Source organism: Microbacterium algeriense, from assembly GCF_008868005.1.
Lineage (GTDB): Bacteria > Actinomycetota > Actinomycetes > Actinomycetales > Microbacteriaceae > Microbacterium > Microbacterium algeriense.
Map to the genome: position 1 here is coordinate 956,524 of NZ_WAAO01000002.1, position 326,557 is coordinate 1,283,080.

The following is a 326,557-nucleotide window of genomic DNA, read 5'->3' on the forward strand; positions in this document are numbered from 1 at the left end:
TCGAGGTTCACGATCCCGAGCGGCTCGTAGATCGACGGGCAGACGAAGGTCGTGGCGGCGGTGAGGATCGCCGACAGCTCCTCCCGCGGCAGCATCCGCTCGATCCAGATCACGCCGTCCCGGGTCTCCTGCAACCCGCGCACGCCCTCCTGGACCTCGGCCATGATCTCCGGCGTGTCGGGAGCCCCGGCGCAGAGCACGAGCTGCACCTCCGGGGGCAGCAGCCGAGCCGCCCGCACGAGGTACGGCAGTCCCTTCTGCCGGGTGATGCGCCCGACGAAGACGACGGACGGACGGCTCGGGTCGAGACCGATCGACCGCAGGAACGCCTCGTCCTCCACCGGATGCCACCTCTCCACGTCGATGCCGTTGTGGATCACGCGCACCTTGGCCGGGTCGACCTGGGGGTAGCTGCGGAGGATGTCGGCGCGCATTCCGGCGCTGACCGCGATCACCGCCGCCGCGTTCTCGTAGGCGAGACGCTCGATGCCGCTGGAGATCGCGTAACCGCCGCCGAGCTGTTCCGCCTTCCAGGGGCGCAGCGGCTCCAGGCTGTGCGCGGTGAGCACGTGCGGGATGCCGTGCAGCTGTGCGGCGAGGTGTCCGGCGAAGTTCGCGTACCACGTGTGCGAGTGCACCACGTCGGCGTCTGCGATGGCCGACACGATCTCGAGATCCGTCCCCAGCGTCTGCAGCGCGGCGTTCGCGCCGGCGAGCTCGAGGGGAGTCCGGTAGGCGAAGGTGTCATGCTCGTCCCGCGGATCGCCGAACGCGCGGACGCGCACCTCGATGTCCTGCCTGAGGGCTGCGACGAGCTCGGCCACGTGCACGCCGGCACCGCCGTACACCGCGGGCGGATACTCCTTGGTGATCATCTCAACTCGCATGTCTGAACGCTAGTACAGCGACGAGGAAGCCATCTATGGTTGACCCATGTCCGCTCCAAAGAAGGTCTTCGGGATCATCCTCGCCGGCGGCGAGGGCAAGCGCCTCATGCCCCTCACCGCGGATCGCGCGAAACCCGCCGTGCCCTTCGGCGGGCAGTACCGCCTGATCGATTTCGCGATCTCGAACCTCATCAACTCCGGTCTGCGTCAGATCGTCGTGCTGACGCAGTACAAGTCGCACAGTCTCGACCGACACATCTCGCAGACCTGGCGGATGTCGGCCCTGCTCGACTCGTATGTCGCGTCGGTGCCCGCACAGCAGCGCCTCGGCAAGCGGTGGTTCTCCGGATCGGCCGACGCCATTCTGCAGAGCATGAACCTGATCAACGACGAGAAGCCCGACATCGTCGTGGTGATCGGCGCCGACCACGTGTACCGCATGGACTTCCGGCAGATGCTCGAAGCGCACATCGCCTCGGGCGCCAAAGCGACCGTTGCCGGCATCCGTCAGCCGATCGCGCTGGCCTCGCAGTTCGGCGTGATCGATGCCGACGCGGAGTCCGGCCGGATCAAGCAGTTCCTCGAGAAGCCGACGGATGCCACGGGTCTGGACGACTCGCCGCACGAGGTGCTCGCCTCGATGGGCAACTACATCTTCGACGCCGACGCGCTGATCGCCGCGGTCGAAGCCGACGGCGAATCCCCCGTGTCCGGTCACGACATGGGCGGCGACATCGTCCCCTACTTCGTCGAGCGCGGCGAGGCCGGCTACTACGACATGAAGCAGAACGAGGTGCCGGGCTCCTCGCCGCGCGACCGCTCGTACTGGCGCGACGTGGGGACGATCGATTCCTTCTTCGATGCGCACCGCGACCTGATCTCGACGCTGCCGATCTTCAACCTCTACAACATGGAATGGCCGATCCACTCGCAGGCGGTCAACTCCCCGCCCGCGAAGTTCGTCCGCGACTCGGTGGGCCGCATCGGCAACGCGATCGACTCGATCGTCTCCCTCGGGTCGGTGCTCTCCGGCACGCATCTCGAGAGGAGCGTCGTGGGGCCCTGGACTCTCGCGGGCGGCGGATCCACCATCACGGACTCTGTCGTCTTCGATCACGTGCAGGTCGGACAGGGGGCCCGCGTGCACAGGGCGATCCTGGACAAGAACGTCGTGCTGGCGGACGGTGCGACGGTCGGCGTCGACCGCGAGCGGGACCTGTCCCGCGGATTCACCGTGACGGAGTCGGGGATCACCGTCGTCGGCAAGGGCGTCTTCATCGAACGCTGAGCAGCGGCGCGACGGCCGCCGCGGGATCGCTAGGCTCGACGGGTGACCGCTGCGCGCTTCCTCGTCGTCCTCGATGCCGATTCCACCCTCATCCGGAACGAGGTGATCGAGCTGCTCGCCGATGAGGCCGGACGACGCGACGAGGTCCAGGCGGCGACGGAAGCGGCCATGCGCGGCGAGGTCGATTTCGCGGCGAGCCTGCGCTCCCGCGTGGCGGCGCTGGAAGGCGTCCCCGTCTCGGCGTTCGAGCGGGTCCGCGGTCGCATCGAGCCGACGCCGGGAGTGCGTGAGCTCACGACGGCCGTGCACGAGCGGGGCGGTGTGGTGGGCGTGGTGTCGGGCGGCTTCCACGAGATCCTCGACGACATCGCGCCCCGACTCGGGGTGGATCGCTGGCGGGCCAATCGCCTCGAACTCGCGGACGGCGCCTTGTCCGGGCGCGTCGACGGCGAGATCGTGGACGGCGCTGCGAAGGCATCCTCGCTGCAGGAATGGGCATCCGAGCTCGGCGTGCCCGCTCGCGCGACGATCGCGATCGGCGACGGCGCCAACGACCTGCCCATGATGGCCGTGGCCGGACTGGGCCTCGCCTTCAACGCGAAGCCCGCCGTCCGTGAGGCCGCGAGCCTCGTGATCGGCCCGCAGGATCTGGCCGCGGTCATCCCGCTGCTCCCCTAGCCCGTCGCAGATCCGCACCCCATCGCACCCCGAGCCCCCGATCCCTGCGACCCCGTGCGGAAACCACGACCCCGTGCGGAACTGCGACCCCGCTGCAGAACTGCGACCCCGCGCGGAAGCTGCGACCGCATACGGAACCAGCAACTCCGCCGGCACGGCGCAGATTCTCGGCCCCGTCGCAGCAATTCACCCGAAGCCGTGCGACGCCGGGCGGAAACTGCGACGCCGGGCGGAAACTGCGACGCCGGGCGGAAACTGCGACGCCGGGCGGAAACTGCGACGCCGCGCGGGGGCGGGGTGCGGATGTCGGGGGTGGGCGCTAGCGTCTGCGCATGGACATCATCCTCATCCCCGGACTCTGGCTCGATGCCTCCAGCTGGGAAGACGTGACGCCGGCCCTCGAGCGGGCTGGCCATCGGACGCACCCGTTGTCCCTCCCTGGACTGGGTGAACCGGCCTCTGCCTCGGCGGGCATCGGTATCGCGGACTGGATCGCGGCTGCCGTCGCCGCTGTCGACGCCGCCCCGGGCGAGGTGGTCGTCGTCGGGCACAGCGGCGGAGGCAACGTCGCATGGGGCGTGGCGGACGCTCGTCCGGATCGGGTGCGGCGGGTCGTCTTCGTTGACGCCGTGCCTCCGCCCGCCGGGACGGGGATCAGCGAGTTCACGGTCGTGGACGGCGTCGTACCGTTCCCCGGCTGGGACTTCTTCCCCGAGGAGGACGTGCACGATCTCGATGAGCCCACCCGCGCCCGCACGGCACCTCTCACACGGAGCGTCCCGGCCCGCGTGCCGACCGATGGCATCACGCTGGAGAACCCGGACCGATACCACGTGCCGGTGACGCTGCTGATGGGCGGACTCGATCAGCCGACCTTCGAGGGCATGATCGAGCAGTGGGGGCCCTACGCCGAGGAGTACCGGGCCATCCAGGACGCCGAAGTCATCCGGATCGGCTCCGGACACTGGCCGCAGTTCTCCGTGCCGGAGCGTCTCAGCGAGCTCCTCGTCGCCGCCGTGGATCGCTGAGGTCGGGCTTCGAGGTCAGTGACCCATCCCGAGACCGCCGTCGACCGGGATGACGGCGCCGGAGATGTAGCCCGCGTCGTCGCCGGCCAGCCAGGTCACCACGCCCGCGACCTCGTCCGGGGTGGCGAACCGACCGGCAGGGATGTTGGCCTTGTACTGCTTCTGGGTCTCCTCGGGGAGTTCCGCGGTCATATCGGTCTCGATGAATCCGGGGGCGACGACGTTCGCGGTGATGCCGCGGCCTCCGAGTTCGCGGGTGAGCGACCGGGCGAACCCGACGAGCGCGCTCTTGGACGCGGAGTAGTTGACCTGCCCTGCCGAGCCGTAGAGACCGACGACGCTCGAGATCAGGATGACGCGGCCGAAGCGCGCACGGAGCATGCCCTTCGATGCCCGCTTGACGACGCGGAAAGTGCCACCGAGGTTGGTCGCGACCACGCTGTCGAAGTCGTCCTCGCTCATGCGCAGGAGCAGCGTGTCCTTGGTGATGCCGGCGTTCGCGACGACGATCTCGACGGGACCGAGTTGCTGCTCGACCTCGGTGAATGCCGCGTCGAGTGCCGCGGCATCCGTCACATCCGCACGCACGGTGAGCGTTCCCTCGGGTCCCTCACCGCTGCGGGCGGTCACGGCGACGCGATAGCCCTCCGTGACGAAGCGCTCGGCGATCGCACGACCGATTCCCCGATTGCCACCGGTGACGAGGACGACGCGCTGAGCACTCATGGGGGAACTCCTGATCTGTACCGAGGATCCGGGATCCCGGACCGTCAACGATCCTACCGACCGCGCCCGTTCCGACCGCGTCGGTGTTTGACACGCGACCACGGTCCTGGAACCCTGATCGTGACGAAAGGGTTCCTCGTGAGCGATGACCGCATCCCCTCCCCCGGTGGCGAGCCGCCGTTCACCCCGCCCCCGCCGCCCGCGCCGACCGGTTCAGCCCCTACGCCGCCTCTCCCGGCTTCCGCGGTCCCGCCTCCCGTGCCTCCCCAGCCCTCGCAGACGCAGCAGTACCCGGGCGCAGCGCCGAGCTATGCGCCGCCGGTGCAGCCGCCGTATGGGGTCGCACCCGCACCCCGGGCGCCGCAGGGGTATGCGCCGCCGCCTGCCCAGCCGACCTACGGCACGGCGCCGGGGCAGCCCGGTTACGCCCCCTACGCCCAGCCGTATCCGATCGCCGCTCCGCGCCCCACCAGCCCCCTCGCGATCACCTCTCTCGTGTGCGGCCTCGCCGGGGTGGTCCTGTTCTGGGCGATCATCCCCGTCCTGGCCTCGATCGCAGCGGTCATCACCGGGCACATGGCGCTCGGGCAGACCAAGCGCAATCCGGCTCTCGGCGGGCGCGGCATGGCGATCGCCGGCCTCATCCTCGGTTACATCGTCCTCGGGATCGCCGCGTTCACTCTGATCAGCACGATCATCAGCTTCCTGTTCGTCGGAGCGTTCAGCATGCCCTTCCTGTTCACGAGCTGAGCGTCCGCACGACGGCACGCCGCAGCAGCCGCATCGGCGTAGGCTGGAAGCATCGTGAAGAACGCGCGCGAAGTCCCCGCTGTCACCTCTCTCCCGCAGTCGCCGCGGGACGAGAGCGACCACCGCGTGCGCCGCTACGCGCTGACGATGTCGATCCGCATCGTCTGCTTCGGGCTGATGGTTCTCGTGCAGCCCTACGGCTGGTACACCTGGGTCTTCGGCATCTCGGCCGCAGTGCTCCCGTACATCGCCGTGGTCTTCGCCAACGCCGGAAGCGACAGCACCGAGACGGCTGCGGAGTCACCGCGGCGCGAGCTGGACGCACCGGCACCCGCGCCCCTCGATGGGCCGACCGCTCCCCCGCAGGTGATCACGATCCACGAAGGCCACAGAGACCGATGACAGATCTCGTCTGCTCGCGCGCCGGCTGCCGGAGCGCGGCCACCAAGCACGTCGTGTGGCGGAACCCGCGCATCCATGCCGCCGACCGGGAGAAGGTCTGGCTCGCCTGCGACGAGCACGTCGGATTCCTGCGCGACTATCTCGCCGCCCGTGACTTTCCCGTCTCGGTCCGCGACGGGGTGCCGGCATGAGTGCGCGCTTCATCCGATGGACGGTGTACGTCCTCATCGCGATCGGCTTCGCCGTCGCCTGCGTCTTCCTGTCGAACTGGCAGTTCGAACGCAATGAGTCCCGCGCCGCGCAGATCGAGCTCGTCGAGCAGAACTACGACGCCGACCCCGCTCCCCTCGCGGACTTCATCGGCGCCGACGGCGAGCTCGACCCCGCGGACGAATGGCATCCGGTCCTTCTGCGCGGCGAGTATCAGGCCGATGAGCAGGTGCTGGTGCGCAACCGCCCGCACGGGGGCACGAGCGCATTCGAGGTGCTGGTTCCCTTCCGCGACGTCGACGGACGTGTGTTCATCGTGGACCGCGGATGGGTGCCCCCGGGCGACGGCGATTCCCCGGATGCCGTCCCGGCGCCGCCGTCTGGCGAGGTCGAGGTGATCGTGCGGCTTCGCCCGGGCGAGCAGCTGCCTGCGTCCGGCCGTGGCGCCCCCGAGGGGCAGGTCCCCACGATCCACCTGCCGTCCATCGCCGAGCGTGTCGACGGTGACGTCATCACCGGAGCGTACGGGCGGATGGTCAGCGAGGATCCGGCCGGCGCCAGCGCACTGGGCGGGTTCGATTCTCCGACGGACGACCCCGGCCCGCACCTGTCCTATGCGATCCAGTGGATCCTGTTCGCCCTGATGGGCTTCATCTTCATCGGATACATCATCCGCACGGAGATCGTGAAGCACCGGGAAGAGGTCGAGGGCGTTCCCGCCCCGGTCGCGAAGCGGCCCCGCAGGGACCACGATGCGAGCGTCGAGGACGAACTGCTCGACGCCCGCTGAGGATTGCGGGCTCAGGCGGAGCCCTGCCGACGGCGACGGATGAGGACACCCGCGGCCCCGACGGCCAGAAGCGCGGCCCCGAGCAGCAGAGTCCCCCAGGGGTCTCCTCCCGTGCTCGGGAGGCTTCCCGATGCCTCTCCCGACGGAGAGGGCGATGGTGTCGGAGGCACGGGAGGCGTCGGCGGCGCTGCGGCCCAGACCGCATACAGGACGACGTCGGCGGTCAAGGTCGAGAGGGAGAGACGGTCGAAGGCGGCGTCTGCGGTCTCGGCGTCCGGGCTGGTCGCCCAGCCGAGGAAGGTGGTGCCGGGACCGCTGAGTCCCAGATCGGACGCATCCGGATACGTCACGGACGCCCCCGGAGGGCCGTCCCAGACGACCGTGCCGTCACTCCCCCCGTTCTCGTGGAAGGTGACCGAGAACCGGGGGTCCGGGTCGGCGTACACCGCGAGCAGGGTCACGTCCGCCCCGGAGAAGCGCACGGTACGACCGGCCTGATACAGCCCGTCGAGGGACACCGGACTCGTGATGATGCGTGCGACGGCCATCGTCGGTCGCCGCCAGCCGACGAAGACCTCCTCGCCGCGCGTGAGGGACGAGCCGTCGGCGACGATCGCGCTCGCACCGGTGTCGTAGCCGAGCGGATCGGCCGGCACCGTGCCGCCGGTGTTGCCGTCCCCGTCATAGGTCAGCGTGAAGGGTGCGCCGACCGGCTGCTGCCACCGCGCGTACAGCCGCAGGTCGGAGCCGACCGGGGTGTCGAAGTCGTACGGCACGAAGTACCCGTCGTCGGTGCGCTGATACCAGCCGACGAACGTCTGCCCGTCGGGCTGCGGCGGCAGCGGGCCCGGGGAGGTCGCGGCGGCCTGGTCCTCCACGGTCTGCGTCAGATTCCCGATCGGATCCGGCGAGGAGGGATGATCGTAGAACTCCACGGTGTGCGGATCCGTGAGCCACTTCGCGTACAGGACGAGGTTGCTCGCGGGCATGGTCGCCCCCTCGAAGCGGAACGGCACGTTGAACTCGGAATCCGTGAACCAGCCGAGGAAGACGTCGCGTCCGCGGCTCGGGTCGGCGGGAGCTCTCGTCTGGAGGTCACCCTGATACGGGATCGCCTGCACGGGCGGGATCACGGTGCCGCCGCCCGTGACGAAGGTGAGCGCATACGTGTTGCGGCTGTAGAACTGGTAGCGGTAGCGGTCGTTGGTGTTCCTGCTGTTGTTGAGCTGATAGAGCCGGCCGGATGCCGCGTCGAGCTGGAAGTAGTTGCCCTGCGTGTTGGCACCGGTGCCGTAGCCCACGTAGGAGGAGAACCCGTCGATCACGCTCGCGACCTGACGATCTCCGACCGACGCCCAGTACCACGGTGTCCGGTATGCGCTGAAGACCTGATGGCCCGGGGCCACTTCTGCCCTGACCGTGGTCTTGTCGTTGTTGTAGAGCGTCGCCACGCGAACGGGGTCGTTGGGGGTCCCGTCCGGTCCGAGCACCGCGTCCGGCGCCGGCTGCGATTGGTCGAGTGACTCCAGGTAGTCGTAGCGCTGGGTGAGCACCTGGGTGCTCGCTGCGGCCATCTTCCCGGTCATCGACATGGTGCGCGCCGCGAGGTTCACGGAGCCGGCATCCGCCCCCGCGCCCGTGTAGCTCGCCGTGAAGGTCTCCGGCGTGAACTGCTGCGGTCCCCAGCCTCGCAGGACGCAGTTCTGAGTCTGGGTGCCCGCGTCGTACGCGGTGATCATCCCTGAGCCGTCGGTTTGCGAGAGCGGCACCGGTGCCACCCCGGCGGTCTGCATGTTGAAGCCGATCTTCTCCCGCACGGAGAACGTCCCGAGGAGCTGCCCGCCACCGGGGACGGTGCCCTGGTAGTAGGTGGTGCCGCCGACGTCCATCGTCACGTCGTACGTGCCGACGGCGCTGCAGGCGGCCGGCACGTTCGCAGAGCTGCCAGGGGCGATCAGCACGAAGTCCGCCCGCCACAGTGCCCGGGTCAGGTACACGTTCACCACGGTGGATCCGTCACCGCGCACCGTGACGTCCTGCTGGCTGACCGCGAGATCGGCGAAGGCGAGCGGATCGGACTGCACGAGTGCGGGGTCGAGCTGCGCCTGGACCAGATCCTGGATCGCGGGAGGAAGCGCCTCCTTCGTGGTGGGGCCGCCCACGGCCGTGCCGGCGGTCGCGGTCGACGCCACGTCGTCGAGGAAGGTGTACGTCGCCGGATCCGCGATCTGGGCTGCGCTCAGGGCGCCGTCCGACGGACCCCATGCCGGAATGCTCCCTCCCGCGGGCGTGAACACCGGCGACGGGTAGGAATCCGCGACGACATTGGACTTCTCGAGCCAGTAGCTCACGTGGTATTCGACGCTCTCGCCGACCCACCCCGCGTACAGCGTCGTGGGCTCCGTGATCGGAAGCGTGACGGTTTGCGTGCGTGCGGCATCGGCCCACCAGTTCGTGAACGAGTACCCGGTCCTGGTCGGCGGCGGCACCGCCGCGAGGTCGCTCGCGGTGAACGCGGTGTCGGGCTCGATCACGAACACAGGGTTCACGGCGGTGCCATCGGTCACGAACGAGACGGCGAAACCCGCGGCGAAGATCGGGATGAGGTGCAAGTTCTCCGTGACGGGAGAGGAGAAGTCGTACGGGGCGCGGGTGGGGTCCCCCTGCCGGTACCACTCCCCCGTGAAGACCATTCCCTCCGGAACCTGCGTCACATCCGGAGCGATCTCACCGAGCGGCTGGCCGTTCTCCACCTCGTCGGAGTCGATGATCCGACGCGCGTCCGCGCCGCTCGGCCCCGCCAGGAACTGGACGACCCTCATGTCGGTGAAGCGGGCGTCGACGACGAGGTCCCCGGTGATCACGGTCCGCGCGAAGTCGAAGGGCACCTCCTGCCCGCCGGACTCCGTCACCCAGCCGTCGAAGACTCCGTCCTCGGCGGGAGGTGCAGGCTGCCGAGGGGCGAGCCCGCCGTCGGCGACCTGGACGGTGGCGATCGGGACGTCGAGGGAGCGGAACGTGACGGTGTGATAGTTCCAGATGCCCGGTGTGGTCGGACCTCCGGCCGGCGCTGCCGCGAACGCGGGCTGGGTGACGACGGCCGGCGCGAGGAGAGCGAGCACGAGAGCGGCGGCGGCCGTGACCTGACGAGCCTTCGAGAACCTGATGCCGTCACCTCCCCCCGACGTCACCGTGCGATCAGATCGTTACAGTGTGGCACCGGCGCGGTCGGAGGGCCAGACCCTCTTCGTGCTCCGCCGTCGACGGGGAGCACGCGACATCAGGCTCTCCTCCCCGCCCCGGACAGGCTTCCCCACGCGTTGAGGATCCAGCCGTGCTCAGCGCGCTCGTACACGATGCGGGTGTGATTGCGGTCCGTCGATCCCTGCCAGAACTCGACGCGGTCCGGCACGATCCGCCAGAGCACCCATGCCCCGTCGGCGATGCCGTCCCGCGCGGCCGCGGAGCGAGCGGCCAGATCCGCGGCGCTCTCGGCGGCCGATGCCTCCTGCACGGCTCCGCGCACGCGCACGGCTCGAACGAGGGGCTGCCACCAGAAGTTCAGCGCGGCAGCGGGTCGTGCGGCCAGCTGCCTCGCCTTGCGCGAGGACCTCGGCCCGGCGAAGGCCCAGCCGCGGGCGTCGACGTCCTTGAGGATCAGCGTGCGGGCGTCCGGGATGCCGTCGCCGTCGACCGTCGCCAGTGTCGCCGAGTGCGGTTCCGGGACGCCGGCGGAGGAGGCCGTCGCGATCCAGTCTCGGAACAGCGTCACCGGCTCCGGGGGAAGCGTCGCGGCATCGAGCGGAGGAGCGCTGCCCGTCAGAGCAGGCTGCGCACGCAGCCAGGAGGCGGTCTCGGACGGAGAAGCGCTGTGCTCTGCGGACATGCGTCCGACTATGCCACGGGATCGGGCGGACCGATCCCGCGACAGGTCAGGCGAGCTCGATGAGGTCCTGGTACTCCTGGCTCCAGATGTCCTCGACGCCGTCGGGCAGGATCAGCACACGCTCGGGGTTGAGCGACTGCACGGCACCGGGGTCGTGCGACACGAGGACGACGGCGCCCTCGTAGTGCGCGAGCGCACCGAGGATCTCCTCGCGTGACGCGGGATCGAGGTTGTTCGTCGGCTCATCGAGGAGCAGCAGGTTCGCCGAGGAGACCACGAGCGTCGCGAGCGAGAGCCGCGTCTTCTCTCCACCCGACAGGACTCCCGCAGGCTTCAGCACATCGTCGCCCGTGAACAGGAACGATCCGAGCACCTTGCGGGCCTCGGTCTCGGTGATGTGCGGTGCTGCGGAGACCATGTTCTCCAGCACCGAGCGGTTCACGTCGAGGTTCTCGTGCTCCTGGGCGTAGTAGCCGACCTTGAGGCCGTGTCCCGGCTCGAGCTGCCCGGTGTCGGGCTGGTCGACGCCGGCGAGCATGCGCAGCAGCGTGGTCTTGCCCGCGCCGTTGAGCCCGAGCACGACCACCTTGGAGCCGCGATCGATCGCGAGGTCGACATCGGTGAAGATCTCGAGCGACCCATACGACTTCGAGAGCCCGGATGCCATCATCGGGGTCTTCCCGCAGGGTGCCGGCTTCGGGAAGCGCAGCTTGGCGACCCGATCTTCCTGGCGCACCTCGTCGAGCCCCGCGAGCAGCTTCTCGGCACGCGCGATCATCTGGTGCGCGGCAGCCGCCTTCGAGGCCTTCGCCCCGAAGCGCGCGGCCTGCAGCTGCAGGGTCGTCGCCTTCTTCTCGGCGTTCGCGCGCTCCTTCTTGCGGCGCTCCTCATCGGCCACCCGCTGACGCAGGTAGTTCTTCCAGTTCATGTTGTACGTGTCGATGACCTGACGGTTCGCGTCGAGGTAGAACACGCGGTTGACCGTCTCCCCGACGAGCTCCACGTCGTGGCTGATCACGATCAGCCCGCCCTTGTAGCCCTTGAGGAACTCGCGCAGCCACACGACACTGTCGGCGTCGAGGTGGTTCGTCGGCTCGTCGAGGATCATCGTCTGCGCGTCGGAGAAGAGGATCCGCGCGAGCTCGATGCGGCGACGCTGTCCACCGGAGAGGGTCGACAGCGGCTGGTCGAGGATGCGGTCGGGAAGCGACAGGTTGTTGGCGATGGACGCCGCCTCCGCCTCCGCCGCATAGCCGCCCTGGGCCTCGAACTGCTCGGTGAGCCGGGCGTAGCGCTTCATCGCCTTGTCTGCCACCGCGGGGTCGTCCGACCCCATCGCGAGGGCCGCCTCCGTCATGCCGAGGTTGAGCTGACCGAGCCCACGGGCGTCGAGGATGCGTGTGCGCGCGAGGTCTTCGGGGTTGCCCGAACGCGGGTCCTGCGGAAGGTAGCCCAGTTCGCCGGAGCGGGTCACGCTTCCGCCGGATGGCAGCACGTCTCCGGCGAGCACCTTGGTGAGCGTCGTCTTGCCGGCCCCGTTGCGGCCGACGAGTCCGATCTTGTCTCCGTCGGCGACGCGGAACGAGACGTTCTCCATCAGCAGGCGCGCGCCAACGCGGATCTCGAGGTCGTGCACGGCAAGCACAGCGGACGTCCGTTCTTTCGGGGAGGGTGTTCGACCGATCGGCCAGCCTCCCAGTATAAGCGGCGCAGCCGAGGGTTCCGCCCAGCAAGATCACTCCGGAGGGTGACGAGGGCGATACCGCGGAGGGATGACCATGGCGGGACCAGGCGCATAGCGTGCCGGAGTGGACATCCTCAACGAGTTGATCATGCAGGCCATCGCCTCCCCGTGGCTGTATCTGGTGCTGCTGTCCGTCACCATCATCGACGGCTTCTTCCCACCCGTGCCCAGCGAGACGGTGCTCGTCGCCGCCGCAGCGGTGGCGACATCGACCGGAGAGGGGAACCTCCTGCTGCTCGGGGTGGTCGCCGCCGTCGGCGCGGCCATCGGAGACAACATCGCGTTCTGGATCGGCCGGCGCATCGGGACGGAGCGCTTCGCGTGGATGCGTCGGCCCCGGGTGGCGGCGGCCTTCGCGCACGCCCAGCGCGCGCTCGATCGACGCAGTGCCACGCTCATCCTCGGCGCCCGGTACATCCCGGTGGGGCGTGTCGCGGTCAACATGACCGCCGGCGGACTCGGCTTCCCCTGGCGACGCTTCCTCCCGCTGAGCCTGGTCGCCGGACTCAGCTGGAGCGCGTTCAGCCTGATGATCGGACTGCTGGCCGGAGCGTGGATCAAGGACCAGCCGCTGCTCAGCGCCGGGCTCGGCATCGTCGTCGCACTGGTGATCGGCGTCGTGATCGACCGGATCGCGGCGGCCCGCCGTCGCCGTGAGCCCGCCCCGCACCTGGCAGGATGACAGTCATGGCACGTCGCCGAGAGCCCACACCGAGCCGCGCACGGATGAGCCGCCGCACCTTCGCCCTCGGGGCGCTGGGTGCGGCGGTCCTCACCCTGTACGCGGTCCTCGTGCCTCTGCAGACCGTCCTCTACGGAACGCCCCTTCCGCTCTCGTTCATCCTCGGCGCCGCCCTCTGCGCCGCGCCGCTGCTCGCCGTCTCACGTCCGCGGCGGGCCATCGCGCTGTTCACCGCCGGCGCTCTTCTGCTGCCGCTCATCGTCGTGCCGGAGCAGGCCGTGCAGTCGCCGTGGCCGTGGTCGGTCCCCGCCCTCCTCATCTTCGTCCTGTTCGTCGGCGTGGTGACCTTCCTGCATGGGGCGAGGCTCGGCGCGTTCACTCTCATCCTCGGCGCGATCGCGTCGCTCCTGGCACCGCTGCTGCGGCCCGACGTGGTCGCCCTCCCGGAGTCGTCGGCCAGCGCCACAGCCGATCTGATCGTGACGACCTCCGTCGCCTCCGCGATGTTCCTGATCGCCGCCCTGGTCGCCGCCCGGGTCAGGGTCGCCGCCGAGCTGACGCGTGAGAAGGAGCACAGCGCCCTGGAGGAGGCCCGGCGCGCGCTCGTCGAAGAGCGCACCAGGATCGCCAGGGAGCTGCACGATGTGGTCGCCCACAGCATGTCCGTGATCCAGGTGCAGGCTTCGACGGCGCGCTACCGGATCCCGGACCTCGGCGAGGCGGCGACGGCGGAGTTCGACGACATCGCCGCCACCGCCAGGAGCTCCCTCACCGAGATGCGGCGCATGCTGGGCGTGCTCCGCACGGAGGACCAGAGCGCGGAGCTGGCCCCGCAGCAGGGCGTCTCCGACATCCCGGCCCTCGTCGACAGCATCCGCCGCGCCGGCGTCGAGGTCGGCCTCGTGATCGAGGGCGGCGACCTCGCCGAGACCGCCGGCCCCGCCGTGCAGATCGCGGCCTTCCGCATCGTCCAGGAGGCTCTGAGCAACGCCGTGCGCCATGCGCCGGGTGCCCGGATCGCTGTGCGGCTGCGGGCGGAGGACCGGAGCATCCGCATCCGCGTGCTCAACCAGAACCCGCCACGCAGCGCGGAGCACCATGGCGGGGGCTACGGACTCCGCGGCATGCGCGAGCGTTCGGAGATCCTCGGCGGAAGCCTCACCGCCGGCCCCTCGCCCGAGGGCGGATGGGTCGTCGAAGCCGTGCTGCCTCTCGACCCCGAGCCGACCACGACGGTCACCGCACCCGCACCCGCACCCGCACCCGACAAGGAGACTCCGTGACGATCAGCGTGCTCATCGCCGACGACCAGGCCATGGTCCGCGCAGGATTCGCCGCCCTCCTCGACGCGCACGAGGGCATCCGTGTAACCGGCCAGGCGGCGACCGGCGCCGAGGCGGTGACTCTGGCCGCGCGCCTGGACCCCGACGTGATCCTGATGGACGTGCGGATGCCGGAGCTCGACGGCATCGAGGCGACCAGGCGGATCCTCGGACCGGGCTATCCTGCCGCCCACGTCCCCCGCATCCTCATGCTCACCACCTTCGACATCGACGACTACGTGTACGACGCTCTCGAAGCGGGAGCAAGCGGCTTCCTCCTCAAGGACGCGCTCCCCGAGGAGCTCGTGCACGCCGTGCGCGTCGTCGCCGGCGGGGATGCGCTCCTGGCGCCGAGCGTCACTCGACGGATGATCGAGCAGTTCGCGGGCCGGCGGCCCCGCGCACCGCGGTCCGCCACCGCACTGGCCGAGCTCACGGACCGGGAGCGCGAAGTGCTCGTGCTGATCGGGCGCGGGCGATCCAACAGCGAGATCGCCGCCGACCTCTTCATCGCCGAGCAGACGGTCAAGACGCATGTCGGCAAGGTTCTCGCGAAGCTGCACCTGCGCGATCGCGTGCACGCGGTGATCCTCGCCTACGACACCGGGCTGGTCGAGCCCACCGCCTGAGTCACCCCGCGGTAGGGGTGCGGACGGCACCAGAGGGTGATGCTCCCCGCGACACCGCGTCCATAGTCTCCGAGGACACCACCCCGAGGAGGACTCATGGCCATCGTCCAGGCGCCGCCCGCCGCCGCTCCGGCGCACCCCCGCCCCGCATCCCGCGACACCGCGATCGACTTCGTCCGGGCGCTCTGCGTGCTCGGCGTCGTGCTCCTGCACGCGATCATGGTCGGTGTCACGGTCTCGGAGGGCGGACCCCTCTTCGAGAACGCGAGCGACGGCACCGCCTGGATCGCCCCTCTCAGCTGGCTCCTGCAGGTCATGCCGCTCTTCTTCGTGATCGGCGGCTTCTCGGGCTCCATCGCCTATCGCCGGCTGCACGAGCGCGGTGGGTCCGCCGTGGACTTCGTCGCCGGACGCGTGCACCGTCTCCTGCGCCCCGCGATGTACGTCGTCGCTGCCGTCGCCCTCGCCCTCGCGGCTCTCACCGTCGCCGGGGTCCCGGCGGAGCTGATCGCCACGGCGGGCTTCCGCTACGGGCAGCCCCTGTGGTTCCTCGGCGTCTTCCTGCTCTGCCAGGCGCTGCTGCCCTGGCTCGTCTCCGCCCACCGGAGGGCTCCGCTGCGCGCCATCGGCGCTCTGGCGCTCGCCGCCGTGGTCGTCGACGTCGTGCGCGCCGCGACCGGCGTCGAAGGGCTCGGCTTCCTGAACCTCGGCTTCGTCTGGCTGACACTGCAGCAGCTCGGGTTCTTCCTCGCGGACGGCTCTATCGATGCACTCAGCCGGAAGGTCAGGGGCACGGCCGGACTCGGCGCCCTGCTGGTGCTCGCGGTGACGTTCCTCGCCGGTGTCTACTCCCCCGACCTCATCGCGAACATCAACCCGCCGACGACGGCGCTGCTGCTCGTCGGGGTCGCGCACACCAGCCTGCTCTCGTTGCACCGCGCTCGGATCGAGCGGTTCAGCCGCCGTCCCCTCGTCGCGGGCTTCACCGGATTCGTGACCAGGCGCGCCATGACGATCTACCTCTGGCACATGCCGATGCTGCTGCTCATGGCGGGCACCACCGCGGTGTTCTCCCTCACCGCCGGAATCTCCCTTCCCGCACTGGACAGCGCGGAGTGGTGGGCGGGACGGCCGCTCTGGCTCGCCGTCGCCCTGGCCCTCACCGCGCTCGCCGCCCTGGCGTTCTCGCGGTTCGAGACGCAGTCGCCGCCCGTGGCCACCGCCTCGACGCACCGCCTCGTGCTCGGCACGTTGAGCGGCCTGATCGGGATCGTCCTGCTCCTCGTGCTCGGGACCTCGGTCGCGACCGCCGTGATCGCCATCGCGCTGATCGCCGGCGCTCTGCGCCTGGCCTCGCTGAGCGCGCACGTGCCTGTCCGCGGCGGGACGCTCGGGCTGCTCTGAGGGTCAGCCCAACCCGCGAGCCGCGAGCGCCTCGCCGACGTCGTCCGCATGACGGAGCGACAGCACGAGCAGCGGGACGGCGGAGCGTGCACCCAGCCGGACGCCCCGCGCCTGCTCCGCCTCGCGCACCCGCGCCGCGAAACCCGCGATGACCGGCACCGTGGTGAGGGTGAGCGAGATGGTGAGCGCGGCCGCGTCCGGGTCGAGCCCGAATCGCCGCAGGGGGCGCAGCAGGCGATCCAGCACCGCCATGAGCTCGGACATCCGCGTCGTCGACGTCAGCAGACTCGCCAGCAGCAGCACCGCCGCCACCCGGCCCGTGTTGATCCATGCCGCGGCGGGCGAGACGAAGACGGCCAGGGCGACGGCGAGGACCGCGAGGATCCAGCGCAGTCGCCAGAGCTCCCGGAGCGGCAGTCGGAGCGGGAGCCCGCCGACCACGGACAGCCCGAGGACGAGGAGGAGCGACACGCCGATGCTCACGACGTCGTGAGGGAAGAGGGAGAGCACGAGGGCGCCCGACGCCAGCGCCGCGAGCTTGAACCCCGCCGAGGTGCGGTGGAGCAGGCCCGCACCGGGGTGATACAGCGGGATCATGCGCAGCGTCGGCGGTACGCCGCGATCACGGAGGAAGGCTCCCCGGAAGCGGCCACCCGCCCGTCCTCGAACAGCACCGCCGCCGCGCAGCGCCCGGCGAGCTCCAGATCGTGTGTGACGACGACGACCTGCGCCTGCTGCTCGAGCAGCAGATCGCCGACCCTGCGGGCGTTGCGCAGGTCGAGGAGAGTCGTCGGCTCGTCAGCCACGACCAGTCGCGGCGATGCGATGAGCACGGAGGCGAGAGCGAGCATCTGCTTCTGTCCTCCGGACAGGCTCGAGGCCGGCACGTCGGCGTGACCTCCGAGACCGTGCGCGTCCAGGGTGTCCCGTACGCGCTGCGCGATCTCCGCTCTGGGGCGCCCGCGGAGCGAGAGGGCCAGGTCCTCCGCGGGAGTCGGCATCAGGATCTGCGCGTCGGGGTTGGTGAAGACGAAACCCACCTCCCTGCGGACGGCTGCCCGATCGTGCACGGTGTCGAGACCGTGCACGCAGACGCGTCCGCTGGTGGGAGCGACCAGACCGTTCAGCAGCCGCGCGAAGGTCGACTTCCCCGAGCCGTTCGCCCCGATCACCGCGACGGTCGGCGCGCTCAGATGCAGGGTGACATCGCGCAGCACGGGCCTGTCGTCGAACCGCACCGACACCCCGTCGACCGCGATCGGCGCCGAAGGGCCTCCCGGGGATCCAGACACCGCACTCCTCCCGTCGCCCGCCCTGAACACTGTTCACCTGAACGTCGTTCACTATAATCGGAGGATGTCCCCCGAGCCCAATCCCGCACGCCACGACCGCGAGAGCGTGGCGCGTCACGCTCTCGCCCTGCTCGACGAGGTGGGACTCGCGGACCTGTCCATGCGACGCATCGCCGCCCGTCTCGATGTGCAGCCCAGCGCTCTGTACTGGCACTTCGCGAGCAAGCAGGAGCTCCTCGCCGACCTCGCCGACCGGATCACGGGGTCGATTCCTCGGGGCAGCACCGACGTGCTCGCGACCGCACGCGGCATCCGCGACGCGCTGTTCGCCTACCGCGACGGCGCGGAGCTCGTCCTCAGCACGTATGCGCTGCAACTCGGATCGTCACACGCGCAGGCGGCCCTGACCGAGGCGCTGCGGTCGCAAGGCGCCGCAGCAGCCGAGGATCGCGGCGCGGCGATCCTGCACTTCGTCCTCGGTCACGCCACGCTCGTGCAGCAGCGCATGCACGCCGACAGTCACGGTGCGCTCGGCGGCGACGGCGAGGTCGACGTGACGGCGGGTCTCGACCGCGTCTTCGACCTCGGCGTCGTCGCGATCGCCGGAGACCTCAGCGCGCCGGCGTCTCCGCCGCGTGTCCGAGCCTGAGGCCGGGGACGATCGCGAGGGCGATGAGAACGGCGCCGAAGGCGAACACCACCGCGAAGGCGTCGGCGCCCCCTCCGAGGGAGGCCACGCCGAGCCCGGCGAAGGCGATCGCCACGGCCGACCCCGTCGCGTCCGAGATCGACAGCGCCGAGGAGTTGAACCCCTGGTTCGTCTCATCCGAGTACGCGAGCGTCAGGACGGTCAGACGCGGGTAGAGCAGCCCCATCCCGCCACCCGCGAACCCCCACCCCACGACGACGAGGGCGGCCGACACGTCGAACAGCGCGGCGGCGAGCACGCAGAGCATGGCGATCAGCAGCGCGCTGAGAGCGATCACCGTGATCCGGTGATTCCCCAGCCGTTCGCCGAAGCGCCCCTGCAGCGCGGAGGCGCCGGCCCAGGCCAGGGCGGCGAGCATCAGCGCGATCCCCGCCCACGTGGCCGAGAAGTCATACTTCCGCATGAGCAGGTACGGGATGTACGCCTCCGCCGCGAAGAACGCACCGGCCGCGATGCCCCGCATGAGCACGACGCTGGGCAGCCCCGCCCCGGCCCGGAGAGTGCGCCGCGGCAGCAGCGGCAGCACGGCACACCCGATCAGGATCATGGCGCCGAGCGCGACCGGCCATCCGACCGCCGGGGAGAGCTCGGCCGAGAAGCCGATCGCCACGGCGAGCACGGCCACGACCACGGCGAGCAGCAGCCGGACGACCAGGGCGCGACGGTCCTGCGGCTCCCCGCCACCGAGATCGACGCCGCGCAGTCGCACCGCGACCAGGACGAACGCCGCGGACGTGAGCACGGCGACGCCGAGGAAGGCCCAGCGCCAGTCGAGGTACTCCGCCACCGCGCCCGCCAGGAACGGGCCGATCATGGAGGGCACGACCCACGCCGCCGCGAACGCCGCGAAGATCCGCCCGTGCAGATTCGGCGGGTACAGGCGCGCGACCAGCACATACAGGGCGACGGTCTGCCCGCCGGCCCCGAGCCCCTGCACCAGACGGCCGATCAGGAACTGATGCATCGTGAGGGCGAGACCGGAGATCAGCAGGCCGGCGATGAACAGGGCCACGGCGGCGTACAGCGCCCCGCGGGGCCCCTTCGCGTCCGACCACGCTCCCGTGGCGACCATGCCGATGACGCTCGTCGCGAGGGTTCCAGCGAACGCGACGGCGAAGAGCGCCTCCCCATCGAGGGCTTCGCTGACGATCGGCATGACCGTCGTGACGGCGAGGGCCTCGATCGCCGCGAGGAAGATCAGCGCCACCGCACCCAGTGTCACCCAGAGGCGTTGATGGTCCCAGATCGTCGCGGTCGTGGCCGGAGCGCTCATCGACCGACGAGCGCCGCGATGCGCTCGATGGCCTCGGTGAGGATCTCGGGGCTCGTGCCGAAGTTCAGCCGCACGTGGCCGGCGCCCTCATCACCGAAGGCCGGCCCGAAGTGGAGGGCCACCTTGGCGTCTCTCAGGATGCGTCGCGCCGGGTTGTCTCCCCAGCCCAGCGCGGACAGGTCGATCCACGCCAGGTATCCGGCGTCCGGAATCCGATAGCGCGCGCCCGGCAGGTGCGCCGCGAGGAGGTCTTCCAGGAGGACGCGGTTCTCGTCGAGTGTGCGGAGCAGCCCGTCGAGCCACGGATCGCTCTCCTCGGAGAACGCGGCGACGGCGGCGAGGAGCCCGAACTGCCCGGTGCGCCACTCCACCTCGACGGGAAGCCCGCGCACCACCGCGCTCGTCTCGTCGTCCGCGGTGACCATGAGCGCGCACTTGAGCCCAGCCAGATTGAACGCCTTGCTGGCGCTCACCACCGCGTAGCCCACACGCTGAGCGGCATCGCTCACCGCCAGGAACGGCGTGAAGCCCGCGCCGGGCTGCGCGAGCGGCGCGTGGATCTCATCCGACACCACCGCAGCGCCGAACTCCTCGGCCAGCTCCGCGAGAGCGGCCAGGCTGTCGCGGTCGTGCGCGGTCCCGGTCGGGTTGTGCGGGTTGCACAGCAGGATCGCGGTCGCGCCATCGTCGAAGGCGGCGCGGATGCCGTCGAGATCCAGTTCCCAGCGGGTCCCGGTGTCGCGCAGCGGCACCCGCTCGATCTCGGCACCGGCCTCTTCCACGAGGTCGTAGAACGGCGGGTAGACGGGCGGCGTCACGACCACCCGCTCGCCCGGCTGCGTCACCCGGCGAAGGATCTCCACGATGCCCATGCTCACATCCGCCGTGCTGCGGATCCGCGCCGGGTCAGGCTCCCACCCGTAGCGTCGGGAGGCGAAGCCGGCGAAGGCCGCGGCGAGAGGGGTCTTCGATGCCATGTAGCCGGTGTCGCCGATCTCCACCGCGCGCTGCAGCGCCTCGGTGATGGCGGGCGCGAGGGGGAAGTCCGTCTCGGCGACGAACAGCGGAAGCACATCCGCCGGATACTCCCGCCACTTCTCGCTGGTGCGCTCGCGGAGTTCCGCCAAGGACAGGGCTTTCACCTGAAGCATTCGTTCTCCCGAGTCTCGCCCCGCATCGGTGCGGAGTCAGCGAAGCGGGCGCGTGGTCGCGCCCGCTTCGGCCTGCAGCAAGTGGTGTGCGGTCAGATGGCGAAGCCGAGTGCCCGCATCATGTCGCGACCGTCGTCGGTGATCCGCTCCGGACCCCACGGCGGCATCCAGACCCAGTTGATCCGGAAGCGGTCGACGACGTTGTCCAGCGCCTGAGCGGTCTGGTCCTCGAGCACGTCGGTGAGCGGGCAGCCGGCGCTGGTCAGCGTCATGTGGATGACGAGAGCGTCGTTCTCGTCATCCCACGCGAGGTCGTAGATGAGACCGAGATCCACGACGTTGATCCCGAGTTCGGGATCCATGACGTCTTTGAGGGCCTCCGTGACCGCGTCGTACTTCTCGTCCGTCAGCGTCGCTGTCATGCGATCAGCCTACGCCTCGATGGGGGCTGCGGGGTCGAGGAAGCGGTCGTATCCCTCGTTCTCGAGCCGGTCGGCGAGCTCGGGCCCGCCTTCTTCGACGATCTTGCCGGCGACGACCACGTGCACGAAGTCGGGGCGGATGTAGCGGAGGATGCGCGTGTAGTGGGTGATCAGCAGCACGCCGAGGCCGGTGGCCTCCTTGGCGCGGTTGACGCCCTCCGAGACGATCTTCAGCGCGTCGACGTCCAGACCGGAGTCCGTCTCGTCGAGGACCGCGAACTTCGGCTTGAGCACCTCGAGCTGGAGGATCTCGTGACGCTTCTTCTCGCCACCGGAGAAGCCCTCGTTGACGTTGCGCTGGGCGAACTTCGGGTCCATGCGCAGGTTCGCCATGGCCGCCTTGACGTCCTTGGTCCAGCCGCGGATCGAGGGCGCTTCGCCGTCCAGAGCGGTCTTCGCCGTACGCAGGAAGTTGGTCACCGTGACGCCGGGGATCTCCACCGGGTACTGCATCGCGAGGAACAGGCCGGCGCGGGCGCGCTCGTCGACGCTCATCTCCAGGACGTCCTGGCCGTCGAACGTGATGGAACCGGACGTGACGGTGTACTTGGGGTGACCGGCGATCGTGTACGCCAGCGTCGACTTGCCGGAGCCGTTGGGGCCCATGATGGCGTGGGTCTCACCCGTGTTCATGGTGAGGTTGATTCCGTTGAGGATCGGGGTGGTCCCCGCCTCGGTCTCGACCGTCACATGCAGGTCGCGGATCTCGAGAACAGACATTCTTCAGACTTCCTTCGTCACAGTCGGATCGATGAGCACGTCGTCGCCGTCGATCTCGACGACGTAGACCGGAACGGGCTCATATGCGGGGAGATTCTGGGGCTTGCCGGTGATCAGGGAGAAGGCCGAGCCGTGAGCCCAGCACTCCACCGTGTCGCCTTCCACGAAGCCCTCGGACAGCGAGATGTCGCCGTGGGTGCAGGTGTCGCCGATCGCGTGGATGACACCATCGCCGTCCTTGATGACGGTGATCGGCACACCGTTCGGCTCGACGCGCAGCGGGGTGTCCTGTTCGAGCTCGGACACGCCACAGACGCGCTGGGCCGTCACGCGTCGACCTCGGCGAGTTCGGCCTCGATCGCGGCCAGCAGCTCCGCCTCCAGGTCGGGGATGCCCAGACGCAGCACGATGTCCGTCAGGAAGCCGAGGACCACCAGTCGGCGGGCCTCCTCCTCCGGGATGCCGCGTGCCTGCAGGTAGAACAGCTGCTCGTCGTCGAAGCGACCGGTCGCGCTCGCGTGGCCGGCGCCGAGGATGTCGCCGGTCTCGATCTCGAGGTTCGGGATCGAGTCGGCGCGCGCGCCCTCCGTGAGGACGAGGTTGCGGTTCGCCTCGTAGGAGTCGGTACCCGTGGCGTCAGCCCCGATCAGCACATCGCCGATCCAGACGCTGTGGGCGCTCTCCCCCTGAAGCGCACCCTTGTAGAGCACGTCGCCCTTGGTGTGCGGGCCCTTGTGGTGCAGGTAGACCTGGCTCTCCAGGTGCTGACCCGCGTCGGCGTAGGACAGGCCGTAGAGGTAGCCCTCGGAGCCGGAGCCGGCGAGCTCCACGCTCGGGTTCACGCGTACGACCCCGCCGCCGAAGCTCACGACGAAGTGCTTGAGCGTGGCATCCGCACCGACTCGCGCCTGGTGCGCCGCAGCGTGCACGGCGTCGTCGTCCCACTGCTGGACCGTCACGACGGTGAGCTTGGCCCCGTCGCGGACGATGATCTCGACGTTCTGCGCGTACTGGGCGGAGCCCTTGTGCTGCAGCACGACCGTCGCCGCGCTGTGCTCGAGCGCCTCGATCACGATGTGGGCATCGGCACGACGGTCAGCGCCGCGGCCGGTGAGAGCGACGAGGATCGGCTCGGCGACCTCCTCCTCGCGGGGGATGCGCACGTGAAGAGCCTCTGTGCTGCCCTGCCACGCCACCGCCGCGGTCACGTCCTCCGCGAGGAAGACCTCTCCGCGCGGGGCGTCGCCGGCAGCGAGGCCCGCCGCGACGTACTCTCCACCGGAGACGAAGCTCACGTCCACGCCGTCGTTCGACGTCGCAGTCGTGAACAGCGGGGAGAGCTGACCGACGGGGGTGTGCTTCCAGTTGACCTCACGGCCGGTGGGGGCACCGAAGTCCGTCGGCTCGAAGGAGTGCGGACGCTCGGAGCGGGTCTGCACCGGGACGAATCCCGCGTCGGCGACCTGGGCTGCCGGGTCGATGTGCGCGTTCGTGTGCTGCGCCTCGCTGGGCGCTGTCGTCGAGGCCGCCATTTAGCCGACCGATCCTTCCATGCCCATCTCGATGAGCTTGTTCAGTTCCATCGCGTACTCCATCGGCAGCTCGCGCGCGATCGGCTCGATGAAGCCGCGCACGATCATCGCCATCGCCTCGTCCTCGGGCATGCCGCGGGACTGCAGGTAGAAGAGCTGCTCCTCGCTGACCTTGGAGACCGTGGCCTCATGGCCGAGCTGCACGTCGTCGACGCGGATGTCGATCGCGGGGTAGGTGTCGGAGCGGGACTTCGTGTCCACCAGCAGCGCGTCGCACCGGACGGTGTTCGCGGAGTGGTGCGCGTTGGCGTCCACGCGGACCTCGCCGCGGTAGCCGGCGCGGCCGCCGCCCCGCGCGATCGACTTCGAGACGATCGACGACTGCGTGTACGGAGCCATGTGGATCATCTTCGCTCCGGCGTCCTGGTGCTGACCGGGACCGGCGAAGGCGACCGAGAGGGTCTCGCCCTTGGCGTGCTCGCCCATCAGGTAGATCGACGGGTACTTCATCGTCACCTTGGAGCCGATGTTGCCGTCGACCCACTCCATGGTCGCGCCCTCGTGCGCCACGGCGCGCTTGGTGACCAGGTTGTAGACGTTGTTCGACCAGTTCTGGATCGTCGTGTAGCGCACGCGGGCGTTCTTCTTCACGATGATCTCGACGACGGCCGAGTGCAGGGAGTCCGACTTGTAGATCGGGGCGGTGCAGCCCTCGATGTAGTGGACGTAGCTGTCCTCGTCGGCGATGATCAGGGTCCGCTCGAACTGGCCCATGTTCTCGGTGTTGATCCGGAAGTAGGCCTGCAGCGGGATCTCCACGTGCACGCCCTTGGGGACGTAGACGAACGAGCCGCCCGACCAGACGGCGGTGTTCAGCGCGGCGAACTTGTTGTCGCCGGCGGGGATCACCGTGCCGAAGTACTCCTCGAAGAACTCGGGGTGCTCGCGCAGCGCGGTGTCGGTGTCCATGAAGATGACGCCCTGGGCCTCGAGGTCCTCACGGATCTGGTGGTAGACGACCTCGGACTCGTACTGCGCGGCCACGCCGGCGACGAGACGCTGGCGCTCGGCCTCGGGAATGCCGAGGCGTTCGTACGTCTCGCGGATCTCGGCGGGGAGATCCTCCCAGCTCTGCGCCTGCTTCTCGGTGGAGCGGACGAAGTACTTGATGTTGTCGAAGTCGATGTCGCTGAGGTCGGCACCCCACGTCGGCATCGGCTTGCGCCCGAAGAGCTGATAGCCCTTGAGACGGGTCTTCAGCATCCACTCGGGTTCGTTCTTGAGGGCGGAGATCCCGCGGACGACCTCCTCGGAGATCCCTCGCTTGGCGACGGCACCCGCAGCGTCCTCGTCGTGCCAGCCGAACTCGTACACCCCCAGACCGTCAAGCTCTGGGCGGTCGATCAGCACATCCGACATCCAACACTCTCCTCACAGGTCCCAAACGGTGTCATCCGCCCCGACACACCTGATCCCCGTCGAGTCTGCGGGAGCGGGTGCCGTTGGTGGGCCCTCATCACGGGCGCTTCCATCGCGCCTAAACTGTTGACGATGCTTCAGCGCTGTCAGCGCCCATCGCAACAATCCGATTCTACAGGTTCCGCCTGACGGACGGGCCATCATGCCCTCGTCTCATGCGGTCCGGAGGACTTATGCCCGAGACGACGATCCCCGCCACTCCGACGACGCGGTCGACTCCGCCTCCGTCCGCTCTGTGGGGTCGCGCTCTGACGGTCTTCGCGTGGCTGTCCTTCCTCAGCGAGACCATCATCATCGGCACGGGCGGCGCGGTGCGGCTGACCGGGTCGGGACTCGGCTGCACCGAGTGGCCCCTGTGCACCCCCGAGTCGCTGGTGCCCATCGTCGAGGTGCAGGGCATCCACGGCATGATCGAGTTCGGCAACCGGCTGATGACGGGCGTGGTGGGCATCATCGCGCTCGTCGTCGTGCTCCTGGTCCTGCGCCTGTTCAGCGGACGCCGAGCCCTCATCACCACTCTCTGGTACGCCGTGGGCGGCATCGCGGCCGCAGCGGTCGCCTACGCGATCGCCTCGCCGTTCCACATCCCGGCGTTCCCTGTCGCTTCCGCAGTGCTTCTCCTGGCGGTCATCGCCGCCGCGGTGCACGCCGTGCGGACCACACCGGCTCGACGCGACCTCGTACTCCTGTCGTGGCTCACCCTGATCGGCGTCGTGGCCCAGGCGCTCGTCGGCGGGATCACGGTGCTGACGGGCCTCAACCCGTTCATCGTGGGCTTCCACTACACGTCATCCCTGCTGCTGGTCTGCATCACCGCCGCCTTCCTGGTGCGCCTGAAGACGGCACCCGGCCCCCGGGAACGCGCCGTTCCCGCCTGGTTCGCCGCCGTCACCCATGTGACGGGCCTCGCCCTCGCGGTGACCATCGTGTTCGGCGTGCTCACCACGGGCTCCGGTCCCCACTCCGGCGACGCGGACGTCCTCCGGCACGGCTTCGACGCCACGGTCCTCGCGCACGTGCACTCCTGGCCGGGCTACATCCTCGCCGCGCTCGTGCTGTTCCTGACCGTCGCAGCGTGGGTGCTGCGACTGGAGCCGCGCCGCTGGCTGCTCGTGCTCGTGATCGCGATCCTGGTGCAGGTCGGCGTCGGCGTCTGGCAGGCCCGCGAAGGACTGCCGCCGGTGCTCGTTGGCATCCACATGGTCCTGGCGTCGCTCTCCGCCGCCACCTACACGGTCGTGGTGCTCCACCTCAAGCGATCGATCCCCGTCGCACCCTGAAACCCCACAGACGATCCACAGCTTGCGCATCGCCGACTCATCAGCGCATGCGCAAGGGTGGAGCGCATGAACAAGTCACTCTCACGAAGCATCGGATTCTGGCTGCTCCTCGTCGTGTCGCTCATCGCGACCGCGATCGGCGGATGGCTCATCGCCGGCCAGATCGGCACGATGACGACGACGCTGCTGGACGGCACCGCCACGGGTATCGAGGTGTACGTCGGACAGTCGCTGGTGGTCGTGGGCGCCGGCGTGCTGGCCGCGGGCATCGTGGGGATCCTGTTGACGCTCGCTCTCGTCGCGGCTCGCTCGCTCGTCCCCGTCGCCGCACCCGCTGTCGTCGAGCCCATCGACTGGAGCGCGCAGACCCCCGACGCCCCGGCATCCGCTTCCGCCCCGGTCGAGGTCAAGGAAGCGCCTGCGGCCGCTGAGGCATTCGCGACGACCGACGAGACGACGCCCGACACGACGTCCGAGACCGCCGCTCCCACGGCGCCGTCGAACGGCACGGACGACGGCGAGACCACTCCCCCGATCACTCGCTGATCACGGAGCACGAGAAGCGAAGCGGCGCCGAGGAATCGGCGCCGCTTCGTCGTCTCAGAAGGGCAGCAGCGGGTCGACCGCGACGGCCACGAAGATCAGTGTGAGGTACGTGATCGACGCGTGGAACACGCGCATAGGACGCGGCTCCGTGCCGTGGACCGCGCGGTTGTAGAGCCGGTGCGACTCGTAGATGAACCAACCGCCGAAGACGGCGGCGGACACCGTGTAGACCAGCCCCATGCCCGCGATCGGGACGAGAAGCAGCGAGCAGGCGACCGTGGCCCACGCGTAGAGGATGACCTGGAGACCCACCTGCGAGGCGTTGCGGGTGACGCCGAGCATCGGGACGTCGACGTCCTCGTAGTCGTCCTTGTACTTCATGGACAGCGGCCAGTAGTGCGGCGGCGTCCACAGGAACACGAGCAGGAAGAGGATGAAGGCCGGCCAGTCGAGCGAGCCGGTGACGGCGGACCAGCCGATCAGCACGGGGAAGCAGCCGGCGATCCCGCCCCAGATGATGTTCTGCTCGGTGCGGCGCTTCAGGATCATCGTGTAGATCACGACGTAGAAGAAGATGGCCGAGGCGGAAAGCGTCGCCGTCAGCCAGTTGGTGGTCGCCAGCAGCCAGACCGTCGAGACGATCGCGAGCGTCCAGGAGAAGATCAGCGCGCCGCGCGGACTCACCTCACCCGTCACCAGCGGCCGGTTCTCGGTGCGGTGCATGTGGGCGTCGATGTCGCGATCGAGGTACATGTTGAACGCCGCAGCGGAACCGGCGCTCAACGAGCCGCCGATCACCGTCGCCAGCACCAGCCACAGGTTCGGCAGACCGCCCTGGGCCAGGAACATCACCGGCACCGTCGACACGAGCAGCAGCTCGAGGACACGCGGCTTGGTGAGCGTCACGTAGGCCTTCACCGTGCGACCGATGGACGACTTCCTCACGGTCTGATCAGACATCGTCGAGATCTCGATCGCCTCCTCCGCACGTGTGACCGGACAACCTCTCCAGTGTATGACACCGGATGACGTCATCCGGCTCGCGGGCCCGCGTAGCGCAACACCGGTCACCGCTATGCTGAAAACACTCGCGCGCCCGGCGATGTGCACACCTCACCGTGATGCTGCGGACCTGCCAGGGAATACGGGCGCCCTCGAAACTGTCGGAAAGGGCATGAACGTGTCGGAATTGCAGTGGGATGAGATTGATCGACGCGCGGTGGACACCGCCCGAGTCCTGGCGGCCGATGCCGTGGAGAAGGTCGGAAACGGTCACCCCGGCACGGCGATGAGCCTCGCCCCTGCCGCATACCTCCTGTACCAGCGGGTGCTGCGCCACGACCCGACCGACACCGACTGGCTGGGTCGCGACCGGTTCATCCTCTCGGTCGGCCACTCGTCGCTGACGCAGTACGTGCAGCTCTACCTCGGCGGCTTCGGGCTCGAGCTCGACGACCTCAAGGCCCTGCGCACCTGGGGTTCCAAGACGCCGGGGCACCCGGAGTACGGCCACACCAAGGGCGTCGAGATCACCACCGGACCTCTCGGTCAGGGACTCGCCTCCGCCGTGGGCTTCGCCTACGCGGGCCGGTACGAGCGCGGCCTGTTCGACCCCGAGGCGGCTCCCGGCACGAGCCCGTTCGATCACTTCGTCTACGTCATCGCCGGAGACGGCGACCTGCAGGAGGGCGTGACCAGCGAGGCCTCCTCTCTGGCCGGCCACCAGCAGCTCGGCAACCTCATCGCGATCTACGACTCGAACCAGATCTCCATCGAGGACGACACGAACGTCGCCTTCACCGAGGACGTCGCGAAGCGCTACGAGGCGTACGGCTGGCAGGTCCAGGTCGTGGACTGGAAGAAGACCGGCGAGTACGTCGAAGACGTCGCCGAACTGCATGCGGCGATCGAGGCAGCCAAGGGCGAGACCGACAAGCCCTCGCTCATCATCCTCCGGACGATCATCGGCTGGCCGTCGCCCGGCAAGCAGAACTCCGGCAAGATCCACGGTTCCGCCCTGGGCGCCGACGAGCTCGCCGCGACGAAGAAGGTCCTGGGCTTCGACCCGGAGCAGACCTTCACGGTGGCGGACGACGTGATCGCCCACACCCGCGGCCTCGCCGACCGCGCCGCCGAGACGCGTGCCGAGTGGCAGACGTCGTTCGACGCCTGGGCTGCGGCGAACCCCGAGAAGAAGGCGCTGCTCGACCGGCTCGAGGCGCAGGAGCTCCCCTCCGACATCACGAGCGCGCTGCCCGTGTTCGAAGCCGGCAAGGAGGTCTCGACCCGCGCCGCATCCGGGCAGGTCATCAACGCCCTCGCCGCCGAGCTCCCCGAGCTGTGGGGCGGATCCGCGGACCTCGCCGAATCGAACCTCACCACGATCAAGGACGCGCCGTCGTTCATCCCGGCGGAGTGGTCCACCCATGAGTGGTCGGGCAACCCCTACGGCCGGGTGCTGCACTTCGGCATCCGCGAGCACGCGATGGGCGCGATCGTGAACGGCATCGTGCTGCACGGCCCGACGCGGGCGTTCGGCGGCACGTTCCTCATCTTCAGCGACTACATGCGGCCCGCCGTGCGACTCGCTGCGCTGATGAACGTGCCGAGCATCTTCGTCTGGACGCACGACTCCGTCGCCCTCGGCGAGGACGGCCCGACGCACCAGCCCATCGAGCAGCTCGCCACTCTTCGCGCGATCCCGAACTTCACGCTCGTCCGCCCCGCAGATGCGAACGAGACCTCCGCGGTCTGGCTCGAGATCCTGCGTCGCCACGAGGGTCCGGCCGGCATCGCGCTGACCCGCCAGAACATCCCGGTGTTCGAGCGCGGCGAGGGCGCGGCCTCCGGCGACACCTTCGCATCGGCGGACAACGCGGCCAAGGGCGCGTACGTGCTCGCCGAGGCCCCGAACGGCGCACCCGACGTCATCATCGTGGCGACGGGCTCCGAGGTGCAGCTCGCGGTGAATGCCCGCGAGGCCCTCGCGACGGAGGGCGTGAACGTCCGCGTCGTCTCCGCCCCGTCGCTGGAGTGGTTCGCCGAGCAGGACGACGAGTACCGCGAGAGCGTGCTCCCGGCGTCCGTCACCGCCCGTGTGTCCGTCGAGGCGGGCTCGGTGCTCACCTGGCGCGGCATCGTGGGCGACCGCGGCCGCTCGGTCGGCATCGACCACTTCGGCGCCTCCGCCGACTACAAGACCCTGTTCCAGAAGTTCGGCATCACCACCGAGGCCGTCATCGCGGCCGCCCGCGAGACCATCAAGGAGAACGCATGAGCACCCCCACCGCACAGCTCGCCGCCGCCGGCGTCAGCATCTGGCTCGACGACCTCTCGCGCACCCGCATCTCCTCGGGCAACCTCGCGGAGCTGATCTCGTCGCGCAACGTGGTGGGCGTCACCACGAACCCGACGATCTTCGCGAACGCCATCACGGACAAGAACAACACCTCGTACGACGCGCAGGTCTCCGAGCTCGCCGCGTCCGGCGCGTCGGCCGAGGACGCCGTCTTCGCAGCGACGACGCAGGACGTGCGCGCCGCTCTCGACGTGTTCCGCCCCGTCTGGGAGGAGTCCGGTCACGTCGACGGCCGCGTCTCGATCGAGGTCTCCCCCGACCTCGCGCACGACACCGCCGGCACCGTCGCGCAGGCCAAGGAGCTGTGGAGCACGATCGACCGCCCCAACCTCCTCGTCAAGATCCCGGCCACCAAGGCGGGCCTGCCGGCGATCACGGAGGCCATCGCGAACGGCATCAGCGTGAACGTCACCCTGATCTTCAGCCTGGAGCGCTACGCCGATGTGATCGACGCCTACCTGACCGGCCTGGAGCGCGCGCACAGCGGCGACTTCGACCTGTCCAGCATCCACTCGGTCGCCTCTTTCTTCGTCTCCCGCGTCGACACCGAGACCGACAAGCGGCTGTCGGCCATCGGCACCCCGGAGGCGGACGCACTCAAGAGCAAGGCCGGCCTCGCCAACGCGCGTCTGGCGTACGAGCTCTTCGAGCAGAAGTTCGCGGAGAAGCGCGCGCAGGACCTCATCGCCCTCGGCGCGAACCTCCAGCGTCCGCTGTGGGCCTCGACGGGTGTCAAGGACCCGGCGCTTCCCGACACCCTGTACGTGACCGAGCTGGTCGCGCAGGGCGTTGTCAACACGATGCCGGAGAAGACGCTCGAGGCGACCTTCGACCACGGCGTGGTCACCGGCGACACGATCACGGGCGGCTACGACGAGGCGCGCGAGGTCTTCGCCGGTCTCACGAAGCTCGGCATCGACTTCGACGACGTCACCCAGGTGCTCGAGGAAGAGGGCGTCGCCAAGTTCATCGACTCGTGGCACGACCTGCTCGCGCAGGTCGCCGAGGCTCTGGAGGCCCAGCGATGACGTTCGCCATCCACGCCTCCGGTGCCGCGCGCGCGGCCATCGACGAGACCGTCCCCGCGCTGGTCCACGATCTCGTGGCCTCGCGCATCACCAGCGGCGACGCGACTCTGTGGGGGCCGGCAGCGGAGTCCGAAGCGGCTGTGCGCCTCGGCTGGGTCGAGGCCGTCTCGGTCTCGCGACCCCTCGTCGACGAGATCGTCGCCCTGCGCGCCGACCTCAACGCCAAGGGCGTCACCCGGGTCGTGCTCGCCGGCATGGGCGGCTCGTCCCTCGCTCCCGAGGTGATCGCGCAGACCGCGGGCGTCCCGCTGACCATCCTCGATTCGACGGCCCCCGGTCAGGTGCTGGCGGCTCTCGACGAGGGTCTCGACGACACCGTCCTCGTCGTCTCGTCGAAGTCGGGCTCCACCGTGGAGACGGATTCGCAGCGACGCACGTTCGAGGCCGCGTTCCGCGACCTCGGCATCGACCCCACCGAGCGCATCGTCGTGGTCACCGACCCTGGGTCTCCCCTGGATGCGTCGGCGCGTGAGGCGGGATACCGCGTCTTCAACGCCGACCCGAACGTGGGCGGACGCTACTCGGCGCTCACGGCCTTCGGACTGGTCCCCTCGGGGCTCGCCGGCGTCGACATCGATGAGCTGCTGAACGAGGCCGAGGCCTCGCTGCTCGAGGTCGCGGTCGACTCCGCCGAGAACCCCGCTCTGCGACTGGGAGCGGCGATCGCGGCGACCAACCCGCGTCGTGACAAGCTCGGGCTCATCACCGACGGCACCCACATCAACGGTCTGCCGGACTGGATCGAGCAGCTCATCGCGGAGTCCACCGGCAAAGACGGCACCGGCATCCTCCCGGTCGTCCTGCTGCCCGTCTCCCCCGAACTCGATCCGGTACCCGCCGACCTCCAGGTGGTGCGCCTCGTCGACGACGCGAACGAGTTCCACCTGCACGAGCGGCACGAGGGCGAGATCCTCGTCAGCGGCACGCTCGGCGCCCAGTTCATCGTGTGGGAGTACGCCACGGCGATCGCCGGGCACCTGCTCCGGATCAACCCCTTCGACCAGCCCGACGTCGAGTCGGCGAAGGTCGCCGCCCGCGGTCTGCTCGACGCCCGCCCGGAGCCCACCGCCCCGGCCTTCGTCGAGAACGGCGTCGAGGTGCGCGTCTCGGACCCGGCTCTCGCCGCGTCGGGCACCGTGGAGGGCGTGCTCGACGCGCTCTGGGCGCAGCTTCCCGCCGACGGCTACGTGTCGATCCAGGCGTACGTGAACCGCCTCGAGGTCCCGCAGCTCCAGGGCCTGCGCGAGCTCGTCGCCGCGGACTCCGGACGTCCGACCACATTCGGCTGGGGACCGCGTTTCCTGCACTCCACGGGCCAGTACCACAAGGGCGGGCCGGCGCAGGGCGTGTTCCTGCAGATCCTCGAGCGCACCGACGTCGACCTCGAGATCCCCGACCGTCCCTTCACCTTCGGGCAGCTCATCCAGGCCCAGGCCGCCGGTGACGCCGCCGTGCTCGCGGAGCACGGTCGTCCCGTCGTCTCGCTGACGATCACCGAGTCCTCGGACGACGTGCTCGCCCTCTTCGAAGCCGCACAGAAGTAACAGCAGGAGAACCCCCCACCGATGTCTGTTCCCATCTCGCGCGGGCACAACCCGCTGCGCGACCCCGATGACCGCCGTCTCAACAGGATCGCCGGGCCCAGCGCCCTGGTGATCTTCGGCGTCACCGGGGACCTGTCGCGCAAGAAGCTGATGCCCGCGGTCTACGACCTCGCCAACCGAGGACTGCTGCCGCCGGGATTCGCCCTTGTCGGGTTCGCCCGACGCGACTGGGAGGACCAGGACTTCGCGGAGGTCGTCTACGACGCGGTCAAGCAGCACGCGCGCACGCCGTTCCGCGAGGAGACCTGGACCCAGCTGCTGCAGGGCATCCGGTTCGTCTCGGGCGAGTTCGACAATCCGGAGTCCTTCCAGAAGCTGCGCGACACGATCGAGAAGCTCGACGTCGAACGCGGCACGATGGGCAACCACGCGTTCTACCTGTCGATCCCGCCGAAGGACTTCCCTCTGGTCGCCAAGCAGCTGAAGGACTCCGGTCTCGTCGGCGAGGACAGCGACGACGACGAGCGGTGGCGGCGCGTCGTGATCGAGAAGCCGTTCGGGCACGACCTCGAATCGGCTCGCGCGCTGAACGCCGCGCTCGAGGTGGCCTTCCCCGCCGATTCGATCTTCCGCATCGACCACTACCTCGGCAAGGAGACGGTCCAGAACATCCTGGCTCTGCGGTTCGCCAACGAGTTGTACGAGCCGATCTGGAACCGCAACTACGTCGACCACGTGCAGATCACGATGGCCGAGGACATCGGCGTGGGGGGCCGTGCCGGATACTACGACGGCATCGGCGCCGCGCGCGACGTCATCCAGAACCACCTGCTGCAGCTGCTCGCGCTCACCGCGATGGAGGAGCCGATCAGCCTGTCCGCCGAGCACCTGCGTGCCGAGAAGGAGAAGGTCCTCGCCGCGGTCCACGTTCCGGACGACCTGTCGGTCGCGACGGCCCGCGGGCAGTACGCGGGCGGCTGGCAAGGCGGGGAGAAGGTCACCGGCTTCCTCGACGAGGAGGGCATGAACCCCGAGTCGACGACCGAGACCTACGCCGCCATCAAGCTCGAGATCGACACGCGCCGCTGGGCGGACGTGCCGTTCTACCTGCGCACCGGGAAGCGCCTGGGACGGCGCGTGACGGAGATCGCGGTCGTGTTCAAGCGCGCCCCGCAGCATCTGTTCGGACGCGGCAACGCCTCCGAGCTCGGTCAGAACGCCCTGGTGATCCGCGTGCAGCCGGATGAGGGCGTCACCATCCGCTTCGGCTCCAAGGTGCCGGGCAGCGGCACGAACGTCCGCGACGTGACGATGGACTTCGGCTACGGCCACGCCTTCACCGAGGCCAGCCCCGAAGCCTACGAGCGTCTCATCCTGGATGTGCTCCTGGGCGACCCGCCGCTGTTCCCGCGGCACGAGGAGGTCGAGCTCTCCTGGAAGATCCTCGACCCCGTGGAGAAGTACTGGGCTGCCGTCGGCGGCCCCGTCGAGCAGTACGCGCCGGGGTCGTGGGGTCCGGCTTCCGCCGACGACCTGCTGGCCCGCGACGGACGAGTCTGGAGACGCCCGTGATCATCGACCTTCCCGACACGACCGTCAGCCAGGTCGCCAAGCAGCTCGTCAAGGTGCGCGAGGAGGGCGGCGCCGTCGCCCTCGGCCGCGTCCTCACCCTCGTGATCTCCGCGCGCAACGGCGTGGCCGAGGCCGCGATCGACGCCGCGAACGACGCCTCCCGCGAGCACCCCATGCGGGTCATCGTGCTCACCACCGGTGACGGCGAATCGCGCCTAGACGCGCAGATCCGCGTCGGAGGCGACGCCGGAGCGAGCGAGGTCGTGGTCCTCCGCGCCTACGGCGATGCCGCGAGCAACGCGGAGAGCCTGATCACCGGTCTGCTGCTTCCCGATGCTCCCGTCGTGGCGTGGTGGCCGGAGGAGGCGCCGACCTCGCCGGCGACGTCGCCGCTCGGCCGTATCGCGCAGCGCCGCATCACCGACGCCGCGACCTCGCCCGACGTCCGCGATCGTCTCGCCCTGCTCGGCAGAACGCACGCGCCCGGCGACACCGATCTCGCCTGGACGCGACTGACCCACTGGCGCGAGCAGCTCGCCGCCGTGCTCGACCAGCCGCCGTACGAGACGATCACGGGTGTCGAGGTACGCGGCGCATCCGCGTCCCCGTCGACCGCCCTGCTCGCCGCCTGGCTGCAGATGGCGCTCGATGTCCCGGTGCGCTGGTCGTACGAGGACCCGGAGCACTGGCAGGAGGGCATCAAGTCGGTCCGGCTGACCCGACCCTCCGGCGACATCCAGCTCGAGCGGCCGTCTCCCGGCGTCGCGATCCTGACGCAGCCCAATCAGCCGAAGCACGATCTCCACCTCCCCCGTCGCACGCTCCGCGAGTGCCTCGCGGAGGAGCTGCGACGCCTCGATCCCGACGTCCTGTACGGTCGAGTGATCACCGAGGGCTGGGAGAAGCTGGGTCCGCCCGAGACAGGAGAGTGACGTCGATGCCGGTATCGTCCGCAGAGAAGCGGGTCGTGGTGGAAGCCACTCCCACCGTCCTCGCCGCCCGGGTGGCCGATCGCTTCCTGACGCGCGTGCGCGCCCGCACCCGCAACGGTCGGCTTGCGCACATCGCGCTGACCGGAGGTTCGATGGGCGGCGCCGTGCTGGCGGCGACCGCCGAGGATCCGCGCAGCGCTGAGATCGACTGGTCGCTCGTGCACTTCTGGTGGGGCGACGAGCGCTTCGTGCCGCGGGACGACCCCGACCGGAACTCGCTGCAGTCACGCCACGCGCTGCTGGATCGCATTCCGGTGCCCGCGGAGAACGTGCATGAGGTCTCCGGACCGGAGACCGGCCTGACCCTCGACGAGTCGGCGTCGGCCTATGCCGCCGAGCTCGCACGTTTCAGCACCGCGGAGCACCCCTGGCCGTCGTTCGCGGTCTGCTTCCTCGGGGTGGGTCCGGACGGCCACATCGCCTCGCTCTTCCCGGACCGTGACGAGGTCACCGTGACGGATGCGGCAGTCCTCGCCGTGCGGGACTCTCCCAAGCCTCCCCCGGAGCGTGTGACGCTCACCCGTCCGGTGCTGAACTCCTCGAAGCGGGTATGGCTCGTGCTCACCGGCGCCGACAAGGCCTCCGCGCTCGGGCTGGCTCTCGCCGGCGCGAGCTACTCCAGCGTTCCCGCCGCGGGGGCCAAGGGACGCAAGCGCACGGTGTTCTTCGTGGACGAGGCCGCCGCGTCCGAGGTCTCCCCCGATCTCATCGACCAGGCCTACTGACCGCTCGACGCCTCGTCGACTCCGTGGCCGTGGCCGCCTACGAGGCGTCCGGGCGCGTAGGGCCGTCCGCGTCGCGACGCGGAGCGTCCGGGGTCTGCGGCGGAGCGTCGGTGCGCTGCGGAGAAGCGGTCGCCTCTTCCCCCGGCGCCGCCTCCGCTGAAGGCGTGCTACCGCGCACGATGCCGAGCTCCTGGCTGTCGCTGAGCACCTGCGGGTGGTAGCGGGCGAGTCCGACGACGCCCCACACCGCGATCGCGCCGGCGACGGCGAAGATGACGAGCACCCACCACGGGGCTGCGGCCGCTTCCCCCAGCACCACCATGCCGATCAGCACGGCCACGAGCGGATCGACGACCGTGAGTCCGGCGATGACGAGGTCGGGCGGGCCCGAACTGTAGGCGGTCTGCACGAAGTACGCGCCGACGGCGGCGGCCGAGACCAGCGCGAGCACGCAGATCGCGGTGATCCACTCGAACTGACCGGCCTCGATCCGCTTGATCACGACCTTCGCGAGCGTCGCGACGAAGCCGTAGAGCACGCCGGCGCCGATCACGTAGAAGAGTGCGCGCATGCGGTGCCGCAGGATCAGCCAGCACGCACCGAGGACGATGATGACCACGAGCAGCAGGGCGAGGATCACGAAGAGCTCGCGGTCGGTCACCTCCTGCTCCGTGGCGTAGATCGCGGCGAAGAAGACGAAGAGGAAGATGCCGCCGACACAGCACACGATCGCGGTCAGCGACTGCCTGGTCGGCGAATGTCCGGAGATGCGGGCGTTCAACAGCGTGGTGATGACGAGCGCGATGGCACCCAGTGGCTGCACGACGATCAGGGGCGCCTGCACGAGGGCGGCCAGCTGGCAGATGACGGCGAGACCCAGCATGAGGGTGCCGACGAGCCAGGAGGGCCGTGTGAGCAGCCGCTTGATCTGGTTCAGGGTCAGACCGGAGGCGCCGTCCGCGCCGCTGAGACGCTCGACCTTCTCCACGCCGCGGTGCTGATACTGCGCCCCGAGGGACATGAACACCGCACCGGCGAGGGCGAGCGGGATGCCCAGCAGCAGGCCCGGATTCTGGAAGGCGCCGACGAGCTGATCGCCGACATCCTCCACCGCGTTCATCCACACCCCAGCAGTCACAGTACGACCCTACCCGCCGACCGGCGCCGACTAGGGTTGTGACGTGGCTGTACTTCCGATTCGCATCATGGGCGACCCCGTCCTGCACTCCCCCGCCTCCCCCGTCGACGAGATCACCGACGAGATCCGCACGCTCGTCGCGGACATGTTCGAGACGATGGACACCGCGCCCGGCGTCGGCCTCGCCGCCCCTCAGGTGGGCGTCCCGCTGCGCATCTACACGTACGCCTACGTCGATGACGACGATCAGCCCTGGCGCGGCGTCCTCATCAATCCGGAGCTCTGGATGGTTCCGCTCGAGCCGGGAGAGCCCGACCCCGACCTCGAGTCCGAGGGGTGCCTGTCGTTCCCCGGTGAGCGGTTCCCTCTGCGCCGCTCCGAGCGCGTCCGCGTGACCGCGACCGATCTGGAGGGCCGACCCGTCTCGATCGACGTCGACGGGTGGCGCGCACGCATCATGCAGCACGAGTTCGATCACCTCGACGGCATCCTCTACGTCGATCGCCTCTCCGACGGCGACTGGAAGACCGTGCAGAAGATCGCCCGCAAGCGCGGATGGGGGCGCCCCGGCGCCAGCTGGATGCCCGGCGTCGACGATCTCGAGGGCTGAGCGCGCACGCGCACTCCCAGCTGGAGCAAAGCCTTCTTCAAGTTGCGTCATAGACTCCGGGCCGGATAGCGTGTCCCGCGGCGGGGGCTTTTCGCATGCCCTCAGATCACACACCCTGGAGGGAAAAACATGACGACGATGCGCACGCGACGTGCTCTGATGCTCGCTGGATCCGCCGTCGCGCTCACGGTCGCGCTCACCGGCTGCAGCGCGATCAACGGCATCCTGGGCAACGGCGATGCCGATCGCGATGAGGAGACCGGCCAGGTCACCGAGAGCTCCAACGTCGGCGTGTTCGCCGTCAAGCTCGGCGACTGCATGATGGACACGGGAACCGGCGTTCTCACCGACGCCAACATCCTCCCGTGCGACGAGCCGCACGACCAGGAGGTGTACTACGAGATCACGATGGACGACGGCGACTACGCCGAGGACAACATCAACGCCGCCTCCGAGGAGTGCATCGGAGACGCCTACACCTCGTTCGTGGGCGTCGCCTATCAGGACTCCGCGCTCGACGTGACGACTCTGACGCCCACCAAGGAATCGTGGGAGCAGGCCAACGACCGCGTCATCCAGTGCATCATCTTCGACCCCGCTGGTCAGACCGAGGGTTCGCTGGCCGGCGCCGGGCGCTGATCCGCTGCTTTCCGACGAAGGGCCCCGCCGACCGGCGGGGCCCTTCGTGGTCTGCGGGCTCCAGCGGTGTCAGCCGTCAATCGCCCGCAGGGCGAGCCAGGCGGCGACCCGATCATCCGGATCGGCGAGCGAGAGTCCCGTCAGATCCTCGATCCGGCGGATGCGCGCCGTGAGAGTCTGGCGATGGATGCGCAGTCGTGCCGCGCTCTCCCCCCATGCCCCGTTGGCGGACAGGAAGACACGGAGCGTCTGGATGAGCTCGTCGGGGCGATCCGCCGCGCGCAGGGGGTCGAGCAGACGCGCGATGCGCTGAGTCTGATCTCGATTGAGCTGTCCGAGGACGAAGGCGACGGTGGGGATCGCCTCGTATCGGACGACCCGCTCGCCCCCGGTGCGCGCGGCTTCGCAGGCGTGCCGCGCCTCGTCGACCGACCGCTCGAGGGCGTCGATGTCCGCAGGCCTCCCGAGCCCGAGATACAGCGTCGAGGCATAGGTGCGGGCCCGGTGCGCGATCTGCTGCGCGTGATCCTCGCGCACCGCACCGAGGATCAGCCCCCGCTGCGAGGTGAACACGTGCTCGGCCCCCAGCTCGTCGAGCCAGAGCGCCAGAAGGTGCTCCACGTCCACCCCGCTCGTGCGCGATGCCAGGGCGAAACCCACCAGCGTGCGCTCGTGCACGCCCCAGCGTCGGAGCAGACGTGCGGCGTCCTCCCCGCCCTGCAGCACCGTCTCGAACATCATCGATCTCCCGAGGCGCTCCAGATGGCTGCTGTCGCGCGTCCGCATCAGGAGGTCCAACAGGGCGGCCGTCTGCGAGCTCAGCTCCCGGCCGCGGCCGGAGTTGTCGTTGCGGGGCGCGGTGACCAGCTGCGCGGTGATGTCCTCCCCCGGCCCCACCGGGTGCACCTGCAGGGCGCGATGACGCACGCGCACCGGTCTCCCGACGGCGACGGCGATCGCATCGTCGATGTGCAGGCTCCCCGCGCCGGCGGTGGTGATCACCTCGCCGTGTCGATCGAGCAGCACGGCCCAGCCGTCGATGCGGTGCGCGAGCTCGGCGATGACCCCCGTGATGCCGCTGCGCCGGGCGGCGAGCGTGAGAACACGCATCGCCGAGGTGATCGCCCTCGCCTCAGCAGCCTGATCCACCGCGAGAAGGGAGGTCAGGGTCGGCGCCAGGAGCTCCTGCGTCGTCGCAGCCCCCACCGTCGCCGTGATCTCCGCCCCGAGCAGGACTTCGCGGACGGCGGGACCATCGGCATCCGTGACCACGACGGCATCGCGCAGGAGCGCGAGCCGATCGGGATCGTCGCCGAGGGCACGGAGCTGCTCGTCGTCAGCCACCACGAGGGTCGCGAAGAGGCGATCGGTCGGAGCGCCGAAGGACCCCATGTCGACGACCGCGTTCACCGCTCGAGCGTCCGGGACCGCGCCGGGGAGAAGCTCGCCGTGCAGGTATCGAGCCACGGAGGCGACATCACGAGCCATCCCTCGATCATACAATTCGTCCAATCCGGTGCCGCTGCTTCACCGTTTTGTCGGATGCCGTGGGTTCTCCGTCTCTCCTAGCATCGTGCGCATCCCCTCTCCACCCGAAGGATGTCATGAAAGCTGTTGTCTTCCGCGATCCGCAGTCGCCCATCGAGTTCGTCGACGTCGACCTCGCTCCGCCCCGCGCCGGAGAGGTGCGCGTGCGGATCGCCGCCGCGGGCGTGTGCCACTCGGACCTGCACGTCAAGCGCGGGGAATGGGATGCCGCGGCTCCCCTGGTCATGGGCCACGAGGGCTCCGGCGTCGTCACCGAGTTGGGCGAAGGGGTCACGACCCTGGCCGTGGGCGACCACGTGGTGCTGAGCTGGGTTCCCCCGTGCGGAGAGTGCCGCTACTGCCGCGCCGGGCACGAGGCGCGGTGCCAGAAGGTGGCGACGGTGGTCGCTCCGCTCGGCGTGCTCTTCGACGGCACCTCGCGCCTGAGCCGCGACGGCGAGCAGCTCCATCATTACCTCGGCGTCTCGTCCTTCGCCGAGGAGGTCGTGGTCCCCGCCTCCGGAGCGGTCAAGGTCCGAGACGACGCGCCGCTCGACGTCATCGCCGTCGTCGGCTGCGCCGTGGCCACCGGTGTCGGCGCCGTGCTGAACACCGCCGCCGTCGAGCCGGGTTCCACCGTCGCGGTGATCGGCTGCGGCGGCGTGGGCCTCAACGTCGTCCAGGGAGCACGCCTCGCCGGCGCCGAGCGCATCGTCGCGATCGACGTGCGCCCCGAGAAGACCCAGATGGCCCTGCAGTTCGGGGCGACCGATCGCATCGACGCGTCGCAGGGCGACGCCGTGGCGCAGCTGCGCGAACTCATCCCCGACGGTGTGGACTACGCGTTCGACGCGATCGGGCGCACGACCACCACCGAGCAGTCCATCCAGATGCTGGGACTGGGCGGCGCGGCCGTCATCGTCGGACTCCCGCCGACGGGAGCGCGCGCGTCGTTCGAGCCGCTCGTGCTCGCCGAGGCCGACCAGCGCATCCTCGGCTCGAACTACGGCTCGGTGCGGCCCTCGATCGATGTGCCGGCCCTCGTGGACCGCTACATGGACGGTCAGCTGAAGATCGACCCGCTCATCTCGGGGCGCCGTCCGCTGTCCGAGGCCGCCGCGGCCCTCGACGACCTCGAGGCCGGGTCCGCCCTCCGCACCCTCCTCATCCCCTGACCGCCTCCCGCTGTCACCACCCCCTGAAACCCGAATCCAGGAGAACCATGTCAGACACCGTCGTCGCCCCGCCTGGCGCCCCTCAGGATGCCGGTCTGCGCACCGGCGTCATGAGCGGTCCCGAGCTCGCCGCCCAGGCCATCGCCAACATCGCCCCCAGCGCCGTCATCGCCTTCACAGCAGCGGCCATCTTCCTCGGCGCCGGCAACGGCACCATCTACGCCTTCGCCCTCGCCACGATCGTGATCCTGTGCGTCGGCTACTGCGTCGTCGTCTTCGCCCGCAAGCACGCGTCAGCGGGTTCGCTCTACACCTACGTGTCCAAGGGCCTCGGACCGTTCGGCGCCTTCCTCGCCGGCGTGACGCTGCTGATCGGCTGCTTCGGCATCGCGGCGGCCTCGCTCAGCGGTTCCGTCAGCTACATGGCGCAGTTCCTGAGCATGCTCGGTCTTCCGGCGCAGGGCCTGGGCTGGGACATCGGCCTGGCCATCGTGCTCGGCGGGCTCGCCACCCTGTTCACCATCCGGGGCATCCGGCTCTCGGCGCGGGTGTCCCTCGTGCTCGAGCTCCTCTCGGTCGGCATCATCCTCATCCTGCTGATCGCCGCACTCGCATGGGCAGGTCCCGCCGCCTGGGATCCCGCGCAGGTCCTCGCAACCGGATCCTCCTTCCAGGGCATCGCGTCCGGGATGGTCCTCGGCATCCTGGGCTTCGTCGGCTTCTCCTCGGCCGACGCGCTCGGGCGTGAGGCGAAAGAGCCGTACAAGGCGATCCCCCGCGCGATCATGTGGAGTGCCCTCGGCGTCGGCGTGCTGTACGTGTTCGCGGCCTACACGCAGATCGCGGTGCTCGGCGACGACCTCGCGACGTCGGCGAGCCCGCTGGAGAGCATGTCGGCTCTGATCGGGATGCCCGGCTGGTTCGCGGCCGTGCTCACGTTCGGCGTCTCGGCGTCGTTCTTCGCGGTCGTGGTCGCCCCGCTCAACGTGATCGGACGCATCGTCTACGTGATGGGCAAGGAGGGCGTCGTCGCGGAGCGGTTCGGCCGGACGCACGAGCAGCACCTGACTCCGCACCGCGTGCTGATCATCGCGGGTGCAGCGGCCGTCGCGGTCGACATCGTGCTCCTGCTCTCGGGCGCGGCCACCGGAGACATCCTGGTCTGGGTCAACACCTGGGGAACCTACGGATACATGGTCGCCTACGCCCTCGTCGCGATCGCCTGTGTGGTGTACACGCAGCGGGCGAAGATGCGGAACGGTCTCGTGAAGGTCTGCGCGACGGTCGCCGTCGTGACGATGGCGTACGTCTTCTTCGCGAACGTGTGGCCGGTTCCGGCCTTCCCGTACAACGTGATCCCCTACGTGTTCCTGGTGACCGTCGCCCTGGCCCTCACCCGGTACGCCTACCTCGCCCGCCGTCGTCCCGACGTGATCGCCCGCATCGGCAACACCGAGACGAGCGCGATGGAGGGCGTCGGCTGACCTTCGCCGACTGCACGACTTCACGCCGAGTGCACGGGTTCCCCGCGTGGGGGCCCGTGCACTCGCGGAGATCGCACGCGCACGAGAAAAGCCCCCTCCGTGGAGGGGGCTTTTCCGTTGGCTCCCCGGCTTGGACTCGAACCAAGAACCTGCCGGTTAACAGCCGGCTGCTCTGCCAATTGAGCTACCGAGGAATGTGCTCCGCTGAGCGGGCAACTCGACAAGCTTAGCAAACTCCGCGCGGTGTTCGTGACACCGGGGGCCGCTTCCCGGATGCCGGGCGTGTCGTGCTCAGCGCCGCGAATCCGACTCGGCGTTCGGCACCCAGAGCAGGTCCTTGCCCACCCCGCGGGCGACCACATGGCCTCCGCGGAGCATGAGCGTCTCGGCGTTCAGCTCGCGGATGAAATCGGCATCGTTGGTCACGAGGAGCGCCGCCATCGACTGCTCCTTCCGCCGCCGGGTGATCGCGTCGAAGACGACCGGCCGTACCTCGAGGTCCAGGTTCGCGAGCACCTCGTCGGCGATGAGTACCTTCGGCTCCAGCACGAACGAGCGCGCGATCGCGACACGCTGGCGCATGCCGGCGCTGAGCTCGTACGGGAACTTCGATGCCGTGCCGAGCGGGAGGTGCAGCTCGTCCAGCAGGGTCGCCACGCGGATCGAGAGGGCCTTCGTGTTGACCCGGCGCTCGCGGATGAGGATCGGCTCCGCGATCACCTCGTTCACGGTGAGCCGCGGGGGCAGATCGGCACCGGCGCCCTGCGGCACGAAGCCGGTGCGGTACGTCAGGATCCGGTGTTTGCGGCCCGGTCGCCGCACATCGACGCCGCACACCTGCGCGCGGCCGCCGACGACCTTCACCGACGGATCCGTGGACCCCGCCAATGCCGCCACGAGGGTCGACTTCCCGGATCCGGTGGGGCCGGCCACGCAGATCAGCCCACCGGGCGCGAGCGAGAAGGTGACGCCGTCGACGGCCCGCGTCGGCATCCCGTGCCCGATCCGGTCGATGACCAGATCCGAACAGTCGATCGCGTTCGAGGACTCTGGCTTGCGGGACATACGTCCATCCTGCCTTCTGCGCGCCCCGGGACGAGGTTACGACTCGGCCAGCCGCTGACGCTCGGCGTCGATGTCGCGCAGCCGCACGCGCAGGGCCCGCCCTCCGTCGGAGTCGGCCGGCACGCGCTGCACCGCCCCGAGGAGCTCCTGCTTCTCGTGCTCGAGCTGACGCAGGATGAGGCGGCGGGCGAGGTCGGTCACGGTGGCGACGGCACGCTCCTCGTCACGGGCGGGGAACGGCGTCATCAGCAGCTCCCCGCCGAGGGAGCGGTAGGGCTCGCGCACGCTGTTCACGGCGTCCGTGACCCACCCGGCCCTGGTGCGGTCCGGAGCGGCGGCCACGGCCTCGCGCACCGCATCCAGGCCCGGTGTGCGGAACGGCGAGGCCAGCGCGCGGTTCAGGAGCGCCTGGTCGACCTGGTGACCGTACTGCAGCGCCCCCATCAGCGCGTCGCGCTCGACCGCGACGTCGGGGCTGCGGGGCAGGCTCGCCAGCGTCACCGGGGCGACGAGAGCCGCGCCGGTGGCGGGGTCCACACGTGGTTCCTCCCGCCGGGACTGCTGCGGGGCGCCCCCGCCGCGTGCGGCACGCTCGACCTCGCTGCGGACCTCGGTCGGATCCATGCCGAGCCGACGGGCAAGGACGCGCTCGTAGCCGGGGCGCAGCAGCTGGTCGCGGATCTCGGCGACGATCGGCGCTGCGGCCCGGAGCGCGCCGACCCGCCCTTCGACGGTCGAGAGGTCGAAGCCGCCGAGCTTGCGGTCGATCGCGAACTCGAACATCGGCTGCTTGGTGTCCATGAGCCCGCGGACGGCGGCGTCTCCGCGTTGCAGACGCAGGTCGCACGGGTCGAGGCCGTCGGGAGCCACGGCGACGAAGGTCTGCGCGTTGAAGCGATCGTCCTCGGTGAAGGCGCGCAGCGCGGCCTTCTGCCCCGCCTCATCGCCGTCGAACGTGAAGACGACCTCGCCCGAGGCGTTGTCGTCGCCCATCACGCGGCGCAGCACCTTGATGTGCTCGGTGCCGAACGCGGTGCCGCAGGTCGCGATCGCCGTGGTCAGACCGGCGAGGTGGCAGGCCATCACGTCGGTGTACCCCTCCACCACGACCACGCGCCGCGGGTCTCCTCGCGCGATGTCGCGTTTGGCGAGGTCGAGTCCGTAGAGCACCTGCGCCTTCTTGTAGATCGGCGTCTCCGGGGTGTTGAGGTACTTCGGCCCCTGGTCGTCGTCGAAGAGCTTGCGCGCTCCGAAGCCGATGGTCTGGCCGGAGACGTCGCGGATCGGCCACACGAGCCGACCGCGGAAGCGGTCGTACACACCGCGCTGTCCGGTCGAGACGAGTCCGGCGGTGCTCAGCTCCTCGCGGGTGAAGCCCTGCGCTGTGAGCGCCTTGAGCATGCCGTCCCAGCCGCGCGGAGCGAATCCGACCCCGAAGTGGGCGGCCGCTCCCGCGTCGAAGCCGCGCTCCCCGAGGAAGCGACGCCCCGCTTCGGCCTCCGGCGACAGCAGCTGTGCGCGGAAGAACTCGGCCGCGGCGGTGTTCGCCGCGTACAGGCGGCTGCGTCCGCTCGTCTCGGGGGCGGCTCCCCCGTCCTCGTAGTGCAGCGTGTAGCCGATGCGGCCGGCGAGACGCTCGACCGCCTCGGTGAAGCTGACGTGGTCCATCTCCCGCAGGAACGAGTACACGTCACCGGACTCACCGCATCCGAAGCAGTGGTAGTAGCCCACCTGCTGACGGACGTGGAAGCTCGGGCTCTTCTCGTCATGGAACGGGCACAGCCCCTTGAGGGATCCCACACCCGCGGGCTTGAGAGCGACGCGCTCCCCGATGATGTCCGCGATATTGGTCCGCGCCTTGACCTCGTCGACATCGGCCTGCCGGATCCGGGGCATCAGCGGGCACCTTCGGCGACGGGCCGCCTCTCCGCGTGGGCGCGGGCACCGGGCCGAGCATGCCGGGGGGTCCAGATCCCGACCTCGGCCGGATCGATCTCGCCCACGAGTCGGTTGTGCCAGTCGATCGCGCTCTGATCGGTCAGGCTCGCGATCTGATCGACCACGACGCGCGCCCGCTCGGCGTCGTCCTGGGCCGCGACGAAGTCGGCTGCGAACGCCGGTTCGAGCACATCCGATCCTGCCGACCACAGGGCATCGGTCGACCAGAGCGCATCCGCGAGGCGCTTGAGCACCCGCCGCTGCTCCTTGTAGACGCCCTTGCGTGCCTCGATCGTGACGATGGCCTGCCCCATGATGCCCTTGAGCACCGCGATCTCGACCTCGACGACCCGCGGAACGATGACATGGGCGTTGTAGCGGACCAGAGCGCTCGTCCCGTACGCCTCGCGGGTGGCCGACACCGCAGCACGGGCGAAGCGGCCGATGAGGTCGCTCGTGAGATTCTTCAGTCGAGCGAGGTCCTGACGGGAGCGGTCGAACGACGCGAGCCACATCTGCTGCGACGCGAGGCGGTACAGCGCGTCCGCGAGCTCGTCGCGGGTGAAGTCGTAGCCGACCCACTGCTGGATGCGACCGAGCAGCGCATCGTGCGCGAGCGGATCGGCGAGCTGGGCCACGTCGACGTAGCCGTTCACGATCGCATCCTCGAAGTCGTGCACGGAGTAGGCGATGTCGTCGGAGAGGTCCATGATCTCGGCCTCGATGCAGCGCAGACGCCCTGGCGCGCCCTCACGCATCCATCGGAACACGTCCTCGTCCTCGGGATAGACGCCGAACTTGAGGCGGCCACCCGGGTCGGGCACGGGGCTGTCGACCGTCCACGGGTACTTGCACGTCGCGTCCAGGCTCGCGCGGGTCAGGTTGAGACCGACCGAGCGGTCGTCGTCGTCCAGCACTTTGGCTTCGAGCCGCGTGAGGATGCGGAGAGATTGGGCGTTGCCCTCGAACCCGCCGATGTGCTCGGCCCACTCGTTGAGGGCCCGCTCGCCGTTGTGGCCGAACGGAGGGTGGCCGAGGTCGTGGCTGAGGCAGGCGGTGTCGACGACATCGGCGGACACGCCGAGGGCGACGGCGAGCTCTCGACCGACCTGCGCGACCTCGAGCGAGTGCGTCAGGCGGTTCCTCGCGAAGTCGGCGGTGCTGGCCGGGCTCAGGACCTGCGTCTTCGCGGCGAGGCGTCGCAGTGCCGCCGAGTGCAGGACCCTGGCGCGGTCGCGGGCGAAGTCGTCGCGCTCGGAACGATGGGTCTCCGCGAAGAAGCGCTCCGCGTCGCGCGCGTCGTAGCCGTCCGCGCGCAGACGGGCCTGAGGGTCAACCGCCACTGTTCTCGATCTCCGCTCCACGCATCATCTCGGAAGCCGACGAGGCGAGTTCACGCGACTCCAGCCACTTCTCCGGAAGGGCCGTCTTCTTCGGGTGGCCGGCGCGACCGCGCTGCCCCTCGGCGTCGGCACCGGGGTACGGGGCCGAGCGGTCGAGGCGCCCGAGCAGATCGTCGATCTCGGCCAGGCTCGACGCAGTGGCGAGACCCGTGCGGATGTCGCCTCCGACCGGGTAGCCCTTGAAGTACCACGACACGTGCTTGCGGATGTCGCGACACCCGCGGTCCTCATCTTCGAAGAACTCGACCAGGAGCTCGGCGTGGCGACGGAACGCGTCGGCGACGAAGCCGAGGGTCGCGTCGACGGTCTTGCCCTCGCCGCCGAAGGCGAGCGCGAGCTGACCGAACAGCCAGGGACGCCCGAGGCATCCGCGGCCGACCACGACGCCGTCGCAGTCGGTCTGCTCCATCATCCGCACAGCGTCCTCTGCCGACCAGATGTCGCCGTTGCCCAGCACGGGGATGCTGGTGACCGCCTGCTTCAGCTCGCCGATCGCGTCCCAGTCCGCGTGACCGGAGTAGAACTCACCCGCCGTCCTGGCGTGCAGGGCGACCGCTGCCGCACCGGCGTCCTCCGCCGCGCGGCCCGCGTCGAGGAAGGTCAGGTGGTCGCGGTCGATGCCCTTGCGCATCTTGACCGTGAGCGGGATGTCGCCGGCGGCCTTGACCGCCTGGTCGACGATGTCGGCGAACAGCTTCGACTTCCAGGGAAGCGCTGCGCCCCCGCCCTTGCGGGTCACCTTGGGCACGGGGCACCCGAAGTTCAGGTCGATGTGGTCGGCGTGGTCTTCCGCGACGATGATGCGCACGGCCTCGGCGATCGTCTTCGGGTCCACGCCGTAGAGCTGGATCGAGCGCGGGGTCTCGGACTCGTGGTGCCGGATGAGCCGCATCGTCGTCTCGTTGCGCTCGACCAGCGCACGCGAGGTGATCATCTCGCTGACGTACAGCCCGGCACCGTACTCGCGGCAGAGACGCCGGAATGCGGTGTTGGTGATGCCGGCCATGGGCGCGAGGACGACCGGCACGTCGAGGTCGATCGGTCCGATGCGAAGCGGGCGGGTGGGAGCGGTGGCGAGAGTCATGTCGCTTCCATTCTCCCAGACCCGGAGCCGGGAGGCATGCTGCGACCTAAGCTGTGCATATGACCGATTCCACGCTCCGTTCGATCCCCTTCACCGACGCTCAGGGCCAGGAGAAGACCCTCGAGGATCTCGGTGCCGATGTCGTGCTGGTCGTGAACGTCGCTTCGAAGTGCGGACTCACGCCGCAGTACGAGCAGCTCGAGGAGCTGCAGCGGATGTACGGCGACCGCGGCTTCACGGTCGTCGGGTTCCCGTGCAACCAGTTCTTCGGCCAGGAGCCGGGCTCCGTCGACGAGATCCTCGAGTTCTGCTCCACGACGTACGGCGTCTCGTTCCCGGTGAACGACAAGGTCAAGGTCAACGGGAAGAACGCCGCTGAGCTGTACAAGGCGCTGAAGGAGACACCGGATGCGGCGGGCAAGGCCGGTCGTGTGGAGTGGAACTTCGAGAAGTTCCTGATCCTGCCCGACGGCGACGTGCTGCGCTTCCGTCCGAAGCAGAAGCCGGACGCCCCCGAGATCGTCAGCGCGATCGAGGCGGCGCTGACCCGCTAGGTCCCCGCCCGTTCACCTCCGCGTCATCCTCGCCCTCCGCTGATCGCCCGGCGGACCGGGATCTCGTTCACCTGCCGGTCGCTCCCCCGTCATCGCGCGCCCCTAGTCTCGCCGCGGCGAACATCGCCCGAAGACGAAGGAGACCACGCATGCCCGACCGACTGCCGATCAGCCGCCGCACCGTCCTGACCGCGGGAGCCCTGGGCGCTCTCGGCACCGCTCTTCCCCTCGGCGCCGCCTCCGCCTCCGCGGATGTCCCGGCGTCGCCCTCGGCCGCCGGTGCCGCGCGCGGCCTGCGGTTCCGAGCCGACGGCACCTTCAAGGTGGTGCAGTTCAACGACACGCAGGATGACGAGCTCACCGACCGCCGCACCGTGGAGCTGATGGAGAAGGTGCTCGACCAGGAGACGCCGGACTTCGTGGTCATCAACGGCGATGTGATCACGGGCGGCTGCGAGACCCGCCTGGCCGTGAAGCAGGCGATCAACAACGTCGTCATGCCGATGGAGTCCCGCCGCATCCCGTGGGCGGTCACGTACGGAAACCACGATGAGGACTCGCTGCCGCAGTCGGGCGTGGACGAGGCGGGGATGCTGAAGATCTACCGCTCATACGAGTACAACGTGAACGCCGAGAACACCCGCGGCGTGACGGGCACGAGCAACACGATCGTCACGATCGGGTCGTCGGCGAAGAAGAACCGCGAGGCGTTCGCGCTGTGGCTGATGGATTCCGGTCGCTACGCGCCTGACGCGATCGCCGGCCAGGACTTCTCGGGCTACCCTGCCTGGGATTGGCTGCGGATGGACCAGGTCGCCTGGTACCGCGAGCAGTCGCAGCGTCTGGAGCAGCGCCGCGGCCGCAAGGTCCCGGGCTTGATGTTCCTGCACATCGCACTGTGGGAGCACCGCTTCATGTGGTGGGGCGGCGTGGACACGCGCACTGAGGCCGACGCGGCGCGCGGCCGCGCCCGTCACGGGATCGTCGGAGAGCGCAACGAGGACGAATGCCCCGGCCCTTTCAACTCGGGGATGTTCAACGCGATCCTCGAGCGCGGCGATGTGAAGGGCGTGTTCGTCGGACACGACCACATCAACGACTACGTCGGCGACTACTACGGCGTCCAGCTCGGCTACGCCCCCGGCACCGGCTTCGGCGCGTACGGCCTCGCCGGTGCGGAGCGCAACCGCATGCGCGGCGGCCGCGTCTTCGAGCTGACGGAAGCCGGCGACGAGGTGGCGATGGCGACGCGCGTGGTCTATGCGCGCGACCTGGAGATCGATCTGACCGCGAACGACCAGCCCATGGAGCCGCTGCCGCTCGGCCCGCGACAGCAGCGGGTCTGACCGGATGCACAAAGACGGCGGGAACCCGATCGGGTTCCCGCCGTCTCCGTGCGTCCGGTCAGATCGACTCAGGCCTCGACGGACTCGACCGGCTCGTTCCGCTTCGCCCACAGATCGCGGAGCACGTTCTCGAACGCGGCCGGGGGCTGCGCCCCGCTGATCCCGTACTGGCCGTCCACGACGAAGAACGGCACACCCTGGATGCCGTACGCGCGGGCCTGGGCCTGATCCTGCCGAACCGCCGGGAGGTACTGCTCGCTGTCGAGCGCTGCGCGGGCACGATCCGCGTCCAGGCCGACCTCCGCGGCGAGTTCGACGAGGTCGTCGATCCGGCCGACGTGCTTGCCCTCGGTGAAGTACGCGGACATGAGCCGCTCCTCCATCTCGTGCTGCAGCCCCTCGGCCTTCGCGAAGTGCAGCAGCTCGTGCGCCTTGACGGTGTTGGTGTGCTTCAGCAGGTCGAAGCGGTACTGCAGGCCCGCGTTCGCGGCCACGTTCGTGACGTTGGCCAGCATCTGCTCGACCTGCTCCCGCGGCATCCCCTTGTGGCCGGCGAGGAAGTCGATCTCGTCGCCGTCGAAGTCGACGGGGGTGTCGGGCGAGAGCTCGAAGGAGTGGAAGGTGACGGTGACCTGCGGCGCGTCCTCATCGGCGGCGACCGCTTCGAGACCCTTCTCGAGGTTGCGCTTGCCGATGTAGCACCAGGGGCAGGCGATGTCGGACCAGATGTCGATGGAGATGGGTTCAGTCACACTTCCATCCAACCGCGCGTGCCGCCGACGTATTCCGTCGCTAGAATCCTCGGATGCTCGCCGCCGACGATCCGCTTCCGTTCCGTCCCGAGCGCGTCCTCGTCGCGGGAGTATCCGGCTCGGGCAAGACCACCCTGTCCGGCCGCCTCGCCGAGGTGTGGCAGCTGCGGCACATCGAGATCGATGCGCTCTTCCACGGGCCGAACTGGACGCCTCGGCCCGAGTTCCTCGACGACGTGCGCACCTTCGCCGCTGAGGAGCGCTGGGTCACGGAGTGGCAGTACACGAGCAAGGGCACGGACGAGGTCCTCCCGCCGCGCGCACAGCTCGCGGTCTGGCTCGACTATCCGTCCGCGATCGTCCGCTCGCGCCTCATCCGCCGCACCCTCGCCCGCGGGGTCCTGCGACAGGAGCTGTGGAACGGCAATCGCGAGAAGGGTCCGTGGAACATGCTCCGCCGGGACCCCGAGCAGAACATCCTGGCGTGGCAGACGGCCACGTTGCACAAATGGGCCGAGCGCTTCCCTGCGATCGAGGCCGATTTCCCGCACCTCACGATCGTGAGACTGCGGCATCCTCGCGAGACGGAGCGCTGGCTGCGGCGTCAGGCAGGCGCATCCGGCGTGTCGATCGCCCCGCCGAAGCGCCGGTCGCGGGAGAGGTAGATCCCGATCGCGCGCCACAGCTCCTCCCGGGAGAAGTCCGGCCAGAGCGTGTCGAGGAACACCATCTCGGCGTAGGCCGACTCCCACAGCAGGAAGTTCGAGGTGCGCTGCTCGCCCGAGCTGCGCAGGAACAGATCGACGTCCGGCATGTCGGGCACGTAGAGGTGACGCCGGATCATCTTCTCGCTGATCGCATTCGGCTTCACCCTTCCGGCGGCGACGTCAGCGGCGATCGCCCGCATGGCGTCGACCAGCTCGACCCGTCCGCCGTAGTTGACGCACATGGTCAGGGTCAGCACATCGTTGCCGCGGGTGAGCTGCTCGGCGTACTGCAGCTCCTTGATCACGCTCCCCCACAGACGGGGTTTGCGTCCCGCCCACCTCACCCGCACACCCCACTCGTTGAGCTGATCACGGCGGCGGTGCAGCACGTCGCGGTTGTATCCCATGAGGAAGCGCACCTCCTCCGGAGACCGGGCCCAGTTCTCGGTCGAGAACGCATAGACGGAGAGGTGCTTCACGCCCGCCTGGATCGCGCCGGCGACCACGTCGAGCAGCACCTCCTCCCCCGCCTTGTGGCCTTCGACGCGGTTGAGTCCTCGGCGGTTCGCCCAGCGGCCGTTGCCGTCCATCACGATCGCGACGTGCTCGGGCACGGCACGGAACGCGGGCGGATGCACCCCGGTCCAGTCGAGCGGGCGATACGCCACGGCGTCCTTGTGCGTGTACGGCTTGGGGGTCACCGTGCTCCTTCCGAGGGGATGTCCGACACATGGGCGAGAGAGCGGATCCCGCGCTCCAGATGCCACTGCGCGTACGCCGAGACGAGACCAGATGCGGCCGCGGTGTCGGCGGGCGAGGATCCGTCGATCACGTCCCACTCCCCCGCGATCAGCGCGCGGAGCAGCGTGAGGGTGCGTTCGTCGACACGCGGACTTCCCGCGGGGGCGCAGTTCGAGCAGACCAGACCGCCGAGCTGCGCGACGAACCTCGCGTGCGGGCCGGGCGTGCCGCACCGTGCGCACTCGTCGAGCGAGGGAGCCCAGCCCGAGAGAGACATGACGCGGAGCAGGTAGGAGTCGAGGATGCTGCGCGGGGCGTGCTCGCCGCGCGACAGGGCACGCAGTCCGCCGACGAGGAGCAGGTACTGATCACCGGTGGCCTCGGCATCGCTCAGACGGTCGGCCGTCTCGACCATCGCGTTCGCGGCCGTGAAGCGGTCGTAGTGCGAGGCGATGTCGGTGCCGTAGGAGCCGAGCGACTCGGCCTGCTGCACGATATCGAGCGAGCGCCCCTGATACAGCTGGACGTCGGCGACCATGAACGGCTCGAGCCGGGCGCCGAACTTCGACGACGTCCGCCGCACACCCTTCGCGACCGCGCGCACCTTGCCGTGCCGTCGCGACAGCATCGTGACGATGCGATCCGCCTCACCGAGCTTGTGAGTGCGCAGGATCACCGCTTCGTCTCGGTAGGTGGGCACCCTTCGATTATCCTCTGTGCGCGAGAATGAACGGGTGACCGAACCGCTCTTCACCATTCCGCTCTGGGCGGATCTGCTCGGCGTCGGCCTCGGCGGCGTCCAGGGCGCGATGTTCGCATCGGGCTTCCAGGGGCAGCGGCGCCTCGATTGGCTCGGGGTGGCGATCATCGGGATCATGATCGGGATGGGCGGCGGTCTGATCCGCGACATCCTGCTGGGCCAGACCCCGGCGACGCTGCAGAACCAGTGGTACCTGGTCACCGCAGCAGGAGCGGCCCTGCTCGGCATGCTCCTCTCGGGGCTCTTCACCCGCCTCAACACCGCGATCGTGGTGCTCGATGCGGTCGTGATCGGCATGTTCGGCGCCTTCGGGACGAGCAAGGCCCTGGCCTTCGGCATCCCCGAGGTGCCCGCGGTCTTCATCGGCGTCTGCGCGGCGGTCGGCGGCAGCGTCCTGCGCGACATGCTGATGGGCCTGCCCACCGCGATCATGCACGTCGGGTCGCTCTACGCGGTCGCCGCCGGCGCCGGCTGCACGTTCATCGTGATCGCCGTGGCCGTCGGGATGCCGATCACGATCGCCGCGGTCGTCGGCATCGCCGTGACCACGGTGATCCGCATCCTCGCCGTCACCTTCGACGTCTCCCTGCCGGAGCAGCGCCGGATCTACCGCCGCAAGGTCGCCGCGGAGACCGGGGCGATCGCGATCGTCAAGCCGCAGGACTGACCGCCCTCACCGGCCGCCGAGGCGAGCGTCGCCGCCGACCAGGGCCGACAGCGCATCCATCACCCGGGTGAGACCGAATTCCCAGGCCGCACCGGCGTCGTACGGCGCCCCCATGGCCTCGCCCGCCGCCTGCCCGACGGATCGTGCGAGGGGCATGTCGTCACCGAGATAGGTCGCCAGACGCGGGGCGGCGTCGGTCCATGCGTCCGCGAACGCCGCCGCTCTCTCGTCCGTGTGCATGCGAGCGGCGGACGATCGGCTGAAATCCAGCACGAAGGTCAGCGCCGCGTCACGATCCAGGGCGCTGAGGCCCGTTCCGTCGAACGCGTGCAGCTCGCGGTCGTACTTGGCGATGGTGCCGGGGCCGAGCGCGACGCGGGGGTCCTGGATGTCGATGAGCCACGCGTGCGCGCGGAGCAGACGGAGGTTGCCTTCGGCGACGCCCCGGACGCGTTCGCTCCAGTTCGACCCGTCCGCCGGGGGCGACGGCATCCGGGCGTGCATGGCATCGGCCATGAGCACGAGCAGGTCGGCCCGGCTGTTGACGTGCGTGTAGATCGACATCGTGGACAGGTCGAGCGCCTGGGCCAGGGTGCGGATGGTGACCGCGGGCAGACCCTCCGCGTCGGCCAGCGCGACGGCGCGGTCCACGACGTCGTCCGTCGAATGACGCGACTTCGGGCCGCGCCGAGCCGTCGGCGGAGCAGCGGGGCTGTGCCGCCAGAGCAGATCGACGATGTTCTTGGCCATCGGGAATATCCTAGACGGCGCATTCCTTAACTCTGTACGTTGTACATAGTTAAGGAACGGAGAACCATGAACATCACCCAGACCGCCATCTCTCTCAACGTGCCCGACGTCCAGGCGTCCGCCGCCTTCGCCATGACGCACTTCGGCTTCGAGGAGGCGATGTCCGCAGAGGGCTTCGTCTCCCTGCAGCATCCGGGCTCCGCCCCGAACGTGATCTTCCTCGAGACCGGTCTCGCGACGTTCCGCCCTCAGGAGATCGCCGGTTCCGCAGGACAGGGCACGCTCCTCGTCTTCGTCGTCGACGATATCGACGGCGAGTTCGCGCGCATCTCCGGAGCGGGGGCTCGGGTGGTCACGCCGCCGGAGACCGAGCCGTGGGGTGAGCGCTACTGCCAGTTCGCCGATCCCAACGGACTCGTCTGGCAGCTCGTGCAGTGGGTGTCCTGACCCGCTGACGACAGACGAAAGGTGTGGCCGGGGTCGCAGCGACCCCGGCCACACCCGTCCGCAGCCGTCAGACCGCGGTGAGTTCCCGCTGTCGCGAGCGGATCGAGCGGTTGACGCCGGACACGATCGCCTTGAGCGACGCCGTCGAGATGTCTCCGTCGATCCCGACACCCCACAGCCGCTGGTCCCCGACCTGCAGCTCGACGTAGGCCGCGGCCTGCGCGTCGCCGCCGGCACTGAGAGCGTGCTCGACGTAGTCGTAGACGGTGATGTCGAAGCCCTGGCCACGCAGCACCTCGACGAAGGCGGCGACAGGGCCGTTGCCGTTGCCCGACACCGAGACCTCCTGGTCGTCATCACGCAGCACGACGTCGAGCACGACGTCGCTGGACATGTCGCTCCTGGTCTGGGTGGCGAGCAGCTCGAAACGGCCCCACTTCGCGGCGGTGTCCGTCGCCGGCAGGTACTCGTCGTTGAAGATCGACCAGATCTGCTCGCTCGTGACCTCGCCACCCTCGGCGTCGGTCTTCGCCTGCACGACACCGGAGAACTCGATCTGGAGCTTGCGCGGCAGGTCGATCGCGTGGTCGGACTTCAGCAGGTACGCGACCCCTCCCTTGCCCGACTGCGAGTTGACGCGGATGACCGCCTCGTACGAGCGGCCGAGGTCCTTCGGGTCGACAGGCAGGTACGGCACGGCCCACTCGATGTCGTCGACCGTCACGCCCCGAGCCTCCGCCTGGGCGGCCATGGCCTCGAAGCCCTTCTTGATCGCGTCCTGATGCGAGCCGCTGAACGCGGTGAAGACGAGGTCGCCCGCCCACGGGCTGCGCTCGGGCACGGGCAGCTGGTTGCAGTACTCGACCGTGCGCTTGACCTGGTCGATGTCGCTGAAGTCGATCTGGGGGTCGATGCCCTGCGTGAACATGTTGATGCCCAGCGCGACGAGGTCGACGTTGCCCGTGCGCTCTCCGTTGCCGAACAGGCACCCCTCGATGCGGTCAGCCCCGGCCATGTAGCCCAGTTCGGCTGCAGCGATCGCGGTGCCGCGGTCGTTGTGCGGGTGCAGCGACAGGATCACGTTCTCGCGGTGGGCGAGGTGACGGCTCATCCACTCGATCGAATCGGCGTAGATGTTCGGGGTCGCCATCTCCACCGTCGCCGGCAGGTTGATGATGACCTTGCGGTCCGGGGTGGGCTCGAAGATCTCGATGACCTGATTGCAGACGTCGACCGCGAACTCGAGCTCCGTGCCCGTGTAGCTCTCCGGCGAGTACTCGTAGTACACCTGCGTGTCGGGGATCGTCTTCTCGAACTGGCGGCACAGCCGGGCGCCCTCGAGCGCGATGTCGATGATGCCCTGCTTGTCGGTGCGGAAGACCACCTCGCGCTGCAGCACGCTCGTCGAGTTGTACAGGTGCACGATGGCCTGCTTCGCTCCGGCGATCGCCTCGTAGGTGCGGGCGATCAGGTGCTCGCGCGCCTGGGTCAGGACCTGGATCGTGACGTCGTCGGGGATGAGGTTCTCCTCGATGAGCTGGCGGACGAAATCGAAGTCCGTCTGGCTGGCCGAGGGGAAGCCGACCTCGATCTCCTTGTAGCCCATGCTGACGAGCAGCTCGAACATGACGCGCTTGCGCTCGGGCGACATCGGATCGATGAGCGCCTGGTTGCCGTCGCGGAGGTCGACCGCGCACCAGCGCGGCGCCTCGGTGATGCGGGCATCGGGCCAGGTGCGGTCAGGCAGATGGACGGTGATCTGCTCGTGGAACGGCCGGTACTTGTGGATCGGCATCGCGGACGGGCGCTGGGTGTTCTGCATGATGGGGCTTCTTCTCTTCGTCGATAGGGACGGGCCAACACAAGCGCCGCGACGAGGAAGGCCCTAGCTTCAGGACTCGTCGCGGCAGCTAAGAAGAAGCAGACCGCCGAAAGGCATGTCGTCATGCTAGCAGGGAAGCGCCATGCGTTTCAGACGGGAATGAGACGATCGGCACGCGGGGGACGCTTCCCGGTATGAGCACATCGCACCGTCGCAGCACGCTCGTCGCGGCGCCCGTCGCCGGCCTGCTGCTGTTGAGCGCATGCACGGCCGGTTCCGCGGGCTCCGCCGCCCCGACCAGCACGACCGCGCCGTCCGACCAGCGCCTCGGAGAAGCGCATCCGCGGCCGCCGGAGAAGACCGTCATCGGCATGGGCACCGTCATGGACGTCGGGGGCGACGTGCAGTTGTGCCTCGGCGCCGTCGCGGAGTCCTATCCCCCGCAGTGCAGCGGTGTGCCGCTCGACGGCTGGAGCTGGGACGACCTGGAGGGCAGCGAGTCCAGCGGTCAGACCACATGGGGTGCGTACGCCGTATCCGCGACGTTCGACGGAGAGCGGCTGGAGAGCACGGAGCCGCCGATGCTGCTCGCCCTGTACGATCCGCTCGTGCCCGAGGATCCGACCGGCGGTGTCGCGGGCACCACGCCCGACGAGGAGCTCGCGCGGGTGCAGGAGGACGTCTTCGCTCGGCTCGATGACGCCCTCACCGCCTGGTCGGATCGCGGCTATGTCTGGGTGCAGGTGGTCTGGGACGACGGGTCGCTCCAGGAAGCCGTCGACGCGGAGTACGGCGACGACGTGGTGGTGGTGCAGTCGGCGCTGCGGGAGATCGGCTGACCTCAGGGCAGCAGGGCGATCTTGCCGCCGGGATGTCCTGTCGCGAGGAGGCGGTGCGCGTCCGGGGCCTCGTCCAGCGGGAACGTCCGGGCCAGGGGCACGACGAGGTCGCCGCTCTGAGCCAGGGCGATGAGCTCCCCGCGCACCTCGTCGCGGAACCGAGCGCTTTCGGGCTGCGAACCGGCGATGGCGAGGAAGCCCTCGGTGGCCGCGCGCCCCGGCGCAGCGATCGTCACGATGCGCTGTCGGTCCGCCACGAGAGCGAGAGACGCATCCACCGCCTCCTCGGTTCCGACCGCATCCAGCGCCGCGACGATCGGAGCGTCGGCCAGCTCCCGGATGCGGTCCATCATTCCGGGCCCGTATCGCACGGGGGTCCCGCCGAAGCGCCGCACCTCGTCGAACCGCTCGGGGCTCGCCGTGCCGATCACGTGGACATCTCGCAGCCTCGCCTGCTGCAGCACGCTGACACCGACCGCGCCCGACGCACCATGGAGCAGGACGGTCTCCCCCGGGGCCGCGCCCGTCACGGCCAGCATCTCCGCCGCCGTCGTGCCGACGAGCAGCAGGTTCGCCGCCTCCGGGTGCGTCAGCCTCGATGGCTTCGCGAACACCTTCTCGGCGGGGACGGTGAGCTCGCCCGCGTAGCCTCCGCTGACGCGGAATGCGACGACCTCGTCGCCGACCTCGGCCTTCCCGGAGCCGATCCGCGTCGACGGTCCGATCGCGGTGAGTTCGCCGGACACCTCGTAGCCGATCGGGACGGGAAGTACGACACCCGGTCGTGCTGATGCGACGTGCTTCGCATCAGCGGGGTTCACGCCCGCGGCGCGCACCCGGATGGTCACCTCGCCCGCTGTCGGAGCAGGCACGTCGTGCTCGACGAACTCCCACCGCTCCGGTCCGCCCCAGCTGGTCGCGATCCAGCGCCGCGTGCGCGCGCGAGTCCCCACCGCCGTCTCGGATGACATCGTTCAGAGCACGCAGCGGAGGTTGGTCACGGTTCCGGAGACGTTCGCCCAGGCGCCGGCGTTCACGGTCGCAAGGACGGTGGCCGCGTTGCGCGCCTGGACGTACCCGGAGCCCCGCGCGTCGGCCACGGACCTGGTCGTGAAGCTGCCGGGGATCGCGCTGACGGTGCACGTGCTGAAGCTCAGCATGCTTCCGCCGAGCGACGAGCCGTTGAAGGCGCAGATCCGGTTGGTGGCGCAGCTTCCGACGGATCTCGCGGCCAGCCCCGCGGTATCCCTCACGGCGAGCTCCATGCCGAGACGCGGCCACACCGCATGGGTGGAGTCGACGGCGACACCGCCGGGCACCTCGGCGAGCATCGCCGCCACCTCGGGGTGGACCTCCCCGTCATCTGTCCCGGCCGCATACGCCGGTGCCGCGCCCAGGGCGATCACGACACCCAGCAGACACGAGGCGAGAACTGTCATCCGCTTCATCGCAGCGTCTCCTCACTCACATCCCACATCCGATACGAGATGACCGCGCCGGCGGGATACACGTCATCCGCCTCGAGAACCGTGCGCTCGACGCCGACGATCCGTCCGGTGTCGAGCGAGACCAGCACGACGTCGCTGAACGCGCCGTCCGGCGCCGTGAAGCGGATGCCGGAGACCGGCCGGCCGAGCCGATCCGTGGTGTCGCCGAGCGCGTCGCCGCCGCCGGCGTCCTCCATCAGCAGCAGGAGCTCCCGGTGCTGGGCATCGGTCAGGGTCCATTGATCGAGCGCGGTGGTGAACGCCGCCTCGACGTCCAGGCCCGTCGGATCCGCCGGCATCCCGAAGGCACGGAGCATCGCGACCATGTCGTCGCGCGTGTCGCCCGGCACCGTGTTCCAGGCGGTGGTGAACTGTCCCGGCTCCATCACGAGATCCGTGACCACCTCACCGCTGCTGGTGACCTCCGCCGAGTTGCTGGCGACCGCATCCGCCGGGTCGTACGGCACTCCGGCGATGATCGTCATACGGCCGGAGCCGTCCAGCTCCCAGATGAGTCGCGACAGCTGGGGCACGACCTCGGTCGTCTTCGTGTCGACCTCGACGTCGAATCCCCAGGAAGCCGCCGTGACGACTCGGGCCGGCGCCGTCGGGCCGCCGCTCTCGGCGAGGGCGACTTGGGCGTCGTCCACGATCTGCCCGACCGTCGCTGAGCCCTCGAAGTCGAGGGGCGACGGCGTACCGGCGACCGCAGCGCCCTGCGGCGAGAAGACCGCGAAGGCGATCGCCGTCGACGCGGCGACCGCGACGAGCCCGGAGGCCCACCCGAACATCCGCGCGCGCCGCCGCCTCGGCGCCGGGGGCGCATGCAGGATGCGATCACGCATCGCGAGCGCTCGCGCATCGGGCGGCGCGTCCCGCGGCGTGCGCGCCGGATCCGCATCGCTCAGCATCCGCTCGAGCACGGCGTCGTCTGTCCTCACCCGCAATCAGCCCCCTCCAGACCGAGCTCCGCGCGCAGGCGATCCTGCGCACGACTCAGCGTCTTCCGAACCCGGAACTCAGAAGCGCGCAGCAGCTCCGCGATCTCCCCCACCGCGAGTCCATCCCAGTACGTGAGCATGATGATACGCCGCTGGAGCGGGGTGAGGACACCCAAAGCTCGAAGCACCTCCACCCGGCCGACGTGACCGGGGGCGCATTCCTGCCCCGAGACGCCCACGTGCACCGCGTCCAGCGCGGTGTGCGGCAGAGCGGACGGACCCGAACGCGCGCGCAGCCGGCGATCCGCGGCACGGAGCAGCCAGACCCGGCTCGGCGGACGCGCCGGCCGCAATCGCGACCACGCGAACAGGAAGACCTCCGAGACGATCTCGGTGACTTCCTCCTCCGCACCGACGACACCCTCGACGTGGTGCCGCACAGCCGCCCAGTGCTCGTCGAACACTCGGGTGAAGACCTCGTTTCGCAGCGGGTTCGGGTCTTCGCTGCGACCCCTCATGTCGCGGGGGTCGGCGGCCTTCCCGCCGCCATCGACGTGTGACCGGAGCTCATGTCAGAATCCGAGTCTGCCGAGCTGCTTCGGGTCGCGCTGCCACTCCTTCGCGACCTTCACATGCAGTCCGAGGAACACCCGGGTGCCGAGCAGCTTCTCGATGCCGGCCCGGGCCCGCGCTCCGACGTCGCTGAGCCGCTTGCCCTTGTGGCCGATGATGATCGCCTTCTGGCTGTCGCGCTCGACGACGATGGACGCGTGCACGTCGGTCAGGTCGGTGCCTTCGCGCGGCGCGATGTCGTCGATCACGACCGCGATCGAGTGCGGAAGCTCATCGCGGACGCCGTCGAGCGCCGCTTCGCGGATCATCTCCGCGATCCGGTCCTCCTGCGACTCATCGGTCGTGATGCCCTCGGGATACAGCGCCGGGCCCTTCGGCATCAGCGCCAGGATCTCGTCCGAGAGCACGTCGAGCTGGTCGCGGGTGAGCGCGGAGAGCGGGATCACGACATCCCAGTCCTCCCGCAGCGCGTCGACCTCCATCAGCCGCTCGGTGATGTCGTCCCGGCCGGCAGCGTCCGTCTTCGTCACGATCGCGATCTTCTTGGCACGCGGGTAGCCGTCGAGCGAGGCGGCGATGCGGCGGTCTCCCGGCCCGACCTTCTCGTTCGCGGGAACGCAGAAGCCGATGACGTCCACGTCACCCAGCACCTGCTCGACGAGGTCGTTCAGCCGCTCGCCGAGCAGCGTGCGGGGCTTGTGGATGCCGGGGGTGTCGACGATGACGAGCTGGCCGTCCGGACGATTCACGATCCCCCTGATGGCTCGACGCGTGGTCTGCGGCTTCTCGCTGGTGATCGCGATCTTCTCGCCCACGAGGGCGTTCGTCAGCGTGGACTTGCCGACGTTGGGGCGCCCGACGAAGGTCACGAACCCGCTTCGCGTGTCGTCAGTCATCGTCTCGATCTCCTTCATCCTGCGAAGCGTCAGGCTCTCCTGCCGCACGTTCCACGAACACCGTCGCGATCCCTCGACCGCGACCGCGCGAGGCGCCGCCCGTGAGCACCAAGCCTTCCACGGTCGCCGTTGCACCCGGCTGCGGCACCTGCCCAAGTGCCTTGCCGAGGAGGCCGCCGATCGAATCGACGTCCTCGTCCTCGAGCTCCACACCGAACAGGTCGCCCACGTCCTCCAGCGAGAGTCGGGCGCTGACACGGTAGCGACCGTCGCCGAGATCGACGAACTCCGCGGAGACCAGGTCGTACTCGTCGGAGATCTCGCCGACGAGCTCCTCGATCAGATCCTCCAGGGTGACGAGACCGGAGATCCCGCCGTGCTCGTCGATCACCAGGCACACGTGCACCGCGTCGCGCTTCATCTGCTGCAGAAGGGTCTCCGCACGCATCGACTCGGGGACGAAGGTCGCGGGTCGGGCGATGGGCCGGATGGAGGCCGCGCGCCACGCGCTGTCGTCACGGTAGGCGAACTGCACGAGATCCTTCAGATACAGCACGCCGACGACATCGTCGGCCTCATCGTCCACGACCGGCATCCGAGACACCCCGCGGTTGAGGAACAGGGACATCGCCTCGTCGGTGGTGGCGGTCGCGTCCACGGTGACCATCTCGGTGCGCGGCACCATCACGGCGCGCACGAACTGGTCGGTGAAGTCGAACACCGAGTGGATGAGGTCGCGATCGTCCTCCTCGATGAGGTCGTTCGATGCCGCTTCGTCGACCATGCTGAGCAGCTGGTCCTCGCTCGTGAACGAGCTCCGGCCCGTCCCCGGTGTGACCCTGTTGCCGAGCACCACGAGGCCCTGGGCGAGCGGGCCGAGGATGATGCGGAGGCCGCGGACGATCGACGCCGTCCCGCGGATCATGCTCTCCGCATGCTGGCGGCCGAACGAACGCGGGCTGGCGCCCACGAGCACGAAGGTGATGGCGGTCATCAGGAGCGCGGCGGCGAGCATCGCCCACCAGTTGTTCTCGATGAGGATCGTGAAGGCGACCGTGACGAGCACGGCGGCGGTCACCTCCGCCAGCACGCGGATGAAGGCCACCGCGTTGACGTGCGCATCCAGGTCGACGGCGATGCGTCCCAGAGCCTTCGCCCTGCGGCCTTCCGTCGCCATGTCGGCGAGTCCGGCACGCGAGGTCACGCCGTATGCGGCGTCGATCGCGGCCATCAGACCGCCGAACGCCACCAGCAGCACGGCGGCGATGAGCAGGAGCGTGGCTGTCATCGGCGGCGTTCGGCCGCGGCGAAGCCCTGGATCAGCTCCTTCTGCAGCCCGAACATCTCACGCTCCTCGTCCGGCTCGGCGTGATCGAAGCCGAGCAGGTGCAGCAGCCCGTGGGTGGTGAGCAGGATCAGCTCATCCATCAGGGTGTGGCCGGCGGCCTGAGCCTGCGTCTCGGCGACCTGGGGGCACAGCACGATGTCGCCGAGCAGCCCGGGGGCCGTCGGCCGGTCCTCGGTGCCGGGGCGCAGCTCGTCCATCGGGAAGCTCAGCACGTCGGTCGGACCGGGCTCGTCCATCCACTGCACGTGCAGCGCCTCCATGGCGCCCTCGTCGACGAGGACGATCGCGACCTCGGCGTCCGGGCTGACGTGCAGCTGCGCGAGGTTGAAGTCCGTGAGGCGCTGCAGCACCGTCTCGTCGACGTCGATGGCCGACTCGTTGTTGATCTCGATCATGAGAGTCCTCGTTTCGGCATGCGGTCGCGGGGTCCTGGTCGTTGTGCTCCCCTGCGATCGGCACGGTTGGCGAACTCTGCCGCCTGCTCGCGTTCGAATCGCTGTGCTGTGCGCTTCTCGTCATATTCGCTGTACGCGTCCACGATGCGGCCGACGAGCGAATGCCGGACGACGTCGTCGCTGGTGAGCCGCGCGAAGTGGATGTCGTCGATGCCGTCGAGCACCCGCGTCACCAGGCGGAGCCCCGAGGCGCCCTGCGGGAGGTCCACCTGGGTGATGTCACCGGTGACGACCATGCGCGTGCCGAAGCCGAGACGCGTGAGGAACATCTTCATCTGCTCGGGCGTCGTGTTCTGCGCTTCGTCGAGCACCACGAACGAGTCGTTGAGCGTGCGCCCGCGCATGTAGGCCAGCGGCGCGACCTCGATCGTGCCGGTCGCCATCAGGCGCGGGACGATCTCGGGATCCATCATCTCGTTCAGCGCGTCGTACAGCGGGCGCAGGTACGGATCGATCTTGTCGGTCAGCGTCCCGGGGAGGAAGCCGAGCCGCTCCCCTGCCTCGACGGCAGGGCGGGTCAGGATGATGCGCGTGACCTCCTTGCGCTGGAGCGCCTGCACCGCCTTGGCCATCGCGAGATAGGTCTTGCCCGTACCGGCGGGACCGATGCCGAACACGATCGTGTTCTCGTCGATCGCGTCGACGTACTCCTTCTGCCCGAGGGTCTTCGGACGGATGACCTTGCCGCGCGTGGTGAGGATCGCCTCGCCGAGCACCTCGCTCGGTCGCGGTCCGCCCTCCTGCCGCAGCATGCGCGCGGAGCTCGCGACGTCGCTCGGCGCGAGATCCTGGCCCGCTCTGGTCATCGCGAGCAGCTCGTCCACGAGGACCTTCGCCCTCGCGACCGCGGCGGTGTCACCGCTGAGCGTGATCTCGTTCCCGCGCACCAGCACCTGGACGTCCGGGTGTTCCTTCTCGAGCATCCGCAGCAGACGATCCTGCGGACCGAGCAGCTGCACCATCGCGACGCCGTCGGCGTAGATCTTCTCGACCGACTCGGGCGGCGGGGCGTTCAGTCTGCGCTCCTGCGGTTCTTGGTTGTCAGGCACCGACACTCTTCTCGGTCAGTCCTCCGGCCAGCACGTGGGCATGGACGTGGAACACGGTCTGCCCGGCGTTCGGGCCGCTGTTGAAGACGAGGCGGAAGTCGCCGTCGTCGGTGTGCGCCGCTGCCAGCTCCGCCGCGAAGGCGATCATCTCGGCCAGCAGAGCCGGGTCTCCGGCCGCGAGCTCGGCGACGGTACGGTACTCGGCCGTCTTGGGGATGACGAGGAGATGCACCGGCGCCTGGGGCGCGATGTCGCGCAGAGCGAAGAGGCGGTCCGTCTCGGCGAGGATCTCGGCTGGGATCTCCCCGTCGAGGATGCGCGTGAAGATCGAGGGTTCCGTCATGAGGCCAAGTCTACTGACCAGTGCGCGAACCCAGCCCGTGCCTGGGGCGTCACCATCGGCCGAGCGCGACCGACAGCACCGCGATCGCCGCGGGGCCGGCGGTCGATGTGCGCAGCACCGTGTCTCCGAGGAGCACGCGCTCAGCGCCGGCGTCCGTCAGCAGACGGAGCTCCTCGTCTGAGATCCCGCCCTCCGGCCCCACCACGAGCACGAGGTCGCGGCCGTCCGGCACGATCTCCGACAGCTTCGCCGGAGCCGTGGGGTCGAGCAGCAGCACGCGGTCCGAAGCCGCCCGCCGTGCCAGCTGCTTCGTCGTCACGGGCGCTGCGACCTCGGGCAACCAGGCCCGATGCGCCTGCTTCGCGGCCTCGCGCACGATCGTCGCCCACCGCTCCCTGCCTTTCACGGCCTTCGGGCCCTCCCAGCGGGAGACGCTGCGGGCGGCCTGCCACGGCACGATCTCATCGACGCCCAGCTCGCACGCCGCCTGGACGGCGAGCTCGTCGCGATCGCCCTTCGCGAGGGCCTGGACCAGGACGACCCGGGGCCGCAGTGCCGCCTGCTCCGTGCGCTCCGACACGCGGACGTCCACACGCGTCGGCGACACCTCCTCGGCGGTGCCCTCGAGCCAGACGCCGGCTCCGTCACCGACCGTGACCGCCTCGCCGACGCGCAGTCTCCGGACCACCGCCGCATGCTTCGCCTCCGCTCCGGTCAGCGACACGAGGTCTCCGACGCGGGTGTCCGTCGACGATTCGACCAGGAAGTGCAGGGCCATGATCAGTGGCTGCGGAAGCGGTCGCGGAGCTTCGAGAAGAGACCCTGCTGGAACTGTGCGAGCTGCGGCTCCGGCGACTTCGCCTTCTTCGCGAAGTCCTCGATCAACGCGCGCTGAGCGGAGTCGAGCTTGGTCGGAGTGAGCACCTGCACGCCGACGCGCAGGTCGCCGCGCTGGGTGCCGCGCAGCGGGGTGATGCCGCGCCCCTTGATGGTGAGCACGTCGCCGGACTGCACACCGGGGCGGATCTCGAGGTCCACCTCGCCGTCCAGCCCTTGGATAGAGGTCTCGGTGCCGAGGATCGCATCCGTCATCGACACCTCGAGCGTCGCGAGCAGGTCGTCGCCCTCGCGGCTGAAGGCCGGGTGCGGGGTGACCGTCACCTCGACGTACAGATCGCCGTTCGGGCCGCCCGCCTTGCCGACCTCGCCCGAGCCGGGCAGCTGCAGACGCAGTCCGGTCTCGACGCCGGCCGGGATGTCGAGGGAGACCGTGCGACGGGAGCGCACGCGACCCTGGCCGCCGCACGTGCCGCACGGGTACGGGATCGTGGTGCCGTATCCCTCGCAGGTGCCGCAGGGCTGGGACGTGACGACGTTGCCGAGCAGGCTGCGCACCTGTCGCTGGACGTGCCCCGAGCCACCGCAGATGTCGCATGTCACGGGTGAGGTGCCCTCCTGGCAGCACGAGCCCTGACAGGTCTCGCAGAGCACCGCGGTGTCGACCTCGATGTCGCGGTGCGCGCCGAACACGACGTCGCCCAGGTCCAGGGTCACCCGCACGAGCGCGTCCTGCCCCCGCTCCCGGCGTGACCGGGGGCGCGCTCCGCGTCCGCCGCCCTGCGCAGCGCCGAAGAAGGTCTCGAAGATGTCCCCGAAGCCGCCGAAGCCGCCGAAGTCTCCCGCCGTTCCGTCGCCGCCGCCCATGTCGTAGCGACGGCGGGAGTCCTCGTCGCTGAGCACGTCGTACGCGTGGGTGACGAGCTTGAACTTCTCCGCCGCGTCGTCGCCGGGATTCACGTCCGGGTGAAGCTGACGCGCAAGGCGTCGGTACGCCTTCTTGATCTCATCGGTGGAAGCGTCCCGGGACACCCCGAGAACCTCATAGTGGTCCGCCACAATCGCCTTTCTGCGTGTGTCTTCTGAGGCGGCCGCGTCAGCGGCCGGCCTCGTCGTCGTCGAGCATCCGCGACAGGTAGCGGGCCACGGCCCGCGCTGCGGCGAGGTTGCTCGGGTAGTCCATGCGGGTCGGGCCCATCACGCCGACGCGCGCCGTTCCGCTCGGTGCGGCGTAGTTGCTCGCCACGATCGAGGCCTCGCCGAGGCCGAACGGCGCGTTCTCGGTGCCGATGCTCGCCGCGAGTCCGTGCTCGTCGGCCACCATCTCGCTCATCAGCCGCAGCAGCGTGACCTGCTCCTCGATCGCCTCCAGGAGGGGGTGGATGCTGCCGCGGAAGTCCTGCTCCCGCCGCGCGAGCGTCGCCGCTCCCGCCATCACCAGACGTTCCTGTCGGAAGCCGCCGAGCTCGTCGATCACGACGGCGGCGATCGTCCGCAGGATCCGGTCCTGCGGGGTCTCCTCGCCGTCGAGCACCGCCTGAAGGCGGTCGGACGCCTCGCCGATGCCCTGACCCGTGATGAGCGCGGAGAGTCGTGCCCGCAGCACGGCCAGGTCGGGTTCGTCGATCGTCTCCGGCAGCACGACCATGCGCTGCGACACACCGCCGGCGTCTGTCACGAGCACGATCAGCAGCCGATTGGGAGCCAGAGCCACCAGCTCGAGGTGCGTCACATGGGCGCGCGCGAAAGACGGGTACTGCGCGAGCGCCACCTGCCCCGTCAGCTGTGTCAGCACGCGGACGGTGCGCACCATCAGGTCGTCGAGGTCGGCCGGCTCGCCGAGGAAGGACTCGATGGCCGAGCGCTGCGCGGACGAGAGCGGCCGCAGCTGCGCGAGGTGGTTGACGAAGACCCGGTAGCCCTTGTCTGTCGGCACGCGGCCGGAGGACGTGTGGGGAGCCGTGATCAGCTCCTCGTCCTCGAGCAGCGCCATGTCGTTGCGGATGGTCGCCGCCGAGACGCCGAACGAGTGCCGGTCCACGATGGATCGGCTGCCGACGGGTTCGTGGGTCTCGACGTAGTCCTGCACGATCGCGCGGAGAACCTGGAGTCCTCGCTCTGTGACCATCGCCTTCCCTTCCGCTGGCACTCGGACGTTCAGAGTGCCAATCTTACCGCGGACCGGACGCGCTTCGGCTCAATCCGTGAGCTCGCGCACCACCGCGTCGGCGAGCAGTCGCCCGCGCAGGGTCAACTGAATCCGCCCCTGGATCGCCGAGGCGGGATCGACGAGTCCGTCGGCGATGAGCCCGGCGACGCGCTTCCGGTTCTCCAGCGGCACCTCGTCGATGGCGATGCCCTCGCGGATGCGGCTCAGCAGCAGGATGCGCTCGAGGGTGCGGGACTCGGCATCGGGACGCTCGGTTCCGGCGGCGGGAGATTCCGACGCTGCGAGGCGCTGGGCGTAGGCGGCCGGATGCTTCACGTTCCACCAGCGCAGTCCGGCCATGTGGCTGTGCGCGCCGGGACCGAATCCCCACCAGTCGCTCCCCCGCCAGTAGGCGAGGTTGTGTCGGGATCGTTGCGCGGGCGTTCGGGCCCAGTTGCTGACCTCGTACCAGTCGAACCCGCCGGCGGCGAGTCGGGCATCGGCCACCTCGTACATGTCTGCCTGAAGGTCGTCGTCCGGTGTCGGAACCTCGCCGCGGCGGATCTGCCGGGCGAGCTTCGTCCCGTCCTCGATGATGAGCGCGTAGGCCGAGATGTGATCGGGCTCGAGGGCGAGCGCCGCCTCGAGCGAGGCCTCCCAGTCGGCGAGCGACTCCCCCGGCGCACCGTAGATCAGGTCGACGCTCACCGCGAGCCCCGCGTCCTTCGCCGCGGCGACGGCGGTGCGCACGTTCTCGGGCCTGTGGGTGCGGTCCAGTGCCGCGAGCACGTGCGGAACGGCGGACTGCATGCCGACGGACATCCGCGTCACCCCGGCGTCCGCGAGCGTGCGCGCCACGGCGGGCGTCACGGTGTCGGGGTTCGCCTCGACGGTCACTTCGGCGCCCTCGGCGAGCCCGAACGCGGTGGTCGCCGCCTCGAGCATGCGTGCCAGGTCGCCTGCCGGGAGGAGGGTCGGGGTGCCGCCGCCGAAGAACACCGTGTCCATCGGGCGCAGGGCTCCCGCCTCGCCGAGCACCCGGTGCGCGAGCGCGATCTCGGAGATCAGGGTGCTCGCGTAGTCCTCCTGCTTGGCACCGCGCAGCTCGGTCGACGTGTAGGTGTTGAAGTCGCAGTAGCCGCAGCGCACGGTGCAGAACGGGATGTGCAGGTAGGCGGAGAACGGCACGCGCGTATCGACGGGGAGATCGGCCGGCAGCCGGCCGTCCGACGGCGCGGGGTCACCCAGGGGAAGCGGTCCCGCCATCAGAGCGGGGTCGCGTACAGCGGGGAGATCGCCCGGAGGTAGCGCGCGAAGAGCTCCCGGCGACGGCGCTTCACGAGCGCGGGGATCATGCGGTAGGTCATCGCGTTCGGCCGATCGAAGGCGCGCACCGTGAACCAGACCTCGTCGTTGTCCTCGCGCCAGTCCACGTCGAAGGACTCCTCGCCGCTCACGACGGAGCCGCCGATGGTGCCCAGCACGAAGCCGATGCGCCGCGTCTCCTCGGTGACCGAGATCACGCGGAGTTCTGAGTCGGCGCGCATGCCGGCCACGCGGCCGCGCAGGTGCAGGGTCATCCCCGCGCCGACGAACGGCATGCCCTCGGCGTCGTAGCGCGGTTCGACGTCGCGCTTGCTCGGCGCGATCGGGTTGCCCTCGGCGTCGAAGCTCACACCGGCGTAGGCGGGTCCGGGTGCGGGGCGCACATCTTCGACCGAGAGCCCGGCCGCGCGCTGCGCCGTCCACGAGAGGAGCGCCTCCCCCGCTGTCTGGAAGCGTTCGACACCGCTGCCGATCCGCCAGGATTCCTCCGCCGGGATGCTGCGCTCCGGCGGGTACTGCATCAGATCGGGCGCGTGGGTCGCACCCACGGCCGCATAGTCCACCGTGTCGTCTCGGAAAGTCCCGCGCCGCATGAGTTCCAGCCTACTTCGGGTTCCCTGAGCGAACACCCCCCGCGCCGCACGCCGTCACATCCCAAGGTCCCTGACCCCGTCCACCTGGATCCCTGACCACGTCCACCTGGCTCCCCGAGCCCGCCCATCCTTTGGGTCCCTGAGCTTGTCGAAGGGCCCAACCCCCTGGGTCCCCGAGCCCGCCGAAGGGAAGTTGTCCACAACCTCTCCTGTCGGCGCGGATCTCCGGGACCATGGGTCGATGGCTTGGACGTACATCCTGAGGTGCAACGACGGCAGCTTCTACACCGGCAGCACGGACGGCGATCTGGAGGCCCGCGTCTGGGAGCACAACCATGACGACCAGTTCGCGGCGAACTTCACCCGCCGCCGCCGACCGGTCGTCCTCGTTCACGCGGAGCACTTCGACACCGTCGATGCGGCGTTCTTCCGCGAGAAGCAGATTCAAGGATGGAGCAGGCGGAAGAAGCTCGCGCTGATCGAGGACCGGTCCGAGGACCTTCCTGACCTGTCGAAGCCGTCCCAGGGGGACGCTTCGACAAGCTCAGCGACCCAGGCTGGGGAACACGCGCCACGTGAGGGACGCTTCGACAAGCTCAGCGACCCAGTTCCGCGAGGGGCTACTTCTTGTCCTTGCCCTCGACGTCGCCGGAGAGCGCGGCGATGAACGCCTCCTGGGGGACCTCGACGCGACCCACCATCTTCATGCGCTTCTTGCCCTCCTTCTGCTTCTCGAGGAGCTTGCGCTTGCGGGTGATGTCACCGCCGTAGCACTTCGCCAGCACGTCCTTGCGGATTGCGCGGATCGTCTCACGGGCGATGATGCGCGCACCGATCGCGGCCTGGATCGGCACCTCGAACTGCTGGCGAGGGATGAGCTTGCGCAGCCGCTCCGCCATCATCGTGCCGTACGCGTACGCCTTGTCGCGGTGCACGATCGAGCTGAACGCGTCGACCTTCTCGCCCTGGAGGAGGATGTCGACCTTGACGAGGTCGGCCTCCTGCTGCCCGGAGGGCTCGTAGTCGAGCGACGCGTAGCCCTGCGTCTTGGACTTCAGCTGATCGAAGAAGTCGAACACGATCTCGCCGAGCGGCATGTTGTAGCGCAGCTCGACGCGCTCCTCCGAGAAGTACTCCATGCCGAGCAGCGTCCCTCGACGGGACTGGCACAGCTCCATGACGGTGCCGACGTAGTCCTTGGGCAGCAGGATCGCGGCCTTGACCATCGGCTCCGACACCGAGCCGATGCGCCCGTCGGGGTATTCGCTCGGGTTCGTCACGGTCACCGTCTCGCCGGTGTCCGAGGTCACGACTTCATAGATCACGCTCGGGGCCGTGGTGATGAGGTCGAGGCCGAACTCGCGCGCGAGGCGCTCGGTCACGATCTCCAGGTGCAGCAGGCCGAGGAAGCCGCAGCGGAAGCCGAAACCGAGGGCCACGGAGGTCTCCGGCTCGTACTGCAGGGAGGCATCGGAGAGCTTCAGCTTGTCGAGCGCCTCACGCAGCTCCGCGTAGTCGCTGCCGTCGATCGGGTAGATGCCCGAGAAGACCATGGGCTTCGGGTCCGTGTAGCCGGGAAGAGCCTCCGCCGCGGGCTTGCGGGCGTTCGTGATCGTGTCGCCGACCTTCGACTGGCGCACATCCTTCACGCCGGTGATGAGGTAGCCCACCTCGCCGACACCGAGTCCCTTGGTCGGGGTCGGCTCGGGGCTCGACACACCGACCTCGAGGGCTTCGTGGTTCGCGCCGGTCGACATCATCTGGATGCGCTCGCGGGGCGACAGGCTGCCGTCGACCATGCGTACGTAGGTGACGACGCCGCGGTAGGCGTCGTACACCGAGTCGAAGATCATCGCGCGGGCAGGAGCGTCCGCGTCGCCGGTCGGTGCCGGGATCTCCTGGACCAGTCGGTCGAGAAGGTCCTCGACGCCGGCCCCGGTCTTGCCCGAGACACGCAGCACGTCTTCCGGCTTCCCGCCGATGAGCGATGCCAGCTCCTTGGCATACTTCTCCGGGTCGGCCGCCGGCAGGTCGATCTTGTTCAGCACCGGGATGATGTGGAGATCGTTCTCGAGCGCGAGGTAGAGGTTGGCGAGAGTCTGCGCTTCGATGCCCTGCGCGGCGTCGACGAGCAGGATCGCGCCCTCGCAGGCGGCGAGGGAACGCGACACCTCATATGTGAAGTCGACGTGCCCGGGGGTGTCGATCATGTTCAGGGCGACGGTCTGCCCGTCGAGCTCCCACGGCATCCTGACCGCCTGGCTCTTGATCGTGATGCCGCGCTCGCGCTCGATGTCCATCCGGTCGAGGTACTGCGCCCGCATGTCGCGGTCCGACACGACTCCGGTGATCTGGAGCATGCGGTCGGCGAGGGTCGACTTGCCGTGGTCGATGTGGGCGATGATGCAGAAATTGCGGATCTGCGCAGCCGGCGTCGCGGCAGGCTGAAGCGGGGTGAGAGCGCGTGGGGACATGTCCACTCGATTGTACGGTGAGGGACGGCTAATCCCCGATTCGGCCACAGCGGTGATAGTCTCCCGAAGTTGCCCGGGACAAATGCATGACACCAGATCCCGTAAGCGATAAGACTCCGTCACAGACCCCGTGGTGGCCGTCGCGTCGCGCAGTACGGTAGATGGTGGTTGAATATCTACCCGACTCAGCGTTGCGTCGGCGGATCCCGAGCGCGTCTGTAGAAGAGAAAGACTGACCCCCCTTGATCAAGTACCTCGTGCGCCGCGCACTCGGCTGGCTGCTCATGATCGTGGTCGCCACGAATCTCACGTTCTTCCTCGCGTGGGGATTCCTCGATCCGCGCAGCAACTACGTCGGACGGCGCCCGCCGCTCACTCCGGAGCAGATCGACAACGTCCTGATCCCCCGGAACCTGAGCGACACCGTTCCGCTGATCGAACGGTGGTGGAACTGGTTCACGAGCATCGTCCTGCGCTGGGACTGGGGCGTCAGCCCGACTGGGCAGTCGGTGAACGAGCAGGTCGCCTACCGCATGTGGGTCAGCGCCGAGCTCGTCCTCGGCGCCACGATCATCGCCGCCGTCCTCGGCATCTGGCTCGGCGTCTACACCGCCTCCCGTCAGTACAAGCTCGCGGACCGCATCGGCCAGGCGACCTCGATCATCACGATGAACATCAACATCATCGTCGCCGCTCTCGCCGTCGTGCTCCTCGCCATCGCACTCAACGAGGCGACCGGCGTCCGCATCTTCTACGTCACCGGCTCCTCCAGCCCTGGCGTCACCGGCTTCTTCCCCACGATCGTCGATGCACTCCAGCACGTGACGCTCCCGACGATCGCCCTCGTGCTCGTCGGATACGCGCAGTACCACTTCCTGCAGCGCTCGCTGCTGCTGGACAACATCAACGCCGACTACGTCCGCACGGCACGCGCGAAGGGTCTGACCAAGGCCCAGGCGGTGCGCAAGCACGCCCTGCGGACCTCGCTCATCCCCGTCGCGACGCAGGTCGCCTTCACGATCCCGACGATCTTCACCGGCGCGATCCTGACCGAGTCGATCTTCGCCTGGCAGGGAATGGGGCGCTACTTCCTCGACACCATCAACCAGAACGACATCAACGGCGTGGTGGCTGTCGCCGCCTTCGGCGCCGTGCTGACCGCGATCGGCGCCGTGCTCGCCGACATCGTCGTCGTCGTCCTCGACCCGCGAGTGAGGGTGAGCTGATATGACCACCGATATGATCGATCCGCTGGTCGAGCCGCCCGTCGGCCCGGCACAGCCTGCGGAAGCCGCCGCCGAGAAGTCCCTCTCGAAGTGGACCCTCTACAGCCGCCGCTTCATGCGCAACAAGCCGGCCGTCGCCGGCGTGATCATCCTGATCGTCCTGGTCCTGTTCGCGACGCTCGGCCCGCTCCTCTCGCCGTATGCCGTCAACGACATGGACTTCCTGTCGCTCGGCAAGGGACCCTCCGCCGAGCACTGGTTCGGCACCAACGGCGCCGGCAACGACACCTACACCCAGACCGCTATCGGTCTGCAGCGCTCCCTCATGATCGCGATCACGGTGTCGGTAGGCACGACGATCCTCTCCGCCCTGGTCGGCACGGCCGCCGCCTACTTCGGCGGCTGGTTCGAGCGGATCGCCCTGCTGGTCATCCACTTCATGATGGTCGTCCCGACCTTCCTCATGCTCTCGGTGATCTCGAACGACTCCGGTGGCGTCTGGTGGGTCATCGCGCTCGTCATGATCTTCATCGGGTGGTTCTTCCCCGCGCGCATCATCTGGACCATGACCCTCTCCCTCCGGGAGCGCGAGTACGTCCAGGCGGCACGGTACATGGGCGTCCCCGGCACACGCATCGTCCTGCGGCACCTCGTCCCCAACATCGGGTCGCTGCTGGTGATCAACTTCACCATGGGCATCGTCGCCGCCGTCACCACCGAGACCGGACTGTCGTTCATCGGTTTCGGCGTGAAGATCCCCGATGTATCGCTCGGCTCGCTGATCGGCGAGGGCAGCACGTCCATCACCAGCTCCCCGTGGCTGTTCTACTTCCCGGCCCTGGCCCTCACGCTGCTGACCGTCTCCATGGCGTTGATCGCCGACGGCCTGCGTGACGCCCTCGACCCCACCTCGGCTGCAGGAGGCCGCGCATGAGCCCCGTACTGTCCGTCCGCGACCTCAGGGTCAGCTTCGCCTCCGAGGCGGGACGCGTCGATGCCGTCCGCGGCGTCTCGTTCGATCTGGAAGCCGGCAAGACGCTCGGCATCGTCGGCGAGTCCGGGTCGGGCAAGTCCGTCACCTCGCTCGCCGTCATGGGCCTGCTCGACGAGAACGCCAAGGTCAGCGGCTCGATCATGTTCGACGGTCAGGAGCTGCTCGGGAAGACCGACTCGCAGCTGTCCGCCATCCGCGGCAACGGCATCTCGATGATCTTCCAGGACCCGCTGACCTCGCTCACCCCGGTCTACACCGTCGGCGCGCAGCTGATCGAGGCTCTCACGGTGCACCGCAACCTCAGCGCCAAGGAGGCGAACGCTCGCGCGATCGATCTCCTCAAGCTCGTGGGCATCCCCGAGCCGGAGAAGCGGATGAAGGCCTTCCCGCACGAGTTCTCCGGCGGCATGCGACAGCGCGTCGTGATCGCGATCGCGATGGCGAACGACCCGAAACTCATCATCGCCGACGAGCCGACGACCGCGCTGGACGTCACGATCCAGGCCCAGATCCTCGACCTGATCGAGAAGGCGCAGGCGGAGACCGGCGCCGCGGTCATGATGATCACGCACGACATGGGTGTGGTCGCCCGCACCGCGGACGACGTCATGGTCATGTACGCCGGCAAGCCGGTGGAGCAGGCTCCCGTGCGCGAGCTCTTCCACCAGACCCGCATGCCGTACTCCATCGGTCTCCTCGGTGCGATCCCGCGCGTCGACAAGGCCGAGAAGGAGCCGCTCACCCCGATCAAGGGCAACCCTCCGCTGCTGATCAACCTCCCGGACGCCTGCCCGTTCGCGGATCGCTGCCCGATCGTGATGGACGCGTGCCGCACGCGCGAGCCGGAGCTCCTTCCTGTCGCCACGGCCGGCGGCGCCGAGCACCGGGCCGCCTGCATCCGCTCGCACGAGATCGAGGACGGCGGCATGCTCGGCGGACTCCCGGTCTACCCCGTGCGCGAGGCTCCCGAGAGCGCCCTGACGCGTCTCCCGCGGGAGGAGCGACCGATCACCCTCGAGGTCAAGAACCTCACGAAGACGTTCCCCCTCCTCAAGGGCGCGTTCCTCAAGCGCAAGGTGGGCGAGGTCCACGCCGTCAAGGGCATCAGCTTCGACGTGCGCGAGGGCGAGACCATGGCCATCGTGGGCGAGTCCGGCAGTGGCAAGACGACGACGCTGCTCCAGATCATGGACATGATCAAGCAGACCGAGGGCGACATCGTCATCGCCGGCACGAGCGTGAACGACATCCGCAGCCGCAAGGTGGAGCGTGCGCTCCGTCGCGACATCCAGATCGTGTTCCAGGACCCGATGGGCGCGCTCGACCCGCGCATGACGGTCGCGGACATCATCTCCGAGCCGCTGTCGGCGATCGGCACGCCGAAGGCGGAGATCCAGCGACGCGTCGGCGAGCTGATGGACCTCGTCGGCCTCAACCCCGCGCACCGTGACCGCTTCCCGCAGGCGTTCTCCGGCGGACAGCGTCAGCGCATCGGCATCGCCAGGGCCCTGTCGACCAACCCGAAGATCGTCGTTCTCGATGAGCCCGTCTCGGCGCTGGACGTCTCGATCCAGGCCGGCGTGATCAACCTGCTCGACGACCTCAAGGTCAAGCTCGGCCTGTCCTACCTGTTCGTCGCGCACGACCTCTCCGTGGTCCGTCACATCGCCGACCGGGTCGCCGTGATGTACCTCGGCGACTTCGTCGAGCACGGGGATGTGGACGAGGTCTTCGACAACCCGAAGCACCCGTACACGCGCGCTCTGCTGTCGGCGATCCCTGTTCCGGATCCGGACATCGAGCGCACGCGGCAGCGGATCGTCTTCGATCCCGCGTCGGTCACCGACCAGCCCGTCGCCTCCTGAGCCCACAGCGCATGACGGTCCGATAACGGTTAAGTCAGATTCACTTGCCGCAGGGGCATTCATGCACCCGGCGAACTATTCTCCCCTTATGACACGCCGCAAGGCGAAAGGAGCACCATGAAGCAGTACAAGCTGATGGGAGCGCTGGCACTCACCGGCGCTTTCGCACTCGCGCTCAGCGGGTGCGCTGCCGGTAACAGCGGCAGTGGCGACAACAGCGACAACGGCGAGGCCGCCGAGGTCGAGATGGCGAACTACAACCCCCAGCCCCGCGAAAACCTCAAGGAGGGTGGCGAGGTCAACTTCGCGATCCGCGAGGTCCCGCCGCAGCTGAACGCGTTCAACAGCGACGGCAGCGCCGACACCGCGCGCATCGCCGCGTGGTACACGCCGCAGCTCATCCTGATGAAGCCGGACGGCACGCAGTACAAGAACGACAACTACCTGTCCGAGTGGAAGAACGAGGTCAAGGACGGCAAGACCGTTCTGACCTTCACGTTCACGGACGAGGCCCACTGGAACGACGGCACGGACATGGACTGGACCGCCATCGACGCCACGTGGAAGGCCAACCGCTCCTACGACGAGGGCTTCAACCCGAACGCGACCGACGGCTACAAGGACATCGAGTCCGTCGAGCAGGGCGACACGCCCAAGACGGCGATCGTGACCTTCAAGAGCGAGTTCGCCTGGCCGCAGATGCCCTTCAACGGCGGCGTCATCCACCCGGCCCTCGCCGACCCGACCACGTTCAACGAGGCCATGGTCGAGAACCCGCACCCCGAGTGGGGTGCCGGCCCGTACACCGTCGACGAGTTCGACGCCAACAAGGGCTACATCTCCTTCAAGCCGAACCCCGAGTGGTGGGGCGACGCTCCCCTGCTCGACAAGGTCACGATGACCGGCATGGACGGCCAGGCCGGCGTCAACGCCTTCAAGAACGGCGAAGTCGACATGGTCGAGACGGGCTCCCAGGAGCTCATCGACCAGGTCAAGGACGTCGACGGCGCGAAGGTGTACCGCGCGCAGCAGACCGCCAACACCATCCTGCAGGTCGACTCGACCAAGCCGCAGTTCGAGGACGTCAAGGTCCGCGAGGCGTTCTTCAAGGCCATCAACATCGACCAGCAGAAGCAGATCGCCTGGAACGGCCTCGGCTACGAAGAGGACCCGGCCGGCTCGCTGACCCTGTTCTCCTTCCAGCCCGGCTACAAGGACTCCATGAAGGCCGCCGGCTGGGAGTTCGATGTCGAGGGCGCCAAGAAGCTCCTCGACGAGGCCGGCTGGACCGAGGGCTCCGACGGCATCCGCGAGAAGGACGGCGTCAAGCTCTCCGTGGTCTACCCGATCTGGAGCGACACCGCCACGCAGAAGGCGCTCGCCCAGTCGCTGCAGGCGCAGGAGAAGGAGGTCGGCATCGACGTCAAGGTCGAGGTCCGTCCCGCCAGCCAGTTCTCCGACGACTACACCTCGAAGAACTGGGACGTCTCCGGACTCCGCTTCACCTCGTCCGACCCGTTCGGTGCCGCCTGGTTCTGCCAGCTGTACTGCTCGGACTCCGGTCTCAACCTGTCGGGTGTCGGTGACGCCGAGCTCGACGCCGAGATCAAGGACAAGGTCGAGTCGCAGAGCGACCCCGAGGCGCAGACCGCTGCCGCGATGGAGCTCGAGCCCGAGATCTACAAGCGCTGGGGCCTGATCCCGCTCTACAACGGCCCGCAGATCTACACGGTGCAGGAGGGTCTGGCGAACCTGACCCCCGAGCCCTACGTGGGTCTGGACCTCTTCGGCATCCAGCCGGTGGAGAACGTGGGCTGGGAGAAGTAATCCTCTCTGACACGTTCCGTGTCGAAGCGGGGCCGGTGGTTCATCCACCGGCCCCGCTTTCCTTATGCTGACGCCGTGACCGCTCAGATCGTCTTCGTGCACGGCATCCGCACGTCGGCCACGATGTGGCGCGCGCAGCTCGCCTACCTCGAGTCCCGGGGGCGCCGGGCGACAGCGGTCGATCTGCCTGGTCACGGCAGCCGCATGGATGAGGATTTCTCTCTCCACGAGGCGCTGCACACGGTCGACCTCGCCGTTCGCGCCGGCGCCGAGGACGGGCCCGTCCTGCTCGTCGGGCACTCGATGGGCGGGCTGCTGTCGCTGGCGTACACGGGAGGCGCGGAGAAGCCGCCTGTCGCCGGTCTCGTGGCCGCCGCCTGCACCTCGTTCCCGCAGGGGGCGGGCCTCGCGGCGTACCGCCTGTTCGCCCGGGCCTTCGATGCGCTGCCGGACCGCGGCATGTGGCTCACCCAGCGGATGCTCGCGGCGACGATCCCGGAGGAGCACCGTGGGGACTTCGCGGCCGGCGGCTACGCGCTGGACACCCAGGATTCGGCTCTGCGGAGTCTGGCGGCTCTCGACGTCGCGTCCGCGGTTGCGCGCATCGACGTGCCGCTGTGGTTCGTGAACGGGCAGTACGACCAGCTGCGACTGAACGAGCCCGCCTTCCGTCGCCTGGCGCCGCATGCGGAGCTCATCGTCGTGCCGCGGACGACGCACCTCGTGACGACGATGCGACCGCAGGTCTTCAACGCCGTGCTGGGGGTCGCGATCGCCACGGTCGAGCAGCGGGCCGCCTCCTCATGACCGGCTCGGTTGTCGCGCGAAGGCCGTGAGGAGCCCGCCGACCAGGGAGAGCACGGCCGCCGCGACGAAGACCAGCCAGAACCCGCCGACCAGGGCGACCAGCCCCGCCCCCAGCACCGGTCCGATGAGCTGCCCCAGTGCTGCCGTGACGTTCACGATCCCCAGATCCCTCGCGTGATCCTGTTCGTCGGGCAGCAGATCCGCCGCGAACGCGAGCCCCACGGTCGAGAACGCGCCGTATCCCAATCCCATGAGCGCCGCGGCCACCATCGTCATCTCGAATGTCGGCACGAGAGCGATCGCGACCCCGGAGGCCGCCTGGACCACCGTGGCGGCGACAGCGAGCGTCCGGCGGTTGCCGGTGCGGTCCGAGACCACGCCCGTGATCACCGAAGCGATGACGACGAACACGGTGTACACGAGGATGAGCAGCAGCAGGTTGTCCTGGGCTACCGGGGTCGGCTGACCCAGACCGTGCAGCAGGAAGAAGAGGAACAGCGCCGTCCCGAGCGCGTTGCCGATGTTCGTCACCAGGCGGCCGGAGAGCATCCACGCGAAGTCGCGGTCGCGGAGAGAGGCGAGCGGATGACGCCCGATCCGGGTCGGACGCATCTCCTCCGTCGACGGCGGGTCGGGCAGCAGCAGCGCCGCCGCCGACCCGACGACCGCGATGACTCCCGCCAGCAGCAGATACCCCTCACGGATTCCCAGACCGAGCAGCACCACCAGGCCAACACCGAGGACGATGCCCACGGCCTGGCTGGACCCCACGGCGGCCGAGGCGGCGCCGCGCTGCGTGGTCGGCAGCTGATCCGCGATCAGCGCCGTGAACGCGGCGGACGAGACGGCCACCCCGATCGAAACGCCCACCCAGCCGGCGCCGACGCCCCACGGACCCTCCGCGAACCCGGTGAGCACCAGACAGACGGCCGTGAGCAGCACTCCGCCCAGCGCCCAGGGGCGGCGTCGATGGCGTCCCGCCGCACCCCGATCGGACAGCGCGCCGGCGGCCGGTCCCGCCAGGATTCCCGCGAGACCGCCGATCCCGAGAACGAGTCCGGACGAGACGACCCCGCCGATCCAGTCGTCCTCCGGCGTGTCCAGCTGCAGCGGGAGGAGCAGCTGGACCGGTGTGAGCTGCACCGTCCAGATCGCGAGCCATGCCAGGGTGAACAGCGACATCCATCGGAGACCCGCCCTCCTCGTCCGCGTGGGCGAGATCTCGGTCATCGCCCGGCCGCCGTCGCGGTGGTCTCGGCACGTGTGCTCGCGATGAGATCGCGATACCAGTGGTAGGACGCCTTCGGGGTCCGCTCCCCCGTCTCGAAGTCGACGTGGACGAGACCGAACCGCTGCGTGTAGCCGTCGGCCCACTCCCAGTTGTCGAGCAGCGACCACACGGTGTACTCCTCCACGGGGACGCCTGCGTCCATCGCCTCGGACAACGCGGCGATGTGCCCGGCCAGGTAGGCGATCCGCTCCGTGTCCTCGACGCGAGCAGCGCGCGACGGCTCGGGGAACGACGCCCCGTTCTCGCCGATGACCACCGGAGGCAGATCCGGATGCCTCCGGTGCAGATCGATCAGGAGGTCGCACAGCGCTTCGGGCAGGATCGGCCATTCCGGTCCGAAGCCGGTGACGGGAACGCCCGGCGTCGGCACGAGATCGAACGGGATCGGACCTGCTTCCGGAGCGGCGGTCACCGTCGTCGGGTTGTAGAAGTTGATGCCGTAGAAGTCGATCGAGCCTCCGATGACCTCCAGATCGCCGTCGTGCACCGGCATGGCAGGGAGCCCGAGCGCCTCGAGCTCGGGGTACGCACCGGCGAGCAGCGGTTCGCTGAAGACCCGGTTGTGGAGCAGGTCGTAGAGCCCGGCGGCCTGCCGGTCCTCCGCGGTGTCATGCAGCGGAAGGACGCGGGTGTGGTTGTTGGTCAGTCCGACGCGGGCGGCTCCGTGAGCCCGCAGGACCGACGCCGCGCGAGCGTGCGCGAGCAGCTGGTGGTGCACGGTCGGCAGGGCGTCGAAGAGCAGCTGCCGCCCCGGAGCGAGCGAGCCGACGGCATACCCCTGCAGCGTCGTCATCGCCGGCTCGTTCAGGGTGTACCAGTCCGTCACCCGATCGGCGAGGCGGTCCGCGACGATAGCGGCGTAGTCGGCGAACCGCTCGGCGGTGTCACGCTCCAGCCAGCCGCCGTTCGCTTCCACCATGCTCGGCATCTCCCAGTGGAAGAGCGTCGGGAACGGCGCGACGCCGGCGTCGAGCAGCAGGTCGACCAGGCGCGAGTAATGATCGAGCGCCATGCGATCGCCCGGTCCGATGCCGTCCGGCTGCACGCGCGCCCACGGGATGGAGAACCGATAGCGATCGATACCCAGGCCCGCCGCGAGCTCCACGTCCGCCTCGGGTCGGCGGAAGCTGTCGCACGCGGGATCGGCGGTCGTGCCGTCGACGATCGCTCCCGGGCGCTCCAGGAAGTCGTCCCAGATCGATCGTCCAGAGGCGCCGGTCGGGCGAGAACCCTCGATCTGGAAGGCGGAGGTCGCTGCAGCCCAGCGGAGCCCCACGGGCACGGAAGGACGGCGGGGGTCGGGGGTCATCGGGCTCCTTGACGTCGTTGTCGGGATAAGGACGATTCTGCACCCGGTACCATCGAACGCGCGACCGGGTTTCGCATCGTTCCCGCCGTTTCGCGTGATCGCCCGGTCTGCTGGTAGACTCGACTCTTGGCTTGCGTGTGGGTTCTTCCCTCACGACCGCTGTGCAGCAGCCCTCTTCTGCTGCCGGCATTCCGAACAATCCTGTACAGAAAGCGTCCACACGTGGCAAACATCAAGTCGCAGATCAAGCGCAACAAGACCAACGAGAAGGCTCGCGAGCGCAACAAGGCGGTCAAGAGCGAGCTCAAGACCCTCATCCGCACGACGCGCACCGCTGTCGCCGCCGGTGACAAGTCCGCCGCCGAGGCCGGCCTGAAGAAGGCTGCCGTCAAGCTCGACAAGGCCGTCAGCAAGGGCGTCCTGCACAAGAACCAGGCTTCGAACCGCAAGTCGGCTCTCGCCAAGCAGGTCTCCGCTCTCTGAGTGTGAACTTCGGAGAAAGGCCCGTCCCGTTCGCGGGGCGGGCCTTCTTCGTGTGTCGGTCGGTAGATCGGGGGTCGAGCTACTCGCCGAACGGCTGACGGGTGGCGATCACCGTGACCATGCGCTCCAGAGCGAAGATCGGGTCGCGTGCGGCGCCCTTGACCTCGCCATCGGCTCGCGCGGTCGCCTGGATCGCCAGGCCGAGCGAGCGCTCGTTCCACCCGGCGAGGTCGCGGCGGGCGCGATCGACCTGCCAGTCCTTCATGCCAAGACGCTGCGCGAGCTGTCGACTCGGTTCGCGGTTACCCGCGACACGCGCCATCGTGCGGAGCTTCATCGCGAACGCCGCGACCATGGGCACTGGGTCCGCACCGGAGGACAGGGCGTGACGGAGGGCGATCAACGCCTCGCCGTAGCGGCCGGCGATCGCGGTGTCTGCCACGACGAAGGCCGAGACCTCCACACGGCCGCCGTAGTACTTCGTGACGACCGCTTCGGTGATGTCGCCCTCGACGTCGCCGATGAGCTGCTGGCAGGCCGCAGCCAGCTCGGTCAGGTCGTCGGCGAAAGCGGAGACGAGCGCGCGCAGCGCCGCGGGAGCGATGCGCTTCTGAGCGGCGCGGAACTCTCCGGCGGCGAAGTCGACCCGGTCGCCGTCGCGCTTGACCGCGGGGCACGCGATCTCGATGCCACCGCCGCTGCCGGCTCGGACCGCGTCGAGGAGCTTCTTGCCGCGGACGCTCGCGCCGGTGTGGCGGAGGATGACCGTCGCGCCTTCCTGCGGGTTGTCGAGGTACGACACGGCCTCCTGGATGAAGGCATCGGAGCACTTCTCCACCCCGGACACGCGCACGAGCCGCGGTTCGCCGAACAGCGAGGGCGAAGTGAGCGAGAGCAGCGTGCCGGGCGCGTAGTCGTCGGCGCGCACGTCGCTGACCTCCAGCGCCGGGTCTTCGGCTCGCAGGTAATCGCGAACGCCCGCGATGGCGCGCTCCGCGCAGACCTCCTCCGGACCGGAGACGAGGACGATCGGCGCAGGGTGCGGCTCGCGCCAGGACACCTGAGGGATCTTGGTGGGCTTCGCACCGCCGCGGGAAGGGGGTCGCGAGGCTGCCATGGATCCAGCCTACCCGCGTCGCCCGACACGGTGTCTCCTCCGATCCGGTGCACGCCGTCGTGATGTGCGTTTACACCGTAAGTCCATCCGGCGCAAGGGAGATGGCTGACGCCCACCCGAGGTCTAGACAGGGGAAACCGATCCCACCGATCGGTCCGCGAAAAGGAGCCCCGATGTCGGAAAACAAAGAGACGACCAGCCTGAACGGCTCGGACGTGCACTCCCCCGATTCCCCAGGCAAGGTCGATGCAGTGAAGCACGAAGCCGCTGACCTGAAGGACACGGCGGCGACGCAGGCGAAGGATGTCCTCGGCACAGCCAAGGACGAGGCCGCCACCGTCGTCGGCGAAGCGAAGACCCAGGCCAAAGATCTCTACGCGCAGACGCAGCGGGAGCTGAAGGAGCAGGCGAACACGCAGCAGCAGCGCGTCGCCGGCGGCCTGCGCTCCCTCAGCGACGAACTCGGATCGATGGCAGCGAACTCCTCCGGGAGCGGCATCGCCGGCGATCTGGTGCAGCAGGTCTCCGGTCGCCTGTCCTCCGCCGCCAGCTGGCTCGGAGACCGCGACCCGGGTTCGGTGCTGACCGAGGTCAAGCGCTACGCCCGTCGCAAGCCGGGAACCTTCATCCTGGCCGCAGCCGTCGTCGGCGTCGCCGTCGGCCGGCTCACGCGGGCACTCGCCTCGAACGCGTCGGACGACAAGGACGCCACGCCGGCCCCGGTGCCGCCGCCCGTGCAGGTGCAGCCCGACCCCGCAGTACCGGTCCCCGTCGGTACGACCACGGACGTCGGTGCCGGCACACCGCTGTACGACCAGACCGCGTCGACACGACCGGACATCGGCGGGGAGGACGGCTATGACCGACCCCACACCGTCTGAGCAGAAGGCGGCCTCGACGTCGCTCGGCGACCTTCTCGGGGAGGTGTCGAGAGACATCTCGACCCTGATGCGCCAGGAGGTCACGCTCGCCAAGGCGGAGCTGAAGGAATCCGCGACGAAGTCCGCGAAGGGAGCGGGCCTGATGGGCGCCGCAGGATACGGCGCGCTGATGGCCGTCTTCTTCCTGTCGGTGGCGCTGTGGTGGTGGCTCGGCACCCTGATCGGCGGCGGATGGGCGGCGGTGATCGTCGCGGTCCTGTGGGCGATCATCGCCGCGATCCTGTTCGTCGTCGGACGCGGCCAGTTCGCGCAGGTCGAAGGTGCTCCGCAGACCGTCGACACACTCAAAGAGATACCCGAAACGCTGAAAAGGAATGAGGAGAACCGATGAGCGATTCACCCGATGAGATCAGAGCCGACATCGAGCGGACCAGGGCGGACCTCGGCCTGGACGTCGACGCCCTGGCCGACAAGGTCTCCCCGTCGAAGATGGTCGACCGGCAGATGGGCAAGGTGCGTGGAGCGTTCCACTCCGTCCGCGAGCGTGTGATGGGCACCGCCGATGACACCGGCTCCGCCCTCTCGGACGCCGGATCCCACGTCGGAGACGTGAAGGACCGGGTCGTCGCCAAGGCAGAGGGCAATCCCCTCGCCGTCGGCCTGATCGCGTTCGGCGCCGGACTCCTCGTGGCATCGCTGATCCCCGCCTCCTCCAAGGAGAAGGATCTGGCGGCCACCGTGAAGGACCAGGCGCAGCCGCTCGTCGACGAGGTCACCGATGCGGCGAAGGAGGTGGGCGAGCACCTCAAGCAGCCCGTGCAGGACTCCTTCGCAGCCGTGAAGGAGTCCGCCCAGGATTCCGTCGCCGCCGTCTCCGACGAGGCGCAGACGGCCGCGGCAGAGGTCCGCGGCCAAGCGCAGGATGCCCGCGAGAACATCTCCGGGGCCTGACCCCGCCGGACAGGGAGGACCCGCCTCGCGGCGGGTCCTCCTCCTCTCCCACACGAAGGACCTGCCATGAGCAAGAGCGCCCCGTCCACCGATCGCCGCGCCCCGGACCCGGAAGAGGGACGCAAGCCCGACTCCCCCGACGATCTGCACAGACGCTCGTGGAAGTACGTCCTGCAGAAGACGATCCGCGAGTTCTCGTCCGACCAGTGCACCGACATCGCTGCGGCGCTGACCTACTACGCCGTGCTGTCGATCTTCCCCGGTCTGGTCGCGATATTCTCGCTCCTGGGCGTCTTCGGGCAGGGCAAAGCCGCGAGCGATGCCGTCCTCGACATCGTCGAGCAGGTCGCCCCGGGAGACACCGCAGACACGATCCGCGGACCCATCGAGCAGATGTCCACATCTCCGGCCGCGGGGTTCGCTCTGGTCTTCGGCATCCTGCTGGCGATCTGGTCCGCGTCCGGCTACGTCGGGGCTTTCAGCCGCGCGATGAACCGCATCTACGAGATCGACGAGGGCCGCCCGTTCTGGAAGCTGAAGCCGGCACAGCTGCTCGTCACGGTCATCACCATCGTGCTTCTCGTCGTCGCCGCCATCATCCTGATCGTCTCGGGACCCGTGACCGAGGCTCTGGGCGACGCGCTGGGAATCGGCGACGTGCCGCAGACCATCTGGTCGATCGCCAAGTGGCCGCTGCTCGCCTTCATCGTCGTGCTGATCGTGGCGATCTTGTACTACGCGACTCCGAATGCGAAGCAGCCGAAGTTCCGGTGGATCAGCATCGGCGCCCTGCTGGCCATCGTCGTGCTCGGCCTCGCCACGCTGGCGTTCGGGTTCTACGTCGCGAACTTCTCGAACTACGACCGCACCTACGGCTCTCTGGCCGGGATCATCATCTTCCTGCTCTGGCTCTGGATCGCCAACCTCGCGCTGCTGTTCGGCGCCGAGTTCGATGCCGAGCTCGAGCGGGGGCGCCAGCTCCAGGCGGGCATCGCCGCCGAGGAGGACATCCAGCTGCCTCCGCGCGACACCCGCAAGAGCGACAAGGTCGCGCGGAAGGAGCGGAAGGACATCGAGGAGGGACGCCGCCTCCGCCAGCAGTCAGCGGCTGACGACGACTCTGCGGAGAAGGATGCCAGGCACTGACCGGCCCATCACTGGGTGAGTTCGCCATCGAGGCGGTCGAGGAGCGCTTCGAGGGAGGCTTCGAACTCCTCGTCGCTGCGGTCCTCGCTGAGCAGCGCACGCAGACGCGCCACCTGCGGGGCGTCCTCGAGCCCCTCGCGGCCGTCATGCTCCGGGATGTCCGCCCCGCCTTCGTCGAGGGGCTCCGAAGCCGGAGCCGTCTCCGCGCCCCGCGTCGCCGATTCGAGAAGGAGCTGTCCGAGGAGGAAGCTGCTGAACGAGCGGTAGGCGCCGACGGCCTGCTCGTCGCTGAACCCCCGTTCGAGCAGGGCGCTCAGGAAGGTGTCGACCACCTCGACGCTGCGAAGCGGCGGACGCAGCCACGGGGCTGACGGGTGTCGGGTGGCCACCAGCGGGAACGCCCGCGGATGCTCGATGGCGATGCGCCGGACGTGGTGGGCCACGCTCTGCAGGAACCCCTGCCAATGCTCGGCGACCTCATCGTCGAGACGTGCCGTCAGGTCTCCCATCAGGAGAGCCACGACCGCCTCGAGAAGATCCTCCCGTCCGTGGACGTAGCGGTACAGCGACATCGCCTCGACATCGAGCTCCTGCGCCAGCGAACGCATCGACAGACCCTGCGTGCCGACCCTGTCGATCCTCGCGAGAGCCGTCTCGACGATGGGCTCCCGGCTGAGCCCGCGCCCTGCACGCGCGCCCGCCTTGCTCTGCGATGCTTCCGCCATCTCTTCCGGCTCCTGTCTCCGCGTGCGTCCGGCGTCGATCGCTCGCGCCGGCACTGGATGGAACCAGGTTACTCAGCGGAGAGCGCGGACTTGCCCGTTTCACGGGCCGACCTTCTCCGTCCAGACACGCAACTCGCCATCGCGGAGACCGAGCAGGATGCGCCCGCGCTCGTCGGTACGCAACACCCTCGCGCCGCTCGCGGCCAGCAGCTCCAGCGTTTCGGCGCGCGGGTGCCCGTAGTCGTTGTCGGCCCCGACGCTGAAGAGAGCGGCTCGCGTCGCGAGCGCCTGATACAGATCGGGATCCTGATCCGCGCTGCCGTGATGCGCCACCTTCACCACGTCGTATCGTCCGAGCCTCGCGGCGCGCAGAAGGACTCGCTGGGGCGCCGCGGAGAGGTCGCCGAGGTAGATCGACCGCGGCACCCCTCCGCCGTCGAACTCCATGACCACGCTCGCGTCGTTGCCGCTGGGGAACGCCGGCGACGGCCGACGCGGCCACAGCACCCGCCATCTCGCCTGCCCCAGGACTCCGGTCTTGCCCGTCGACGCCTCATCCACCCGCGCTCCTCCGTCGGCGAGGTCGCGGAGGAGTCGACGCTCCGTCTCCTCCGCAGTGGGGCCGTGGAGGACGGCGCCCACCCGTCCGCGCACGGCTGCCGTGCCGCCGACATGGTCCAGGTCGAAATGGGTCAACACGAGCAGATCGACATGGGCGACGCCGAGCGAGCGCAGGCACGCGGAGAGCGGCTCCGGCGCGGGACCCGTGTCGATCAACGCCACGGCGTCCCCGGACCGGACGAGCACGGCGTCGCCCTGCCCCACGTCGCACGCCGCGATCGACCAGCCTTCCGGCGCCGCCAGCGTGGCCAGCGGGCCGTCGAGGAGGATCCGAGCCCCTCCGAGCGACAACGCGAGCACGAGGACGGTCGCCGCGCCGCCGCGGAGGAGCGCGAGAACGCGAACGGCCGAGCACCGTCCCGGTACCGCGGCGGGACGGATGAGCACGAGCACGATCGCGCCGCTCACCGCCGCGACGAGCACAGCGCTCGTCATGCCTGCCGGGAGGAGCAGCTGACCGTGAGGCAGGTCGGCCGCGGTGGTGGCGGTCGTCGCGATCCAGGCGGCGGGAAGCCAGGCCGACGCCGAGAGGAGGTCTGCAACTCCGGGTACGGGCGCGGCAAGACAGGCGATCAAGCCGATCACGGTGGCGATCGGAGCGGCAGGAGCCGCGACCAGGTTCGCGGCGACTCCGACCAGGGACTGCTGCTCCGCGAACAGGGCGATGATCGGTCCGCAGGCCAGCTGTGCGGCGAGCGGGACCGCCACGGCCAGCGCGACGGGCTGCGGCAGGAACCTGCCGAGACCGACGGCCAGCAGAGGAGCGAGCAGGATGAGGGCCCCGGAGGCGGCGACGGAGAGCGCGAACCCGGGTGTCGCGGCCAGCCACGGATCCGCCAGGAGGATTCCGACGGCGCACAGGGCCAACAGCCCCGCCCCCGCGCTCGGTCGCCCCAACAGCACCGTGAGCATGCCCACCGCCGCCATGACGGCGGCACGGATCACGCTCGGCTCCGGCGTGACCAGCACCACGAATCCTGCGAGGCCGAGGAGGGCGAGGACCACGCGCGCCGCCCGACCGCCGCCGCACAGCGCCGTCAGCCAGAAGATCGCCCCCACGACGATCGCACAGTTCGCGCCGGACACCGCGGTGAGGTGGCTCAGCCCGCTCGACCGCATGTCGTCGTTCAGTGCGTCCGACACCGCCTGCGTGTCTCCCACGGCGAGCCCCGGAAGGAGGCTGGCGCCGGGCTCAGGAAGGCGCTGTACCCGCTGCACGAAGGAATGCCGCAAGCCCGCGGCGATGGCGAAGACTCCCTCTGTCCCGCGCATGACCTGGGCCTCGGTCGCGTACACCACGAGTACGGCCCGCTCCCCTGGATCCGTCGCCTCGGCTTCACCGATCACCCGCAGCCGAGCGCCGGGATCGACCCCGTCGGACTCTGCCACGCCGATCCGCACCAGGACCGACACCGCCGAAACCTCTCCAGGCGCTCCCAGGCCGATCGTCTGCGCATCCACCCACAGCCGCCCGTCGCGTCCCGGCGACGCCGACGACGTCACCTCCGCCTGCAGCTCCACGACCCGCCCGTCCCCCGCGGCGGCCCGTTCTCGAGATGGCGTCGCCGACGCCACCGACAGTGCGACACCGGCCATCACCACGCAGACGACCACCGCGAGGCCGTGCCGCCCCCGGCATTCCCGCGAGTGACGCGCTCGACCGAACAGCGCGACGATGACCGCGCCGGCGAGACTTCCCCCCACCAGGGGCCACGAGGCGCTCGGCCAGAACACCCCGATGAGCGCCGCAGCCCACCCCCCGAGAGCGGGCAGCACCAGACGGAGGTCGCGAGGTCTCCCGGCACGGTGCATGCCAGAAACCGTAGGGTCCGCCGCACCCCGTCGCCGCCCACCGGAACGCTGTCGGCGGACAACCGACGCCCCTCACCTGTTGTGCAGAAGGAGCAGTTGAGACCAGATCCCGACATCACCGCCACAAGCCGGGACGAGCGGCATGTCCACGATGAACGGTCAGCAGGTTCGCCGTCCTGCATCCGCGCGGAACACCGCGGAGCGGAGGATCGTCCCCCGGCACGCCCTACGACGGCACTCCGCTCGCCGATGCCCGGACCGAACACGTGGTCCGGAAAGCGATCAGGTCATTGGACCAGGAGGACCCGGACACGGAGGAGGCGTTCCGCGCCGCCGCGAGAACACCTCACACACGCACCCCGTCGCGCAGCCCGGCGAGCAGCTTCTCGCCTATGCCGGGGACGGCGAGCAGATCGTCCACCGAGCGGAAACGGCCGTTCTCCTCGCGCCAGGCGATGATCCGCTCCGCCAGCGCTGGTCCGATGCGGGGCAGCGACTCGAGGGCGGCCTGGTCAGCCGTGTTCAGATCGATCCGCTCGTCGCCGGGCGCCGCCCCCCCTGGCGCACCCGACGCCTCCGGAGCCGCCCCGATCACGGGCACGACGATCTGCTCCCCGTCTTCCAGCAGGCGGGCGAGGTTCACGGCGGCCAGATCGGCCTCCTCCGTCGTCCCGCCCGCGGCCGCGACCGCATCGACGAGACGCGCATCCCTATGGAGCACGTAGAGCCCGGGTCGTGCGACCGCTCCGAGCACGTGCACGTAGAGCTCTCCGGAGGGCGCGGCGGTGCTCCCGTCGGCGTCCGTCACCGCAATGGTGTCGACCGGTTCTTCCGGACCTCGTAGGATCCCGATCCCGACCGCCGCGGACAGGACGACCAGGGCCAGCACCACGGCCGCGCCGATGCCGAGACGCAGACGACGCCGCGGTGGGGGCGGTGTCGGCGCGGAAGTCATCGGGCCACGCTAGCGGCGCTGCGAGGGCGCACTCCTCTCGCGGCTCGATGCCCGTGCACAACTCCGCGCGATCCGCGCATGTGGAGAACCCGACTGCTCCTGGTCATCGCTGGCGCAGCGAGGCGTGCACTGCGGCAGGCCCGGTCCACCGGCCCGCGGATGTGAGCCCGTCTGTCGCAGCAGTCCGCCACGACAGACGGGATTCAGCCCTTGACGACGATGCTGACGATCTTGGGCGCGCGCACGACGACCTTGACGATCTCCCGGTCGCCGATGGACCGGATCACGCGCTCGTCCGCGCGCGCCAGCGCCTCGAGCTCCGACTCCCCGATCCGCGCGGGGACCTCCAGCTGCGCGCGGACCTTGCCGCCCACCTGCACGACAGCCGTGACCGTGTCCTCGACCAGCAGCGCCGGATCCGCGGAGCGCCAGGTCACCAGGCCGACGGAGGGCTCATGACCGAGAAGCTCCCACATCTCCTCCGCGGTGTGCGGGGCGATCAGGTCGAGCATCACGGCGATCGTCTCCGCGGCTTCGCGCACGGCGGGGTCGCCCGCTCCGCGAGGGCCGTCGATCGTCTTGCGCGTGATGTTCACGAGCTCCATCAGGCGGGCGACCAGCACGTTGAACTTCGTCTGCTCGACCAGCGCCGGCGCCTCGGCCAGCAGCTTGTGGGTCGCACGCCGCAGCGCCGCATCGCCGCCGTCGAACACCACGTCGACGGGGCTGGAGACCTCATGGGCGATCCGCAGCGCGCGCGAGAGGAACTTCTGCGCACCCGTGGTCGACACGTCGGCCCAGTCCTTGTCATCCTCCACGGGACCGGCGAACGCCAGGCCGACACGCAGCGCGTCGGCACCGTGCGCGTCGAGCTCCTCCTGGAAGAGCACCAGGTTGCCCTTGCTCTTGGACATCTTCTGCCCGTCGAGCAGCACCATGCCCTGGTTGATCAGGTTCGAGAACGGCTCCGTGAAGTCGATCAGCCCCATGTCGAACAGGACCTTGGTGATGAACCGTGCGTACAACAGGTGCAGGATCGCGTGCTCGACGCCGCCGATGTACGAGTCCACCGGGGCCCAGCGATCGGCCTGCGCCGGGTCGAACGCCACGGTGTCGCTGTTCGGCGACAGGAACCGCAGGAAGTACCAGGAGCTGTCCACGAACGTGTCCATCGTGTCGGGGTCGCGCAGCACGGGATCACCGGTCTCGGGGTCGACCGTGCGCACCCAGCTCTCCGCTCCACCCAGCGGCGACGTGCCCTTGGGCTTGAGGTCGAGCCCCTCGACGCTCGGCAGCTTCACCGGCAGCTTGTCCTCCGGGACGGGGATGATCCGCCCGTCCTCCGCGTGCAGCATCGGGATCGGAGTGCCCCAGAAGCGCTGACGCGAGATCAGCCAGTCGCGCAGACGGTAGTTCTTCGCGGCGCGCCCCGTTCCGGAAGCCTCCAGCTGCTCGATCGCGCGAGCGATCGCGTTGCGCTTGGACAGCCCGTTCAGCGCGCCGGAGTTGATCATGCGCCCCTCACCCGTGAGGGCGACGCCCGTGGACGCCGGGTTCTGCTCGTCGAGTGCGGCGCCGGTGTCGATCGGCACGCCTTCTTCGTCGACCTCGATCACCGGCATCGCGCCCGTGACGGGGGCGGTCGTGTCGACGACGACCTTGACCGGCAGGTCGAACGCGCGGGCGAAGTCCAGGTCGCGCTGGTCGTGTGCCGGGACGGCCATGACGGCGCCGTGCCCGTAGTCGGCCAGCACGTAGTCCGCAGCCCACACCGGCAGCTTCTCGCCGTTGACCGGATTGATGGCGTAGCGCTCCAGGAAGACACCGGTCTTCGGGCGGTCCGTGGACTGCCGGTCGATGTCCGACTCCTTCTGCACCTGCTCCAGGTAGTCCTGGAAGCGCTGGCGCACCTCGGCCGGCGCCTCAGCCGCCAGCTCGGCGGCCAGATCGGAGTCGGGCGCCACGACGAAGAACGTCGCTCCGTGCAGCGTGTCGGGACGCGTGGAGAACACGGTCACCGGCTCGTCGCGACCCTCGATGCGGAAGTCCACATCGGCGCCGATCGAACGGCCGATCCAGTTGCGCTGCATCTGCAGCACCTTGTGCGGCCAGAAGCCCTCCAGCTGGTTCAGGTCGTCCAGCAGACGGTCCGCGTAGTCGGTGATGCGGAAGTACCACTGGGTCAGCTTCTTCTTCACGACCTCGTAGCCGCAGCGCTCGCAGCGCCCGTCGACGACCTGCTCGTTCGCCAGCACGGTCTGGTCGTTCGGGCACCAGTTGACGGGGCTCTTCTTGCGGTAGGCCAGGCCACGCTCGTACATCTTCAGGAACAGCCACTGGTTCCAGCGGTAGTACTCGGGGTCGGACGTGTGCAGCACGCGGCTCCAGTCGAACGAGACGCCGTACGCCTCGAAGCCGACCTTCTGCTGCGCGATGTTCTGATACGTCCACTCGCGGGGGTCGGCGCCCTGACGGATCGCCGCGTTCTCGGCCGGCAGACCGAACGAGTCCCAGCCGATCGGGTTCAGCACGTTGTGCCCGCGATGACGCCAGAACCGCGCCACGATGTCGGAGTACAGGTAGTTCTCCGCGTGCCCCATGTGCAGATCACCCGACGGATACGGGAACATCGCCAGCACGTAGCGGCGCGGCCGCGTGTCTTCGTCGCCTCCGGTGAGGAACGTGCCGTTGTCCGCCCAGTACTTCTGCCACTTCTTCTGGATGGCGTGCGCCGACGGGGTCTCCTCGTCGGAGGGAGCGGTGGACAGGTTCTCAGACAACGAACGCACGACCAATCTGTGGAAAAAGCGGGATCAGTTCAGGATATCGGAACCCCAGGGCACCGGCAGTTCGGCGCCGAGCGCGGCCAGCGGGGCCTTCGCCTTGGTGGCGACCTCCGCCACCTCCGCCGCCGCGACCGAGCCCCACGTGATGCCGCCGCCGGCTCCGACCGCGGCGCCCGCCTCGTCGATCAGGATGCTGCGGATCACCATCGCGAGATCGACCGCCCCGTCCACGCCGATGTATCCGAAGCACCCCGCATAGACGCCGCGCGGGCCGCCTTCGAGTTCGTGCAGCCGCGTCATCGCGGAGAGCTTCGGGGCGCCGGTCATGCTTCCGGCGGGGAACGTGGCCGCCAGCAGCGCCCCGACCGTCGTGCCCGGAGCAGCAGCTCCGCTCACCGTGCTCACGAGCTGGTGCACGGCGGGATAGCTCTCGACCGTCCAGAGGCCGTCCACCCGGATGCTCCCCGGCACGCACACGCGGGAGAGGTCGTTGCGCATCAGGTCGACGATCATGACGTTCTCCGCGCGCTCCTTGCGGTCGGCGGCGAGCTCTGCGGCGAGCTCGGCATCCTGCACGGGGTCGGTGCTGCGGGGGCGCGTGCCCTTGATCGGGCGGGTGCGGATGACGCCGCCCCGGACGTGGAGGAACTGCTCGGGGCTCGCGCTCAGCAGCGAGCGTCCGCCGATCCGCACGAATCCGCCGTGGTGCGAGGGGGTCGCGGATCGGAGGCGGCGGTACACCTGCGCGGCATCGTGCGAACCGGCGACGGTGAACCGGGTCGTCAGGCAGAGCTGATAGGCGATGCCGGCCCTGATGAGTTCGCGGCAGCGCTCGATGAGCACGGCGTACTCTCCCGGGTCGTGCCTGGCCTCCGCGGGCAGCCGAGCGGACGTCGGGCGCTCGGCGTCTTCGGGCTGCGGCTGCCGGCTCCACTCCTCGACGTCCGCGGTCCACGTCCCTTCGTCGTCGGTGCCGTTCAGCGCCCATGCGCGACCGGATGCGTGGTCGAACGCGACGGCGGACGTGACGCGCAGCCACGACAGCGCCGACGCCGGGTCGTCGCTCCTCGTCGGGGCGCCGGCAGCGGCGGCGCCGCTCTCGTAGTCCCGCCACCCGACCCAGCCGCCTCGGAACGGCGGCAGCGCGGAGTCGTCATCAGCGGCGGCGAGGTCGACGTCCTCCGGCAGCGCGGAAGGGACCCCCGTTCCGACGAAGCTCCAGCCCTCGGTCGCATCCGCGCCGGCGTCGAGCCAGAAGACGTCCGCGGCGCGCTGTTCGAGCGTCCGGAACACCTCGGCTGGCCGCACCCGCGAGCGCAGCGGACGGGCGGTCAGACGTTCGGGCACCTTGCCAGCCTACGACCGGCGTGCTCCCGTATCCTCATGGGGTGGATGACCTCCTGCTCTGGCTCCTCGACGCGGTGCAGTCGATCGACCCGATCACCCGCACCCTGGTCGCTGGTCTCGCCGTGCTGCTGGAGACCAGCATCCTCATCGGCCTCATCGTGCCGGGCGACACCATCGTCATCATCGCGTCGATGGGCGTGGCCACCCCGTGGGAGGGCATCGCGATGGGCGTCGCGGTCGTCGTCGGCGCCCTGATCGGCGAGAGCATCGGCTTCTGGCTCGGCCGCTGGCTGGGTCCGCACATCCGGGCATCGTGGCTCGGACGCCGGATCGGCGAGCACAACTGGGTCCGCGCCGAGAACTACCTCGCCCGCCGCGGAGGCATCGCGATCTTCCTCTCGCGCTTCCTCCCCGTGCTGCATTCGCTGGTCCCGCTCACCGTGGGGATGAGCGAATACCCGTACCGGCGCTTCCTGGCCTGGACCGCTCCGGCCTGCATCATCTGGGCCACCGCGTATGTGAGCGTGACCTCGCTCGCGGCGGGGAGCTTCCGCGACCTGGTCGACCGCGTGCACTTCGCCGGGTACATCTTCGTCGGCGTGATCGCCCTGTTCCTGCTGCTGGCCTACCTCGGCAAGAAGCTGCTGCAGCGTCTCGAGGCGCGGCACCTGGAAGCACCGGAGGCGGAGGCGGACGCCGACGTGAAAGACTGAGCCAATGGCATCCGCTCCCCCGGCCCCCCGGATCCACTGGTTCGCCCGACTCGAACATCGCCTCCATGTCTGGCGTGAGGGTCGAGCGCGCCGTCGCGGCCGTGTCGCCACCATCCTCCCGTTCCCCGGCTACGGCGGACCCGGCTGGGTGCGCGTCGTCGGACGCGTGCTCATCGTGCCTCCGCAACGTCGCACGCGAGACGGCGAACCGGCGAGTGTACGCGGATGGCGCAGCTTCGTCGGGATCCCGGTCGGGTTCGCATCGGTCACGGTGCACATGGGTGACACGACGCATCAGGTCGTCGCCGACCGCGGCGGCGTCGTGGACGCGATGATCAAGGTCGACCTCGAACCGGGCTGGCAGACGTTCCAGATCTCCGTCGAGGGACAGGAACCGGTGGAGGCCCGGGCGTTCATCGTCGCGGCGGAGACCCGTTTCGGGGTCGTGTCCGACGTCGACGACACCGTGATGGTGACGGCTCTTCCGCGTCCGTTCATCGCGTTCTGGAACTCCTTCGTCCTCGACGAGCATGCGCGCATCCCGGTCCCCGGCATGGCTGTGCTGCTCGACCAGCTGCTGCGTCAGCACCCCGGCGCCCCGATGGTCTACCTGTCGACCGGGGCATGGAACGTCGCGCCCACGCTGTGGCGCTTCCTCGGCCGTCACCTCTTCCCCGCAGGCTCCATGCTCCTGACCGACTGGGGGCCCACTCATGAGCGCTGGTTCCGCAGCGGCCGTGAGCACAAGCTGACCAACCTCCGCCGCCTGGCGACCGAGTTCCCCGACGTGAAGTGGCTCCTCATCGGCGACGACGGTCAGCACGACGAGGCGATCTACAGCCAGTTCCTCGAGGAGTACCCGGATTCCGTGGCCGGAGTGGCGATCCGTCGCCTGCTTCCCGCCGAGGCGGTCCTCGCCGGTGGTCGCGCCGAGCACGAACCGCACGCCGACGACGCCGCCCCCTGGGTCAGCGCCGAGGACGGCGCAGGACTCCGCGACCAGCTCGGCGACGTCGGCATCCTGCACTGACATGCGCATCACCCGTCCGGACTGGATCGCCCGCGAGAAGGCGCATCAGGAGCGCGCCGATGCGCTCACGGCCGACCATCGGGATCGAGCGTCCCGTTCCGAGAAGCACCCGGTGTGGGACTTCCTGTTCACGTACTACTCCTACAAACCAGCGCAGCTCCGACGCTGGCACCCGGGAGCAGGGATCGAACTCGCGGACGCCGTCGAGCGCCTGGACTGGCGCTGGTACTCCCCCGGTCGCAGCGACGACGGCGCGGTCCCCGACGCGGCAGCGTTCGCCGCCGACAAGCCCGAGCTGGCCGCCCTCGTCGAGCGTATGCTGCGGCGCACCGCCTCCCGCCCCGGCCAGTTCGGCTGCTTCGGGCTGCATGAATGGGCGATGGTCTACCGCGCGGAGGAGCATCGGCATGCCGTCCCCCTCCGGCTGGGACGAGCCGGCACGGACGCGGTGGTCGAGAGCCACGATCTGCGCTGCACGCACTTCGACGCCTTCCGCTTCTTCACCCCCGACGCCGTCCCGCGCAATCGCACGATGCTCACGCGGGAGGAGCAGCCGCTGTTCGAACAGCCCGGCTGCCTGCACGCGGGCATGGATCTGTACAAGTGGGCGACGAAGCTCGGCCCCCTGATCCCCGGCGAGCTGCTGCTCGACACGTTCGAGCTGGCTCGCGACATCCGGCTGCTCGACATGCAGGCGGCGCCGTACGACCTGTCGGCGTGGGAGATCACGCCCGTGCCCATCGAGACCGCCGAGGGCAAGGCGGAGTACGTCCGACGTCAGCGCGTATTCGCGGACCGCGGCGCGGCGCTGCGGACGGCACTGCTCAGCGCCTGGCTGGGCGAGAGCGCCAGAAGCGCGGCCTGAGGATCAGTGCGCCGGCTCGCAGTCGGCGCACACCGACCACCGCGCGGCCGCAGCGCTCAGCTGCAGCCGCAACGTGACGACGCGGACCGCCGCCTCCTCCAGACGGTCCGCGGGAAGCGTGCCTGCTTCGACCGCGGCGGCGATCCCCGCCGCCATCCGCGAAGCCGTCCCGGCATCGGATCCCGCGACCATCAGGACCAGGTCGTTTCCTGCGGCCACCGCGGCGATGCCGTTGGCGACCGGATCGGCGTACGCGGGATCGCCCGATGACAGCAGCATCCCGAGGTCGTCCGTGACGGCGACGCCCTCGAAGCCCAGTTCCTCCCTGGCGATCCGATGCCATTCGGGCGACAGGGAAGCCGGGAGCGGATCGACCGCCGTAAACGCCAGATGGCCGTACATCAGCAGAGAGGCCCCGGCGTCGATTCCCGCCGCGAACGGCACAGCGTCCGAACGTCGCCAGTCGTCGAGCGCCAGAGGGGTGCTCGGGATCGCGTGATGCGAGTCTCCCGCAGCGGCGCCGTGGCCGGGGAAGTGCTTCAGCGTCGAGGCGACGAACGGCTCCTGGGCCTCGGTGGCTGCCGCGACGCGCTCGGCGGCGGCGGCAGGATCGGTGCCCAGCGCGCGGCCGTGGATGAAGGAGGCGGGATCGTCGGTCACGTCCGCGACGGTGCCGAAGTTCACCGTGATGCCCGCGCGGGCCACCAGCGACCCGCGTGCCGCGAACGCTGCGCTGGTGTCGGCGACCGGCCGCTCCTTCAGCGAGGTGGACGCCGGGTAGTCGTCGCCCGCCAACCGCGACACGATCCCGCCCTCCTGGTCCACCGCGATCAGGGGCGGGAGCGCGGGGTCGACGGTGAGCGCAGCCGTGAGAGCCTGCAGCTCGGGCTCCGTCGCGGGGATGTTGGGCCCCATCAGGATGAACCCGCCGATGCCCGACTGCATGTACGACCGGAGGACCGCGGGATCGGTGCTCGCGACATGACCCATCACGATGGTCGAGGCCCGCTCCGCCACGCTCATCTCTCCGACGAGAGACGCCGCGCGGTCGGCGAGGGCACGCGGCGGAGCGCTCGCGGCGGCGGCGCTCGCGGGCACCGGCTCACGGACCGCCGCCGTGGCCCCTGGCCCCGCGCAGAGGCCGCAGAGGAGAGCGACCAGCGCACCCGCAGCCCACGGATACCTCATGCCGCTCCCCTGCCGCGATGCATCGTCAGCAGGCGAGAGCCTGCTCGATCGGTACCGCCGACTCCGCGTCGCCGTTGCCGAAGCGGATGGTCCGCCCGATCGTGCACGGCTCCTGAAGGGAAGCGGCGATCACGGCGGCCACGTCGGCGCGGGAGACGGCGCCGCTGCCCTCAGGGTCGATCCGGATGCGACCGGTCGGCTCGTCGAAGGTGAGGGTGCCGGGAGCGAGGATCGTGCCTTCGAGACCCGAGCCGCGCAGGTGCTCGTCCGCAGCCCACTTCGCGTCCGCATACGGGAAGAAGGAGTCGTCCTCCGGCACGCCGTGATCCGCAGTGGAGCCGAGCCAGGACACCATCACGTATCGGCGGACGCCGGCGCGCTCCGACGCATCCATGGAACGCTGGGCGGCGTCGCGATCGACCGCATAGGTGCGCTCCGGCGAGCCTCCTCCGGCGCCGGCCGACCAGACCACGGCGTCGTGACCGCGGATGAGCTCCGCCAGCTCGTCGACGTCGAGACCCTCGACATCGGCGACCAGCGCGCGAGCACCCGTGGCCGCGACGTCGGCGGTGTGCTCCGGATTGCGGATGACACCGGTCACCTCGTCTCCGCGGGCGGTGAGGAGAGGGGCGAGGAGCAGGGCGATGCGGCCGTGGCCGCCGAAGACGAGGATACGGGACATACCTTCACCCTACGCTCCGGCCCGTCAGCGCGGGGTCTGCTCGCTGTCGATCACGAACGCCTGCGGGTGCGAGGGCAGGTAGCGGACCACGACGGGCTCCCCGCCCGGGAAGTAGGCATCCCGATCGGGGTAGACGGCGGGTGTGAAGAAGTTGCTCTCGAGCGTGTACTCGACCCCCTCGGCGGTCGTGAAGGTCACCCAGTCGCCGTCGACCGTCGCCGTCGTCGGGCGACCGTTGTCGTAGATGTACGCGCGCGTGACGGGAACCCCGGTCAGGCTGAGGATGCCGATCACGAGCGAGCCCAGCATCGCGAACGCCAGGATGCGGAACACGATGCGCACGACCGCGCTACCCACCTGTCCCCGCGGTCGTCCCTCGCCGGAGAGCAGCCCTTCGCGTTCGCGGATGCTGCGCAGCGCACCGCCGGGCGCGGCGGTCTTGGCCGATGCGGCGAACAACCCGAGGATGGAGAACCCCGCGATGAAGACCATGGCATAACCGTGCGCCGCGGGGAAGTTCACCAGCCACATGAGCGTGTCCAGCGCGTTCATCGGCCGTCCTCCTTCTCGATGGTCACGGCGACCGTCTGCGGGTCCTCCCGTCGATAGAACGCCCACACCGGCGCACCGACCTGGAGGTGCGGCACGGCCTGCGGGTACACGAACACCGTGGTCTCGGCCTCCCAGGTCGGCACCCCGTCCGGTGCCATCAGCACGCGCAGCTGCAGCTCGCTCTGTCCCTCACGACGCCGACCGGTCGGCCGCACCTCGAGCACGGATGCGGGCACCTGCGTGCCGGAGGTGCGCGCCCGCACCTGGCCCGGTGGGATCAGACCGTGGTCGATCCGCCATTGCAGCATCGCCTCCCGGACCGACGGATCGCTGAGGTCAGCCAGCTCCACGGTGTCCCGATCGCTGAGGCTGTACCGCACGGGAACGGGAACCCCGACCTGCAGGCTCGCCAGGTCCGAGGCGTCCACGAGCATCCGCAGCTGACCGATGAACTCGTCGGCGCCGGTGGGACTCACCCGGATGTACAGGTCGTACTGCGGGACGTCGTTGACCGTCAGGCCGGTTCGGGAGAGCTCGACGATGGTTCCCACCCCGATCTGGGCTTCCCCGCGGACGCGCTTCCGGCGGCCGAGACCCGTCGTCATCCCGCCGAAGGTCAGCAGCAGCCCCCAGGCGACGCCGATGAGGATCGGGGCGCCGAGCGTGTCGTCTCCCGCGAACGGCAGCACCGATTCGCGCTGATCCACCCCGAACAGTCCTTCTCCGACCCAGATGAGCAGCCAAGCCGACAGCAGCAGCCAGACGACGGTGAAGACGATGCGCAGCATGCTCCCCAGCGTATCGAGAACACGTCGATCGTCCCGCACCCCTACAATCGGGCTACGACGCCGACCCGCAGCGGTGTCCCTTCGGATGGCAGGACGATGACGCCCACCCCCTCGACCGAGCGCGAGATCCTCGCGCGCATATCGCTGACCCGTGCGGACGGCGGACTGAACCCGGAGGCGCTGGGGTGGTCGCGCACTCCGTTGCACGACACCTCCGGCATCCCGGACCGGCGCTCGTGGGGACGCAACAAGCGCTGGGAGTACTGGAATGTGATGAGTCCGGCGCACATCGTCTCGCTCACCGTCTCCTGCGTCGATTACATGTCCCTCCACGAGATCTGGGTGCTCGACCGGGCCACGGGAGAGAGCGCGGGGTCGACCGTGATCTCACCCGGGAGTCGCAGCGCCGAACTTCCGGCCTCGCTCGGCGAGGGACCGGCGCGTGCCCGCACCCGGCGCCTGACGATCGACGTCGACGAGTCGCTCGACGGAACCCGCCTGCGCGGACGCGCACTCGGAGTCTCCTTCGACATCATGGCCGCCCGCCCTCGCGATCACGACTCGCTCGGTGTGGTCGTGCCCTGGCTCCGGGAGGAAGGAGACCCGACGCGCTTCCAGTACACCGTGAAGGACGTCGCCCGTCCCGCCACCGGGTACCTGAGCGTGAACGGCGTCGCGCATGACCTGCCGGCCGGCAGCTGGGCGGTGCTCGACCACGGGCGCGGACGCTGGCCGTACCGCGTGCACTGGAACTGGGCGGCCGGCAGCGGGATCGTGGAGGGCCGCGTGATCGGGCTCCAGCTCGGCTCGAAGTGGACCGACGGCTCCGGAACGACCGAGAACGCCCTCGTCGTCGACGGCCGGCTCTCCAAGCTCGGCGAGGACTACGTCTGGGACTACGACCCCGAGCGGTTCATGCAGCCGTGGCACATCCACGGGGAGACCGCGGATCTGACCTTCACGCCCTTCTACGACAAGCACTCGCAGACCAACGCTCTGGTGATCGCGAGCAGGACGGATCAGCTGTTCGGCGTCTGGTCGGGCTGGGTGCGCGACGACGAGGGCGCCCGTGTGCGCGTCGACGGGATCGAGGGGTTCGCGGAAGACGTGCTCAACCGCTGGTGACAGGCGCGGCAGCACGCTGAAGCGCCCGCTGGACACCCTTCGCGGCCGCCCGCCCCGCCCGATTGGCCCCGATGGTGCTCGCGGAGGGACCGTAGCCGACGAGCTGCACGCGCGGGTCCGCGACCGCCGTCGTGCCGCGACCACCGCGGTCGAGCTGAATGCCTCCGGCCGCACTGCGCAGGTGCAGCGGGGCCAGGTGCGTGATGGCGGGCCGGAAGCCGGTCGCCCAGAGGATCACGTCGACGCGCTCGAAGGATCCGTCCGCCCAGCGCACCCCGTCGGGTTCGATCCGCGAGAACAGCGGCCGGCGGTCCGCATAGGCGCCGAGATGCTCCGCCTCGCGCTCCTGCGGCCGCAGCATCAGGCCCGTGACGCTGACCACGCTCTCCGGAGGGAGCCCGGCGGCGACCCGCTGCTCGACCAGCGCCACGGCGGCCGCTCCGGCCTCCGGCGTGAAGTCGTCGGTCCGCCAGACCGGAGGCCGACGCGTGACCCAGAGCGTGTCGGTGAGGGGCGCCAGCGCGCCGAGGAACTGCACCGCTGATGCTCCCCCGCCCACCACCAGGACGCGCTTGCCGCGGAAGTGCTCCGGGCCGGGGTAGTCCACGGTGTGCAGCTGCTCTCCGAGGAACGTCTCCATGCCGGGGAAGTGCGGCAGGAACGGGTGCGTCCAGGTCCCGGTGGCGTTGACGAGCGTCCTGGTCGTCCACTCCCCCTCCGGGGCGCGCACGACCAGCAGACCGTCGTGGTCCTCGACGCGCTCGACGTGCACCGGGCGGATCACCGGAAGAGCGTGCCGCTGTTCGTACGCGGCGAAATACGCGGGGACAGCCACGTTGGCGCGCGCGTCGTCGCGCGGAGGAGGGTCGTCGGAGGGCAGCTCCGCCACCCCGTGCACGTCGCGCATCGTGAGCGCGTCCCAGCGGTGCTGCCAGGCGCCGCCGGGCTTGTCGTCCGCATCCAGCACCACGTGCGGGATGCCGAGTCGCCCGAGATGGAAGGACGCCGAGAGCCCGGCCTGCCCTGCGCCGATCACGAGACTGTCGAGGATGCTCACGCTGATCAGAACGCCCGGCCCGCTCCGGTTGTTCCACCGGACGGGACGCGCCCGGGCGCCCTGGCTCGATTCGTGCTCGCGGCGAATCCTGTAGTAGGCTTTTCACGTTGCTCCGGCCGGCCCGGAGAGCGTTTGGGCCTGTGGCGCAGCTGGTAGCGCACCTGCATGGCATGCAGGGGGTCAGGGGTTCGAGTCCCCTCAGGTCCACCGAGAAAGCCCCTGGTTCGCCAGGGGCTTTTCGCGTTCTCACGCCGGCACTGATCGCTCCTTTCCCGTCCGGACGGCGAGCTGACACGCTGTGCTGACTGGACTTTCAGGCAACTGACCCTGGACAAACGTCTAGGCATGCCGTTTACTGAGTCGGGGCCGCACGCCCTGCACCCGCAGTCGTCGGGGCGCCGCTTCGTCGGCAGATCAGGATCCCCACCATCGCCCGAACGGTGGTGGGGATCCTGATACGCCCCTGTTCCTCGCGATAGCGCGCCGCCCCTCCGGCGTCAAGGCATTCGTCACGGCGCGTGCGGCGGTCGTACCGTGAGCGCATCCCTCGACGAAAGGATGCCCCATGTCCAATCCCACCCCTCCCCTCGTCCCGCTGCCCGACGACGATCACGGCGACGTGCCCACCCGGGAGGTCGACGGCGACGAGACCCTCGACACCGACATCGACGACGCACTCGTCGACAGCGCGGAGGCCGACCGTGCCGCGTCCACGGAAGACGCCGACGACACAGACGACCTGCGCTGAACCCGCACCGCGGAAAACAAGAGCGCACCGTCTCCACGGAGACGGTGCGCTTCTTTCGACGCGCGCTGGTCGCGATCAGGTCGCGAGCAGGGGCGGACGGTGAGGGATGGAGATCGGGCGCGTCGCCCTGCCGGTGTGCTGCATCCGCTCGACCTCTTCGAGGACCTCGAACGCAGAGCCGTAGCGCAGAGCCAGGGGCAGCTCGCGCAGCCAGGTCACCTCGACCTCCGTCTCGGCGAGTTCGTACACGCAGGCCACGACATGGCGAGGGTCGTTCTCGGGGTAGCGCAGGTCGTTGATCACCCACTCCGACGACGTGATGCGGTGAAGCACGAAACGCGGATCAGGAATATCAGACATGTGCGGGCCCTCCAGGACTCTCTCTCAACGAGAGTGCCCCGCCGTCCGGCGGAGGGGAAGGCCCTTGACAGCTGAGGAAGACCGGCTACGCCGTGCCGTCACGCCCGGGGTCAGCGCCCAGGACGGATCGTCAGTTCGGTCAGGTGAGCGTCACGCGGCAGGTCGAGTGCGGTGAGGATGGTGGTCGCGACCGCGTCCGGGGTGATGAACTCCCCCGCGTCGTAGTCCTGACCCTCCTGCTGGCGCACCCGCTGCTGCATGGGCGTGGCCGTGCGGCCGGGGAAGACCGAGGTCACCCGCACGCCGTGCTGCGCCTCTTCGGCACGCAGCGCATCCGCCAGGGCGCGGAGACCGTGCTTGGAGGCGGCATAGGCCGACCAACCGGGGCTCGCACGCAGGCCCGCACCCGAGTTGACGAACACGACATGCCCCTGCGAGACGCGCAGCACAGGCAGCAGCAGCCGGGTCAGCTCGGCGGGGGCGATCAGATTCACCGCCAGCTGCTGCTCCCAGATCGCCGGCGGAAGGTCTCCGACGTCGCCGAGATCGACGACGCCGGCGACGTGCACCAGCGAATCGATGCGCTGCGGGAGCTGCTGCTTGGAGAGCGCCCAGGAGAGCCGACCCGGCTGAGCCAGGTCGCCGACGAGGACCGTCGCTCCAGGGAGTTCCTCGGCGATGGTCCGGGCGCGACCGGCATCACGGGCGAGCGCGACCACGTCGTCACCGCGGGCGAGCAGTCGACGAGAGAGGACAGCGCCGATGCCGGATCCGGCACCGGTGACGAGGTGCGTCGTCATGTCAGCGAGGGTCTGCGGCCGTCTCGGCGGCGGGCTCCGCGATGTCGATGGGCACGATCGGGCAGTCCTTCCACAGGCGCTCGAGGCCGTAGTACACGCGCTCCTCCTGGTGGAAGACGTGGACGATCAGGTCGCCGAAGTCCAACAGGACCCAGCGGGCCTCCGCGCGTCCCTCGCGGCGGACGCGCTTGTGGCCGGACTCGATCAGCTTGTCCTCGATCTCATCGGCGATCGCGGCGACGTTGCGCTCGCTGTTCCCGGTGACGAGGAGGAAGATGTCGACGAGCGGAAGCGGCTCGGAGACGTTCAGCGCCAGCAGATCCTCTCCGCCCTTGGCGACGGCGGCTTCGGCGGCGATGCGGAGCATCTCTTCGGCGGTTTCAGGTGATTGCATCAAATCAGTTTCGTGGTGAAGGCGATGACGAGGACGACGCCGATCGCGAGGGCGAGCCCGCCGGCGACGATGGCGAGCGTCACCATCAGGCGGTTGCCCTTCTCGGGAGCAGGAGGCCGGATGACCTCGCCCGCGGGCTTGATGGTGCTGACCGCCGAGCTGGCGGCGATCGGCGTGGGAGACGACGCGGGAGGCAGCTCGCCGTCGATGAGAACGGAGTCCACCTCCTTGCCGTCGGTCGTTCCGAGCGCGTGCCCCTGGGAGCCCATGCCCTGCGGAAGTTCGTAGGAGCCGGTGATCAGGATCTCACCGGTGGAGGCGACAGGGCCGGACAGCGAGCCCTCGCCCGGAGAGGGCGTGAAGATAAGTGCGTTCGGAGCGGAGTGCTGCGAGCCGGTCGAATCGCTCACCGAGAGGAGCTCATCGAAGGACGGGCGGAACGGCTTCTGCGGCTCGGGAGCGTCGGAGAGCACGCCCTCGCCGAAGGACGAGTTGACCGTCGGCCGTGCACCCGCGGCGATCTCCTCCTCGTCGGCGTCATCGACGTCCGCGAGGACATCATCGCCTGCTGCCGTGGCGTCCGGCTCGTCCGTCAGACCGAGGGCAGCCTCGGTCTCGTCGGGACGCGCTTCCGCCGCGGGTTCTTCGGAGGACTCGAGCGGGACCTCGCCGACCGTATCGGCGACGGAGGATGCCCGCACCGGCTCGCCGGCGGCCTCCTCACCGAGGTCGGAGTCGTCGTCCTCCGAGTCGGAACCGAATGCCGGAATTCCGGAGACGATCTCGCTGGCTCGGTCGTCCACCTCGACGGGAGCGGAGCCGACCGGCTCTTCGCGGTCGGTCGAGGCTTCGTCGGTCGAGTCGGCTTCCTGCGCCGCCTCCGAGGACTCGTCCGCCTCCTCCGCACCGATCACGGGGACGGAGGCGGTGCGGACCTTCTCGAGCTCGCGCGCCCGACGGCGGGTCAACGGGGCGTCGCGGTGCTCGGCGTCGTCAGCGGGGGTCGGAGCAGGCGGGATCACGGCCGGCTCCGCGGGGCGCGGCAGCGGCGGCGCGGGCGGGGCCGGCGGTGCCGCTTCCGCCGCGGCAGCGGCTTCCTCGCTGGAGATCACCGGGGTCGATCCCGTCAGCCGGATCTCCCGCAGCTGCTTGCGTGTCAGCGGACCCTGCTGATCCGATGTACTCATGCCTTGCTCCGATACAGATGATGCTTCGCGATGTACTGAACGACCCCGTCAGGGACCAGATACCAGACCGGCTGATCGTCGCGAACGCGTTCACGGCAGTCCGTCGACGAGATCGACAGCGCCGGCACTTCCAGTTGGCTGACGTCGTCGCTCGGGAGGCCGTCTGTGCTCAGGACATGTCCAGGACGTGAGACCGCGACGAAGTGGGCCAACTGCCACAACTCATCATGGTCCCTCCAACTGAGAATTTGCGCTACGGCGTCCGCTCCCGTGATGAAGAAGAGCTCCGCGTCCGGTCGATCCCGCTTCAGGTCCCGCAGCGTGTCGATCGTGTAGGTGGGCCCCTCACGATCGATGTCCACCCGGCTCACGGTGAACTGGGGGTTCGACGCGGTCGCGATCACCGTCATCAGGTAGCGGTGCTCGCTGGGCGACACCTCGGACTTCTGCCACGGTCGTCCGGTCGGGACGAAGACGACCTCGTCGAGGCCGAAGGAGTGGGCGACCTCGCTGGCGGCGACCAGGTGGCCGTGATGGATGGGGTCGAATGTCCCGCCCATCACGCCGATGCGCGGGGGGCGCGTGGTCGCGGCGTCGTTCATGGGGGCCTAGTGGCCGTGTCCTGCCTCGTGGCCGTCCTTGCCGTGCCTTGCAGCCCACGCCTCGGCCTTGGCCGAGTGACGGTTGGCGACGTTCTTGTACGAGAAGGTCACCAGCCCGAGGAAGGCGAACACCACCGCGGCGATGGCTCCGAAGATCACCGTTTCGAGCGCGACGTTGCCGTGGTGCTCCGTTTCGGCAGCGGCCATCGCGATCTGTGCGACGAGGTTCATCCTGACTCCGTTTCGTGGCGTGCTGTTCGGGATCCTGTGGGGTACAGCGTCCCCCAGTCTAGCCCTCAGTCGCGCGTCTGCCCTGCCCCACGCGCGAGCCATTTGGTGCTGGTCAGCTCGGAGAGCCCCATCGGTCCTCGAGCATGCAGCTTCTGGGTGGAGATCCCGACCTCGGCACCGAAGCCGAACTCGCCGCCGTCGGTGAATCGCGTCGAGGCGTTGGTCATCACCACGGCCGAGTCGACCTCGGCGAGGAAGCGTTCCGCGTTGCGCGCATCGGTCGTGATGATCGACTCGGTGTGCCCGGTGCTGTAGCGACGGATGTGCTCGAGCGCGTCGTCGAGCGAGTCGACCACTTTCATCGCGACATCGAGGCTCAGGTACTCGGTCTCCCAGTCCTCCTCGGTGGCAGGGATCACCGTGGTCACGAGACCGGCGACGATGTCGTCTCCGTGGATCGCCACGCCCTCGCTCATGAGCGCGCTGGCCACGAGCGGGATGAGGCGCGGGGCGGCCTGACGGTGCACGAGCACCGTCTCCACGGCGTTGCAGACGCTGGGGCGCTGGACCTTCGCGTTGACGACGATGTCGCACGCCCAGTCGTCTGGTGCGGTCTCATCGAGGAAGATGTGCACGTTGCCCGCACCGGTCTCGATCACCGGAACCGTCGATTCGGTGACGACCGTCTCGATCAGGCTCGCGCTCCCCCGCGGCACCAGCACGTCGACCAGTCCTCGGCCGTGCATGAGCGCTCTGGCCCCCTCACGTCCGAAATCGTCGACCGTCTGGATCGCTTCCGGCGTGACGCCGGCAACGGAGAGGGCGTCGCGCATGATCTCGACCAGCACCGTGTTCGAGTCGCGGGCTGCGCTTCCGCCGCGCAGGACGACCGCGTTGCCCGAGCGCAGGGCCAGTGCGGCGATGTCGACGGTGACGTTGGGGCGGGCCTCGTAGATCGCGCCGACCACGCCGAACGGAACGCGCACCTGCTCGAGCGCCACGCCGTTGGGCATCCGATGTCCGCCGACCACCCGGCCGACCGGATCGGGTAGCGCGGCGATCTCACGGACGGCCGCGGCGAGGGCGGCGACCCGCTTGTCGTCGAGTCGCAGACGGTCGATCAGCGAGTCGCCGATCCCCTCTTCACGTCCGCGTTCGATGTCGCGCGCGTTCGCGTCGATGATGCGGGGCGCCTCGCGCAGCAGAGCGACCGCGACGGCTTCGAGCGCGCGGACCTTGTCGTCGCTGGTGAGGGACGCCGTGGCGCGGGAGGCCTCTTTGGCGCGCTCGAGGCGCACCTGCGGGGTCTGGTCGGTCATCCGCCCAGTTTAGGAGGTCGCCGGCGCGAACCAGGTTCCGATGTCGGCGCCCGAGAGCGCCCGATCGACCAGGTCGGCGCTCGTGACCAGGACGCCGATTCCCGAGGCCGCCGCGAGCCGCGCAGCGGACACCTTGGTGGCCGCACCCCCGGTGCCGACGCTGTTGACGACCGTCGCGCCGAACTCCAGGCCACTGAGGTCGGCATCCGGGGCCACGATGTCGATCGGCTCGGCTCCCGGGTCCGTGGGCGGCTTCGTGTACAGCGACTCGATGTCGCTCAGCAGCACCAGTGCATCCGCTTCGATGAGCTGCGCGACGAGCGCGCCGAGGCGGTCGTTGTCACCGAAGCGGATCTCCTGCGTCGCGACCGTGTCGTTCTCGTTGACGATGGGGAGGGTGCGCAGGCCGAGCAGACGCTCCATCGCCCGGCGGGCGTTCGAGCGCGACGTCGGATTCTCCAGGTCGCCCGTCGTCAGCAGCACCTGTCCCGCGACGATGTCGAACGGCCGCAGCGATTCCTGGTAGCGGTACATCAGGATGTTCTGCCCGACGGCGGCGGCTGCCTGCTGCGTCGCCAGGTCGGTCGGACGCGCATCGAGGCGGAGGAACGGGATGCCGGAGGCGATCGCTCCCGACGACACGAGCACGACCTCCGCACCTCGGGCATGCGCGGCCGCCAGCGCTTCGACGATGAGCGGGATCCGCCACGACGACTCCCCGCTGATCGACGACGAGCCCACCTTCACGACGATGCGGGATGCGGTCGCGAGGTCGGCTCGGGTCCGTGCGGTCACTCGCCGTCCTCGCGGTAGGCGGCCAGACGCTGCTCCTCGACCTCTGCGCGCGCCTGGGCCTTGGCGTCCATCCGCTCGTAGTACTGCTCGCGGCGCTCGGACGTCGTCCGGCGGGCGTTCGGAGCGAGCCGCGGGTCGGTGCCGCGGGGCGCGCTCATCAGCTCGGCGGCCGATGTCATCGTGGGCTCCCAGTCGAAGACGATGCTGTCGCCCTCGCCGATCACGACCGTCGATCCCTGGACCGCGCCGAGACGGAAGAGCTCGTCCTCGACACCGAGCTTCTCGAGACGATCCGCGAGGTACCCGACGGCCTCCTCGTTCTGGAAGTCCGTCTGCTGCACCCAGCGCACCGGCTTGTCACCGAGGATTCGGTAGACGTTGCCGTAGGTTCCACCCTCCACCCGGATGGTGAACTCCTTCTTGGAGCCGCGCGGGCGGATGACGACCCGCTCCGGCGGCGTCTCGACGGCAGCCTCGGCACGGTGCTTCTCGACCAGCTCTCCGAGCGCGAACGTGAGCGGCCGCAGCCCCTCGTGCGAGACCGTGGAGATCTCGAACACGCGGAAGCCGCGGGCCTCCAGTTCGGGCCGGACGAGCTCGGCGAGATCACGGGCCTCCGGGACGTCGACCTTGTTCAGCGCGACGAGCTGCGGGCGCTCCAGCAGCGGCGTCTGCCCCTCGGGGACCTCGTAGGCGCCCAGCTCGGCGAGGATGACGTCGAGGTCCGAGATCGGGTCGCGGCCCGGCTCGAGCGTGGCGCAGTCGAGAACGTGCAGCAGGGCGGAGCAGCGCTCCACATGGCGGAGGAACTCGAGTCCGAGACCGCGTCCCTCGCTGGCGCCCTCGATGAGGCCGGGCACGTCGGCGACGGTGTACCGGAAGTCCCCCACCTGGACCACACCCAGGTTCGGGTGCAGCGTCGTGAACGGGTAGTCCGCGATCTTGGGGCGTGCGGCGGAGATCGCACCGATCAGGCTCGACTTGCCCGCGGAGGGGTAGCCGACGAGCGCGATGTCGGCCACGGTCTTCAGCTCGAGGACGACGTCGCCCTCGTAGCCGGGCGTTCCGAGCAGGGCGAACCCGGGCGCCTTGCGCTTCGGGGTCGCGAGAGCCGCGTTGCCGAGACCGCCCTGACCGCCGGCAGCGACGACGTATCGCTCCCCGGGGACGATCATGTCGACCAGCACCTCGCCGGCGGTGTTCTTCACCACGGTGCCGACCGGCACGGGAAGCTCCAGCGTCTCGCCGAGGAACCCGGACCGGTGGTCACCCATGCCGGGACCGCCGTTGCCGGAGGACCGATGCGGCGAGTGGTGGTACGACAGCAGCGTGCCGGTCTGCGGGTCGGCGACGAGCACGATGTCGCCCCCGTCGCCGCCGTTGCCGCCGTCCGGGCCGCCCAGCGGCTTGAACTTCTCGCGGTGCACGGAGACACAGCCGTTGCCGCCCTTGCCCGCACGCAGGTGCAACGTGACGGTGTCGACGAACGTGACCATGTCTCGGTCTCCTCAGTGGTTCTGGTCTGCCCGTCTCAACGGAGGGCAGATACACGGACGGGGCGGGCCGAAGCCCGCCCCGAACCGGATGTCTGGTGTCGTGCTGAGATCACTCAGCAGCAGCGACGATGTTGACGACCTTGCGGCCGCCCTTCGCGCCGAACTCGACCGCACCCGCGGCCAGAGCGAACAGCGTGTCGTCGCCGCCACGGCCGACGTTGACGCCGGGGTGGAAGTGCGTGCCGCGCTGGCGGACGATGATCTCGCCGGCGAGGACCTGCTGGCCGCCGAAGCGCTTCACGCCGAGGCGCTGTGCGTTGGAGTCACGACCGTTACGGGTGGAGCTTGCGCCCTTTTTGTGTGCCATGTCCTGGTCTCCTCGGTCTTACTTGATGCCGGTGATCTTGACGCGCGTGAGCTCCTGACGGTGGCCCTGGCGCTTCTTGTAACCGGTCTTGTTCTTGTACTTCTGGATGATGATCTTCGGGCCGCGGAGGTTTCCGATGACCTCAGCCGTGACCTTGACCTTCGCCAGGCTGTCGGCGTCGGTGGTCACCGTGGCGCCGTCGACGAGCAGCACAGCGGCAAGCTCGATCTTCTCGCCCTGGGCAGCCTGCACACGGTCGAGCTGAACGATCGTGCCGACCTCGACCTTCTCCTGCCGCCCACCGGCGCGCACTACTGCGTAAACCACTTCATACCTTGTTTCGTTGGGGAGCACGTCGGCTCCGAGAATCTCACGGGAAGACTGTTGCTTGCATGCGTCGCAGGACGACGGGCACGAACGCAAGGCTCTCCGCATCGACCGGCGAGGACGACGCGGCATACGCACCAAGGGACTACTTTACCGGATGAGGCCCGGTGTCGCAAAGCGCGCCGCGCCCGAGCCCCGCGCGGCCCGCCGTATCGGAGCGGACGTAGGCTGACGAGGTGACCGTACTCGTCGACGACCCCCTCTGGCCCGCCCACGGACGCCTGTGGGCGCACCTCGTCAGCGACGCGAGCCTGGACGAGCTGCACGCGTTCGCGCGGGCCAACGAGGTGCCGGCTCGGGCTTTCGACCGAGACCACTACGACGTGCCGGAGGAACTCATCCCCCGGCTCATCGCCGGCGGCGCTCAGCATGTCGGCGGCAAGGAGCTCGTCCGCCGACTGATCGCCTCAGGACTCCGGGTCCGCGGTCGCGACCGGCGCTGACGCGTCGTTGTTGACGGCGACGGGCGTCCCGGTGAGCGCGGCCGTCGTCACGCGACGACGCCCTCTGCCCTGACCGGGCGCCTTCGGCTCGGGAAGGGCATCCAGCACCGAATCGAGCAGCTGCTCCGCCGGAGTCTTCGGGCCCTTCCGGTCGCCGCCGCGCTTCTTGCGTGCCTTCTTGGGCCGCTCCGCCACGGGTGCCTCCGCCGCCGGGGCGTCGACCGTCTCGGCCTCCGTGGTCCCATCGGCGCTGGGAGCGATCGTCGAGGCGGCGATCTGCGCGAGCGCGGACTTCGCCCCCTCCGTGATGCTGTGGGTGACGTGGGGTGCGGCCGGAGCGCTCTGGCTCTGGCCGTTGGAGCCGCCTCCGCCGTTGCCGCGCTGACGGCGACCGCTCTGGCCGTTGCCTCCGCCGTTTCCACTGCCGTTGGCGCGGTGCTTCACGACCGGGTCGTGGTGCACGATGACGCCACGGCCGGCGCAGACCTCGCACGCCTCGCTGAAGGTCTCCAGCAGCCCGAGTCCGAGCTTCTTCCGCGTCATCTGCACGAGGCCGAGCGAGGTGACCTCGGCGACCTGGTGCTTCGTGCGGTCGCGGCTCAGGCACTCGATCAGGCGCCGCAGCACGAGATCGCGGTTCGACTCGAGGACCATGTCGATGAAGTCGACCACGATGATGCCGCCGATGTCGCGCAGACGCAGCTGGCGGACGATCTCCTCCGCCGCCTCGAGGTTGTTCTTGGTGACGGTCTCCTCGAGGTTTCCGCCCGAGCCGACGAACTTGCCGGTGTTGACGTCGACGACCGTCATGGCCTCGGTGCGGTCGATCACGAGCGAGCCGCCGGAGGGCAGCCACACCTTGCGGTCGAGAGCCTTCTCGATCTGCTCCGTGATGCGGAACGCATCGAACGGGTCGGTCTCGTCCTCGTAGGCCTCGACGCGCTCGAGAAGGTCGGGCGCGACGCTCTCCAGGTAGGCGCGGATGGTCTGCTGCGCGTCCTCGCCCTGGATCAGCATCTTCGTGAAGTCCTCGTTGAAGACGTCACGGACGATCTTGACGAGCAGGTCGGGCTCCGCGTGCAGGAGGGCCGGCGCCTGCTGGTTCTCGACCTGCTTCTGGATGTGCTCCCACTGCGAGGTGAGACGCTGCACGTCACGCGTGAGCTGGTCCTCGGTCGCCCCTTCGGCGGCGGTGCGGACGATCACGCCGGACGATTCCGGCAGTACCTCCTTGAGGATGCGCTTCAGGCGGGCCCGCTCGTTGTCGGGGAGCTTCCGGCTGATGCCGTTCATCGAGCCGCCTGGCACGTACACGAGGTAGCGGCCGGGGAGCGAGATCTGGCTGGTGAGGCGGGCGCCCTTGTGGCCGACCGGGTCCTTCGTGACCTGAACGAGCACGCGGTCGCCCGGCTTGAGGGCCAGCTCGATGCGACGCGGCTGGTTGCCGGTCTCGACACCGTCCCAGTCGACCTCGCCGGAGTAGAGCACGGCGTTGCGACCGCGGCCGATGTCGACGAACGCGGCCTCCATGCTCGGCAGGACGTTCTGCACGCGGCCGAGGTAGACGTTGCCGATGAGCGATGCGTCCTGGTTGCGGGCGACGTAGTGCTCGACGAGCACGCCGTCCTCGAGGACGCCGATCTGCGTGCGGCCGTTCTTCGAGCGCACGACCATCTTCCGGTCGACGGACTCGCGGCGCGCGAGGAACTCGGCCTCGGTCACGACCGGGCGACGGCGGCCGGCATCGCGACCGTCGCGGCGGCGCTGCTTCTTGGCCTCGAGCCGCGTCGACCCCTTGATCGCCTTCGGCTCGGTGATGTACTCGACGACACGCTGACGCTGGCGCGGCTCATCGCGCTGATCATCCCCGTCGGATCCGCCGCGACGGCGGCGTCCGCGGCGTCCGGAGCCGGTCTCCTCCTGGGGCTGGTCGCGCTCGGCGATCCGGTCGAAGACGCGCTCGCGGCCGGGTCGGGCCGGAAGCGGCACGATCTCGGGCGCGTAGAAGTGCAGCTGCGTGGAGACCTGGGAGACGAACACCTCGGGCAGCAGGCCGAGCGACACGGCGGTCACGGCAGCCGGAGTCTCGGGGGCGACCGGCTCCTCCGGCGTCTCGTCGGCGGAGTCCTGCTCGGCGGAGCCCTTGTCACTCGCGGCGTTCTCGGCCGGGCTCTCCTCGGCGGGGGTCTCCTCGGCGGAGTCCTGCTCGGCGGAGGCCTCGTCACTCGCGGCGTTCTCGACGGGCGACGTCCCGGCGGCCGCGGTCGACTCGACGATCGCTTCCGCGACCGCCTCGATATCCGCGTCGGAACCGTCGGCGGCCTCGGGTTCCCCCTCCGCGGCGACAGCCTCGGCGGCGTCGGCGGCGTCAGCCTCGGAGGCCGTCTCGGTCGCGGCGGCGCTGTCATCCGCCGCAGCCTCAGCCGCATCCACGGCGGCGGCGGTCGCGTCGTCGGCGGCCGCAGCCGCGTCATCGGCGGCCGCGTATCCCGCGGCGAGTTCGTCGGCGGCGGCATCCGCGGCGACGTCGGCCGCGTCCTCCTCCTCGGTCGACGACGCGGTGCGGTCGTCCGCGTCGGGAGCGGTGGGCTCCGTCAGCTCTCCCGCGGCGTCAGCCGGGAAGTCGAGGGTAGGGGCGTTGTTGTCATTGTTCTCATCGGCCATCTCTGGCTTACTCCCTGCACGGGACACTCGGTGTCCCGTGAAATCTCATGCGGTACCCGCGGGTTCCGCGAACTCACTCGGTCTGCGACCGGCTCATGGCTCTGATCGCGTGGGGCATAGGACCCCGAAGTCTGCTCGAAGCGTGTCGCGGCAACGCCGTTCATCGCATCACAGGCCATTATCGCACCAAGTGCGGCCGATCGCGGCATCCCGTCACGCGACAGCGTTTTCTCCGGCCGGTTCTCGCCCCATCCATAGCAGTCGCTGGGATAATCCCCAGTATGAGCGAGCAGCGCACCCGCCCCGTCGTCTACGCCGTCTGGCTGATCATCGCCAGCGTGATCGGGTGGTTCGCCGCCTTCCAGCTCACGGTCGAGAAGTTCGTGCTCGCGGCCAATCCCGACGCCGTCCTGAGCTGCAACGTCAGCGTGATGATCCAGTGCGGGAAGAACCTCGAGTCGTGGCAGGGAGAGGTCTTCGGCTTCCCGAACCCGATCCTCGGTATCGCCGGATGGATGGCGCCCCTCTTCGTCGGCGTCGCACTGCTCGCCGGATCACGGTTCCCCCGGTGGTTCTGGCTGACCTTCGGCGCCGGCGTGACCTTCGCGTTCGGCCTCGTCTGCTGGCTGATCTGGCAGAGCATCTACGCCCCCAACCTCGGCGTGCTCTGCCCGTGGTGCATGCTCACCTGGTCCGTAACCATCCCGACCTTCTTCGCCACCATGCTGCACCTGACTCGAAACGGCAGTTTCACCAGCAACGAGAAGGTGCAGGAGCGCGCGAATCGGCTGATGGCCTGGGTCCCGCTCGCCACGATCCTCGCGTACGCCGTCGTGATCCTCCTCGCTCAGCTGCGCGGCCTCGACCTCCTCGGCGAGGTCATCGGCATGATCTTCTGAGGCCGCACGGAAAGAGCCCGTCCACCGAGATTCGGCGGACGGGCTCTGCGCATGTGGACGGGTTCTCAGTCGAACCAGATGCCCAGTTCGCGCGCGGCCGACTCGGGGCTGTCCGAGCCGTGCACCAGGTTCTGCTGCACCTTGAGCCCCCAGTCCCTGCCGAAGTCGCCGCGGATCGTGCCCGGCGCGGCGGTCGTGGGATCGGTCGTTCCGGCGAGAGAGCGGAAACCCTCGATGACGCGGTTGCCCGCCAGGCGGATGGCGACGGACGGGCCGGAGAGCATGAACTCGATCAGCGGCTCGTAGAACGGCTTGCCCTCGTGCTCGGCGTAGTGCGCGGCGAGCAGGTCGCGGTTCGGCTCGACCAGGCGGATGTCGACGAGGGCGTACCCCTTCGCCTCGATGCGGGCGAGGATCGTGCCGGTGAGGCCGCGGGCGACGCCATCCGGCTTGACGAGGACGAGGGTTTCTTCGGTGGCCATGTCATTCACTCTCTGTCTGAGTCGTGGTCGTGGGCTCGACCGGGCGTCGTGCGTCCAATCGGGCCCCTCCGATGGTCGCATACGCCCACATGCCGCCGAAAATCAGGACGACGAGCAGGATCGCCGGAACGAAGAACGCCGACAGCGCGACGGCGGCCTGGACGACCCATCCGGCGGTGATGGCCCAGGGCTTCGTGATCATGCCGGCGATGGCGATGCACGCGAGCGCCAGCACGGCACCCCCCACGATCGCCCACCACTGCTCGATCCCGGCGGGAAGCTGCCGGAGGCCGAAGATGGTCAGCCCGACCAGGAAGACCACGATCGCCTCGAAGCCGAGGACGACCGGCGCCAGCTTCTGCACCAGGGTGCGCGGCGGCCTCGGCCGACGTCCGGACGCTGCGGGAGCGGTCATGCGCGCCACCCCGACTTCCAGTCCTCTTCCTCCGACAGGGCGATCGCCTCCCCGGCGAGGACCACGGACCCCGCGATGACGACGGCGCGACGGTCGGACGCGGCGGCCCATTCGCGGGCGGCATCGGCGGCATCGGCCAGAGAGGGGTGGACGGTCGCCCGCTGTCCGGACTGCTCGACGAGGTCGGCGATCGCGTCGGCGTCGCTCGCCCTGTCCGACTCGGGCGCCGTGGCGAACACGTGCGCCGCCGCAGGAGCGAGTTCCGCGACGATGCCGGCGGCGTCCTTGTCGGCGAGCACGCCGAGCACCAGGCCCCACTCGTCGAAGTCGAAGCTGTCGTCGAGGGCTTGGGCGAGCGCCTTCGCGCCGTGCGGGTTGTGCGCCGCGTCGACGATCACGGTCGGAGCGATGCCGATCAACTGCAGCCGTCCCGGCGAGGTGCTCTCCTGCAGACCCGCCGTCACGATGTCGGCGGCGATCTGCTGCGTGGCACCGCCGATGAGCGACTCCACCGCGGCCACCGCCAGAGCGGCGTTGTGCCCCTGATGAGCGCCGTAGAGCGGGAGGTACTCCTCCGAGTACTCCCCCGCCAGACCACGGACGGTGAGCAGCTGACCGCCGACCGCGAGCTTCTGCTCGGTCAGGCCGAACTCCTCGCCCTCGAACGCGATGGTCGCGTGCCGCTCCGCCGCGACACGGCGCAGCACCTCCGCCGCCTCGGCGGGCTGCTGGGCAGAGACGACCGCAGCGCCCTCCTTGATGATGCCGGCCTTGACCTGCGCGATCTCCGCGATGGTGTCGCCCAGACGATCCGCGTGGTCGATGTCGATCGGGGCGAACACGGCGACGTCGCCGTCGGCGGTGTTCGTCGAGTCCCACTCGCCGCCCATGCCGACCTCGAGGACGAGCACGTCCACGGGCGCATCGGCGACCGCCACGAACGCGAGCGCGGTCAGCAGCTCGAAGAACGTCAGCGGCGCCTCGCCCGCTGCCTCCAGCTCGGCGTCCACGAGACCCACGAACGGCTCGATCTCGTCCCAGGCATCGGCGACGGCGTCATCCGCGATGGGCTCCCCGTCGATCATGATGCGTTCGGTGAAGCGCTCAAGGTGCGGGCTCGTGAACAGGCCGGTGCGCAGATCGTGCGCGCGCAGCAGGCTCTCGATCATGCGCGCCGTCGAGGTCTTCCCGTTGGTGCCCGTGATGTGGATCACGCGGTAGGTGCGCTGCGGGTCGTCGAGGTACTCCAGGATCCGCGCGGTGCGCTCCTTGCGCGGCTGGACCCACCGCTCCCCTGCGCGGCTCAGGAGCGTCTCGTAGACGGCGTCCGCCCGATCTCTCGCGCTCATGCGCCCACCCTCTCCAGGTTCGTGTCGATCGTGACGACGATCGGCGCCTTGGCCGCGCCGAGAGCCCTGGCCCCGCTGCGGTGCACGCCGTCACCAGGGCTCGTGACCTCGTCGACGAGACGATCCAGCTCGTCGGTCGGCTGCACAGCGAACGCCACCGCGAGCGTCTCGGCCGCGATGAGGGCGGCATGCGTCTCCAGCGCCGCCGCCTCCTCCGGGGACGCGTTGAGCGCCAGGACGATCCGGTCGCTCACCTCGAGCCCGGCGTTCTTTCGTGCTTCCTGCACCACGCGGATCGCATCACGCGCGACGCCCTCGGCCTCCAGCTCCGGCGTCGTGTCGGTGTCCAGCAGGACGAAGCCGCCGGACGGCACGATCGCGAGCGCCTCTCCCGCCGGGCGACCGGTGGTCTCCAGCACGAGTTCGTACTCGGCGGGCTCCAGGGCGATGCCCCCTGCCGTCACAACGCCGTCGACCTCGGACCAGTCTCCGGAGCGCGCGGCCTGGATGGCCTTCTGCACCTCCTTGCCGAGACGCGGTCCCGCAGCGCGGGCGTTGACGCTGAGGCGATGGCTGATGCCGTACTCCCCCGCCGCCTTCTCGCTCAGCGCGACGAGCTCCACGGACTTCACGTTCAGCTCCTCGCGGAGGATGTCCTCGAACTGACCGAGCCCCGCAGCCAGCGGCGAGACCACCGTGAGGCGGGCGAGCGGAAGCCGCACCCGCAGCTTCTCCTTCTTGCGCAGCGCGTTGCCCACGCTCGACAGCTCGCGCACGGCGTCCATCGCATCGCGGATGTCGTCCGCTGCGGGGAACCGCTCCGCGTCCGGCCAGTCCTGCAGGTGCACACTGCGCCCGCCCGTGAGCCCCTGCCAGACACGCTCGCTGATGAGCGGCACCAGCGGTGCGGCGACGCGCGTGAGCGTCTCGAGCACCGTGTAGAGCGTGTCGAAGGCCTCACGGCTCTTCGGGTCGTCCGTGACTCCCACCCAGAACCGATCGCGGGACCGACGGATGTACCAGTTCGTCAGCACCTCGACGAAGTCGCGCAGCCGCGCGGACGCCGTGGTCGAGTCCAGTCCCTCGAGGTCGGCGCGCACCTCGCGGACGAGGTCGCCGAGCCGCGCCAGGATGTACCGATCGAGCACGTCGGTGGAGTCGGTGCGCCACGAGGCCTCGTACCCGCCTCCCTGGGTTGCTGAGCCTGCCCCTCCCTGGGTTGCTGAGCCTGCTCCTCCCTGGGTTGCTGAGCCTGTCGAAGCATTCGCGTACGTCGCGAAGAAGTACCACGAGCTCCACAGCGGCAGCAGGAACTCGCGCACGCCCGATCGGATGCCCTCCTCGGTGACGATGAGGTTGCCGCCGCGGAGCACCGCGCTGGACATCAGGAACCAGCGCATCGCGTCGGAGCCGTCGCGATCGAGCACCTCGGACACGTCCGGGTAGTTCCGCAGCGACTTCGACATCTTGTAGCCGTCGCTGCCGAGCACGATGCCGTGGCAGCTGACGCCCGTGAACGCCGGGCGGTCGAACAGCGCGGTCGACAGCACGTGCATGACGTAGAACCAGCCACGGGTCTGGCCGATGTACTCGACGATGAAGTCCGCGGGCGAGTGCGAGTCGAACCACTCCTGGTTCTCGAACGGGTAGTGCACCTGGGCGTACGGCATCGAGCCGGAGTCGAACCACACGTCGAAGACGTCCTCGATCCGGCGCATGGTGCTCTTGCCCGTGGGGTCGTCGGGGTTCGGCCGGGTGAGATCGTCGATGTACGGCCGGTGCAGGTCCACCTCGCCCTCGGGGTTGCGCGGGAGCGTGCCGAAGTCGCGCTCCAGCTCCTCCAGCGAGCCGTAGGTGTCGACGCGCGGGTACTCGGGGTCGTCGCTCTTCCAGACGGGGATCGGCGATCCCCAGTAGCGGTTGCGGCTGATCGACCAGTCGCGTGCGCCTTCGAGCCACTTGCCGAACTGTCCGTGCTTGACGTTCTCCGGCACCCAGGTGATCTGCTCGTTGTTCGCGAGCATGTCGTCCTTGATGTCCGTCACGCGGATGAACCAGCTCGACACGGCCTTGTAGATCAGGGGGTTCCGGCACCGCCAGCAGTGCGGGTACGAGTGCTCGTAGCTCTGCAGCCGCACCAGTCGGCCGTTGTCGCGGATGATCCGCACGAGCGGGGTGTTCGCGTCCATCCACAGCTCGCCAGCGACATCCGTGACGTTCGGGAGGAAGCGGCCGCCGTCGTCGAGGGACAGGATCGTCGGGATCCCCGCCGCGCCGGCGACCCGCTGGTCGTCCTCACCGTAGGCGGGTGCCTGGTGGACGATGCCGGTGCCGTCGGTGGTGGTGACGTAGTCGTCGACGAGGATGCGCCAGGCGTTCCCGGTGCCGTAGGTCTCCTCATCCGCGTAGTAGTCGAACAGGCGATCGTAGGTCACGTCGGCCAGCTCCGCGCCGCGGAGCGTGGCGTCGACCGCGGCGAGCGCATCCTCCGGGCTCTCGTAGCCGAGATCCTTGGCGTATCCGCCGAGCAGGTCCTTAGCCAGCAGGTAGCGGTGGGCGGAGGCCTCGACGGCGATCTGATCCGGCGACGGAGCGGCGCGGCCCTGGTGCACATCCGAGGCCCCGGCGGGACCGGCCGGCAGCACGACGTATTCGATCTCCGGGCCCACGGCGAGCGCGAGGTTGGTCGGCAGGGTCCAGGGCGTGGTCGTCCAGGCGAGAGCGCGCACCCCGGTGAGGCCGAGAGCTTCGGCCTTGGCTCCGGTGAGCGGGAAGGTCACCGTGACCGACGGGTCCTGTCGCATCTGGTACACATCGTCGTCCATGCGCAGCTCGTGCGCGGACAGGGGCGTCTCGTCGCGCCAGCAGTAGGGCAGGACGCGGTAGCCCTCGTAGGCGAGGCCCTTGTCGTACAGCGTCTTGAACGCCCAGAGCACAGACTCCATGTACCCGAGGTCGAGCGTCTTGTAGCCGCGCTCGAAGTCGACCCAGCGGGCCTGGCGGGTGACGTAGTCCTCCCACTCGTGCGTGTACTTCAGGACGGAGGAGCGCGCCTTCTCGTTGAAGACGTCGATCCCCATCTCCTCGATCTCGCTCTTCTCGGTGATCCCGAGCTGCTTCATCGCCTCGAGCTCGGCGGGCAGCCCGTGGGTGTCCCATCCGAAGACGCGGTCGACCTTGTGCCCGATCATGGTCTGGAAGCGCGGGAACACGTCCTTCGCGTAACCGGTGAGCAGGTGGCCGTAGTGCGGCAGGCCGTTCGCGAACGGAGGGCCGTCGTAGAACACCCACTCGGGTGCGCCCTCGCGCTGCTCGATGGAGGCGCGGAACGTGTCGTCGGTATTCCAGAAGTCGAGCACCTCCTCCTCGATCTGCGGGAAGCGGGGGCTCGGCGCCACGGACCCCTGGGTCCCTGAGCTGGTCGAAGGGTCGGCGGCGGGGCCGAAGGAGGAGCGCGGGTAGGTCATGGTCTCTCGCAGTGGTCGTCGTGGCGGATGCTGCTGCGAGGACGATCCTCGCAGACCGCGGTACCACCTCGCGTGCCCCTGCGCCCCTTCGACAAGCTCGGGGACCCACGGACCACTCTCACTGCGGCTGTGACGGGCCTGCCCCGCTCGGTTCTACTGAGCCCGTCGCCGGACCGTTCTTCCGAGAGCTCCCCGGTGATGGCCGGATCGATGCTCGTACGGCCATTGTACGCGCGCTGTCGGGGCCTGCTCCCCTCCGCCCGTCGCAGATTCCCTTCGACGTCGCACGCTCGGCGGAGATTGCTGCGACCGCAAGGGGATCTGCGACGTCACGCCGGCCGGGCCCGATGCAGTCCCTGCGCCACCGCGTGCATGATCTGGTCCTGCACGACGTGCCACTCGTTCATGACCTGGTGGTAGCCGACGCGGATGACGTGGTAGCCCCGCAGCTTCAGTTCCGCATCGTGGCGGATGTCCTCCGCGCGCTGCGCTCCGACGTGCGTCGCGCCATCGATCTGCAGCACCAGCCGCTCCCCGATCTGCGCATCCACGCGGTGACCGGCGATCCAGATCTGGAAGTACAACGGCAGCCGAAGCCAGCGCAGTCTCGTCCGCAGATACGTCTCCAGTCCCGCATCCGCGAACGGCAGCGCCTCGGCCAGCAGCCGCCGCGCGGCCGGCCCCCACGGCAGCCCGGTCAGCCTTTGGCGGTCCACCAGACCGTGGTTGAACGCCGACTCCCAGGTCGCCAGCGCCTGCTCGTGGGGCTCGCATGTCGCCACCATGCTCAACACGTTCTCGATCGGATCCTCCAGGCTGTCGGGATGCCGCGGCACGAGCGGATGCGCCCAGTGCACGCGGGCGTCATCCGGCTTGCCCCCTCGACTTCCGGGAGCCGCTCCGAGATGCAGGGCGGGCTTCTCGTCGTGCACCCACAGTCCGAGGCGACGCGCCTGCGTCAGGCACGTCAGCACGACACCGTGCCGCGCGGCGAGGATCCGCAGCGGATCCGCGTCCGGAAGGGCGACCCATCCGACCCGCACCCGCCGCAGCCATCCCTCGCGCACGGCCATCTCGATGTCGTACCGGCTGACTCCCCGGTCCCGCAGGCGCTCCACACGCGCGACTCCGCCGACCTCCCGCATGGCCCGCGCCAGTCGATCCCGTCTCATCATCCGCATCCCCCGATGCTGACAGCGCTCCCCTCCGGTGCCGTGTCCGGGCACCAGTCCCTGTGCACAGCTCGCAATCAGCCCGCCCTGTGCAGCCCCAGTCCCCCACCCATCCACGGTCCGGCGCGGCCCCGCGCCGCGTCGCAGATTCGGCACCACGTCGCACGGAATCCGCGAAACCACGCGACCTCCCCGCGAAACTGCGACCGCACGCCAGAACCGCGACCTCGTGCGGAGCCCTGCGCCGCGTCGCAGATTCCGCACCACGTCGCACGGAATCCCGGAAACCGCACGACCTCCCCGCGGATCTGCGACCGCACGCCAGAACCGCGACCTCGTGCGGAACTGCGGCGTCGTGCGGAACTGCGGCCTCGTGCGGGACGCACGGAGCCGGGGGTGTCGGGGGGACGGCATAGTCTCGAGGGATGCCGCGCACTCCCGAATCGCCCGCCGCTCCCCGTGTCTCCGCTCCGGATCTGCCGCCCGTGCTGGAGCTCGCGGCACCGGGCCGGCGCTCCGATGTGTTCGCGGCACGGCTCGACCTCGCCGGCACGGTCGACCTGGGCTACTCGACGCTCGAGCAGTGCGTCGTCGCCGCGGACGCGGATGCCGTCGACCTGACCGGCGGGACCGTCGTCGACGTCGACCTGTCCGGCGTGCGCATCGCCTCGCTCCGGATGCGGGATGCCGGAGTGCGCCGAGTGCGGATCCGCGGGGGCCGGATCGGCACACTCGACCTCAGCCAGGCGAGCGTCGCAGAACTCGAACTGCGTGAGGTGCGGATCGACTACCTCAACCTGGGGGCGGCGAAGGTCACGGACCTGGAGGTCATCGGCTGCACGATCCGCACGATCGACCTGCCTCAGGCGGAGCTCACGCGGGTACGGTTCGCCGACACCTCGAGCGACGAGATCGACACGCGCGGCATGCGGGCGAAGGATCTCGACCTCCGGGGCCTGGACGCACTGAGCTACCTCGACGCCAACAGCCTGCGCGGGGCCACGCTCACCTCGTTCCAGGTGCAGCAGCTGGCTCCGGTCATCGCCGCCGGGATCGGCATCCAGGTCAAGGACTGACGGGGCCGCTCGCCGCCAGGAGCTCGCGCGTGAACGGGTGCCGGGGAGACGCGAACACCGCGGCCGTCGTCCCCTGTTCGACGATCCGGCCGTCCTGCATCACGAGCACCTCGTCGGCGACGGCGCCGACCACGTCGAGGTCGTGGGAGACGAGGATCATCGTCAGCCGACGCTCTTCCTGCAGCCGGGCGAGCAGGCGCAGCACACGCTCCCTGACCGAGGGGTCGAGTGCGGAGACGGGCTCGTCGAGCACGAGCACCTCGGGGTCCGCAGCCAGCGCCCTGGCGATCGCCGCCCGCTGACGCTGCCCGCCGGACAGGGCGCGCGGCCGACGGTCCGCCAGCTCCGGAGCGAGGCCGACCTCGGCCAGCAGCTCCGCCACCCGTGCCGCCCGCCGTGCGCGGGGCACGCCGCCCGCCTCGAGGCCCTCCCGCAGCGAGCGGCCGATGGTCCATCGCGGGTCGAACGCGCCGAGCGGGTTCTGGTGCACGAGCTGCACCCGCCGGGCGCCGGTCCAGCGGAGGGTCCCGGTGTCGGGGGCGTCGATCCCCACGATCATGCGGGCGAGCGTGGTCTTGCCCGAACCGGACTCCCCCACGATCCCGAGCGTCTGCCCGTCCTTGACCGTGAACGAGGCGTCGACCACGGCGGGCACGGCGTCGAAGCTCCGGGAGACCCTGTCCGCCTCCAGCACGGCGGCCGACTCGACCGGTGTTGCGGCGCGGGGCTCGTGGCTGGTCGCGGCGATGAGCTGCCTGGTGTATTCGTGCCGCGGGTTCTCCAGCACCTCGGAGACGGGTCCCGACTCCACCACGACACCCGCACGCATCACCAGGACGCGATCGGCGAGCCGGCGCACGGCGGCGAAGTCGTGACTGATGAACACCAGCGCGGTGCCCGCATCCGTGATCTCGCGCAGCAGTCCCAGGATCCGCGCCTGCACGGTCGCATCGAGTGCGGTCGTGGGCTCATCCGCCACGAGCACGGCGGGGTCGGCGGCGAGCGCGGACGCGATCAGCGCCCGCTGGCGCAGGCCGCCGGAGAGCTCGTGCGGATGCTGCCGCGCGCGACGAGACGGGTCGGGCATCCACACCCGCTCCAGGAGCTCACGGACGCGTGCGCCTCGAGCCGCCCTCCCCCGGGCGATCCCGTGCAGCTGCAGCGGCTCCGCGACCTCGGCGCCGATCCGACGCAGCGGATCGAGAGAGACCAGGGCGTCCTGGGACACGAGTCCGATCCGCGCTCCGCGGAGTCCGCGCCAGGCACGCTCGGACAGCGCCACCGCATCCCTCCCGTCGATGACGAGCCGCTCGACGGCGACGCCGGCGTCCGCCGGTGTCAGCCCGAGCAGCGCCCTGGCCGTGAGCGACTTGCCCGCTCCGGACTCCCCGACGATCGCGACGCACTCGCCACGCTCGACGGCGAACGACACGCCGTCCACGACCGGGACCCCGCCGAACGCGATCCGCAGCCCTCGCACCTCCAGGGCGGCGCTCATGTCGTGCTCCCGTCGGCGCGGGCGCGCAGGATCCGTCCGACCACGGTCGCCGACACCACCGTGAGGGTGATCGCGACGCCGGGGAACACCGAGATCCACCACGCCTGCCCGAGCACGTTGCGACCGCCGGCCAGCATCAGACCCCACTCGGGGGTCGGCTCGGAGGGACCGAGCCCGAGGAAGCTGAGTCCCGCCGCGGCGAGGATGCTCGAGCCGATGCCGATCGTCGCGAGCACGCTGAGCGCACCGAGCACACCGGGGACGACGTGCCGCATGAACGCGCGCACGCGCGGCACCCCGAGGATCCGCGCCGCTTCGACGTGCTCCGCGACCCGCAGCGTCTGCGTCTGCACCCTCGCGAGGCGGATGTACACGGGCACGGCGGCGAGGGTCACCGCGATCGCGATGTTCACCGGTCCCGGTCCGAGGACCGCGATGACCACGAGCGCGACGAGGAACTCCGGGAAAGCCATCAGCACGTCGTTGACCCGCATCACCGCGGTGTCGACGCCCCGTGGTGCGCTGCCGGCGAGAGCGCCGACGACGAGGCCGACAGCGAGGGCGATCCCGGTGGCGAGCAGTCCGATGCCGACCGATCTTCCTGCGCCGTGCACGACGCGGGAGTACACGTCTCTTCCGCTCTGATCGGTGCCGAACAGGTGCTCGGGGCTCGGCGGGAGCAGTGCCGAGCGCACGTCGGTCTGGAGCGGATCCGCCGCAGCCAGCAGACCGGGCCACACGGCGGCGACGGCGATCACGGCGAGGACCGCGATGGCCGCGCCCATCAGCACGCGCTGTGCGGTTCTCATCGGACACCGCCGCCGCGGGCGAGGCGCACCCGCGGGTCGATCAGCGGATGCACGAGCTCGACGACGAGGTTCACCGCGACGAACACGAGCGCGCTGAGCAGGATGATCCCCGTGATCACGGGCAGGTCGCGGTCGCTGATCGCGGCGAGCGTCACCCTGCCGAGGCCGGGACGGGCGAAGACCGTCTCCACGAGCACGGCTCCTCCGAGCACGGAGCCGGTCAGGTAGGCGGCGAGCGTCACGGCCGACGCCGCGCCGTGGCGCAGCCCGTGCCGCAGCGTGAACCACGACGGGCTCGCTCCACGCGCACGCACCGTCTCGGCGAACGGCATCCGCTCCGCCTGCGTGAGTCCATCGCGCAGCACCTGGCTGAGCAGCGCGGCGACCGGAAGCGCGAGGGTGATCGCCGGCAGCACCAGCGTCGCAGGATTGCGGGCCCCCGACACCGGGAACCAGCCGAGGCCGAAGGCGAACACGCTCAGCAGGACCAGTCCGATCCAGAACACGGGCGAGGACAGCACGACGAGCTCCACACCGGCGGCGACCGCCCGGCCCGTGCGTCCTCGGACGAACACCGCGACGGCGAGCGCGAGCACGACCGCGATCAGCAGCGCCAGGAGGGAGAGCTGCACGGTGGCCCCGAGCTGTCTGCCGATCACCTCGGCCACCGGCATCCGCAGCTGGTACGACTCGCCGAGATCGCCGCGGGCGAGCTGTCCGATGAACACCGCGTACTGCTCCAGCGGTGGTCGGTCCAGACCCAGATCGGCTCTGATGCCGTCCTTCACGGCGTCGCTCACCTGAGCCAGCGGTCCCAGCATCACCGACACCGGATCGCCCGGAATGACCCGGAAGGCGAGGAATGCGACCGTCGCCGCACCCCACAGGACGATCACGACCGAGGCGACGAGGCCGGCGACGCGGACGAGAGCAGCCTTCACCACTCGTGCCCTCCGCTCAGCCGACGGATCAGCCGACGGTCACATCGTAGAACAGGGGTCGACCGTACAGGTCGTACTCGAGTCCTTCGACGCGCTCGCCGACCGCGGTGATAGCCGACGGCGTGTAGAGCGGCACGATCGCCGTGTAGGTCGCGTTCCACTCCTGCAGCTGCGTGTAGAGCGCGTTGCGCTCCTCCTGGTCGCTGCTCGCGACGGCCTGCTCCAGGAGCGCGTCGATGGTCGGGTCGCTCACCTGCGAGGCGTTCTGGAAGCCGTCGGTGTGCAGGTGGTTGCGCAGGAAGTCCGCGTCCACCCCGGAGAAGCCCCAGTCCGTGAGGTCGAACGTCTTCGGCTCGTACTGCTCGTTGTACGCCCCGGGTTCGAGGACCTCGCGCTTCACCTCGAAGCCGATCCCCTTGAGGTCCGACTGGATGGCGTTCGCGAGTGCCGCACGGTCGTCGGGGACGGGCGTCCAGGCGATCCAGCGCACCGAGAGGCGCTCGCCGTCCTTCATCCGGATCCCGTCGGCGTCGCGCTCGGTCCAGCCGGCCTCATCGAGGAGCGCATTGGCAGCGTCCTGATCGAACGGCCAGCTGTCCTCGAGGGAGGCGTCGTACCCGGGGGTCGTCGATCCGAGGATGCTCCACGCGCGCGGGAACTGTCCGAAGTAGATCTCTTCCACGGCTGCGTCGATGTCGATGCCTCGCGCGAACGCCTGGCGCACCTTCTCGTCGGCGAACACCCCGTACTTCTCGTTCAGGTACAGCGAGTACGGCAGTCCGGGGTACTCGATGGAATCGACCGTGATCCCGTCGCCGAGGTCCTTGGCGAGGTTCGGCGGGATGTTGCTGGCGAGGTCGGCCTCGCCGCTCTGCACCACGCCCGTGCGCACGGACGCCTCGGGCTGGATCTCGACCCGCAGGGTCTCGATCGCCGGCGCCTTCTCATCGTGCGGCCCCCAGGCGTAGTCGTCGTTGCGCGTGTAGACGATCTCCTGGTCGGGCGTGTACTCGGTCAGCTCGAAGGGACCGGTGCCCACCGTGATGCCGGGACCGCCCGCCTTCAGCTGGTCCGCCGACTCCTCCAGCACGGCCGGAGAGTAGAAGCCGAGCTGGGGCGTGCTCGCGGCCTGCAGGAACGGGGCGTACGGCTGGCTGAAGGTCACCTTCACCGTGTGGTCGTCGACGACCTCGGTGCCCTCGTAGAAATCGCCGCCGAGCATGCTGGCCGCCTGCTTCGAGGCGGTCGCCGGATCGACGATGCGATCGAAGTTCGCCTTGACCGCAGCGGCATCGAACTTCTCCCCGTCGGTGAAGGTCACGTCATCACGCAGCGTGAAGGTGTACCCCGTGCTGTCCGGAGAGACGTCCCAGTCGGTCGCGAGCCAGGGCGAGAAGGTGCCGTCCGCCTCCTGGAACACGAGCGAGTCGAGCACGGCCCGCTGCACCATGCCCGAGACGTCGAGCTGGCTGACCTGCGGGTCCATGTGCCCGGCGGCGAGGTTGGCGCCCTCGATCGACCACACGAGCTCTCCGCCTCCGTCACCGTCGCCGTTCGAGGAGGGCGCAGCGCAGGCGCTGAGCACCAGGGCGCTGGCGGCGGCGAGCGCGGCGAAGGCCAGGAGACGACGCACGGGGGTTGCGGGCATGACGATTCCTCAGAAAAGCGGTCGGGATACCTCCAGTCTAGGGCGATTTCTTGGACGGGGTCGAAAAGCGACGACGCTCCCCGCAGGCCAGGTCACGGCCGCGGAAGCACCACGCGGTGGTGGTCGGCCGCGGACGGCGGCTCCTCCGCAGTGCGGCTCTCCCCGGGCGCGACGACGGCGGTGCTCACGCTCTGCACCAGCGGCTCGGCGGTCCCCACCAGACGCACCTCGATCCGGAGATCCGCGCGCTCGCCGGCGAGCCGCCACCGCACCTCGGCTTCGGTCGCCGCCGCGACGATGCGCTGGGCGAACGGCGGCTGCTCGTCCCGCAGTCCCCCGATCTCCTGCAGCTGTGCGGACAGACGCGCGTCGCGGACCGCCGCGGGCACATCCTCGAGCACGTGCTCGGCGAGGAACGGGTACTCGGCCGCGGAGACGCTGCGGCGGACGGCCGTGTCGATGGCCTGCGCCGCCGCCACCGTCTCCGGCCACGGGTGCACCACGGCGGACGGCGCGTCCAGACGCTCGAGCACGTCGTGGAGCGCTGCCCCGGCCACCCGGCGAGCACCGAACTCGTCGGAGTTGCCGAACGCGACGACCCCGATGCCGGTCGCGGCGTGCCAGCGCATGTGCGCGGAGAAGCCGGGAAGGCCCCCCGAGTGCTGCACGACGCGGCCGAAGCGGCGGTCCTCCTCCACGAAGAGGCCGTAGCCGTACCCGGCGGCCGCGACGTCGCGGCCGTCGAACATGCCGGACGGGACGGGGATGGGTGTCCGCGGCTGCTGCATCTCGATCCGCGACGCGGCGGCGAGCACGTCCGGGGCCAGCGGCTCGTCGGTGAAGGCGGACCCGAGGAACCACATCCACGTCGCGATGTCGTCGACCGTGCTGAACATGCTGCCGATGCAGCCGAGCGCCCCGGAGCCGACGAACGGCTCTGAGGCGAAGCTCGCTCCGTCGTCGAACGTGCGGAACCCGCTGGCGAGCTCGTCCGCCGCGTAGCCTCGTGCGCCGTGCGCCGTGCGCCGAAGCCCCAGCGGTTCGAGGAGCGTCTCGCGGATCACGTTCTCCACGGGGCGGCCGGTGACGGATTCCACCGCCCGCCCGAGCAGCGACTGGCCGAGGTTCGAGTACTGATAGAGGGTGCCGGGCGCGGCGGCGAGGAGCACTCCCTCGGCGAACAGCACCGCGATCTCCTCCCGGCTCGCTCCGAGGTGACGGTCGACCCAGGCGTTGTCCTCTCCGAGCCCCGACCTGTTGGACAGCAGCAGGTCGCCGGTCAGCACGGCAGCCCGGCCCCGGTGCCGGGCGACGACCTGCGGAACGTACTCCGTGATCGGCGCGTGCAGGTCGAGCGCGCCGCGATCGCGCAGGGCCAGCACGGTCGCGGCGAGGAAGCTCTTCGACATCGAGGCGATCCGGAACACGGTGTCCCGCGTCGTGACGGCCGCGTCGCCGCGCGGATGCCCGAACGTGCGCACGCCCTGCACCTGTCCGCGTTCGCACACGGCGGCGATCGATGCCGGCGCGACCCGACGCGCACGGTCGTCCAGCGCGCGGTCGAGCACGCCGTCCGCTGCTGCGACCGCGGACGAGTTCTTCCGGTCGGTCGCGGTCATGAGGTCACTCCGGCGAGCACCTCGTCGGCGTAGGCGTCGACGAGGCGGCGGCTCGCGGCCGTGTTGTGCGCGTCGACGTGCTCGGCGGCGGCGATCAGGTCCGGCAGCGAGCGCCCCTCTCCGCGCAGGGCGGCGTCGTCCCAGCGGGCGAGGTCCCCGGCGGATGCCTCGGGGTGGAACTGCACGCCCCGCACGTGCGCTCCCAGTCGGAACGCCTGATGGGCGACGGCGTCGCTGGAGGCGAGGAGCACGGCCTCCGCGGGCAGGCGCGTGATCATGTCCTGATGGTTCTCGATCATCGGCGCACCGTCGCCGATCGTCGCGATGACCGGGTCGTCCCGTCCCGCCGCCGTCGGGTGGATGGGTGTCGCACCCCGCTCGACGGGTCCGGTGTTCGCTGCGACCTCTCCGCCTGCCACGTGCGCCAGCAGCTGCCCGCCCAGGCAGATGCCGAGGGTGGGGAGGTCGCGACGGACCGCCTCGGCCGCCAGCGCCCGCTCGGACGCGAGCCACGGCGCGCGGTGATCGTCGTCCGGCATGAGACCGCCGCCGAGGAGCACCAGCCCCGCATACCCGTCGAGGGTCGACGGAAGCTCCTGGTCCGCGGCGACGATCGCCTCGACCTCGACTCCTCTGTCGGCGAGCCAGACTCCCAGCCGGCGCGGACCGGAGGCCGCGGAGTTGATGACGACCAGCACCCGCGCGCTCACAGCGCTCCCTCCCGTGCTGACGTGTCCACCGCGGGGGCGAGCGCTGCGGCCGAGGGCTCCCCCGCCCGTCCGGCGAGGAAGGCGGCGTGGTCCTTGTCGGACGCCTCCAGCACGCGCAGCACGTTCTCGTGCGCGAGCGCGGCGAGGTCGTCGTCCGTCCAGCCGCGCCCGCGCAGCTCCGCGAACAGCGCCGGGTAGCCGGAGACGTCCTCGAGGCCCTCCGGCATCGCGTCGGAGCCGTCGTAGTCGGCGCCGATGCCCACGGCACGGACCCCGGCGACCCGGCGGATGTGATCGACGTGATCGGCGACATCGCGCACCCCCACGCGCGGAGCGTCGCCCTCACCTCCGGCCTCCCACCAGTCCCGGCGCGCCTGGGAGAGGAACGTCGGGACGAACGGGACCATGACGACCCCGCCCTGCGCGCCGATCGCGGTCAGCACGTCATCGGGGACGTTCCGGGGGTGGTCGCACAGGGCCAGCGCCCCGGAGTGGCTGACGATCACGGGGCGACGCGTCTCCTCGAGCGCATGCCGCATGGTGCTCGGGGCGACGTGGGAGAGGTCGACCAGCATCCCGATGCGGTTCATCTCCCGCACCACTTCGCGCCCGAAGTCGGTGAGCCCGCCGTGACGCGCCTCGTCCGTGGCGGAGTCCGCCCACGCGATGGTCCTCGACCATGTGAGCGTCATGTAGCGGGCACCGAGCCGGGCGAACTGCCGCAGCACCGCGAGCGAGCCGCCGAGCTGATCCCCGCCCTCGATGCCGATGAGCGAGGCGATCCGGCCCTGTGCCATCGCCGCACGCACCTCCGCCGCGGTCCGGGTGAACGCGAGGCGCTCGGGATGCGCGTCGACCAGACGGTGCACGAAATCGATCTGCTCGAGCGTCGCCACCACCTGCTCCGCCCCTTCCAGCACCGGGTCGACCCACACCGACCAGAACTGGCCGGCCACGCCGCCACGGGTGAGCCGTGGCAGATCGGTCTGCGTCCGGCTCACGTCTCCCCCCAGTTCGGCCACGCGGTAGCCGAGGAGCGTCCTGCTCGCCCACGCCAGGTCGTTGTGTCCGTCGATCACACCGTCGATCATCTGCTGCGCACCCTTCCGGTCAGTCCTCGCGCGCATCGAGCAGCGCATTCATCCGCGTCGTCAGCGCGTGGTCCATCGTCCGCTCCCCGCCGTCGAGCTCCCGCACGGGCACCGCCCCGCGCGTGCTGGAGCACAGCCACAGCGCATCCGCCCGGTCCAGGTCCTCGCGCGCGAGCGCCGCTGTCCGCACGGAGAGGTCGGCGAGGCCGTCGAAGACGTCCGCCTGCGTGGTGCCGGGGAGCACCCCGAACTCGGATGGCGGCGTCACGAGCTCTCCGTCGAGACGTGCGATCAGCGTCGACCGCGGCCCTTCCAGGACGAAGCCGTCGCCGCTCACGAAGATCACATCGTCGGCCCCGCGACGGGTGGCCTCGCGCAGCGCGGCCTCGTTCACCGCGTAGGCGAGGGTCTTCGCGCCCTGCAGCAGCCACGGCGATGTCTGCATCACATCGTGCCGGTATCCACGGTCGAGGACCACGACGCGGGTCCCGGCCGCACGGACCGCCGTCGGGTCCGTCCCGGCGAAGCCGAGCACCCACCCGGTCGGCGCCCCGCGATCGATCTCGTCGCCCCGCGTCATCACGAACTTGATCGAGGCCAGCTCGCCCGCGTGCAGCACGCCAGGGACCGATACCGCCGACGCCGCCCGACGCACGGCGGTGCGCCACAGTTCCCGCCGCGGTGCCGGCAGCTCCAGCAGACCGGCGGAGCGCGCGAGCCTGGTCAGGTGGGAATCCAGCGCCTGGGGCCTGCCGTGTCGGACGACCGCCGTCTCGAAGACGCCGTCGCCGCGGTTCACCCCCAGGTCGGTCGCACGCACGATCGGCGTGCGCGGGTCGACCGGGTGGATGCTCTCGTCGACGGAGGCCGAGCCCGAGAGGTCGAGCCGGTACAGCAGCAGTGCACGCATGGGAGTCCGATCCGGAGGCGACGGGTCAGCCGCGGGCGAGCGCGGCGTCGCGGACATCCGCCGCCGCGGTGTCGAAGGAGCGGGAGGCCTCGCGCTCGATGCGCTCGACGAGCACCTCGTGGCCGATGCCGGGACCGCTCGGCACCGCGACGCGGCCCGCCTCCGCGCGCACCTGCGGGTCCACGATGTCGGCGGTGTAGTACTTGTCCGACCCGGAGACGTCGGAAGGCAGCAGGAAGCCGGGCAGCGAGGAGATCGCGACGTTCGCGGCCCTGCCCACCCCGAACTCGTGCATTCCCCCGCACCAGACGGGGATGCCCGCGTCGACGGCGATGTCGTGCGCCGCGCGCGCCACGCTCAGCCCGCCCATCCGCGAGACCTTGATGTTGAGCACGCGCGCCGCTCCGAGGCGGATCATGGTGCGCAGATCGCCGAGGGCGACGACGGACTCGTCGAGGCAGACATCGGTGCCGATGCGCGCCTGCAGCGCAGCGTGGGCCACGAGCTCTCGCGGTGCGAAGGGCTGCTCGATCATCGTGAGGCCTTCGTCGTCCAGCCGGGCGAACACCGCCGCGGAATCCGCGTCGTCGGGATACGCGCCGTTGGCATCCACGTGCAGATCGAGGTCGGGATGGGCGGCCCGGACGGCGCGCACCGGCTCGACGTCCCACCCGGGAGCGATCTTGAGCTTCACCCGCGGATAGCCGGCGGTGCGCTGCAGCTCGACCTGCGTCAGCAGCTCGTCGATCGAGGGCTCGATCCCCAGCGACACCCCCGCCACGACCTCGCTGCGGGTGCCACCCAGCGCCGCGGCGAGCGCGATGCCCTCGGTGCGGGAGAACAGGTCCCACACGGCGCCCGAGAATCCGGCTTTCGCGAACTCGTGGCCGCGGATCCTGCCCCACACGGTCTCCAGGTCGCCGGGGTCGTCCCCCTCGGCGCCCAGCAGCGCCGGCACGAGGTACCGCGTGGCGATCTCCCAGGCCGTGATCGTGGTCTCGGCCCCGAAGTAGGGATCGCTCGGTGCGGCGATCTCCCCCCAGCCGGTGCGCCCGTCCGCGTCGGTGAGCTCGACGAGGATGTGCTCGATGCCCGACTTGCGGTGCGAACTGGTCTCGAAGCTGTGCCGCAGCGGCTGCCGCAGCAGGAACAGCCGGATCCGTGCGATCTTCATTCCTCGGTCTCCGCTTCCGCTCGCGCACGCGGCTGCTCCGGTCCGTACAGCCCGAGCCGGGCGACCAGGCGGTCCCGCTCGGCCAGCCGTCGCCGGGCACCCTTGGCGCTCGCCGTGGTCAGCGCGCTCAGGAGGTGGCACACGGCGGCGACCGGGGTCGGCGAGTCCGCGTAGGACGCCGATCCGGTGCGCACCCGGATCAGGGAGGTCGCGATCGCCGCGAGCGGCGCGTCCTCACTGTCGGTGATGACGACGAGCTGACCACCGGCCTCGTGGAACAGCCGGCCGAGGCGCACCGTCTCTTCCCGGTAGCGGCGCAGCGAGAACACGATGAGCACGTCGGAGGCGCGCACGTCGGTGAGGACGGTCAGGGGCTGCAGGGCGTGGCCGTCCACCAGGAAGACGTTGGAGAGCGTCGCCGAGAGATCCGCGTTCAGCAGCTGGGCGTAGGCGGCGGCCTTTCCCTCGCCGGCGATGTACCGACGTCGGGCACCGAGCAGCAGCGCGGCCGCCTGGGGCACCTGGGCGGACCGGCTCAGCTCCTCGAAGGTCTGGGCGAGCGTGCGCTGCTCCGTCTCGATGATGCGCGCCTGGATGCTCTCGGCGGAGAGGTTGGTGCGGATGCGCTCGCCGAAGCGATCCCGTGGCGAGACGAGGTCACGGTCCTCGTGGTCCTGGTCGGTCATCTCGTGCTCTCCCCTGGTGTGGCTCGGTAGGCCGCCGTCTGGTCGTCGATGCGCGCCGCGCCGGTCAGAACGCCGCCGCGACGGAACACATCCGTCAGAGTCCCGTCCAGCCGCTGTCGCAGCACGGCGCGTTCTCCGGAGCCGAGTCTGTCCGGCCGCGTCGGGACGGCGATCCACGCCTCCCCCTCGACATCGACGGCGCGTCCCCAGTCCTCGCGTCCGAGTGCCGGCGCGGTGGGTCCGGGGCGGTGCACCGGTCGGTCGTCGATGAGATCCCAGGCGACCACGAGACGGTCGGTGTCCGGGCGGGCGTAGTAGTCGCGCTCGAACGCGATCCCGACGGCCCCGAGGGCGTTCAGGTTGAAGTGCGCGTTGCGGACGAGGAGCGGGTCGAAGGTCCAGCGCATGCTCCGCTGCCCCCAGCGCAACGCCACGCTGCGCTGCGCCTGCTTGAGGGCCCGCCCGACCCCGCGTCCCTGATACGCCGCATCGACCGCGGCGGCCTGCGAGTAGTGGAACACCTCCCCGCGCCCCTCCCATCCGGCGAAACCGTATGCGAACCCGATGAGGGTCCCGTCCTCCGCGAAGGCGCCGACGGCGGAGCCTCCGTTGCGGGCCAGCGCGGTGAGCAGATTGGCGTTGAGGGCGTATTCGCTCTCGGTGTAGGCGAAGACCCGCGCATACAGCGCCGACGCCTCGCGGAACTCGGTGTACTGGGTGAGCTCGCGGCAGCCGAAGCCGACGCCCGCGTCTGCGGCCACCGAGGGATGAGGCACGATACGTTTCCTAAGATCGAAGGAATCTGTTGCTGTGAGCGATGTTATCGGCGGGTTGCGGCGGGATCAAGAGGCAGATACGGTTCGTAACCGTGACGACTTTTCCGGCGGATCGCGAAGCGGACGACTCTTCTGACGACATCATCGCACTCGTGCGGGAACTCGTGCTCGTGGAGACTCCGAGCCGCGACACGGTGGCGAGCGCGCGGATCGCCGACATCCTCAGCCGCCGGTTCGCCGAGGTGGGCGGCGCCGTCCAGCGGGTCGACACCGCCGCCGGGACGGATCTCGTGATCGATGTCCCCGGCAGCGGCGACCCCATCCTGCTGATCGGGCACACCGACACCGTGTGGCCCGTCGGCACGCTCGACGGCGATGTGCCCTGGTCGACGGAGGGCGATGTCGTCCGCGGCCCCGGCGCCTACGACATGAAGGCGGGCATCGTCGTGATGCTCGAGGCACTGCGCAGCCTGCAGCCGCTGCCCCTGCCCCGCCGCCGAGCCGTCCGCGTGATCCTCGTGTCCGACGAGGAGGTCGGCTCCCCGGTGTCCGGGCCGCTGCTCGCCGAGCGCGCGCAGGGGGTCGCGGCGGCCATCGGATTCGAGTCGCCGCACCCCGACGGCGCTCTCAAGGTCGGCCGCCGCGGCAGCGCCCGTGTGCGGCTCGGCGTGACGGGACGCGCGGCCCACGCCGCGCTCGACCCCGAGCGCGGGGTCTCGGCCGTGGACGAGTTGGTGGATCAGCTGGTGCGCGTCCGGGAGATCGTCTCGGCGCCCGATCTGCCGGGACCCGTGCTGTGCAACGTCGGGATCATCACCGGTGGGGCGCGCACGAACGTGGTGCCCGCGCAGGCGCAGGCGGAGATCGGGCTGCGGTTCGCTGACCCGGTCACCGAGGAGACCGTGCTCCGCGCTCTGCACGCCCTGACCCCCCATCGCGACGGAGCCGTCGTGTCCGCGGAGGTGCTCAGCGCGAGGCCCGCCTGGCAGGCCTCCGCGCAGGACGATGCCCTCCTGGAGGGCATCGCCGCTGCAGGTCATCCCCTCGGCCAGTCCATCTCCGGGCGCCCTGCCGCTGGCGCGGGCGACACCAATCTGCTGGGAGCGCTGGGAGTGCCGACGGTCGACGGCTTCGGCCCTCGAGGCGGCGGAGCGCATGCGGTCGACGAGCACTTCCTCCGCTCCTCCCTGCGCGAACGGGTCGCGCTCCTGCGTGCCGTGCTGACGATCCCGGCGGGGTGACGATACGATCCACCTTCGCGTGCTGTCGAGGAGGTCGACCGGAGATACGTTCCGGATGTCAGCGTCGTCAGCACCGCGATTCAGTGCATGACTTTCTGGCGCGCATCCTGCCATCCCCGTGTTTCCGGTCTGTTACGCGCCTTCGACGGAGCGCGTCGTTCTGCGATCCGGAGATTTTTCTTCCGCGATACGCATCAGATCCCTTGACCCGGAGGCCGTCTTCCGCTTGCATGGTCTGCACCGACCCGGCTTCATTGTGGATCCGGGCGGCGCCCGAAGGGACTTCTTCCATGCGTCTTGCCCCCCGCTCCAGAACAGCGCGAAGTCTGACCGCCGCCGCGATCGCCTCCGCGCTCCTCATCGCCGCTCCGGTCGGTGCCGCTCAGGCTCAGTCCGTGAGCGCCGCCACCGAGTCCCCCGCATCCGAAACCACGCTGCGGATCGCGACCTCCGGATTCGTGGACACGTTCAACCCGTTCATCTCGATCTACCTGACGCCGACGAACATCATCCGGTACGTCTACGAGTCGCTCGTGCAGAACGACGCGGAGGATGGCTCCCCCACGAAGGGGCTGGCGGACTCCTGGGAGCCCACCGACGGCGGCCAGACCTGGACCTTCACCCTCCAGGACGACCTGGTGTGGTCGGACGGCGAGCCCATCACCTCGGCCGATGTGAAGTACACGTACGACCAGATGATGACCGTCCCCGCCCTCGGCACCGCCAACGGCAACCTGGTCTCCAACTTCGACACGGTCGAGACGCCAGACGACAAGACCGTGGTCATCACTCTGAAGACGCCGCAGGCTCCGAACCCCGGCTCGGAGATCCCGATCGTCCCGAAGCACATCTGGGAGGACGTGGACGACCCCACGACCTTCACGAACGACTCCGACGTCGTCGGCTCCGGCCCGTTCGTGCTCGACAGCTACTCGGCCAACCAGTCCATCGTCCTCAAGGCGAACGAGAACTTCTGGCGCGGCGCTCCCAAGATCGACGCGATCCAGTACGTGTACTACACGAACTCCGACGCCCAGGTGCAGGCCCTCAAGGCGGGAGACGTCGACCTCGTGACCGGCCTCACGCCGACGCAGTTCGAGGCGCTCGAGGGTGTCGAGGGCATCACGACGCACTCCGGCGAAGGACGCCGCTACCACTCGATCAGCATCAACGTCGGCCAGCAGACCCGCGACAACCTCCCCTACGGCACCGGCAACGCGGCGCTGAAGGAGCTCGAGGTGCGTCAGGCCATCCGCCTCGGCACCGACACCGAGACGCTCCTCGACAAGGTCCTCACCGGCGAAGGCGTGCTCGCGACCAGCTTCATCCCCGCGTCGTTCCCCAAGTGGCACCTGCCCGACGACGACGCGGTGATCGTCGGCTTCGACCCCGAGGCGGCGCAGACCACGCTCGACGACGCCGGCTGGGTCCCCGGTGCCGACGGCATCCGCGAGAAGGCGGGACAGCGGCTCGCCCTGCGGCTGCTCATCGACGCCGACGACTCGAACGAGCAGTCCATCGCGGACTTCTTCGTGCCCTGGATGAAGGAGATCGGCATCGAGATCACGGTCGAGTCCACGGACTCCGACACGATCAGCGCGAAGGCCACCTCCGGTGACTACGACCTGTACTTCAGCGGCTGGTCGGTCAACCCGGACCCGGATTACCAGCTCGGCATCAACACCTGCATGAACCTGCCGACCGCGACCGACGGCACCGGCGGCACCACGCAGGACGGGTACTGCAACCCGGAGTTCGACGAGATGTACGCCCAGCAGCGCTCCGAGACCGATGAGGAGAAGCGCCAGGAGATCGTGCACGACATGCTCGCGCTGAACTACACCGACACCGCCCAGGTCGCCACCTGGTACGCGAACTCGCTCGAGGCCTACCGCTCCGACCGCTTCACCGGGTTCACCCTCCAGCCCAAGGACGGCGGCATCATCGCCAACCAGGCCGGATACTGGGGCTACCTCACCGTCGAGCCCGTCGAGGGCGCGACCGCCGGTGGCACCGGCACGAACACCGGTCTCATCATCGGAGGCATCGTGGTGGGAGTGGTCCTCATCGGAGGACTGGTCTTCTTCCTGATCCGACGCCGCAACATCGCCGACGTCGAATGAGCCCAGCGAGACGCCGCGGGTGGCGGGCGACCGCCCCCGCGGCGTCTCCCGGTCCGCTGTAAGGAGACCCCCATGTCCAACGCGGTTCCCCCGTCCACCTCCGCCATCGCCACGAGCGCCGCGGCCGAGGAGCAGCCGAAGGGCGTCGGCGCGCTGCGCTACGTCCTCGTCAAGCTCGGCGGCGCGGCGATCAGCCTGGCGATGGTGATCCTCCTCGGATTCTTCGCCTTCAAGATCCTGCCCGGCGACCCGGTCGCCTCGATCGCCCGCGAGCGCGGCATGAGCGCGGAGCAGGCCGATCAGCTCCGTGAGCAGCTGGGTCTGAACAAGCCGCTGTGGCAGCAGTTCTTCGACTATCTCGGGAACGTCTTCACCCTGAACTTCGGCACGAGCTACGTCTACCGCACGTCCGTGTCCGAGCTCATCGGACAGTACTTCTGGAACACGATCCTCCTCACCGGCACCGCGGCGGTCATCGCGATCGCGCTGGGACTGTGGCTCGGCCAGAAGGCGGCGTGGAAGCACGGCTCCACATTCGACCGCATCGTCTCGGGCACCTCGCTCGTGTTCTGGTCGGTGCCGACCTTCTGGCTGGCGCTGCTGCTCCTGATGATCTTCGGCGGCACGCTGCACTGGTTTCCGACCGGAGGCATGGTCTCCCCCAACCCGCCCACCGATCCGGTCGGCGCGGTGCTCGACGTGATCTCGCACATGGTGCTCCCGGTGATCACGATGGTCGCGGTCGTCTACGCGCAGTACCTCATGGTGATGCGCAGCTCGCTCCTGGAGGAGATGGGCGCCGACTACCTCACGACCGCGCGCGCGAAGGGGCTGCGCGAAGACCTCGTCCGCCGCCGGCACGCGGTCCCGAACGCGCTGCTGCCGACCGTGACCCTCGTGTTCATGCACATCGGCGGGCTCATCGCCGGTGCCGTCACGGTCGAGACAGTGTTCTCGTGGCCCGGACTCGGCAAGCTCACCTTCGAGGCCATCTCCGGACCCGATCTGCCCCTGCTGCAGGGCACCTTCGTGGTGTTCTCCACGATCATCATCGCGATGAACCTCGTCGCGGATCTCATCTACCGTCAGCTCGACCCGAGGGTGAGGCGCGCATGACCACGGCATCCCCGACCATCCGTTCGCCCCGCGCCCTGGCGTGGCATCGCCGCGGCACCGCCTTCGTCGACTTCTGCCGCGAGTTCGCCCAGCACCGCGCGGGCATGGTGGGCCTGGTGTTCCTCGTCATCGTGGCGCTCGTCGCGATCTTCGCGCCCGTGATCGCCCCCGCCAGCATGCTCGACGTCACGAAGCTCGTCGACGTGCAGCGCTTCGCCCCGCCGTCCTGGGAGCATCCCCTCGGCACCGACCATCAGGGTCGCGAGATCTGGGTCCGCATGGTGTGGGGCGCCAGGGTGTCCCTCCTCGTCGGCCTCGCCGCCACCGCGATGTCGATGATCATCGGCACCCTCGTCGGCATCGCCGCCGGGCACTTCACCGGGTTCTTCGGCGGGCTCATGATGCGCATCATCGACTTCTTCCTCGTGCTGCCGTCGCTGATCCTCGCCATCGTGCTGTCGTCGGTGCTGAGTCGCGGCGTCTGGACGATCATCATCGCGATCGGCCTCACCTCGTGGGCGGGAACCGCCCGGGTCGTGCGCGCGCAGACCCTCTCGGTCGAGTCGCGGGACTACATCGAGCGCTCCCGCGCTCTCGGGGCCGGGCACTGGCACATCATCATGAAGCATCTGCTGCCCGGAGTCCTGCCGCTCGTGCTCGCCAACACGACCCTCACCGTGGGATCGGCGATCATCTCCGAGTCCACCCTGGCGTTCCTCGGTCTCGGCGACACCACGCTGCAGTCGTGGGGCTCGATCCTGAAGAACGCCATGGACGTCTCCGCGGCGACCAGCGGCTACTGGTGGTACGTGCTCGTGCCCGGCATCGCCATCGTCCTCGTCGTGCTGTCGTTCACCCTGATGGGCCGCGCCGTCGAGAACATCACCAACCCGACGCTGAGGAGCCGCTGAGATGCCCGACCTGATCTTCGACGACGTCTCCGTCACGTACCGCACCTCCGGCCGCTCCGGCCGAGACGAGGTCGCCGCGGTGCGCAACGTCTCGCTCACCCTCCCCGCGGGAGAGACCCTCGGCATCGCCGGCGAGTCCGGCTCCGGCAAGTCCACGCTCGCGATGAGCGTTCTCCGGCTCCTGCCGCGCAATGCCCGCCTCAGCGGTCGGGTGCTGCTCGGCGACCAAGACGTGGCGACCCTGTCGTTCGGACAGCTGCGCGCGGTGCGCTGGGCGAAGACGTCGATCGTGTTCCAGGGGGCGATGCACTCGCTCAACCCCGTCCGCACGGTCGGCTGGCAGCTTCTGGAGGCGCTCGAGCTGCACGCCTCCGAGAAGTGGAAGAGCGAGAAGGCCCGCAAGGAGCGGGTGCGGGAGCTGCTCGACGTCGTCGACCTCGCGCAGCAGAAGAGCGAGTCGTACCCGCATGAGCTCTCCGGCGGCCAGAAGCAGCGGGTCATGATCGCCATGGCCCTCGCCTGCGATCCGGAGGTCATCATCGCGGACGAGCCGACGACCGCGCTGGATGTGATCGTGCAGAAGCAGATCCTCGACATGATCTCCCGGCTCGTTGCCGAGCGCGGCATCTCGATGCTCATGATCAGCCACGACCTGTCGGTGCTGGCGACGGCCTGCGACCGCATCGCGATCATGCGCGACGGAGAGCTCGTCGAGGTCGGCGAGAGCTACGCCGTGTGCACGACACCGGAGCAGGCGTACACCCGCCAGCTCGCCGATGCCTTCCCCACGATCGGCGACCCGGCCTCGCGGATGGCCCCGGTGACCAGGCACGGTCGCGGCGCGGACGACGTGCCGGAGATCACGCACGGCGACGAGGTGCTGCTGGAGGCGCGCGGCGTCAACGTCACCTACCGCTCCGGTGGGCGTCCCGTGCATGCGGTCCGCGACGTCGACCTCTCCGTGCGCAAGGGCGAGATCGTGGCGCTCGTCGGTCAGTCCGGCTCGGGCAAGTCGACTCTCGCCCGCGCGCTGATGGGGTTGCAGCCCGCCGACCCCGGGTCGCAGATCCGCTTCGACGGCGCACCCCTTCCGTCGAAAGGACGCGACCTCGCGCGATTCCGCTCGCAGGTGCAGCTCGTGCTGCAGGACCCGTGGGCGGCGCTGAACCCCAAGCACAGCGTGTACGAATCGGTCGCGGAGGGGCTGCGCATCCAGCACTTCGGCGGTGACGAGCGCGAGCGTGTGGCGCAGAGTCTCGCGGATGCGGAACTGACCCCGCCCGAGCACTACTTCGGCGCCATCCCGCAGGAGCTCAGCGGCGGTCAGCGGCAGCGCGTCGTCATCGCGGGCGCGCTCGCCGTGCAGCCGCAGATGCTCATCGCGGACGAGCCGGTCGCCTCGCTCGACGCGTCCGTGCGCGGCGAGATCCTCGGACTGCTGCTCGACCTGCGGCGTCGACTGGGCCTCTCCGCCCTGGTCATCACGCACGACCTCGGCCTCGCCTGGAACATCGCGCACAGCGTCGCGGTGATGTACCACGGGCAGATCGTCGAGCACGGACCCACCGAGGAGGTGCTGCTGAACCCGCAGCACGAGTACACCAGGCACCTGCTGTCCGCGGCGCCGCGCATCGAGGAGAAGACCGTATGAGCACCACGACCCTCGCCGCGGTCTCGCCGTATCTCGACACGGCTCCGCTGCAGCCCGGCGATACGGTGGCGATCGTCTCGCCGTCCGGTCCCGGCAACGAGGAGAATACCCAGCGCGCCGTCGGCTACTACGAGTCCTGGGGGCTCAAGGTCCGGGTGGGAGAGCACGTCCTCACGCCCCACCCGCGCGCGTCCTACCTCGCGGGGCCCGACGACCTCCGCCGCGCCGACCTCGTCGACGCCTGGCTCGATCCCGAGGTGGACGCCGTCGTCACGGCCCGCGGCGGCTACGGTGCCCTGCGCCTGCTGGACGGCATCGACTGGGCCGACATGCGCCGCGGGGCGCTGCGCAAGGACGGACGACCGAAGCTGCTCACGGGCTCCTCCGACGTGACGGCGCTGCACGAGACCTGGCGCGCCCATCTCGACGTCGCGACGCTCTTCTGCCCGATGGCGGGCAACAACGTCTTCCGCGATTCGGAGCAGGTGCGCGACGACGTGCAGCGCTGGCTCTTCGAACCCTGGCGCGGGCGGGAGCTCATCGGCCCGAAGACCGAGATCATGACGCCTGGTCGCGCCGAGGGGCGCTTCACGGGCGGCAACCTCAGCCTGCTCGCCGCCGGACTCGGCGCCCCGGAGGCGGACGTCCCCTCCCCCGGCATCCTGTTCCTGGAGGACATCACCGAGGAGCCGTACCGCCTCGACAGCTTCGTCACGCAGCTCCGGCGCGCGGGCCGTCTCGCCCAGGCGACGGGCGTCGTGCTCGGCTCCTGGCACGAGTGCGGCGACCTCGACCTCGTCCACGCGCTCATGCGGGACGAGTTCCAGGACGCCGGGGTCCCCGTGCTGTGGGAGCAGGGGTTCGGACACGACCCGCACGCCCTGACCATCCCGCTCGGCGTCGACGGGGTGCTGGATGCGACGGGCGACGAGCCGCGCCTCACGGTGGGACGGCTATGATCGCTCTCCCACCCCTCGACCCCCGCGTCACCTGGTCGATCCGGCTCGTCGACGCCGGCACGGGGGCGACCCTGGCCGAGCACGAGCCGCACACGCAGTGCGAGACCGCCAGCATCGGCAAGATCTTCCTGCTCCTCGAGGTCGCTCGGCGCCTGGAGGAAGGCACGCTCGCGGCTGACGACCGGATCGAGATCCCCGACGAGCACCGCGTCGAGGACTCCGGCCTCCTGTACCGCATGCACGATCAGCGCGTCACGGTGCACGACGCGGCGCTCCTCGTCGGCGCGGTGAGCGACAACCTCGCCACGAACGCGCTGATCCACCTCTGCGGCCTGGAGGAGGTGCGGGCCGTCGCCCCGGCACTCGGATACCGCGACACCGCCCTGCACGACTACATCCGCAACGAGCGCACCCCCGACCTGCCCTGGACGCCGTCGTTCGGCACGGCAGCCGAGCTGTCCGACGTGATGCGCCGACTCGGGGCCGGCGAGGCGTTCTCCCCCGCGGTGAGCGCACGGGTGCTGGACTGGCTCGCCGCCGACACCGACACGTCGATGACCGCAGACGCCTTCCTCCTCGATCCCCTCGCCCACGTCGAGGCCGAGTATCAGGGCATGGTGCTGCGTCACAAGACCGGCAGCGTGAGCTTCGCCCGCGTCGACGTCGGACTGCTGCGGGGCCCGGAGGCCGCCGTCGCGTATGCGGTGGCGGCGAACTGGAAGCACTCAGCGGCCGATCTCCGCGCCCCCGTGCTCGACGGCATGCGCGCCGTCGGCGAGCTCATCCGCGCGCACGTCACCGGACGCGCACGAGACGAGGAGGACGCATGAGCGCGATCGACGTGGAGCTCCCCGACGAGAACGGCACGGTGTGGTCGATCCTCGTCCAGGACATCGACTCGGGAGAGGTGCTGCTGCGCCATGACCCGGAGACGGTGCAGGACACGGCGAGCGTCGGCAAGATCTTCCTCCTGCACCGCCTCCTCGCCGAGGTCGACGCCGGCACGCGGACTCTCGAAGAGCGTGTGACCCGACGGCCGGTCGAGGCCATCGAGGACTCCGGTCTCTGGTATCTGCTGCAGGCGTCCGAGCTGTCGCTGTACGACGCGGCCGCGCTCATCGGTGCGGTGAGCGACAACGCCGCGACCAACACGCTGGGCCGCGTCATCGGCATCCCGACCGTGCAGGAGCACACCCGCGCGCTCGGCTACACCGCCTCCGCCCTCGACGACATCGTGCGGTGGCCGATCCCGCCCGGGGCCCCGAAGACGCTGTCGCACGCGAACGCCGCGGAGCTCGTGCGCTTCATGTCACGGCTGGCCGACGGCACCGATCTCTCCCCCGCCGCGGCCGACACGCTGCGCCGCTGGCTGGGCGCGGGCATGGACCTGTCGATGGTCGCCTCGGCGTTCGACCTCGACCCGCTCGCGCACTGGGGCTTCGACCGCGGCGTCTGGCTGCTGAACAAGACCGGGACGATCTCCCGCGTCCGCGCCGACACCGGGATCGCGATGTCCCCCACCCGCCGGATCGCGTACGCCGTCCTGGCGAACTGGGACCGGGGAGCCGACGGGCGCGGCCCCGTGCTGGCCGCCATGCGTCGCATCGGCGAGGGCATCCACGCCGCGCTCGCCGACTGAGACCACCGCAGCTCAGATGGCCCCGGCGCGAGCCAGGCGTTCCCGCACCCGATCGATCGGCACCGCGTGCGCCGTCCGCCCCTCGGGGCCCACCGTGGTCTCGGCGGCGAGCACCGAGTTGATCAGCGCCTCCTCGACCGCGTCCATCGTCGCGGCGAAGAGCGGCGAGAGGTCGTCATCCGCCGCCGGGCCGTGCTGCTCGTGCACGGAGAACGCGATCGCATAGTCGCCGCTGCCCTGCGCGTAGTCGGCGCCGACGCCGCGCATCGCGAACACGGCGCGGTTCGCCACGCGGCCGAGCTGCCGCCCGTCGACCGGGGCGTCCGTCGCGACGACGATCATGCAGGAATTGCCGACGGGCTGTGCCGGAGCATCGGCGAGGAGCTCCTCCGCGGGCAGCGGGACCCCCGCGACCCGCAGGGTGCCGCTGAAGTTCGTCTGCACGAGGACGCCGACCGTGCACGCCCGCCCCGCGACCTCGACCAGCCGGGATGCCGTGCCGATTCCGCCCTTGTAGCCGAGGGCGACCGTGCCTGCACCGGCGCCGACCGCTCCTTCCGCGACCGGACCCGGTGCCGCCGCGGCCAGTGCCTCCGTCACCTGCTCCTCCCCCACGGCTCGGCGACGGATGTCGGAGAGGAATCCGTCGTTCGTCTCGCCCACCACCGGGTTCAACGTGGTCGTCCGTGCGTGCGCCGGCGTCGCCAACAGATGCCCGAGCAGCGCATCCGCGACGCGGAACACGGACAGCGTCGAGGTCAGCAGGATCGGCGTCTCCAGAGCCCCGAGCTCCCGGAGCTGCGTGGCACCCACGAGCTTGCCGTAGCCGTTGCCGACCGAGAGGTTCGCGGGAAGGCTCCGGCGCTCTGCGGCGAGGGCATCGGGGACGATCGCCGTCACGCCCGTGTGCAGACCGTCGCCGTGCAGCGTGGCGTGGCCGACACGCACGCCGCGGACGTCGGTGATCGCGTTCTCCGGACCGCGCGCGAAGGCTCCGGATGGGACGCCGAGGTCGGCGAGACGGGGACGGGAGGTCGAGGACGACGGCCGTGTCATGCACCGATCCTCCCAGCGTCGGAGGGGCCGGCCGCAGCGCCGCGCCGAGCGCTCCCCCGGGTCGAGCGCCCCGCCCGTGCGCTCGGTAGACTGGGCGGCACCACCCACACTCAGGCACGCTCACACAGTGCCGCATACATCGCTCGAGGAGACCTCCATGTCCGCCATTCCCGACAAGCCCGCACTCGAAGGTCTCGAAGCGAAGTGGGACGCCGCCTGGGCGGAGCAGGGTACGTACCTGTTCGACCGTCTGCGCGCCGCCGAGCTCGGCCGTGAGGGCGTCTACTCGATCGACACCCCGCCGCCCACCGCCTCCGGCAGCCTCCACATCGGTCACGTGTTCTCCTACACCCACACCGACGTCAAGGCGCGGTACGAGCGCATGCGCGGCAAGACCGTGTTCTACCCGATGGGCTGGGACGACAACGGCCTGCCCACCGAGCGCCGTGTGCAGAACTACTACGGTGTGCGCTGCGACCCGTCGCTCCCCTACGACGCCGACTTCACCCCGCCGTTCGAGGGCGGCGACAACAAGTCGAGCCGCGCCGCCGACCAGCAGCCGATCAGCCGTCGCAACTTCATCGAGCTGTGCGAGCGCCTCACGATCGAGGACGAGAAGCAGTTCGAGGCGCTGTTCCGTCAGCTCGGGTTGAGCGTCGACTGGACGCAGACCTACCGCACCATCTCCGACGACACGATCCGGCAGAGCCAGCTCGCCTTCCTCCGCAACATCGAGCGCGGCGAGGCCTATCAGGCCCTGGCGCCGACGCTGTGGGACATCGACTTCCGCTCCGCGATCGCGCAGGCCGAACTCGAGGACCGCGACCAGCAGGCGGCGTACCACACGATCGAGTTCCCCTTCGCGGACGGTTCCGGCTCCATCGCGATCGACACCACGCGCCCGGAGCTCCTCCCCGCGTGCATCGCGATCGTGACCCACCCCGAGGGACCGCACAAGCACCTCATCGGCACCAAGGTCCGTACGCCCTACTTCGGCGCCGAGATCGAGATCCACGGCCACCACCTCGCCCAGCCCGACAAGGGCACCGGCGCCGCCATGGTCTGCACCTTCGGCGACGTGACCGACATCATCTGGTGGCGCGAGCTGCGCACCACTGCCGGCGAGTCCCTGCCGAACATGACGACGATCGGCCTCGACGGCCGTTTCCTCGCCGAGGCCCCGTCGATCGTGGCCGACGCCGACGCGCGCGCCTGGTACGCGGAGAACGTGGCCGGCAAGACCGTCTTCAGCGCCCGCAAGGCGATCGTGGAGAAGCTGCAGGAGACCGGCGACATGACCGCCGTCGGCAAGCCCTTCCAGCACGCCGTGAAGTTCTTCGAGAAGGGTGACCGCCCGCTCGAGATCGTCTCGACCCGGCAGTGGTACATCCGCAACGGCGCCCGCGACGGCGAGCTGCGCGATCAGCTCCTCGCGCACGGCACCGAGCTGGCGTGGCACCCCGACTTCATGCGGGTCCGCTACGAGAACTGGGTCGGCGGCCTCACCGGCGACTGGCTCGTGTCCCGGCAGCGGTTCTTCGGCGTGCCGATCCCGCTCTGGTATGCGCTGGACGAGAACGGCGAGCGCGACTACGACCGCGTGCTCACCCCGGACGCGGCCGCGCTGCCCATCGACCCGACCACGGATGTGCCGGCGGGCTACACCGAGGACCAGCGCGGCGTGCCGGGCGGGTTCGACGCCGAGGCCGACATCCTCGACACCTGGGCGACCTCGTCGCTGACCCCGCAGCTCGCGGGCGGCTGGCAGCGCGACGAGGAGCTGTGGCAGCTCACCGCTCCGTTCGACCTGCGGCCGCAGGGACAGGACATCATCCGCACCTGGCTCTTCTCGACCATGCTGCGCTCCACGCTCGAAGACGGCCGCGCCCCGTGGAAGAACGCCGCCATCTCCGGCTTCATCGTCGACCCCGACCGCAAGAAGATGTCGAAGTCGAAGGGCAACGTGGTCACCCCGGCCGACGTGCTCGACGCCCATGGCTCGGACGCAGTGCGGTACTGGGCGGCGTCGAGCCGCCTCGGCATGGACGCGGCCTTCGACCCGCAGAACCCGACCCAGGTGAAGATCGGTCGGCGTCTCGCCATCAAGGTGCTCAACGCCGCGAAGTTCGTGCTGTCGTTCCCGGTGCCCGAGGGCGCGCAGGTGACGCACGCGCTCGACGCCTCGATGCTCACGGCACTCGACGGCGTGGTGGCCGAGGCGACCGCGGCGTTCGACCGGTATGACGCCGCCAGGGCGCTGGAGCTGACCGAGGCGTTCTTCTGGACGTTCTGCGACGACTACCTGGAGCTCGTGAAGGAGCGCGCCTACAACCAGAACGACGTGGGTCAGGCCTCGGCCGCCCTCGCGCTGCGTCTGGCGCTGTCCACGCTGCTCCGCCTGCTCGCCCCGGTGCTCTCCTTCGCCACGGAGGAGGCCTGGTCGTGGTTCGAGGCGGGCTCCGTGCACACCGCTGCGTGGCCCGAGAAGCTCGGCATCGAGGGCGACCCGGCCGTGCTGGCCGCCGCGAGCGAGGCGCTCATCGGCATCCGGCGCGCGAAGACCGAGGCGAAGGCATCGCAGAAGACCCCGGTCTCCCGTGCCGCCATCGCCGCTCCCACCGCGAAGGTCGAGGCCCTGCGCGCCGCGGCGGACGACCTCCGCGCGGTCGGCCGCATCGCCGAGCTCGAGATCACCGAGGCGGAGGAGTTCGCGGTCACCGCGATCGAGCTCGCCCCGGTTGAGGCCTCCTGATGCAGCTCGGCACGCGGTGGGCGACGGGTGCCCAGCCGCCGGCGTCCGTCCCCGAGGCGCTACGTCCCGCGATCGCCGAGGTCGAGTCCCAGGGCCTCACCGGCCACTGGACCCTCACCTGGCTCGAGGGCCGCGCGATCGCCGAGCTCGACGCCGGCTGGGAGGTCCTTCAGTCCCCCTCCGGTGAGGTCGTCTCGCGCCCCTTCACCTGAGCCGAGACCCCGCCTTCGCGACGAGACCCCCTGATACCCGCACGGATATCAGGGGGTCTCGTCGCGAGCCCGGGGTCTCGGCGTCAACGACGCGGCACCCCCACCTGGGCGAGGAGGTGGTCGACAGCCCGGGGGTCGTGGCGGCGCGCCTGCTGTTCGCGCAGCAGGTCGAGGGCCAGGGTCCTGCGCTGTGCCCGACGCTCGACACGGTGCTCGACGTAAGCGGTGAGGCGGTCCGCGAGGCGAAGGAGTCCCCGCTCGGTGTGGGTCGGGACGGCCAGGTGGAGCGTGGCGGCGGTCATGATTCCTCCTCGGAGTGGGCGGCCGACGCGGGGGTCGCGCGGGGCGGGGTCGGCAGATCGAACAGCTCGGCCCGGAGCGACACCCGCCGCACATCCGGTCCTTCCTGGCCTCGGTACCGCTGGATGGCGCTCTCGACGATGGCTTCGAGCTCCTCCCGAAGCGACATCGCCTGCTCCGGTGTCATGTCGAGGTGGGTGGTGATGGTGATCCCCACGTCTCGCCAGTCCTCCGGGACTTCGGCCTGCGGTCGGTTCAGGTAGCTCATGAGGGTCTCGTGGCGGAGCCGGAAGAATTCGGACGTGACGATCTGCGCCGCGGCGCGGTTCGCCGGCGATGTCATCTCATCCGGACCGGGCACATCGATGCGTCCCTTGGGCCGCTCCCACCAGCGCTCGCGTGCGGTGCCGCGCCCCTCGACCTCGCGGATGAGGTCGTGGGCGGCCAGGGCACGCAGGTGGTAGCTGGTCGATCCCGATGTCTCGCCCACGAGCGCGGCGAGCGAACTGGCCGTCTGCGGACCGCGAGCGGCGAGCAGGTCGAAGATCTTCACTCGGAGCGGATGAGCCAGCGCCTTGAGCGCCCCGGCATCGAGGGTGCGGACCTGCGTCTCGTTCGTCATGGATGCAAAGATACTCTTGCAAAGATCTCTTTGCAAGCATTTCTTTGCAACGCGCTCACTCCACCGCAGCGCGCGCCGCGACGAACGCCGCGACGCACCGCTCCACCTGCTCGGCCGTGTGCGCCGCAGAGAGCTGCACCCGGATGCGAGCGAGCCCCCGAGGGACGACGGGGAAGCTGAACGCCGTCACATAGACGCCCCGCACCTGCATCTCCGTCGCGATCCGCGCGGTCTTCGCAGCATCCCCGAACATCACCGGCACGATGGGGTGCTCCCCCGGGAGCAGCTCGAACCCCTCGGCGGTCATCCGCTCCCGGAAGAGCGCCGCGTTCTCACGCAGCCGAGCACGCAGCTCGGCCGACCCCTCCACGAGGTCGAGCGCCGTCAGGGTGCCGGCGACGATGGCGGGGGCGAGCGTGTTCGAGAACAGATAGGGCCGCGACCGCTGCCGCAGGAGACGGACGATCTCGGCGTGCGAGGCGACGTAGCCGCCGGAGGCTCCGCCCAGGGCCTTGCCGAAGGTCCCGGTGTAGATGTCGACGCGGTCCGCCACGCCGCACAGCTCCGGCGTGCCGCGCCCGTTCTCGCCGACGAAGCCGACCGCGTGCGAGTCGTCCACGAAGACGAGGGCGTCGTACCGCTCGGCGAGGTCGCAGATCTCAGCGAGCGGGGCGATGTAGCCGTCCATCGAGAACACGCCGTCCGTCACGATCACCCGGAAGCGGGCGTCGGCAGCCGCCTGAAGCTGCTCCTCGAGATCCACCATGTCGCGGTTGCGGTACCGCAGCCGGCGCGCCTTGGACAGCCGGATGCCGTCGATGATCGACGCGTGGTTCAGCTCATCCGAGATGATCGCGTCCTCTGCGGAGAACAGCGTCTCGAAGACGCCGCCGTTCGCGTCGAAGCAGGACGAGTAGAGGATCGCTTCGTCGGTGCCGAGGAAGTCCGCGAGCCGACGTTCGAGTTCAAGGTGCTGCTCCTGCGTGCCGCAGATGAAGCGCACGCTCGCGAGGCCGTAGCCCCACTCGTCCAGCGCCGCCCTGGCGGCATCCAGGATGCGCGGATCGTCCGCGAGACCGAGGTAGTTGTTGGCGCAGAAGTTCAGCACCTCGGCGCCGTCGGCGGTGATCTCGGCCCGCTGCGGGCCGCGGATGCCGCGCTCATGCTTGGTGAGCCCCGCCTCCTCGATCCCCGCCAGCTCGTCGGCCACATGGTTCTTGAAGGTCGCGTACATCACAGCTCCGTCCAGTCGAGGATGATCTTGCCCGTGCCCGCCGATTCCGCCGCGTCGAATCCACGTCGCCAGTCGCGCGCCGGGATGACGTCAGCGATCACGCGGCCGATGGCATCGCGGAGAGTGGCGCTGGTCTGCAGCATCGCGCCCATCGCATTCCACGTCTCGAACATCTCCCGGCCGTAGATGCCCTTGATCGTGAGCATGTGCGTGACGAGCTTGCCCCAGTCGATCCCGAACCCTGCGCTCGGCAGGCCCAGCATCGCGATGCGACCACCGTGGTTCATGTTGTCGATCATGGCGGGGAGGGCGGATGCGGCGCCGCTCATCTCGAAACCGATGTCGAAGCCCTCGCGCATGCCGAGAGCCTGCTGCGCCTCACGGATGTCACGGACGGAGACGTCCACGACCTGATCGGCCCCCATGCGCAGCGCCATCTCCAACCGGGGCGCGCTCACATCCGTCGCGGTGATGAACCGCGCACCGGCATGCCGAGCGACGGCGATCGCCATGAGACCGATCGGCCCGCAGCCGGTCACGAGCACGTCCTCTCCCACGAGGGGAAAGGTGAGCGCGGTGTGGACGGCGTTGCCGAGGGGATCGAAGATCGCTCCGAGTTCCGGGGTGACCTCGGCGTGGTGCACCCACACGTTCGCGGCGGGCAGCGACAGGTACTCCGCGAAGGCACCGTCGCGCTGCAGCCCGAGTCCGATGGTGCGGATGCACATCTGCCGCCGTCCCGCCCGGCAGTTGCGGCAGGTCCCGCAGACGATGTGGCCTTCTCCGGAGACGCGGTCGCCGACTGCGATGTCATGGACGCCGGGGCCGACCTCGACGACCTCGCCGTAGAACTCGTGGCCGGGGATCAGCGGGGCCGCGATGGAGGAGGCGGCCCACTCGTCCCATCGGAGGATGTGCAGGTCGGTACCGCAGATCCCGGTGCGGAGCACGCGGACGACGACCTCGTCTGCACCCGCGCTCGGTTCCGGTCGGTCCACGAGTTCCAGGCCGGCACCCAGTGCGTCTTTGAACAGTGCCTTCATGGCTTCGATCCCACCGCACATGACCGTGTAGAGCAATCGGCATCTTCTGCAGAGTTGCTGTAGACGGAACTAAACTATGCGCGTGGAACTCCATCAGCTGCAGATCCTCCGCGAGCTGGGTGCGCTGGGCAGCGTGACCGCCGTCGCCGAGGCCCTGCGGGTCACCCCCTCGGCGGTCTCGCAGCAGCTCGCCGCATTGCAGCGCTCCTTTCCCGCTCCCCTCACACGTCGCACGGGCAGGACACTGGCACTCACGAGCGCCGGCGAAGTCCTGGCAGCAGCCGGCGCCGAGGCGATCGACGCGATGGCGGCGGCCAGACACGCGCTGGACGACTTCGAGGATGCTCCGAGCGGCGTCGTCGGGCTCAGCGGCTTCCACAGCGCCGGGCAGGCACTGTTCGGCCTCCTGCTGCGCGACCTCACCGCGCAGCGCGACGCGCCGACCGTGCGGCTGACCGATGAGGACGTCGCCCAGAGCGAGTTCCCCGCGCTCACCGCCAGCCACGACCTCGTGCTGGCGCACCGGATGGAGCATTCCGAGCCCTGGCCGACGCAGGGGATCCGCAGCCTCACGCTCGTTCGCGAGCCCTTGGACGTGGCGGTGTCCACGGCGCACCCGCTCGCCACGCGCGCCCGTCTCACACCCGACGACGTCGCAGGCGAGAAATGGGTGACGAGCCGCGTCGGCTACTCCCCCGACGACGTGCTGCGCGCCGTCTCCGCTGTCGCGAACCGTCCGATCGATGTCCTCCACCGCATCAACGACTACGGCGCGGTCTCCGCCGTCGTCGCCGCCGGCGGCGTGCTGGGCATGCTCCCACGGTTCACCTCCCGCAGCACCGACGACCGCGACATCGTGCGCATTCCGCTGGAAGGAGTCAGCACGCACCGCATGATCGACGTGCTCGCGCGTCCGGAGAATCTGCGCCGCCGTTCGGTCCGTGTCGTGGTCGAGGCGCTCCGGCGGGTCATGACGCGCCTGAGCGACGAGAGCTCCTGAGGCCGGTGACGGCGATGGCTAGGCTCGAAGGATGACCGACGCCACGAATCCGCTGCTGCAGCCGTCGACGCTCCCGTTCGGGCTCCCCGATTACCGAGCCATCCGCACCGAGCACTACCTGCCGGCGTTCGAGGCGGGGTTCGCCGAACAGCTCGCGGAGATCGCCCGCATCACGATGGTGCGGTCCATGCCGACCTTCGAGAACACCGTCGAGGCGCTCGAGCGCTCGGGCGAGCTTCTCGACCGCGTGGCTCACACGTTCTACACGGTGAGCTCCGCGGATGCGACGCCCGAGATCCAGGAGATCGACGAGCACCTCGCGCCGCTCATGGCCGCCCATCAGGACGCGATCACGCTCGACAGCGCGCTGTACTGGCGCGTCGAGCGCGTGTACGAGCAGCGGAACGCCATGGGTCTCGACCCGGAGCAGCGCTATCTCGTCGAGCGCTATCACCGGGAGATGACCCATGCGGGTGCCGGCCTCGACGACGACGCCAAGGCGGCGCTGACCGCCCTGAACCAGAAGCTGTCGGTGCTCACGAACACGTTCGAGCGCAACCTGCTGAACGACACCAACGACCTCGCCGTCGTGTTCGACTCCCCTGCCGAGCTCGACGGGTTGAGTCAGGGCGAGCTCTCGGCCGCAGCGCGTGCAGCGCAGGATCGCGGGCTCGATGGCCGATACCTCCTCACCCTGCCGCTCTTCACAGGGCATCCCGCTCTGGCCCAGCTGCGGGTCCGGGAGTCCCGCCGCCGCATCATGGCGGCGTCGCTCTCCCGGGGGTCGCGCGACAACGCGAACGACAACCGTCCGGTACTGCTCGAGATCGTCCGCCTGCGGGCCGAGCGCGCGAAGCTCCTCGGCTACGAGTCGCACGCCGCGTACGTCACGGCCGACGAGACGGCAGGAACCCCGGAAGCGGTCGAGCGGATGCTGCGCCGCCTGGCGGGCCCGTCCGCCCGGAACGCACGTGCCGAGCGTTCCGCGCTGCAGGCGATCGTGGACGAGACGGAGCCGGAGCCGTTCCCCGTCGAAGCGCATGACTGGGCGTTCTACACCGAGCGCGTGCGCACGGCCCGCTACGACATCGACACGAGCGCGTTGCGTCCCTGGTTCGAGGCCGAGCGTGTGCTGCAGGACGGGGTCTTCTCCGCGGCGACCCGCCTCTACGGCGTGACCTTCGCCGAGCGCGACGACCTCAGTGCCTACCACCCGGGCGCTCGCGTCTTCGAGGTGCGCAACGAAGATGGCTCCGCCCTCGGCCTCTACGTCCTGGATCTCTACACGCGCGACTCCAAGCGCGGCGGTGCCTGGATGAACGCGATCGTGAGCCAGTCCCGCCTGCGCGGGAGCGCGCCCGTCGTCGTCAACAACCTCAACGTGCCGCAGCCGGGCGACGGGCAGCCGACGCTGCTCACGCTCGACGAGGTCACGACGCTGTTCCACGAGTTCGGCCATGCGCTGCACGGCCTCTTCGCGACCGTCACCTACCCGCACTTCGCCGGGACCAATGTGTTCCGCGACTTCGTGGAGTTCCCCAGCCAGGTGAACGAGATGTGGATCCTCTGGCCCGAGGTCCTCGACGACTACGCGCGGCACCACGAGACCGGAGAGGCGCTCGATCCCGCAATCGTCGAGCGCCTCCGCGCGACCGAGACCTTCGATCAGGGCCATGCGACGAGCGAGTATCTCGCCGCCTCCTGGCTGGATCAGGCTTGGCACCGCCTCCCCGTCGGCGCGGATGTCGACGACGTCGCCGCGTTCGAGGCGGCCGCCCTCGCCGACATCGGGCTCGACGACCCTGCGGTGCCGACGCGCTACTCCTCCACGTACTTCGCGCACGTCTTCTCCGGCGGCTACAGCGCCGGCTACTACTCGTACATCTGGAGCGAGGTCCTCGACGCCGACACGGTCGACTGGTTCCGCGAGAACGGCGGACTCACGAGAGCCAACGGCGACCGGTTCCGCGAGCGGCTGCTGGGCGTCGGCGGCTCGAAGGACCCGCTGGAGGCGTACCGCGATTTCCGTGGACGCGACGCCACGATCGAACCGCTGCTGAGACGCCGTGGACTGGACGCCTGAGCCGTGAGACCCTGAGCGCATGAACGCTTTCCCCGATGCACCGTTCGGCCCGGCGGACAGCCTGGAGCTCGAAACCGTCCCACTCGCCGTCATCCGCCACGACGGCATCCGCATCGCCGACCTGCAGGACGCGTTCGACCGGGGGTACGGTGCGATCGGCGCGCTCTTCGCCGACGGCACGCTGATCCCGACCGGACCCGCGCTGGCGATCTACCGCGGCGATCCGATGGGAGTCTTCGACCTCGAACTCGGCTTCCCCGTGCAGGCGGCGCCCTCCGCAGCGATCGCCGCACCGGACGGCGCACGCATCGTGGCGTCGACGCTTCCGGACGGCGCGGCCGTGGCGACCACCGTGTTCGGCTCCTACGAAGGACTCGGCGCCGGATGGGCCGGGCTCGTGGAGCGCGCCGCCGAAGCCGCCCTGCGTCCGCGCGGCATCTGGATCGAGGTGTACGTCTCCGATCCGGATACCGTGCCGAGCGAATTGCGCACCGACCTGCTGATGCCGGTGGAGTGATGCGGACGCGCACACACGCACACGGGACGGATCACAGAGGCGGGGCGGTGTAGAGCCGGGTGGAGCAGCCGGTCTCGCCGGGTTCGAGCCAGATCGGGTCGAAGGACGGCGCGGTGACCTCGCCCGTCGGGCTCACCACGCGAAGCACGCAGTCGGTGCCCGGCGTCACCCCCACCGCGGCGACCACCTCGCCCGCCGAGGTCTCCTCGACCTCGACGGTCATCGCCGAACCGGGGAACTCCGCCCGCAGCGCGTCCGTCGGATCGGACCCGGCCGCGGCGACGAGGACGCTCTCCACGCGCTCGGCCGCATCCGACGGAAGCTCAGGACGGGAGGACCGCGGCGGATCGAGGGGCTCGGGGATGCCCTCGCAGGAGACCTCCTCGGACGTGGCCTCCCGAAAGCCGGGCACCGTGTACCGATAGCACTTCTCGGCAGAGCCCGCAGACGTGTACGACGAGAAGATGGCACCGGAACCGCTCGCCTCCACCGTCGCGCTGATGCGTGCCTGGATCGTGATCGGCTCCGCCGAGCCGAAGGCGCCACTCCAGGTCAGCGGCTCGACCGTCGCCGTGCGCGATCGGAACATCTCCGCGGCGACCGTCTCCGCATCCGTGAGGTCGTAAGCCCCGCGGAGGTCGGCTTCCAACGCCCCCGCGACATGCTCGACGGTGCCCCTGGCCACATCATCGCCGTTTTTGTCCTGCGTGGACACGAAGAAGATGACGATGATGGCCACTCCGGCCAGGACGATCAGAGCGGCGGGGATCGCGAGCACGGTGGCGACCACGCGCCAGCGTCCCGATCCTGTCATCGCCCGATCCTCTCCATCGCCTTGTACCAGGTGAGCTGATGATAGCTCTGGCTGAGGTGCTCGCCGAGCGTCTCCAGTGGCCGCGTGCGAACGAGGATGTCCTCGTCGTCGTCGAGGGACTGGTCCGCGACTCGGGAGCAGCCGAGAGCGAGGAAGTGGTGCACGCGGTTGGTGTGGTTGCCGAAGTTCGCCCAGGTCGAACCGAGGGAGACCAGCTCGTCGGCGACGGCTCCCGTCTCCTCGAGAAGCTCACGCGCGGCGGCGTCCTGCGGGACCTCGCCCTGTTCCACTCCCCCGCCGATGGTGCCGAGTGCGACGATACCCGCTCCGTGGCGATACTCCTCGACCACGATCGCCGCCCCCTCGTGGTCGATGGCGAGGACCGAGACCCAGTCGCCGTACTCGAGGACGTAGTACGGGGCTATCCGCCTGCCGCTCCCGTCTGCGCAGTCGTCCGCGTGCAGACGGATCCAGCGGTCGGCGACGACCGTCGTGCGAGCGACGGTCGTCCAGGGAGCGGGCGCGTCGCTCACGCGCTCTTGCGCTTGCGCTCCATCACGATGGTGGGCGGTGCGCCTTCGTCGACTGCGGCGCGGGTCACGATGACCTTGGCCACGTCCTCCACGGAGGGGATCTCGAACATGATCGGTCCGAGCACGTCTTCGAGGATCGCTCGCAGTCCGCGGGCGCCGGTCTTGCGCTCGACGGCGAGGTCGGCGATGGAACGCAGCGCCTCGTCTTCGAACTCGAGCTGCACGCCGTCGATCTCGAACATCCGCTGGTACTGCTTCACCAGGGCGTTTCGCGGGCCGGTCAGGATGTCGATGAGCGCCTCCTGATCGAGCGGCGAGACGTTCGTCACGACGGGGAGGCGACCGATGAACTCCGGGATTAGGCCGAACTTGTGCAGGTCCTCCGGCAGGACCTCGCTGAACAGATCGAGATCCTTGCCCTTGTCGTGCAGCGGGGCGCCGAAGCCGATGCCGTGCTTGCCGACGCGGGCGGAGACGATGTCCTCGAGGCCGGCGAACGCACCGGCGACGATGAAGAGGACGTTCGAGGTGTCGATCTGCAGGAATTCCTGATGCGGGTGCTTGCGGCCGCCCTGCGGCGGCACTGAGGCCACCGTGCCCTCGATGATCTTCAGGAGGGCCTGCTGGACGCCCTCGCCCGACACGTCGCGCGTGATGGACGGGTTCTCGGCCTTGCGGGCGATCTTGTCGACCTCGTCGATGTAGATGATGCCCTGCTCGGCGCGCTTGACGTCGTAGTCGGCGGCCTGGATGAGCTTCAGGAGGATGTTCTCGACGTCTTCGCCGACGTAGCCCGCCTCGGTGAGCGCCGTGGCATCGGCGACCGCGAACGGCACGTTCAGTCGCTTGGCCAGAGTCTGCGCGAGATACGTCTTGCCGCAGCCGGTGGGGCCGATGAGCAGGATGTTGCTCTTGGCGATCTCGACCTCTTCGGCCTTCTGCTCGGCCGGCTGCAGCGTGCCGCGGGCGCGGATCCGCTTGTAGTGGTTGTACACGGCGACCGAGAGCGCTCGCTTCGCGGGCTCCTGACCGACGACGTACTCCTCGAGGAAGGAGAAGATCTCACGCGGCTTCGGAAGCTCGAACTCGGCGACGCCCTCGGCAGAGGACTCCGCCATCCGCTCCTCGATGATCTCGTTGCACAGCTCGACGCACTCATCGCAGATGTATACGCCGGGGCCGGCGATGAGCTGCTGGACCTGCTTCTGACTCTTTCCGCAGAAAGAGCATTTGAACAGGTCAGCGCTTTCACCGATGCGGGCCATGCGCGTCCTCCTATGGGGGATCAGAGATCGTCCTTCGAGCCTAACCGCTGCATGCGACACCGGGCCGCATTGGAACACATCGCGTTCCGGAGACCGGCGAGCTCGGTCGCAGCTGCGCCGAGTAGGAATGGGAAGGGCCCGGCAGCGCGATGCGCGGCAGGGCCCTCCGTCTTTCCGACAGGTCGGTCAGACCATGCTCTTCGTGTGCCAGACGGTCTTCACCTCGGTGAAGGCACCGATCCGCTCCGGAGAGGCGATCACCTCGCCGGGGGTGAGCACGCGCTTGAGCGTCTCAGCCGCCGCGATCTGCATGTCGACCCAGTCCAGGTCGCCGGCGCCGGCCAGGTCGAGGGCATTCACGTCCTGGTGCGAAGCCAGCCACGGAGCGATCTCCGCGGGCGAGCCCGTCAGGACGTTCACGACTCCGCCGGGCACGTCGCTCGTGGCGAGCACCTCGGCGAGGCTGATGGCAGAGAGCGGATGCTGCTCGCTCGCGATCACGACCACCGTGTTCCCCGCGACCAGGGCGGGGGCCACGACGGACACCAGACCCAGCAACGCGGAATCCTGCGGGGCGACGATCGCCACCACGCCGGTCGGCTCCGGAACAGAGATGTTGAAGTACGGACCCGAGACCGGGTTGGCGTTGCCCGCGACCTGCGCGTACTTGTCGCACCAGCCCGCGTACCAGACCCAGAGGTCGATGGCCTCGTCGACCTGCGCGGCCGCGGCGGAGGCGGACACCCCCTCCTGCTCCGCGATCTCATCGATGAACTGCGCGCGGCGCCCTTCCAACACCTCGGCGACGCGGTAGAGCACCTGCCCGCGGTTGTAGGCGGTCGCCCCCGACCACCCCTTGACGGCGGCACGGGCGGCCACGACGGCGTCGCGGGCATCCTTTCGGGAGGCCTTGGCGGCATTGGCGAGGAAGGCGCCCTTCCGTGTCACGACCTCGTACGTGCGCCCGGACTCGCTTCGAGGGAAGGCCCCGCCGATCGCGAGCTTGTAGGTCTTCGGAACGGTCAGTCGCTTGCTCATGCTGCGGCTCCCTTGAGGTAGGCGGTGAGACCCTGACGTCCGCCCTCGCGGCCGTATCCGGACTCCTTGTAGCCGCCGAACGGGCTCGACGGATCGAAACGGTTGAAGGTGTTCGCCCACACCACGCCCGCGCGCAGACGATCGGCGACCGCGAGGATGCGGGACCCCTTGTCGGACCAGATACCCGCGGAGAGGCCGTACGGCGTGTTGTTCGCCTTCGCGATCGCCTCGGCGGGCGTGCGGAACGTGAGCACGGACAGCACGGGCCCGAAGACCTCGTCCCGCGCGATCCGGTGCGAGGCCTCGACCCCGGTGAAGATCGTCGGAGCGAACCAGAAACCCTGCTCCGGGATCGCGCAGTCCGCGGTCCAACGCTCGGCACCCTCGGCTTCGCCGATGTCGCTGAGCTCGCGGATCCGGGCCAGCTGCGCGGCGGAGTTGATGGCCCCGATGTCGGTGTTCTTGTCGAGCGGGTCACCCAGTCGCAGCGTCGACAGGCGCGTCTTGAGCCGGTCGACGACCTCGTCGTGGATCGACTCCTGCACGAGCAGACGGCTTCCGGCGCAGCACACGTGGCCCTGGTTGAAGAAGATGCCGTTGACGATGCCCTCCACGGCCTGGTCGATCGGCGCGTCGTCGAACACGATGTTCGCGGCCTTGCCGCCCAGCTCGAGCGTGAGCTTCTTCTTCGTGCCGGCGACGGCGCGAGCGATGTCGCGCCCCACGCCGGTCGACCCGGTGAAGGCGACCTTGTCGACGTCGGGGTGGCGCACGAGCGTCGACCCCGTGGCTCCGGCACCCGTGATGATGTTGACGACACCCGCCGGCAGGTCGGCCTGCTGCAGGATCTCGGCGAAGATCAGCGCCGTCAGCGGGGTGGTCTCCGCCGGCTTGAGCACGACCGTGTTGCCCGCGGCGAGGGCGGGCGCGATCTTCCATGCGAGCATCAGCAGCGGGAAGTTCCACGGGATGATCTGCCCGGCGACGCCGAGCGCGCGAGGGTTCGCGCCGAGGCCCGCGTGGTCGAGCTTGTCCGCCCAGCCGGCGTAGTAGAAGAACCAGGAGGCGACGAGCGGGACGTCGACGTCGCGACTCTCCTTGATGGGCTTGCCGTTGTCGAGGCTCTCCGCGACGGCGAGCTCGCGGGCGCGCTCCTGCACGAGACGGGCGATGCGGAACAGGTACTTGCCGCGGTCGCGACCGCTCATCTTCGACCAGGTCTTGTCGTACGCGCGGCGCGCGGCCGCCACCGCCCGGTCGACGTCGTCATCGCTGGCCGAGGCGATCTCGGCGATGTGCTTCTCCGTCGCCGGCGAGATGGTGGTGAACGGGGTGCCTGAGCCGTCGACGAACTCGCCGTCGATGAACAGCCCGTAGCTGTCCTTGAGGTTCAGGACCGCGGTGGATTCCGGTGCCGGAGCGTATTCCAGGAAGTTCATTTCAATCCCTTGGGTTGCTGAGCTTGTCGAAGCATCAGTCGATCGTGACGTAGTCGGGGCCCGAGTAGTGGCCGGAGCTGAGCTTCTGACGCTGCAGGAGCACGTCGTTGAGCAGGCTGGAAGCGCCGAAGCGGAACAGGTGCGGCTGAAGCCACTCCTCTCCGACGGTCTCGGCGACCGTCACGAGGTACTTCACCGCGTCCTTCGAGGAGCGGATGCCACCGGCAGGCTTGACGCCGATGCGTTCGCCCGTCCCCCGGTACCAGTCGCGGACCGTCTCGAGCATGAGAAGAGTGGTCGGCAGGGTCGCGGCGGGCTGGACCTTCCCGGTCGACGTCTTGATGAAGTCGCCGCCGGCGAGGATACCGAGCCAGGACGCCCGCTTGATGTTGTCGTAGGTGTTGAGCTCGCCCGTCTCGAGGATCACCTTGAGCGATGCGTACGAGCCGTCCTCACGGCGGCACGCCTCCTTGACCTGAGCGATCTGATCGAAGACGAGACCGTAGCGACCGGACAGGAATGCACCCCGGTCGATCACCATGTCGATCTCGTCGGCCCCGGCGGCGACGGCCTCGGCGGTGTCGGCGAGCTTGATCGCGAGTGACGCCCGTCCGCTCGGGAAGGCCGTGGCGACGGCCGCGACCGAGATCAGACCGTCGTCCGGGTCGCCGTGCAGACCACCGAGGGCCGCGACCGCGTCCCCCACCATGTCGCCGTACACGCAGACGGCGGCGACGCGCGGCGTCGACGGATCGGAGGCGTCCGGGGTCTTGGCCTTGGCGACCAGGGACCGCACCTTTCCGGGCGTGTCGGCGCCTTCCAGGGTCGTCAGGTCGATCAGCTCGATGATCCTGTCGAGGGCCCAGGCCTTCGACGTCGTCTTGATGGAGCGGGTGCCGAGCCCGGCGGCGCGCTGCTCCAGGCCCACGGCGTCCACGCCGGGGAGGCCGTGCAGGAAGCGACGGAGGGTCGCGTCGTCCGGCTCACCACCGAGGACGTCCACCGCCGTCCTGCGGCTGAGTTCTTTCGTCGTCACTGTTCCTCCAACAATGCTCGTGCTGTGGTCTCATCTGTCACCAGGACGCCGCACAGACCGCTGGTCACGACCGTGCGGGCGATGTCATGCTTGGCGGGTCCGGCGGTCACGAAGATCGCCCGCTTCGCTCCGCGCAGGCGGTCGAGCGAGACGCCGACCGTCCGGGCGTCGAGCTGCGAGTCGACGATGTTGCCCTCGGCGTCGACATAGCGGCCGAGTACGTCGCCCACCGCTCCACGACGCGCGAGCTCCTCCACCTCCTCCACACGGAGGTAGCCGTTCTCCACGTGGGCGGACGAGGCATCGCAGGGCCCCGCGGTGAAGAGGAAGGCCTGTGCCTCCGCCGCCTCCTCCAGGACGGCCGCGACGGTGCGGTCGGCCTCGATGGCCTGCTTCGTCTCGACGCGCTCCAGGATCGCCGGACTCGGCAGCAGCGAGACCTGCCCCGAGGCACGCTGGGCGATCGTCACGGCGAGGCCGGCCGCCCCGCCGGAGCGGCGGTTCAGGCTGACGCCGCCGTTGAGCTGCACGACCGTGACGCCGCTGGCCCAGCCGTCGGGCAGGGCCTCTGCGACCGCGCGCAGCGTTCGTCCCCAGCTGACGCCGAGCGTCCGGGGCACGGGCCGCAGAGCGGTCAGGAAATCCGCGGCGGCCTGGGCGACGCGTTCGAGCGTCCCGTCATCGCCTTCCGGCGCCGGGACCACCACGGCGTCCGTGAGACCGAAGCGCTCGACCAGCTCGCGCTCGAGACCGAGCCGGCGGGCGCGCGGGTGCACGATCTCGATGCGGACGATGCCGCGCTCGCGCGCTTGCGTCAGCAGCCGACCGACCTTCCAGCGGGAGATCTTGAGGAGCCCGCCGATCTCGTCCTGCGTCTTGTCCTCGTCGTAGTACAGCTCGGCGACACGCACCATGAGCAGGTCTTCTTCCACGGGTTCCTCCTTCCTCCTCCAGGGTAGGCCGGAATCCGCGTTCGCGCACCTGAATGCTCATATGCGCAGAGGACGCTCGTCGGTCCGCACATCCGCGGAGACGCAGAACGGGCGCCCGTCATGCCGACGGGCGCCCGTTCGTGTCGAACAGCTCAGACGCGCTTGCGCGTGGTGAGTACCTGGTCGACGATGCCGTACTCCAGGGCCTGCTCCGCGGAGAGGATGTTGTCGCGATCGATGTCGCGGTTCACCTGCTCCGGGGTGCGGTTGGTGTGTGCCGCCAGCGTCTCCTCGAGCCAGGTCCGCATGCGGAGGATCTCCGCGGCCTGGATCTCGATGTCGGAGGCCTGACCGTGGCCGGCCTCCCCCATGGCGGGCTGGTGGATCAGCACGCGCGCGTTCGGAAGCGCGAGGCGCTTGCCGGGGGCACCTGCTGCGAGCAGCACGGCGGCAGCGGACGCCGCCTGGCCGAGCACCACGGTCTGGATCTGCGGCGCGACGTACTGCATCGTGTCGTAGATGGCCGTCATCGCGGTGAACGAGCCGCCGGGCGAGTTGATGTACATCGTGATGTCGCGCTCGGAGTCCTGGCTCTCCAGAACGAGGAGCTGCGCCATCACGTCGTCGGCCGACGCGTCGTCGACCTGCACGCCGAGGAAGATCACGCGGTCTTCGAACAGCTTGTTGTACGGGTCCTGACGCTTGAAGCCGTAAGCGGTGCGCTCCTCGAACTGCGGGAGCACGTAGCGGCTGGAGGGCAGGTCACCGGCGGAGCGGAAGGTGGGTGTGTACATGAGCGTCCTTTCGCTTTCCGTTACTCGGTGTCCTGATCGGTGCCGCCGCCGCCGATGACGTCGGAGGCCGATTCGCGGATGTGGTCGACGAAGCCGTACTCGAGCGCTTCCTCGGCGGTGAACCAGCGGTCGCGGTCACCGTCGGCGTTGATCTGCTCGACCGACTTGCCGGTCTGTGCGGCCGTGATCTCCGCGAGGCGGTTCTTCATCGACATGATGAGCTGCGCCTGGGTCTGGATGTCGCTCGACGTTCCGCCGAAGCCACCGTGCGGCTGGTGGAGCAGCACGCGCGCGTTGGGCGTGATGTACCGCTTGCCCTTGGTGCCGGCGGTCAGCAGCAGCTGGCCCATCGAGGCGGCCATTCCGATGCCGACGGTGACGATGTCGTTCGGCACGAACTGCATCGTGTCGTAGATCGCCATACCCGCCGTGATCGATCCGCCAGGCGAGTTCACGTAGAGGTAGATGTCTCGCTCGGAGTCCTCTGCGGCGAGAAGAAGGATCTTCGCGCAGATCTCGTTCGCGTTCTCGTCTCGCACCTCCGAGCCGAGCCAGATGATGCGGTCCTTCAGCAACCTGTCGAAGACGCTCGTTGCGAGGAGGGGTTCTGCAGCCATGTCAGCTCCTGATTCCGTGTTTCAGTGATTCGAATCTACCGGCGTCAACGCAGCGCCCAGGCCGTGTTCGCCGTCGGCATATCAGGTGTCGGCGCGCGCGATCTCGTGCGCGTACGCGGTCATCGAGCGGTGGTACCGCGGAAGATGCGGGACCAGCGCCAGCAGCGCGACGGAGAGTCCCTGTGCGGGCCGGCCGGCACTGGCGAGGATGAGCGCGTGCACCGTCGCGACCGCGTCCCGGTACGGCCCGTCGGCCGACAGCTCCTCCTCCGCACGGATCACCGCGAGCGCCTCGTCGTACGCCCCCAGGTTCCGCAGCGAGCTCGCCAGCTGGATCACGCACTGCGGACGGTGTTCCTCGTCGAGGCCGAGGTCCAGAGCACGTCGATACAGCTCGACGGCCTCTGCCGGCCTCCCCGCGGAGTCGCGCGCACCGGCGCGCTCGAACTCGGCGCGGGCGTCGTCCGGTCCGCGCTCCGCTGCCAGGGCGTCGATCCGCGCGATCGTCTCGTCGCCGACCTCCTCGCCGGAGGCCTCGGCCCAGACGTCTTCGACGCGCTCGTCCCAGGTCTTGGTCATCATCATCCCCTCGAGAGGAAAAGAGGGCGGATGCCGCAGCATCCGCCCTCTTCACTGGATCGTGTCGATCACTCGGCCTTGTCGGCAGCCTTCTTGGCCGGCGCCTTCTTGGCGGCCGGCTTCTTGGCAGGCGCCTTCTCAGCAGCCGCCTCGTCGGCGTCCGCCTTCTTGGCCGGGGCCTTCTTGGCAGCGGGCTTCTTGGCAGGAGCCTTCTTCGCGGGCTTCTCGTCAGCCTCGACCTCGGTCTCGGCGGCCTCGTCCGCTTCGTCGTCCGTGACGACGAAGTCGGACAGGTCGACGGGCTTGCCGTTGCTGTCGACGACCTTCACCTTGCCGAGCGCGATCGCGAGCGCCTTGTTGCGAGCGACCTCGCCGACGAGCGCGGGGAGCTGGTTCGAGGACTGCAGCGCCTCGACGAACTCCTGGGGAGCCATGCCGTACTGCGCAGCCGACTGGATGAGGTACTGGCTGAGCTCCTCCTGCGAGACCTGCACGTCGGCCTGCTCGGCGATCGTGTCGAGCAGCACCTGAGTGCGGAACTGCTTCTCGCTCGCCTCGGTGACCTCGGCGCGGTGCACGTCGTCCTCGAGGCGGCCTTCGCCCTCGAGGTGGTTGTGCACCTCGTCCTCGATGAGCTGCGGCGGAACCGGGATCTCGATCTGGTCGAGCAGGGTCTCGACGAGCTTGTCGCGGGCGGCGGAGCCCTGCGTGAAGACACCCTGCTGGGCGACGCGCTCCGCGAGGCTCGCGCGCAGCTCGGCGATCGTGTCGAACTCGCTCGCGATCTGCGCGAAGTCGTCGTCGGCCTCGGGGAGCTCGCGCTCCTTCACGGCCTTGACGGTCACGGAGACCTCGGCCTCCTTGCCGGCGTGGTCGCCGCCGACGAGAGCCGAGCGGAACGTGGTGTCCTCACCGGCGGTGAGCGACTCGATCGCGTCGTCGATGCCCTCGAGCAGCTCGCCGGAGCCGATCTCGTAGGAGACGCCCTCCGCGCGGTCGATCTCGGCGCCGTCGATGGTGGCGACGAGGTCGAGCTCCACGAAGTCGCCCTTCGCGGCGGGACGGTCGACCGGGATCAGCGTGCCGAAGCGGGCGCGCATGTTCTCCAGCTCAGCGTCGAGTGCGGCCTCGTCGGCCTCGACGGCGTCGACCGTGAGGGTGATGCCCTCGTAGTCGGGCAGCTCGATGTCGGGGCGGACGTCCACCTCGACGTCGACGAGCAGGTCGCCGGAGAAGTCCTTCTCGCTCGGCCACTGCGTGATGTCGGCCGACGGGCGTCCGACGACACGGAGCTTGTGCTCGGTCGTGGCTTCGCGGAAGAACTTGTCCAGGCCCTCGTTCACCGCGTGCTCGATGACGGCGCCGCGTCCGATGCGCTGGTCGATGATGGGAGCAGGGACCTTGCCCTTGCGGAAGCCGGGGATCTGGACGTCCTGAGCGATGTGCTCGTAGGCGTGAGCGATGCTGGGCTTGAGGTCGTCCGGGGTGACCGTGATGGTGAGCTTGACCCGGGTCGGGGTCAGCTTCTCGACGGTGCTGTTCGCCATGCTGGTGTGTTCTCCTTGTGATTTCCGCGCTGAATCGCGGCTGTAAGGTCCGTGGGGGCCGTGTCGGGGCGACAGGAGTTGAACCTGCGACCTCCCGCTCCCAAAGCGGGCGCTCTACCAAGCTGAGCTACGCCCCGGGGAATCCGCGCGCAGATTCAGCCCCACAGAGTCTAACGGACAGGAGCACACCCGACTGTCCGGTATGATCGATCACGCCGGAGTTCCCACTCCGAACCGATCCCCCGGAATCCGCGGGATTCGGGGCTGTAGCTTAATGGTAAAGCCTCTGTCTTCCAAACAGATGACGCGAGTTCGATTCTCGTCAGCCCCTCTCCTTCTTCTCCCGCCGTCGGTCATCCTCATTCGGATATCCATGACCGCGTGTCGCCCTCCTCGTCGAATACGCTGGCAGCACTGCCGCGCAGTCTCCGACCGGAAAGCCTGACCGAATGAGCACGTCGTGACCGAACCCTCCCGGCCCCGCACCGCCCCGCGGCAGGCTCTCTTCGCGAGCGGAGGGCACGATCTCCCGGCGACGTTCTCCGCAGAACCGCCGCCGTCGCGTCGCCGTCACGTGCCCCGTGGTGTCGTGTTCGGTGTGCTCGGCGGCGTCGCGGTCATCGCGACGCTGTCCATCGCGCAGCTGACCGCCAACGTCGGCTACGACGAAGCCGCAGAGGGGTTCGACGACGCGCTGCGGACGGCGCGCGCGCACCAGACGCAGACGGAGCACGCGACAGCGGCTCTGATCGAGAAGACCGACGCCGGGCACGTGATCCTCGACACCGGCAGTCCCGCGATCGTCGTCCCCGACGATGCTGTGGCCGCTCTCGCCTCCGCCGTCGACGACGGCGAGGGAGCCGGCGCCGCGGCCGAGGATGTCGTCGCCACCGAGCTGCCGCCGTCCGGGGACAAGCCGACGTGGTTCTGGGAGCTCTACGGCGCGACGGCGGAACTGGGCGCCCAGCAGCAGGATCTCGATCGTCTGGTCGCCGACCTCGACGATCAGACCCAGAATGCGCAGGACACCGCACGACGGGTCGACGAAACCGGTACTGCCGTGCTGAAAGCGGCAGCGGCCGCCGCGGCTCCGTTCGAAGCCGCGCACATCTCGGCGCGCAACGACGCTGTGATCGCGTTGCGCCGAGCCGCTGCCGATGCGGCGGCGGTCGCCTCCGTCGACGACTCCGCCGCGACGGCGTACGCAGCCCTGCAGACCGCCGCCGGACAGGTCGTCGCGACCGAGGCGGAGGAGCTCGCCGAGAAGGAGGGACCGCTCCGCGCCGCGAGGATCGAGATCGAGGCGTTCGCCCGATCGCTCGCCCCCGGGGTCCTGCTCGAATTCGACTGGTCGCCCCAGGTGAACGGCGCCGGATTCGACGGCAGCATGGGCGGATACACCACGTGGTGGTGGGATGACCCTGGTCGAGCCACGATCGAGCTTTCGAACTCCGTCGCGGAGCAGTGGCCCGCCGAGCGGAGCAAGGCGCTCGTCGCGCACGAGGTCGGCCACGCCATCAGCGTGAAGTGCCAGGGCATGTACGACGCGTCCACACAGGACAGCATCGAGAAGTGGGCGACCGCCTGGGCGATCAGCATGGGCTTCACCGACGACGCGAACGGCGTCTGGGCGTACGGCTACCCACCCCAGGACTACATCGACGCGGCCGCCGGCTGCCGCTGACCGCAGAGAACGGAAGAAGCCGCCACGATCTCTCGTGGCGGCTTCTTCGATGTCAGACCGAGGTCACTGCCCCCGGCGCTCGCGCAGCTGCGTGAGCGCGTCCTCGAGGAGCTGGACGGCTTCCTCGTCGGTGCGGCGCTCCTTCACGTAGGCCAGGTGCGTCTTGTACGGCTCCGCCTTCGCCAGCGCCGGAGGGTTCTCCTTGTCGCGCCCGGCGGGGAGACCGCTCTGCGGGTGGTCGATGATCTCCGGGATCTCCTCCTCGGGCAGGCCGGCGGCGAAGTAGCGCACCGTCTCGTTGCCGAGCCCATCCCAGTACGAGACCGCGATGCGGTCGGCGTGATAGCCGTGGTCCTGCTCCCCCATCGGGCCGGAGCCCACGCGGGTGCCGCGGATCGCGTTTCCACCGGTAGCCATCAGATGACCTCGAATTTCGTGATGAGGCCCAGCGCGACGATGGAGACGAACCACGTCAGAGCCAGGACGACGGTGAAGCGGTTCAGGTTCCGCTCCGCAAGGCCGGACGAGCCCACAGCGGACGTCATGCCGCCGCCGAACATGTCGGACAGACCGCCACCGCGGCCCTTGTGCAGAAGGATGAGGAGGGTCAGCAGGACGCTGGTGATGCCCAGCACGACCTGCAGGACGAACTCGAGAATTGCCACGAGAAAGAGCCTTTCGCTGGGGCCGGAGCGCCCCCGTAACGGTCAAGTATACGGTGCAGCGGGGCCGCAGCCCCGCTGCACTCACACGCCGACGTGCTTCTCGAAGCGGATGATCGCGGCGAACTCGTCCACGACGAGGCTCGCTCCGCCGACCAGCGCACCGTCCACATCGGGCTCGCGCATGAAGCTGGCGATGTTCGCCGCCTTCACCGAGCCGCCGTAGAGGATGCGCGTGCGCGCGGCCGCCTCGTCGCCGAGGACCTTCGCGATCACGGCCCGCAGCGCGGCGCAGACATCCTGCGCCTGCTGCGGTGTCGCCGCCTGGCCGGAGCCGATCGCCCACACGGGCTCGTACGCGACGACGATGTCCGCCTTCGGCGAGACGCCCTGGAGCGCCGCCTCGAGCTGAGACACGGGCACCGCGCTGGCGCCGAACTTCTCCAGGTCACCGGCCGTCTCGCCGACGCAGATCACCGGCACGAGGCTGTGCTTGAGCGCTGCCTGCACCTTGGCCGCCACGACGTCGTCGCCCTCGGCGTGGTATTCCCGACGCTCCGAGTGGCCGATGATGACGTACTTCGCGTCGAGCTTGGCCAGGAATGCTCCCGACACCTCACCGGTGTACGCACCGGAGTCGTGTGCCGACAGGTCCTGCGCGCCGAGGGCGAACGGGATCTTGTCCGCGTCGATGAGCGTCTGCACGCTGCGGATGTCGGTGAACGGCGGGAAGACCGCCACCTCGACGGATCCGTCCTCGTGCTTCGCGTCCTTCAGCGTCCAGTGCAGCTTCTGCACGAACGCGACCGCCTGCAGGTGGTCGAGATTCATCTTCCAGTTTCCCGCGATCAGCGGGGTACGAGAGCTCACGCCCATCCGAGGACCTCCAGCCCAGGTAGTTTCTTGCCCTCGAGGAATTCGAGGCTCGCGCCGCCGCCGGTCGAGATGTGACCGAACTGATCGTCGGAGAATCCGAGCTGACGCACGGCCGCAGCGGAGTCGCCACCGCCGACGACACTGAGGCCGTCGACCTCGGTGAGCGCCTGCGCCACGGTCTTGGTGCCCGCCGCGAACGCCGGGAACTCGAACACGCCCATCGGGCCGTTCCAGAACACCGTCTTCGACCCGCGGATGACCTCGGCGAAGCGAGCAGCCGTCTCCGGACCGATGTCGAGGCCGATGCCGGACGCCCCGAAGGCCGTCTGCTCGATCGCGTCGGCGGCCGCGACCTCATGGTCCGCGTCCGCCGAGAAGGATGCCGCGACGACCACGTCGGTGGGGAGGACGAGCTCCACGCCGCGCTCAGCCGCTTCGGCGATGTACCCGCGGACGGTGTCGAGCTGATCCTCTTCGAGAAGGCTCGACGCGACCGCGTGACCCTGCGCCTTCAGGAACGTGAACAGCATTCCGCCGCCGACGAGGATCCGGTCGACCCGCGGCAGCAGGTGCGAGATCACGCCCAGCTTGTCGCTCACCTTGGATCCGCCGAGCACCACCGCGTAGGGGCGCTCCGGGTTCTCGGTGAGGCGGTCGAGCACGTCGAGCTCGGTCGCGATCAGCAGACCGGCAGCCGACGGGAGCAGCTCGGCGAGTTCGTACACGCTCGCCTGCTTGCGGTGCACCACGCCGAACCCGTCGGAGACGAGCACGTCGCCGAGCTTCGCGAGCTCCGCGGCGAAGGCGCCGCGCTCGGCGGCGTCCTTCGACGTCTCCCCCGGGTTGAACCGGAGGTTCTCGATCACGACGACTCCGCCGTCCTCGAGCGAGGCCACGGCCTCCGTCGCCGACTCGCCTACCGTGTCGCGCGCGAACGCGACCGGGGCGCCGAGGAGTTCGGACAGCCGCTGAGCCACCGGCTCCAGGCTGTACTGCGGGTCGGGCGCACCGTCGGGTCGGCCGAGGTGCGAGCACACGACAACACGGGCGCCCGCGTTGATGAGTGCGTTGAGGGTCGGCAACGAGGCGCGGACACGGCCATCGTCCGTGATGATTCCGTCCCGCAGGGGGACGTTGAGATCACAACGGACGATGACGCGCTTGCCCTCGAGCGACCCCAGGGTGTCCAGGGTGCGCAGAGTCATGTGTCTGAGCTTAGAGGCGCTCGGCCACGTACTCGGTCAGGTCGACGAGACGGTTGGAGTAGCCCCACTCGTTGTCGTACCAGCTGGACACCTTGATGAGGTTGCCGCTGACGTTGGTCAGCGTCGAGTCGAAGATCGACGAGTGCGGGTTGTGCACGATGTCGCTCGAGACGATCGGGTCCTCGTTGTACTGCAGGTAGCCGGCCAGGCGGCCCTCGGCAGCGGCCTTCTTGTAGGCCTCGTTGACCTCGTCGACCGTCAGGTTCTCGCGGTCGGTGATGAGGGTGAGGTCGACGATCGAGCCGGTGGGAACCGGGACGCGGTACGACGAGCCGCTCAGCTTGCCCTGGAGCTCCGGGAGCACCTCGCCGATGGCCTTGGCCGCACCGGTCGAGGCCGGGGTGATGTTGATCGCGGCAGCACGTGCACGACGGAGGTCGCTGTGCGGACCGTCCTGCAGGTTCTGGTCGGCGGTGTACGCGTGCGCCGTCATCATGAAGCCGCGGTCGATGCCGAACGCGTCGTTGAAGACCTGAGCCAGCGGCGCGAGGCAGTTGGTGGTGCACGACGCGTTGGAGATGATGTGGTCGGTCTCCGGGTTGTACGTGTCCTCGTTCACACCCATGACGAACGTGCCGTCGACGCCCGTGCCGGGAGCCGAGATGAGGACCTTCTTCGCGCCGGCCTCGATGTGCTTCTTGGCGAGCTCGGCCTTGGTGAAGAAGCCGGTCGACTCGATGACGATGTCGACGCCCAGCTCGCCCCACGGGAGGTTGGCGGGGTCGCGCTCGGCGAAGGCCTTGATCGCCTTGCCGTTGACGGTGATGCTCTCGTCGTCGTAGCTGATCTCGGCGTCGAGGACGCCGCCGACCGAGTCGTACTTCAGAAGGTGCGCCAGGGTCTTGTTGTCGGTGAGGTCGTTGACCGCGACGATCTCAAGGTCTGCTCCCTGCGCAAGAGCTGCGCGGAAGTAGTTGCGTCCGATGCGGCCGAAGCCGTTGATACCGATCTTGACAGACACTCAGGTCTCCCTGTTTCTCGTGCGCTGTGCGCCGCCTTCCAGCGGACGTCATACGCGGATTTTTTGGCTGAGAGGGCGTCCCGACGAGCCGTGGCCCGTCGGGACGCGACCCGATTACGACAGTACCAGCAGGCCGTTCGTCTGCTTGCGGGCGACCTCGAGGCGCTGGGCGACGTTCTCCCAGTTCGCGATGTTCCACGCGGCCTTGACGTAGTCGGCCTTCACGTTGAGGTAGTCGAGGTAGAAGGCGTGCTCCCACATGTCGAGCTGGAACAGCGGGATCGTGCCCTGCGCCGTGTTCGACTGCTGGTCGAACAGCTGCTGGATGATGAGGCGCGAGCCGATCGAGTCCCAGCTGAGGACCGCCCAGCCGGAGCCCTGGATGCCGGTCGCCGCGGCGGTGAAGTGGGCCTGGAACTTCTCGAACGAGCCGAAGTACTCGTCGATCGCGGCCTTCAGCTCGCCCTCCGGCTGGCCTCCGCCGTTCGGCGACAGGTTGGTCCAGAAGATCGAGTGGTTGACGTGGCCGCCGAGGTTGAACGCGAGGTCCTTCTCGAGCTTGTTGACGTTCGCGAGGTTGCCGCTCTCACGGGCCTCGGCGAGCTGCTCGAGGGCGGTGTTCGCGCCGGCGACGTAGGTCGCGTGGTGCTTGTCGTGGTGCAGCTCCATGATCTTGCCGCTGATGTGCGGCTCCAGGGCTGCGAAGTCGTAGGGAAGGTCGGGGAGCGTGTAGGTCGCCATATCGCTTTCATCCAATCCGCGCCGCGCCGCGGCGCTTGCCGATCCTCCGCGCCGCCGATGTGCGGCGTAGAGCGGACGTCTCTCATCCTACTGACGACAACGCGGCCGCGCCCCTGAACCTTCCGCCAGATGACGAAGACCCGCCACCCGATTCTTCGGGGAGCGGGTCTTCGTCACGCGAGAGACGTCAGACGTCGAGGCCGACGGGCACAGCAGCCTCGGTGCCGGGGATGCCCTCCTGCTGGGCGCGCTTGTCGGCCATGGCGAGGAGACGCCGGATGCGACCGGCGACGGCATCCTTGGTCAGGGGCGGGTCGGCGTGGTGACCGAGCTCGTCGAGGCTCGCATCGCGGTGCGCGAGCCGCAGCTCGCCGGCGACCTTCAGATGATCGGGAACCTCGTCGGCCAGGATCTCGAGTGCGCGCTCGACACGGGCGCACGCCGCCACCGCCGCCTGCGCGGAGCGACGCAGATTGGCGTCGTCGAAGTTGACGAGGCGGTTGACGCCGGCGCGGACCTCACGACGCTGCCGGAGTTCCTCCCACGCGATCGCCGTCTTCTGCGCGCCCATCTCGTTGAGGATCGTGCGGATCGCCTCGCCTTCGCGGACGACGACGCGCGGCATGCCGCGCACCTCGCGGGCCTTCGCCGCGACACCGAGCCGATGCGCGGCGCCGACGAGGGCCATCGCGGCCTCGGACGAGGGGCAGACGACCTCGAGCATCGCCGAGCGTCCCGGCTCGCTGAGGGTGCCCGCGGCGAGGAAGGCGCCGCGCCACAGGCCGGCGACCTCGGCCCGTGAGCCGGTCGTGAGACGGTTGGGCAGGCCCCGCACGGGGCGACGGCGCTGGTCGAGCAGGCCGGTCTGGCGGGCCAGGGTCTCCCCCTGGGCGATCACGCGCACCGCCCACCGGGCGCCGTCGTTCGCGGTGCTGGACTGCACCTGGGCGATCTCGGGGCGGACCCCGTAGATCTCGGCGAGGTCACGCGCGACGCGACGCGCGAGGGTCTCGGCATCCACCTCGGCCTCCACGGCCACGCGACCGGCGATCGAATGCAGTCCACCGGCGAAGCGGAGGATGGCGGTCACCTCCGCGACGCGCACCGTGGGGGGTGCATTGCGGATGCTGACCAGCTCGGCCTTGACGTCGGTGGTTAGTGCCACGACACTCCTTCACGTTCACGCGCCGGATCGCGACGCAAACGTCCAGCTTACTCGGCCGGGCGACCCGCTACTCTCGGCCGAGGTCCCGGTGACGGACGTTGACGGCGACCCCGGGGATCGCCGCGATCCTGCGTGCCAGCTCCTCCGACATCGCCACCGAGCGGTGTTTGCCGCCCGTGCAGCCGACGGCGATGGTGGAATGGCTCTTGTTCTCGCGCTGATACCCCTCCAGCACCGGCACCAGGGCCGCGGAGTAGGCGTCGAGGAACTCCTTCGCCCCCTCGCGGGAGAGGACGTACTCGCGGACCGTCTCGTCCTGCCCGGTCAGGCCGCGCAGCTCCTCGTTCCAGAACGGGTTCGGGAGGAACCGCATGTCCGCCACGAGGTCGACGTCCGTCGGCAGCCCGTACTTGAACCCGAAGCTGAGCAGGGTGACGCGATGCCGCGCCTGTCCCTCCTCCGAGAAGATGTCGGAGACCTGGGTGGCCAGCTGGTGGATGTTCAGCGACGAGGTGTCGATCACCATGTCCGCGGCCTCGCGGATCGGGGCGAGGCGCGCGCGTTCGCTGCGGATGCCGTCCAGCAGGGTGCCGTCGTCCTGAAGCGGATGCGGCCGTCGTACCGACTCGAAGCGGCGCACGAGCACGTCGTCCGAGGCATCGAGGAACAGCACACGGAGCGAACCCCGCGACCGCAGTGCGCGGGCCACGCCGGGGAAGTCGTCGAACAGGTTGCGTCCGCGGATGTCCACCACCGCGGCGACCTTCGGCAGGGCGTCTCCGCCCATGTCGGTGAGTTCGAGCAGGGGGCGGAGGATCTGCGGGGGCAGGTTGTCGACGACGTACCAGCCGAGGTCCTCCAGTGCGTTCGCCACCGTCGTCCGGCCCGCGCCGGACATCCCTGTGACGATGAGGAACTCGCCCTTCTCCCCGTCAGTCATCGCTCAGTGCTCCCTCTCCCCCTCGGCTTCCCAGCCTAGCGAGTGGAGAGGTGCGTGTGGATGTTCTGGGCGAGCACCGGACCGATCCCCTGGACCTCCTGGATCTGGGCGGGGTCGGCGGCGCGGAGGGCCGTCACCGAGCCGAAGTGCTTGAGCAGCACCTTGATCCGCGAAGCGCCCAATCCCGGCACCTCGGACAGGATCGAGCCGATGTCGTTCCGCCGCTTCTTGCGCTGGTGGGTGATCGCGAAGCGGTGCGCCTCGTCGCGCAGACGCTGGAGCAGATACAGCGCCTCGCTCGTGCGCGGCAGGATCACGGGGAAGTCCTCCCCCGGCAGCCACACCTCCTCGAGCCGCTTGGCGATGCCGCACACGGCGATCTCGGTGTGCCCGGCGTCTCGGAGCGCCCTGGCCGCGGCCTCGACCTGGGGCTTGCCGCCGTCGACCAGGAGGAGCTGCGGCGGATACGCGAAGCGAGGCTTGCGTCGCACGGTCGCCTCGCCGACGTCCTCTCCGACGACCTCGTCCGTGGTGGGATCGATGACCTCGATCTCCTCCGGACGGTCGAGGTAGGCGAGCCGGCGCCGGAGCACCTGGTACATCGAATCGGTGTCGTCCGTCGTCTCGGGGATGTTGAACGATCGGTACTGGTCCTTGCGCGGCAGCCCGTCCTCGAACACCACCATCGACGCGACGACGTTCGTGCCGCCGAGGTGCGAGATGTCGAAGCACTCGATCCGCAGCGGCGCCTCGTCCATGCCGAGAGCTTCCTGCAGGTCGGTCAGCGCCTGAGTGCGGGCGACGTAGTCGGTCGTCCGCCTGGTCTTGTGCCGGATCAGGGCCTGCTGCGCGTTGAGGCTGGCCGTGCGCATCAGGTCGGCGCGCTGACCGCGGTGCGCCACCGCGATCTCGACCTTCTTGCCTCGGCGCTCGCGCAACCACAGTTCCAGCTCGGCGGCGTCGTCGGGAAGGGTGGGGACGAGGATGCGACGCGGCACGTCCTGCGCTTCGCCGTACGCCTGCTGGAGGACCTGTTCGACCAGCTCACCGCTGGAGATGTCGATCTCCTTCTCGATCGTCAGCGCCCGCACACCGCGCACTCGACCACCGCGGATGACGAAGTGCTGCACGGCCGCGGCGAGCTCGTCCTCGGCGATGCCGAAGAGGTCCGCGTCCTCGTCGCTGGGGAGCACGAGGGCGCTCTTGCCGAGCACGGCCTCGATCGCGGTCAGCTTGTCGCGGTACCGGGCTGCCGCCTCGTAGTCCATCGCCGCGGAGGCGGCCATCATCCGCTTCGTGAGCTCGCGCGTGAACCGCTCGTCGCCGCCCGCCATGAACGCGACGAAATCGTCGACCATGGCGCGGTGCTCCTCGATCGTGACCGTCATGGAGCAGGGGCCGCCGCACTTGCCGATCTGACCGGGGAAGCACGGTCGCCCGGTCTGCATCGCGCGCTTGTAGCTGGAGTCGCTGCAGGTGCGGATCGGGAACGCCTTGATCATCAGGTCGATGGTCTCGTGCACGGCCCACACCTTGGGGTACGGGCCGAAGTAGCGGGCACCGGGGATCTTCCGATTTCGGGTCACGATCACGCGCGGCGCCTCGTCGCCGAGGGTCACCGCCATGAACGGATACGACTTGTCATCCCGGTACTTGACGTTGAACGGCGGATCGAACTCCTTGATCCACATGTACTCGAGTTGGAGCGAGTCCACATCCGTCGGGACGACCGTCCACTCCACCGACGCCGCCGTGGTCACCATGCGTCGGGTGCGCTCATGAAGCGTCCGCAGCGGTGCGAAGTAGTTCGACAGACGCTGGCGGAGGTTCTTCGCCTTGCCGACGTACAGCACGCGACCGGCGGCGTCGCGGAAGCGGTACACACCGGGATCGGTGGGGATCTCCCCCGGTCGCGGCTTGTACGACAGCGCGTCGGCCATCAGCTGGCCTTCCGCGCGGAGCGCCCCTCACCCAGGATCTCGGCGAGGAAGAGGCCGGTGTGGCTCTCCTCGACGCGGGCGATCTGCTCCGGGGTGCCCGTGGCGATGATCTGGCCGCCGCCCGAGCCGCCCTCGGGACCGAGGTCGATCACCCAGTCCGCCGACTTGATGACGTCGAGGTTGTGCTCGATGACGATCACGGTGTTGCCCTTGTCGACCAGCCCGTTGAGCACCTCGAGCAGCTTGCGCACGTCCTCGAAGTGCAGACCCGTGGTGGGCTCGTCGAGCACGTAGATGCTGCGTCCGTTGCTGCGGCGCTGGAGCTCGGTGGCGAGCTTGACACGCTGCGCCTCGCCGCCGGAGAGCGTCGTCGCCGACTGCCCGAGGCGGACGTAGCCGAGTCCGACGTCGACGAGCGTCTTCATGTAGCGGTGGATGGCCTGGATCGGCTCGAAGAACTCCGCGGCCTCCTCGATCGGCATCTCGAGCACCTCGGCGATGTTCTTGCCCTTGTAGTGCACCGCGAGCGTGTCGCGGTTGTAGCGCTTGCCGTGGCAGACCTCGCAGTCGACGTACACGTCGGGGAGGAAGTTCATCTCGATCTTGATCGTGCCGTCGCCGGAGCACGCCTCGCAGCGTCCGCCCTTGACGTTGAAGCTGAACCGCCCGGGCTGGTAGCCGCGGACCTTCGCCTCGGGCGTCTCGCTGAACAGGGAGCGGATGCGGTCGAACACACCGGTGTAGGTGGCGGGGTTCGAGCGCGGGGTGCGGCCGATCGGCGCCTGGTCGACGTGCACGACCTTGTCGAGGTTGTCGAGGCCGGTGACCCGCGTGTGCTTGCCCGGTACCGTCCGTGCGCCGTTGAGACGCGACGCGAGCACCTGATAGAGGATGTCGTTCACCAGCGAGGACTTGCCGGAGCCGCTGACGCCGGTGACCGCGGTGAGCACCCCCAGCGGGAAGTCGGCCGTGACGTTGCGGAGGTTGTTGGCGCGTGCTCCGACGACGCTCAGCATCCGCTTCTTGTCGATCTTGCGGCGCTTGGTCGGCATCGGAATCTCGCGCCGGCCGGAAAGGTACTCGCCCGTCATCGAGTCGCTGTCGGCGAGCAGAGCCGAGTACGGCCCCGAGTGCACGACCTCGCCGCCGTTGACGCCGGCTCCCGGTCCGATGTCGACGACCCAGTCGGCGGCTTCGATGGTCTCTTCGTCGTGCTCGACCACGATCAGCGTGTTGCCGAGGTCGCGGAGGGTGAGCAGGGTCTCGATGAGGCGCCGGTTGTCGCGCTGGTGCAGTCCGATGGACGGCTCGTCGAGCACGTACAGCACCCCGGTCAGGCCGGAGCCGATCTGCGTCGCCAGACGGATGCGCTGTGCCTCGCCGCCGGAGAGGGACCCGGCGGAACGGCTGAGGTTCAGGTACGACAGGCCGACCTGGAGCAGGAAGTCGAGGCGCAGACGGATCTCTCGGAGCACCTGCGCCGCGATCTTCGCCTCACGCTCGGACAGGGTGAGCGTCTCCATGAAGGCACGGGCATCGGCGAGGCTGAGGTGCGAGACCTCGGCGATGGAGTGACCGTGCACCTGCACGGCCAGGACCTCGGGCTTGAGGCGGTTGCCGTCGCACACGGGGCATGGCACCTCGCGGAGGTACTCGCCCCACCGGCTGCGCTGCGTGTCGGACTCGGCCTGGAGGTACTGACGCTCGATGTAGGGCACGACGCCCTCGAACCCGGAGGCGTAGCGCATCTCGCGGCCGTAACGGTTCTTCCACTTGACCGTGACCTTGTAGTTCTCGCCGCGGAGGACCGCGTCCTGCACGTCGGAGTGCAGCTCGCGCCATGGTGTGTCCAGCGAGAAGTCGAGGTCGCGGGAGAGGCCTTCGAGCAGACGCTCGTAGTACTGGAAGAGGCCCTTGCCCTGCGTGGTCCACGGGATGATGACACCCTCGCGGATCGAGAGGTCTTCGTCGCCCAGCATCAGGTCGACGTCGACGGACATGCGGGTGCCGAGGCCGGAGCAGGCCGGGCAGGCGCCGAAGGGCGCGTTGAAGGAGAAGGTGCGCGGTTCGATCTCGGTGAGCGTGAGCGCGTGCCCGTTCGGGCAGGCCAGCTTCTCGGAGAACGTCTGCCACGCGTCGTCGCCCTCGCCGTCGACGTAGTTGATCTGCACCACGCCGCCCGCCAGTCCGAGGGCGGTCTCGACGGAGTCGGTGATGCGCCCGAGGATGTCGTCCGACGCCACGAGGCGGTCGACGACCACGGCGATGTCGTGCTTGTAGCTCTTCTTGAGCTTCGGCGGCTCGGCGAGCTGGATGAGCTCGCCGTCGACGATCGCCCGCGAATAGCCCTTGGCGCCGAGTTCGCGGAACAGGTCGACGAACTCGCCCTTCTTCTGCGAGACGATCGGGGCGACCACCTGGTAGCGGGTGCGCTCGGGCAGCTCCATGAGCTGGTCGGCGATCTGCTGCACCGTCTGGCGCTGGATCCGCTCCCCGCACTCAGGACAGTGCGGGATGCCGATGCGCGCCCAGAGCAGGCGCATGTAGTCGTAGATCTCGGTGATCGTGCCGACGGTCGATCGCGGGTTGCGGTTCGTCGACTTCTGGTCGATCGAGACCGCAGGGCTCAGGCCCTCGATGAAGTCGACGTCCGGCCGATCGACCTGGCCGAGGAACTGGCGCGCGTACGCGCTCAGCGATTCGACATAGCGACGCTGCCCCTCGGCGAAGATCGTGTCGAACGCGAGGCTCGACTTCCCCGACCCGGACAGGCCGGTGAACACGACGAGGGAGTCGCGGGGGATGTCGATGTCGACGTTCTTGAGGTTGTGGACGCGGGCACCGCGAACACTGAGTTTTCCGGTGGAGGCAACGGGGACGATGGGCACCGAACAAGTCTACGAGGGGCCACGGACATCGGCTCCGCGAGCGGCGATCGCTTCCCCGCCGCTCCCCTCTCCGTGTACCCTTCCGCGCGCGGAATCCGCCACGCGTGCGGCGCGCAGCGCGAACAGCACGCCCAGCAGGAGGACGACGGCCGCGAGCGGCGCGAGCCACGCCGCTCCGCGATCCACGGGTCCCGGAGCCAGCAGCCACACGCCGAACGCGAGCGGCTGCGCCACGAGCTGTGCGATGACGAATCGCCGCAGACCCGGCAGCAGCACGGCGGGCGCGAGGCGCGACGCCGCGGGAATCGTGAGGCTCAGCGACCCGAGCAGGTGGATCGCCGGGACCACCAGGACGGCGAGTGCGGTCCGCTCCGGAGACGGGTCCGTCAGCACGACGCCGAACACCACGCATGCCGCCGCGATCCAGGCGGCGAGGGAACGCGGGAAGACGACGGCGAGGAGGGCCGACATCACCGCGACGCCCTGCCACAACGGGAAGGGGTTGAGCAGGACGACGCCGACCGCGACCACGACCACGTTCAGCAGCCTCACGGCGACGCCGGGCACGACGACCCCCGACCGGAACGAGCGCAGCCTCTTCGTCATCGCCGCACCGCCCGTGCACGCTGCTGCCGGAGGGCGGCCAGCCGCATCGCGATGTCGACATCCGGATCCGCCCACGAGACGACCTCCACCCCCGCATGTCGCAGGTCGAGGAGGATGTCGGAACGCTCCGCGAGCAGGGTGCGCAGCGCGATCCGCTGTTCCCGACTGAGTCTGGCCGTGTCGGGGTCGGGCAGGACGTCGACCGCGACGACCGCATGACCTGATGCCCGCCAGCGGGTGGCCAACCGCGCGGCCACCCCCTCCACGAACGTCGACAGGACGAAGATGATCGATCCCGGCGGCACGATGGGCGCTCGGAGGTATCGGCTGTCTCCGTCCGCCGCGTCGGTCGCGCCGATGACGTCGCGCAGCCGGGCGAGATGCCGGGAGCCTCCGCCGGACGGCAGGTTCCGGCCACCCGGGGTGAGTGCGTGGTACGCGACGCGATCGCCGACGCCGACCGCGACGGTCGCGATGGACAGCGCGGCCTCGCGCGCCAGGTCGAGAGAGGTGACACCGGAGGTGTCGGGATCGCCCAACTCCCCACGCCGCCACCACGGCCCCGAGGTCCTCCGCCGTGTCCACCGCGATGACCACGGAGGAGTCGCTGAGCGCTTCCGTGCGCCGCACCAGCAAGTCGCCGGGGCGACGCGCAGCCCGGGCCGTGGCCCGCCAGTCGACCCGGCGCAGCTCATCGCCGGGGACGAAGGCGTGGATGTCACGGAAGTCGCCGCCATGACCGGGGCGGACGCCCGGGTGCGCGCCATGCAGACCGGTCAGGCGAGGCGCGACGGGGAGGCGTCCGATCCGGATCGCGCGGGGCGGCGCGTTCCACACCACAGCGACACGGGACGCCGACTCCGAGATCCATGCGCCGTCGAGGCAGGCGCCTCGGAGAGTCAGGGCGAGAGCCTCCGAAGGTCCGGAGTGCTGCAGCAGGCTGCGCGCGCGGAGGACCGCCCGGCCTGGCCGCACGTCGGCGAGCCCGGTGCGGCGCTGCTGCTGATCCACGGCGACCTGGATCCACTCCGCGTTCGACTCGACGTCCGCCTCCACGTGCACCTCGGGCGTGGCATCCGAGCCCCCTGGCCGTGCGCGGAGCTCGATCGCGACCACGTCATCCGGGGGTCGGCGCCACAGCGCCCATGCCGTGCCGAGCGCGAGCGGCAGGCCGATGGCGATGACGTCCGGGCGCGACAGGGCGAGTCCCACGGCTGCGAGCAGCGTCGCTCCCGCGATGCCGATCGCGATGACGGGCGTGCGCCGCCAGGTCACGGGCGCGCGGACGCGGATCGGCTCGGTCACGGGCGCACAGCCACGGTGGGCGGCACGGGCGTCGTCGCGACGACGGTCGCGACGACGGAACGCGGATCCGTTCCCTGCGCCCAGGCCTGCGGCGTCAAGGTGAGACGGTGGGCGAGCACGGGCTCCGCGATGCGCTTGAGGTCGTCGGGGCGCACGTAGTCCCGCCCGTCGAGGGCGGCCAGGGCGCGTCCGAGCAGCACCAGCGCCTGAGATCCGCGCGGCGAGGCGCCGACGGCGACGTTCGCGGCATCCCGTGTGCCCCGGGCGAGGTCGACGCTGTACCGCGCGATGTCGCCGTCGACGTGGATCCGCTCGACCGCCGCCTGGAGGGCGACCAGTTCGGCGGTGTCGATGACCTGTTCCACGCGCACGTCCGGGTTCTGCCTCCGCACCCGGTCGAGGATGATCCGCGACTCCTCGTCGGGCGAGGGATAGCCGACGGCGAGGCGCACCATGAAGCGGTCCAGCTGTGCCTCGGGGAGGGCGTAGGTGCCCTCGTATTCGATGGGATTCGACGTCGCGATGACATGGAACGGACGCGGGAGCGGGAAGCTGTTGCCCTCGACGGTGACCTGGCCCTCCGCCATCGCCTCGAGCATCGCCGATTGGGTCTTGGGCGTCGTGCGGTTCACTTCGTCGGCCAGAAGCAGCCCGGTGAAGATCGGACCGGGCCGGAACACGAAGTCGCCCGTCGACGGCGCGTACACGTACGAGCCCGTGACATCTCCGGGGAGCATGTCGGGCGTGCACTGCAGCCGACGGAAGTCGAGGCCGAGCGCGGAGGCCAGACTCCGCGCCGCGAGCGTCTTGCCGAGACCGGGGACGTCCTCGAAGAGCACATGCCCGCCCGCCAGGATCGCGGCGAGAGCGACCGTGAGCGGCTCATCCATGCCGACGACTCCCCCTCGCACGCTGTCGAGCACTCTGCGACCGATCTCTGCGATCCGGGTCGTCTCCACGCTGTCGGTCATCGGTTCTCCTCCAGGTCGTTCGGGATGCGGTCGAGGGCGTCGAGCACGAGCTCGATGTCGGTGCGCCGGACTTCCCGGCGGCGCAGGGCGTCGCGCACGCCGTCGCCGAGGATCGCGTCGATGCGGGCGTGCTGCTCCGGATCGTCGAGGTCGAGGCCGTGGTGCGCGAGGCGTCGCCGCAGCACGCCCTGGACGCGCCGCACCACGAGGTGTCCGGCGACTCCGGTGCGGGTGTTGATCGCCCAGGCCATCCGCGAGACCTCGGAGCCGCGCGAAGGGCGGGTCGGCTTCGCCGGCGGCCATGCGGCGCCCTCGTCGAAGAAGACCTGGCGGCCGACCACGCCGATCGCCAGCAGCACGATCATCCAGGCGACGACGAACGGAACGGGAAAGCCGAGCCAGCCGAGCACGAAGACCACGACGACGGCCACGACCGCACCGCCCCCGAGCAGCAGCACACGGGCCGTCATCGCCACGCCGCCTGGACTCCGCGCAGGCAGGCCGCGGCGGTCTGTCGGTCCTGCTCGTCGGCGTCGTGTCCGCCGAAGCGGACCGCTTCGTAGAGGGCGAGCAGCGTGCGCACGTCGGAGGCGACCCCGGCGCGCCCGCCGATGATCCGCGCCGTGAACTCGGACGGCGTCTCGTTCGACGCCCGGGGGGTGCCGGCGTCGGAGGCGGATTCCTCCAGACCCACCCAGGCCGCCACGATGCCGTCCCCGGGTGCCGGGCGAGCATCGATCGTGCGGAGCGCCCCGTCGATGCCGCGGCGGATGGCCGCCGCATCGGGGTCGGCATCCGTCATCGCGCCGCGGGCGGGGAGAGTGTCGGTCAGCGCGGCGTTCTGCCGTGCGAGCGGACGGTCGCGCCAGAGCCGTCGGAGGAATCGGATCAGCTGACGCAGGCCGAGGAAGGCCACGGTCAGGACGACGGCGATGATCAGGGTCGCGAGCACCGTGCCGACGATCGTCGCGAGCGGCGAGTCCGCCGGCGGCTCGATCGGCGGAGAGGTGTCCATCGGCAGCGGCGAAGCAGCCTCCTCCCGCGGCTCCTGGACGGGACCGTCCAGCGGCCATGCCCCGAACTGAGGACGGCCCTGCGCGGCCGCGGTGAACATGACGATGGCGAAAAGCGCCGTGATCGCGACGAACGAGAGCAGAAGGGCTCCCGGTCGACGCTTCCCCGCGCGCACCGGCTCCGTCTCGGAGGCCTCGACGCGCAGCATGCCTCCACCCTAGAGGTCACCGGCGCGGGCGCGGTCGCGGACACCGGACCCCGTGAGGGAATGACCCCCTGTGTCTCAGCCGAGATCGGGGCGGCGGCCCGCGAAGGGCGCGAGTCCGTCCCGGAGCGCAGCGATCTCGCCGATATCCATGCCGACAGCCGCCATCACCTGACGCGGCACGTCGACGGCCCGGTCCCGCAGCGTCATCCCCGCGTCCGTGAGCGTGATCTCCAGTCGCCGTTCGTCCTCGGTGCTGCGCTGGCGGGCGACCAGCCCGTCCGCCTCCAGTCGTTTCACCAGGGGTGACGCGGTGGCCGGCTCCAGCGCGAGGTCGGCGGCGAGATCGTTGAGCGTGCGCGGCGATCGCTCCCAGAGCGCCAGCATGACGAGGTACTGCGGGTGCGTCAGGCCCATCGGCTCGAGGATCGGCCGATAGAGCGCGACGACGTTGCGCGCTGCCGTCACCAGGGCGAAGCAGAGCTGGTTCTCCAGACGGAGCAGGTCATCGGATGCGATCACAAGGCGACTATACATCGGCACTAATCATTAGTACACTAATGAACATGTCTCACGACCCCGACCGCCCGCCGCTCCGCACCCGCATCCGTGAAGCCGGAGGGCTGTACTCCTGGGTCAACTCGAACCTCATCCGGTTCGCGGGACCCGCCTCGGTCGGGCCGTACGAAAAGACCCCGCCGCCCAGCGCGGCGGAGCGTGCCGAACGCGCCTGCCCCCTGTGCGGCGCTCCGATGACGCAGCATGAGATCGACCGCTCCGGCCCGAAGCCCCTGGTGCACTGCCCGTAGCGGTCACTCCGATTCCGAGTCGGCGACGGCCGATCCCGTCGACTCGCGCGCGACGTCGAGCCAGAACATCAGAGCCGTGTCGTCGCCCAACACCTCCGGGACCACGTCCAACCAGCCCGCGCTCATCGTGCGCGCTCCCATCACCGCGCGCGATACCCCCGGCTGCGTGAGCAGCGCGGCACCGTTCTCGTCATCGACGCGAACCAGGAGGACGCCGCCCGGCCGCGCCCCGACGAGGATCCGGCCGTCGTCCAGGAACGCCCTGGTCCCGAACATGCGCCGCTCCTCGATCGCGGCGTCCGCGCTCAGGAGCGCCCTCACCCGGTCCGCGAGCTCGTTCCCAGCCGCATCCATCCGATCGACTCCTGCCTAGGCGTGCCCGGCCCGCTCCATCGCGCGGAGTTCCTTCTTGAGATCCTGCACCTCGTCGCGCAGACGGCCGGCGAGCTCGAACTTCAGTTCCGCTGCGGCCGCCAGCATCTGATCGGACAGATCCTGGATCGTGGCCTCGAGCTGCTGCGCTCCCTCGGCGGCGATGCCCGTACGGCGCAGGTTCGGTGTCGGGGACTTGCCCTTGCCCGTCGCGCGCCCCCGACCCGACATCATCTCGGCCGTATCCGCGCCCTCGCGCGCCAGCACCTCGGTGATGTCGGCGATGCGCTTGCGGAGCGGCTGCGGATCGATGCCGTGCTCCTTGTTGTAGGCGACCTGCTTCTCGCGACGACGATCGGTCTCCTCGATCGCCTTGGCCATCGAGTCCGTCATCTTGTCGGCGTACATGTGCACCTCGCCGGAGACGTTGCGGGCCGCGCGACCGATCGTCTGGATCAGTGACGTGCCCGAGCGCAGGAAGCCCTCCTTGTCGGCGTCGAGGATCGCGACGAGCGAGACCTCCGGCAGGTCGAGACCCTCACGCAGCAGGTTGATGCCGACGAGGACGTCGTACACGCCGGCACGCAGTTCGCTGAGCAACTCGACGCGGCGGAGCGTGTCAACGTCGGAGTGCAGGTAGCGCACCCGCACGCCGTGCTCGCCGAGGAAGTCCGTGAGCTCCTCCGCCATCTTCTTGGTGAGGGTCGTCACCAGCACGCGTTCGTCGCGCTCGACACGCACCCGGATCTCCTCGAGGAGGTCGTCGATCTGCCCCTTCGACGGCTTCACGACGATCTCCGGGTCGACGAGGCCGGTCGGGCGGATGATCTGCTCCACCACGCCGTCGGCGATGCCCATCTCGTACTTGCCCGGCGTCGCCGAGAGGTAGACGGTCTGACCGACGCGGTTCTTGAACTCATCCCACCGCAACGGCCGGTTGTCCATCGCGCTCGGCAACCGGAAGCCGTGGTCGACGAGGGTGCGCTTGCGGGACGCGTCGCCCTCGTACATCGCGCCGATCTGCGGCACGGTCACGTGCGACTCGTCGATCACCAGCAGGAAGTCGTCCGGGAAGAAGTCGAGCAGCGTGTGCGGCGGCTCGCCCGGCATGCGGCCGTCCATGTGCCGCGAGTAGTTCTCGATGCCCGAGCAGAAGCCGAGCTGCTGGAGCATCTCGAGGTCGAACGTCGTGCGCATGCGCAGACGCTGGGCCTCGAGCAGCTTGCCCTGACGCTCGAACTCCTTCAGCCGCTCCTCGAGCTCGTGCTCGATCGTCCCGATGGAGCGCTGGATGACATCGGTGCCTGCCACGTAGTGGGAGGCGGGGAAGATCGGCACGGCGTCGAGCTTCTCGATGACCTCGCCCGTGAGCGGGTGCAGTGAGTACAGCGCCTCGATCTCGTCGCCGAAGAGCTCGATGCGGATCGCGTGCTCCTCGTAGACGGGGATGATCTCGATGGTGTCGCCGCGCACCCGGAAGTTCCCCCGCGAGAAGTCGACGTCGTTGCGGTTGTACTGCATGGCGATGAACTGGCGGATCAGCGCATCGCGGTCGTAACGCTCCCCCACCTGCAGCGCGACCATCGCCCGGAGGTACTCCTCCGGGGCGCCGAGACCGTAGATGCAGGAGACGGTCGAGACGACGACGACATCGCGGCGGCTGAGCAGCGAGTTGGTGGTCGAGTGCCGCAGCCGTTCGACCTCGGAGTTGATCGACGAGTCCTTCTCGATGAAGGTGTCCGTCTGGGGCACGTAGGCCTCTGGCTGGTAGTAGTCGTAGTACGAGACGAAGTACTCGACGGCGTTGTTCGGCATCAGTTCGCGGAACTCGTTGGCGAGCTGTGCGGCGAGGGTCTTGTTGTGCGCGAGCACGAGTGTCGGGCGCTGCACCTGCTCGACGAGCCAGGCAGTGGTCGCGGACTTTCCGGTACCGGTGGCGCCGAGCAGCACCACATCGGTCTCTCCGGCGTTGATGCGCGCTGCGAGCTCGGCGATCGCCTGCGGCTGGTCTCCGGCCGGCGCGTACTCGCTGATGACCTCGAAGGGACGGACACTGCGCGTGGGTTGCATACCTCCAGCGTATGCCGCCCCTCCGACATCGAGGCCGTGTCCGCCCTCAGCGTGCGTTGAGCCGTTCCCAGAGCGCGTCGGTCTGCTCGCGCGTCCGCTCGATGGTGTCCGAGGTGTCGATCACGACGTCGGCGATCGCGAGTCGACGGTCGTCCGAGACCTGGGCGTCGATCCGCTCCTGTGCGGCCCGCTCGTCCATGCCCCGCAGCTCCACGAGACGGCGATGGCGGATCGCTGCCGGCGCGTGAGCGACGACGATGACGTCCCACGGATCGTCGACGCGCGCTTCCACCAGAAGCGGAACGTCGTACACGACCACGGCGTCGGGGTCGGCGGCCAGAGCCGCGTCGAATCGGCGCTGCGACTCCTCCCGCACCGCGGGGTGCACGATCGCGTTCAGCTGCGCGAGCTGGTCGGGGTCGCCGAACACGGTCGCCCCCAGCGCGGCCCGGTCGAGCGAGCCGTCCGCGGCGATCACCGCGCCGCCGAACGTGTCGGCGATCCGTGCGAGCACGGGCGAGCCCGGGGACTGCACGTCGCGCACGATCTGGTCGGCGTCCACGACGACGGCGCCGTGCTCGGCCAGGCGCCGCGCGATGGTCGACTTGCCGGACGCGATGCCTCCGGTGAGCGCGATGAGGGGCATGCCGCCAGTCTAGGCTCGGCGGCCGACGCCCCTCACCTCGCCAGCAGCTGCCGCCGGGAGCTGATCACTCCCGTGTCGAACCCGGCGAGGTGCAGGCCGCCGTGGAACCGCGCATGTTCGATCTTGATGCAGCGGTCCATCACCACCGACAGCCCCGCTCCCTCGGCGATCGCCGCGGCATCCTCGTTCCACGAGCCGAGCTGCAGCCACAGCGTCCGGGCTCCGGCCTCGATCGCCTCCTGCGCGACGCCGGGAAGGTCGTCGTGGCGACGGAACACGTCGACGATGTCCGGCCGCACGGGCAGGTCGCCCAGCGAGGCGTACACGGGCCGGCCGAGGATCTCCGTCTCTCGCGGGTTCACCAGGTACACGTCGTAGGCCGTGCTCGACAGCAGATACGTCGCGACGAAGTACGACGCCCGCGCGGGGTTGTTGGACGCTCCGACGATCGCGACGGACTTCGCGCGGCGGAGCAGACCGAACCGCTCCTGCTGGGAGGGCCCGACCCAGGTCCGCCCCGGCACGGTCGGCGCCGCCCCGGGGAGGGCGCAGGCCGCCGCATCCGTCACGGGAGGCAGTTCGCACGCATCGCCCGCGGTCGTCCCGCTCATCGGTTCGCTCCTGTCGCCGTGGTGAGGGCCTGGTCCAGGTCCCAGATGATGTCGTCGGGGTCTTCCAATCCCACGGAGATGCGGATCAGGTCGGAGCGCACGCCCGCCGCGACGAGCTGCTCGTCGGTGAGCTGACGGTGCGTGGTCGACGCGGGATGGATGACCAGGGTGCGGGCATCGCCGATGTTCGCCAGGTGCGAGGCCAGCTGCAGGTTCTCGATGAGCCGCTCCCCCGCGGCCCGGCCGTCGTCGGCGGCGACGCCGAACGCGAAGACCGAGCCAGGGCCCAGCGGCAGATACTTCGCCGCGCGCTCGTGGTGCGGATGCCCTTCGAGTCCCGCCCAGGTCACGTAGGAGACGCGCGGGTCGGAGGCCAGCCAGTCCGCCACGATGCGCGCGTTGGCCAGGTGCGCATCGATGCGCTGCGGCAGCGTCTCGATGCCCTGGAGGAGGTTGAACGCCGACTGCGGACTGAGTGCGGGGCCGATGTCGCGCAGCTGCTCGGAGCGGAGCTTGGTGAGGAAGCCGTACTCGCCGAAGTTGTCCCACCACTTGATGCCGCCGTACGACTCGACCGGCTCGGTCATCTGCGGGAACTTGCCGTTGCCCCAGTCGAACGTCCCCTTCTCGATCACGACACCGCCCAGGGTGGTGCCGTGGCCGCCGAGGAACTTCGTGACCGAGTGGATGACGATGTCGGCGCCGTGCTCGAGCGGACGCGCGAGGTAGGGGGTGGCGAGGGTCGCGTCCACGACGAGCGGCACACCGGCAGCGTGGGCGACGGCGGCCAGTCCCTCGATGTCGGCGATCTCGCCGGAGGGGTTGCCGATCATCTCGACGTAGACGACCTTCGTCTCCGGCCGGATCGCGTCCGCGAAGTCCGCGGGATCCGTCGAGGCGACGAAGGTGGTCTCCACACCGAAGCGGCGCAGCGTCACGTCCAGCTGCGTCACCGTGCCGCCGTAGAGCTGCGCGGCGGCGACGACGTGATCGCCCGCGCCCACGAGAGCGGCGAACGTGATGAACTCCGCGCTCATGCCGGAGGCGGTCGCGACCGCACCGATGCCGCCTTCGAGCGAGGCCAGACGCTCTTCGAGCGCGGCGACGGTGGGGTTGCCGATCCGGGAGTAGATGTTGCCGTACTTCTGCAGCGCGAACAGGTTCCCCGCATCGGCGGCATCGTCGAACACGAACGACGTGGTCTGGTAGATCGGGACCGCCCTCGCGCCGGTCGAGGCGTCCGGGGTTCCTCCGGCGTGCAGGGCTCTGGTCCGGAACCCGAAGCGGTGTTCTTCCGTCATGATGTCCTCAGTTCAGCGGCGGCGAGCACGTCGGCGATGTCGTCGACGGCCCAGGGGTTCTGCAGCGATGTCGTGTCGCCGAGCGGCGGGGGCTCTCTGCCGATCCGGCGGTCCTGCTCGGCCTCCCACAGCTGCGCCAGGAGTCGCCGCATGATCTTCCCGGAGCGGGTCTTGGGCAGATCGGGCACGACCACGATGTGCTTGGGCTTCGCGACGGGACCGATCGCCGCGGCGACCTGGGCACGCAGCGCGGACGGAGCGACCTCCGCGCGACCGGACGGGGTGACGAAGGCCACCACGGCCTGTCCCGTGACCGGATCGGACACCCCGGCCGAGCCGGCCTCGCCCACGGTGTCGTGCGCGACGAGGGCGGACTCGATCTCGATCGTGGACAGACGGTGGCCCGAGACGTTGACCACGTCGTCGAGGCGGCCCAGGATCCAGATGTAGCCGTCGGCATCCCTCGTCGCCCCGTCACCGGCGACGTAGAACCCGCCGTGCTCTCCCTTGCCGGCATAGGCCGCCCAGTACGCGTCCCGGTACCGCGTCGGGTTCCCCCAGACGGTGCGGGCCATGCCCGGCCACGGTCGACGCACGACCAGCGTGCCGGACCGGCCGGGAGGCACCTCCGCGCCGTCCTCGTCCACGACGGCGACGTCGATCCCCGGCAGTGGTACGGACGCCGAGCCGGGTTTGAGGCTCGTCACACCCGGCAGCGGCGCGATCATCGCGGCGCCGGTCTCGGACTGCCACCAGGTGTCGATGACGGGCAGTTCGTCACGACCGAAGTTCCGGCGGAACCACACCCAGGCCTCGGGGTTGATCGCCTCGCCCACGGTGCCGAGCAGCCGCAGGGTGGAGAGGTCGTGCCCGGCCGGGAGGGCGGAGCCGAACCAGGTCATGAACGTGCGGATCAGCGTGGGAGCCGTGTAGTAGACCGTCACCCCGTAGCGCTCGATGATCTCGAGGTGACGCTCGCGGTGCGGTGCGTCCGGCGTCCCCTCGTAGATGACCTGCGTGAGGCCGTTCGACAGCGGTCCGTAGATCTCGTACGTGTGCGCCGTGACCCAAGCGAGGTCGGCCGTGCACCAGTGCACGTCGTCGGGCCGGGCGTCGAAATGCGCCCAGTGCGCCCAACTCGCCTGCGTCAGGTACCCGCCCGAGGTGTGCACGAGCCCCTTCGGCTTCCCCGTGGTCCCTGAGGTGTAGATGATGAACAGCGGATGCTCGGCGTCGAACGCCTGCGCCTCGTGGCGAGGCGAGGCGGTGTCGACGATGTCGTGCCACCACACGTCACGCCCCGCGGTCCACGGCACCTCCTGCCCGGTTCGACGCAGCACGAGCACATGCTCGAGGTCGGGGAGCCCCGCCGCAGCGAGGTCGGCGGTCGACTTCACCTCGGTGGCCGTCCCGCGCCGGAACTGCCCGTCGCTGGTCACGAGCAGCTTCGCGGCCGTGTCCTCGAGGCGGAAGCGGACCGCCTCCGCGGAGAAGCCCCCGAACACCAGCGAGTGCACGGCGCCGATCCGCGCGCAGGCGAGTGTGATCACGACCGTCTCGACGAGAACGGGGAGATAGATCACGACCCGGTCCCCCGGCTCGATGCCGAGTTCCGTGAGTGCGTTCGCCGCCTGCGAGACCCGCTGCTGGAGGTCGGCGTAGGTCACGGAGACACGGTCGCCGGGCTCGCCCTCGAAGTGCAGGGCGACCTTCTCGCCCCGCCCGGCTTCGACGTGGCGGTCGACGCAGTTCACGGCCACGTTGAGCCTCCCGCCGACGAACCACCGCGCCGCGGGGATCGCCCCGTCGGTCGGCGGCTCCCACTCGTGCGCGGTGCGCCACGGCTCCGCCCATTCCAGACGGCGGGCCGCTTCCTCCCAGAACGCGACCGGATCGGCCGCCGCCCGCGCGTAGGCCTCCCCGGTGACGTTCGCATCCGGGAACGCGTTCGACCGCTCGTAGACGCGGGTCTCCTGCAGCCGCGCTTCCGTGTCGGTCACGTCCATCGGCGCAGCAGGAACTTCTCCAGCAGTGCGAGAACACCGTTGGTGATCGTGCCGAGCAGCGCGAGCAGCACGATGGAGAGCAGGATGCGGTCGACACGACCCGTGCTCTGCGAGTCGGTCAGCAGGAACCCGAGTCCCATCGACGACGCGATCAGCTCCGCCGCGACGAGGAACAGCCAGGCCTGCGCGAGCGCGAGCCGCAGACCGGCCACCACCGAGGGGACGACCGCGGGCAGTTGCACGGTGCGGAACAGCGACCAGCCGCGGAGGCTGAACGAGCGTCCCGCCTCGACCAGTTGCGGGTCGACGTGTCGCAGCGCTGAGGCCACGGTCGTGTAGACCGGGAAGAAGGCTCCGATGGCGATCAGGGTCACCTTGGACTCCTCGCCGATCTGCATCCACAGGATCAGCAGCGGCACCCAGGCGAGCGAGGGCACGGCCCGGACCGCCGCGAGCGTGGGGCTGAGCAGCATGTCACCCAGCCGGGACAGCCCGACGAGTCCCGCGACGGCGAGGCCGATCACCGAGCCGATGGCGAAGCCGAGCAGCACGCGCTGCACCGAGATCGCGATGTGCGTCCACAGCTGTCCGCTCTCCGCCAGTTCCACTCCGGCCTCGAAGACGGCGGCGGGTGCGGGCAGCCGGTACGGCTCGACGAGACCCGATGCGGTGACGATCTGCCAGGTGAGCAGGATCGCAGCGGGCAGCAGCAGCCCGCCGAGGATGCGGACGAGCGGCCGGTCCCCCCAGCGTCGGACTCCGGCGGCAGGGCGTCGACGTCCCGCCGCGGACTCGAGCGCGTCGCGCGAGTCCGCCGGGACGATCACCCGCTGGTCGAGGTCGGTCACTCGTCCCCGACCGCCTTCTTCGCGAAGGTGTCGTTCACGATGGTGGAGAGCGCCTTGTCGACGGATTCCTGTCCGCCCTGGACATCCCCGGACTCGACGAGCACGGGGGCGATCTTCTCCAGCACGGCGACCTGATCCTCCCCCGGGATGCCGCTCACGTCGAGGTTCGAGCGCTCCTGGATGACCGTGGTGGCGACGGCCGGGTCGATCCCGGCGACCTCAGCCAGCAGCGCCGCCGTCTCCTCGGGGTTCTCGAGCGCCCACTCGCGTGCCTGCTCGTACGCGTCGACGACGGCCTGCGCGAGGTCGGGGTGGTTCGTGACGAAGTCCTCGGTCGCGTTGAGGAAGCCGTAGGTGTTGAAGTCGACGTTCCGGTAGATGAGCTTGTCGCCCGACTCCACCTCGGCGGCGGCCATGATGGGGTCGAGGCCCGCCCACGCGTCGACGGAGCCGCCGTCGAGCGCAGCCCGTCCGTCGGCGTGCTGGAGATTCTGCACCTCGACGTCGGCGAGCGAGAGCCCGCCCTCTTCGAGTGCCTGCAGGAGGAAGAAGTAGGGGTCGGTGCCCTTCGTGGCGGCGACGGAGGCGCCCTTGAGGTCTTCCAGCGAGGCGATGCCGCTGTCCGGTCCCACGACGATCGCCGACCATTCCGGCTGCGAGTAGATGTCGATGACCTGGATGGGCGAGCCGTTGGCCCGTGCCAGGAGAGCGGCGGAGCCGGCGGTCGACCCGACGTCGACGGATCCGGATCGCAGCAGCTCGTTGGCCTTGTTGGAGCCGGCGGACTGGATCCACTCGACCTCGACGTCGTCGCCGAGGATCTCCTCGAGGATCCCCTGATCGCGGATCACGAGGCTCAGCGGGTTGTAGGTGGCGAAGTCGATGGACAGCGTGTCGGACGACCACTCCCCGCTCGCCGCGGCGTCGTTGTCGTCGTCGGCCTTGGCGTTCTCGCCGGCCACGCAGCCGGTCGCGACGAGCATCATCGTCCCGGCGATCGCGATCGCAGGGATGATGCGGCGGGTGATGGTGCTCATCGGGACTCCTCGGTGGTGCGGTGGTGGGTGTCGACGCCGAGACCTTCCAGGAGGTCGGCGCGCAGGTCGGCGAGGCCGCGATCGGCGCGGTCCCGCGGGCGGGCGCCCGGCACGGCGACCGTGCGGGCGATCGAGGGCTCGTCGTCGCCGCCGAGCGTGCGCAGCAGCAGCACGCGGTCGGCGAGGTAGAGGGCTTCCTCGACGTCGTGCGTCACGAGCAGGACGGTCGTCGGCTCGGCGGCGTGGATCTCCAACAGCAGGTCGTGCATCCGCAGCCGTGTCAGCGCGTCGAGCGCGCCGAACGGCTCGTCCAGCAGCAGAACACCGGGGTTGCGGGCGAGCGCTCTGGCGAGAGATGCGCGCTGCGCCATACCGCCGGAGACCTCACGGGGCCGCTGGTCGGCGGCGTGCTCGAGGCCCACCAGCTGCAGGAGCTCGCGGACCCGCTCGCGTCCCGCTCGGCGTGCCGTCGAGCGGGGCAGGCCGAGTTCGACGTTCTGGGCGAGCGTGCGCCACGGGAGCAGCCGCGGCTCCTGGAAGGCGATCGCGGTGCGCTCGTCGACGTCGGCGACAGCCGTGCCGTCGAGGCGGATGCGTCCGCCGGTGGGGGCATCGAGACCACCGACGAGGCGGAGGAGCGTGGACTTCCCGCAGCCGGAGGGGCCGACGACGGCCACGATCTCCCCCGCTGCGATGTCGAGGTCCACCCCGCGCAGCACATCGCGGCGGCCCTGCGCGATCGGGAACGACCGCTCGATGCCGTCGAGCCGCACGGCCTGAGCCGCCCCGGCGGACGAGGACGTCACGGCGGTGCGCGGCGCAGGGAGCAGAGCGGTCATTTCTCCATGCTGGCGGGGCGGATGGAATGTTACGAATGCGGCCGTAATGTTCCGTCACGCAGGATCCGTGTCCCCGTGCAGGTATGCGAAAAGGGCCGCCACGCCCGCCGTGAGGCGGGGTGACGGCCCTTGTCCGAGTGTTACTTAGGCGTTGCCACCCGAGAGCTTCTCGCGCAGAGCGGCGAGAGCCTCGTCGTCCGCGAGGGTGCCGGCGCCGGCGGCCTCGCTGGTGAAGGACTGGCCGCCGAAGTCGTCTCCGGCCGCAGCCTCGGCCTCGGCCGCCTTGACGACCTGAGCCTTGTGCGCCTCCCAGCGAGCCTGGGCCGCAGCGTACTCCTGCTCCCATGCCTCGCGCTGAGCGTCGAAGCCTTCCTTCCACGCACCGGTCTCGGCGTCGAAGCCCTCCGGGTACTTGTACTCGCCGTTCTCGTCGTACTCGGCGAGCATGCCGTACAGGGCCGGGTCGAACTCGGTGCCGTTGGGGTCTACCGACTCGTTGGCCTGCTTCAGCGACAGCGAGATGCGACGACGCTCGAGGTCGATGTCGATGACCTTGACGAAGACCTCTTCGCCGACGGAAACGACCTGCTCGGCCAGCTCGACGTGCTTGCTGGAGAGCTCGGAGATGTGGACCAGGCCCTCGATGCCGTCTGCGACGCGCACGAACGCACCGAACGGAACGAGCTTGGTGACCTTACCCGGCGTGACCTGACCGATCGCGTGGGTGCGGGCGAAGACCTGCCACGGGTCCTCCTGCGTCGCCTTCAGCGACAGGGAGACGCGCTCGCGGTCGAGGTCGACCTCGAGGATCTCGACGGTGACCTCCTGGCCCACCTCGACGACCTCGGAGGCGTGCTCGATGTGCTTCCAGGACAGCTCCGAGACGTGCACGAGGCCGTCCACGCCACCCAGGTCGACGAACGCACCGAAGTTGACGATCGACGAGACGACACCCTTGCGGACCTGACCCTTGTGCAGGTTGTTCAGGAACGTGGTGCGCGACTCCGACTGCGTCTGCTCGAGCAGCGCACGGCGGCTCAGGACGACGTTGTTGCGGTTCTTGTCGAGCTCGAGGATCTTCGCCTCGATCTCCTGGCCGAGGTACGGAGTGAGGTCGCGGACGCGGCGCAGCTCGATGAGCGACGCGGGCAGGAAGCCACGGAGTCCGATGTCGACGATGAGTCCACCCTTGACGACCTCGATGACCGTACCGGTGACGACGCCGTCGTTCTCCTTGATCTTCTCGACGTCACCCCAGGCGCGCTCGTACTGCGCACGCTTCTTGGAGAGGATCAGACGGCCTTCCTTGTCCTCCTTCTGGAGAACGAGGGCCTCGACCTGGTCACCGACGGCGACGACCTCGTTGGGGTCGACGTCGTGCTTGATCGAGAGCTCGCGCGAGGGGATGACACCCTCGGTCTTGTATCCGACATCGAGGAGGACCTCATCGCGGTCGATCTTGACGATCGTGCCTTCGATGATGTCGCCGTCGTTGAAGAACTTCAGGGTCTTCTCGACCGCGGCCAGGAAGTCCTCAGCAGATCCGATGTCGTTGATGGCGACCTGCTTGGTGGCCGGGGCGGTCGTTGCGGTAGTCATGTAGTGGGTTGTCCTTGTTGAATGGAGACTCGGGCTGGGAGGCAAAGGCCGCGCACGGCCGACTGCATGCTTCACAGCGGTTGGATTTTGGTTTTCTCGCCACGAGGGCACGCGCATGCACGCCACGAGTGACAGTTCAGGCTATCAGAAGATGGACCGCCCGAGCGAGTCGGATTTCGCAGCGGCCGGCCTGTGGATAACTCATCCGGGCGCTCCCGGGACCGAGTTACCGTGACGGGGTGATTCCGCCGACTCCGCCCCGCGCCCCGCGCCGGTCCGTCCTGCTCCGCATCCTCGCCACCCTCGTGGCCGCCGCCCCGCTCGCCGCCTGCGGCCCCACCCCGGTTCCGACCCCCACCCCGACAGCCGCCTTCGCCTCAGAGGAGGAGGCCTTCGCCGCGGCGGAAAAAGCGTTCGATCTATACGTCGACGCGCTCAATGCCATCGACACCTCGAATCCCGAGACTTTCGAGTCCCTGTTTGATCTCTCAAGCGGCAGCGTCGAGAGCGCCGACCGCAAGAACTTCTCCTCGATGTACGCCACGGGCCAGGTCATCAGCGGCTTAACTCGGGTGCTTTCGTTCGAAGGCGTCCACAGCGAAGCACCATTCGACCAAATCATCTCCGCAGTGTGTCTGGACGTCAGTCAGGTCACGATTACCAACCCGGATGGATCGTCAGCGGTGAGCCCGGATCGCCCCGACGTCTATGCGCTGGAGGTCACGTTCTTAGTCGACGCAGGCGAAATTCTGGTCGATTCAGCAGACTCGAGCGACGCGGTCCAGTGTCCCGCACCGTAGTCCTGCTATGTGTATTTGTCGCGACAGCGCAACTCAGCGGCAGCACACCACCACCGGGATTCTCGGACTTTCTTGCTGGAACGAACGGGCGCAGCGTCACGGTCTCGGGGACGCAGACGACACACTCCCCCGAGGGGAAGCGCGGCCCGCGCGCCGGCTCACCTCGGGCGCCCGAGGCGCCGGGGTATCCACCACACGAGTTCGACTTCGACTCCTGCCTCGACGACTGGAACAGCTCGCGAGGGTGCTTCCGTGCCACCGAGCCGGATGAGGTGAAGCGCTCGGAGCCCGGTCAGGCATCCCCCTCCGCCCGGCCCATCACGATGACCGATCTGGCGCAGTTCGCCCCGGAGAAGATCGCCGTGACGGGCGAGCCGGGCAACCTCGGTATCGCCGGCATGCCGATGAACTTCGTCGCGACGGCGACGACGCACACGCGTACGGGGACGCTCTTCGGCGCTCCCATCGCCGTGCGCTTCACGCCCACGAGCTATGCGTTCGTCCATGGAGACGGCAGCACGGCGACGACGGCCGACGGCGGTCGGACCTGGTCCGCGCTCGGTCAGCTCTCCTTCACTCCGACGGCGACGAGTCACGTCTATGAAGACCGCGGCACATACCTGGCCCACGTCTCCGTGAGATACGCAGCGGAGGTCGATCTCGGCGCAGGGTGGTCCGCGGTCCCTGGCGACCTCACGGTCGACGGTCCGGACAGCGAGATCCGCATCTTCGAAGCGCACACGGCGCTCGTCGCTTTCACGTGCGCCGAGAATCCCGGTGCACCCGGATGCTGATCGCGGCGCGGCGCGGGCGCGGGGCGCGGCGCGCCCGTCGATCCGCTGTCGGGAGTCCGTGACAAACTGTCGCCGTGACCGACCGTCTCATGCTGCTCGATACCGCCAGCCTCTACTTCCGTGCCTTCTATGGCGTGCCGGACAAGGTGACGGCCCCCGACGGCTCGCCCATCAACGCCGCCCGTGGTCTGCTCGACATCATCGCGAAGCTCGTCACGATGTACGAGCCCACGCACGTCATCGCCTGCTGGGATGACGACTGGCGTCCGCAGTGGCGGGTCGACCTCATCCCGAGCTACAAGACGCACCGCGTGGTCGAGGTCGTCGCGAGCGGACCCGACATCGAAGAGGTGCCCGACCCGCTCGAGGCGCAGATCCCCCTCATCCGCGAGACGCTCACCGCTCTCGGTATCCCGATCGTGGGGGTCGCCGAGCATGAGGCGGATGACGTCATCGGCACGCTCGCGACCCACGCCGACATTCCCGTCGACATCGTCACCGGTGATCGCGATCTCTTCCAGCTCGTCGACGACTCCCGAGACGTCAGGGTCATCTACACGGCGCGCGGGATGAGCAACCTCGAGATCGTCACCGACGCGACCGTGGTCGCCAAGTACGGGGTCCTCCCCTCCCAGTACGCGGACTTCGCGACCATGCGCGGCGACGCCTCGGACGGACTCCCCGGCGTCGCCGGCGTCGGAGAGAAGACGGCGGCGACCCTGCTGCAGGCCCACGCCGACCTTGCGGGGATCCGCGCCGCGGCAGAAGCCGGAGAGGGCATGAGCGCCGGGGTGCGGGCGAAGATCCTCGCGGCCTCCGCCTACCTCGACGTCGCCCCGACCGTCGTCGCCGTCGCCACGGCTCTGCCGATCACCGCGCCCGACGTCCCGCTCCGCGTCCTCGACCCCGCCGAGGTGGACGCGGCCACAGCACTCGCCGAGAAATGGAATCTCGGCGGCTCGATGACGCGTGCGCTGGCGGCCGTCTCGAAAGCGGCCAGCCCCGCCGGTTGACCGCCTCGACAGGGGCGGATCATTCCGCCCAGGCGAGCAGGCGCGAAAGGCCCCAGGTCGTGACGATCCGGGAGGCCGGGACTCCGGCGCGCTCGGCCCGCTCGGCGCCGTGGTCGAGGAGGGAGAGCTGACCGGGGGCGTGCGCATCCGAGTCGATCGAGAAGAGGCAGCCCGCCTCGAGCGCGATAGCGATGAGCTCGTCAGGCGGATCCTGTCGCTCCGGTCGCGAGTTGATCTCGACGGCGACCCCGTTCTCGGCGCACGCGGCGAAGACGGCCTTCGCATCGAACTGCGACGGCGGACGGGTTCCCCGGTCCCCCTGCACGAGGCGGCCCGTGCAATGACCGAGCACGTTCACCCGAGGGTGCGCGACGGCGGCGAGCATCCGCGCGGTCATCGGACGGGCATCCATGCGGAGCTTGGAATGCACCGACGCCACGACGATGTCGAGCTCACCGAGCAGCGCGTCTTCCTGATCGAGCGATCCGTCTTCGAGGATGTCGACCTCGATCCCGGCGAGCATCGTGAAGCCGTCGCTCGATTCGGCGCGCACGAGCGGGATCTGCTCGCGGAGCCGCTCCGCCGACAGGCCCCGAGCGACGCGGAGTCGCGGCGAGTGGTCGGTGATCGCCTGATACTCATGACCTTGGGCACGTGCGGCCGCCGCCATGACGGAGATGGGCGTCGTCCCATCCGACCAGTCGGTGTGCGCATGCAGGTCCCCACGGAGCTTGGAGCGGAGCTCCGACACACGCTCGGGCTCCACGTCACCGCGGAGCTCGACGAGGTAGTCGGGCACCTGACCGGCCTGCGCCTGCCGGATCACGGCGAAGGTGGACTCGCCGATGCCCTTGGTCGCACGCAGTCTCGTCGGGTCGGCCCGTACGTCATCCGGCAGATCCTGGAGCGTGGCAGCGGCCTGGCGGAACGCCTTCGCCCGATACCGCGACGCGCGCTCCCTCTCCAGCAGGGAGGCGATCTCGAGCAGCGCGTCGACGGGATCCACGGTCACACCTTCGGAGCCGCCAGCTCGCGGCTCACGCTGATCCACTGGTCGAGCTTCGCCAGCGCACGGCCGTCGTCAACGGCGGCCGACGCCTTCTCATACCCTTCGCGGAGGCGCTCGAGGATCGGCCGCTGCACCTGACCCGCGTCCTGCGACAGCTCGAAGGCGACGATGCCGGCCGCGGCGTTCAGGAGCACGATGTCACGCACAGCTCCCGTCTCGCCCTCGAGCGTGCGACGGAGGACCTCCGCGTTGTGCTGCGGCGATCCGCCGATGAGGTCGGAGAGGTCGGCGATCGGGATGCCGAGGTCCCGCGGGTCGAGGTCGTGCTCGTGGATGTCTCCGCGCGTGACCTCCCAGATCCGGCTGTGCCCCGTCGTCGTCAGCTCGTCCAGGCCGTCGTCCCCGCGGAAGACCAGGGCGGTCGCACCGCGCGTGCGGAACACCCCGGTGATCAGCGGCACGCGCTCGATCTGGGCGACGCCGACGGCGTTCGCCTCCGCTCGGGCCGGGTTGCACAGCGGGCCGAGCATGTTGAACACCGTCGGCACGCCGAGCTCCGCCCGCACGGGACCCGCGTGCTTGAAACCAGGGTGGAATGCGCCGGCCCACGCGAACGTGATGCCGGTCCGGTCGAGGATCGAGGCGACGGAGGCGGGGTCGAGCGAGAGCTCGAGGCCGAGAGCACCGAGCACGTCCGAGGAGCCGGAGGCCGAGCTGGCGGCGCGGTTGCCGTGCTTGACGACGGGGACCCCGGTCGCGCCGATGATGATCGCGGCGGTCGTCGAGACGTTCACGGTGCCGACGCGATCTCCGCCGGTGCCGACGATGTCGAGCACGTCGGGCGAGACGGGAAGAGGCACCGCGGCTTCGAGGATCGCATCGCGGAATCCGACGATCTCGTCGATCGTCTCCCCCTTGGCGCGGAGCGCGACGAGGAACCCTGCGAGCTGGGCCTCGCTCACGCCACCCTGCATGATCCTGCGCATCGCCCAGGTCGACTCCCAGACGCTGAGATCGCGACGCTCCAGAAGCGAGGTGAGCACGTCGGACCAGGTCAGCGAATCAGCCATGTGTGCGATCCTATCGGCGCGGAGAAAACGTGCAGATGCTTCCGCGACGCCGCCCGCCCCGCGACCACCCCCTGTTTCCCGCGGATTCACCGGGTATTCGCAGTGTTTTCTTAGGGTCCCCTAAGTCCTCGAGAGGCGAATCGAGGGGCGTCAGTGCAAGAATCACGCCCGGGGATCGGCCATAATGGAGGGGTGACGACCTCAGCGACGTATGCCCCGGCGGCGAGAACCATTAAGCGGCCCAACCCGGTAGCTGTCGGCACCATTGTGTGGCTCGGCAGTGAGGTGATGTTCTTCGCGGGACTCTTCGCGATCTACTTCACCCTTCGCAGCACCTCCCCGGAGCTGTGGGCCGACCGGACCGAGCTCCTGAACGTTCCGTTCGCAGCCGTCAACACGGCGATCCTCGTGCTCTCCTCCTTCACGTGCCAGATGGGCGTGTTCGCGGCAGAGGACCTGCAGCCCTACAAGCTCGGCAAGGGCTTGAAGAACGGCGCAGGCCGCCGTCGCCTCTTCGGCTGGGGAATGGTCGAGTGGTTCTTCCTCACCTTCGCCCTCGGCGCGATCTTCGTGTCCGGCCAGGTCTGGGAGTACGCGCAGCTCGTCGCTGAAGGCATGCCGATCAACGCCGACTCCTACGCTTCCGCGTTCTACCTGACGACCGGCTTCCACGCCCTGCACGTCACCGGTGGACTCGTCGCGTTCCTGCTCGTCATCGGCCGCGCATACGCCGTCAAGAACTTCCGGCACAAGGAGGCGACCTCCTCGATCGTGGTGTCCTACTACTGGCACTTCGTCGACGTCGTCTGGATCGTGCTGTTCCTCGTTATCTACTTCCTGAAATAAGAGCGGAGCTGATCCCTGAGATGGCACGAGAGAAGAAGCACCGTTCCCGCGGTCGTCGCAGCCCTTTGGCGGCGGCCGCCCTCATCGGCGCAGGCCTCCTGATCACCGGAGCCGTGTACGCCGGCGCATCCGCGGCTTTCGCCGCATCGGACACGCAGTCCGCGTCCACGCAGCTGACGGTCGAGGACGGCGAGAAGCTGTTCCAGGCCAACTGCGCCACCTGCCACGGTCTCGACCTGCAGGGAACCGCCAACGGCCCGAGCCTCTACGGCGTCGGCGAGCTGGCGACCGAGTTCCAGCTGTCGACCGGTCGCATGCCGCTGCAGATGCAGGGCCCGCAGGCACCGCAGAAGGCTCCGCAGTTCACGGAGGACCAGATCCTCGCGATCTCGTCGTACGTGCAGTCCGAGGCCCCCGGCCCGACCTTCCCCGAAGAGCGCCTGCTCGACGGTGAGGGCGACGTCGCGCACGGCGCCGAGCTGTTCCGCGTGAACTGCGCGATGTGCCACAACGTGGCCGCTGCCGGCGGTGCGCTCACCGAGGGCAAGTACGCCCCCGCTCTGACCGAGACCAGCGCGCTGCACATCTACGCCGCGATGGTCACCGGCCCGCAGAACATGCCGGTCTTCGGCGACATGAACCTGTCCGACGAGGACAAGCGCGACATCATCTCGGCTCTGCTCTTCCAGCAGCAGTCCGTGCAGATCGGCGGATTCTCGCTCGGATCGCTCGGACCGGTCTCCGAGGGCCTGTTCGTGTGGATCTTCGGTATCGGCGCGCTCGTCGCCGTGACCGTGTGGATCACGGCGAAGTCCAACTGACGCTTATTCATCGAAGAGGAACGTACGAGGAGCACCATGGCACACGACGACGACTCGCAGGCTCTTGACAGGGCCTACCAGCCCTCTCCGGGGCTGGGTGTCGCAGTCAGCGATCCCGTGCAGAACCCCGGGCTTCCGCCGCACCGCGAGCGGATGACCGACAAGGACCCGCGCGCTGAGAAGGCCGCTGTCCGCACCGTCTACACGCTGTTCTACCTCTCTCTGGCCGGGAGCATCTGGGCGGTCGCCGCCTACATGCTGTTCCCGATCGAGAGCGGCGCGCTCATCGACATCCGACAGAACAACCTCTTCATCGGCCTCGGCATCGCGCTCGCGCTGCTGGCCCTCGGCATCGGCGCGATCCACTGGTCCAAGGCGCTGATGTCGGACAAGGAGTTCATCGAGCACCGTCACCCCACCCGGGGCAAGGACTCGACGCGTGAGGCCGCCATCAAGGCCTTCGCCGACGCCAACGAGGAGTCCGGATTCGGACGCCGCACGATGATCCGCAACTCCCTGTTCGCGGCCATCGTCGCGTCGATCATCCCCGGTGTCACGCTCTTCCGTGGTCTCGCGCCGCACTCGACTCCGGATGACCCCACCAAGGGCGACCCGGTCGCGCTGCTCAAGCACACCATGTGGGAGAAGGGCGCGCGCCTCGTCCGCGACCCAGACGGCACCCCGATCCGCGCTGCGGACGTCACGCTGGGCTCCGCGTTCCACGTGATCCCGGAGGAGCTCGCGACGCTGAGCCACCACGACGGTTACCTCGAGGAGAAGGCGAAGGCCATCGTGCTGATGATGCGCCTGCGCCCCGAGCAGCTGATCGAGGCCGAGGACCGCAAGGACTGGTCCTACGACGGCATCGTCGCCTACTCCAAGGTCTGCACGCACGTCGGCTGCCCCGTGGCGCTGTACGAGCAGCAGACGCACCACCTGCTGTGCCCGTGCCACCAGTCGCAGTTCGACGTCACGGACCACGCAAAGGTCATCTTCGGCCCGGCGGCCCGCCCGCTGCCGCAGCTGCCCATCACCGTCGATGACGAGGGTTACCTGATCGCTCGCAGCGACTTCACCGAACCCGTCGGCCCGAGCTTCTGGGAGCGCCATTGAGCACCGCAACGCTGTCCAAGGACGAGAAGGACACCAAGGCGCCCCTCGGCGGCCGCTTCGTCGGTGCCGCGTCGAACTACATCGATGAGCGCACCAGCCTCTCCGGGTTCGTCAAGGAGCTCGGACGCAAGATCTTCCCCGACCACTGGTCGTTCATGCTCGGCGAGATCGCCCTGTGGAGCTTCGTGGTGGTGTTCCTCTCCGGAACCTTCCTGACGTTCTTCTTCCAGGCGTCCATGGTCGAGACGCACTACACGGGTGCGTACGCCCCGATGCGCGGCATCGAGATGTCGGCGGCACTCGAGTCGTCGCTGCACATCTCGTTCGACCTCCGCGGCGGACTGCTCGTCCGTCAGATCCACCACTGGGCTGCGCTCGTGTTCATCGCCGGCATCGGCGTGCACATGCTCCGCGTCTTCTTCACCGGTGCGTTCCGCAAGCCGCGCGAGCTCAACTGGGTGATCGGCTTCGTCCTCTTCATCCTCGCGATGGCCGAGGGCTTCACGGGCTACTCGCTCCCCGACGACCTGCTCTCGGGCAACGGCCTTCGCATCATCGACGGCATGATCAAGGGTCTCCCGCTGATCGGCACGTGGACCTCGTTCCTCCTGTTCGGCGGCGAGTTCCCCGGCACCGACATCGTGGGGCGCCTGTACACACTGCACATCCTGCTGCTGCCGATGCTCGTCATCGCGCTGATCGTCGTGCACCTCATGCTCATGATCGTCAACAAGCACACGCAGTTCGCCGGCCCCGGCCGCACGAACGACAACGTCGTCGGCTACCCGATGATGCCCGTGTACATGTCGAAGATGGGCGGCTACCTGTTCATCGTCTTCGGCGCCATCGTGCTGATCGCGACGTTCTTCCAGATCAACCCGATCTGGAACTACGGCCCCTACGACCCCTCCCCCGTGTCCGCCGGTACCCAGCCTGACTGGTACATCGGATTCGCGGACGGTGCGCTGCGTCTGGCGCCGTCGAACTGGGACATCGTCTTCCTCGACCACACCTGGTCGTTCGGAATCATCGCGCCGGTCCTGGTCCTCGGACTGTTCATCGTCATCGTCGCGATCTACCCGTTCCTCGAGGCCTGGGTCACGGGCGACAAGCGCGAGCACCACATCGCCCAGCGCCCGCGCAACGCTGCCACCCGCACCGCGATCGGCGTCGCCGGCGTCGTGTTCTACGCGGTCCTGTGGGCTGCAGCATCGTCCGACCTCATCGCGACGCACTTCATGCTCACGATGGAAGGCGTCATCCACACACTGCAGGCTCTGCTCTTCCTGGGCCCGATCCTCGCCTACTTCGTCACCAAGCGCATCTGCATCGCGCTGCAGAAGAAGGACCGCGAGATCGTGCTGCACGGCTTCGAGTCCGGGCGCATCGTCCGCCTCCCCGGTGGCGAGTTCATCGAGGTGCACCAGCCGGTCGACAAGTACGACCGCTGGAAGCTCATCGACGTCGACACCTACGAGCCGCTCGTCGTCCGCCCGAACTCCAAGGGACGCATCCCGTGGACGGAGAACCTCCGCTCCGCGATCTCCCGCTGGTTCTTCGAGGACCGCCTGGCCCCGCTCACGCAGGCCGAGGTCGAGGCAGCGGATGCGCACCAGCACCACGTCACGGCTCACAACGACGAGACCGAGGCGGCAGAGATCCAGGGCGCTCACGAGCGCGCCGGGTTCCCCGACGCTCCCCTCACCGTCGATGAGACCCACGTCGACGAGACGCCGAACACCCCCAGCACGGTGATCTCCACCGAGCCGGTGAAGAAGCCTCGTCGCAAGAAGTCGGAAGAGGACGGCGAGTAACCGCCCCTCCCCTGACAAGAAGGCCTCGTCCCCCGTGGACGAGGCCTTCTTCGTCGTTCACGGAGGAGATTCGTCGTCCACGGATGAGAGGATCGAACCATGAGTTCCGTCGTCCAGCTGATCCGCTCCAGCACGCTCGCCGACGCCCCCTCCACGCGCCAGGCGGACCTCGTAGCGGCCTGGGACGTGGTGCACGCGGCGTTCGGGACACACGACGTCCCGAACACGCTCCTGGGCGTGACCGTGCTCGGATACGACGACCAGCTCGTCGAGATCGAGGCGGTCGCGGCCGTCGCCGCCGAATGACGACGCCCGTCGAGGTGCGCCAGGCGCGCCCCACGGATGCGGCGACCCTCGTGGAGATCGAGGCCGCCGCTGACGCGCTGCTCATCGACCGCTTCGGCGCGACGGACTGGCCTCCCCCGGCCTCGGCGGCGGAGCGGTCTGCTCTCCCCGGGTTCATCCTCGTGGCGGAGCAGCCGGACCACGCGGCCGGTTCGCCCGCCGTGATCGGGTTCGTGCACGTCCTGGAGATCGACGGTCACGCACACCTCGAACAGCTCTCGGTGCTGCCGGAGTCCGGGCGGCGAGGAATCGGCCGCCGCCTGGTCGCCGAGGCCCTCCGCACGGCGCGAACCCGGGGCCACACGCAGATCACGCTGCGCACCTACCGGGACGTGCCCTGGAACGCGCCCTTCTACGCCTCCTGCGGCTTCGTCGAGACGTCGCCCGACTCCCCGTTCCTGGCCGACCTGGTGCGTGTCGAGACGGAGCTCGGGCTCTCCCGTCACGGCGCACGCGTGCAGATGACCGCCCTGCTGTGACGAAGCGACGCTGACCGCATCCGGACGCAACGAGACCGGAATCCGCTGCGGACGCGGGGCGCGCCGGACCTAGTCTGAGAGCATGATCGATCGCACCGACTTCTACGCCGCCAAGCTCACCTACGAAACCGACGCCAGCGACGTCCATGCGGCGCTCAAGGCCGGAGAGGAGCTCTTCGTCATCGATGTGCGCTCCGACGAGGCATGGGCACAGGGACGCGTCTCCGGCGCCGTGCACATGCACTACAGCGAGATCGCCGTCCGGGCGCCCGCCGAGATCCCCGCCGATGCCGATGTCGTCGTCTACTGCTGGAGTCCCGGATGCGATGCGGGCGCGAAGGGTGCCCTGGAGTTCGCGAAGCTCGGCTACCGCGTGCGGGAGATGATCGGCGGATTCGAGTACTGGGTGCGCGAAGGCTATCCCGTCGAGGATGCGGACGGCGTGCACCGGAGGCCCGTCGATCCGCTGACCGGCATCGCACGGGTCCGCACCCGCGCCTGACGCGGATCCCCCTGCGCACGAAGAAGGCCCCCGGAATGATCCGGGGGCCTTCTTGAATGCGGTGGACTCAGCGGGCGAAGTTCCCGCGGTAGTACTCGTAGACCCAGCCCACGATCGCCACGACGAAGATGCCGAGACCGATCGGGAGGAGGAAGTGTCCGACGGCGAGCCCGACGACGAAGACGCCGGCGGAGGCCGCGAGGACGATCGGCCACCAGGACCACGGGCTGAACTCGCCGAGCTCAGGGTCGCCGTCGTCGATGTCCGAGGTCAGGATGTCCTCGGGCAGCTCGCCGTTCTGCGCCTTGTGAGTCCGGTCGAGGTAGAACGCGACCATGGCGCTCATGAACGCCCCGAAGAAGAGCGCGACGGTGCCGACCCACTCGACACGCGAAGCGAAGTCGGGGTCGGGAGTGGCGATGATGTGCCAGCCCGTGTACACGACGCCGATGAAGGCGAAGAACGCGGTCAGGATCCACCAGAGGATGACGTTGTCGCGCATGACTTACTGGGCCTCTCGCTCGCCGGGCGCGGTCGTTGCGAACTCCGCCGCCTCCGGGTGGTTCAGGTCGAACGCGGGACGCTCGCTGCGGATACGCGGGATCGACGTGAAGTTGTGACGGGGCGGCGGGCAGGACGTCGCCCACTCGAGCGAAGCGCCGTAGCCCCACGGGTCGTTGACCGTGACCTTCGGAGCCTTGCGCGCCGTGATCCAGACGTTCAGGAAGAACGGCAGCATCGACGCGCCGAGGATGATCGCTCCGATCGTGGAGACCTGGTTCTGCCACGTCCAGCCGTCGGCAGCGGAGTAGTCCGCGTAACGACGCACCATGCCGTCGACGCCCAGCCAGTGCTGGATGAGGAACGTCATGTGGAAGCCAATGAACAGCATCCAGAAGTGCACGTAGCCGAGGCGCTCGTTGAGCATGCGGCCCGTCCACTTCGGCCACCAGAAGTAGAAGCCGGCGAACATCGCGAACACGACGGTGCCGAAGACGACGTAGTGGAAGTGCGCCACCACGAAGTACGAGTCGCTGAGGTGGAAGTCCAGCGGCGGAGCCGCGAGGATGACACCGGTCAGACCACCGAAGACGAACGAGACCAGGAAGCCGAGAGCGAAGACCATCGGCGTCTCGAACGTCACGGACCCTCGCCAGAGCGTGCCGATCCAGTTGAAGATCTTCACACCCGTCGGCACCGCGATGAGCATCGTCATCAGGGCGAAGAACGGCAGCAGCACCGAGCCGGTGACATACATGTGGTGGGCCCACACGGCCACGGACAGGGCGGCGATCGCGATCGTCGCGTAGACCAGGGTCTTGTATCCGAAGATCGGCTTGCGGCTGAAGACCGGGAAGATCTCCGACACGATGCCGAAGAACGGCAGGGCGATGATGTACACCTCGGGGTGACCGAAGAACCAGAACAGGTGCTGCCAGAGCAGGACGCCGCCGTTGGCCGGGTCGTAGATGTGGGCTCCGAGGATGCGGTCGGCCGCGGCGGCGAAGATCGCTGCCGCGAGGACCGGGAACGCCATCAGGATGAGCAGGCTGGTGATCAGCGTGTTCCACGAGAAGATCGGCATGCGCCACATCGTCATACCCGGGGCGCGCATCGTGATGATCGTCGTGATGAAGTTGACGGCACCGAGGATGGTACCGAAACCGGAGATGCCGAGACCCACCATCCAGAGGTTTCCACCGGCACCCGGCGAGAACGACGCACCGGCCAGAGGCTGATACGCGAACCATCCGAACGAGGCGGCACCCTGCGGGGTGAGGAAGCCGGCGACCGCGATGGTCGAGCCGAACAGGAAGAGCCAGAAGGCGAAGGCGTTCAGACGCGGGAACGCGACGTCGGGGGCACCGATCTGCAGCGGCAGGATGGCGTTGGCGAAGCCGGCGAACAGCGGCGTCGCGAACATCAGCAGCATGATCGTGCCGTGCATCGTGAACAGCTGGTTGTACTGCTCCTTCGTCGGGATGATCTGCATGCCCGGCGCGAACAGCTCGGCGCGGATGACGAGAGCCATCACACCGCCGAGGAGGAAGAACAGCACGGAGGCGATCAGGTACATGTACCCGATGGTCTTGTGGTCGGTGGAGGTGATCCACTTGACGACGATGTTGCCCTTCTGCTCGACGCGCGAGGAGCTCATGAGAGCGGCCTGGCGTGCCGGCAGAGTGGTGGGACGGGAGCGGGGTGTCTCGTCCGTGCGAGGAGCTTCGGTGGTCGACATGACTTACTCCTCTCCTTCCTCGGTTTCGGTCTGACCGGAGATGCCGGGCAGGTTGGAGAGACGGTCGTAGGCGTCGGTGATGTCGCCCGTGTTGCCCTTCTCCTCGAGGGACTCGAGGTAGGCGTCGTACTCGTCCTGCGAGACGACCTTCACGTTGAACAGCATCATCGAGTGGTATTCACCGCACAGCTCGGCGCACTTGCCGGCGTACTCGCCCTCGCGGGTCGGAATGAAGGACCAGGAGTTGTCCTTCCCGATGAACATGTCCTTCTTGTAGAGGAAGTCGATGATCCAGAAGGAGTGGATGACATCGCGCGACTGGAGGTCGATCGTGACCTTCTTGTCGACCGGCAGCACCAGGGTCGGGAGCTCCGCCTGGTCGATGTTGCCGTCGGCGTCGGGCTGAGCCTGGATACCCATCGTCCACACGGCGTCGGAGTTGTCCTCCTCTTCGCCGTCGTACTGGAAGTCCCACGCCCACTGCTTGGCGATGGCCGTGATCTCGACGTCGGGGTCGTCCCACTTCGCCTCGATCTCGGTCTGATCCCGAGCCGTGAAGAAGAACATGCCCAGCACGAGGATGAGCGGCACGATCGTGTAGAAGATCTCGATCGGCATGTTGTAGCGCATCTGCACCGGCAGGCCGGTCTGACCCTTGCGGCGGCGGTAGGCGATCGCGGCCCAGGCCATGAGGCCCCAGGTGATGACGCCGACGGCGAGCAGCACGATCCAGGAGTTGACCCAGAGCGACGAGACGCGCTCGGTCTGGTTGGTGGCCGCAGGGGCACCGTCCACGAAGCCCGGGAGGAAGCCGTTCAGCTCCGTGGGAGTACATCCCGCCAGGGCGAAGGCTGCCGCAACTCCCACAGGGAGGGCGGCCCAACGAAGGCTGCGTTTCGAGGGCACGATGCACCTTTCAGATCGCGAACAGAGCACACCCAAGTCTAGAGCAACCTCACACCTGATTCATGCCAACCACGCAGGTTCCGAACGCGGAACGGCCGCCGCCACCCCGGGGTGACGACGGCCGTGACAGCAGGCTGCGACTCAGTGGAAGCTGTCTCCACACGCGCAGCTGCCTGCGGCGTTGGGGTTGTCGATCGTGAACCCCTGCTCGGAGATCGTGTCCTTGAAGTCGATCGCCGCACCGTCGAGGTACGGAACGCTCATGTTGTCGACGATGACCTCGACGCCGTCGAAGTCGACCGTCTCGTCGCCCTCGAGGAAGCGCTCGTCGAAGTAGAGCTGGTAGATGAGGCCGGAGCATCCGCCGGGCTGCACGGCGACGCGCAGTCGCAGGTCGTCGCGGCCCTCCTGCTCGAGGAGGTTCTTGACCTTGGTGGCTGCGGCGTCGGTCAGGGTGACGCCGTGTGCGCGGGTGGTCTCTACGGAGAGGGTTGTGTCGCTCATGTCGCTCCTTGTGACGGGCCGCAGGTACACGGCTTCTCGGTCGATTCTACCGCCGCTGACACCGCAGGGCTCAGAGGTTCATGCCATTCATCCGCGCGAGCATGAGCGCCTCGGTCGCCACGGCGTGGCGGAAGGTGTCCAGGTGCAGGGATTCGTTCGGGCTGTGCGCCCGCGAATGCGGGTCCTCGACGCCGGTCACGAGGATCTGCGCCTCGGGGAACTCGCGGACGAGATCGGCGATGAACGGGATGGATCCGCCCACGCCGAGATCCACCGGAGGCACCCCGTAGCCGTCGCGCATCGCATCACGGGTGAGGGACACGGCCCAGCCGCTCGTGTCGACCAGGAAGCCGTCGCCGAGGTCGACGTCCGAGAACGACAGCTCGGCTCCGAACGGCGCGTGCGCGCGGAGATGCGCCTCGAGCGCCTCGTACGCCTCGCGGCCGGTCTGCCCGGGGGCGACACGGGCGCTGATGACGACGGTGACCTCCGGAAGCAGGGTGTTCGACGCCGCGGAGACGCTCGTGGCGTCGATGCCGATCACGGTGACCGCTGGCTTGTTCCAGATGCGGCTGAGGATCGTGCCGTCCCCGATCGGGGTCGTCCCTGGCAACAGCCCCGCCTCGTCGCGCAGCGTCTCCTCCGTGTACTCGGGCGTGGCCGCGTCGCGCGCCGTCATCCCCGCCACCGCGACCGACCCGTCGGCGTTCCACAGGGTGGACAGCAGCGTGACGGTCGCCATCATCGCGTCCGGCACCGCACCGCCGAACATCCCCGAATGGGAGGCATGGTCCAGGGTGCGCACGCACATCGTGAAGCGGGCGTTGCCGCGCAGGGAGACCGTGAGGCCGGGGGTGACCGAGTCCCAGTTGCCGGAATCGGCGACCACGATCGCGTCGGCGCGCAGCGCATCCTTGTTGTCGCTGAGGAACGTGGCGAAGGAGCGGGAGCCGTACTCCTCCTCGCCCTCGATGAACAGCGCGATCCCCAGGTCGAGGTCGTCGCCGAGCACCTCGCGCACGGCACGGATCGAGCCGATGTGCGCCATGATCCCGGCCTTGTCGTCGGCGGCGCCACGTCCGTACAGACGGCCGTCGCGCACGGTCGGCTCGAAGGGCGGGGTCTCCCAGAGCGCGTCGTCTCCGGGGGGCTGGACGTCGTGATGCGCGTACAGCAGGATCGTCGGCTTGCCGTTGCGTGCGGCGCGCGTGGCCAGCACGGCGGGCTGTCCCTGCTCGTCGGTCCCGGGGATCGCCGCACGGAGCACACGGACGTCGTCGAAGACGCCGGTGTCCTTCGCCAGCGCGGCCACCGCCTCGGCGCTGCGCTCCAGCTGCGTCTGATCGAACGCGGGCCAGGCCATGCCGGAAATGCGCACGAGGTGGCCGAGATCCGAGAGAGCAGCGGGGATGCCGGTCGCCACGGCCTCGAGGACGGCGGCGTCGGACTCACTGGGGAGAACAGGAGAGGTCATGCGAGTAATCTTAAGGTGATCCCCCGCCAGCGACCCGAGGAACTCCGTGGCCACTACCCCTGCCTCCCCTTCGACGAACGACGACGCCCCCGAGACGCCAGCCGTCGGAAAGGGACGCGCGACGCCGACCCGCGCGGAGCAGGAGGCGGCGCGTCGCCGTCCCCTGGTCGCGAACACCAAGGAGGCGAAGGCCGCAGCGAAGGCCGAGCTCAACGAGCGTCGCGCCCGCGCGCAGGCCGGCATGGCCGCCGGTGAGGAGAAGTACCTCCCCGCCCGCGACAAGGGCCCGCAGCGCCGCTGGGTGCGCGACTACGTCGACGCGGGCTGGCACCCGGCCGAGTTCGTGATGGGCGTGATGGTGCTCGTCATCCTCGCCTCGCTCCTGCCGACCAACATGATGATCTCGTTCTACGCCTACATCGTGATGATGGGCTACCTCGTCATCGCGATCGGCGGCATGATCCTGCTCGGCATGCGCGTCAAGCGCAAGGCTGCGGCGAAGTTCGGCAAGGACCGCCTCGAGCGGGGTCTCGGCTGGTACGCCGCGATGCGCTCCCTGCAGATGCGGTTCATGCGCCTGCCGAAGCCGCAGGTCAAGCGCGGCCAGTACCCCGCCTGACCAGTCCCCTGTTGATCTCGCGGCCCCAGAACGGGCCGCGGTACAGGAACGCCGTGTAGCCCTGCACGAGGGTCGCACCCGCGTCCAGGCGCTCCTGGACGTCTTCCGGCGTCTCGACGCCGCCGACGGCGATCACGCAGAAGTCCTCGGGCACGGCGTCGCGCACCACCCGCAGCACGTCGAGGGAACGCTGCTTCAGGGGCGCTCCGGATAGTCCGCCCGCCCCCGCGGCCTCGACGGTCGCGGGATCGGTGAGCAGGCCGTCGCGGCTGATCGTCGTGTTGTGCGCGATGATGCCGGCAAGGCCCTCCTCGACGGCCATCCGCGCGATCGCCGCGATCTCCTCGTCCGGGAGGTCGGGGGCGATCTTGACGAGAAGCGGAGCCGAGCCTGCGGCCTCGCGCACGGCGCGGAGCAGCGGGGCGAGCGTCTCGACCGCCTGCAGGCCGCGCAGCCCCGGGGTGTTCGGAGACGACACGTTCACGGCGAGATAGTCGGCGAGGGGCGCGAGGCGCGTGGCTGACGCGACGTAGTCCGCCGTGGCGTCCTCGACCTCGACGACACGGCTCTTGCCGATGTTGACGCCGATCACCGTGTCGGGGGCGCCGCGGCGCAGGCGTGCGAGCCGTCGAGCCGCCGCATCCGCTCCTGCGTTGTTGAAGCCCATCCGGTTGATGACTGCCCGGTCGGCGACGAGCCGGAACAGTCGCGGCTTCGGGTTGCCGTCCTGAGGGATCGCGGTCACGGTGCCGACCTCGACGTGACCGAACCCGAGTGCGGCGAGACCGCGCACGCCGACGGCGTTCTTGTCGAACCCTGCCGCCACGCCGAAGGGCGAGGGGAACGTCAGGCCCAGCGCCTCGACGCGGAGGGTCGGGTCGGGGCGGGTGAGCGCCCGTGTCGCCCAGGAGAAGGGCGGCACTCCGAGCGCCCTGATCACCGCCATGCCGGCGTGATGGGCGAATTCGGGGTCGAAGCGCGAGAGGACAGCGCGGAAGAGCAGCGGATACATCCCTGCCAGATTACCGGTCCGCGGACTCCCGCTCCGTGTGGTCGGCGCGGAGGTCCGTGATCGCGGCCTCGAAGTCCTCGAGCGAATCGAACGCCTGGTAGACGCTCGCGAATCGCAGGAAGGCGACCTCGTCGAGTTCACGCAGCGGACCGAGGATCGCGAGGCCGATCTCGTTCGTGTCGAGCTGCGAGACGCCCGTCTGCCGCACCGCCTCCTCCACGCGCTGCGCGAGGACGGCGAGGTCGCCCTCCGTGACGGGACGCCCCTGACACGCCTTCCGCACGCCGGTGATGACCTTCTCCCTGCTGAAGGGCTCCATCACGCCGGAGCGCTTGATGACGTTGAGGCTCGCGGTCTCGGTGGTCGTGAATCGCCCTCCGCACTCGGGGCACTGACGTCGGCGCCTGATCGAGAGGCCGTCGTCGCTGGTGCGCGAATCGATGACGCGGGAGTCCGGATGGCGGCAGAAGGGGCAGTGCATCTGACCGATCCTACGCGGTGAAGCGGGCCTCGATCGCTTCACCGTGCGCGGGGAGCACCTCGGTCTCGGCGAGGGCGACCACCCCCGAGCGCACGGCTGCCAGCGCGGCCCTGTCGTAGGAGATGACCTGCTGCGGACGGAGGAACGTGTACGAACCGAGGCCCGGTGCGTATCGCGCCTGCCCGCCCGTCGGGAGCACGTGGTTGCTGCCGGCCATGTAGTCGCCGAGACTGACCGGCGTCTGGTCTCCGACGAAGACGGCTCCTGCGCTCGTGAACGCGGCAGCCACGTCCTCGGCGTCGCTCAGGTGCAGTTCGAGGTGCTCCGGTGCGTATGCGTTGCTGAAGGCGGTCGCCATCGCCCGGTCGTCGACGAGCACGATCGCGGACTGCGGCCCGGACAGCGCGGCGCCGACGCGCTCGCTGTGCCGGGTGCGCGCGGCGAGCCGTTCGACCTCGATCGCCACCTGCTCGGCGACCGCTGGAGCATCGGTGACCAGCACGGCCGAGGCCTGCTCGTCGTGCTCCGCCTGGCTGACGAGATCGGCGGCGATCAGGCGGGGATCCGCGTCCGCATCGGCGACCACGAGGATCTCGGTCGCTCCGGCTTCGGAGTCGGTGCCGACCACGCCGGCGACGGCGCGCTTGGCGGAGGCGACGTAGTTGTTGCCGGGGCCGGAGACCACGTCGACCGGGTCGAGTCCGAGCGAGGGCACGCCGTGCGCGAAGGCACCGATGGCCCCCGCCCCGCCCATCGCGTACACCTCGGAGACGCCCAGGAGTGCGGCGGCCGCGAGGATCGTGGGGTGGATGCGCCCGCCCTGGTCGGCCTGGGGCGGCGAGGCCAGCGCGATCTGCGTGACGCCGGCGACCTGTGCCGGGACGACGTTCATGATGACGCTCGACGGGTAGACCGCCTTGCCTCCCGGGATGTACACGCCCACGCGGTGGACCGGCTGCCATCGCTGCGTGATGACCGCCCCCTCCCCTATCCGCGTCGTCTGCGGGGCGGGGACCTGAGCGGCCGACGCGAGGCGCACGCGACGGATCGCCTCTTCGAGCGCCTGGCGCACGTCGGGGGCGAGTTCCGCGAGAGCCTCGGCGATGTGGTTCTCGGGGACGCGCACGTCGTGGCCCGTGACACCGTCGAACCGCTCAGCCTGCTCGCGCAGGGCATCCTCACCGCGTTCGCGCACGTCGTCCACGATCCGAGCCGCGGTGTCGAGCGCCTCGGCGCGCGCCTGCGTGGCCCGGGGGACGGCGGCGAGCATGTCAGCGGGCGAGAGCTCGCGCCCTCGCAGGTCGATCGTGCGCATGTCAGCCCTTCGTGATGTCGGAGATCTCGTGGAGGTAGCCGATGCGGCCGTCGTCATGTCGGACGACGTACGCTCCGCCACGGTCCTCGATCACGAGAGCCCACGCCGTCGGACCGACTCGGAAGATCGGCTCGCCGCGCTCGTCATGCACGTCGCGCTCGGTCGGAGCCAGGATCCAGAACGGCTGGGCGGCCGGCGCGGCTTCCCGCGGGTTCGTCGCTTCGACGTCCGCACCGTCGTCGACGGCACCCGAACGGTCGCCGCTCGGGGTCGCATCGTCGAGGACCGTCGTGTCGAAGGCGCGCGTCTCGGGTGCCGGCGCGTCGTATTCCGGAGCGTCGAATCCGGCGGTGTCCGAGTCGGCTCCGTCGCGGTCGACCGCGTCAGGGGTGCCGCTGGCGGGTGCCGCCGACACCGGCGTGTTCTCCGCGGCGTAGACGTCACCGGTCTCGACGCGCGCGGCCGTCTGCAGCAGCGATTCGATGCTCCCGGTGTCGGAGACGATCTCGGGCTCCGCCGCTCGGGAACGACGTGCGTACGTGGGCCGGTACTCCTCGTCGGCGGTGGTCTGCTCGGTGCCCGTTCCCCCGCCCGAGGCGTGAGCGGAGAGAGGCACCTGCTCTGCCAGATCGAGGCGGTGCACCTCGTCTGTGTGCAGTCGCTCGTCCGAGGTGATCTCGACCTCGGACTCCTCGGATGGCACCGCAGCCGATGCGGACGCGGACTCGGACTCCGGGCGAGGCCGGGCGATCACCGGGCGGACGGGGTTCGCGTTGCGGTGCGCGAGGGTCACCAGGCGTCCCTGGAAGTCCTCCTTGAGCCCGGGGATGATCGGGGCGAACACGGTGAGCACGACCAGGGCGAGCGAGGCGATGCTCATCACCACGCCGTTCCACGGGAGAGCCCAGAATCCTCCGGAGATCATGCCGGAGATCGCCAGCCACAGGTTCCCGGCCCACACCACGGCGGCGACCGAGAAGGCCACGGAGGCGAACTGGTCGATGCCCAGGGAGCCGACGCGACGGATCCCGTCGGGCGAGAAGCGACGCAGCACGAGAAGGAAGACCGCGACCGTCGGGAGTCCGATCGGGAGGATCCACTGGATGCCGACGCCCCACAGCGAGACGTCGCCGGCGAAGGGGAAGAACGACACGACGAACGACACCAGCCACACCGCGACGATGAGCAGCTCCCGCAGCGTGAACCCGAGGATCCCGTACTCGGGCGTCACCTCTTCGTCGTAGAGGACGCCGTCGTCGTCGCTGAATACCTGGTCCTCGGGGTCGGTTTCGGGAAGATCCGTGCTCATGGAGGGTCCTTTCGTCACAGTGCTCGACGGGGGGATTCGTCGTGCTGCCGACGGGTCACGATCCTACCCCGCTCACCCGAGACAGGCGGGTCCGAGCAGCGACTTGAGGTCACCGAACAGGTCGGCCGAGACCTTGACCGGCATGGGCACCTCGAAGACCTTCGCCGTCCCGCCCCGATGCACGCGGAGCAGCACCTCGGTGTCGCCGTTGTGGCGACGCAGCACCTCCGCCAGCTCCGTCATGACGCGCTCGGTCGCCCGCTGCTCCGCGAGCACGAGCGACAGCGGACCGGCCGCGTCGAACGATCCCACGTCGGGTGAGAACGCCGACTGCGCGTGCAGATTGAGGCCGTCGTCGCGCCGCGAGACCCGCCCGCGCACCGCGAGGATCGCGTCCTGCTGCAGGGTGTGCTGGAACTCGGTGTACGTCTTCCCCATGAACATCACGGTGACCTCGCCGTTGAAGTCCTCGACCGTGATCATGCCGTACGGATTGCCGCTGGCCTTGGCCACGCGGTGCTGCACGCTCGTCACCAGTCCGGCCACCGTCACCTGGTCGCCGTCCTGCATGTCCTCGGAGTTGATGAGGTCGTGGATCGAGATCGAGGCGTGCTTCGCCAGCGGGACCTCGAGACCGGCGAGCGGGTGATCCGAGACGTACAGACCGAGCATCTCCCGCTCGAAGGCGAGCTTGTCCTTCTTCGTCCATTCGGGGCGTGCGGGCACCTTGGCCGGCGCGACCTCCTCGGTGCCGTCGTACAGGCTGTCGAAGTCGAACCCGATCGCACCCTGAGCTTCGTTGCGCTTCCGGTCGACCGCCGCTTCGACGGCGTCTTCGTGCACCTCCATGAGGGCTCGTCGAGAATCTCCCATCGAGTCGAAGGCACCGGCTTTGATGAGCGACTCGACCGTGCGCTTGTTGGCCACGTGCAGCGGCACCTTGTCGAGGAAGTGGTGGAACGACGTGAAGCGCTCCTTCTCGCGGGACTTGATGATGCCGTCGACGACGTTGCTGCCGACGTTGCGCACGGCGCCCAGACCGAAGCGGATGTCGTCGCCGACGGCCGCGAAGTAGTTGATGGACTCGGAGACGTCGGGCGGGAGAACCTTGATGCCCATGCGGCGGCACTCGTTCAGGTACAGCGCCATCTTGTCCTTCGAGTCGCCGACGCTGGTCAGCAGCGCCGCCATGTACTCGGCGGGGTAGTGCGCCTTGAGGTAGGCGGTCCAGTACGAGACCACCCCGTAGGCGGCGGAGTGTGCTTTGTTGAAGGCGTAGTCGGAGAACGGCAGCAGGATCTCCCACAGGGCGTTCACGGCACCGTCGGAGTAGCCGTTCGCGTGCATGCCGGCCTGGAAGCCTTCGAACTGCTTGTCCAGCTCGGACTTCTTCTTCTTGCCCATCGCGCGTCGGAGGATGTCTGCCTGGCCGAGCGAGAAGCCGGCGACGCGCTGCGCGATGGCCATCACCTGCTCCTGGTAGATGATCAGACCGTACGACTCCTCGAGGATGTCGGCGAGGGATTCGGTGAACTCCGGGTGGATCGGGGTGATCGGCTGCTGGCCGTTCTTGCGCAGCGCGTAGTTCGTGTGCGAGTTGGCACCCATGGGGCCTGGTCGGTACAACGCGATGAGCGCCGAGATGTCGCCGAAGTTGTCGGGCTTCATGAGGCGCATGAGCGAACGCATGGGTCCGCCGTCGAGCTGGAACACGCCCAGCGAGTCGCCTCGGGCGAGCAGGTCGTAGGCGCCGCGGTCGTCGAGTGGCAGGTGCTCGAGATCGAGCTCCTCGCCCCGGTTGGTCCGGATGTTGTCGAGGGCGTCGGAGATGATGGTGAGGTTCCGCAGCCCCAGGAAGTCCATCTTGATCAGTCCGAGCGACTCGCACGACGGGTAGTCGAACTGCGTGACGATCTGCCCGTCCTGCTCGCGCTTCATGATCGGGATGATGTCGAGCAGCGGCTCGGACGACATGATCACACCGGCGGCGTGCACACCCCATTGGCGCTTCAGTCCCTCGAGCCCGAGAGCGCGGTCGAAGACCGTCTTGGCCTCGGGGTCCGTCTCGATGAGCGCCCGGAACTCGCTCGCCTCCTTGTAGCGGGGGTGCGCCGAGTCGAACATGCCGTCGAGCGGCATGTCCTTGCCCATCACGGGCGGCGGCATCGCCTTGGTCAGCCGCTCCCCCATGCTGAACGGGAAGCCGAGGACGCGTCCGGCGTCCTTGAGGGCCTGCTTGGACTTGATCGTGCCGTAGGTGACGATCTGGGCGACGCGCTCGGAGCCGTACTTCTCGGTGACGTAGTCGATGACCTCGCCGCGGCGACGGTCGTCGAAGTCGACGTCGAAGTCGGGCATCGAGACGCGGTCGGGGTTGAGGAACCGCTCGAAGATCAGACCGTGCTCGAGCGGGTCGAGGTCGGTGATGCGCATGGCGTACGCGACCATCGAACCGGCACCGGAACCGCGACCGGGTCCGACGCGGATGCCGTTGTCCTTGGCCCAGTTGATGAAGTCCGCGACGACGAGGAAGTATCCGGGGAAGCCCATCTGCAGGATGATCCCGGTCTCGTACTCGGCCTGCTTGCGCACCTTGTCCGGGATTCCGCCCGGGTACCGGTAGTGCAGCCCTGCCTCGACCTCCTTGATCAGCCAGCTGTCCTCGGTCTCGCCCTCGGGGACCGGGAACCGGGGCATGTAGTTCGCCGAGGTGTTGAACTCGACCTCGCAGCGCTCGGCGATCAGCAGCGTGTTGTCGCACGCCTCCGGGTGGTCGCGGAAGAGCTGCCGCATCTCGGCTGCGGTCTTGATGTAGTACCCGTCGCCGTCGAACTTGAAGCGGTTCGGATCGTCCATCGTCGACCCCGACTGCACGCACAGCAGCGCCTCGTGCGCGTCGGCCTCGTGCTGGTGGGTGTAGTGGGAGTCGTTCGTGGCGACCAGCGGAATGCTCAGGTCTTTCGCGAGGCGCAGCAGATCCGTCATCACGCGCCGCTCGATCGAGAGGCCGTGATCCATGATCTCGGCGAAGTAGTTCTCCTTGCCGAACAGGTCCTGGAACTCCGCCGCGGCCGCCCGAGCCGCGTCGTATTGCCCCAGGCGCAGACGCGTCTGGATCTCTCCGGAGGGGCAGCCGGTGGTCGCGATGAGCCCCTTCCCGTACGTCTGCAGCAGCTCGCGGTCCATGCGCGGCTTGAAGTAGTACCCCTCCATGCTCGACAGGGAGCTGAGCCGGAACAGGTTGTGCATGCCCTCGGTGCTCTCGCTCCACATGGTCATGTGGGTGTACGCACCGGAGCCGGAGACGTCATCGCTCTTCTGGTCGGGCGAGCCCCACTGCACACGCGACTTGTCGCTGCGGTGCGTGCCGGGGGTGACGTACGCTTCGAGCCCGATGATCGGTTTGATGCCCGCCGCGTTGGCCGCTTTGTAGAACTCGAACGCCGCGAAGGTGTTGCCGTGGTCGGTCACGGCGATGGCCGGCATGTCGTAATCGGCTGCCGCCTGGGTCATCGCGTTGATCTTCGCAGCACCGTCCAGCATGGAGTACTCGCTGTGCACGTGCAGGTGGACGAAGGAGTCGGATGCCATGCCTTCGAGTCTACGGCGGGGCCCCGACACCGGAGGTCGGCGCCGGGTCCCCGCTACGCCAGGTCACGGCGCGGCGTCGACCACGCTCACGGTGGTCGTCGTCCACGAATCGAACATGTCACCGGGAACGATCCCCTCTCCCGGGTCCTGCCGGATCGCCGATCCGACGACCAGACCGGTCGACTGATCCACCGAGACCTGGTTGCTGACCCACCGACCCGGATTCGGCGAGAAGGACACCGTGGCGATGGAGCCCTCGACCGAGGTGATCGTCGAATTCGGGAGCATCGCGAGGACGCGGTAGAGCGCCGCCCTCAGATCAGCCGGCGCCGTGTTGTACTGGAGCTCCTCGAGCACCACCTCCGTCACCGTGCCGACCGACCATTCGGAGCCGTCCGTCGCACCGTTCCGGACGCGGATCCATTCCAGCAGCGCAGCGGGGTCGCGGGGGAACTCCGAGTAGTACGCCTCAGACGCTCGGGAGAGCTCGCCCTCGGCCGGCTCACCGAGACCGCCTGGGGTGCGCGTGAAGAAGGGTTCGCGCGGGCCGACCCCGAGCCATTCCTGGGCGTGAACCTCAGCAGAGGTCCCATAGAACCCTGCCACCTCGAACTGATTGGAGAATTCCTGCACCCATTCGGCCGAACGGTCGGCCGGCACATAGAGCGTCCAGTGCGATCTCGCCGTCCAGGCGGCAGTCGCGTCCGCCCGCGACGCGTCGAACGGCGTCGTCGGACTCGTCGGGCCATAGAGGACGAGATTGTTCACTTCCCGCTCGATTCGGAGGTACTGACCGTGCTGTGGCGCCGGAGCCGCGTTGGACCCCGACGCCCGAGCGGCCTCCGCGAACACGGATGCCGCGGTCACGGGCGTCGGATCCACCGTCGTCGGCAGCGGTGAGGGCGACGCACTCGGTACGACAGTCGGAAGTACGGGCACCGCCTCGACGCGCGGGGGCGGGGCAGCGGACAGATGGACGGCCAGGACACTCGCGGTGACGGCAGCCGCCCCGACCACGGCCCCCGCGATGACGAAGGTGGACCGGCGCGCGATCCGCTTCGGTGGAGCCGAGCTCTCCGCTACACCGGAGAGGAATCGCGCTTTGGCCGCGGCGATCCGGGTCTCGCTCAGGTCTACCGCCCGATTCACCTCACGCACTCGCTCGATGACGTCCATCGGCATCTCCCTTCCGTTCGTTCACGACTCGTCGACGGCTGCGTCCGTGCGTGGGGTTCAACCTCGTCCTCACGCGGTTCATGCGCGAGCGGACAGTGCCGACCGGCACTCCCAGAGCGGTGGCGATCTCTTCATAGGTGAGATCGCCCCAGGCGTAGAGCAGCAGGGTCTCGCGATCCTTCGGCGAGAGCGAAGCGATCAGGGGGGCGAGCTCTCTGGCCGAGATCTCTGCATCGAGACGCGCCACCGTGGCTTCGAGATCACCGTGGGAGACGTGCTCGTCCCGAGCCGCTGACGCCGCCGTCGAACGGAGGTGCGCCACCTCACGTGCCCGATGCTTCTTCACCAGTCGAGACGCGATCCCGTACAGCCACGGGAGCGCAGAGTCCCAGGCGGTGTCGAAGGTCGATCGCCGTGAGAACGCGACCAGGAAGGTCTCGCTGAGAACGTCCTCTCCCGCGTCGGGGCCGAGCCTGCGCGTGGCATAACCTCCCACGGCACGGGCGTGCCGATCGAACAGCTCGGCGAACGCGGGCGGTTGTCCGAGCGATCGCTGGATGATCTCGCTGTCTGTGCTCACACTATGTATTGCCCGTGCGTCACCGAAGAGTTCACGATTTCTTCGACGACTTCTGCGATGACTCCAGATCGAGCCGCATCAGCACGCGGGGGAACCCGTCGAGCACCGACCGCGTGACGGCCGCCTTCACGAAACCCGCGCTCTCGAACAGGGCCCGCGTGCCGACATACGCCATCGTCAGGTTCACCTTCTCCCCGCCGTTGTCCACCGGATAGCCCTCGATCGCCGGTGCGCCCCGCTCGCGCGCGTACGCCACGGCCCCCTCGATCAGCGCGTGCGATATGCCCTGCTTGCGGAAACCGGGGCGGACACGGAAGCACCACAGCGACCACACATCGAGGTCGTCGACGTGCGGGATCAGCCGGTTGCGGGCGAAGCTGGTGTCGCGCCGCGGGTGCAGGGCGGCCCACCCCACCGGCTCGTCGTCGAGGTAGGCGATCACGCCGGGTGGCGGATCCTGGTGGCACAGCTCGCGCACGCGGTCGGCGCGAGCCTGCCCTCGCAGCGCGACGTTCTCCTTGTTGCCGATGCGGTAGCTCAGGCAGAAGCAGACGTTCGACGTCGGCTTCCTCGGCCCGACGAGCGTCGCGACGTCGTCGAACTCGGTCGCGGGGCGAACCTCGATGGTCATGCGCTCAGTGTGGCGCAGACGTCGGACATCCTGCGGGAGAAGCGCGGATCAGTCCCCGCGCAGCACGTCCAGAGCGTGGCGGAAGTCCTCGGGATAGGGCGATTCGAACTGCACCCAGTCCCCCGTCGTCGGATGCGCGAAGCCCAGCCGGTGCGCGTGCAGCCACTGCCGCGTGAGCCCGAGCCGCGCCGACAGGGTCGGGTCCGCGCCGTACAGCGGATCGCCGACGCAGGGGTGTCGGTGCGCCGCCATGTGCACGCGGATCTGGTGCGTGCGGCCCGTCTCCAGATGGATCTCCAGCAGGGACGCCCCGGGGAACGCCTCCAGCGTCTCGTAGTGCGTGACCGACGGTTTCCCGTCCGGCACGACCGCGAACTTCCAGGAGTGGTTGGGGTGCCGACCGATCGGCGCGTCGATCGTGCCGGACAGCGGGTCCGGATGCCCCTGGACGACGGCGTGGTAGACCTTCTCGACGGTGCGGTCCTTGAATGCCTGCTTGAGCACGGTGTAGGCGTGCTCCGACTTCGCGACCACCATCAGACCGCTGGTGCCGACGTCGAGCCGGTGGACGACGCCCTGCCGTTCCGGCGCTCCGCTCGTGGCGACGCGGAAGCCCGCTGCGGCCAGAGCGCCGACCACGGTGGGTCCGTCCCAGCCCACGGACGGATGCGCCGCGACGCCGGTGGGTTTGTCGACCACGATGATGTCGTCGTCGTCGTAGACGATGCCGAGCTCGGGGACCGCGATCGGGACGATCTGCGGCGCCTCACGCGGCTGCCACTCCACGTCGAGCCATCCTCCGCCGCGCAGACGGTCGGACTTGTCGAGGGTCACCCCGTCCAGACGTACGCCTCCCCCGGCCGCCACGTCCGCGGCGAAGGTGCGGGAGAACCCCATCAGCTTCGCCAGCGCCGCGTCGACACGCTGGCCGTCGAGGCCGTCCGGGACGGGCAGAGACCGTGATTCCACCGTCAGCGTCCCTCGGGGGCGGGCGCCGCACCGGACGACGCGGCGCCGTCGGAGGCGGCAGCGTCCGCCGGATCCTCCGCGCTCACAGCCTCGTCGTCCGTCTCGGTCGCCTCGACGGCGGCGGCCGCAGCCGCCTCGGCCTCCTCGTCGGTCTCGACGACGGGGTGATCGCGCTCCCGCGTGCCGTCGAAGCGGAGGCCGAAGACCACCAGCAGCGCGACCGAGATCATGCCCGTCACGATGAAGATGTCTGCGACGTTGAAGATCGCCGGCATCATCCAGGGCATCGAGATCATGTCGACCACGTGGCCGACGGGGAAGCCCGGCTCCCGGAACAGGCGATCGGTGAGGTTGCCCAGCACGCCGCCGAGGAGGCAGCCGAGCACCACGGCCCAGAGGCGGGACCGGAGGCCGAACGCCTTCCACACGATCACACCGGCGACGATGGCCAGAGCGATCGTGAAGATCCAGGTGACCTCGGATCCGAGGGAGAACGCGGCGCCGGGGTTGCGCACGAAGTAGAGCTGGAAGAACTCTCCGAGAACCGGCACCACCTTCTCCAGGGGGAGGTTCTCGATCGTGAGGTACTTCACAAACTGATCGGCGGCCAGCACGAGCGCTGCGAGAATCGCAACGATCGCACCGGCCGCCGACCGACGAAGGGGTGGGCGTCCTGACAAGAGGGCGCCTTACAGACCGATCGCGGAGACGGGCGTCGAGTCCGTGGAAGCCGACTTCTCGTCGAGGTCGCGGAGCTGACCCTCGATGTAGCCGCGCAGCTGCGAGCGGTAGTCGCGCTCGAAGTTGCGCAGCTCGGTGATGCGGGCTTCGAGCGTGTTGCGCTCGCGCTCGAGACGAGCGGTCTCTTCGCGCTGCTTGGCCTCTGCCTCGGTGCGGATGCGCGCGACCTCGGCCTCAGCCTCGGTGATGAGCTGGTTGCGCTTCGCCTCACCCTCGGCGACGTGCTCGTCGTGCAGACGCTGGGCCAGCTCGATGATGCCGGCGGTCGCGGTCGCGGAACCGGTCGGCGCAGGCTCGGCAGGAGCCTCGGCGACAGGAGCCGGAGCCTCGGCGACGGGCGCAGGCGCGGCCGTCGCGGCCTCGGGAGCGGCACCGGACTCGTAGGCGGCCAGCTTGGCCTTCAGCTCGGCGTTCTCCTCGAGAGCCTTGCGCCACTCGATGACGATCTCGTCGAGGAAGTCGTCCACCTCGTCCGGGTCGAAGCCGTCCTTGAAGCGGACGTGCTGGAACTGCTTGGTGACGACGTCATCCGGGGTAAGTGCCATGGGTGGCTCCTCTTTCGATGAGTTCGATTGCCAGTATCGATGTATGGCGTGGTCGTGATGTGGCGCGAACCCGGGGCGCGCACCTGGGTGCCAGCATAGCCCCCGCGCCTCGGAGCCGCGATGTCACGACACCCAGACTGCGGGAACTCCCCGGAGATCCGCGCGGGGTTCAGCGCGCGAAGAGCCCGACGATGTTCATCAGGATCAGCACCACCAGCAGGGTGAGCGTGAACCCGAAATCGAGCGACAGCGAGCCGATGCGCAACGGCGGGATGAGCCGCCGGAAGAACCGGATGGGCGGATCGGTCACCGTGTAGACCGCCTCGGCGGCGACCAGACCGAAGCCCTTCGGACGCCATTCCCGGTTGAACATCGGGATGTAGTCCAGGATGAGACGCGCGAAGAGCACGAAGATGTACAGCAGCAGCACCAGATGGACGATGCTGGCGAGGACCGCGACCAGCTGCACGGGCTACGAGTGGTCGAAGCCCGCAGACTCGACGTCTGCGTGCGCGATTCCCCCGTGACCCGACACCGCGATGTTCTCCGGCGAGAGCAGGAAGACCTTCGAGGTCACACGCTCGATGCGGCCGTACAGGCCGAGCGAGAGACCGCTGGCGAAATCGATGAGGCGGCGCGCATCGGCATCGCTCATCTGGGAGAGGTTGATGATGACCGGGACGCCCTCGCGGAAGCTCTCCGCGATCAGCTGTGCGTCGCGGTACTGCTTGGGGTGGACGGTGAGGATCTCGTTCACGGCTCCTGCTGACGGCTGGCGGACGGCGACGGGGCGACGCAGCGGCGTGACGGGAGCCGGTGCGGGCTCTTCGCGCTCACGGTCGCGTTCGCGGTGGGCGCGGGCGGGTGCCTGCGTCTCCTCCTCGTAGACCTCTTCCTCATCGGCGAGGCCGAGATACACCATGGTCTTCTTCAGCGGGTTACCCATCGTGTCCTCCGGTTCGAACGTTTCGGGCTGGTCTTTTCACAGGTTAACCCCGGTCTGGCCGGGGGCCGGTGATTGCGGAGCCGATCCGCAGGTGTGTCGCGCCGATGGCGATCGCCTCGACGAAGTCGCCGGTCATGCCGGCGGAGATCCAGGTCGCATCCGGCTCGAGGGAGCGGACGCTCTCCGAGACGACGCGGAGCCGCGCGAAGGCTGCGGCCGGCTCCTCCTCCAGAGGAGCGACCGCCATGACACCGCGCAGTCTCAGGGAGGGCAGGGCGAGCACGTGCTCGGCGAGGGCGGCGGCCTCGGACGGGGCGACGCCACCACGAGCGGGGTCTTCGGTGAGGTTGACCTGCACCAGGACGTCCAGCACGTCGTCGCCGTCGGCACCCGCACGATGCAACGCGTCGGCGAAGCGCTCCCTGTCTACCGAGTGCACGACGTCGGCGCTGCGACGGATCGCACCGGCCTTGTTGGTCTGCCCCTGGCCGATGAAGTGCCAGCGGAGGTCGAGTTCCCGGAGCTCGTCGACCTTGGCGGAGAGCTCCTGCTGACGGTTCTCCCCCACCTCCCGCACACCGAGCGCATGGAGATCACGCACGAGGGAGGCCGGGTGGAACTTCGTCACGACGATGCGCGTGATCTCAGCCGGTGAACGACCGGCGGCCCGCGCGGCTTCGGCGATCCGTTCGTCGATCGCCGACAGCCGCGCGGCCAGGTCCGATGGCGCCGGGACGCCGACCGGTGAGGTCACTTCAGGAATTCGGGGATGTCGATGTCGTCGTCCGCGAACGCCGGCTCGATGCTCGTGGCCGGAACACGCTGCTGCTGGGGCTGCGCGGGCTCGGCCGGCGCGCTCTTCGCGGCGGGCTCGGACTCCTCGGGGAGGGCGACCTCGGGAAGGCTCGCGGTGGACGGACGGGAGACCACCATCGGGTCGAGGCGCAGGGAGGGCTCCCCGCCGTCGAAGCCGGCCGCGATCACCGTGACGCGCACCTCATCGCCGAGCGTGTCGTCGATGACGGTACCGAAGATGATGTTCGCCTCGGGGTGCGCAGCCTCCTTGACGAGGTCGGCCGCGTCGTGGATCTCGAAGATGCCGAGGTTCGACCCACCCTGGATCGACAGCAGCACGCCGTGCGCGCCCTCGATCGACGCTTCCAGCAGCGGCGACTCGACCGCCAGCTCGGCGGCCTTGATCGCACGGTCGGCGCCGCGCGCCGATCCGATGCCCATGAGCGCGGAGCCCGCCCCCTGCATGACGGACTTCACGTCCGCGAAGTCGAGGTTGATCAGACCGGGCGTGGTGATGAGGTCGGTGATGCCCTGCACACCGGCGAGGAGCACCTGGTCGGCGGTCGCGAACGCCTCGATCATCGAGATGCCGCGGTCGCTGATCTCGAGGAGACGGTCGTTCGGCACCACGATGAGGGTGTCGACCTCTTCTTTGAGCTTCGCGACGCCCGCCTCGGCCTGGCTCTGGCGGCGACGTCCCTCGAACGAGAACGGCTTCGTGACGACACCGATCGTGAGCGCGCCGATCGACTTCGCGATGCGGGCGACCACGGGTGCGCCACCGGTACCCGTTCCGCCGCCTTCGCCCGCGGTCACGAAGACCATGTCGGCGCCGGTGAGGGCCTGCTCGATCTCCTCGGCGTGGTCCTCCGCAGCGCGACGGCCCACCTCGGGGTCGGCCCCCGCTCCGAGTCCGCGCGTGAGCTCGCGGCCCACGTCGAGCTTGACGTCGGCGTCGCTCATGAGCAGCGCCTGGGCGTCGGTGTTGACAGCGATGAACTCGACTCCACGGAGACCGAGATCGATCATGCGGTTGACGGCGTTGACGCCGCCACCGCCGACGCCGACGACCTTGATCACGGCGAGGTAGTTCTGGTTCTGGCTCATGGCCGGCCTCCGATTATTCGAGCCTGGAAGGGGGTGAACCTTAAACCTCAACTAGAGGTGTAAAGTATTTCCCGGTATTGCGTTCTCTTGATCGAAGGTAAGCGCCGCCCGCCCGCGGACGCGCAACCATCTGGGCGTGTCGCGCCATTCCCCGCGAAAGCCGTCAGCCGACGACGGCAACGTCGGGGGAGGTCACGTCGATCGACCCCGCATCGGGGTGCGCGATCATCGTCGCGGAGAGGGTCACCGCCTTGAGCGCCGATTCCTCGGCGCTCCCCCAGACCACCGTCATCCCCGTGTTGAGAGTCAGGGTGACGTCGTCCGCCGTGGTCGCCCGGACGCCCGTCAGCGCTCCGCGGACATCGGCGGGGAGCGACCGCACCACCAGCCCCGCCGTGCGGAACGCGGTGGAGTCGACCCCGCCCGGCACATCGATCAGAGGCTGTCCCGCCGGCTGGTCGGCCGTCGTCGAGAGCGCGACACCGGCGGCATCGACCAGCGTGTACCCGGCCTCGGAGCGGATCACCCCGACCGGTGTCCGCTCCACGATGCGCACCGTGAGGTCGTGCGGCGGGCGCGCCTCGAGCGCGTAGGTCTCGATGAGGGGGAACGCCAGCAGCGCGGCCTTCACCTTGCTGGTGTCGACGAGCGCCAGCGGCGTGCCGAGCTGGTCCCCGAGGGCGGCCTCGATCGCGGTCGGGTCGAGCGTGCTGGCTCCGGCCACCGTGATCTTCTGCACCGCGAAGAGAGGGCTGTAGGCCGCGGCGACACTGCCGCCGATCAGCAGGACGATGGCGCCGATGGCGCTCGACCAGATGATGCGCCGGCGTCGGGATCGCTGCGTGAAGCGCCGGATCTCGGCACGCAGCGCCTTGCGCCGCGCTCGCGCTGCACGCCAGACGTCACGCGTGGAGGTCGGCTGCGGCTCCCGGTCGGTGGCGTCGTCGGCGGCTGTGCCCTCGAGCGACGGATCCGCAGCGAGCGAAGCGACGGACCGCGGGGCGTCATCGGCATCCCCGACGTCGCCGCGCACCCGGCGCGCCCTCGTGTCCTGCGCGGCATCCTGCTTCCCCCTGCCCTCCGGGGACGACGGAAGCGGTGCGGGCCGGCGCATCGGCTACGCCCCGTCTGTCCGACGCAGCGACTCGAGGACCTGCGGGATGATCTGATACACGTTGCCGCAGCCCAGGGTCACGACGAAGTCGCCGTCCCTGGCGACTTCTGCGGTGTAGTCGGCCGCCTGCTGCCAGTCCGGCACGTAGTGCACATGGGAGGGGTCGCGGAAGGCGCCGCTCACCAGCTCACCCGTGACTCCGGGCACCGGGTCCTCCCTGGCGCCGTAGACATCGAGCATCACGGTGTGGTCCGCGAACTCCTCGAGCACGTCGGCGAACTCCTGGTACATGTGCTGCGTGCGCGAATAGGTGTGCGGCTGCTGGATCGCGATGACCCGTCCGGTCCCGGCGATGCTGCGCATCGCCTCGAGCGCGGCGCGGACCTCGGTGGGGTGGTGCGAGTAGTCGTCGTACACCGTCACGCCGCGCGCGATCCCGTGCTGCTCGAGGCGTCGGACCGTGCCGGCGAAGCCCTCGACGCCCCGAACGGCGTCGACCAGCGGGTAGCCGAGCGCCCGCAGCACGGCGACGGCCCCTGCGGCGTTGATCGCGTTGTGCACGCCCGGCACAGCGAGCTGCATGCGCACCTGCTCCCCGCCGTGGGTGAGGGTCGCGGCGACCGGCCCGGTCGTGACGATGTCGGTGACGCGCAGGTCAGCGCCCTCGGCCTGACCGAACGTGATCACGTTCGGGTGCGAGAGCCCGGCGCCGACGCGGAGCGCTCCGGCGTCATCGCTGGAGATGACCACCGCCTCGGTCGCGGCGTCGGCGAACCGCACGAACGCGTCGTGGAACGCCTCGTCCGAGCCGTAGTGGTCGAGGTGGTCGGGGTCGACGTTCGTGATCAGCGCGACTGCCGTGTCGTACAGCAGGAACGTGCCGTCCGACTCGTCGGCCTCGACGACGAAGAGATCTCCCGTGCCGGTCCCGCTGGACGTGCCGAGCTGTTCGATGACACCGCCGTTGACGAAGTGCGGGTCGGCGCCGAGCTCGCGCAGGGCCGTGACGATCATCCCCGTCGAGGTGGTCTTTCCGTGCGCACCGGCGACCGAGACGAGACGGCGCGAGCCGATCAGCCAGTGCAGTGCCTGGGAGCGGTGGATCACGTGCAGGCCTCGGGCCTTCGCGGTCACGAACTCCGGGTTCTCCGGCCAGATCGCGCCCGTGTGCACGACGGTGTCGGCGTCGCCGAGGTGGGCGGCGTCGTGTCCCACGTGCACGGTGGCTCCGGCGGCGGCCAGCGCACGCAGGTTGTCGCTGTCTGCGCGATCGCTGCCCGAGACGCGGATCCCCGCGTCGAGGAACATCTTCGCGAGTCCGCTCATGCCGGAACCGCCGATGCCGATGAAGTGCGCGGAGGTGATCGTCTCGGGGATGGGGAGGGAGAGGTCGGGTCTGATCATGTCCGCTTCAGTCTACTTTTCTTCGGTCTCGATCGACCGCGTCAGGCCGTGACGAGCGCGCGGTCGATGAGCGCGATCACGTTCTCGGTTCCGGTGCGGGTGCCGGCGTTCTCCGCGGCGGCCGCCATCCGCGCGATCCGCTCGTCGTCGCCCAGGAGCGGGACCACGATGCGGCGCACCGCGTCGCCATCGAAGGTCGCGTCGTCGAGCAGTTCGGCCGCCCCGGCGGCAACGGCTGAGCTGGCGTTCAGACGCTGCTCGCCGTTGCCGACGGAGTAGGGCACATACAGGGCGGGGATGCCGAGAGCGCTGATCTCGCTCACGGTCGCAGCCCCGGAGCGCGAGACGATCAGGTTCGCGAGGGCGAACGCCAGGTCCATGCGGTCGACGTAGCGGCGCATCGTGTACCCCTCGACGCCAGGGTCGGCGAGATCGCTCCGCTCCCCCGTCACGTGCAGGAGCTGCCAGCCGGCCGCGAGCACGTCCTGCCAGGAGTCGCGGAAGGCGTCGTTGAGTCGCTGAGCACCCAGCGAGCCGCCGAACACGAGCAGCACGGGACGCTCGGCGTCGAGACCGAAGTGCGCCGCGGCCTCGGCGCGCGATGCGGCACGGTCGAGCGCGATCACCTCGCGACGCAGCGGCATGCCGACCACCTCGCCGGACCGGAGCGGGGTGCCGGCGAAAGCCACGCCGACGGCCGACGCCCGCCGAGCGCCCAGCACGTTCGCCAGTCCCGGCTTCGCATTGGCCTCGTGCACCACGAAGGGCACACCCTCGCGACGTGCCGCCACATAGGCGGGAGCCGAGGCATAGCCCCCGAAGCCGACGACCACGTCGACCCCGTGCCGCCGGATGTGCTCTCGCACCTGGGCGACGGCGCGGCGGAATCGCGCGGGGAAGGCGAGGGCCTGGCGGTTCGGCCGTCGCGGGAACGGCACCTTGTCGACGATCAGCAGCTCGTAGCCGCGTTCGGGGACGAGACGGGACTCGAGCCCCTCCGCGGTGCCGAGCACAAGGAGGGTCGCGTCGGCGTCGCGTTCTCGAAGAGCATCCGCGACGGCGAGCAGGGGGTTCACATGGCCGGCGGTGCCACCGCCGGCGAGGAGGTACGAGGTCACCTGGCGACCCTACCCCGCTCGGCTGACTGCTTCTCGGTGACGGGGATCGTCCGTGCGAACGCCAGGAGGACGCCGCACGCGATGAGCACGGCGAGCAGTGCCGTCCCCCCCTGGGACATGAACGGGAGCGGAACACCCATCACCGGGAAGACGCCGATGACGACGCCGATGTTCATGACCGCCTGGCCGACGATCCACACGGTGATTCCGCCGGCGGCGACGCGGATGAAGGGGTCCGGGGTCTTCCGGATGACGTGGAACGCTCCGACCGTGAAGAAGGTGAAGAGGGCGAGCACCACGATGCACCCGATCAGACCGAGCTCTTCGCCGACGATCGCGAAGATGAAGTCGTTGCCCGCTGCGGGGAGCCACCCGTACTTCTCCTGCGAGTTCCCGAGACCGAGCCCGAAGATTCCGCCGGAAGCCATGCCCCAGATGCCGTGGATCGACTGATAGCAGTCGGTGTCGTACAGCGCCATGTTGTCGCACGTCGCGGTGATGCGTCGCATCCGGTCCTCGCTGGACAGCGCGTAGCCCAGCACCGCGATGACGCCGAGGATGAGCGGCAGGATGAACAGCCGCAGCTTGACGCCGGAGAAGAAGAGGCAGCCGAGCAGGATGAGCACCAGCACCATCGCGGTGCCGAGGTCCTTTCCGGCGAGGACGGTGCCGATCGCGAGCGCGCCGACCGGCACGACGGGGATGAAGACGTGGTGCCAGGTGCCGAGCATGGCCTGCTTGCGCAGCAGCACAGCGGCGATCCACAGGGCGAGGGCGAGCTTGAGGAACTCGGAGGGCTGGAGGGTGAAGCCGGCGACCTTGATCCAGTTCCGGTTGCCGCCGTCCTCGATGCCGAGCGGGGTGAACACGAGCAGCTGCAGCGCGACGGCTCCGAACAGGGCGGGCCAGGCCATCTTCTTGAGGAAGGCGACCGGCATGCGGCTGATCAGGAACATCAGCGGGATGCCGAGCAGGGCGAACACGCCCTGGCGCAGCGCACCGTCCATGGGGTTCTCGCCGCGGGCGACGGCGGTGGCGCTCGTGGCGGAGAGCACCATGACGAGCCCGAAGAGTGTGAGCAGCAGGGCGGTCGACGCGATCAGCAGGAACTCGGTCGACACCGGTGTGAACCGGCGCCCGAGCGAGACCCGAGCCGCGAGGCCCCCGGACTCAGAGCGCGGAGGGCGGGACACCTGCGTCATCGGCGCTCCCCCGGTCTATCCAGTTCCGCACCGCCTCGGCGAAGCGATGACCCCGATCCGCGTAGCTGGAGAACTGATCGAAGGATGCCGCCGCCGGGGCCAGCAGAACTGTTCCCTCGTCGTCGACGATCCCCGCCGCGATCTCCACGACACGGTTCATGACCTGTCCAGTGTCGCCAGCATCGACCTCGAACACCGGCACCGCGGGCGCGTGTCGCCGGAATGCCGTCACGACGGCGGCGCGTTCGACGCCGATCACGACGGCGGCGCGCGCGGTGCGTCCGGCATCCGCGACCAGCTCGGCGATGTCGACGCCCTTCAGGTCGCCGCCGACCACCCACACCGCACCGGGGTAGGCGCGCAGCGACGAGGCCGCGGCGTGCGGGTTCGTGGCCTTGGAGTCGTCCACCCAGGTGATGCCGGCATGCCTGGCCACGATCTCGATGCGGTGCGCGTCCAGGTGGAAGGACTGCAGCGCGGTGTGGATCGCCTCCGGCTCGACGCCGAGCGAGCGGGCGAGGGCACTGGCGGCGAGGATGTTCTGCACGATGTGCGGGGCGGCGAGGCCCGCGGCGTCGAGGTCGGCGACGGTCGTGAGCTCGAGAGCGCTCCGCGCGCGGTCGTCCAGGAACGCGCGGTCCACGATCAGTCCCTCGACGACGCCGATGTCGCTCGGGCCGGGGATGCCGAGGTCGAAGCCGATCGCGCGCGCGCCTTCGACGACCTCCGCCTCCTCGACCATCCGCCTTGTCGCCTCATCGGACTTGTTGTAGACGCACGCGACACGGGTGTTCCGGTAGACCAGCGCCTTCGCGTCGCGGTACGCCTGCGCGCTCCCATGCCAGACGAGGTGGTCGTCGGCCAGGTTCAGGCACACGGCCGAGTACGGGGAGAGCTCGCCTTCCGGCTGCGACAGACCGAGATACCAGAGCTGATGACTGGACAGCTCGACGACGAGCACGTCGAAGCCCTCAGGGTCGCGCACGGCATCGAGCACCGGGACGCCGATGTTGCCGCACGGGGCTGCACGCAGTCCTCCCTCGACGAGCAGGGTGGCGGTCAGCTGGGTCGTCGTCGTCTTGCCGTTCGTCCCGGTGATGAGCACCCAGTCCGCCGGTGTCCCGTCAGCCCGCACGACCTTGTCGCGGACGCGCCAGGCGAGTTCCACGTCGCCCCACAGCGCGATCCCGGAGTCCTGCGTCCAGCGGATGATCGGGTGCGAGGGCGAGAACCCCGGAGACGCGATCACCACCTCGGGGTCGAACTCCTGCAGGACAGCCGGCACCTCGGCGAGGGACCCGAGCTCGAGTCGTGCGCCGATCACCGGCAGCAGCCGCTCGTACTCCTGCTCGGCCGATTCGCTCAGCACGAGGACGTCGGCTCCGAGCTCGGTCAGCGTGTCGGCCACCGAGAACCCGGTCATCGACAGCCCGAGCACGGCGACGCGCAGGCCGCGCCAGTCCGCGTTCCAGCTCGTCAGTCCGGCGAGGCGCTCAGCCGACACGGGTCAGCCACTCCACGTAGAAGAGCCCGACGGCGGACACCGCGAGGAGCCCGGCGATGATCCACATGCGCACGACGATCGTGACCTCGGACCAGCCGCGCATCTCGAGGTGGTGGTGGAACGGACTCATCAGGAATAGACGCTTGCCGCGTGTGATCTTGAAGTAGGCGCGCTGCAGGATGACGGAGCCGGAGGACAGCACGAAGACACCCGCGATGACGAGAAGCAGGAGCTCGGTGCGGGTGAGGATCGCCATCGCCGTGATCACACCGCCGATCGCCATCGAGCCCACGTCGCCCATGAAGACCTTCGCCTTGGGCGCGTTCCACCACAGGAAGCCGATGAGGCTGGCGGCGAAGGAGGCAGCGATGATCGCGAGGTTGAACGGGTCGCGGACCTCGTAGCAGCCGCCGATGGCGTCGGTGTCTCCGCCGATGCACGGCTGTTTGAACTGCCAGAACGCGATGAGGCTGTAGGCGCCGACGACGAGGACGCCTGCGCCGGCGGCGAGTCCGTCCAGGCCGTCGGTGAGGTTCACGCTGTTCGACGTCGCGACGCCGATGATCGAGATCCACGCCAGGTACAGGATCCAGCCGAGGATCACGCCGAACGCGAAGAGATTGAGCCAGGTGATGTCCCGGAACAGCGAGATCGAGGCGCTCGCGGGCGTCTGCCCCCACTTGTTCGGGAAGTTCAGCGCGACGATCCCGAACGGGATCACCACGATCAGCTGGCCGATGATCTTGCGCCAGCCGGACAGTCCGAGGCTGCGCTGGCTGCGCACCTTCATGTAGTCGTCGATGAAGCCGACGGCGCCGAAGCCGACCATGAGCCAGATCACGAGGATCGCCGAGAGCGCCGGCACCTGACCGCTGACGAAGACGCCGGTGAAGTAGCCGACGATCGAGCCGACGATGAAGATCACGCCGCCCATGGTCGGGGTGCCGCGCTTCGCCTCATGGCTCGGGTTGTGGACGGACTCCGGGGTGCGGATGACCTGCCCCCAGCCCCACTTCCGGAAGAGCCGGAGGAAGACGGGGGTCAGGAAGAGAGTGAAGGCGAGCGAGATGGCCGCCGCCATGATGAGTGACCTCACGAGAACAATTCTCCCAGACGATCGCCGAGATGCCGCAGGCCCACGGAGTTGGATGACTTCACGAGCACGCGGTCGCCGTCGCGGAGCTCGGTGCGCAGGTACTCGAAGGCCGCGTCCTGGTCGGGCAGATGCACGGCCTCGCTGTTCCAGGAGCCTTCGCCGACCGCAGCCAGGTAGAGCCGCCGCGCCTCAGGGCCGACCACCACGATGCGCTGGATGTTCAGTCGGACGGCGAGCAGGCCGATCCGGTCGTGCTCCTCGCCCGCGCTCTCGCCGAGCTCGTTCATGGCGCCGAGGACGGCGACGGTGCGCTCGTCCGGGCCGGTGATCTGCGCGAGCGTGCGCAGAGCGGCCGCCATCGAGTCGGGGCTGGCGTTGTAGGCGTCGTTGATGATCCGGACCCGGTCGTTGCCCAATGGCTGCATGCGCCACCGCTCCGCGATCTCGACCGTCTCGAGCCGGGCGATCGCGTCCGCGGGAGCGACACCGAGCACGAAGGCGGAGGCGATCGCGGCCAGGGCGTTCGAGACATGGTGTGCGCCGAGGACGCGCAGGCGCAGCGGCAGCCGCTCCCCCACCACCTCGATCACGCAGGAGGTGCCGGACGCGGAGACCTGGATGTCGTGCGCGCGCACGTCGGCGCTGGGGCCCTGGCCGAAGCCGACCACGCGCAGACCGCGCTGCTCGGCCAGCTCCCGCATGGCGGCGACCCGGGCGTCGTCGACGTTGAGCACGGCGGTGCCGGGAACCCGCGCCGCCGCGACGAGCTCGGCCTTCGCCTTCGCGGTCGCCTCGATCCCGCCGAAGCCTCCGGCGTGGGCCATGCCGACCATCAGCACAACCGCGATGTCCGGCTCGACGAGACCGGCGAGGTGCGCGATGCTGCCCGGCGCGGCCGCGCCGAACTCGCTCACCAGGAACCGGGTGCGCTCGGTCACGCGGAGCATCGTGACGGGTGCTCCGACCTCGTTGTTGAAGGACTTGATCGGAGCCACGGTCTCGCCCTCGCCTTCGAGGATGCGCGCGAGGAAGTTCTTGGTCGTGGTCTTGCCGTTCGACCCGGTGATGCCCACGATCCGCAGCTCGCCACCGGCGCGCACGCGGGCGACGACCTCCTTGGCGAGGGCGCCGAGAGCCGCGACGGCGTCGGGGACGACGATCTGGCTGACGGCGACGTCCACGGGGTGCTCGACGATCGCGAGGGCAGCGCCGGCCGCGACGGCCGCGCCGACGAAACGGTGGCCGTCCGTCTCGGCGCCGGGCTTCGCCACGAATATCGAGCCGGGGGTCATGGTGCGGGAGTCGGTGTCGACGATCCCGTCGACCACGGTCTCGGCCGTGTCTTCTCCGGCCACACGCAGATCACCGCCGACGGCGGCGGCGATCTGGGCGAGCGTCAGGGCGATCATGTCATCTCCAGGCGCGGCTCGCGCCGTCTATCCGAACTTGGGAAGGAGCTCGTCCATCGGGACAGTGGACGGCATCACGCGATACGTTTTCATCACCTGCGTCATCGCCTTCTGGAAGGCGGGTGCGGTGGCCGCGGACGATACAACCTTAGTCGGCTCGTCGAGGGTGACCACGACGACGTACTGCGGATCGTCGACCGGAGCGAAGCCCACCATGCTGGTGTAGTACACGCCGGCCTTGTAGCCGCCGTTGACCTCGTCGGCCACCTGAGCGGTTCCGGTCTTGCTGGTCACGCGGTAGCCGGGGACCTGGATCCGATCGGCGTTGCCGCCCTGCACCGCGACGTTCTCGAGCATGCGTGTGAGCTCGGCTGCGGTCTGCTCCTTGATGATCCGCTCGTGCTTCGGGGCGGCCGAGTCGACGACGGTGCCGTCCGCGGCCGTGCACGACTCGACGAGGGAGAGGTCGATCTTCTCGCCGCCGTTCGCGATCGCCTGGTAGGCGCCGGCGAGCTGCGCGGCGGTGACGGTGTAGTACTGGCCGAAGGTCGTCGTGTAGAGCGACTGCGCATCCCAGTCCTTGACCGGGTGCAGGATGCCGCTCACCTCGGACGGGAAGTCCAGGACCTTCTGCCCCACGCCGAAGCGCTCCAGGTAGTCGTAGCGGACGTCGGGGCTCACCATCGTGCCGAACTTCGACAGTGCGACGTTGGACGAGTCGATGAGGCCGCCGGCGAGGGTGTAGTTGTATGCGGGGTGGGTGAAGGCGTCGTTGATGACGGCGCCGTTCGGGAAGGTCTCGCGCGAGGCGGCGCTGACGGTGCTCAGCGGCGTCAGCCCGGCCCCTTCGATCGCGGCGGCGGCGGTGATGGCCTTGAACGTCGAGCCGGGCTCGAAGTCGCGGTGGAAGATCTGGCTGGCCCTGGTCTCCGGCGTCGAGGCATCGAGATCGTTGGGGTCGAGCGCGGGCCACTCGGCGGCGGCGCGGATCTTCCCGGTCTTCACCTCGACCACGGTGACGGTGCCCGCCTTGGCTCCCTGCGCCTGCGCCTCCTCGGCGATCATCTGCTGCAGGTACCAGTTGAGGTCGCTGTTGATCGTGAGCTGCACGGAGCCGCCGTTGACGGCCGGGACGGTCCGTTCGCTGCCGGGGATGACGACGCCGTTGGCACCGGTGCGGTACGACTCCTCGCCGTCGGTCGGCGCGAGGCACTCCTGCCCCATCTGCTCGATGCCGGCCTGCGCCGAGCCGGAGCTGTCCAGGAAGCCGAGGATGTTGCCGGCGACGGCGCCGTTGGGGTACACGCGGGTCTCGCGGGAGTCGAAGTGCAGGTAGGCGAGCTTCAGCTCCTTGAGCGCGATGTACTGATCCGTGCTGAGCGACCGCTTCAGCAGCACGTACTGGCTCTTGGCGTCGACCGCGAGGGCGTCGGCCACCATGGTGCGCACGTCGTCGCCGGTCTGCCCGGTGATCGCCGCGATCTTGTCGGAGGCCTCCGCCCAGGGCAGCTTCGGATCCTTCTCCTCGAGCTGGGTGATCACGAGCGGGCTCAGCTGCGCGTCGTAGACCATCACGCTGGAGGCGAGGACCGACCCTCCCGCGTCGACGATCGCTCCCCGCTGTCCCGGGATCGTGTCTCCGGCTCCGATCTTCGTGAGCGATTGCGAGACGTGCTCGTCGGCGCTGACGACCTGGATGTCCACCAGGCGGACCACGAAGGCCACCAGCACGGACAGGATGACGGCGAGGGCGACGACGGTGCGTCGCCGCGGTCCGCGGGTGGCTCGTGTCGTCATGGGATCTCTCCGTCGGTGGTAAGCGGTCAGTGCGTGGTCGGGCTCGGGAGTCCGTCGGTGATGGCCGGCGGGAGCTCCTGCGTCGGGGGCGGCGTCGTGCCGTCATCGGTGGTGTCCGCGGGCGGCGGCGGATCGACGATCAGGGCGTTGCTGACCGCACCGGCGCCGTCGGGGTTCACCGTCGACGTCCAGTCGGCACCGGCCCCGGTGCCGAACACCGCGCCGTCGCTGAGGCGCAGGTAGGACGGGGCGCCTGCGACGACCATGCCCAGTCCCGCCGCGCTGCTCGCGAGCACCTGCGGGGAGCTGACGCCGGTCAGCTCCTCCTGGAGCGCATGCGTGTGCAGGCTCAGGTCGCGCTGCTGCGAGGAGAGCCCCGCGAGCGTGAACGAGTCCTGCGTGATGGCGAGCGACAGGGCGACCTGCGCGGCCCCGATGGCCAGCGCTCCGCCGAGCGCCACCAGGGCGTAGGCGAGCTTCGGCTTGCGGCGTGTCGACGGACGCTCGACGGGTCGCAGCCTCCGCTCGGGCTCGCGCGCGGGGGCGACCGGCTGCGCCGGCTTGCGGACGACGGCATTCAGGCTCATGCGCTCTCCCGCAGTTTCTCGGCGGCGCGCAGTCGCACCGGGATCGCACGGGGGTTCCGTGCGCGTTCGTCGTCATCGGCCAGTTCCGCTCCCTTGGTGAGGATGCGGAACCGCGGGGCGTGTTCGGGGAGCTCGACCGGGAGACCGGACGGAGCAGTGGAGGCCGCAGCGGCGGCGAACGCCTGCTTGACCAGACGGTCCTCCAGCGACTGGTACGACATCACGACGATGCGACCGCCGACGCCGAGCGCGTCCATCGCCGAGGGGATGGCATCGGCGAGCACGTTGAGCTCGGCGTTCACCTCGATGCGCAGCGCCTGGAACACGCGCTTGGCGGGGTGGCCGGCGCGCTGGGCGGCAGCGGGCGTCGCGGCGATGAGGATCTCGACCAGCTCGCCGGAGCGGGTGATCGGCTGCTTCTGCCGCGCCTCGATGATGAAGCGCGCGTAGCGGCCGGCGAGCTTCTCCTCGCCGTAGCGCTCGAAGATGCGTCGCAGGTTGCCCTCGCTGTACGTGGCGACCACGTCGGCGGCGGTGATGCCCTTCGTCTGGTCCATCCGCATGTCGAGCGGAGCGTCCTTGGAGTAGGCGAATCCTCGGTCCGCCTCGTCGAGCTGGAGAGACGAGACGCCGAGGTCGAAGAGGATGCCGGCCGCGCCCTGCGCGTGCAGGCCGATCTCGTCGTACACGGCGTGGACGAGGGTGATGCGATCGCGGAAGCGGGCGAGCCGCTCCCCCGCGATGCGCAGCGCGTCGGTGTCACGGTCGAGGCCGATCAGCCGGATGTTCGGAAAGCGCTCGAGAAGGGCCTCCGAGTGGCCTCCCATGCCGAGGGTGGCATCGACGAGCACGGCTCCGTCCGCCTGCAGGGCGGGAGCGAGCAGCTCGACGCAGCGGTCGAGCAGGACGGGGGTGTGGATGTCGCGGAGGTTCATGATCTTTCTCGGGGTGACCGTGGGCTCTGATCCCCCTCCGCTTCGCGACCCGGCACCGGGGAAGTGTGTCGGGGCGGGAGCGGCGGGGCATCACAGCCACGGTCAGAAGAGTCCCGGAATCACCTCCTGCTCGAGCTCGGAGTAGGTCTCCTCGCCGGCGGCGAGGTAGGCGTTCCAGCTCTCGGCATCCCAGATCTCGGCATGGGCGCCGACTCCGGTGACGATGAGCTCCTTCTGCAGACCGGCGTATTGACGCAGGTGAGCGGGGATGGTGATGCGGTTCTGACTGTCGGGCATCTCCGCACTCGCACCGGAGAGGAACAGACGCATGAAGTCACGCGCCTGCTTGTTCGCGAGCGGAGCCTGACGGATCCGCTCGTGCATCGCCTCGAACTCGGCCGTGCTGAAGACGTAGAGGCAGCGCTCCTGGCCTCGGGTGACGACGATGCCGCCGCCGAGGTCCTCGCGGAACTTCGCAGGAAGGATGACCCGTCCTTTGTCGTCCAGCTTCGGTGAGTGCGTACCCAGCAACATCGGCCACCACCCCCTCTGCGTCCGGCCAACTCGAGGTGCGCCCCACTTTACTCCACTTTCCTCCACATTCCTACGACGAATCTGACGGATCTGGCTCTCTTCACCGGATCACGCCGCATTGACCCGCGGAATTCCGCGGTGGAGGAAGGTGGAGGGCCAGTGGAGGGCAGGTGGAGGCCCGTGGGGCACGACGAGCGCGGCGGAACGGAGGTTAACGGAAAGAAGCCCGGATGCTCAGCATCCGGGCTTCGGTCGTGAAAGCGTGTGGCGGGTCAGTGCCCGTCCTGGCGGCGGTCCCATCGGTCGTTCATGCGATCGATGAAGGACGCGGACTCGTGCTTCTTCGCCGCGGAGCGCTCGCGGGGTTCGGCGGGCTTGGACCGACGCACGGGGGTGACGGCGACCATCACCCCGGCGAGCATCGCGGCGAAGCCGATGACACCGACGACGATGCCCCACACGCCACCGAGGATGACCCCCGCCACGAGGCCGCCGACGCCGGCGAGCAGCAGGAGCGCCCCGTAGACGAGGTTTCGGTAGCTCAATGCGCGATCACCGGACGGCGCGCTGACGACGTCGGCATCATTGTGAAGGAGATGGCGTTCCATCTCGTCGAGCAGACGCTGCTCCTGTTCGGAGAGTGGCATTTCGTCCCCCTCGGGTATCGTGCCTTCCATTCTACGCGCGCAGAGGCGCTCGGGGCTAGCGGTTCGGCGTCCCCTTGCTTTACGTATGCTGGGAGTCGTGTCGCCCTCCTCCCCCGTCCCCGACGCCGTCGCGGCGCGCCTCACCCGCTTCCTCGGACGGATGCGCGAGGAATCCCACGAGTACGGAACGGATGCCGCCGCCTTCCTCGAGGCCGCGGCCGGCACGCTCGACGGAGGCAAGCGGCTCCGGGCCCGGTTCTGCCATGCCGGCTGGCGCGCTGTCGCCCGATACCGGGATCGCACGGCCACCGAGACCGACGCGCTGTGGGACGTCTGCACCGCGTTGGAGATCTTCCAGTCCGCCGCCCTCGTGCACGACGATCTGATCGACAACTCCGACACGCGTCGCGGTCGCCCCGCCGCGCACCGGGCGCTGGAGGGATCCCACCGCTCCGCCGGCTGGTCCGGAGACCCCGAGGCCTTCGGACGCGCGGCGGCCGTCCTCCTCGGCGACCTGCTCGTCGCCTGGAGCGACGACCTGCTGGAGTCCGCGCTCGACGGACACCCGCACGCCCGGGTCGTGCGGTCAGAATACGCGCGGATGCGCCGGGACGTCACGACGGGCCAGTTCCTCGACATCGCCGAGGAATCCGCGTGGAGCGTCAACGACGGGCAGTCCCACGCCGAGCGGGCGCTGCGCGTCGCCTCCCTCAAATCCGCGCGGTACAGCATCGAGCAGCCGCTGATCCTGGGCGGCTCGCTGAGCGGCGCGGACGACGATCAGCTGTCGGCGCTGCGGCGCTTCGGGCATCCGATCGGCATGGCGTTCCAGCTCCGGGATGACGTGCTCGGCGTGTTCGGCGACGCGGCGGTGACCGGCAAGCCCGCGGGTGACGACCTCCGCGAGGGCAAGCGCACGGTCCTGATCGCCCTCACCAGGCAGAGCCTCGACACCTCGGCGCGCAACCTCCTGGACGAGATGCTCGGAGATCCGGACCTCACGCCGCAGCAGGTGTCGTTCCTGCAGGCCACCATCACCGACTCCGGCGCCCTCGATCGCGTGGAGTCCCTGATCGCCGAGTACGCACGGGAGGCCGACCGCGCCCTGACGGGCGCCCGTCTCGACAACGCCGCGGTCGGAGAGCTGCGCGAGCTCGCGCGCGCAGCGACGGTGCGCTCCGCCTGACGGCCGAGGATCAGGCGAGGGTGCGCGCGATGCGCCTGACCTCGCTCTTGTGCCCGGCGAGGAGCGCCTCGATGGGAGAGCGTCCGAGCGTCTCCTCTTCCTCGAGGAGCCAGTCGATCAGCTCGTCGTCGGAGAAGCCGGCGTCCTGCAGCGCGATCACGGTGCCGCGCAGCGAGCTGAGCGGGTGCCCGTCGACGATGAAGATCGCCGGCACGGCGAAGACGCCGGTGCGACGCGATCCGACCAGGTAGTGCTCGTCGATCAGACGGCGGACACGGCCGAGGGGCACATCCAGCGCCTCGACGAGGTCGGGCATCGTGAGCCACTCGATGGCAGCGGCGGGGGTTCCTGCAACGTTCTCAGACACGTTGCCCACTATCTCACCTCCGCCGGGACGCCGCATGTCGACGCGTTCGTCACATCCGTCACTTCTGTCACTTCTGTTGACTTCTGTTTACACCCGTGTCAGCGTGAAGGGCTGGAAAAAGGAGGCACGCCGTGACCCTGAAGACCGCCGCCCGCCGATCGCGTCACCTGCAGATGGGAGTGCCCGCCGCTGTGCTCGGCGCCCTCGCCGCGTCGTTCACCGCCGCACCGGCGCACGCCGCCTCAGCGCAGGACAGCACCCCGCTCGAGCGCCTGCGCGTCGCCCCGACCCGCGTGCTCCCGGCTCAGGCCGCACCGTCGAACTACGTCGTGGCTCCGGGAGACACGATCTCGTCGATCGCCGGCCGCTTCGGTCTGCGCACGACGGACGTGCTGGCCTGGAACGACTTGTCCTGGCGCTCCGTGATCTACCCGGGCCAGACGCTGAAGCTCCAGTCATCACCCGCACCCGCACCCGCGACCCCGACAGCGGCTCCCGCTCCGGCCGCCGAGGCGAAGACGCACCAGGTCGTCGCCGGGGACACGGTCTACGCGATCGCCCGGAAGTACGGCACGACGGTGGATGCGGTGCTGGCGGCGAACGGTCTCGATCGCGCATCCGTGATCTACCCCGGCCAGACTCTCCGGGTCTCGGGCGCCGCGGCACCGGCCGCCGCACCGGCTGCCGCCGCACCCGCTCCGGCGCCCGCCCCGGCGGCAGCGGCCGCGGACGCGTCGCATGTCGTCGTCGCGGGGGACACGGTGTTCGCCATCGCGAAGAAGTACGGCACCACGACACAGACGCTGTTCGCGCTGAACGGCCTGGGCCCGAGTTCGATCATCTACCCCGGCCAGAAGCTGACCGTGCGCGGGGCCGCGCCCGCGGCGGCACCGGCGCCGACGGCTGCGTCGGGCGGCGGACAACGGACCGCGGCTCTCACACCGGAACAGGCCGCCAACGCCGCGCTCATCATCCGCATCGGCCGGGAGCTCGGCGTCTCGGACCGCGGGATCGCGATCGCCCTCGCGACCGGGATGGTCGAGTCCGATCTGCGCAACCTCGACTGGGGCGACCGTGACTCGCTCGGCATCTTCCAGCAGCGGCCGAGCACGGGGTGGGGAGCGCCGGCCCAGATCATGGACGCCGACCGCAGCACGCGGGTGTTCTACGGCGGCGCGAAGGATCCGAACGGCACCGTGACGCGCGGCCTCCTCGACATCCCCGGGTGGGAGAAGATGGCCTTCACGGACGCGGCCCAAGCGGTGCAGATCTCCGCATATCCCCACAAATACGGGCAATGGGAGACCCAGGCCTTCGCCTGGCTCGCCCTCTACGGTTGACCTCCGCCGAAAACCCGAAGCCCCCAGGGGTGAGCCGCTCCCCTGCCTTTCAGGCAGTTCTCCATAGAATTCTGACGTGACGACCAATCAGCAGGCCGACCCCCTCATCGGGCGGCTTGTCGACGGCCGGTATCGCGTGCGCGCCCGGATCGCTCGCGGTGGGATGGCCACGGTCTACGTGGCGACCGATCTCCGCCTCGAACGGCGCATCGCCCTGAAGGTGATGCACGCGCACCTCAGCGACGACTCCGCCTTCCAGAGCAGGTTCATCCAGGAGGCCCGTGCGGCAGCCCGGCTGGCCGACCCCCATGTCGTGAACGTGTTCGACCAGGGCCAGGACGGCGAGCTCGCCTACCTGGTCATGGAGTACCTGCCCGGGATCACGCTCCGCGAGCTGCTCCGCGAGCAGAAGCGGCTGACGGTGCCGCAGACGATCACGATCATGGACGCGATCCTCGCGGGGCTCTCCGCCGCGCATCGCGCCGGCATCGTGCACCGCGACGTCAAACCCGAGAACGTGCTCCTCGCCGAGGACGGCCGCATCAAGATCGGGGACTTCGGCCTGGCTCGAGCGACCACGGCGAACACGGCGACCGGGCAGCAGCTGCTCGGCACCATCGCCTATCTCGCCCCCGAACTCGTCACGCGGGGCACCGCGGATGCCCGCAGCGACATCTACGCCCTCGGCATCATGCTGTACGAGATGCTCGTCGGCGAGCAGCCCTACAAGGGCGAGCAGCCCATGCAGATCGCGTTCCAGCACGCCACGGAGTCGGTGCCGCGTCCGAGCGTGCGCAATCCGGCGGTGCCGGAGCAGCTCGACGAGCTCGTGCTGTGGGCGACCGAGAAGTCGCCGGACGAGCGGCCGGACGACGCGCAGCAGATGCTCGAGCGGCTGCGGGCGATCGAGCGCGAGCTCGGCATCGCCCCGGCGACCGCTCGGGCCACGGCTCCGCAACACAGCCAGGGCGACTCCGGCGACCTCACCAAGGTCATGCCGGGGACGATGGTGATCGCGGATCCCACCGCGCCGGCACCCGTCACGGTGGACAACGCGACACTGCTGCGTCGGCGGGCCTCAAAGCGTCGCGCGCGCGGCGCGTTCCTGCTCACGCTGGTCCTGCTGCTGGCGGTGCTCGCCGGAGGGGTCGGCTGGTGGTTCGGCTCCGGACCCGGATCGCTGGTCGCCGTGCCGGGTGTCTCCGGCGGGACCTACGACGAGGCAGCGGCCGCCCTCACCGAAGCGGGCTTCGTCCCGAGCCAGAAGGACCAGTTCTCGATCGACATCGACAAGGGAACCGTGATCGAGACCGATCCCGCGGAGGGGACACGGCTGGACAAGGGCGACCCGGTCACCGTCATCGTGTCGGCGGGCCCGGCCAACCACACCCTCGACGCCCTCAACGGCCGCGCCGAGCAGGACGCCCGCGACTACCTGGCCAGCCTCAACGTCAACGTCGCGGAGAAGTCGCTCGTGCTCTTCTCCGATGCCGATGCCGGCATCGTGATCAACGCCTACGTCACGCCGCGCGCGGGCGGCGACGCCTACGCCTGCGGCGAAGGCTGCGAGGTGTTCGAAGACGACTCGGTCGAGCTGTACGTCTCGGCTGGCGCGTTCCCCGACGTGTCCGGAATGTCCGTCGACGAGGCGCGATCGACGCTCACCGACAAGGGCCTCGTGGTCGGCGACGACCCCCAGTACGTGTTCAGCGACAACACCGACCGCGACATCGTGATCGGCGTCGCCGACCGCGCCGAGGAAGGCAACTGGCGCCCCGGGGACAACGTCCAGCTCATCGTGTCGAAGGGCCCGGAGCTGTTCCCGGTCCCCGACGTCTCGGGCAAGACCCTGAACGAGGCGAAGCGGATCCTCTCCGACGCCGGCTTCAAGGCGACCTACGCCGCCTGGGGCGACCTGCCCGGATTCGCCGAGATGGCGACCGTGACGGGACAGGACCCCGGCTCCGACAAGTCGCTCCCCCGCAACGGCACCGTGAACCTCTCCATCCAGCTCACGGGATGAGGTGCGCGCCGACCGGCCGCATCGACCACGCTCACGTGAAAGCGCCCTCCCGACGGATCGGGAGGGCGCTTTCGCGTGCAGGGCTCGGCGTCAGCGCTTCTCGAGCTCCTCGGCCACGAGGAAGGCCAGCTCGAGCGACTGCATGTGGTTCAGGCGCGGGTCGCACAGGCTCTCGTAGCGGGTCGCGAGCGCCGCTTCGTCGATCTGCTCGGATCCCCCGAGGCACTCGGTGACGTCGTCTCCGGTGAGCTCGACGTGGATGCCGCCCGGGAACGTCCCGACCGCGCGGTGCGCTTCGAAGAAGCCGCGCACCTCGTCGACCACGTCGTCGAAGCGACGGGTCTTGTAGCCGGTCGGCGTGGTGATCCCGTTGCCGTGCATCGGGTCGGTGACCCACAGCGGCTGCGCCCCGGATTCGCGGACGGCCTCCAGCAGCGGCGGCAGCGCGTCGCGGATCTTGCCCGCACCCATGCGGGTGATGAACGTCAGTCGACCGGGCTCGCGATCCGGATCCAGCTTGTCGATCAGGGCGAGCGCGGTCTCCGGCGAGGTCGTCGGGCCGAGCTTGACGCCGATCGGGTTGCGGATCTTGGAGAAGTAGTCGACGTGGGCGCCGTCGAGCTCACGCGTGCGCTCCCCGATCCACAGGAAGTGCGCCGAGGTGTTGTACGGGGTGTCCGTCCGCGAGTCGATCCGCGTCATCGGGCGCTCGTAGTCCATGAGCAGACCCTCGTGACCGGTGAAGAACTCGACGCGCTTGAGCTCGTCGAAGTCGGCGCCGGCGGCCTCCATGAACTTGATCGCACGATCGATCTCGGCGGCCATGCGCTCGTAGCGCTGGTTGGCCGGGTTCTGCGCGAAGCCCTTGTTCCACGAGTGCACCTCGCGGAGGTCCGCGAAGCCGCCCTGGGTGAACGCGCGGATCAGATTCAGCGTCGAGGCGGCGGTGTGGTAGCCCTGGAGCAGGCGACCGGGGTCGGCCGTGCGCGAGCCCTCGGTGAAGTCGTAGCCGTTGACGATGTCGCCGCGGTATGCCGGGAGGGTGACCTCGCCGCGCGTCTCGGTGTCGCTCGAGCGGGGCTTGGCGAACTGTCCCGCCATGCGACCCATCTTGACGATCGGCATGGAGGCGCCGTAGGTCAGGACGACGGCCATCTGCAGCACCGTCTTGATCCGGTTGCGGATCTGCTCCGCCGTCGCGCCGGCGAACGTCTCGGCGCAGTCGCCGCCCTGGAGGAGGAAGGCCTGTCCGGATGCCGCACGAGCGAGACGGTCACGCAGGTTGTCGACCTCACCGGCGAAGACCAGCGGCGGGAGCGTCGCGATCTGCTGGGAGACGTCGGCGACGCGGTCCGCGTCCGGCCACTGCGGCTGCTGCTTGATGGGAAGCGAGCGCCATGCATCAAGGGCTTCGATGTGGTGCGGGAGCATGCGTTCCAGCCTAGTGGTCGCGCGCGATGCCGAGCTCCGCGCCGAGGCTATGTGACGCGGGCGGGAAGACGGTCCTTCACCGTCGAGGCGTAGACGTCCTCGTACTGCTGCTCGCCCAGTCGCTGCAGGGCCACCATGATCTCGTCGGTGACCGAACGCAGGATGTAGCGGTCGTTCTCCATGCCCGCGTATCGGGAGAAGTCGAGCGGCTCCCCGATGACGATGCCGACGCGCACGACGCGGGGCAGCCGTCGGCCGATCGGCATCGCGGTGTCGGTGTCGACCATGATCACCGGGACCACGGGGACCTTGGCCTCCAGCGCCATCCGGGCGATGCCGGTGCGGCCGCGGTAGAGCTTGCCGTCGGGGCTCCGCGTGCCCTCGGGATAGATCCCGAGCAGGTCGCCGCCGCCGAGCACCTGCAGCCCGGTGTTCAAGGACGCCTCCGACGCCTTGCCACCCGATCGATCGATGGGGATCTGGCCGGTGGCCTTCATGAAGAACTTCGTCGCCCACCCCTTGAGGCCGCGACCCGTGAAGTAGTCGCTCTTGGCGAGGAACGACATCGGCCGGTCGATCACGAGCGGCAGGAAGATCGAGTCGGCGAAGGAGAGATGGTTGCTGGCGAGGATCGCGGCGCCGTTCGCGGGCACGTTCTTCCGACCCACGATCCAGGGGCGGAACACCGCCTTGACCACGGGGCCGATCACGACGTACTTCATCAGCCAGTAGAACATCGAGGTGAAGTCTAGCGCCGCGTCCGCGATCCGCCGGTGTCCGGTTCGCCGAGCCCGCCGCCGCGCGACCCAGTTCCACCTCATCCGCGACCGGGTGTCATGCCCTAGACTCGAACGACACCCGTGCCCGACCGGTACCGAAGGAGCTGCCGTGGTCCAGTTTGAAGTCCCCGCGATCGTCCCCGCCGACCCCGATGCGAACGTCGCCGACCTCCTGGTGAAGCGCGTCGAAGCCACTCCCGATCGCGCCCTGTTCTCGGTGCCGGAAGGCGACGGCTGGCGCGACATCTCCGCCGCCGATTTCCAGACCGCCGTGATCGCGCTGGCGAAGGGCTTCGTCTCCGCCGGCATCCAGCCCGGCGAGAAGGTCGGCTTCCTCGCGCGCACGACGTACGAGTGGACGCTCGTCGACTTCGCCCTGTTCTACGCCGGCGCGGTGATGGTGCCGATCTACGAGACGAGCTCCCCGTCCCAGATCCAGTGGATCCTGGAGGACTCCGGAGCCACCGCCCTGATCGTCGAGTCGCCGGAGCACTTCGCCCGTGTCGACGAGGTGCGCGGCGACCTCCCCCTCATCCGCGAGGTGTGGCAGCTGCACCTGGGAGCCATCGACACCCTCACCGCGCAGGGCGTCTCCGTGGCGGACGAGGAGATCGCGCGGCGCCGCTCCCTCGCGGTCGGATCCGACATCGCCACCCTCATCTACACCTCGGGGTCGACCGGCCGGCCGAAGGGCTGCGTGCTCACGCACAGCAACTTCGTCGAGCTCGCCCGCAACTCCGCCAAGGCGCTCGACGAGGTCGTCCAGACGCCCGGGGCCTCGACGCTGCTCTTCATCACGACCGCGCACGTGTTCGCCCGGTTCATCTCGATCCTCGATGTGCACGCCGGTGTGCGGACCGGACACCAGCCGGACACCCGCCAGCTCCTCCCCGCTCTCGGCTCGTTCAAGCCCACCTTCCTGCTCGCCGTCCCTCGCGTCTTCGAGAAGGTGTACAACTCGGCCGAGCAGAAGGCGGAGGCCGGGGGCAAGGGCAAGATCTTCCGCGCCGCGGCCGACGTCGCGATCGAGCACTCGAAGCTGCTCGAAGAAGGCAAGAAGATCCCGTTCGGGATGAAGCTCAAGTTCGCCCTGTTCAACAAGCTCGTCTACAGCAAGCTCCGCGAGGCCATGGGCGGCAAAGTCGTGTACGCCGTCTCGGGCTCCGCTCCCCTCGGCTCGCGCCTGGGGCACTTCTTCCACAGCCTCGGCGTCGTCATCCTCGAGGGCTACGGCCTCACCGAGACGACGGCTCCGGCGACGGTGAACCTCGCCGACAAGTCAAAGATCGGCACGGTCGGCCCCGCCCTCCCCGGTGTCGGCGTCCGTCTCGCCGACGACGGCGAGGTCGAGGTGCGCGGCATCAACGTGTTCAAGGAGTACTGGAACAACCCGGAGGCGACGGCCGAGGCGTTCAGCGACGGCGGCTGGTTCCACACGGGCGACATCGGCAGCTTCGACTCCGAGGGGTTCCTCACGATCACGGGGCGCAAGAAGGAGATCATCGTCACGGCCGGCGGCAAGAACGTCGCGCCCGCCGCCCTCGAGGACCCGATCCGCGCGAACCCGATCATCGGCCAGGTCGTCGTGGTCGGCGACCAGCGCCCCTTCATCTCGGCGCTGATCACCCTCGACCCGGAGATGCTCCCCACCTGGCTCGCGAACAACGGCCTGGAGGCGGGTATGTCGCTCGCGGACGCCGCGAAGAACCCGGCCGTCCGTGCCGAGGTGCAGCGCGCGGTGGATGCCGCGAACGGCCGGGTCTCCCGTGCGGAGTCCATCCGCAAGTTCACGATCCTCGAGTCGGAGTGGACCGAGGCCTCGGGGCACCTCACCCCCAAGCTCTCGATCAAGCGGAACATCATCATGAACGACTTCGCGGACGAGATCGCCGCGATCTACGACGAGCCCGTGGCGACGACGAACGTCCCGATCGGCTGACGTCCTCGACACGAAGAAGGGCCCCGCCTGCGCGGGGCCCTTCTTCGTGTCGCCGGGGTTCAGAACCAGGAGCTCTCGCGGACCTCGCGCATCGCGATCTTGCGCGTCTCGGGGTCGAGCCGTGACAGGAACAGCTTGCCGTCGAGGTGGTCGGTCTCATGCTGCAGCGCCTGGGCGAGCAGCCCTTCGCCCTCCAGCACCACGGCCTCGCCGTCGAGGTCGATGCCTTCGACGCGGGCCCAGGGGTGGCGCAGCGCGTCGTGCCACAGACCGGGCACGGAGAGGCATCCCTCCCCTGTCGGCACCGGCTCGCCGCGCACCTCGGTCAGCACCGGGTTCAGGACGTACCCGATGTCGCCGTCGATGTTGTAGCTGAAGGCACGAAGCGCGACGCCGATCTGCGGGGCGGCGACACCGGCCCTGCCGGGAAGCTCGACGGTCTCCACGAGGTCGGCGACGAGGGCCCGCACGCCGTCGTCGATCTCCTCGATCGGCGCGCACACCGTCCGCAGGACGGGGTCGCCGAAGATGCGGATCTCACGGACCGCCATCAGGCGGCCCTGGCCCGCAGGCCCTCGACGAGCAGCGCCGCGAGCTCACGCGCGGCGACCCGCGTCTCGGGCAGCAGGTTCGCGAAGACGATCGTGCCGCCTCCCGCGATCTGCGGGTCGTACGGGACGCGGACGACGCTGCGTGCGCGGGTCGCGAAGTGCGCCTGGAGCTCGTTCAGGCGCACCAGCGGGGTGCCAGGCGTGGACTGGTTGAGCACGACGATCGCCTCGCGCGCCTGCTCCGCATAGCCGTTGGTCTCCAGCCACGTGAGCGTCTCGGACGCCAGACGGGCCTCGTCGACGCTGAGCCCGGAGACGATGACGATCTGGTCCGCGAGGTCCAGCGTCGCCGACATCACGGAGTGGACGATCCCGGTGCCCGTGTCGGTCAGGACCAGCGAGTAGTAGTGCGCCGCGACATCGGCGACGTCGCGGTAGTCGCTGTCGCTGAACGCCTCGGCGATGCGCGGATCGGCGTCGGAGGCGAGCACGTCCAGCCGCGTCGCGTCCCTGGCCACGATCGCCGAGATGTCGTGGTAGCCCTTGACGTCGTCGTGGATCCGCACCAGATCCCGCACGGACTTGCTGTGGTGGGGCCGCACGATCCGCTCGGCCAGAGTGCCCCGGTCGGGATTCGCGTCGACGGCGATCACACGGTCCTCCCTGGCATCGGCCAACGCCATGCCGAGGAGCGCCGTGATGGTCGTCTTGCCCACGCCGCCCTTGCGCGACAGCACGGGGACGAACCGCGCGCCGCCGGCCAGCGGAGCAGCGATCCGCGCCGACAGCGCCTTGCGCTCACGCGCGCGCCGTCCGTCGCCGATGTTGATGCGGCGTCCGGAGACCGCGTACAGGAAGTGACTCCACGCACCCTCCGGCTCGGGCTTCGCCACCCGATGCGGGTCGAGCAGCCGATCCGCGGTGAGGAGGTCGGCCGACTCCCGGGAGGACTCCCCCAGGTCGTCGAGGCGCTTGGAGGTGAGCGTGACGTCCGTGCGCGGCGTGGTCCTCACGGGCTGCGGCACGACGGAGCGGTCTTCGGGGCTGGACACGGTCGGGGTCTCCTTCTCGGCGGATGCCTGCACGGGCGACGACGTCGCAGGGCGATCGGCTCCGTTCTCGCTGCGGGCCTTGGCGAGGAACCGGGCGGCCGCCGCCCGCTCGTCCGCGAGGTCGTCCGCGTCGCGCTCCTCCACGTCCGGGGTCGACGCCGCGGTCGACTCCCGCCGCTCGGCGTCGGGGTTCGGGTCCTCGACGACATCGGCGTCGACGACGTCCTCCGTCGTCGTCGAGAGGGCTGAGACGTCGATCACGATGGGCTCGGCGACGGAGGGCTGCTCGATCTCACCCGTCACCGCCGACTCCTCCTCCACCTTCGCGGTGCTCGCGGAGGTGGACTCGGCGATCTCCGGTTTCGCGCGCTCCGCCGGCGGCATCGGGGCCGTCGCGATCTTCGGCTTCCGGTCCGCCTCACGCGGAGGGTCGATCACGAGGTCGCCGATGACCTCGCCCTCGACGATCCCGTCGTCGGCGAGGTCGTCATCCTCGTCCTTCGGCAGCGTCACGCTCACCTGAGCGGTCCTGCCGAGGATGCCGATGCCTGCCGTGTCGAGCGACGCGGCTTCGTCCAGCACCCCCAGCGGGTTGTCCTCGGGGTCAGCGGTGTTCTTCGGTGTCACGATTGTCACTCCCAGCCTGCGCGAGCCTCGGGTGCGCACCTGGTGCGCGGCCCTCGCCCGCACAAGATTAGTGCGCCGGACGGATGACGACCAAAAGATCTCCCGCGTCGACCTGCTGCGTCTCGGCGATCGCGTGGCGCTCGATGATGCCGTCGACGGGCGCCGTGATGGCCGCCTCCATCTTCATCGCCTCGATCGACGCGACCGGCTCCCCGGCCCGGACGGCGGAGCCGATCTCGGCCTTGAGAGTGACCACGCCGGAGAAGGGCGCCGCGACCTGACCGGGCACGGAGGTGTCCGCCTTCTCCACCTCGTGCGCATCGACGGAGACCGAGCGGTCGCGCACGAAGACCGGACGCAGCTGTCCGTTCAGCGTCGTCATGACCGTACGCATGCCCTTGTCGTCCGCGTCGCCGATCGCTTCCAGACCCACGTAGAGACGCACGCCGCGATCGATCTCGACCTGGTGCTCCTGCCCCTGCACGAGCCCGTACAGGTAGTCGCTCGTGTCGAGCACCGACAGGTCGCCGAACAGCTCCCGTCGCTCGGCGAACTCCGCGGTGGGTGCGGGGAAGAGCAGCGTGTTCAGTCGCGAGCGCCGTTCCGCGCTCGTCCCGCCGAGGGCCTTCTCGTCATCGGCCGAGATCGCGGTGAGCCCGGTGCGCACCGAGCGACCGGCGAGCACCTTGGTGCGGAAGGGCTCCGGCCACCCCCCTGGCAGGTCGCCCAGCTCTCCGGCCATGAACCCGACGACCGAATCCGGCACGTCGTACTTCTCGGGGTTGGCCTCGAAGTCGGCGGGATCCGCCTTGACCGCGGCGAGGTGGAGCGCCAGGTCGCCGACGACCTTCGACGACGGCGTCACCTTCGGCACGCGTCCGAGGATGCGATCGGCGGCGGCGTACATGTCCTCGATGAGTTCGAAGTCGTCCGCCAGTCCGAGCGCCTTCGCCTGCTGGCGCAGGTTCGACAGCTGCCCGCCAGGGATCTCGTGGTGGTAGACGCGGCCTGTGGGCCCGGGAAGCCCGGACTCGAACGGCGCGTACTGACGGCGCACCGCCTCCCAGTACGGCTCGAGGTCCGAGACGCCGGCCAGGGAGATGCCGCTGTCGCGATCCGTGTGCGCGAGCGCGGCCACGAGGGACGACAGCGACGGCTGACTGGTGGTACCGGAAAGCGGAGCCGAGGCGGCATCGACCGCGTCGACACCCGCGGCGCTGGCCGCGAGGAGGGTCGCGAGCTGGCCGCCGGGGGTGTCATGCGTGTGCAGGTGGACGGGGAGGTCGAACCGCTCCCGCAGCGCCGACACGAGCTTCGCCGCGGCCGCGGGACGCAGCAGACCCGCCATGTCCTTGATCGCGATGATGTGCGCGCCCGCGGCGACGATCTGGTCCGCGAGGCCGAGGTAGTAGTCGAGCGTGTAGAGATCCTCCGCCGGGTCGAGGAGGTCGCCGGTGTAGCAGAGGGCGACCTCGGCGACGGCCGTGCCGGTGTTCCGCACGGCCTCGATCGCCGGGCGCATCTGCTCGACGTCGTTGAGCGCGTCGAAGATCCGGAAGATGTCGACGCCGCTGGCCGCCGCCTCCGCGACGAAGGCCTCGGTGACCGCGGTGGGGTAGGGCGTGTAGCCGACCGTGTTGCGTCCGCGCAGCAGCATCTGGATCGCGATGTTCGGCAAGGCCGCGCGCAGCTTGTCCAGCCGCTCCCACGGGTCCTCGCCGAGGAACCGCAGCGCGACGTCGTAGGTCGCCCCTCCCCAGGCCTCGACCGAGAGCAGTCCAGGGGTCAGCCGCGCGAGGTAGGGCGCAGCGGCGACCAGATCCTTCGTCCGCACGCGGGTCGCCAGCAGCGACTGGTGCGCGTCGCGGAACGTCGTGTCGGTGATGGCCAGCGCGGTCTGCTCGCGCAGGCTGCGGGCGAAGCCCTCGGGTCCGAGCTCGAGCAGACGCTGCCGGGAACCGGGCGTCGGCTCGGCGGTCAGGTCGATCTCCGGCAGCTTGGTAACCGGGTCGACGACGCCGGGGTGGGCGCCGTGCGGCTTGTTGACGGTGACGTCGACCAGCCAGTTCAGCAGCTTCGTGCCGCGGTCCTTCGACACGCGCCCGCGCAGCAGCTCCGGGCGCTCGTCGATGAACGAGGTGCTGACATCCCCCGCGATGAAGGCGTCGTCCTCGAGGAGCGCCTGCAGGAAGGGGATGTTGGTCGAGACGCCGCGGATGCGGAACTCCGCGAGGGCACGGCGCGCCCGCGCGACGGCGGCCGGGAAGTCCCTCCCACGGCAGGTCAGCTTCGCGAGCATGGAGTCGAAGTGCGGGCTGATCTGCGCGCCCTGGTGCACCGTGCCGCCGTCGAGGCGGATGCCGGCGCCACCCGGAGAGCGGTACGTGGTGATCTTCCCCGTGTCGGGACGGAATCCCTGGGTCGGGTCCTCGGTCGTGATCCGGCACTGCAGCGCGGCTCCGCGCAGGTGCAGGTTCTCCTGCTGCAGCCCCAGCTCGGCGAGGGTCTGCCCGGCGGCGATGCGCATCTGGCTCTGCACCAGGTCGACGTCGGTGACCTCCTCGGTGACCGTGTGCTCGACCTGGATCCGCGGGTTCATCTCGATGAAGACGACCTCGCCGGCGCGCTCCCCCGCCGTCTCCAGCAGGAACTCGACGGTGCCGGCGTTCTCGTACCCGATCGAGCGGGCGAAGGCGACCGCGTAGCCGTGCAGCGCGGTGCGGATGTCGTCGTCCAGGTTCGGCGCGGGAGCGATCTCGACGACCTTCTGGTGACGCCGCTGCACCGAGCAGTCGCGCTCGAACAGGTGCACGGTCTCGCCGGTCTTGTCGGCGAGGATCTGCACCTCGATGTGCCGTGGGCGCACCACCGCCTGCTCCAGGAACATCCGCGGGTCGCCGAAGGCGCTTTCGGCCTCGCGCATCGCCTCGGCCAGCGCGGGGGCGAGTTCACCGAAGGTCTCCACCCGCCGCATCCCGCGACCGCCGCCGCCGGCGACGGCCTTGGCGAACAGCGGGAACCCGATCTCCTGCGCCTGCGCGACGAGCGCATCGACGTCGTCGGACGCCTCGGTGGAGCGCAGGACGGGCACTCCGGCCTCGACCGCGTGCCGCTTCGCCTCGACCTTGTTGCCCGCCATCTCGAGCACCGACGAGGGCGGCCCGATGAAGACGATGCCGTTCGCCGCCGCCTTCGCCGCGAGCTCGGGGTTCTCGGAGAGGAACCCGTAGCCGGGGTAGATGGCGTCCGCGCCGGATTCGAGGGCGACGCGGATGATCTCGTCGACGTTCAGGTAGGCGCGGACAGGATGACCGCGCTCCCCGATCTCGTACGCCTCATCGGCCTTCAGCCGATGCACCGAGCCGCGGTCTTCATGGGGGAAGACCGCGACGGTGCGCGCTCCCACCTCGACAGCCGCACGGAATGCGCGGATCGCGATCTCACCACGGTTCGCCACAAGGATCTTCTGGAACATGCACACCTCTGTGAGCTCGATGCGCAGCGTTTTCGATGCGCATGGGGCGGGGCTGAGTGTTCCCCCAGCCTAGGGGAAGGTAACGTGGTGTCCGTGCACGTACTCAGCGTCAGCTCTCTCAAGGGAGGCGTCGGCAAGACGACCGTGACACTCGGGTTGGCCTCCGCGGCCTTCGCCCGGGGCGTCCGGACGCTCGTCGTCGACCTCGACCCGCAGTCCGACGTCTCCACCGGGATGGACATCCAGGTGGCCGGACGACTCAACATCGCCGATGTCCTGGCGAACCCGAAGGAGAAGGTCGTCCGCCAGGCGATCACCTCCAGCGGCTGGGCGAAGGTGCACCCCGGCACGATCGACGTGCTCATCGGCAGCCCGTCCGCCATCAACTTCGACGGACCGCACCCGAGCGTCCGCGACGTGTGGAAGCTCGAAGAGGCACTCGCCTCCGTCGAGGCCGACTACGACCTCGTGCTGGTCGACTGCGCACCGTCGCTGAACGCGCTCACCCGCACCGCGTGGGCGGCCAGCGACCGCGTCATGGTCGTCACCGAGCCCGGACTGTTCTCCGTCGCCGCCGCCGACCGCGCCCTCCGCGCGATCGAGGAGATCCGCCGCGGCCTCTCCCCCCGACTGCAGCCGCTCGGCATCGTGGTGAACCGCGTGCGTCCGCAGTCCATCGAGCACCAGTTCCGCATCAAGGAGCTCCGCGACATGTTCGGCCCGCTCGTGCTGTCACCGCAGCTTCCCGAGCGCACCTCGCTGCAGCAGGCACAGGGCGCCGCGAAGCCGCTGCACATCTGGCCCGGCGATTCCGCTCAGGAGCTCGCCGCCGACTTCGACTCGCTGCTCGACCGCATCATCCGCACCGGACGCATCCCGGTTCCGGAGTCGGGTCCGCAGAGCTGACCCGCAGCGTCGCACGAGAAGCGAAACGGCCGTCCTCATCGAGGGCGGCCGTTCTCGTGTGTCGGGGATCCGGTCAGGCGGAGCGCTTGGCGCGACGGGCGGAGAGCTCGTCGACGGGGTCGGGAGCGGAGGCGTCGAAGGCGACGAGCGTCGACTCCACCTCGCGCAGGACCTTGCCGACCGCGATGCCGAAGACGCCCTGACCGCGGCTGACGAGGTCGATGACCTCGTCGTTCGAGGTGCAGAGGTAGACGGAGGCCCCGTCGCTCATGAGGGTGGTCCCTGCGAGGTCGCGGATGCCGGCGCGGCGCAGTTCGTCGACGGCGGTGCGGATCTGCTGCAGGGAGATGCCGGTGTCGAGCAGGCTCTTCACGAGCTTCAGGACGAGGATGTCGCGGAAGCCGTAGAGACGCTGCGACCCGGAGCCGTTGGCGCCGCGCACGGTCGGCTCGACGAGCTCGGTGCGTGCCCAGTAGTCGAGCTGGCGGTAGGTGATGCCTGCCGCGCGTGCGGCCACCGCACCGCGGTAGCCGACCTCGTCGTCCATGGCCGGAAGACCGTCCGTGAAGAGGAGTTCGGGCACGAACCGCGGGTCGCCTGCGAGCTCATCCGCATTCATCTGAAATCCTCCCTGGAACGGTTATCTTCCACGGTAGAGCAGTGCCTGGGCACCGGCAATGACATCCGTGCGACGGCGAAGGTGTGTCGCAATCAGTTCGTTACGAAAGCACGCGCGAGAGCGCGTCCTTGACGAAGAGCGAGCGCACCTCGTCGATCCGCGAGGCGAGCTCAGGGCCGAGTTCGCTCGCCTTGGCGCGTGAGGCGGCATCGGGGCGACGCAGCAGAGCGGACATGGCGGATTCGATCAGCGCGACCTCGCGCTCGGCGCCCTGACGCAGCGAGCGCAGGTGCCGCGGCTCGATGCCGTGCCTGTCCAGGGCGACCAGGCCGCGCAGCAGCTTGACGGTCGCCTCCGGATACGTCTCCTGCGCGGTGATGACGCCGGTGCTGATGGCGTCATTGAGCAGCTGCGGTCCGGCACCCGCGGCGGCGAGCAGCTCATCGCGGCGGTAGCGGCGCGGAGCAGGGGTGATCGACGGCGGCACGAGCGCCGTCGCCTCCCCGCCGGCCTCGGCCTCGTCCAGCTGCTCGCGGATGACGCTCAGCGGCAGGTAGTGGTCGCGCTGCAGCGTGAGCCCCAGGCGCAGTCGTTCGATGTCCGCGGCGGAGAACTTGCGGTAGCCCGACTCCGTGCGGGACGGGGTGACGATCCCCTGCACCTCGAGGAAACGGAGCTTGCTGGAGGTGAGGTCGGGGAACTCGGGCGTGAGCCGAGCAAGGACCTGGCCGATACTCAGCAAGCCCGCGGACGCGGAACGTTCGCGGGCGGGGGAAGCCGCCATCAGTCGTTCGCCGCCGCGCGATCGCGGGGAGAGGCGAAGAAGTTCAGGCGGAACTTGCCGACGCGCAGCTCGGCGCCGTCGGCGAGGACGCTCCGATCGACCCGCTCGCCGTTCACGTACGTGCCGTTGAGCGAACGCTGGTCGATGATCTCGAACGTCGATCCGGTGCGGGTGATCTCCGCGTGGCGACGCGAGACGGTCACGTCGTCGAAGAAGATGTCGGCCTCGGGGTGCCGGCCGACCGTCGTCACGTCGGTGTCGAGGAGGTAGCGGGCGCCGGCGAGGGCCCCCGAACGCACGAGCAGGAGCGCGGATCCCGCGGGCAGAGCCGCGATCGCGCTCTGCTCGACGTCGGTCAGTTCCACGCCGAACGGCACGAAAGACAGGTCGGAATCGTGCCCGAACGTCTGCGTCACGTCGTGGCGCTGCTCGCCGGAGCGGTGGATTGCGGCTTCTCCGGCCGGTCGGCTGTCGCTGTCTGTCACTGTGCCCTCCTGGTTGTCCAGACTAACGGATGCCGAGCCGGTCGCGGGAGGCCGCATTCACACTCAGGCGCCGCATACCGGGTATTCATAGGGTGGAGTCGTGAAGATCACCGTTCTGCGCCGCTCATCCGTCCCGATCGCCCTCGCCGCGACGCTGCTCGCCGCGTTCCTGGTCCTGTTCTCCCCGCTGTCCGCCTCCGCGCACGACGCACTCGTGTCGTCGTCCCCTGAGGCCGACGGATCCGTCGAGACCGTGCCGACAGAGCTGACCCTCACGTTCAGCGCGAAGCTGATCGACGGCGAGGGAGCGACCGAGGTCGTCGTCACCGATCCGTCCGGCGACGCGGTCACCGACGGCGCCGCCACGGTCGACGGCGCGATCGTCACGCAGCCGCTGCGCGGGACAGGCCCGGCCGGCGAGTACCACGTGATCTGGAAGGTCGTCTCGAGCGACGGCCACCCGACGTCCGGCGAGTACTCCTTCACCGTCACGGTCGGCGACAACGGCACGGCCTCCCCGACGGCCGCGCCGACCAGCGCGGCACCGGAGCAGACCGCGACCAGCGAGCCGAGCAGCACGCCGGTCGCCACGACGGCGCCCGACTCCGAGGACGCGGACGGCGGCTCGGCGTGGATCTGGATCCTGTCGATCCTCGGCATCCTGGTGGCGGCGGGAGTGGCGACCTGGCTCGCTCTGCGCGGTCGCGGCAGCGGATCCGCATCCGATTCCGGCACCCCCTCGGAGCGATAGGCTTAAGGCATGCCACACTACGACGTCGTCATCCTTGGTGCAGGTCCTGGCGGATACGTCGCTGCGGTTCGCAGCGCGCAGCTCGGTCTCTCCACCGCCATCATCGAGGAGAAGTACTGGGGTGGTGTCTGCCTCAACGTCGGCTGCATCCCCTCCAAGGCGCTCCTGAAGAACGCGGAGCTCGCGCACACCCTGAACCACAAGGCCGACTTCTTCGGGATCTCCGGAGAGTTCACGATCGACTACGGCAAGGCGTTCGACCGCAGCCGTGTGGTGGCCGACGGTCGCGTCAAGGGCATCCACTTCCTGATGAAGAAGAACAAGGTGACCGAGTACGACGGCCGCGGCACCTTCACCGGCCCGAAGGCGATCTCGGTCGCGAAGTCCAACGGCTCGACCGAAGAGGTCACGTTCGACAACGCCATCATCGCGACGGGCTCCAAGGTCCGCCTGCTCCCCGGCGTGCAGCTCAGCGACAACGTGGTGACCTACGAGGAGCAGATCCTCTCCCGCGAACTGCCGAAGTCGATCGTCATCGTCGGCGCCGGCGCCATCGGCATGGAGTTCGCCTACGTGATGACGAACTACGGCGTGAAGGTCACGATCATCGAGTTCCTCGACCGTGCGCTCCCCAACGAGGACGCCGACGTTTCGAAGGAGATCACGAAGCAGTACAAGAACTACGGCGTCGACATCCTCACCTCCACCAAGGTCGAGTCGGTCGTCGACAACGGCTCCTCGGTGACTGTCTCCTACACCGGCAAGGACGGCCAGCAGGCGTCCATCGAGGCCGACAAGGTGCTCATGTCCGTCGGGTTCGCCCCGAACGTCGAGGGCTTCGGACTGGAGAACACCGGCGTCAAGCTCACCGAGCGCGGCGCGATCGACATCGACGACCACATGCGCACCAACGTCGAGGGCATCTACGCCATCGGCGACGTGACCGCCAAGCTGCAGCTCGCCCACGTGGCCGAGGCGCAGGGTGTCGTTGCGGCCGAGACCATCGGCGGCGCGGAGACCATGACGCTGGGCGACTACCGGATGATGCCGCGGGCGACGTTCTGCTCCCCGCAGGTCGCGTCGTTCGGTCTCACCGAGCAGCAGGCCAAGGACGAGGGACGCGAGATCAAGGTCGCGACCTTCCCGTTCATGGCCAACGGCAAGGCGCACGGCCTCGGCGAGCCTGTCGGCTTCGTCAAGCTGATCGCCGACGCCGAGCACCTGGAGCTCATCGGCGCGCACATGATCGGCCCCGACGTGTCGGAGCTGCTGCCCGAGCTGACCCTCGCGCAGAAGTGGGACCTCACGGCTCTCGAGCTCGCCCGCAACGTCCACACGCACCCGACGCTGTCGGAGGCGCTGCAGGAGGGCTTCCACGGCCTCGCCGGCCACATGATCAACTTCTGATCCGTCCGGCATCGACGAAGGCCCGGTCCCGCGCATCGCGGACCGGGCCTTCGCGCGTCACAGGCCGCGCATCGTGATGAGACCGGCCGTCCACCCGCGCGCCGGCGGGGAGCCGAGCGCGCGCACCAGCCCCTCGCGTGCGGCCACGACCGGAGCAGACGCCGGAGCCCCCATCGCCATGAAGAAGGCGGAGCGGCGCTGCGCCCGCCGCGTGGTGCGCCGGACCTCCCGGGCGAAGCCGTCGAGCACCGGGACGGCGCTGGGATCCGTCCGTCGCAGGGCGGCCGCGAGCCGCAGCGCATCCGCCCAGCCGAGGTTCATCCCCTGTCCGCCGATCGGGCTCACCTCGTGGGCGGCGTCCCCGAGCAGGACGACGCGCCCGCGGTGCAGCCGCCTGGCCGCGTGCTGGGCGGCCAGGAACGAGGACACCGGTGCGGCGGGGTCGACGGCGAGCCGCTCCCCCGTCCGCTGTGCGACGACCCCGGCGAGCTCGACGGCCGAGGCGACGCACCCGCCGCCGTCCTCTCGGATGACCCAGCGCCGTCGACCACCGGGAAGCGGGAAGGACTCCACGAGACCGCCCGGCTCGAAGAACAGCGCGGCGCGGTCGTCCTCCGACGGCGCGTCGACGTCGACCATCGCGTAGAGAGCGCTGCCCGGCCGTCGCGCCCACCCCGCGCCGAACGCGTCCCGCCAGGGACTGCGCACACCGTCGGCGACCACGACCGTCGACGCGGTGTCCTCTCGGGGCCCCTCCGGCGCGTCGACGCCGACCCGCACGAACGGGCCCGTATCGCGCACCGACCGGACCGTGCACCCGAGGTGCAGCGCGTCGGGCTGAAGCGCCGCGAGGCGCGCCCGCAGCAGCTCCTCCGTACGCGGCTGGGGCAGCGTCAGGATCGGCCGGTCCGCGGTGAACGTCAGTGACGCGAGCCGTCGACCCCGGCTGCGGACCTCCCCGCCGGACAGAGCGAGCGCCTCCGCGCGCACGTCGGCTCCCACTCCGGCCGCATCGAGCGCGTCGAGACCCGGACGGTGGATGCCGATCGCCCGCGTCCCGGCGCCCTGCTCCGTTCGGCGCTCGTACACCCGGACCCGGTGGCCGTCGCGCCCCAGCAGGCAGGCGAGGAGCAGCCCGACCGGCCCGCCGCCGACCACGATCACGTCATGGTCGACCATCCGCGCCCTCCCAGCGCAGCTCGAGCCGTGCCGGCAGGTGCGACCGCACCTCCCAGCCGGACGGGGCGACCGCGGCGAGCTCGCGCGGTGTGTACGAGCGCCGGATGCTCAGGAGACCGTCGACCCGGATGAAGGAACCGGCGAGGAGGTTCCGCGCGAGCGGCCACGTTCCTGCGGCGAAGGCCGTGTAGGCCAGTCGGCTCCGGGCGATGTCGTGGTGCGACACGAGTCCGCGGGACCCGGCGAGCGTCCGGGAGTCGTCGAGGACCGTGCGCAGCTCCGCCGGCTCGAGGTGATGCAGGACATGGTTGGAGAGCACCACGTCGTAGGTGTCTCCCTCCGCCACGAGGTCTCCGGAGAACGCGTGGCGGTAGCGGATGCCCGCACCGTCGTCGTGCGCCGAGGCCCAGCGGATCGCGCGCTCGTCGGCGTCGAGGGCGGTGATGTCGGCGCCCAGCCCGTCCCGGCGCAGTCGATGTGCCAGGTAGCGGCACAGATCTCCGCCGCCGGCCCCGATGTCGAGGATCCGCAGCCGCCGCCGGGCCGCCCGCGGTCGGATGTCCTGCCGATAGAGCCGCCCTGGGCGGGAGACGATCGCGTTGACCGCGCCGAAGCGCTGATACGTGCGACCGAGAGCGTCCGCGTCCGCGTCCGGGTCGTCCATGAGCTCGACGACGTCGGCGCGCGCCGAGAGGTCGACGCTCACGATGCGGGCGCGACCACGGTCAGCAGCGCGCTCTCGGCGGTGAGCCCTGGTCCGAAGGCCATCGCCGCCACGCGGTCGCCCGCCTCCGCGCCCTCCTGCTCGAGGATGCGCTTCAGCACGAACAGCACGGTCGCGCTGGACATGTTCCCGTACTCCCGGAGCGTCTCCCGCGCGGGGCGCAGCTGCGCGTCGCTCAGCGCCATCCGCTCCTGCACGCGGTCGAGGATGCTGCGCCCGCCGGGGTGGATGGCCCAGTGACGCACCCGGTCGCCCACGCGCCCGGCGGCGAAGGCCTCGGCGAGACCGTCCTCGCGGCCGTAGAGCGGCGCGAGCGCCCCGATGATCGATTCCCCGATGATCTGCGGCACGGCGGTCGAGAGGATCATCTCGAATCCGGAGTCGCCGATCGTCCAGGCCATGTCGTCGACGCCCTCCGGCACGATCGCCGTGTGGAAGCCGTCGAGCCGGAGTGCGGGGACGGGCGTCGGCAGGTCTCTGGCGGTGACGATGCCCGCGGCCGCGCCGTCGGCGAAGAGCGAGGAGGCGACGATCGTGTCCGGGTCCTCGCTGGAGCGCAGGTGCAGCGTGCACAGCTCGACGCTCACGACCAGGACGACGGCGTCCTCATCGGCCGTGCAGAACTGGCCGGCGGCACGCAAGGCGGGCATGGAGGCGTAGCAGCCCATGAAACCCAGGTGATAGCGCTGGACCGCATCCGACAGTCCGAGGGCCCGGACGATCTCATACTCCGGACCGGGCGCGTGGAAACCGGTGCACGACACCGTGATGACGTGCGTCACATCCGCCGGGGTCAGATCCGGGTCGGCGTCGAGGGCACGGCGCGCCGCCTCGACGAACAGCTGGGACGCCTCCCGCGTGTAGAAGTCGTTGCGGGCCTTCGTGCCGGGCGAGAGCAGAAGGCCGGACGCCCGGTCGTAGAACACGGGCTCGGTCGGCTCCGCGTCCAGCGACAGCTCCTCGATCACGGTGTGACGGGTGTCGATGCCGGAGACGTTGAACGAGGTCGCCACGATGCGCTGCGCCAGGCGTCCGAGGTCGGGCTGAGCGGCGAAGACGTCGCGCACCTGCTCCTGCACGAGGACGGTCTCGGGGACGATCGTCTGCAGCGATCGAAGCACAGGCGGTCGGCTCATGGTGTCACTCAAGCACGCGACGCCGACCGGGGGGAAAGGGGTTGCGCCGGAACCGCCCGCGGCCTAGAAGCCGAGCGCGCGGGCGAGCTTGGAGTCGGACCCCGCCGGTCGTCCGCCTGCGGCGAGGACGGCCCGCTCCACGGCCTCGAAGAACGCTGCCCGTGCCGCGTCCTCGCGCGGGGCCGCAGGACCGAGCTCCACCTCCCACTCCCGCCACTCGCGCTGCACGTCGTGGCGGAGGTCCGTGGCCCGCACCCGGTCGTCGACGAACTCCGCCACGACGTCCGACCCGCTCAGGAGCAGGTAGGCGGTGCGGTCGTTCCGGATCCGGGCGAGCGGAGTGAGCACGCCGGTGGACCATTCGGAGACGGCGGCCACGACGGACACCGGGATCTCCTCGCCCTCCCCGAGCGGCCAGCCGAGTTCGAGCCGGCCGTCTCCCTGTCGCGGCCCCTTCACGTGCCAGCCCTCGTCGGGTCCGCCGGAGCGCCGACGCAGGGCCACGCCCGCGCGGGCGAGCTCGCCGTCCGCGGTGTCGAAGTACCGCGCGTCCAGGATGCGCACCTCACCGGCGGTGACCGTGTCGACGCCGGGGATCCCGGCCCAGTCCGGCAGCGGGGTGCTGTCGTCGACGTCGAACTTCCGCTCGACCTCGACGGAGCGGGACGGCTCAGTCATCCTCGAGCGTGAGGTCCTCGAGGTTCTCCTCGAACCAGTAGTCGACCTCCGTCGGTCCGTCGCCCTCGCCGGTGTTCTGCGGCTCGCCACGGCGGTTGTAGACCACCTGCGTCTCGCTGTAGGGGACGATCAGCTTGTCGTCCGCGTCCTCGAGGGGGATGATCTGCCCGTCCAGCGGGCCGCCGTGAAGTCGTGCGAGTGCCATGTGCTTCAGGGTAGACCCGTCTTCGCGGTATCGGCGTCAGACAGGCGGATTCATCCGAGGACGATGCCGAGGACCGCCCCCGCGATCATCCACGGGCCGAAGGCGATCCGCGTCGAGCGGTCCGCCTTCCGCAGCGCGAGCAGCACGAGCGCGTGGAGGGCACCGAGCACGAAGGCCGAGGCCGCGCCGACGAGCAGCGCCTGCCAGCCGTGCCAGCCCAGCACGAGCCCGATGACCGCGGCCAGCTTCACGTCTCCCCCACCCATCCCCGCAGGGCTGATCGCGCGGAGGCCGGCGTAGAGGCCGCCGAGGATGACCATGCCGAGCAGAGCCCGGACGAGCGACGCGCTGCGGCCGGCGACGAGGGCATCGACCGTTGCGAGCGCGAGCAGACCGGCGAGCGTCGGCAGCACGATCCGGTTGGGGAGGCGGTGGGTGCGGACGTCGATCACGGTCAGCCAGGCTCCGACGCCGAGGAGCGCGGTGTGCACGAGCGCGAGGAGCGCGAGCCGGAGGTCCATCCCCGCAGGGTAGGAGATCGGCGACGCTCGCGGAGACGCCCTGTGGACAACGGAGCCGATGTCCGCTGTACGAACTATCGTCGGCTCTACGGGTTGTTATATTAGAATATATATTCGAGAAAGGATGTCCGGTGATCGGTCTCGATGCGGTGGCCTCGCTCGCCCCGGCGAGCGACTCCCGCGCGGGAGAAGTGCTGCGACTGCGGCGCGAGATCAGCAGGATGCAGCGACGGCGCAGCGAACACGCGCTGATCCCCCTCGACCCCGCCTTCGCCTCGCTCCTCCCGGAAGAGGGGCTGCAGACCGGCACCTCGTACACCGTCTCGCCCTCGCCGAGCCTCGTGCTCGCCCTCCTCAGCACCGCCTCCAGGAAAGGGCACTGGTGCGCGGTGGTCGGCATGCCCACCCTCGGCGTCGAAGCCGCCGCCGCCTTCGGCATCGACCTCGCCCGGCTGATCCTGGTCCCCGATCCGGGAGAGCGCTGGCTCGCCGCGACCTCCGCCCTCGCCGAGGTCGTCCCCCTGATCGTCGTGGCGCCGGGCACCAGGGCCCGCGATGCCGACGTCTCCCGCCTGAGCGCACGCCTGCGCGATCGCGGATGCACCCTCCTGGTCGCCGAGACCCCCGGCGCAGCGCGCTGGCCGCAGAGCGAGGGGACGATCCGGCTGCACGATCCGCACTGGCACGGACTCGGCGCAGGCTGGGGGCTGCTCTCGGACTGCACGGTGACGATCACCGCGCAGACCAGGCACAGCCCTCGCCCGTCGAGCGTGCGGGTGCAGCTGCCGGGAGGTCACGGCGCCGTCGAGGCCGTCGCGACCGAGCTCACCGCCCTGCCACCCCTCGCCGCCGTCCCCGATGCCGCTCCCCCGGAGCTCCTGCGATGGGCGGAAGCCGGATGAACAGCCCGCTCCGCGTCCTCGTGCTGTGGTTCCCGGACTGGCCCCTGCGCGCCGCTCTGGGCGCACCGCCGCATCCGCCCACCGCCCTGATCCAGGCGAACACGGTCGTCGCCTGCACCGCCTCCGCCCGAGAGCACGGCGTGCGCACCGGTCAGCGCCGACGGATCGCACAGGGGCATCTCGCCTCCCTCCGCGTGCTCCCGCACGACGCCGACCGCGACGAACGCGCCTTCCTGCCCGTGCTCAACCTCATCGAGCAGCATGCCCCGGGCGTCACCCTGCTGCGACCAGGGCTGGCGGTGCTCCGCGCCCGGGGCATCGCCCGCTATCACGGCGGCGAGGCGGAGGCCGCGGAGGCCCTCGCCGACATCCTCGCGACCGCGGGCTTCCCCGAGGTGCGCATCGGCGTGGCCGACGGCCCGTTCACCGCCGAGATCGCCGCACGCGGTCTCGCCCCCTGCACCGTCGTGCCGCCCGGCGGTGCGCGGGAGTTCCTGAGCCCGTACCCCGTGCAGGTGCTCCGCGACGAGCAGATCACCGGCCTCCTCGTCCGGCTCGGCGTCCGCACGCTCGGCGAATTCGCCGCGCTCACCCCGCTCGACGTGCGCGACCGCTTCGGCGAGCACGGCGCCCGGTTGCATGCGCTCGCCGGCGGCGCCGACTCCCGCCCGCTCACGCCACGCCCACCCGACCCCGAGCTGGCGCGGAGCATCGAGTTCGAGTCGCCGCTGGGCGGGACCGATCAGGTGGCCTTCGCCGTGCGGCAGACCGCGGATGCCGTGATGCTCGCTCTGGGAGACGCCTCGCTCGTCTGCACGGAGGTGCGGATCGACCTGACCGACGACGACGGGGGCGTCTTCTCGCGCTCGTGGCTGCATCCGACCTGCTTCGACGCCTCCGACCTGGTCGACCGGGTGCGCTGGCAGCTGGAGGCCCTGGCCGCGGAGTCCGCGAAGGAGCCGGTCGATGAGGCACGGGCGTTCGGCGGCATCGTGGCGGTGCGCATCCTCCCCGCCGCGGTGGACGATGCCGCCCACCACCAGCCGGGACTCTTCGGCTCCGGCACGGACGAGCGCCTGCACCATGCGGTCTCGCGCGTGCAGACCATGCTCGGCCATCAGGGGGTGGTCACGGCCGCCGTCTCCGGAGGGCGGTGGCTCGCCGACCGGCAGGTGCTCACCCCGTGGGGAGAGCGCACCGTTCCCCCGCGCGACCCGGCTTCTCCGTGGCCGGGCAGCCTGCCGGATCCGCTCCCCGCGGAGGTGTTCCTCCCCCCGCGCCCCATCGGAGTGCTCGGTGCGGACGAGGACGCGATCAGCATCGACGAGCGCGGGACCCTCTCGCAGCCGCCCGCCCAGATCGACGGAGCCGCCGTGCAGGCGTGGGCCGGCCCCTGGCCCGTCCACGAGCGCCGCTGGACGACGGGCGGCGGCAAACGAGGGCATCGGCTCCAGATCGTCGACGACCGGGATCGCGCCTGGCTGGTCTTCCACACCGGCGAGCGCTGGTGGGCCGAGGGGCGGTATCGCTGATGGGCTGGCACAACCCGCCGCTGTCCTGGAACCAGCTGGAGCGCACGCTCAGCGGCGAGGAGGCCTCGCCGACGGCAGAGCCGCGCGGTCAGCGCACCGATCCGGGACCCGTGAGCCGCCGCCGCAAGCGCACCCCTCCCGCCGTGGTCCGACCGGAGGACGCGGTGCCCTATGCCGAGCTGCACGCCCACTCCTCGTACTCGTTCCTGGACGGAGCCTCCTCCCCCGAGGAGCTCATCGCGGAGGCCGAGCGCCTCGGTCTGAGCGCTCTCGCCCTGACCGACCACGACGGCTTCTACGGGGCCGCGCGCTTCGCCGAGGTCGCCGAGCTCATGGAGGTCCGACTGCAGACGGTGTTCGGGGCGGAGCTGTCTCTCGACCTCCCCGCACCGCAGCGCGGCATGCCGGACCCGGCGGGCGAGCACCTGCTCGTCCTCGCACGCGGCATGGAGGGATACCACCGTCTCTCCGGGGCGATCACGGCGGCGCAGCTGCGCGGAGGAGAGAAGGGCCGCCCGGTGTATGACCTGGAAGACCTCGCCGCCCGCGCCGAGGGGCACTGGACGATCCTGACCGGGTGCCGCAAGGGCGCCGTCCGGCGGGGGCTGGAGATCGGCGACGCCGCCACTCCGCTGCAGCACCTCGTCGACCTGTTCGGCCACGACAACGTGGCCGTCGAGCTCGTCGACCACGGGGATCCGCAGGACACCCGCCGCAACGACGCCCTGGCCGAACGCGCCAGGCGGATGCGGCTGCCGGTGGTCGCGACCAACAACGTCCACTACGCCACACCAGCCCAGGCGCCGCTCGCGGAGGCCGTGGCCGCCGTCCGCGCCGTGCGCAGCATGGACGAGCTCGACGGCTGGCTGCCCGCCAACGGCGGAGCGCACCTGCGCAGCGGAGCGGAGATGTCGGCGCGCTTCCAGCGCTACCCGGGGGCGATCTCGTACGGACTCGAACTCGCGGCGGCGTCCGCGTTCCCGCTGCGGCTCGCTCGTCCTGCGCTGCCGCAGCAGAAGGTGCCCGACGGGCACACGCCGATGAGCTGGTTGCGGCACCTGGTCTGGGAGGCGGTGCCGTCGAAGTACCCACGACTGGATGACGAGGGTCGCCACCGGATCGCACGGGAGCTGGACGTGATCGAGGAGAAGGACTTCCCCGGGTACTTCCTGATCGTGCACGGCATCGTCGCCGAGGCGCGCCGTCGGGGCATCCTCTGCCAGGGACGGGGCTCGGCTGCGGCGAGCGCGGTCTGCTACCTCCTGGGGATCACCGCGGTCGACCCGATCCTCTACCGTCTCCCCTTCGAGCGGTTCCTCGCCACGACCCGGCAGGAGGAGCCGGACATCGACGTGGACTTCGACTCCGACCGGCGGGAGGAGATCATCCAGTGGGTCTATCGGGAGTACGGCAGGGAGCGGGCGGCCCAGGTCGCCAACGTCATCCAGTACCGTCCGAAGAACGCGGTGCGGGACATGGCCAGGGCGCTCGGCCACTCCCCCGGTCAGCAGGATGCCTGGTCGCGTCAGGTCGACGGCTGGAGCACGGGCCTGGAGCCAGTCGAAGGACATGACATCCCCGAGAACGTGCTCTCATACGCCGGCGAGCTGCTGAAGGCGCCGCGTCATCTCGGGATCCACTCCGGCGGGATGGTCCTCACCGCCCGTCCGGTGGGCGAGGTCGTCCCGGTGGAGCATGCCCGCATGGAGGATCGAACCGTCATCCAGTGGGACAAGGACGACTCCGCGTTCATGGGCCTGGTGAAGTTCGACCTGCTGGGACTCGGGATGCTCGCGGCTCTCCAGCACTGCTTCGACCTCATCCGGGAGAACACGGGCGAACTGTGGCGGCTCGAGACGATCCCCAAGGAGGAGGCGGCCGTCTACGACATGCTCTGCCGTGCGGACTCCATCGGGGTGTTCCAGGTGGAGTCCCGGGCCCAGATCGGCCTGCTCCCCCGGCTGCAGCCGCGCAGCTTCTACGACCTCGCCATCCAGATCGCTCTCATCCGCCCAGGTCCCATCCAGGGTGGAGCGGTGCACCCGTTCGTGCGGCGCAAGATGGCGAAGGACCGCGTCGACGAGGAGAACCGGGAGCGTGCGAAGCGGGGCGAGGAGCCGGTGGAGTTCCCCATCCCCTACCCGCACAGCGACCTGGAGCCCATCCTGAAGCGCACCCTGGGCATCCCGATCTTCCAGGAGCAGCTCATCCAGATGGCCACCGCCATCGGCGACTGCACGGCGGACGAGGCCGACCTGCTGCGACGGGCCATGGGGTCGAAGCGGGGCCTGGAGAAGATCGAGAAGGTCAAGGACAAGCTGTACGCGGGGATGGCCAGGCGCGGGCTCGATGCCGAGGCGTCTGATCGCATCTACGCGCAGATCCAGGCGTTCTCCAACTTCGGCTTCGCGGAGTCGCACTCGCTGTCGTTCGCCCTGCTCGTCTATGCCAGCTCCTGGCTGAAGCTGCACTACCCCGCGGCGTTCCTCGCCGGTCTGCTGCGCTCGCAGCCGATGGGCTTCTACTCGGCGGCGACCCTCACCGCGGATGCGCGACGGCACGGCGTGGACGTCCGCCGCCCCGACCTGCACCTCTCCGGGGCGACCGAGACCCTGGAGCCGCTCGACGAGACCACGGCGGCGGGGCCGACGGGGCGGGACTCGTGCCTCGCCGTCCCTCAGCCGCCCCCGCTGCGCTTCGACAGGGAGGCGCCGGATGAGTCGGCCGCCCATCGCAGGGACGGCGGGTTCGCGGTGCGCCTCGGACTCAGCGGCATCCGCGGGATCGGGGTGCCGCTGGCGGAGCGGATCGTCGCAGAGCGAGAGGCGAACGGCCGGTATCGAGACCTGCACGACCTGGTGCGGCGGACGGATGCCACCGCCGCGCAGGTCGAGGCGCTCGCCACCGCCGGCGCTTTCGCCTGTCTGGGCTTGGAGCGGCGCGAGGCCATCTGGCTCGCCGGGGCCGCCGCCGAGGACCGCTCCCGTTTCCTCCCGGGGACGACCGTCGCGGTGCAGCCGCCGCTGTTCGCGGATCAGACCAGTTACGAGCGGCTCTCCGCCGACCTCTGGGCAACGGGTGTGTCGACCGATGATCATCCGATGGCGCATTTCCGGGAGGCCCTGCGGGCCCGCGGCGTGCTGACCGCGACCGATCTGCAGGAGCACGAGGTCGGTCGTCGTATCGAGGTCGCCGGGCTCGTCACGCATCGTCAGCGGCCCGCGACCGCCGCCGGGGTCACGTTCGTGAACCTCGAGGACGAGAGCGGCCTGGTGAACGTGGTGTGCTCGACGGGGGTCTGGAACCGTTACCGGCGGGTGGCCCGTGAGTCGCCGGCGCTCATAATCCGCGGCATCCTGGAGAGGTCGGCGGAGGGTGTGGTGAATGTGCTCGCCGACGGCTTCGAGGATCTGCGCACGGGGCTCGCGCACCGCTCCAGGGATTTCCGCTGACGCAGGCGCGTCCTCACCAGAAGCGCTCGGGCTCCTCCGCCGGCGGCCGGTCGGCGCCTCCCCACCTGTCGGCTTCGGCCTTCGCCGCATCCGCTGCGGCATCCGCTCCGCGCAGGGCGATCTTCGCACCGGTCGCGCCGGGACCGATCGGGTCGACCAGCAGGGTCGTGCGGGCGCCGGTCCCGCCGATCGTCACGGTGCACTCGATCACCCGCCCGATCCAGCGGGAGATGTCGCCGCTCGGCTCCTCGGGGCGGCGATAGCGGATCCCCGTGTCGAGGTCGACGACCGAGAGCAGCACGGGCTCCTCGCCGAGCGGATCGACCTGCTCGGTCACCTCGACCCGGTGGCCGTGGGCGATGGCGACGTGAGCGGCGATCACGAGGAGTCTGTCCATGGATCCACCCTAGGCACGCCCGCCGGGAGATGACAGGGAGAGGCGGGAAGCACAGGTTCGAAAATTTCTTTGTCCCCCAAATGGCGGACAAGCCGATTAAGGGGTACCCTGCACTCATAGCGGGGGCTATACGGCTGGATCTGGGGAGACCAGCCGATGAGAGCAGCGAGATCTTCGCCGCCTCCCCAACCGTCCGGGAAGGACGGTGAGCCCTCTCGGCAGCACCGTCTGGGGCGAGTGGTCGAGAGGGCATACCCTCCCGCGCAAGGCCGTCTTCCGCGCCGCTAGCGGGCGCCTCCGGAACCGTCAACCCCGGCCCCTCCTCTCCGCAATGCTCCTATCGTCGGCGACACGGCGGCACCGGACAGGAGATCCCTCGGTCACGCCGCGCCGCGACCAGGAGGACGACATGAGCGCACGGAGAGCCCCCGGCCGCATCCGCATCGGCGTCTCCGGCTGGCGGTATGCGCGCTGGCGCGGGGACTTCTACCCGAGGGGCCTGCCGCAGCGGAAGGAGCTCGAACACATCGGCACGCGGTTCGACACGGTCGAGGTGAACGGCTCGTTCTACTCGCTGCAGCGACCGGAGAGCTACCGGACATGGAGAGCGAGCGTGCCGGCGGACTTCGTGTTCGCCGTCAAGGGCTCCCGCTACATCAGTCACATGCTCCGACTCCGCGACGTGGAACAGGCGCTCGCGAACTTCTTCGCGTCCGGCGTGCTCGCCCTGGGATCGCAGCTCGGCCCGATCCTGTGGCAGCTTCCCGAGCGGCAGCGCTTCGACCCCGAGGTGATCGACGCCTTCCTGACGATACTCCCGCGGACCACCGGCGAGGCTCTCGCGCTCGCGACCCGCCGCGACGAGCGGCTCAGCGACCGTGCCTGGCTCGAGATCGAGGAGGATGTGCCCCTGCGGTACGCGCTGGAACCGAGGTCCGCGACCTTCGCCGCCGAGGACAGCCTGCGGCTGCTGCGGGATCACGGCGTCGCGCTGGTCGCCGCGGACACGGCGGGCCGGTGGCCGCGCTTCGACTGCCTCACCACGGACTTCGCCTATGTCCGTCTGCACGGCGCCAAGATGCTCTATCACAGCGCCTACACCCCGGAGGAGCTCCGGGAGTGGGCGGAGCTGATCCGGTCCTGGCGGGACGGCACCGGCGCGGCCGACGGCAGACCCCGCGACGTGTACGTCTACTTCGACAACGATGCCAGAGGCCACGCGCCCCACGATGCGCGGGCGCTGGCCGCGCTCGTCGACGAAGGCGCGTGACGCCCGGCCGGCGCTTAGCCCTGGTCGCCGACGTGGCCCGGTGCTGTGAGCGAGACCACGCGCTCGACGAAGGCCGCGTATTCGCTCATGTAGTGGCGGAGGAACTCCTCGGTGGCGGGGTCGGTCACCTCGCCGTCCTCGCCGAAGAGCTCCGGCTTGAAGGTGATGTAGGCCTCGGGCGCGTTCAACTGCGGCGCATTGAGGAAGCTCAGCACGCTGCGCATCGACGACTGCATGACGGCGGTGCCGATCGCGCCGGTCGACGCGCCGATGATCCCGGTGGGTTTGCGGGCGAAGGAGTTGTGCCCCCAGGGCCGCGATCCCCAGTCGATGGCGTTCTTCAGCGCGCCGGGGATGGAGCGGTTGTATTCGGGGGAGATGAGCAGCAGACCCTCGGCGCGTTCGACGTCGTGCTTGAACGTGGTCACGGCCGCCACCGGATCGAGTTCGTCGTCACGGTTGTACAGCGGGAGGTCGCGGATCGGGATCTCGACGAGCTCGAGACTCGGCGGGGCCAGTCGCACGAGGGATTTCGACAGGACCCGGTTGATCGAGTCCTTCGCGAGGCTTCCGACGATGTATCCGATGCGGTGGGTCATGGTCCCTTGCGCGGGGAGGCGCCGACCGGGCGGACTGCCGCGGTGTGATCCCTGCGTCCTTCCATTTCCAGGATATCGCCGGGGTGGGGGCTTGCCGCAAGGCCCCGGGCATGGGGCAGAATCGACCCTCGCTCGTGCGATCTGCGCACGGCCGAGAAGGAGATCCATGCCCATCGACCCCTTCCACCTCTCCGATGATCTGCGCGCGAAGGCAGCACCCGGCCTCCTCGATGCGGACCGGCGCCACCTGCTGCGGATCGCCGAGACGCTGGAGACCCAGCGCGCCGAGGTCTCCGACCGTCTGAGCGAGGTGCGTCGGCGTCCGGCCGGCTTCGGCGACAGCGCGGTCGACCGCGACCTGGAGGTCCGGCGGCTCACCGGACGGCTCCGCGTGCTCGAGCGCTTCGGCATGGACGTGTGCCTGGGACGGATGACGCGCACCACCGGCGAGCACGTGTACATCGGCCGCACCGGGCTCGCCGCCGAGGACGGCACGCGCCTCCTGATCGACTGGCGCACCCCGGCCGCCGAGCCGTACTTCGGCGCGACGATGGAGGATCCGCGCGGGATCACCTCGCGTCGCCGCTACCGCTGGAGCGGAGGCCGCGTCAGCGACTACTGGGATGAGGCGCTCACCCCGGAGGCGTTCGACGGTGCCGCCTCCCTGGACGACCAGTCGGCGTTCATCGCCAGCCTCGGCACGCACCGCACGTCGAAGATGCGGGATGTGCTCGCGACGATCCAGGCGGATCAGGATGCGATCATCCGCGCCGCCTCCCCCGGAGCGCTCGTCGTCGACGGCGGTCCGGGCACGGGCAAGACCGTCGTGGCGCTGCATCGTGCCGCGCACCTCCTCTATGCCGAGCCGCGGCTGACCCGGAGCGCGGGCGGCATGCTCCTGGTCGGACCGAACGCGCGCTACCTCGCGTATGTCGACGACGTCCTGCCGAGTCTCGGGGAGGACACGGTGCGCTTGTGCACCCTGCGCGACCTCGTCCCCGAGGGCGCTCTGGCGGTCGAGGAGTCGGATCCCCGCGTCGCCGCCCTCAAGGCGTCGCTCGATCCCGACGCTGTGCTCGACGCGGCCGCGAAGGCGTTCGAGCAGCCGCCCCGTCACGCCATGCGCATCGAATCGCCCTGGGCCGACCTGTGGCTGAGCAGCGAGGAGTGGGCGGAGGTGTTCTCGGGAGCGGACCCGGCCGCTGCGCACAACGAGGCCAGGGACGAGGTGTGGGAGGAGCTGCTCGAGCTGCTCGCCGACCAGGTGGACGACGACGACGTGCCCCCGTTCGCCGTGCGGCGGTGGCTCCGTCAGGACGACGAGCTCACGGGCACCTTCGTACGAGCGTGGCCGCTGCTCTCCCCCGCCTCCGTGGTCGCGCGGCTGTGGCGGTCGCCGGAGTTCCTCCGCCGCTGCGCCCCCGACCTCTCCGACGCGGAGATCGCGCTGCTGCAGCGGCCGGAGCCCGAGGCCTGGACGGACGCCGATCTGCCCCTGCTCGACGCCGCGCACCGCCGGATCGGAGACCCGGAGTCGGTGCGCGCGGAGCACCGACGTCAGGCCGTGATCGCCTCGGCACAGGAGCAGATGTCGCACGTGGTCGATCACCTCATCGAAGACGACGACAGCGAGATGAAGGTGATGTCGATGCTCCGCGGGCAGGACGCGCGCAACGTCCTCATCGGCGTCGATGCGCCGCCCGCGCTGCGCCCGGACGAGTTGGCAGGTCCGTTCGGGCACATCGTCGTCGACGAGGCGCAGGAGCTGTCGGACGCGGAGTGGCGGATGCTGATCGCGCGGTGCCCTGCTCGCAGCTTCACCATCGTGGGCGACCGCGCCCAGGCGCGTCACGGGTTCACCGAGACCTGGGAGGCGCGGCTGGGCAGGATCGGCCTCCGTGACGTCAGGGTCGCGCATCTGAGCGTGAACTACCGCACTCCGGCGGAGGTGATGGAGGTGGCGGCGCCCGTGGTGCTCGCGGCGATCCCCGACGCGAATGTCCCGACCTCCGCGCGGGAGAGCGGGGTCCCTGTCCGCTTCGGTGAGGCGACGGACCTGCCCGCCCTGCTCGACGACTGGCTGACCTCGCATCCGGAGGGGATCGCGTGCGTGATCGGGCACCCTGACCTGCCGTCGACGCCGCGCGTCCTCTCCCTCTCCCCCGCCACCGCGAAGGGGTTGGAGTTCGACCTGGTCGTCCTGGTGCGCCCGGAGCGGTTCGGGGATGGCGTGACCGGGGCCGTGGACCGCTACGTGGCCATGACCAGGACGACGCGGGAGCTCGTCGTGCTGAACTGAGTCGGGGGACGAACGCATTCCTGTGTGTATCCTGAGCGCGAGGCTCCACGGTGGAGTCCCACGACGGGGAGAATCATGCGCGATCGCGTTCGGTTTACGGCGGCGATCGTCGCGCTCATGCTCATCGGCTCGGCGTCTGCGCCGGCGGCGGCCGCCGCGGCTCCTGTCCCTGGCGAGCACATCCTCGTCTCGGATGTGCTGAACCAGCTGCGCGTGGAAGCCCCCTCACCGGCGACGTTCGACCGGACCCTGTTCCGAGAGGAGCGCGATCTCGACGGAGACGGCTGCATCACTACCCAGGAGGTGCTGGTCGAGGAATCCGACGTCCCCCCGACCATGGTCGACGGCTGTGCGGTCGCGAGCGGTCAGTGGCAGTCGTACTACGACAACATCGTCCACATCGATCCGGCAGCGGTGGAACTGAACCACCTCGTCGCCCTGAAGGAGGCCTGGCTGTCGGGAGCCTGGTCCTGGACCGCAGCGCAGCGCGAGGCGTTCGCGAACGACGTCGGCGACCCGCGCACCCTCACCATGCTGACGGTGGCGACGAGCGCCGCGAAGGCCGACAAGGATCCGGCGGCCTGGCTGCCGCCTTCTCCGTTCCCCTCCGCCCGGTGCACGTATGTCTCGGAGTGGGTGGCGGTGAAGTGGCGCTGGAATCTGGCGGTCGACCACGCCGAGAAGGCGGCGATCCAGAAGGTCCTGGCCGGATGCGTCCAGGAGACTCTCGTCGCCCCGCCCCTGCCGGCGGACCGGCCGGGGATCCCCCCGGCGGACACCCGCTACTACATCGCGAAGTACGACGGCACCATCTGGGCCGTCACCGCGACCAGTGTCCGCGCGCTCACGTTCGCGCAATGGCAGGCCGCCGGCGCCCCCAAGCCGCTCCCGGCACCCACGGAGTACGTGAAGTACGCGTGGTCCCCGACCATCAGCGCCGTGACGATGTTCGGGACGGACAAGTCCCGGTGGGTCTGGAAGCACGTGAGCGCCGCGGAGTGGAAGCGCGCCGGGAACCCCCAGCCGCGGACGGCGGGTTGGATCGAAGGATCCACGTACTACCAGTGGGCGGACTCCCGGCAGATCTTCGTGCAGGACGTCGGCGGGAAGAAGCACGCGCTCACCGCAGCGGAGTGGGCCGCATCGGGATACCAGCCCTTCGAGAAGCGCCCGAATCAGACCTTCGTCAAACTGTCGTGGCACCCGAGCATCGCGTTCCTCGTCGACTACGCGTCGGGCATCGGCTCGCCGATCGACGGGGCTCGGTGGACGGCCGAGGGGAACCCGACACCGGTCGTGCGCACCCGACTGCCCAACGACGTCGTGTGGCAGAACTACGGCAGCGGGACCATCTACTACTCCGGCCCCACCGTCACCAAGGCGCTGACGCCCGCCGAATGGCGCGCCATGGGGTCGCCCCGCCCCGAGGTGTGGGGCGCGCCGTAACTGGTCGCAAGTCCATCTCGGGACCGACGTCGCCGGACGCCCTCGATCAGACGGCGGGGGCCGCGGTGGATGCGCGCACGATGAGCTGGGAGCCGAGTGTCGCGACCTCGCCGATCGCGACACCGGAGATCGCCTGGAGGAGCAGGTCGACCGCGAGCTCTCCGCTCCGGCCGATCGGCATCCGCACCGTGGTCAGGCCCGGCGTGACGGCTCCGGCGAGGTCGATGTCGTCGATCCCGACGATGCTCACGTCGGCGGGGCATCTCCGCCCGAGTTCGAGCATCCCCGCCTCCAGTCCGAGCGCGACGAGGTCGTTGTAGGCCACGACGGCCGTCGCCCCGCTCGCCACGGCAGGGGCGGCGGCCGCCCTCCCGCCCTGGATCGAGGCGGCATGATGGCTCAGGCGCGTGAGGCGGATGCCGTGGTTCTCGCACGCGCGCGAGATGGTGTCGAAGCGACGCGCGTCGGCCCACGACCCGCGGGGTCCGGACGCATACGCGACGTGCCGGTGTCCGAGCGCGGCGAGGTGCTCGACCGCCTGCGAGGGGCCGTGCTCGGTGTCCATGAGCACGCAGGGCGCCCCGTCGATCTGCCGGTTGACGATGACGCACGGCGTCGATCCGACGAGTTCGAGCACATCCGCGTCGGGGAGACGCGGCGAGCACAGCAGCATGCCGTCGAGCTTGCGCGCCTGCTGGATCTGCTCGCGCTCACGGCGCAGATCCTCATCCGCGTCGAACAGCACGATGCGGTGGTGCCCGTGCCACGCCTGTCCCTGGATCGCTTTGAGCAGCGTCGCGTAGACGGGGTTCGCGACATCGGGCACCACGACGCCGAACGTGCGGGTGGCGGTGGCGGCCTGCGGCGTGGAGTAGCCGAGATCGCTCGCGGCTTGGAGCACGCGCTCGAGGGTGCCGTTGGCGAGCCTGTCGGGTTCGCCGAACGCGCGGGATGCCGTCGCGATGGACACGCCGGCGCGCTTGGCCACATCCGTCAATGTCGAAGTCACTGTCGCCTTCCGATCGTGCTGTCCCTCTATGATCATGCATCACCGGGATGAAACGTGTTGACAAGTTTGTACAAGTGCTACACACTCGTTTACATGACGATCATCGCCGATCAGGGCAGACCCTCCGGTGCCGGCATCCTGCACCTCGGGCTCGGCAGCTTCCACCGTGCACACCAGGCCGTGTACACGCGCGGTGCGCTTCAGGCCGCCGACGGCCCGTGGGGTATCATCGGCGTCGCATCGCGCTCGCACACGGTCGTCGATGCCCTGCACGCGCAGGACCTGCGCTACTCCGTCGCGACCATCGCCCCGGACAGCATCTCGCTCAGCGTTCCGGGCGTCCACACGGATGCCTTCGTCGGCGCGGACGAGCCGGCGCGCGTCGTCGCTCACATCGCGGACGCCGACATCCGCATCATCACCCTCACGGTCACCGAGAACGGCTACGGCTACTCCCCCGCGACCCAGCACCTCGACCTCGACGACGACGGCATCCGCGCCGATCTGCGCGGTGAGGCTCCTCGCACGACGATCGGGCAGCTCGCGCGCGGCGTGCAGGCGCGCGCCGCCGCCGGCGGGGCTCCCCTGTCGATCCTGAGCTGCGACAACCTGGCCGCGAACGGCAAGCACACCGAGAAGCTGGTGCGTGAGTTCCTGCATGAGCTGCCGGACGCCGAGGGGGCCGATGCCCTCGCATTCCTCGACCGCGCGGTGACCTTCCCCTCCAGCATGGTCGACCGGATCGTCCCCGCCACCACACCGGAGCTGCGCACGCGGGTGCGTGACCTGCTCGGCGCCGACGACGCGATCCCCGTCCCGGCCGAGCCCTTCTCGATGTGGGCGATCGAGGACCGGTTCGCGGGCGGCCGTCCGGCATGGGACGCCGCGGGAGCCGTGTTCACCACGGAGGTCGGGCGATACGAGCAGATGAAGGTGCGCCTGCTCAACGGTACGCACTCCCTCATCGCCTACCTGGGTGCCTTGCGCGGCGCGCACACGATCCCTGAGGCGATCGGGACCGACCCGATCGCCCAGGCGGCGCTCGCGGTGCTCCGCGGCGAGTACGAGCCGTCGATCCGGATGCCGTCGGACGTCGACATCCGCGAGTACGAGAGTCAGCTGTTCGAGCGCTGGGGCAACTCCGCCCTCGGCCACCGCACCAGCCAGGTCGGCACCGACGGTTCGGTCAAGCTCGGTCAGCGCATCCCCGAGCCTGCGCTCCTCGCTCTCGGCCGCGGCGAGATGCCGCACCTGATCGCTCTCACCGTGGCCGGATACCTGTCGTGCCTCGCCCCGCTGGCGGGCTTCGATCCGGGCGCGGACGCCGCCGCCATGACGGACCCCGCTCGCGAGCGCCTGCGCGCCGCCGCGGCGAGCGCGCGGGACGGCCACGACCTCGCTCGGCGCGTGATCGCCGACATGCAGCTGTTCGGCACGGAACTGGCCGGTCAGGACGCCTTCATCGCCCGCGTCGGCGACCTGGTCGACGTCATCCGGCGTCGCGGTGTGGACGCGGCGATCATGGATGCACTCGACGCGTCCCAGACCCTCACGAAGGAGATGCAGCCATGAAGGCTCTCGTCATCCACGGCAAGGAAGACATCCGCTGGGAGGACCGCGAGGTCCCTGTTCCCGGCGCGGGCGAGGTCCGGCTCCGCGTGAACTACGTGGGCATCTGCGGCTCCGACCTGCACTACTACTTCCACGGCGCGAACGGCGAGTACACGATCCGCGAGCCGCTCGCCCCCGGGCACGAGCTCTCCGGCGTCGTCGACCTCGACCCGTCCGGCCGTCTGGCTCCCGGCACGCCGGTCACGGTGCACCCCGCGCGCTACGGCCCCGAGGTGCCCGGGCTCGAGGACCGCCCCCATCTGCGACCGGGAGGCGACTACTTCGGCAGCGCCGCGGCGGACCCACACCGTCAGGGAGGGGCGTCGGAGTTCCTCCTCGTCGAGGAGCGGATGATCCGCGTGCTGCCCGAGAGCCTGCCGCTCGAGCGCGCAGCGCTGGCCGAACCGCTGGCCGTCGCGATCCACGCCGTGAACCTCGCCGAGGGCGTGGCCGGCAAGCGCGTCCTGGTGATCGGCGCCGGCCCCATCGGCCTCCTGGTCGTCGCCGCGGCGAAGCAGGCCGGGGCCGCCGTGATCGGGGCGAGCGACGTGCGGGAAGAGCCCCTCGAACGCGCGAAGGCTCTGGGCGCGACCGAGACCGCCCTCGTCGGCCGTGATGCGATCGACGACGAGTCCTTCGATGTCGTGTTCGAATGCTCGGGCGTCGCGGTCGCGCTGACCCAGGCGGTTCGCGCGGCCCGTCGCGCGGGCACCGTCGTGCAGGTCGGGATGCTCCCGAACGCCGACATCGGCGTGAACCTCGCCCCGATGCTCGCCAAGGAGCTGACGATCCGGGGCGCCTTCCGGTTCTCCACCGAGATCGACGACGCGGTTCGCATGCTCGCCTTCTCCGACGCGCTCGACTCCGTGATCTCCCACGTCCTTCCCGCCGCCGATGCCGTCGCGGCGTTCGAACTCGCTCGCGACTCGTCCGCCTCGGCCAAGGTCCTGCTGGCCCTCTAGCGTCACCCGCTGCCCCGCGCCCCTGCGCACATCACTACAAAGGAGTATTCCGATGAGCAGTTCCCCCGTCCCCGGCGTGGACGCCCCCGCAACGCCTCCGGTCGCCAAGCGCTCGATGGGCGACCTCGTCCGCGCGGCCGTCTCGGGCTGGCTCGGCACCGCCCTGGAGTTCATGGACTTCCAGCTGTACTCGCTCGCGGCGGCGCTGGTGTTCAGCCAGCTGTTCTTCGCCGATGAGGGCCCCGGCATGGCCGTGGTGCTCGCCATGGCCACCTACGGCGTGGGATACGTCGCCCGCCCGATCGGCGCCTTCGTGTTCGCCCGCATCGGCGACAAGATCGGCCGGCGCAAGGTGCTCTTCTACACGATCCTCCTGATGGGCGCTGCGACCACGCTCATCGGCTTCCTGCCGACCTACCAGCAGGTCGGCATCCTGGCCCCGATCCTCCTCGTCATCCTCCGCCTCGCCCAGGGCTTCGGCGCCGGTGCGGAGATCTCCGGAGCCGGCGTGATGCTGTCGGAGTACGCGCCGGACAACCGCCGCGGCATCATCGCCTCGCTGGTCGCCCTCGGCACCAACTGCGGCACGCTGTTCGCCTCGGCGATCTGGGCGATCCTGCTCGCGGTGATGCTCGAGAGCGACGTGATCGAGTGGGGCTGGCGCATCCCCTTCATCGGCAGCGCCGTGATCATGCTGTTCGCCCTGTGGGTGCGGTTCAGCCTGAAGGAGAGCCCGGTCTTCGAGGAGCGCTCCGACGTGGTCGACGGCAAGGCCCTCTCGCGCGACGAGGTCGTCAAGCTCGCCACCGAGACCAACGACATCCGCACGCTCGAGTCGCTGCACCGCAAGCCGATCAAGGCGATCATCGTCTCCTTCTTCCTGCGCTTCGGCCAGGCGGGCAACTCCGGTCTCGTGCAGACGTACCTCATCTCGTTCATCACGATCACTCTCGCGATGTCGAAGGAGGTCGGCCCCGAGGTGGTCATCGTCTCCTCGCTGATCGGCTTCCTGACGATCCCCCTCGTGGGCTTCCTGGGCGACCGCTTCGGCCGTCGCCGGATGTACATCATCATGACCTCGCTGTCGCTCGTCCTGATCGTGCCGACGCTGCTGATGATCAACACCGCCGAGCTCGGCTGGGTGTTCGTGGGCTACGCGATCATCCACAACGTCTCGGTGCTCGGTCTCGCGTCGATGGAGAACATCTCGATCCCGGAGATCTTCGGCGCCCGCAACCGCTACACGCTCACTGCCATGGTGCGCGAGATCGCCGCCATCATCGCCACCGGCATCGGACCGATCATCGTCGCGGCCTGGGTCTCGGCGACCACCGGCAGCATCATCCCGGTCATGGTGCTGATGGGTGTGTTCACCGCGTCCGCCCTGGTGGCCGCGATCTGGGCACCCGAGTGGACGGGGCGCGATCTCACCGATCCGCGCTCCGCCATGTGACGCACCGACCATCACGACCAGGGGTGCGGCCGACCCGAGCGGCCGCACCCCGCACATCTGAGGAACACACGCCATGACCATCGATCTCGTCGACGTCTCCATCACCAGCCCAGGACGCAACTTCGTCACGCTCAAGATCACGACCTCCGACGGGATCGTCGGCTGGGGAGACGCGACGCTCAACGGCCGCGAGCTCGCCGTCGCCGCCTACCTCTCCGAGCACGTCGCGTCGATGCTCATCGGCAGGGACGAGGACCGGATCGAGGACACCTGGCAGTACCTCTACCGCGGACCGTACTGGCGCCGCGGCCCGGTCACCATGGCGGCCATCGCCGCGGTCGACATGGCCCTGTGGGACATCAAGGCCAAGAAAGCCGGGATGCCCCTGTACCAGCTGCTGGGCGGGGCGAGCAGGGAGGGTGTCCGCGTGTACGCGCATGCTTCCGGCACCGACTACGCCGCCCTGCAGAACGCGATCACCGGCTACCAGGAGCTCGGCTACACCGCGGTGCGCGTGCAGACCGGCGTGCCGGGGCTCGGTCAGATCTACGGCGTCTCCTCCTCCGGCCCGGGCGTCCGCTACGACTACGAGCCCGCCAAGCGCTCCGGTGATCGCCCCAGCGAGGAGACCTGGGACACCCGCAACTACCTCTCGCACATGCCGGGGGTGTTCGCGCGGATCCGTGAGGACTTCGGCACGGATCTGCGGATCCTGCATGACGGCCACCACCGGATGTCTCCTATCGAGGCCGCCCGCTTCGCGAAGGAGATCGAGCCCTACGACCTGTTCTGGCTCGAGGACTGCACGCCCGGCGAGGATCAGACGGCGCTGCGTCTGGTCCGCCAGCACTCGACCACACCGCTCGCGATCGGCGAGGTCTTCAACTCGGTGTTCGACTATCAGACGCTCATAACCGAGCGGCTCATCGACTACGTCCGCTCCGCCGTCACCCACACCGGCGGCATCACGGCGATGAAGAAGCTCCTCGACTTCGCGGCGATCTACGGGATCAAGTCGGGCATCCACGGACCCACCGACATCTCCCCCGTCGGCATGGCCGCGGCGCTGCACCTCGACCTCGCGATCCACAACTTCGGCATCCAGGAGTACATGCCGCACAACGCCCAGACGCTCGAGGTCTTCCAGACGTCGTTCACGTTCGACCAGGGCTTCCTGCACCCGAGTGAGCAGCCGGGCCTCGGCGTCGAACTCGACGAGGATGCCGCGGCGGCGCACGAGTACACCAAGGCGTACCTGCCGGTGAACCGGCTGCTGGACGGGACGATCCATGACTGGTGACCGCGGCGTGGACCGCTGCCCGCTGCGCGACCGCGCTCGCTGCGGCCGACGATGACCGGCGTGCGCGTCGTCACCCTCGGCGAGACCATGGCGCTGGTGCGCGCCGACGAGACAGGGTCGCTCCGCCACGTGCGCGACATGTCGCTCGGCATCGGCGGAGCGGAGAGCAACGTCGCGGTCGGTCTGAGCCGACTCGGGGTCGACGCGTCCTGGCTGGGGCGCATCGGCGACGACTCCCTCGGCGCGCGGGTGATCCGAGAGCTGCGCGCGGAGGGCATCGACGTGCGGGCGATCGCGGACGCCGACGCCCCGACCGGGCTGATGCTCAAGGAGCGTCCGACCGCGTCGACGACCGCCGTGCACTACTACCGGTCCGGCTCGGCGGGGTCCCGACTCAGCAGCGCGGACCTGCCGGCCGGATGGGTCGAGGAGGCGGCGATCCTGCACGTCACGGGGATCACCGCCCTGGTGTCCGACTCCGCGCACGCCGCTCTCGTCTCGGCCGTCGAGCGCGCGAAGGCAGCCGGCGTCGTGGTCAGCTTCGACGTCAACTACCGGTCGGCGCTGGCGAGCCGGACGACGGCGGGTCCGCTCCTGCGCGACATCGCCGCCCGTGCGGACATCGTCTTCGGCGGGGCCGAGGAGCTGTCGATCCTGTTCCCCGGGCGCTCCCCCGAGCGCGCGGCCGCGCTCCTGCGGGAGGACGGGTGCCGCACGACCGTGCTCAAGCAGGGTGCGGCGGGGGCGACGGTCTTCGACGAGACGGGCACGACCGTGGGCGCGGGGTTCCGCGTCGATGTGGTCGACACCGTGGGCGCAGGCGACGCGTTCGTGGCGGGGTACCTCAGCGCGATGCTCGAACACCTCTCCGCGGAGGAGACGCTGCGCCGCGCCAATGCCTGCGGCGCGGTCGCGTGTCTCGCCCCTGGCGACTGGGAGGCGGCACCGACCCTGCGCGAACTGGAGCGTTTCCTCGACGGCGACGCCGACCCCGTGATGCGCTGACCGCGGACGCAGACGGTACCGTGTTGCCGTGACCGAACGTGAGACGACCCCCGCCGCTCGCGCGACGAGGGTGGCGGTGATCGGACCGGGCGCGATCGGCACGACGATCGCGGCCGCCCTCCACGAGGCAGGGCGCACGCCGGCGCTGTACGGCCGCACGCCGCGCCCGGGGCTCGAACTCGTCGTGGCAGAAGAGCGCCTCCCCGTGCCGGGCCCGGTGCGGACCGAGCCGGCGGAGGTGTCCCATCCCGCCGACGTCGTGTTCCTGGCGGTCAAGGCCACCCAGATCGCCGGCGCCGCGCCCTGGCTCGCCGTCCTGTGCGGTCCGAACACTGTGGTGTGCGTCCTGCAGAACGGGGTGGAACAGGTCTCGATGGTCTCCCCGCACCTGCCCCCGGGAACGGTGATCCTCCCGGCCGTGGTCTGGTTCCCCGCCCAGGCGCAGGAGGACGGGTCTGTGCGCCTGCGTGGAGAGGCAAGGCTGTCCCTGCCGGAGACGCGAGGCAGCGATCGCATCGTCGAGGTGCTGCGGGGCACGCGCTGCGAGATCGAGGTGGTCGCGGACTTCTCGACCGTGGCGTGGCGCAAGCTGCTCCAGAACGCCGCCGCAGGCCTCATGGCCCTCACCGGGCGGCGGTCCGGCATGTTCGCCCGGGACGACATCGCCGACCTGACCCGCGCCTATCTGCAGGAGGGCCTGCTCGTCGCGCGCGCCGAGGGGGCACGACTCGCTGACGCCGCTCCCGACGAGATCCTGGCGAAGTTCCGGGCGTTCCCGGCTGACCTGAGCACCTCGATCCTGACGGACCGCGACGCAGGGCGCCCCCTCGAATGGGATGTCCGCAACGGCGTCATCTCCCGCCTCGGTCGCGCCCACGGCATCCCGACCCCGATCGCCGACATCATCGCGACGCTGCTCGCGGCGACCAGCGACGGGCCGGGGTGAGCCGCGGAAATCCGAGCGTTTCGACCAGGGTTCACAGGAGCGAAGGAGGCCCGATGGACGGGAAGACGTTGCACGAGCGCGCGGCGGCTCGCGCGGAGGAGTTGCCCGGAGCGGAGCTGACACATCCGTTCGGACCGGAGTGGGACGTGTTCAAGGTGCGCGGGAAGGTGTTCATGCTGCAGACCGGCGTCACCGGCGAGGCCATCGTCACGCTCAAGTCCGACCCCGAGGAGAGCCACGCGCTGCGCAGCCAGTACGCCGACATCACCCCCGGCTACCACATGAACAAGAAGCACTGGATCAGCCTGCACGCCGGCGGCACGCTCGAGCCCGAGGTCGTCGACGAGCTCGTCACCGAGTCGTACCTGCAAGTGCTGGAGCATAGCGTCCCCAAGTCGCAGTGGCCCGTCGACCCCGCCACCTTCGGGCAGGCGTGAGGACGGCGTTGCGCGGGCGGGAGGTCAGTCCGACCCGTCACGCGGGGCGGGTATGTCGTCCGTGAACCTCGTCATCTGCAGTTCATCCGGCAGGCCCCACTTCGCGCGGAAGCGTGTCCTCAGCTCCCTGAGCTGTCGGTCGGAGGAGGTGGCAGGGATGAGTGCGATAAATAGCAGCAGGGCTGAGCTACCGCCGAGCATCAGCGTCAGCAGGGTCGCGGTCTGATCCGGCGTCTGGTTCGCCGTCGCGATGAGCCCGTGCACCAGGGGCACCACGGCGACGAGCGCCAGGGTGCTCGCCGCTCCGAGCAGGGCGTATGTGATTCCTCTCGCCAGGGACCACGGCGTTACAACGGTCCTGATCACCGCGGCGGTGACGAGATCATCTCGGGCCGCGGTCGCCAGACGGCCGGCCGGAGATTCCGCGTCCATCGACTCCAGCTCGGTCGACAACTGCCGCGCCCGACGGAGCTCCCGCGGGACCGCATGCTGGAGCGCGGTTCCCGCCAGTGCGAGCAACCCCGTGATCCCTGCCGCCCCCAATGCCGCCAACCACTCCATGCCGTCTCCTCACTCGTTCGTGTTGACGGCAGTGTGCCCGAGGCTTCGGACATCGAGGTACTCGCGTCTCCGCCTTCCGGCGACGACAACGACGACGACGCGGTGGTCCGAGCATGCAGAAGGCCCGGAGACTCTCTCGAGTTTCCGGGCCTTTCTCGGTCGGGCTGACAGGATTTGAACCTGCGACCCCTCGGAGGATCCGGATGATTTCCGGTCTCCGCCGATCGTCTCGGGAACTCGCGGATTCCCTTGTGTTTACAGGGAACCGGGCGGTTCGCTTGATCCGATTTTAGCCGGTCGGTGGTGGTTCTTGGCGGCTGATTCAGGTGGGTTCCTGATGGGTCGGGCTTCGGACTCGCGCCAAGAACAACTGACGGGCTCGAGGCGAATCTCGGCTGAGCGGCGAATCGCTGATAATCCCCGTGTGTTGGCGGTTCTCACGGCGGTCGTTCTAGGGAATGAGTACCGGCTGATGACAGCGCTTCGGAGGGTTTCTGGTCACCGTTGTGGCCAGCGCGCGATGTCAAACTGCGCGGAGTCGTTCGGACACGGGAGGTTGACAGACTGCGCAGCGCGTTCGGAAGCCTCAGCCCGGCGAAGCGTCGCTAGTCGTACGCATAGGGAGTCGCTATCGCGCAAAGCATCGAGCGGCGTATACGCGCACTGGACGCCACGCACGACTCGTCCTGCCCGCGCAACGACAGCCCGGGGCTCACGTAAGCGATTCCACGCACGCTCAGCCACCGGTCAACGCGCGGATAGACCCGCTGTGACGCGAGTGGGATCGTTGACGCGCGGGACGTTAGTATAGCGAATTGCCGCTAGTCGCGCGCACGGTCTGCCCCGTCGTCATGGTCGGGACGGTTGTCGACTGCCGATCTCGGCTTTGTTGCGATGACGTCTCCTCGCACAGCACTCCTCCGCTGCCGTGCGAAGGGCTGAACCCCAGCAATGATGTCGACTCACAGAGTCCGCCGCGGGCCGTGTCGACGGTGTGGTTCACAATCGATTTGTGACCCACTTCTGGCAGAGCGATGCCGGCGAACACATTCGGCTGCACCGCAGACGGATGGCGTCGCTTCGTGTGACGGTGAAGACCGAGGCCCCAACTAAGAAGATGCGGAGGGGGTCACAAGAGAAGGCGCGGCAAGCCCTACGGCTCGCGTTCGAGGGCGACACACTCACCAGCTACGCGCGCAAGCAGACAAACTGGCCCAAGCCACGGGCGGACATCGCGCTCGACATCTTCGTGAACAGTGGTTCACGCAACGGGGCACGTATCGACAGCGCGTGCAAGTGGTTGCTGGACGAGTTGACGGGCCTCGTGTACCGAGACGACAAGCAGGTGAAGTTGCTGTTCGCCCGGATCGGACGTCCCCTCAACGATCCTGAATCGCTTGCTTTCTGGGGTGAGGATGCACTGCCCGTGACGAAAGTGGTTGAACCCCAGGGCGCGAGCATCTCGATCACTGCGCAGCCCCGGTCTAGCGTGCTGCACGATCTGCGCGTGGCGAGCAATCTCGAAGAGGCGTGGGACCCTCACAAAGCGGTCTACGGCGAGAGTCGGCGTTCCCCGTTCTACGACGACTTCGAACGAGACGTATTGCTGGATTATCAGACGCTATTCGACCCCGATGACGAGGAACAGGGGGCACGATTCCGGCAGATAGCGAACCAGATCGACTATCGCGATCAGGCCCGGCAACAGAAGCACGTCGATCTCGTTTTCTCTTCGTTGTTCACGGACCTACCTGTGGACAGGTTCGGCGTGTGGAGAGCTGCGCGCTCCCGCCTGGCCCACTCCCCGTACATCTTTGATCTTGGGACGATCCCTGAGCGGGGCGAGTCCGAAGAGTTCCAACAACGGCTTCGACGGATCCTTGAGGACCGCAAGCACCGCTTCCCGGGCCTGCTGCCCCTCCGCGCGCGAAGCGGCGTCTCGATGATTTTGTTCGAGAAGCCCGGTCACTCCAAGGACTTGGACAACCTCGTCCGCCAGACCCTTCCCGCGATCCTGGACGTACTGAGGCCTCCCCGCCATGATCATCAAGGATGGTTGGCCGACGAGCCGGACCTCAGCGCGAGCCAGGTGGACATTCCTTTCATCGAGATTGCTGCGATCGCTGCCGACCAATCCGATATGCCGCAGGGCTCCCTAGTACTTGGGCTTTCCGGCGCAGACCGCTACTCCAGTTGGTGGTCCCTCGTCGGCGACTATGTTGCGCGTTCACTCGACGATGCGTACCCATGACCGCGAAGGTGCAAGACGACGACAACGCGCGCAATGGAGACATCTTGGACGACGGTGCGCGGCTGGTTCGTTCGCGGCGTAGGACCGGCGCAGCCTCCGGCGGAGGTGGACGCTCGGAACTCCGCAACTCACGCCGAAGTAGCACGCTCAGCGACCCACTTGCGGTCGACGTCCGTGGGTGCCGACGCACCGCCGTGCTCGAAGTCCAGGGTGACGTCCCGCTGGCGTCTACCTACCACTGGCTGGTGGATGGTGCTGAAGCATGTTCTATTCTTCGCCGCATCGGCGCTGCGATTCTTGCAACGACTCTGGCTGCAAGAGTTCTCGCCCCCTGCACGCCGACTGCGGAGGATAGCGAGTCCGCGCCCGCGGGCATCGAGGTGAAGATCGATAGTGACGCCCAGCCGATGATCACGGCCCTAAGTAGTTCCTGCCACAACTACCTGATGTCATTCGGCTGCCGCGCGAGCTTTCCGAGTTACGCTGCAGGTTCAAGTCAAGCGGGCGCCGTGCGCCCCGCCGCTTCCGCTGCCTTCAGATACTTCCTGAGACGGGCGTCGTATACCGCAATTTCGTCTTCCTCATCGTTCGCACGGAAGATGTCACGAACCCGTTTCGCCACCCCCTCGAGTGCCCGTCGGTTCTTAGGGGTCTGAAGATTCGCGGAGGTGTCGAGGCGATGGAGTTCAGGGACGGCGTCGGAAAGAGTCGCCGCGGCGGCCTCCCATGTCAGGTCGTCAGATGACTCGAAGTCACCAACTTTAGCGAACGCCACAGCTGTAACGGCGCATCGGAGCGACTCGTGCTCGCGCCAGTCCCGAGGCATTCTCAGTGTCGCGAGGATTCGCACCATCGACTTCAGTTCGGCGTCTTGAACGAGGCCCTGAAACAACGCGTTTGCCATAAGGACCGCTCGCCGATGGTCCGTCTGCCAGCTCTGATACAGCAGGGCGAGCCCGACGATCATGGGAAGTAGGCCGATCCACCAGCTGAGAAGCAGTCCGAGGCTGGCTGCCGTCGCACCAAGCGGAAGCCAGATGGCACGTCGAAAATCGCGCTCGGCGCGCAGGCGGTCATACTCCTGGTACTGGTCCGGCGCCGCCTTCCAAAGCTGGAGGGCGGTCGCATCAAACCTCGCGACAAGGCGTTCATTGGGGTAATGCAGGGCCATGCTCGCGGGCAGTCCGGCTGCTACGTAGACGCTCATTACAGCATCGCCGACCGGACCGAGATACTCGGACACGTCGATCCTGCGTCGAACGAACCTGAAGACTGCCCGTGCCAGCTTTCCTTCCGGGTAGGCGTCAGCGAATTGCGCACGATAGAACGGCCTAAGCAGCCACCGCGCTACGCCTACGGAGAGCGGTTGCAGTGCAAGCCCGATGAGATATGCAGCAAACGTGAGCCCGCCGATGATGTACACCAGTGGCACCGCCGCGAGTTGCTCTGTCAGCCAACGCAAACCTGGGATCATGTCGGAGACCGCGTCCCATGCGGGACCCAGAAACAGGAACGCTGCAAGAACCCATAGCGCGCCGACCGTGAGCGGTATGCGAGCCTCGCGGAACCCGGGCATCACCGTGGCGAGCAGGTTCATCTATCTCCCTCTGCGAATTGGCAAGTGCTCTTAGCCTTGACTGGACGCTAGCGCACCGCATTCCGACGTGATGCCAGGCACAGTGATGTGAGGATCCGGCTGATTTCCGGACTCCGCCGATCGTCTCGGGAGCTCGCGGATTCCCTTGTGTTTACAGGGACCCGTGCGGTTCGCTTGGTCCGAGTGTAGCCGGTTATCAACGGTCCACTACGTAGGATTGAGATGGGTTTGTGGTCGGCGCGAGAGCCTCGAACTTGCAGCCCGATGTAACGCAGACGAGGCGACGCTGGGTCCCGTTCGCGGGCGTACGAGTCAGGATGAGCACCGAACCTCGGTGCGAGCGAGCCCGCCGACCGCATTGTGGAAGAAGACTAAGAACTCTCGCACTTGCCCGGCCGAGATAGTTCCCGCATGGAGGCCCTCTTGAAGCCGTTGGACGCTCAATCCAGGCTGCACGATGACGATCTTGGAGTCGAGATGCGGCGGTCGTTCAGCGATCGACTCATCCGAACGGTCGGGAAGTAGGCCGCAGAGGGCAAGGAGGTCTTCTCGGTCCCCTGCCAGAACAGTAAGACGTGGTGACTCGGCACCTGTCAATCGGCGTCCGATTCGGTTCCACAGCTGTCGGTCTGTGAGATGACGTCGGCTCTTCGCGGCCTGTTGCGTGACCACTTCCATATCCGTGACCCGCACCCCTGGCGTTGAGTTAGACGATGGCTTCGAGTGCCAGAGCTCGATCGACATCCGGCCACCGAGATTCCTTTGGATGACGACGTGATCCGCGATCTCGCCTCCTCCATCGTTGTGCAACACCCATCTCGATGCGCCGGGCTCGGGTGTCACTTCCACGAGAGTCTCCTGGACCCATTCGTGAATCGAGTCGGTTCGATTTGGTCGAGGTGTTTCTCTCGTGATGTCAACGCTTTCCCAGCTACTCGGCACGAGATCAACGTCAGGAAGAAAAGATTCCGTTCGGGGCGGTTGAAAGGTGACAGGCCCCATCGTGCTCCGCCCATCGCCGAAATAGATGAGGGGCGGATGCGCTTCGAACAGCAGATTGAACGTCGTTGAGTTGCCCATTCCGCGGTGGAGCTCTTCCGACCCGCCCAGTGTAGTGAATTTGCCATTCACCGTCATCTCGGCAGTCCACACATCAATGCCCTCGTCCCGCGGGTCATAAACCCGGAGAAAGACTTGGCTCTGCGTGGCCTCCCGGTCTGCCAGCGGCGCAATCTCCAGTTCCTCGATCGGACACCCGTCTGGGAGCGTGTATGAGGCCCCCAGAAGTGCTGGGTTCAATTCCACAGCAATGACTGGAGGATGGAACTCGTCGGTTCTCGCACCCTTCGAGACGTTGGGTAACAGTGGGCCCGATTCGGTGGGTCTCGGGAACCAATAGCGGCGGGCGAGATCGACCACAAAGGCTTCGTAGTCGCGCAGTCCTAAGTATCGAGTCTCCCAGTACTTTGATTTGTTCACAGCAAGACCTGCCGTGGTCGCCTGGCCTGAGTCCACTCGAACTTGGGCCATCGCGTGGCCAAGTCCTCGTCCGTTCGTGTCGGCTTCACGTAGGCCTCGATCGATCCCGCTTCCCGCGAACGTCGCATAGGCTGGCGTGCCGGGCACGGCCGCGAAAGTGTTTCGTACGCCCACCGAGGAGACAGACAGACGCTCCACGCTGTCAAATGCTTCCTGGAGGAACCCAGGATTGCCGTTCCTCAGGATGTTCGATGGATCGAGAATCTCTCGGATCGCGTTGAGGAGTCCTAGATCTTGCGCGTTCAGCAGCAGGAGATGAGAGCGGTTGATGTCTGCGCTCTTCTGCCAGCTCACAACGGCTAGCTCGAAGACGCTTCGGGTGAGTTCGGTGCCTGAGTACCATTTGGGCTTCTCAGTCTCAGACGTAATGATCACCAACTGTGTTGCGTGTTGGTTGAGGCCAGCGTATGCAATGTGCCGCCCCAGAAGGCGTTGACCTGCCTGCAGACCGTCCGGCACTCCTTCTCCAAACCCGGGGTCGAACGGAACCCCACGCGGCACCTCCAGCAGCACTGCGCGCGTCAGCGGCTTGACGGCCGCCAGGTCGAAGCTCTCCGGCGGATCGTCGAACGCGCTGAGGTACTCCCGGTCTCGCCGCTCACGCTCAATCTCCTCATCGATCAGGGTCGGGAGTATCGTCGCCCAGTCAGCGTCTTCGCGGTACAGCTCGCGTAGCGCCCCTTGAAGAGCTGGGTAGACATCTTCGTCATGGACGGTGACCAGAACGGACTGCTGCGGGTACTCCGCATTCGCGCGTGCGAGGCGCCCAATGAACTGCATAGTGGCCGGTGTCGACTTGTGCTTATCGTGATAGCCAACGATCCGCAAGTTTGGAACATTCACGCCCTCGCCCAGCATGTCCACTGCGACAACCGCGCGGATCCTGCCCGCGCGCCAACCGCCGAGAATATCCTCGCGATCTGCAATCGATGTCGAGCCGATGAGTACCTGGGCGTCTACTCCCTTCCTTGCATAGATCGCCTGGACGATTCCAGCACGCGCGACGGTGTTCACACGTATCAGAGCGACGCTCGTCGCATGTTCAGCGAGGGACAACTGGCTGGCAACCTCCGCTGCGATCGCCTCATCCTTTGCCTCGTCCGTGATTGGCGACCCGAGTTCAAGTACCCGCGGAAGCACCGAGTGGAAGATACCCTCGGCAATTGCCGCGCGCAGCGGAAAGTGATAGGCGTGCGTTCCCGGTAGCAGCTTTCCGTCGGCACGGCGCGGCGTCGCCGTGAGCAGGACCGCTCGAGCGCTAGGAAAGTGGTCGAGGATTGCCCGCCACGTTTTAGCGGGCGCGTGATGGGCTTCGTCGATGATGAGGAGATCGAAGAGTCCTGGATCAGGAAGATCCGCTTCATCCATGTGGTCTGGACTGATCGAATTGGGGAGCGCTACGACAACGTCGACTTGCTGGAGACGAGACCAGTCAATGTTGCGTCCTTTCACCTCCTCGACGATCGGTCCAGGACTCGCACGATTAAGTGCTCCCACGGCCAGGAGATCCTGTTGACTGCGAAAGGCCGCGCTCAACTGACCCCTAAGCTCCGTACTTGGCACTACAACGAGCGTCCTCTTAGCCCTTGCTAAGTACGGAAGCGCAGTCGCTATCGCAGTCTTTCCCGATCCGGTGGGGATCGAGACAAGCAATCTTTCTTCTGGTTCCAGCGTCCATTGACTTGAGATCGCCGCTAGTGCACCGACCTGCGGGCGTCGCCAGGCCGGATCACCGGGCTTTCGCATCAACGCGAAATCGACGTAGTCACTCTCGTAGTGCGACACGCGAAGCATGGGCACACCTTAGCGCGACCGCGCCCTGGCCCAGCGTTGCCATCGCGCGAGTGATGCTGAACCGTACTGAGGCACCGCGCGCGTCTTCAGGCGCTGCTCGCGGTGGCGTTGGCGACATGCAGAAGAGTGCCGATGGCCGGTGTTCTGATGAGCTCTTCTTTCCTCCGTATGACTTCGGGCGCGATGAGTTCTTCCAGGACGTTATGCGGCGCGATCGCTAGTGCGTGGCTGACGGATTCATCCACCCAGCGTCGGCGCATCAGACGGCCGGATGAGATGCGTGTCCTCGATGACGGGCGCACCGGAGAGTTGAGCGGTACGCCCTCCGACAACCTGCTCATCCACGGCGACTCACGTGACGCACTGCGCTCGCTCCTCGAAATGCCGGAGTTCGCCGAGCAGGTCAAGGTCAAGGTCAAGGTCAAGCAGGTCTACATTGAGGCGACGCCCAGACGTATCGCGACGCTCCGAGAAAGATCAGCTGGTGGTCGGAGCGGGCACAGCCGTCATTCCAGAAGCAGGTTGGCTTCAGAGCACGTGCGCGTCCATACAGTTGCTAGACGGAGGGTTTCAGCTCCGAAAGAAGTACCGCTAGATGAGCCCCCTGATTGCCACGTCCGCAACGGTGCGCTGGTAGACCAGATCACCCAGGCGAGGAAGCCATGTGTCAGTGTCCGCGAGAAGGTCCCGGGCGATCGTCCACGGGGTTGAAAGCGAAAAGAGGTTCCCGGGCGAGCTCATCGCCGAGTGCGCGCCAAGTTTCACTGCAGCGGCCCGGTGTCGGACCCCCTTGGCCATCAGTTCACGAGCAGCCGCGGTGGAGACACCGAACCGCAGGAAGTCCGGGAACGAGGTGACCGCTGGGGCGAGAGTGACGCCCTCCGACGTCAGGTGCTGCTGGAGGATAGCCACTGCTTGCTCTACCAGGGTCACCAAGTCGAACAAGACAAGCTTGGCGTGGATGCGCAGCAGCACGTCAATGCTGACTCCTGCGCGTGCTGCGAGCGCTGTGAACGGCAGCCCCTCTAGCCAGGCCAGCAGTAGCTCAGACAGGGATGCAGCGAGGTCGGTTACGTCCGTCCGCCGGTACACGGTCTCCGCTTCCCGGGTGAACCCGGGCTGCTCGAGTGCCCAGTCGACAACGAGGCGTACCAGGTTAGGGTCCAGTGGTGACTCAATGCTCTCCCAGTCCGCATACCGGGGCAGGAGCCCATCGAGCACTGCGTCGACCAGACGAGGTCGTGCCGACGTCTCCTGCGCCAGCGAGAGGCGCCCGGACGCCCGCATCTCGACTAGGCGTTGCGCGCGGAGCTCGAACACACTGAACAGCATCTGCCGTTCCTGCTCCGTGGCCCGTGCCGCAGCGAAGGTCTCCGCGGCGAGCGTTTCGGCGATGCTGACGAACTGCTCCGCACCCAGCTCGTCTCGAATCAGCTCGATTAGCGCCGCATCAATCCCGTCGACGAGGGAGAACAGCACTGGGCTCGCTTCCAGCACCCGATTGGTGAGTTGCAGTTGCTGGCGGGCGAGCGCGCCTTCCAACCTCTGTACCAAGGTGATCAACGCTCCCGCAACCGGTTCACCGGGCTGTCCTTCTGCGACAGGGCTGACGACCGTCCAGTCATCGGGGTTCGCGCAGACCACCAGCCCGCGTGTCGAGCTTCCCGCCCGCCCTGCTCGACCGACCAGATTCTTAATGTCGCGGGCGAGCATTGCCTCGGGTGCGCTTCCGTCGGAGCTGCGCTTCACGGAGTAGAGAACCATCGTCCGCAACGGCAGATTCACGCCCTCCGCCAACGTGCTCGTGCACAACACCATAGGTATACGCCGGTCCGAAACCAGCTCCTCGAGAACCTCGCGGGTCTCCTGTGGCACGTCGCCGTGGTGAACGATCGCGCCCTCGCGGAGTGCCCGCGTTCCCACCCAGTCGTCGCCGAACTCTCCGGTCAGATACGCCACCGCTGATTCGACGGCCGCGTCGTCCGTCACATAAGCCATCGGCTTCGGCAGGTCGAGACCTGCTGCGATCTGCTTGAGGAGCTCGTTGGCAAGGCCCAGAACGCCCCGGTTGCCGCCCTTCTCCGTCGCGAACACAGCAACCGGACCCAACGTCAGCGCCTTCCGTGCTGTGGCCACCGCCAAGGTCTTCGTGGAACCGTAGTCGTAGGTGTTCAGTCGCCCCGTCGACGGGTTCGTGAACTGAAAATCCTCCAGGCCCAGGAACTCCGGCAATGTGTGCGACGGTAACGAGGTGGACGGCTCGTGCAGCTCCAGTCCGACCTTACGTTGTCGACCCGAACCAGAAGGGCGCAGCACCGCGAACTCCGCCACCGCTGGCCGATACTCACTGCGCACCACCGTACCGTCGGAGCCGCCCAGCCAAGTGTTGATCTCTTCCACGTTGGGGACGATCGCTGACACGAACACGATCCGCGGGGCCGGGGTTCGCGCCTTCAGCCGTGCCAGCAGCAGCTCCAGCCCCACTCCGCGAGACTCGCTGTCGAGAAGGTGCCCTTCATCACAGACGACCAGCGAGATCTCCGACAGCAATTCCGGGTGAGCGCCGACGAGCCCGGTCAAGGCTTCCGGCGTGGCGATGATGACGCGGACCTCTTCCAGATCGTCGCTCTCCTCGATCCCCGGAACCGTTCCGCCGTACACCGTCCGCGACCGTAACCCCATTGCCGTCAGGTGCCGGCCGACACTGCCGCGCAGCTCACGGGCCAACGCCCGGTACGGAACCAACAGCACCGCCTTGCTCTCTGGGAAGCGGCTCAGATGGTCGAAGATGAGCGTCTCTGTCAGCGCGGTCTTGCCTGCTCCCGTCGGCATCTGCAATGAATATGACTCAGAACTCGTCAGCAGTCCCGCATCGATGGCTTCCATCTGCGACGGGAAGAAGTCCCACACCGGCTGCGTGCGGTCCAGGAACGACTCCACCAGAGGATCCCACCGCCGCGTCGCCCCGTCGGGGAGAACCGCGCGAAGATTCGTGCGCTGGAAGCGCTCAACCAGAACCGCATACAGGCGATGGGCGACCCACTCGTCAGGACCAACATCCAGCGCGCGACCCGCTTCCTCCTGCGCGGCGACAACCACCTCGTTGACAATGCTCGTGTTCCCGGCTCGGACCGCGTCGACCAGCACCTGCGTCGAGAAAGAAACAGGATTCGCAGACCGAGTGAGGAGCTCGTACGCCGCCCGCTGGGCATCGACCTCCCAGAACTGCGGATCGGCGAGTCGCATCGTCATCACCGCCGAGGCAGGATAGCCGCCCTGATAGAACGCAACCGCCGCAAAGAACAACCCATCCGCACGAGCACCGTCCCGTAGATCCCGGCTCACCGTCTCAAGTGCACGACCGAGCGATGCCCAATCCAGCGGCTCCCCGCCCCCGGCACGCACCATGTCGAACAGCTCGCCGACCAGAGAGTAGTACAGGTCCGTCGTGCGATTGTCGAGGTAATCAAGTTGTCCCAGGTGGGTCGACAACCGGAAGTCCACAATCGTCTGCTGTGTCTCCGCATCTGCGATCCACCGACCCAAGCTTTCTCTCACGCGACATCCTCGACGTCTTCTGCGGTCAACAGCGCGGCGTCGAAGACCCGCTCGTAGGTCTCCTTCAAGTCAGGGACCGAGATCACGATCAACGCCCGCTCGCTAGGAGGAGGGGGGACCACACCGATCAACTCGTCGGCGACCAGGCTCGCGCAGATAACTGCCACCGCGCGGAACTCCCGTGTCGCCTCCGGATGGTCTACAGGGTGGATGAATCTGTCCAGCTGCTCGATCGAGATAGTGGACAGCCCCGTGTCGATCGCTCGTTCTTTGAGCCAGTTCAGCGTCTTCACGAACCGTCGTGAGCTGTCCTTCTCCGAGTCCGCGATCGCACTGGCGATGGGCGTCGACGTACCGCTGGTGGACTTCGTCTTCACCTCAGCACAGATGATCCGATCATCTGCCGACGCCGCTGGCCACTGCGGAAGGATCATCTGCACCACATCAGAACCGGGAGCAGGCTTCGTGCGATCCTGTTTCAACCGCCACTTCTTCGGGTCCAGAACGACCCCGGGATGCTCGCTCGCAGCATGGAACAGCGCCGTAAGGATCTCACCGAAGTCACCCGCCATCGTCGATCCACGATCTGGAAGCTTCGACTCAATGATCGTGCGAGCAGACACCGACGTGTCCGCGATTCGGGCTTGCAGACTCGGATCAGAGATGTAGCACCGCCGCACCGGAACGCCCAGACGATCCGCGAACGTCGCAGCCTGCTCCACCTCAATCTCGATCACCGTGAACGGCGCACTCTGGGTCGTCGAGAAGACCTCCCCGAGGGCCTCGAAATCGAGCTCTAGCTCCAGCACAACAAACCCCTATCCGCGCAGCCAATTCACCAAGACACACCGTCTGCCAGCCCGACACTACGAGATACATTTCAATACAGTCTGCTGGAAAGCCCGGAGAGAACCGAGCCGCAGCGTCTCCGTTGCTCGCCAGGTGCAGAAACCAGCGGCCCCCGACTTCCTTTGTCAAGACGGACAGGATGCGTCGGTACGCGCAACCCGCTGGATTCCGCGGACATCTGGCACCGGTATCGACCTATGTCGTCCGGCACGTCGGCCACTGTTGGCTGAATGAACAAAGCCCGCGATCTCCTTCAAGTTGCCACTTCTGTCCTTGACCCGTCCCCGCTGAGGTCGGCGGTTTCGTATATCCGCGTCTCTACTGCTCGTCAGGCAGATCGCGGAGGTGCACGAGACGGCTTCTCCATCCCGGCCCAGCGAGACGCGAACCAACGTCAGGCATACGGGTTGGGGGCGCTCGTGGCGGCCGAGTTCGTGGACCGCGGCCAGTCGGGGCGCAACACCAACCGCCCGGGACTCCAACAGATGCTCGCGTACCTGAGGGAACATCAGGTCGACTACGTCATCGTGCATAAGCTCGATCGCCTGGCACGATCGCGGGCCGACGACGTTGCGATCACTCAGGCGATCCACGCATCCGGCGCGCGTCTGGTATCCAGCACCGAGGGCATCGACAGCTCAGTGAACGGTGTCCTTCTGCACGGGATCATGGCGTCGATCGCGGAGTTCTACTCTCGAAACCTCCGGCACGAGGTGATGAAGGGAATGCGCCAGAAGGTCCTCCAGGGAGGGACCCCGAACCGCGCACCCATCGGGTACCTCAACGTTCGCGTCCAGACCGATGACGGCCGTGAGTACCGAACCGTCAGGGTCGACGCGGAGCGGGCGCCGCACATCATCTGGGCGTTCGAGGCATATGCCACCGGTGAATGGAGCGTCGCGCGTCTGGCGGACGCGCTCGGTGAGCGAGGACTGCGGACACGGCCGACGCCCTCTCACTCCCCCGCGATCCCGACAACCGCCAACGTGCACAAAGTGCTCAAGAACCCGTACTACAAGGGCATCGTGACGTTGAACGGGGCGCAGCACGACGGGTTGCACGAACCGCTCGTCCCCGCCACGACCTGGGACGCCGTCCAGCGCATCCTCGCGTCTCGACGAAACGGCGAGCGCAGCCGCGTCCACACCCACTACCTCAAGAGCACCGTCTACTGCTTCGCTTGTGAGCGACGGCTGCTCGTCCACAACGCCCGGTCGAAGAGCGGACGCATCTACCGCTACCTCGTCTGCTCGGGCAGGCAGGGCACGCCGCGGTGCGGACAGAGAGCACTCCACATCCCGGACGTCGAACGACGCGTCGAAGACGTGTACGTCTCGCTCGAGATCTCGCCCGCCCGGCGCGAGCTCCTTGAGCGCATGCATCTCCACCGCTCCGAAGCAGACGCACCCGCTCGCGCGCAGGCGCTCTCTGCGCTCCAAGGGCAACACGAGGCGCTCGAACGGCGGCAGACGAAACTCATCGAGCTCTACTACGCAGACGGGATCGCTCGAGACGTGCTGGTGAGAGAGCAACGCACACTGGCGCAGGCACTGTCCCGCATCACCGCCGAACAGGCGCGTTCTGAAGACGACGTCCTGCATTCGCGGCGAGTGAGCGTCACGCTCGACCTCCTGGAAGGCGCCCATGCGCGCTACACCGCCGCTGCACCACACCAACGCAAACAGGTCAACAACGCGCTGCTCAGCCGCATCCTCATCGGCCCGGCAAGCGACGAACTCCACGTCGAGCTGCTGCCCGAGATCACCGAGATCCTGGCCATCGACAGCGCCTCAAAGGGATTCATGTAAGCCACTTTGGGTGGACCCAAGGGGACTCGAACCCCTGACCTCCTGCATGCACTGCAGCGCTTCGCATAGAGCACCCCAGGTGCACCCAACGGGATTCGAACCCCCAACCAACTGGTCCGAAGACGTCGCCGCTCCGAGCCCCAATGGAACGTCGGCGATCTCCTGGCAGAGGGCAGCACTGCGTACCTACCTACCAGAGCCGGACGACACCTTCCGAGGCCGCGCTTGCTCGACGTTCAGTGACACAGCAGGAGAGGAAGCAGAACGACATGTCCAAGACATCTCCCAATGAACCGTCTGGCTCCGTCGAGTCGCGCTCGACACCGTGGGCGCCGCTGCTGAAGAAGGACATACCGGCGTTCCTCGACTACGCCGCCGAGCACTGCCCGCTGCTGATCGAGATCTTCGATCGGGTCGAACGAGAGCTCATCAGGGAGGGTGTCGATCTGAGCGGGCTGGCGGAAGGCGACCTGACCGTCTTTCAGACACAACGCACCAGGCACGAATCACGCGCATAGAGGACGCGACCTCCGGCCTTCACTGGTCCTTCGCGAACGCCCGCTCCAGCATCTCCGCGGTAGCCGGGTTCACCATTTCGCTGCGGCGAATGTAGTGCTGGATCGTGATCTTCGGGTCCGTGTGTCCGAGCAGTTCGGCAGCGAGCTCGACGCCGGCCTGCTCGTTGATCGCGGTCGCGACCGTGCGGCGGAACATGTGCGGAGTGACGCCGGAGATCCCGGCAAGGTCCAGAACATGCCGAAGCTGGCGGCGCACGTTGTTCGTCGTCAGCGGCGTTCCCTCACGGCTACAGAACAGCGGCGCATCGAGCGATGAGTCTTCCAACCGGGTGAGTCTGCGCCGCACGGCCTCCGCGGTGAACGACGGGATCGCCACGGTTCTCCGTGACTTCGCTGTCTTCGGGTGGTCCTGTCGTGTGGTCGGCTCGCCGCGGTGGCTGACGATGGTGCCGGTGATTCGGATGGACGGGATCGGGCTCGTGACGTCGACGTCGCGGCGACGGATGGCGAGGACTTCGCCGATGCGGGCGGAGGTGCCGAGCATGACCTCGACGATCGCGCCGAGCTGTCGGTCGGGCTTCGGCCCGGACATCGAGCGTCCGGCCTCCCAGTACGCGATCGCGGTGCGGATCGCATTCACCTCCGTGGGCGTCAGCGCGTTCGGCGTCGACGCCGGCCGGTGCAGTCGCGAGACGTGGTCCATCGGGTTGCGTGGCAGCACCTCGTGGCGCACGGCCAGGCCGAGTGCGAGGCGGAGCACGACGCGGGCCTGTTTGGCACGGTTGTAGCTCTGCTTCGCGAGCTGTTTGAGGAAGTGGTCGCAGCGGGCGACGCCGATCTCCCGCAGAGTCAGGTTCCCGAAGGCCGGCAGGACGAGCGTCTGCATGTTCCGCTCATATAGCTGCAGGGTGCGCTTCGACAGGCGGTCTTCGAGCTCGAGGTCTTCGAGCCAGTACGCGACCAGGTCGGGGAACGGGCTGTCCAGGGTGAGCGCCGAGGACGACGGTTGGAAGAGAGTCCGGTCGGCGAGCTTCGCCTTTAACGCCCGTTCGGCGGACTTCCGTGTGTCTCCGGTCGCTTGGACGAGCCGTGTCTTGCCGTCCCAGTCGCGGTAGCGGGCGCGCGCGACGACCCGTCCGTTGGGGCTCACGAGGTGGCCGATCTCCCCGAAGGTGCCGATGGTCAGGCGCTGCCGGCTCATCGGATCACCGCCCACCCGCCGGTGCAGGTGGCTCGGGGTCGCGTTGCTGCTCGATCCAGATCCGCACGTCCGAGAGCGCAAACTTCAGGTGTTTCCCGAAGCGATACGCCCGCGGACCGAGGCCGCGAGTGCGCCAGTCGTAGACCGTGGAGACGGGTACGCCCAGATAGGCGGCGAGCTCGCCGACGTCGAGCAGCGGCTCCAGGCCCCAGGGGTTGCCGGCCGGGCTGTGTTCGGTGTCCATACCGAACAGGTGCGTCCTGCTCCCACCCACGAATCGGGAGTAACCGGCACGGTCGCTCCCCTGCCAGAGCGGGACGGCCCAAGAGGGCCGCGAGGGAGCCAAAGTGATGGGTTTTCGATGACCGGATCACATCCACCTACAGAAAAGGTCCCGGAAACCCTTGAGTTTCCGGGACCTCTCGGTCGGGCTGACAGGATTTGAACCTGCGACCCCTTGACCCCCAGTCAAGTGCGCTACCAAGCTGCGCCACAGCCCGTTGTTCTGCACTCTCGCGCAGGCAACTCCCCTATCTTAGCCGCATGTCGGGCGCCTCCGCGAACCGGCGCGTTGCGGGTGTCGGATGCTCGGCGTAGCGTCGCGGCATGGTGACGATCACGACCGAGCTGGCGACGCCGCCGCGCTGGGATGACGTGCAACACGCTCTCACGGGAGGCGGCGACGGGGCCAGCTGCCAGTGCATCTGGCCGATGCTCCGGAACAAGGACTGGAACGCGACGACGACCCCGCAGCGCGCTGAGATGCTCCGGGCGGAGATCGACGCGGGTCCGCCGCCCGGGCTCGTCGCGTATGTCGACGGCGAGGCGGCGGGGTGGATCCGGATCGGACCGCGGACCACTCAAGCGCGCGTGCAGCACACCCGCATCATCGCCGCCGCGACGGCGGAGCCCTTCGACGACGAGAGCGTATGGGCGGTGACGTGTTTCGTCGTGCGCAGGGAGCACCGCGGCTCCGGGCTCAACCTCGACCTGCTCCGCGCGGCCGTCTCCTATGCTCGCGAGTCGGGCGCGCGCGTGATCGAGGGGTATCCGGTCGACACCCGCGGCGAACGGCAGCCGAGCAACGATCTGTTCCACGGAACCCTCGGAACCTTCCTCGCCGCGGGCTTCCGAGAACAGGCAGAACTCAAGCCAGGGCGCACCCTGGTCGCTCTCGACCTCGCGGCGACCCGCTAGCGTGAGGACATGAGCGACGAGAACCCGACCATCGACGACCCGGCACTCGGCACCCTCGTCCGCGCGAGGTCCGAGCTCACGGATGGCACCGTCCTCGCACACGACTGGTTCGTCGGCACGGTCACGGTCGACGGTGCTGAGCTCGAGCTCATGGTGGAGGGCATGACCCCCGACGAGGTGCTGCCGCTGCTCCCCCGTCTGCGGGAGACCGTCGCACGCCTCGAGGAGCTTCGTCGCATCGCGACCGATGCCGTGGTCACGAACTTCAGCACCGGGGAACCGGAGCCGAGCGAACTCGACGATGCCGCCACCGACCTGGTGCTCGAGACCGTGGAGGCGTCATCCGACGGGGGCATCGTCCTGCACCTCACCGACAGCTGCGGGGAGCACTTCCCCGAGGAGTACTGGCCTGCGGTCCACTTCGGCACCGACGGCGCTGTCGAGAAGGTCACGGTGGAGTCCTGAATGGCCGCTTCGAGTGCTTCGTCCTCCCTCACCGGAAACACTGCCAGCGACGGTTCCCCGCGCGGCGCCGCATCGACCGGCCTCTTGTGGGCGTTCGCCCCGTTCATCGCCGTATCGATCCTTCACGTCGTGCTGCTCGCAGTCGAGAGTCCCCTCGCGGGACCGACCAAGCTTCTGCTGATGCCGCTGCTCGCGGTTCCCGTCGTGCTGTCCGCGCGAAAGCTCGGCCCGCGCAGCGCCCTGGTCCTGCTGCTGGCGGCCCTGTTGTTCTCGTGGCTCGGCGACGGGGCCGGGGCGTTCTTCCCCACGGCGCCGGAGCTGCCGCTCATGCTGCTGTTCTTCGGCATCGCGCATGTGGCATACATCCTGCTGTTCGCCCGCCACTTGGCGATGCGCCGGATGCCCTGGTGGGTCCTGATCTACGTCGCCTGGTGGGTCGCAATGATCGCGATCCTGGGCCCGCACACCGGCGGCCTACTGATCGCGGTGGCCGTGTACGGACTCGTCTTGGGCGGCACGGCCGCCTTCTCGGCTCGGTGCCATCCTCTCGTTGCGCTCGGTGGAGCGTTCTTTTTGACGAGCGACACGATCCTCGCCTTCCGGCTCTTCCTGCCCGACGCGCTGCCGTCGTGGTCCAGCCCGGCCGTGATGCTGACCTACACGATCGGCCAGGGCCTGATCGTCGCGGGCGCGCTGTTGAGCCTGCGGAAGGCGGGCGCCTGATGGACGCCGTACGCGTCGACAGCTGGCTGTGGGCGATCCGCGTCTACAAGACCCGCTCGGCCGCGACGACCGCATGCCGCGCGGGGCATGTTCGGGTGAACGGCGACAAGGTCAAGGCTGCGCAGCAGGTGCGCGTCGGTGACGAACTGCGCATCCGCATCGCCGGTTTCGATCGGATCCTCATCGTCCGCCAACTGCTCGTCAAGCGTGTGGGCGCACCGCTCGCTGCCCTCGCCTACGAGGATCGGACTCCCGAACGCGAACCGCAGGCCGCCCTCGGGGTGCGCGATCGCGGCGCCGGTCGCCCGACCAAACGGGAGCGTCGCGACATCGACAAGCTGCGCGGCAGGGACGAGCTACCGCCGTACTGATATGCCCGCATACACCGCTGCGCGGACCTCGCTTGATTCGAAGCTTTGTTCTAAAATGGGAGCATGAGCCGCCCCACCGATATCGACCTCGACCTCGAGGAACGACGTCGCGTGCTGGATGCCTGGGTCGACAAGAAGCGACAGATCGCTCGGCTCGAGGCCGAGGCCGCTGAACTGCTCATCGAGCAGATCGCACTCCACGACTCGGAGGTGTCCGCGACTCCGTGCCACCGCGACGCGATCTACCGCTCGATGGTCGCCGAGTTCTCCGCCGCCGGGCACGTCTCGAAGGGGTCGATCGAGTTCGCCTTCGCTGATGCCCGGGCCCTGCTCACGCACCTCCCTGAAGTCCGCTCCGCCTTCGCTGCAGGATCGCTCAGCGCCGCCCATGTCCGCGAGATCGCCAGGGCGAGCGCGCTCGTCGACGAAGCGATCCGCAATCGGAAGGCCGATCCCGCGGTGATGGCTCTGTTCGAAGCCGCGGTCCTCGTCGTCGCGGAGCGCGACACTGCTGCGCGGACTCGCGCGCACGCGCGCCAGGTCGCCGCCGCGCTCACCGGTGAGACACTTCTTGACCGGCATCGGCGAGCGGCCTCCGAGCGGTCCGTGACGGTGAAGCCCCTCGACGACGGCCTCGCTCTGCTCACCGCCGTGCTCCCGGAGTGGGTCGCGAACGCGATCGCTGACAGGCTGAGCCGCCTGACGCGCGAGGTCGTCCGCGCCAGGAAGACGCGGGAGTTCCGCCCCTCCCCGTCCTGGTCAGAGGAGTCCGACACCATCAGCCCGCGCGACATCGACCTCGACGACCCGGCATTCGGCGGCTTCGAGGAGGCCGTGATCGCCAGTGGCGACACGTTCGCGACTGACCCCGAGGTCGAGCACTTCCCCATCGACGAGAGGACGTGGGCGCAGATCCAGGCCGACCTGTTCAGCGACCTCCTCCTGACCGCAGACCCCAGCGCGGCGCACGGAACAGCACTCGATGGCATTCACGCCCGGGTCCAGGTGACCGTCGCCGCTTCCACACTCACCGGCGCAGACGACCGCCCCGCACAGCTCGACGGGCACGGTCCGCTGCACCCCGACGTCGCGCGAGAGCTCGCCGGACGCAACACAGGGTGGAGCCGCCTGTTCCTGGACGCGCAGGGCATGGTCGTCGAGACCGACACCTACACGCCCACCGAGAGCATGCGCCGCTTCCTCCGCGCGCGGGACCAGCACTGCCGCTTCCCCGGGTGCCGCATGCCGGTGCACCGGTGCGACATCGATCACAACCACGACCACGCCCTCGGCGGACGAACCCGGTTGGACAACCTCGGGCACTTCTGTCGAGCGCATCACACGCTCAAGCACCCCGATATCCCGGACCCGCACCGGTGGACCGCCCACCAGGAACGAGACGGCAGCATCACCTGGCACAGTCCGCTCGGGCGCGACTACTCCGACCCGCCGCCTCGGCGCGTGATGTTCGTCTGACCGGGACCCAACCCCGGGATTCAGCCGCGGTTCTCGAGCAGGCCTCGAAGCCACCCGGCCGAACGCACCCTGGCCGCACCCGCACGCGCGACGCGCTCCTGCAGCTCCCGATCGCTGGTCACCGCGACGACGGTCCGGCCGTCGGCGATGCGGCGCTCGACCTCCGCGACGATGGCGTCATCGCCCGCGCCCTCGGCTTCGACGACAGACACGCCACCAGACCCGGCTTCGATACCGCGGGCCTGCCCCTCCACCACGAGCGACACCGCCGGGAACCACACGTCACCGCCGAGTTCGAGCGCACCGGCGGGCACAGCCAGCCCCTCGAGCCGCGACCGCAGACGCGAGGCCGCGCCGGCGCGGTCCTTCCACCATCCATCGGGCACGGAGCCCACGACGTTCGCCGCGTCCACCACGAGAACCGGGCGCTCAGCGAGCTGCTGCCGCAGCACCGGCCACGCCGCCGCGAAACCGGGGTGCAACGGACGACCGTCGACCGCGTCCAGCGGAACCCACTCCAGGGCGACGCTCTCCGGGTCGCTGATCACCGGATCGAAGGGATCGACCACGTCGGCGACGACCGTCGTGTACGACCAGATACCCAGGTCAAGGACGCTCGTGAACAGCGGACGCACGGCACCGTCCGGCACCCCCGCCTCTTCCTGCGCCTCACGGATGGCACCGCCGATCGCGCTCTCGTCCTCGTGCAGCGCCCCGCCAGGCAGGCCCCAGGTGCCACCGAAGTGGCTCCACGACACGCGATGCTGCAGCAGGATGCCGCGGGCGGCGTCATAGGCTAGAAGCCCGGCGGCGCCGAAGCGCCCCCAGTACCGCTCCCCCGTGTCCGCCACGACCCAGGCATCGCCCGGATCACGCGGCCCCTCGGGGCGACGCGGTTCACCGGCGGCGGGAGGAACGACAGTCACGCCCCCAGCCTTTCACAGCATCCGACCCCGGGCATCACCGTGTGTCACGCACGGGAACAGGTCAGCGCTGACGCTTCTCGCGCACGCGCATGTTGATCACGATCGGCGTGCCCTCGAACGAATACAGCTCCCGCAGGCGTCGCTGGATGAAGCGACGGTACCCCGGGTCGAGGAATCCGGTCGTGAACAGCACGAACGTCGGCGGACGCGTCGACGCCTGCGTGCCGAACAGGATGCGCGGCTGCTTGCCGCCGCGCAGCGGGTGCGGGTGCTCGGCCACCAGTTCGGCGAGGAAGGCGTTGAACTTGCCCGTCGGGATGCGACGGTCCCAGTTCTCCAGCGCGGTCTCCAGCGCGGGCACCAGCTTGTCGAGGTGACGACCCGTCTTCGCCGAGATGTTCACGCGCGGAGCCCAGGCGACGTGCGCCAGGTCCTGCTCGATCTCGCGCTCCAGGTAGCGACGACGGTCCGCGTTCTCGAGGTCGTCGTCGTTCAGACGGTCCCACTTGTTGAACGCCAGCACCAGCGCACGGCCCGACTCCAGCACGAGGTCGATGATGCGCACGTCCTGCTCGCTGATCGACTCGGAGACATCGAGCACGACGACCGCGACCTCTGCCTTCTCCAGGGCGGCGGAGGTGCGCAGCGAGGCGTAGAAGTCCGCGCCCTGCGCCATGTGCACGCGGCGACGGATGCCGGCCGTGTCGACCAGACGCCACATCTTCCCGCCGAGCTCGACCACCTCGTCGACCGGGTCTCGGGTGGTGCCGGCCAGATCGTTCACGACGACGCGCTCCTCGCCGGCCGCCTTGTTCAGCAGCGACGACTTGCCCACGTTCGGACGGCCGAGGATCGCGACGCGGCGCGGTCCGCCGATCTCCTGCTTCGCGACGGCCGAGACCTCGGGGAGCTTCTTCAGCACCTCATCGAGCAAGTCAGCGACACCGCGACCGTGGATCGCCGACACCGGGTGCGGCTCCCCGAGACCGAGGTTCCACAGTGCTGCCGCTTCGGGCTCCTGACGCGCGTCGTCGATCTTGTTCGCAACGAGGAACACGGGCTTGCCGCTCTTGCGCAGCAGCTTGACGACGTGCTCGTCGGTCGAGGTGGCGCCCACCATCGCGTCGACGACGAACAGCACCATGTCGGCGAGGTCGATCGCGACCTCGGCCTGCGCGGCCACCGAGCGGTCGATGCCGCGGGCGTCGGGCTCCCACCCGCCGGTGTCGACGAGCGAGAACCGGCGGTCCGCCCACTCGGCCTTGTAGGTCACGCGGTCGCGCGTCACACCCGGGGTGTCCTCCACGACGGCCTCGCGGCGGCCGAGGATGCGGTTCACGAGCGCGGACTTGCCCACGTTCGGGCGTCCGACGATCGCCACCACGGGCAGCGCGGGGCTGTACTGGATGCCGTCCTCGCCGAGCGTGATGCCCGCGAGGAGCTCCGCGTCCTCGTCGTCCAGCTCGTAGTCGGCGAGGCCGGCGCGCAGGGTCTCCGCGCGCTGCTCGGCCAGCTGCTCGTCGAGCTGGTCCATCTTCTCGGCGAGCTGGTCGGGGCCGCCTTCGTATTCGTCGTCAGCCACGGTGTGCTCCTCGGAGTCGTTCGATCACCGTGAGCACGGCGTCGATGGTCTGGGGGAAATCGAGTTCCGTCGAATCGACGACCTCGACGCCTTCTGCGGCGTTCAGGAAGTCGACGACGGCACTGTCTGAGGCGTCGCGCTTGTGCAGCGCCGCGGCGACAGCAGCCGCGTTCTCGCCGGCGAGTTCGCCGGCACGTCGTGCGGCCCGGACTTCGGGGGCCGCGGTGAGCAGGATGCGGACGGGAGCGTCGGGGGCGACCACGGTGGTGATGTCGCGACCTTCGACCACCACGGCCGGGTACGGGGCTTCCGACACCAGTCGGCGGAACAGCTCGTTCACCTGCGCCCGCACCTCGGGCACGCGGGCGACACCGCTGACGGCACCGGAGACACGCGGGTCGCGGATGGCCTCGGTGACCTCCGCCTCCCCCACCCGCACGGTGCGGTCGTCGGGGTCGAGTCCGAGCCGGACCGGGAAGTCCGAGGCCGCGGCGCGTACGGCCTCCGCGTCGTCGGTGTCGGCGCCGCGGTCGAGGACGTGCCACGCGAGCGCGCGGTACGCGGAACCCGTGTCGAGGTAGCCGTATCCGAGGGTGCGGGCGACGGCCTTGGACACGCTGGACTTGCCGGAACCCGCCGGCCCGTCGATCGCGATGAACTTGGTGGCGTCGGTCACGGATGCCTCGCTGGTCGGTGAAGAGGAGAGGTCAGTCATTGGTGTTCCCCGCGATCCGCCAGCCGCGCTCCTGGAGTCCCGTGATCGCGCCGTGCAGCGCGGCGGGGTCGACGCTGATCTCGGCGAGGCCGAACTGCGCACCGGGCGAGTGCTCGAGCCGCAGGTCCTCGACGTTCACGCCGAGCTCGCCGAGCTCGCCGAACAGGCGTCCGAGCTGGCCGGCGGTGTCGTCGACCATGACCACGAGTGTCTCGAAGCGGCGGTTCTGCCCATGCTTGCCGGGCAGTCGTTCCACGCCGTCGTTGCCCTGACGGATCGCCTCGGCGACGATGCGTCGCGCACCGGGGGCCGCCGGCTGCCGCAGGGCGTCGGAGATCTCGCCGAGGTCGGCGGCGAGGGCGTCGAGGATCTCGACGACGGGCCCGGCGTTGGCCCCGAGGATCTGCACCCAGAGTTCCGGGGCGGACGCGGCGATGCGGGTCGTGTCGCGAACGCCCTGACCGGCCAGGCGCAGCGCGCCCTCCTCGGCGCCGGCGAGACGGGCCGCCAGCAGACTGGCCACGACCTGCGGCACGTGGGAGGTCAGCGCGACCGAACGGTCGTGCTCCTCGGGGGTCATCTCGAGCGGCATGGCGCCCACGTCCAGAGCGAGCGCCTCGACCAGGGCGAGGTCGGACGCCGTGGTCTCCTCGTCGCGGCACACGACCCAGGGCCGGCCGATGAACAGGTCGGCGCGCGCCGAGATCGCTCCACCACGCTCCCTCCCGGCGAGAGGATGCGACCCGATGTAGCGGGTGAGATCCACACCGCGGGCCCGCAGCGTGCGGAACGGCTCGAGCTTGACGCTGGCGACGTCGGTCACGACGGCCTCGGGGAAGCCCTCGAGTTCGGCCTGGATCACGTCCGCCGTGACATCCGGCGGCACCGCCACGACGATCAGGGACGGGTGGTCGTCATCCGCGGGGACACGGCCGGCGCCGTAGTCGACCGCGAGGCGCAGCTGCGCAGGCGACGCGTCGGTCAGGACGACGTCGATCCCCTTCGCCCGCAGCGCGTGACCGACGCTGGCTCCCAGGAGGCCGGCGCCGACGATGCGGACGGTGCCGGAGAGCCGGGGCGCGACGAAGCCCGCTCGCCGAGACCCCGCGGGCGCACTCGTCGTCTCGGTCATTCGTTCTCCTGCTCGCCTGGCGCCTCGGCGACACCGGAATCACGGCGCGACAGGGTCAGAAGCGCGCCGAGTTCGATTTTACTCAGTTCCCGCGTCTTCCCGGCCGGGAGGGTTCCCAGGTGGAGCGGGCCGAACTGGCGGCGGACGAGTTCGGTGACCGGGTGGCCGACCGCAGCCATCATCCGCCGCACGATGCGGTTGCGTCCCGAGTGCAGCGTCAGCTCGACGAGGCTCGACCCGCGCGACGTGTCCAGCAGCCGTGCCTTGTCCGCCGCGATGGGGCCGTCTTCCAGCTCGATGCCCTTCGTGAGCTTCGTGATCGTCTGGGGCAGCACGGTGCCCTCGACCTTCGCGATGTACACCTTGGTGACCCCGAACGAGGGGTGGGCCAGCACATGCGCGAGTGCGCCGTCGTTGGTCAGGATCAGCAGGCCGCTGGTCTCGGCGTCCAGGCGTCCGACGTTGTACAGCCGCTCCTCGTAGTCGGCGGTGAAGCGCCGCAGGTCGGGGCGCCCGTTCTCGTCCTTCATGCTGCTGACCACGCCGGTGGGCTTGTTGAGCATGACGTAGCGCTTGGAGACATCCAACTGGATCGCGGTGCCGTCGACGTCGACGAGGTCGTTCTCCGGATCGATCCGCCTGCCGAGCTCGGAGACGACGATGCCGTTGACACGGATGCGACCCTCGACGATGTACTGCTCGACGACGCGGCGAGAGGCCACGCCTGCGGCGGCGAGCACCTTCTGCAGGCGCACACCCTCGGGTGCGGCTCCGGAGTCTGTCGAGGCGTCGAAGCCGGTCATCGGATGGTCCCTTCGTCGAATCCGTCTGCCCCGTCATCGAGCAGCGGGGAGATCGGCGGCAACTCGTCCAGCGAGTTGATCCCGAGGTGCTGCAGCAGCGCATCGGTCGTGCCGTAGTTGATGGCGCCGGTCTCGGAGTCGGCGAACAGCTCGGTGATGAGCCCGCGCGCGAGGAGCGTGCGCACGACGGAGTCCACGTTGACCGCACGGATGGAGGCGACCTGGCTGCGCGTGACCGGCTGCTTGTAGGCGATCACGGCCAGGGTCTCGAGCGCGGCCTGCGACAGACGCGCAGGGGCCTGACCGCCGATGAACGCGGCGACGACGTCGTCGAGGTCTTCGCGCACGTACAGCCGCCAGCCGCCGCCGACCTCGCGCAGCTCGAATCCGCGGCGCGGACCCTTGCCTTCGCCGTCGTAGTCCTCGACGAGCATCTCCAGGGTCTGGCGCACGGCGGGGACCGGAGAGCCGACGGCGGCCGCCAGCGCGACCAGGCCGATCGGCTCGTCCACGATGAACAGGATCGCTTCGATGCGCTCGGCGAGAGGGATCTCCTCGGCGCCGGCCAGGTCGGCGGTGGTCTCGTCGGTCACGTCATCGGTCATAGTCGGCCCCCAGGGTCGCCAGCGTCTCGTCCGACCAGGAGTCGGCTGCCCAGCGGAGCGTCAGCTCGCCGAGCGGTTCCAGTTGTTCGAAAGACAGGGCCGCATGCCGGTACAGCTCCAGCACCGAGATGAACCGCGCCACCACGATCCCCGGCTCGCTCACGCCCGCCACGAGCTCGCGGAAGCTCACCGACTCCGTCGCACGCAACAGGGTCACCACGATCGCCGCCTGCTCCCTGATGCTCACGAGCGGGGCATGCAGGTGGTCCAGCCCGACGTGCGGGATCTCCTTCGGGGCGAAGGCCAGCATCGCGATCGCCGCGAAGTCGTCGGCGGTCAGCGACCACACCAGCTCCGGCGTCTGGCGGCGGTGCTTCTCCTCCAGGCGGACCGCGCGCACGTGCCGCCGGTCCTCGCGCTGCAGGCAGCGGGCGAACCACGCGGAGACCTCCTTGAACGCGCGGTACTGCAGCAGCCGTGCGAACAGCAGATCGCGCGCCTCGAGCAGGGCCACCGCCTCCGCGTCGACCAGTTCGCCCTGCGGCAGGAGCCCGGCGACCTTCATGTCGAGCAACGTCGCCGCGACGACGAGGAACTCCGACGCCTGGTCGAGGTCCTCATCGTCGTCGAGCTCCCCGAGGTACGCGATGAACTCGTTGGTCACCGCGCTCAACGACACCTCGGTGATGTCCATCTCGTGCTTCGAGATCAGATTCAGCAGCAGGTCGAACGGGCCGTCGAAGTTCGACAGCGAGACCCGGAACCCGGCGGCGTCCGGGGTGGCCGCATCGTCCGCGCTCTCCTCGAGCGCTGCGTCGACAGGGCTTTCGTCAGGCGACGGCGCCACGGGCGACCAGCTCCCGCGCCAGCCGCAGGTACGCCTGAGCGGCGGCGTGCTCGGGGGCGAACTCGGTGATCGGCACGCCCGACACGGAGGCGTCCGGGAACTTCACGGTGCGCCCGATCACGGTCTCCAGCACGTCGTCCCCGAAGGCCTCGACGACGCGTTCCAGCACCTCGCGCGAGTGCAGCGTGCGCGGGTCGTACATGGTCGCCAGCAGCCCGTCCATCGTGATCGAGGGGTTGAGACGGTCGCGGACCTTGTCGATGGTCTCAATGAGCAGGGCGACACCGCGCAGGGCGAAGAACTCGCACTCGAGCGGGATGATGACGCCGTGTGCGGCGGTGAGCGCGTTGACGGTGAGGATGCCCAGGGACGGCTGGCAGTCGACGAGGATGACGTCGTACTCCCCCGCCACCTGGCGCAGCACGCGGGCCAGGATCGTCTCGCGGGCGACCTCGTTGACCAGGTGCACCTCCGCAGCCGACAGGTCGATGTTCGCGGGGATGACATCGAGGCCGTCGACGCTGGAGTGCACGATGGCGTCGTGGGCGTCGCGCTTGGTGTCCAGCAGCAGGTCGTAGATCGTCGGAACGTCGTGCGTCGGGATGCCAAGGCCGGCCGACAGCGCCCCCTGCGGGTCGAAGTCGACGGCGAGCACCTTCCGGCCGTACTCCGCCAGTGCAGCCGCCAGGTTGATGGACGTCGTGGTCTTGCCGACGCCGCCCTTCTGGTTGCACAGCGCGATGATGCGGGCAGGCCCGTGGGACTTCAGCGGTTCCGGAATCGGGAACCCGTGGTACGGACGGCCGGTGGGTCCCATGGGGGTCTCGTCGGCCTTCTGCGCCTTCGCCCTGGACTTCGCCACTTTCTCAGCCACCCGTTCTCCCGCTCCGTCGTGCTTGCTCGATTGTAGCGGCCGGGTCCCGGCTCAGCTGCCGCGCAACGCGGCGACGGGCTCGATGCGAGCCGCCCGACGTGCGGGATACCAGCCGGATGCCCACCCGACCAGTGCCCCCAGGAGGACGCCGGCGATCGCCACCAGCGGGTCCGTCACGGGCGACCAGCCCTGGAGCGCCGCCACGACGATGACGGCCGCGACGCCGAGTGCCGATCCGATGATCCCCCCGATGAAGCCGATGACGACGGACTCCACCATGAACTGCGCTGCGATCTGGCGTCGCGTGGCCCCGAGCGCGCGTCGAAGGCCGATCTCCCCGATGCGCTCCATCACCGACAGCAGTGTCACGTTCGCGATGCCGAGACCCCCGGCGAGCAGGGCGATCACTCCCAGGATGAGGAACACCACGTTCACGTCCGCCTGCACGTCTCGGCTGAGGTCGGAGGACGACGCGGGCGACCGGGCCTCCAGGGAGTCCGGGTCGTCGGGTTGGAGGGCGATCACCGCCTGCTCGGCGACCTGCGGTCCCGCGCCGAGGGCGATGCGGATCGCCAGCTCGCTCGGCGCAGCGAGTCGGAAGTCGGATCGGGCGGCCCCGAGGGGGATGATGACCCCGTCCACGAGCTCCGAGCGACGCCCCATGCCCTCGACGATGCCGATCACCGAGTACGGCACTCCCGCGATGAAGATCGACGGCTGCGAGTCGACGCGATTGATCCCCATCCGCTCGGCGGCTCGCCGCCCCAGCACCGCCACCCTGTCGCCGCGCTCATCGTGCCCCTGGTCGAAGAAGCGGCCGGTCACGACCTCGCCTTCGACGGCCTCCGGAAGCTCCGGGGTGGTCGCGAACAGCTTCGGCGGTGCCACGAGCGGCGCCGAAGGATCGTTCACCGGCACCGCCGTGATCGTCTCCCCCTCCGCCAGTTCGACCTCGCCGAGGAGAGCGGCGCTCTCCACGCCGGCCAGCAGCCGCACGCGATCCGGGGAGTCCCATGGCAGGCGCCCGGCCGCGACCGTGGTGCTCGCCTTGCCGGACTTCGCCTCGGCCGGGGTGACCTGGACCTGCGTCGCCGCGACGCCGTCGAACTGCCGCGCGATCTGCCCGGCGGCGGTCTGCGCGAAGCCGAGCGTCGCGACGAGCGACGCGATGCCGAGGACCGTCCCGAGGATCGTCATCACGAGTCGGGCGGGGCGGGCGCCGATGTCCGCCGTCGCCTCGGCGACGAGGTCCTGGGCCGTGAATCGGTCGGCGTGCTTCACTGCGGGCGTCAGCGTCGACACCGAGTTCTCGGTCTCCGCGGTGCGCTGGCGCATCACAGCTCCGTCAACCGGCCGTCGGCGATGCGGATGGACCGCCCCGCTCGCCGCGCCACACCGTCGTCGTGCGTGATGACGACGAGCGTGAGGCCATCGGCGTTGAGGGCTTCGAACAGGTCCATGACCTCACCGGAGGTGCGCTGATCGAGGTTGCCAGTCGGCTCGTCCGCGAGCAGCAGCTGCGGACCGCTGACGACCGCCCGCGCGACGGCGACCCGCTGCCGCTCACCGCCCGAGAGCGCGTTCGGGGAGAAGTCGATGCGGTGGCCGAGACCGACGCGCATCAGCGCATCCCTGGCTCGCCGCTCGCGCTCCTGCCGCGGGACACCGCTGTACAGCATGGGCAGCAGGACGTTGTCGAGCACGCTGCGCCGGGGCAGCAGGTGGAAGGACTGGAAGACGAATCCGATGAACCGCGCCCTGACCGCCGCCCGCTCGTCCTCGGAGAGGTCACCGGTGAGCACTCCGGCGAGCCGGTACTCCCCCACGCTCGGGCGGTCGAGCAGCCCCAGGAGGTTGAGCATGGTCGACTTCCCGGAGCCGCTGGGCCCGACGATCGAGAGGTAGTCCCCCGCCCGCACGCTCAGCGTCGCCGACTTGAGCGCCTGCACCTCCGGCGGTCCGGGGAACGACCGCGTGACATCGCGGAGTTCGACGAGGGGTGCCGAGAGCGTCACCGCCCCACCACCACCAGATCATCCTCTGCGAGCTTCCCCTCGACGGGTGTCACCTCGACAGCGCCCTTCGCGGCGAGTCCCGGCTCGACGACCACGAGGCGCGTCTTCGCCTCGTCGCCCTCGCGCGGATCGGACTCGACCACCTCCACCCGCGACTCCCCGCCCGGCCCCGCGGTGAGCGCAGCGAGCGGGACGGAGAGGACCTCGCCGTCCGTGGCGCCGACCGCGAGCGTGACGCGGACGTTCTCGCCCTGCAGCTGCGAGATCTGCTCGGGTGTCAGCGGATCCGGATCGAGAAGCACCTCCCACCGGGACGCGCTGTCCTTTCCGGCCTCGAGCTTCGAGATCACCGCGCGATGCGGTTCTCCGTCCGGCAGCGCGAACGTCCCCTCCGCTCCGACCTTCAGCAGAGCGGCGTCCGCCTCGGCTGCGGCCCCGGTCAGACGCACGGTCGCCCCGGACACCGTCATGGCCGCTCCGGACAGCACCGATCCGCGCTCGACGTCGACCGCATCCACGCGACGCGGGAGCTCCGTCAGGTAGAGCACCTCGCTCGCGGGCAGATACGGAAGCGCCTTCTGACGCGCTTCCTCGAGTGCCTGATCGGCCGAGGCCACCTGCGCCCGTGCGGACTCGAGCGCCGCCCGCTGCGCGCCCGTGTCCTTCGCGGCATGAAGCTGCTCGCGTTCCAACTGCGCGGTCTGCAGGTCCCACTGCGCCTGCTGCACATCCTCGCCGGCAGCCTGCGCGTTCGCCACCGCCTGCTGTGCTGCCGCCACCTTGACGTCCGCCTGCCACGTCTCCACGGCACTGGGACCGGCTCCCGCCTCGTTCAGCGCCTGCTGTGCCTCCGCAACGCCGGCCTGCGCCGCGCGGACGCCCTCCTCCGCCGTGCGCACGCCCTCGACCGCACCGTCCTCGGGAGGCGGAACCGGGTACCCCGCCTGCGCGTACAGCTCGCCGACCGCCGCCGCCGTCGCCCCGTCGAACACATTCGACTCCACGTCGCCCACGCCGATCCCCACGCTCGTGAGGGCCTGCTTGAGCTGGAGCACGTCGGGTCCCGAGACCCCGTAGCGGAGCGTGCGGTACGACGGAAGACCGCCGGGCAGCACGATGACCGGACGTCCGACGACTTCCAGCGCGATCGAGAGCGGGGTGAGCGTCGCTCCGACCTCGGGGACCTGACCGGTCACGACCGCGGCGCCGGTGATCGCCGAGGTGTCGAGCTTCACTTCGACGGCATCCGCGTATCCGACGTCCGCGCGCAGCGTCACGTCGTTGCTGAGCGGACCGAACTCGACCGGGGCGGTAACGAGTCCCGGTTCCGGGGCATCGGCGCTCGAGGCGTCCGGCGTCAGCAGCAGCCGGCCGACGAGCAGACCAGCGACGAGGCTCGCCACGGCGACGAGTGCCACGATCCAGAGCGTGCGATTCCGACGGAGGACTCGTCGCCATCCCCCGACACCGGACGCATCTTCCCCGCCCATCACTTGCTCTGCTCGGCGGCGGCCTTGAACGCGTCGAGCTCGGCCTTGTTCTCGGCGATGAACTTCTCCTCGAGGGCGAACTGGATCCGCAGCGACCTCGTGGCGAAGGACGTCTTCTCCCGGCACTCGAGATCCACCAGCGCCAGTTCGATCTCCCGCTCCCCCAGTGCCTTCATCTCCGGGCTGTCGTTGGGGTCCTGGATGTCCGCGGCCGGGCCGTCATCCGACTCGCCGTCGCCCGACTCGCCGTCGCCACCGGACGCCGCCTCGTAGATCTTCTCCTGCGCAGCGATGATCGACTGCCCCGCGTCCCCTTGGGCTGCGAACCCCGGTTCGCCGTGGTCGGCCATGCACGTCGCCCACTCGGCGTTCAGGTCGGCGAGCTCGGGTCCTTCCTGCGCCTCGGTCGACAGCTTCTGCAGCTTCTCCCAGAGCGCGGTGAACTCCTCGCTCTGGGCAGGGTCGTCGCCCGAGACCTCGTGCTGAGCCCAGCCCTGACATCCCGCATCCTCCCAGCGGTACTCGTACGTGCCGTCCTCGAGTTCCTCGTCCGTGGGAGAGACGCCGTAGAGCGTCTCGTAGTACGCGGTCTGCTCGGATGCGGAGAGGCTCGAGACGTATGCCGCATTCGGATCGACGGTCTCCTCGGCCGGTTCCTCCACGGCCGCTTCCGCACCCGGACTGCTGACGTAGCCGTAGCCGTACTTCTCGACCCACTCCCGCTTGTCCGGTTCCCACTCGTCACCGGTGGAGATGTCGAGGCTGACATCTTGCGCCGGCGCGTATTCGAATCCCTCCTCTGCCATGCACTCCGCCATGAGGGCTTCGGACTTCGCCTGCTGCTCGGCGAACTTCTTCTGCTGCTCCTCCGGCGACAGATCACCGCCCCATGCTGCGGACAGATACTCGCTCAGTGGCGAGTCCTCCGGGGTGAGCTCGCCACCGGATGATGCTCCGGCGCACCCGGCGAGGGCAAGGATGGTGGCGGAGGCGGCGAGGGCCGCGAAAGGGACGGAGGAACGCATGGAGGACTCCTTGATGGCTGACGATGACCCGCGCGCATCCAGAGTAAAATGTCACATGCCACTTCCGCCATCCTCCGAGCGGATGATGTTCCGGTGAACTACCGTGCGCGGGGGTGCGATGTCGCGTAGATGTCGCGCAGAGCGTCGACCGAGACGTGCGTGTAGATCTGGGTCGTCGCGACCGAGGAGTGGCCCAGCAGCTCCTGCACCACACGGACGTCCGCGCCACCCTGCAGCAGGTGGGTCGCGAAGGAATGACGGAGGGTGTGCGGCGACACGGCCGCCGTGATCTGCGCGCGCTCCGCAGCCTCGCGGATCACGAGCCAGGCGCTCTGCCGGGAGAGCGGGGCCCCGCGGGCACCGAGGAACAGCCGTGCCGATGCCCGTCCCGTCGCCGCGAGTCCCGGACGGACCCGGGTGAGGTACGCGTCGACCGCCGCACGCGCATACGAGCCGACGGGCACGATCCGCTCCTTCGAGCCCTTCCCCCGCAGTCGCAGCACGTCCCCGTGCGAGAGGTCGTCGACGTCGAGGCCGATGGCCTCGGAGACGCGGGCACCGGTCGCGTAGAGCAGCTCCAGCAGCGCGCGGTCCCGGATGCCGAGCGGCTCCTCCGCGGACGGGGCCGCGAGCAGCCGCTCGACCTGGTCGATGGTGAGCGCCTTCGGCAGCCGTCGTGGCGCCTTGGGGGGACGGAGCCGTCCGCTCGGGTCGTCGGCCTCGATCCCCTCCCGTGCGAGGAAGCGGTGCCAGCCGCGCACGGACGACTGCAGTCGCGCCAGGCTCGTCGAAGCGGGCGGGGGCTCGGCGGAGGCTCGCTCGGCGACGAAGCGGTCGATCACCGCGGGGGTCACCTCGGCGGTGTCCGCGATCCCCTCGGCGTCGAGCCACGCCCGGTAGCCCTCGAGATCGCGCCGGTACGCCGCGATGGTGTGCGCGCTCAGACCGCGCTCGACCGTGACGTGACGCAGGTACGCGTCGAGGGCACGCTCGAGCTGCATCGTCAGCTCCGGTCGCGGAGCCTCTGCGCCGTCGCCAGGACGCCGATGGAGAGCACGCCGTTCTGCATACGACCGTCGAGCACCGCCGCGACCGCATCCGCCAACGGCACCCACTCCACGCGGATGTCGGCTTCCTCGTCCTCGCGGTGATGCGCGGCGGTGGCCGGTTCCACGCCCGTGGCGAGGAAGATCCGGATCAGCTCGTCGTTCCCGCCCGGGGTGGTCCAGGAAGCGACCAGCGGCTCCCAGTGCGCGGCGACCAGGTCGGCCTCCTCCGCGAGCTCCCGCTGTGCGGCGACCAGGGGCTCTTCGCCCTCGATGTCGAGCAGGCCGGCGGGCAGCTCCCAATCGCGGTGGCGGATGGGGTGCCGGTACTGCTGGATGAGCAGCACCCGCTCCTGGTCGTCGAGGGCGACGATCGCGACCGCTCCGGTGTGCGCGACGTATTCGCGGACGATCTCGCCGTCGCCGTAGCGCACCCGGTCGGAGCGCACGTCCCAGACGTACCCCTTGTAGACGAGGTCGCTCTGCAGGACCTCCGGCTCGAACGGCTCGTCCCGGAGATCCTCGACCGACTCAGTCATCGGCGCTGACGTCGAACAGCTCGCTCGCCCGGTGCCGCTCGATCGCCGCGCCGACGAGCCCGCGGAACAGCGGGTGCGGGTCGGTCGGACGCGAGCGCAGCTCGGGGTGCGCCTGCGTGGCGATGTAGTACGGGTGCACGTCGCGCGGCAGCTCCACGTACTCGACGAGGTCCAGCTCGGGGTTGAGGCCGGAGAACACCAGGCCGGCCTCCGACAGACGGTCGCGGTAGGCGTTGTTGACCTCGTAGCGGTGGCGGTGACGCTCGGAGGCCTCGGGGGTGCCGTAGAGCTCGCGTGCCAGCGATCCTTCCGCGAGGGCCGCCTGGTACAGGCCGAGGCGCATCGTGCCGCCGAGGTCGCCGCCGTCGAGGATGTCGACCTGCTCGGCCATCGTCGCGATCACGGGCTCCGGGGTGGCCGGGTCGAACTCGCTGGACGAAGCACCCTCGATACCGGCGACATCGCGCGCGTACTCGATGACCATGCACTGCAGCCCGAGGCACAGGCCGAGCGTCGGGATGCCCTGCTCGCGCGCGAACTTCAGCGCGCCCAGCTTGCCCTCGATGCCGCGGATGCCGAACCCGCCGGGGACGCAGATCCCGTCGAGCTCCGCCAGGTTCTCCCGTGCCCCCTCCGGGGTCTCGCACAGGTCGGACGGGATCCAGCGGATGTTGACCTTGGTCTCCTGCGCGAAGCCGCCGGCCTTCAGGGCCTCGGTGACCGACAGGTAGGCGTCCGGCAGGTCGATGTACTTGCCGACCAGGCCGATGGTCACCTCGTGCTTGGGGTTGTGCACGGCGTGCAGCACCTTGTTCCAGCGGGTCCAGTCGACGTCGGCGGCCTTCTGGTCGAGTCCGAGGCGACGCACGATGTAGGAGTCCAGGCCCTGCTCGTTGAGCGTCGACGGGATGTCGTAGATGCTCGGCAGGTCGACCGTGTTGATGACGCCCTCGACGTCGACGTCGCACATCAGCGCGATCTTGTTGCGGTTGCTCGCGCTCACCGGGCGGTCGCTGCGCAGCACCAGGGCGTCCGGCTGGATGCCGACCTGGCGCAGCGCGGCCACGGAGTGCTGCGTGGGCTTGGTCTTCTGCTCCCCCGAAGCCCCCATGAACGGCACGAGCGAGACGTGCACGAAGAACACGCTGTCGCGGCCGAGCTCGTGCCGCAGCTGACGGGCGGACTCGAGGAACGGCTGCGACTCGATATCGCCGACCGTGCCGCCGACCTCGGTGATGATGACGTCGGGACGCGGGTCCTCGGTCGCCTGGAGGCGCATACGGCGCTTGATCTCGTCGGTGATGTGCGGGATGACCTGCACGGTGTCGCCGAGGTACTCCCCGCGGCGCTCGCGCGCGATCACCTGCGAGTAGATCTGACCGGTGGTGACGTTGGCCGCCTCGGACAGGTTGATGTCGAGGAAGCGCTCGTAGTGTCCGATGTCCAGGTCGGTCTCGGCACCGTCATCCGTGACGAAGACCTCACCGTGCTGGAACGGGTTCATCGTGCCGGGGTCGACGTTCAGATAAGGGTCGAGTTTCTGCATCACGACCCGCAGGCCGCGGGCGGTGAGGAGGTTGCCGAGGCTGGCAGCCGTGAGGCCCTTACCCAAAGACGAAACGACACCACCAGTCACGAAGATGTGCTTGGTCGTGTCGTTCTTGGGTCCCGCAGAAGAAGAGTTCATCACGGGCTTCGATCCTATCAGGCGGAGGGGACACGGAGGCTGAGAAGTTCACGCGCATGGGTCAGCGCGGCATCCGAATCGGCGAGTCCGGACAGCAGGCGCGCCATCTCGGCCTCCCGCTCCTCCCCCTCCAGACGGCGCACACTGGACGCGGTGACCGCGCCGTCATTGGACTTCACGACGGAGAGGTGGTTTCCGGCGAACGCGGCGACCTGGGCGAGATGGGTCACCGCGATTACTTGAGACTTCTCGGCGAGTCGGGCGAGTCGCCGCCCCACCTCGATGGCCGCCGCACCGCCGATGCCGGCGTCGACCTCGTCGAAGACGAACGTGGGAACCGGGTCGGTCGCGGCGATCACGACCTCGATCGCCAGCATCACCCGGGACAGTTCGCCGCCGGAGGCGCCCTTCGCGACGGAGCGGGGTTCCGCACCCGGATGCGGAGCGAGCAGGATGGCCACGTCGTCGCGGCCGTGCGCGCTCTCGACGCCCTCGGAGACCGAGACCTCGAGTCGCGCATCGGGCATGGCGAGGGCATGCAGCTCCTCGGTGACCGCCGCGCCCAGGCGTGCAGCGGCGTCCGTGCGCGCGGCCGTCAGGGCGGCGGCGTCCGCGTCCACCTCGGCCCGCGCGGCATCGCGCTCGGCGATCAGCCGCTCGATGCGGTCGCCGTCGTCGTCGAGCTCGGCGAGGCGCGTCGAACCCGTCTGCCACAGCGTGAGCGCCTCCTCCAGCGAGCCGTGCGCACGGATGAGGGTACTCAGCGCGGCGCGGCGCTCCTCGACGGCGGCCAGCTCATGCGGACCCGACTCGTCCAGGTCGGCGAGGTAGGCCGAGAGCTGACCGGCGATGTCTGCGATCCGATAGCCGATGTCGGCGAGGCTCTCGCCGATCTCGGTGAGCTTCGCGTCGGACGCCCGCTCCAGCACGCGCCGCGCCTCCGCGATGAGGGCGGAGGCGTCGGGATCGCCCTCCTCGTTCGAGAGCGCACCGTGGGCGAGGGAGGCCGCGAGGCGCAGCTCCTCCGCGTTCGCGAGGCGCTCGGCTCGCGCCGTCAGCTCCTCGTCTTCACCCGGTTCCGGCGCGGTCGCCTCGATCAGTGCCAGGTCCTCCCGCAGTCGGGCGGCCTCCTCGGCGCGACGGTCGCGGTTTTCGGTGATCTCGGCGATCTCCGCGTCGAGAGCACGCCACCGCGCGAAGGATCCGGCGTACTTCCGCAGGGCCGCGGCGATCGGCTCGCCGCCGAACCGGTCGAGCGCATCGCGTTGCGCGGCGGCCGAGCGCAGCCGCAGCTGCTCGGACTGGCCGTGGACCACGACGAGTTCTTCCGCGAGGGCGGACAGCACACCCGCAGGCGCCGCACGTCCGCCGACGCTCGCACGACTGCGCCCTTCCGCGCTCAGCGTGCGCGACACGTAGAGTTCGGCGCTGCCGGCACCGGCGGGCTCCAGCTCGCCACCCGCGTCCGCGACGATCTCCGCGACATCGCCGCTCTCGGGGACGATCCACACCCCGGCGACCGAGGCCTGAGCGGCGCCCGCGCGCACGGCGCCGGAGTCCGCACGCTGACCGAGCAGCAGCCCGAGCCCGGTGACGACCATGGTCTTGCCCGCGCCCGTCTCACCGGTGATCGCGGTGAACCCGGGGCCGAGGGGCAGGACGGCGTCGGCGATGACGCCGAGGCCCTGCATCCGCATCTCCTCGATCATGACGACTTCCCCGGTTCCTGCCCGCGCCAGCCCTCGACCGGGAGCTGGAACTTGCGCACGAGGCGGTTCGTGAAGGCGGTCGGGTGCAGCCGCGCGAGGCGCACCGGTCGCGAGGAGCGGCGCACCACGACCCGCGCACCGGGCGGCAGGTCGTGCGAGCGGCGACCGTCGCACCAGAGGATGCCGGAGCCGTCGGTGCGCTCGAGCATCTCGATCGCGACCGCGGCGTCGGGGCTGACGACGAGCGGCTTGGCGAACAGGGCGTGCGCCGACAGCGGCACCACCGCGATCGCTTCCACGCTCGGCCAGATCACCGGTCCCCCGGCGGAGAAGTTGTAGGCCGTGGAGCCGGTCGGCGTCGAGATGACCATCCCGTCGCAGCCGAAGCTGGACAGCGGGCGGCCGTCGATCTCGAGGACGACCTCGATCATGCGTTCGCGGCTCGCCTTCTCGACCGTCGCCTCGTTCAGCGCCCAGGTCTCGAAGACGACCGCGCCGGCGGCGTCCTTCACGCGCACGGAGAGCGCGAGTCGCTCCTCGACCTCGTAGTCCCGGGCGATCACGCGGCGGACGGCGTCATCCATGTCGTCGCGATCGATCTCCGCGAGGAATCCGACGTGCCCCATGTTGATGCCGAGCACGGGTGCCCCGCCGTCGCGGACCAGCTCGGCGGCGCGCAGGATGGTGCCGTCCCCGCCCAGCACGATCGCCAGTTCCAGGTCGGCGGGATCGGCGGAGACGTCGAGCACGTCGGCGTCGGCGAAGAACGGGTCGACGGCCACGAGTGCCTGATGGTCCTCCGCGGCCAGGACGGGCCGTGCACCGGCACCGCGCAGGGCGTCGATCACCCGTCGGGCGGCCTCCACCGTGTCCACGCGCCCGGCGTGGGCGACGACCAGGATGCTGCGCTCGTTCATCGTCCTCCTGCCAGTCGATTGATGCTGTCCAGCCATTCTGTCGGATTGCTCCCGCGCCCAGGCGCGAGGTGCACCAGATACTCCGCGTTGCCGTGCGTGCCGAGGATCGGGGAGGGAAGGATCCCCAGCATCCCGAGCCCGGCGTCCCACGCGCTCCACACGCTGCGGGCGACCGCGTCGGCGCGTGTGGCGGGGTCGGTGACGAGACCGCCGCGCACGGCCGTTCGGCCGACCTCGAACTGCGGCTTCACGAGCAGGATCACATCGGATTCCGGCGCGCGCACACCCGCGACGGCCGGCAGCACGAGCTCGAGGGAGATGAAGGAGAGATCGCCGACGACGACATCGGGCGCTGCGGCCTCGCCCGTGGCCGCGGCGAGGTTCTCGGGGGTCATGTGGCGGACGTTGTAGCCCTCGACCGCGATGACTCCGGGATCCGCGGCGATCGCGGGAGCGAGCTGGCCGTGGCCGACGTCGACGGCGAGGACCTTCCGCGCGCCGCGCTCGCGCAGAACCTGCGTGAAACCGCCCGTCGACGCGCCCATGTCCAGGGCGAGCCTGCCCTCGACCGAGACGCCGAACCCGTCGAGACCCGCGATGAGCTTGTGTGCAGCGCGACCGACGTAGTGGTCGGCGCCCGCGATGGTGATGTCGGCAGCATCGTCCACGGACGTCGATGCCTTGACCACGGGGCGACCGTCGACGCTCACGAGCCCTTCAGCGATCAGGGTGGCCGCATGCGTGCGCGAACGGGCGAGTCCTCGGGCGGCGAGGGCAGCGTCGAGTCGCGTCATCGGGATCCCGGAGTCTCCCGCTGGTCGAGCTTCGCACCGCTCTCGAGGCGGCGGGAGAGCTCGTCGTGCAAGGCGGAATACGCCTCGGCGCGTGCCGTCAGAGGCTGCCCCTCGATCAGACGCAGACGACTCCACAAGCCGTCGGTCGGCGCACTGGTCGTCTCTTCGCTCACGTCTCTACTGTACGCGGACCCTCCGACGGGAGGCGGAGCCACGCGCCTCAGGGACGGTGGAAGGGATCGTCGTAGAGGCGCTCGGGGACGCGCAGCACGAACACCGGAGTGCCGGAGGCCCAGATGGCCGCGGCACCCGCGCGCAGCAGGTCGATCTGCGCACCCGAGTCGGACACGATCTCCACGTCCGCGCCCGAGACCCGCACCGCGGCGCCGTTGACGTGGAAGACGCCGTCCTGCTCCACGACCTCGGGGTAGGGCGCGTGCAGCTCGCGGAGATCCCCGAGGACGAACGTCGGACGCGACCCCTCGGGCGCCGCGAGGACATGCTTGGGGCGATCGATGCCGGTGAGCACGAGCACGGAGTCGATGCCGACCCGGTTCGCACCCATGATGTCGGTGTCGAGACGGTCGCCGATGAAGAGCGCCTTCCGAGCGCCGAAGCGGGCCAGCGCCTCTTCGAAGATCGGCTTCTCCGGTTTTCCTGCGACGGTCGCCAACCGGCCGACCGCGGTGTGCACGGCCGACACGAGAGTGCCGTTGCCCGGGGCGACGCCGCGCTCCCGCGGAATCGTCCAATCGGTGTTCGTGGCGATCCAGGGGATGCCACCCTCGTCCTCGGGTACCTTGAGCGCGAAGGCCGCTTCGGCCAGATCCGTCCAGGCCACCTCGGGAGCGAACCCCTGCACGACTGCGCTCGGTGCGTCGTCAGCACTGCGGGTCACCGTGTACCCGGCCTTCTGCACCTCGTCGACGAGCCCGTCGCCGCCGATCACGAGGATCGTCGCGGGGGCCGGGATGATCTCCGCCATCAGCCGCATGGCCGCCTGCGGGCTGGTGACCACATCAGAGGGCTCGACGCGCAGGCCGAGGCTGCTCAGGTGCTCGGCGACCGAGGCATCGGTGCGCGAGGCGTTGTTCGTGATGTAGCCGAGCCGCACGGACTCCGCCGCCAGATTGAGGCTGTCCACGGCGAACGGCAGGGCGCCCGGACCGGCATAGACCACGCCGTCGAGGTCGGCGAGGACGGTGTCCACCCCGTCCAGGGGCGTGCGCAGCGGACGCTTCCGCGAGAACAGTGCCACTACGCCTCCGGCTCCGACTCGTCGGACTCGTCCTCACCGAGGAGCTCGCGCACCTCATCCTCGACAGTCGGCTCCGTCACGGTGGACTCGGGTTCAGCCTCGACCGCGGGCGCGGACTCGTCCGCGGGTTCGGTCCCGTCCGCGGGTTCGGTCCCGTCCGCGAAGTCGTCCTCGCCCTCGATGAGGCTGTCCTCGATGAAGATCTCCTCGTCGCCGGCCTCATCGACGCCCAGAGCCTGGGCCGCGACCTCGGCACGGTGCGACCAGAACTCCGCCTCGTCGTCGCGTCCGAGATCCTCGAGCACGGCCGCACGCGCTGCGAACAGGGCGGGGCTCCACTCGAACGCGCGATCGGGATCGAGCTCCGGGATCTCGAGTTCACCGAGCGCGAGCTCGAGATCACCCTGGTCCAGTCGCGCGCCGGACATGGCGATCGCGAGGGCGACGCGGACCGGCGTCTCGAGCGCGGAGCGATCCACGGCACGGCCCGTCTCGAGCGCACGATCGGGACGACCGATCCCGCGCTCGCTGTCGACCATCAGCGCGATCTGGTCGTCCTTGCCCGAGATGCGACGGTAGGTGCGGAGCTCTCGGAGCGCGAGAGCGAAGTCGCCCGTCGCGTAGGCCGTGATCCCGAGAGTCTCGCGGACGATGGCGATGCGGCCGGCCCGTCGAGAAGCCGCCAGCGCATGCTCGTGCGCGAGTGCTGGATCCTCATCGATGAGCCGCGACGCCATGGCCAGGTGACGCGCCACGTGCTCCGCGTTCTCCTTGCTCAGCGTCTTGAGCTCGTTGCGGGCGGCGCCGTTGAGGTCGCGCGCCGTGACGTCATCGGGGATGTGCGGCTCATCGAACCGGGGACGCTCGTTGGCCGCCTGCGCCGGACGCTCACGACCCGCTCCCCCGCGCTGCGGGAACGAACGGCCCCGATCGCCGGCTTCGCGACGCGGGGCATTACCATCGCGGTTGTACCCGCCCTCACGGCGAGGAGCACCACCGTCACGGCTGTACCCACCCTCGCGACGAGGAGCGCCACCATCACGGCGAGGGGCACCACCATCACGGCGAGGAGCACCACCATCACGGCGAGGAGCGCCGCCATCACGGCGAGGAGCACCACCATCACGGCTGAACCCACCCTCACGACGAGGAGCGCCACCGTCACGGCTGTACCCACCCTCACGACGCGGGCCGCCACCGTCACGGTTGTACCCACCCTCGCGACGCGGCGCACCACCATCACGGCTGTACCCGCCCTCGCGACGCGGGCCGCCACCGTCACGGTTGTACCCACCCTCGCGACGCGGGCCGCCACCGTCACGGTTGTACCCACCCTCACGACGCGGGCCGCCACCATCACGGTTGTACCCGCCGCCTTCGCGACGCGGGCCGCCGCCATCACGGCGAGGAGCGCCACCGTCGCGGTTGTAACCGCCCTCGCGGCGCGGAGCACCACCGTCGCGGTTGTACCCACCTTCGCGACGCGGGGCGCCACCGTCACGGCTGTAACCACCCTCGCGACGCGGCGCGCCACCATCACGGCTGTAGCCGCCGGCGCCGTCACGGCGCGGGCGGTCGTTGTCGCGGCTGCGATCGGAGCGTGCTCCGGAAGGGCGTTCTCCGCGCGATCCCTTGTCGTCGTTGCGACGCGGACGGCGCTGTTCCTCTTCCGGCATGATGCTCCCTGTTCTCTTCGTCTCAAACGCAAAATGGCCACCCAACGATGGGTGGCCATTTTGTTTAAAAGGAGTCCGGCGGTGTCCTACTCTCCCACAGGGTCCCCCCTGCAGTACCATCGGCGCTGTGAGGCTTAGCTTCCGGGTTCGGAATGTAACCGGGCGTTTCCC

308 protein-coding genes, 5 tRNA genes, 1 rRNA gene and 1 pseudogene (1 of these 315 cut by a window edge) are annotated in these 326,557 nt (G+C 69.3%); 105 read left to right on the plus strand and 210 right to left on the minus strand.

Annotated features, from left to right (window positions below):
* Nucleotides 1-887: the 5' portion of a glycogen synthase gene (gene glgA / locus F6A08_RS12210; RefSeq protein WP_151459555.1), read on the minus strand. Its footprint begins 298 nt before the window's first position; 887 of the gene's 1,185 nt are visible here — the first part of the coding sequence; it begins with the start codon at nt 885-887; its stop codon lies off the left edge, out of view.
* A 46-nt stretch (nt 888-933) separates the two neighbouring features.
* On the opposite strand from glgA, the gene F6A08_RS12215 reads away from it, so the two are divergent.
* From F6A08_RS12215 to F6A08_RS12225, 3 genes are all read left to right on the plus strand, one after another.
* Nucleotides 934-2,175 carry a glucose-1-phosphate adenylyltransferase gene (locus F6A08_RS12215; RefSeq protein ID WP_017202260.1) on the plus strand — a complete coding sequence of 414 codons (1,242 nt, stop codon included), beginning with the start codon at nt 934-936 and terminating at the stop codon, nt 2,173-2,175.
* A 42-nt stretch (nt 2,176-2,217) separates the two neighbouring features.
* Entirely contained in the window at nt 2,218-2,853 is a 636-nt protein-coding gene (serB, locus tag F6A08_RS12220; RefSeq protein WP_151459556.1) for a phosphoserine phosphatase SerB, read from the plus strand.
* 332 nt (nt 2,854-3,185) lie between these two features.
* Nucleotides 3,186-3,881, plus strand: a complete 696-nt coding sequence (locus F6A08_RS12225; RefSeq protein ID WP_151459557.1) for an alpha/beta fold hydrolase — start codon at nt 3,186-3,188, stop codon at nt 3,879-3,881.
* Between the two features lie 15 nt (nt 3,882-3,896).
* Here the strand turns inward: F6A08_RS12225 and F6A08_RS12230 are convergent, their stop codons facing one another.
* Nucleotides 3,897-4,607, minus strand: a complete 711-nt coding sequence (locus F6A08_RS12230; protein WP_017202263.1) for a beta-ketoacyl-ACP reductase — start codon at nt 4,605-4,607, stop codon at nt 3,897-3,899.
* Nucleotides 4,608-4,745: 138 nt separating this feature from the next.
* Between F6A08_RS12230 and F6A08_RS12235 the strand changes: the two genes are divergently transcribed.
* From F6A08_RS12235 to F6A08_RS12250, 4 genes are read left to right on the plus strand one after another with little or no spacing between them, the layout of a single operon-like run.
* Nucleotides 4,746-5,357, plus strand: a complete 612-nt coding sequence (locus F6A08_RS12235; protein ID WP_225855819.1) for a DUF4190 domain-containing protein — start codon at nt 4,746-4,748, stop codon at nt 5,355-5,357.
* A 54-nt stretch (nt 5,358-5,411) separates the two neighbouring features.
* The gene (locus F6A08_RS12240) at nt 5,412-5,759 is read left to right on the plus strand and encodes a DUF3099 domain-containing protein (RefSeq protein ID WP_017202265.1); all 348 of its coding nucleotides are present in this window, start codon (nt 5,412-5,414) and stop codon (nt 5,757-5,759) included.
* On the plus strand, nt 5,756-5,950 hold the full coding sequence (locus F6A08_RS12245; RefSeq protein WP_151459558.1) for a hypothetical protein: 195 nt from the start codon (nt 5,756-5,758) through the stop codon (nt 5,948-5,950). The genes F6A08_RS12240 and F6A08_RS12245 overlap by 4 nt, the downstream gene beginning before the upstream one ends.
* Nucleotides 5,947-6,759 carry an SURF1 family cytochrome oxidase biogenesis protein gene (locus tag F6A08_RS12250; protein WP_151459559.1) on the plus strand — a complete coding sequence of 271 codons (813 nt, stop codon included), beginning with the start codon at nt 5,947-5,949 and terminating at the stop codon, nt 6,757-6,759. Before F6A08_RS12245 ends, F6A08_RS12250 begins: the two co-directional genes overlap by 4 nt.
* 11 nt (nt 6,760-6,770) lie before the next feature.
* Here the strand turns inward: F6A08_RS12250 and F6A08_RS12255 are convergent, their stop codons facing one another.
* The 3 genes from F6A08_RS12255 to abc-f all read right to left on the minus strand — a co-directional run bounded on the left by F6A08_RS12255 (nt 6,771) and on the right by abc-f (nt 12,290).
* Nucleotides 6,771-9,950, minus strand: coding sequence for an InlB B-repeat-containing protein (locus F6A08_RS12255; protein ID WP_151459560.1), 3,180 nt, complete (start codon nt 9,948-9,950; stop codon nt 6,771-6,773).
* An 89-nt stretch (nt 9,951-10,039) separates the two neighbouring features.
* A complete protein-coding gene (locus tag F6A08_RS12260) occupies nt 10,040-10,645 on the minus strand; it encodes a pyridoxine/pyridoxamine 5'-phosphate oxidase (RefSeq protein ID WP_151459561.1) in 606 nt (201 codons plus the stop codon).
* 46 nt (nt 10,646-10,691) lie between these two features.
* Nucleotides 10,692-12,290 carry a ribosomal protection-like ABC-F family protein gene (gene abc-f, locus F6A08_RS12265; RefSeq protein ID WP_017202270.1) on the minus strand — a complete coding sequence of 533 codons (1,599 nt, stop codon included), beginning with the start codon at nt 12,288-12,290 and terminating at the stop codon, nt 10,692-10,694.
* A 163-nt stretch (nt 12,291-12,453) separates the two neighbouring features.
* Here abc-f and F6A08_RS12270 point away from each other — a divergent pair, with 163 nt between their 5' ends.
* From F6A08_RS12270 to F6A08_RS12285, 4 genes are all read left to right on the plus strand, one after another.
* Entirely contained in the window at nt 12,454-13,071 is a 618-nt protein-coding gene (locus F6A08_RS12270) for a DedA family protein (protein ID WP_151459562.1), read from the plus strand.
* 5 nt (nt 13,072-13,076) lie between these two features.
* Complete coding sequence (locus tag F6A08_RS12275) at nt 13,077-14,354, plus strand: sensor histidine kinase (protein WP_151459563.1); 1,278 nt, start codon at nt 13,077-13,079, stop codon at nt 14,352-14,354.
* Nucleotides 14,351-15,022: a response regulator gene (locus tag F6A08_RS12280; RefSeq protein WP_151459564.1), complete on the plus strand. Its 672-nt coding sequence runs from the start codon at nt 14,351-14,353 to the stop codon at nt 15,020-15,022. Before F6A08_RS12275 ends, F6A08_RS12280 begins: the two co-directional genes overlap by 4 nt.
* A gap of 96 nt (nt 15,023-15,118) precedes the next feature.
* Nucleotides 15,119-16,426 carry an acyltransferase family protein gene (locus tag F6A08_RS12285; RefSeq protein ID WP_151459565.1) on the plus strand — a complete coding sequence of 436 codons (1,308 nt, stop codon included), beginning with the start codon at nt 15,119-15,121 and terminating at the stop codon, nt 16,424-16,426.
* A gap of 3 nt (nt 16,427-16,429) precedes the next feature.
* Here F6A08_RS12285 and F6A08_RS12290 read toward each other — a convergent pair whose 3' ends face one another.
* Nucleotides 16,430-17,023 (minus strand): CbiQ family ECF transporter T component, encoded by a 594-nt coding sequence (locus F6A08_RS12290; protein WP_151459566.1) that lies wholly within the window; start codon nt 17,021-17,023, stop codon nt 16,430-16,432.
* Nucleotides 17,020-17,718 carry an energy-coupling factor ABC transporter ATP-binding protein gene (locus tag F6A08_RS12295; RefSeq protein WP_151459567.1) on the minus strand — a complete coding sequence of 233 codons (699 nt, stop codon included), beginning with the start codon at nt 17,716-17,718 and terminating at the stop codon, nt 17,020-17,022. Before F6A08_RS12295 ends, F6A08_RS12290 begins: the two co-directional genes overlap by 4 nt.
* A 64-nt stretch (nt 17,719-17,782) precedes the next feature.
* Here F6A08_RS12295 and F6A08_RS12300 point away from each other — a divergent pair, with 64 nt between their 5' ends.
* Entirely contained in the window at nt 17,783-18,367 is a 585-nt protein-coding gene (locus F6A08_RS12300; protein WP_151459568.1) for a TetR family transcriptional regulator, read from the plus strand.
* On the opposite strand, the gene F6A08_RS12305 is transcribed toward F6A08_RS12300, so the two are convergent.
* The 7 genes from F6A08_RS12305 to sufB all read right to left on the minus strand — a co-directional run bounded on the left by F6A08_RS12305 (nt 18,330) and on the right by sufB (nt 25,004).
* A complete protein-coding gene (locus tag F6A08_RS12305) occupies nt 18,330-19,700 on the minus strand; it encodes an MFS transporter (protein WP_151459569.1) in 1,371 nt (456 codons plus the stop codon). The genes F6A08_RS12300 and F6A08_RS12305 overlap by 38 nt on opposite strands.
* Nucleotides 19,697-20,851, minus strand: a complete 1,155-nt coding sequence (locus F6A08_RS12310) for a MalY/PatB family protein (RefSeq protein WP_151459570.1) — start codon at nt 20,849-20,851, stop codon at nt 19,697-19,699. The genes F6A08_RS12305 and F6A08_RS12310 overlap by 4 nt, the downstream gene beginning before the upstream one ends.
* Before the next feature lie 92 nt (nt 20,852-20,943).
* Complete coding sequence (locus tag F6A08_RS12315) at nt 20,944-21,273, minus strand: metal-sulfur cluster assembly factor (protein ID WP_017202280.1); 330 nt, start codon at nt 21,271-21,273, stop codon at nt 20,944-20,946.
* Nucleotides 21,274-21,282: 9 nt separating this feature from the next.
* Nucleotides 21,283-22,053, minus strand: coding sequence for a Fe-S cluster assembly ATPase SufC (gene sufC / locus F6A08_RS12320; RefSeq protein ID WP_017202281.1), 771 nt, complete (start codon nt 22,051-22,053; stop codon nt 21,283-21,285).
* Between the two features lie 3 nt (nt 22,054-22,056).
* Nucleotides 22,057-22,383, minus strand: a complete 327-nt coding sequence (locus F6A08_RS12325) for a non-heme iron oxygenase ferredoxin subunit (RefSeq protein ID WP_026049738.1) — start codon at nt 22,381-22,383, stop codon at nt 22,057-22,059.
* Nucleotides 22,380-23,585: a Fe-S cluster assembly protein SufD gene (sufD, locus tag F6A08_RS12330; protein ID WP_017202283.1), complete on the minus strand. Its 1,206-nt coding sequence runs from the start codon at nt 23,583-23,585 to the stop codon at nt 22,380-22,382. The genes F6A08_RS12325 and sufD overlap by 4 nt, the downstream gene beginning before the upstream one ends.
* Nucleotides 23,586-25,004, minus strand: a complete 1,419-nt coding sequence (gene sufB, locus F6A08_RS12335; protein ID WP_124895647.1) for a Fe-S cluster assembly protein SufB — start codon at nt 25,002-25,004, stop codon at nt 23,586-23,588. It abuts the gene before it with no gap.
* 233 nt (nt 25,005-25,237) lie between these two features.
* On the opposite strand from sufB, the gene F6A08_RS12340 reads away from it, so the two are divergent.
* Together F6A08_RS12340 and F6A08_RS12345 are read left to right on the plus strand one after the other, a co-directional pair.
* Nucleotides 25,238-26,344 carry a COX15/CtaA family protein gene (locus F6A08_RS12340; protein ID WP_017202285.1) on the plus strand — a complete coding sequence of 369 codons (1,107 nt, stop codon included), beginning with the start codon at nt 25,238-25,240 and terminating at the stop codon, nt 26,342-26,344.
* Between the two features lie 66 nt (nt 26,345-26,410).
* On the plus strand, nt 26,411-26,890 hold the full coding sequence (locus tag F6A08_RS12345; protein WP_124895649.1) for a hypothetical protein: 480 nt from the start codon (nt 26,411-26,413) through the stop codon (nt 26,888-26,890).
* Between the two features lie 54 nt (nt 26,891-26,944).
* On the opposite strand, the gene F6A08_RS12350 is transcribed toward F6A08_RS12345, so the two are convergent.
* Complete coding sequence (locus F6A08_RS12350; RefSeq protein ID WP_404810440.1) at nt 26,945-27,865, minus strand: heme o synthase; 921 nt, start codon at nt 27,863-27,865, stop codon at nt 26,945-26,947.
* 205 nt (nt 27,866-28,070) lie between these two features.
* On the opposite strand from F6A08_RS12350, the gene tkt reads away from it, so the two are divergent.
* From tkt to pgl, 6 genes are read left to right on the plus strand one after another with little or no spacing between them, the layout of a single operon-like run.
* Nucleotides 28,071-30,167, plus strand: a complete 2,097-nt coding sequence (gene tkt, locus F6A08_RS12355) for a transketolase (RefSeq protein WP_151459750.1) — start codon at nt 28,071-28,073, stop codon at nt 30,165-30,167.
* Nucleotides 30,164-31,276, plus strand: coding sequence for a transaldolase (tal, locus tag F6A08_RS12360; protein ID WP_151459571.1), 1,113 nt, complete (start codon nt 30,164-30,166; stop codon nt 31,274-31,276). Before tkt ends, tal begins: the two co-directional genes overlap by 4 nt.
* The gene (locus tag F6A08_RS12365) at nt 31,273-32,880 is read left to right on the plus strand and encodes a glucose-6-phosphate isomerase (protein WP_151459572.1); all 1,608 of its coding nucleotides are present in this window, start codon (nt 31,273-31,275) and stop codon (nt 32,878-32,880) included. The genes tal and F6A08_RS12365 overlap by 4 nt, the downstream gene beginning before the upstream one ends.
* A 21-nt stretch (nt 32,881-32,901) precedes the next feature.
* Nucleotides 32,902-34,452 (plus strand): glucose-6-phosphate dehydrogenase, encoded by a 1,551-nt coding sequence (gene zwf, locus F6A08_RS12370; protein WP_017202291.1) that lies wholly within the window; start codon nt 32,902-32,904, stop codon nt 34,450-34,452.
* The gene (locus tag F6A08_RS12375) at nt 34,449-35,384 is read left to right on the plus strand and encodes a glucose-6-phosphate dehydrogenase assembly protein OpcA (protein ID WP_151459573.1); all 936 of its coding nucleotides are present in this window, start codon (nt 34,449-34,451) and stop codon (nt 35,382-35,384) included. The genes zwf and F6A08_RS12375 overlap by 4 nt, the downstream gene beginning before the upstream one ends.
* A gap of 5 nt (nt 35,385-35,389) precedes the next feature.
* Complete coding sequence (pgl, locus tag F6A08_RS12380; protein ID WP_192576758.1) at nt 35,390-36,169, plus strand: 6-phosphogluconolactonase; 780 nt, start codon at nt 35,390-35,392, stop codon at nt 36,167-36,169.
* A 37-nt stretch (nt 36,170-36,206) separates the two neighbouring features.
* Here pgl and F6A08_RS12385 read toward each other — a convergent pair whose 3' ends face one another.
* A complete protein-coding gene (locus F6A08_RS12385) occupies nt 36,207-37,289 on the minus strand; it encodes a DMT family transporter (protein ID WP_151459751.1) in 1,083 nt (360 codons plus the stop codon).
* Nucleotides 37,290-37,350: 61 nt separating this feature from the next.
* Here F6A08_RS12385 and def (F6A08_RS12390) point away from each other — a divergent pair, with 61 nt between their 5' ends.
* On the plus strand, nt 37,351-37,917 hold the full coding sequence (def, locus tag F6A08_RS12390) for a peptide deformylase (protein WP_124895653.1): 567 nt from the start codon (nt 37,351-37,353) through the stop codon (nt 37,915-37,917).
* Between the two features lie 129 nt (nt 37,918-38,046).
* A complete protein-coding gene (locus F6A08_RS12395; protein WP_017202296.1) occupies nt 38,047-38,556 on the plus strand; it encodes a hypothetical protein in 510 nt (169 codons plus the stop codon).
* A 69-nt stretch (nt 38,557-38,625) separates the two neighbouring features.
* Here F6A08_RS12395 and F6A08_RS12400 read toward each other — a convergent pair whose 3' ends face one another.
* On the minus strand, nt 38,626-40,044 hold the full coding sequence (locus F6A08_RS12400) for a PucR family transcriptional regulator (RefSeq protein WP_151459574.1): 1,419 nt from the start codon (nt 40,042-40,044) through the stop codon (nt 38,626-38,628).
* A 116-nt stretch (nt 40,045-40,160) separates the two neighbouring features.
* On the opposite strand from F6A08_RS12400, the gene F6A08_RS12405 reads away from it, so the two are divergent.
* Together F6A08_RS12405 and F6A08_RS12410 are read left to right on the plus strand one after the other, a co-directional pair.
* Nucleotides 40,161-41,258, plus strand: a complete 1,098-nt coding sequence (locus F6A08_RS12405) for an alcohol dehydrogenase catalytic domain-containing protein (RefSeq protein ID WP_017202298.1) — start codon at nt 40,161-40,163, stop codon at nt 41,256-41,258.
* 47 nt (nt 41,259-41,305) lie between these two features.
* Entirely contained in the window at nt 41,306-42,742 is a 1,437-nt protein-coding gene (locus F6A08_RS12410; RefSeq protein ID WP_124895655.1) for an APC family permease, read from the plus strand.
* 118 nt (nt 42,743-42,860) lie between these two features.
* On the opposite strand, the gene F6A08_RS12415 is transcribed toward F6A08_RS12410, so the two are convergent.
* From F6A08_RS12415 to dusB, 5 genes are all read right to left on the minus strand, one after another.
* A tRNA-Asn gene (locus F6A08_RS12415) sits at nt 42,861-42,936 on the minus strand.
* 97 nt (nt 42,937-43,033) lie between these two features.
* A complete protein-coding gene (locus tag F6A08_RS12420; protein ID WP_124895656.1) occupies nt 43,034-43,807 on the minus strand; it encodes an ATP-binding cassette domain-containing protein in 774 nt (257 codons plus the stop codon).
* 36 nt (nt 43,808-43,843) lie between these two features.
* Complete coding sequence (gene dnaG / locus F6A08_RS12425) at nt 43,844-45,703, minus strand: DNA primase (RefSeq protein ID WP_017202301.1); 1,860 nt, start codon at nt 45,701-45,703, stop codon at nt 43,844-43,846.
* The gene (locus F6A08_RS12430; RefSeq protein ID WP_017202302.1) at nt 45,703-47,088 is read right to left on the minus strand and encodes a deoxyguanosinetriphosphate triphosphohydrolase; all 1,386 of its coding nucleotides are present in this window, start codon (nt 47,086-47,088) and stop codon (nt 45,703-45,705) included. Before F6A08_RS12430 ends, dnaG begins: the two co-directional genes overlap by 1 nt.
* Nucleotides 47,078-48,232, minus strand: coding sequence for a tRNA dihydrouridine synthase DusB (dusB, locus tag F6A08_RS12435; RefSeq protein ID WP_017202303.1), 1,155 nt, complete (start codon nt 48,230-48,232; stop codon nt 47,078-47,080). The genes F6A08_RS12430 and dusB overlap by 11 nt, the downstream gene beginning before the upstream one ends.
* A 59-nt stretch (nt 48,233-48,291) precedes the next feature.
* On the opposite strand from dusB, the gene F6A08_RS12440 reads away from it, so the two are divergent.
* Both F6A08_RS12440 and F6A08_RS12445 read left to right on the plus strand, forming a co-directional pair.
* A complete protein-coding gene (locus F6A08_RS12440; RefSeq protein ID WP_017202304.1) occupies nt 48,292-48,786 on the plus strand; it encodes a glutathione peroxidase in 495 nt (164 codons plus the stop codon).
* A 149-nt stretch (nt 48,787-48,935) separates the two neighbouring features.
* A complete protein-coding gene (locus F6A08_RS12445; RefSeq protein WP_192576759.1) occupies nt 48,936-50,132 on the plus strand; it encodes a metallophosphoesterase family protein in 1,197 nt (398 codons plus the stop codon).
* A gap of 68 nt (nt 50,133-50,200) precedes the next feature.
* On the opposite strand, the gene F6A08_RS12450 is transcribed toward F6A08_RS12445, so the two are convergent.
* On the minus strand, nt 50,201-50,884 hold the full coding sequence (locus F6A08_RS12450; RefSeq protein WP_151459575.1) for a DsbA family oxidoreductase: 684 nt from the start codon (nt 50,882-50,884) through the stop codon (nt 50,201-50,203).
* A gap of 53 nt (nt 50,885-50,937) precedes the next feature.
* Here F6A08_RS12450 and F6A08_RS12455 point away from each other — a divergent pair, with 53 nt between their 5' ends.
* Complete coding sequence (locus tag F6A08_RS12455) at nt 50,938-51,549, plus strand: P-loop NTPase family protein (protein ID WP_151459576.1); 612 nt, start codon at nt 50,938-50,940, stop codon at nt 51,547-51,549.
* Here F6A08_RS12455 and F6A08_RS12460 read toward each other — a convergent pair.
* Together F6A08_RS12460 and recO are read right to left on the minus strand one after the other, a co-directional pair.
* Nucleotides 51,489-52,292: an isoprenyl transferase gene (locus F6A08_RS12460; protein WP_124895659.1), complete on the minus strand. Its 804-nt coding sequence runs from the start codon at nt 52,290-52,292 to the stop codon at nt 51,489-51,491. The genes F6A08_RS12455 and F6A08_RS12460 overlap by 61 nt on opposite strands.
* Complete coding sequence (recO, locus tag F6A08_RS12465; RefSeq protein WP_017202309.1) at nt 52,289-53,032, minus strand: DNA repair protein RecO; 744 nt, start codon at nt 53,030-53,032, stop codon at nt 52,289-52,291. The genes F6A08_RS12460 and recO overlap by 4 nt, the downstream gene beginning before the upstream one ends.
* 34 nt (nt 53,033-53,066) lie before the next feature.
* Between recO and F6A08_RS12470 the strand changes: the two genes are divergently transcribed.
* On the plus strand, nt 53,067-53,759 hold the full coding sequence (locus F6A08_RS12470) for a trimeric intracellular cation channel family protein (protein ID WP_017202310.1): 693 nt from the start codon (nt 53,067-53,069) through the stop codon (nt 53,757-53,759).
* Between the two features lie 6 nt (nt 53,760-53,765).
* Here F6A08_RS12470 and F6A08_RS12475 read toward each other — a convergent pair whose 3' ends face one another.
* Nucleotides 53,766-54,509 carry a TetR/AcrR family transcriptional regulator gene (locus tag F6A08_RS12475; protein ID WP_151459577.1) on the minus strand — a complete coding sequence of 248 codons (744 nt, stop codon included), beginning with the start codon at nt 54,507-54,509 and terminating at the stop codon, nt 53,766-53,768.
* 66 nt (nt 54,510-54,575) lie between these two features.
* Between F6A08_RS12475 and F6A08_RS12480 the strand changes: the two genes are divergently transcribed.
* Nucleotides 54,576-54,956 carry a VOC family protein gene (locus tag F6A08_RS12480; RefSeq protein ID WP_124895661.1) on the plus strand — a complete coding sequence of 127 codons (381 nt, stop codon included), beginning with the start codon at nt 54,576-54,578 and terminating at the stop codon, nt 54,954-54,956.
* A 67-nt stretch (nt 54,957-55,023) separates the two neighbouring features.
* Here F6A08_RS12480 and leuA read toward each other — a convergent pair whose 3' ends face one another.
* Nucleotides 55,024-56,778, minus strand: coding sequence for a 2-isopropylmalate synthase (gene leuA / locus F6A08_RS12485; protein WP_151459578.1), 1,755 nt, complete (start codon nt 56,776-56,778; stop codon nt 55,024-55,026).
* 194 nt (nt 56,779-56,972) lie between these two features.
* Between leuA and F6A08_RS12490 the strand changes: the two genes are divergently transcribed.
* Nucleotides 56,973-57,617: a hypothetical protein gene (locus F6A08_RS12490; protein ID WP_151459579.1), complete on the plus strand. Its 645-nt coding sequence runs from the start codon at nt 56,973-56,975 to the stop codon at nt 57,615-57,617.
* Nucleotides 57,618-57,619: 2 nt separating this feature from the next.
* Here the strand turns inward: F6A08_RS12490 and F6A08_RS12495 are convergent, their stop codons facing one another.
* The 14 genes from F6A08_RS12495 to F6A08_RS12560 all read right to left on the minus strand — a co-directional run bounded on the left by F6A08_RS12495 (nt 57,620) and on the right by F6A08_RS12560 (nt 69,614).
* Nucleotides 57,620-58,588: a quinone oxidoreductase family protein gene (locus tag F6A08_RS12495; protein WP_151459580.1), complete on the minus strand. Its 969-nt coding sequence runs from the start codon at nt 58,586-58,588 to the stop codon at nt 57,620-57,622.
* A 3-nt stretch (nt 58,589-58,591) separates the two neighbouring features.
* On the minus strand, nt 58,592-59,065 hold the full coding sequence (locus F6A08_RS12500; protein ID WP_017202316.1) for a hypothetical protein: 474 nt from the start codon (nt 59,063-59,065) through the stop codon (nt 58,592-58,594).
* On the minus strand, nt 59,062-60,045 hold the full coding sequence (locus F6A08_RS12505; protein ID WP_225855820.1) for a hypothetical protein: 984 nt from the start codon (nt 60,043-60,045) through the stop codon (nt 59,062-59,064). The genes F6A08_RS12500 and F6A08_RS12505 overlap by 4 nt, the downstream gene beginning before the upstream one ends.
* Nucleotides 60,042-60,563 (minus strand): RNA polymerase sigma factor, encoded by a 522-nt coding sequence (locus F6A08_RS12510; protein ID WP_151459581.1) that lies wholly within the window; start codon nt 60,561-60,563, stop codon nt 60,042-60,044. The genes F6A08_RS12505 and F6A08_RS12510 overlap by 4 nt, the downstream gene beginning before the upstream one ends.
* Nucleotides 60,564-60,617: 54 nt before the next feature.
* Nucleotides 60,618-61,514: a GTPase Era gene (gene era, locus F6A08_RS12515; protein ID WP_164479558.1), complete on the minus strand. Its 897-nt coding sequence runs from the start codon at nt 61,512-61,514 to the stop codon at nt 60,618-60,620.
* On the minus strand, nt 61,507-62,802 hold the full coding sequence (locus F6A08_RS12520; RefSeq protein ID WP_017202320.1) for a hemolysin family protein: 1,296 nt from the start codon (nt 62,800-62,802) through the stop codon (nt 61,507-61,509). Before F6A08_RS12520 ends, era begins: the two co-directional genes overlap by 8 nt.
* Complete coding sequence (ybeY, locus tag F6A08_RS12525; RefSeq protein ID WP_017202321.1) at nt 62,799-63,257, minus strand: rRNA maturation RNase YbeY; 459 nt, start codon at nt 63,255-63,257, stop codon at nt 62,799-62,801. The genes F6A08_RS12520 and ybeY overlap by 4 nt, the downstream gene beginning before the upstream one ends.
* On the minus strand, nt 63,254-64,279 hold the full coding sequence (locus F6A08_RS12530) for a PhoH family protein (RefSeq protein ID WP_225855843.1): 1,026 nt from the start codon (nt 64,277-64,279) through the stop codon (nt 63,254-63,256). Before F6A08_RS12530 ends, ybeY begins: the two co-directional genes overlap by 4 nt.
* Before the next feature lie 79 nt (nt 64,280-64,358).
* Nucleotides 64,359-64,709, minus strand: coding sequence for an HIT domain-containing protein (locus tag F6A08_RS12535; RefSeq protein ID WP_017202323.1), 351 nt, complete (start codon nt 64,707-64,709; stop codon nt 64,359-64,361).
* A gap of 49 nt (nt 64,710-64,758) precedes the next feature.
* Nucleotides 64,759-65,487, minus strand: coding sequence for a 16S rRNA (uracil(1498)-N(3))-methyltransferase (locus F6A08_RS12540; RefSeq protein WP_124895667.1), 729 nt, complete (start codon nt 65,485-65,487; stop codon nt 64,759-64,761).
* Nucleotides 65,488-65,489: 2 nt separating this feature from the next.
* Entirely contained in the window at nt 65,490-66,605 is a 1,116-nt protein-coding gene (dnaJ, locus tag F6A08_RS12545; protein WP_151459582.1) for a molecular chaperone DnaJ, read from the minus strand.
* Between the two features lie 37 nt (nt 66,606-66,642).
* Nucleotides 66,643-67,674, minus strand: coding sequence for a heat-inducible transcriptional repressor HrcA (gene hrcA / locus F6A08_RS12550; RefSeq protein WP_151459583.1), 1,032 nt, complete (start codon nt 67,672-67,674; stop codon nt 66,643-66,645).
* A 69-nt stretch (nt 67,675-67,743) separates the two neighbouring features.
* Complete coding sequence (gene hemW / locus F6A08_RS12555; protein WP_124895668.1) at nt 67,744-68,961, minus strand: radical SAM family heme chaperone HemW; 1,218 nt, start codon at nt 68,959-68,961, stop codon at nt 67,744-67,746.
* The gene (locus F6A08_RS12560; protein WP_151459584.1) at nt 68,961-69,614 is read right to left on the minus strand and encodes a DUF1990 family protein; all 654 of its coding nucleotides are present in this window, start codon (nt 69,612-69,614) and stop codon (nt 68,961-68,963) included. Before F6A08_RS12560 ends, hemW begins: the two co-directional genes overlap by 1 nt.
* 241 nt (nt 69,615-69,855) lie before the next feature.
* Between F6A08_RS12560 and F6A08_RS17770 the strand changes: the two genes are divergently transcribed.
* Entirely contained in the window at nt 69,856-70,281 is a 426-nt protein-coding gene (locus F6A08_RS17770) for a GIY-YIG nuclease family protein (protein WP_225855821.1), read from the plus strand.
* Here the strand turns inward: F6A08_RS17770 and lepA are convergent.
* Nucleotides 70,235-72,088, minus strand: coding sequence for a translation elongation factor 4 (gene lepA, locus F6A08_RS12570; protein ID WP_017202330.1), 1,854 nt, complete (start codon nt 72,086-72,088; stop codon nt 70,235-70,237). The genes F6A08_RS17770 and lepA overlap by 47 nt on opposite strands.
* A gap of 242 nt (nt 72,089-72,330) precedes the next feature.
* Between lepA and F6A08_RS12575 the strand changes: the two genes are divergently transcribed.
* From F6A08_RS12575 to F6A08_RS12595, 5 genes are all read left to right on the plus strand, one after another.
* Nucleotides 72,331-73,314 (plus strand): ABC transporter permease, encoded by a 984-nt coding sequence (locus F6A08_RS12575; RefSeq protein WP_017202331.1) that lies wholly within the window; start codon nt 72,331-72,333, stop codon nt 73,312-73,314.
* Nucleotide 73,315: 1 nt separating this feature from the next.
* Complete coding sequence (locus F6A08_RS12580; RefSeq protein ID WP_026049745.1) at nt 73,316-74,248, plus strand: ABC transporter permease; 933 nt, start codon at nt 73,316-73,318, stop codon at nt 74,246-74,248.
* Entirely contained in the window at nt 74,245-76,173 is a 1,929-nt protein-coding gene (locus F6A08_RS12585) for an ABC transporter ATP-binding protein (RefSeq protein ID WP_151459585.1), read from the plus strand. Before F6A08_RS12580 ends, F6A08_RS12585 begins: the two co-directional genes overlap by 4 nt.
* Before the next feature lie 117 nt (nt 76,174-76,290).
* Nucleotides 76,291-78,000, plus strand: coding sequence for an ABC transporter family substrate-binding protein (locus F6A08_RS12590; protein ID WP_124895671.1), 1,710 nt, complete (start codon nt 76,291-76,293; stop codon nt 77,998-78,000).
* 75 nt (nt 78,001-78,075) lie between these two features.
* Entirely contained in the window at nt 78,076-78,807 is a 732-nt protein-coding gene (locus tag F6A08_RS12595; protein WP_151459586.1) for an alpha/beta fold hydrolase, read from the plus strand.
* On the opposite strand, the gene F6A08_RS12600 is transcribed toward F6A08_RS12595, so the two are convergent.
* Both F6A08_RS12600 and F6A08_RS12605 read right to left on the minus strand, forming a co-directional pair.
* Nucleotides 78,802-80,037, minus strand: a complete 1,236-nt coding sequence (locus tag F6A08_RS12600; RefSeq protein WP_151459587.1) for an MFS transporter — start codon at nt 80,035-80,037, stop codon at nt 78,802-78,804. The two genes, F6A08_RS12595 and F6A08_RS12600, sit on opposite strands and share 6 nt — an antisense overlap.
* On the minus strand, nt 80,034-81,407 hold the full coding sequence (locus F6A08_RS12605; protein WP_151459588.1) for a GH1 family beta-glucosidase: 1,374 nt from the start codon (nt 81,405-81,407) through the stop codon (nt 80,034-80,036). The genes F6A08_RS12600 and F6A08_RS12605 overlap by 4 nt, the downstream gene beginning before the upstream one ends.
* A gap of 222 nt (nt 81,408-81,629) precedes the next feature.
* Between F6A08_RS12605 and rpsT the strand changes: the two genes are divergently transcribed.
* The gene (gene rpsT / locus F6A08_RS12610; protein WP_017202338.1) at nt 81,630-81,890 is read left to right on the plus strand and encodes a 30S ribosomal protein S20; all 261 of its coding nucleotides are present in this window, start codon (nt 81,630-81,632) and stop codon (nt 81,888-81,890) included.
* 79 nt (nt 81,891-81,969) lie between these two features.
* Here rpsT and holA read toward each other — a convergent pair whose 3' ends face one another.
* Complete coding sequence (holA, locus tag F6A08_RS12615; protein ID WP_151459589.1) at nt 81,970-83,007, minus strand: DNA polymerase III subunit delta; 1,038 nt, start codon at nt 83,005-83,007, stop codon at nt 81,970-81,972.
* Nucleotides 83,008-83,180: 173 nt separating this feature from the next.
* On the opposite strand from holA, the gene F6A08_RS12620 reads away from it, so the two are divergent.
* The 4 genes from F6A08_RS12620 to F6A08_RS12635 all read left to right on the plus strand — a co-directional run bounded on the left by F6A08_RS12620 (nt 83,181) and on the right by F6A08_RS12635 (nt 85,985).
* Entirely contained in the window at nt 83,181-83,888 is a 708-nt protein-coding gene (locus F6A08_RS12620; protein ID WP_017202340.1) for an ATP synthase subunit B family protein, read from the plus strand.
* Nucleotides 83,866-84,279 carry a phage holin family protein gene (locus tag F6A08_RS12625; protein WP_017202341.1) on the plus strand — a complete coding sequence of 138 codons (414 nt, stop codon included), beginning with the start codon at nt 83,866-83,868 and terminating at the stop codon, nt 84,277-84,279. The genes F6A08_RS12620 and F6A08_RS12625 overlap by 23 nt, the downstream gene beginning before the upstream one ends.
* Nucleotides 84,276-84,839 (plus strand): DUF3618 domain-containing protein, encoded by a 564-nt coding sequence (locus F6A08_RS12630; RefSeq protein ID WP_017202342.1) that lies wholly within the window; start codon nt 84,276-84,278, stop codon nt 84,837-84,839. The genes F6A08_RS12625 and F6A08_RS12630 overlap by 4 nt, the downstream gene beginning before the upstream one ends.
* 66 nt (nt 84,840-84,905) lie before the next feature.
* Complete coding sequence (locus tag F6A08_RS12635; RefSeq protein ID WP_151459590.1) at nt 84,906-85,985, plus strand: YihY/virulence factor BrkB family protein; 1,080 nt, start codon at nt 84,906-84,908, stop codon at nt 85,983-85,985.
* 8 nt (nt 85,986-85,993) lie between these two features.
* On the opposite strand, the gene F6A08_RS12640 is transcribed toward F6A08_RS12635, so the two are convergent.
* From F6A08_RS12640 to F6A08_RS12660, 5 genes are all read right to left on the minus strand, one after another.
* Nucleotides 85,994-86,710 (minus strand): TetR/AcrR family transcriptional regulator C-terminal domain-containing protein, encoded by a 717-nt coding sequence (locus F6A08_RS12640; protein ID WP_151459591.1) that lies wholly within the window; start codon nt 86,708-86,710, stop codon nt 85,994-85,996.
* Between the two features lie 99 nt (nt 86,711-86,809).
* A complete protein-coding gene (locus tag F6A08_RS12645) occupies nt 86,810-89,143 on the minus strand; it encodes a ComEC/Rec2 family competence protein (protein WP_151459592.1) in 2,334 nt (777 codons plus the stop codon).
* Nucleotides 89,144-89,489: 346 nt separating this feature from the next.
* Nucleotides 89,490-90,098: a ComEA family DNA-binding protein gene (locus F6A08_RS12650; protein WP_151459593.1), complete on the minus strand. Its 609-nt coding sequence runs from the start codon at nt 90,096-90,098 to the stop codon at nt 89,490-89,492.
* Between the two features lie 203 nt (nt 90,099-90,301).
* Nucleotides 90,302-92,887, minus strand: a complete 2,586-nt coding sequence (leuS, locus tag F6A08_RS12655; protein ID WP_192576760.1) for a leucine--tRNA ligase — start codon at nt 92,885-92,887, stop codon at nt 90,302-90,304.
* Between the two features lie 24 nt (nt 92,888-92,911).
* The gene (locus F6A08_RS12660) at nt 92,912-94,231 is read right to left on the minus strand and encodes an anthranilate synthase component I family protein (RefSeq protein ID WP_151459594.1); all 1,320 of its coding nucleotides are present in this window, start codon (nt 94,229-94,231) and stop codon (nt 92,912-92,914) included.
* 41 nt (nt 94,232-94,272) lie between these two features.
* Between F6A08_RS12660 and F6A08_RS12665 the strand changes: the two genes are divergently transcribed.
* Genes F6A08_RS12665 through F6A08_RS12675 form a run of 3 tightly spaced genes read left to right on the plus strand, consistent with a single transcriptional unit; the run spans nt 94,273 to nt 96,839 of the window.
* Nucleotides 94,273-94,944 carry a DedA family protein gene (locus F6A08_RS12665; RefSeq protein WP_017202349.1) on the plus strand — a complete coding sequence of 224 codons (672 nt, stop codon included), beginning with the start codon at nt 94,273-94,275 and terminating at the stop codon, nt 94,942-94,944.
* Nucleotides 94,945-94,948: 4 nt separating this feature from the next.
* Nucleotides 94,949-95,974 carry an App1 family protein gene (locus tag F6A08_RS12670; protein WP_017202350.1) on the plus strand — a complete coding sequence of 342 codons (1,026 nt, stop codon included), beginning with the start codon at nt 94,949-94,951 and terminating at the stop codon, nt 95,972-95,974.
* 1 nt (nt 95,975) lies between these two features.
* Nucleotides 95,976-96,839 (plus strand): 3-methyladenine DNA glycosylase, encoded by an 864-nt coding sequence (locus F6A08_RS12675; protein WP_151459595.1) that lies wholly within the window; start codon nt 95,976-95,978, stop codon nt 96,837-96,839.
* A 3-nt stretch (nt 96,840-96,842) separates the two neighbouring features.
* Here the strand turns inward: F6A08_RS12675 and F6A08_RS12680 are convergent, their stop codons facing one another.
* The 4 genes from F6A08_RS12680 to F6A08_RS12695 are packed head-to-tail and all read right to left on the minus strand — an operon-like array spanning nt 96,843 to nt 100,049.
* The gene (locus F6A08_RS12680; RefSeq protein WP_151459596.1) at nt 96,843-98,027 is read right to left on the minus strand and encodes a glycoside hydrolase family 3 N-terminal domain-containing protein; all 1,185 of its coding nucleotides are present in this window, start codon (nt 98,025-98,027) and stop codon (nt 96,843-96,845) included.
* A gap of 25 nt (nt 98,028-98,052) precedes the next feature.
* Nucleotides 98,053-98,709: an SDR family oxidoreductase gene (locus F6A08_RS12685; RefSeq protein WP_151459597.1), complete on the minus strand. Its 657-nt coding sequence runs from the start codon at nt 98,707-98,709 to the stop codon at nt 98,053-98,055.
* A 24-nt stretch (nt 98,710-98,733) separates the two neighbouring features.
* A complete protein-coding gene (locus F6A08_RS12690; RefSeq protein ID WP_124895683.1) occupies nt 98,734-99,261 on the minus strand; it encodes a hypothetical protein in 528 nt (175 codons plus the stop codon).
* Nucleotides 99,258-100,049, minus strand: a complete 792-nt coding sequence (locus F6A08_RS12695; protein ID WP_151459598.1) for a hypothetical protein — start codon at nt 100,047-100,049, stop codon at nt 99,258-99,260. The genes F6A08_RS12690 and F6A08_RS12695 overlap by 4 nt, the downstream gene beginning before the upstream one ends.
* A gap of 96 nt (nt 100,050-100,145) precedes the next feature.
* Between F6A08_RS12695 and F6A08_RS12700 the strand changes: the two genes are divergently transcribed.
* A complete protein-coding gene (locus tag F6A08_RS12700) occupies nt 100,146-101,174 on the plus strand; it encodes a DUF2804 domain-containing protein (RefSeq protein ID WP_151459599.1) in 1,029 nt (342 codons plus the stop codon).
* Here F6A08_RS12700 and F6A08_RS12705 read toward each other — a convergent pair.
* A complete protein-coding gene (locus tag F6A08_RS12705) occupies nt 101,161-102,231 on the minus strand; it encodes an NAD(P)-binding domain-containing protein (RefSeq protein ID WP_151459600.1) in 1,071 nt (356 codons plus the stop codon). The genes F6A08_RS12700 and F6A08_RS12705 overlap by 14 nt on opposite strands.
* 134 nt (nt 102,232-102,365) lie before the next feature.
* Here F6A08_RS12705 and F6A08_RS12710 point away from each other — a divergent pair.
* Nucleotides 102,366-102,438 (plus strand) — tRNA-Ala (locus tag F6A08_RS12710).
* Between the two features lie 358 nt (nt 102,439-102,796).
* The gene (locus F6A08_RS12715) at nt 102,797-102,979 is read left to right on the plus strand and encodes a hypothetical protein (protein WP_124895686.1); all 183 of its coding nucleotides are present in this window, start codon (nt 102,797-102,799) and stop codon (nt 102,977-102,979) included.
* Between the two features lie 75 nt (nt 102,980-103,054).
* Here F6A08_RS12715 and F6A08_RS12720 read toward each other — a convergent pair whose 3' ends face one another.
* The 11 genes from F6A08_RS12720 to rplU form a co-directional block, all read right to left on the minus strand.
* Nucleotides 103,055-103,339 carry a hypothetical protein gene (locus F6A08_RS12720; protein WP_026049747.1) on the minus strand — a complete coding sequence of 95 codons (285 nt, stop codon included), beginning with the start codon at nt 103,337-103,339 and terminating at the stop codon, nt 103,055-103,057.
* A 110-nt stretch (nt 103,340-103,449) separates the two neighbouring features.
* Nucleotides 103,450-104,139 carry an SDR family oxidoreductase gene (locus tag F6A08_RS12725; RefSeq protein WP_124895687.1) on the minus strand — a complete coding sequence of 230 codons (690 nt, stop codon included), beginning with the start codon at nt 104,137-104,139 and terminating at the stop codon, nt 103,450-103,452.
* A gap of 1 nt (nt 104,140) precedes the next feature.
* Nucleotides 104,141-104,533 (minus strand): ribosome silencing factor, encoded by a 393-nt coding sequence (rsfS, locus tag F6A08_RS12730; RefSeq protein WP_026049748.1) that lies wholly within the window; start codon nt 104,531-104,533, stop codon nt 104,141-104,143.
* A complete protein-coding gene (locus F6A08_RS12735) occupies nt 104,533-105,720 on the minus strand; it encodes a hypothetical protein (RefSeq protein ID WP_151459601.1) in 1,188 nt (395 codons plus the stop codon). The genes rsfS and F6A08_RS12735 overlap by 1 nt, the downstream gene beginning before the upstream one ends.
* Nucleotides 105,717-106,322 (minus strand): nicotinate-nucleotide adenylyltransferase, encoded by a 606-nt coding sequence (gene nadD / locus F6A08_RS12740; protein ID WP_017202365.1) that lies wholly within the window; start codon nt 106,320-106,322, stop codon nt 105,717-105,719. The genes F6A08_RS12735 and nadD overlap by 4 nt, the downstream gene beginning before the upstream one ends.
* 6 nt (nt 106,323-106,328) lie before the next feature.
* Nucleotides 106,329-106,553, minus strand: coding sequence for a hypothetical protein (locus F6A08_RS12745; protein ID WP_017202366.1), 225 nt, complete (start codon nt 106,551-106,553; stop codon nt 106,329-106,331).
* A gap of 65 nt (nt 106,554-106,618) precedes the next feature.
* The gene (locus F6A08_RS12750) at nt 106,619-107,872 is read right to left on the minus strand and encodes a glutamate-5-semialdehyde dehydrogenase (RefSeq protein WP_151459602.1); all 1,254 of its coding nucleotides are present in this window, start codon (nt 107,870-107,872) and stop codon (nt 106,619-106,621) included.
* A 9-nt stretch (nt 107,873-107,881) separates the two neighbouring features.
* Nucleotides 107,882-108,667, minus strand: a complete 786-nt coding sequence (gene proB, locus F6A08_RS12755; RefSeq protein WP_017202368.1) for a glutamate 5-kinase — start codon at nt 108,665-108,667, stop codon at nt 107,882-107,884.
* Complete coding sequence (gene obgE, locus F6A08_RS12760) at nt 108,664-110,163, minus strand: GTPase ObgE (protein ID WP_124895690.1); 1,500 nt, start codon at nt 110,161-110,163, stop codon at nt 108,664-108,666. The genes proB and obgE overlap by 4 nt, the downstream gene beginning before the upstream one ends.
* Nucleotides 110,164-110,272: 109 nt before the next feature.
* Nucleotides 110,273-110,530, minus strand: a complete 258-nt coding sequence (rpmA, locus tag F6A08_RS12765; RefSeq protein ID WP_017202370.1) for a 50S ribosomal protein L27 — start codon at nt 110,528-110,530, stop codon at nt 110,273-110,275.
* 18 nt (nt 110,531-110,548) lie between these two features.
* Nucleotides 110,549-110,857 (minus strand): 50S ribosomal protein L21, encoded by a 309-nt coding sequence (rplU, locus tag F6A08_RS12770; RefSeq protein ID WP_164479560.1) that lies wholly within the window; start codon nt 110,855-110,857, stop codon nt 110,549-110,551.
* A 236-nt stretch (nt 110,858-111,093) separates the two neighbouring features.
* Between rplU and F6A08_RS12775 the strand changes: the two genes are divergently transcribed.
* Nucleotides 111,094-111,360 carry a DUF4031 domain-containing protein gene (locus tag F6A08_RS12775; RefSeq protein WP_017202372.1) on the plus strand — a complete coding sequence of 89 codons (267 nt, stop codon included), beginning with the start codon at nt 111,094-111,096 and terminating at the stop codon, nt 111,358-111,360.
* On the opposite strand, the gene F6A08_RS12780 is transcribed toward F6A08_RS12775, so the two are convergent.
* Nucleotides 111,325-114,024 carry an Rne/Rng family ribonuclease gene (locus F6A08_RS12780; protein WP_151459603.1) on the minus strand — a complete coding sequence of 900 codons (2,700 nt, stop codon included), beginning with the start codon at nt 114,022-114,024 and terminating at the stop codon, nt 111,325-111,327. The two genes, F6A08_RS12775 and F6A08_RS12780, sit on opposite strands and share 36 nt — an antisense overlap.
* 281 nt (nt 114,025-114,305) lie before the next feature.
* Between F6A08_RS12780 and F6A08_RS12785 the strand changes: the two genes are divergently transcribed.
* Entirely contained in the window at nt 114,306-114,923 is a 618-nt protein-coding gene (locus F6A08_RS12785) for a vitamin K epoxide reductase family protein (protein WP_151459604.1), read from the plus strand.
* 65 nt (nt 114,924-114,988) lie between these two features.
* On the opposite strand, the gene ndk is transcribed toward F6A08_RS12785, so the two are convergent.
* The 5 genes from ndk to F6A08_RS12815 form a co-directional block, all read right to left on the minus strand.
* Complete coding sequence (ndk, locus tag F6A08_RS12790; RefSeq protein WP_151459605.1) at nt 114,989-115,405, minus strand: nucleoside-diphosphate kinase; 417 nt, start codon at nt 115,403-115,405, stop codon at nt 114,989-114,991.
* 1 nt (nt 115,406) lies between these two features.
* Nucleotides 115,407-115,820 (minus strand): DUF4233 domain-containing protein, encoded by a 414-nt coding sequence (locus F6A08_RS12795; RefSeq protein ID WP_225855822.1) that lies wholly within the window; start codon nt 115,818-115,820, stop codon nt 115,407-115,409.
* A complete protein-coding gene (locus F6A08_RS12800; protein ID WP_151459606.1) occupies nt 115,817-117,169 on the minus strand; it encodes a bifunctional folylpolyglutamate synthase/dihydrofolate synthase in 1,353 nt (450 codons plus the stop codon). The genes F6A08_RS12795 and F6A08_RS12800 overlap by 4 nt, the downstream gene beginning before the upstream one ends.
* Complete coding sequence (gene ileS / locus F6A08_RS12805; protein WP_151459607.1) at nt 117,166-120,636, minus strand: isoleucine--tRNA ligase; 3,471 nt, start codon at nt 120,634-120,636, stop codon at nt 117,166-117,168. Before ileS ends, F6A08_RS12800 begins: the two co-directional genes overlap by 4 nt.
* Nucleotides 120,637-120,965: 329 nt before the next feature.
* The gene (locus F6A08_RS12815; RefSeq protein ID WP_151459608.1) at nt 120,966-121,811 is read right to left on the minus strand and encodes a type IV toxin-antitoxin system AbiEi family antitoxin domain-containing protein; all 846 of its coding nucleotides are present in this window, start codon (nt 121,809-121,811) and stop codon (nt 120,966-120,968) included.
* A 422-nt stretch (nt 121,812-122,233) separates the two neighbouring features.
* Between F6A08_RS12815 and F6A08_RS12820 the strand changes: the two genes are divergently transcribed.
* Complete coding sequence (locus F6A08_RS12820) at nt 122,234-122,884, plus strand: pentapeptide repeat-containing protein (RefSeq protein ID WP_151459609.1); 651 nt, start codon at nt 122,234-122,236, stop codon at nt 122,882-122,884.
* On the opposite strand, the gene F6A08_RS12825 is transcribed toward F6A08_RS12820, so the two are convergent.
* The 11 genes from F6A08_RS12825 to F6A08_RS12875 all read right to left on the minus strand — a co-directional run bounded on the left by F6A08_RS12825 (nt 122,874) and on the right by F6A08_RS12875 (nt 134,746).
* Nucleotides 122,874-124,382 carry a dipeptide ABC transporter ATP-binding protein gene (locus F6A08_RS12825; protein WP_151459610.1) on the minus strand — a complete coding sequence of 503 codons (1,509 nt, stop codon included), beginning with the start codon at nt 124,380-124,382 and terminating at the stop codon, nt 122,874-122,876. The genes F6A08_RS12820 and F6A08_RS12825 overlap by 11 nt on opposite strands.
* Complete coding sequence (locus tag F6A08_RS12830) at nt 124,379-125,191, minus strand: ABC transporter permease (protein WP_192576761.1); 813 nt, start codon at nt 125,189-125,191, stop codon at nt 124,379-124,381. Before F6A08_RS12830 ends, F6A08_RS12825 begins: the two co-directional genes overlap by 4 nt.
* Nucleotides 125,188-126,132 (minus strand): ABC transporter permease, encoded by a 945-nt coding sequence (locus F6A08_RS12835; RefSeq protein WP_225855823.1) that lies wholly within the window; start codon nt 126,130-126,132, stop codon nt 125,188-125,190. The genes F6A08_RS12830 and F6A08_RS12835 overlap by 4 nt, the downstream gene beginning before the upstream one ends.
* 28 nt (nt 126,133-126,160) lie before the next feature.
* Nucleotides 126,161-127,780, minus strand: a complete 1,620-nt coding sequence (locus F6A08_RS12840; protein ID WP_151459612.1) for an ABC transporter substrate-binding protein — start codon at nt 127,778-127,780, stop codon at nt 126,161-126,163.
* A gap of 92 nt (nt 127,781-127,872) precedes the next feature.
* Nucleotides 127,873-129,399 (minus strand): serine hydrolase domain-containing protein, encoded by a 1,527-nt coding sequence (locus F6A08_RS12845; RefSeq protein ID WP_151459613.1) that lies wholly within the window; start codon nt 129,397-129,399, stop codon nt 127,873-127,875.
* Nucleotides 129,396-130,109 (minus strand): type 1 glutamine amidotransferase, encoded by a 714-nt coding sequence (locus tag F6A08_RS12850; protein ID WP_151459614.1) that lies wholly within the window; start codon nt 130,107-130,109, stop codon nt 129,396-129,398. Before F6A08_RS12850 ends, F6A08_RS12845 begins: the two co-directional genes overlap by 4 nt.
* Nucleotides 130,106-131,236, minus strand: coding sequence for a dipeptidase (locus F6A08_RS12855; protein WP_192576762.1), 1,131 nt, complete (start codon nt 131,234-131,236; stop codon nt 130,106-130,108). Before F6A08_RS12855 ends, F6A08_RS12850 begins: the two co-directional genes overlap by 4 nt.
* Nucleotides 131,220-132,110 carry an aminotransferase class IV gene (locus F6A08_RS12860; RefSeq protein WP_151459615.1) on the minus strand — a complete coding sequence of 297 codons (891 nt, stop codon included), beginning with the start codon at nt 132,108-132,110 and terminating at the stop codon, nt 131,220-131,222. Before F6A08_RS12860 ends, F6A08_RS12855 begins: the two co-directional genes overlap by 17 nt.
* Nucleotides 132,111-132,135: 25 nt before the next feature.
* Nucleotides 132,136-133,284 carry an o-succinylbenzoate synthase gene (gene menC, locus F6A08_RS12865; protein WP_151459616.1) on the minus strand — a complete coding sequence of 383 codons (1,149 nt, stop codon included), beginning with the start codon at nt 133,282-133,284 and terminating at the stop codon, nt 132,136-132,138.
* Nucleotides 133,281-133,970, minus strand: coding sequence for a MurR/RpiR family transcriptional regulator (locus tag F6A08_RS12870; protein WP_017202392.1), 690 nt, complete (start codon nt 133,968-133,970; stop codon nt 133,281-133,283). The genes menC and F6A08_RS12870 overlap by 4 nt, the downstream gene beginning before the upstream one ends.
* Nucleotides 133,967-134,746, minus strand: a complete 780-nt coding sequence (locus F6A08_RS12875) for a GNAT family N-acetyltransferase (RefSeq protein ID WP_225855824.1) — start codon at nt 134,744-134,746, stop codon at nt 133,967-133,969. The genes F6A08_RS12870 and F6A08_RS12875 overlap by 4 nt, the downstream gene beginning before the upstream one ends.
* 92 nt (nt 134,747-134,838) lie before the next feature.
* On the opposite strand from F6A08_RS12875, the gene F6A08_RS12880 reads away from it, so the two are divergent.
* From F6A08_RS12880 to F6A08_RS12915, 8 genes are all read left to right on the plus strand, one after another.
* Nucleotides 134,839-135,987, plus strand: a complete 1,149-nt coding sequence (locus tag F6A08_RS12880) for a M20/M25/M40 family metallo-hydrolase (protein WP_151459618.1) — start codon at nt 134,839-134,841, stop codon at nt 135,985-135,987.
* A 290-nt stretch (nt 135,988-136,277) separates the two neighbouring features.
* Nucleotides 136,278-138,110, plus strand: coding sequence for an ABC transporter substrate-binding protein (locus F6A08_RS12885; RefSeq protein WP_151459619.1), 1,833 nt, complete (start codon nt 136,278-136,280; stop codon nt 138,108-138,110).
* A 72-nt stretch (nt 138,111-138,182) separates the two neighbouring features.
* The gene (locus F6A08_RS12890; RefSeq protein WP_017202396.1) at nt 138,183-139,226 is read left to right on the plus strand and encodes an ABC transporter permease; all 1,044 of its coding nucleotides are present in this window, start codon (nt 138,183-138,185) and stop codon (nt 139,224-139,226) included.
* On the plus strand, nt 139,223-140,137 hold the full coding sequence (locus F6A08_RS12895) for an ABC transporter permease (RefSeq protein WP_151459620.1): 915 nt from the start codon (nt 139,223-139,225) through the stop codon (nt 140,135-140,137). The genes F6A08_RS12890 and F6A08_RS12895 overlap by 4 nt, the downstream gene beginning before the upstream one ends.
* Before the next feature lies 1 nt (nt 140,138).
* On the plus strand, nt 140,139-141,788 hold the full coding sequence (locus F6A08_RS12900) for an ATP-binding cassette domain-containing protein (protein WP_151459621.1): 1,650 nt from the start codon (nt 140,139-140,141) through the stop codon (nt 141,786-141,788).
* Complete coding sequence (locus F6A08_RS12905) at nt 141,785-142,747, plus strand: S66 peptidase family protein (RefSeq protein ID WP_151459622.1); 963 nt, start codon at nt 141,785-141,787, stop codon at nt 142,745-142,747. Before F6A08_RS12900 ends, F6A08_RS12905 begins: the two co-directional genes overlap by 4 nt.
* Nucleotides 142,744-143,577, plus strand: coding sequence for a serine hydrolase (locus tag F6A08_RS12910; protein WP_151459623.1), 834 nt, complete (start codon nt 142,744-142,746; stop codon nt 143,575-143,577). The genes F6A08_RS12905 and F6A08_RS12910 overlap by 4 nt, the downstream gene beginning before the upstream one ends.
* Nucleotides 143,574-144,386: a serine hydrolase gene (locus F6A08_RS12915; protein ID WP_151459624.1), complete on the plus strand. Its 813-nt coding sequence runs from the start codon at nt 143,574-143,576 to the stop codon at nt 144,384-144,386. Before F6A08_RS12910 ends, F6A08_RS12915 begins: the two co-directional genes overlap by 4 nt.
* A 12-nt stretch (nt 144,387-144,398) precedes the next feature.
* Here the strand turns inward: F6A08_RS12915 and F6A08_RS12920 are convergent, their stop codons facing one another.
* Entirely contained in the window at nt 144,399-145,442 is a 1,044-nt protein-coding gene (locus tag F6A08_RS12920) for a P1 family peptidase (RefSeq protein WP_151459625.1), read from the minus strand.
* Between the two features lie 157 nt (nt 145,443-145,599).
* Between F6A08_RS12920 and valS the strand changes: the two genes are divergently transcribed.
* Together valS and F6A08_RS12930 are read left to right on the plus strand one after the other, a co-directional pair.
* Nucleotides 145,600-148,194: a valine--tRNA ligase gene (gene valS, locus F6A08_RS12925; protein ID WP_151459626.1), complete on the plus strand. Its 2,595-nt coding sequence runs from the start codon at nt 145,600-145,602 to the stop codon at nt 148,192-148,194.
* The gene (locus F6A08_RS12930) at nt 148,194-148,406 is read left to right on the plus strand and encodes a hypothetical protein (protein ID WP_124895711.1); all 213 of its coding nucleotides are present in this window, start codon (nt 148,194-148,196) and stop codon (nt 148,404-148,406) included. Before valS ends, F6A08_RS12930 begins: the two co-directional genes overlap by 1 nt.
* Before the next feature lie 83 nt (nt 148,407-148,489).
* On the opposite strand, the gene F6A08_RS12935 is transcribed toward F6A08_RS12930, so the two are convergent.
* The 4 genes from F6A08_RS12935 to tdh are packed head-to-tail and all read right to left on the minus strand — an operon-like array spanning nt 148,490 to nt 151,605.
* Nucleotides 148,490-148,708: a hypothetical protein gene (locus tag F6A08_RS12935; RefSeq protein ID WP_124895712.1), complete on the minus strand. Its 219-nt coding sequence runs from the start codon at nt 148,706-148,708 to the stop codon at nt 148,490-148,492.
* Entirely contained in the window at nt 148,705-149,328 is a 624-nt protein-coding gene (locus F6A08_RS12940) for an ArsR/SmtB family transcription factor (RefSeq protein WP_151459627.1), read from the minus strand. The genes F6A08_RS12935 and F6A08_RS12940 overlap by 4 nt, the downstream gene beginning before the upstream one ends.
* Nucleotides 149,329-149,383: 55 nt before the next feature.
* Nucleotides 149,384-150,562, minus strand: a complete 1,179-nt coding sequence (locus F6A08_RS12945; protein ID WP_151459628.1) for a glycine C-acetyltransferase — start codon at nt 150,560-150,562, stop codon at nt 149,384-149,386.
* Nucleotides 150,562-151,605, minus strand: coding sequence for an L-threonine 3-dehydrogenase (gene tdh, locus F6A08_RS12950; RefSeq protein WP_151459629.1), 1,044 nt, complete (start codon nt 151,603-151,605; stop codon nt 150,562-150,564). Before tdh ends, F6A08_RS12945 begins: the two co-directional genes overlap by 1 nt.
* A gap of 82 nt (nt 151,606-151,687) precedes the next feature.
* On the opposite strand from tdh, the gene F6A08_RS12955 reads away from it, so the two are divergent.
* From F6A08_RS12955 to F6A08_RS12965, 3 genes are read left to right on the plus strand one after another with little or no spacing between them, the layout of a single operon-like run.
* Nucleotides 151,688-152,605: a LysR family transcriptional regulator gene (locus F6A08_RS12955; protein ID WP_151459630.1), complete on the plus strand. Its 918-nt coding sequence runs from the start codon at nt 151,688-151,690 to the stop codon at nt 152,603-152,605.
* 31 nt (nt 152,606-152,636) lie between these two features.
* On the plus strand, nt 152,637-154,688 hold the full coding sequence (locus tag F6A08_RS12960; protein ID WP_151459631.1) for a M3 family metallopeptidase: 2,052 nt from the start codon (nt 152,637-152,639) through the stop codon (nt 154,686-154,688).
* Nucleotides 154,689-154,707: 19 nt separating this feature from the next.
* Nucleotides 154,708-155,205: a GyrI-like domain-containing protein gene (locus tag F6A08_RS12965; protein WP_151459632.1), complete on the plus strand. Its 498-nt coding sequence runs from the start codon at nt 154,708-154,710 to the stop codon at nt 155,203-155,205.
* Nucleotides 155,206-155,236: 31 nt separating this feature from the next.
* Here the strand turns inward: F6A08_RS12965 and F6A08_RS12970 are convergent, their stop codons facing one another.
* From F6A08_RS12970 to F6A08_RS13025, 12 genes are all read right to left on the minus strand, one after another.
* Nucleotides 155,237-156,019 (minus strand): hypothetical protein, encoded by a 783-nt coding sequence (locus F6A08_RS12970; RefSeq protein WP_151459633.1) that lies wholly within the window; start codon nt 156,017-156,019, stop codon nt 155,237-155,239.
* Entirely contained in the window at nt 156,016-156,552 is a 537-nt protein-coding gene (locus tag F6A08_RS12975) for an NUDIX hydrolase (RefSeq protein ID WP_151459634.1), read from the minus strand. Before F6A08_RS12975 ends, F6A08_RS12970 begins: the two co-directional genes overlap by 4 nt.
* A complete protein-coding gene (clpX, locus tag F6A08_RS12980; RefSeq protein WP_124895721.1) occupies nt 156,549-157,817 on the minus strand; it encodes an ATP-dependent Clp protease ATP-binding subunit ClpX in 1,269 nt (422 codons plus the stop codon). Before clpX ends, F6A08_RS12975 begins: the two co-directional genes overlap by 4 nt.
* Nucleotides 157,818-158,003: 186 nt before the next feature.
* Nucleotides 158,004-158,855 (minus strand): aldehyde dehydrogenase family protein, encoded by an 852-nt coding sequence (locus F6A08_RS12985; RefSeq protein ID WP_151459635.1) that lies wholly within the window; start codon nt 158,853-158,855, stop codon nt 158,004-158,006.
* On the minus strand, nt 158,852-160,294 hold the full coding sequence (locus tag F6A08_RS12990) for an aldehyde dehydrogenase family protein (protein WP_151459636.1): 1,443 nt from the start codon (nt 160,292-160,294) through the stop codon (nt 158,852-158,854). Before F6A08_RS12990 ends, F6A08_RS12985 begins: the two co-directional genes overlap by 4 nt.
* A 34-nt stretch (nt 160,295-160,328) precedes the next feature.
* Complete coding sequence (gene deoC, locus F6A08_RS12995) at nt 160,329-161,330, minus strand: deoxyribose-phosphate aldolase (protein ID WP_151459637.1); 1,002 nt, start codon at nt 161,328-161,330, stop codon at nt 160,329-160,331.
* Complete coding sequence (locus F6A08_RS13000) at nt 161,327-162,262, minus strand: sugar-binding transcriptional regulator (protein ID WP_124895725.1); 936 nt, start codon at nt 162,260-162,262, stop codon at nt 161,327-161,329. The genes deoC and F6A08_RS13000 overlap by 4 nt, the downstream gene beginning before the upstream one ends.
* Nucleotides 162,263-162,414: 152 nt before the next feature.
* Nucleotides 162,415-163,056 (minus strand): ATP-dependent Clp protease proteolytic subunit, encoded by a 642-nt coding sequence (locus F6A08_RS13005; RefSeq protein WP_124895726.1) that lies wholly within the window; start codon nt 163,054-163,056, stop codon nt 162,415-162,417.
* 20 nt (nt 163,057-163,076) lie between these two features.
* Complete coding sequence (locus F6A08_RS13010; RefSeq protein WP_017830295.1) at nt 163,077-163,673, minus strand: ATP-dependent Clp protease proteolytic subunit; 597 nt, start codon at nt 163,671-163,673, stop codon at nt 163,077-163,079.
* 81 nt (nt 163,674-163,754) lie between these two features.
* Nucleotides 163,755-164,252: a tetratricopeptide repeat protein gene (locus tag F6A08_RS13015; RefSeq protein ID WP_151459638.1), complete on the minus strand. Its 498-nt coding sequence runs from the start codon at nt 164,250-164,252 to the stop codon at nt 163,755-163,757.
* Between the two features lie 68 nt (nt 164,253-164,320).
* A complete protein-coding gene (tig, locus tag F6A08_RS13020) occupies nt 164,321-165,799 on the minus strand; it encodes a trigger factor (RefSeq protein WP_124895728.1) in 1,479 nt (492 codons plus the stop codon).
* 63 nt (nt 165,800-165,862) lie between these two features.
* A tRNA-Pro gene (locus F6A08_RS13025) sits at nt 165,863-165,936 on the minus strand.
* A 123-nt stretch (nt 165,937-166,059) separates the two neighbouring features.
* Between F6A08_RS13025 and F6A08_RS13030 the strand changes: the two genes are divergently transcribed.
* Both F6A08_RS13030 and F6A08_RS13035 read left to right on the plus strand, forming a co-directional pair.
* Nucleotides 166,060-166,130, plus strand: a tRNA-Gly gene (locus F6A08_RS13030).
* A 129-nt stretch (nt 166,131-166,259) separates the two neighbouring features.
* Nucleotides 166,260-167,483 (plus strand): hypothetical protein, encoded by a 1,224-nt coding sequence (locus F6A08_RS13035; RefSeq protein WP_151459639.1) that lies wholly within the window; start codon nt 166,260-166,262, stop codon nt 167,481-167,483.
* 63 nt (nt 167,484-167,546) lie between these two features.
* Here the strand turns inward: F6A08_RS13035 and F6A08_RS13040 are convergent, their stop codons facing one another.
* The 16 genes from F6A08_RS13040 to F6A08_RS13115 form a co-directional block, all read right to left on the minus strand.
* Nucleotides 167,547-167,900: an RNA polymerase-binding protein RbpA gene (locus F6A08_RS13040; RefSeq protein ID WP_017202782.1), complete on the minus strand. Its 354-nt coding sequence runs from the start codon at nt 167,898-167,900 to the stop codon at nt 167,547-167,549.
* Nucleotides 167,900-168,148: a preprotein translocase subunit SecG gene (secG, locus tag F6A08_RS13045; protein WP_017202783.1), complete on the minus strand. Its 249-nt coding sequence runs from the start codon at nt 168,146-168,148 to the stop codon at nt 167,900-167,902. The genes F6A08_RS13040 and secG overlap by 1 nt, the downstream gene beginning before the upstream one ends.
* 81 nt (nt 168,149-168,229) lie before the next feature.
* Nucleotides 168,230-169,021, minus strand: a complete 792-nt coding sequence (tpiA, locus tag F6A08_RS13050; RefSeq protein WP_017202784.1) for a triose-phosphate isomerase — start codon at nt 169,019-169,021, stop codon at nt 168,230-168,232.
* Nucleotides 169,012-170,226 carry a phosphoglycerate kinase gene (locus tag F6A08_RS13055; protein WP_017202785.1) on the minus strand — a complete coding sequence of 405 codons (1,215 nt, stop codon included), beginning with the start codon at nt 170,224-170,226 and terminating at the stop codon, nt 169,012-169,014. The genes tpiA and F6A08_RS13055 overlap by 10 nt, the downstream gene beginning before the upstream one ends.
* Before the next feature lie 10 nt (nt 170,227-170,236).
* Nucleotides 170,237-171,247, minus strand: coding sequence for a type I glyceraldehyde-3-phosphate dehydrogenase (gene gap / locus F6A08_RS13060; protein ID WP_017202786.1), 1,011 nt, complete (start codon nt 171,245-171,247; stop codon nt 170,237-170,239).
* A gap of 114 nt (nt 171,248-171,361) precedes the next feature.
* Nucleotides 171,362-171,988 (minus strand): superoxide dismutase, encoded by a 627-nt coding sequence (locus tag F6A08_RS13065; RefSeq protein WP_017202787.1) that lies wholly within the window; start codon nt 171,986-171,988, stop codon nt 171,362-171,364.
* Nucleotides 171,989-172,175: 187 nt separating this feature from the next.
* A complete protein-coding gene (gene whiA / locus F6A08_RS13070) occupies nt 172,176-173,153 on the minus strand; it encodes a DNA-binding protein WhiA (RefSeq protein ID WP_017202788.1) in 978 nt (325 codons plus the stop codon).
* A 67-nt stretch (nt 173,154-173,220) separates the two neighbouring features.
* A complete protein-coding gene (gene rapZ / locus F6A08_RS13075) occupies nt 173,221-174,093 on the minus strand; it encodes an RNase adapter RapZ (protein WP_017202789.1) in 873 nt (290 codons plus the stop codon).
* Nucleotides 174,094-174,128: 35 nt separating this feature from the next.
* Complete coding sequence (gene uvrC / locus F6A08_RS13080) at nt 174,129-176,033, minus strand: excinuclease ABC subunit UvrC (protein WP_017202790.1); 1,905 nt, start codon at nt 176,031-176,033, stop codon at nt 174,129-174,131.
* Nucleotides 176,033-178,921: an excinuclease ABC subunit UvrA gene (uvrA, locus tag F6A08_RS13085; protein WP_017202791.1), complete on the minus strand. Its 2,889-nt coding sequence runs from the start codon at nt 178,919-178,921 to the stop codon at nt 176,033-176,035. The genes uvrC and uvrA overlap by 1 nt, the downstream gene beginning before the upstream one ends.
* A 9-nt stretch (nt 178,922-178,930) precedes the next feature.
* The gene (locus F6A08_RS13090) at nt 178,931-179,527 is read right to left on the minus strand and encodes a hypothetical protein (protein WP_151459640.1); all 597 of its coding nucleotides are present in this window, start codon (nt 179,525-179,527) and stop codon (nt 178,931-178,933) included.
* Nucleotides 179,524-180,066 carry a DUF58 domain-containing protein gene (locus tag F6A08_RS17775; RefSeq protein ID WP_225855849.1) on the minus strand — a complete coding sequence of 181 codons (543 nt, stop codon included), beginning with the start codon at nt 180,064-180,066 and terminating at the stop codon, nt 179,524-179,526. Before F6A08_RS17775 ends, F6A08_RS13090 begins: the two co-directional genes overlap by 4 nt.
* A gap of 762 nt (nt 180,067-180,828) precedes the next feature.
* Nucleotides 180,829-181,803: an AAA family ATPase gene (locus tag F6A08_RS13100; protein ID WP_124895733.1), complete on the minus strand. Its 975-nt coding sequence runs from the start codon at nt 181,801-181,803 to the stop codon at nt 180,829-180,831.
* Entirely contained in the window at nt 181,800-182,273 is a 474-nt protein-coding gene (locus F6A08_RS13105; protein WP_225855825.1) for a hypothetical protein, read from the minus strand. The genes F6A08_RS13100 and F6A08_RS13105 overlap by 4 nt, the downstream gene beginning before the upstream one ends.
* On the minus strand, nt 182,270-183,025 hold the full coding sequence (locus F6A08_RS13110; protein ID WP_151459641.1) for a DUF4129 domain-containing protein: 756 nt from the start codon (nt 183,023-183,025) through the stop codon (nt 182,270-182,272). Before F6A08_RS13110 ends, F6A08_RS13105 begins: the two co-directional genes overlap by 4 nt.
* Nucleotides 183,026-183,100: 75 nt before the next feature.
* On the minus strand, nt 183,101-183,544 hold the full coding sequence (locus F6A08_RS13115) for a MarR family winged helix-turn-helix transcriptional regulator (protein ID WP_017202796.1): 444 nt from the start codon (nt 183,542-183,544) through the stop codon (nt 183,101-183,103).
* A gap of 44 nt (nt 183,545-183,588) precedes the next feature.
* On the opposite strand from F6A08_RS13115, the gene F6A08_RS13120 reads away from it, so the two are divergent.
* A complete protein-coding gene (locus F6A08_RS13120; RefSeq protein ID WP_192576763.1) occupies nt 183,589-183,831 on the plus strand; it encodes a hypothetical protein in 243 nt (80 codons plus the stop codon).
* Nucleotides 183,832-183,834: 3 nt separating this feature from the next.
* Here F6A08_RS13120 and F6A08_RS13125 read toward each other — a convergent pair whose 3' ends face one another.
* From F6A08_RS13125 to rpsA, 10 genes are all read right to left on the minus strand, one after another.
* On the minus strand, nt 183,835-184,185 hold the full coding sequence (locus F6A08_RS13125) for a TfoX/Sxy family protein (protein WP_225855826.1): 351 nt from the start codon (nt 184,183-184,185) through the stop codon (nt 183,835-183,837).
* 15 nt (nt 184,186-184,200) lie between these two features.
* Nucleotides 184,201-186,273: an excinuclease ABC subunit UvrB gene (gene uvrB, locus F6A08_RS13130; RefSeq protein ID WP_017202799.1), complete on the minus strand. Its 2,073-nt coding sequence runs from the start codon at nt 186,271-186,273 to the stop codon at nt 184,201-184,203.
* Nucleotides 186,274-186,319: 46 nt separating this feature from the next.
* On the minus strand, nt 186,320-186,919 hold the full coding sequence (coaE, locus tag F6A08_RS13135) for a dephospho-CoA kinase (protein ID WP_151459643.1): 600 nt from the start codon (nt 186,917-186,919) through the stop codon (nt 186,320-186,322).
* Between the two features lie 32 nt (nt 186,920-186,951).
* A complete protein-coding gene (locus tag F6A08_RS13140; protein WP_124895737.1) occupies nt 186,952-187,530 on the minus strand; it encodes a CoA-binding protein in 579 nt (192 codons plus the stop codon).
* Nucleotides 187,527-188,831, minus strand: a complete 1,305-nt coding sequence (locus F6A08_RS13145; protein ID WP_151459644.1) for an O-acetylhomoserine aminocarboxypropyltransferase/cysteine synthase family protein — start codon at nt 188,829-188,831, stop codon at nt 187,527-187,529. Before F6A08_RS13145 ends, F6A08_RS13140 begins: the two co-directional genes overlap by 4 nt.
* Complete coding sequence (acs, locus tag F6A08_RS13150) at nt 188,828-190,837, minus strand: acetate--CoA ligase (RefSeq protein ID WP_151459645.1); 2,010 nt, start codon at nt 190,835-190,837, stop codon at nt 188,828-188,830. The genes F6A08_RS13145 and acs overlap by 4 nt, the downstream gene beginning before the upstream one ends.
* Nucleotides 190,828-191,685: an ABC transporter permease gene (locus F6A08_RS13155; RefSeq protein ID WP_151459646.1), complete on the minus strand. Its 858-nt coding sequence runs from the start codon at nt 191,683-191,685 to the stop codon at nt 190,828-190,830. Before F6A08_RS13155 ends, acs begins: the two co-directional genes overlap by 10 nt.
* Nucleotides 191,682-192,722, minus strand: a complete 1,041-nt coding sequence (locus F6A08_RS13160) for an aliphatic sulfonate ABC transporter substrate-binding protein (RefSeq protein WP_151459647.1) — start codon at nt 192,720-192,722, stop codon at nt 191,682-191,684. Before F6A08_RS13160 ends, F6A08_RS13155 begins: the two co-directional genes overlap by 4 nt.
* Complete coding sequence (locus F6A08_RS13165) at nt 192,719-193,561, minus strand: ABC transporter ATP-binding protein (RefSeq protein ID WP_124895738.1); 843 nt, start codon at nt 193,559-193,561, stop codon at nt 192,719-192,721. The genes F6A08_RS13160 and F6A08_RS13165 overlap by 4 nt, the downstream gene beginning before the upstream one ends.
* A 144-nt stretch (nt 193,562-193,705) precedes the next feature.
* On the minus strand, nt 193,706-195,160 hold the full coding sequence (rpsA, locus tag F6A08_RS13170; protein WP_017202809.1) for a 30S ribosomal protein S1: 1,455 nt from the start codon (nt 195,158-195,160) through the stop codon (nt 193,706-193,708).
* Between the two features lie 239 nt (nt 195,161-195,399).
* On the opposite strand from rpsA, the gene F6A08_RS13175 reads away from it, so the two are divergent.
* From F6A08_RS13175 to F6A08_RS13185, 3 genes are all read left to right on the plus strand, one after another.
* Nucleotides 195,400-195,960 carry a hypothetical protein gene (locus F6A08_RS13175; RefSeq protein ID WP_151459648.1) on the plus strand — a complete coding sequence of 187 codons (561 nt, stop codon included), beginning with the start codon at nt 195,400-195,402 and terminating at the stop codon, nt 195,958-195,960.
* 272 nt (nt 195,961-196,232) lie between these two features.
* Nucleotides 196,233-196,754 (plus strand): hypothetical protein, encoded by a 522-nt coding sequence (locus tag F6A08_RS13180; RefSeq protein WP_225855827.1) that lies wholly within the window; start codon nt 196,233-196,235, stop codon nt 196,752-196,754.
* Nucleotides 196,755-196,828: 74 nt separating this feature from the next.
* The gene (locus F6A08_RS13185; protein ID WP_151459649.1) at nt 196,829-197,767 is read left to right on the plus strand and encodes a 5'-3' exonuclease; all 939 of its coding nucleotides are present in this window, start codon (nt 196,829-196,831) and stop codon (nt 197,765-197,767) included.
* A gap of 19 nt (nt 197,768-197,786) precedes the next feature.
* Here F6A08_RS13185 and F6A08_RS13190 read toward each other — a convergent pair whose 3' ends face one another.
* The gene (locus F6A08_RS13190; protein ID WP_192576764.1) at nt 197,787-198,773 is read right to left on the minus strand and encodes a PHP domain-containing protein; all 987 of its coding nucleotides are present in this window, start codon (nt 198,771-198,773) and stop codon (nt 197,787-197,789) included.
* A gap of 2 nt (nt 198,774-198,775) precedes the next feature.
* Complete coding sequence (gene trpD / locus F6A08_RS13195; protein ID WP_017202813.1) at nt 198,776-199,846, minus strand: anthranilate phosphoribosyltransferase; 1,071 nt, start codon at nt 199,844-199,846, stop codon at nt 198,776-198,778.
* 192 nt (nt 199,847-200,038) lie between these two features.
* Here trpD and ctaE point away from each other — a divergent pair, with 192 nt between their 5' ends.
* From ctaE to F6A08_RS13230, 7 genes and pseudogenes are all read left to right on the plus strand, one after another.
* Nucleotides 200,039-200,692, plus strand: coding sequence for an aa3-type cytochrome oxidase subunit III (ctaE, locus tag F6A08_RS13200; RefSeq protein ID WP_026049806.1), 654 nt, complete (start codon nt 200,039-200,041; stop codon nt 200,690-200,692).
* Nucleotides 200,693-200,712: 20 nt separating this feature from the next.
* The gene (qcrC, locus tag F6A08_RS13205) at nt 200,713-201,513 is read left to right on the plus strand and encodes a cytochrome bc1 complex diheme cytochrome c subunit (RefSeq protein ID WP_026049807.1); all 801 of its coding nucleotides are present in this window, start codon (nt 200,713-200,715) and stop codon (nt 201,511-201,513) included.
* A 36-nt stretch (nt 201,514-201,549) separates the two neighbouring features.
* Nucleotides 201,550-202,626 (plus strand): cytochrome bc1 complex Rieske iron-sulfur subunit, encoded by a 1,077-nt coding sequence (gene qcrA / locus F6A08_RS13210; RefSeq protein WP_017202816.1) that lies wholly within the window; start codon nt 201,550-201,552, stop codon nt 202,624-202,626.
* On the plus strand, nt 202,623-204,440 hold the full coding sequence (gene qcrB / locus F6A08_RS13215) for a cytochrome bc1 complex cytochrome b subunit (protein ID WP_017202817.1): 1,818 nt from the start codon (nt 202,623-202,625) through the stop codon (nt 204,438-204,440). The genes qcrA and qcrB overlap by 4 nt, the downstream gene beginning before the upstream one ends.
* Before the next feature lie 147 nt (nt 204,441-204,587).
* Nucleotides 204,588-204,746, plus strand: a pseudogene (locus F6A08_RS13220) (RidA family protein); the annotation flags it as partial.
* Nucleotides 204,743-205,264, plus strand: a complete 522-nt coding sequence (locus F6A08_RS13225; protein WP_151459651.1) for a GNAT family N-acetyltransferase — start codon at nt 204,743-204,745, stop codon at nt 205,262-205,264. The pseudogene F6A08_RS13220 and the gene F6A08_RS13225, both read left to right, overlap by 4 nt.
* Before the next feature lie 82 nt (nt 205,265-205,346).
* Complete coding sequence (locus F6A08_RS13230) at nt 205,347-205,766, plus strand: rhodanese-like domain-containing protein (RefSeq protein WP_151459652.1); 420 nt, start codon at nt 205,347-205,349, stop codon at nt 205,764-205,766.
* A gap of 67 nt (nt 205,767-205,833) precedes the next feature.
* Here the strand turns inward: F6A08_RS13230 and F6A08_RS13235 are convergent, their stop codons facing one another.
* The 5 genes from F6A08_RS13235 to F6A08_RS13255 form a co-directional block, all read right to left on the minus strand.
* Nucleotides 205,834-206,268 (minus strand): cytochrome c oxidase subunit 4, encoded by a 435-nt coding sequence (locus tag F6A08_RS13235; RefSeq protein ID WP_124895742.1) that lies wholly within the window; start codon nt 206,266-206,268, stop codon nt 205,834-205,836.
* A gap of 3 nt (nt 206,269-206,271) precedes the next feature.
* Entirely contained in the window at nt 206,272-208,005 is a 1,734-nt protein-coding gene (gene ctaD, locus F6A08_RS13240) for an aa3-type cytochrome oxidase subunit I (protein WP_017202822.1), read from the minus strand.
* A gap of 3 nt (nt 208,006-208,008) precedes the next feature.
* Nucleotides 208,009-208,911 (minus strand): aa3-type cytochrome oxidase subunit II, encoded by a 903-nt coding sequence (gene ctaC / locus F6A08_RS13245; RefSeq protein ID WP_124895743.1) that lies wholly within the window; start codon nt 208,909-208,911, stop codon nt 208,009-208,011.
* Nucleotides 208,912-209,052: 141 nt separating this feature from the next.
* Entirely contained in the window at nt 209,053-209,415 is a 363-nt protein-coding gene (gene erpA / locus F6A08_RS13250; RefSeq protein WP_017202824.1) for an iron-sulfur cluster insertion protein ErpA, read from the minus strand.
* 70 nt (nt 209,416-209,485) lie between these two features.
* Nucleotides 209,486-210,889 carry a dipeptidase gene (locus F6A08_RS13255; RefSeq protein ID WP_151459653.1) on the minus strand — a complete coding sequence of 468 codons (1,404 nt, stop codon included), beginning with the start codon at nt 210,887-210,889 and terminating at the stop codon, nt 209,486-209,488.
* A 46-nt stretch (nt 210,890-210,935) separates the two neighbouring features.
* On the opposite strand from F6A08_RS13255, the gene F6A08_RS13260 reads away from it, so the two are divergent.
* Nucleotides 210,936-211,508, plus strand: coding sequence for a DUF3043 domain-containing protein (locus F6A08_RS13260; protein WP_124895745.1), 573 nt, complete (start codon nt 210,936-210,938; stop codon nt 211,506-211,508).
* Here F6A08_RS13260 and F6A08_RS13265 read toward each other — a convergent pair.
* From F6A08_RS13265 to F6A08_RS13395, 27 genes are all read right to left on the minus strand, one after another.
* Nucleotides 211,483-212,520 carry a quinone-dependent dihydroorotate dehydrogenase gene (locus F6A08_RS13265; protein WP_151459654.1) on the minus strand — a complete coding sequence of 346 codons (1,038 nt, stop codon included), beginning with the start codon at nt 212,518-212,520 and terminating at the stop codon, nt 211,483-211,485. The two genes, F6A08_RS13260 and F6A08_RS13265, sit on opposite strands and share 26 nt — an antisense overlap.
* 10 nt (nt 212,521-212,530) lie before the next feature.
* Entirely contained in the window at nt 212,531-213,001 is a 471-nt protein-coding gene (nrdR, locus tag F6A08_RS13270) for a transcriptional regulator NrdR (RefSeq protein ID WP_017202828.1), read from the minus strand.
* 10 nt (nt 213,002-213,011) lie between these two features.
* On the minus strand, nt 213,012-214,316 hold the full coding sequence (gene hisD / locus F6A08_RS13275; RefSeq protein WP_151459655.1) for a histidinol dehydrogenase: 1,305 nt from the start codon (nt 214,314-214,316) through the stop codon (nt 213,012-213,014).
* A gap of 1 nt (nt 214,317) precedes the next feature.
* A complete protein-coding gene (locus F6A08_RS13280) occupies nt 214,318-215,625 on the minus strand; it encodes a DUF2637 domain-containing protein (RefSeq protein WP_151459656.1) in 1,308 nt (435 codons plus the stop codon).
* 72 nt (nt 215,626-215,697) lie between these two features.
* The gene (gene dnaE / locus F6A08_RS13285) at nt 215,698-219,216 is read right to left on the minus strand and encodes a DNA polymerase III subunit alpha (protein WP_017202831.1); all 3,519 of its coding nucleotides are present in this window, start codon (nt 219,214-219,216) and stop codon (nt 215,698-215,700) included.
* A gap of 63 nt (nt 219,217-219,279) precedes the next feature.
* Nucleotides 219,280-220,392, minus strand: a complete 1,113-nt coding sequence (locus F6A08_RS13290; protein ID WP_151459657.1) for a hypothetical protein — start codon at nt 220,390-220,392, stop codon at nt 219,280-219,282.
* On the minus strand, nt 220,367-220,972 hold the full coding sequence (locus F6A08_RS13295; RefSeq protein ID WP_151459658.1) for an RNA polymerase sigma factor: 606 nt from the start codon (nt 220,970-220,972) through the stop codon (nt 220,367-220,369). Before F6A08_RS13295 ends, F6A08_RS13290 begins: the two co-directional genes overlap by 26 nt.
* A gap of 31 nt (nt 220,973-221,003) precedes the next feature.
* Complete coding sequence (locus F6A08_RS13300; RefSeq protein ID WP_151459659.1) at nt 221,004-221,603, minus strand: GNAT family N-acetyltransferase; 600 nt, start codon at nt 221,601-221,603, stop codon at nt 221,004-221,006.
* A 48-nt stretch (nt 221,604-221,651) separates the two neighbouring features.
* Nucleotides 221,652-222,572 carry an RluA family pseudouridine synthase gene (locus F6A08_RS13305; RefSeq protein ID WP_017202835.1) on the minus strand — a complete coding sequence of 307 codons (921 nt, stop codon included), beginning with the start codon at nt 222,570-222,572 and terminating at the stop codon, nt 221,652-221,654.
* A gap of 2 nt (nt 222,573-222,574) precedes the next feature.
* Nucleotides 222,575-223,252 (minus strand): signal peptidase II, encoded by a 678-nt coding sequence (gene lspA, locus F6A08_RS13310; RefSeq protein ID WP_225855828.1) that lies wholly within the window; start codon nt 223,250-223,252, stop codon nt 222,575-222,577.
* A 9-nt stretch (nt 223,253-223,261) separates the two neighbouring features.
* On the minus strand, nt 223,262-223,858 hold the full coding sequence (locus F6A08_RS13315) for a DivIVA domain-containing protein (protein ID WP_124895752.1): 597 nt from the start codon (nt 223,856-223,858) through the stop codon (nt 223,262-223,264).
* A gap of 169 nt (nt 223,859-224,027) precedes the next feature.
* The gene (locus F6A08_RS13320) at nt 224,028-224,327 is read right to left on the minus strand and encodes a YggT family protein (RefSeq protein WP_017202838.1); all 300 of its coding nucleotides are present in this window, start codon (nt 224,325-224,327) and stop codon (nt 224,028-224,030) included.
* A gap of 3 nt (nt 224,328-224,330) precedes the next feature.
* Entirely contained in the window at nt 224,331-224,804 is a 474-nt protein-coding gene (locus tag F6A08_RS13325; RefSeq protein ID WP_017202839.1) for a cell division protein SepF, read from the minus strand.
* A 43-nt stretch (nt 224,805-224,847) separates the two neighbouring features.
* On the minus strand, nt 224,848-225,558 hold the full coding sequence (locus F6A08_RS13330) for a YggS family pyridoxal phosphate-dependent enzyme (RefSeq protein ID WP_124895753.1): 711 nt from the start codon (nt 225,556-225,558) through the stop codon (nt 224,848-224,850).
* Nucleotides 225,555-226,706 carry a cell division protein FtsZ gene (ftsZ, locus tag F6A08_RS13335; protein ID WP_017202841.1) on the minus strand — a complete coding sequence of 384 codons (1,152 nt, stop codon included), beginning with the start codon at nt 226,704-226,706 and terminating at the stop codon, nt 225,555-225,557. The genes F6A08_RS13330 and ftsZ overlap by 4 nt, the downstream gene beginning before the upstream one ends.
* Before the next feature lie 163 nt (nt 226,707-226,869).
* Entirely contained in the window at nt 226,870-227,820 is a 951-nt protein-coding gene (locus F6A08_RS13340) for a cell division protein FtsQ/DivIB (protein ID WP_151459660.1), read from the minus strand.
* 3 nt (nt 227,821-227,823) lie between these two features.
* A complete protein-coding gene (gene murC / locus F6A08_RS13345; protein WP_151459661.1) occupies nt 227,824-229,224 on the minus strand; it encodes a UDP-N-acetylmuramate--L-alanine ligase in 1,401 nt (466 codons plus the stop codon).
* Nucleotides 229,225-229,265: 41 nt separating this feature from the next.
* Nucleotides 229,266-230,342, minus strand: a complete 1,077-nt coding sequence (locus F6A08_RS13350) for a UDP-N-acetylglucosamine--N-acetylmuramyl-(pentapeptide) pyrophosphoryl-undecaprenol N-acetylglucosamine transferase (protein ID WP_017202844.1) — start codon at nt 230,340-230,342, stop codon at nt 229,266-229,268.
* Nucleotides 230,339-231,544, minus strand: a complete 1,206-nt coding sequence (gene ftsW / locus F6A08_RS13355; protein ID WP_017202845.1) for a putative lipid II flippase FtsW — start codon at nt 231,542-231,544, stop codon at nt 230,339-230,341. Before ftsW ends, F6A08_RS13350 begins: the two co-directional genes overlap by 4 nt.
* A complete protein-coding gene (gene murD / locus F6A08_RS13360; protein WP_124895757.1) occupies nt 231,513-233,048 on the minus strand; it encodes a UDP-N-acetylmuramoyl-L-alanine--D-glutamate ligase in 1,536 nt (511 codons plus the stop codon). The genes ftsW and murD overlap by 32 nt, the downstream gene beginning before the upstream one ends.
* Nucleotides 233,038-234,144: a phospho-N-acetylmuramoyl-pentapeptide-transferase gene (mraY, locus tag F6A08_RS13365; protein WP_026049810.1), complete on the minus strand. Its 1,107-nt coding sequence runs from the start codon at nt 234,142-234,144 to the stop codon at nt 233,038-233,040. Before mraY ends, murD begins: the two co-directional genes overlap by 11 nt.
* Nucleotides 234,141-235,553: a UDP-N-acetylmuramoyl-tripeptide--D-alanyl-D-alanine ligase gene (locus F6A08_RS13370; protein WP_151459662.1), complete on the minus strand. Its 1,413-nt coding sequence runs from the start codon at nt 235,551-235,553 to the stop codon at nt 234,141-234,143. Before F6A08_RS13370 ends, mraY begins: the two co-directional genes overlap by 4 nt.
* A gap of 27 nt (nt 235,554-235,580) precedes the next feature.
* Nucleotides 235,581-237,350, minus strand: coding sequence for a peptidoglycan D,D-transpeptidase FtsI family protein (locus tag F6A08_RS13375; RefSeq protein WP_151459663.1), 1,770 nt, complete (start codon nt 237,348-237,350; stop codon nt 235,581-235,583).
* 26 nt (nt 237,351-237,376) lie between these two features.
* A complete protein-coding gene (ftsL, locus tag F6A08_RS13380; protein ID WP_124895761.1) occupies nt 237,377-237,937 on the minus strand; it encodes a cell division protein FtsL in 561 nt (186 codons plus the stop codon).
* Nucleotides 237,934-238,872, minus strand: coding sequence for a 16S rRNA (cytosine(1402)-N(4))-methyltransferase RsmH (gene rsmH, locus F6A08_RS13385; protein WP_151459664.1), 939 nt, complete (start codon nt 238,870-238,872; stop codon nt 237,934-237,936). The genes ftsL and rsmH overlap by 4 nt, the downstream gene beginning before the upstream one ends.
* 102 nt (nt 238,873-238,974) lie before the next feature.
* Nucleotides 238,975-239,406 (minus strand): division/cell wall cluster transcriptional repressor MraZ, encoded by a 432-nt coding sequence (gene mraZ, locus F6A08_RS13390; protein ID WP_017202852.1) that lies wholly within the window; start codon nt 239,404-239,406, stop codon nt 238,975-238,977.
* A 272-nt stretch (nt 239,407-239,678) separates the two neighbouring features.
* Nucleotides 239,679-240,053, minus strand: a complete 375-nt coding sequence (locus F6A08_RS13395; protein ID WP_151459665.1) for a DUF3040 domain-containing protein — start codon at nt 240,051-240,053, stop codon at nt 239,679-239,681.
* A gap of 97 nt (nt 240,054-240,150) precedes the next feature.
* On the opposite strand from F6A08_RS13395, the gene F6A08_RS13400 reads away from it, so the two are divergent.
* Nucleotides 240,151-241,239, plus strand: coding sequence for a polyprenyl synthetase family protein (locus tag F6A08_RS13400; protein WP_192576765.1), 1,089 nt, complete (start codon nt 240,151-240,153; stop codon nt 241,237-241,239).
* 10 nt (nt 241,240-241,249) lie between these two features.
* Here the strand turns inward: F6A08_RS13400 and F6A08_RS13405 are convergent, their stop codons facing one another.
* Entirely contained in the window at nt 241,250-241,615 is a 366-nt protein-coding gene (locus F6A08_RS13405) for an Rv2175c family DNA-binding protein (RefSeq protein ID WP_017202855.1), read from the minus strand.
* A 122-nt stretch (nt 241,616-241,737) separates the two neighbouring features.
* Here F6A08_RS13405 and F6A08_RS13410 point away from each other — a divergent pair, with 122 nt between their 5' ends.
* Entirely contained in the window at nt 241,738-242,946 is a 1,209-nt protein-coding gene (locus F6A08_RS13410) for a LysM peptidoglycan-binding domain-containing protein (RefSeq protein WP_225855829.1), read from the plus strand.
* 76 nt (nt 242,947-243,022) lie between these two features.
* Nucleotides 243,023-244,969, plus strand: a complete 1,947-nt coding sequence (gene pknB, locus F6A08_RS13415; protein WP_151459667.1) for a Stk1 family PASTA domain-containing Ser/Thr kinase — start codon at nt 243,023-243,025, stop codon at nt 244,967-244,969.
* Nucleotides 244,970-245,059: 90 nt separating this feature from the next.
* On the opposite strand, the gene F6A08_RS13420 is transcribed toward pknB, so the two are convergent.
* Both F6A08_RS13420 and F6A08_RS13425 read right to left on the minus strand, forming a co-directional pair.
* Nucleotides 245,060-246,400: a class II 3-deoxy-7-phosphoheptulonate synthase gene (locus tag F6A08_RS13420; protein ID WP_151459668.1), complete on the minus strand. Its 1,341-nt coding sequence runs from the start codon at nt 246,398-246,400 to the stop codon at nt 245,060-245,062.
* 47 nt (nt 246,401-246,447) lie between these two features.
* Entirely contained in the window at nt 246,448-247,137 is a 690-nt protein-coding gene (locus F6A08_RS13425; RefSeq protein ID WP_017202860.1) for a lysophospholipid acyltransferase family protein, read from the minus strand.
* 151 nt (nt 247,138-247,288) lie between these two features.
* Between F6A08_RS13425 and F6A08_RS13430 the strand changes: the two genes are divergently transcribed.
* Complete coding sequence (locus tag F6A08_RS13430; RefSeq protein ID WP_017202861.1) at nt 247,289-249,118, plus strand: AMP-dependent synthetase/ligase; 1,830 nt, start codon at nt 247,289-247,291, stop codon at nt 249,116-249,118.
* 59 nt (nt 249,119-249,177) lie between these two features.
* Here the strand turns inward: F6A08_RS13430 and def (F6A08_RS13435) are convergent, their stop codons facing one another.
* The 3 genes from def (F6A08_RS13435) to F6A08_RS13445 all read right to left on the minus strand — a co-directional run bounded on the left by def (F6A08_RS13435) (nt 249,178) and on the right by F6A08_RS13445 (nt 254,823).
* Nucleotides 249,178-249,669: a peptide deformylase gene (gene def, locus F6A08_RS13435; protein WP_017202862.1), complete on the minus strand. Its 492-nt coding sequence runs from the start codon at nt 249,667-249,669 to the stop codon at nt 249,178-249,180.
* The gene (locus F6A08_RS13440) at nt 249,669-251,348 is read right to left on the minus strand and encodes a nucleotide-binding protein (protein ID WP_151459669.1); all 1,680 of its coding nucleotides are present in this window, start codon (nt 251,346-251,348) and stop codon (nt 249,669-249,671) included. The genes def (F6A08_RS13435) and F6A08_RS13440 overlap by 1 nt, the downstream gene beginning before the upstream one ends.
* A gap of 67 nt (nt 251,349-251,415) precedes the next feature.
* Nucleotides 251,416-254,823 carry a pyruvate carboxylase gene (locus F6A08_RS13445; protein WP_151459670.1) on the minus strand — a complete coding sequence of 1,136 codons (3,408 nt, stop codon included), beginning with the start codon at nt 254,821-254,823 and terminating at the stop codon, nt 251,416-251,418.
* Between the two features lie 93 nt (nt 254,824-254,916).
* Between F6A08_RS13445 and F6A08_RS13450 the strand changes: the two genes are divergently transcribed.
* The gene (locus tag F6A08_RS13450) at nt 254,917-255,729 is read left to right on the plus strand and encodes a ParA family protein (protein ID WP_026049812.1); all 813 of its coding nucleotides are present in this window, start codon (nt 254,917-254,919) and stop codon (nt 255,727-255,729) included.
* A gap of 73 nt (nt 255,730-255,802) precedes the next feature.
* On the opposite strand, the gene F6A08_RS13455 is transcribed toward F6A08_RS13450, so the two are convergent.
* The 3 genes from F6A08_RS13455 to F6A08_RS13465 form a co-directional block, all read right to left on the minus strand.
* Complete coding sequence (locus F6A08_RS13455; protein WP_017202866.1) at nt 255,803-256,348, minus strand: MerR family transcriptional regulator; 546 nt, start codon at nt 256,346-256,348, stop codon at nt 255,803-255,805.
* Nucleotides 256,349-256,448: 100 nt separating this feature from the next.
* Nucleotides 256,449-257,132, minus strand: a complete 684-nt coding sequence (ftsR, locus tag F6A08_RS13460) for a transcriptional regulator FtsR (protein WP_017202867.1) — start codon at nt 257,130-257,132, stop codon at nt 256,449-256,451.
* On the minus strand, nt 257,132-257,617 hold the full coding sequence (locus tag F6A08_RS13465) for an FHA domain-containing protein (protein WP_017202868.1): 486 nt from the start codon (nt 257,615-257,617) through the stop codon (nt 257,132-257,134). The genes ftsR and F6A08_RS13465 overlap by 1 nt, the downstream gene beginning before the upstream one ends.
* A 100-nt stretch (nt 257,618-257,717) precedes the next feature.
* Here F6A08_RS13465 and F6A08_RS13470 point away from each other — a divergent pair, with 100 nt between their 5' ends.
* Nucleotides 257,718-258,368, plus strand: a complete 651-nt coding sequence (locus tag F6A08_RS13470) for a copper resistance protein CopC (protein ID WP_151459671.1) — start codon at nt 257,718-257,720, stop codon at nt 258,366-258,368.
* Between the two features lie 9 nt (nt 258,369-258,377).
* Entirely contained in the window at nt 258,378-259,775 is a 1,398-nt protein-coding gene (lpdA, locus tag F6A08_RS13475) for a dihydrolipoyl dehydrogenase (protein WP_151459672.1), read from the plus strand.
* Between the two features lie 57 nt (nt 259,776-259,832).
* On the opposite strand, the gene F6A08_RS13480 is transcribed toward lpdA, so the two are convergent.
* The 6 genes from F6A08_RS13480 to F6A08_RS13505 all read right to left on the minus strand — a co-directional run bounded on the left by F6A08_RS13480 (nt 259,833) and on the right by F6A08_RS13505 (nt 264,218).
* Nucleotides 259,833-260,954, minus strand: coding sequence for an FAD-dependent oxidoreductase (locus F6A08_RS13480; protein ID WP_151459673.1), 1,122 nt, complete (start codon nt 260,952-260,954; stop codon nt 259,833-259,835).
* A complete protein-coding gene (locus F6A08_RS13485; protein WP_151459674.1) occupies nt 260,941-261,660 on the minus strand; it encodes a methyltransferase domain-containing protein in 720 nt (239 codons plus the stop codon). The genes F6A08_RS13480 and F6A08_RS13485 overlap by 14 nt, the downstream gene beginning before the upstream one ends.
* The gene (locus F6A08_RS13490) at nt 261,657-262,814 is read right to left on the minus strand and encodes a type III polyketide synthase (RefSeq protein WP_151459675.1); all 1,158 of its coding nucleotides are present in this window, start codon (nt 262,812-262,814) and stop codon (nt 261,657-261,659) included. Before F6A08_RS13490 ends, F6A08_RS13485 begins: the two co-directional genes overlap by 4 nt.
* A 63-nt stretch (nt 262,815-262,877) precedes the next feature.
* Nucleotides 262,878-263,492, minus strand: a complete 615-nt coding sequence (locus F6A08_RS13495; RefSeq protein WP_151459676.1) for a CYTH domain-containing protein — start codon at nt 263,490-263,492, stop codon at nt 262,878-262,880.
* A complete protein-coding gene (locus tag F6A08_RS13500; protein WP_017202875.1) occupies nt 263,485-263,697 on the minus strand; it encodes a hypothetical protein in 213 nt (70 codons plus the stop codon). Before F6A08_RS13500 ends, F6A08_RS13495 begins: the two co-directional genes overlap by 8 nt.
* 50 nt (nt 263,698-263,747) lie before the next feature.
* Complete coding sequence (locus F6A08_RS13505; protein ID WP_151459677.1) at nt 263,748-264,218, minus strand: prepilin peptidase; 471 nt, start codon at nt 264,216-264,218, stop codon at nt 263,748-263,750.
* A 131-nt stretch (nt 264,219-264,349) separates the two neighbouring features.
* Here F6A08_RS13505 and F6A08_RS13510 point away from each other — a divergent pair, with 131 nt between their 5' ends.
* From F6A08_RS13510 to F6A08_RS13520, 3 genes are read left to right on the plus strand one after another with little or no spacing between them, the layout of a single operon-like run.
* Nucleotides 264,350-265,120: a hypothetical protein gene (locus F6A08_RS13510; protein WP_124895776.1), complete on the plus strand. Its 771-nt coding sequence runs from the start codon at nt 264,350-264,352 to the stop codon at nt 265,118-265,120.
* Nucleotides 265,117-266,652, plus strand: coding sequence for a DNA polymerase Y family protein (locus tag F6A08_RS13515; protein ID WP_017202878.1), 1,536 nt, complete (start codon nt 265,117-265,119; stop codon nt 266,650-266,652). The genes F6A08_RS13510 and F6A08_RS13515 overlap by 4 nt, the downstream gene beginning before the upstream one ends.
* Nucleotides 266,652-270,104: an error-prone DNA polymerase gene (locus F6A08_RS13520; RefSeq protein WP_151459678.1), complete on the plus strand. Its 3,453-nt coding sequence runs from the start codon at nt 266,652-266,654 to the stop codon at nt 270,102-270,104. The genes F6A08_RS13515 and F6A08_RS13520 overlap by 1 nt, the downstream gene beginning before the upstream one ends.
* A gap of 13 nt (nt 270,105-270,117) precedes the next feature.
* On the opposite strand, the gene F6A08_RS13525 is transcribed toward F6A08_RS13520, so the two are convergent.
* Complete coding sequence (locus tag F6A08_RS13525; protein ID WP_151459679.1) at nt 270,118-270,501, minus strand: hypothetical protein; 384 nt, start codon at nt 270,499-270,501, stop codon at nt 270,118-270,120.
* A 409-nt stretch (nt 270,502-270,910) separates the two neighbouring features.
* Here F6A08_RS13525 and F6A08_RS13530 point away from each other — a divergent pair, with 409 nt between their 5' ends.
* Complete coding sequence (locus tag F6A08_RS13530; RefSeq protein WP_151459680.1) at nt 270,911-271,771, plus strand: DUF72 domain-containing protein; 861 nt, start codon at nt 270,911-270,913, stop codon at nt 271,769-271,771.
* 14 nt (nt 271,772-271,785) lie between these two features.
* On the opposite strand, the gene F6A08_RS13535 is transcribed toward F6A08_RS13530, so the two are convergent.
* Nucleotides 271,786-272,370, minus strand: a complete 585-nt coding sequence (locus F6A08_RS13535) for an NADPH-dependent FMN reductase (protein ID WP_151459681.1) — start codon at nt 272,368-272,370, stop codon at nt 271,786-271,788.
* Between the two features lie 166 nt (nt 272,371-272,536).
* Between F6A08_RS13535 and helR the strand changes: the two genes are divergently transcribed.
* On the plus strand, nt 272,537-274,669 hold the full coding sequence (gene helR / locus F6A08_RS13540) for an RNA polymerase recycling motor ATPase HelR (protein WP_151459682.1): 2,133 nt from the start codon (nt 272,537-272,539) through the stop codon (nt 274,667-274,669).
* A gap of 75 nt (nt 274,670-274,744) precedes the next feature.
* A complete protein-coding gene (locus F6A08_RS13545; protein WP_151459683.1) occupies nt 274,745-276,115 on the plus strand; it encodes an HNH endonuclease family protein in 1,371 nt (456 codons plus the stop codon).
* A 46-nt stretch (nt 276,116-276,161) separates the two neighbouring features.
* Here the strand turns inward: F6A08_RS13545 and F6A08_RS13550 are convergent, their stop codons facing one another.
* Entirely contained in the window at nt 276,162-277,124 is a 963-nt protein-coding gene (locus F6A08_RS13550) for a LacI family DNA-binding transcriptional regulator (RefSeq protein ID WP_026049813.1), read from the minus strand.
* Nucleotides 277,125-277,217: 93 nt separating this feature from the next.
* Between F6A08_RS13550 and F6A08_RS13555 the strand changes: the two genes are divergently transcribed.
* From F6A08_RS13555 to F6A08_RS13585, 7 genes are all read left to right on the plus strand, one after another.
* Nucleotides 277,218-278,696, plus strand: a complete 1,479-nt coding sequence (locus tag F6A08_RS13555; protein WP_151459684.1) for a mannitol dehydrogenase family protein — start codon at nt 277,218-277,220, stop codon at nt 278,694-278,696.
* On the plus strand, nt 278,693-279,697 hold the full coding sequence (locus tag F6A08_RS13560; RefSeq protein WP_151459685.1) for an L-idonate 5-dehydrogenase: 1,005 nt from the start codon (nt 278,693-278,695) through the stop codon (nt 279,695-279,697). Before F6A08_RS13555 ends, F6A08_RS13560 begins: the two co-directional genes overlap by 4 nt.
* 52 nt (nt 279,698-279,749) lie before the next feature.
* Nucleotides 279,750-281,150 (plus strand): MFS transporter, encoded by a 1,401-nt coding sequence (locus tag F6A08_RS13565; protein WP_017202888.1) that lies wholly within the window; start codon nt 279,750-279,752, stop codon nt 281,148-281,150.
* A 73-nt stretch (nt 281,151-281,223) separates the two neighbouring features.
* Entirely contained in the window at nt 281,224-282,450 is a 1,227-nt protein-coding gene (manD, locus tag F6A08_RS13570; protein WP_124895783.1) for a D-mannonate dehydratase ManD, read from the plus strand.
* A gap of 51 nt (nt 282,451-282,501) precedes the next feature.
* Nucleotides 282,502-283,455 (plus strand): sugar kinase, encoded by a 954-nt coding sequence (locus F6A08_RS13575; protein WP_151459686.1) that lies wholly within the window; start codon nt 282,502-282,504, stop codon nt 283,453-283,455.
* A 28-nt stretch (nt 283,456-283,483) separates the two neighbouring features.
* Nucleotides 283,484-284,401, plus strand: coding sequence for an oxidoreductase (locus F6A08_RS13580; RefSeq protein WP_151459687.1), 918 nt, complete (start codon nt 283,484-283,486; stop codon nt 284,399-284,401).
* Nucleotides 284,402-284,454: 53 nt separating this feature from the next.
* Nucleotides 284,455-284,838 carry an MmcQ/YjbR family DNA-binding protein gene (locus tag F6A08_RS13585; RefSeq protein WP_151459688.1) on the plus strand — a complete coding sequence of 128 codons (384 nt, stop codon included), beginning with the start codon at nt 284,455-284,457 and terminating at the stop codon, nt 284,836-284,838.
* A gap of 24 nt (nt 284,839-284,862) precedes the next feature.
* Here F6A08_RS13585 and F6A08_RS13590 read toward each other — a convergent pair whose 3' ends face one another.
* Nucleotides 284,863-285,399, minus strand: coding sequence for a hypothetical protein (locus F6A08_RS13590; RefSeq protein WP_151459689.1), 537 nt, complete (start codon nt 285,397-285,399; stop codon nt 284,863-284,865).
* Between the two features lie 1,012 nt (nt 285,400-286,411).
* Here F6A08_RS13590 and F6A08_RS13595 point away from each other — a divergent pair.
* Nucleotides 286,412-287,650 (plus strand): hypothetical protein, encoded by a 1,239-nt coding sequence (locus tag F6A08_RS13595; RefSeq protein ID WP_151459690.1) that lies wholly within the window; start codon nt 286,412-286,414, stop codon nt 287,648-287,650.
* A 496-nt stretch (nt 287,651-288,146) separates the two neighbouring features.
* On the opposite strand, the gene F6A08_RS13600 is transcribed toward F6A08_RS13595, so the two are convergent.
* The 5 genes from F6A08_RS13600 to F6A08_RS13615 form a co-directional block, all read right to left on the minus strand.
* Entirely contained in the window at nt 288,147-289,247 is a 1,101-nt protein-coding gene (locus F6A08_RS13600) for a hypothetical protein (RefSeq protein WP_151459691.1), read from the minus strand.
* A 312-nt stretch (nt 289,248-289,559) separates the two neighbouring features.
* Nucleotides 289,560-292,580, minus strand: a complete 3,021-nt coding sequence (locus F6A08_RS13605; protein WP_151459692.1) for a DEAD/DEAH box helicase — start codon at nt 292,578-292,580, stop codon at nt 289,560-289,562.
* Nucleotides 292,581-292,666: 86 nt separating this feature from the next.
* On the minus strand, nt 292,667-292,825 hold the full coding sequence (locus F6A08_RS17680; protein ID WP_192576766.1) for a hypothetical protein: 159 nt from the start codon (nt 292,823-292,825) through the stop codon (nt 292,667-292,669).
* Between the two features lie 346 nt (nt 292,826-293,171).
* Nucleotides 293,172-296,138: a DEAD/DEAH box helicase gene (locus F6A08_RS13610; RefSeq protein ID WP_151459693.1), complete on the minus strand. Its 2,967-nt coding sequence runs from the start codon at nt 296,136-296,138 to the stop codon at nt 293,172-293,174.
* Entirely contained in the window at nt 296,135-296,947 is an 813-nt protein-coding gene (locus F6A08_RS13615) for a Hachiman antiphage defense system protein HamA (protein ID WP_151459694.1), read from the minus strand. The genes F6A08_RS13610 and F6A08_RS13615 overlap by 4 nt, the downstream gene beginning before the upstream one ends.
* Nucleotides 296,948-297,217: 270 nt before the next feature.
* Here F6A08_RS13615 and F6A08_RS13620 point away from each other — a divergent pair, with 270 nt between their 5' ends.
* Nucleotides 297,218-298,795 carry a recombinase family protein gene (locus F6A08_RS13620; protein ID WP_151459695.1) on the plus strand — a complete coding sequence of 526 codons (1,578 nt, stop codon included), beginning with the start codon at nt 297,218-297,220 and terminating at the stop codon, nt 298,793-298,795.
* Nucleotides 298,796-299,064: 269 nt separating this feature from the next.
* Entirely contained in the window at nt 299,065-299,313 is a 249-nt protein-coding gene (locus F6A08_RS13625) for a hypothetical protein (RefSeq protein ID WP_151459696.1), read from the plus strand.
* Between the two features lie 19 nt (nt 299,314-299,332).
* Here the strand turns inward: F6A08_RS13625 and F6A08_RS13630 are convergent, their stop codons facing one another.
* From F6A08_RS13630 to F6A08_RS13640, 3 genes are all read right to left on the minus strand, one after another.
* Nucleotides 299,333-300,514: a tyrosine-type recombinase/integrase gene (locus tag F6A08_RS13630; RefSeq protein WP_151459697.1), complete on the minus strand. Its 1,182-nt coding sequence runs from the start codon at nt 300,512-300,514 to the stop codon at nt 299,333-299,335.
* A gap of 4 nt (nt 300,515-300,518) precedes the next feature.
* Nucleotides 300,519-300,758, minus strand: a complete 240-nt coding sequence (locus F6A08_RS13635; protein WP_151459698.1) for a helix-turn-helix domain-containing protein — start codon at nt 300,756-300,758, stop codon at nt 300,519-300,521.
* Nucleotides 300,759-300,940: 182 nt separating this feature from the next.
* Nucleotides 300,941-301,014, minus strand: a tRNA-Pro gene (locus F6A08_RS13640).
* A gap of 106 nt (nt 301,015-301,120) precedes the next feature.
* On the opposite strand from F6A08_RS13640, the gene F6A08_RS13645 reads away from it, so the two are divergent.
* The 5 genes from F6A08_RS13645 (at nt 301,121) to F6A08_RS13665 (ending at nt 304,746) form a co-directional block, all read left to right on the plus strand.
* Nucleotides 301,121-301,711, plus strand: coding sequence for a GNAT family N-acetyltransferase (locus tag F6A08_RS13645; protein ID WP_151459699.1), 591 nt, complete (start codon nt 301,121-301,123; stop codon nt 301,709-301,711).
* 9 nt (nt 301,712-301,720) lie between these two features.
* A complete protein-coding gene (locus F6A08_RS13650; RefSeq protein WP_151459700.1) occupies nt 301,721-302,176 on the plus strand; it encodes a hypothetical protein in 456 nt (151 codons plus the stop codon).
* Between the two features lie 129 nt (nt 302,177-302,305).
* On the plus strand, nt 302,306-302,899 hold the full coding sequence (locus tag F6A08_RS13655) for a lysoplasmalogenase family protein (RefSeq protein ID WP_225855830.1): 594 nt from the start codon (nt 302,306-302,308) through the stop codon (nt 302,897-302,899).
* Complete coding sequence (locus F6A08_RS13660) at nt 302,899-303,270, plus strand: RNA-binding S4 domain-containing protein (protein ID WP_017202898.1); 372 nt, start codon at nt 302,899-302,901, stop codon at nt 303,268-303,270. Before F6A08_RS13655 ends, F6A08_RS13660 begins: the two co-directional genes overlap by 1 nt.
* A 63-nt stretch (nt 303,271-303,333) precedes the next feature.
* Nucleotides 303,334-304,746 carry an HNH endonuclease signature motif containing protein gene (locus F6A08_RS13665; RefSeq protein WP_151459702.1) on the plus strand — a complete coding sequence of 471 codons (1,413 nt, stop codon included), beginning with the start codon at nt 303,334-303,336 and terminating at the stop codon, nt 304,744-304,746.
* 20 nt (nt 304,747-304,766) lie between these two features.
* Here the strand turns inward: F6A08_RS13665 and F6A08_RS13670 are convergent, their stop codons facing one another.
* The 23 genes from F6A08_RS13670 to rrf form a co-directional block, all read right to left on the minus strand.
* Nucleotides 304,767-305,672, minus strand: coding sequence for an NUDIX domain-containing protein (locus F6A08_RS13670; protein WP_026049816.1), 906 nt, complete (start codon nt 305,670-305,672; stop codon nt 304,767-304,769).
* 61 nt (nt 305,673-305,733) lie between these two features.
* Nucleotides 305,734-307,206: a ribosome biogenesis GTPase Der gene (gene der, locus F6A08_RS13675; RefSeq protein WP_225855847.1), complete on the minus strand. Its 1,473-nt coding sequence runs from the start codon at nt 307,204-307,206 to the stop codon at nt 305,734-305,736.
* A gap of 40 nt (nt 307,207-307,246) precedes the next feature.
* A complete protein-coding gene (gene cmk, locus F6A08_RS13680; RefSeq protein WP_151459703.1) occupies nt 307,247-307,969 on the minus strand; it encodes a (d)CMP kinase in 723 nt (240 codons plus the stop codon).
* On the minus strand, nt 307,962-309,101 hold the full coding sequence (locus tag F6A08_RS13685) for a prephenate dehydrogenase (protein WP_151459704.1): 1,140 nt from the start codon (nt 309,099-309,101) through the stop codon (nt 307,962-307,964). Before F6A08_RS13685 ends, cmk begins: the two co-directional genes overlap by 8 nt.
* Entirely contained in the window at nt 309,098-309,904 is an 807-nt protein-coding gene (locus F6A08_RS13690) for a pseudouridine synthase (protein ID WP_017202904.1), read from the minus strand. Before F6A08_RS13690 ends, F6A08_RS13685 begins: the two co-directional genes overlap by 4 nt.
* A complete protein-coding gene (scpB, locus tag F6A08_RS13695) occupies nt 309,901-310,509 on the minus strand; it encodes an SMC-Scp complex subunit ScpB (protein WP_017202905.1) in 609 nt (202 codons plus the stop codon). Before scpB ends, F6A08_RS13690 begins: the two co-directional genes overlap by 4 nt.
* Nucleotides 310,499-311,356: a segregation and condensation protein A gene (locus F6A08_RS13700; RefSeq protein WP_151459705.1), complete on the minus strand. Its 858-nt coding sequence runs from the start codon at nt 311,354-311,356 to the stop codon at nt 310,499-310,501. Before F6A08_RS13700 ends, scpB begins: the two co-directional genes overlap by 11 nt.
* Nucleotides 311,340-312,173, minus strand: coding sequence for a ParA family protein (locus tag F6A08_RS13705; RefSeq protein WP_192576782.1), 834 nt, complete (start codon nt 312,171-312,173; stop codon nt 311,340-311,342). Before F6A08_RS13705 ends, F6A08_RS13700 begins: the two co-directional genes overlap by 17 nt.
* Nucleotides 312,174-312,281: 108 nt before the next feature.
* Nucleotides 312,282-313,565 (minus strand): ABC transporter permease, encoded by a 1,284-nt coding sequence (locus F6A08_RS13710; RefSeq protein ID WP_151459706.1) that lies wholly within the window; start codon nt 313,563-313,565, stop codon nt 312,282-312,284.
* Nucleotides 313,565-314,245, minus strand: a complete 681-nt coding sequence (locus tag F6A08_RS13715; protein ID WP_124895910.1) for an ABC transporter ATP-binding protein — start codon at nt 314,243-314,245, stop codon at nt 313,565-313,567. The genes F6A08_RS13710 and F6A08_RS13715 overlap by 1 nt, the downstream gene beginning before the upstream one ends.
* A complete protein-coding gene (locus F6A08_RS13720; RefSeq protein ID WP_225855831.1) occupies nt 314,242-315,663 on the minus strand; it encodes an efflux RND transporter periplasmic adaptor subunit in 1,422 nt (473 codons plus the stop codon). Before F6A08_RS13720 ends, F6A08_RS13715 begins: the two co-directional genes overlap by 4 nt.
* Nucleotides 315,664-315,734: 71 nt before the next feature.
* A complete protein-coding gene (locus F6A08_RS13725) occupies nt 315,735-316,760 on the minus strand; it encodes a hypothetical protein (RefSeq protein WP_151459708.1) in 1,026 nt (341 codons plus the stop codon).
* 98 nt (nt 316,761-316,858) lie between these two features.
* Nucleotides 316,859-317,761: a site-specific tyrosine recombinase XerD gene (gene xerD / locus F6A08_RS13730; RefSeq protein WP_151459709.1), complete on the minus strand. Its 903-nt coding sequence runs from the start codon at nt 317,759-317,761 to the stop codon at nt 316,859-316,861.
* Between the two features lie 2 nt (nt 317,762-317,763).
* The gene (locus F6A08_RS13735) at nt 317,764-318,345 is read right to left on the minus strand and encodes an NUDIX domain-containing protein (RefSeq protein ID WP_017202913.1); all 582 of its coding nucleotides are present in this window, start codon (nt 318,343-318,345) and stop codon (nt 317,764-317,766) included.
* The gene (locus F6A08_RS13740; RefSeq protein WP_017202914.1) at nt 318,338-320,032 is read right to left on the minus strand and encodes a CTP synthase; all 1,695 of its coding nucleotides are present in this window, start codon (nt 320,030-320,032) and stop codon (nt 318,338-318,340) included. The genes F6A08_RS13735 and F6A08_RS13740 overlap by 8 nt, the downstream gene beginning before the upstream one ends.
* A 17-nt stretch (nt 320,033-320,049) precedes the next feature.
* Complete coding sequence (gene recN, locus F6A08_RS13745; protein WP_151459710.1) at nt 320,050-321,741, minus strand: DNA repair protein RecN; 1,692 nt, start codon at nt 321,739-321,741, stop codon at nt 320,050-320,052.
* On the minus strand, nt 321,738-322,658 hold the full coding sequence (locus tag F6A08_RS13750; RefSeq protein ID WP_017202916.1) for an NAD kinase: 921 nt from the start codon (nt 322,656-322,658) through the stop codon (nt 321,738-321,740). Before F6A08_RS13750 ends, recN begins: the two co-directional genes overlap by 4 nt.
* Nucleotides 322,655-323,452, minus strand: a complete 798-nt coding sequence (locus F6A08_RS13755; RefSeq protein ID WP_151459711.1) for a TlyA family RNA methyltransferase — start codon at nt 323,450-323,452, stop codon at nt 322,655-322,657. The genes F6A08_RS13750 and F6A08_RS13755 overlap by 4 nt, the downstream gene beginning before the upstream one ends.
* A complete protein-coding gene (locus tag F6A08_RS13760; RefSeq protein ID WP_017202918.1) occupies nt 323,449-323,625 on the minus strand; it encodes a hypothetical protein in 177 nt (58 codons plus the stop codon). The genes F6A08_RS13755 and F6A08_RS13760 overlap by 4 nt, the downstream gene beginning before the upstream one ends.
* Nucleotides 323,626-323,672: 47 nt before the next feature.
* Nucleotides 323,673-324,710 (minus strand): HAD-IIA family hydrolase, encoded by a 1,038-nt coding sequence (locus F6A08_RS13765; RefSeq protein ID WP_151459712.1) that lies wholly within the window; start codon nt 324,708-324,710, stop codon nt 323,673-323,675.
* Complete coding sequence (locus F6A08_RS13770; RefSeq protein ID WP_225855848.1) at nt 324,710-325,465, minus strand: hypothetical protein; 756 nt, start codon at nt 325,463-325,465, stop codon at nt 324,710-324,712. Before F6A08_RS13770 ends, F6A08_RS13765 begins: the two co-directional genes overlap by 1 nt.
* 20 nt (nt 325,466-325,485) lie before the next feature.
* Entirely contained in the window at nt 325,486-326,250 is a 765-nt protein-coding gene (locus tag F6A08_RS17685; RefSeq protein WP_192576767.1) for a hypothetical protein, read from the minus strand.
* 209 nt (nt 326,251-326,459) lie between these two features.
* Nucleotides 326,460-326,557: ribosomal RNA gene (gene rrf / locus F6A08_RS13780) — 5S ribosomal RNA — on the minus strand; the annotation flags it as partial.

What these genes read in the sequence shown, in the direction of transcription:
- F6A08_RS12215 (WP_017202260.1), top strand. Translation starts at nt 934, where the DNA reads ATGTCCGCTCCAAAGAAGGTCTTCGGGATCATCCTCGCCGGCGGCGAG.
- F6A08_RS12225 (WP_151459557.1), top strand. Translation starts at nt 3,186, where the DNA reads ATGGACATCATCCTCATCCCCGGACTCTGGCTCGATGCCTCCAGCTGG.
- F6A08_RS12230 (WP_017202263.1), bottom strand. Translation starts at nt 4,607, where the DNA reads ATGAGTGCTCAGCGCGTCGTCCTCGTCACCGGTGGCAATCGGGGAATC.
- F6A08_RS12245 (WP_151459558.1), top strand. Translation starts at nt 5,756, where the DNA reads ATGACAGATCTCGTCTGCTCGCGCGCCGGCTGCCGGAGCGCGGCCACC.
- F6A08_RS12250 (WP_151459559.1), top strand. Translation starts at nt 5,947, where the DNA reads ATGAGTGCGCGCTTCATCCGATGGACGGTGTACGTCCTCATCGCGATC.
- F6A08_RS12260 (WP_151459561.1), bottom strand. Translation starts at nt 10,645, where the DNA reads ATGTCCGCAGAGCACAGCGCTTCTCCGTCCGAGACCGCCTCCTGGCTG.
- F6A08_RS12275 (WP_151459563.1), top strand. Translation starts at nt 13,077, where the DNA reads ATGGCACGTCGCCGAGAGCCCACACCGAGCCGCGCACGGATGAGCCGC.
- F6A08_RS12285 (WP_151459565.1), top strand. Translation starts at nt 15,119, where the DNA reads ATGGCCATCGTCCAGGCGCCGCCCGCCGCCGCTCCGGCGCACCCCCGC.
- F6A08_RS12290 (WP_151459566.1), bottom strand. Translation starts at nt 17,023, where the DNA reads ATGATCCCGCTGTATCACCCCGGTGCGGGCCTGCTCCACCGCACCTCG.
- F6A08_RS12300 (WP_151459568.1), top strand. Translation starts at nt 17,783, where the DNA reads ATGTCCCCCGAGCCCAATCCCGCACGCCACGACCGCGAGAGCGTGGCG.
- F6A08_RS12305 (WP_151459569.1), bottom strand. Translation starts at nt 19,700, where the DNA reads ATGAGCGCTCCGGCCACGACCGCGACGATCTGGGACCATCAACGCCTC.
- F6A08_RS12310 (WP_151459570.1), bottom strand. Translation starts at nt 20,851, where the DNA reads ATGCTTCAGGTGAAAGCCCTGTCCTTGGCGGAACTCCGCGAGCGCACC.
- F6A08_RS12315 (WP_017202280.1), bottom strand. Translation starts at nt 21,273, where the DNA reads ATGACAGCGACGCTGACGGACGAGAAGTACGACGCGGTCACGGAGGCC.
- sufC (WP_017202281.1), bottom strand. Translation starts at nt 22,053, where the DNA reads ATGTCTGTTCTCGAGATCCGCGACCTGCATGTGACGGTCGAGACCGAG.
- sufD (WP_017202283.1), bottom strand. Translation starts at nt 23,585, where the DNA reads ATGGCGGCCTCGACGACAGCGCCCAGCGAGGCGCAGCACACGAACGCG.
- sufB (WP_124895647.1), bottom strand. Translation starts at nt 25,004, where the DNA reads ATGTCGGATGTGCTGATCGACCGCCCAGAGCTTGACGGTCTGGGGGTG.
- F6A08_RS12340 (WP_017202285.1), top strand. Translation starts at nt 25,238, where the DNA reads ATGCCCGAGACGACGATCCCCGCCACTCCGACGACGCGGTCGACTCCG.
- F6A08_RS12345 (WP_124895649.1), top strand. Translation starts at nt 26,411, where the DNA reads ATGAACAAGTCACTCTCACGAAGCATCGGATTCTGGCTGCTCCTCGTC.
- tal (WP_151459571.1), top strand. Translation starts at nt 30,164, where the DNA reads ATGAGCACCCCCACCGCACAGCTCGCCGCCGCCGGCGTCAGCATCTGG.
- F6A08_RS12365 (WP_151459572.1), top strand. Translation starts at nt 31,273, where the DNA reads ATGACGTTCGCCATCCACGCCTCCGGTGCCGCGCGCGCGGCCATCGAC.
- zwf (WP_017202291.1), top strand. Translation starts at nt 32,902, where the DNA reads ATGTCTGTTCCCATCTCGCGCGGGCACAACCCGCTGCGCGACCCCGAT.
- pgl (WP_192576758.1), top strand. Translation starts at nt 35,390, where the DNA reads ATGCCGGTATCGTCCGCAGAGAAGCGGGTCGTGGTGGAAGCCACTCCC.
- F6A08_RS12385 (WP_151459751.1), bottom strand. Translation starts at nt 37,289, where the DNA reads ATGAACGCGGTGGAGGATGTCGGCGATCAGCTCGTCGGCGCCTTCCAG.
- F6A08_RS12395 (WP_017202296.1), top strand. Translation starts at nt 38,047, where the DNA reads ATGACGACGATGCGCACGCGACGTGCTCTGATGCTCGCTGGATCCGCC.
- F6A08_RS12400 (WP_151459574.1), bottom strand. Translation starts at nt 40,044, where the DNA reads ATGGCTCGTGATGTCGCCTCCGTGGCTCGATACCTGCACGGCGAGCTT.
- F6A08_RS12405 (WP_017202298.1), top strand. Translation starts at nt 40,161, where the DNA reads ATGAAAGCTGTTGTCTTCCGCGATCCGCAGTCGCCCATCGAGTTCGTC.
- F6A08_RS12410 (WP_124895655.1), top strand. Translation starts at nt 41,306, where the DNA reads ATGTCAGACACCGTCGTCGCCCCGCCTGGCGCCCCTCAGGATGCCGGT.
- F6A08_RS12420 (WP_124895656.1), bottom strand. Translation starts at nt 43,807, where the DNA reads ATGTCCCGCAAGCCAGAGTCCTCGAACGCGATCGACTGTTCGGATCTG.
- dnaG (WP_017202301.1), bottom strand. Translation starts at nt 45,703, where the DNA reads ATGCCCCGGATCCGGCAGGCCGATGTCGACGAGGTCAAGGCGCGGACC.
- dusB (WP_017202303.1), bottom strand. Translation starts at nt 48,232, where the DNA reads ATGACTCTCGCCACCGCTCCCACCCGCCCGCTTCGCATCGGACCGATC.
- F6A08_RS12440 (WP_017202304.1), top strand. Translation starts at nt 48,292, where the DNA reads ATGACCGATTCCACGCTCCGTTCGATCCCCTTCACCGACGCTCAGGGC.
- F6A08_RS12445 (WP_192576759.1), top strand. Translation starts at nt 48,936, where the DNA reads ATGCCCGACCGACTGCCGATCAGCCGCCGCACCGTCCTGACCGCGGGA.
- F6A08_RS12455 (WP_151459576.1), top strand. Translation starts at nt 50,938, where the DNA reads ATGCTCGCCGCCGACGATCCGCTTCCGTTCCGTCCCGAGCGCGTCCTC.
- F6A08_RS12475 (WP_151459577.1), bottom strand. Translation starts at nt 54,509, where the DNA reads ATGGCCAAGAACATCGTCGATCTGCTCTGGCGGCACAGCCCCGCTGCT.
- F6A08_RS12480 (WP_124895661.1), top strand. Translation starts at nt 54,576, where the DNA reads ATGAACATCACCCAGACCGCCATCTCTCTCAACGTGCCCGACGTCCAG.
- leuA (WP_151459578.1), bottom strand. Translation starts at nt 56,778, where the DNA reads ATGCAGAACACCCAGCGCCCGTCCGCGATGCCGATCCACAAGTACCGG.
- F6A08_RS12490 (WP_151459579.1), top strand. Translation starts at nt 56,973, where the DNA reads ATGAGCACATCGCACCGTCGCAGCACGCTCGTCGCGGCGCCCGTCGCC.
- F6A08_RS12495 (WP_151459580.1), bottom strand. Translation starts at nt 58,588, where the DNA reads ATGTCATCCGAGACGGCGGTGGGGACTCGCGCGCGCACGCGGCGCTGG.
- F6A08_RS12500 (WP_017202316.1), bottom strand. Translation starts at nt 59,065, where the DNA reads ATGAAGCGGATGACAGTTCTCGCCTCGTGTCTGCTGGGTGTCGTGATC.
- F6A08_RS12510 (WP_151459581.1), bottom strand. Translation starts at nt 60,563, where the DNA reads ATGAGGGGTCGCAGCGAAGACCCGAACCCGCTGCGAAACGAGGTCTTC.
- era (WP_164479558.1), bottom strand. Translation starts at nt 61,514, where the DNA reads ATGACTGACGACACGCGAAGCGGGTTCGTGACCTTCGTCGGGCGCCCC.
- F6A08_RS12520 (WP_017202320.1), bottom strand. Translation starts at nt 62,802, where the DNA reads ATGACAGCCACGCTCCTGCTCATCGCCGCCGTGCTGCTGGTGGCGTTC.
- ybeY (WP_017202321.1), bottom strand. Translation starts at nt 63,257, where the DNA reads ATGATCGAGATCAACAACGAGTCGGCCATCGACGTCGACGAGACGGTG.
- F6A08_RS12530 (WP_225855843.1), bottom strand. Translation starts at nt 64,279, where the DNA reads ATGGTGCAGCTGCTCGGTCCGCAGGATCGTCTGCTGCGGATGCTCGAG.
- F6A08_RS12535 (WP_017202323.1), bottom strand. Translation starts at nt 64,709, where the DNA reads ATGACGGAACCCTCGATCTTCACGCGCATCCTCGACGGGGAGATCCCA.
- F6A08_RS12540 (WP_124895667.1), bottom strand. Translation starts at nt 65,487, where the DNA reads ATGGCCCTGCACTTCCTGGTCGAATCGTCGACGGACACCCGCGTCGGA.
- hrcA (WP_151459583.1), bottom strand. Translation starts at nt 67,674, where the DNA reads ATGGTCACAGAGCGAGGACTCCAGGTTCTCCGCGCGATCGTGCAGGAC.
- hemW (WP_124895668.1), bottom strand. Translation starts at nt 68,961, where the DNA reads ATGGCGGGACCGCTTCCCCTGGGTGACCCCGCGCCGTCGGACGGCCGG.
- F6A08_RS12560 (WP_151459584.1), bottom strand. Translation starts at nt 69,614, where the DNA reads ATGCGGCGCGGGACTTTCCGAGACGACACGGTGGACTATGCGGCCGTG.
- F6A08_RS17770 (WP_225855821.1), top strand. Translation starts at nt 69,856, where the DNA reads ATGGCTTGGACGTACATCCTGAGGTGCAACGACGGCAGCTTCTACACC.
- lepA (WP_017202330.1), bottom strand. Translation starts at nt 72,088, where the DNA reads ATGTCCCCACGCGCTCTCACCCCGCTTCAGCCTGCCGCGACGCCGGCT.
- F6A08_RS12580 (WP_026049745.1), top strand. Translation starts at nt 73,316, where the DNA reads ATGACCACCGATATGATCGATCCGCTGGTCGAGCCGCCCGTCGGCCCG.
- F6A08_RS12585 (WP_151459585.1), top strand. Translation starts at nt 74,245, where the DNA reads ATGAGCCCCGTACTGTCCGTCCGCGACCTCAGGGTCAGCTTCGCCTCC.
- F6A08_RS12590 (WP_124895671.1), top strand. Translation starts at nt 76,291, where the DNA reads ATGAAGCAGTACAAGCTGATGGGAGCGCTGGCACTCACCGGCGCTTTC.
- F6A08_RS12600 (WP_151459587.1), bottom strand. Translation starts at nt 80,037, where the DNA reads ATGACCGAGATCTCGCCCACGCGGACGAGGAGGGCGGGTCTCCGATGG.
- F6A08_RS12605 (WP_151459588.1), bottom strand. Translation starts at nt 81,407, where the DNA reads ATGACCCCCGACCCCCGCCGTCCTTCCGTGCCCGTGGGGCTCCGCTGG.
- holA (WP_151459589.1), bottom strand. Translation starts at nt 83,007, where the DNA reads ATGGCAGCCTCGCGACCCCCTTCCCGCGGCGGTGCGAAGCCCACCAAG.
- F6A08_RS12620 (WP_017202340.1), top strand. Translation starts at nt 83,181, where the DNA reads ATGTCGGAAAACAAAGAGACGACCAGCCTGAACGGCTCGGACGTGCAC.
- F6A08_RS12625 (WP_017202341.1), top strand. Translation starts at nt 83,866, where the DNA reads ATGACCGACCCCACACCGTCTGAGCAGAAGGCGGCCTCGACGTCGCTC.
- F6A08_RS12630 (WP_017202342.1), top strand. Translation starts at nt 84,276, where the DNA reads ATGAGCGATTCACCCGATGAGATCAGAGCCGACATCGAGCGGACCAGG.
- F6A08_RS12635 (WP_151459590.1), top strand. Translation starts at nt 84,906, where the DNA reads ATGAGCAAGAGCGCCCCGTCCACCGATCGCCGCGCCCCGGACCCGGAA.
- F6A08_RS12640 (WP_151459591.1), bottom strand. Translation starts at nt 86,710, where the DNA reads ATGGCGGAAGCATCGCAGAGCAAGGCGGGCGCGCGTGCAGGGCGCGGG.
- F6A08_RS12645 (WP_151459592.1), bottom strand. Translation starts at nt 89,143, where the DNA reads ATGCACCGTGCCGGGAGACCTCGCGACCTCCGTCTGGTGCTGCCCGCT.
- F6A08_RS12650 (WP_151459593.1), bottom strand. Translation starts at nt 90,098, where the DNA reads ATGACTTCCGCGCCGACACCGCCCCCACCGCGGCGTCGTCTGCGTCTC.
- F6A08_RS12670 (WP_017202350.1), top strand. Translation starts at nt 94,949, where the DNA reads ATGGCATCCGCTCCCCCGGCCCCCCGGATCCACTGGTTCGCCCGACTC.
- F6A08_RS12675 (WP_151459595.1), top strand. Translation starts at nt 95,976, where the DNA reads ATGCGCATCACCCGTCCGGACTGGATCGCCCGCGAGAAGGCGCATCAG.
- F6A08_RS12680 (WP_151459596.1), bottom strand. Translation starts at nt 98,027, where the DNA reads ATGAGGTATCCGTGGGCTGCGGGTGCGCTGGTCGCTCTCCTCTGCGGC.
- F6A08_RS12685 (WP_151459597.1), bottom strand. Translation starts at nt 98,709, where the DNA reads ATGTCCCGTATCCTCGTCTTCGGCGGCCACGGCCGCATCGCCCTGCTC.
- F6A08_RS12690 (WP_124895683.1), bottom strand. Translation starts at nt 99,261, where the DNA reads ATGAACGCGCTGGACACGCTCATGTGGCTGGTGAACTTCCCCGCGGCG.
- F6A08_RS12695 (WP_151459598.1), bottom strand. Translation starts at nt 100,049, where the DNA reads ATGCTGCGCATCGTCTTCACCGTCGTCTGGCTGCTGCTGTCGGCTTGG.
- F6A08_RS12700 (WP_151459599.1), top strand. Translation starts at nt 100,146, where the DNA reads ATGACGCCCACCCCCTCGACCGAGCGCGAGATCCTCGCGCGCATATCG.
- F6A08_RS12715 (WP_124895686.1), top strand. Translation starts at nt 102,797, where the DNA reads ATGTCCAATCCCACCCCTCCCCTCGTCCCGCTGCCCGACGACGATCAC.
- F6A08_RS12720 (WP_026049747.1), bottom strand. Translation starts at nt 103,339, where the DNA reads ATGTCTGATATTCCTGATCCGCGTTTCGTGCTTCACCGCATCACGTCG.
- F6A08_RS12725 (WP_124895687.1), bottom strand. Translation starts at nt 104,139, where the DNA reads ATGACGACGCACCTCGTCACCGGTGCCGGATCCGGCATCGGCGCTGTC.
- rsfS (WP_026049748.1), bottom strand. Translation starts at nt 104,533, where the DNA reads ATGCAATCACCTGAAACCGCCGAAGAGATGCTCCGCATCGCCGCCGAA.
- F6A08_RS12735 (WP_151459601.1), bottom strand. Translation starts at nt 105,720, where the DNA reads ATGAGTACATCGGATCAGCAGGGTCCGCTGACACGCAAGCAGCTGCGG.
- nadD (WP_017202365.1), bottom strand. Translation starts at nt 106,322, where the DNA reads ATGAACGACGCCGCGACCACGCGCCCCCCGCGCATCGGCGTGATGGGC.
- F6A08_RS12745 (WP_017202366.1), bottom strand. Translation starts at nt 106,553, where the DNA reads ATGAACCTCGTCGCACAGATCGCGATGGCCGCTGCCGAAACGGAGCAC.
- F6A08_RS12750 (WP_151459602.1), bottom strand. Translation starts at nt 107,872, where the DNA reads ATGACCGACCAGACCCCGCAGGTGCGCCTCGAGCGCGCCAAAGAGGCC.
- obgE (WP_124895690.1), bottom strand. Translation starts at nt 110,163, where the DNA reads ATGGTCACGTTCGTCGACACCGTCACGTTGCACCTGCGTGCGGGCAAG.
- rpmA (WP_017202370.1), bottom strand. Translation starts at nt 110,530, where the DNA reads ATGGCACACAAAAAGGGCGCAAGCTCCACCCGTAACGGTCGTGACTCC.
- F6A08_RS12780 (WP_151459603.1), bottom strand. Translation starts at nt 114,024, where the DNA reads ATGGCCGATGAGAACAATGACAACAACGCCCCTACCCTCGACTTCCCG.
- F6A08_RS12785 (WP_151459604.1), top strand. Translation starts at nt 114,306, where the DNA reads ATGAGCGAGCAGCGCACCCGCCCCGTCGTCTACGCCGTCTGGCTGATC.
- ndk (WP_151459605.1), bottom strand. Translation starts at nt 115,405, where the DNA reads ATGGCCACCGAAGAAACCCTCGTCCTCGTCAAGCCGGATGGCGTCGCC.
- F6A08_RS12795 (WP_225855822.1), bottom strand. Translation starts at nt 115,820, where the DNA reads ATGACCGCTCCCGCAGCGTCCGGACGTCGGCCGAGGCCGCCGCGCACC.
- F6A08_RS12800 (WP_151459606.1), bottom strand. Translation starts at nt 117,169, where the DNA reads ATGAGCGCGAGAGATCGGGCGGACGCCGTCTACGAGACGCTCCTGAGC.
- ileS (WP_151459607.1), bottom strand. Translation starts at nt 120,636, where the DNA reads ATGACCTACCCGCGCTCCTCCTTCGGCCCCGCCGCCGACCCTTCGACC.
- F6A08_RS12815 (WP_151459608.1), bottom strand. Translation starts at nt 121,811, where the DNA reads ATGATGAGACGGGATCGACTGGCGCGGGCCATGCGGGAGGTCGGCGGA.
- F6A08_RS12820 (WP_151459609.1), top strand. Translation starts at nt 122,234, where the DNA reads ATGCCGCGCACTCCCGAATCGCCCGCCGCTCCCCGTGTCTCCGCTCCG.
- F6A08_RS12825 (WP_151459610.1), bottom strand. Translation starts at nt 124,382, where the DNA reads ATGAGCGCCGCCCTGGAGGTGCGAGGGCTGCGGATCGCGTTCGGCGGG.
- F6A08_RS12830 (WP_192576761.1), bottom strand. Translation starts at nt 125,191, where the DNA reads ATGAGAACCGCACAGCGCGTGCTGATGGGCGCGGCCATCGCGGTCCTC.
- F6A08_RS12840 (WP_151459612.1), bottom strand. Translation starts at nt 127,780, where the DNA reads ATGCCCGCAACCCCCGTGCGTCGTCTCCTGGCCTTCGCCGCGCTCGCC.
- F6A08_RS12845 (WP_151459613.1), bottom strand. Translation starts at nt 129,399, where the DNA reads ATGACCGCGACCGACCGGAAGAACTCGTCCGCGGTCGCAGCAGCGGAC.
- F6A08_RS12855 (WP_192576762.1), bottom strand. Translation starts at nt 131,236, where the DNA reads ATGCGCGCGAGGACTGACCGGAAGGGTGCGCAGCAGATGATCGACGGT.
- F6A08_RS12860 (WP_151459615.1), bottom strand. Translation starts at nt 132,110, where the DNA reads ATGCGTGCACTGCTGCTGTACCGGCTCGACCTCTCGGGCTCGGCCTCC.
- menC (WP_151459616.1), bottom strand. Translation starts at nt 133,284, where the DNA reads ATGAAGATCGCACGGATCCGGCTGTTCCTGCTGCGGCAGCCGCTGCGG.
- F6A08_RS12870 (WP_017202392.1), bottom strand. Translation starts at nt 133,970, where the DNA reads ATGACCGACCAGGACCACGAGGACCGTGACCTCGTCTCGCCACGGGAT.
- F6A08_RS12885 (WP_151459619.1), top strand. Translation starts at nt 136,278, where the DNA reads ATGCGTCTTGCCCCCCGCTCCAGAACAGCGCGAAGTCTGACCGCCGCC.
- F6A08_RS12890 (WP_017202396.1), top strand. Translation starts at nt 138,183, where the DNA reads ATGTCCAACGCGGTTCCCCCGTCCACCTCCGCCATCGCCACGAGCGCC.
- F6A08_RS12895 (WP_151459620.1), top strand. Translation starts at nt 139,223, where the DNA reads ATGACCACGGCATCCCCGACCATCCGTTCGCCCCGCGCCCTGGCGTGG.
- F6A08_RS12900 (WP_151459621.1), top strand. Translation starts at nt 140,139, where the DNA reads ATGCCCGACCTGATCTTCGACGACGTCTCCGTCACGTACCGCACCTCC.
- F6A08_RS12905 (WP_151459622.1), top strand. Translation starts at nt 141,785, where the DNA reads ATGAGCACCACGACCCTCGCCGCGGTCTCGCCGTATCTCGACACGGCT.
- F6A08_RS12910 (WP_151459623.1), top strand. Translation starts at nt 142,744, where the DNA reads ATGATCGCTCTCCCACCCCTCGACCCCCGCGTCACCTGGTCGATCCGG.
- F6A08_RS12915 (WP_151459624.1), top strand. Translation starts at nt 143,574, where the DNA reads ATGAGCGCGATCGACGTGGAGCTCCCCGACGAGAACGGCACGGTGTGG.
- F6A08_RS12920 (WP_151459625.1), bottom strand. Translation starts at nt 145,442, where the DNA reads ATGACACGGCCGTCGTCCTCGACCTCCCGTCCCCGTCTCGCCGACCTC.
- valS (WP_151459626.1), top strand. Translation starts at nt 145,600, where the DNA reads ATGTCCGCCATTCCCGACAAGCCCGCACTCGAAGGTCTCGAAGCGAAG.
- F6A08_RS12930 (WP_124895711.1), top strand. Translation starts at nt 148,194, where the DNA reads ATGCAGCTCGGCACGCGGTGGGCGACGGGTGCCCAGCCGCCGGCGTCC.
- F6A08_RS12935 (WP_124895712.1), bottom strand. Translation starts at nt 148,708, where the DNA reads ATGACCGCCGCCACGCTCCACCTGGCCGTCCCGACCCACACCGAGCGG.
- F6A08_RS12940 (WP_151459627.1), bottom strand. Translation starts at nt 149,328, where the DNA reads ATGACGAACGAGACGCAGGTCCGCACCCTCGATGCCGGGGCGCTCAAG.
- F6A08_RS12945 (WP_151459628.1), bottom strand. Translation starts at nt 150,562, where the DNA reads ATGTACGCGACCTTCAAGAACCATGTGGCCGACGAGCTGGCGGGGATC.
- tdh (WP_151459629.1), bottom strand. Translation starts at nt 151,605, where the DNA reads ATGAAGGCACTGTTCAAAGACGCACTGGGTGCCGGCCTGGAACTCGTG.
- F6A08_RS12960 (WP_151459631.1), top strand. Translation starts at nt 152,637, where the DNA reads ATGACCGACGCCACGAATCCGCTGCTGCAGCCGTCGACGCTCCCGTTC.
- F6A08_RS12965 (WP_151459632.1), top strand. Translation starts at nt 154,708, where the DNA reads ATGAACGCTTTCCCCGATGCACCGTTCGGCCCGGCGGACAGCCTGGAG.
- F6A08_RS12970 (WP_151459633.1), bottom strand. Translation starts at nt 156,019, where the DNA reads ATGACAGGATCGGGACGCTGGCGCGTGGTCGCCACCGTGCTCGCGATC.
- clpX (WP_124895721.1), bottom strand. Translation starts at nt 157,817, where the DNA reads ATGGCCCGCATCGGTGAAAGCGCTGACCTGTTCAAATGCTCTTTCTGC.
- F6A08_RS12985 (WP_151459635.1), bottom strand. Translation starts at nt 158,855, where the DNA reads ATGAGCAAGCGACTGACCGTTCCGAAGACCTACAAGCTCGCGATCGGC.
- F6A08_RS12990 (WP_151459636.1), bottom strand. Translation starts at nt 160,294, where the DNA reads ATGAACTTCCTGGAATACGCTCCGGCACCGGAATCCACCGCGGTCCTG.
- F6A08_RS13005 (WP_124895726.1), bottom strand. Translation starts at nt 163,056, where the DNA reads ATGTACACACCCACCTTCCGCTCCGCCGGTGACCTGCCCTCCAGCCGC.
- F6A08_RS13010 (WP_017830295.1), bottom strand. Translation starts at nt 163,673, where the DNA reads ATGGCTGCAGAACCCCTCCTCGCAACGAGCGTCTTCGACAGGTTGCTG.
- F6A08_RS13015 (WP_151459638.1), bottom strand. Translation starts at nt 164,252, where the DNA reads ATGACCAAGACCTGGGACGAGCGCGTCGAAGACGTCTGGGCCGAGGCC.
- tig (WP_124895728.1), bottom strand. Translation starts at nt 165,799, where the DNA reads ATGGCGAACAGCACCGTCGAGAAGCTGACCCCGACCCGGGTCAAGCTC.
- F6A08_RS13040 (WP_017202782.1), bottom strand. Translation starts at nt 167,900, where the DNA reads ATGGCTACCGGTGGAAACGCGATCCGCGGCACCCGCGTGGGCTCCGGC.
- tpiA (WP_017202784.1), bottom strand. Translation starts at nt 169,021, where the DNA reads ATGGGCGTGAGCTCTCGTACCCCGCTGATCGCGGGAAACTGGAAGATG.
- F6A08_RS13055 (WP_017202785.1), bottom strand. Translation starts at nt 170,226, where the DNA reads ATGACTCTGCGCACCCTGGACACCCTGGGGTCGCTCGAGGGCAAGCGC.
- F6A08_RS13065 (WP_017202787.1), bottom strand. Translation starts at nt 171,988, where the DNA reads ATGGCGACCTACACGCTCCCCGACCTTCCCTACGACTTCGCAGCCCTG.
- rapZ (WP_017202789.1), bottom strand. Translation starts at nt 174,093, where the DNA reads ATGACTGACGGGGAGAAGGGCGAGTTCCTCATCGTCACAGGGATGTCC.
- uvrC (WP_017202790.1), bottom strand. Translation starts at nt 176,033, where the DNA reads ATGGCCGACGCGCTGTCGTACAAGCCGCGACCGGGGGAGATCCCCACC.
- F6A08_RS13090 (WP_151459640.1), bottom strand. Translation starts at nt 179,527, where the DNA reads ATGACGAAGAGGCTGCGCTCGTTCCGGTCGGGGGTCGTCGTGCCCGGC.
- F6A08_RS13100 (WP_124895733.1), bottom strand. Translation starts at nt 181,803, where the DNA reads ATGACCGACAGCGTGGAGACGACCCGGATCGCAGAGATCGGTCGCAGA.
- F6A08_RS13105 (WP_225855825.1), bottom strand. Translation starts at nt 182,273, where the DNA reads ATGACGGCCCGTGTGCTGCTGCTCGGGGGCGGTGCGGTCGTGGCCGTC.
- F6A08_RS13110 (WP_151459641.1), bottom strand. Translation starts at nt 183,025, where the DNA reads ATGCTGCGCGTCGAGGCCTCCGAGACGGAGCCGGTGCGCGCGGGGAAG.
- F6A08_RS13120 (WP_192576763.1), top strand. Translation starts at nt 183,589, where the DNA reads ATGTCTCACGACCCCGACCGCCCGCCGCTCCGCACCCGCATCCGTGAA.
- F6A08_RS13125 (WP_225855826.1), bottom strand. Translation starts at nt 184,185, where the DNA reads ATGGATGCGGCTGGGAACGAGCTCGCGGACCGGGTGAGGGCGCTCCTG.
- uvrB (WP_017202799.1), bottom strand. Translation starts at nt 186,273, where the DNA reads ATGCAACCCACGCGCAGTGTCCGTCCCTTCGAGGTCATCAGCGAGTAC.
- coaE (WP_151459643.1), bottom strand. Translation starts at nt 186,919, where the DNA reads ATGCCCCTCATCGCGCTCACCGGAGGCATCGCGTCCGGCAAGTCGACC.
- F6A08_RS13140 (WP_124895737.1), bottom strand. Translation starts at nt 187,530, where the DNA reads ATGAGCGGGACGACCGCGGGCGATGCGTGCGAACTGCCTCCCGTGACG.
- F6A08_RS13145 (WP_151459644.1), bottom strand. Translation starts at nt 188,831, where the DNA reads ATGACGGAAGAACACCGCTTCGGGTTCCGGACCAGAGCCCTGCACGCC.
- acs (WP_151459645.1), bottom strand. Translation starts at nt 190,837, where the DNA reads ATGGACGTGACCGACACGGAAGCGCGGCTGCAGGAGACCCGCGTCTAC.
- F6A08_RS13160 (WP_151459647.1), bottom strand. Translation starts at nt 192,722, where the DNA reads ATGAGCACCATCACCCGCCGCATCATCCCTGCGATCGCGATCGCCGGG.
- F6A08_RS13165 (WP_124895738.1), bottom strand. Translation starts at nt 193,561, where the DNA reads ATGACCGCTCTGCTCCCTGCGCCGCGCACCGCCGTGACGTCCTCGTCC.
- rpsA (WP_017202809.1), bottom strand. Translation starts at nt 195,160, where the DNA reads ATGACTACCGCAACGACCGCCCCGGCCACCAAGCAGGTCGCCATCAAC.
- trpD (WP_017202813.1), bottom strand. Translation starts at nt 199,846, where the DNA reads ATGGCTGATTCGCTGACCTGGTCCGACGTGCTCACCTCGCTTCTGGAG.
- qcrC (WP_026049807.1), top strand. Translation starts at nt 200,713, where the DNA reads ATGGCACGAGAGAAGAAGCACCGTTCCCGCGGTCGTCGCAGCCCTTTG.
- qcrA (WP_017202816.1), top strand. Translation starts at nt 201,550, where the DNA reads ATGGCACACGACGACGACTCGCAGGCTCTTGACAGGGCCTACCAGCCC.
- F6A08_RS13225 (WP_151459651.1), top strand. Translation starts at nt 204,743, where the DNA reads ATGACGACGCCCGTCGAGGTGCGCCAGGCGCGCCCCACGGATGCGGCG.
- F6A08_RS13230 (WP_151459652.1), top strand. Translation starts at nt 205,347, where the DNA reads ATGATCGATCGCACCGACTTCTACGCCGCCAAGCTCACCTACGAAACC.
- F6A08_RS13235 (WP_124895742.1), bottom strand. Translation starts at nt 206,268, where the DNA reads ATGCGCGACAACGTCATCCTCTGGTGGATCCTGACCGCGTTCTTCGCC.
- ctaD (WP_017202822.1), bottom strand. Translation starts at nt 208,005, where the DNA reads ATGTCGACCACCGAAGCTCCTCGCACGGACGAGACACCCCGCTCCCGT.
- erpA (WP_017202824.1), bottom strand. Translation starts at nt 209,415, where the DNA reads ATGAGCGACACAACCCTCTCCGTAGAGACCACCCGCGCACACGGCGTC.
- F6A08_RS13255 (WP_151459653.1), bottom strand. Translation starts at nt 210,889, where the DNA reads ATGACCTCTCCTGTTCTCCCCAGTGAGTCCGACGCCGCCGTCCTCGAG.
- F6A08_RS13265 (WP_151459654.1), bottom strand. Translation starts at nt 212,520, where the DNA reads ATGTATCCGCTGCTCTTCCGCGCTGTCCTCTCGCGCTTCGACCCCGAA.
- nrdR (WP_017202828.1), bottom strand. Translation starts at nt 213,001, where the DNA reads ATGCACTGCCCCTTCTGCCGCCATCCGGACTCCCGCGTCATCGATTCG.
- hisD (WP_151459655.1), bottom strand. Translation starts at nt 214,316, where the DNA reads ATGCGCACGATCGACCTGCGAGGGCGCGAGCTCTCGCCCGCTGACATG.
- F6A08_RS13280 (WP_151459656.1), bottom strand. Translation starts at nt 215,625, where the DNA reads ATGAGCACGGATCTTCCCGAAACCGACCCCGAGGACCAGGTATTCAGC.
- dnaE (WP_017202831.1), bottom strand. Translation starts at nt 219,216, where the DNA reads ATGGCATCCGACTCCTTCGTCCACCTGCACGTGCACAGCGAGTACTCC.
- F6A08_RS13290 (WP_151459657.1), bottom strand. Translation starts at nt 220,392, where the DNA reads ATGGACGTCATCGAGCGAGTGCGTGAGGTGAATCGGGCGGTAGACCTG.
- F6A08_RS13300 (WP_151459659.1), bottom strand. Translation starts at nt 221,603, where the DNA reads ATGACCATCGAGGTTCGCCCCGCGACCGAGTTCGACGACGTCGCGACG.
- F6A08_RS13315 (WP_124895752.1), bottom strand. Translation starts at nt 223,858, where the DNA reads ATGGCACTTACCCCGGATGACGTCGTCACCAAGCAGTTCCAGCACGTC.
- F6A08_RS13325 (WP_017202839.1), bottom strand. Translation starts at nt 224,804, where the DNA reads ATGGGTAACCCGCTGAAGAAGACCATGGTGTATCTCGGCCTCGCCGAT.
- ftsZ (WP_017202841.1), bottom strand. Translation starts at nt 226,706, where the DNA reads ATGAGCCAGAACCAGAACTACCTCGCCGTGATCAAGGTCGTCGGCGTC.
- F6A08_RS13340 (WP_151459660.1), bottom strand. Translation starts at nt 227,820, where the DNA reads ATGCGCCGGCCCGCACCGCTTCCGTCGTCCCCGGAGGGCAGGGGGAAG.
- murC (WP_151459661.1), bottom strand. Translation starts at nt 229,224, where the DNA reads ATGATCAGACCCGACCTCTCCCTCCCCATCCCCGAGACGATCACCTCC.
- ftsW (WP_017202845.1), bottom strand. Translation starts at nt 231,544, where the DNA reads ATGACGCAGGTGTCCCGCCCTCCGCGCTCTGAGTCCGGGGGCCTCGCG.
- F6A08_RS13370 (WP_151459662.1), bottom strand. Translation starts at nt 235,553, where the DNA reads ATGATCGCCCTGACGCTCGCCCAGATCGCCGCCGCCGTCGGCGGTGAT.
- F6A08_RS13375 (WP_151459663.1), bottom strand. Translation starts at nt 237,350, where the DNA reads ATGACGACACGAGCCACCCGCGGACCGCGGCGACGCACCGTCGTCGCC.
- ftsL (WP_124895761.1), bottom strand. Translation starts at nt 237,937, where the DNA reads ATGAGCCTGAATGCCGTCGTCCGCAAGCCGGCGCAGCCGGTCGCCCCC.
- rsmH (WP_151459664.1), bottom strand. Translation starts at nt 238,872, where the DNA reads ATGAACCTCCGCGACATCCACACCCCCGTCCTGCTCGACCGCTGCGTC.
- mraZ (WP_017202852.1), bottom strand. Translation starts at nt 239,406, where the DNA reads ATGTTGCTGGGTACGCACTCACCGAAGCTGGACGACAAAGGACGGGTC.
- F6A08_RS13395 (WP_151459665.1), bottom strand. Translation starts at nt 240,053, where the DNA reads ATGCCACTCTCCGAACAGGAGCAGCGTCTGCTCGACGAGATGGAACGC.
- F6A08_RS13420 (WP_151459668.1), bottom strand. Translation starts at nt 246,400, where the DNA reads ATGCTCCCGCACCACATCGAAGCCCTTGATGCATGGCGCTCGCTTCCC.
- F6A08_RS13425 (WP_017202860.1), bottom strand. Translation starts at nt 247,137, where the DNA reads ATGTTCTACTGGCTGATGAAGTACGTCGTGATCGGCCCCGTGGTCAAG.
- def (WP_017202862.1), bottom strand. Translation starts at nt 249,669, where the DNA reads ATGGCGGTCCGTGAGATCCGCATCTTCGGCGACCCCGTCCTGCGGACG.
- F6A08_RS13445 (WP_151459670.1), bottom strand. Translation starts at nt 254,823, where the DNA reads ATGTTCCAGAAGATCCTTGTGGCGAACCGTGGTGAGATCGCGATCCGC.
- F6A08_RS13455 (WP_017202866.1), bottom strand. Translation starts at nt 256,348, where the DNA reads ATGAATGCGGATGAGCTCGCAGGCGACCCGCGGTTCGTGCCCGAACTC.
- ftsR (WP_017202867.1), bottom strand. Translation starts at nt 257,132, where the DNA reads ATGGCGGCTTCCCCCGCCCGCGAACGTTCCGCGTCCGCGGGCTTGCTG.
- lpdA (WP_151459672.1), top strand. Translation starts at nt 258,378, where the DNA reads ATGCCACACTACGACGTCGTCATCCTTGGTGCAGGTCCTGGCGGATAC.
- F6A08_RS13480 (WP_151459673.1), bottom strand. Translation starts at nt 260,954, where the DNA reads ATGGTCGACCATGACGTGATCGTGGTCGGCGGCGGGCCGGTCGGGCTG.
- F6A08_RS13490 (WP_151459675.1), bottom strand. Translation starts at nt 262,814, where the DNA reads ATGAGCCGACCGCCTGTGCTTCGATCGCTGCAGACGATCGTCCCCGAG.
- F6A08_RS13495 (WP_151459676.1), bottom strand. Translation starts at nt 263,492, where the DNA reads ATGACTGAGCCGTCCCGCTCCGTCGAGGTCGAGCGGAAGTTCGACGTC.
- F6A08_RS13500 (WP_017202875.1), bottom strand. Translation starts at nt 263,697, where the DNA reads ATGGCACTCGCACGACTTCACGGCGGCCCGCTGGACGGGCAGATCATC.
- F6A08_RS13505 (WP_151459677.1), bottom strand. Translation starts at nt 264,218, where the DNA reads ATGGACCTCCGGCTCGCGCTCCTCGCGCTCGTGCACACCGCGCTCCTC.
- F6A08_RS13515 (WP_017202878.1), top strand. Translation starts at nt 265,117, where the DNA reads ATGAACAGCCCGCTCCGCGTCCTCGTGCTGTGGTTCCCGGACTGGCCC.
- F6A08_RS13520 (WP_151459678.1), top strand. Translation starts at nt 266,652, where the DNA reads ATGGGCTGGCACAACCCGCCGCTGTCCTGGAACCAGCTGGAGCGCACG.
- F6A08_RS13525 (WP_151459679.1), bottom strand. Translation starts at nt 270,501, where the DNA reads ATGGACAGACTCCTCGTGATCGCCGCTCACGTCGCCATCGCCCACGGC.
- F6A08_RS13530 (WP_151459680.1), top strand. Translation starts at nt 270,911, where the DNA reads ATGAGCGCACGGAGAGCCCCCGGCCGCATCCGCATCGGCGTCTCCGGC.
- F6A08_RS13535 (WP_151459681.1), bottom strand. Translation starts at nt 272,370, where the DNA reads ATGACCCACCGCATCGGATACATCGTCGGAAGCCTCGCGAAGGACTCG.
- helR (WP_151459682.1), top strand. Translation starts at nt 272,537, where the DNA reads ATGCCCATCGACCCCTTCCACCTCTCCGATGATCTGCGCGCGAAGGCA.
- F6A08_RS13545 (WP_151459683.1), top strand. Translation starts at nt 274,745, where the DNA reads ATGCGCGATCGCGTTCGGTTTACGGCGGCGATCGTCGCGCTCATGCTC.
- F6A08_RS13555 (WP_151459684.1), top strand. Translation starts at nt 277,218, where the DNA reads ATGACGATCATCGCCGATCAGGGCAGACCCTCCGGTGCCGGCATCCTG.
- F6A08_RS13560 (WP_151459685.1), top strand. Translation starts at nt 278,693, where the DNA reads ATGAAGGCTCTCGTCATCCACGGCAAGGAAGACATCCGCTGGGAGGAC.
- F6A08_RS13565 (WP_017202888.1), top strand. Translation starts at nt 279,750, where the DNA reads ATGAGCAGTTCCCCCGTCCCCGGCGTGGACGCCCCCGCAACGCCTCCG.
- manD (WP_124895783.1), top strand. Translation starts at nt 281,224, where the DNA reads ATGACCATCGATCTCGTCGACGTCTCCATCACCAGCCCAGGACGCAAC.
- F6A08_RS13575 (WP_151459686.1), top strand. Translation starts at nt 282,502, where the DNA reads ATGACCGGCGTGCGCGTCGTCACCCTCGGCGAGACCATGGCGCTGGTG.
- F6A08_RS13585 (WP_151459688.1), top strand. Translation starts at nt 284,455, where the DNA reads ATGGACGGGAAGACGTTGCACGAGCGCGCGGCGGCTCGCGCGGAGGAG.
- F6A08_RS13590 (WP_151459689.1), bottom strand. Translation starts at nt 285,399, where the DNA reads ATGGAGTGGTTGGCGGCATTGGGGGCGGCAGGGATCACGGGGTTGCTC.
- F6A08_RS13600 (WP_151459691.1), bottom strand. Translation starts at nt 289,247, where the DNA reads ATGAACCTGCTCGCCACGGTGATGCCCGGGTTCCGCGAGGCTCGCATA.
- F6A08_RS13605 (WP_151459692.1), bottom strand. Translation starts at nt 292,580, where the DNA reads ATGCTTCGCGTGTCGCACTACGAGAGTGACTACGTCGATTTCGCGTTG.
- F6A08_RS13620 (WP_151459695.1), top strand. Translation starts at nt 297,218, where the DNA reads ATGAACAAAGCCCGCGATCTCCTTCAAGTTGCCACTTCTGTCCTTGAC.
- F6A08_RS13625 (WP_151459696.1), top strand. Translation starts at nt 299,065, where the DNA reads ATGTCCAAGACATCTCCCAATGAACCGTCTGGCTCCGTCGAGTCGCGC.
- F6A08_RS13630 (WP_151459697.1), bottom strand. Translation starts at nt 300,514, where the DNA reads ATGAGCCGGCAGCGCCTGACCATCGGCACCTTCGGGGAGATCGGCCAC.
- F6A08_RS13635 (WP_151459698.1), bottom strand. Translation starts at nt 300,758, where the DNA reads ATGGACACCGAACACAGCCCGGCCGGCAACCCCTGGGGCCTGGAGCCG.
- F6A08_RS13645 (WP_151459699.1), top strand. Translation starts at nt 301,121, where the DNA reads ATGGTGACGATCACGACCGAGCTGGCGACGCCGCCGCGCTGGGATGAC.
- F6A08_RS13650 (WP_151459700.1), top strand. Translation starts at nt 301,721, where the DNA reads ATGAGCGACGAGAACCCGACCATCGACGACCCGGCACTCGGCACCCTC.
- F6A08_RS13660 (WP_017202898.1), top strand. Translation starts at nt 302,899, where the DNA reads ATGGACGCCGTACGCGTCGACAGCTGGCTGTGGGCGATCCGCGTCTAC.
- F6A08_RS13665 (WP_151459702.1), top strand. Translation starts at nt 303,334, where the DNA reads ATGAGCCGCCCCACCGATATCGACCTCGACCTCGAGGAACGACGTCGC.
- der (WP_225855847.1), bottom strand. Translation starts at nt 307,206, where the DNA reads ATGGACCAGCTCGACGAGCAGCTGGCCGAGCAGCGCGCGGAGACCCTG.
- cmk (WP_151459703.1), bottom strand. Translation starts at nt 307,969, where the DNA reads ATGACTGACCTCTCCTCTTCACCGACCAGCGAGGCATCCGTGACCGAC.
- F6A08_RS13685 (WP_151459704.1), bottom strand. Translation starts at nt 309,101, where the DNA reads ATGACCGAGACGACGAGTGCGCCCGCGGGGTCTCGGCGAGCGGGCTTC.
- F6A08_RS13690 (WP_017202904.1), bottom strand. Translation starts at nt 309,904, where the DNA reads ATGACCGGCTTCGACGCCTCGACAGACTCCGGAGCCGCACCCGAGGGT.
- scpB (WP_017202905.1), bottom strand. Translation starts at nt 310,509, where the DNA reads ATGACCGATGACGTGACCGACGAGACCACCGCCGACCTGGCCGGCGCC.
- F6A08_RS13705 (WP_192576782.1), bottom strand. Translation starts at nt 312,173, where the DNA reads ATGGGACCCACCGGCCGTCCGTACCACGGGTTCCCGATTCCGGAACCG.
- F6A08_RS13710 (WP_151459706.1), bottom strand. Translation starts at nt 313,565, where the DNA reads ATGCGCCAGCGCACCGCGGAGACCGAGAACTCGGTGTCGACGCTGACG.
- F6A08_RS13725 (WP_151459708.1), bottom strand. Translation starts at nt 316,760, where the DNA reads ATGCGTTCCTCCGTCCCTTTCGCGGCCCTCGCCGCCTCCGCCACCATC.
- xerD (WP_151459709.1), bottom strand. Translation starts at nt 317,761, where the DNA reads ATGCAGCTCGAGCGTGCCCTCGACGCGTACCTGCGTCACGTCACGGTC.
- F6A08_RS13735 (WP_017202913.1), bottom strand. Translation starts at nt 318,345, where the DNA reads ATGACTGAGTCGGTCGAGGATCTCCGGGACGAGCCGTTCGAGCCGGAG.
- F6A08_RS13740 (WP_017202914.1), bottom strand. Translation starts at nt 320,032, where the DNA reads ATGAACTCTTCTTCTGCGGGACCCAAGAACGACACGACCAAGCACATC.
- recN (WP_151459710.1), bottom strand. Translation starts at nt 321,741, where the DNA reads ATGATCGAGGAGATGCGGATGCAGGGCCTCGGCGTCATCGCCGACGCC.
- F6A08_RS13750 (WP_017202916.1), bottom strand. Translation starts at nt 322,658, where the DNA reads ATGAACGAGCGCAGCATCCTGGTCGTCGCCCACGCCGGGCGCGTGGAC.
- F6A08_RS13755 (WP_151459711.1), bottom strand. Translation starts at nt 323,452, where the DNA reads ATGACGCGACTCGACGCTGCCCTCGCCGCCCGAGGACTCGCCCGTTCG.